This window comes from Cutibacterium avidum 44067 (assembly GCF_000367205.1).
Taxonomy (GTDB): Bacteria; Actinomycetota; Actinomycetes; order Propionibacteriales; family Propionibacteriaceae; genus Cutibacterium; species Cutibacterium avidum.
Map to the genome: position 1 here is coordinate 230,686 of NC_021064.1, position 461,373 is coordinate 692,058.

Sequence of the window (461,373 nt, forward strand, 5' to 3'; positions counted from 1 at the left end):
CGTGCAGTCGGATCCGGTGACTTCGGGGTGGGCTGTCACGACGTCAGCCATGACGGTCGCAAATTGCGAGGCGAGGGGGAGGGCAGTACGCACACCGGACGAGGTGACCATCCAACCTGGGCCCCAAGGGCCCGGCTCGCAGCGGACACGGGTGCTGGATTGTCCGGCGTCGACGGCGAGGACGGGACCGGTGGGGGCGGAATCACTTCGCGCGGCATCACTCATGGGGTCAAGGGTATGGGGAGAGCCGGCACCATGCCCATCGGGGGACTGGGACGATCACATAGTTCGATCGAACAGAGTGAGGTGCCCTTTCGGACAGGTGTTGGTTCACTCACGGCGAACGGCTCATCCTCGGGCATGTCCTGATCCGTAGCCGTGTGAAGTTCTTTGTCTGAATTGTGCAATGTCTTTATGATCATGGCGACAGGGGAAATCTCATGGTGGCATTTCCCCAATTCCTCATGGGTCGTGATCATGGTTAGAAGTTCCTCTGGCAATGGAACTAGCCTTCAAGACGACAATGGTGTCATTCATTGATGGGGATCCGTTGACGATGAGACCGGCGACCGTAATGTGCTGATTGACGTCGACGAAAGGTGACGACATGTTCGGGAAAACAACGGCACGACTGGTCGGTTCGGCCGCGGCTCTCACCATGGCGCTGACGGGAGCCGGTGTGGCCGCCTCCACGGTGGCTCAGGCAGCTCCTGCAGCCTCCACATCCAGCGTCTCGGCTGCAAGCCTGACCGCTGAGCAACGTCAGAATGCCTACACCATCATTCGTGTTGCTGAAGAATCCAATGCCATCGATCCTGCTGGTAAGGACAATGCCATTCACGCCGCGATCATGGCTGCCATGCAGGAGTCCAGCCTGCGCAATCTCAACTACGGTGACCGCGATTCCGTCGGTCTGTTCCAGCAGCGCCCGTCCACCGGCTGGGGGTCCGTCGAGCAGATCATGGACCCGGTCTTCGCTGCCCAGTCCTTCTATGGAATCAACTCCTTCGGAAGTAACCCTGGTGTCATTCAGCAGCCTGGCTGGCAGACCATGAACCCCGGTCAGCTGGCCCAGGCCGTGCAGCGTTCCGCATACCCTGACCGTTACGACAACTGGTACAACCTGTCCGTCGAACTTCTCAACGATTACCGCGCCGGCCGCTGAGGCCCCGGCGTCACCGAGGGGGCGACCGGTTGGCGCCCCCTCGGTGACGACTGTTCGGCTGGAGAACCCCGCCGAAAACCGCTCCTGTGACACATCACAAGTGAAGGGAAGATCTTATGATCTCCACGATCAACAGGCTACGGCGCGGTGCCGTCATCGGTCTGGCGGTGCTCGCGGTCGGGGCTGGCCCCGCTGCGGTGACGGCCCAGGCTGGCTCGCAACCAGCCAACCAGCCTCAGGTGGCCAAGGTCGCTTCCGTCCAGGCCCAAGCATCTGCCGCTGATGTCGCCAACGGCCAGATTGCCGATGCCGCCGCGCACGGATTTCATACCGTCAATATCAACTTCGAGTACCAGGCCACCAGTTGGTGGTGTGGCCCGGCCTCGACCCGGATCGCGCTGTCAGCTCGTGGCGTCAATGTCAGTCAGCAGCAGATGGCCAACGAGCTCGGAACCACCGAGAACGGCACCAACGACATCTCGCTGGTGACGAGCGTGCTCAACAACCACCTCAATCCGCAGTGGTACGAGAACAAGTACATGCCCAATGATCCGCCGACCCAGGATCAGAAGGATCTGTTGTGGCACGACATCACGACGGACATCGACAAGGGCTACGCCATCGTCGCCAACATCGTCGCCCCAGCCAACAATCATCCGCCGGGCTATCCGAGTGACACGATCTACCACTACCTGACGATCGTCGGTTACAACCCTGACACCCGGGAGGTGTTGGTTGCTGATCCGGCTGGATTTGCCGGTACACCGACCTACAAGCTGAGCTTCGATCAGATGGCCACGCTCATTCCTCCGAAGGGATACAGCGCCTGATACGACATATCAGGATTTCTAACTTTTGTGCCGTCTATTCGTTGCAGCCGTTACGGCCATGTACCGCGTCAGGAGTTATCCGGTGAAAGCTCTTCGTACCTCTGTCCTGGGTCTTGCCTGCGCGACGGCCCTTGTCAGCAGTGTGGGGGTGAGTCCCGCCCAGGCGGCCCAACCCGATGAATCCGCAGATCCGCACGTCGCCCTTTTGAGCGAGTACAACCGCTACTGGACCCCCAAACCGTTCGACAAGCATAACTTCGACACTGCCTTTCGTGGTGACGTCACCCCGCAAGGCTCGAAGATCTTGGCTCGCAACGACGAGGGCGTTGAGCAGCTCAACAAGGCCGGGGTTGACGAGGCGAACCAAGCCGCTGACCGACAGGGCAGATCCCAACAGTGGCGTGCCCTACGCGATGCGACGATGTTCACGGATCCGTTGCAAGAAGATAACGATTCCCTCGGCCCGGTGCTCAGTAAGTACGTTGCCGAGGGGCTCGCCCAGTGCACCCCGGCGAATGTTCGCTCCTGCAGCCTCACCCACGTTGCCCGGTTTCTGTGGTCGACAGGGTTCCAGGAAGTGACGAAGAAGGGTACCGGGCCTGCCAAGAAGTACTTCAATTACCCGCGCCCCTACCTTGCTGATCGCAGCTTTGCCGATTCCGGGAATCCGAACAATTTGCGTGGCCTTAAGAAAAGCCTTGCCATTGCGCGGGTACCAAGCCGGATCGACGTGAATCACAGGAGGGGTGGACGGGCCCTCCTTACTGCTGGCTACGACCTGATGGACGGGGCCTCGGGCACCAATCTGACCGTCAGCCAGGCTTTCCCGTCGGGCCACACCACTGCTGCCTATGCCTATGGTTTGGCGATGGCCGAGATCTTGCCCGAGCTGGGTCCGGAGATCCTCACCCGCGCGTCCGAGGCCGGCAACAATCGCGCCGTGCTCGGCGTGCACTACCCGATGGACATCATGGGTGGGCGAATCGAGGGTCACAGCAACGTGTCCGCTGCGCTGACCGCGAATAGGTTGTACGTTGCCTCCCTCAAGGCCGCTCGCACCGAGCTTACGGCATACCTCACTGGCCGTTGTGAGGCCGACGGCCATGGCGACACTGTGCAGGCATGCATCGAAAACGTGGGTGCCAACGACAAGAAGGGCTACTACAACACCTTCACCGACTCGGTGTCCACGACGCCGGTGGTCGATCGCGCCTCGGCCCTTAAGGCCTATCGCGCCCGCATGACCTACGGTTTCTACAAGGCTTCTGCCTATGGTGGCCCGGCCCCCGCCACTACCGTTCCGGTCGTCCCGGCTGGTGCCGAGAACCTGTTGGACACTACTTTCCCGACCCTCTCCGATGCCCAGCGCCGTCAGGTGCTGGCCGCCACCGAAATCGATGCCGGGTATGCCCTCGACTCCTCCTCGGGTGGGTGGCAGCGCATCAATCTGGCCGCAGCCATGAGTGCCAAGGTGACCGTTGACAAGGCCGGTCGCGTCGTCAAGGTCGAGACCGGAAACCTCAAACCTGAGGTCGTCTCGGCTCCCCAGGCCTCCTGAGGTCGAACCGATCGAAGTCCAGTCATTTTGACTGAGTAGTCAAGGTCAAAATGACTGGACTTCGATCATTTCTTTGGTGAGAGGCTCGAGGACTCCGAGCACTTCATTGAAGGCCTCGGTCGACGACGGGTGGGTCCAGATGCCGTCACGCAGCGTCTCGTAGCGGGCTCCCAGCCGCATGGCCAGACCGACGAGGTTGACCAGTTCCTGCGAATCAATGCACCACAGGGTCGCTCCCAGGATGGTGTGGTCGTCGGCATTGACGAGAACTCGGATGAGGCCCTCAGTTTGTCCGACGATCTTGGGGCGTGGCATGGCAGCGATCGTGGCGACGTCCTTGGTGGCCACGAGGACGTTGAGGCCGGATTGTCGGGCTTGACGCATCGTCATGCCCACCTGGGACAGCGGCGGGTCGAGGAAGGTCGTCGTCGGGACGGCTACCCGATCATTGCGACGACGCGGCCCGTCGTGAAGGGTGTCCCACAGCACCCGGTTGTCGTCGAGGGAGACGTAGGTGAACTGTGGGCCGCCATTGACGTCACCGACTGCGTAGACCCCATCGACATTGGTGCGTAGTTGGTCGTCGACGGTGATGTAACCGCGCTCGTCGGTTGCCACTCCGGCGGCCTCAAGATGGAGGTCCTCGGTGGCGGGGGATCTGCTAGCTGCCACCAGACACCTTCACACCGTGAGGCTCGGTGAAGCTGGCCACCCCCCCTCAAGGAGGAGTACTTTGCCTTTCAGCATGGCATGGTTGGCGCGGTTCAATGCGGCGATGAGGGCGTCTCGGTCGGCGACGGCTGAGGTGAAGTAGGAGATGGGGTCGCGCTGTCCCGCTTGGATGCCGAGTCGATGAGGTCCTTGGTGGGTACGCACGCGTCGTTGATGCAGCTGCCCCCGTACATCTGTGCTGATCTCTCGACGAGGGCGTCTTTGCGTTCCTCCGCCGCCAGACGTCCGGCGATCGTTTTGCAGGCCTTGCCCCATCCGATGACAGAACATCGGCCGTGGACTCTTAATGGTTTGCCCTTTCGTATATACGCGATTGGTGACCGGTGGTTCATCAAAGCGCCGACGATGCTTTGTGAGCTGGTTCAGCAGGGCACTCGGCTTGCTCAAGTTCGACTCATGCTTGGGTGAGGCTTAGTGAGTCCCTTTTGGTCGATGATCACGGCTGGCTTGTTGCCGTTGTGATTACCGGCCTGACTACGGTATTGTGTGAAGGCACACGGCTAAGGACCAGTAGAATGATGCGAGGCTATGTCGGGTAGGCGTGATGTCCACGATGATGTGTTCTTCATGCAATATTCATTGACACCGATCACGCTTATGCCCTCGAACTGGGCGAGGTCGTCGATCAAGACACGCTCGCCCTGGATAGTACCCTGTTGATGGCGGTGCGTCGCGCGATCGCGGGTGCCCCCGGGGATCGAGGTGATCCTCGGTTCCGAGTAACCATGACGATTTTGATCCCGCAGTTGTCTGGAAGGGCTTCGACTATGGGGGATCTTAGCTTCGTATCTGGGCAAAGATGCTATACTCTGATTTACGAGGGCGTGTTTGTATTCTATCCGTGTTCGAGGGTTGGTTTAGAAACATGAAGATCGTAATAATTAAAATTAGGTAGCCTACGGCTAGCACAGATAGGGTATGTATGGACGAGCGGGTGCTGGATGCCCAGAGGTGGGTCAACACGACCTACTCGGGGGTTGCAGGGTATGAGCGGTGCCCCGAGAACGGCAAGACGAACTGGGCGACGATGTACTCGCTTACCGAAGGCTTGCAGCACGAGTTGGGAATCCAGAAACTGTCGCATGCGTTCGGTCCGACCACGATGTCCAAGGTGGATGCCCGTGGTGGTGTCGGGCCAGGCGAGCGGAACAAGAACATCGTCAATATCATCAAGTGCGCCTTCTACTGCAAGGGCTATCCCGGCGGGAATTTCGATGGGATTTGGAAGAGCTCACCTCCCCTTGGGCCGCAGCAGGATGCAGTGGCGGGTTCCTTGTACGCCATGACCGACAACATGGGTATTGGGAAGCAGGATAGACTGAATGCTAAACTGTTCAAGGCCTTGCTCACAATGGATGCTTACGTCCTAGTCGCCGGAGGTGATCCGGAAGTTCGTAAGATCCAGCAGTGGTTGAATGGCCGTTATTGGCGGCGTAGTTTTGCAACGCTTATCCCTACGGAGGGACATTATTCACGTGACGTTCAGAAATTACTAATGAAGGCCCTCCAGTCTGATTTTTGGGATAGCGGACGCCTCGGTGAATGGGAATTTCGGGCCGGCGACCCAACGGCAGTTGGCAGCCCATAGTTTGAAGCCCGGTGATAGTGGCGTTCTTGTTGAGTTGCTGTCTGCGGCCTGCGTCTTCAACGGTGCTGTCCCAAGCGGTAGAGGCAGCATGGTTCATACGGTGTTCAAGCATGAGTTCGATGACAAGTTGGCATCGTACATCCGGGCATTTCAGGCGTTCAGCCTGCTACCCGTTACTAATCACGTGGACTACGCTACTTGGTGTCAATTACTGGTATCTACGGGCGACCCAAATCGCACGGCTCATGCATGTGATACGCGATTCACAATCACTGAGTCGCTTGCGCATTCGCTAGTCAAATCGGGTTATACGGTGGTAGGTCGGTATCTTGATGAACCCCCAGGCGGCAAATTAGACAAGAGACTTAAAGATGGTGAACTCCAGGCCATCTTCGCTGGTAACATGAGGATGTTCCCCATTTGGCAATACAATTCACGCCGGCTGATCGATTTCTCTTTCGACTCTGGGTGGGAGCACGGGAACAAGGCACATGACCGTATGGTCCACTACGGTTTCAACCCAGGTGCCATTGTCTACTTCGCGGTGGACTACGACGCGACCGATCCTGAGATTGACAGCAACATTATCCCCTATTTTCGGGGAGTTCAGGCGGCCTTGGCTAGCCGAGGCCATGCCTATCGCGCCGGCGTCTACGGTTGCCGCAATGTCTGCTCGCGCGTGTCAGAGCAGACCTACACGGTCAGCTCCTTCGTCTCGGGGATGTCGTGGGGCTACTCCGGTAATCTCGGATTCCCCCTCCCATACAATTGGTCATTTAACCAGATCCAGGAGATCCGCTACTCTGCTGACTTGGACAAGGAAATTGATTTGGACCGCGATGTGCACCGTACGAAAATTGATCCGGGGATTGGCCCGGATGGAGTGGGTGGGCATACACCGTCAAAGTTGGAGGACACCTTGGCTAAAGTTGACCAGGTCCATGACATGGCGGCGAAATTCGGTGGGGGCACCAGTGACGTCGCCCTTATCAACAAACGGGTGCTGGAGTTCCTTCGACACCCGAAGTACACCCGTCTCTACAGAGGTTGGAGAGTCTTGCTCGGGGCTCCCGATGAGGACTGGCTTGCGGCAGCTACGAGCGAATTCCACTGGCCTCTGATCACGTTCACGGATCCTATTTACAATGAGACCGTATCAATGGATCATCTCGCCGCGACTGCCAACGCCGTCATGCTTATGGGCTGGGGCGACGAGAAAAATGCGAACCGAGGCGATTTCGGGGGCTGGGGTGGTGATCTCTCGACCTTCTACGCTGACTGGATGAACAATGAGAGGAGTTATGCATCGGGCTATGCGTTCTGTATGGATCGGCTTGCTCATCGCGGCGTCGAGTCGTCCTTCGGTTTCTCGGACATGATCGAAGATGTGGATGGATATCTTCTGGGTCGGGCAATCCGGGCCGGTAGGCCCTTCAAGACAGTGCTGAGAGAATACGTGACTGGCCAGGCAATCACGACCCGCTTCCGCGACTTCTACCAACTGCGGTTCAACTCGTCGTCCGATTCTGTTGAGAAATCGGCTCGGGCTATGTTTTTCGATTCATCCGATTCCGTCCTACACAAATTGCAAGTAGCAGCGGTGGAGATGCAGATTAGAGATAAAGCTCTGTTGCCGGAAGTACTGCCGTCGGAGAAATTGTCCCCATTTTTTGAAGGTTTCGCCAAAATTGTCAGCCAGCTGGCGGAAAGCGCGTGAAAGGAGCGCGGCGATGACACGCAATTCCCACAAGATTCCCCGTCGTGCCCTGCTGGGTGGTATGGCCGCAAGTGGACTAGCGGTCGCTCTGGCACCCGAAGCCTTTGCCCTGCCACAGGTCCCGGCATCGCCCATCCAGCCTTCCCGCGCGCAACGATGGTCTGGGATGCGCAGCGTCAACGACTGGCCGATCGGTGCCGCTGCTGCTGCGCAGACGGTCGAGGGTGCAGGGATCGACGTGACTCTGACGACCGGTGCACCGTCGGTCGTGCTACTGCACGCTTTGAGGCGCATCAACTACGAACTTGTCTCATTGCGTCCCGGTGACGTGGCAGGGCTCCAGCATGATCGGAATGTTGCCTCACCGCAACGCTCCAACCTTCTGTCCGGGACGGCCTTCCTGTTTCGTGAGAGCTTTCTTCCCTACGGGTCAACGGGTGATCTTTTCCCCGATGAGATCGTTGTGCTGGAGGATATCGTTGCTGAGTCTCGAGGGGTCCTGGCCTGGGGTGGACATCTCAAGGTGCCTGACCAGTCCTTGATCTACCTCGCGAAGGGGCCGACTTCACCCGAGGTGGGACGGTTGCAGAGCCATTTCGACATGGTCGATCACGTGGATGCTTCAGGAGGCGCTGGTACCATAAATGCTTACTTACCTGAGCGGCGTGCGGCTGCTGTGCGAGAACTGAAGGGGCGCCGATGAGGGGTCCTCGGTTCGTGGCCGTCATGACTTCGTGCGTGTTGCTCTGTTTCGGTGTGGCGGGTTGCAGCACGATCCAGTCTGAGACGGATGAGGATGCCGCGAAATGCGCCGACTATGCCGTGCCCGATGCGCTGCGCAAGGAGCTGGGTTCACGGGGGCTCATCTCTCCTACTGCGCGTGCGGACGCCGCGCAGACATGGTTCAGCGAGACCATGCCGACAGACATCTCTATTGGCGGCCATTGGGTGGTGCGTTGGCGTCGGGGGACTCGGTTTCGTGTCGACCTGTATAGGCATATGAGGTCTGGCTCCCTGCTGCCACCTGACGCGGGAAAATCGGCATCCTCGGTTGCGTGTCGGGTGTATGACGTGGCCCATGGGGTGACCGTCCAGCAGGTCGATTGTCCAAAGGAATCGCTGGATGACCTACCCTGACACGGCTGCCCTTGCCCGCCGGCTCGTACCCGTCAACAGCGGACATGAGACACCCTGATCGGTTCGAGGTGCAGCTTCATCCGGAGGAACTGCTCGGTTTGGATGCTCATGGCACGCGCCACTGCCATACTCTGGTGGTGTGAGTTCGACGAATTTGACCCGCGAGGAAGCCCGTCACCGGTCTGAGATCATCAAGGTCGAGAGGTACCACGTCCGCGTTGACGTGCGTGGCGCCGACGCTGATGGGGCCACCCACTTCACCTCCAGCACCAGGTTACGTTTCTCCTCCGAGGAGTCCGACACCTTCCTGGACCTGCTCGACGCCGAGATCGAGTCGGTGATCGTCAATGACGAGGAGGTCGATCCGGAATACGACGGCTCCCGTATTCAGCTGCACGGACTGCGCACCCACCGCAAGAATCTCGTCGTCGTCACCGCCAAGCTGCCCTATCAACACACCGGCCAGGGTCTGCACCGCTTTGTCGACCCGGCCGACGGCAAGGTGTACCTCTACACCCACTTCGAGGCCGCTGATTCCCGACGTATGTACACGGTCTTCGAGCAGCCCGACCTCAAGGCCCACGTCGACTTCGACGTCCTCGCACCGCAGGGATGGCGCGTCATCTCCAACCAGGTCCATGAGGACACCCGCGAGGAGGAAGGCGGCATCCTGCACGACTTCGCCCTCACCCCGAGGATGTCGACCTACCTCACCGCCATCGCCGCTGGCCCGTACGTCCGATTCGAGGACGAATGGCACTCCCGCGACGGCTCGGAGTCCATCCCACTGGGCATTCTCGCTCGCGCATCCTTGTCCGAGTACGTGGACCATGAGGAGATCTTCAAGATCACCAAGCAGGGCCTGGCCTTCTACCACGACGCCTTCGGCTACCCCTACCCGTGGGGCAAGTACGACCAGATCTTCGTGCCCGAGTACAACCTCGGCGCCATGGAGAATCCGGGCCTCGTGACCTTCACCGAGAACTACATCCACCGCGGCCCGGCCACTCGCTCCGAGCTTGCCGGTCGGACGAACACCATCCTCCACGAGATGGCTCACATGTGGTTCGGAGACCTCGTCACCCCCAAGTGGTGGGACGACCTGTGGCTCAAGGAGTCGTTCGCCGAGTACATGGGAGCCCATGCCTCGGTCAACGCCACCGAGTACCGCGAGGCCTGGACGAACTTCGCCGTCGGTCGCAAGGCCTGGGCCTACACCGCCGACCAGCAGTCGACGACGCACCCGATCGTCGCCGACATCGTCGATCTGGAGGCCGCCCGTCAGAACTTCGACGGCATCACCTACGCCAAGGGTGCGTCGGTGCTCAAGCAGCTCGTCGCCCACGTCGGCGTCGAGAAGTTCTTCAGCGCGGCACGCCACTACTTCCGTGAACTGGCCTTCTCCTCAGCCACTCTCGACGATCTCATCCGTCACCTCGAGAAGGCATGCGGTCGAGACCTGAGCTCCTGGGTGAATGCCTGGCTCAAGACCACCGGACCTGACGTCCTGCTGCCGGAACTCACCGTTCGTGACGGGGTCGTCCAGGAGCTCGCCGTGGTGCGTGACTCCATCGACGTGCGTACCGGCCGAGACGTCAATCGTCCGCACACCCTGCGCGTCGGCCTGTACTCCCTGCAGGGAAACGACTTGGTGCGCACTGACCTCGTTGATGTGACCGTGTCCTCGCCGCGTACTCCGGTGCGCGAGGCCGTCGGCAAGCCTGCCCCGGATCTCATCCTCATCAACGATGACGACCTCACCTACGCCAAGGTGCGTCTGGGGGCCACCGGGACGAAGACGGTGCTGGCCCACCTGTCCGGCCTGTCGAACCCGCTGGTCCGCGCGCTGGTCTGGTCGATGCTGTGGAATGCGGTTCGCGACGCCAAGCTCAAGGTTCAGGATTACCTTGACGCCGTCGCCCTGCACGGCCCCAAGGAGACTGAACCGGCCATCCTCACCACAGTGCTGCAGCAGCTGCGGATGGCGGTCGAGAACTACCTGCCTGATTCCGCTCGCGACAGCGCGCGTCGAGTCGAGGCCGCTCGAGCATGGCAGGGACTTGACGAGTCCGAGCCCGGCAGCGACTTGCAGCGCATCTGGGCCCGCCACGCCCTGGCTCTGTCGGCAGCCGACCCCGAGTCGGCTGATCAGGTCCGCGGACTTCTCGACGGCAACGTCACGGATCTGGTCGTCGATCCTGAGTTGAGGTGGCAGGCATGGATGGCCCTGGCTGCCCTTGGCCAGGCGAGCGTCGAGGACCTCGACGCCGAGCTGGAGCGTGATCGCACCAAGACCGGCGTCGCCCATCACATGGCCGCCATGACGGCCCGTCCCGACGATGCTGCCAAGCAGGATGCCTACCGACGCCTGCGCACCCCCGGCGAGCTGTCCAACGAGCACTGCCTGGCCCTCCTCGACGGTCTGCGCACCCCGCTGGGAGCCGAGACCTTTGCGGGCCTCAACAGCTCCTACTTCGACGACCTCGAACAGATCTGGCAGGAGTTCCCGATCGAGATGGCCCAGCGTCTGGTCATCGGACTCTTCCCGGATGGTGACGTCGCCGAGGACGCCGATCGTTGGTTGGCGAACCACCCATCCGCCTCGGGTGGCCTGACGCGGATGGTCAAGGAGCGTCGAGACGCGGCCACTCGTGCGGAGACGGCCCGCGATTACAACACGATTACAACATCTGAGTGAGGAGCTCCATCGCGCCTGATAGTGGCGGGTTGTTCAGCGGCGACGTTGCTTGACGACCCGCCACTGGCGTACCAGTGCCTCCCGCCACGTCGGCACCGTCACGCCGTTGTCGATCATGATCCGGTACAGACGCCGTTGGTTGACCTCCAGGCCGATGAGACCGATGGCGAAGAAGATGAGCTGGGTGGACATGGCCCATCGGAAGCCATTGAGGGTGTAGCGCCCCCCGGGACACAGCACGTCGAGAAGCAGACCGATGATCTCGATCTCCAGCAGACCGAAGAAGAAGCCGCCCGTAATCGCTACACCGGTCGCGGTGGCCAACCGGTTTCCGGGCTGGAAGGTGCGAGCCACGTCGAAGCCGACGTTTCCGCCAGGCAGAGAGATGCCCAGGCAGATGACGAGGAGGAAGAGCATCCACAGCGGGGCGGGCCCTGGCCACACGAGGACGATCAGCCACGCCACCGTGGAGGCGGCGATCATGGCCTCGATGAGGGTGCCACGACGAATGGGGTGTCGGCTGGTCAGGATGCCCGCCGTTGGTCCGGCGATGGCATTGGCGATGACGTACACCGTCATGAGGGTCGAGGCAGTGGCCGTCGATCGGCCCTCGGCGTGGGTGAGGTAGGGCATCCCCCACATCAGCGAGAAGACGATGCCGGCGAAGTTCGACGACATGTGGGCCCAGAAGGCCAGCCTCGTCGAGGGATGCTTGACGACCTCGACGACCTGGTGGGGGAGTTGCTTGAGGTTGGCGTCGGTGCGTTCCGGCTCGACTCCGGGAGGAGCGTCACGAATGAGAAGGGCAGCCAGCACCGCAGTGAGCACGGCTCCGGAAGCGGCGAGAAAATAGGTCGGGCGCCACCCGCTGGTCTCCACCATGGCCACCAGGCCGACGGCCGAGACAACCTGTCCGAACTGGCCCAACAGGCCAGTGAGCTGAGTCACCAGCGGGATCTGACGAGTCGGGAACCAGGCAGGCACCAGACGCACCGCAGCGCCGAAGATGAAGGCGTCGCCGCATCCCACCAGGATGCGGGCGAGCATGGCTCCTCCCACGTTCCCGGCCAGGGCCATGACAACCTGTCCCACGGCCATGAAAACTGATCCGGCAGTGATGACGACTCGCGACCCCAACCGATCGACCGCCACACCGGCCGGAATCTGCAGAACGGCGTAGACCGCGAGCTGGAGCACCATGAAGGTGGCGACGACGGACGCCGGGGCGTTGAAATGGTCGGCTGCCGTCAGCCCCATGACGCCCAGAGAGGTTCGCTGCATGACGGCAAACCCGTATGCGAGGACCGCGGTCATCCACACCACCCATGTCATGGCAACGCGACGACGAGGGTTCGATGGGGTGGTACTCACGTGGCTCATGGTAAGACGTTCCGCCCCCACATCGCGCTGAGTGAGTCGGCAATACGTGGTCGGGGCGGCAATGACGCCGTCCAACGGCTAGATTTGTCCTGTGGCAGACACAGTTGAGAACGCCGTCAGCACCCCCGACGTCGAACAGCCCTGGGCCGAGTTGGGGTTGTCCGCCGACGAGTACCAGCGCATCCGGGAGATCCTGGGACGCCGCCCGACCGGCGGCGAGCTCGCCATGTACTCGGTGATGTGGTCGGAGCACTGCTCGTACAAGTCGTCCAAGAAGTACCTACGACGCTTCGGCGACCTGCCCCAGCGCACGCCGCTCGGCCCGCTGCTGGCAGGCATCGGTGACAACGCCGGCGTCGTCGACATCGGCAACGGACTGGCCGTCACGTTCAAGGCGGAGTCCCACAACCACCCGTCCTATGTCGAGCCCCATCAGGGCGCAGCCACAGGAGTCGGCGGCATCGTTCGCGACATCATGGCCATGGGTGCTCGCCCGGTCGGCGTCATGAATGCCCTGGCCTTCGGTCCCTTGGACCGTCCCGACACGGCCCGAGTACTGCCCGGCGTCGTTTCCGGCATCGCCGACTACGGAAACTGCCTCGGCCTGCCGACGATCGGCGGTCAGACCCTCTTCGACCCCACCTACTACGGCAACCCGCTGGTCAACGCGCTGTGCGTCGGAGTGCTGCGTCACGAGGACCTACAGTTCGCCAAGGCCTCCGGTGTGGGAAACCTCGTCATCCTCTTCGGTGCCGCGACGGGTGGTGACGGCATCGGTGGTGCGTCGATCCTGGCTTCCGAGTCCTTCGCCGCCGAGGGGGAGTCCAAGCGGCCCAGCGTCCAGGTGGGCGACCCCTTCATGGAGAAGCTGCTCATCGAGTGCACCCTCGACCTGTTCAATGCCGGCGTCGTCGAGGCCCTGCAGGACTTCGGTGCGGCCGGTATCTCGTGCGCCACCTCGGAGCTGGCCAGCGCCGGCGATGGTGGCATGCACGTCGAGCTCGACCGCGTCCCGTTGCGCGACCCCAGCCTCGCTCCCGAGGAGATCCTCATGAGCGAGTCCCAGGAGCGGATGGCCGCCGTCGTGCGTCCGGACCAGCTCGACAAGTTCATGGAGATCTGCGAGCACTGGGGAGTGGCCGCCACCGTCATCGGCGAGGTCACCGACACCGGCCGTCTTCACATCGACTGGCACGGCGAGCGGATCGTCGACGTCGATCCGCGCACCGTCGCCCACGACGGTCCGGTCCTCGACATGCCCGCGGCTCGCCCGTGGTGGATCGACGAGCTCAACGGGAATGACGCCAACAACCTTCTGCGCGACAACTCAGGAGAGGGCCTGGCAGGTGCTCTGCTGGCTCTGGTCGGTTCTCCTCACCTGTGCGACCGCTCCTGGATAACCGACCAGTACGACCGCTTCGTGCGTGGCAACACGGTGCTGGCCCAGCCCCACGATGCCGGCATGATCCGCGTCGATGAGGAGACCAACCTCGGCATCGCGCTGTCCCTGGACGCCAATGGTCGTCAGACCACCCTCAACCCATACCTGGGTGCCCAGCTGGCTCTGTGCGAGGCCTACCGCAACGTCGCCGTCAGCGGCGCGACCCCGGTGGCCGTCACCGACTGCCTCAACTACGGATCCCCGTACGACCCAGACGTCATGTGGCAGTTCGACGAGACCATCCTCGGTCTGGTCGACGGCTGCCGCGAGCTTGGTGTGCCGGTCACCGGCGGCAACGTCTCCCTGCACAACCGCACCGGTGACGAGTCCATCCGGCCCACCCCGCTCGTCGGCGTCATCGGTGTCATTGACGACGTTCGTACCCGCATCCCCTCGGCCTTCGCCCACGATGGCGATGCCCTCCTGCTGCTCGGCACCACGAAGTGCGAGTTCGGCGGATCGGTGTACGACGACGTCATCCACGCCGGTCACCTCGGGGGCATGCCCCCGATGCCCGACCTCAACGCCGAGAAGTCCCTGGCCGCGGTGATGGTGGAGGCTGCGAAGCGCGGTCTGCTCTCCAGCTCCCACGACCTGTCCGACGGTGGCCTGGCCCAAGCTCTCGTGGAGAGCTGTCTGCTGAGCGGACTCGGGGTTTCCGTCACCCTGCCCGAGGGAGAGCCCTCGGTGATGCTCTTCTCGGAGTCCCCAGCTCGCGCTGTCGTCTCGTTGTCCGGTGCCGACTACCGCGAGTTCAAGGAGCTGTGCCAGGAGAACGGTGTACCGGTCGCTCGCATTGGTGAGGTCATCGATCACGGCGAGTTCGAGGTCAACGGGCTGTTCAGCCTGTCCCTCGACGAGATCGAGCGCACTTGGCGCAAGCCGATCCCGACTGCCATGGGAGAGTGACGGGAATTTCCTGGCCCGGCCGACAGCGTCAGCACAGTCTGTGATCGAGCAGGTTTGACGGTTCTCTCGTTGCCATGGCGCACCTCCCGTGCGAAAAGCGCACGTCGCTGGATCACCTTCAGATTCGTGGAACGTCGTGCACTGCCTCCATCAGCGCAGCCAACGGCGCCGCCGCTTTGAGGTTCTTCTCACGCCACTCCTCGTCGGGCTGGGATGCTGCGACGATTGCGCCGCCGGCACCGACCGTTACCCGCGACCCCGTTCGGACTACCGTCCGTATCACGATGCTAAGGTCGGCGGTGCGATCGAAACCGAGATATCCCAGGATTCCCGAATAGATCCCTCGGGCGCCGACCTCCAGAGCGTCCAGGATCTCCACGGACCGTTCCTTCGGTGCCCCGGTCATCGATCCACCAGGGAAGGTCGCTCGCAGTACGTCGACCAATCCGACGTCCTCACGTAATCGTCCGCGCACCGTGGTCACCATCTGGTGCACCGTTGCATATGACTCGATCGCCATCAGACGTGGTACCTCCACCGTGCCTGGTCGGCACACGCGCGACAGGTCGTTGCGCACCAGATCAGCGATCATGAGGTTCTCGGCGCGGTTTTTCGCGTCAGTTTGTAGATCGACAACTCTCTGGGCATCCTCCATCGGATCATCGCAGCGGGCCATCGTCCCCTTGATCGGCTTGGACTCGGCGATGCCGTTGCGTACTTGCAGGAACCGTTCCGGGGATGAGGAGCACACCTCCACACGCGGGCTGGTGAACCGAAGATACGCCCCGTAAGGGGCTGGGTTTCGACGCCGCAGTGCGCGGTACAACTGCCAGCCGTCCACGTCGCACCGGGAGGTCCACGTGTCGGTGAGACAGGCCTCGTACGAGTCACCGCGCGTCAGCGCCTGCTGGATTGCGGTGACACGGTCCTGGTAGCCCCCTCGGCTGAGTCGCCACGCCCCTTCCACGGGCACGGTTGCCGGTGTGGGTCCTTCGTTGTCATCTGGTCGCTCCACCAGTGTCACAGCTAGTGCGTCCAACAGATCAGCGGCCTCACTGCAGTCTGGCGTGTCGCGGTCGTCCAAGGCCAGGAGGTGAGCGTGGTGCCGGTAGCGGTCGTATGCAATCCAGCTGGCCGGACGCAGCCACATGGCATCGGGCAGTTCGCTGCAGTGCGCATTCGGACCCAAGGTCAGCGCCTTGCACTCATAGCCCAGGAAACCGACATAGCCACCTGCGAATGGGATGGCGCCCAGTTCCGGGTCCCCCGGTGATACTCCATCTGCAAGACGACGTTCCAAGAAGTCCAGCACATCTCCAGACTGGGATCGCCCGTTGGCCGTCAATGTGTTTGTGACGACGTCGTAACTGACCAGTTCGGACGCCGCACCTAACGCCGTGCCCATGACACTCCAACGGCCGGTGTCGCCACGCGTGGCGGCCGAGTCCAACCAGAGGGCGTCACCGTCGCCAGCGAGGCGGCTGAAGGTGGCTTCTTCGTCGAGGTCGATTTCGACCCCGCGGTGGTGGATTTTCCACCGTGCCGTAGTTCGGGGACGCTTTCGTGACTGGATGTTGCGCGGTTCGCGTTTTTCGTGCACCTCGCTGCGTCGCGGCTGGCTGTCAATCGCCAGGAAGTTTGTCACTAACTGACAACCGACCTGCGTCATGACCGACTCTGGGTGGAATTGCACACCCCAATGCGGTCGGTCGGCAACCTTGAACGCCATGATGGCGCCATCCTCAGCGCGAGCGTGTTCGACGATCTGATCACCCAACGTGGTCAAGCACAGCGAGTGGTACCGAGTCGCCTCGAAATCTTGCGGTAACCCGGCGAAGATTCCGCGCCTGGAGTGATGAATTCGGCTGACGATGCCGTGATGGGGCCGAATGGTCTGCAACTGGGCACCGTGACGTAACCCGAGGCCTTGGTGGCCCAGGCACACTCCGAGCAGGGGGAGTTTGTTGGAGGCGTCGATCACCTGGCCGGCGATCTTGAAATCCTTGTCGTTGTGCGGGGTGCCAGGTCCTGGCCCGATGACCACGTGGTCGAATTCGCCGTCAGCCAGTCGGCGGAGGATCCCTTCACGCTCGACCTCCTCAGTGCGGACCACCACTGGCTCGATCCCGCTGACTTCGGCCAACAGGTGTGCCAGGTTGAAGGTGAAGGAATCGTGGTTGTCGACCAGCAGGATCACGGGCCCTCCTCGGTGACATCCGCTGCAGTGCAAGAGCAATAGCACAAGGATAGGGGCCGCTTCCCGAGACGTGCTTGGCATCGTGGCGTGGTGGGGGAGGAGGACACGCTCATAATTTATGATGACTGTATCGTCAATATACGATCGGCTTACGCCCCGGGCGATAAAGGCAAGAAACCAGAAGAGCCTCGTCGCCGACGGATGGTCGTCAGCGAAGGGTGGGTACCTTGACCCCGACCTCACCGCTGACTATCTGCGTCGTTCCGCGACGTTGGCCCTGGACGCTCGAATCAAAGCTAGAGAGAATCAACCGCACCAGGCCAATATCAAGGACCCGGCACAAGCTAGGCACTTGACCGACTTTTTCGCGTGGACCGCCTGGGACGGCCGTGGATCGACCTGGCTACAGCTATTCGTACACAAACAACTGGCCGGCAGACCCGATCGTGGTGAACCGTCCAACGGCCGACATGGTCGTCTGGTCGGTGTCGTCCGCGAGGAGGTGGCGTTGGGTGTCACTTACATGGACCTCATCCTCTACTCAGCCGGTGGGGTGCTCGGTACCATGCACCACCTGTACTTCTCGTGCCCCCGAGCGCGCACATGGCCATCGGCACCTTCTTCTCGGCCGCGAAGGCCATCCCACTGACGTTCCTCACGGTCGAGGCGTGGGGATTCATGCAGCTTGGAGCCCGGCGTGAGTCGCGGTCGTCGACGCCGTTCCTGCCTCGCTGGACGGTGATGTTCCTTGACGATCCCGCCTCAGGAGATCATCACCCGCGACAATGTCCCGGCTTGTGTCAACCCCGTCGTCCCGTTCAGCGTGACGGGACCTCATGGATGCTGTCATGAATGTGGAGAATTACGCGATAGCGAGGAGCCAGATTGCTCAGACGACGTTGTGAAGCGTCCTAGGCCGGGCGGATCTCGACACCTTCCTCGCCCATCGGGAGGAACTCAACACGGACCTCCGTGAGATCATCGAGGTGCAGACGCACTCGTGGGGCGTCGATGTATCCATTGTGGAGATCAAGGACGTGGAGATCCCGGAGGCGATGCAGCGGGCCATGGCCCGTAAGGCGGAGGCAGAGAGGGAGCGGTGGGCGAAAGTCATCAACGCACGCGGCGAGATGCAGGCGTCCGGCGAGGTGCCGCAGGCAGCCGACGAACTCTCGAAGAGCCCGACCTCACTGCAGTTGCGGTATCTGCAGATGCCTCTTGAGCTGGGAGCCAATCAGAATTCGACGGTCGTGTTCCCATTGCCCATGGATATCCTCGCCCCCTCCTTCGCAAGGGTCACGGGAACTGACCGATGGGGGCTCCAGCCTTCGGGGCGGTCGGGTCCCACCTGCCTCCATGGGGGTCCTGACTGCCCGAGGTATGGAGCAGCCGGGTATGTAACCGCCTCATAATCCGACGGTGAGGCACGGAGGCGACCCTACACTTTGATCATGGATCTTTCTCATGCTCTCAAGAACCTGTCTGCCAAGGTTGATTCCGGTTTCGACGATGCTGTTGCGCAACTCACCCGTCACGTCGCGGTGCAGTCGATCAGTTCACAGAAACCCGACGATGTGAGGTCCGGAGCCGAATTCGTCGCAGCTGCCGCCAGGGAGGCTGGTGCCGCCGACGTCAACGTCATCACCGAGAATGACGGGCTGCCGGCTGTCATCGCTCACTGGCCTGCCCCCGAGGGCAAGCCCACCGTTCTGCTGTACTCCCACGGTGACGTCCAGCCAACCGGCAACCTCGACGAGTGGCACACCGACCCCTTCGTCGCCACCACCAGGGGAGAGCGTCTCTTCGGGCGTGGCACCGCTGACGACAAGGGTGGCGTCGCTGCCCACCTGGCTGCCATCCGTGCCTTCGACGGCAAGCCGCCGGTCGGCGTCATCCTCTTCGTCGAGGGTGAGGAGGAGATCGGCTCCCCCTCCATGGAGGCGATCATCGCCGGCCACAAGGAGGAGCTGGCCGCCGACGTCATTGTCATCGCCGACTCGGTCAACTGGACCCAGGGCGTGCCCTCCCTGACGACCACCCTGCGTGGCGTCGTCGACTGCGTCGTGGAGGTCTCCACCCTCGACCACGCGCTGCACTCCGGCCAGTTCGGTGGCATCGTCCCCGACGCCCTGACGACCCTGTGCCGTCTCATCGCGACCATGCATGACGAGACTGGTGAGGTTACCGTCGACGGTCTCAAGGGATTCGCCGGGCCGGAGCTGGACTACCCGGAGGATCGTCTGCGCGAGGAGACCGGTGTGCTGGACGGAGTCCAGTGGGTCGGTCGGGGACGCGCCGTAGAGAAGATGTGGACCAAGCCGTCGGTCACCGTCGTCGCCATCGACGCCACCCCGGTCAAGGACGCCATCAATATCCTGCCGGCAACCGCTCGCGCCAAGATCAGCCTGCGCGTCGCCCCTGGCCAGGACGCCGGCGAGGCCATGGAGGCTCTCGTCAAGCATCTGGAGACCCACGTCGAGTTCGGCGCCCACGTCAAGGTGACCCGTGGTCAGCTCGGTCAGCCGGGCATCGTTCCTTTCACCGGGAAGCGGGCCGAGATCGCCAACGAGGCCTTCAATCTGGCCTGGGGTCAGGAACCCGTCGAGATGGGTACCGGCGGCGCCATTCCCCTTGTGACCGATCTGCAGAATGCGTTCCCGCAGGCGACCGTCCTCGTGACGGCCGTCACCGATCCGGAGTCGCGCATGCATGGCATCGACGAGTCCCTGCACCTGGGTGACTTCCGCAAGGCCATCCTCACCGAGGCACTCATGCTCGCCGGCCTGGCGGAGTGAGCTGGCGCGAGTTCCACCGAAAGGCGTTCCCGCGTAGAATGGCCCTGCTGTCGGCTGTGCCGGTCAGCAGGGCCTGGGGCGTCCGACGGAACCATCTCTTGTCCGAGTGACGGTCACCGGGGCTCGCGTCAGAAGGGTGGGCAGACGCGGACAGCCAGTTGTTCCCGTCACAGAGAGGCCTGCCCATGTCGTCCGGCTCCGTGAGCTACCGAACTCTGTTCTCCCTGCCAGGCGGCACCTTCGTCACCGTCTCCGCCCTGGCTCGTCTGCCCCTGGCCATGAGCCAGTTGGGCACCCTGTTGCTCGTCTCCAGCCCGCAGGTGGCGGGACGACTGGGCCCTGGTGGTCTGGCCGCGGGCATCGTGGCCCTGGCCATCGCCGTCGGCTCTCCCATCTTCGGCGCCCTGACCGACCGTCACGGTCAGCGCACAGTGCTGCTGGTGCAGTCCGTGGTCGGTGGATTCGCTCTGATCGCCGAAGGAATGGCTGCCGAGATGGGAGCCACCTGGCCGATCGTGGCCACCATCGGAGGCGTCGCGGGATTCTTCATGCCTCAGATCGGCACCATGGCGAGAGTTCGCTGGCGGGCCATGGGAGCGGTGAATCCCAACATCGAGGCGGGGGTGCTGGAGACCTCCTTCGCGTGGGAGGGATCCGTTGACGAGGCCGCCTTCGCCCTCGGACCGGCCTTGGTCGGAATCCTCGCGGTGCTTGCGGGCCCCGTCCCTGGCCTCCTCGTCGCCGGTTCCATGTTGTTGGTGCTGGGCAGTTGGTTCGCCCTGGACCCGACGTCAAAGCTCGTCGAGGTGCACCGTGGCGGGACCGACCGTTCGGGAGTCTCGACCCCGTCGGGGCGTCGTGCTCCCGGCCCGTTGTTCACTGCTGGTGTGTTGGCCACCTGCGTCGGCATGATCTTCATGGGCATGGTCTTCGGGTCCGTCCAGACCGGAACCACCAGTCTTGCCACGGAGGCGGGGCGGCCTGGTCTGGCGGGCCTGCTGCACGCCCTGTTGTCGGTCGGCAGTGCGGCTGCCGGTCTGGCCCTGCCGAGGTTGGCCAGACGCCTCGACCTCGTCGCAAGGTGGAAGCTCTTCGCCCTGGGGCTGGCGGTGTTCGCAGCCCCGCTGCTCGTCGTCCATCACCTCGGCCCGCTGGTCCCGGCCCTGATCGTCCTCGGCATGGCTGCGGCACCGTACATGATCACCCTCTACAGCGTCGCGGAGCGATCGGCGTCCGCCGGACGGATCGGTACCGTCATGACCCTCATGGCGGCCGTGAACAGCCTCGGTTATGCCTTCGGGACAACGATGGCCGGACGCCTCGCCGACTGGGGAGGTGGCACCCAGGCTTACGCGGTGACCTTCGGTGTCGGTGTCGCGGCGACCCTGCTGGCCGTCCTGGTGGCCAGGAGGGTGACCCCGGTCAGGGGCTGAGTCCTGCTCTGACGGGTTGCCCCGACGCTCCTGAAACCTGTTCCACAGTCACCATCGGCCAGTGTGCGATACCGTGGCCTCGTGCCGCGCGCAGACGGAAGGCTTACCGCAGACCTCGATCCCCACGACCATGGACCCCAGGACGCCTGTGGCGTCATCGGGATCTATGCCCCTGGTGAGGAGGTGTCCAAACTCACCTATTTCGGCATGTACGCCCTGCAACACCGAGGCCAGGAATCCGCTGGCATGGCGGTGTCGGACGGTCGCCGAATGATGGTCTTCAAGGACATGGGACTGGTCTCCCAGGTCTTTGACGAGGCCACCCTCAACTCCCTCCGGGGCCACATGGCCGTCGGGCACACCCGATACTCGACGACAGGTGCGAGCGTCTGGGACAACGCCCAGCCGACCTTCCGCTCTCGTCAGGGTGGTGGCGGTCTCGCCCTGGCCCACAACGGTAACCTCACCAACACCGACGCCCTCGAGGCCCTCATCGTCGAGCGCGCGCCGAACACCGATGTTCCTCACAAGGACCGGATGGACTCCAGCAACGACACCTCGCTGGTCACCGCTCTCATGACGACCTACGACGGCACCCTCGAAGAGGTCGCCGCCCAGGTGCTGCCTCACCTCAAGGGGGCCTTCAGCCTCGTCTTCATGGATGACCACACCCTGTGTGCCGCCCGCGACCCGCAGGGAATCAGGCCGCTCGTGCTGGGCCGCCTCTCCAGCGGATGGGTGGTCGCCTCCGAAACTGCTGCCATTGACATCGTCGGCGGCACCTTCGTCCGCGAGATCGAGCCCGGCGAGATGATCGCCATCGATGCCGCCGGTCTTCGCACCAGTCACTTCGCCGAGGCCCGTCCCAAGGGCTGCATCTTCGAGTACGTCTACCTGGCCCGTCCTGACACCGTCATTGCCGGGCGACGCATTCACAACGTCCGCGTCAAGATCGGCAAGATCCTGGCCCAGGAACACCCCGTCGACGCCGACCTCGTCATCCCGGTACCCGAGTCCGGCACTCCGGCTGCCATCGGCTATGCCGACGAGTCCGGCATCCCCTACGGCATGGGTCTGGTCAAGAACTCCTATGTCGGCAGAACCTTCATCCAGCCCTCCCAGACCCTGCGCAACCTTGGCATCCGTCTCAAGCTCAACCCGCTGCGTGACGTCATCGAGGGACGCCGCATCGTCGTCGTCGACGACTCCATCGTGCGCGGTAACACCCAGCGACAGCTCGTCCGGATGTTGCGCGAGGCGGGAGCTGCCGAGGTGCACGTGCGCATCTCCTCCCCACCGGTGGAATGGCCCTGCTTCTACGGCATCGACTTCGCCACTCGTGCCCAGCTCATCGCCCCTGGTCTGGAAGTCGAGGACATCTGCCGATCCATCGGCGCTGATTCGCTGGGCTATGTCAGCCTGGAGGGTCTCGTCCGAGCCACCCACGTCGATGCCGACAACCTTTGCCGGGCCTGTTTCGACGGTGTCTACCCCGTGCAGGTGCCTGCATCCGCACGAGACGTCGTCGCCGATGCCACCCATACCGATCCCGATGAGGAGAAGCAGTGAGCAACGAGTCCGCCTACGCCCGTGCCGGCGTCGACATCGAGGCCGGTGAGCGTGCCGTCGACCTCATGAAGGCCCACGTGGCCGCCACTCGTCGTCCGGAGGTTCTCGGCGGCCTGGGCGGCTTCGCTGGTTTCTTCGACGCCTCCGCGCTGGGGAAGTACCGTCATCCGGTGCTGGCCACCTCCACCGACGGTGTCGGTACCAAGGTCGCCATCGCCCAGGCCATGGACGTCCACGACACCATCGGCTTCGACCTGGTCGGCATGCTCGTCGACGATCTCGTCGTGGTGGGCGCGGAGCCGTGGTTCGTCACCGACTACATCGCCTGTGGTCGCGTCGATCCGAACCGGATCGCGAATGTCGTCAAGGGCATCGCTGCTGCTTGCGCCAAGGCGGGCTGCTCACTGCTCGGCGGCGAGACGGCCGAGCATCCCGGCCTGCTGGCCCCCGAGGAGTACGACGTCGCAGGTGCCACCACCGGGGCCGTCGAGTACGACGAGATCCTCGGCCCGCAGCGGGTCCAGGAGGGTGACGCCCTGCTGGCGGTGGCCTCCTCGGGGCTGCACTCCAACGGCTACTCGCTGGTCCGCAAGGTGTTGCTGGCTGACGCCGGTTGGACCCTTGATCGTCACGTCGACGAACTGGGACGCACCCTCGGCGAGGAATTGCTGGAGCCCACCACCGTCTATGCATCCGACCTGCTGGCCCTCGTCCGTCAGGTCGAGGTGCACGCGATGAGCCACGTCACAGGTGGGGGACTGGCCAACAACCTCGCCCGCGTCCTTCCCGACGACCTCGTCGCGACTGTTGACCGGTCGACATGGACTCCTGCTCCGATCTTCACCCTCGTCCAGCAGGTGGGCGACGTCTCGCAACCTGATATCGAGGCAACTCTCAACATGGGCGTCGGAATGGTCGTCGTCATGCCAGAGGCGAACATCTCCGAAGCGATCGAGGTGCTTGCCGGTCGCGGTCTTTCCGCATGGCAATGCGGTCATGTTTCCCGTCGTGGCGGACCCGACGAACCGGGGGCGGTGCTGGTTTCGAGCCATTCTCGCAGTTAGGCCGTTCGCCCGGAAATGAATCTTGTGGTGGCCCACTTTGGTACCGGGGTCATCGCTCGGGTAGCCTGTGCCCCACGACAGTTGATGATTTTGGGCGGCAAAGCCGCTATTGATGAAGCGAGGGGGTCGACCCACATGGGGCGCGGCCGTGCAAAGGCGAAACAGACCAAGGTTGCCCGCGATCTGAAGTATCGCTCGGTGAACATGGATCTCGAGTCACTGGAGCGAGAGCTAAGAGGCGACAATCGTCAGCAGGAAGATCCTCATGACGAGGACGGCCTGTCTGACGAGTATGCCGATCTTGCTGAGAAGTACGCCCACTACGGCGAGGACGACTGAGCCGGTAACGCGGCCATGAGGTGGCTCAACGACCCCCTGATCGACGGGTTTGAATATGCCCGGATCGGGCTCCCACACGCAGCCAAGTCCGTCGGAGACCCCGACGGACTCCTGACTGCTTGTGTGGTGCGTCGTCGTGAGCCACGTCATGGCCGCGCAATGCTGTACGTCCACGGCTGGTCAGACTGCTTCTACCAAGCCCACCTTGCCAAGACGGTGGAGGGCTGGGGATATGACTTCCTCGGTCTCGACTTGCGTCGGTATGGACGGAACCTTGTCCCTGGCCAGATGGCTGGTTGGGTGCGTGATCTCGCCGAGTACGACGAGGAAATCAACGCAGCGGTGTCATTGCTGCGCGCTGACCACGACTCGGTGACGATGATGGGCCACTCCACCGGAGGGCTCACCGTACCTTTGTGGGTCTCACGCCACCCGGGACGTGTCGACGGGGTCATCCTCAACTCCCCGTGGATCGATCTGCAGGGGTCATTCCTCGCCAGGGCTCTGGCTGGACCGCTGGCCCGGTCAGTGCGCATCGCGGAGCCCACCACTGTGCTGCCCATTCCATCACGAGACAACTTCGGCCGCACCATCCGTCGTGAATTTGGCGGTGAATGGGATGTTCCCGAGGTGAAGGACCCGTCCTGGGCGCCATTCGTCATTCGTGCCGGCTGGTTGGCTGCCATTCTTGACGGCCATCAGGCGGTGGCCCAAGGGCTTCACATAGACGTCCCGATGTTGGTGCTGATCTCGGATCGCAGCGACCTGTCCGCGACCTGGAAGCCGTCCATGAGGTCAGCCGACACCGTTCTCGACGTCGAGAGGTTGGCCCGTGCCTCGGTCAATCTGGGACGCCATCTCACCTTGGTCCGTGTCCGGGGTGGGCTGCACGACGTGGTGCTTTCCGCGCCGTCAGTGCGAGCCAACGTTTTTGCGGAGATGGAGCGGTGGGTGGGCGCATATTTAGCGTGAAATCTCACATCCACCAGTTTCTTGAGCGTCGTTAACATTTTTGTGTCAAACTTCCCTTGCTGGGCACCGTCGTCCAGCAGGTGCAGATCAACTCCGCGGCACTGAGGCCGGGGGATGGGGTCTGACCGAACCACACGGAGGTTTGGAATGTACGCGAAGAAGATCGCAGCCCTTGCGACGGCATCGATGCTCGTCCTGGCCGGCTGCAGCTCGACCACGACTGACGAGAGCGGGAGCAAGGAGTCGACGACGACGTCCTCGTCAACCCCGAAGGCAGGCGGAGCCGGCGGCGAGGTCGGCGTGTTCACCTGGTGGGCCGACGGCTCCGAGGCGAAGGGTCTCGACGCCCTCGAGAAGATGTTCGCCGAGAAGTATCCGAACGACAAGTTCAAGAATCTGGCCGTCGCGGGCGGATCTGGCTCGAACGCCAAGGCCAAGCTGGCTTCCGACCTCAAGAACGGCAACCCTCCGGGCTCCTTCCAGGGCCACGCCGGTGCTGAGCTGACCGACTACATCGACAACGAGCAGATCGAGCCTGTTGACGGCATCATCAAGGAGCTCGGTGGGGAGTCGGTCTTTCCGAAGACCCTCACCGATCGTCTGACCGTTGACGGCCACATCTATTCGGTGCCGGTCGACATCCATCGCGCCAATGTCGTGTGGGCCAACTCAGTTCTGCTCAAGAAGGCTGGCATCACCAAGACCCCGACGGACGTCAAGGGCTGGATTGCCGACATGGAGAAGGTCAAGGCCTCCGGCGTCGCCACCCCGCTGTCCGTTGGTGGCACCTGGACCCAGACCGAGCTCTTCGAATCCATCCTGGCTGCCGATCTGGGTGCCGACGGCTACAACAAGCTGTTCACCCCGGACGGCAAGTGGGACAGCCCCGAGGTCAAAACCGCCATCGAGGATTACAAGAAGGTCCTCACCTCCACCAACACCGCCTCCGACGGTGACGACTGGCCGGCCGCGACCGACATGGTTGCTTCTGGGAAGGCGGCCTACAACGTCATGGGGGACTGGGCCGTCGCCGAGTTCGACATGAAGGGCAAGAAGTACGGCACCGACTACACCGCCTTCGCGGTGCCTGGCAAGGAGATCGTCTACGACTTCCTGGCCGACTCCTTCACCCTGCCGACCGGCACCAAGAACTCCGAGGCCACCAAGGACTGGTTGCGCTTCGTCGGTTCCGCCGAGGCCCAGGAGTCCTTCAACAAGATCAAGGGATCCATCCCGGCCCGTACCGACGTCAAGCCGGACGGATTCAGCAAGTACCAGCAGGACGCCATGAAGGACTTCAAGGACCTGCCGATCGTCTCCTCGATCGCCCACGGTGCTGCTGTCTCGTTGGCCTGGAGCTCCGAGATCAACACCGCGATGAGCAAGTTCTACCAGGACAAGAACACCGACAACCTGGCCTCCTCGCTGGCGGCCGCACACGACAAGTACGGCAAGTGACCGTCTGATTCCGGCGCGACTGGTGTGGGGCTCGTGCTGGCCGGCCCCACACCACGCCGGAGGCGCTGCTCCTGACATCTCGTCGTGCTGGTGGTGAGACGGCGTCAGGAGTTCGTGCACGCCTTCAGGGCACTTTGTCGTAGTTGTCACCCCCAGAATCCGGGAGATTTCATCATGAAAAGAGTGAGACGCTGGCTTCCAAGCTTTCTCCTCGTACTGCCGTCAATCATCCTCGTCGGTATCTTCGTCTACGGCTTCATCGGAAAGACCGTCTTCACTTCGCTGGTTCGGGTCAAGACCAAGTCGGGACGCATCAAGGCGCCCGGTGGCTGGGAGAACTACTCCCAGTTGTTGGCCGACGGTCGCTACCAGCACGCCATGTGGAACCTCTTGGTCCTGACGGTGGTCTTCGTTGCCGGAACCATGGTCTTCGGCCTCTTGTGGGCTCTCCTGTTGGAAAAGGGCGTCACCGGTGAGGGCTTCTTCCGGTCGGTGTTCCTGTTCCCGATGGCCGTCTCATTCGTGGCTGCCGGCGTCATCTGGCGGTGGTTGCTCTCCCCGGCCAAAGATGGTCAAGCCACCGGTCTCAACCAGCTCTTCGTCCATCTGGGGATGCCCGGCTTGCAGTCGTCGTGGTACTCATCCGGGAAGTTCAACATGGCTGCCATGGCCGTCCCAGCGATCTGGCAGCTATCGGGCTACATCATGGCTCTCTTCCTGGCTGGGTTCCGTGGCATCTCCGAGGACCAGCGTGAGGCGGCACGGGTCGACGGAGCCTCCGAGTTCAAGCTCTACTGGAATGTGCTGTTCCCGCAGCTCTCGCCGATCGCCCTGAGCGCCCTCATCATCGTTGGGCACATGTCGATGAAGATGTTCGACCTCATCTACGCCATTGCCGGCCAGAGCTCCTACACGGCTGAGGTGCCTGCCACCTTGATGTGGACCCAGATGTTCCAGCTCAACAACCCGACGGCAGCCGCCGCCAACGCGACGATCCTGTTGGTCATCGTGGCCGTGGTCGTCGTGCCTTACCTGATCTACACCAACCGCACTGAGAGGGGAGGACGCTGATGACCACCACAGTGCTTCCGGGCGAGGCCAGCGTGCCTCCCAATGCCACCCTGCCCGGTGACGCCCTGACCGACATGCCGAAGCGTCGTCGCCGTCGCACCCCTGCCCAGAAGACCATGGGTGCGGTCCGCTACGTCCTTCTGGTGTTCTTCGCAGTACTTGTTCTCACTCCCGCCTACGCCCTGCTCGTGACGAGCTTCAAGACGCCATCCGGCTACGATCAGTCAACGGCGTGGAGGTTGCCTCGAGTGTGGTCCGTGGGCGGCTGGCAGGCCGCTTGGGACGCCCTGGCTCCTGCCATGGGACGGTCCCTCGTCATGGCTGTGCTGGCAGCCATCCTCTCGGCCATTCTGGGATCCCTGAATGGTTACGTCTTCGCGAAGTGGAAGTTCCCTGGATCCCACGTCATCTTCGTGCTCTTCCTGTTCGGAATGTTCATTCCCTACCAGGCCATCATGATCCCGTTGTCGGGCATGATGCTGGACATTCAGCAGGGAGCTCCGTGGTTCGCCGGTATTCCCACCCTGATCTTGTGTCACGTTGTCTACGGCATCCCGATCTGCACGCTGATCTTCCGCAACTACTACGCCACCGCAGTGCCCTCGGAGATCATTGAGGCGGCTCGTGTGGACGGTGCTGCCACGATCTCGACCTACGCCAAGATCGTCCTTCCGGTGTCGATTCCCGGCTTCGTCGTGACCCTCATCTGGCAGTTCACCAGCGCATGGAATGACTTCCTCTTCGCGCTGTTCCTGACGAACCAGAACAATGGTCCGGTCACCTTCGGTCTGAACGCCCTGGCGTCCGGGCAGAACCCGAACTACCCGCAGATCATGGCTGGCGTGCTCGTCGCCTGCCTGCCGACCCTGCTGGTGTACATCGCTCTGGGCAAGTACTTCGTGTCCGGTCTCATGAGTGGATCGGTGAAGTGATTCGCTGACGCATCCTCCTGGGGATGTGACGAAGGGCAGGCGAGATTGTCGCCTGCCCCTTTCGAGTTGTTGAACGTGCACGTTCCATGACTCGCGGTCTCTCCGGGCTGTCGAACCTTGAATGGGGCCATCAGCGCTGGTTCTGAAGCGGTAGCGGTAGACGCTCTTGGCCACGAGTTCGGGATCGGACCCTGCCGAGGACTTCGAATGCTGGAGGTCAGAGACGACGCTGGGGGAAGAGCGACGTAGTAGTTACACAGAACCGATGAGATTCACCGTCGTCGAGGTTCCTGAGCCGCTTTCGTGGACGATATTGAACCCGCTGGGCGCAATGCGCGACGGGATTGGCGCCGAGGATCCTGGCAGGGAAGCCGTGAGGCCACAGAGTCAGTCAAGATATGACTTGTATGAAGGACCAGGCGGAAGCTGAGCGGTCTGCAGCATTACAGAACGTTCTTTGGGGTGGCCGGGACCGGGGTCGAACCGGTGACCTTTCACTTTTCAGGCGAACGCTGCTACCAACTGAGCTACCCGGCCATCGCGTCCATGCAAAGGTCTCATGAACACGAAAGCGGTGATGAACTCATCACCGCTTCAGCGACCCCGATGGGACTTGAACCCACGACCTCCGCCGTGACAGGGCGGCGCGCTAACCAACTGCGCTACGGGGCCTTGGCTCTTTCGAGTCCTGACCGCTGCCTCAGGCAGCTCGAGAAATATAGCAAGGTTTTGGGGTGGAAGGGAAATCGAGTCCGGAATTGAGGCTCAAAGACGCTGTGACTAGGGGTGTTACTTCCTCTCTACGACGCTGTCCGCAGTGCTGTCTTGTTCACTCTGAGTGAACATAATGAGATGCTTTCGGGGTGGAGATGGTGCGGAATGGACTTCGAACAGTGAGTGTCCAGACGGTGTCGAGGACTTCGACACTCTAGGAGACGAGGGGGATGGGGTGCGATGGGGAGTGTGGTCACGTGAGAAGGCGTCCGTAGAGCATGAAAAGGCCCTGTACCGAATTCGGTACAGGGCTCTGGACGTATCCCGGACGGGATTCGAACCCGCGTTGCCGCCTTGAAAGGGCGGTGTCCTAGGCCTCTGGACGACCGGGACTCAGCGGATGCGGACCAATGGCGACCGCCGAACTAGACCATCATATCTAGGTCACATCACAGGCGAGAAATCGGCGGCTCGAAATTCTGACCGCCGGGGTCTCCGGCAAGCCAGAAATTACACACGCCGACAACTCCTTTGAGGGTTGCCGGCGTTGCGGTGGTTCAGTCGAGGATGTTCGAATTAATGCGAAGTGGGTACAACGAGGAGTAGATGGAGGTGAGGTGTACTCCAGCACGTGGGTTCGCTGCTTCCACTATCTGCCCGTTACCGACGTAGATGGCGACGTGACCGCCGCCTGGCTTGGCAAAGAGGTCTCCTGGCTGGATCTCGTCCAAGGAAATGCGATGGCCACGCGCGATCTGCGACCCTGAGTAGTGAGGCAGATAGATTCCAGCCTGCTGGTACGCCTTCAACACCAGGCCGGAACAATCGAAGCCGATTGGACCCTCGCCTCCCCAGATGTAGGCCTTACCCACCTGCGCCTTGGCGTAGTTGACAATGGCGGCCCGGGCGCTACTGGGTGAAACTGAAGGGCTGGGTGTGGGTCTGGGTGTGGGTGTTGGTGTGGGGGTGGGCTTGGCGGTGGTGGTGAGGTACTTGTTGGAGGCCCACAGGTTGTGGCCGTGGTAGTTGACCTGTGTCCAGATGCCAGTGGTGCGTCCGGTGGTGGTGAGGGCGGTGCCGCGAGTCACGGAGGTGGCGACCGAGGCGCTCATTGATGCGCCGTTGCGCAGGTTGAGGTTGGCGGTCGTGTAGACGGTCGTGGTCTGGGTTGGTTTTGGTGTGGGTGTTGGTTTGGGGGTGGGCTTGACGGTGGTGGTGCTCAGGTAGCGGGAAGCCACCCAGCGATGGACGCCGTTGTAAACGACCTCGCTGAATCCCTGGGAGGTCCGACCGGTGAGGCCGACCTTCTCGCCGGGGGAGAGTATCCCCACCTTGGTGGTCTGCATGGAGTGCCCTGCTCGGACATTGACGTACGTCGTCGCCTGGGCGAACCCAACCGGAGAGCTGGATGCGGAGGGGTTCGGGGTCGAAGGGCGCCAGGCGACCGATGACAGGTAGTGATGGTCAACGTAAGCCGTGTGGCCGCGGTAGGCGACCGGGACCCACCCATTTACGGGCGTGCCGGTTTGATTAAGCTGCTGGCCTCTCTCGAGCACGCCCAGGATCCTTCCGTGGACGCCTGCCTGGGACCTGATGTTGACGGCGGTGCGAGCCGACACACGGGCCATGACCGCGGTCTTGGAGGCTTGTGCCTGGGGGGCGAAGAACTGACTTCCGCTGATGGCGAGACCAGCGGTGGCCAGAGTCGCGACCCCGGCCCGAAGTGGGCGCACTACACCCATGGAACTGACTCCTTTCGGCGTGTGGACCCGCCTCCATTCGAGGAGCTCCTGACTCTTCCCCGGATCCGTCCACCGATCCAGTCAGGAACGCCTCTCGTGACAAGGACATTCAAGGTGGCGAAAACGGTTTCGTCCACTCAGTTGGGGGGCTTATATGTCCACGTCAACGCGACACGCCGAGGAAGGGCTGAGAATCTCAAAGATGTTATTCAGGATTCGAGAGAACTGCCGAAGGTTTTCTAATCTGCATTGACTAGGGGCGATACCGTTGGCATTAGTAAGGGTGTCGGGAGGCGGCGTCGTCAGAATGGCGAGTCTAAGGACCTTCTGCCAACTCTGAAGTAACGGTTGACACTTGTGGGTAGGCATCGTCAGGCCTCGTGGAAGGTATGTTGGACAGACCGTGGACAGCGGCAGGTTCCTCGGCCACCTCGCACCGACATGGGCGTGTCGCTACACTAGGGGAGCCCCCGTAGCTCAGTTGGTTAGAGCAGCGGACTTTTAATCCGCGGGTCCTGGGTTCGAGTCCCAGTGGGGGCACTGGACCACAGCGAATCTGATGGCTGCCATGTGGTGGGCATCGTGTCGCACCCATGGTGCCTTTCTGCACAGAGGTTCTCTTTACCACGCATCCTTCCTGTGCAAGCCCTCCCCCCGATAGTCTTGGCCTCATGAGAGATCCTGCAGACATCGAGTGCTGGCTGACCGACATGGACGGCGTGCTCGTCCACGAGAACCATGAGGTGCCTGGCGCCAGCGATCTCATCAATCGATGGGTCGACACCTCGAAGCGATTCTTGGTTCTGACCAACAATTCCATCTTCACTCCGCGGGACCTGGCTGCTCGGATGCAGGCTTCGGGCCTGACGGTGCCGGAGGACAACATCTGGACCTCTGCGCTCGCGACCGCGCATTTCCTGGCTGACCAGCATCCCGGTGCCCGCCTCTACGTCATTGGTGAGGCAGGGTTGACGACGGCTCTGCATGAGGCCGGGTTCATTCTCACCGACACCGACCCCGACTATGTCGTCCTCGGAGAGACCCGTACCTACTCCTTCGAGGCGATCACCAAGGCCGTCCGGTTCATCGTCGACGGTGCACGGTTCATCTGCACCAATCCGGATGCCACTGGCCCGACCAAGGAGGGCCCACTGCCCGCCACCGGCGCGGTCGCGTCGATGATCGAGGCTGCCTCGAAACACAAGCCGTACATTGTCGGAAAGCCGAACCCGATGATGTTCCGCTCTGCCCTGAACCGCATCGAGGCTCATTCCGAGACCACCGCCATGATCGGTGACCGGATGGATACCGACATGGTTGCCGGTATGGAGGCTGGTCTGCTGACGGTCTTGGTGCTCTCGGGCATCACCAAGCGTGAGGACGTTGACCACTACCCCTACCGCCCGAACATCATCCTCGACTCGGTGGCGGACCTTCACGAGCTCATCTGACCTGGTCATCTGACACTGCGACGGCGGCGAACCTCAGGTTCGCCGCCGCGTCGTCCCTGCCGAACACCCTCACACCTGCCAGGGGATGACGACGTCCTCCGGAGCTGCCGGGTGCCCGTGGCCCTCGAGGACGTATCCCCATGTCTCGATCCCCTCGGGGGCCAGGTCGATGGACATTCGAGCCGCGACGTCGCGCAGATGGTCCTTGACGTGCTGCATCTCGTTCATCTCGTCGCGGGTCGCCTTCTCCTTGAGCCAGGCCTGCTCCAACTCCCAACCACGTACGCGAGTGCGAACCGCATCCTTGATGAGCTCGTGGTCATCAGAACTGGCCTTGACGTGCTTCTCGGCCGAGCACATCCAGCCGTAATCCCGGTTGATGCGTAGCAAACCAGGATCAACCGTCATGGAGTCGTGAACGGAGATTTCCGGGCCGATGACGACGGCACCGGCGTTGAGGGCATAAGCGACCTCGTCGCGTTCGGTCTCGTCGGTGAGAATCGAGACCGACCTGGTCACCAGGTCAAGCATGTTGCGCGAGCCGTAATCAGACTCCCGGCTCGCTCCCTGTGGCGAACACGTGATGACATATGGGTTTGTGACGCCAAGGTGACCGATGGCCATCTCAGCGGGCACATTCTCCCGTAGACCGCCGTCGACGTAGTGTTCCCCGTCGAGGTCGACCGGACGGAACACCCCAGGAATCGAGCACGATGCGAGCACGCCACGGGAGACGTCGAAGGTCGAGGAACCGATGGGGTTGTTGTCCCGGTCGACGAGCTCTCCGGACTCGGTCATGTAGCGCAGTTCCCCGGACTCCAGGGCGACAGTGGCAATGCGGACCGACATCCCTGAGGTGGCCAGCAACTCTGACTTGAAGAAGCCCCGATCGAGAAGCTTGGCGAGGATGGGGCCGGCGCGGTAGGTCGACGCGGAGGTCTCGGCGCCACGGACGATGGTGGAAATGTCGCCGCCGTCCAGGCTCAGCCGCGACAGGGTGGACAACAACTGCAGGATGACCCCCGGCGTCCAGGAGTCGGCGGGGACGGGGTCGTCACGGGTGGCGATTTCCAGGGTCCACGCCTGGCCGGTGAGCCGGTCGTCGTCGCGGCCCGCGACCGGCTCTGCCGGGTCGGGGACCCTCGTCTGCTCCCCACCTCGGTGGAAGGGCAGGCTCATCCATGGGCGCGGGCCCTTGGCCTTGGCGGCCTCACGATTGAGCAGGGTCATCCATTCCGGACCCTTCTCCAGCAGTTTCGCGAACCACGCCCGCGGGGTGAACATGTCGGACTGGTCGGTCATCTCCAACCACATCGTCTCCAAATGACGCAGTGCAGCCGCCTGCTTGGCGGGATCGGTCCACTGAGCCAGGGTGCAGGCCACGATCGATCCGGCCGAGGTCGCCACCATTGCGGTGGGGGCAATGCCGACGACGTCATAGAGATGTCGCAGTGCCCCCATCTGGAAGGAGGCCTTGGACCCGCCCCCAGCAAGGACGAGCCCCTGCTGGGGGGACCGGCTTCCGAGCCCGAAAGCGAGAGTGGGAATGCCGAGCCATGAGGGGAGTTCCATGGTTCGATCCTATGGGCCGCAACCGATATTCACGGCACGAACGGTCACCCTCAGGAGGCAGCTGCGATGGTCTCCTGAATGGCTGTGATCGTAGCGTCCAGATGCTCCTGCTCCCAGTCATCCAGCGGCACCTCGAGGATTCTCTCGACCCCCTTGACACCGATGACGCAGGGCACGCCCATGGAGACGTCGCCGTCGTGGCCGTACTGGCCGTGCAGGGTGGTGCAGACCGGGTAGACGGCGTGCTCGTCGAGGAGGATGGACCGGGCGATTGTCAGTGCCGACTGACCGATGCCTGCGCTCGTCCAACCCTTGAGGTTGAACACGTCGGTTCCGGCGTCGTTGATGCGTTCGGTGAGCTCGTCACGGTCCATGGGGTCGGCGTCGAAGAGCTCCGCCAGGCCGTCGAAACCGACACCACCGACGTTGACCCCGGAGAACATCGGGAAGCCCGAAGGCCCGTGCTCGCCGATCATGTAACCGCGCACGTAGTCAGGATCGACCCCGAGGTGGTCGGCGACGACTCGACACATGCGGGCCGAGTCGAGGATTGTCCCGGTACCTAGCACGAGGCCCCGGGGATGGTCGAACTCGGTGCTGGCGATGTGGACCACGGCGTCCAGCGGGTTGGAGCAGATGATGATGGCCGCGTCGTGGTTGCGGCGGGTGATTTCCGCCATGGTGGCGCGGATGATCTTGCCGTTGGTGGCGGCCAGCTCGCGGCGCGCGGCGCTGGTGGCACCGCCCTTTCCAGCAGTGATGGAAGGGCCGGCGGTGATGATGATGACGTCCGCGTCGGCCAGGTCGTCGTAGCCGCCGGCGTAGACGTCAACATTGGTGACATTCGGAAGCGCGGTGGCGTGGTGTTGGTCGAGAGCCTGCCCGGCAGCCATGTCCTCGTTGACGTCGATGACGCAGATCTCACCGAAGAGGCCGCTCATCATGGCGTCGGTGAGCACGGCGTCACCGACCCGGCCGACCCCGATGATCCCGAGCTTGTGTGGCTTGATGGGCATGGATACCTCCTGAAATCGTCGCGAAGTGCAATACGCACCAACACTCCCATCATTCACCCGGGAGGTTTCAATCTCGTGACGGCTTGGCCCGTTGCGGTGATCGCAGTGGCCCCTGTGTGGTGCTTCAGCGGCGTCAGGACGCGATGGCCACGGTGTCCTGAATGGCCTTGACAGTCGTCGCCAGATGTCCCTGCTCCCATTCGCTGAGGGGCACCTCGATGATCTGCTCGACGCCGTGGGCCCCGATGATGCACGGGGTGCTCATGGAGACGTCGCCGTCGTGGCCGTACTGGCCGTGCAGGGTGGTGCAGACCGGGTAGAGGGAGCGCTCGTCACGCACGATGGCTCGCGCGATCGTCATCGCGGCCTGACCGACTCCAGCATTCGTCCAGCCTTTGAGGTTGAAGACGTCGGTGCCGGCATTGTTGGTGCGGGTGGCGATGTCGTCGGGATCCAGCTGAGTGACGCCGAAGACCTGCGGCAGGTCGTCGAAGCTCACGCCACCGACATTGACCCCGCTGACGAGCGGGAATCCCGATGGACCGTGCTCGCCGATCATGTAACCGCGCACGAACTCCGGGTTCACACCGACGTGGTCTGCGATGAGACGGCACATCCGCGCCGAGTCCAGGAGGGTGCCGGTGCCCATGACGAGGCCCTGCGGGTGGTCGAACTCGGTGGTGGCGATGTGAACGTTGGCGTCCAGCGGGTTGGAGCAGATGATGACGGCGACGTCGTGGTTGCGCTTGGTGATCTCGGTCATGATCTCGCGGATGATCCGGCCATTCGTGGCTGCCAGCTCGCGGCGATCGGCACCGGTGGCAGGACCCTTGGCCGGATCGATGGACGGTCCAGCCGCGATGACGATGACGTCGGCGTCCGTCAGGTCGTCGTGGTCGCCGGCAATCACCGTTGTGTTGGGCATGTTGGGGACTGCGGTGGCGTGGTGCTGGTCGAGAGCCTGGCCTTCAGGCAGTCCCTCCTTGATATCGATGAGGACGATGCGACCGAACAGCCCACTTGCCATGGCGTCGAAGAGCACCGCTTCCCCGACGCGGCCGACGCCGATGATCCCCAACTTGTGTGGCTTGATGGACATTGCGAACTCCTTCGATCGTCCTCGTTATGTCCATCCATGATGCACCTCAAACGATTCATCGATGCGGCGTCTCGCCAATGCCCGTTCCTTGCGAAGAACACAGGATGGGCTGGGAGAATGTCTGAGTGACGACAATTCCCGACATCTCCGCGGCACCGCCGCGGCATCGGCCGCCAGACGATCTCAGCCGTTTCGCATGGCTGTCGATCGCTGCGGCCGCTGTGACGATCCTGCTGAAGACCCTCGCCTGGCGTATCACTGGGTCGGTCGGGCTCCTCTCGGACGCTGCGGAATCCCTCGTCAACCTCGTTGCTGCGATCATCGCCCTGGTCGCCCTCAAGGTGTCGATCCGTCCGCCGGACAAGAACCATCACTTCGGGCACTCGAAGGCTGAGTACTTCTCCGCTGGTGCCGAGGGGATGATGATCTTCATCGCGGCTGCGGTCATCATGTACACCGCCGTGCAGCGGTTCATCCATCCCCGGCCCATCGAGGACGTCGGCATCGGTCTGCTGGTCTCGGTGCTGGCCTCCGTCGTCAACGGGTTGGTCGCATGGGTGCTGCTCAAGAATGGTCGGCAGCGTCGATCCATGACCCTCATCGCCGACGGAAAACACCTGCTGACCGACGTGTGGACCTCGGTCGGGGTCCTGGTAGGAGTTGGTCTGGTCTGGCTGACCGGCTGGCAGCGGCTTGATCCGATCGTCGCCTTCGCAGTCGGCGTGAACATCCTCGTCACCGGGGCCAAGCTCGTCGGCCAGTCCGGTACGGCCCTGCTTGACGTCTCCCTGCCCAAGGAGGACAACGAGGCAATTCGGGACTTCCTGGATGCCCACTCCAACGACCACGTCAAGTTCCACGCGGTGCGTACCCGGGAGGCCGGCTACCGGCGTTTCCTCGAGTTCCACATGCTCGTGCCGGGATCCTGGACGGTCAAGCAGGGTCATGACGCCATGGAGGACCTCATTGACGAAATCCTCGATGAGTGGCCTGAGATGCGGGTCAGCGGCCACCTGGAACCGATCGAGGACCCCCGCTCCTATGAGGACATGGACGTCTGATTCCATGGGGCCGGTCATGACTAGGGTCGGTCATGGTGGTTCACCGGAGAAGCGTCTGCTAGACGCGGAACGACGGACGAATGAGAGGAGTCCGAGATGGCCGAGGTCAACGGCGAGGTCGTGACGGTGCCCGATTGGGACGAGTACTTCCTGGGCATAGCTGAGGCCGTCGCGGCCCGGGCCAAGTGCACCCGTCGTCGCGTTGGTGCCCTCCTCGTCCACGAACACCGCATCATCGCCACGGGCTACAACGGTGCCGCTCCCGGTCGTCCGGACTGTCTGGAGGGTGCCTGCCCGCGCGGTCGGCTGGGGTACGGGGAGGTTCCTGCCTTCTCCGACTATGACGTTCCCGGTTCCCCGGGGTTCTGCATCGCCATCCATGCCGAGGTCAATGCACTGCTCTTCGCCACCCGCGACACCGCCGGGGCGACGGCCTATGTCACCGACAAGCCATGCCCAGGATGCCGAAAGGCGCTCGCGGCTGCGGGCGTGGTGAGGGCGGTGTGGCCGGACGGTGAGCTCGACCAGGACGGGCTCGTCAACTGGGAGCTGTGACGGCGTCGTGGCCGCGCTGGCCCCGCCAGGGCGTTGTGCTCTCAAGAATCGAAAAGCTCTCAAGAAATGCGAGACGGTGGTGTCCGGACGAACCGAACACCACCGTTGCTCTGAGAACGGACTCAGTCGTTGGAAATCTGGGAGATCTTCGGCTCCAATGCCTTCTCCGCCTCGGCGGCGACGACCTCCAACTCGGCCCCCGTTGACGCCATGACGGCCGCGACGACAGCCCCCTCGACCAGCGGGGCGGTGGAGATCTTCACCTTGCTGGCGATCTCGGGATCGAGGAATTCCAAGGCCATCTCGGCCGACAGAATCGCCGATCCCAGATCCACCAGTACAAGGATCCCGTCACAACTACCAATCTTCTCGATGGCAGCGCTCACGGCAGTCGCATCGGTGCCCAAGGTGGTGTCGTCGAGACCGGCGGCAACCTCGATGGGCGGAGTATCCGGACCGGGCAGCATCTGGGATGCCAGATCGGCCGCAGCACGTCCCAGCGGTCGGCTGTGGGAGACGATGACGATTCCAACGCCCTGGTTCGATTCACTCATGATTCAGCTCCTGACAGGCAGTGTGCGGCAGACCCCACGAGCATGGCCATTGAGGTGGCTCCTGGGTCCTGGTGTCCCCTACTTCGTTCTCCAAGATAGGACGCCCTGCCGCGACGAGCCACCATCTCGATGGTCGCATCGCGGCCCTCATTGGCGGCTTCCGCCGCCTTGGCAAGGGCGTCGGCGGCAGAACCACCGTCGGCGGCGACCTTCTTGGCAGCATCAACGGCGGGGGACAGCGCATCAACCAGGGTCTTGTCGCCAACCTCAGCCTTACCGCGAGCCACGATGCCGGCCAGGCCAGCATCGAGGGCATCGGCAAGCAGCTGAGCAGTGGGCTCGCCGTCAGTCTTGATGACCGTCGACAGGCGTAGGAAGAAGGTGCCGTACAGCGGGCCGGAAGCACCACCAACGGTGCTCACCAGCGTCATCCCCGCCTTCTTGAGCAATTCGGCGGCAGAGGCGAAGGACTTCGGGTCAAGGGCGGCAACTGCGGTCATTCCGCGGGCCATGTTCGAACCGTGGTCGGCGTCACCGATCTGGCGATCCAGGTCAGTGAGCTCATTCGCGTGCTCCGAGATGACCTCCGAGTAATCCTTGAGCCACTCGGAAACGGTCGCGGCAGAAATTTCAGACATCAGCATCCCCATCGAAGTCCAGGAGTCTCCACCGGGGCATCCCACAGCGTCAGGAGATCGTCGTCAGCGGAGAGCAAGGTCAAGGAACATCCTGCCATCTCCAGACTCGTGATGTGGTTGCCGACCAAGGTGCGGGCAACCTTGACACCCTTGCCCTCCAGGATTTTGGCGATCCCTCCCCACACCAAGTATTGCTCGATGAGCGGGGTTCCACCCATGCCGTTGAGCATGGCGATGACGGGAGCTCCGGTGAAGTCACGGTCGGCCAGAATGGGCTCGACGATCTGGGCAGCGACCTGGCTGGCCGTCCCCAGCTTGACGGTCTCGCGACCGGGCTCGCCGTGGATGCCGACCCCGGACTCCATCTCGTCGTCACCGAGGTCGAAGGTGGGCTTGCCGGCTGCCGGCACGGTGCAGGAGGTGAGGGCGACGCCGAAGGAGCGGCCACCGTCATTGATGTGCTTGGCGAGCTCGAGCAGGGCGTCGAGATCACGCTTCTCCTCGGCAGCGGCACCGAGAATCTTCTCGGCCAGGACCGTCAGGCCCACACCACGACGACCGGCGGTGTACAGGGAGTCCTGCACGGCGACGTCGTCGGCGATGACGACGGACTCGACACGGGTGCCGGCCTCCATCGAGGCCAGCTCGGCAGCCATGTCGAAGTTCATGACGTCACCGGTGTAGTTCTTGACGATGTGGAGCACCCCGGCGCCACCGTCAACGGCCTTGGTGGCCTCGGTGATCTGGTCGGGAACGGGGGAGGTGAACACCTCGCCGCAGCAGGCGGCGTCGAGCATTCCGCGACCGACGTAGCCGGAGTGCAGCGGTTCGTGGCCGGATCCGCCACCGGAGACCAGGCCAACCTTCCCGCTGACCGGGCCGTCGGCGCGTAGCACGATGCGATGTTCGAGATCGACCTTCAGGGAATCGGGGTGGGCGGCTGCCACGCCACGCAGGGAATCAACGACGACGTCCTCAACAGCGTTGATGAGTTTCTTCATGGGACCAGTGAACCATCTTGACCCTGAATTTCCAGAGGGGCTCGAGGGAAAGGTGGACTGCGTTCACCTGTGGTTGCATCACTGAACGGCTCACTTCGTCTGCTGGACGTAGTCGATCGTCACCGTGCCACGTACCTGACGCAGCCAGGGCGCCCGCTTGGAGGGATCGAAGACCACCCGGATCTTGTCGTTGTGCATGATGACGGCGGTGATGACGACGAACGTGATGCCCAGGCTGATGGCTCCCCATGCGACGGTGGAGCGCGGGCCGATGGCGTTGCCGATCCATCCGACGATGGGGGAGACGAACGGGGTGCCGCCCATCACCAGGGTGGCCCACAGGCTCATGACACGTCCGCGCATCTGCGGGGTGACCGAGGTCTGCACCATGGCGTTGGCGGTGATGAGGGTCGAGATGGCTCCCCAGCCGACGAAGATCTTGAGCACGGCGAAGATGCCGTAATTCGGGGCCAGGGCCGACAGACCCATGCTGACGCTGTAGACGAGCAGGGCCAGCTCGACCCAACGCAGCCGCGGCTTGCGTCGAGCCGCTCCCAGTGCGGCGGCCATTGAGCCGATACCCATGAGGGAACCGAGCAGACCGTACTCGCCAGATCCCTTGCCGAAGGCCTGAGTCGCCATGACCGCATCGGAGATGTTGAAGTTGAAACCGAAGGTTCCCATCATGAACCCGATCGCCAGCAGGATGACGAGGTCGGGGCGACGCTTGACGTACCGGACGCCGTCGCGCACTCGTGCCTTCTCGGACGATGGTGGGGACATGTGAAGACGGTCAGCCTTGATGAGCAACAGGGTTGTGATGAACCCGATGAAGCAGAGGACGTTGATGGCCATCACCCAGCCGACTCCTACGGTGGCGATGAGCAGACCGCCGAGGCCAGGTCCGAACAGCCGGGCTCCGTTGAAGGAGGCCGAGTTGAGGCTCACGGCGTTGGGCAGGTTCTTCAGCGGGACGAGCTCGGAGACGAAGGCCTGGGTGGCAGGGCTGTAGAACGCGCCGGCGATGCCGTCCATGGCCGAGATGACGAAGACCATCCACAGCTGCACCGCCCCGGTCAGCACGAGGGTGGACAGTATCGCGGCGTCGATGGCCATGACGATCTGGGCGGTCACCATGATGCGGCGCTTGGACATCCGGTCAGCCAGGGCACCGGCCCAGGGGGTGATGAGGAGGATGGGGGCGAAGTTCACCGCCATCACCCAGCCCAGCATGGCCGCATTGCCGTGGGTGAGGATGATGAGCACCAGCCATGACTGGGCGGTACGGGCCATCCACTGTCCCATGTTCGTCATGAGGGTGCCCGAGAAGTAGATCCGATAGTTCGGAACCGTCAGGCTGGCGAACATGGTTCTCACGGGGACTCCTGCCAAACTCGATGGGATTGTGGGGTAAGAGAGATTATGTACCGCTTCCGTAGCTTCTGCTGATGCGGGGCTGAATGTGCAGCGGCGATATGGTCGCCCGTGGTGCATGTCCCGGGAAGATCTGCGGTTCAGCACCGTCATGACGTGAATTTCACGTCTTCACCGTCTATTCCAGGAGTTTGTCCATGGCCACAGCAGCCGAATGGCTCGAGGGGGCTCGTCCGCGCACCCTTCCCACTGCGATCGCACCGGTGCTCGCCGGAACCGCGATTGCCATCGCCGACGGCGGTGCGCGCTGGGAGCTCGCGGTGCTGTGCCTGGTGGTCGCCCTGGGGCTGGTCATCGGGGTGAACTTCGCCAACGACTACTCCGACGGCATCCGCGGGTCCGACGGACAGGACCGCGTCGGCCCGTTGCGGCTGGTCGGGTCCGGAGTGGCTGAGCCCTCCCACGTCAAGGCAGCAGCCTTCGGGTGTTTCGGTGTCTCGGCGGTGGCTGGTCTCGTCATCACCATCCTTACCGGACACTGGTGGTTCATCATCGTGGGCCTGGTCTGCATCCTCGCGGCCTGGTTCTACACCGGTGGTTCACACCCCTACGGCTACGCCGGGCTGGGGGAGATCTTCGTCTTCGTCTTCTTCGGACTGGTGGCCGTCGGCGGCACGATCTACGTTCAGACCGATCACGTTGGTGCCGCGGGGTGGGTGACGGCCAGCCTCATTGGTTTCCTGGCGTGCGCGGTACTGGTGGCCAACAACCTGCGTGACATCGACGGTGACCGGACCAGTGGCAAGCACACCCTGGCCACCAAACTGGGGCACCAGGGGACCCGCGTCTGCTACCTCGCTTTGGTGTTCCTGGCCGGCGTCGGTGTCATCGTCGTCGCGGCCCTGACGACCTGGTGGGTCCTGCTGGGCCTGCTCATGATCGTTTTGCTCGTCTCCCCGGTGAAGGCCATGGTCACCAAGGCCACCGGAATGGCCCTGGTACCGGTCCTCAAGAACACCGGGCTGGCCGAGTTGGTGTGCGCTGTGGGATTTCTGGTCGGGGCGATGCTGGATCGGCCGTTGTGACCCACTCTTGACAGGCTGTCTTAGGTTAGGTTAACTTAAGTATCATGCGCCGCAGAGCAGCGGGCGATCAAGAATAGAAGTTTTAGCCATGTCCGTTAATAGGAAAATAGTTTGGGGGGTCGTGGCGGCGTGTATGGGTGCCACTGTTTTGGCGGCAGCGCCGGCGCCGTCGAAGGCTGCGTTGGAAATGTATGTTGACTCGAATTTCCATGGTCTCATTGCGAAACAGACTAAGGTAGGTTACTATAACTTTAACAAAAATCAGAATGATTCTCTCAGTTCTATAAAAAATCAGACTCCTTATGGTGCCGCATTTTGGTATGATGTAAGCCAGAAGGGGCATTGCTGGGATTATAAGCCGTGGACGAATGATTCGTCGTTTTGGTGGAAAGATCATGATGAAGCCTCATCTTATGGATTGGGTCATCGGTGCTGACATCGAAACGGCAAGACCTTGAGGGGGTGGCTCACCCCCTCAAGGCCAATGATCTTCACCTTTCCTATGTTAAGGGTGACGAGGTACTCAACGGTGCCGACCTTGTGCTCCACACCGGTGAGCTGATACTCGTTCGCGGAGTGAGTGGTTCTGGAAAGACAACCCTGCTCAATGTGCTCTCTGGGCTTTTGTCTCCATCGCGTGGGACGGTGTGCATCAACGGAGTGGATATCACGAAAGTGTCAGAATCACAGCGAGACGCCATTCGTCTTCATGAAATGGGGATGGTTTTTCAGCATCATGGGCTCGTCCCCGATTTTACGGCCCGGGAGAATATCGAGCTTGTTCTGCGGGCGCGTGAGATTAAGAATTCTGCGGCCATTGCCATGGGTGCCCTCGAAGAGGTGGGGGTCGCTGAATTGGCAGATCGTCGCCCCGCAGAGATGTCTGGTGGGCAGGCTCAGCGGGTGGGGATCGCCCGTGCGATTGCTGGCGGTCATCGAATCGTGCTCGCCGATGAACCGACTGGCCAGCTCGACCGGGCCAATACTGACATGATCTTCAAGGTCTTGCGTCACATCGTCACCGACGGTGCTGATCGTGCAGTCCTGCTGTCCTCCCATGATCCGCGAGCCTGCGACTATGTCGACCGGGTTCTCGACATGGAGGACGGGGTTCTCGAGGAGGTATGAGATGTGGGTCGTCCACGTCACCCGGCTCGTCGTGTCGAACTGGCGGACGTGGCTTCGCGTCATTCCGCTGGCTCTGGTCGTTGTAGCTCTGACTGTCTCCAGCGGCATCACCAATGCTCGGCAACTGTCCGATGAACAGAAGAACATCGCGAGCTACGGCTCCACCAGCGGTCTCTTCTCGCTGCAGGAAGACGTGCCTCCAGGTACCCCCGTACCGATACCCCGTAATAACACGTTGCAGGCATCGTCACCCTTTCCCCAGCTCTACAGCAATATCAACCTCGTACAGTACGATGACGTCGCCTACCAAGAGATGCCCATGGCCGGTTCGGCCACGCAAGGTCGCTATCGGCTGACCTCGGGTCGCTGGCCGGCGAAGGCCGGGGAGGTTCTGGCCACCAGTACTCTTGGCGCTGATGATGGATCGCGGTTGTCTGCCAAGGCAGGTGATCTCCACCTCACGGTCACCGGCCATGTCGAAGCCGTCTACGATCGGGCTGCGACCTTGGTTCTTGCGGCTCCAGGCACATGGCAGTCATGGCGGATTTCCCGCGATGACGCTGGACGTGCCGGTATCAGGGGCAATGGGCAAATTGGGTTCACCTCCCAGGAGCCCGGTGACGTATGCAGTCTCCTCGCCGAGACCCTGAAGCTTGCAGGCGACTGCGATACCACACAGACCCGTTCTGCCAGCGAAGCTCACGGGCTGACGCCGAAGGCATTCGTGGATCAGAACCTGGCATGGCTGGTGTTTGGCCTGCTGGGGGCAGTCGTGTCCGGCGCGGCACTGACGGCCCTACTCAGACGCATCGCATCCCCCCTTCTGGCTATCGGGGTACGCCGTCGATCGGTATCAGCCATGAGTAAGACGGTGGCCTTCCTCGTTGCAGAAACCGTCTCGCTGATGTCTGTTGCCCTGGGTCAGGCGGTGGTCGCTGTGGCGAGGTGGTACATGGTCCCCAGGGCTTCTGCTCCGTTGGGGCCTTGGCGATTCCCCACGGTCCCGTTGGTGATGGCATTGGTCATCGGGGTACTTCCTGCGGCCATGGTGAACATGGTTCCTTCCCGTCGTAAGACCGTGAAGCGGCGAGGGATCAACATGAACACGGCTCGTCGGCTGGGGTGGGCGACTCTGGTACTGGGCTGCGCAGTGTGCCTGTGGGGTCTCCTGGGGGCTGACGCAACCTTCACCGCGGTCGCTGTGGTCGCTGGGATGTGTGCAGTGGCCGGTGGTTTGGGGGCACCCTTCGTGCTCTCTCGTCTGGTTCGGACACATCGCCCCGTAGGCCGGGCTCTTGCTGCTCATCGAGCTCTTTCCAGCCGCGGCGGGTGGCATTGCGTCTTTGCAGGTGTGGCGGCGGGTCTGGTCACCGCAACCGCTACCGGGCTCCTCATCGTTTCAGCGTTGTTCTCCCAGGCCAACGCGCAGACGAGCACCGGTATGCCCCCGGGGATGGCCTTGCTCCATGTCTCGATGGAGGGTGTGCCCGCCCTGGAGCCGGCTCAGGTCAAGCAGTTTTCCGATGCCCTGGAAGGCGCCAAAAACATCACCGTCCACCAGGTCGATGACGCCAAGATCAGCGGATCATGGTGGTATTTCTCCAAGATTGACGATGTTGCGGTCGTCACAAAGCTTGACGACGCCCAACGTGACGTCCTTGTATCAGGCGGGTACTTGACCAATGATCCCTCCAGAGCCGACCCGGCACACACCGTCGGGCTGACGGAGGATCTGAGCTGGGTCAAGCGCATCTCCGTGCGTCCGAAAGCAGGAATACCACGAGGTGCTGGATCGGCGATTCTGTTCACAGGGCTGACCCCCGATCAGGATCGACTGACCAACGAGTGGGCGCAGGCGCACGGGTTGGGGGAATTTTATGTCATGGCCCCCCGAATCCTCGGTGATGTCCCGCTGCCAACGATCACCATCGTCGCAACCGTCACCTTCATCGTGTTGTCGGCCATCATGGCGGGCCTATTGGCGAAGGAGGAGAGAGCCGCCAATAGTGATCTGGTGACCAGCCTCAAACGCATCGGATTGGGCAGGCGTTGGGTGGACCAGGTCATCCTTGTGGAGGTGGCCACCACAATGCTGGCCGCCCTGATATGCGGGGTGATCTCCTCGGTTGTCGCGGTGTGGCTCACGGGCAGGGTCCTGTCGGGAGCCTTGGACCTGCTTGGGGCCGCGTGGTGGGTCTTTGGTGCGTTGGCCGCCGGGATGTTCGGTGGATCCTTGCTGGGGGCCGCCATCCATCGCCGTTACCACTTCGACATGAGAGCTACCTGATCTGCGATCCGGCCCTCAGGGGAGTTACAGCTTGATGCCGAATCGCTCCAGCCTCTTGCGGTCGGCCTTCGAACTGGATGCCTGCAGGGCCAACAACTCGGCGTAGATACCTCCGGAGGCGGCCAGCTCGGCCGGGGTGCCGATCTCGTCAACGCGACCGGCGTCCAGGGTGACGATCCGGTCGACGCTGGAGATCGTCGAGAGGCGGTGGGCGATGATGAGGCTGGTGCGGTTGGCCATGAGGGATTCCAGACCGGCCTGCACCCACCGCTCGGACTTGGTGTCCAGGGCTGAGGTGGCCTCGTCGAGAACGAGGATCGGGGCGTCCTTGAGCAGGGCCCTGGCAATCGAGATGCGCTGCTTCTGGCCACCGGAGAGCTTGATACCGCGCTCCCCGACGAGGGTGTCGTACTGCTGGGAGAACCGCTCGATGAAGCGGTCGGCGTAGGCGCGGTGAGCAGCGTCGCGGATCTGCGCGTCGGTGGCCTCGGTGCCGTAGGCGATGTTCTCCCGGATCGATCCGGAGAACAGTGCCGGATCCTGGAAGACCACTCCGATACGGCGTCGCAAGGCATCCGGGGTCACCTGGGAGATGTCGTTGCCGGCCACCATGATGGTGCCCTCGGTGACCGGGTAGAGGCCGAGCAACAGGTTCACCAGGGTGGATTTCCCGCCCCCGGATTCGCCCACAAGTGCCACCTTCTCGCCGGGACTGACGTCGAAGGTGACATGGTCGATGACCCGATTGGTGCCGTCGTAGCTGAAGACGGTGTCGTCGAAGGAGATCATCGGGATGCCCGGTTCGGGCTCGCGGATGGTCGTCGTGGCGGTCTGCGGTACGTGGGTCGGACGGGTCTCCATGACGGAGAAGTAGTCCTTGGACCCGGCCACGGCGCGCTGGGCGACGTCGATGATGTAGCTCATCATCTGCACCGGCTGGCGAGCCATCGTCATGAGCTGGATGAGCAGGATCATGTCCCCGACGCCGAAGTATCCCTTGGCGGTTCGGACGAAGATGATGGCGTAGATACCGAAGAAGATGACATTGAGGACCACCCTCCGCACGGTGTCCATGAGGTGCCAGTGGTTGGACTGCTGGCGGGTGGCGTCGACGGTGGCGTCGTAGTGGTCGTTGAACTGTTTCTGCTCGGTGGCCTCGGTGACGTAGGACTTGACGACGCGAATCTGGGAGACGACCTCCTGGAAACGTCCGCCGGCGGTGTCGATGTGGTGGTTGATGACGTCCTGATGGGTCTGCCAGTTGCGTGACGTCAAGGCCGTCAACCAGACGTAGATCGGGAAGACGATCGCCAACAGCAGGGCCAGCGGCCAGTAGTAGATGGCCGAAATGATGAGGACGGCGAACGTCGTCAGCAGCAGGGTGAAGAAGTTGTTCGAGAAGGCCTTGGCGAAGTCGGTGACATTGGTGATCGATCGGGTGAGCTTGGAGGTGATCGATCCGGTGAGCTCCTCGTCGAACCAGGACTGCGGCAGTTCCAGCAGCTTGCTGAAGTACCGGGTCGACAGGATCTGGCGCATCTTCGCGCTCATGATGTCGCCCAGCCATCCGTTGACGTTGGTGAGCAGGGAGTTGACGACGTCGAGGACGAGGATGACCACCGCGAGCAGCATGATGTCGCGGATGTGGTGGTCGTTGCCACGCACGCCTGCCACGGCAAGGTCGGTGGCCCGGGCGATGACGAAGGGTACGGCCAGCTGAGTGATTGCGACGATGACAGCCGAGATGACGACCCCGAGGTAGAACTTCCACAGCTGCGAGGTGAATCGAAGGATTCGTGTCAAGGAACGCATGGGTCTCCAGATGAGCGGATAGGGATCGTCAGGGACGTGTCAACAAAACCGTATACCTTTGCCATGCCAGGATCATCTTTGCCTGACCTCATGCCGATGGCGACACCCGTCACGGCGAAACGTCGTGACCAGGCGTCCCAGGATTACCCGGAGGGCCTCTCGGCAAGCCAACGGCGAACAGCGAGGGTGGCCTTCACGTCGTCCTCGTTGTATTCCATGACTCGGGTTCTGGAGGCCTCGCGGACCTGCGGATCGGGGTCATGGACGGCGAGGTCCCACCAGGTCTGGGAGTTGAGGCCACCCGGGTCCGGGTCACGCCAGGAGAACCCGGCGCCGGCGTTGGCAACGACCTTCAGACCAATCCCGTTGACCCCGAAGAAGTGCGCCTTGACGGTGGTGAAGAGGTCAACGAAACAGCCGGAGTCCAGCAGCCGACGCACCGCTTGACGAGTCTCCACGTCCTGGCAGACGTGGCCGAAATGACGCAGATGGACGATCTCGTAGTCGGAGTAGTGGACCACGATCGTCTCCGGGTAGGCCGAGACGATCTCGTCGAGCCAGGCGATGGCGCGGGCGGCCAGTGCGTTCTCGTCGTCGTCACCCATGTCAGTGAACTCGCTGAAGGCGACGTAATAGGGCACGTCGCCGGTCGTCGAGTCGAGCAGGCGTTCAGGATCACTGACCTCGAAACCCCACAGATAGACCCGGCCATCAGGAGAGGTCTCGATGTCGAAGTCGAGCTCCAGTCGGGACGAGGCCACCTCGATGGGTCCCTCGTCGTTGCGCTCCAGCTGGACTCCCTGACGGATGAGGCGCGCACGACGGGCGGCCGCCCGGAGTCGTTGTTCGGGGCGGGGACGGTGTTGAACCTCAGGCAGGTAGACCGGCAGCAGCTCGCCCAGGTCGGCGTCGGCCAGGTCGTCGACGGTGGAAACCCCGAGACGACGCAGGGTCGAGATCTCCCGGACGTCCAGGGGAGCCTTGGAGATGCGCAGGGAGAGATCGGCATCGTCGAGACGTGGCTCACAGATGGCCCACCACTGACAGGACTCGCACTCACGCACGACGATCGGGGCGACCATCGGCTCGCCGCCGGCGATGGCGTGCTCGGCCACCGACACTCGGAAGGTGTGCTCGTGGTCGTATCGGTCCAGCACGCTGCGGCGACGCCATCCCGAGGCGGCCGAACGTGAGAAGGTGCGAATGAACTTGTGGTCGAGATCGAGCCATGACACGGCCAGGGCGTCGTCGAGGATCCCGATCTCGTCGTGGCCAACCAGCCCCACGAGACGTCGATGGCTGGGGCATTCGTCAGGGGTGGCGACCAGGCCCAGGTCCTCGAGGAGCCTCCAGTGATGGGCGGCCTGGATGAGGGCGCGTTCCCGGCCGGCGCGGAAGGTCTGGTCCAGTGACATCCGCGCGTGGCGAGGATCCGGATCATTCAGGGGGGACACCCAGGTGAATTCCGCCAGGGTGTGGTGGCTCTCCAGCACCAGGTAGTCCTTGACGATGACCGGCAAGTATCCAGGACCGCCGTCGGCGCGCTTGCCGGCCAGCACCAAGGCGTCGGGGGAGCCGGTGCGGTGTTCCTGCGGGGACGACGGCAACTCAGGGCAGACGATGACGGGTGCGCCGGCGTCCATGGCCCTGCGGGTGGCGACCCGGCGACCGGCCACGCTCAAGGTGACCGAGCGCAGATCGACGGCGTCCGTGACGGCTGCCAAGGCGTCACAGATGACCGTCAGGTGGGCCTCGGCTCCCGCGAAGAGCTCGTCGTCACGCGGATCGCCGACCGGCTCTGACAGGGCGGGGTCATAGGCGTTCTGGGTCTTGACCGGGCAGCTGCGAGCTGCCCAGGCGTCGAGGAGGATCGGGGAGGATGGGCCTTTCACCTCAGGCTATCTCCTTCTCGTCACTGCCCTTCCAACCACGATGCAGGGCGACGACGCCGCCACAGACATTGCGCCACGCAATGGCCTGCCAACCGGCCTCGGCCATCATGTCTGCCAGATGAGGCTGATCGGGCCAGGCGAGGATCGACTCGGCCAGGTAGTCATAGGCGTCCCGGTTCGAGGAGGCCAGCTTGGCCATGGCCGGGATCGCCGCCAGCAGGTACTTGGTGTAGACGTGGCGGAACGGCGCCCAGGTGGGGTAGGAGAACTCGCAGATGACGACCCGGCCGCCAGGCTTGGTGACGCGCAGCATCTCGTGCAGTGCCTTTTGTGGGTCCTCGACGTTGCGCAGACCGTAGGAGATCGTCACGGCGTCGAAGGAGTTGTCGGCGTAGGGCAGGCAGGTGGCGTCCCCGGCGACGAAGTGCAGATGGGGCTGGCGCTGCTTGCCGACGACGAGCATCCCGGTGGAGATGTCGGTGGGGTAGACCTGTGCTCCGCGGGCGGCGAACGTGGCCGAGGAGGTGCCGGTTCCGGCGGCCAGGTCGAGGATGACCTGGCCCGGCTCAGGTTCCACCGCATCGACGACGAGGTCGCGCCAGGTGTCGACCGCCCCCATCGTCATGATCTGGTTCATGAGGTCATAGCGCTTTGCCACCCCGTCAAACATCGAAGCGACATCGGCGTGGTGCTTGTCAAGGGTGGCTCGGGTTGTCAACACGCGCCCAGTCTTCCACACGGTTTGGGGTCGGCCTCGACGGTGCGGGAGAATGGCCAGCATGGCATCTCGCTCCACCGTCCTCGTGGCCAAGGACATTTCGAAGTCTTATGGCGACCGAACCATCGTTGATCACCTGTCCCTCACCGTCCGTGCGGGAGAGGCCGTCGCACTCACCGGCCGCAACGGCGCTGGCAAGTCGACGGTGTTGAGGATGCTGGTGGGGGCGGATCGTCCCAGCTCGGGAACGATCGAGGTGCTCGGCAAGAAGGTGTCCGAGACGAACCCCGAGTTTCGTCGCAACGTCGCCACGGTCATTGACGACCTGGACTTCTTCCCTGACCTGTCGGTGGTTGAGCACCTTGATTTGCTCGCCCGCGCTCACGGGCTCGTTGACGCCGACGCCCTCGTCGACGAGGTGCTCGAGGAGGTGCAGCTCGTCCCGCAGTCCGGCCAGCTGCCCGGCACCCTGTCGTCCGGCCAGCGACGTCGTCTCGGCCTGGCTACGGCCTTGGTGCGTCCTCGCAAGCTCCTCGTTCTCGACGAGCCGGAGGCCCGGCTGGACGTCGAGGGGGTTGCCTGGCTCGGCAAGAGGCTGCGCGAGGAGATGAACCACGGTCTGGCGATCATCATGGCCAGCCACGAACCGGCTCTCGTCGAGACCCTCGGCGCCCGCATCGTCGAGCTGGGAGGCCCGCGCGGATGAGTCGGCGCAACAGCAAGCACTCCAAGCCCCGTCCCAGGAATCCGCAGCCGGAGCAGGCCGTGATGGCGGAGGCGGTGGCCGCCCCCGATCCGGAGTTGGTCATCACCCATCGTCCCGACGAGTTCTTCGCAGGCCAGGCCGATGAACGTCAGCTCTCCCTCCTCATGGGCGACTGGCGCAAGGGTCGGACGACACGCAACATCTGGCAGGCGATCGGCGATGCCTATGTGCTCGTCTTCTCCCTGGTCGTCGTGCTCGCGATGATCATCAGCCTCATCGTGCAGGCCCAGGGCCAGGCATCCGGCTGCACCTCGACGGGATGTCAGACCGCTCGTGGCCTGCTGCCGTGGGCTGCACTGTCCGGTGTCCTGGCCTTCGCCCTGGCCGCTGCCCGAGTGTTCGGCCCGGTACTCGCCTCGGCAGCCGAGGGTTTCTGGCTCATGGACGCGCCGATCAGCCGGGCGCGGTTCCTGGCCAAGCGCCTGCGTGCGGCGGTGCTCGTCTCGGTCATTGGTGGTGCCGTCCTGGGTGCCCTGGTGGCAGCCCTCACCGGTGGGTCCGGAAAAGCCGTCATCGCCTGGACCCTCGCGACGGCGCTCGGAGCGGCTGGTGTCGTCTCCTTCTCGGCCGCCGAGCAAGGAGCCGAGCGCACCTGGCCGGTCAAGGTCGTCGAGGCCCTCGCTGGTTTGGCTGGTCTGGCCGTCCTGTTGGGAGTCATCTCGACGGCGTCGGGCTGGTACGCAGTACCGATGTCCAGTGACGCCAACTTCGCATCTGCCTGGGCGGTGGCCGGTGGCGGAGCGGTGCTCCTGGTCGTCTCCTACGTCATCGCCCGGATGCGTCTCAATCGGATCCGACGGGCTCGTCTCATGGCCGGCGGCTCTCTGGCATCGGGCATGCAGGGTGCTGCTTTCGCCCTTGACTTCGCCCTCATTCGCGACATCCTTCAGGAGCGCGAGGCCATCGAGCGCGGTCAGGTCCGACCCACCCGTGGACGTGGTGAGGGACTCAGCTCCCTGGTGTGGCGTGATGTGCAGCGTCTCATGCGTTTCCCCAAGCCGTTGTTCACCCTCGTCGTGACGGCCGTGGTGCCCTACGCGGTGTCGGCCCTCGGTTTCGGGGCGTTGACGGTCCCGGTCTCGGCCCTGGTGCTCGTCGCGGCCCTGGTTCCCTTCTTCACCAGCCTGCGCGTGCTGACACGAAGCAAGGGTCTGGTGCGCTGCCTGCCCTTCACGACGAGTCAGGTCATCTCAGCTGCGTCAGTGGTGCCTGCGGTCGCGGCTGTCATTTGGGCGATCGCGGTCATCCCGGCCTTTCATGGTGTCGGTTCGACGACGTCGCGGCCATGGGATCAGGCCATCATGGACGGCTTGGTGACGGCTGCTGCCGGTCTGGCGGGTGCCATCCGCTGGGTGAGCGCGAAGCCGGCTGACTACTCCTCGCCGATGGTTGCCACCCAGGCCGGTGCCATGCCCCCGGGGCTGATGTTTAACCTTATCCGTGGTTTCGACATGGTTGCCCTCATCACCATTCCGGTGGTGCTCGGATGGTCGCCGTGGGTGTCGGTGTTCATTGCCGTCGTTGTGTTCGGATTCCTCCGCATGGGAGGTATGAACCAGCAGGATCTGGCGGAGATGCGTGAGGAATCGCAGCGTCAGCTGGCCGAGGCTCGCGAGGAGGCCCGTGGTGACAAGGTCGAGAAGAAGGTCATCGAGCGCAAGCGTCGTTGAGAACCATGGAGACGCCCTCCACCCTCAGGATTCCGTGGGGCTGTCCGCCCCGATCGGGAAGATGTCTCGCAGGATGTTGAGGCGATGTTCGGCCTCGGATGACAGGATCTCGGTGTCGTCGTCATGCCCGATGGGGTGCCCGGAGAAGATGTGGACCAGGGACGGGTCGGTGCCGTCGATCTGACCGCCCCGACAATCGGTCACCCATTGACCATTGCCCAAGGAGTCGACCCATCCGGTCGGTCCGGAGACACGACCACGATCGACGTGCTCGACCTCGGCGACGACGCACTTCGCGCGGTGCGGCGGCAGGCCGGTGACGAATGCCGGTGGGCACAGGGCATCGACGAGGGCCAGGCAGGATCCCTGACCGGGGGAGTGGACGCCGGTGACGTCGGTGACGAGGTAGTTGGACGCCTCGGTGAACACCGCTCCCGGACAGTCGGGGATGTGGAGGGTGTCACAGAACTGTTCCAGGCGCTCGCAGGTGCGCGCGACGATCTCGGCGTGGTGAGCGGCCAGTGGTCCCTCGTTCTGCAGGGCGGCGAGAAGGGCCTCGTGATTCTTGTCGGTGGCAGGGGAGTGGGTCAGCACCCGGGAACTCACCAGGGACTTGCTGAAGCCGACGGTGAGTTTCGAGGTGGAGCCGACCGATCCCTCGACGAGGTAGGTGTACGAGTTGGGGAACTGACGGCGGAGGGTCTCGACGATCCATCGAGGATCAATGGGTGAGGCCGCGTGGGCCTCGACGTCACGCATGAGAACGATTTGCTCGAGGTCGTCAGGGCCCATGATGTCCTGGACCTGCCGGGCGATGCGACGCCAGCTCTCCGCGGTGACGACGCCGTCTGGCATCGTCATGGTGCCGGGGGAGTGCGGCACGGTTTGCTGACGAGGTGGATCATCGTCAATCGATCCCCAGGACAGTTGGGTCAGCCAGGAGTAGCCAGGCCAACGGCCGATGATTGTTTTGGGCAGGATCATGACCGAGCGTGATGATGAGCGGTCGGGATCGAAGGCGAAGGATCCGAAGGCGACGGGGCCGGTCGCCTCGGCCCCTGGCATCTCGGTCTCGTGCTCGAGATCGTCACAGAGAGCCTCCCACCAGACGTCGGCGGCAGTGGGGGAGTCGGTCTCGAACCGGGTGATCTCTCCCAGGCCGACCATGCCGTAATTGCGGTGCAGGAAACACACCGAGTCGTTGGGTGTCATGTAGTTCTCGAGTGGGCCGGGGTCCGGAATCGAGACGGTGCGGGCGCGTAGACGCGTGGAACCTGGATTGAGGATCACCTTCGCAGGATAACTGAGCGTGTGCTGTGTGGTAGATGCTGTCCACGGCGGGTCGGGGTGTGTTCACTGTCCGCGGTATGGAGAAGGGGTGGGATTCGGGCCCCGGCCGGAGTTTCCCGCGAGTCACACCGTCTAGACTCACCGATGCACATCGCCGGGATCCCGGCACGATTCCATGGTTTTCATAGGAGGGGCCCACGTGACGAGCCAGATCGAGTCCGACGTCGTCGTCGTCGGTGCTGGGCCTGGTGGCTCGGCCACAGCTGCGCACCTTGCCCGTAGAGGACTGCACGTCACCCTGTTGGAGAAGGCGACCTTCCCACGCGACAAGGTCTGCGGTGACGGCCTCACCCCTCGTGCCGTCAAGCAGCTCATCCGGTTGGGGATCGATGTCTCCGAGGAGGCCGGCTGGAAGCACACCGAGGGGCTGCGGATTCATGGTGGACGCATCGCCTCCTTCGTCCTTCCCTGGCCCGAGCTCGCCGATTACCCGAACTTCGGCATGGTCTGCCGTCGCACCGTTCTCGACGAGCGGCTGGCCCGCCACGCCGAGTCCCAGGGCGTCACCCTCGTCGAAGGAGCCAATGTCACCGAGCCGATCCTTGCCCCCAATGACCGTATCCGCGGCGTCCGGACTGCCGACGGCAGGGTGTACTCGGCACCCGTCGTCGTCGCAGCTGACGGCAATTCTTCCCGCCTCGGCCTGGCCATGGGACTTCACAAGCGCGATGACCGCCCGATGGGTGTGGCGGTGCGCGCCTACTACCGCTCCCCGCTGTCCGAGGCGCGCAACCTGGAGAGCTGGCTGGAGTTGTGGGACGGCGCTCCGCACGAATCAGACTTGCTGCCTGGATATGGCTGGGCATTTCCCGAGGGTGACGGAACGGTCAACATCGGTCTGGGAATGCTCAATTCTTCTGATGCTTTCGGCCACACCGACTACCGCTCCCTCATGAAGCGCTGGCTGTCCCACATGCCAGCCGAGTGGACCCTCGACGAGGAGCACCGTGAGGGGCCGATCCGGGGCGCCGCGCTGCCGATGGCCTTCAATCGTCAGCCGCACTATCTCAATGGTCTGTTGCTGGTGGGTGACGCAGGCGGCATGGTCAATCCCTTCAACGGGGAGGGCATCGACTACGCCATGGAGGCTGGAGAAATGGCCGCTGACGCCATTGCCGAGGCTCATTACCGGGGTCACGGCACGCCGGCCGCCGAGAAGGCGCTGCAAGGGTATCCGCGCGCCCTGCAGGAGCACTTCGGCGGCTACTACCGACTCGGGACGATCTTCGTCCGGCTCATCGGTGACCCGCGGGTCATGAAGATCTGCACGACCTATGGCCTTCCGCGTCGTCGAATCATGAAGTTCGTCAACAAATTGTTGGCGAATCTCACAGATTCCAAGGGCGGAGACCTTGATGACCGTATCATTAACGTTCTGACGAGGATTGCCCCGTCAGTGTGAGCTCAGTGGCCGCTGGTGTCCGTCTGGCGACGCATTATCAGAATTTAGGTTACCCAAAGTACCCGACCGCCAGATGGGCGTCGTAAGGTCTGAGCCAACGGTGCTGACCAAAGGTGGTGAGATGAACGGATACGCCCCCCTGGTGGGGATGATCATCCTGGGTGCGGTCTTCGTACTCGCGACGATCGCAGTCAACGTCCTTCTTGCGGTGAAGCGACCCAACCGCGCCAAGCACGAAATCTACGAGTGCGGCATCGAGCCGACGCCACAACCAGCTGGTGGCGGAAAGTTCCCCGTCAAGTTCTTCGTCGTCGCAATGCTCTACATCGTCTTCGACATCGACATCATGTTCCTCTACCCGTGGGCCGTCGATTTCAACCATCTCGGCGTCTTCGCCCTGGTCGAGATGGTGCTGTTCGTCGCGATGGTGTTCATCCCTTACCTCTACATTCGCCGCCGTGGCGGCCTGGACTGGACCTGATCTCCCGTCGCGGCTCGCAGGCCGCGCCCAATCAACGTTCGAGCGGCCCGCTGCCGCGTCAGTCAACGTCTGAAAGGAAGGACGCACGAGATGGCTGAGTACGACGCCGATGTCCCAGCTGGAATCGTGATGACCTCGATGGAGGCCATCGTCGGATGGCTGCGCAAGACCTCCTTCTGGCCCCTGACGATGGGCCTGGCCTGCTGCGCCATCGAGATGATCTCCTATGGCGGTCCGCGTGCCGACGCCGCCCGCTGGGGCCACGAGGTGTTTCGTGCCTCTCCCCGTCAGGCTGATCTCATGATCGTCTCGGGTCGCGTGAGCCAGAAGATGGCTCCGGTGGTTCGTCAGCTCTACGACCAGATGCCCGAGCCCAAGTGGGTCATCTCGATGGGCGCTTGCGCCTCTTCTGGTGGCATCTTCAACAACTACGCCGTCGTTCAGGGCTGTGACCACATCGTCCCGGTTGACGTCTACCTGCCAGGCTGCCCGCCCAGCCCGGACATGCTCATTGATGCCGTGTTCAAGATCCGTGAGCAGATCCAGCACTGGCCGCTGATGGGTCACATGTCCGAGGTCGAAGCGACCAAGGAGAAGCGGGCCCTCGAGGCCCCGACCACCCTCGAGCAGAAGGGGCTCATGCGATGAGTGATAAGCCGACTCCGCGCGGTGCCGCCGGCGGCTCGGACTCCGGGGACCGTATTCCCGACGGCCGCAACTTCCTCGATGCCAGCAATCCCGACCAGGCCCACACCCCGGCCAAGGGCACTCAGTGGACCCAGGAGGATCGTCGCATCGACACCCGTAAGGGCATGTGGGGGGCAACCTCCGGGCCGGGTGACACCTCCGGTTATGGCGGTATCGTCCGCACCGTCGAGATGCCCGGTAGTTCCGAGCGTCCCTATGGTGGCTGGTTCGACGAGGTCGCTGATCGGATGGAGGAGCTGGTTCCGGACTTCTCGGACGGCCTGACCCTCGTCGATCGCGGCGAGATTACCTTCTTCGTCCGTCCTGAGAAGCTGCTGGAGCTCGTCAAGGTGCTGCGTGACGACGCGGCCCTGCGCTTCGAGAGCTGTTCCTGTCTGACCTGTGTGCACTACCCGCACATGGAGGGTCGTGAGATGCACGTCGTCTACGGCCTGCTGTCGATGACCCACAACCGTCGCATCCGTCTCGAGGTCGCACTGGCTGATCCCGGCCAGAAGGACGTGGCACGAACCGGTCACAGCGACGTCGACTCCCTGCCCCACGTTCCCAGCATCGTCTCGATCTACCCGCACGTGGACTTCCAGGAACGCGAGGCCTGGGACATGTTCGGAGTCATCTTCGACGGCCACCCGGCCCTCACCCGCATCCTCATGCCCGACGACTGGGTCGGCCACCCGCAGCGCAAGGACTACCCGCTCGGCGGCATCCCGATCGAGTACAAGGGTGCTGTCGTGCCACCGCCGGACCAGCGCAGGAGCTACAACTGATGAGCGAGAACCACGAGTACTTGTCCCAGGGCGGCGACTGGGTCCAGATCGTCGACGAGGCTGCCGAGAGGGGCGACGAGACCGTCGTCGTGAACTTCGGACCGTCCCACCCGTCCACCCACGGCGTTATGAGGCTCATCATCGAGCTCGATGGTGAGTCGGTGACCGACCTTCGCGTCGGTATCGGATTCCTCCACACCGGTATCGAGAAGAACATGGAGTTCCGCACCTGGACCCAGGGTGTGGCCTTCATGACGCGATGCAACTACGTCGCGAACTTCTTCAATGAGCTGGCGTACTGCCTGGCCGTCGAGAAGCTGCTGGGTGTCACCGACGACATCCCGGAGCGGGCCAAGGTCCTCCGCGTCATGATCACCGAGCTCAACCGTATCTCCTCCCACCTCATCGCGGTGGGCACCGGCGGCCTGGAGCTCGGCGCCTCCTCGGTGGCCGAGGTCGGCCTGAGGGAGCGCGAGATCATCCTGGAGTTCAACCAGGCCGTCGCCGGTCTGCGCATGAACAACGCCTGGATTCGTCCTGGTGGCGTCGCCAGTGACCTGCCGGAGACCGGGCTGGACCAGCTGCGTGACCTCATCAAGCGCATGGAAAAGTACCTTCCGGAGATCGGCCTGTTCTGCAACGAGAACCCAATCTTCAAGGCTCGTACCACGGGCATCGGTTATGCCGACCTGTCCACCTGCATGGCCCTCGGCGTGACGGGGCCGGCCCTGCGAGCCACCGGCCTGCCGTGGGATCTGCGCAAGACCCAGCCCTACTGTGACTACGACACTTACGACTTTGACGTCGCTACGTGGGACACCTGCGACTGCTACGGCCGCTTCCGTATTCGTCTCGAGGAGATGGACCAGTCGGTGCGCATCCTCAAGCAGTGCCTCAAGCGTCTTGAGGATACCCAGGGCGACCGTCACATGGTGGAGGACCCGCACATCGCGTGGCCGGCAGAGCTGGCCCTGGGCCCCGACGGTCAGGGCAACTCCAACGAGCACATTCGCCACATCATGGGCGAGTCGATGGAGGCCCTCATCCACCACTTCAAGATCGTCACCGAGGGATTTCGGGTGCCTGCCGGTCAGGTTTACCAGGCCATCGAGGGTGCCGGCGGTGAGCTCGGCTGCCACCTCGTCTCGGACGGCGGGGTGCGGCCGTACCGCTCCCACCTGCGCGACCCCGGATTCATCAACGTGCAGTCCCTGCCCGCCATGTGTGAGGGCGGAATGCTTTCCGACGTGGTGCCGTCCCTGGCATCCCTGGACCCCGTCATGGGAGGAGTCGACCGATGAGCGATCGCGAACCCGTCAACCTGGGATATCCCTACGTCGAGTCCTTCCACTCGGACTTCTCGGGGACCGGCGGAGTCGACCAGTCCGACCGTTCCACCAACATCGACGAGCACACCATCGAGGAAATGCGCCAGATTGCCTCGCGGTACCCCGATCCCCGCTCGGCCCTGCTGCCGATCCTGCACCTGGTGCAGTCGGTGGATGGACGCGTCTCCCCGGTCGGCATCGAGACCGCAGCTGAGGTGCTGGGCATCACCACCGCCCAGGTCTCCGGGGTGGCGACTTTCTACACCATGTACAAGAAGCATCCAGCCGGACAGCACCACATCGGTGTCTGCACCACCGCGCTGTGCGCCGTCATGGGCGGCGAGGAGGTGCTCGCCCGGGTCGAGAAGAAGCTCGGCATCAAGGAGGGAGAGACGACCCCTGACGGCAAGTTCTCCCTCGAGCGTGTGGAGTGCAACGCCGCCTGCGACTTCGCCCCGATCATGATGGTCAACTGGGAGTACATGGACAACATGACCCCGATCCGCGCCGAGGAGATCCTCGACGCGCTGGCCCGCGACGAGGAGGTTCACTCCACCCGTGGTGCGAGGATCACCAGTTGGCGTGAGGCCGAGCGAGTGCTCGCCGGCTTCCCCGACGGTCGGGCCGACGAGGGCCCCAGCGCTGGTGAGGCGTCCCTGCAGGGTGTGCGACTGGCCAAGCAGAACGGCTGGCAGGCTCCGGACCCGAACGATCTGCCCGTTCCTGCTGAGCCCGTGGAGGAGGAGAAGAAGTGACCGATCCACTGACCCCGGTCCTGTCGGCCAACTGGGATGACGAGCGCAGCTGGAAGCTGCTCAACTATGAGCGTCAGGGAGGCTACGCCGGACTTCGCAAGGCCTTGACGATGCAGCCTGACGAAGTCGTCTCGCTGGTCAAGGACGCCAATTTGCGTGGCCGTGGTGGCGCCGGATTCCCCACCGGCATGAAGTGGTCCTTCGTGCCCAAGGACAACCCGAACCCGACTTACCTGGTCGTCAACGGTGACGAGTCCGAGCCGGGCACCTGCAAGGACATGCCGCTCATGATGGCCTCCCCGCACACCCTCGTCGAGGGAGTCATCATCGCCGCCTACGCCATCAAGGCGAAGGTGGCCTTCATCTACATCCGTGGCGAGGTGCTGCACGTCATCCGACGCGTTCAGCAGGCGGTGCGTGAGGCCTACTCGGCCGGATACATCGGCAAGAACATCCTTGGTTCCGGTTATGACCTCGACGTCGTCGTCCATGCCGGTGCCGGAGCCTACATCTGTGGCGAGGAGACGGCCCTGCTGGACTCCTTGGAGGGACGCCGTGGTCAGCCCCGTCTGCGTCCGCCGTTCCCCGCTGTCGCCGGTCTGTACGCCAGCCCGACGGTCATCAACAACGTCGAGTCCATCTCGACGGTGCCGTCGGTCCTGCGCAACGGCAAGGAATGGTTCAAGTCAATGGGCACCGAGAAGTCCGACGGTTTCACCATTTACTCGCTGTCGGGACACCTGGCCCATCCCGGCCAGTACGAGGCCCCCATGGGGATCACCCTGCGTCAGCTGCTCGAGATCTCCGGCGGCATGCGCGAGGGTCACGAGCTGAAGTTCTTCACCCCCGGTGGCTCCTCGACCCCGCTCCTCACTCCCGACGACCTCGACACCCCGCTCGACTACGAGGGGATGATGGGGGCCAAGTCGATGCTGGGCACCAAGGCCCTGCAGTGTTTCGACGAGACGACCTCGGTGGTTCGTGTCACGCTGCGGTGGCTGGAGTTCTACAAGCACGAGTCCTGCGGCAAGTGCACCCCGTGCCGTGAGGGAACCTGGTGGGTCGTCCAGATGCTGCGTCGCATCGAGGCCGGTGAGGGCCAGGAGGGTGACGTCGACAAGCTGATGGACATCGCCGACAACATCGGCGGTCGTTCCTTCTGCGCCTTGGCCGACGGTGCCGTGGGCTGTCTGCGAGGAGCCATCGGCCACTTCCGCGAGGAGTTCGAGGCCGGCTGCCGTGGCATCCCCGCCTGGCAGTACCTGCCCTACGAGCGCAGCTCGATCTTCACCGACGCCGATCGCCGAGTCCTGGAGGGGGCCGGAGCATGAGCGAGAACAAGCCCGTCGAACTCGTCACCTGCACCATCGACGGTCAGCAGGTGAGGGTCCCCAAGGGAACCCTCATCATCCGCGCAGCCGAGTCCATCGGCACTGCCATCCCCAGGTTCTGCGATCATCCGCTGCTCGACCCTGCGGGTGCCTGCCGCGAGTGCCTCGTCGAGATTCCCGACGCCGGAAATGGTCGTGGTTTCCCCAAGCCGCAGCCGTCGTGCACCATGCCGGTGGCCGAGGGAATGATCGTCAAGACCCAGGTCAGCTCCGAGATGGCCCGCAAGGCCCAGGAGGGGATGCTGGAGTTCCTCCTCATCAATCACCCGCTGGACTGCCCCATCTGTGACAAGGGCGGCGAGTGTCCGCTGCAGAACCAGGCCATGGCCAACGGACGTGGTGAGTCCCGTTATGGCGGAATCAAGCGCACCTACCCCAAGCCGATCAACATCTCGGCCCAGGTGCTGCTGGACCGCGAGCGGTGCGTGTTGTGCCAGCGCTGCACCCGGTTCGCCGACCAGATCGCAGGAGATCCCTTCATCAACCTGCAGGAGCGCGGGGCCGTCTCCCAGATCGGGGCCTACGAGGGCGACGACTTCAACTCCTACTTCTCGGGCAACGTCATCCAGATCTGCCCGGTGGGAGCCCTCACCAGCGCCGAGTACCGCTTCCGTTCCCGCCCCTTCGACCTCGTCTCGACGGTGACGACCTGTGAGCACTGCGCCGCCGGTTGCCAGCTGCGCACCGACCACCGTCACTACGAGGTCAAGCGTCGCAATGCCGGAAACCTGCCCGAGGTCAACGAGGAGTGGAACTGTGACAAGGGCCGCTTCGCCTTCCGCTATGGCCGTGACGACGACCGAGTGACGACCCCGCTGGTTCGACACGACGGAGTCCTGGAGAAGGTGTCCTGGGCCGAGGCCTTGCAGACGGCAGCTGCCGGACTCGAGAAGGCCGGCACCAGCGTCGGCGTCCTCACCGGCGGGCGTCTCCCGGTGGAGACCTGCCTGTCCTGGTCGCGGTTCGCGCGTGTCGTGCTCGGTACTAACAACGTTGACTTCCGTTCTCGTCCGCACTCCGCCGAGGAGGCCTCCTTCCTGGCCGCCACGGTCGCCGGACGCAGCCTCGCGGAGTCGGTGACCTATGCCGACCTCGAGAAGGCGTCGCGGGTCGTCCTGGTGAATCTTGAGCCTGAGGACGAGTGCCCGATGATCTTCTTGCGACTGCGCAAGGCGTGGCGTCGCAAGAAGGTCGCCATCACCGTGGTAGGAACCCACTTGTCCAATGGCTCGGCGAAGATGGGGGCCGAGTTGGCCCGCTGCTTGCCCGGTCAGGAGCCCCAGGTCGTGGAGCAGCTGGTCTCAGACGGCACGATCAGCGAGGGAACCATCGTGCTGGTGGGGGAGAGGGCCGCCACCCGGCCCGGAACCCTCTCTGCCATCGCCTCCCTCGACTCGAAGGTCCGGGTCGCCTGGGTGCCTCGTCGTGCCGGTGAGATCGGCGCGATCGAGGCCGGCCTGCTGCCGCAGCTGCTTCCCGGTGGACGTCTCGTCGACGACGCCGATGCTCGCGTGGACATCGCGGTCGCGTGGGGAGTCGACAACCTGCCGACCAAGCCCGGCCTCGACACCGCCGGCATGCTGGCCGCTGCCCGCGGCGGCAATCTCTCGGCCCTCGTCGTCTCGGGGGTGGAACTGGCTGACATGCCCGATCCGGCAGGAGCCCGCGAGGCCGTTGAGAACTGTGGTTTCGTGGTCTCCCTGGAGCAGCGGTTCTCCGAGGTGGCCGAGAGGGCCGACGTGGTCCTTCCGGTCTGCTTGTTGGAGGAAACCTCGGGAACCTTCCTCGACTGGGAGCATCGCCCCGGCCGGGTGCGCGTGGTCAACAAGCAGGCTGCCACCCCGATGAACGAGATCCGCGTCCTCGACGCCCTGAGCTCGCAGCTGGGATCGGTCTCCGGACTCGCCACCGTCGCCCAGGCCCACAAGGCCTGGCGAGATCTCGGTCAGTGGCAGGGCGGGCATCCGAAGATGGAGTCGACCTCCCCGGTCGTGCCGCAGGCCCCCATGGTCGAGCCGGGATCCGTCGGTCGCGTACTGGAGACATGGCGTCAGCTGCTGGAGGGATCGGCTAGCCTCACGGGCGCCGATGCCCTGGTGGCGACCGCACCGGCTCCCGTCGTCGTCGTCAACCCGCTGACGGCGGATCAGCTCGGCGTGACAGACGGGCAGCTCATCGACGTCGCCGGGCCCATCAGCCTGCGACTCCCGGTCAAGATCGACGCGACGATGTCGGCCGAGGCGGTGTGGATCCCGTCGCTGCGTGGCGACTCGACCTTCCCGCAGAGCCGTACCACCGTCCCCGACGCTCCCGGAACCTTCGTCTCGCTGAGTGCCGTTGAAACCGAAACTTCCCGAGAGGCAGGTGTGGCATGAGTCCCCTCGAGGCCACCATCGACCCGGTGTGGCTCATCATCGTCAAGGTCGTCATCCTCTTCGTGATCCTGCTGGCCTGGACCATCTTCAACGTGTGGTTCGAGCGCCGGGTGCTGGCCAAGATGCAGAACCGCATCGGCCCGATCATGAACTCGGCGTGGGCTGGTGGTGTGTTCCAGGCCGTCGGTGACGGTTTGAAGCTCATCTTCAAGGAGATGCTCACCCCGAAGGGTGCCGACAAGATCGTCTTCAATCTGGCGCCGGTGATCGCGGGCATCGCCTGCTTTGCGTCCTGGTCCGTCATCCCGCTCGGTGGTGAGGTGTCGATGTTCGGTCACACCACCAGGCTGCAGATCACCGACGTGCCGGTCGCCGTGCTCTTCATCCTTGCGGTGGCGTCCATCGGCATCTACGGTGTGGTGCTGGCCGGTTGGTCGTCGGCAGGTACCTATTCCTTGCTCGGTTCGTTGCGCTCCAGTGCCCAGATGATCTCCTACGAGGTCGCCATGGGCCTGTCCCTGGTGACGGTGTTCATCTTCTCGGGGTCCATGTCGACCTCCGGGATCGTCGAGTCCCAGGCCAGTCACCTGGTCATCGGCGGATTCGACACCCACATCGCCGGGCACTACTGGCTCCTGCTCATCCCGAGCTTCATCATCTACGTCATCACGATGTTCGGTGAGTCCAACCGTCTGCCCTTCGACCTACCGGAGTGTGAGTCGGAGCTCGTCAGCGGTTACATCACCGAGTATTCAGGTTTCCCCTATGGCATGTACTTCCTGGCGGAGTACATCAACATGGCGACCCTGTCGGCGGTCTGTACCACGTTGTTCTTGGGCGGCTACCGCGCTCCGTGGCCGCTGAATTACTTCGGCGTCATCGATTCGGGCTGGTGGGGTCTGTTGTGGTTCTTCCTCAAGACCCAGCTCGTCATCTTCTTCTTCGTGTGGGTGCGTGCCGCGATCCCGAGGTTCCGTTATGACCACTTCATGGATCTGGGTTGGAAGGTCCTCATCCCGGTGTCGCTGGGGTGGGTCCTGCTGGTCGCTGCCTGGCGCACCGTCATCAATCAAGGATGGGGTCGAAACCCGGTCTTTTTGGTGGTCGTCGGCGTCATCCTCGTCGCTCTCATCGTGTGGGCGTTCATGGGTGGTAAGACCGATTCCACGGCCGATGAGGCTCCTGACGAACCCTTCGACGCTTTCGCCGGTGGTTATCCGGTACCGCCATTGCCACATCAGGTGCAGGCCCCATTGGCCGGGGCTGCAACGGCCACCACGGTGGCTCGACGAGACCACGACGAGAACGGAGGTCTGTGATGGGAGCCTGGTCCGGATTCGGGATCACCTTCGAGACGATGTTCCGCAAGTCCTTCACCCAGGGATACCCGGAGAAGGGCAAGGAAAAGCCGATGCCACCGCGCATGCATGGCCGTCACCAGCTCAACCGCTGGCCTGACGGGTTGGAAAAGTGTGTGGGTTGTGAGCTGTGTGCATGGGCGTGTCCGGCTGACGCCATCTACGTCGAGGGGGAAGATAACACTGACGAGGAGCGTTACTCGCCTGGTGAGCGTTACGGTCGCGTTTACGAGATCAACTATCTGCGCTGCATTTTGTGCGGAATGTGCATCGAGGCATGCCCAACTCGTGCCCTGACGATGACGAACGATTTCAAGATGGCCGACACCTCGCGTGCCAAGCACATTTGGACAAAGGACGAGTTGCTGGCTCCCCTCAAGGAGGGCATGGAGCAGCCACCACACCCGCGCCGTCTCGGTGATGGCGAAGATGACTACTTCAACGGTCTTCCTCCCTCTGGGCAGGACGACGTACGGACCGGTTCGGCCACCGGCTCCCATCAGGCCCAGCGCAACGACGAGGGGGCAGCCCGATGACTGCTTCCCTGCTCGCCGCTCCCCTGAGTGGGCTCGTCCCGATGGTGACGGCTTCCCAGTGGGCGTTCTGGTTGTTGGCCCCGATCATGGTGCTCGCAGCCCTGGTCATGGTCTTCGCCAAGAAGCCCGTCCACTCGGCCCTGTCCTTGGCCGTCGTCATGATCTGTCTGGCCGTTCAGTATGCCAGTCAGGAGGCGCCATTCCTCTTCGTGGTGCAGATCATCGTCTACACCGGTGCCATCCTGATGCTCTTCCTCTTCGTCGTCATGCTCGTCGGCGTCGACTCCACCGATTCCCTCAAGGAGACCCTCAAGGGACACAAGGTGGCGGCCATCATCGCCGCGCTGGCCTTCCTGGTGCTGCTCATCCTGGCCGTCGGCAACGCTGTGACGACCGGCGTGATCGGCACCGATCAGTCGATCGGCCTGCGAGAGGCCAATGCCGCCGGCGGTGACAACGTCAAGTCCATCGCAGAGCTGGTGTTCACCAAGTATGTGATCGTCTTCGAGGCCACCTCGGCCCTGCTCATCACCGCTGCCGTCGGCACCATGGTGCTGGCCCACGGCGAGGCCGACAAGAAGAAGTCCCAGCGTGAGCGGGTCACCGACCGCATGGCGGCCTACGCCGAGCACGGTGCTCACCCCGGCGTTCGTCCGAACTCCGGTGTGTACGCCCGCACCAACCAGATCGGTGCTCCGGCCCTGCTGCCTGACGGCACGGTCGCCCAGGATTCGATCTCGGGAACGTTGGCCACCCGCGGCGCCATCATCGACGCCGGCGAGTTGAAGGCTCCGACCCATCGGGCCTTCGCCTCGATCAGTGCCGCCCGCCACGAGGCGCAAGGAGAACTCGAATGAACCCGAATGACTACCTGGTGCTCTCGGCGATTCTCTTCGCCATCGGCATCCTGGGCTTCCTGACGAGGCGTAATGCCCTGGTGGCCTTCATGTCGGTGGAGCTGATGCTCAACGCCGCGAACCTCGCACTGGTGACCTTCTCCCACGTCCACGGTTCTCTCGACGGACAGGTCGGGGCGTTCTTCGTGATGATCGTGGCGGCTGCCGAGGTGGTCGTCGGTCTGGCGATCATCGTCACCATTTTCCGTTCCCGTCGCACCACTTCGGTGGACGACACCAACCTGCTGAAGTTCTGAGGGAGGTACCGTGACTGTCCTGGAAACCGGCCTGTTCAACGTGGCCTGGCTCATGATCGCGGTGCCGCTGGTCGTCTCCGCACTGCTGCTGGTGCTCGGACGCCGCAGCGACGCCTGGGGGCATCTGTTGGCCACCGTGGCCCCGATCGTCTCCTTCGTCATCGGGTTGGTCCTCTTCATCGACCTGGTGGGCCGCGATGCCGCGTCCCGTGCTGTCGAGGTGGGGGTCTACCAGTTCATCGACGTCGGATCATGGGATCTGAGGGTTGACCTGTTGGTCGATCAGCTCTCCATCCTGTTCGTCCTTCTCATCACCTTCGTGGGCTCCCTGATCCACATCTACGCGATCGGATACATGGCCCACGACACCGATCGACGTCGTTTCTTCGCCTACCTCAACCTCTTCATCGCCGCGATGCTGACGCTGGTGCTGGCCGACAACTACCTCATCCTGTTCGTCGGCTGGGAAGGCGTCGGTCTGGCCTCCTACCTGCTTATCGGCTTCTGGTTCGGTCGTCCGGCCGCCGCTCGCGCAGGTAACAAGGCCTTCATCATGAATCGCATCGGCGACCTCGGTCTGACGATGGCGATCTTCACCATGCTCGCCCAGTTCGGCAGCGTGCGTTTCGCCGACGTCTCGGCCAAGGCCTCCGGGATGACGTCAACCTGGGCCACCCTGCTCGGCTTCATGCTGCTGCTGGCGGCCTGTGGCAAGTCGGCCCAGGTTCCGCTGCAGGCCTGGCTGCTCGACGCCATGGAGGGGCCGACCCCGGTCTCGGCCCTTATCCACGCCGCGACGATGGTCACCGCCGGCGTCTACCTCGTCGTGCGGTCCCACGCCATTTACGCCGAGACGGGAGCAGCCTCGCTGGCCGTCGCGATCGTCGGTACCGTCACCCTGCTGTTCGGCGCCTGGATCGGTTCGTCCAAGAAGGACGTCAAGAAGGTCCTCGCCGGATCGACGATGAGTCAGATCGGCTACATGATGCTGGCCGCGGGCCTCGGCCCGGCCGGTGCCGCCCTGGCGATCTTCCACCTCATCACCCACGGCTTCTTCAAGGCCAACATGTTCCTGGGAGCCGGCTCGGTGATGCACGGTACGGGCGACGACACCGACATGTACCACTTCGGGGCACTGTCGAAGGTCATGCCCGTCACCTTCTGGACCTTCGCCTGCGGTTACCTCGCCATCATCGGCATCCCCGGTACCTCGGGCTACTTCTCCAAGGACCACATCATCGAGGCCGCCTTCGACAAGGGCGCGGTCTTCGGTGTGCTGGCCCTCATCGGTGCCGGCATCACCGCCTACTACATGACCCGCCTCATGGTGCTGACCTTCCTGGGATCCAAGCGGTGGCGTGAGGACGTCCACCCGCACGAGTCCCCGGCCGTCATGACGATCCCGCTCATCGTGTTGGCCATCCTGTCGATCTTCGCAGGTGCCTTGATGAACAACTGGATCGGCGACTGGCTGGCCCCGGCCACCGGTGCTGAGGTCGAGCACGTCGGCATGTGGCACATGGGCATGATCGGCATCATTACCCTCGTCGTGGTGATCCTCGGCATCCTGGCCGGTTGGCTGCTCAACCGTCACGACGTGCCGAGCGAGGAACCCGCCACCCACGATCCGCTGCTCATCGCTGGTCGTCACGATCTCTACGGCGACGATGTCAACGACGTCGTCGTCGTGAAGCCGGGGCGCTGGCTGGCCGGTGGGGTCGAGGGCTTCGACCGTGCGGTCGTTGACGGGCTGGTCAACGGCGCAGGCTCGGTGACCACGGCCTGTTCCCAGATCGTCCGCAAGGTCCAGAACGGTTATGTACGTAGCTACGGCCTCATGATGGTCGTCGGCGTGCTGGTCGTCGGACTCGTCGTCGTCCTGGGCCGGATGGCCTGAGCGCAGGAGGAGCTGACATGTCTTTCCCGATCCTCACCGTGATCGCCCTGCTGCCGATCGTCGGCGGCATCATCACCATGATGATGCGCGGAGCCGCGGCCCGAACCACCGGCATGGTGTTTTCCCTGGTCACTCTGGTGCTGGGTGTCTACGCCTTCATCCGCGGAGTCAACGGCACTGATCTGTCGGAGACCCACCGCTGGATTCGCGCCATCGGCGCCTGGTATGCCCTGGGTGGCGACGGGCTGTCCCTGACGATGATCCTGCTGGTCGTCATCCTCGTCCCGGTGGTGCTGCTCGCCGAGTGGCACGTGGACGACGAAGGTAAGGCGCGTTGGTCAACCGGAGCTTTCTTCGGCCTGGCCCTCATGCTCGAGGGACTGGCGATCTACTGTTTCGCCGCCACCGACGTCCTGCTGTTCTACCTCATGTTCGAGGCCACCCTCATCCCGATGTACTTCCTCATCGCCGGATGGGGAGGTCCGCGACGAGGCCGTGCCGCCATGAAGTTCCTGCTGTACTCCCTGGCCGGTGGCCTGGTGATGCTGTTCGCCGTCATCGGCGTCGGTGTCCACGGTGGTTCCTTCCTGCTGAGCGACCTGGCCAAGGTGGACTTCTCCGGGGCCATCGGAAAGGAGCTGTTCGTCGGCTTCTTCATCGCCTTCGCGATCAAGGCCCCGATGGTTCCGGTGCACACCTGGCTGCCTGACACCGCCGAACAGGCGACCGCCGGAACGTCCGCCCTGCTCGTCGGTCTGCTCGACAAGATCGGCACCTTCGGAATGCTGAGGCTGTGCCTGGGCCTGTTCCCGGCCGCCTCCGACTGGGCCACCCCGTTCGTGCTCACCCTGGCGATCATCTCGGTGCTATGGGGTGCCATGATGGCCGCCACCTCGAGTGACCTCATGAGGTTCGTCTCCTACACCTCGGTGAGCCACTTCGGCTTCATGGTCATCGGCATCTTCGCCCTGACGACGACCTCGATCACCGGCTCGATCTTCTACATGTTCAACCACGGCTTCTCCACCGCGGCACTGTTCCTGGTGCTCGGATTCCTGGTACGTCGCGGCAGGACGGCGAAGGTCGACGCCTACGGTGGCGTCCAGAAGGTCGCCCCGGTGCTCGCCGGGACCTTCCTTTTCGCCGGGCTGGCCACCCTGTCGCTGCCGGGCACCGGAAACTTCGTCAGCGAGTTCATGGCCCTGGCCGGTGCCTGGGCGCGTCACCCGATCTACGTCGCCGTCTCCACCATCGGCATGGTGCTGGCTGCCGTCTACGTCCTGGTGACCTACCGACGTACCATGACCGGTCCGGTGCAGGGAGTTTCCGAGAAGGTCAGCGACCTCAATGGTCGGGAGAAGCTGGTGCTCGCGCCGCTCATCATCCTGCTGCTGGTGTTCGGCTTCTTCCCACGGCCGATGTTGCACGCCATTGAACCGGCAGCCACCGCGACCATGACCCAGGTTCACGCCACCGATCCGGCACCCGTCGTCAAGGAGGGCCTCAAGTGAATCCCGTCCTGTTGATTCCCGCGCTCGGGTGTCTCGCGCCCCTTGACGTCGTGGCCCCGCACATCGAGTACGGACCGCTGATGCCGGTCTTCGCCCTGATGGCTGGCGCCTGCCTGGCAGTGTTGGTGGAGGCCTTCGTGCCCCGCTCAGGTCGCCGTCCGACCCAGATCATCCTGACGGTAGCCGCCCTCGCCGTGGCCATCGCCTCGACGCTGACCACGATCGCCAAGGGCACCCGGATCGTCGCCGGTCAGGGAACCCTGGCCCTCGACGGTCCGACCCTGGCCACCTGGATGGTCCTGCTCGTCACGAGCCTCGGTGCCGTGGTGCTCTTCGCCGAGCGAGTGGGTGGTACCCAGACGGCCTTCGTGGCGAGCGCCTCGTCGGCGCCTGGATCTCCGCTGGAGGCCAAGGCCGAGCAGGAGCATCGTGAGCACACCGAGGTCTACCCGCTGCTGATGTTCGCGGTGCTGGGCATGATGTGCTTCGCCGCCTCCGACGACCTCATCATGATGTTCGTCGCCCTGGAGATCTTTTCCCTGCCGCTGTACCTGCTGTCGGGGATGTCTCGTCGTCGTCGGCTCCTGTCCCAGGAAGCCGCACTGAAGTACTTCCTGCTGGGCGCACTGTCCTCGGCCCTGTTCCTCTACGGCATCGTCCTGCTGTACGGCTGCGCAGGCAGCTTCAAGCTGGGCGCCATCGCCGCGGTCGGCGTCACCCAGGTGGGCTCGTCAAGGCTCATCATCGCCGGCATGGTGCTGGTCGCCGTCGGACTGCTGTTCAAGGTCGGCGCTGTTCCGTTTGCCTCCTGGACTCCTGACGTCTACACCGGAGCCCCGACCCCGGTCAGCGGCTGGATGGCGGTGGCGACCAAGCTCGTCGCCCTCGTCGGTCTGATGCGTGTGCTCTACGTCGGTCTGGGCGCCATGAGATGGGACTGGCAGATCATCCTCGCAGTGGTCGCCGTGGCGTCCATGGCTGTCGGCGCGGTCGTCGGTCTGGCCCAGACTGACATGAAGCGTCTGCTGGCCTACTCCGCGATCGCTCACGCTGGCTTCGTGCTGGTGGGCGTCGTCGGTGCCTGGACGATCCAGACTGGGATGACTCCGGGGCATACCGGTTCGGTCTCCTCGGTGCTGGTCTACATGACGGCCTACGGTCTGTCCTCGATCGGTTTCTGGCTCCTCATCCTCATGGTGCGTCGTGCCGGTGGTGAGTCGACGGAGATCGACTCGTGGGCTGGTCTCGGTCGCAAACACCCGTGGTTCGGTGTTCTCGTCGTCATCTTCGTGCTGAGCTTCGCCGGCATCCCGCTGACGGCCGGCTTCACTGGCAAGCTGGTGGTCTTCCTGGCCGGTTGGCGTGGCGAATATGCCTGGCTGGTGCTCCTCGGAGTGCTCTTCTCCCTCGTAGCGGCGGCCTTCTACCTGCGCATCATCGTCGTGGTCTTCTTCCGCAACCCGAAGGATGAGGACGATCCCGTCGAGGTCGCAGAGCCGTCCATCGCCGGGTGGATCACGCTGATCATTTGCGCGGTCTTCACCATCGTCATGGGTGTTGCCCCGCAGCCGATCATTGACCTGTTCAACCAGGCGAGCACCTTCCTGCGCTGAGTTGTTCATGAGGCCGGGGTCGCTGTTCAGAAGGGTTGCGACCCCCGGCCTGGTCACACCTGTGGGCCATCCCAACCGCATCCCGGCAAGACGCGAGGCCCGTCTAACCAGTAATGTGGAACACGGTCGTGTCACGGAGAGACGACGGCCGGACGAGCACCGAGCACACGCCCGGTCGGAAGAGGAGAACTGTGTCGTACAGCGCCAGCAGCGAGTTCACCGATCTGGTGACCGCCAAACTTGCCCTCATCGAGGATGAGCTGGGTCGCCAGGCCGGCGCCGACACGCCTTTCGTCACCGAGGCGGCCAACCACATCATTTCTGCCGGAGGCAAGCGGTTTCGCCCCCTGCTAGTGGTGCTGTGCTCCCAATTCGCTGACGAGGTTGACGACACTGATTTAGTGCGTGCCGCCGTCGTCATGGAGTTAACTCATGTCGCCTCGCTGTACCACGACGATGTCATGGACGAGGCATCCAAGCGGCGCGGTGCACCTTCTGCGAACCTGCGTTGGGGAAACTCGGTGGCCATTATGGTCGGCGATTACCTCTTCTCGCGCGCATCTTTGGCGGTGGCTGAGCTTGGTGTCGATTTCGTCCGACTACAGGCCCTGACCTTCTCCCGTCTGGTGCAGGGTCAGATCGCTGAGACGCGTGGCCCCTCTGAGGGGGAGGATCCGTTGGCCCACTACCTTAAGGTGGTTGCTGACAAGACGGGTTCCCTTATCGCAGCCTCGGCAGTATTTGGTGGCATGGTGTCCCACGCTTCTCCCGAGATCATTTCCGCCCTGGAGCAGTTCGGGGAGGACATTGGCGAGGTCTTCCAGCTCGCTGACGACCTTATCGACATCACCTCAACGGCGACCGGCAAGACGCCGGGCACCGATTTGCGCGAGAAGGTTCCGACCCTGCCGACCCTCATGCTGCGTGCTTCCGAGGACCCGGCTGACGATGAGCTGAAGAAGATGCTCGACGCCGACCTGTCCGACGACGCGGTGCTGGCCGACGTGCTCGAGAAGCTGCGCGCCAACCACGTCGTCGAGGAGGCTCGTGCCGAGATCCAGCGTCGCGCCGATCGCGCTCGTACCCACCTGGCCCCGCTTCCTGACGGGGATGCCAAGATAGCCCTGATGGCCCTGTGCGATGAGGTCGTCTCCCGATCGTCCTGACAGAGCCAGGTCCGAATCCATCAACTTCAGGAGGCATCGTGTCTCGCCACCTCGACCTCATCGGCATCGGCCCCGGCAACCCGGACTGGTTGACTCTGGCCGCCGTTGACGCCATCCAGCACCTCGACGTCCTCTTCGTCGTCCTCAAGGAACATGATGTCGACGACCTCGTCGAGTTCCGACGTCAGGTATTGCGCCGTCACCGTCCGCAGGCCGACACCGACGGCCTGCGGATCGTCGAGCTGCAGGACCCGCCGCGCCCTTGGAAGACCGCCGAGAATTACAAGGAAGCTGTCGCCCTGTGGCGTCGCCAGCGACTCGACCAGTGGACCCACGCCGTCGCCGACAACCTTGCTGACGGTCAGCGGGGTGGATTCCTGGTGTGGGGAGACCCGGGCCTGTTCGAGTCGACCCTGGCCATCGTCAAGAAGCTCATCGCAGCGGTTGACGCCGACGGGGGAGTACCCGTCGAACTCCACGTCATTCCCGGGATCTCCAGCTCCCTGTCCCTGGCCTCGCGTCATCAGATCCCGCTTAACCGTCAGGGGCGCCCGCTGCAGATCTCCCCTGCCCGCCTGCTGGCCGACGGGATGCCCGAGGGGGTTGACGACGTCGTCGTCATGCTGGACGGTCGCCAGACCTTCAGCTTCATCGACCCGACCGGTATCGACATCTACTGGGCGGCATACATCGGTACCCCTGACGAGATCCTCATCAGTGGTGACCTGGCCGAGGTCCGAGACGAGATCCTCGCGACTCGCGCCGACGCCGAGAAGCGTCTGGGGTGGGTCTTCGACACCTACCTGTTGCGTCGTCGCTGAGGGGCGTTCCCCGGCCCGGTCGACATGGGACTTATTCCGATCTGAACCTGCCTCCCCGACGCGCCACATCCGTGGTGTGTGCGGCAGGATGGGGCACATGGATAGTGCACTGCGTCCCCGTCGATCCGTTCTGTTCATGCCCGGCGCCAACGCCAGGGCCTTGGAGAAGGCCCGCGGCATTGACTGCGACGGCATCATCATCGATCTGGAGGACGCCGTGGCCCCCGACCTCAAGGTCGAGGCCCGGGAGCGTGCCGCCGAGGTTGTCAGGGAACATCCCTACGGCCACCGGGAGGTCGCGATCCGCGTCAACGGGATGGACACTGAGTGGTACCGCGATGACATTGAGGCTGCTGTTGCAGCCGGTCCTGACGCCATTGCTGTCCCCAAGGTTGGCTCGGGTGAGCAAGTTCGCACCATCGTCGCTGATATGGAGGCTGCCGGTGCTGGTGAGGGCATGAAGCTGTGGGCCATGATTGAGACTCCGCGGGCTGTGCTCGACTGTTGCGAGATTGCCGGGGCCTCTGATCGTCTTGCCGTACTTATCATGGGCACCAATGATCTGACCAAGGAGTTGCGTGCCTCTCACGTCCCTGGCCGGGCTCCGGTGTCGACGGCTCTTCAGATGTGCATTCTGGCTGCTTGTGCGGCAGGTGTTGTCATCCTCGATGGGGTCTACAACGATGTTCGTGACCTCGAGGGGTTCACTGCCCAGTGTCGTGAGGCCCGGGTCATGGGTTTTGATGGCAAGACGCTTATCCATCCTGGCCAGGTGGCTCCGGCCAATGAGGTCTTCGCACCTGACGCTGAGCAGGTCGAGGAGGCGCGAGGCATCATCGACGCCTGGGAGAACGGTAACGGGTCCGGGGTCGTCACCTATCAGGGACGAATGATCGAGAACCTTCACGTCGAAACCGCTCGTCGCGCCCTCGCGATGGCCGAGGCGATTGCAGCACGCGGCCAGGAGTGAGCCCCAGACCTGGTGGCAGGTCAGCCCAACTCGCGATGCTTTCTCAACCCGAACAGAACGGTTCGACCGTCGGTGGACGGCGGTATGAGAAATAGGATGTGGGCAAGATACAACCACCCGATGAGCTGCACTGTGCCGGCGAGCGAGGAAGGGAACAGGCGCTGGGCTAACAGGATGGCGCATCCCGCAACAGCCGATCCCAAGGAGCCGGCAGCAGCGTTGAGCGATACAGCCAGGGGACTTGACGTGTTGCGAACGAGTAAGGAGATCCGCAGTAGCGTGATTTCCCAGCATGCCACAGCGTCGGGACTCGTCGCGCGCAGCGACAGTAAATGGCCGGACTCGTGAACGAAGAATGAGCCGAGGACACCGACGACGAGAATCGCCAGGAGCTTCGCGAAGAGTGATCCGTTGGCTCCATTGACTGCGCAGAATATCCAACCGAAGCCGAGGACAGCGCCAGGGGCGGATCCGGTGAGAACGAGGTGCCTAGCCAACGGCCACAGGCTCACGTCTCGGGGGTGCGCCACCTCATTGGATGAGCGACTCACGATAGGCCTTGAGCCGGACATAGATGAATGAAACCAGGAGGGTGAACGCGAAGATCACGGCTGCGATGATGCCCAGCCGCGGCAAGGACGCCACACCCATCGTCGCGTCCACATTGCCTTGAGCGTTGGGGGCGGATTTGAAATAGACCGACCCGAATAGCCCGGTCCGATAAGCCGATTCTTCATGTACCGAAAACATGAGGACGAGGATTGTCCCGACAGCCAGCGCCAGCGTCACGACGATGGTGATGAGGAGGCTTGTCAGGTAGACCTTGGGATTCTTCATCGGGCTGCCTTTCGGTGATCGGAGATGGTGAGGATGCTGTGGATGACGAGGAGAACGGCGCACACGAGTCCCAGGCCGATGGAAACCGCGGTGGGGAGATGAAGGATGCCGCTGAAGACAACGAGCACCATTCCAATGGTCAACACGATCGCGCAACCGAGCAAGATCGACAGGGGATTGTCGTCGCGAGCCGGGACGAGGATCCCGACCCCTGTAGCGACCAATGCTGAGCCGCACACGCCTGCGACGGCGATAGCTGTGGAGGGAGACGGTTGACCAGTGAACACGTCGATCAATACTGCGGCTACAAGTAGCGGACAGATGAAAGCAGCTTGAGCTGCCACCATTCGCAGGTAGAAGCGAGGTGCCGGTAGCCGGGGCTCGAGGGTGAGGAAAGTTGGAGCGAGGGTGGCGTACTGGAAGAATCCACCGATCGTCATGGGTTCCACCCCCCACACTGCTGAAGGACCGGCGACACGGGTCGCCAGGAGTACGACGAATCCCACCGAGAGCACGGTAGCTTGCAGGCTGTACCGGCTACGAAACAGAGCCCGAAACTGAGGCGCAGCGTTGCCCATGTGGTTGGTGAGGCCACTTAGGGGAAGCATCACGAAACGATGCCGCACCTCCAGCGGTGACGTCGGCAAGACCGTAACTGGCATGAGACTCAAGACGAGCAAAACGACGAGACAACTGATCACAGCTAGAGAGCCGTGGCGCAGGCCGATGTCGCGGAAGACGAGGGTCCAGACGGTGAATGGTTCTGGTGACGAGGTGATGTCAGCGAGCAGGGAGGGCATTGCCCGCCACACTGCGAAGACGACGAGGAAGAGGAACACTGCGAGGATCGGTTGGCGGGCGGGGCGCAGCGGGGTGTGGGTGAGAGCCAGGTCGCAGGCGCGGTGTGACATTTCCAGGACCGTGTACGTGGCGATTGCCGGCATCACGATGCAGGTGATGAACCCCGGCACAGCTCCAATTCCGAAGTTCACCAGGGTCGAGATGCTGGTGGCGAACATTCCGATGATGACAATGAGCAGGGTGGTGACTCCGTCGAGGACCCCCACAGCGCGCTGTCGTTCCCGGTTTGTGATCGGAAGGTGGTGGGTGATCGCCATCATGGTGCCGGCATCAGCCATAAGCACCTTGACGATAAGGAAGCCGATTGCGGTCCACAGTACCGAGGACAGAGAATTGACAGTCAGGACGAGGTCTCGGGTAGTGGCCTCACCTCTCACCCCATGGGTGAGGACTACCGAGAGGATGGTCGCGGTGAGAAGGAAGAGCACGATGCAGGCTAAGGCGCCGAGACGGGCAGCACGTGACTTCAGGATGCCTTTTCCCACGACGACACGGACCAGGTAGGCCCCCATGAGGTGCACGAGGGTCATGGTCCGCGACAGATCCGTGCGGAGCCCGGATCGAGGCGCCGGTGCGACGGTGGGTCGATCCGTTGAAGCCTCGTCCGCCTGGGCCACCCTGGCGGTGTCAGTCGCGACCATCGCCGTCGCCTTCCAGCCCCATGTACCCGACGATGAGATCGCGGATGGTGGCATGTCGGGCGCGCAATTGGTCGACGGTGGAGAACTCGACGAGGTTTCCGTAGTCAAGCATGGCGACATGGGTAGCGCAGCGGTCCAACATGGCGAAATCGTGGCTGCAGATGATCTGGGTGCCACCTTGCCGGATGTGGTCGAGGAGGGCATCCTCGATCGTCATCTGGGCCTCGATGTCAATACCGTTGAGCGACTCGTCACTGATGATCACAGGTGAGTGCGCCAAAAGAGCCGCCGCGATCTGGGCCTTCTTGAGCATGCCGTGGGAGTAACTCTCCATGAGGTCGTTGTGACGGCCAGCCATCCCCAGACGTTCGAAAATATCAGCGGTCGCCTCACGTAGGTCTCGGTTCTTGAGGGGGGCTGGAGATCGCAGGGACAGACAGTACGAGATGAACTCCGCCCCGGTGAGGAACTGCGGTAAGTGATCGTTGTCGGCGCAGTAAGAGATTGCCCGGCACGCTTCTTGGGAACCGCAGGGGTGGCCGAGGATTCGGGTTGTCGCTGTCTTCGGGGGAGTGAGGATCCCCTGCAGAATCTTGCACAGCGTGGACTTTCCAGATCCATTCGGGCCGATCACCGCGAGGCAGGCCCCTTGGGGTACTGAGATATTGACGTTGTTGAGAACCGGGCGATCGGAGTATTGAAAATCTAGGTTCTCAATCTCGATGGCGGGCCCGTGGGAAGAGGATTGTTCCTCGGCCAACGATGCCCCCGTGGGGGCCGGCCCCCCTCGCGAGGAGGAGAGCCGGCCAACATCATGGGATGGACGCATCAGCGTACACACTCCATGGACACGGAGACGCCGGACTTCACCCACTTCCAGTGGCCGGTGAACTTGCCGTGCTGGTTGACGACGCACCAGACAGCCATACCGGCGAGAATCGTTGCTCCCAGACCGATGATCACAGCGATGAACACCAGCCACCAGGCATCGTGACGGATGAGAGCGGAATCGAACTTGTTCTTCAGGATCTCTGAGGTTGACTGTAAGGCAAGGGATTGTGATTCGAGCATGACGTGACTCTCTTTTCTGATGTCGAAAACGTCTCTTGATTCTCGCCGCGGCCGCAGCTAATCACAGGTTAACTCGTACCTGGGTCACAGGTTGAGTGCCTTTTTGGCGTATTTCTGTTAACTTCGCCACATTTAAACAATCCTGTTAGATCATTTTCAGGGCTCTTCAGGATTGAGGGTGTAGTTGTGGCTGGACTGTGTGAGAGTCTGCTGTAGTTGCCCTGTGGGGCTGGGGTGCGTGGAGGGAGGACCCTGCGCGAGGATCGGAGTGTCTAGATCTGTCCTCGTGAATCGCAAGGTCCTCCATGAACCACGCTACCTTCGGCGCTCCTGACCTGACCACATTTGCCCGTCTCGATGAACTCGGTCTGGAGGTCACCGGTCAGCTGATCAGTGCCGAGGAGGCGGTCCTGGCCTGCCGGGTCGTCGAGACCGACGAGTGGTGCCACCGGTGCGGATGCCAGGGGATCCCTCGTGACACGGTGGTCAGGCGCCTGGCCCATACTCCTTTCGGGCACCGGCCCACGATCCTGGCTGTGCGGGTGCGCCGGTACCGGTGCACCGGCTGCGGGCGGGTATGGCGCCAGGACACCAGTGCTGCCGCCCAGGCGAGGGCGAAACTGTCGCGGGGTGGGCTGGCCTGGGCACTGGAGGGCCTGGTACTCGATCATCTGCCGGTCTCGAGGATCGCCGCATCCCTGGGCGTGGACTGGACCACCGCCAATGATGCGGTGCTGGCCGAGGGCACCCGTCGGCTCATCGACGACCCGCACCGCTTCGACGGCGTGGAGGTCATCGGGGTCGACGAGCACGTGTGGCGCCACACCAGAGGCGGCGACAAGTACGTCACCGTGATCATCGACCTGACACCGCTACGCGACGGCACCGGGGCCTCCCGGCTGCTCGACATGGTGGCGGGCCGCTCCAAGAAGGTCTTCAAAACCTGGCTGGCCGGCCGTGACCAGGCCTGGCGCGACCGCATCGAGGTGGTGGCCATGGACGGGTTCACCGGCTTCAAGACCGCAGCCGCCGAGGAACTGCCAGCCGCGGTCGAGGTGATGGACCCCTTCCACGTCGTCCAGCTCGCCGGCGACCAGCTCGATGTCACCCGCCAACGCGTCCAGCAGGACACCACGGGCCATCGGGGCCGCAGGGGCGACCCCCTGTTCGGGGTCAGGCTGACCCTGCACACGGGCCGGGACCTGCTCACCGACCGGCAGGCCGCCCGCCTCGACGCTGTGCTCGCCGATGACGCCCACGCCCCGGTCCAGGTGACCTGGGCCGTCTACCAGGAGGTCGTGGCCGCCTACCGCGCCGAAAACCGTGCCGAGGGTCGGGCGATCATGGCCCACCTGATCGACGCGATCGCCACCAAAGTCCCCGCCGCACTGCCCGAAGTGGCCACCCTGGGCCACACCTTGAAGAAACGGGCCGCCGACATCCTGACCTACTTCGACCACCCGGGGACCTCGAACGGCCCTAGTGAGGCCATCAACGGCAGACTCGAACACCTCCGCGGCATCGCCCTGGGCTTCCGGAACCTCACCCACTACATCACCAGATCCCTCCTGGAGACCGGAGGATTCAGACCCCGACTACACCCTGGATCCTGAAGAGCCGGTGTACCGGCTGCGGAAGAGAGCCCTGAACTGGGGCGCCGTATTGAAGAAGGACGCATTGAGGCCGACGACGGGAAGCATAACGAAGCGGTGCCGTATGTCTAACGGTGATGTCGGCAAGACCATGACCGGCAGGAGACTCACCACGATCAGAGCGAGGAAACAACCTGTGGTTGCTGGAGCGCCGTAATACAGATTGATGTCGTGGAAGACGAGGGGCCAGACGGTGAACGGTTCTGGGGAGGAGGTGATGGCAGCTAGCATGGTGGGCATCGACTGCCACAATGCGAGGACGATGAGGAAGAACACCACTGCAAGGATTGGTTGACGGGCGCGACGAAACGGGGTTCGGGCGAGCGCGAGGTCACAGCACCGGTGGGATAGTTCCAGGGTCGCATAGGTGGCGGTTGCTGGCATGACGTGATCTTCCCTGATACCGAATATCGTGTCGCGCGGTTTTGCCGTGGCCGCAGCTGACCGCAGGATAACTCCTCAACGGGTCACAGTCTGCGGGGTGTCGATTTTTCTGTTGACCTCGGCACATCGGGACACAGCTGTCAGCCCAGTGTCAACGTCGGCATGACAAGCTCGTTCACCGGTGACGCTGTCGTGATCGTCGAGGTAAGCCGATTGTGTCATATTGTACGCAGTATGTCTTTTCAACGATTCTTGGCGGGGGTGGCAGCCATCTTGCTTCTCCTGCCTACTGCGTGCGCTGATGATGCGCAGGCGCCCGTTGTCGATAACCTCGGGACGGTCCTCAGCCCCTCCAACTCCCTCATTCGCGAGCCGGCGAATTCGTCAGTCAACGGGACGCTCAAGAGCACATATGAGTACCTCCGGCTCATCGACGGTCACGATCTACCCGACGACGATGGCTACGCTCATGATCATCTGGTCGCGGCTTTGCGCCCGTATTTGGTGAATGGTGGAGACAGTCGGCAGGCCCACGTCACCCAACTCATGGCGGCGTCATCCCTGAAAACCCTCAACGCGTTGTCCGACAAGGAGAGATCAGAGGTCGACAAACGTACCCGCCTGCCGAAGGGCTGCATCACGAGAAAGACGGTGATGACGGATCTGCCCATCGCGACGATGAGGCGGGAGATCGGCCTGTCCAACGACGGGTTGTGCCTCACACCGTGGAAGGTCAAGACGACTTCTTCCGAGGAGGCTCGGTGGGCGATGCAGGCGCTGGCCAGTGCCGACCTATTCAGCAATGCTAAGGACGCCGAGAAATGGGGGTGGGAGTCGATCTCGGACGGGTATTTGCGCCATCTCGAGACCTACAGTGGCCCGAGTACGACTATCGCGATGGCCTTGTCGGCGGCGAATACCGTCTCTACATTGTCTCGTTCCCAGTTGCAACGCATCGGCGACAGTCTCGCGGATGCGCCATGTCCGAGGAAGGACCTTGGTCCGGCGCTCATTCGCAATGGAAAGCCGGTCAAGGACAAGTGCAGTATCGAATCGGCGTACCTGTTGAGGTACTCAGGGAACTGGGCGTGGTGATCAAGGCATTCCCGTTCGACTATTCGGCCCGGGCTGGCCGTTGGGTGCCTGCCGCGCACCATTGCCTCGGTGAGGTCACATAAGCCCTGTGAGTTGCTGCGTGAGCAGTGGCATCGACATGAAGAATGCCCCCGGGTTCGTGGAACTCGGGGGGATCGTCATCACCAGATGGCGACTCTCTTCTCGGGATCGAGCCACATCGGGTCATCCTCGCTCACGCCGAAGGCTTCGTGGAAGGCGTCGATATTGCGGACGATCTGGTTGCAGCGGAACTCGTTGGGCGAGTGGGGGTCCGTGGCGATCCGACGTCGAGCGGCCTCGTCTCGGATGACCCCGCGCCAGATCGAGGCGTAGGACAGGAAGAACCTCTGCTGCCAGGTCAGTCTGGCAACGGGTTCGGGCTCGTTCCCGTCGAAGGAGATCTGAAGGGCCTTGAAGGCGATGCCGGCGCCGCCGAGGTCGCCGATGTTCTCTCCGATGGTCAACTCGCCGTTGACATGCGGGCCGTCGGGGCCGAGCTGCTTGGGGACCAATTCGTTGTACTGGGCGATGAGACCTTTGGTGCGCTCCTCGAAGGCCGCGCGATCGTCAGCAGTCCACCAGTCACGCAGCAGACCCTTCCCATCGCAGGTTGAACCCTGGTCGTCGAAACCGTGACCGATCTCGTGACCAATGACGGTGCCGATACCGCCGTAGTTGACGGCGTCGTCGACATCCGGGTTGAAAAACGGCGGCTGCAGTATCGCCGCCGGGAAGACGATCTCGTTGCGCAACGGGTGATAGTAGGCGTTGACCGTCTGCGGGAACATCATCCATTCGTCGGGGTCAACCGGCTTGCCGAGCTTCTCGACGGTGTGGTCGACGACGAAGGAGATGACCTCTTGGACGGCGTCGACGAGGTTGCCCGGGCCAACTTGCAGACCGGAGAAGTCACGCCACGAATCGGGGTAGCCGATTTTCGTGCGGAAGTTCGCGAGTTTTTCTAAAGCCTCCTTGCGGGTGTCCTCACCCATCCAATCCAGCTGGGTGATGGACTGTCGATAGGCGGCCAGGATGTTGGTGACAAGCTCGTCCATCCGCTGCTTAGAGGCCGGCGGGAAGTAGCGGGCTACGTACATCTTGCCGATGGCTTCCCCCATCGCCGACTGCACGAAGTCGACCGCCCGCTTCCAACGCGGACGCAGGGTCGGAGTGCCGTTGAGGGTGCGGTCGTAGAAGTCGAAGTCGCGCTCGACGAAATCAGAGCTGAGGACCTCGGAGTAGGAGCGAATGACCTGCCACTTGGCCCAGGTGCGCCACTGGTCGATGCGCTCGTCGGTGAGTAGGGTCTCGACGCCGTCGAAGAAAGACGGCTCGGAGTTGATGAGGTTCGTGACGACCTTCATCGGGATGTCGGCGTTGCTGCGCCAGACCTCCAGGTGCAGACCTGGGTGGGCCTCGTCGAGGTCGGCGAAGGTGGTCGGGTTGTAGGATGCTTGCAGGTCGCGGCAGCGCACTCGATCCCAGTGGTGGGAAGCGATTTCGGTCTCCAAGTCCATGACGGTGCGGGCAGCCTGCTCGCCGTCAGGAATGCCGGCCAGCTCGAAGGAAGCCTGGACGTGACGCACATAGGCGTCGCGGATCTCGGCCTTGTCCTCGTCGCGGTAGTAGGCCTCGTCAGGCAGACCGATGCCACCCTGGCCGATCCACAGCACCTCGCGGGTGGGGTCGCCGGGGTCGGACTCGTCGGCGACGTCGAAGAGTCCCGTAATGCCCCGGCGTTCGGCCTTGCCGAGGAAGGTCACCAGGTCGACGACGCTGGATATGCCGTCGATTTCCTCGAAGAAGGGACGCAGTGGCTCGGCACCAGCCTTCTCGACGACGTCGACGTCCATGTAACGGCGGTAGAGCTCGACGGCGACCTCCACCTCGTGCGCGGTGGCCTTGTCGCGGATGTCCTCGCCCTTCCCGGACGACAGGTCCTCGAGGATCCGGTGGACGGCCTCGCGGGACTCGTCGTCGAGCTGGTAGAATGGGCCGTCACCGGAGCGGTCGTCGGGGATGACGGCCTGGGATATCCAGGTGCCGTTGACGTGGCGGAAGAGGTCGTCGGCTGGACGGACGGAAGGATCACGGTCCTCGAAGGTGGCGGTCATGGGGCCCAGCCTATAAGGCTTCACGACGGTGGTACGGCCATCGTCTCAATGTAGCCCGCCGATTGTAGATGTTGGTCGTACGTGACTAGGACATCAACTGGGTGTCATCCCTGGGCCTGCCAGGTGTCGGTTCCGGTAAGGAGAGCTGCCAGTGCAGCGTTGCCATCATTGGTAGGTGATGCGTTTGCGCTGTCAACGAGTCTTGCCAGTTGCGCTTGTGGGGTGGATGTCAATGGTCCAGAGATGGTGGTTGCCATGGCGATGCCGGCCGTCTTGACTCTGCGTTTCTTTTTCGCCGGAGTTGTGCTATTGCAGGCTGTTCTGCCCCACAAGCCAGTTATCCACCCAAGTACAGGTAACGGCAGGGCAATAAAAGCCATTTTGATGTTCCGCGAATACCCGCCCATCGAAAATAGGAAAGGTAGTCAAAACTCAACCGCCCAGAGCACTCCAACGATGGCGCCGATGGCGAGGCCGTTGAGGGGCGCGCGGCGGTGCTGTTCCCTAGTCGTGTTGTCGTGAATAGTCATGGTTGCCCCGTGTATTTACGAAGGATGACGGACGACCTAGTTGCGTAACATGGATGCATGGAGGGTGGCAGCAATTCCACACTCGCCAATGTCGCCACTCAAACAGTACAAACCATCAGAGTCCAAAGAAAAAGATCATCATAACTGAGTATAAATAGACCCAGGCTGCCACGGTTATGAAAAGCGTGACCACTGAAGCAATGCTCATGCTAAGAATAAAAGGGACTTCGCTGTTCTTGAGTCTGATTCCGATATCGCTGAGAGCCAGTCCAGCACAAGGAAACACTGCTAACGAAAGTGAGTGTATTGCTGCTTCTGCACTGCTAAGAGATATATGATCTGCAAACAGGAAGAATTCGGTCGAGAACATGAGTATGCCAGTGAAAGTCGCCATGGCAGCACCTATGATTTTGGTTTTGAGCCTCCGTTTCTCCGGGTTATCGCACGTGTACATCTTCCGTTCCCGCAATCCTGTGGGCCACCCAACCAGAGGGAAAATGAACGACATGGTAAATAAAGACGGATACTCTTTGGGGTCGATCGCCTCTTGGGAATTGACGTAGGACATCACGAATACCGTATCCCAGGCGGCTCCAACGGTGGTGCCGATGATGAGGCCGTTGAGAGGTGCGCGGTGGTACTGCTGTTCAGTTGTGTCTTTGTGGGTGGTCATCGTGGTGCCTTAACGTCAGACGAGTAGCGCGTCGTGGGAGTGTATTTAGAACTCAAAAAAGAATAATGTATTTAAAAATAAGCTGATTGCGAACCAAGCTGCTGTAGAAAGATATAGACCAAGAGCAACCCAGGCGCTCATTTTTGAGATTACCGAGTGGCGATCACTTGGAGTATTAATTCTAGCAATACTGAGCCCCCATCCGGTAATGGGAAACACGATCAAGGGAGCCAGGAACATAACAAAAGCTTTGCAACTGAAAGTGGCATGATCTGGTACCTCCAAAATTCCTATGCCCGCAACAAGACTGTAATAAGTGATGGACATAAGTACCCCGATGGTGGTTGTCATAATGATGCCGGTCGTCTTGACTCTACGTTTCTTTTTTACTGAGGTCGTGCAACTGTAGGCTGTCCTGCCCCACAAGCCAGTTATCCATCCAAGCACAGGTAATGCTAGGGCAATAAAAGCCATTTTGATGTTCCGCGAATACCTGCCCATCGGAAATAAGAAAGGTAGTAAAAACTCAATCGCCCAAGCGGCTCCGACGATGGTGCCGATGATGAGGCCGTTGAGGGGTGCGCGACGGTACTGATCCTTGTTCGTGGTCGTGTTGTCGTGGATGCCCATCGTTGCCTTTCTATAGGCGCTGGCGGCGTCTAAGTCCTAATTTAGTATTTGTGGTTTGGCGATAGGAGGACTATCTAGGGGTAGCTCCACTGTCATCGGTGATGGATAATGACCGCAGGTCACGTCTTCTAACGCTTCAGAGCAATGATATGAACCATTCAAGTCCCAAAGAAAAAACACACCTCTATGATATTGAATACATAAAAGGAGACTGCCAAGGATGCGTATAGTGCGATCAGTGTGGCTATGATTATCTTGGCAAGAAAGTGATTGTCATTCTCCCTGAGGGTAATTCTTGTCGCGCCAAGGGTCCATCCTCCCAAGGAGAACACCGATAGTAGAATGAGGTAATATATAATGGTTTCTTCGCCGCTAATGAACCTCAGAGTTGACAAGAAGCGCTCAATGGAAGCCATAAGTACACCATTGAGGGCGAATATGGTAGCGATGGTAGCCTTGACTCTATGCTTTTGCTTCGTTGAATCGTTGCAGTCGACAGCGGCTTGTTCCCACAGTCCGGCGAGCCACCCCGTCACAGGGAAAACAAAGGACATGATGAATTGGGGCGGAAAGGATTTAATGTCTTGTTTTGCTAGGGGCGGAGTTATGAGGAATCCCAAAATCACGAGTGCCCAGACGGCTCCGACGATGGTGCCGATGATGAGGCCGTTGAGGGGTGCGCGGTGGTACTGGTCCTTGGGTGTGTTGTTGTGGGTGGTCATCGTGGTGCCTTGGTGTGGGGGTCGCAGGCGTCTCCTACACCGTTGTGGTCGGTGTCGGTCTGGTCTTGGTTGGCGATGGTGGGGCAGTTGTCTTGGTTGTCGGGCACGCCGTCGCCGTCTCGGGTGACGTGGATGGGGAAGGTGAGGGTGTCACTGGTGCCCGTGCCATCGGTGATGTGTAGGTGTGCCCGATACTTTCCCAGCTGCTTTAGGGTGCGGGTGATCCTAGGTGTGGCACTGTCGATTTCGTAGTGGCCGTCCCCGTCAAGGTCCCATTGCCAGCGGTGGATGCGTCCGATCGAGGTGTAGGACGAGGAGGCGTCCAATTCGAGGGGTTCACCTGCACGTACCAGGTTTTGCCCGATGACGTCGGCGCGCATCCGCACCCCAGGCACCGGCGCCACCTGCGAGACACCGGCAGACAGGCCATACATCCTCGGCGGTTTGACCAAGGGACGCACCATCCCGGCAATCTGCTCATGGCCAATCACATTCGGATGATACCAATTATTCTGATCCCAACTTGGAAGTGACCAGGTCTTCCCGGTCCACCCCTCATCGCCGGCAGTCTCATGGAACTCGTTGATCCAGCGATAAGGATTGTGTAAATCAAGATCAATGAAGGACGGTTCTGGCTCATGGGTGTTGAACAGGCTGGTGGTGGGGGCGTAGGTCACTTTGAGGCCATGAGACGTGTTCCAGGCCTTGATGGTGGCGGCCTGCCGGGCGCGGAACTCGTCCTCGGCGGCCCGGACACGGGTCGCCGGTATGCCCGTGCCAGGAACGTCCTCGGCAGCCGGGATGAGGTAGGGGTAGCCGATCAGGATGACACGGGTGTGAGCCGGATCCGCCAGTCGGTGCTGGATATGTGACAGCAATGTCACCGTGTTCGTCATCGTGGCATCAGTCTTCTTGCGTGCTGCGTCAACCGTCCCGCTGCACTTTTTTGCTGACCATGCTATTTCTGCAAAGCAGTTTTCGACGACGTCAGCGAAGTTGAGGTCGTTGCCTCCGGCGGTCATGAGGATCACGCCGGTGTGGGGATTCATGGTATCGGCCTGGCTGATGATGTTGTGGTCTCCGGTGGCGATCTGGGCGCCGCTCCAGGCTTTCACGTCGAGTTGGTAGGTTGTGTCCGTGCTTTTCTGGTTGAGCATGCCGGTGAGTACCGAACCGTAGTTCTTGGGGCTGCGATATGACCCATCGGCTGGATACCCATCTTTCAGGGTTCCGTTGCCTGCCGAGTACGAGTCGCCCAGGACGGTCATTGTCACCAGCCTACGGGGCTGATGGGTCCCGATGTTGTCGAAGGACTGCAGACCACGCAACACCGGTATCGCCTGTATCGTCGCCATCATCTTCCCTGCGGGAGTCTTCACGGACCCCGTGAACGAGCCGTCGGTCTGCTGCTGCTTCACGAGCCACTTCTGGCCGGCCACAGCCTGCGCCTTGTGATCCGCATCTCCAGCCCGGTCCAGACCAGCAGCCACCCACGCGGTGGTGTTCACATTCGGGCCCTTGCCCTTGGAGCCCCAGGCACCATCCTGCTTGTCGGCGTCGAGACGCTTGACAAGACTCGTGACAGCCTTCTGCTTGTCCGGAGACTCCACATGAGACAGGGCCGTGAGCGTGAGACCATCGGTGTCCGGATCATCCCACTGGGGAGTCGTGGTCGCATACTTGGTCACCTTGTCCAACAGCGCCTTGGGGATCGGTTTGCCCAACCGCTCCAGGGCAATCATGTCCAACGCCTGATTCGTCGCATACTCCTCGAACTGGGACGCCTTGGTCACCGGTTTGGCATAGTCAACTCCGCCATAGGTGGTCGACTCACCAAGAGCCAGCAGAGTGATCGTCACCTTCGCACACCCACCCACATTCTTCGCGGTGCAGTAACTCGGCCCCTGAGCCTTGATGGTGTCCTTGACCTTGGCGATGGTAGGCGAATCCTTCCTGCCAGCCGCCACCAACGCCAGAGCCCCATCCAACTGCGGACCCAACTTGCCCTTGGTCAGATCGGCCTGGTGACTATCGATGTAGTCGGCCGCCTGCTGGGCTTGGGAGGCATAATCGGCGGGCCCAGACGTCTGAGCTGCCTGGGCGGGGGCCGCCGTCACCCCCACTGCGCCTACCATCAGTGCAGCGGCCACCACCGGGCCCACCACACGCTTGCACGTCGTCCTTGCTCCTACTGCCATGGCTACTCCTCAATCTTGGAGCGTTCCGAGAGGAGCCGCGGGCAGCACAGGCGTAGCAAGCGTCGGTGACGATCCGTAACCCTCGACGGAACCAGAAACCAATCTCCACGGTGATCTGGTACTCCGACTTCCACACACCGGATGTGGTCACGGTTGCGGGACAGAGCCGGATTCCCACCGACTTCCCCACATCACCTGGGCATCAACCCATCCATTGGGCTGACGGCGAACACAGTACACCCCAAGCTCTAGGAACACACACGACACAGCACGTGCCGACGCCAGGAGGCTTTGGGATCAAGACACATTTCTGGTCTCGGAAGTTTCAGCCTTGAACCTGCCAGGTGTCGCTGCCGAGTAGCAGCTGTTGCAGCGCGGCGTTACGGGAGCCAGGGTCGGTCGCATCCCCGGAAGCCAGCTTCACTTGGGCACGAGCCTGGTCGTCATAGGTGGGGCGCTCGACGTCGCGGAAGATTCCGACCGGGGTCTGGCTGACGATGACGCCGTCATCCAGGTGAGCAAGTTCGAAGGCCAGCGACGGGTCAGCACGGTGGGAGTCGTGGACGAGCACGTGGTCCATACCCACCTCGGCGACGTCAGCCACCGTCAACTCGCCACTGACGGGGTCGCGCACCACGCCGCGAGAACCATCGGCCCCGACGAGAACGGGCTCGCCGTCGGCCAGACGGATGAGGTGCTGGCTGGCCTCCGGACCCTTGTAGTCGTCGAAAGCACCGTCGTTGAAGATCGGGCAGTTCTGATACATCTCGACGAAGGAGGTACCGCGGTGTTTGGCGGCCGCGGTGAGTACCTGGGCGAGGTGCTTGCGGTCGGAGTCGACGGCTCGAGCCACGAAGGAGCACCCGGCACCCAGGGCCACGGCCAGCGGGTTGAACGGGGCGTCAATCGAACCCATCGGGGAGGACTTGGTGACCTTCCCAGCCTCCGAGGTGGGGGAGTACTGCCCCTTCGTCAGTCCATAGATTCGGTTGTTGAACATGAGGATCGTCAGGTTGACGTTGCGGCGCATGGCATGGATGAGGTGGTTGCCGCCGATGGACAGAGCGTCACCGTCCCCAGTGATGACGAAAACGGCCAGATCCGGGCGAGACACTGCCACCCCCGTCGCGATGGCCGGGGCACGGCCGTGGATGGAGTGCATGCCATAGGTGTTCATGTAGTACGGGAAGCGCGAGGAGCAACCGATACCCGAGATGACAACGGCGTTCTCCTTGGCGATGCCCAGATCCGGCAGCACACCCTGGAAGGTGGACAGAATCGCGTAGTCGCCACAGCCGGGGCACCAGCGCACCTCCTGGTCGGAGGCGAAGTCACGACGCTTCAGCGGCTCGATCGCCAGCGGCACACCGGCAAGTCCGGCGGGACGATCCTCGGTGGTGATGTCAGTCATCTCAGGCCTCCTCGGTCTCGCCGTTGCAGTACTGGCACAGTTCCTCACACAGGTCGACCGGGGAGATCGGTAGCCCGCGCACCCGCGAGATCGTCTTGACGTCGACGAGATACCTCGAACGCAACAACATCGCGAACTGGCCGGTGTTCATCTCGGGGACGACCACTCGGCGGTAACGATGCAGCAGGTCGCCCAGGTCCTCCGGCAGTGGGTTGAGGTGACGCACGTGGGCCTGAGCGATGGACAGGCCACGAGCACGGACTCGACGCACCGCAGCGGTGATCGGACCGTAGGTGGAACCCCAACCCAGCACCAGGACGTCAGCGTCACCGGACGGATCGTCGACGACGGTCGGCGGAATGGTCTTGGAGATGCCCTTCACCTTGGCGGCTCGGGTGGTGACCATGTCCTCGTGGTTGGACGGGTCGTAGGAGATGGCGCCGGTGCGAGCCGACTTCTCCAGACCGCCGATGCGATGCTCCAGACCCTTGGTCCCGGGCAAGGCCCACGGACGGGCCAGGGTCTCCGAGTCGCGGTGGTACGGCATGAATCGCGGTGAGCCGTCGGCAGCGGAGGAGTTGGGCTCGGTGGCAAAGTTCGGGTCGATGCGCGGGATCTCGTCGAGGTCCGGCACCTTCCACGGCTCCGCGCCGTTGCCGAGGTAGCCGTCGGACAGCATGATGACCGGGGTGCGGTAGGTCACGGCCACCCGGCAAGCCTCCAGAGCGGTGTCGAAGCAGTCCGACGGGGACTTGGCCGCGAGCACGGGGACGGGGGACTCACCGTTGCGGCCGAACATCGCCTGCAGCAGGTCAGCCTGCTCAGGCTTGGTCGGCATTCCGGTCGACGGGCCGGCACGCTGCACGTCGACGACGACGAGCGGCAGCTCGGTCATGACGGCCAGGCCGATGGCCTCGGACTTGAGGCTCATACCAGGTCCGGAGGTCGTCGTCACGCCCAGGGAACCCGAGAAGGAGGCGCCGATGGCGGAGCTGACACCAGCGATCTCGTCCTCAGCCTGGAAGGTGACGACGTTGTGGGACTTGCGCTTGGACAGCTCGTGCAGGATGTCGGAGGCCGGAGTGATGGGGTATGAGCCCAGGAAGAGCTGCAACCCGGCCCGGTTGGCACCGGTGATGAGGCCGTAGGCGGTGGCGAGGTTGCCGGTGATCTGGCGGTAGGTGCCCTCGGGCATCGGTGCCGGGGCCACCTCGTAGCGGACCCGGAACAGCTCGCAGGTCTCGCCGTAGGCATGCCCGGCCTTGAGGGCGGCGATGTTGGCATCGCGAATCTCCGGCTTGGAGGCGAACTTGCCGGCCAGGAACTTCTCGGAGGGGCCGAGCGGACGCCCGTACAGCCAGGTCAGCAGCCCCAGGGCGAACATGTTCTTGGCTCGTTCGGAGTTCTTGCGGCCCAGGCTGAAGGGCTCGACGGCGGCCACGGCCAGACCGGTGAGGTCCAGCTCGACGACCTGGTAGGACTCCAGGGTGCCGTCGTGACGCGGATCCTCGGCGTATCCGACCTTCTTCAAGTTCTTCGCGGTGAACTCGGCGGAATCAAGGACGATGAGGCCGCCGCGGCGAAGATCGCCGAGGTTGGCAGCCAGGGCAGCCGGGTTCATGGTCACCAGGACGTCGGGCTGGTCGCCTGGGGTGGCGATGTCGTAATTGGCGAAATGCACCTGGAAGCTCGAGACGCCGGGGATGGTGCCTTGGGGAGCACGAATCTCGGCAGGGAAGTTCGGCAGGGTGGAGACGTCATTGCCATGGATGGCGGACTCAGCGGTGAAGCGGTCACCGGTCAACTGCATGCCGTCGCCGGAATCGCCGGCGAATCGAATGACGACTCGGTCGAGGGACTGGACCTCTCGCTCGTCAGTGGTGTGATGTGCCGTGTCGGTGGAAGGCACTCTGACCTCTTTTCTCGTCGCGGGACTCCGGTGGGGACGTGTCACGTGGTGGCGAATGGTCGTACCCGCGAGGCGCGTCCGGATGCTTCGGAACCGGCTCCCAACGCTACCATTGCGCCGCTGCTCGTCGAACTTGGCCATCGTCTGGGTTGAGCGCCTACCCACGGCACAGATCTGGCTGGACGACATCGTCGGTACGATGGCCCGGTGAAGTTCATCGACTGGTTCGCCGACGAGTCCGTGTACGTCGTCGACCTCGCCCTGGCCTGTTGCGGGGTCGAGAGCGGGGCGGCAGTGCCGACTGCGGCCCCCACCTGTCAGGACGCCCCCTCGGGGGTGCCGGTCGTCGCGGTGGTGTCGGGAACCATTTCGACGGTGTTGGCGCCGGTGGTGTGCTCGACCATTGAAACCTTGCGTGAGGACCATCCGGTCGACGTCGTGGCCTTCGGGGCCTGTGCTTGCGCCGGTGGCCCCTATTGGGACTCGGCGGCAGTCGTCGACGGACTGCCCGCGATCGGTGTCGAGGCAGATCACTGGATCCCGGGTTGCCCGCCGGCCCCGGACGCTCTCACCGGCTTCCTGTCCTCCTCCCGGGAGGCAGCATGACGACCATCGATGTCCCTGCAGACAGGTGGCATGACGCCGTCGCCGAGGCGATCGCCACCCACCCGTGGCTGGTCCATCTGACGGCCATCGACGGGGCGGGCGAACGCGGACAGGACCCCGACATCATCGTCGTCTGTCGATGCGAGAACCATGACGGCGACGACGTCACCGTCTCCACTCGTGTGCCACGCGATGGCGGGAGCCTCGACTCCGTCGTCGACGTCGTGGCAGGAGCTGCCTGGTATCAGCGAGAGATCCACGAGTCCTTTGGGGTGACCTTCGTCGGCCCGGGAGCTGACAATCGTGCCCTCCTCATCTGCGACGCGCCCAAGCCGCCGCTGCGCAAGGAGGTCGTGCTGGCGCAACGAGCCGAGACGACGTGGCCCGGCGTGGCCGGCCCGGGCACCTCGACGTCAGCGAGCCGACGCCGTGCTCTACCTGCCGGTGTTCCCGACCTCGAGACCTGGCAACGCATCAAGGACGGTGAGGATATTTCTGACGTCGAGGTCGTCGCGGCCATGTCAGGGCGACGTCCACGATCGAGCGCCGGACGAGATGCCGGAGCCACACGGGCCACACGAGGACAGGCCGGACAAGGGAGGCGAGCATGAGGCATTCCGCCATCGACCTCGACGTTGACGCCTGCACCTCCTGCGTCATCTGCGCGCGGGCATGCCCGGCCTGGTGCATCACCATCGACGCCCACAATGAATCCGTTCCCGACTCGGATGCCCGTCGTCCTCGCACCGTCGCCGTCCTCGACGAGTTCACCATCGACTGGGGATTGTGCATGTACTGCGGGATGTGCATCGAGTCGTGTCCGTTTGACGCCCTGTCATGGAATGACGAGCGGGTACCGGATTCGGAGACGCGAACGGACCTCGTCAGCGCGTGGGGATCGGACGGTGGCCGGTGAAGCAGCCGGTTGGCTGGCGTCGACGCATCCAACTCAAGTGGTTTGCCTACCTGCGCGCCTGGCGGTCCCGGTCAGTCCTGGAAGGACTGGTCGGGACGATTCTCATCACGGCCGGATCCCTGACCCCGGCATATCTACCGTTGAACTCACCGTGGTGGTCCCGGCTCGACGAGGCCGGGCTGCGTGGCTCGACCTGGCGCATCGTCGGAACCCTCCTCGTCCTTGTCGGCGTCGGTCTGCTGGTGGATTCCTGGCTTTGCTTGCGTCCCGGCCGTGAGCCCCGTGACCTCGGCGCCGAGCCGCTTCCCAAACATGTGCGTCGGTACTTCAAGCGTCGTCCGGGAATCCGCGCCGGGCTGCGCCCGTGGGCCGTCCTCGGCGTATGGGGCCTGCCCTTCCTACTCGCCCCACCCATCTTCAGTCACGACGCCTACTCCTACGCTGCGCAGGGGTGGCTGCTGGAGAACGACATCAGCCCTTATGAGGGGTACCCAGGTCTGCTGCCGGGGGCCTTCGCCGACCAGGTGGCCCAGGAATGGCGGTACACCAAGACCCCCTATGGCCCGTTGGCCCTGGCCGTGCAGCACCTGATCGTTCATCTCACCGGTGACAACCCATATTGGTCCGCGGTGTTCATGCGGATCCCAGCCGTTCTCGGCGTCATCGCCATTGGCCTGCTGATGTCTCGGGTGGCCCGCAGGGTCGGCCGGGACCCGCACTTTGCCGCATGGTTCTCCACCCTCAACCCGATCCTCGTCGTCGACTTCATTGGCGGAGCCCACAACGACTCCCTCATGATGGGGCTGGTCGTCATCGGGTTGTGGCTGGCATGCATGACGAGCTGGTCGTGGCTCCTCGGAGCAGTCCTCGTTGGGGCGGCGGCGGCCGTCAAGCAGCCGGCCCTCATGGTGGCCGTGGCATTGCCATTCATCCGTCATCCCATGGAGTCGTGGCATCCCCGTCACCTCTTCCCAGCCCTGGGGCGAGCGGTGTGGTCGCTCGCTGTCTCGGTGGCGGTGTTCGCGGGTATTTCATGGGCATCCGGTCTGGGATTCGGCTGGTACCACGCCGTCGACGTCCCGGGCATGGTGCTGACGGTTTCGCCATTCACCCTCGTCGGCATGGGGGTGCGCATGATTCTCGGGCTCTTCGGGGCTCACCAGGCCGCGGCTGCCGTCATCCCCATCGCCCAGGCGATCGGCGTGCTCGTGGGAGCCGCGCTCCTCGTCGTCATGGCGATTCGTCTGCTGCCCCGCAAGCCGCTGTCCTTCCTTGCCCTGGGATTCCTCGCCGTCGCACTGTGCGCGCCCGCCCTGCACTCCTGGTACGTGCTGTGGGGAGCGCTGTTGCTGCCCTTGATCGACAAAGCCGCCCGGTACGTGCGCCCGGCAGTGTGGACCACCGTCATCCTGCTGTCCTTCGACGCCGTCAACCTGTCGTGGCGCAATAGTGCGGTGGCCCTTGGGGTCGCTCTGGTCCTGGTGCTGGCGGCCCGACTGGTCTGGCACGAGCGCAGCCTGGGACAAGGGTGGACGCACAAGGATGTCCACGTTCCGCATCGGCACACAGCTCACGAACAGTCGTGACCGGTATTCTGCTGCCATGTCTGTGACCAGTCTGACTGCGAGCTCCCAGACCTACCTCAAAGCGATCTGGAATCTCCAGGAGTGGTCTGACGACCCCGTCGGCACCTCGATGTTGGCTGCCAAGGTGGGGGTGCGGCTCTCGACCGTCTCCGAGGCCGTTCGAAAGCTGACCGAACAGGGGATGCTTCAGCACACCCGGTATGGGTCAGTTGCCCTGACCGAGGAAGGCGCCCAGCACGCCGTGGCGATGGTGCGCCGCCACCGTCTCATCGAGACCTTCCTGGCAGAAACCCTGGGATACCGCTGGGATCAGGTCCATGAGGAGGCCGAGGCCCTCGAGCACGTCGTCTCCGACTTCATGGTTGACCGTATCGACGAGTTGCTCGGGTACCCCACCAAGGATCCCCACGGCGACCCGATTCCCAGCCGAGCTGGGGACATTGAGCATCCGGACGGGGCGGTGCAGCTGTCGGCCGTCCACCCCGGGGTGGTCGTGCGCGTCGAGAGGGTGGCTGACGGTGACCCTGGTCTCCTGCAGTTCCTGGCTGAATGCGGCATCGGCGTTGGTACCCGGATGGAGCCGCGCCCGGGTGCCCCTTACTCCGATTCGATCGAGGTTACCGTGGCCGATCGGGCCATACCGCTGGGCCGTTCAGCGACCGACGCCGTCTGGGTGAGCGTCGAGGGCTGAGATCGCCTGTGGCGACGTGCCCGCGTGACGACGCCGTGGCGCGGGCTGAAGAGGTAGACGAGTAGGAATGCCACGCCCTGCACGACGACGACCAGGCCGCCGGGGGAGACGTCGAACCAGTAGCTGAGGTAGATGCCGACCACCGTGCACAGCGCCGACAGGCTCGGCGCGATGACGAGCATCCGTGAGAATCGGTCGGTGAGCAGGTAAGCCGTTGCTCCCGGAATGATCAGCATCGCCACGACGAGAACGACCCCGACGATCTGCAGGGCGACGACCGCCGTCAGCGCCAGCATCCCGAGCAGGAGAGCCCCGAGGAGGCGTGGGGACAGACCGATGGCGTGGGCATGGACGGGGTCGAAGGCGTAGAGGGTGAGATCCCGACGCTTGAGCAGCAGCACGAGCAGGCTGATCCCGGCCAGGATCGCTACCTGAACCATGTCGGCCTTCGTGATGCCCAGCACATTGCCGAAGATGATGTGATTGAGGTCGGTCTGGCTCGGGGTCGTCGAGATCAGGATGAGACCGAGGGCGAACATCGTCGTGAAGACGATGCCGATCGCGGCGTCCTCCTTGACCCTGCTGGTGCCGCGGACCACCCCGATCAGGATGACGGCGAGGAAGCCGAAGACCACGGCGCCGAGGGCGAAGGGCAGGTCGAGGATGTATGCCAGAGCCACTCCAGGTAGTACGGCGTGGGAGACGGCGTCCCCCATGAGAGACCATCCGACCAGCACGAGCCAGCACGACAGCAGGGCACAGACGACGGCCGCGACGACGCTGGTCGTCAGAGCGCGAACCATGAACTGGTAACTCAGTGGTTCGGTGAGCCACACGAGGGCATTCATGCCATCCTCCCGGATTCGGTGACGTCGACCCCGAAGGTCAACGCGAGGTTTTCTGGACGTAGTGCCTCGGCGACCGGTCCGTGGAACAGGATGGTGCGCAGCAGCAGGACCGCGTCGTCGGCGAGGTCGGGCAGGGCGTGGAGGTCATGGGTGGACACGATGAGGGTTCTTCCCTGGTCGGCAAGGTCACGCAGGAGTCTGACGATCGTCGCCTCGCTGCGTTTGTCGACCCCGGCGAAGGGCTCGTCGAGGAGCATGACGCGAGCTCCCTGGGCAATACCACGAGCGACGAAGGCGCGTTTGCGTTGGCCGCCCGACAGCTGGCCGATCTGACGATCCGTCAGGTCAGCCAGCTCGACCCGTTCCAAGGCCTCTGCCACGGCCTCGCGATCCTCGGCGCGTGGCCGTCGGGTGAATCCCTGCTGGCCGTAGCGACCCATCATGACGACATCGCGCACCGACACCGGGAAGGACCAGTCGACGTCCTCGGCCTGTGGGACATATCCGACGATGCCGTGACGACGAGCCTTGGCGGGGGAGTCGCCGTCGATGAGGACCCGGCCATGTTCGGGCCGAACCATCCCCATGATCGCCTTGAAAAGGGTGGACTTGCCTGACCCGTTCATCCCGATGAGACCGGTGACGCGACCCGGCTCGACGGAGACGGTGACGCCCGACAAGGCGACCACCTCCCCGTAGCGCACTGAGAGATGGTCGACGTCAACACATCCGGTCATGACTTCTTTCCGGTGAGGGCAGTGGTGATGGTGCGGGCGTCGTAGTTGATGAGATCGAGGTAGGTCGGGACCGGTCCGTCGGCCTTGGAGAGGGAATCGACGTAGAGGGTGCCGCCGAACTTCGCCCCGGTGGAGTTGACGACCTGCTTCATGGGTTTGAGGGAAACCGTGGATTCGCAGAACACGGCCGGAACCTTGTTCTTCCTGACGAAGTCGATCGCCGAGGCGATCTGCTTCGGTGTGCCCTCCTGATTGGCATTGACGGCCCAGAGGTACTTCTCGGTCAGGTCGGTGTCCCGAGCGAGGTAGGAGAAGGCGCCTTCGCAGCTGACCAGGGCACGCTCATTGCGCGGCAGGGCGGACAACTGGTGGGTCATGTCATCGGTGACCTTCTGGAGTTTCTCCTTGTAGGTGTCTCCGTTGGACTTGTAGTCCTTGGCATGGTCGGGGTCGAGTTTGCTGAAGGCCTTGACGATGTTGTCAGTGTAGATCTGGACATTCTTCGGGCTCATCCAGGCGTGCGGGTTCGGCTTGCCGGCGTACTCGTCCTCGGCGATGTTCATCGGTTCGACGCCCTCGGAGACGACGACGTGCGGGACGTCGGCGGATTCCACGAACTTCTGGAACCAGCGCTCCAGGCCCAGCCCGTTGTCGAGAATGAGATCGGCCTTCGACGCCTTCTTGATGTCGTCGGGGGTGGGCTCGTAGTCGTGGATCTCGGCGCCGGGCTTGGTGATCGACTCGACCGTCAGGTCGTCGCCGGCAATGTTCCTCGCGATGTCCTGCAACACGGTGAAAGTGGTGAGGACGACGGGTTTGTTGTGTGATTTCGGGGGATTGGCAGCGCCGCAGCCAGTTAGGGCGAGCGCGACTGCCGCGACGAGCCCGATGACCATGGCGTGAAGGGAGCGATGCATGGAGACCTCCTTGGGGTTGTGAAACTTAAAAGTTCGGTCAACCTAAGTTCAAGGCGAGGCTACATCGTGAGGATGGCGGGTGCCACCGTGAGTTTCTGGTGGGATGGGTGCAGGAGACATGTCCTCGCCATCGGCGAAGGCCTTCGTCAACCAGCTTTTCTGGGTGGTGATTCGGCAAGGTGGCAGGCTTGAGGTCATGGATGAGGTGAAGATCAGCGGTACCGACGATGTGACGATCACCCTGGACCGCCCCCGAGCCATCAATTCGTTGTCCGGCGAGATGCTGGCGGCCATCGGGAAGGCCGTCGAGGATTCGCCGCGCAGTATCGACCTGTCAGGCGCGGGAGAGCGCGGTTACTGCTCCGGGGCTGACATCCGTGAGCTCAGGTCGCTGGCTCTGGAGGATCCCGAGGCTGCCGGCGACTGGTTGGATTTCGAGTACGACGTCGATGCGGCGATCGCGGCGGTCCACTCCGGAACCGCGCATCTGCACGGGATCTCCATGGGCGGTGGTCTTGGTCTGGCCCTTCGCCTCAAGCAGGTCGAGGCACGAGAGGACCTTGTTCTGGCGATGCCGGAGACGGGTATTGGGCTGTGGCCCGACGTCGGTGTGTCTTTCGAGCTGTCCCGCGCCCCGCGGTATGTCGGGCGCCACCTGGCCATGACAGGAGCCTCCATCGACGCAGCCTCGGCGCTGTGGGCTGGTCTGGTGGACGAGGTCGTTGACGCCGACGGCAATCCTGCTGACGTCGATCCAGTTGCATGCCAGCTGGCCCGCGACGCGGTGTGGATCCAGGAGTGCTACGACACCGACGACCCGGTTGAGGTGTGTCGTCGACTGGCTGATCGCCCGGAGGAAGCCGCACGCAAGACCGTTGGGCATATCGCAACCCGCTGCCCGTTGTCGGTGGCCGTCGCGCTGGCAGCCGTCATCAAGGCTGAGAGTGCGTCAGGACTCGCTGAGGTTTTGGAGACTGATCGAGCCTTGGGGCGCTCCTTCATGCGCGACTCGGACTTCTGCGAGGGGGTGCGGGCTCAGCTGGTCGACAAGGACCGCAACCCCCACTGGTCACACGAGAGCCTGGCCGACGTCCCCGCGCGTCGTGTCGAGGAGATGTTCGACCCGTCCTGAGTCACAGGTCGTAGTCGACGACGACGGCCGCGTGGTCGGAGGTGCGCTCGGCATAGGAGGGGTCTCGGTCGATCTCGGCTGTGACGGCCTTCCTCGCCAGCTCCGGTGAGGCCAGGTGATAGTCGATACGCCATCCGGCGTCATTGACGAAGGCCTTGCCACGCCAGCTCCACCAGGAATAGGGGCCGTTGACGTCAGGGTGCTGGGCGCGCACGACGTCGACGAGGGTCTCGGGAGACAGGATGGTGTCGAACCACTGCCTCTCCTCGGGCAGGAATCCCTCGTTGCGTTGGTTGGACTTCCAGTTCTTGAGGTCGGCGTTCTCATGGGCGATGTTGAAGTCGCCCATGAGAAGGACATGACGCCCCTGGGCCGCGCACTCCTGGCGTCGGGTCGCCAGGTACTCACGGAACCCGGCGAGGAAGGTCATCTTGCGGTCCTGCTTGGCTATGGACTTCTCGTCCTTGGGGTCCGGAGTGGCTCCCTTGGGCAGGTACAGGCAGGCGACGGTGACGGGTGCGTCGGCGAGATCAACCTCGATGTAGCGCCCCTCGTCAGCGAAGGGAAGCAGCTCAGCTGGTAGTCGATCGGTGATTCCGGTGCGGACCTCGTCGAGATTGGGTGTCTCCCCGGGGGTCATGACGAGGTGGGTGCCCCAGGATCTGACCTCGGCCGGAGCGGTGCGGGTGAGCAGGGCGACGCCATTGCGTCCGGCCAACGAACCCGGCGCCCAGGAGACGTGACGATCGCCGAACGCCCCCTCCGGGAGATCGGCGGGACGGCAGCGCACCTCCTGCAGGCCGATGACGTCGCAGTCACGGGTCTCCATCCAGTCGGAGAATCCCCGTTTCAGGGCAGCTCGGATGCCGTTGACGTTGAAGCTGGCGATGCGCATGGGGAGAGTTTGTCACAGGGTGACGACGCAGTGACGTGACGGCTGTTCGGCATCACTCGTAGAGGTACCCGACGAAGGCATTTCCCTCCTCGCGGGCGATGTCATGGAGTCCACACGACTCGTAGAAGGCGACGATCTCGGGGATGTCGTCGGAGAGCAGGACGATCTGGCGCAGCCCCGAGTAGTGCTCCATCATCGACGTCAGCAGGTGGCGGCCAATCCCATGCCGCTGCCACTTCGGATGAACCAGTAGGTCCTGAATGAGGGCGACCTGGACGCCGTCAGAGATGGCTCGTGAGAAACCGATGAGTTCATCGTCGATCCTGGCGCATCGCACCTGGTCGACTCGGTCGAGCAGCCCTTCCATCTTGTACGGGTGGGTGGTGTAGGCGGTTCAGCCAACCGAGTTGTACAGGGTCATCAATTCTTCGATGTGAGGGTGCTGATGGTCATAGGAGACACCCTGACATGTTGGTCCTGACATGTCGACATTGTCCAACTCGGCGTGCGGACGGGGAGCCTCATCACAAGGCCACATGCGGTGGTCCTGGCTGGTCCGTCGGGCTTGGTGACGGGCCGGATTGGTCACGACGCCGGCACGCCTGCTAGTATTTTCGATCGCTGGCTCGCGCCAGCAAGGCAGGTTGCCCGAGTGGCCAAAGGGAGCGGTCTGTAAAACCGTCGGTTCGCCTACGTTGGTTCGAATCCAACACCTGCCACGCAACCCCCGGGTCGGATGGATTCGGGGGTTGGTTTCGCCAAAGCAAGATTCTTGGCCGACTCGTTCGGTCGGGGAAACGGTAGAGGTGAAAACGGCCTGGTTCGATTGATTACCGGTTCCCACAGGGGATTTCATTCCGGGGTCAGGAGATTCGGGTTTCAATTTGCCAACGACTGGAAGCTCGTGTAACTTTCTCATTCGTTGCCCCTATAGCTCAGTAGGCAGAGCGTCTCCATGGTAAGGAGAAGGTCAGCAGTTCGATTCTGCTTGGGGGCTCTGAGTGTGAATCGGCCCCACTCGCCCGGTGGGCCGGGCCCGAATGGGTGCCGAGGATCACATGGCGGGGTAGCTCAGGGGTAGAGCAAGCGGCTCATAATCGCTGTGTCGCGGGTTCGATTCCCGCCTCCGCTACCAAAACAAACCGGGGAAACTCGGGAGCGCACACTCCACACGGCTCGAAAGTAGGAAAGATGGCCAAGAAGTCCGGCGACGTTCGCCCGAAGATCACGCTCGCCTGCACCGAGTGCAAGGAGCGCAACTACATCACCAAGAAGAACCGCCGTAACAATCCTGATCGCATGGAGATGGCGAAGTTCTGCCCGCGCTGCCACAAGCACACCGCGCATCGCGAGACCCGCTGACGCCGGGTTTTCAATCCAAGAACCTTTGACGAGGGGTCACCTGAGGGTGGCTCCTCGTCTTTTCGCTCGTTCTCAAGGGTTCTGTGGCGTCGGGGGTCTGGGATAGCCTGAACGACATGCCGATCAGTCCTGATGACGTCGGGCGCACGTATCCGACGACAGATCCCTACCTCGTTACCGCGGAGAAGATCCGGGAGCTCGCCACCGCCTTGGGTGACACTGCTCCGGCCTACCGGGGGGACGACCCCATTGCTCCGCCCACATTTGCCATGGTGTTGGCGTCCCGGGCGTGGGAGGCACTGTTCGACGACGAGCAGCTTGGCCTCCAGCTGGAGCACATGATTCACACCGATCAGTCCTTCAACTGGATCCGTCCGCTCCACAAGGGTGACGAGGTCACCTCGACCTTGAGGATCACCTCGGTTCGCATCCGGGGCAACACCGACATCATCGGCATCGACGTCTCCTTGGACCACGTCAATGGCGAGCATCTCGGCAACGCCACCTCGACCTTGTGGCACACCCGTCCGGAGGCGAATGCATGAGCGCGCAGCTGACGGAAGGTCAGACATTCGGGCCGCGAGCCATCGGTGTCACCCGGACCACCTTGGTCCGCTATGCCGGTGCGTCAGGGGACTTCAATCCGATCCACCACAGCGACCGTGCTGCCCGGGAGGCCGGCATGGACGGCGTCATTGCCCACGGCATGTGGACGATGGGGGCGGCTCTGGGTGCCGTCATCGAGTGGGTCGGGGGGCCTGAGCAGGTACTCTCCCAGAGAGCTCGCTTCACCCGCCCGGTGCTCGTCCCCGACACCAAGGAGGGGGCCTCCATCGAGGTCGCCGCCAAGGTTCGCAGGGTTGTTGATGACACCGCGACCCTTGGTGTCGACGTCAAGTGCGGCGGGCAGTCCGTTCTCGGACGAGTCGAGGTCGTCGTCAAGCAGGAGGAGCAGTGAGTACCACTGTCATCGGCCCCTACGAGGACGACGACCTCACCGAGGCGTGCAGCACCATCCATCACGAGGCGATCGGCACGAAGGCCACCCTCACCGGAGGGGATGACGTCCTGCTCGCCCCGCTCACGACGTTCAAAGTGGGTGGCCCGGCCCGTCATCTCGTCATAGCCACGACCAATGACGAGCTCCTGCAAACCGTCCGCGACTGCGATCGACGCGGCGAGCCCTGCCTTGTGCTCGGAGGCGGCTCCAACGTCCTCGTCGGCGACGACGGATTCGACGGCACCGTCGTGCGCGTCGCGACCTCGGGACTGTCCGCCGAGGTGTCCTCATGCGGTGGTGCCCTGGTGACGGTTGCCGCCGGTCAGGTCTGGGACGATTTCGTCGTCCACGCCATCGAGCAGGAGTGGATCGGCCCGGAGTTCCTCTCCGGCATCCCCGGCCTCGTCGGCTCGACGCCCATCCAGAACGTCGGCGCCTATGGCGTGGAGGTCTGCGAGTTCATCGCCCGGGTGCGTACCTGGGATCGTGTCGATGACACCCAGTGCACCTTCACCGCGGACCAGTGTGGCTTCGGCTACCGCTCCAGCCGGTTCAAGGCCGAACCAGACCGCTATGTCGTCCTGGACGTCACCATGCAGTTCAACCTCGGTACTCGGTCGCTGCCGGTGCGCTATGCCGAGCTGGCGCGTCGTCTGGGGGTCGAGCCAGGGGAGAGGGCCAACACCTCCGAGGTCCGTGAGACCGTCCTGGAGGTGCGTGGTGGCAAGGGTATGGTCCTCAACCCTGATGACCACGACACCTGGAGTGCGGGGTCCTTCTTCACCAACCCGCTGGTGGCTCCCGACGAGGTTCCGGAGGCTGCACCCGCCTTTGTCCAGCCTGATGGTCGTGTGAAGACCAGCGCCGCATGGCTCATCGACCACGCCGGATACGGCAAGGGGTTCATGGTGGCCGAGGACTCCCCGGCCAGCCTGTCGACCAAGCACGTGCTGGCCCTGACCAACCGCGGCAGCGCCAGCTCCGATGACCTCACTGCTCTGGCGCGCACCATCATCGAGGGAGTTCGCGACGCGTACGGCATCACCTTGGTGCCCGAACCACGCCTCGTCGGTTGCGCCATCTGAGGTCGGTGGAACTCGTCCAGACCGACGACCCTGCCAACCTCGTATAGCCGAGTGTGGAGGGTCGCCTGTCATTGTGGTGGGCCCAGGGGCCAGAATTGGCCTATGACGACCCCGCTGACCGACTTGTCCCCCGATGACCTGTCCGCCCTGCACGAGCAGCTGAGCGATGAGCATGCCGAGCTCGTCGCCCGTGGTGTCTCTCTTAACATCACCCGCGGCAAGCCTTCCCCGGCGCAGCTTGATCTCAACGCGGACCTGTTGACGATTGATGTCCCTTCCCACGCCGAGGATGGCCAGGATGTCCGCAACTACGGAGGCAACCGCGGACTCACCGAGATCCGCCGCATCTTCGGTGAACTGCTGGGGGTCGACGTCGACCACATCATCGCTGCCGACAACTCCAGCCTGTCGATCATGCACGATCTCGCGATGTTCGCCTTCGTCCATGGCATCGCGGGTGAGAAGCCGTGGTTCGGCCAGAACGTCAAGTTCATCGCCCCAGTCCCCGGCTACGACCGCCACTTCGCCATCTGCGAGCACCTCGGCATCGAGATGATCCCGGTGGAACTGGGGGAGCACGGCCCTGACGTCGACGAGGTGGCCAAGCTGGCCGCCGACCCGTCCGTCAAGGGCATGTGGGTGGTGCCGATGTATGCCAACCCGAACGGCGTCGTCTACGACGAGGAGACTGTTCGTGCCCTGGTGTCCATGCCTGCCGCCCCCGATTTCCGTATGTGGTGGGACAATGCCTACGCCCTGCATCACCTGACCGACACCGAGCGTCCACCGCTGCCGGTGCTGCAGTGGGCTGAGGAGGCTGGTAACCCTGACCGCGTCTTCGAGCTCGCCTCGACCTCCAAGATCACCTTCGCCGGCGACGGCATCTCCTTCCTGGCCTCCTCGAAGGCCAACCTGGACTGGTACCTGGGACATGCGGGGATCCGCTCGATCGGCCCTGACAAGGTCAATCAGTTGCGTCACGCGAAGTACCTGGGTGACGCCGAGGGTGTTCGCAAGCTCATGCGTGCCCACCGCGAGATCCTCACCCCGAAGTTCGCCCTCGTCGACGAGATCCTCACCAACCGCCTCGGTGGTCGTGAGGTCGCCACGTGGACTCATCCGACCGGCGGTTACTTCATCACCCTCGACGTCATGGATGGCACGGCTTCTCGCGTGGTGGCCCTGGCCAAGGAAGCCGGCATTGCCCTCACCCCGGCCGGGGCGTCTCATCCGCTCCACGATGACCCGCACGATCGCACCATCCGTCTGGCGCCGTCCTTCCCTGGCATGGACGAGCTGCGAGAGGCCATGGAGGGTGTCTCGACCTGCGTCCTGCTGGCAGCCGCTGAGAAGCTTCTCGCCAACTGAAAGAGGCCTTTCTGCAATTCGGCGAAACCCTTATTATGGCCCCACACGCGCGAGATGTGTGTGGGGCCATTGGCGTTGCGTATTCTGAAGACCTACTGGTCCGCTGAGTTTCAGCAGGAAGGGGCATACCCGTGGCTCACGACGACGGACTCAATCTGTTCGATGACCCGGACGATTTCGAGGGCGAGAACGGCGTCGAGCCTGACGCCAGTGACACACCTCGTCGTGGATTCCCCGCTGGGGATGCTGAGCCGACTGCCGGACGGCGCGGTTATGACCCGGACGAGGAGGACGCCACCGTCGACGAGCTTTTCGAGGAGCGCTCCGACGACGATGATGAGGACCGTGCCGCATCGGCAACGGCGGCCAGGCGCAAGCGTCGTTGGCCGAAGGTCTTCCTCGTCATCGTCCTGGCGCTGCTGCTCATCGTCGTCGGCATCATCGCCTACTACCTGCGGTCGATCAATGTCGGCATGAACAACGTCAATCGCGCCCCGGTGGCGGTGCAGGGCACTCGTCCGCCGTCGGTCGAGACCGGTGCGCAGACCTTCGTCCTCGCCGGGTCGGACTCCCGCGGATGGGATCGTGGCCGTTCGGACACCCTCATCGTTGCCTACCTGCCCGCCAATCGCGAGAAGCTCTACCTCATCAGCTTCCTGCGTGACATGTGGGTGACGATCCCGGCTAATGACGTCGTCAAGAAGGATTCCAAGGCCAAGATCAACGCCGCCTACTCGTGGGGTGGCATGCCTTTGACGATCAAGGTGCTGGAGGGGCTGACCAACGTCAAGATGAACCATGGTGCCGTCATCGACTTCAACGGGTTCAAGCAGCTCAGCAGCGACCTTGGTGGCATCCAGGTCTACAACCCGCAGGAGTTCGACAGCATGGGTCATCACTTCGACAAGGGCAACGTGACCCTCGAGGGGGATGCTGCCTTGGCGTACGTCCACGAGCGCAAGAGCCTCAAGCACGGCGACCTGGATCGTGCTGCCAACGAACGAGCCGTCCTCACCACGATGATTGACAAGATCTTCTCGGCCGGCACACTGACGAATCCGAAGAAGTTCTCCGAGGTGGTCTCTGACGTCGGCTCGACCATGACGGTTGACGACGCGCTCACCAACAAGGAGGTGTGGAAGTTGGCGACCAGCCTCAAGTTCGATTCCGGGGCCGACATCGTCTCCGTGCAGGCTCCCATCAAGGGGTTTGGTAGGTCGAAAGACGGCCAGCAGTACGACATCGTCGACGAGGCCGGTATGCAGGAGTTGGCACAAGCGATGAGGACTGACACCATGGATCAGTACGCGGCCAGACACCCTGCGTGATGGATGACCGGCGGGGAGTTTTGGAGAGGACCTGCGAGTCTGATTCGACGTGAGACCGAATCCTCTCCTATACTCCCTGTGCTGGCGTTGCCAACCAGGCAGCGCCGAAGGGCACTAGCTCAATTGGCAGAGCAGCGGTCTCCAAAACCGCAGGTTGGGGGTTCAAGTCCCTCGTGCCCTGCGAGACGCATGTGCGGGGCGTATCCCTGGTGCGCAGCCGTGGCGAAGTCCTGGTCCACGGCACCAACCGTCAGGCAGGACCCGAAGGAACAGCGTGACCGACGAGAAGCGAAACCTCAGTGACGGAGACGATCCTTCCGTCGAGGGCGAGCTGTCTCCGAGAGGGGAGGATCTCGCATCCCGCAACCTTACGGAGGCTGAGGAGTACGACGTCGTCGATCCCGAGGCTGAGGAGTTGACGACTCCTGACGATGTCGTCGACAAGACTCCTGACAAGGCCGACCCCGAAGACATGGTGGTCGACGATCCCGAGCAGCTCGAGGAAGCCGAGAAGGCTGCAGTCTCCGCTCGTTCCAGCCGTCCGGTTCGCAAGAAAGAAGCCGCTGGCAAGCCGGCTCGGCGTGGCAAGCCGGTGCGCAAGGGTACCAAGGAAGCTGACGCCGTGGATGGGAAGCCCGCAGCTGCTTCTGCTGCCAAGCCTGCTGGCCCTGGGCCGAAGCGCGAGTTGACCAAGGCTCCCGTCCGCAAGCAGAGCAGCAAGCAGGAGGCTGCCGAACAGGGCAGCCATCGCACCGGCCCGGTGACCTTCACGAAACAGTCGGTTGCCGAGCTGCGCAAGGTCAAGTGGCCCACCGGCGACGAGCTGGGTCAGTACTTCCTCGTCGTCCTCGTTTTCGTTCTGCTCATCATCGCTTACGTCAGTGGCTTGGACGTCCTCTTCGGATGGATCATCATCAAGCTCTTTGGCAACTGACGATCACATTGGAGAATTGATCTGTGACTGACAGCCCCCATTTCAGCGAGAACGACGACGTCGAGATCAACCTCGACGTGTTAACCCCTGACGAGACCGAGAAGAAGGACGACCAGGTCGACATTGACCTCGGAGACCTCGGCGAGGAGGACTCCGCCAAGGAGCCTGAGATTAACCTCGACTTCGGTGACGACAAGTCCGAGGAAGCGTCGGATGACGACATCGCCCGTAACCTCGGCATCGGCCAGGCTGCCGACGGCGAGGAGAAGTCCGACGAGGACGAGCCAGCCGATGCCGGAAACCAGGACGCCGTCGACGCCGCCATTGAGGAGTTGCGCGACGAGCTGTCCTCGAAGTTCGGTGAGTGGTACGTGCTCCACACTTACTCCGGCATGGAGAACAAGGTGAAGCAGAACCTCGATGCCCGCGTGCAGAACTTCAACATGGAGGACTACATCTTCGAGACGGTCGTCCCCACCGAGGAGGTCGTCGAGATCCGTAACGGCACTCGCCGCACGATCACCAGGGTGTACCTGCCCGGTTATGTGCTGGTGCGCATGGACCTGACCGATGACTCGTGGGGCATTGCGCGTCACACCCCGTCGGTGACCGGGTTCGTCGGTCAGTCGACCACCCCGATCCCACTGACCTTTGACGAGGTCGTCACGATGCTGACGCCGTCGGTCGTCGCCAAGGTCGCCCACGAGAATGCTGACAAGGCCCCCTCGCCCAAGGCCAAGCCGAAGGTCGAGGTTGCTGATTATGAGGTCGGCGAGTCGGTGCAGATCACCGATGGCCCCTTCGCCGGCGTCCCGGCTCAGATCACCGAGATCAACACCAACAATCAGCGTGTCAAGGCCTTGGTCGAGATCCTCGGACGTTCCACCCCGGTGGATCTCGAGTTCAACCAGATCGAGAAGATCTGAGAATTTTTCGATTCTCTACGCGAGCCGGACCGTGATGGGTTCGGCTCGCGTCGTCCAGGCCGACCGAGCCCCGGTGTGATGCCTGCTGGTCATACCGTCGACCCCTTGATTTTGGACCCACCGGCCGAGTCGCTTAGACTTGATCGGTGCGTCTGTGTCCGGATGCTCGTCACGCCCGGACTCGCACTGGCGGCATCAACCGATGCCGTCACGACCGAAAGAAGGACCCATCAATGCCTGCTAAGAAGAAAGTAGCGGCTCTCGTCAAGGTCGCTCTCCAGGCTGGACAGGCCACCCCGGCCCCGCCAGTCGGTACCGCTCTTGGTCCCCATGGTGTCAACATCATGGAGTTCTGCAAGGCCTACAACGCTCAGACCGAGGGGCAGCGCGGAAACGTCGTCCCGGTTGAGATCACCATCTACGAGGACCGCACCTTCAGCTTCGTCCTCAAGACCCCGCCGGCTGCTGAGCTCATCAAGAAGGCTGCCGGAATTAAGAAGGGCACCGAGAACCCGCTCACCCACAAGGTCGGCAAGATCACCAAGGATCAGGTCCGCGAGATCGCCGAGACCAAGATGCCTGACCTCAATGCCAACGACGTCGAGGCCGCCATGAAGATCGTGGCCGGCACCGCCCGCTCTATGGGCGTCGAGGTCGAGGCCTGAAGCTCACAACCCACAGACAGTTCTTGTGGAGGGGCACGCGCTGCCCTCACCACACCTGGTGAAAGGAACCAGACATGAAGCGCAGTAAGGCATATCGCGCAGCCGCTGAGAAGGTGAACTTCGACCAGCTCTACTCCCCGGAGGAGGGTCTGGCCCTGGTCGCATCCGGTGCGTCGGCCAAGTTCGACGAGACCGTCGACGTGGCCATCCGTCTCAGCGTCGACCCCAAGAAGGCCGACCAGATGGTTCGCGGTACTGTCAACCTTCCCAACGGCACTGGCAAGACGGCACGGGTCCTCGTCTTCGCCACCGGTGAGAAGGCCGAGGCCGCCCGTGCTGCGGGCGCCGACGAGGTCGGTGACGACGACCTCATCGCCAAGGTCCAGGGCGGATACCTGGACTTCGACTCCGTGGTCGCCACCCCGGACATGATGGGCAAGGTCGGTCGTCTGGGCCGCGTCCTCGGTCCCCGCGGCCTGATGCCGAACCCCAAGACCGGCACCGTCACCATGGACGTCGCCAAGGCCGTCTCTGACATCAAGGGTGGCAAGATCGAGTTCCGTACCGATCGTTACGCCAACCTCCACTTCCTCATCGGGAAGGTGTCCTTCGGGCCGGAGAAGCTGGTTGAGAACTACTACGCCGCTCTCGACGAGATCCTGCGTCTCAAGCCGAACTCCGCCAAGGGTCGTTACCTGCGCAAGGTGACCGTCTCCTCGACGATGGGTCCGGGCGTGCAGATCGATCCTGCCTCCGCTCGCGTCGCTGAGTGACGTACTGACTGACGACGGCCCCTGCAGCCATGGTGCTGCGGGGGCCGTTCTGTGATGTCGGGGGGCGGGATCATGCAAAGGACCAGATACGGACAACATCCGCGTCAACTCCGTCTTCGGGGCTGACTGGTACGTCGGCGTCCGTGACGTGGACGAGGCCTTCTCCCACACGGCATGGGTGATGCCGAGAGTGGTCGGCCCGTGCCGCTGGGGCGGGCAACGGGGGCCTTCCGCTCAATTTGGTCCACCGCTCTCCGTCAGTTACGCTGTACAAGTTGCCGTAGACCGCTGGCCGGGTTTCCCGCCAAGCACCCGGAGTGACGGATGGCCCGCGCAGGTGAACGCCGAGATGCTTTGCTACCCCGTCGTGCGCCTGTGCACCGGGGTTTTCTTTTGTCCTCCCTGCGGCTCCGGTGCTGACAGCCCAGCTGCCAGCATGACGTACGAGAAGTGGGAAGGAGACCCAATGGCTAGGCCTGACAAGGTCGCCGCGGTCGCTGAGCTGAAGGAGAAGTTCTCCTCGGCCGACGCCACCGTGCTGACCGAGTACCGCGGTCTCTCCGTGTCGGCGCTCAAGGATCTGCGCCGTTCACTGGGGAGTGACGCCACCTATGCCGTTGCGAAGAACACCCTGACCCGCATTGCCGCCAAGGAGGCGGGTATTGAGGGACTTGACGAGCAGCTCGTCGGCCCCACCGCCCTCGCCTTCATCAACGGTGACGTGGCCTCCGTGGCCAAGGGTTTGAAGAACTTCGCAAAGGACAACCCGCTCCTGGTCATCAAGGGCGGCGTGATGGACGGCAACGTCCTCGACGCCGACCAGGTCAAGAAGCTTGCCGATCTCGAGTCCCGTGAGGTCCTCCTCGCCAAGCTCGCCGGTGGCCTCAAGGCCAACCTCACGAAGGCCGCTGTGGTCTTCAACGCCCTGCCGTCCAAGGCCGCCCGCGGCCTCGGCGCCCTGCAGGAGAAGGCTGCTGCTGATCCGTCCGTGATCGGTGGAGCTGGAGAGGCTTCCGACCAGGAGCCCAAGACAACCGAGACCCCTGAGGCGTCCGCCGCCCAGGACAACACCAACGAGTGAAAGGACGCCCATCATGGCGAAGCTCAGCAACGAAGAGCTCCTTGACGCTTTCAAGGAGATGACCCTCATCGAGCTCTCCGAGTTCGTGAAGCAGTTCGAGGAGACCTTCGACGTCTCCGCTGCCGCCCCCGTGGCTGTCGCCGCTGCTGCCGGTGCTCCGGCTGCCGGTGGCGAGGCCGCTGCCGCTGAGGACGGGAAGGACGAGTTCGACGTCATCCTCGAGTCGGCCGGCGACAAGAAGATCCAGGTCATCAAGGAGGTCCGTGGCCTCACCAGCCTGGGTCTGAAGGACGCCAAGGACCTCGTCGAGGGCGCTCCGAAGCCCGTCCTCGAGAAGGCCAAGAAGGAGGACGCCGAGAAGGCCAAGGAGGCTCTCGAGGCCGCCGGCGCCACCGTCACCCTCAAGTGACGATCCTCGCGTAGCGACTGTCTCGACAGTTCAGGAGATCCGCGTCAACCCCTGGGGTTGGCGCGGATCTTCGTTGTCACGCGGATCTTCGTTGTCATGGGGGAGTGGGGTCGTACCCGTGCGGCTCTGCATCGTGACGCCTGGCGCGTTGGGTTGCGTCCCTGGCCGCTATCGGGCACAGTTTGGGTGCAGCATTGGCGCCGATTTGCAAGATACGTTAACGGTGACGTAAAATCATTCCTTGCACCATAGCCAGCGATCGCCCATGCTTGACATGGGCGGTTCGTCATGCCCCCAGGCCGGCCGACGGGTCGGTTGTAGGAGTTCTCGGAAGGACCGCACATTGGCCGCCACGCGCACTGCGTCGAAGAACACCAACGCCATTTCGCCCCAGTCGGGACGAATCTCATTCGCCAAGATTCACGAGCCGTTGGAGGTTCCCAACCTTCTCGACCTGCAGGTTGAGTCGTTCAACTGGCTTGTTGGCAACGAGATATGGCAGTCCCATGTGGACGCCGCCCTTGCAGAGGGACGCACCGATATCAACACCAAGTCAGGCCTCGAGGAGATCTTCGAGGAGATCTCCCCGATCGAGGACTACTCCCAGACGATGTCCTTGTCTTTCCGGGATCACCGTTTCGAGGATCCCAAGCACAGCGTCGACGAGTGCAAGGATCGCGACACCACCTACGCGGCCCCGCTGTTCGTGACCGCAGAGTTCATGAACAACGAGACCGAGGAGATCAAGTCCCAGACGGTCTTCATCGGTGACTTCCCGCTCATGACCTCGAAGGGCACCTTCATCATCAACGGCACCGAGCGTGTCGTCGTCTCCCAGCTGGTGCGTTCCCCGGGTGTCTACTTCGAGAAGACGGCCGACAAGACCTCCGACAAGGACATCTTCACGTGCAAGGTGATTCCGTCGCGTGGCGCTTGGCTCGAGTTCGAGATCGACAAACGCGACACCGTCGGAGTTCGTCTGGACCGTAAGCGCAAGCAGAACGTCACCGTTTTCCTCAAGGCCCTCGGCTGGACCGCTGACCGCATCCTCGAGGAGTTCGGCGACTACGAGTCGATCCGTCAGACCCTCGAGAAGGATCACGGTGTCGAAACCCAGGATCAGGCGCTGCTGGACATCTACAAGAAGCTGCGTCCTGGCGAGCCGCCGTCCCGTGACGCCGCCCAGCAGCTGCTCGAGAACTACTACTTCAACCCGAAGCGCTACGACCTGGCCAAGGTTGGTCGTTACAAGATCAATAAGAAACTCGGTCTGTCCCTGCCGTTCGACCAACAGGTGCTGACGATCGACGACATCGTCGCGGCGATCCACTACGTGTGCGCCCTGCACGAGGGCACCGAGATGCTCCCGCGCGAGGGACGCGACGACATCGTCGTCGAGGCCGACGACATCGACCACTTCGGCAACCGTCGTCTGCGCACCGTCGGTGAGCTCATCCAGAATCAGCTGCGTACCGGTCTTGGTCGGATGGAGCGTGTCGTGCGTGACCGCATGACCACCCAGGACATCGAGGCCATCACCCCGCAGACCCTGATCAACATCCGTCCGGTGACGGCCGCGATCAAGGAATTCTTCGGAACCTCCCAGCTGTCGCAGTTCATGGACCAGAACAACCCGCTGGCCGAGATGACCCACAAGCGTCGTCTGTCGGCCCTGGGACCCGGTGGTCTGTCCCGTGACCGCGCCGGCATGGAGGTTCGAGACGTTCACCCGTCGCACTACGGTCGTATGTGCCCGATTGAGACCCCTGAGGGTCCGAACATCGGTCTGATTGGTTCGCTGGCCTCCTTCGCCCGCGTCAACGCCTTCGGCTTCATCGAGACCCCGTACCGTAAGGTCATCGACGGTCAGGTCACCGACCAGGTCGTCTACCTGACCGCGGACGAGGAGGATCGTCACGTCATCGCCCAGGCCAACGCCAAGGTCGATGACGACGGCCGTTTCGTCAACGATCGCGTCCTGGTGCGTCAGCGTCACGGCGAGGCCGACGAGGTCCCGAACTCCGAGGTCGACTACATGGACGTCTCCCCGCGCCAGATGGTGTCGGTGGCGTCCGCCCTCATCCCGTTCCTCGAGCACGACGATGCCTCCCGAGCCCTCATGGGCGCCAACATGCAGCGTCAGGCCGTGCCGCTGGTGCGTACCGAGGCTCCGTTCGTCGGAACCGGTATGGAGTACCGCTGTGCGGTTGACGTCGGTGACGTCACCCTTGCCGAGAAGGCAGGTTCGGTCCTGTCGGTGAGCGCTGACCTCATCGACATCGCCTGCGACGACGGCACCTACCAGACCTATAAGCTGGAGAAGTTCCGCCGTTCCAACGCCGGTACCTGTATCAACCAGCGTCCGCTGGTCACGGTGGGGCAGCGCGTCGAGGTCGGTACCCCGCTTGCTGACGGTCCGTCGACGGACAAGGGCGAGCTCGCCCTCGGCCGCAACATGCTGGCTGCCTTCATGCCGTGGCAGGGCCTCAACTACGAGGACGCCATCATCCTGTCTCAGCGCATCGTCTCCGACGACGTCCTCACCTCGATCCACATCGAGGAGCACGAGGTCGACGCCCGTGACACCAAGTTGGGCGCCGAGGAGATCACGCGGGACATCCCGAACGTCTCCGAGGACATGCTGGCCAACCTGGACGAGAACGGCATCGTGCGCATCGGAGCCGAGGTCGGTACCGGCGACATCCTCGTCGGCAAGGTCACCCCGAAGGGCGAGACCGAGCTGACTCCTGAGGAGCGTCTGCTGCGCGCCATCTTCGGTGAGAAGGCCCGCGAGGTCCGCGACACCTCCCTCAAGGTCCCCCACGGCGAGGAGGGCACCGTCATCGGCGTGCGCGTGTTCGACGCCGAGAACGGTGACGAGCTGGCCCCCGGAGTCAACCAGATGGTTCGCGTCTACGTCGCCCAGAAGCGCAAGATCTCGATCGGTGACAAGCTCGCCGGACGTCACGGTAACAAGGGTGTCATCTCGAAGATCCTGCCCGTCGAGGATATGCCGTTCCTGCCGGACGGCACCCCGGTTGACATCATCCTCAACCCACTGGGTGTGCCTTCCCGCATGAACGTCGGTCAGGTGCTCGAGATGCACCTCGGTTGGATCGCCCACTCCGGCTGGGACATCACCCAGGCCGAGGGCGACTGGGCCGAGCTTCTGCGCGAGGTCGGTCTCATCGACGTCCCCGAGGAGTCCCGTCTGGCCACCCCGGTCTTCGACGGCGCCACGGAGGAGGAGATCACCGGTCTGTTGCAGTACGGTCACCCGACCCGCGACGGCGACATGCTCGTCGACGCCGACGGCAAGGCCACCCTCTTCGACGGCCGTACCGGCGACCCCTTCCCGTCCAAGGTGGGTGTCGGCTACATGTACATGCTGAAGCTGCACCACTTGGTCGACGACAAGATCCACGCCCGTTCCACCGGTCCGTACTCGATGATCACCCAGCAGCCCCTTGGTGGTAAGGCTCAGTTCGGTGGTCAGCGATTCGGCGAGATGGAGGTGTGGGCCATGGAGGCCTACGGCGCCGCCTGGGCGCTGCAGGAGCTGCTCACCATCAAGTCCGATGACGTTCCGGGCCGTGTCAAGGTCTACGAGGCGATCGTCAAGGGCGAGAGCATCCCGGAGCCGGGCATCCCCGAGTCCTTCAAGGTACTCGTCAAGGAGATGAAGTCGCTCTGCCTGAACGTGGAGGTGCTCAACTCGGAGGGCCAGGAGATCGATCTGCGCACCTCCGACGAGGACACCCGGTCCGGTCTGGGTATCGACATCGGGCGTCGCCCCGGTGCCGACAACGCCATGGCCGACTGACCTGCCCATTCTGCCGGGGCGGCGACGTCGCCCCGGCCCCCTGAACACAGTCCGTTTGACGGGGGTGGGGACGGGCCCGGACAACCCGCCCCACACAGACACCCCGACTGGAACCTCTCCTGACGAGGAGGGGCTACCACCCACCCAGGTGGGGGAAAGAGAACAATCGTGCTGGACACCAACTACTACGACCGGTTGCAGATCGGCCTGGCCACGGCCGACCAGATCCGTGCGTGGAGCCACGGCGAGGTCAAGAAGCCCGAGACCATCAACTACCGCACCCTCAAGCCCGAGCGTGACGGCCTCTTCTGCGAGAAGATCTTCGGCCCGACCCGTGACTGGGAGTGCTACTGCGGCAAGTACAAGCGCGTCCGCTTCAAGGGCATCATCTGTGAGCGCTGTGGCGTCGAGGTGACCCGTTCCAACGTGCGTCGTGAGCGCATGGGACACATCGAGCTGGTCGCCCCAGTGACCCACATCTGGTACTTCAAGGGAGTTCCCTCCCGCCTGGGTTACCTGCTCGACATTGCCCCGAAGGACCTCGAGAAGGTCATCTACTTCGCGGCTTACATGATCACCGCCGTCGACGAGGAGGCTCGCCACCGCGACCTGCCGTCGCTGGAGGCCAAAGTGCAGACCGAGCGCTCCCGCATGGAGCAGCGTCGTGACTCCGAGATGGAGGCCCGCCGGGTCAAGCTCGAGGAGGACATGGCTCAGCTCGAGGCCGACGGTGCCAAGGCTGACACCCGCCGCAAGGTCAAGGACGGCGCGGAGAAGGAGCTCAAGCACATCGAGACTCGCGCCCAGCGCCAGATCGATCGTCTCGACGCCGTGTGGGATCGCTTCAAGAACCTCAAGGTCCAGGACCTCGAGGGTGACGAGATCCTCTACCGCGAGATGAAGTCGCGCTTCGGTAAGTACTTCGAGGGTTCGATGGGCGCCGAGGCGATCAAGCGTCGTCTCCACGACTTCGACCTCGCTGCCGAGTCCGAGAAGCTGCGCGAGATCATCAAGACCGGCCGCGGCCAGAAAAAGACCCGCGCCCTCAAGCGCCTCAAGGTCGTGCAGGCCTTCCTCGAGTCCGGCAACTCGCCGGAGGGCATGGTCCTGGACTGCGTCCCGGTCATCCCGCCGGATCTGCGCCCGATGGTGCAGCTCGACGGTGGCCGCTTCGCCACCTCGGACTTGAACGACCTCTACCGTCGCGTCATCAACCGAAACAACCGCCTCAAGAGGCTGGTTGACCTCGGCGCCCCGGAGATCATCGTCAACAACGAGAAGCGCATGCTCCAGGAGTCCGTCGACTCACTGTTCGACAACGGTCGCCGTGGGCGCCCGGTGAGTGGCCCGGGCAACCGTCCGCTCAAGTCGCTGTCCGACATGCTCAAGGGCAAGCAGGGTCGTTTCCGTCAGAACCTGCTCGGTAAGCGAGTCGATTACTCCGGCCGTTCGGTCATCGTCGTCGGCCCGCAGCTCAAGATGCACCAGTGTGGCCTGCCGAAGGCCATGGCCCTGGAGCTGTTCAAGCCCTTCGTCATGAAGCGTCTCGCCGACCTCGAGCACGCCCAGAACGTCAAGTCCGCCAAGCGCATGGTCGAACGCCAGCGTCCCGTGGTGTGGGACGTCCTCGAGGAGGTCATCAAGGAGCACCCGGTTCTGCTGAACCGTGCACCTACCCTGCACCGTCTGGGTATCCAGGCCTTCGAGCCCCAGCTCATCGAGGGCAAGGCCATCCAGCTTCACCCGCTCGTCTGCTCGGCCTTCAACGCTGACTTCGACGGTGACCAGATGGCCGTGCACCTGCCGCTGAGCCCTGAGGCCCAGGCCGAGGCCCGCGTCCTGATGCTGTCGACGAACAACATCCTCAAACCGGCTGACGGTCGCCCGGTCGCCCTGCCCTCGCACGAGATGATCATCGGCGCTTACTACCTGACGATGGCCCTCGACGGCCTCAAGGGTGAGGGACGTGCTTTCTCCTCGGTGGCCGAGGCAATCATGGCCCATGATCTTGGCGAGCTCGAGATCGGCGCCAAGATCAAGCTGCGTCTCAAGGGCGTCGTGCCGCCGCACGGCGAGACGGTTCGCGCTGACGGCTCCGTCATCCTCGACACCACCCTGGGACAGGCCCTGTTCAACGAGGTGCTGCCGGACGACTACCCGTACGTCGACTACCTCGTCGGCAAGAAGCAGATTGGCAAGATCGTCAACGATCTCAGCGAGCGGATGACCCAGCTCGAGGTGGCCCACGTCCTCGACAACCTCAAGAACATCGGTTACAAGTGGGGTTCGCTGTCCGGCGTGACCGTCTCCATCGGCGACGTCCAGACCCCGCCGACCAAGCCGGAGATTCTGGCCGGGTACGAAGCTCGCGCCGCCAAGGTCGACCGAGAATACGACCGTGGTGCCGTGACCGAGGAGGAGCGTCGTCAGGACCTCATCCAGATCTGGACCGAGGCCACTGCCGAGTTGACCGCCGCCATGGAGGCCAACTTCACCCAGACCAACCCGGTTCACATGATGGTCGACTCGGGCGCTCGAGGCAGTATGACCCAGATGCGCCAGATCGCCGCCATGCGCGGTCTGGTGGCTGACCCGAAGGGTGACATCATTCCTCGCCCGATCAAGTCCAACTTCCGCGAGGGCCTGACGGTTCTGGAGTACTTCATCTCCACTCACGGTGGTCGTAAGGGACAGGCTGACACCGCTCTGCGTACCGCTGACTCCGGTTACCTGACTCGTCGTCTGGTCGACGTGTCCCAGGACGTCATCGTCCGCGAGGAGGACTGCGGCACCACCCGTGGCATGCCCAAGACCATTGCTGTCGACGCAGGCAACGGCAACTTGGTGCGCGCCGAGGGGCTGGACACCGCGGTGTACGCCCGATGCCTGGCTGCCGACGCCCTCGACGCCAATGGCAATGTCGTGGTGGCGGCCAACTCCGATCTCGGTGACGAGGAGATCTCCAAGCTCATCGCTGCTGGTATCTCGCAGATCAAGGTGCGTTCGGTGCTCACCTGCACTGCAGCCCAGGGCTGCTGCGCTCGTTGCTACGGACGTTCACTGTCGACCGGTCACCTGGTTGACGTCGGTGAGGCCGTCGGCATCATCGCTGCTCAGTCGATTGGTGAGCCTGGTACCCAGCTGACGATGCGTACCTTCCACACCGGTGGTGTCGCTGGTGACGACATCACCCAGGGTCTTCCCCGTGTCGTCGAGCTCTTCGAGGCCCGTAGCCCGAAGGGCAAGTCGCCGCTGGCCGAGGCCGCTGGTGTCATCCGCATCGACGAGTCCGACAACCGTCGCAAGCTCATCCTGGTACGTGACGACGGCGAGGAGGACGTGGAGTACGTGCTGCCGCGCCGTGCCCGTCTCGAGTTCGACCTCGACGGCACTCACCGTGTCATTCGTGACGGAGTGCGGGTTGCCGCAGGTGAGCAGCTCATGGGTGGTACCGCCGACCCGCAGGACGTCCTGCGCATCTCCGGTGTTCGCCGGGTGCAGGAGTACCTCGTCAAGGAGGTTCAGAAGGTCTACAACACCCAGGGCGCTGGCATCCACGAGAAGCACATCGAGATCGTCATTCGCCAGATGCTTCGCCGCATCACCGTCATCGAGTCCGGTGACACCCAGATGATGCCCGGAGAGCTGGTGGACCGTAACTCCTACGAGAACGCCAACCGCAAGGCTGTCGCCGAGGGCGGTCGCCCGGCTGAGGGTCGTCCGGTGCTCATGGGCATCACGAAGGCCTCGCTGGCCACCGAGTCCTGGCTGTCGGCTGCCTCCTTCCAGGAGACGACGAAGGTACTCACCGATGCCGCCATCAACGGCAAGACGGACACCTTGGTCGGTCTCAAGGAGAACGTCATCCTCGGTAAGCTCATCCCGGCCGGTACGGGCCTGGAGGTCTACCGCAACATGCGGGTGGAGCCGACCGCCGAAGCCAAGGCTGCTGCGTTCACGATGAACTACGACCCGTTCGACTACGACTTCGGTTCGGGGTCGGGCGTGGCTGTTCCGCTCGACGATCTGGATCTGGGTGATTTGAGCTGAGGCTGGGACCCGGCTGCGAAAGCCTCTCCTCCCCATGTGGGGAGGAGAGGCTTTTGTATGAAGCCTGAACGTCGGTCATGGTGTGTCGTTGTCCTTGACGCTTCACGCGGAGGAAGCGTGATGCCCCCACTGCCATGCAGTGTCCTCGCGGTTTGTCCGTCGGAGGTGCGCAGTGATACCAGGAGTCGCCTGCGGGCTGAGCTGTCCATCTCGTTGGAAAGAAGTGGTATGCGGACTAAGAAGAAGCAGCTGGCGCCAGTGGTGCTGGCCGTCTTCATAGCCCTGCCAGCCACGGTGCTCGCACCGATGGCATGAGCGGCAGCCGCAAAGATTGCCTTAAGCAAAGATCACACGGACGAGTTCTATGTCACCACCGATACCGGAGCCCCGTCGTTAAGTGTGGACGACGGCTTCACTCGCGGATGTATGACCCTAACGATGTCGAATTTCAGATCCAGTCCGATATGTACGGAAAGTACAAAGCCTACCGGAGTGAGCGAATCGTATCCCGAGGGCTACTAAACCGGCAGTGAGGAAGCTGGTGAATGGTTCGAACCAGGTTGGAACGCCTCGGGCTTTAAAAGAGAACGGATTCAATGCCTTACCGGTTGATTTCACTGCGATTACTGGTCCAGGCGCGATGGTCCTCGTTGGTAACTCTCTCGAGGAGAATGAGAACGTCAAGCTCGGCACCGTCCATGCCGATGACAGGTGTGAGGTTGTCAAAGGGGCTCTTCCGGGAGAAAGCATGTCATATGTCCAGAACTTCGAGAGGGGGGATGGAGAGGGCTGATTCAACGCGTTCAGCCAAAACAGCGTGTGCCTGACGCAGGCGCTCGGTATCGGGGTATACGACCAGCGTCTTGTCTCCAGTGGTCCAGAAGTCGCGGTCCCAGGTCTCGGGGTGTGGCCAGATGTTCTCCTGGCTTGCGGTCCAGTCGGGTAGCTTCCTTTGAATCTTGGTGGCGACAGCCAGCTGGTTCTTGGCCGTCTGATAGACGGTGTCGATGCGGGTCCCTTCTGGAACTGGTTGCCTGACGCGAACCAGACGCCGTCCCATGAAGGTCGCCCGGTGGTCGACGCCGTCAGTGCGCAGCGCGAGCTCGATCTCCTCATAGCCCTCAGCCGCTCGCTGATGCTTCTTCACGTAGTCGCGGAGCGCCTCCGCGACGGCCGCTGATAGGCCGCCAGCGATCTCACTGGCTTCGGTGAATAGACTCACGTCGTCTTCCGACACGTACACGTTTCTACTAGGCATGTACATAACTATGCGCATATATGTAGCGTTCGTCAACCCCTGCTCAAGTAAGGATTGCTGGGTACTGCACACCAACAGGACATGCTGTCTTCGGGGTGGGACACCAATGGCGTTGCCCTTGACTTCGGTGCTATTGATCTCGACTTTGTCGAGGTGAAGGGGTCAGGAAGGGTCTACATGTTCATGCAGGGGATCGGCAAGCTGCGATCTCTGCTGGTGAGGCCGTCGTTTCTGAACCTGTGACTTACACCTGGGCTGTCGGTGACCAACATGGTGATCAGGCGGCAGGGGCGTCGAGGAGCCAGGCTGCCGCCGGGTTTACTGATCAGCCGTCTGGAACACCGGCCGGATCGGTGCGGTACTACGGCGGACAGGCGAGGTGTGATTGGAGGCGTAGACTGCGGTGGTACGCCTGCTAAGGTGCTTGCTGTGTTACGAGGGGATAGCGGGATGAAGCGAACAGTTCTGACGGGGATGGTTGCAGCATGCTTGGGACTGGCCGTTTTTGTAGGGATGGCTCCGGGGGCAAGTGCGCACCAGGTTGCTCCCGTTCCCGTTCCGACGTCCCGGGTCACTACGGACGCCCGCCCGACTCATCGTGCATCGGTGCATGTGAGTGTCGGCGTCAGCCTGCCGCCTCACCATCGCCGCATCGTGCCTCCGGAGATTCGTGGCGGCACCGTTTACCTGCCGAACGTCAGTGCTGGCCCCATCATCCTGCCGACCATCAAGGGCGGAACGATCACCCTTCCCGACGTCAGTGGACGTCCCATCGTCCTGCCGAAGATTGAAGGTGGGACGGTGAGCATCCCGCCGATCGTCTTCCCCTCCATGCATGCCATGGGCAGCCTCCGCGTCAACGGAACGATCAGGGGGCAGGTCAACGGCAAGGGTTATGGCAACTTCCTGGCTGCGGGCGGCGTGGGTGCTCCTGTGTCTCGCCCGGCGGCCCTTCCTCGAACGGGCGCCTGAGGAGCTGCGGACGTAGCGCTTTTCACCCGTGGAGTTTGACCTCCATGGGGTTTCGTGGCGCCCCTCCGCGCGCCTCCTCGCAGCGCCGCTGAGTTTGACCCCCTGAAACCCGGGAGATACCCTGTTAACGCGTGTCCGGTTCGACCGGATACTTGTGCGTGCCCTGGCATGGCGACAAACGACCACTCGAGTTGCTGCGAGAAGGTCTGCCCGTGCGGAGTTCGCACGGCACTCCCAATCTGCAGCGAGGGGCAGCGGTGATCCCGACGCAGCGATGGAGGGGTGCACAGCCAGGGAATTCCGAACCCACCAGACGGAAAGAGATACCAGCCGGTGCCTACAATCCAGCAGCTGGTCCGCAAGGGCCGCACTGACAAGATCAGCAAGAACAACACGCCTGCCCTCAAGGGCTCGCCGCAACGTCGTGGCGTGTGCACCCGTGTGTACACCACGACGCCGAAGAAGCCGAACTCGGCTCTGCGAAAGGTCGCCCGTGTGCGCCTGTCGTCGGGCATCGAGGTCACGGCCTACATTCCCGGTGTCGGACACAACCTCCAGGAGCACTCGATGGTGCTCGTGCGTGGCGGTCGTGTGAAGGACCTCCCGGGTGTGCGTTACAAGATCGTCCGCGGCTCCCTTGACACCCAGGGTGTCAAGGGCCGCAAGCAGGCCCGTAGCCGTTACGGCGCCAAGAAGGAGAAGTGATCCATGCCTCGTAAGGGACCCGCGCCGAAGCGCCCAGTGATGGTCGATCCCGTCTACGGATCTCCTCTCGTCTCCCAGCTCGTGAGCAAGATCCTTCTCGACGGCAAGAAGACTGTCGCCCAGAACATCGTTTACACCGCCCTCGAGGGTTGCCGCGCCAAGACCAACACCGATCCGGTGCAGACCCTCAAGCGCGCGCTCGACAACATCAAGCCCTCCCTGGAGGTCAAGTCCCGCCGTGTCGGCGGTGCCACCTACCAGGTGCCGGTCGAGGTCAAGCCCGCTCGCCAGACCACCCTGGCCATGCGTTGGCTGGTTGCCTTCTCCCGTGAGCGTCGTGAGAAGACCATGGCTGAGCGTCTCATGAACGAGATCCTCGATGCCTCCAACGGCCTCGGTGCTTCCGTGAAGCGCCGTGAGGACACCCACAAGATGGCTGAGGCCAACCGCGCCTTCGCCCACTACCGCTGGTGATTGTTGGCCCCCTTTCCGTCGGGAAGGGGGCACCATCACGTCCAGCCCAGAAAACCTCGCGGTTCACCGCAGGTTCATCTGCGTCGAGCATCATACGAAGACCACTAACTCCAAGATTCGAGGTCAAGAACAGTGGCCAAAATTGACCTGAGCAAGGTTCGCAACATCGGCATCATGGCCCACATCGATGCCGGCAAGACGACGACGACCGAGCGCATCCTCTACTACACCGGTAAGTCGTACAAGATCGGTGAGGTCCACGACGGTGCCGCCACCATGGACTGGATGGAGCAGGAGCAGGAGCGCGGCATCACCATTACCTCCGCCGCGACCACCACCTTCTGGCACGACACCCAGATCAACATCATTGACACCCCCGGACACGTGGACTTCACCGTTGAGGTGGAGCGCTCCCTGCGTGTTCTTGACGGTGCTGTCGCCGTGTTCGACGGTGTCGCCGGCGTCGAGCCGCAGTCAATGACTGTGTGGCGTCAGGCCGCCAAGTACGGCGTTCCGCGCATCTGCTACGTCAACAAGCTTGACCGCACCGGTGCTTCCTTCGATCACTGTGTGCAGACCATCAAGGATCGTCTGCACGCCATCCCGGTTCTGTTGCAGCTGCCGATCGGTGCCGAGGACAAGTTCATGGGCATCGTTGACCTCGTCGAGATGAACGCCAAGACCTGGCGTGGCGAGACTGAGCTCGGGGCTCATTATGAGACCGAGGAGATCCCGGCCGACATGAAGGACGAGGCGGAGGCCGCTCGTGCCGAGATGCTCGAGACCGTCGCCGAGAACGACGAGGAGTTCATGGAGCTCTACCTCGAGGATCCGGACTCGGTGACCATCGACCAGCTCAAGGCCGCCATTCGTCGCGGTGTGCTGGCTTCCGCCTTCACTGCAGTCACCTGTGGCACCTCGTTCAAGAACAAGGGTGTGCAGCCGCTGCTCGACGCCATCGTCGACTACCTGCCTTCCCCGCTCGACGTCCCGGCCATCTCCGGCTTCAAGCCTGGTGACGAGTCCGTCGAACTGCAGCGTCGTCCCTCCGACGACGAGCCGCTGTCGATCCTGGCCTTCAAGATTGCCTCTGACCCGCACCTGGGCAAGCTGACCTTCGTGCGCGTCTACTCCGGCGTCATGCACGCTGGCGACCAGGTGCTCAACGGCACCAAGGGCAAGAAGGAGCGCATCGGCAAGATCTACCAGATGCACGCCAATAAGCGTGAGGAGATCGAGAGCATCGGTGCTGGCATGATCTGCGCCGTCATGGGCCTCAAGGACACCACCACTGGTGAGACTCTCTGCGACCCGAGCAACCCGATCATCCTTGAGTCGATGACCTTCCCGGCTCCCGTGATCGAGCAGGCCATCGAGCCGAAGTCGAAGGCCGATCAGGAGAAGCTGTCGAACGCCATTCAGCGTCTCGTCGAGGAGGATCCGACCTTCCGCGTCCACACCGACGAGGAGACCGGACAGACCATCGTCGCCGGTATGGGCGAGCTCCACCTGGACGTCTTCATCGACCGCATGAAGCGTGAGTTCCACGTGGAGGCCAATATCGGCAAGCCGCAGGTGGCCTACCGCGAGACCCTGCGCAAGCCGGTCGAGAAGTACGAGTACACGCACAAGAAGCAGACCGGTGGTTCTGGTCAGTTCGCCCGCGTTATCATCGCGATCGAGCCCCAGGAGCCTGGCTTCGGCTACGAGTTCGTCAACGCCGTTACCGGCGGTCGCGTCCCCAAGGAGTACATCCCGTCGGTCGATGCCGGTGTCCAGGAGTCGATGCAGTTCGGTGTTCTCGCCGGCTACCCGGTCGAGGATGTCAAGGTCACCCTGCTCGACGGCGCCTACCACGAGGTCGATTCCTCCGAGATGGCCTTCAAGATCGCCGGTTCGATGGCCTTCAAGGAGGCCGCTCGCAAGGCGAACCCGGGTCTGCTCGAGCCGCTGATGGCCGTTGAGGTGACCACCCCCGAGGACTACCTCGGTACCGTCATCGGCGACCTCAACTCCCGTCGTGGCCAGATCCAGGAAATGGTCGAGGAGCACGGAAACAAGGTCGTGCGCGCCCTGGTCCCGCTGTCCGAGATGTTCGGATACGTCGGTGACCTTCGCTCGAAGACCTCCGGACAGGCGACCTACTCGATGGAGTTCGACTCCTACGGCGAGTGCCCGTCCACCGTTGCTGACGAGATCATCGCCACGGCCAACGGAGGCAAGTGAGCTTGCTGCTATAGCTGATTGACGAATCGGCCCGGTTCCACATATGTGGAACCGGGCCGATTGTCGTGAATGACCCTGCGGAGTCAATCCCCTCAGCTTCCGAGCTCGCCTCCTACCCGCCCCAGGCGCCTCTGGCGCCGGGCTCCAGGGTGGTCCACAGGATAGTTCGAAGCCCTTTCCACAGCCCGGAACTCCGTGGAACGGTGGCGCTGTACTTACGGTCCCGGGCCAGGCTCGGCGGCGTGGCCATGGCAGATGGACGCCCCAATCGGTTTGGTGCGGTGGAACGGATGCTCAAGACGACACGGCGTGGTCATCCCTCACGTGCCTTTGATCTTGCGACCCCCAATGCTCTGGGGATGAGCAGCGCTGGCCTAGGCCGAGTTCGTCGGCTTCGCCTATGCGAACCTGCTGCTGCAAGCGACGAAGAATGAAATATGAATCAATCGGTACGTGCTCCGAGTTGACGGATTGGGTAGCTCGTGGCGGTTCTGGTTGGCGGTGCGCCGAGTCAGTTGGCTCGACACACCGCTGTTGTTCATGGATACGGCGAGGGAGTTAGGGCCTCGTGCCGCCCTTGGTTTGACTATCACGGACTACTGCAGAACAATAAGACAAGTTCCCTGACCTCTGGTCGGGGGCCCGTCCAGAAACGTTCCTGGGAACCTCCCAGGAATATCCACATGACGCGTCCCGTGCACAAGCGGGCGACATTCCAGAAGGAGCCCCAGTGGCAAAGGCCAAGTTCGAGCGGACCAAGCCGCACTGCAACATCGGCACCATCGGACACATCGACCACGGCAAGACGACCCTCACCGCGGCGATCTCCAAGGTGCTGCACGACAAGTACCCGGAGCTGAACGAGGAGTCGCCGTTCGACCAGATCGACAAGGCTCCCGAGGAGCGTCAGCGCGGCATCACGATCTCGATCGCTCACATCGAGTACCAGACCGAGAAACGTCACTATGCTCACGTTGACTGCCCCGGTCACGCTGACTACGTCAAGAACATGATCACTGGTGCTGCCCAGATGGACGGCGCCATCCTCGTGGTCGCCGCCACCGACGGCCCGATGCCCCAGACTCGTGAGCACGTCCTGCTCGCCCGCCAGGTGGGCGTGCCGGCCATCGTCGTCGCCCTCAACAAGTGCGACATGGTCGACGACGAGGAGCTCATCGAGCTCGTCGAGATGGAGGTTCGCGAGCTGCTGACCTCGCAGGACTTCGACGGCGACAACTGCCCGATCGTTCGCATCTCCGCCTTCCAGGCCCTTCAGGGTGACGAGAAGTGGACTCAGTCGATCCTCGACCTCATGGACGCCGTGGATGAGTACGTCCCGCAGCCTGAGCGTGACCTCGACAAGCCCTTCCTCATGCCGATTGAGGACGTCTTCACCATCACCGGTCGTGGCACCGTTGTCACCGGTCGTGTTGAGCGCGGCGTCGTCAAGACCAGCGAGGAGGTCGAGATCGTCGGTATCCACGACAAGATTCAGAAGACCACCGTCACCGGCGTCGAGATGTTCCGCAAGATCCTCGACGAGGGTCGCGCTGGTGAGAACGTCGGCATTCTGCTCCGTGGCACCAAGAAGGAGGATGTCGTTCGCGGCATGGTCCTCTGCAAGCCCGGTTCCACCACCCCGCACACCGACTTCGAGGGCCAGGTCTACGTTCTGAAGAAGGATGAGGGTGGCCGTCACAAGCCGTTCTTCTCGCACTACAGCCCCCAGTTCTACTTCCGCACCACGGACGTGACTGGCACTGTTGAGCTCCCCGAGGGCACCGAGATGGTTATGCCTGGTGACAACACCGACATGACCGTCCACCTGATCCACCCGATCGCCATGGAGGAGCAGCTCAAGTTCGCCATCCGTGAGGGCGGTCGCACCGTTGGTGCCGGTCGTGTCACCAAGATCATCAAGTGATGTGATCTGAGATTTTGACGAGGTCCGTCCCCACAGGGGGCGGACCTCGTTGCATGTTTAGGGTAGTTGCATGTCTAGGGTATGGGTGGAGGAGATCGGGCACATTCATGGCAACCAACCAGCTGCGAGGGGATGGAGCGCGGCACCAGCCCCGACAGACGCGGCGATCACCGAGGAGCTGAGGTCTTGGGGATCGCCTTCGCGATGGCATCCATGGTGTGACGATCGCAGTGAATGCCGAGGACTGCCGACCAAATGGGGATGAATTCGCTGTGGTAGTTGTGCCCATGCCCACCAGGCGGAGTCGTCGACAAGGCCATGTCGGCCGTGACCTGCCAGAAACTCGACCATGGCGTCCACTGAATGTGGGGATTGACGTCGTCTCCAGCGCGCTCGCGCATCCAGTCGGGCTCTGACCAGATCATCTCGGGGGACCACCACGTCACCGGATCGGACGGGTGCTGTACATAGGCGATGCGTGTGTGGGCTGACCAAGGAGGATAGGCGGCTCCCCAATGATCGTGGTAGATCTCGCCGGGACTACCCATGAACCTCACGATTCGGCCACCGTCGATCACGGGGACGATGGCGGGGGAACCCTCTCGTCGGTTCGCCTCCAAATTCTTCCAGATCGGCGTGAACCCGGGGGTTCCGACCCACACGGCGCCGTCAACCTTGGCGATCATGTCGTCGATGGATGGGAAGGCGGACTGACCACCGTAAGAGCCCAGGGACACACCGCTCGTGTAGAGCTTCGGACGAGTTTCGGGGGCCAGGGTGGCCCAGTAGTCGTGGATGACGCTGAACAGGGCCTGGGCACCTTCCTTGGGAGATTCGGGGTCCAGGAGGAAGGCCCCGACGCTGCCCAGGTACGAGTACTGCATCGTGGCCGTCGCGCAGTCACCGCCGGTGAGATACTCCACGGCCGACACCGACCACTCCTCGATCCAGCCGGACCCGGTGCCGTTCTGGACGACGAGCACCTTGCGATGGAACGCCCCGGTACGGATGAGCTCGGCGAGAACGCCATTCGCCTCGGCGACGTAGTCGCGACGGGAATTGAGCCCGGCGTAGACGCGGATGGGCTCCTTGGCCGACTGACCGGTGACCTTTCCGATCATGGCGGCGTCGGGGCCGTCAGTGACGGCGTCCTTGCCCTCCCGGCCCAGGCTGTCCCAGGTCTGAAGTGAGGCGGGGGACCCGGACCGAAGGGGCGACGTCGGGGGTTTCCGTCCGGCGGCCGTCTGCGCATTGGTCTCAGCCATGACGTGGGCAACACCGTTGGCCGTCGTCCTGACGATGACGTTGTTCGTGGCCCAGAGCAGGAGTGAGATGCTCAGCACCACGACGACAATTGCCAGTACCGGCTGGGCGATGAGACGGTGTACGCCGGTGTACAGATTTCGGATGCCATGAGCGATGAGGCGGATGAGCAGTACCGTCGCGGTGAAGAGGATCAGCCCCGTGAACACGCCAACGGTCTGCGCGACCCAGACCTTCCGTGGCAGACCGACTTCCTCTGAGACGTGCTTCTGCTGTCTCGTGCACCACATGAACATCCACAGCGATATCAGGGCGAGAATGGCGTACCAGCTACGTCGGATGCCCCGGACCGCGTGAGTTGAGATCATCACCTGCAAGCGCGTGATCTCAGCTAGCCACCGGGAAATCCGCCCGATGAGCCCTCCGACCCCATAGGCGAGAAGGGTCGACAACCACACGTTGACGGCCACCATCCACCAGGTCCGGGGGACCAAGGACGGTGTCAGGGCGGTCCACAGACCGAAAAGGGCGAAGACGAGGCCAGCAATGCTGGCACGGCGCAGCACCCTTGCCGGCCAACGTCGGTTGCCCAGCCGAGCCGGGAGTCCATGCCTGGGATCCCGTGGAACGATTTGGGTTGTCAGCGCTGCGTCCTTTCATTGTCAGTGGTGAAGGTTGCCCTCGCCAGATGCCACGGGACACTCTTCCACGTCGTGAGGACAAGAAGGGCCTCGGCCCACCAAGTCGGGTGGGCCGAGGCTCAACTGTTGTCGGAACCGGTCAGACGCCGGTGCGCGGCAACGTGGTCGGACGATCGCCGGAACCGGGCTTGAAGCCGTTGCCGGGCTTGGTGTCGTCGCCGGGCTTGCCCGTGGCCGGCCAGGTCTCCCCAGTCGTGGTGAGGAACCAGTTGCGATCGAAGAAGTCCTTCGGATCGATGGTCTTCATCTTCGAGGCGGTGTCGATGAGCAGCTGACGGATCTCGAGGATCTCGTCCCAGACGACCGGGGCCTCCGCGACGTGCGGGTAGGCGCCGCCACCGCTCATGCGGTAGTTGTTGATGGCCAGGACGAACTTCTGGTCGTCGGCGACCGGCTGGCCCTGCCAGGACAGGCCCAGGATGCGCTTGCCCACCGGCTTGGAGACGTCGATGGAGTACTTGACACCGGTGACGGCGTCGTAGTTGTAGTCCCACACCGGCTTGCCCTGGTAGTCAGCCTGGGTGTCGCCGCCCTCGCTGGCCGGAGCCGGGTTGACGATGGCGCCCTTCTTGACCTGCTTGAAGTACTTCGCGGAGTACTCCAGGTAGTCCTTGAGTTGTTTGCCGGTGAGCAGGATGCTCGCCAGTGTGTTGTCGAAGACGTACAGGCCAGCGATGTCCTTGATCTTGACATCGCCCTTCGGGAAGGCAGCGGTGCGTGAGAACGGCGAGACCTGGGCGATGACCGGAATACCGTCGTACTTGCCACCCTTGATCGCCTTGGCGACGGTGTCGGCCTCGACCTTGCCGATGAAGTCGAGGATCGGGGTGTCCTCAACCATCGAGCGCTCGGTGGTCAGCTTCGTCGTCGAGGTGGCGACGACGGAGTTGACGTACTTGACGGTGGCCTTGTGGCCGGCCTGCAGCTCGGAGTCAGAGGCGAACTCCTTGTCCTCCTCGACGTCACGGGTGTAACGCGGCTTCACGGTGACCCTGTCGTGGAGCACGGAGGCCTTGCCGTCGGAGAAGTCGAGCGGGATCGTCACCTGGGAGACTGAACGGGCCCAATAGTCGGGCTGGGTGATGACGACCTTGTGGCCCGAGATGCCGTCGACGATCTCGACCGGGTCGTCCTGGTGGGTGTGACCGATGACGACGAGGTCGACCTCGGGAACGGACTTGGCCAGGACGGTGGCATTGTTCTCCGGCAGACCCTTGTAGACCGGGGTGGCCTGGTCCTCCGACAGTCCGGCGTGGACGAGGACGACAACGACGTCAGCCCCTTCTTTGCGCAGCGTGACCGAGCACTTCGCAGCGGTCTTGACCGGGTCAGCGATGTCGACCTTGCCAGTGAGGTTCGCCTTGTCCCAGACCATCGAGCCAGGGGTGGTGACGGCGACGACGCCGACCTTGACCTGGTGGCCGTCGACGGTCTTGGTGAGCATGAGAGTGCCCTGGGTCAGCGGCTTGCCGGTCTTGAGGTCGATGACGTTGGCGCACAGCAGTGGGGCGTCGAGGTCGTTCTTGTAGCGGTTGAGTTCCTTGAGTCCGTAGTTGAACTCGTGGTTGCCGATGTTGGCCGCGTCATAACCAACGAGGTTGAATGCGCGGGCCATGACCTCGGTGCGGCCAAGTTTCTCGGGCTGCTTGGCAGAGAGGTAGGTCAGCGGGGTGCCCTGGATGGTGTCACCGTTGTCGAGCGTGACGACGGAGTCGGCACCCTTCTCGGCGCGGAGCTGCTTGACGATGGTGGCCACCCGACTCACGCCCAACGGAGCCGAGGACCGACCCTTGTCCGACGGCGGGTAGGGAGCGTCGGCGAAGTAGTCCCAGTCGTAGACGTGACCGTGGATGTCGGTGGTAGCGAGCACCGTCAGCGTTGCGGCACCGGCAGCAGAGCCTGCGGTGGCGGGAGCGGAAGACGTCGACGGCGACGCGAAGGAATTCCCGACAGCAGTCATCGCGAGCCCTGTCCCCAGGGTGCCGACCAGCACGGCGCGACGCGACAGGTTCGTACCAAGTGGGTTGTCATGCATGGATGGTGTCCTTCCAACGGGATGGGAAAGCGGTACCATCCTTGCCGAATGAAGTGACGGACGGGTGACAATTTGATGATTGCCACCGTCAACAACACCTGGTCAGCCCTGACGCCTCTGCAGCTGGGCCCATTCGTCACGCAGACCAACGGTGCGGTGGAACACCGTGGTGTCCTGATCCGCCGCGAAATACCCCAGCCGCTCGAACTGCACCACCTCGCCGGGAGCCACCTCGGCCAAGGCCGGTTCGGCCATGACGTTGGTGAGGGTCTCGCGCGAGTTCGGGTTGAGGTCGTCGAGGGCCTCGCCGCTCTCCGATCCGGGAATCTCGGCGGTGAAGAGACGGTCATAGAGGTTCGCGGTCACCGGCACGGCATGGGCGGCGGACACCCAGTGCATCGTCGACTTCACCTTGCGACCGTCGGGGGCGGTGCCGCCGCGGGACTCCGGGTCATAGCTGGCGTGAACCTCTTTGATGGTGCCGTCTGGGTCCTTGACGACGTCAGTGGCCGTCACCAGGTAGGCACCACGCAGACGCACCTCACGACCGGGGGAGAGGCGGAAGAACTTGCGGGGCGGGTCCTCGCGGAAGTCGTCGGCCTCGATCCACAGCTCACCGGTGAAGGGGACGCACCGGGTGCCGTCATCAGGATTCTCCGGGTTGTTGACGAGCTCGAACCATTCGACGACCGGGTTGCCGTTCTCGTCAGTAGGCCAGCCGTCCAGGACCAGTTTGAGCGGGTGCAGGACGGCCATGCGGCGCTGCGTGGTGGCGTTGAGCTCGCGGCGCACGAAGGACTCGAACTCCTCGATGGCCTTCACGGAGTTGTTCTTGGTGGTACCGACGGCCTGGCAGAAGGCACGGATGGCAGCAGCCGGGTAGCCGCGACGACGCATACCGCGCAGGGTGGGCATGCGGGGGTCGTCCCAACCGTCGACGACGCCGTCGGTCACAAGGGACCTGAGGCGACGCTTCGAGGTGATGGTGTGGGTCAGTTCGAGACGGGCGAACTCGCGCTGCTTGGGGGCCGGGGCGTCGAGCGGCACATGGGCGAGGAACCAGTCGTAGAGGGGGCGGTGGCTGTTGAACTCCAGGGAGCACAGCGAATGGGTCACACCCTCTATGGCGTCGGACTGACCGTGGGCCCAGTCATAGGTGGGGTAGATGCACCACGTGGTGGCAGTCGAGTGATGGGCCTGGTGGCGGATGCGGTACATGACCGGGTCACGCAGCCACATGTTCTCCGCCTGCATGTCGATCTTGGCGCGCAGACAGCGGGAGCCGTCGGGGAACTCGCCGTTGCGCATCCGCTCGAGCAGGTCGAGTGATTCCGCTGCGGGACGGTCGCGGTAGGGGCTCTCGATACCCGGCTTGCCGTAGCCGCCCTTCTGCTCGCGGATCGTCTCGGGGGACTGGTCGTCGACGTAGGCCAGGTCCTCGCGGATGAGGTACTGGGCCCACTCGTACAGTTTGTCGAAGTAGTCGGAGGCGTGGACGACGTGGGCGGGGGAGTACCCGAGCCACTCGATGTCCTCGATGATCGACTGGACGTACTCAACCTCCTCGGTGCCCGGGTTGGTGTCGTCCAGACGCAGGTTGCAGATGCCGCCGAAGTCCTCCGCGACGCCGAAGTCAGTGACGATGGCCTTGGCGTGGCCAATGTGCAGGTAGCCATTGGGCTCGGGTGGGAACCGGGTCTGGACCCGTCCTCCATAGGTGCCCTGTTCGTTGTCCGCGCGAACGACCTGATGAATGAAGTCCGAGCCGGACTCGGCCGGGGCGGCGGGAGTCGGGGTTCCAGTGGGTTCTGCCATGGCGGGAACCTTACCGGAGTCTGTCGGTACTTCCCGATAGACTCCGAGGCATCATGACTGAGTTGCATCCCGCGCGCACACGCGTCGCCCCCTCGCCCACCGGAGACCCTCACGTCGGTACGGCCTACATGGCGTTGTTCGACAAGGCTTGGGCACAGCGCACCGGCGGCCAGTTCGTGCTGCGCATCGAGGACACCGACCGCAACCGTCTGGTGGAGGGTTCGGAGGAACAGATCTACGAGACCCTTGACTGGCTGGGCCTGTCCCCCGATGAGTCGCCGCGGGTCGGTGGACCGTACGAACCGTACCGGCAGTCTGAGCGTTTGGACACCTACAAGCCGCTCGTCGACAAGCTCATCGAGTCTGGTCACGCCTACCGCTGCTGGTGCTCCCGGGAGAGGCTCAAGGCACTGCGCGAGGAGCGTGCGGCCGCGAAGTCCCCGGACACCGGTTACGACCGCATGTGTCTGGGCATGTCCAAGGAGGAGCGGGCCAAGCTGCCGGGTTTCACCGAGACACCCGTCGTGCGCATGCTCATCCCTGAGGACGTCGAGCTGGAGTTCGACGATCTCATTCGCGGCAAGGTCCACGCCCCACGTCCCGATGACCAGGTCATCCTCAAGGCCGACGGATTTCCGACGTACCACATGGCCGTCGTTGTCGACGACCATCTCATGGGCATCGACACGGTCGTTCGTGGTGAGGAGTGGATCTCCTCGACGCCGAAGCACCTGTTGCTCTACAAGTGGCTGGGCTGGGAGGTGCCGAGGTTCGCGCACATGCCGCTGCTGCGCAACACCGACAAGTCCAAGATCTCCAAGCGCAAGAACCCGGCTGCTCGGTTGATGTGGTTCCGTGAGCAGGGTTATCTGCCCGAGGCGCTGCGCAACTTCCTGCAGCTGCTGGCATACCCGACGATCGCCGAGGGTCAGGAGATGGAGGACCTCGACTCCTTCGTGTCCCGCTTCGACTGGGCGAACGTCTCCGCTGGCGGGCCGGTCTTCGACGTCACCAAACTTGACTGGCTCAACGGCCAGTACATCCGCAGTCTTGACGCCGAGGATCTCACCGATCGCGTGCTCGAGTACGCCGATCGCACCGGTCAGCCCCAGGAGGTGCTCGGCCGTGATCTGGCGTGTGAGGACCGTGAGATCATCCATGCCGCGATGCCACTCATTCGTGAGCGTCTGGTGCTGCTGTCGGAGGCACTGCCGAAGCTGGCATTCCTGCTGATCGACGACGACGCCCTGGTCTTCGATGGGGATTCCGTGGCCAAGCTCAAGACAGGAGCCGACGAGATCCAGCAGGCGTCCACCGAGGTCCTCAAGGGGCTTGACGATTTCTCTGCCGATGCCATCCAGGTGGCGCTGCGCACCAAGCTCTGCGACGAGATGGGTATCAAGCCGCGTCTCGCCTTCGCCCCGATCCGCGTCGCCGTCACCGGTTCGCGGGTGTCCCCGCCACTGTTCGAGGCCATGGAGATTCTCGGCAAGGGGTCGACTCTTCGTCGTATGGAGCGGTTTGAGGCTGAGATGGAGCAGAGTAGTGATTGAACACGATGAGACGAGGCCCGGGCTCTGCGACGCCCAATAGTGTGGTTCTGGGTGCTCGTCACCTGTTATTGGGCGTTGGTGTGGCGGACACCTGTGTGGGATATCGATGATCTGTATTTCGCCACCCGATCTGGCACTCCCAGCGGTCGTATCGACTGGGCGGATTTTGCACGGCTCACCGTATACGATCTGGGTGAGCGTAATGGCCGTTTCTCGGACATGATGGTGCAACTCGTCATGGCGATGGGTGGATGGATTCGTGTTCCCCTTGTGCTCTCATCCCTGTCAACGTCGCTGGCACTGTGGCTCATGATGCGGGCCCTCATCCGGGATCTACGGGGAGTGGTGTCTCCCGGTGTTGACTTGTTGGCAGGTGTAGGTGCATTTCTCGTGCCGATGACCCTGATTGGTATCGAGCCAAACATGGGTGGGGACACGATCATGTTCATAGCTGCGAACATCGGCTACATGTGGGGCTTAGCGCTCGGGATCGTATCCATCCTCCTGCTGTGGTCCCAGCGGGGGCCGAACGTTGACCACGGCTGGGTTTTGTGGGTGGCGGTGGCGCTGGTCATGGTGGTCGCGGGAAATACTGCGAGAATGGGAATGCCCGGTTTATGGGCACGTAGCCGTCGACTTGGGGGCCGTACCCGTACCCGAAAATAACTGGCGAGATTCCCAAACGGGTGTCGTTCGTCGTCCACTCCGTCAGCCATTCGCTCACAAATTACCCGGTCGTGTTCTTTGCGATCATGCTGTCAGTCATCGTCATGTGCCTGGTGGTTATGAAACGCGGATTCCATCGCCGCGCCATCGGTATCCTCCTCGCACTGTTCTGTGTGGCATCTGTCGGGCTGGCCGCGACCAGCCTGCGAGTCGTTACGGTGCTCGCGCGACGAAAGCTCGTTGGAGATATTCGACTGTACCTTTCGGCCACCGGGCTGTTGGTTGGAGTGTGCTTTAGCGTCGTGATGGTGATCCTTGTGGTGCTCACTGTGATGGTTGCTCGCATACCGGGATGCGGCATGGTGGGGGTTTCGACGGGCGCGGCGTTTGGTTATTACGCGCTCCCGATGATTCAAGGGTCCCCAGGGGGACGAACGTCCTTTTTAAGTCTGGTGGTCTTCACCATGAGTGCGTTGGTGTGGACATGGGCTGCTGTCGGATTGGCGCAGAGAGGCACGAACCAGGTTGACGGCGGTGCCTCATCCATGGAATCTGGTGGACGACTCGCGGCTGCGACACCGGGGTCGCAGCTCGCTATGGTTCTGGTTACCATCGCTACGGCGGCATGCCTGGGCACCGGCCTGCAGGGAGCGTGGGGGATGCTCCAGGGAGCGACGATCAACGGCAGTGTCTGGCGACAGGTAAATGCCCAGGTAGACCTGGTGCGTCGCGGGGAGCGCGACACGGTCGTCGTCCCGAAGGCGTTACCTGCCCCGGACTGGTTGCCCGACTACGCGGGACAGCGTGGATCCGTCGTCGATGGCCTGCATCAGTATTATGACCTCCCGAAGAACGTCACCGCGGTGCGTCGTTGAGAGTGCTGTCGAGGACCTCGCTGAGGGACGCGACGAGAATCCTGATGTGCTCGTCTGTGTGACGTGCCGTCAGGCAGATACGTAGGATTGCGTCGCCTTTCGCGACGGCGGGGTAACGGACCGCAACGACCATGAGACCCCGTCGTGCCAACTCCTCTTGCGCCGCGACGGCACGATCCTCGGGACCCACCGGAACCCTGATGATCGGACCGAGATCATTGGCTGTAGGGGCGGGAATGAGCCCGGCCCCGAAGAGTGCACGGCGTGCGCGGGCCACAGTGGTCTGGAGCCTCTGGACGGGAGAGACATCGGTTCGTAGCTGATGCACGGATGCCGCCACGGCAGCTACGACGGCGGGGGAGGGGGCGCTGGAGAACACGTATCCTCGTGCGCAGTTTCGAATCAGCGTTGCCAAGGTCTCGTAGACGCAGACGAAACCGCCCTCGACGCCCAGGGCCTTGCTGGCCGTTCCCAGCAGGACGTCCGGTCGCAGTTCCTGGGGCAGACCTTCGGTGACGCCACGCCCGGTGGGCCCGACAGTGCCTATCCCGTGGGCGTCGTCAACGATGGTCAAGGCGCCGTGACGATGTGCGATCCGGACGAGGTCAGCAATGGGAGCGACGTCACCTCCCATGGAGTAGACCCCCTCCGTGAGCACGATGGCTCTTTCGGTGGTGACGTGATCAAGGGCATGGTCGATGGCATCGAGGTCCGCATGAGGGATGACGACCGTGCGCGCCCGAGCCAACCGACACCCGTCGATGAGACTGGCATGGTTGTCCGCATCGGAGACGACGGTGACGTCAGGACCTGCCACCAGCTGCATGGTCGCGACATTTGCCTGGTAGCCGCTGGCCATGAGGACTGCCTGGGGATACCCCAACCAGGTGGCGATCTCATGTTCAGCATGGTGGTGTGCCACCGAGGTTCCTGTCGTGAGGCGTGAGCCACCAGAACTGCATCCCAGCTCACTGACGACGTTGATCATGGCCTCCTGGACGGCCGGCTCCGTGGACATGCCGAGGTAATCAGAGGACGAGAACAGCAGGGCAGGACCGTCGGTGGTAACGGCGTCAGGAAGCTGAGACGACGAGAAGGTGCGTGGATGGCGCTCGAGTCCGGAAGCCCGCCACGAGTCGAGACGGGATCGAATGTGGTCATGCCAGGACGCGGTGGTGCGAGTACTGGGAGAGTGGGTGGCAGGTCCGATGAGAACGGGGTGATTCTCCAACCAGTCCGTGATCATGGCGGGATCTGCGTACGAGGTGTCGACAAGAATGACGCGCCCCCCGTTGGGGTCACCATCGGCCTTGACGTTCGTCACCGTTGTGTACACCCCGTCGGCGCAGACATAGCCACGGGTGTAATGGGGATCGTCGGAGATGCAGAGTTCCGCGAGGACTCCGGGTGCAGCAGCAACCTTGCTCGCGAGGAGGACCGCTTCATGGTGGTGCCTCTTGTGAGCCAAGGATGTTCCCGGGGTAGATTCCGTGAGATCCCCGAATCGAGTCACACGAACGCCACGTAAGGGATCGGTTTCCAACCGTCGTCCGCTGCCCACCTCGACCATGGCGGCCCCACGCATCGTTGGTCCGGCGGTGAGAATGCGCATGACCTGCTCCGGGTTGGGCACGAATCGGGACAAGACGTCAAGGAAGTGGTGATGTGCGGAGTCGATGTCGATACATTCGTTGATGTCTGCGGGCAGGATAGGGATGACAGCGGGATCGACGTCGAGCTGATCCAGGCTGAGTCGCACCTGCCGAGCCTCGACGGTGTGACCAGGGGAGAGCGCGCGATGGGTGAGCCCCGTCAACGTCTGCCCGATCATGTTCGGAGACACCAGCGACTCGGCTCCGCTGACGTGGTACGGCTCCCCGTCGAGGACTCCGGTCGCGCGCATCCGCACACTCCACCAAGGCGTGGCAGTAGGTGTTTGCGATGGATCTGACATGATGACTCCTCGGCGTTGGCGACCGCTCAATATTGAACACCATTCAATTCCCGGGGTCCGGAGAGGGCCGTCATTCCGATTTGCCTTGCTGGTTCATCGGTGACACACTGTACAAGTTGCTCCGAACGGGGCTGCAGTGCGTCACGCTCGTGACCCCTGAGGTCGAGCCCGGCCACTGAAGTCCGACGGCAGAGGTGTCACCACCAAGGTGAGTCCGCTGCCGGGCCCACGGGAGCGGGTCAGCATCGGAAGCCGGCAGACAAATCCACAGTGTTCACGGGGTCCTTGATGACTGGTGAGCGGTGGGCGTCCTGCGGCTTGTGATGCGCGACACGCCCGAGCGCGTGGGTCGGGGAGGGGTGATGTGACCTCCCGGTTTTCACACCAGTTGGAAACCGTCAGGTTGGGACCAATGAGGAGTTCGCTCCTCACGCCGGAACCCTCTGGGCGTACCGGACTCCCATGTCAGGGAATCTTGGACGCGGCAGAGACGAGTAGAAGGAACAACTGTGGCGGGACAAAAGATCCGCATCAGGCTGCGGGCCTACGACCACGAGGTCATCGACTCGTCGGCGCGCAAGATCGTCGACACGGTGACCCGCACGGGTGCCAAGGTCGCCGGCCCGGTGCCGCTGCCGACCGAGAAGAACGTTTTCTGTGTGATCCGTTCGCCCCACAAGTACAAGGACAGCCGCGAGCACTTTGAGATGCGCACCCACAAGCGGCTCATCGACATTCTCGAGCCGACCCCGAAGACGGTCGATTCGCTTATGCGTCTCGATCTGCCGGCCGGTGTCGACATCGAGATCAAGCTTCCGTGAGGTTGAGCACCATGACCAATGAACGCACTGTCAAGGGCGTGCTGGGCACCAAGCTCGGCATGACCCAGCTGTGGGACGAGCACAACAAGCTCGTTCCTGTGACCGTCATCCAGGCCGGGCCGTGTGTCGTCACCCAGGTGCGCACCCCCGAGACCGATGGCTACTCCGCCGTCCAGCTTGGCATCGGAGCCGTCAAGGCCAAGAAGGTCACCAAGCCGGAGGCCGGCCACTTCGAGAAGGCCGGCGTGACCCCTCGACGTCACCTCGTCGAGTTGCGTACCGCCGATGCCTCTGAGTACACCCTGGGCCAGGAGATCACCGCTGACGTGTTCTCCGAGTCCGATTTCGTCGACGTCACCGGCACCAGCAAGGGCAAGGGCACCGCTGGCGTCATGAAGCGTCACGGCTTCGGCGGCCTGCGTGCCACCCACGGTGTGCACCGCAAGCACCGCTCGCCGGGCTCCATCGGCGGCTGCTCGACGCCAGGCAAGGTCATCAAGGGCCTCCGCATGGCTGGCCGCATGGGTGCCGAGCGTGTGACTGTCCAGAACCTGCAGGTTCACTCCGTCGACGCCGAGCGTGGGATCATGCTGGTCCGTGGCGCCGTTCCCGGCCCGAAGGGGTCCCTGCTCGTCGTCCGCAGCGCCGCCAAGAAGGCCGCCAAGAATGGGGATGCCGCATGAATGAGACCAAGACCATCGACGTCCTTGACGTCAAGGGCAAGAAGGCCGGATCGGCTGAGCTTCCCGGTGACGTCTTCGACGCGAACACCAACATTCCGCTGATCCATCAGGTCGTCATCGCCCAGCTCGCGGCTGCTCGTCAGGGCACCCACGCCACGAAGACTCGTGGCCTGGTCTCCGGTGGTGGCAAGAAGCCGTGGCGCCAGAAGGGCACCGGTCGTGCCCGTCAGGGTTCGACCCGTGCACCACAGTGGGTCGGTGGCGGCACCGTTCACGGTCCGCAGCCGCGCTCCTACGCTCAGCGCACCCCCAAGAAGATGGTGGCTGCTGCTCTGCGTGGCGCTCTGTCCGACATGGCTCGCGACAATCGCATCTTCGTCGTGACCTCCCTGGTTGACGGTGACAAGCCCTCGACCAAGCAGGCCAAGGCCGTCCTCTCCGGTCTCGCCGAGCTCCGCAAGGTGCTCGTCGTCTTGGATCGCAGCGAGGAGGTCGCCTGGCTGTCCGTGCGCAACCTCAACGGGGTCCACGTCCTGGCCGCCGATCAGCTCAACACCTACGACGTCGTCAACGCGCGGACCATCGTGTTCAGCCAGGCCGGACTTGACGCCTTCGTCGGTGCTCGCAGCGCCAGCACCCAGGCCCTGGCCGCTGAGCCAGAGGTCCCGGAGACCAACGTTGCGGACCAGCATCCCTACGGTGAGGACTCCTTCCGCGGAGACAACCCGCCGGCCGGATTCGACATCAAGGGCAATGAGGACTCCAAGAAGTTCCACGCCCCGACGTCGCCCTGGTACGGACGCACCATCGCTGAGGTGTGGTTCCGTTCCGCCGAGGCTGCTGAGGCCGCTGGCTTCGTCAACGCCGTCAAGTCTGACTCCGACAAGGAGGACGCCAAGTGAGCGAGCTGAAGATCCGAGATCCCCGGGACATCATCCTCGCCCCGGTCGTCTCCGAGAAGAGTTACAGCCTGCTCGACCAGAACACCTACACGTTCCTGGTCAAGCCGACTGCCAACAAGACCGAGATCAAGATCGCGATCGAGCAGATCTTCGGTGTGAAGGTCACCTCGGTTAACACGATGAACCGCAAGGGCAAGGCACGCCGTACCCGCTTCGGCATGGGCAAGCGTCCCGACACCAAGCGCGCCATCGTGACCGTCGCCGAGGGTGATCGCATCGACATCTTCACCGGCCCGGTCGCCTGAGCCGCGAGAGAAGGAACGAAGTACCAATGGGTATCCGCAAGCACAAGCCCACCACTCCGGGCCGTCGCGGCTCGAGCGTGTCGGACTTCGTCGAGCTCACCCGCTCGACCCCTGAGAAGTCCCTGCTCGTTGCCAAGCCCAAGACCGGTGGACGCAACAACACTGGCCGCATCACCACCCGCCACATCGGCGGTGGACACAAGCAGGCCTACCGCATCATCGACTTCAAGCGTTACGACAAGGACGGCGTGCCGGCCAAGGTCGCTCACATCGAGTACGACCCGAACCGCACTGCTCGCATTGCCCTGCTCCATTACGCCGACGGTGAGAAGCGTTACATCATCGCCCCCGATGGCGTCAGCCAGGGAACCGTCGTGGTGTCCGGCCCCGAGGCCGACATCAAGCCGGGCAACAACCTGCCGCTGCGCAACATCCCGGTCGGTACCACGGTTCACGCCGTGGAGCTGCGTCCGGGTGGTGGCGCCAAGATGGGTCGCTCAGCCGGTGCGTCGGTGCAGCTGGTCGCCCGCGAAGGCAAGTACGCCACCCTGCGCCTCCCCTCTGGTGAGATGCGCATGGTGGACATCCGTTGCCGCGCCACCATCGGCGAGGTCGGCAACGCCGAGCAGACCAACATCAACTGGGGCAAGGCCGGCCGTAACCGCTGGAAGGGCATCCGCCCGACCGTCCGTGGTGTGGTCATGAACCCGATCGACCACCCGCATGGTGGTGGCGAGGGTCGTACCTCTGGTGGTCGTCACCCGGTGAGCCCCTGGGGCAAGCCCGAGGGTCGTACCCGTAACAAGAACAAGGCGAGCAGCCGTCTCATCGTGCGTCGCCGCAAGTCCGGCAAGAAGCGCTGATTGGGAGTCTGAGACATGCCACGCAGTCTGAAGAAGGGCCCCTTCGTCGACGAGCATCTGGCCAAGAAGGTCACTGCCCAGAACGAGGCGGGCACGCACAACGTCATCAAGACCTGGTCGCGTCGATCGATGGTTACCCCCGACATGATCGGGCACACCATCGGCGTGCACGACGGTCGCAAGCACGTCCCGGTTTTCGTGACCGAGTCGATGGTCGGGCACAAGTTCGGAGAGTTCGCCCCGACCAGAACCTTCAAGGGTCACGTGAAGGACGACAAGAAGGCGCGCAGGCGCTGACGAGAGGGATCTGATTCATGAGCAACACTGAGAGGCCCAGCCGTCGCGCCGCCCTGCTCGGCGATCGCCCCGGCTCGTACGCCATCGCGCGTCACGTCCGGATGAGCGCCAGCAAGTGTCGTCGCGTCGTCGACCTGGTTCGCGGGATGGACGCCGCTGATGCGGTGGCCATGCTGAAGTTCCAGCCGCAGGCCGCGGCTGAGCCGGTTCGCAAGGTCATCGCCTCGGCCATGGCCAACGCCGAGCAGACCGAGGGTCTGCGCGCCGAAGACCTGTACATCTCGCAGGCCTTCGTCGACGAGGGCGTCACCATGCGCCGCATCCGTCCCCGCGCCAAGGGATCCGCCAGCCGAATCCTGAAGCGCTCCGCCCACATCACCGTGGTTGTCGAGCCCAAGGACGCCCGTCCGGCCCCCAAGAAGGCCAAGAAGGGTCGCCCGGCGGCTGCAGCCAAGTCCGAGACCGAGAAGGGAGCCTGACATGGGCCAGAAAATCAACCCCCATGGTTTTCGTCTCGGTGTGACGACCGATCACAAGACCCGCTGGTACGCCGAGAAGCAGTACGCCGAGCTCGTGGGTGAGGACGTCAAGATCCGGGAGTGGCTCCACAAGAACCTGGAGCGCGCCGGTATTTCGTCCATCGAGATCGAGCGTCGCTCCGAGCGCGTGACCATCTTCCTCTACGCCGCCCGCCCGGGCATCGTCATCGGGCGCAATGGCGCCGAGGCCGAGCGCGTGCGCGGTGAGCTGGAGAAGCTCACCGGCAAGCAGATTCAGCTGAACATCCTCGAGGTCAAGAACCCCGAGACCGATGCCCAGCTGGTCGCCCAGGGAATCGCCGAGCAGCTCGCTGCTCGTGTCGCCTTCCGTCGCGCCATGCGCAAGGCTCAGCAGTCCGCCATGAACGCAGGCGCGCTTGGTATCCGTATCAAGTGCTCCGGTCGTCTGGGCGGTGCCGAGATGAGCCGTTCCGAGGGTTACCGCGAAGGCCGTGTGCCGCTGCACACCCTGCGCGCTGACATCGACTATGGCTTCTTCGAGGCCCGCACCACCTTCGGCCGCATCGGTGTCAAGGTGTGGATCTACAAGGGCGACGTCACCGGCACCCGTGCCGAGCGCGCTGCCCAGAAGGCTGCTCGCCAGGCCGCCCAGGGCGGTCGCGGTGGACGCGGTGGCAACCGCCGTGGTCGGGGCGATCGTCCCGACCGTCGCGGTGGACGTCGTCGCGCCGAGGCCGCCAAGCAGCAGTCCGCCGAGACCCCGGCCCCGCAGACCGAGAACGCAGGAGCCTGACATGTTGATTCCTCGTCGAGTGAAGTACCGCAAGCAGCACCATCCCAAGCGGACTGGCGCTGCCAAGGGCGGCACCCAGCTGGCCTTTGGTGACTACGGCATCCAGGCCACCGAGGGTGGGTACCTGACCAACCGTCAGATCGAGGCCGCTCGTATCGCCATGACCCGCTACATCAAGCGTGGTGGAAAGGTGTGGATCAATGTCTACCCGGACCGCCCGATGACCAAACACCCCGCCGAGTCCCGTATGGGTTCCGGTAAGGGCACGCCTGAGTGGTGGATCGCCAACATCAAGCCCGGACGAGTTCTCTTCGAGCTGTCGGGTGTGCCGGAGGACGTGGCCCGCGAGGCCATGCGTCTGGCCATCCACAAGCTGCCGATGAAGGCTCGTTTCATCTCCCGTGAAGGCGGTGACAACTGATGCCCAAGCTTTCTGCTGCTGAGCTGCGCCAGCTTTCGGGTGAAGAGTTGCGCAACAAGGTTCGCGAACTCAAGGAGGAGCTGTTCGGGCTGCGTTTCCAGTCGGCGACCGGCCAGCTCGAGAACACGGCTCGCCTGCGTGAGGTCCGCAAGGACATCGCCCGCGTCTACACCGTGCTCCAGGAGCGCAACCTCAACATCGTCGATGATCCCGACGCTGCCAATCCCGAGAACGATAAGGAGGCCTGAGCATGAGCGAGAACACCGCTGAGCGGACGACCCGCCGCAAGGTCCGTGAGGGACTGGTCGTGTCCGACAAGATGGACAAGACGATCACCGTCCTGGTCGAGGACCGTGTCAAGCACCCGCTGTACGGCAAGGTCATGACCAAGTCTGTGCGCCTCAAGGCCCACGACGAGAAGAACGAAGCCGGCATGGGAGACCGCGTGCGGATCATGGAGACCCGTCCGCTGTCCGCCACCAAGCGCTGGCGTCTGCTCGAGATCGTCGAGAAGGCCAAGTGACCCACTGGTGAGCTGATCACCAGGTTTTGCTGCAAGGCGACCCATCCGAGAGGGTGGGTCGCCTTGTTGTGTTTGTGGTCGCCGGGGAGTGGGCGCGTGTGGGAGTGCGGCCGCGGCACGGATGCGCGTCACGTGACTGACGTGAGCCAGTTCTCCATGAAGCCCCGAGCCAGTTGCGCCAGGTATGCGCAGTTGCGCCACCTCTGGCCTTTTGCGCCGTCGTTGTTTACCTGCGCCACCTGTGCCCAGTTGCGCCGCGGTTGACCACCTGCGCCATTCCTGTTCACTTGCGACAGGCGGGTGACGGCTTGGTCTTCTGTAGCGTCAGTGACCGGCGTCCCGTTGCGCCGCCTCCGATCATCTGCGCCACTGTCGCGCACCTGCGCCTCGGCTCCCTTTTCGACCTGCGCCGTTGGTGAGCAGTTGCGCCTCCGTTGTGCGTCCGGTCGGGGCAGTTGCCGACGTCAGGACATCAGTGGCGCCACTGTCGCGCACCTGCGCCGGGCAAAGACGGCGCAACTGCACGTCCAAGGCGCAGGTGGCGTGGACTGGTGCGATGACGTCGTCAGGACGACCGGCTCCGATGGCCCCCGGTAGCCGTTGTTTCACCCCGCCTGCGGCCCAGCAGCACGCCGCGCGCGGTCCAGGACACGAAGAATGCGCTGCGCCGAACCATCGGTAGTGGCGAGGTCCTCGACGGTAAAACGAAGTACCGTCCAACCGGCGTCGACGATCCCAGCCTCCCGCTTCTTCTCGGCGATGATGACGTCCTGGACGCTCTGGCCAGGTTTCAACAGAGAGCCGTACTTCGTCCGACCGTCATATTCAGCCAGGACGTGTTCGTCCGGCCATGCGAAGTCTCCTCGGCCCAAGAACTGGCCGGTTGAGTTCCGGATCACGAACTGCGGTACTGGTTGCGGCACGCCTGCGCAGTGCCATTTCGCGCGTATGAGTGATTCCCCGGGGCTCTCGATCCTGCCATCGGCAAGCGCCACAGCTTGACGCGCATGGCCCAACCCGCGAGGCCGACCGCATGTTTCCAACACCTCAGCGAGTACTTGCGGATCCGCGCCGAAACGTAGTGCCGCATCGGCCGTCATCAGTCCGGTGTCAAAGCCGAATTCCGTGGCCATGTCGATGACGGTCCGTTCAAGGGTCGTTGTCCGGTGCCCGTCGATGACGACGACGTGCTCCGGTGGGAGCATTCGGCCGATCGTCGTCATGAGGCGTCGTCGGTGGCCGCCGCCGGGGCGCGGGTTCGTCACCCAGAGGTGGTCAAGGCCCTTCGAGGGCAAGGGGAGGGCGTGAACCGCGGACGCCGTCACGTGGCTGAGGACCGAGGTTGGCGCGAGGAAGGAGGCTGCCGTGACGAGGTCCAACTGGTGTTGTCGTGCCGTCGTCTCGCCCGCGTTGGCCCATACTCCGGGGCGTAGTGGGATTAACCGTCCTTCGTTCACCTCTCGGGCGATTGCTCGTCGCGATGTCCCTGATGCGGTGAGTGAGGTCACGGTGTGAATTCTGCGATTGGTCGTCATGGAGGCAGTCAGCCCCGGCGGCGACGAAAAGGGGAGGGGCGAATTGCGAATCTGTGGACAACCTCGGGATTGTCGCGGTCATTGCAGGAATGCCATGGAAATCCTGCGCCAAATAGCCGAGTGGGGCTCCGGTCTGTGGATAACTGCCACGTCAGGCACGTCGGCGGCAGGTCTGTCCGTGCAGCGTCATGTCACCAGCTAGTTGCGCCTCTGGCGTGCAGTTGCGCCGTGTTTGTCTGGCGCAACTGCGTAACAATGGCGCAGGTCCAGGAGGGAGCCGAGGCGCAGGTGAGCAAAGGTGGCGCAACTGGAGGAAGCCAGGAACCAGGCGCTGCGGGCCCCCAAGGAGGCCGTCTGAGGACCGGACATCCGGCGCCTTGCCATCCCGCGCACGCTGCCATCCGGCGGGGGAGCCAGAACACCGCCGTTACACCAGGTCGCCGTCAATTCGCTATCCCGGCCGAAGAGAGTTAGACTGCTCAAGTTGTCTTGCGACTGTGCCCACCTTCAAGCACAGTACGGAGCCTCCGACTCCACGGAGACGGAGGCCATCGTGCGCCGCCCGAGGGTGGCGGGACCTCTCGCGGACGACAACCGCGTATCCCCTGAGGTACGGGTTGCCCCCTGGCAAAATCCAGGGGGTTCGTGTTCAACAGTCCTACCAGGCCCGGGAGGGAACCAGTGGGACAAAGGAGAAGACATGATCCAGCAGGAGACGCGACTCAAGGTCGCCGACAACACTGGTGCGAAGGAGCTCCTTTGCATCCGTGTTCTCGGTGGATCGAAGCGTCGCTACGCCTACCTCGGTGACACCATCGTGTGCACCGTCAAGGACGCCATCCCCGGCGGAAACGTGAAGAAGGGCGAGGTCGTCAAGGCCGTCGTCGTTCGCACCGTGAAGTCGCACCGCCGTCCCGACGGGTCCTACATCAAGTTCGACGAGAACGCCGCCGTGCTTCTCAAGAACGACGGGGAGCCTCGTGGCACCCGTATCTTCGGCCCCATCGCCCGCGAGCTGCGCGAGAAGAAGTTCATGCGCATCGTCTCGCTCGCCCCGGAGGTGATCTGAGTGAAGTCCCTCAACATCAAGAAGGGTGACCGTGTCAAGGTCATCGCCGGAAACGACAAGGGCACCATCGGTGAGGTTCTCTCGGTGGACCCGGCCCGTGAGCGCGTCGTCGTCGAGGGTGTGAACATTCGTAAGCACCATCGTCGTGACATGCCCACCCCGCAGGGCGGCACCACCAAGGGCGGAATCATCCAGTCCGAGGCCCCGATCCACGTCTCGAACGTCCAGCTCGTGACGAAGATCGACGGCAAGGACGTCGTGACCCGTGTCGGCTACCGTCGTGAGGACGTCACCAAGCGTCGTCCTGACGGCTCCGAGTACGCCGCTCAGCGCAGCGTCCGCTACCTCAAGAAGGAGGAGGCCAAGTGAGCACCGACACCTTCGCGCACGAGATGCCTCGTCTGAAGAAGCAGTACCGCGAGCAGATCCGTCCTGCCATGCAGGAGGAGTTCGACTACAAGAACCCCATGCTCATCCCCGGTCTCGAGAAGATCGTGGTGAACATGGGTGTTGGTGACGCCGCTCACGACTCCAAGGTCATGGACGGTGCCGTTCGCGACATCACCGCCATCACCGGCCAGAAGCCGCAGGTCACCAAGGCCCGCAAGTCCATCGCTCAGTTCAAGCTGCGTGAGGGACAGCCCATCGGTTGCCACGTCACCCTTCGTGGTGACCGCATGTGGGAGTTCGCTGACCGCCTGCTGACCCTGGCCCTGCCCCGTATCCGTGACTTCCGCGGACTCAACGCGAACCAGTTCGACGGCAAGGGCAACTACACGTTCGGCCTGTCCGAGCAGGTCATGTTCCTCGAGATCGACCAGGACAAGATCGACCGCGTCCGTGGCATGGACATCACCTTCGTGACCACCGCGCAGACGAACGAGGAGGGCAAGGCCCTGCTCAAGCACCTGGGATTCCCGTTCAAGGCGAAGGATGACCCGAAGAAGGCGAAGACCAAGCGCGGTCCCGCCTACTACGCCAAGAAGAAAAAGAAGTGAGGATCTGATGGCCAAGACAGCTCTGAAGGTCAAGGCGGCCCGCAAGCCCAAGTTCGGTGTCCGTGCTTACACCCGTTGCCAGCGCTGCGGTCGTCCGCACTCGGTGTACCGCAAGTTCGGCCTGTGCCGAATCTGCCTGCGCGAGATGGCCCACGCCGGTCAGCTCCCGGGTGTCACCAAGTCCTCCTGGTGACCAGCGCGCGTCCGTCAAGGATGCAGATCCACGGGCCCTACCAGGCCCCGGCGGGTTGGTAACCCGCCCCACAAACACCTGAACAACACAGAAGGTCCCCGAGCCGGACGCCCCAGGGGAGGACGGCAGCAGGGAAACCGTTGTGAGAAAGAGGCCAAACCAGCCATGACCATGACTGACCCGATCGCAGACATGCTGACCCGTCTGCGTAACGCCAACCAGGCGTACCACGACCAGACGTCGATGCCTCACTCGAAGATCAAGGCCGGAATCGCCGAGATCCTCAAGTCGGAGGGCTACATCGCCGACTACAAGGTCAACGAACCCAAGGAGGGCGAGGTCGCCAAGACCCTGACCCTCACCCTCAAGTATGGCGAGAGCCGTGAGCGTTCCATCGCTGGCGTTCGCCGTATCAGCAAGCCCGGACTTCGCGTCTACGCCAAGTCCACCGCCCTGCCGAAGGTGCTCGGCGGCCTGGGCATTGCCATCATCTCCACCTCTCAAGGGCTGCTCACTGACAAGCAGGCCCACGAGAAGTCCGTGGGCGGGGAAGTCCTCGCCTACGTGTGGTGACCGTCGACGAGACAGATAGGAGTAATCAATGTCGCGCATTGGCAGGCTTCCCATCGCCGTCCCGTCCGGTGTCGAGGTGAAGCTTGATGGGCAGGACGTGGAGGTGAAGGGTCCGAAGGGAACCCTGAACTTCACCGTTCGCGAGCCCATCACCGTGAGCAAGAATGATGAAGGAGAGATCCTCGTTGAGCGTCCGGACGACGAGCGTGAGAACCGCTCGCTGCACGGCCTCACCCGTACTCTCATCAACAACATGGTCATCGGTGTGACCGAGGGCTACGAGAAGAAGTTGGAGATCCAGGGCGTGGGTTACCGCGTGATGTCCAAGGGTCCCAAGCAGCTCGAGTTCAACCTCGGCTTCTCGCACCCGGTGATCGTCGACGCCCCGGAGGGAATCACCTTCGCCGTCGAGAACCCCACCAAGTTCTCGGTCCAGGGCATCGACAAGCAGGTCGTCGGCGAGACCGCGGCCAACATCCGCAAGATTCGCAAGCCGGAGCCCTACAAGGGCAAGGGTGTGCGTTACGAGGGCGAGAACGTCCGTCGCAAGGTTGGAAAGGCAGGTAAGTGACATGGCAAGCACCCTGACTGTTCGCAAGAGCCTGTCCGACCGCGCCAAGGCACGTGCTCGTCGCCAGGCCCGTGGTCGCAAGAAGATCTTCGGGACCGTCGAGCGTCCCCGCATGGTCGTGACCCGTTCGTCGAAGCACGTCTTCGTCCAGGTCATCGACGATGTTGCCGGAAACACCCTCGTGTCGGCTTCCACCATGGAGGCTGTGCTGCGCGAGATGTCCGGGGACAAGACCGCCAAGGCTGCCCGCGTTGGCACCATCATCGGTGAGCGCGCCAAGGCCGCTGGCATCGACAAGGTCGTCTTCGACAAGGCCGGGAACCAGTACCACGGGCGGATCGCCGCGCTGGCCGATGCGGCCCGCGAGGCCGGTCTCGACTTCTGACCCACGAAAGGCAAGTGAGCAACGATGAGTGGAACCCAGCGCCGCGGTGGCGGTGCAGGTGGTGAGCGTCGTGGCCGTGACAACCGTCGTGGCCAGAACGATCGCAACCGCAATCAGAATGAATATCTCGAGCGCGTCGTGGCGATCAACCGCGTCGCCAAGGTGGTCCAGGGTGGCCGTCGCTTCAGCTTCACGGCGCTGGTCGTCGTGGGCGATGGCGAGGGCACCGTGGGCGTCGGCTACGGCAAGGCCAAGGAGGTGCCCGCGGCCATCGCCAAGGGCGTCGAGGAGGCCAAGAAGCACTTTTTCAAGGTGCCGCTGGTCGGTCGTACCATCACCCACCCGGTGATTGGTGAGAAGGCTGCCGGCGTCGTCCTGCTGCGTCCGGCTTCCCCCGGTACCGGTGTCATCGCCGGCGGTTCGGCCCGCGCCGTTCTCGAGTGCGCCGGCGTGCAGGACGTGCTCGCCAAGTCTCTTGGCTCCTCCAACGCGATCAACGTGGTTCACGCCACCGTTGCCGCGCTGCAGCAGCTCGAGGAGCCCGAAGAGGTTGCCCGTCGCCGTGGCAAGTCCGTTGAGGACGTCGCCCCGGCAGCCATGCTTCGTGCCCGTAAGGAGGCCGACGAGGCCGCTGCTGCTGCCCGCATGGAGGAGAAGGCAGGGGTCAACTGATGAGCAAGCTGAAGATCACCCAGATCAAGTCCGGCATCTCCACGAAGCCGAATCATCGCGAGACCCTGCGCAGCCTCGGGCTGAAGCGCATCGGTGACACGGTCATCAAGGAGGACCGCCCGGAGTTCCGCGGCATGGTCCAGACCGTTCGTCACCTCGTCACCATGGAAGAGGTGGACTGACATGGCTATTGAGCTCCATGACCTCAAGCCCGCTCCTGGTGCCCACAAGGCCAAGACCCGTGTTGGCCGTGGTGAGGGTTCCAAGGGCAAGACCGCTGGTCGCGGTACGAAGGGCACCGGCGCACGCAAGAACGTGCCCGAGTTCTTCGCTGGCGGCCAGATGCCGATTCACATGCAGGCCCCGAAGCTGGGCGGGTTCCACAACCCGTTCCGCACCGAGTACCAGGTCGTGAACCTGGACAAGGTCGAGGCCCTGTTCCCCAAGGGCGGCAAGATCACCGTCGACGACCTCGTCGCCGTCGGTGCCGTCCGTGACAACGAGCTCGTCAAGGTTCTCGGAACCGGCGAGCTGACCGTCAAGGTCGACCTCGTCGTCGACGCCTGGTCCAAGTCGGCCCAGGAGAAGATCGAGAAGGCCGGCGGCAGCGTCACCAAGCGCTGAGGTCAACCTGCAAGTATCAAGTGACGTCGTGAACACGACCGAATGACGTGTGAGGGACGGGAAACATCACAGTTTCCCGTCCCTCCTGTCATATGCCCGTGCAGTGCATTTGCAATGACGAAATGCGTTGCCCTTTTGGTCTCAACAGACAAACCCAGGGGTTTGGTGTGTGTAAGATCACACGCACCAAAACGGCCCGCGTGCCGAGATGACCCCATGCCGAATCGTGTGCAGCGGTAGAAACTACCGACAGGGTCACTCCCCAGCCACACTCGCCGGCGGCCCACCTGCCCTCCCGGCAGGTCTGCACACTGTGAGAAAGGACGATCGTGCTCAGATACGTGGTGCGTCGCCTCATCAATTACGTCGTGCTGTTGTTCATTGCGGTTTCCTTCGCATACCTGCTCGCCTCGTACGCCCTGGACCCGCGCAACGCTTTCGACCAGACGAATCCGAAGCTCAACTGGACGGCGATCAACCAGTCACTGACCAACTACAACATCAACCCCGACACCAGCATCTGGGTGCGGTACGAACGGTGGTTGAAGATGGTGTTCCTGCATTGGAACTGGGGCTGGACCCCACATGGTGACGCGATCAACTCGCTGATTGGCACCCGCATCGGTGTGTCCGTCCGTCTCGTGATCTGTGGAACGATTATCGGCATGGTCGGCGGTGTCGCCGTCGGTGCCTGGTCGGCCGTCCGCCAGTACTCGGCCGCTGACCGAATCGTGTCCTTCCTGTGTCTGCTGCTCATCTCGACCCCGACGATGGTGTTGGCGGTCCTGCTGCAACTCGGTGCCATTCACATCAACCAGGCGACCGGAACGCAATTCTTCCAGTTCATCGGTGAGGTCGGATCTCACGGCAATTACTTCGGGGCCGAGCTGCTCAGCCGTATGCAGCACCTGCTGTTGCCGACGATCTCCCTGTCGGCGTTGAGCCTGGCGAGCTACTCGCGGTACCAGCGCAACCTGATGCTCGACACCCTCGGTGCTGACTACGTCCGTACCGCACGTGCCAAGGGTCTTCGCAAGGGACGCGCCATCCGTCACCATGCGCTGCGCAACGCCATCATCCCGATGGCCACCTATTTCGCCTTCGGCGTGGCCAACATCTTCGTCGGTGCTACCATTTCCGAGCAGGTCTACGCCTGGAACGGTGTCGGTTCCTACTCCGTGATGTCGATTCAGCAGAACGACATCAACGGTTCGGTCGCGGTCGTCGCCTTCTCCGGCCTCTGCACCCTGACGGGTGCCCTTCTGTCCGACATCCTCATTGCGGTCATCGATCCGCGTGTCCGGGCTCGATGAGGAGGAGCCGTCATGTCTGAACCCACCAATAACTCCAGCGTTGAGCTCAACACCCCGAAGACGGGTCCGTGCGCCCCCATCAAAGGTCCCGATGCCTTGAGTGCTGCCGAGCGCAACGAGAAGCACAAGCCGGGACGCAATGAGCGTGACGGCAAGCACATGTCGCGTCGCCGTCTGATCCTGCGCCGTTTCTGGCGTCCGGTTGGCTCCAAGATCGGTGTCATCGGACTCGCCCTCGTCGTCCTCCTGGCCCTCATCGGCCCGTACATCGCCAACTGGGACTACTGGGTGGTTGATGACAACGCCTTCCTCGCGCCGCCGGACCAGTACCACTGGTTCGGTACAAGCCAGGGTGGCTTCGACCTGTTCGCCATGACGGTCGAGGGTCTGCGCAAGTCGCTCATCATCGGTTTCTGCGTCGCACTCATCGTCGAGACCCTGGCCGCCCTCATCGGTTCGGCCGCGGCCTACTTCGGCAAGGTGGCGGAGAAGATCATCCTGTGGTTCATCGACCTGCTGTTGGTGATCCCGTCCTTCCTCGTCATCGCCATCCTGAGCCAGCACACCTCGGGCAAGAGCACCTCGACGGCCCTGCTGATCGTTCTGCTGTCGGCATTCAGCTGGATGCTGTCGGCCCGTGTGGTCCGCGCCATGACCCTGTCGGTGGTCAATCTCGACTACGTCACGGCCGCTCGTTTCATGTCGGTGCCGCCGTTCACGATCATCGTCAAGCACGTCATCCCGAACATCGCCAGCTACCTCATCATCGACCTGACCCTCGGTGTGGTCGCGGCCATCATGAGCGAGACGGTGCTCTCCTTCTTCGGTTTCGGCGTGCAGAAGCCGGAGACCTCCCTGGGCACTCTGCTGGGTGACGGCATGACGGCGGTCACGACCTCACCGTGGCTGTTCATGTTCCCGGCCGGTGTGCTGGTGATCCTGCTGCTGAGCGTCAACTTCATCGGTGACGGCCTGCGTGACGCCGTCGATCCCTCCTCCAAGTCTGGTGGTAAGGCATGAGCAAGAAAACTGCCACTGCGGCCAACCTGTCCGACGCCCTTCCCGAACGTCAGGAGGGTGTGCCGGTCCTGCAGATCAAGGACCTCAACGTCCGCTTCCCCTCCGAGGACGGCGTCGTCCACGCCGTGCGTGGAGTCAACCTGACCGTTCATGCCGGCGAGGTCGTCGGCCTGGTGGGTGAGTCCGGTTCCGGTAAGTCCGTCACCTCGATGTCGGTGATGGGCCTGCTGGACGAGGGTGCCAGCGTCGAGGGGTCCATCAAGCTTCACGGCACCGAGCTGCTGGGACGTGACGACAACTGGATGTCGGACGTGCGAGGCAAGAAGGTCGCCATGATCTTCCAGGACCCGCTGAGCGCCCTGACCCCCGTGTACACGATCGGTGACCAGATCGTCGAGGCTCTTCAGGTCCACTCGAACATGTCCGACAAGGACGCCTGGGCCCGAGCCCTCGAGCTGCTCGACATGGTCGGCATCCCCAATCCGGAAGTTCGTGCTAAGGCCTTCCCGCACGAGTTCTCCGGTGGTATGCGTCAGCGCGTCGTCATCGCCATGGCGATCGCCAACGACCCCGACCTCATCATCGCCGACGAGCCGACGACGGCTCTCGACGTGACCATCCAGGCGCAGATTCTCGATCTGCTGCGGGTGGCCCAGCGTGAGACCCACGCCGGTGTCGTCATGATCACCCATGACCTCGGTGTCGTTGCTGGTCTGGCCGACCGGGTGGCCGTCATGTACGCCGGTCGCATCGTCGAGCGGGCCAACGTCGACGAGCTGTTCTACCGCTCCCGTCACCCGTACACCATCGGTCTGCTGGGATCCCTGCCTCGTCCTGACCTCGACAAGGACGAGCCGCTGACCCCGGTCGAGGGCAACCCGCCCTCCCTGCTGAACCTGCCGCCGGGCTGTCCCTTCGCGCCACGCTGCCCGATGGCGATCGATGCCTGTCGTCAGGCCGAGCCCGAGCTGACGCCCACCGACCTGGACAAGCACGAGGCCGCTTGCATACGGCACGCCGAGCTCATCGACCGCACGTACGCGGAGATCTACCCGCAGGTCGGGGAGCACAAGAGCCGCTTCAAGGCAGCGCTAGGGACCTCCGACCGCGAGGCCCTCGAGGACGTCCTGGAGGTCAAGGACCTGGTCAAGACCTACCCGCTCATGAAGGGTGCGGTCTTCAAGAGGCGCGTTGGCACCGTTCATGCCGTTGACGGCATCTCCTTCCGGATCAAGAAGGGCGAGACCCTCGGCCTGGTGGGTGAGTCCGGCTGTGGCAAGACCACGACAATCATGTCGATTCTCGAGCTGGCCAAGCCGGAGGCGGGTACCGTCGTCGTCCTGGGCCGTGACGCGGCCAGGATGAATGCGAAGGATCGCAAGGAGACCCGTCAGGACCTCCAGGTGGTCTTCCAGGATCCGATGGCATCCCTGGATCCGCGTCTTCCGATTGCCGACATCATCGCCGAGCCGCTGAAGTACAACGGTTACCCGAAGAACAAGATCGCGGAGCGGGTCGACGAGCTGATGGCCCTGGTCGGCCTGGAGCCCGCCCACGCCAACCGCTACCCGCGGAACTTCTCCGGTGGCCAGAAACAGCGTGTCGGTATTGCCCGTGCACTGGCCCTCAACCCGAAGTTGCTGGTGCTCGACGAGCCGGTCTCGGCGCTCGACGTGTCGATTCAGGCTGGTGTGTTGAACCTGTTGGAGGACCTGCGCGAGAAGCTGGAGTTGTCCTATCTCTTCGTCGCCCACGACCTGTCGGTGGTTCGCCACATCGCTAACCGTGTTGCCGTCATGTACCTGGGGCGTATCGTCGAGCTGGGCGAGGTCTCGGAGGTCTTCGACCACCCGATGCACCCGTACACCCAGGGCTTGTTGTCGGCCATCCCGGTGCCCGACCCGTCCAAGGAGCACAACCGCCACCGCATCTTGCTGGAGGGCGACCTGCCGTCACCGGCCGCGCCGCCGCCTGGGTGTCCATTCCACACTCGCTGCCCAAAGTTTAAGGAGCTCGACGAGGCATCCCAGGCCACGTGCATGGGGGAGCGTCCCGAGCTGTTCTACCCGCAGCCGGACATCGACCGGCGCACGGCATGTCACTTCCCTGAGGAGATCCGGGTGTTCTGAGACTCTGCAGTGAGTCCCTGACATGGGGTGGTGCCGTTGCGACGACGCCACCCCATGCGTCATGTTCAGGGCCCACCTGGTGGTCTCATCGGCGCCTTGACCGATGGGCGGGTGTGACCTTGACGAAAATCACGGTTGGATCAAGGAAAGGTCAAGATTTCATAACGAAACCGCATTCTGGGGCCGTTTGCGCTGGTCGGTCCGGGTCATGAGTGCCAAGCTCATGCCATCCCGATCCACCCAGGATCCTCAACTTTCCGGAGGTTTACCGTGCGTAAGACCTTGACGACCGCAGTGGCTGCTCTGGCAGTGGGCTCGCTTGCCCTGACTGGCTGCGGACAGAAGAACCAGTCCGGCGGCGACCAGAACAAGAGCGACAAGGCCACGTCGGCGAGTGCGCCGCTGGCTGCCCTGAACATCAAGCCCCGTGACCAGATCAAGGACGGTGGCACCCTTCGCCTGACCATTACCACCTTGCCGACGGGCTGGAACCCGATGCAGGTCGACAACAACTCAGTTGACCTGCAGCCAACTATCTGGCAGTTCATCGGTGTCAACAACTTCGATATTGCCGAGGATGGCACTCCGAAGCCGAATCCGAACTACATCGAGTCGGTCAAGATGGACACCAAGGATGGCAAGCAGGTTGTCACGTTGCACCTCAACCCGAAGGCGAAGTGGAATTCGGGTCGCACTATCGATTATACGGACTACCAGGCCACCTGGAAATCCTCCAACGGCGAGAACGACAAGTTCCTTCCCGCCACCACCGACGGCTTCAACCAGGTGACGTCGGTTGAGAAGGGTGCCAAGGACACCGACGTCGTCATCAAGTACAAGGCGACTTATCCCGACTGGACAGCGACATGGAGCAGTGTGTTGCCGAAGGAAGGGATCTCTGACCCCAATACCTTCAATTCCGGCTGGAAGACCCTGAACCCTGACTGGTTCACTGGCCCATTCACCCCCACCAAGGTCGACCAGGCCTCCAAGACCCTGACCGTCAAGCGTAATGACAAGTGGTGGGGCGACAAGGCGAAGCTTGACACCGTCACCTTCAAGGCGATGGAGGACGCTGCCAAGACGAAGGCTTTCGCCAACAAGGAGATTGACGTCGCCGACACCATCATCACCAAGGATGGCTATGAGACGGCCAAGAAGCGTGATGACGCCGACATGCGTGCTGCCGGTTCGCTGCAGTGGCGCCACTTCACCTTCAACGCCAAGTCGGCGAGCCTCTCGGACAAAGAGGTTCGTCAGGCCATCGTCAAGGGCATCAACCGTCCGGCCATCGCCAAGTCCGATCTTGCGGGATTGCCAGTTCAGGCCGACTCGGTGATGCTCGGCAACCACTTCTTCATGCCGGGCCAGCCTGGTTACAAGGACAACTCCGGAGACTTCAAGTACGACCCGAAAGCTGCTGAGAAGCAACTTGATGAGGCCGGCTGGAAGAAGCAGGGTGACTACCGCGTCAAGGACGGCAAGACCCTCACCGTCAATTACGCTCAGCTGACCGGTGTGCCCACCTCCGAGAATGAGGGTGCGCTGTTCAAGCAGGACATGGCGAAGATCGGGGTTAAGGTCAACCTTGTCAACACTCCGTCCAGCGATATGCAGAAGGTGCTGACGAACCACTCCTTCGACGTCATCGCGTTCACTTGGCAGGGCACCCCGTACCCGATGGCCAACGTCCGTCAGATCTATGGCGCTGCTGCTGAGGGCTCCAAGAAGCCGTCGCAGTCGAACTACACCCAGATCATCGATCCCGAGGTTGAGAAGCTCATCCCGCAGATCGACACTGAGATGGATGTCAACAAGCGACGCGAACTCACCAATGAGGCCGACAAGCACATTTGGGACGATGTGATGGTGCTGCCGTTGTACCGGCGCATCATGTTCTCCGGCGCCCCGAAGAACCTGGCGAACTATGGTTCCGCGACCTTCCAGAGCACCCGTGGCGAGGACATCGGTTACGTCAAGTGAGCTTGATGGGTTATTGACCCGGAAAGGGCCCGGCAATGGTAGTTGTCGGGCCCTTCTCATGTCTTGCACAGGCGATTTCGGAGAATCGCATGGCCGGGGGTGGTTTCGCGGCTCCAATGGTGGTTTCGTAAGGTGTGATGTTCGGTTTCCGACGAAGAAGCCGGATCGTGGCAGGAGCGTCCTGCCATTCACTTCACTGGAGGACATCTTGCGCAAGACGATCGTGGCCCCTGTGGCGCTGCTGGCCGTGTCGGCCATGGCACTCACCGGGTGCGGACAGAAGAACCAGTCCGGCGGAAGCAAGCAGTCAGGGGTGACGTCGGAGTCGGCCCCGATGGCCCAGCTCAACGTGGCTGACCGGAGCCAGCTCAAGGACGGTGGCACGTTGCGCCTGGCCATTGAGCAGCTTCCGACGGGATGGAATCCCATGAACGTCAATGGCAACACTGTTGACCTCTCAACGACGATCTGGAACTTTGTCGGCGTCCAGAACTTTGACATTGCTGAGGACGGCACTCCAAAGCCGAACCCGAACTACATCTCCTCGACCGATGTGGAGACCAAGGGCGGCAAACAGGTCGTGACCCTGCACCTCAACCCGAAGGCCAAGTGGAATTCCGGTCGTACCATCGATTACTCGGATTACCAAGCCACTTGGAAGGCCAACAACGGTTCTGAGCCCGGCTTCCTGCCGGCCAGCACCGATGGTTTCAACCAGATCACCTCGGTGGAGAAGGGCGACAAGGACACCGACGTCGTCATCACCTTCAAGGGTACCTATCCCGACTGGACGGCGACCCTGAGCAGCGTTCTGCCCAAGGAAGGGGCGAAGGACGCCGCTACCTTCAACGAGGGATGGAAAAAGCTGAACCCGGATTGGTTCGCCGGACCGTTCATTCCGACGAAGGCTGACCAGGCCTCGAAGACCCTGACCGTCAAGCGTAATGACAAGTGGTGGGGCGACAAGTCGAAGCTTGACACCGTCACCTTCAAGGCGATGAACAACGCCACTCAGACCAAGGCTTTCGCCAACAGGGAGATCGACGCCGCGTCGGGCATCATCACGAAGGACGGCTACCAGACGGCGAAGAAGCGTCCCGACGCCGAGATGCGTCAGGCCGGGTCGTTGCAGTGGCGTCACTTCACCTTCAACACCAAGTCGACCATGCTGTCTGACAAGAAGGTGCGTCAGGCCATCGTCAAGGGTATCAACCGCCCAGCCATCGCCAAGTCCGACCTTGCAGGCATACCCGTCAACCCGGACACCCTCATGCTCGGCAACCACTTCTTCATGCCCGGTCAGGCTGGCTACAAGGACAACTCCGGGGACTACAAGTACGACCCGAAGGCTGCCGAGAAGCAGCTCGAGGATGCCGGTTGGAAGAAGCAGGGTGACTACCGCGTCAAGGACGGCAAGACCCTGATGATCAACTATGCCCAGCTGACCGGTGTGCCCACCTCCGAGAACGAGGGTGCGCTGTTCAAGCAGGACATGGCGAAGATCGGCGTCAAGGTCAACCTCGTCAATACCCCGAGTGACTCCTTCACCCAGACGCTGAGCAGCCACTCCTTCGACGTGATTGCCTTTGCCTGGAACGGCACCCCGTACCCGATGGCCAACGTCCGTCAGATCTACGGCGCCTCCGCCGAGGGCTCCAAGAAGCCGTCGCAGTCCAACTTCTCCCAGCTGATCGATCCTGAGATCGAGAAGCGCATTCCCAGCATTGACGCCGAGTCGGATGTCTCGAAGCGTCGTGAGCTGACCAACCAGGCCGACAGGATCATCTGGGACAACGTCATGACCCTTCCGCTGTACCGTCGCATCTCCTTCACCGCGGTTCCGAAGAACCTGGCGAACTACGGTGCTGCGACCTTCCAGACCGTGCACGCAGAGAACATCGGTTTCCAGAAGTGACGATGAGCTCTCACGTATGAGAGCGGGGCCGGGGACGGATTCCCCGGCCCCGCTGTCACCGTGGTTTGTCGCGGTATGTGTCAGGACTGACGACGGCGACGCACGACGAGTGCGACGATGAGGGCGATGACCACGACGGCAATGACGACGATCGTGGCAACAGGCCCGGACTTGGAGCCATTGTCTGACGACGTGTCGGCGTTCTGGGTCTTCTTGGTGTTGTCGCCGGTCAGCTGGAAAGAGGCGCCATCGGCGCTCCCGGCGGCCAACTTGGGGGGAGTGCAGGACTTGGTCTTTGGCTTGTTGTAGCACCAGCCTTCGATCGATCCGGGGGTCGGCTTGTACTGGTCGGCACCTTTCTCCGAGTAATCCCACGCAGCCCCGGCGCCGGAGGCGTGGTAATACGCCCAGTACTGACCGTTGAAGGTCTTGGGGCAGGTTTCGGGATGGTTGTTCATCGTGCAGATGAGACTGGATTTGTTCTTGCCGACGGTAATTCCGGCCTTCTTGAGGGCGTCGGCGCCGGTGGATGGCGAGTCGACGCACTGGTTGGACAGCACTTTCTGGTCATCTGTGATGACGAAAACCCAGACGTTGTTGGCGCTGAGGCAGTCGTCAATGGCTTTCGCCTGCCCAGTTTCGGCGCTCGGTGAGGGAGCGGCGTGTGCGGGGACCGGGAAGACGATGGCCAGGGTCGCAAACAATAGAGCGGCGAGCACTCCCACTATGGTCGGGAGTGCTCGCCGGTTGTCGGTTTCAGGAATACTCACATGACGATCATGCCGCAGTGGGGAGTATTCGTTCGATTGATTGTCTCAGACGCCGGTATGGGGCAGGGCTGTCGGACGATCCGAGGGACGGTCGGGGAAGGACCCCGTCAGATGATGATGACGGCAGCGACGAGCACAACCGTGATGCAGATCGTCATCCAGTTCGGGTGAACCTGAATTTCTCCGTCACGAGACATCCCGTCCTTGGGCTTCTTCTGGTCCTGCCCCTGTTTGGTCTGCGTCGCAGCCGTCGCCCTGACCATGGGACGACGCTCGATCCTCTCCATCTCGATGAGACGAGCCGTCGAGTGGGAATCCAGCGACCACCTCATCGGAAGCTCGGAACCGACGATGACCTGCGGGACGTGGTCGACATTGCCCTTCATTGCGGTGGCCGTGCCGCGTGCCGGCGCAGCCCACGCCGAGATCGTGCGCGGCTTGCGCATCCCTTCGGCGTCAGGGCGGCGCTCGGCCGTCAGCGCCAGCCCCCAACGCCCGGTGACTTCGGTAATTCGACGCCAGGGAACGTCCCAAATTCGGAATTGATTGACGACGGTCACCCCATCGTCATTGATCCGAATTTCGGCAACTCCCCAAATGATCCACGTCAGCCACACGAAAAGCAGCAGGGCGGGCAGGTTCGTCAATCCAGCCAGACCGGATCGAATGAGGTCGAGAATCGTCAGCACGATGATCACCGCGAGGACGATCCCGACGCCGATTCGTCCTCGATGCGAGGAGATGATGATCGGCGGTCTCATGGCGCTCCAGACGGGGGTCAGACAAGTGGTGGTGTGCGGCGACGTGGGTATTACCGTCGTGAGTTGATAGGCTACCCCCGCTGTGTCCATGCTCCCAGACATTTGCCTGCAGCGCGTCATGGGGGTTGAATCTGCGTAGTCAGTAGTCCACGAGATGGGAGAGGGCCCGGATGCTTTCCGCCTTCGCCAATGCCTTCAGAACGCCGGATCTTCGCCGCAAGATCCTGTTCACGCTCTTCATCCTGGCGGTTTTCAGGCTCGGGTCCGTCATCCCCGTCCCGAACGTCAACGTGTCTAACATCAACACGTGCGTCAGCCAGGCGAGTTCCGGATCCTCTGCCGGTCTGTACTCGATGATCAGCCTGTTCTCGGGTGGCGCCCTGCTGAAGTTGGCGATCTTCGCGCTCGGCATCTTGCCCTACATCACGGCGTCGATCATCCTGCAGCTGCTGACGGTCGTCATCCCGAAGCTGGAGACCCTCAAGAAGGAGGGTGCGTCCGGCCAGAACAAGATCACCCAGTACACCCGTTACCTCACCCTGGTGCTCGGCCTGTTGCAGGCGACGGCCTTCGTCACCCTGGCAACCTCGGGGCGTTTGTTCACCGGCTGCGCCCTGCCGGTCGTGTACTCCACCTCGATCTTCGAGATCATCGTCATGATCCTGACGATGACGGCAGGCACGACGATCGTCATGTGGATGGGTGAGCTCGTCACCGAGCACGGTATCGGCAACGGCATGTCGATCATGATCTTCACCCAGATCGCTGCTCGCTTTCCTGACTCCCTGTGGGCCATCAAAGTTGCCCGTAACGGTGCCGGCCAGGCCCACGCCTGGTTCGTGTTCATCCTGGTGATCGTCATCGGCCTGCTCGTCATGGCAGCCGTTGTCTTCATCGAGCAGGGCCAGCGACGCATCCCGGTGCAGTATGCGAAGAGGATGGTCGGGCGCCGGATGCTCGGCGGCTCGACGACCTACATTCCGCTGAAGGTGAACCAGTCCGGCGTCATCCCGGTCATCTTCGCCTCGTCGATTCTGTACCTTCCGGTGCTTTACGCCACCTTCCGACCGCAGACCGACGCGGCAAAGTGGATTGGTCACTACTTCACACGTGGTGACCACCCGATTTACAACATCGTCTATTTCCTGCTGATCATCTTCTTCTGCTACTTCTACGTGGCCATCACTTTCGATCCCGTCGAGATGAGTGACAACATGAAGAAGTATGGTGGATTCATTCCCGGCATCCGGGCCGGGAAGCCCACCGAGGACTACTTGGCCTATGTGTTGTCGAGGCTGACAGCACCTGGGTCCTTGTACTTGGGCCTCATTTCGATGATCCCGACGCTCGCGTTCGTGTACCTCAAGGCGAACCAGAACTTCCCGTTCGGAGGTACGAGCATCCTCATCATCGTGGGTGTGGCGCTGGACACCGTCAAACAGGTCGAAAGCAAGTTGCAGCAACGACACTACGAAGGATTCCTGTCATCATGAGACTGCTGATCATGGGCGCCCCGGGCGCAGGCAAGGGAACTCAGGCCACCGCTATCGCTGAGCACTGCTCCGTGCCCGCGATCTCCACCGGCGACATGTTCCGTGCCAACATCAAGAACGGCACTGAGTTGGGCAAGAAGGTCAAGGCCATCATGGATGCCGGCGACCTCGTCCCCGACGAGCTGACCGACGCCATCGTCGTCGATCGCCTCCACCAGGACGACGCCGCCAACGGCTTCCTGCTCGACGGCTACCCCCGCAACATGCATCAGGTCGCGGCCCTCGACGCTTATCTCAAGGAGCACGGTCAGGAGCTCGACGCAGTCATCAGCCTCGACGTCGACCCCGAGCTGCTCACCCAGCGTCTGCTGAAGCGTGCTGAGATCGAGGGACGTACCGACGACAACGAGGAGACCATTCGCAACCGTATGAAGGTCTACTCCTCCCAGACCGAGCCGCTCCTGGAGCATTACCGCTCGGCCGGCATTCTCGTTCCGGTTGACGGCGTCGGTGAGATCGACGAGGTGCGCCAGCGCATCTTCGCTGCTCTCGACTCGAAGAACTGACGTGCTGGGCCGCAATCGATTCCAGATCAAGACACCCGACCAGATCTGCAAGATGCGTCGGGCGGGGCTGGTCGTCGCCGAGGGCTTGGAGGCCATGAGAGCGGTTGCCGTGCCTGGGGCCACCACCGCCGACATCGACCGGGCCGGTCGCGAGGTGCTCGAGCGTCACAACGCGGGGTCTAACTTTCTCAATTACGGGGGAGATTGGGGCCTGCCGCCCTATCCGGGCGTGGCATGTGTGAGCCCGAACGAGACCATTGTCCACGGCATCCCCGGTGATCGCGAGCTCAAGGACGGCGACATCGTCTCCATCGACTACGGAGCCATCGTCGACGGGTGGCACGGTGATGCTGCCCGAACGGTTCTGGTGGGAGACGTCAGCGAGGAGGCCCGGACCTTGTCCGAGGTGACCCGTGAGTCCATGTGGGCTGGCATTGCCAAGGTCGCGGCCGGTGCTCGCATCGGTGACGTCTCCGCTGCTGTACAGGCCTCCCTGGAGTCCCACGACCGTGATTACGGGATCATCCGTGAGTACACCGGCCACGGGATTGGCACCGAGATGCACATGGATCCGGACGTCCCCAACTGGGGCCGAGCTGGACGTGGCCCGAAGATCGTCGAAGGCATGGTGCTGTGCATCGAGCCGATGGCGACTCTCGGCATGGAGGACACTGCCACCCTGGACGACGAGTGGACGGTTGTCACGGTGGACGGCTCATGGGCCAGCCACTGGGAGAACACCGTTGCCGTGACCAGCAAGGGTCTGTGGGTGTTGTCCGAACCCGACGGCGGCAAGGCCGAACTCGAGAAGCGCGGAGTGCCGTACGGGCCTCTTGACTGAGATTGAGTTCTTGTGGTGGTCGCCGGGACGTTGGTCCCGGCGACCACTGTTTTGTGGGGGTAGAGGGTCGACACGCCGTATCTGGCATTCTCTGCGGCTCAACCAGGTTCGGAACTCGTCGTTACTACACGGAGCTGCCAAAAACTGCGCTTGGCAACGTGAACATCGTGTGTTTGCCCTAATTTTTGGCAGCTCCGTGTAGTTGTCCCCACGTAACAGCCAACCGCCGCACCAAAAAATACCTGTGGACAAGTGAAGGATCCGGCTTGCGCTGACGATAACTGTCAATGTGAGAACTTCTGATGTTGTGAGCCATGGTGTGCCATCCGAGCTCTGCCCTGGCGGTGTGGTGTCCACAGGTGTGCTTTCGTGCTTCGGCCTCGATCGTGAAGCGATCCGGTCAGCGAAGAAGAGGGGTGAACTCAGCTGGCTGAGAATGGGTTGGTGGGCCCTACCGGATGCCGACCACGACGTCGTCACCGCGGTGAGGGCAGGAGGCGTCCTGGGGTGTGTCAGTGCTCTGAAGATGATCGGGGTCTGGTCGCCGCTCGATTCGCAGATCCATTGCCGGGGTCACCGCGAACCATTGTCCCCGGCTGTTCGTTCCTGTCCCGCGCCTCGCCGCGCTGCCCCCATCATGGCGGTCGATCCGCCCGACATTGCCGTGCAGTCAGTCGTGCGCTGCCTCGATCATGATGAAGCCGTGGCGGTCCTCGACTCTGTGCTGCGGAAAGGGATACTCACTTGCGAACGGCTTGAGGAGTGTCTTTCGCCGATTCCGGCGGGTCGGCGCATCCTTCCCGACCTCGGCTGGGCCGACTCAGGTGCCGAGTCCCTGGTCCGATGCCGGTTACGCCGCCTCAGTCTCCCAGTGAGAACTCAGGCCAGCATCGATGGCGTGGGGAGAGTCGACATGCTGGTGGGGAGCCGGCTCGTCATCGAAGTCGATTCGGTGGCACACCACACGGATGCCTCCGCATATTCCAACGATCGTCGTCGTGATCTTGAACTCGTCTCCCGCGGCTATCTCGTCGTCCGGATCACCTGGCACCAGGTCATGTACGACTGGGAGCGCGTCGAGCAGCACATTCTGGAGATCGTCGGTGCCGGTGACCACCTGGGTCGTGTCCGGGCAGCCTGACAACAGGGGTTGACGAGGGTGGTTGTATGCCTGCCATGAGCTTTGCCACAGGCCCTGTCCCACAGACTCGCCGTGACGACGTTGTCGAGATCCTCCACGGGCACACCATCGAGGACCCGTACCGCTGGCTCGAGGACGCCGATTCCCCTGACACCGTCGACTGGGTGGAACGACAGCGGGCCTTTACTGAGGAAGCCCTCGCCATGCTGAGAACTCGGGAGGCGTTTCGCAACCGACTCGCTGAGCTGTACTCCCTTCCTGGCGACACGATCGACAAGCACTGTGGCGGTCGCTATCTCATGTGGCACGACGACGGTGATGCCGCCCAGCCAGTGGTGCAGGCGGCCGGGGACTGGCGCGACCTGTTCGATCGTCCCATCACTCTCCTCGATCCCAACGATTGGTCCGAGGACGGCACGACCTCCCTCAAGGATGCGGCCATCAGCCCCGACGGCTCGACCCTGGCGTGGGCGAGCTCGGCGGCCGGCTCGGACTGGACCTCCTTCACCCTCCGCAACCTGGCCACCGGCGAGGAGCGCGACCCCGGAATCCATACCAAGTTCAGTACGGTCAGCTGGTTCCCGGATTCAGTGAGCCTGCTCGTCCTGGACTTCCCGGACAAGGAGACCGGCGAGACCGCGGTCACCAAGGCCGCGGGCGACCCACGTCTCGTCATGGTCCGCACCGACACTGGTGAGCGGACCGAGGTGCTTCCGGCTGGCCCGGAGGGGACCTTTTACTGGGGTGGGATCAGTCACGAAACCGACGAGAACGGCAACCGCACCGGGGAGGGCTGGGTGGTCATCAGCGACATCATCGGCACCTCCCACAACAGCGGACTGACGGTCTTCCGTCATCACCTCGTCGACGGACACTCCGTGGTCGAGAAAGGGCGTCGCATTGCCGAGGCTGACGCGAGTCATCATCCCGTCGGCATCGTCGGCTCAACGTTCTTCGTCCTCACCGACGACACCACCCCGACCTACCGACTCGTCGCCATCGACCTTGCGGCGGACGAACCAACTCCGAGCGAGGTCATTGAGTCCTCGGAGTACCCGTTGTCGACGGTGGTCCTGGCCGGGGAGATCCTCGTCGCCGTGTACATGGTTGACGTCTCGCCGCGCATCAGCCGATGGTCTACTTCGGGGGAACATCTCGGTGACATCGACATCGAGGCTGGTGACGTCCATCTCACCGCTCCCGACGAGCACCAACCCGACGTGTTCATTCACGCCACGGGCCCGAGCAGCCCGAACGTCGTTTACCACCTCGACGCAGCATCCGGTGAGTTGGAGAAGATTCAGTCCGCCGAGGTTGGCCAGTTCCATGCCGGTGTGGAGCGTCGTCATGCCACGAGTGTCGACGGCACCCAGGTGCCCTACTGGTACATGCGCGACGAGTCCAACGACGCGACCGGGCCCCTGCCGACCATCGTCTACGGATATGGCGGATTTGACATCACCATCACCAACACCCATTCCCCTCTGTGGCAGGCGTGGATGGAGGCCGGCGGTGCGGTCGCCCTGGTCAACGCTCGTGGCGGTGGCGAGTTCGGAGCCGAGTGGTACCGCGACGGTGTTCTCGACAACAAGCAGCACGTCTTCGACGACCACATCGCCGTTCTCCTTGACCTCGTCGATGCCGGACTGGCGAACCCAGACACCCTGGCAATCAGTGGTGGTTCCAATGGTGGTCTGATGGTCGGTGCCGTGCTCACCCAGTGTCCTGACCTGCTGGCTGCGGCAGTTCCCGAGGTCGGAGTGCTCGACTTGCTGAGGTTCCACAAGTTCTCCTCGGGGGCTGCATGGATGTCGGACTACGGCAACCCGGAGGACGCCCACGACTTCGAGGTCGAGCTGGCCTACTCGCCGCTGCACAACGTGAGGGAGGGACGCCACTACCCGGCGACCCTCGTCATGACCGGTGACCACGACGATCGCGTCGTGCCGGCCCACAGCCACAAGTTCACCGCCACCCTGCAGCGAGCCCAGGGAGGGGACGCCCCGATCCTCACCCGCATCGACCAGTCGGTGGGTCATGGTGCCGGGCGTCCCCGTGCTTCCCGCGTCAATGCGTCCGCTGACAAACTCGCCTTCATCGCTGAGTTCACCGGCCTGACACCGCGGTTCTGACCTCGTCTCGGTTCTCTGCCGGCACGGCCTGGTGGTGACGCCGTCGCCAATTTGGGGCGACGGCATCGAGAAGGTATCGTTAGCTGATGGCTCCGTCTGTGCGGAGCCAACAGCCGTGCCCGCAGGGGGTACGGCCAGCGGACAGATGGGACGTAATGGCCAAGAAAGAGGGAGCACTCGAACTGGAGGGAACTGTCGTTGAGGCTTTGCCCAATGCCATGTTCCGTGTCGAACTCAAGAACGGGCACCGCGTTCTTGCCACGATCAGCGGCAAGATGCGTCAGCACTACATCCGAATCCTGCCGTCGGATCGTGTCGTCGTCGAGCTGTCGCCCTATGACCTCACTCGCGGTCGGATCGTCTACCGCCACAAGTGAGCTGCGGCTCATTGCCAAGCGCTTAACGGCGCACCACCCAGGTTCCCGCCAGGGGGACCGTTACGCGAAAGAGAATCTCATGAAGGTTCAGCCGAGCGTCAAGAAGATCTGCGACAAGTGCAAGGTCATCCGTCGCCACGGCCGCGTGATGGTCATCTGCGACAACCCGCGCCACAAGCAGCGTCAGGGCTGAGCCCACGCCGCGACGGGATCGCAGATCGTCCACGCGACGGTCAGCAGGAATGCAGGGGTTCGGCCCCTGAGGTCCACCGTCAGGCCCACCCGCCAGGTGGGAGCGGTGAACAATTGAACTGCACAACAGAAAACGCACCGGTTGCACACGCTGGTGCAGACCTCCCGGGCATTGCCCGGGACACCGTGGAAGCACGTCCCGGAGCCCCGCTCGAAACCATCGAGCACGGATCTGGGCCACCACCCCCGGACGAAGGCCGGGGCCTCGTCGGACGGTCAGACACCGCCCATCGTTCCCAGGAATGACGAGGACGCTCCACGCCGGACACCTTCGCGGCTCGACTTCGTTCGGGTCGAACGAACAAGAAAGGGATGCCACATGGCACGCCTCATCGGAGTTGACCTGCCGCGCGACAAGCGCCTCGAGGTCGCCCTGACCTACATTTACGGAATCGGCCGCACCCGTGCCACCGAGACCCTGAAGGCCACCGAAATCAGCGGTGACCTGCGCGTCCACGAGCTGACCGACGATCAGCTCGTGGCTCTGCGTGACCACATTGAGGCCAACTACCACGTCGAAGGTGACCTTCGTCGTGAGGTGGCCGCTGACATCCGCCGCAAGATCGAGATCGGCACCTACCAGGGCCGTCGTCACCGCAGCGGACTCCCGGTCCGTGGTCAGCGCACCCGCACCAACGCCCGTACCCGCAAGGGCAAGAAGAAGGCCGTCGCCGGCAAGAAGAAGGCCAAGTGAGTCACTGCCCATCGGGCACTCACCAACCTTCATCGATGCGCAGATCACACTGATTTCAGGAGAGACATCACATGGCTACTGCAGGCCGCAAGGCTGCACCCAAGACCAAGGTGCGCCGCAAGGAGAAGAAGAACGTCGTCGCCGGACAGGCGCACATCAAGAGCACGTTCAACAACACCATCATCGCCATCACCGATCCTTCCGGTGCGGTGATCTCGTGGGCCTCTGCCGGCACCGTCGGCTTCAAGGGCTCTCGTAAGTCCACCCCATTCGCCGCTCAGATGGCCGCCGAGGCCGCTGGACGTCGCGCCATGGAGCATGGCATGAAGCGGGTTGACGTCTTCGTCAAGGGTCCCGGCTCCGGCCGTGAGACCGCCATCCGTTCCCTCGGGGCCGTCGGCCTGGAGATCGGCCCGATCTCCGACGTCACCCCCGTTCCGCACAACGGATGCCGCCCGCCGAAGCGCCGCCGCGTCTGACCCACTCCGAGAGCAAAGGACTGATACACAATGGCCCGTTACACCGGCCCCCTCACCAAGAAGTCCCGTCGCCTCGGGACTGACCTTGTCGGCAACGACAAGTCCTTCGAGCGTCGTCCGTACCCTCCGGGTGTCCACGGCCGCGGTCGTACCAAGGACTCCGAGTACTCGCTGCAGCTGCGCGAGAAGCAGAAGGCTCGTTACGCCTACGGCGTCCTGGAGAAGCAGTTCCGTCGTTACTACGAGGAGGCGGATCGCGCCCAGGGTAAGACTGGTGACGTCCTGCTGCAGATCCTCGAGTCGCGTCTCGACAACGTCGTGTACCGCGCCGGACTTGCTGCCACCCGTCGTCAGGCTCGCCAGATGGTCAGCCACGGCCACTTCCTGGTCAACGGCAAGAAGGTCAACATTCCTTCCTACCGCGTGAGCACCCACGACATCATTGACGTTCGCGAGAAGTCCAAGGACCTCCACCCGATCGTCGTCGCCCGCGAGACCTTCGAGACCCGCGACGTTCCGGCCTGGCTGGAGGTGCGTCCGAACAAGGGGCGCATCCTGATCCACCAGCTGCCCACCCGTGAGCAGATCGTCGTCGACGTCAACGAGCAGGCCATCGTCGAGCTCTACTCCAAGTGATCCGAGGGGCCACCCCCTGGATCCCCGAGTGAGCCAAGTCACTGCGTATTTTCACCGACTCGGTGGTTGCGCATTGCTCTGAGGCCACCTGGAAGCTGATGAGGGGCGACCCCTTGCAGCCCAGCTTTCCCCGGGTCGACTTCGGTCGACCCGGGGATGCAACAACTGAATAACCTCGCGGCGGGGAGTTCCCGTCATCCTGTTCCCCTCTGCGCCTTCATATAGCGGTCGGCGCGAAAGGTAGAAAACATGCTCATCGCACAGCGTCCCACCCTCACCGAGGAGTCCATCTCCGAGTTCCGCTCGAAGTTCATCATCGAGCCCCTGGAGCCCGGCTTCGGCTACACCATCGGCAACTCGCTGCGTCGCACCCTGTTGTCGTCCATCCCGGGCGCCTCCGTGACGAGCATCAAGATCGAGGGAGTCCAGCACGAGTTCTCCACCATCGAGGGCTGTGTCGAGGACGTCACCGAGATCATCCTGAACCTCAAGGGCCTGGTCCTCTCCTCCGAGGAGGACGAGCCCGTCGCCATGTACCTGCGCAAGTCCGGCGCCGGCGAGATCACCGCTGCCGACATCAACCCGCCGGCCGGTGTGACCATCCACAACCCGGACCTGCACATCGCCACCCTCAACGACGATGGCCGCTTCGAGATGGAGCTCATCGTCGAGCGTGGACGCGGCTACGTGTCCAGCGCCCTCAACGACGACCCGAACTCCGAGATCGGTCGGATCGCCGTCGACTCCATCTACTCCCCGGTCCTCAAGGTCACCTACAAGGTCGAGGCCACCCGAGTCGAGCAGCGCACCGACTTCGACAAGCTCGTCGTCGACGTCGAGACCAAGCCGAGCATTCAGCCGCGCGACGCCGTCGCCTCTGCCGGTAAGACCCTTGTCGAGCTGTTCGGTCTGACGCGTGAGCTCAATGCCGACGCCGAGGGCATCGAGATCGGTGCCGGCCCGGTTGACGAGGAGTACGCCGAGAGCCTCGGAACCCCGGTCGAGGAGCTCAACCTCACCGTCCGTTCCTACAACTGCCTCAAGCGCGAGGGCATCCACACCGTCGGAGAGCTCGTCTCCCGCTCCGAGCAGGATCTGCTCGCCATCCGCAACTTCGGATCCAAGTCCATCGACGAGGTCAAGGAGAAGCTGACCGAGCTCGGCCTGGCTCTCAAGGACTCCGCCCCGGGCTTTGATCCGCTCGCCGCCGCCGAGGCTTACGACGAGGCCAGTGACGACGATGATTACGCGGAGACCGAGCAGTACTGATTTATTGGTGCAAGGGGGGCGACCCCCTTGCATCCCCCGAGTGGCTCGACTCTGCCGGGTGATCGCGAGTTGGTTTGTGGTTGAGTAGTGGGTCGAGTCGCTGTGACAACCAAAGATTTCCTCTCTTCGGAGGGGAGGCCAGGGGGGTGGACCCTGGCCACACCCCCACCCGTCGCTTGACGGGGAAGGGGAGGGGAGGGCAACCGTCCTCCCTCAGCCGGATCGCGGCGGGTCCACCTGCCCGCCACACCGACACACGAGGAGAAAAAGAATGCCGAAGCCCACTAAGGGTCCCCGTCTTGGCGGGTCCCCGGCCCACGAGCGGATCATCTTGCGCAACCTGGCCAGCCAGCTCTTCGAGCACGGCCATGTCGTGACCACCGTCACCAAGGCCAAGCGCGTCCGCCCGCTCGCCGAGAAGCTCATCAACCGAGCCAAGACCGACACCGTCGCCAACCGTCGCATCGTCAACCGCACGATCACCGACCGCGGCGTCGTGCACATCCTCTTCACCGAGATCGGCCCCCTCATGGAAGGTCGCGACGGCGGTTACACCCGCATCACCCGCATCGGCAACCGCAAGGGCGACAACGCCCCCATGGCCGTCATCGAGGTCGTCACCGAGAAGGTGTCCTCCAAGGCTCCGGCCAGCGCTGCTGACGCCAAGGCGCAGATCAACACCGCTACCGAGGCGGCTGACGCCAAGGAGCCGGAGGTCAAGGAGGTCGCCCCCGAGAAGACCGAGGGTGACGCCGCCATCGAGCACAACACCCTGGCCGAGAACGCCGCTGCTGACGCCCCCGTGGCCGCCGAGCAGGACGCCGTTGAGGCCGAGGAGAAGACTCAGGCCTGATCCATCCTCCTTCAAACACCCGAGCGCCGGTCCCCCAGGGGCCGGCGCTCGTGGTTTCTGCGAACTCGACCCAACCCCGGACACCGTCATGCGTCATCACCACATAGGCTGAAGGAGTGACGACCCTCCGTATCGCTCAGCTCGCCAACTTCGTCGGCCCTGTTTCGGGTGGCATGAAGGTGGCCATCGACGCCCTCGGCAGGGGATACGTCGCTGCAGGGCACGAGCGTATCCTCGTCATTCCAGGACCGAGGGACCGCATCACGGAGTCGGAGTCCGGCATCACGGTCGAGATCGCGGCACCACGAGTTTCGGCCGGTTACCGCATGATCGCCACGCCTTGGCGTGCTCTCGACATCCTTGATCGCTTCCGGCCCACGTCCATCGAGTCCTCCGACAAGTGGACCCTCACCCCAGCTGCCGGCTGGGCGACTCGACGCGGCATCGGTTCGGTCCTGTTCAGCCACGAACGCCTCGACGACATGCTGACGATGTGGGTGCGTCGTCAGTTCGGCGTCGCCGCTGCTGTCGGCGCCCTGAATCGCCGTCTCTCCAAGTCCTTCGACGTGGTCGTCATCACCTCGGACTACTCCGCGGGTGAGTTCGCCGACACTGGAGCTCGCCTCGTCAAGGTTCCTCTCGGTGTCGACCTTGAGACTTTCCATCCGGACAAGCGCGAGCCCGGGCTTCCCACCCCGCGCCCCGACGGGCTCCTCAGGCTGTGCTACGTCGGCCGGATGAGTCACGAGAAGAGCCCGCAGTTGGCCGTCGCTGCCGCCGTCGAATTGCATCGCCGCGGTGTCCCGCTGCGACTGGATATGTACGGTGTCGGTCCCGATGCTGACACCCTGAAGGAGCAGGCCGGCGACGCCCCGGTCTTCTTCAACGGTTTCGTGGAAGGGCGCGACGAAGTTGCCCGTCGTTTTGCGGCGGCAGACCTCTCCATGTCAGTGTGCCCGGCGGAGACCTTCGGGTTGGCATCCTTGGAAGCTCTCGCCTGCGGAACCCCGGTTGTCACCGCCAACCGAGGAGGCGCACACGAGATCGTCGATGCCACCAGCGGAGAGGCTGGCAGTCCCGACGCCGACGGTTTGGCGGATGCAACCGTGCGTCTGGCCGACCGACTAGGACCCGACCTGCGAGAGGCCGCTCGACGGCGAGCCGAGCAGTTCACCTGGGAAGCCAGTGTCGAGAAGATGCTGGCTGTTCATTCCGAGATTGCCGCACGTCCTGGTAGGAAGCCCTACTGGAAGCAAAAACTCAAGGACCGGCACGACGTCCTAAGCGGCGTCGACGACCCACTCGCCCCGCAGACAGACGACCAGCAGATCGACGATCATCAGGAGCGCAGATGAAGAAGATCCCACTCGTGCTGGCCGGTGTGGCAGCCATCGTCGTCCCGGTCGTCGTGGCGGCGCCGAAACCAGAACCAGCCCTGCCTGAGGGGCCCGGCGACGAACCACTGCGTACCTTTGACGACGTCGTCGCGGCCTGCCGAGCGACGGGCAAGACCGGCTGGGCCCTCGTCGATGAGGCCACCCAGCTCGTCCACCGGATGTACACCCATTACTCCTGCTGGCATCTGTGGCTCAGCCCGGAGGCATCTCTCGCGGCTGGTCACGGCCACTCGGGGCAATACAACATCGTCCTCGGGCGAGTGCTCGAGGAACTCGGATTCCAGGTGAAGCCGGTCCATGCTGCACGCGTCCGGTTGGAGCACCACCCCTGGTACCACACCGGCCACAGCTGGCTGCGCGTCACGTACGAGGGCAAGGAGCTCGACGTCTGCGCATCACGTCCGGGCAACACAGCCGGAGACGTCGCCTTCGTCCCCATCACCGACGTATTGGACCGCACCAAGCTCAACAGCATCGACACCACCGTCGCCCTGGCGCCGATCACCGTCGTCAGTGTCTGGAAGTCCTGGCTGACGGGGTCGGGAATCCAGAGGTGGATATACCGGCCATTCGGGGTATCCGCCTGACCTGGCCGGCCCGGGATCGGGCGAGATCCCAGGCCCCAAGTGCTCAGGTGTCCATGAGCTCGCCGGTGGACGTCCTGGTGAGGGAGCGGTTCATGGTCTCCGGGGCCATGAACTGGCCCGTCACCGCGCCAATGACACACAATCCTGCCGCAATGACCATGCACCACTTGATGCCGATCGTCCCCATGCCGATGGGCAGCAGGTAGGTGCCGAGGAAGGCGCCGATACGGCTCATCGCCGACCCGAGTCCGACGCCGCTGGAGCGAATGTCGGTGTCGAAGATCTCTGACGGGTACACGGCGGTGAGGATGTCACTGTAGGAGTTGACCAGGGCAAAGACCGCCAGACCGAGCACCAGCACCCACGACGGCGCGTTCGTCCACAGGCCGACGACCAGCAGGACCACCATTTGTACCCAGAACGGGCCAATGAGCATGCGGCGGCGACCGATCCGGTCGATGGCCAGCAGGCCGATGAGGGCACCGACCGCGCCGACGGTGTTCGAGAGGATCGTGCCGGTCGCCTGGGACTTCACATTGAGGGACTCCAGCACCTTCGGGGCGTAGGTGAAGATGGCGAAGTACGGGGTGACGATGCACGTCCAGAAGATGCAGACGAAGACGGTGCGTCGCAGCTGACCCTTGCGGAAGAGCTTGCGGTACCCGTCCTCGCCGACCGACTCCGCGGCGAACTCCTCGGCCTCGAAGAACTCCGGACCCATGTGTTTCTCGACGATCTCACGAGCCTCGGCCTCACGGCCGTGACGAAGCAGCCAGCGTGGGGATTCTGGCAGACCGATCCGCAGGCCCAACACGACGAGAGCAGGAATCGCCGAGGTCGCCAGGATCCACTTCCACGAGACCCCGAGCCACAACAGCGCGTAGCCCAGCAGAACAGCGATGAGGAAACCGATACGCCAACACAACTCAAGGAAGGCCAGCTTCGATCCACGCTCCCGGGCCGGGGCGAATTCCGACAGCATCGGGGCACCGATCGAGTACTCGGCGCCGATGGCCATGCCCAGCAGGAATCGGAGGATGGCCAGGGACGCCCCGCCGGTGACGAAGGCCTGGGCGACACCAATGACGATGAAGGAAATGATGTCGACCATGAACATCTTCTGGCGGCCGAACTTGTCGGTGAGGTAGCCGAAGAGTGGAGCGCCGATGAAAATACCGAGCAGGCTTGCGGCGCCGACCAGACCTTCCATTGCGGGGGAGAGACCCAGGTCATGATTGATGTGCAGGATGACGACGCTGATCCGAGGTCGAATCCGTCGAGTCCGCCTCCGAACGCCGTGGCAGCGGTGACATGGCGCAGGAAGCGTCTGGATTCCGGGGAGATGCGTGTTGACGCTATCTCAGTATTGGGCACCGAACTGGTGGGCAGCGTGTTGGCGGCCATCGTGGCAGCCCCTTCCGGTGGCGGACAATGCACCACGAGACGATACCGAGCGGATCTGTAAGTCAATCGACTCACCGTTTTCGTGGCTGGTGGGCCGTTAGTTACGGTTTCGGCCCTGTTGAAATTTAGCCGTGGAGGGGGTCGCCTCGCCGAGATTCGTAAGTCCCGTGCATATATCGAAAGGATGGGGTGGGGCTGTCATCGCACGTGGCAGCTGGTGAATGGGTTTTCGGGATTACCACCAGTTGGTGGGTCGAGGTGGGGGCAAGCCGATCAGGGCAACGGCTCCTCGGGGGAGTGCGGCCCCAGACACACGACGAGGGGCTCGTCATGAAGACGAGCCCCTCGTGGGTTCAGACGGTCTCTCAGATGAGGCCAGGGGTCTGGGAACGGGCGCGATCGAAGCGAGCCTGGGCGTCGGCCCAGTTCACGACGTTCCACCAAGCGCTGATGTAGTCGGCCTTAACGTTCTGGTACTGCAGGTAGTAGGCGTGCTCCCACATGTCGAGCTGCACGACCGGGATCTGTCCGGACGGCAGGTTGCCCTGCTGGTCGAACAGCTGCATGGTGTTGAGGCGCTGGCCCAGGACATCCCAGACGAGCATGCCCCAGCCGGAGCCTTGAACGCCCTTGGCGGCCTCCTCGAACTGCTTCTTGAAGCCGTCGAAGGATCCGAAGAACTCGTCAATGGCGGCGGCGAGCTCGTTGTCCTCGGGACGGCCGCCGCCGTTGGGGGACATGTTCTTCCAGAAGACGGAGTGGTTGATGTGTCCACCGAGGTTGAAGGCCAGGTCCTTCTCGAGCTTGTTGATGGCTCCGAAGTCGCCCTTCTCGCGGGCCTCGGCCAGCTTCTCCAGGGCGGTGTTGGCACCCTGCACGTAGGTGTTGTGGTGCTTGTCGTGGTGGAGCTCCATGATCTTGCCCGAGATGTGGGGCTCCAGTGCGCCGTAGTCGTAGTTGAGATCGGGAAGGGTGTAAACAGCCATTCTTCCTCCTGTGGAACGAGATGCGCCATGGCTTCCGTCATGACGTGGCCCTTGGCGGGGCCGCTTGTTCGGTACAACACCGGAACTGTCTCCATCATTCCCACAACTGCGAGATTTTTCACGAAATGTGCCGGAATTGGTCCTGGCTAGAGCTCTTCAGCCTTCAGCGACGGCGACGAAGCCCCGTCCTGACGCACCTTCACGTACATATCTCTGACATGAGGCCTGACCGCTGACGCGGCCGGTCACACCAGACAGGAGCAGCTAGATGCGTGCCAAGCCCCCTTCCCCTATTGCTGATGCTGGCCTTCGTCGTTGCGATGGCTGCGGGATTCATCGCCAATACCGGCGGTGGCTGCCACACCTTCCCTGTCGCCCGGGTCGGCGCTGAGCTTTACCTGATCTGGCGCATCCACATGAATGTGACCAGCACCGGGAGGGACCTTCGGAACAGGCGGTCATACGCGGACGGAACAGACGATCTGGCCGTGGCTGCAACGCTGATCGGTTCCTTGGGTGTGGTCTGACAATGTGATTTGATGAATGATGTGACTGACCCCACAGGATCCTGGCCCATCCCTCAGACCGACGTGTCCACGCCTCTGGCGGCTCCGTCGACGAGTGACCCAGCCGTCAGAATCGACGGCCTCACCAAGAGGTTCGACGCCAAGATTGCCGTCGACAACCTGACGATGTGGGTTCCGCGCGGCTCCATGTTCGGCTTTGTCGGCCCCAACGGGGCCGGCAAGACGACGACGCTCTCGATGGCCACTGGGTTGCTGCGTCCTGACAGCGGCCGAATCGAGGTGCTTGGCCATGATGTCTGGGCAGATCCGGCTGCGGCCAAGGCCCAGATGGGCGTGCTCCCCGACGGGATGAAGACCTTCGACCGGCTTTCTGGCCGAGAGCTGCTCCATTTTTGTGGGACGCTGCATCGTCTCGACGAGGCCACCGTCAATGAGCGCACCGACGGTCTTCTCGACGCCCTTGGCCTGACGGAATCTGCCAACACCCTGGTGTGCGACTACTCCGCCGGCATGACGAAGAAGATCGGTCTGGCCTGCGCCCTCATCGCCGACCCGGCCCTGCTCGTCCTCGATGAACCCTTCGAGTCCGTCGACCCGGTTTCCGGTCAGACGATCCGCGCAATCCTGCGTCACTTCGTCGACGGCGGCGGGACGGTCGTGATCTCCAGCCACGTCATGGAGCTTGTCGAGTCTCTCTGCGACTCGGTGGCCGTCATCGCGAAGGGACAGCTTCACGCCATCGGGACCATCGACGAGGTCCGTCAGGGCAAGTCCCTGCAGGACAGGTTCGTCGAGCTCGTCGGCGGAAATGCCAACACTGGGGAGGGGCTCACGTGGTTGCGCAAGTCTTGAAATACCAGTGGCGAACTACTCTTGCCCCGTGCCGTAGGGGCGCCAAGGCCGGTGAGACGGTCGGGCTGATCTTCCTCATCCTGATGGCCCTGTTCCTCGGTGGGAATTACTTCTCCTACGTGTCCTCGACCGGTCAACTTGGCGTCGATCCTCGCGGGGCCACCACCGTGGCCGCAGGGGCCTCCCTCATGGTCTTCTGGATCGTGCTGCCGGTACTTTTCGGTGCTCAACCGATCTACACCGACCCCTCGCGATACGCCATGTTCCCCAGGCGTCCTCGGGAACTGATGCTTGCGTTCGTGACAGCCGGTCTGTTGGGTATGGGAGGAATTGTCACCCTGGTTGCGGCAGCCTCACATGTTGTCGCATGGTCTAGTGCGGGCGCGATCGCGGTCGTTGCGGCCGTACTCGGTGTCCTACTGGGGTGGTCCGGCGCCATGATCGCATCGAATCTCCTGCTGGCCGCGATGTCGGCGGTGCTGGCCAAGCGTCGATTCCGCGAGACCATGATGGTCTTCCTCGTACTCCTGTGCTGCGGACTGGGCGTCGGGATGCAGTTCGTGACAAGGGCTGATGCGACGACCGACGCGATTCCGGTCAACGTCGGACGGATCGTCGGTTGGACCCCGCTGGGATGGGCCTGGTCGATGCCCTGGGAAGCTGTCAGCAGCACGTGGCTGGCACTCATCGTCAAGCTCGTCCTCAGCATCGCTGGTCTTGCACTCATGGTGTGGGCCTGGCAGGCCATCGTTGACCGTCGCCTCGTCTCGCCAGCTGGAGACGGCGGCGGTGCCGAGAAGATCAAGGCTGAAAGCCGGATTGATCGCATGTTTCCGGTCACCCCGACCGGGGCTATTGCCGGACGCACCCTGCGCTACATGAAGCGCGATCCCCGAATGGTGTCTCTGCTGCTCAACACCTTCCTCATCCCGGTTTTTGCTCTGGTCCCGATGTTCATCAATGGCGGGGACGAGGTGAGCGGCACGACGTCAGCTCTCGTTTTTACCGCGCTCCCCTTCATGGTCATGCTGTGCGCGGTGCCGCTCTACGCGGGTTCACTCATCAGCTACGACGGGACGGCCTTGTGGCATCACATTGAGGCGTCGGTCGCTGGTGCGGAGGATCGACGCGGTCGCGCGATTGCTTACCTCATCGTCACGATGCCGGTTGGTTTGCTGCTGGCCCTCGTCATGGTGTGGCGTTATGGTCAGTGGGAACTGTTGCCGGTGGTGGTCGCCGAAGCCTGGAGTGCCCTCCTGCTCTCGACGGGGATCGGCTCGTGGATGGGTGTCGTCAATCCGATGCGGGTGGCTGACAACCGCAAGGGGAGCGGGTTCAACTCCGGTTCCGGGTCGTCGACGGGTGCTGGCTGCCTGGGGGCCCTCATCGGCATGGTGGCAGGTGTCATCACCGCCATCCCGATCGGCCTGCTCGTGATGCTGGTGGGGATGACCGACAACTCGTGGTGGAGCATCCTCCTGACCTTCGTCGTCGGGCTGGCGTGGTCCCTCCTGATACTGCATGTTGGGATCATCGTGGGCGGGCGGAAGCTTGATCGCAGCTGGGATAAGGTGCTGAAGAAGGTCACTCCGGTGTCGTGAGCTGTGGTGCAGATTCTGCCGTTGACGCGCCGAATTGAGCACGTCGGGAGGCTCGGCGCAGCACCTGTAGTATCGGACCGCCCAGCAGCGCCAGGCAGATGACGTTGGTGAGCGCGCGTCCGAGGTTCCAGCCCATGGACGTTGCGACGTTGAACAGCACGAAGTGCCACAGGTTGGTCAGCGGAGACGCGTGTGGGTCGAAGGAGAGCTGGGTGCTGGTACCCAGGTTGAACGGCCAGAAGGCGAAATCCATCAGCCAGCCGTAGATGAAGGCGGAGATAAATCCCCAGCCGCACAGCCACGCTATTTCGGCTTTTCCCCTGGCGCGAGGGAGGAGGCCTGCTCCCAGCCCGACGAAGCCCGAGGCGATCATCTGGTAGGGCAGCCACGGTCCGAAGCCTGCCGTGAGCAGGGCGGACGCGAACATCGTCGTCGTACCGAGGACGAATCCAAAACCTGCGCCGAACACCCTCGCGCCGAGAATCATGAGGATGAAGACGAAGGAGATGCCGGCCATCGACGGGCTGAGGGTTCGTAGCGCTGCCCCACAGGCGGTGAGGACGCCGATCATGGCGATGGCCTTGACGTCGATACCGTCAGAACTGAGCTGGGACACCACTACGGCAAGCACCACCGGCAGGATGGCTGCGAAGAGGAAGGGGGTACGCGTCTCGTAGTCGGTCGAGCTGCCGGGGTCGAGGAACAGCGGCCAGCAGAAGGCCAGCAGCCCCATGAGCGCGGTGACGACGAGCAGCACCCGCGATGTCGTTGACGTGCGGACGGCGACGTTCTGCTTCTGTCGGTTGCTCATCGGCCCGCACCTCCCGGGTTTCCCACGAGCCTCTTGACATCGGCGATCGTCATGACGTCGGCCGGGTGGAAGACCTTGGCGATCTGTGGGCTGAAGGCCGGTGAGGAGGTGCACACCGAGCGTGTGGATCCGTCGGCCACAACGTGGCCGGTTGCCATGACAATGGTGCGGTCGGTCGTTGCTGCTGCGAATTCCACGTCATGGGTGGCCAGCAGGACGGCCGCAGGAGCTCCGGTGGCACCGGCGGCGATGTCCTTGACGATTCTCGCCAGCTCGTTCTTCATGGCGTAGTCGAGGCCGCGGGTGGGCTCGTCCAGGAGGAGGACGTCAGGGCGGCTGGACAACTGGATCGCGAGCACGAGGGCCAGCCGCTGCCCCTCCGACATGTCACGAGGGTTGCGATCTTCCGGTAGTTCCACGCCCAACTGGGAGAGGATGGCTCGCGTGGTTCCCCTGGGGACGTCGGACTCCTTGTCAGCCTGGGCGCACTCCTCGGCCACCGTCGGCAGGTAGAGCAAGTCAGCGGCGGATTGGGGAACCAGGCTCACCATCTTCCGCGCGGTTTCGGCGTTCGCCTTGCGCGGGTCGGTCCAGGATCCGTCATGGTTGACAAGGACCTTTCCCGAGGACCTCGTCGCCCCCTGGACGGCCCACATCAGCGATGACTTGCCCGACCCATTTCGCCCCATGAGGCAGGTGACGGTTCCGAGCCCCAGGGTCGTCGTCATGGCGTCGACGGCGTGGACCGTGCCGTAATCGACACCGACTTTCTCCAGCCGCAGCACCTCGTCACCGTGGCCCTGCCAGGTCATGGTCTCGGAGGGTTGTGGTGCTTTCGGGAGGTCGGGGCGCGTACCGACACGACGGCGGGCCTCGCGCACTGACAGTGGGACGGTCGGCCATCCCATGGCCCGGCCCAGTGCGGCCAAGGGTGGGATGATGTCAGCGTGAGCCAGGACTTCCTCCGGGCGACCCTGCACGATGGACCCGTCACCGGGAAGCCACCAGGCGGTGTCGGCGGCGTGCATGACGCGTTCCAGTCGGTGTTCGGCCAGCACCACCGTCAGTCCGACGTCATGGACGAGCGTGGTGATGGAGGCAAGAACGTCCTGGGCTGCGGTGGGATCCAGCGCGCTGGTGGGTTCGTCGAGGACGAGGATGCGAGGCTGGGCTGCAAGTACAGCGGCGATGGCCACCCGCTGTTGTTGGCCGCCTGACAGGCTCAGCAGGGCCCGACGTCGCAGGTCGGCGATCCCCATGAGGTCCAGGGTTTCCTCGACCCTCTTGCGCATCACCGACGGGGAGATGCCTAGCTGTTCCATGCCGTAAGCGATCTCGTCCTCGACGGTGTCGGTGACGAATCCGTTGACCGGGTTCTGCCCAACGACTCCGACGACGTCAGCCAGATCGCGGGGACGATGCGTGCGGGTGTCACGTCCGGCCACCGTCACGGTGCCGTCGAGACGCCCACCGGTGAAATGGGGGACGATTCCGTTCAGCGCCCCCAACAAGGTCGACTTGCCGGTGCCGGTACGCCCGACGACCAGCGCCAGGTCACCCTCCTGTACGGTCAGGTTAATGTTCCTGAGGGTCGGGGCCGTGGCACCGGGGTGGGTGATCGACACGTTCGACAGGGTGATGACATCGGTCATGACTCGCTCACCTGATCTTTCCGGGGTTTCCACGAGGCTGCCTGCTCCGGGTCGGCTGACGCGGATCGTTGAGGCGCCGGGGTGAGCACCCCGGGTAGGGCGGCCGCCACGACGACGATGAGCATGGCCGGTTCCAACGATGGCCAGACCACCGGCGAGGTGGGGACGGTGATGGCCTTCGGATTGGCCTGGGACAGCCAGATCATGGCAATCATCGCGACGGCGCCGCACAGGCATGACGCGGTGGCCTGCCAGGTCCAGGGATCGGGACGGTATCGGCTCACCCCGAGACGACGTCCCGAGGTCCGCAGACCGATGATCGACCCGATGACGCCGACGACGATGAGCACGATGCCGACGTGTTGGCCCATCCGGTCGGCCAGGAACCACGAGCACAGGCTGCCAGGGGCGCAGGTCGACGGGTCAGCGCTGAACGATCCGGTCGGGTTGGCCAGGATCCCGTAGCAGCCCAGGGTCAGCCCCATCACCGAGAGGACGAGCAGAATTCGTGTCCCGGGGCGGATCCGTCGGTCGTCGCGGGTTCGACCGTACCCACGCGACTCCATTCCACGGGCCAGGGACATCGAGGTCTCCACCGAGTCCTCGAGCACGGGGACGAGCACTGCGACGAGGGCCCTCATTCCCTTCCTGGTGTCACCACGCAGCCGTCGGGCCCGTCTGACTCGTTGCACTGACGCGATGAGTTGGGGAAAGACCGCCAGGGCGATGACGATGGCCACCGAGACGTCGTGGAGGGCGGCCGGGACCGACTTGAGGACTCGTCGTGGGTTGGCCAGGGAGTTTGCGGCGCCGAAGCAGATCAGCATGCCGGCCAGCCGAAGGGCGTCGTAACCGGTGGCAGCCAGGCCCTCAGCGGTGACCGGTCCACCGAGCCGGATCCCGGCTGCCCAGTCGGGCAGGGCCACCTCGGGTAGCCGGAAGAGGACGGTTCCTGTCCCGTCTCCTCCTATCAAAACCTGGAAGAACACCCGGATGACGACGACCGTCAGGGCCATACTGGCGTAGACACCGGCAGAACGAGCCCAGGGCTCGTCGGTGCGACGCAGGGTGACGACGAGTGTTACGGCCGCCGTGATGAGCACGACGAGAAGGGGATTGTTGGTGAGGCTGATGGCGATTCCGCAGCCGGCCGCCCAGCCCCACCATGACCATGGGTGGACTGTCCGGGTGCTGTCGTGCGTCGGGGCAGAAGGATTCTCGACGACCGGGTCGGCCGTCCTCGTCACCAGTCTTGACACAGCTCAGCGCCAGTTCCAGTCGTCATGAGGCATGGCCTCCCTTCCTATCGGCACCACGTCAGCTTACGACGAGCTCAGGCGTTGACGTCGATGACCCGGAATCCTTTTGCGGAGGCAACCCGGGCGGCGTCGAATCCCTGGCCGCACAGCCAGCGTGTGAGGGAGTCTGCGCCGAGGTTCTTCCCGACGACGAGGTGCGCGACTCCCTCGTCGGTCAGCCGCGCCAGCCAGGTCGTCAGCATCTCGTGCAGGATCGGCTTGCCGACGCGGATCGGCGGGTTGGACCAGATCTCGTCGAAGCGCAGGTCCGAATCGACCTCCTCGGGACGGCAGGCGTGGACGCGGTCGCCGATCCCGAGGGCCTTGGCGTTGCGATTGGTGAGGTCGATGGCGAGGTCGTTGACGTCCACGGCGACGACCTTTGAACCGCGGCAGGCCCGCGCCAAGGCACAGGCGATGGGTCCGTACCCGCAACCCAGGTCGAGGAAGGTGCCGTCGGAGGGCGGGGGAGTGACCTCGCGCATGAGGACGGCGGTTCCCGGGTCGAGACGTGCGCCGGAGAACACTCCACCGGCGGTCGTCATTATCATGGAGTCGTTCCAGACGTTGACGGTGATGGTGCGGGTCTGCACCGGCCCCTCGGGGGTCGTGAAGTAATGGCTGGGCGCGTGGTCATCGCGGCGGGATCGGCTCATCAGTCCTCCCAACAGGTGTCGCAGAGTTCGTCGTGGCTTCGACGGGAACGCGCTCGGGCGGCACGCTCGGCAAGGTCCTCGTCGGCTGGGTAGCCAACCTCCTCCAGGGTGAGTCCGCAGGCTGGCATGACGAGCACCGACGAGGCCCGCGACGTGCTGGCGGCGACCTCGTCGAGCCAGTGCTGGTCGCGGCGGCCGGAGGCGACGGCCGTCAGAGCTCCGATGAGGGACCTCACCATGGAGTGGCAGAAGGCATCGGCCCGGACGGTCACCTCGATGGTCCCGCATGGGTCGTCGAGACGTTCGGCGTGGCAGTCCAAGAGGGTGCGGATAGTTGTCGCGCCCTCGCGGTACTTGCAGAAGGCGGCGAAGTCGTGCAGTCCGAGAAGGGAATCGCCGGCCATATTGAGGCGGTCAAGATCGAGGTGCCCTCGTACGGATGCCACGTGGAATCGCGTCAGCGGATCGGGTCGGGAGGATTCGTCCCACAGCCGGTAGACGTAACGACGCCACAAGGCCGAGAAGCGGGCGTCGAACTCGCCGGGGACAGGGCGGATGGACCTGACGACGACGTCGGGATTGAGGACCCGCGCCAACCGGCGCAGCATCGAGGAGGTGTCGATGTCGTCGGGAAGGTCGACGTGGGCCACCTGGCCGCGGGCATGGACCCCGGCGTCAGTTCGCCCAGCCACCGTCAGTGGGGTTGGCTCGCCGAGCCGGAGCACCCGGGGAATCCATGTCTCCAACTCTCCCTGAACGGTGCGACGATCCGGCTGTGCCGCCCACCCCGAGAAATTCGCCCCGTCGTAGGCGATGTCCATACGCCAGCGGTTCATGACTCGTCCACACGACGCCAGGTGAGGTCGTGGACGGTTCGCCCAGCTGCGAGCCCCTTCTTCTCGTAGCGAGTCACCGGGCGTTCGTCCCAGCGCGGGCTGAAACCGTTAGGACCCGCATTGACCGGCTCGAGCAGTGGCTCGGCCGACAGCACCTCGACCATCCAGGTCGCGTAGTCGTCCCAGTCGGTGGCCAGACGCCACAACCCTCCCGGGCGCAGTCGTGACGCCACCAGGCGGGCCATGTCGGGGTTGACGATGCGGCGCTTGTGGTGACGCTTCTTGTGCCAGGGGTCAGCGAAGAAGGTCCAGATCTCGTCGACCTGACCGGGATCGACGAGGTGGTCCAGACCGGCGGCGGCGTCAGCGAGAATGATGCGAGCGTTCGTTGCGCCAGCGGCATGGAGCTTGGTGAGAGCGCTGGCGACCGAGGGCAGATATACCTCGAACCCGATGAAATCGCGCTCGGGGTGGGCTGCGGCGAGGGTGGCCAGGACGTCGCCGGATCCGGCCCCGATCTCGAGGGTGAGTGGGGCGGTGCGTCCGAAGATCCGGGACAGGTCCAGATGGGCGTCAGGGGCCACGGACGTGCTGGTGGCGTCGCGCGGGACGTCAATCATGTACGTGCTGGCCAGGGTATCCATGGCTCGCTGCTGGGAGACGTTCATGCGGGGGGACCGACGGACGAAGGATACGACGCCGCGCCGAACGCGGTCACCCGAGCGATGTGCGCCGGCTGAGTGGTCGTCGGAGTACTCCGCGGTATTGGGTAGCGGGGTGGGGGAGTCACACCCGGAGGCAGCGTCGAGGTCGTCGGTCATGAGCACACATGCTAGGCGATGGTGCCGACAGTGTGCGTCGACGAGTTTCCGAAACCCAGTGGTTCTCAATTCCATGTGTTTAAGAAAACGCGATCACCTGGGTATTAGAAAGTCGATCTAAAATTAGTTTGTTTGCTAAGTCAAGGTTCATTCCACCTTGTCAGATGTAACTATGGGATGAGAATTGCCTCTCTGGTGGATGCTGTTTTCAGTGTCTGTCATTGACCATGCCAGACGTGCGGTGGTTACGTATGAAAGGTTTCGACATGCCTACCGCGGCTTTCGTTGTTTCCCGAAACTGCACTGATTGGGCCTTCAATGATTCTGGCTGCACCGCCTTCGCGGTGGCTGCCGGGGAACCGTCGGAAAGCCCACCCATGTAACCATTGCCCATCTTGGTGCTCGCGCCGGCCTCAGCTCGGCTGCCGGACGCGTTGGCGCATGTCGTCGCATCCGTGACGACAGGCTCCTGAGCGCCGCCAACGAGGTCGCCATCAGTGGCACTGTGGCTTGCACGGCTTACCGGGCCGGTAAACCAGTCGTAGGCATCCTGCCTGTTCGACATGGCGCCGTGAGGTGTCGCACCCCTGACGCAACTGATCGTTGTGGTTCAGGCGTGGGCCCCCTCGGGGGAGAGGAGGCCCACGCTGTCCCGGTTCCGGCTGTCAGACACGCGTAGGGCGTACCGGACCCGAGTTCAGGGGGAGCTGGGCTATGGCGGCCTCGAGCTCAGGGAGGGACGATGCCTCCCGGTCCAGAGGTATGAACACCGCGCCCGTTTGATCGGGGTTGACGTACATGAGCGTCAGCCCGGTGCGATCAATGTCCGCGCAGAACACCCGTCCCACGGTGTGGGGACATGCGTGGTGGGTGGCGCGCGACCAGCAATTGCAGCCCGGTAGTTTTTCCTGTCTCACCGCGTCGCACAGCTGCGACAGGTGAAAGTCGCCAAGGGAAGCGACGACGTCGAGGGCTGAGAACTCGTCATCGATCGATGGGAAGACTTCGTCATTCGGCATATCGGCGATGAGGGTGGGGATGTCGATCTCTGCGCTTCCCATGGCGTCGTGCAGGATGGCCTGACGCGGGTCAATGACGCCGATGAGGCCATCGTCGAATCCGGTGATCATCGAGACTTCACTCGGCAACACGTCAGTTGTCAGCAGGTAATCGATCTGGTTGGCGCTCAGCCAGGTCACGGTTCCTAGGATGTGGAGGGTCGCCGCCAGCAGTCGGATTCCCGGTTCTGGGGAATCCTTGGAAATCTCCAGGCGAACATCGGTCGGTAGGCCGGCAGGAATCTGGCAGAGTGCCTGGGTCGGGTGGGAACGTAGGGCGACGACGAATCGTCCTGATGCCGTGACTCCGTGAGCCTGCAGATCGCACGTCCATTCATCGAGGTCTCCGTCGGCCGAGATCATCGCGTGGGCGACCATTGTGGGCATGCCGGCACCGCCGAGTATGCGGCGGGCGAGCGAAGAACTGCGTTGTGACAAGGTCGATGCGATGCGGGTCGTCGGATCCGAGGCCATGCCGTCGTTGGTGTTTCCGGTGGCAGTCATTGTCACACCCCTTCCTCTTAGGCGAGCCTAATCTAACATGATGAGGCTGTGGGGGATAGGCCAGGGTCGGATTGCTGAAAGGTCCCGTGGTGATGCCGATAAGCAAAGGGCCTCGTGCCACCTGGAGTGGCAGCGACATTCGGTCTTATCGGTAATTCCACGAGCCGGGCAGCATGAGTGGCCGCGGTAAGGGTAGGTGCAGGGGCTCGGTGCAGTGGCTCTCGGTGAGAAAGGTGAGTGTCAGGCGGGAACGATCCCGGCCATGGTTTGGCGCAGGATGTGTTCAGGAAACGTTGTCCGGGGGCGGTGTCGTCGGTGAAGGTGGGAGGCAAGCCAATCCAGCACGAACTGTGGATGTTGCCGAATCATGGTCGGAGTAGTATGGAGGATCTTCCATCCGGAGCGATCAAGGTTCGCTGAACGCATCATCGTGTTCTCATAGCCGTCAATCGTTCCGTGGATCGCTCGGCCGTCAATCTCGACCGCGACCTTCTCGGCCTCGAAGGCCTTGTCGAGGATGTATCGACGGTTTCCGGCTCGCACGGCCTGATTTGGTTTCACGCCGGTGATGCCGACAGCTCGCATCAGTCGTCCAAATTCCAGTTCCGGAATTGACCAGGATCTGAGGTTGATGTCGGCGAGGGCGGAACTGATCTGGCGTCGGCTGAATCGCCAGGACAAACTGGATCGCGAGGCTCGACACGACTCCGGGCTCACCAACCCCTGCCGGAGTGCTTCGCAGACCCACGCCCAGTCCCCGTCGAGCGCCAGGAGGAGCACTGACACCTCGGGCTCCACGACCCACATGCCATATCTCTCCGTCACGTACCGACGGGGGACTCGCCATCGGTGAACACGGATCCCCTCCCGTTCAATTGAACGGGTACGTGAATAGGCCTCGACCTCCTTCACGGCATCGAGGTCGTGGAGGTGCTGGCCAGGTGGTTTCAACCCCTGCATGACAAGGGCGGCCTTGCCGATGAGTACGGCGTCCCGGTGCCACATGTGCACCGCTTTGATCCGCACCCTCGGGTCATTCGCAACTGATGTCGGGGACACAACACCGGGAAGTATCCGCACCGCTTTTCCGGCGGCCACCGCTCGGTCTGCTTGCCCTCGCAGGTGACTGAATCGATGGATACGGGCCACTCCGCCATTCGCACGCCATTCGAAATCGAGTTCGTTCATACCCTCAGTTGTCGTCTGCGGCTCCGAAATTCGTCACCCACTTTGAAATCTGTGGACAACTGGATGGGAGCACTCCAAGGCCGCTGTGGACAACTCCTGATGGGTGCTTCTCGCTGCTGTCACAGGTGGCAGTCGGGCGGCGACCTCACGACATGGCCTCGCGGTCAGGATCGGGGAGGGGCATGGGACCGGGGCTGAATACACCTGGAGTCGCGAGGTTGGGGCACGGTCGTCACCTCGGCGACCAGGGGGCTCACGCCGTACCGTCTCTGATTTGAACCTCGGCCTGCAGCTCGTGTACGCTTCTGCTGTTGCCTTCGAGCAAACGGGAGTTGGCCACCGCGGTCGCTCCGTCTGTCCGACACAGCGATGTCGTGATGCGGTTCCGGTCTCCGGCGTGTCACGCCGTCGAGTGGAGGAATTGCCCGCAGAGCACCACCACGTTGCAAGATCCCTGTGCGTCACTTCACGCATGGGACCGAGTTCGAGAAGGTACCTGTGACCACCTACAGCCCCAAGGCCGGCGAGGTGCAGCGCAATTGGTACGTCATCGACGCCGAGGACATCGTCCTGGGTCGTCTGGCCACCACCGCTGCCAACCTCCTGCGCGGCAAGCACAAGCCGCAGTACGCCCCCCACATCGACACCGGTGACTTCGTCGTCGTCATTAACGCCTCCAAGATTGCGTTGACCGGCAAGAAGGCCACTGACTCGCTGCGTTACGACCACTCCGGTCGCCCGGGTGGTCTGCGCGTCACCAGCGTCGGCGAGATGCTCGAGAAGGACCCGCGCCGCGCTGTCGAGCGCGCGGTGTGGGGCATGATGCCCAAGAACAAGCTGTCGCGTCAGCAGCTCAAGAAGCTGAAGGTCTACGGCGGCCCTGAGCACCCGCACGCTGCGCAGAACCCGCAGCCTTACGAGATCACCCAGATCGCCCAGTGATCGCCCACGAAGGATTGTGACAGTGACTGACACCGCAACCGAGAACCTCGAGAACACCGAGGTCACCCCGTTCACCGAGGGCGACCGTGAGATCGCCTATCGCACCGACTCCAACCCGACCGTGGCCGCTGGCGACTCCAATCGCCCCGCCATGATCGCCGCCGGTGCTGCCACCGGCCGCCGCAAGGAGGCCATCGCCCGCGTCCGCATCGTCCCCGGCTCTGGCCAGTGGAAGATCAACGGCCGCACCCTGGAGGACTACTTCCCGAACAAGGTCCACCAGCAGATCGTGACCGAGCCCTTCACCACCGCTGGTGTTGAGGGTGCCTACGATGTCATCGCCCGCATCGGCGGTGGCGGCATTACCGGCCAGGCTGGTGCGCTGCGTCTGGGTATCGCCCGCGCGCTCAACAACGTTGACGCCGAGGCCTCCCGTCCGGCCCTCAAGAAGGCCGGCATGCTGACCCGTGACGCCCGCGTCAAGGAGCGCAAGAAGGCTGGACTCAAGAAGGCCCGCAAGGCCCCGCAGTACTCGAAGCGCTGATCTGGTCCTTTCCCGGAACTCGGGGCGGCCCTCCCACTGCGGGAGGGCCGCCCCGAGGTGTTTCTTGGCCCACTTCCAGTTGCCGACGAGAGGGGGTTTCTGTAACGCGCGTGGTTTGCCCGGGAAGTCGCCAACCCGCTGTCATCTCTCGTAGCAGCACCCGAGGTGTTCATCGGTAACTCCACGGATGATCTGAAAACCCCTCGAAGACACACCCGACGCCGGTTATCGAATCAGCCCGATCCCGGTGGGCTCAGCGGGTATTTCGTTCACTTGGTGTGAGCGGTGGGTAGAGTGGCATTTCGTGGCACGACTTTTTGGAACTGACGGAGTGCGCGGTGTGGCCAACCAGGACCTCACCGCCGAACTGGCCCTCGACCTCTCGGTTGCGGCTGCCCACGTCCTGGGCGAGGCTGGTGCTTTCGGGCACCGCCAACCCACCGCGTTGGTGGCACGTGACCCTCGCGCCTCGGGCGAGTTCCTCGAGGCGGCAGTGTGCGCTGGTCTGGCAAGTGCAGGAGTCGACGTCCTGCGCGTGGGCGTCATCCCGACCCCGGCCGCGGCCTACCTCGTCAACGAGTACCGCACCGACCTCGGCGTCATGCTGTCGGCCTCTCACAACCCGATGCCTGACAACGGCATCAAGTTCTTCTCCCGCGGCGGTGTGAAGCTCCCCGATGATCTCGAGGACGCCATCGAGCAGCGCATGGGGGAGCCGTGGGCCCGACCCGTCGGCGACAAGGTCGGACGCATCCGTTACACCCCGCAAGCCGTCGACACCTACGTCGACCACTTGGTGCGTTCCCTGAGACAGCAGGACACCCTCAAGGGTCTGAAGATCGTCCTCGACACCGCCAACGGTGCCTCCTACTACACCGCCTCGGCCGCCTTCAAGGCCCAGAGTGCGGAGGTCGTCGCGATCCACGACCAGCCTGACGGCCTCAATATCAACGAGCGCTGCGGTTCCACTCACCCGGAGAAGTTGCAGGCCAAGGTTGTCGAGGTCGGGGCCGATATGGGCCTGGCCTTCGACGGCGATGCCGACCGCTGCCTGGCCGTCGACCACGATGGCAACATCATCGACGGCGACCACATCATCGCCATCCTCGCCCTGGCTCTGCAGGAGGACCATCGCTTGGCCTCCAACACCGTCGTCGCGACGATCATGAGCAACCTCGGCCTCATCCTGGCGATGCGTGAGCACGACATTCACGTCGACCAGACCAAGGTCGGTGACCGCTACGTCCTTGAGTCGATGAATGCGAACGGGTTCTCGCTTGGCGGCGAGCAGTCCGGTCACGTCATCATGAGCGAGTTCGCCACCACTGGTGACGGCGTCCTCACTGGTCTGCATCTGGCAGCCCGCGTCGCCCGCACCGGCAAGACCCTCAAGGAGCTCGCCTCGGTGATGACTCGTCTGCCGCAGGCCCTCGTCAACGTGCGCGGGGTCGACAAGTTGCGTGCCGGTATCGACCCTGACGTCAACAAGGCGGTTGCCGATGCCAACCAGAAGCTCGGTGACACCGGGCGCGTCGTGCTGCGCCCGTCGGGCACCGAGCCAGTCGTGCGCGTCATGGTCGAGGCCGCCACCCAGGAGGAGGCTGACCAGATCTGCTCCGAACTGGCCGAGACCGTCAAGAGCTGCCTGGCCCTGTGAGGCTCTGATCATGGCGTTGTTCCGTCGCCGCCCTGATGCCGACCTACCCGGTCTGGACGTCGGGGCGGCGAGCCGTCTGCGTGGCATGGTCGAGGAGTCCTTGTCGGCCATGGGAATCGACGCGAGGGTCGAGGGTGATCATGCCGTGACCTCTGTTGGTGACATCCTCCTGGTTCCCATGGTCGACGAGCTCGACGGTCATGATCGCGGGGACTGGCAGCTGGTCGTCGACGAGCTCGTCACCCGCATGGTGCGCTCCCTCCTCGACGGGGCGACCCGTCTGACCGACGCCACCCTCGCTGGCCACGTCGTCGTGAGGATCCTGGGTGACCGGGAGCGAGCCGGACGCAGTTTCGACTACGCGCGTCCCTTGGTGTCCACCGCGACGGGGTCTCCTATCCCCGGACTTGTCGTCGCCCTGGCGTGGTTGGACGACGAGGTCGAGCTTCTCAACGACGCGGCTCTGGCTGAGATTGACGATCTGGACGCCGCTTACCGTCGCGGCTCGGAGAGGTTGGCGACCGTATTGGCCGACGGTCTCGACGTCACCCGTGAGGGGAACCTCGTCACCGTCAAAGGGTCGTCCTGGCTGGTGTCCTCCTGGCCTCTCGTGCCGGGGTTGGGGCAGCCCATCGTCGATGAAGTGGGAAATGACGTCCTCGTCGGGATTGAGTCCCCGGACAAGGTCTTCGTGTCGGCGATCGGCCACGCACACGAGCTGGATTGTGCCTTGTCGCCGTCACGGGTCGCAGACCCCTTCGCCTGGCGCATCGGCTGAACAGTCGTTCCGGTGGACCGTGGCCACGCGGTGTTGCTCAGACCTTCCGAATCCACACGTTGCGGACCTCGTGGTCGGGGCCCTTGTGGAGGATCGCGGTGGCGCGCCCGCGGGTGGGCAGCACGTTCTGCACCAGGTTCGGGCCGTTGATGGTGTCCCAGATCTCCGTGGCCACGGAGATGGCCTCGTCGTCGGGCATGCGCGCGTAGTCGCCGAAGAAGGAATCCGGATCGGTGAATGCGGTCTGACGTAGGGTCAGGAACCTGTTGATGTACCACCGAATGATGTCGGTCTCCTCGGCGTCGACGTACACCGAGAAGTCGAAGAAGTCGCTCAGCGCCAGCCCCATCGTCCCGCTGCTGCGGCGACGTGGTGGCTGCAGGACGTTGAGGCCCTCGATGATGAGGACGTCAGGCTGGCGGACGACGAGCTGCTGGCCAGGGACGATGTCATAGGTGACATGGGAGTACACCGGGGCAGTGACCTCGGGCATCCCGGACTTCACGTCGACGACGAATTTCAGCAGCGCCTTGCGGTCGTAGGACTCCGGGAACCCCTTTCGCGACAGTAAACCACGCTCTTCGAGGATCTTGTTGGGGTAGAGGAACCCGTCGGTCGTCACCAGATCGACGACCGGGCGACGGGGGGAGCGCCCCATCAATTCCTGCAGCAGACGGGCCACGGTCGACTTGCCTACCGCAACCGACCCCGCGATCCCGATGATGAACGGGGTACGTCGCATGCCATGGCGGGTGAGCTGTAGGAAGTTGTAGGAGGCGTCGAAAAGGGCGCCGGTGTGCATGCAGTACAGATGGATGAGCTGAGTCAGCGGCCGGTACACCTCGACGACGTCACGGTGGCTCGTGGGGTCGCCGAGACCACGGATGCGATCCAGGGTGGCCTCATCAATGTCGATCTCGGTGGAATCGGCAAGGGCGGCCCAGGACTCCCGCGATAACTCGATGAACGGACCGGGTTCGGTGTTGTCGTCGTCTGCGGGGGCGGGCGGGGTGAGATTCACGGTGGACACCTCATCGTGGCTGTACATGACGTCGAATGACTGTACTCATCTGAGGGCACCCTGCACAGCTGAATGCGCTGACGGCGCAGCCCCGCAGGGCCGCGCCGTCAGCGTTGAGGACGGACACGATTAGCCGAGGAAGGGCTGGGGGACGCAGACCACTGGCTTCGCCTGGTCAGGATCCAGGGCGTTGACGGCCATCTGGTACACGTTGGTGTCGTAGGTGAAGTTGACATGGCTGGCGTGGTCAGAGTGGCAGATGTTCTGAACGAGGATGTTCTTGACACCGGGCTCGTACAGGAAGGCGTTGGTGAACGGCACCACGACGTCGTCGTAGCGGCCTTCGATGACTGTGTACTTGACGCCGGGGCGGGTCACCGGGCCGTTGCCGTACAACTCCTTGATGAAGCGGGAGGAACCGAGCTGTTGCTCGTAGCTGGCGATGTGGGCCTTGTTGAAGGCATCCTCGATCTGCTCGTGAGTGGCCTCGTCAACGGCCTTGTTGACGAACTTGGAGACGGCCTTCGGACCGACGCCGTGGTTCGAGGGGGCGAGGGCGATGAGTTTGTCGACCTTCTTGTCCCCGCCGAGCTTGGTGATGTAGTAGTTCGGCAGTGGGCCGCCACCCTGGGACCACCCGATGAGGTCGACCTTCTTGGATCCGGTGGCTGTGAGGACGCGGTCGACGAAGCCGGAGACGGCCTTGGCGGAGACTCGGATGTCACCGGTGTAGGCGAAGTTCGGCAGCAGCTTCAGCCCGTTGAAGTTCGGGGAGAAGACGCAGTACCCGGCCTTGGTGAGCTTCGGGGAGTACATCGACCAGGATGCGTAGGCGTCGGAGTTCGTGCCGGGCAGCAGGACGACGGGGTTATGCCCCTCACGCGGTTTGCAGCTGAAGTTGTTGGCTCCCTGGGGATTGGTACCAGGGTGGGCCAGGGCGTAGATGGAGGCCGGGTAGGTGAACAGCTTGCGGGGTCCGTCGCCAGCAGACGGAATGCCATCCGGGCTGCCGGGCATGGTGATCTCGGGTGGAACCGAGGTATCGGTTTCGACGGCATGTGCCGGGGCAGCCGAAATGGCCGCGAAGGCAGTGGCCACGACGGTGGTCAGGGAGGTCAGGACTGCTGCGAACTTTTTTGATCTCATGCTTTTCCTCAATCTTGACGTCGGTGCATGATGTGAGAGAATCTATGAATCGGCAGGGTCATGATGGGCTGTACATCCGTGAAATCAGGCCTTTCGTGCAGGTGGCATTGTCGTTGAGTGTTCAAATGGTCAGGCGTTTCGGTTCGCTAGAACGCTCATGATTCATGTACGTTTCTTGTCATGTGCGGAATTGTTGGGTATTGCGGCCATCGGCAGGCTGAACGTGTCATCATCGACGGGCTGCGACGTCTTGAGTACCGAGGATATGACTCAGCTGGACTGGCGGTCATGGCGGATGGAAGCCTGCATCGGGCCAAGAAATCAGGCAAGTTGACCAATCTTGAGGAGGAGCTCGCTGCTCATCCGCTCCCTGAGTCCAACCAGGGCATCGGCCACACCCGCTGGGCGACCCACGGTGCCCCGACCGACGAGAACGCCCACCCCCACCTGTCCTTCGACGGCCGGGTCGCGGTCGTCCACAATGGCATCATCGAGAACTTCGCCTCCCTGCGCGCCGAGCTCGAGGGACATGGCGTCACCTTCGCCTCGGAGACGGACAGCGAGACTGCCGCTCACATGCTTGCCTTGCAGATGCAGCAGGGTTCCTCGTTGGCCGAGGCCATGGGTGCCGTTGCCTCTCGTCTCGAGGGCGCCTTCACCCTCGTGGCCGTCAGCGCCGACGCCCCTGACACCGTCGTGGCAGCTCGTCGTAACTCCCCGCTGGTCGTCGGCCTGGGGCAGGGGGAGAACTTCCTCGCCTCCGACGTCGCCGCTTTCATCGAGCACACCCGTGAGGCCCTCGAGCTGGGTCAGGACCAGGTCGTCGTGCTGACGTCCGAGGACGTCACCGTCACCGACTTCGAGGGCAACCCCAGCCAGGCTCGCCCGTACCACGTCGACTGGGACCTGTCGGCGGCCGAGAAACAGGGCCACGACTGGTTCATGCGCAAGGAGATCTTCGAGCAGCCGCGTGCGGTCGCCGACACCCTGTTGGGTCGCTGGTCCGACCGTGGAGAATTGGTCCTCGACGAGATTCGCATCTCCCCGGAAGACCTGCGACGCATCACCAAGATCGTCGTAGTGGCCTGTGGATCGTCCTACTACGCCGGGATGGTCGCCAAGTACGCCATCGAGCACTGGACCCGAGTGGCCTGCGAGGTCGATCTGGCCAGCGAGTTCCGCTACCGCGACCCGATCATCGACCCGACGACCCTGATCGTGACGATCTCCCAGTCCGGCGAGACCGCCGACACCCTCATGGCCATTCGGCACGCCCGGGAGCAGCACGCCAAGGTCATCGCGATTTGCAACACCAATGGTGCGACGATTCCGCGCGAGTCCGACGCCGTCATCTACACCCATGCCGGCCCGGAGATCGGCGTCGCGTCGACCAAGGGATTCCTCACCCAGGTCGTCGCCTGCTACCTGCTGGGCCTCTACCTGGCCCAGGTGCGTGGCATGAAGTACGGCGACGAGATCCGTAGTGTCATGTCCGAGCTGGATCAGATGCCGAGCAAGATCCAGGAGGTCCTCGACGAGATCGAGCCGGTCTACGAGTTGGCGCGAGTCATGGCCAAGGAGGAGGAAGCCGTTTTCTTCCTCGGACGCCACGTCGGTTACCCGGTGGCCCTGGAGGGTGCCCTCAAGCTCAAGGAGATCGCCTACATGCACGCCGAGGGCTTCGCCGCCGGCGAGCTCAAGCACGGCCCGATTGCCGTCATCGAGGAGGACACCCCGGTCTTCGTCGTCGTGCCTCCGAAGGGTCGCGATCAGCTCCACGACAAGGTGGTTTCCAACATTCAGGAGATCCGCGCTCGTGGCGCCAAGACGATCGTGTTGGCCGAGAGGGGGGACGAGGACGTCAGGCCGTTCGCCGACACCTTCATCGGTCTGCCGCCGTGCTCGACCCTGCTGCAGCCCCTGGTGGCAGCGGTCCCGCTGCAGGCCTTCGCCTGTGAGCTGGCCACCGCCAAGGGTCACGACGTCGACCAGCCGCGCAATCTGGCCAAGTCCGTCACGGTGGAGTGATTTCTGCACGATTTCGCCCCCGGAATCCGAGGATTCCGGGGGCGATGCGCGTTCGGCGTCAGGGGTCAGTGGGATGACTGCTGTTGGTGATCGACCTCGTCGAAGTTGAAGATCTGCAGGAAGGTCTTGGCGCGCTCGCTCGTCGGGTTCGTGAAGAACTGGTCCGGTTCCGAGATCTCGACGATCTGTCCGGCGTCCATGAAGACGATCCGGTCGGCGATCGCCCGTGCGAAATCCATCTCGTGGGTGACGAGGACGAGGGTCATGCCGTCCCGGGCGAGCTCGAGGACGACGTCGAGGACTTCACGGACCATCTCGGGATCGAGGGATGCCGTCACCTCATCGAGAAGGACGACTTCTGGCTCCATCATGAGTGCTCGCACGATGGCCGCGCGCTGCTTCTGGCCGCCCGAGAGCTGACGGGGCAGGGTGGAAGCTCGGTTGAGCAGCCCGACGCGGTCAAGTAGTCGACGGGCGCGTTCCCGCGAGACCTCGTTGGGTTCGTGCTTGACGAGCCGCGGGGCCAGCAGCAGGTTGTCCTCGACGCTCAGATGCGGGAACAGTTCGTAATTCTGGAAGACCATGCCGATTCGTTCGCGGATCTGGCGCAGTCCTGACGGGGTGTACTCGAGGGCCTTGCCGTCGAAGGTGATGGTGCCCGAGTCGATCGTCTCGAGGCCGTTGATGGTACGCAGCAGGGTGGACTTGCCACAGCCAGAAGGGCCGACGATCACGACGACCTCGGACCGGGCGACGTTGAGGGAGACATCGCGCAGGGCCGTCACACCGTTGGGATAGGTCTTGGTGACCCCCTCGAGGGTCAGGTGATGATCTGTCATGACAGCGTCATCCTCCTTTCGAGGTGACGGGAGTACAGGGAAATGACGAAGCAGACGATGAAGTACAGGCAGAAGACCGTCCCGTAGATCCACAGCGCGGCGTCCGGGTGGTCGAAGCGATTGCGGTCGATGATCGCCTGGGCCACCTTGAGGATCTCGACGACACCGATGAGGGAGACGAGGGCGGTCGTCTTGATCATGCGGGTGACGAGATTGACCGTCAGTGGCACGAGCTGGCGAAGTGCCAGCGGCATGACGATGTGTCGTCGTACCGCACGGTCGGACATGCCCAGGGCCTGGGCACTGACGATCTGGTGGTGGGGTACGGCCGCGATGGCTCCACGCACGAGGTCTCCCATCTCCGCAGTGCCCCACAGGGTGAAGACGATGATCGCAGCTGCCTCGCCACTGACATCGAGGCCGGCCACTTGCGCCATGTCAAAGTAGACGACGAAGAGCAGCACGAGTTGTGGAAGAAGTCTCAACGTCTCGACGTAACCGCGAGTCAGAATTCGCACCCACAGACGCCGGGAGTCCATGACGAGGCCGAGTGGGATCGCGAGCACGATGGACAACACCATCGAGACGAGGGCGATACGTACCGAGACCCACAGTCCCTGCAGCAGCAGGATCCAGTTCTGGGGATCAAGCAGTGGCTGCATGACGACGCGTCCTCCTTTCGAGGTATCGGCCCAGCAAGGCGATAGGAATGAGGATGAGCAGGTAGAACACGACGAGGAGGAAGAGCGCCTCGGTCGTCGTGTAGGAGTTGCCGATCTGTTCCTTGGCTCGATAAACGAGGTCGGGTAGGGCGACGACGGACACCATCGAGGTCTCCTTGATGAGAAAGATGGTGTTGGCGGTGAGAGCCGGCATCGCGGTGGCCACGCCCTGGGGGACCAGGACGTGGATGAAGGTCTGGCGACGGTTCAGTCCGAGGGCTGCGGCGCTCATGCGATGGATCTGGGCAATCTCGTCGAGCCCGGAGCGCAGCGCCTCCGCCATGTAGGAACCGTCCAGGAAGGTCAGCCCGATGATGGCGCAGGTTTCGCCGGACATGATGACGCCGACCTTGGGCAGGCCGTAGAACAGGAAGAACAACTGGACCAGCAGTGGGGTGTTGCGCGACAACTCGACGTACCCGGTGACGATCTGGCGTACCACCGGGATACGGAAGTACTGCACAGCCGCGCAGAGTGCGCCGAGGACGAGTGACGCGAGGACACCGATGATGCCGATGCGAGCAGTGAGGGCGGCCGCCTCCGCGTAGAGCGGAAGCGACCGTCCGATGACGTCGAAATCCATGCGATCTGACGTAGGGGTGAGCCCTACTTCCTTCCACCTTCGATGACGAGCTGGTCGGGCTTGATGGTGTCGCCGTAGACCGGTTCCAGGGTTTTCCTGAAGTTCTGGTGGAAGAAGTCTTCCTTGCCAAGCTTGACGAGGTCGTCGTTGATCCAGGTGCGCAGCGGGTCATTGCCCTTGTGGACGGCAGGAGCGATGGTCGCCTTGTCACCGAAGGAGGTGATTCCGGTGATGAACTTCTTGTTCTGGCGCGTGAACGCCACGGCCTCGGTGTTGTCGGTGATCCAAACGTCGCCGCGACCGTCGGCCAGGGCGCTGGTGACCTCGGCGTATTCCTCGAACTTCGTCACCTTCCACTCGGGATGGTGCTCCTGGATCCAGGCGTCCTGGCTGGTGCCCTTGACGACGAGGATCTTGGCGTGGTCGAGGTCGGAGACCTTCTTGACTGGATGGTCCGTCGGGGAGACGGCGCCGAAAGCCACCTGCATGTACGGGTTTGCGAAGTCGACCTTCTTGGCGCGGTCCTTGGTGACGGTGAAGTTGGCAAGGATGATGTCGACCTTGCCCGACTCGACGAACTCGACCCGGGATGCGGCGTCGACGGGCACCCATTCGAGCTTGACGCCCATGTCCTTGGCGAGACGCTCACCGTAGGTGATGTCGTAGCCCTTGTAGCTGTTCTTGCCGGTGAGGGATCCGAAGGGAGCCTTGTCGGCGAAGGTGCCGATGTGAATGGTGCCGTCCTTCTTGATCTGCTCGGGGGTGCGAGTGCCGACGTTGCTTGCGGTCTCTGCGGAACCTCCGGAGTCGCCTCCCACGTCGGGGGATCCACACCCGGCAGTGGCGCTTACGGTCATCAGTCCGCAGAGCATGGCAGCGACGACTGCCTTGGTGCGGGACCTGAGAGCGATGCGCGGGCTCGTGGCCCGGCCGTGACGCGTGATGCGGGACATGGGAATCTCCTGTTGTTGATGTGTCCTCTGTGCTTGGAATATCACATCGGTCTCGGGTGACGCCGTCGTTGTTTACGGCGTGAAGTTTGCGTATGAGCGCGCCGCGAAGCCAAAATCTGGGTCCTGGTGGCCTTAGGGAATTTTTTGAAAGTGTCTTCTATGGCGATATGGCGTCTCAAACACTGAGAACACGCGGACCATGGTTCAGCGTCAGAAGCTGTTCGATGCAACGGTGTGCAGCGTGGAACGCATACCCTTGACGGGTGATCAAGGGAATCGGGGTCGACGTCTGTGATGTCTCCAGGTGGGAGGCCGCCGTTCGGCGTCATCCGGGGATGGCTCGCAAGGTTTTGAGCGAGGCCGAAGCTGCGACGCCGTCACGCTCCCAAGCTGCCCGATTTGCCGCCAAGGAAGCCTTGTACAAGGCATTGGGCGGGAGGGACGGGCTGTCCTGGCAAGACTGCGAAGTGGTCTCCGATAGCGGGGTCCCACGGTTTGAATTGCGCGGATCCTTGGCGCGACGGGCCTCGGAACACGGGGTGGCGCAGGTGCACCTTTCTCTCAGTCACGACGCTGGGGTTGCAGTGGCCATGGTGGTCTGCGAGGGGTGAGAGGGGCGGCCGTGCATCCGCGACCACCTGAGTTCGGTGGGGTCCCGGTCGCTGTCCCAGCGGTCTCTGCGTCGCAACGTGCGACCTCCCGGATGCGCCTTGTCGGCTCAGCCGTCCCACCGTGGTTGAATGAGAGTCAGTCCGCAGCGAGAACCCCATCGGGGTTGGAGGGATCGTCATGGCAATTGTCTGCACCGCCGAGGCCATCCGAGCCGCTGAGCAGAGGTGGTTCGACGCCCACCCCGGACAGGACCTCATGAACGTCGCCGCCCACGCCGTCGCACACAAGGCCCAAGAACTGCTCCTGGGTGGAGCCGTCGGTGACGTCGTACCGGACTGGGCGGCGACACAGTGTGTCCTCGTGCTCGTCGGCGGGGGAAACAACGGCGGTGACGGACTCTTTGCGGCCGCTGCGCTGGCCCAGCGAGGCTGGCGGGTCGAATTGGCCCAGGTCATGGGCCGCCCTCATGAAGCCGGCATGGAAGCCGCTCTCGCCGCTGGTTGTATTCGTACTCCGCTCGGGGAGGTCACCAGTCACTCCTACGATCTCGCCATTGACGCCGTCCTCGGAATCGGTGGACGCCCCGGCATCCCGCAGTCCCTGGAGAGGATCGACGGCTGGCTCCGCGAGCGTCAGGTCCCGGTGCTTGCGGTTGACCTCCCGTCAGGCCTGGATGCCAACTCCGGCGAGGTGGAGTCCTGTGTCCACGCCACTCACACCCTGACCTTCTCCAGCCTCAAGTGGTGTCACATCGCGTATCCGGCCGCGAAGTTCTGCGGTGAGTTGGAGGTTCATGGCATCGGTCTGGATCTCGTCGATGACGAGGGAAAGACACTCAACGGGGTCGACGAGTACTGCGATCTGGCCGAGATGGCCGTGCTCTGGCCGGTGCCAGGTGCCCTCGACGACAAGTACTCCCGCGGAGTCGTCGGTGTCGACACCGGTTCCGAACGGTTCCCCGGGGCGGCGGTGCTGGGCGTCCTCGGAGCGCTGCGCAGTGGCCCGGGGATGGTGCGATTCGCCGGACCGGCCGCGATCATGGCCTTCATCCTCAGTCGGGCCCCGTCGGTCGTCGTTGGGGAAGGGCGCGTCCAGGCCTGGGTGCTGGGCTCTGGCTGGGGCCCCGACGACGGCAACGCCGACCGGTTCATCCAACGAGCCTCCGACGGCGTTCCCATGGTCATCGACGCCGACGCCCTGGGCCTGTTGCCTGCTGAATTGCCGGAAGGATGTCTGCTCACCCCGCACGCCTGTGAACTGGCCCGGATGCTGCGGATTGAGCGCAGCCAGGTGGAGGCTGACCCGCAGGCGGCAGCCGTCCGCGCGGCTCAGCGTTTCGGTGCCACGGTCCTGTTGAAGGGTTCGATCCAGTGGGTCGCGCATCCCGACGGGGCCGTCCGGGCTGCGCTACCGGGCCCGGCATGGACGGCTCAGGCAGGTTCCGGTGACGTGCTGGCAGGGATGTGCGGCACTCTCTTGGCTGCGGGGCTGAGTGCTGCCGACGCGGCTGTGTGCGCTGCCGGGATGCAGGCTGCCACGGCGATTTCCATGCCTGGCCCGTACGCTCCCGACCAGATTGCCGAGTTGCTCCCTGGCGTCGTGACGACAGTCGTGGGCCGCTGACCAGACGCGCTGTGCGGGCAACTCCCCGAGGAGTTCCAGGGCGCTGGACTCCTCCGGGCAGGATCTCTTCTCAGAGGGCGGCGCGAGCTCTCGTGGAGTGTCCGGACAGCCGGATGGCGTCCTCATAGTGCTCGACGAGTTCGCTGCACAGGTTCTCCCAGGTGCGGTTCTCGATCGAGGCTCGGGCGGCCACACCCATGGCGCGCCTCTTGTAGTCGTCACCAACGAGGTCGACGACTCGAGAGCGGAAGTCGGCCATGTCGCCGGGTTCGTAGAGCCATCCGGTATGTGACGGGTCAATGAGGTCGATCGGCCCGCCCTTGCGGGGGCTGATGACCGGGACGCCGCAAGCCTTGGCCTCCTGGACGGCCTGGCAGAAGGTTTCCAGCTCTCCGGTGGAGCAGAAAACGTCCATGCTGGCGACCGCGCGTGGAAGATCCTCTCCCCCCAGACCACCGGTGAAGATGGCGTCGGGAAGTTGCTTCTCCAGCTCGGATCGGGCGGGACCATTTCCGACGATGACGAGTTTGGTGTTGGGGATGTCCGCGAGGTGAGCCATGTCGGCGACGCGCTTCTCGGCGGCGAGCCGCCCCATGTATCCGACGACGACCTCACCGTTGGGGGCCCACTCGTCATGGAGTTCCTGGGAGCGCTTGGATGGGTTGAAACGCACCTTGTCGACCCCACGACCCCAGATGCCGACTCGCGGCACCCCGTGCCTGACGAGTTGATCGCGGGAGAAAGTGGACGGGGCGTAGGTCGCCACGGCCAAGGAGTGGATCTGACGGACGCGGTACCAACCGTAGAACTCCAGCTTGCCGAGGCCATAACGTCCGGCGTAGGAGGGGATGTCGGTCTGGTAGATCGCCACGACAGGGACGCCGAGGGAGGCTGCAGCGAGTGCGCCCTTGTATCCGATCATGAAGGGGCCGGCCAGGTGGACGACGTCAGGCTCGAACTCGGCGAGGTAGCGCTCCATGGCCCACTGGGGGCTGGTGGAGACGCGGACGTCCTGGTAGCCCGGCCAGTGCAGGGAGGCCAGCGGAATGACGGGGAATCCGGCGTACTCGCGGGGGGTCTGAGCATCGCCAGGAGCAAGCACGAGGGCGTCGTGGCCGTTGTCGCGCAGGTGCTCCAGGACTCGCAAGACCGAGTTCGTCACTCCATTGACGAGGGGCAGGAATGACTCCGTGATGATCGCAACGCGCACAAATCAATAGTAACCGGGGTATGTGACGAGTCAGCAGGGCCGCGTTGTCGAGGTGGTGAACAAGAGGTGACGGCGTTCCCATCTCGATTTTCGTCACCGTGGCGATCTCGGGTAGAGTGCGCGTGTTGGCAACGGCCCGACTCGCTTGGGCCCATGATGCGTTTCAGTTGCTCGATGTGCCCCCCGGGCACGGCGGAGCCATCGGCTCCGGGATTGACTCACTGCATTCACCTGCACAGCAGCTATTCGCCCGGCCATCGAGACAGACAAGAAACCCAGGATTCCATCACCGAGACCCGCTGGGTCCGGTGCGTCGTGGCCAGATCCCGCGACCCCGTGCAGTGACGCCGCGCCTTCATGCGCGGTGACGTGGGCCGCCCGCGCCCGAGGAGTCCACCCATCGTGAGGGATGACCCCATTGAGCAACAAGAAACACAACCCCAAGTCGTTCAAGGCCGACGGCACCCCGAAGCGTCGCTGGACGGCCGCCGAGCGCGCCGCTCGCGGCCACAAGCCGCGCACCAGGGGAGGGGCCCGGGACGGTCGCACCGATTCGCAAGGCCGCAACTTCGAGGCGTGGACTCCCCGGGAGAACTCGCGTCGTGACGAGGGTGGGGCTGGCAAGGACCGTCGCTACTCCCAGGATCGACGCGGCCGTGGCGAGTGGTCCGATCGTCGTGACGACCGCCGCTACGACCGTCGGGACGGGGACCGACGTCGTGACGACCGCTGGGATCGTCGCGATGACCGTCGGTGGTCTGACGATGGCGAGTTCCGCCCCCACAAGTCCCGTCGCCCCAACAACCACGCCAGCCGTGACTGGAAGCGTGACGATCGTCGCGGCTCGAAGTGGGATCGTGACGACTGGCGCGATGACCGTCGTGGTCAGCGTCGCAACGACCGCTGGGATCGCCGTGATGGCAGCCGTGACTTCGATCGTCGCGAGTCCCGGGATTGGCGAGAAGATCGCAATGACTGGCGCGACGACCGTCGTCGCGATGACCGTGGGGATCACGGAAAGCGCGATGATCGCGGCTACCGCAGCGACCGTGACCGTCGGGACTTCCAGAAGAACCGCGACTTCCGCAAGGACCGTCGCCGCGACGACCGCTGGTCCGATCGCCGTGACGATCGTCGTCGCGAGGACCGCAGCGACTGGCACGCCGATCACGACGACGCCGACAACATGAACTGGAAGGCCACTGAGCTGACCGATCTGGACGTCTCCGGTATCGATCACGAGGGTGGATTCTCGGCCCTCGGTGTTCCTGACGAGATCGTCGCCGCCCTGGCCGCCACGGGCATCACCGAGCCCTTCCGGATCCAGATTGCCGCCATCCCGGACGCCATCGCCGGGCGTGACGTGCTGGGTCGTGCGTCGACGGGTTCGGGCAAGACCCTGGCCTTCGGTGTTCCGCTGCTGTCGCGTCTGTCCACCGAGCCGCGCGAGGACAAGCGTCCGCGCGCCCTCATCCTCTCGCCCACCCGCGAGCTGGCCATGCAGATCGCCGACGTGCTGTCGCCGCTGGCCTCGTCAATGGGTCTGTCAACCATCCTCATCGCCGGTGGCATGAGCTACGGCCCGCAGACCAAGGCCTTCAAGAAGGGTGTTGACCTCGTCGTCGCCACCCCGGGTCGCCTCGTAGACCTGCTCGAGACCGGCGACGCTGACCTGTCCGGCGTCACCGTGACGGTCCTCGACGAGGCCGATCACATGGCCGACCTGGGATTCATGGAGGCCGTCGGGGCGATCCTCGATGCCGTCCCCGCAGAGGGGCAGCGCCTTCTCTTCTCGGCAACCCTCGACGGCGCCGTCAACAAGCTGGTCAAGCGCTACATGCACGACCCGGTCACCCATGAGATCGACCCCGACAAGGGATCGGTCTCGACGATGACCCACCACGCCTTCCAGATCAAGCCGCACGAGAAGGTTGGGCTCATGTGCGAGATCACCAACCGCGACGGTCACACCATCGTCTTCGCCCGCACTCAGCGGGGCGCATCCCGGATGGCCGAGCAGATGCGTGAGGCCGGCGTCATGGCCGGTGCCCTGCACGGTGGTCTGACCCAGGGGGCCCGTGCCCGCGTGCTGGCGGCCTTCAAGGACGGCTCCCTGCCGGTCCTGGTCGCCACTGACGTCGCGGCTCGAGGGATTGACGTCGACGACGTCACCCTGGTGCTGCAGGTTGACCCGCCGATGAACTCCAAGGACTACCTGCACCGTTCCGGTCGTACTGCTCGCGCCGGGCACGACGGCGCCGTCGTCTCGCTCATCCTGCCGCATCAGCGCCGCAGCATGTCGCGTCTGTACCGTCAGGCCGGTGTCAAGCCGGTCGAGGCCCAGGTCATGATTGGTGACGACCACGTCGCCGAGGTCGCCGGTTGCAGCCCGACCCTGGGCGCGCCGATCGACGAGAAGGACTACGAGGCCCTCGTCGCCCCCAAGCAGCAGCGCGGCAAGAAGTCCCGTGACGGCAAGCCCGGCCGCGGCAAGGGCGGACGCAACCGCGGTGGTCGCGGTTACGACCGGGATCGTCGTGGTCACGGCCATGATCGTGGACACGATTCTCGCGGTCACAATTCCCGTGGACATGACGGACGTCGTCGCGACATCGAGACCAGGTACGGCCGCTCCGGCAACGACACCTGGTGATCCGACGCCTGGCGAGTCGAGGCGGAATCACCTCGCGGGCAACGGCTGGTTCGGGCACGTCGACAGTGCCCGAACCATCGCGTTGCGTTCCGCCGAGGTGACCCACAGGCGATACTTCTTCTTCACCGCGATCTGACGAGACACGTAGTCACAGCGGTAGGACTTGTTCGGCGGTAGCCACGTCGCCGCATCCCCGGCTCCTTTCTGCTGGTTGGCCCCTCCCTCGACGGCCAGCAGGTTGAGGGGGTCGTTCGCCAGCGCCTGACGTCGGTCCATCGGCAACTGTTGGGCCCCGGTGACCCAGGCGTTTCCCAGTGCGACGACATGGTCGATCTGTACGACGGCCGATGTTTCGCGCCCACGTTTCCACCTGATCGTCCGGCCGGTGTAGGGATCGTGCAATTCCCCGGAGACCACGCGGCACCGGCTGCCGGATTTCAGCTTCGCCCCGACGAGGTCGCGGGCCAGGGCGTCATCCCGGGTGCCGCAGCCGTTGTGCCCCCACGGGCTCGTCAGGACGGGGTCGGAGCTGTCGCTCCATGCCTGTCCGAACTGTTCGCGGGAGTACCCCGTCATGGGCGCGCGCCCTTTGACGGGAAGCTGTCCGAGAACTTCGGCTGCCTGTCCGTAGGCCGTCGATCCCTCGTGAGGAGCGGCCCGGCGATAGACGCCGATGAGGGCCAACGATGCGACGATGATCAGCACCAACCACTCCCACCGTCGACGAGTCCGCGTCGCCATGTCATCACCCTCGCAATCCCGACAGCCGCCCCACTCCCACCAAGGGACGGGGCCTGACAGTACTCCCGACCACAGACTCGGCAGAAGGGTTGAGGCGAACACGTTTGCCACGCCTGTGGAGCGGCGCTGGGACGACGAAGACCGAGCGCGTTTCGGGGACTATCCTGATCCCTTGTGGATGAACAGACGAGCCCGCAGGACGTGACCCCGGAACTCGCGGTCGCAGCTCCCGAGGAAGCCGCTGACCTGGCGCGCGCCCTCGACCTTGACGAGACGACCGTGTCCACCTGGTTGACCCGGGGCATCGGAATTACGGCACGCCGTGGCGCCGCGACCGCCGGCCTGGCCCATCTCGTCGACGACGGTGGTCATGCCGAGGTCGCTGATCTCGTCCTGGCCGTTCCCGACGACGACATCGCCGCGGCCCTCGTCCAGGGAGCCGAGCAGATCGCCACCGACCTGGAGTCGCGCATCCTCGTCGTCTCCTGCATGCAGTCCGCTCCCAGCCCCGCCTATCAGCGTGACGGTGACGACTGGGTGCGTGTGCTGCCCACCCGCCTCGTCGTCTCCACCGCCGAGGCCATGCACTCCCTCGGAGCCACGCTGGCCACCGAGCTCCACGCCGGTGACATCGTGTTGGCCTCCGGAGACCTTGGAGCCGGCAAGACCACCCTGGCCCAGGGAATCGGTCTGGGCCTAGGGGTGGAGGGTCCGGTCATTTCCCCGACCTTCGTGCTGGCCCGACGCCACGCCGGAGTCGACGGGCGCCCGGGACTTGTCCACGTTGACGCCTACCGACTCGGTTCGGCGGCAGAACTGGTTGACCTGGACCTCGACGAGACCATGGACCGGACCGTCACCTTGATCGAGTGGGGAGCCGGTATCGCCGAGGACCTCGGCGGCTCTCACCTCGACATCGACATTCGTCGCAGCGGGGATCCCGCCGACGAGACCCGCGTGGTCTACCTGGAAGGTTTCGGCCCCCGCTGGCAGGACGTCGACCTGTCGCCACTGTCCGAACTTCTCCTTGGCGCCACCCCCGACGAGACCGGAGACAACAACTGATGAACACAATCGTTCTGGGAATCGACACCTCGACGGCCGTCAGCGTCGGTCTGGCGCGCGGGTCCGAGGTGCTCGTCAGCCTGCACCACGACGACCCCCGCGCCCATGCCGAACAGCTCATGCCGCACATCCATCAGGCCTGCGATCAGGCCGGGATCGCCCTGACAGACATCGGCGAAGTGGTCATTGGGGTCGGCCCCGGCCCCTACACCGGACTGCGCGTCGGGGTGGCCACCGGGCGGGTACTCGCCCACCTGGCCGACCTCACCCCGCACCCGGTCTGCTCCCTCGACGTCCTGGCCCGCCAGTGGGCTGACGACGGCGTCGACGGCGAGTTCTTGGTGTGCACCGACGCCCGTCGCCACGAGCTGTACTGGGCTCGTTACGACGCCTCCGGCAACCGTCTCGACGGCCCCAACGTCACCCGGCCCGAGGAACTGCCCGAGGGTATTCCGGTCGGCGGTCCGGGATGCCCGGTTCGCGGTCTGACGCCCACCCCCGGATCCCCGGAGCGTCTGGACGCCGGGGTGCTCGCCGCGTCCTGGCAGACCATGCCCGACGTCGGTCTGGAGCCGCTCTACCTGCGCGACCCCGACGCCACCGTCCCGACGACGCGCAAGGCCACCCTGACCCCGACTCGCCTGACCCTGCCCGGCATCAAGCGATGACCAGAGTCGCCAGCCCGGCCGATCTCGATGCCGTCATGGCCGTTGAGCAGGCCAGCTTCGACACGTCCCGGCAGTGGTCCCGGACCTCCTGGGCCGAGGAGATATCGCCGGCCGACCACCGCCTCACGCTGGTCGCCGGGGAGGACGAGGTCGCGGCCGTCGCCACCTTTCACGGCTTCGACGTCGCCGACTTGGACCGGATCATGGTCACGCCCGCGGCACGAGGGCATGGACTGGCCGTCGAACTGCTCTCCCGTGGCATCGACTGGGCACGCTCCCGGGGATGCCACACCATGATGCTCGAGGTGCGCCGCGACAATGACCCGGCCATCTCCCTGTACCGACGCTTCGGATTCGAGACGATTTCCCAGCGACCCAACTACTACGGCGGCGGGGTTGACGCCCTCGTCATGTCCGTGACCACAACCGAGGAGAACCATGTCTGAACCGCTCATCCTGGGCATCGAGTCGTCCTGCGACGAGACCGGAGTCGGCATCGTCTGTGGCAATGACCTGCTCGCCAACGAGGTCGCTTCCTCGATGGAGCAGCACGTGCGCTTCGGCGGGGTCGTCCCTGAGGTGGCGTCACGGGCTCACCTGGAGGCGATCGTCCCGGTGCTGGAGAAGGCCACTGACACCGCGGGGGTGGACCTGTCCGAGCTCGACGGCATCGCAGTGACGGCTGGTCCAGGTCTGGCCGGGGCTCTGGTCGTCGGTCTGTCGGCTGCCAAGGCGCTGGCAAGCTGGCTCAACAAGCCGTTCTACGGCGTCAACCACCTGGCCGGACACGTCGCCGTCGACCTTCTCGAGCACGGGGACCTGCCGATGCCCTGTGGCGCTCTGCTGGTCTCGGGCGGCCACACCAGCCTGTTGCGGGTCAATGGCATCGCGACCGACGTCGTCGAGGTGGGTTCGACGATTGACGACGCCGCTGGCGAGGCCTACGACAAGGTTGCGCGAGTGCTCGGCCTGCCGTACCCGGGAGGTCCGGTCATCGACAAGGCCGCTGCCAAGGGAGATCCCAGGGCCATCCGGTTCCCGCGCGGACTGACGGCCCGTCACGACATGGTCGAGCACCGCTTCGACTACTCCTTCTCCGGCCTCAAGACGGCGGTGAGTCGTTGGGTCGAGACCCAGCAGCGTGACGGGGTCGCGTTCCGGGTGGAGGACGTCGCCGCCAGCTTCCAGGAGGCCGTTGCCGACGTGCTGACCGCCAAGGCCGTCGACATGTGCCAGGAGTACGACCTCAAGCACTTCCTCATCGGTGGGGGAGTGGCGGCCAACTCGCGGCTGCGCACCCTGCTCGCCGAGCGGATGGAGGCTGCTGGAGTCGAGCTGCGACGCCCGCGTCCGGGGCTGTGCACCGACAATGGCGCGATGATCGCTGCCCTCGGTGTGCAGGTCGTCAAGGCTGGCCTGTCACCGTCGTCGATGGACATCTCCGCTGATTCCGGGCTGCCCATTGAAAAGGTGATTGTCTGAGGTGGTGGATGTCGGCGGTCTTCTGGGGACGTGAACGCGAAGCCGCTTGAATACTGCTGGTCAGAACCTGCTCGTCGTTTGCCCCGCTGTGCCATTCTGTGGGGCATCAGTAATCGACAGGAATGGATGAGGAATGAGTGAACCCTTCGTTCTCGATGCCAGTTTCAGCGCCTTTCGCGCCGAGTCCTTCGCCAACGACGTCACCGGGCGGCTGGTTCAGAATGCGGTGACCGGCACCGGAGCCGACACCGTCAGCCTGGATCGCACCTTGGTCAACGGCATCGACGAGACGACTTCCGAGCGGTTGGATTCCTGGAAGGTGACCGACCAGAAGCACTCCGGACGGTGCTGGGAATTCGCGGGGCTCAACGTCCTGCGTGCCAAAGTCATCGACGAGCTCAAGGTCGACGACCTCGAGTTCTCGCAGAATTACATCGCCTTCTTCGACAAGCTCGAGAAGGCCAACCACACCCTTGCTCGCGCCATCGCCACGGCATCGCGTGACGCTGATGAGGAAGAGGTGCGCGCCATCATGGACTACCCGGCCGAGGACGGCGGATGGTGGATGGAGTTCACCGACCTTGTCGCCAAGTACGGCGTGGTGCCCTCATGGACCATGCCCGACACCGAGTCGGCCGGCAACACCTTGCAGATGAACCGTGCCCTGTCGACGGTGCTGCGTCGAGGCATCGGAAGGATCCGTGACGCCGCGACCAATTCTGACGTGGCTGGGGGAGCCGCTCAGATGGAGGCAGCCCGAAGCGAGGCCCTGAGCGCCGTGTGGCGGATCCTCGCGATTCACCTGGGTACCCCGCCCACCAGCTTCACCTGGCAGTACCGCGACAAGGACAAGAACTTCCACCGCAAGGGCACCTACACCCCGCTGGAGTTCGCCCATGAGATCGTGCCGCAGGCCTTCGAGCCGTGGATCAGTCTGGCCCATGACCCGCGCGAGGAGCACCCGGTCGGTCGCACCTACGTCTACGAGCACACCCCGTACATGGAGGGTGGCACCCCTTACTGGCACCTGTCGGTGGAGCTGGACGTCATGAAGAAGGCGGTCATCGACTCCATCGCAGCAGGCGAGCCGGTCTGGTTCGCCTGCGACGTCAAGAAGCAGTTCGACAAGGACCTGGGCGTCTGGGATGCGAAGCTGCATGACTACGAGGCCCTCTACGGCATCGACATGGAAATGTCCAAGGCCGAGAGGTTGCGCTTGCGCGAGTCTGGTGGCACCCACGCCATGACCGTTGTCGGTGTGGACCTCGTTGACGGTGTCCCGGTGCGCTGGCGAGTTGAGAACTCCTGGGGTGACGAGGTGGGCCGCAAGGGGTTCTTCACGATGAACGACTCGTGGTTCGACGAGTACGTCTACAACGTCATCGTGCCTCGCTCCCGGGTGTCCGAGGAGATTGCCGAGGCGTGCGACCAGGAGCCGATCGTCCTGCCACAGTACGACATGATGTGAGTCCCCTGCCGACACGGATCTGCCCGTCCGCTTTTCTGCGGACGGGCAGCTCTGCGTGTGAGCCTCTTACCGTCCTGGGCAGCTCAGCGTATGAGCACTCTTACCGCGCGTGCGGAATCCGTTAACTCAGGGAACGGCTACCATCTGTGGTGGTAGGGCGGTGCTGTTTTACCGGGAGTACCACGGGCGAGCGGTGGGAGTGCTCACAGATGCGCACGAACAACGTGAGGATTCCGCGAGATTCACCGGGGGTCGTCATCCTGCGTCGAAGGCGACGGGGAGGATCCGTACTGCCCGGGGCTGCAAAATGTCGATTCTCGCAGCGAGCACGTCGGATCGTGGCGGCCCTGCGTCCCACTTAGCGTCCTGTCCTGCGCCCTGAGAGGATGGCCCCATGATGACCCCGATCCTCACCACCCTTGGCTTCGTCATGCACCCTGACGGAGAGCGCGTTCTCATGGTGCATCGCATCGCACGTCCTGGCGACGAGCAGCTCGGCAAGTACAACGGGCTGGGAGGCAAGGTGGAACCGGGGGAGGATGTCGTCGCTGGCATGAAGCGCGAATTGCGCGAGGAGGCTGCGATTGAGGTTGATGCCATGCGCCTACGTGGCACTGTCTCGTGGCCAGGGTTCGGTCGTCACGGAGAGGACCATTTCGGTTTCATCTTCGTCGTCGACGCATGGCATCCCATTTCCGACGCCATCCCTGACGCGAACGAGGAAGGTCCGCTCACCTGGGAGAGCATCGACTCCCTCGACGAGCTACCGATGTGGGAGGGGGACCGCTACTTCCTGCCGTTGGTCTTCGACCCCGAGGTCACGCAGTTCCATGGCTGTTTGCCGTACGCCAGTGGTCGCCCCACGGGGTGGTCCTACTCGACCCTGTGATGACGCCGCTACGGTGAGAAATCAGCCAGCCAGCCCGACGATCCACAGGATGAGGCAGATGACCGGGGCGACCCAGCGGGAGCTCCACGCTCCGTAGTGGGTCTCGGCGAACATGCTGTCAGCACGCGGATTGCCGCCCGGCAGGCTGTAGGGGGCGATGATCGTCAGTACCAAGCTCACTGGCAGCAGAATCGAGAAGGCGATTGGCGTCGTCACGATCCGTGTCGCAGCCAGAATGCCCATGGCGATGATGCCGCAGGGGGCCAGCATGAGGGTCGCTGCAGTGACGGAGTCCTGGCCACTGCCGTCCGGCTTCACGAAGGACTCCGCAAAGGTCAGCAGACCGGGAATCACGATGACTGCCACGAAGAGCAGCGCCCAGCTGACATTGGTGTGGGCATCCATGCTGAGGGGTTCCGTGCGCGACGCATAGTAGGTCGTCGCCATGGCTCCGAGCTGGAAGGCTGAACCGATGAAGTGATGGACGTACCACCCTGCAGAACGGCGCGAAGGATCGTCCTCAGGGGTCACGTTCCTGGACCCCCAGGATTGTAGGCGCTGGGTGAATCTCGATCGATTCTCGTAAGTGGTGATGGCCACGACGGTACTGATTGCTCCTCGTACGGAAAACAGTGCAGAGCGATGTCTCGACCGAAGATTGTACCCAAACGGTTCGAAAGTACCTCTATGGTGGCAACGTGGATCTCACCGTGGCACGCCGTCTGGCCAGCGATGAAGGGATCGACGCCCTCGGCCTCGCCGGCGCCGAGTCTGATCCAGATTCGCTGTCCGCCGCGACCAGATTGCGTCGTCACATGGATGCCGATCTGGCAGCCGCAGCCCTTGACCAAATCAGTCTGAGACGTCGAGCCGTCAGCAAGGTCGGTCCGGTCGGGGCAGACATGTTGTGGACCCGTGACGGACTCGAGCAGGCCACCCGTGGCGACGTCTCTCGGTGGCGTGCAAAATGCCTGGTCTCGGCAGGTTTCACGGACGTCGTGGACCTGGGCTGCGCATGTGGTGCAGACTCCCGGGCTTACCTCGATGCCGGGTTGAGGGTGACGGCCGTCGAGATCGACCCGGCGACCGCTGAACTGGCCCGTCACAATCTGCCCGGAGTCAACGTGCTGTGCGCCGATGCCGCAGATGTCGTTGATGACCTGCTCAAGGACGCGTCAGACTCGACGGTCGTCATGCTCGACCCTGCTCGACGCACTGGTCGAGGGCGGACCTGGCGCCTGGCGGACGTGCAGCCGCCATGGTCCTTCGTCGAAAAGGTGATTGCCCTGACGCCTAGTGTCGTCAAGCTCGGGCCAGGCGTCGATCGTTCTCGACTGCCTGACCTGCCCGTCACCTACGTGGGTCATCGTGGGGATCTGGTTGAGGCGACGTTGTGGTCCGGGTTTGGCGACCTTTGGTCAGGGGATCGTGCCATTCTCGTCAGCCCCGAGACGACCCTTGAGCTGCCCGGTGCACTACCTGATCCGGACGTTGGTGATCTGGGCCCCTTCGTGGCTGAGCCTCACCCGGCAGCCATTCGGGCAGGCAGTCTCTCGGCGATTGACGACTCGCTGCACACGGTGTCTGACGGCATCGCCTACCTCACTGCGGACGCCCCGGTGAATTCTCCGTGGTTGACGTGGTTTGCCGTCAAGGAGGTACTCCCTCTCGACGTCAAGACGCTGCGTTCCTGGGTGCGTGATCACCGCGTCGGAACCCTCGAGATCAAGAAGCGCGGTGTTGACGTCGATCCCGTCGCGTGGCGACGAAAGCTCAAGCCCTCTGGACCACGTCCCGTCACTCTCATTTGCACTCCGACAAGGCAAAACGCCAAGATTTTGGTGTGCGATCGAATGCGCTGATCCTCCAGCCGTATCCAGAATCAGCCTATCTGTGATGTCATGTGCTCATGGTGGCCACTCGGCACTCGGCAAGATACCTCACTGCACTGCTGTTGACTCCACTCCTCCTACTGTCGGGGTGCGGAAAGTTCAACGCTGGTTTCGTCATCAAGGACGAAAACCATGTTGATGCAACCTTGACCGTCGGAGTTCTCAAGTCGGTCCTCGACGAGTTCGCGGGAAGTGAGGCCGAGGAAGTCGCGAAAGAGCTTCGCGATTGCTCAGAACTCAAGAAATCCTATGAGTTGGATGAGAACGCTGCCGACAAGATGACGGTCAAACCCTTTGACGACGACAAGTATTTGGGCTGCACGGTGACCGGCACGATGACGGTCGCTGAGCTGACGGGCCAGTCATCCTCGTCCTCGAGTAGTGCGAAACCGTCGACCACACCTTCGAAGGGTTTTGCGGGCGACGGTCCTATCTTCATCGCCTTTGATAACGACAAGGTCCGGTTCCGTCTTGATGGTTCTGGTCTCCAGGACGCCATCTCTGGGTTTGGCCCCTCGGAACTGGGTGGCTCAGCCAAGGGCTTTGATTTCAAGGTCTCTGTGACCTTCCCCGGCAAGGTCCTCAGTCACTCGGGGGCGAGCAAGGTCGACGGCAAGACCGTGACCTGGACTGACATCGAGGACCTCGAATCGTATTCGGGCCTGGAGGCCTCAGGCGAGCGCGGAGGTGGATTACCCGGCTGGACATGGGTGGTTCTCGCGGTGGTCGTCGTCGCCATTGGTGGTGCCATCGCAGCCGTGGTCGTGGACAAGAGGAAGGCTGCCCAGGGAGGCCGTCGGCCACCCCATGCTCCTGGCGTTGAGCTTGGTCCAAACTCACACTGACCGCGAGCTCGTACGAGGCCTGGAAACCATATGGTTTCCAGGGCTCCGTTTCATTGGTTGCACATGTGGGCCTACCGCCAGGCCCCATGCCTGTGATTCCATGTGGGCATGCTGAGTGTTTCGCACCATATGAGACGCCATCTGGTCTTGCTTCTGGCGCCCCTGTTGTTGCTCGCCGGGTGCGTCAAATTCGATACGGCAATGGAGATCAAGGACGAGGATCACATCCACGTCAAGGCCACGGTTGGTATCTCCAAGTCGATGGCCAACATGTCGGGGGAGGATCTCACCTCCCAATTCTCCAACTGCAGTGACGTCAAGGGCATGGGTGGCGGGGCCTCGAGCGCGAAGGGCGAAAAGTTCGAGGACGATCAGTACATCGGTTGCACCTATTCGGGCGACATCACGGCAGCCGAGTACAACAAGAAGGATGACGGCAGCAAGATCACCTTCGACAAGGACAAGGTGACCTTCAAGATGAATGCGGGTTATTTCAATGACGCAGGTGGTTCCACCGAGTCCCTCGATGCGAGCATGCTCAGCGACTTCAAGGTCTCCATCATCTTCCCCGGCAAGGTGTTGAGCAACTCGGGATCGAGCAAGGTCGACGGGAACACCGTCACCTGGACCGATCCCAAGGACGTGTTCTCGAGCGAGGGGCTCAGCGCCACCGGTGAGCGCAACGATGGTGTGCCGGCGTGGGTCTGGATCGTCGTCGCGGTGGCAGCCTTGGCGATCATCGGGATTGTCGTGGCTGTCGTGCTCAAGAAGAAGGGTCCGAAGGCGAGCGAGCCGGAGAACGGTGATGCCCCGTGGGCGATGCAATATCCGGGGCAACCGCAGGGGCAACAGCCTCAGCAGGGGAACAGCCAGACCCCACAGTGGGGCAGTCAACCCGACCGGGGCAATCCCCAGGCACAACAGTCGCCCTACCAGAACCCGAGCCAGAGTCAGCCAGGTCAGCCATGGGGGCACCTCCCGGGGAATGCGACCGGGGCTCCTCGGCCTGATCAGCAGCCGCCCTCAAACCCTGATGACTTCTGGAAGAACCACGGATCCAACTGATTGGTGTCGATATTTGGAGGGCCGTTTCTGGCACTCCCGTTGCCTGAGTGCCAACCACGGGTGTACTTTCGTGGTTGGCACTCTCGTGGTGAGTGTGCCAACGGACCTGAAGCACCCGCGACGCCGACGGTCCGTCGCGCTCGGGGCTCGCAACCCCTGGCGAGAGACAACGACACAATCCGTCTTCAGTAGAAAGGGGTCTTGACGTGGCAACCACGATCAAGCCGCTCGAGGACCGCGTCCTCGTCCAGCCTCTCGAGGCCGAGCAGACCACCGCTTCCGGACTCGTCATTCCAGACACCGCCAAGGAGAAGCCGCAGGAGGGCAGGATCGTCTCCGCCGGCCCCGGTCGTGTTGACGACAAGGGCACCCGCATTCCCATGGATGTCAAGGAGGGTGACGTCGTCATCTTCTCCAAGTATGGCGGCACCGACGTCAAGTACGATGGCCAGGAGTACCTGCTCCTCAACGCTCGCGACATCCTCGCCGTCGTCGAGAAGTGAGGCGCTGATACATGGCAGCCAAGCAGCTTCAGTTCGACGAGGAGGCCCGTCGCTCCCTCGAGCGCGGCGTCGACACCCTCGCCAACACCGTCAAGGTGACCCTCGGCCCGAAGGGGCGCTATGTCGTTCTCGACAAGAAGTGGGGAGCCCCGACCATCACCAACGACGGCGTGACCGTCGCCAAGGAGGTCGATCTCACCGATCCTTACGAGAACCTCGGCGCCCAGCTCGCCAAGGAGGTCGCCACCAAGACCAACGACGTGGCCGGTGATGGAACCACCACCGCCACCGTGCTCGCCCAGGCCCTCGTTCACGAGGGACTGCGCGCCGTGGCCTCCGGGGGCAACCCGGTCGGTCTCAAGCACGGTATCGAGAAGGCCGTCGACGCCGTCGTGGAGGAGCTTCGCTCTATCTCGCGCGCCATCGACACCACCTCGGACATGGCTAGCGTCGCCACCATCTCCAGCCGTGACGAGAAGATCGGTGAGCTCATCGCCGAGGCTTTCGACAAGGTTGGCAAGGACGGCGTCATCACCGTCGACGAGTCCCAGACCTTCGGCACCGAGCTCGACTTCACCGAGGGCATGCAGTTCGACAAGGGTTACCTGTCGCCCTACATGGTCACCGACCAGGACCGCATGGAGGCCGTGATCGAGGATCCTTACATCCTCGTCCACTCCGGCAAGATCTCGTCGATGAACGACCTGCTCCCGCTGTTGGAGAAGGTCATCGCCGCCCACGGAAGCCTGTTCATCGTGGCCGAGGACGTCGACGGGGAGGCTCTGAGCACCCTCGTCGTCAACAAGATCCGCGGCACCTTCAACTCGGTGGCCGTCAAAGCTCCGGCCTTCGGTGACCGCCGCAAGGCCATGCTGCAGGACATCGCCACCCTCACCGGTGGTCAGGTCGTCGCTCCCGAGGTCGGGCTCAAGCTCGACCAGGTGGGCCTCGAGGTCCTGGGTCGCGCCAAGAAGGTTGTCGTCACCAAGGACAACACCACCATCGTCGACGGCGCCGGCTCCAAGGCCGACGTTGAGGGACGCGTCGCCCAGCTGCGTGCTGAGTACGATAACTCCGACTCCGAGTGGGACCGCGAGAAGCTCCAGGAGCGTATTGCCAAGCTCGCCGGCGGTGTGTGTGTCATTCGCGTGGGTGCGGCCACCGAGGTCGAGCTCAACGAGAAGAAGCACCGCATCGAGGATGCTGTCTCCGCGACTCGTGCAGCGATCGAGGAGGGCATCGTCGCCGGTGGTGGCTCCGCCCTCATCCATGCCGCGCACGTGCTTGACGGGAACCTTCACCTCGAGGGTGACGAGAAGGCCGGTGTCCAGATCGTCGCCAAGGCCGTTCGCGAGCCGCTGCGCTGGATTGCCGAGAACGGTGGCGAGCCCGGCTATGTCATCGTCTCCAAGGTTGCCGAGATGGAGCCCGGACACGGCTACAACGGCAAGACTGGTCAGTACGTGGACCTCATCGCCGACGGTGTCATCGACCCTGTCAAGGTGACCCGCTCCGCGCTGGCCAACGCCGCCTCCATCGCCGCTCTGCTGCTCACCACCGAGACCCTCGTGGTGGACAAGCCGGAGGACGAGGACGACGACAAGTGAGTCACTGATCCTCGCTGATCACTGCGGGCCCCGGAACCGTTTGGTTCCGGGGCCCGTTGCTATGTGTCCGTGCCGGTGACCGGTCGGTCTTCGTGATGGCCCGGGGAGCATTCCCCGGGCCCCGTGCACTCACGACGCGATGGCGTCAGTCCTTGAGCGGCTTGCCGTCACGGTCCATGGTGTTGAACAACTCATGGTCCTCGGGCAGGTGATCCAGGTAGTCACGCTCGGTGTCTGGGGCTGTGTGTCCCAGATCGAGCTCTTCACTACGAGCGTCCATGGCTGCCGCACGCAGGGCGTACTCCTCGTCAGCAGTCTCGAGCTGCTCAGGAGTGGCCTCGTTGGCGACGATCATGCCGGCCTGGGCATCCTCAGGTACCTGAGGAATGACGCCGGCGTCCACACGCTCCCGATGACCCTTGATCTCGCGAGCCACGACCCGAGCGAGGAAGTACATGCCGATCACGTTCGGAACAGCCATGAGGAAGAGCATGGCGTCGGCCAGAGCGAGGATCGAGGCCATGTTCGTGGCCGCACCGACAACCAGCAGGAGCAGGAAGATACCGTTGTAGATGCGCTCGGCGGTGGCCGAGTTCCCGAACAGGAAGCCAACAGCCTTCTTGCCGTAGAAGGAGTACGACAGCATCGTCGAGAAAGCGAAGAGGACGACGGCCAGGGTCAGCAGGGAGCTGAACCACGGGGCAACCGTCTTGAGTGCGTGAGCGGTCATCTGAACACCATCGGCGTCGTGATCCTTGTAGACACCGGTGATGATGATGGTGATGGCCGTCATGGTGCAGATGACGACGGAGTCGATGAACGGCTCCCACATCGCTACGAAGCCCTCCTGGGCCGGGCGACGGGTCTTCACGGCAGAGTGGGCGATGCCCGCGGTACCGACACCGGCGGCGTTCGAGAAGGCAGCGCGCTGAACGCCGACGATGAGCACGCCGAGGACGCCTCCGGCAATGCCATGGCCGGTGAAGGCGCCCGACCAGATGGCCTTGAAGGCGTCACCAACTTCGGTGATGTTCGCGCCGATCACGGCCAGACACATGATGACGTAGAGGATGCCCATGAAGGGGACGATCTTGGAGGTGGCAGCGCCAATCTTGGAGGCACCGCCGACGATGACGACGCCGACGAGGATCGCGAACACCAGTCCGACAACCCACATGTGGGTGCCGATCCAGGAGTCCTTGCCACCGGCGAACATCGCCAGCTGGTAGGCGGCCTGGTTGGACTGGAACATGTTGCCCGCGCCGATGACGCCGAAGGCGGTGCAGACGGCGAATAGGGTGGCGAGGACGCGACCGAGCTTGGGCTTGTCGATCGAGGCCAGGCCGTCCCGGAGGTAGTACATCGGACCGCCGGAGGTGGTTCCGTCCTCATTGACGACGCGGAATTTCACGCCGAGGGTCGCCTCGGACATCTTGACGCTCATGCCGACCAGACCGGCAACAGCGATCCAGAAGGATGCGCCTGGTCCGCCAGTTGCGATGGCGATGGCGACACCGGCGATGTTTCCCAGGCCGACGGTGCCCGACAACTCGGTGGCAAGGGCCTGGAAGCTGGTGACGTCACCAGGATCGGTGTGACGGGAGAAGTGTCCTCGCACCACATGGCTGGAATGGCGAATTGAGGCTGGGCGCAATTGTTGGAAGCCCAGGTGGATCGTGAAGAAGACTCCAGCTGCCAACAGCCACGCGAGGATGAGCGGGAATTCATTGCCTCCGGGCAACGGGATGGCCCAGAACACCGCGTCAGAAATGGCGGTGGCGATGGGGGAGAAGAATTTGTCGATGGCCTGGTCCAAGCTCAGCGGAGCTGGAATCGGGGCCTCGAGAATTGCGGAAACGGGCGATGACATGATGCCAGGTGGCACGAACGGTCCTATCCGTTGACGACGTTGGACACCGAGCCCGGCGACACCGCAGTGCGGTACCGGTCTTTTCTCGACCGATCTCAACACGCACAGGGACCAGAGACCCGGTGGGCACGACCACACCACACTCCCGTGTCAGGGGGCAGGGCCGCACCTGTGGCGGAGCACAACCGCCTCATGCACCTTAGCGGGTGGGGGGTGACAATTGGCCCGAAACGCTCGACACCGGTGCCTTCTCGCATCGTCTGGCTGTGTGGTTCCCCTACGCTGAATGCTGATGACCACGACGACCCACTTCCATGATCGTCAGCCTGCGCTGGCCCATTCCCATCCCGATCGACGCCGCCTCGTCGAGGTGCTCGTGATGGGATTTGTCGGCTCCGTCATGATGGTGGTGTGGGGATGGGGTTCCCCCCATGCCGGAATGCCGGAGCAGGTGCGTCCCATCGGGGTGGCCGTGGTTGCTAGCAGTGTCGTCGGCCTGAGCGCCATGATCATCGCGTGGTTGCGTTCCCGGAAACTTGTCGGCACTCGCCTCCTCGCCCTCGTCACGTGGTCGCTACCGCTGTTGTTCGGTCCGCCGCTGCTCAGCCGGGATGGTTGGGCCTATGCCGCTCAGGGGTGGATCCTGGCTCAGGGCCTGGACCCCTACGTGGTTCCCCAGGGTTTGGCAGGCGTGCTTGGTCAGGCCGTCGGCACTCCATGGGGGGGTACGACGGCGGTGTATCCGCCGGGATCGCTGTGGATCCAGGCAGCGATGGTGACGATCGCTCACGCCGATCCGTTGTGGTCGGTGCTGCTGATGCGCGTGCCGGCCATCATCGGCATCGCTCTGATGTTCTGGGCGATGCCGCAGCTGGCGCGGTATGCCGGCGCCGACCCCGATCATGCCCTCTGGCTGGGGGTTTGCTGCCCCCTGACGACCCTGAGCATCATCGGCGGCATGCACAATGACGGGCTCCAGATCGGCCTGTCCCTTGCGGCGCTGATCGTGGCGATCCACCTGGTCTTGTCCGGACGTGGATGGTTGGGACTCGTCGCTGGTGGGGCGATCGTCGGTCTGGCCGGCACCATCAAGCAGCCGGGCGTGCTGGCCGGGGTAGGCGTCGTCACCCTGGCTCATGCCCATGCGGTGCGTCATGGCAGCCACCGCTGGACGAACCGGAATTGCTGGTCGGCCCTCCTCGCCCGCACCGCTGCTGGAGCCATTCCGGCTCTGGCGGTCTTCGGCGGGATCTCCGCCATCCGTGGTCTGGGACTGGGATGGCTCAACCCGACGGCAGGCAGTCCCGTCTCCGTGACGAGCGACTCACCGATCGCCCTGGTGGTTCAGATCCTGCGGGGAAGTGGTGGAATCCCGCTGGACAAGCTGGTCGGCCCGGCCATCATCGTCAGCCTGGTCCTCACCTTGGTCGCGATGGTGTGGTGCTGGGCCCGATGGGGCCCTGTACCATCCTTGCGACGCCTGGACGACTCCATCGGCCAGCTGGGCAGTCCGCTGCGACTGCAGACCGGGGTCATGATCGCCTTCGCCGTCTTCGGAGCTTCCCTGCAACCCTGGTACCTCATTGGGCCGCTTGCCCTGGTCGCCTCGATTCCATTGCGTCGCACCCACCGCGACATCGTCATCGTCGGAGTGGTGGCCATCAGTATCCTGGCCCATCTGCAGTGGTACTGGTCGCCTTACGTGTGCCTGCCGCTGGTCATCGTCGGATGTCTCATCGTCCGGCGGATCCCGAGGGCGTGGGCCTTCGTGACGGCCACGACCTGACGACGACCAGCGTTCCCGGCCAGCTCGGGGCGATCGGCTGGGCGACCTCGACGCCCGCGGCGATAGGATGACGTTTATCCCGGCGAAAGGTGGCTCATGACCTCGGATTCCCGCCCGACCACGATTGAGGAGCTGGCACCACTGGCCCTCACTTTTGACGACGTCCTGCTCCAGCCTGTTGAGAGCAACGTCATCCCCTCCCAGGTCGACACGACGACCAAGGTTTCCCGCAACATCGACATCGCAATCCCGCTTGTCAGCGCAGCGATGGACACCGTCACGGAGACTCGGATGGCAGTGGCGATGGCCCGTGAGGGTGGCCTCGGCATCCTGCACCGCAACCTGTCCATCGAGGACCAGGCCGCGATGGTCGATCAGGTGAAGCGCTCGGAGGCCGGCATGGTCGACGAACCCATCACCATCTCCCCGGACGCCACCCTGGCCGATGCCGAGGAGCTCTGCCACACTTACCGCATCTCCGGTGTTCCGGTCGTGGACGAGGAGGAGAACCTCGTCGGCATCATCACCAACCGCGACATGCGCTTCGAGGAGAACCCGCGGCGCCTCATCCGCGAGGTCATGACCCCGGCCCCGCTGGTCACGGCTCCGGTGGGCACCAGTCCGTCCGACGCCCTTTCCCTGCTGGCCGCGCACAAGATCGAGAAGCTGCCGTTGATCGATGCCGACGGCAAGCTGCGCGGCCTGTTTACCCTCAAGGACTTCGTCAAGGCCGACAAGTACCCCAACGCCACCAAGGATCCTCAGGGACGTCTGCGCGTGGGTGCTGCCATCGGTTTCTTCGGCAACTCGTGGGAACGCGCCATGGCACTGGTGGAGGAGGGGGTCGATCTCATCATCGTCGACACCGCTCACGGCCACACCCAGGGCGTTCTCGACATGATCGCCAAGCTCAAGGCCGAGCCTGCTGCCAAGGGGGTAGACGTCGTCGGCGGCAACATCGCCACCTACGAGGCCGCCAAGGCGCTCTGCGAGGCCGGAGCCGACGGCATCAAGGTCGGCATCGGGCCGGGCTCGATCTGCACCACTCGCGTGGTTGCCGGTGTCGGCGTCCCCCAGGTGACTGCCATCTTCGAGGCATCCCGCGCTGCTCGCCAGTACGGCGTGCCGGTCATCGGGGACGGTGGCCTGCAATACTCCGGCGACATCGCCAAGGCCATGGTCGCCGGTGCCGATTCCGTCATGCTCGGATCCCTGCTGGCCGGTTGCGAGGAGTCCCCGGGTGAGCTCGCCTTCATCAACGGCAAGCAGTTCAAGACCTACCGTGGCATGGGATCGATGGGTGCCATGTCAGCGCGTGGCGAGAAGCTGTCCTACTCCAAGGACCGCTACTTCCAAGGTGACGTCACCACGAATGACAAGATCATCCCGGAAGGCATTGAGGGTCAGGTTGCCTACCGTGGCCCGCTGGGCGCGGTGGCCTACCAGCTTGTTGGCGGTCTGCGTCAGTCGATGTTCTACACCGGCGCCCGCACCATCGGCCAGCTGCACGAGCGTGGTCGTTTCGTGCGCATCACCTCGGCTGGTCTGCGGGAGTCTCATCCGCACGACATTCAGATGACGGTCGAGGCCCCCAACTACTCAGCCCACTGACGGGCGGGCCGGAGAATCCGGCAGGAAAGGAATTATGTACGACATCGGACGCAGCAAGCGTGCCACCCGGGCGTACAGCCTGGATGACATCGCTCTCATCCCTTCCCGGCGCACCCGCGGCACCGAGATGGTGAACCTGGAGTGGCGCATCGACGCTCTCACCTTCGACTTCCCGATCATGGCCGCCCCGATGGACTCGGTGATGAGCCCGGCGACGGCCATCGAGTTCGGGCGCTTGGGTGGCCTCGGTGTGCTCAACCTCGAGGGATTGTGGACCCGTTACGAGGATCCCACGCCGTACCTCGAGGAGCTGGCCGGGCTGGGTGACGACGTCGCCACCACCCGCCGCATGCAGGAGATCTACTCCGAGCCGATCAAGGCCGAGCTCATCACCGCCAGGATGGCCGAGATTCGGGCCGCCGGAGTGCCGGTGGCCGGGTCCTTGTCGCCGAAGAATGCGTCTCGGTTCTCCGAGACCGTCGTCAACACCGGGGCTGATTTCTTCGTCATTCGTGGCACGACGGTGTCGGCTGAGCATGTCGGTAGTGGGGACGACGTCCTCGACTTGCGCAAGTTCATCTACGAGCTCGACGTCCCGGTCATCGTCGGTGGATGCGCGACCTACCAGACGGCCCTGCACCTCATGCGGACCGGCGCGGCTGGCGTGCTCGTCGGCTTCGGTGGGGGAGCGGCCCACACCACCCGTCAGGTCCTTGGCATCGAGGTGTCGATGGCGTCAGCGATCGCTGACGTCGCCGAGGCCCGTCGCGACTACATGGACGAGTCGGGGGGACGCTACGTCCACGTCATCGCCGATGGCTCGGTGGGACATTCCGGCGACATCGCCAAGGCCATCGCTTGCGGCGCTGACGCAGTCATGGTCGGATCCCCACTGGCCCGGGCCACCGAGGCCCCTGGCCGGGGATGGCACTGGGGTGCCGAGGCATGGCACGCTGATCTGCCGCGTGGTTCTCGGGTGCACTTCGAGCCGGTGGGTACCCTCGCGGAGGTGCTCAGCGGGCCTTCGCGCGTCCCGGATGGCACCATGAACCTCGTCGGTGGGCTGCGTCAGGCCATGGCCACCACCGGCTATTCGGAGGTCAAGGAGTTCCAGCGCATCGAGCTGACGATTCGCTGATCGTCCCATCAATCAGGACACCGTCCCGGCGAGCGGGATGGCTGGCTAACCTTCGGGCATGAGCGAAGTGCCCGAAGAATTGGTCGTGTTGCGCGGCGCGATTGACAACATGGACGCCGCCCTCATCCATCTGCTCGCCGAGAGGTTCCGGATCACCCGCCAGGTGGGCCGCCTCAAGGCTGAGCGCGGCCTGCCGCCGGCAGATCCGGCCCGTGAGGCTGAGCAGATCGCACGGTTGCGTCAGCTCGCCGTCGAGTCGAACCTTGATCCCGAGTTCGCCCAGAAGGTCATCACCTTCATCGTTGCCGAGGTGGTGCGTCACCACGAGGCCATTGCCGACGAGTCCCAGGACGACCCTGCGAGCACCCCCGAAACGGATGCGTCCACCTCGGAGGCATTCGACAACTGATGGGTCAGGCGATGACGTCGCCCTGGTGAACCTTCGACGGGATACCGACGACGACCGTTCCGGGGGCGACGTCCTTGATGACCAGCGCGTTGGCGCCGATCTTGCAGTCGTCACCGACGGTGATGTCACCAATGATCTTGGCACCGGCGCCGATGAGGACACGATTGCCAATCGTGGGGTGACGCTTGAAGTGCCCGCGCGCGCGTCCGCCGAGGGTGACCTGGTGGTACATCAGCACGTCGTCACCCACGACCGCTGTCTCCCCGATGACCACCCCCATGCCGTGGTCAATGAAGAACCGACGCCCGATCGTCGCTCCCGGATGGATCTCGATTCCGGTGAGATTGCGGGAGATCTGGGACAGCAGACGAGCCAGTGGGCGCAGCGCCGGATACTTCACCCAGATGGCATGGGCGAGACGGTGTGCCCAGATGGCATGGACGCCCTGGTATGCGATGGCGACCATGAGTTTCGACGTGGCGGCGGGGTCCTCACGCATGGCGGCGTCGAGGTCCTCCATGGCGCGTTCCTTCCATCGCTTGAGGGTCTGGAGGAGTTCCGTCGTCTCATTCGTCATGGCCAACCTCAGTTCTGCTGCAGTGAGTGGTACCGGTGCATGAACCATATCGAGCCCAGACCTGTCGACCAATGGAAAGGGCGGGCGGAGTTCCACTTCGTCGTCATCTGACGACATTTCGACGCTCATCGGCGGATGTTCGCGCAGTCGGGGACCGGTCGAGTGGCGCGACAGGGGGCTCTGGGCCATAGACTCGGCCTCATGGAACAACTCCACGACGTCGTTCTGGTGGTCGACTTCGGGGCGCAGTATGCCCAGCTCATTGCCCGCCGGGTGCGTGAGGTGAACGTTTACTCCGAAATCGTCCCGCACAACATGCCAGTCCGCGAGATGCTCGCCAAGGAACCAGCCGCGATCATCCTTTCCGGAGGTCCGGCCTCGGTCTACGTGGATGGGGCACCGAGCGTCGACCCGGCCCTGTTCAACGCCGGTGTGCCGGTGATGGGTATCTGTTACGGCTTCCAGGCCATGGCTCAGGCCCTCGGTGGTCAGGTCGCCCACACCGGAGCCTCTGAGTACGGACGCACCAGCCTGTGCATCACCTCCCCAGGTCAGCTGCTCTCCCGCATCCCGCACACCATCAGCGTGTGGATGAGTCACGGTGACTCCGTCTCCCGTGCTCCGGAGGGGTTCTCGACCCTCGCTCGTACCGCAGGTGCCCCGGTGGCCGCCTTTGAGAACGTAGAGCGCAAGCTCGTCGGTGTGCAGTGGCATCCGGAGGTACAGCACTCCGAATCCGGTCAGACGGTTCTGGAGCACTTCCTCTTTGACATCGCCGGATGTCGTCCGGACTGGAACGCCAGCTCGATCGTCGGCGACCAGATCGCTCAGATCCGCGGCCAGGTCGGTGACCGTCGTGTCATCTGTGGACTGTCTGGCGGCGTCGACTCCGCGGTCGCGGCCGCTCTGGTGCAGCGCGCCGTCGGCGACCAGCTCACTTGCGTCTTCGTCGATCACGGTCTGCTGCGCCAGGGAGAGGCCGAGCAGGTCAAGCACGACTTCGTCGAGGCCACTGGCGCCGACCTCGTGGTGGCAGACGAGTCCCAGCGCTTCCTGGACGCCCTGGCCGGAGTCACCGATCCCGAGGCCAAGCGCAAGATCATTGGTCGTGAGTTCATTCGCACCTTCGAGGACGTCGCCAAACGGCTCAACGCCGATCAGACGATCGACTTCCTGGTGCAGGGGACCCTTTACCCCGACGTCGTCGAGTCCGGCGGTGGCGAGGGAGCCGCCAACATCAAGAGCCACCACAATGTCGGAGGCCTTCCCGACGATCTGCAGTTCAGCCTCGTCGAGCCGCTGCGCACCCTCTTCAAGGACGAGGTGCGAGCCGTCGGCCTGGAGCTGGGCCTGCCCGAGGACATCGTGTGGCGTCAGCCCTTCCCAGGCCCGGGCCTGGGTATTCGCGTCATCGGCGAGGTGACCAAGGAGCGTCTCGAGGTGCTGCGTACCGCCGATGCCATCACTCGCGAGGAGATGAGCGCGGCTGGTCTGGACCGCAAGGTCTGGCAGTGCCCGGTGGTCCTGCTCGGTGACGTCCACTCGGTGGGTGTGCAGGGTGATGGACGTACCTACGGCTCGCCGATTGTGCTGCGCCCGGTGACCAGTGAGGACGCCATGACCGCTGACTGGGCCCGCATTCCTTATGACGTGCTGGAGAGGATCTCCACCCGGATCACCAACGCCTGCCCGCAGATCAACCGGGTGGTTCTCGACATCACCTCGAAGCCGCCGGCCACCATTGAGTGGGAGTGATACGGCTCCATGACATGACAGGGCCCGTACCGATCGATCGGTACGGGCCCTGTCATGTGGTTGAAGGTCAGTCCTCCTTGTACGGGTTGAAGGTCTCGTCGGGACGATGGGGAGCTGTCGTCTGATTGAAGTTCCAGGTATTTCCTGAGCGACGCGATTCCTGCTTGTCCCGTGCCTTTCGGGCGGCATCACCAGCCATGCTCGCGCCGCTGCGCTCATCCGGGATGATTACCCACAACACGAGGTAGATGAGTGGTCCCGAGCCGGCAGCGAGAATCAAGACCGCTGCGACGATGCGGACAATGGTCGGGTCCAGATCGAAGGCGTTGGCAATGCCTTGGCAGACGCCGCCGACGATGCGGCCCTCCTCGGGCCGGGTGATCTTGGTGGCCATAGGTCGGTCCTCCTGACTAGTGGCTTACATCCATCGTGCCATGTGTCTGTGAGGCGCACGAGAGACATCAATGAGCACGGGGTGTCCCGGAGGTGCCCATACATGCAGCGAGGCCCCGTCCAAGGACGGGGCCTCGCTGGAGAGAGGATGAGAGATCAGTAGGTCACTGGCTCTTCTTCTTGGTGATGGCACCCCAGATCCACAGGACGATGAGGGCACCGACGATTGAGATGAGCCAGGTCCAGAGGTTCCAGAAGTCGCCAAGGGGCTTGTTGAAGATGAGGGAGCCGAGCCAGCCACCAAGAACCGCGCCCACGACGCCGAGAAGGAGGGTGACGAGGATGCCGCCGCCCTGCTTGCCCGGCATGATGGCCTTGGCGATGGCGCCGGCGATGAGCCCGAGAACAATCCATGCAAAGAATCCCATGCGTCTAGTGTCGTTGACGATGGGTCAAAACGTCCAGTAACGATCATGAATCGTAGCCGAGTACTTAACCAAAAGTACGTATTGTTACCAGCGACAACATTTGCCTGGCTAGGCAATACGTCATTTTTTACGCTGGCGACGGAATCTTAGAAAAATGGTCGCCATGGGGACAACAGCGCCTCGGTGAATTTTGCGACGTTGGATCGCGACTGCCATTCGTCGAGGGTGAGCTCCACGCAGTTCGCCATGTCGATCTCGAATATTTCAGCCATCCGCTCGGCGACAGTGGGATCAGTGATGGCGACGTTGACCTCATAGTTGCCCTGGAGGGACAACCTGTCGAGGTTGGCCGTGCCGATCGTCGACCAGATGCCGTCAATGGTGCAGGTCTTGGCATGCACCATGGCCCCCTGGTAGAGAAAGAGTCGTACTCCCTGATGAAGGAGCCGGTCGTAGTAGCCACGGCTCAGCCAGTCGGCGATGACGTGATTCGACTCGGCGGGAATGACGATACGCACGTCAACCCCGCGGGAGGTCGCCTGGTGAAGGGCAGCGACGACGTCGTCGTCCGGAATGAGATAACCCTGGGTCATCCAGATCCGCTCACTGGCGCGGTCAATGGCCTCGAGGTACATGTTTCGAATGGGATAGACGGCCATCCGCGGGGAGTTGCGGTGTACCGCGAAGGGGGTGTCCCAGTAGCGCACCCCGGGGGAGGGCAGCACCGGCTGATTGCGTCGCGAGACCAGCGCCCCCTTGGGGCGCTGGTTCCACATGTCGACGAAGGTGTTCTCCAATTCCCCGACGGCCGGGCCGGTGATACGGGCGTGGGTGTCACGCCACCGATCCGCGTAGAGGGACCCGATGTTGTACCCACCGATGTAGGCGACGCCGGAGTCGACGACGAGGAGCTTGCGGTGGTCGCGGCCCATGTTGCGGATGGTTGGCATCCATGACGGGGTGACGAGCGGTTGGGCGCGCACATGGACGCCGTGCAGCTCGCGGAAGAAGCGCGGATCGACGACGAGGTTGGCGAAGGTGTCCCACATCGCATAGACCTCGACGCCTCGGGCAGCGGCGGTGACGAGGGCCTGGCGGAACTGTCGCCCGACCTCGTCGTTCTTCCAGATGAAGGTTTCGAGATAAATGGTGTGCTGAGCCGCCTCGATGTCGGCGATCATCGCAGCGTAGAGGTCACGTCCGAAGGTGAAGATCTCGACCTGGTGATCGCCCACCTCGAGGGATTCCACCGGGGCGGTGGGGAAGCGGTAGGGGCGGCGACCCCGTCTCCTGACGCCGTTGAAGACGACGAGTCCTGCCATCGTGGCCATCTGGGCGGCAACCGTTCCGCCCGCTACCCAGTGCAGGACGCGGCGAAGGGTGGTTTTCTGGCGAGGGGCCCGGGTCATGTGCTCAGGGTACCGGCCCCCGAACACCGGCTGCGAGGCAGTCGGCGTCGAGGGCCCGGAAGCGCTGTGTCATGACGACTGGTTGATTACCGGCGCAGTGCCCGTCGCGCCAACCAATTGCCCAGGAACTGGGCCAGCTGGACGACGATGATGATCGTCACGACGGCAACGGCCGTTACCGTCCAGTCGTACCGCTGATAACCGTAAGTGATGGCGAACTGGCCCAGGCCGCCACCGCCCAGAGCACCGGCGATGGCCGTCATGTCGACGATCGCGATGAGGATGTAGGTGTATCCGAGAATCAGCGGGCCCAGGGCCTCACGGGCCACGACGTCGAAGAGGATCCGCCACGGACCGGCGCCCATGGCGCGCGCAGCCTCGATGACACCGGGCTCGACGGTGACGAGGTTCTGCTCGACGATTCGGGAGATCGCGAAGGTGGCCGCGATGCACAGTGGGAAGGTGGCGGCACGAACGCCGATCGTCGTTCCGACGACCTTGAGTGTCAGTGGAGCGATCGCCGTCATGAAGATGATGAACGGTATCGGCCGGATGATGTTGACGATGACGTTGAGAATGGTGTGGACGACCTTGTTGGCGAGCAGCCCACCGCGACGGGTGGCGTAGAGCAGGATGCCCATCACCAGTCCACAGATACCACCGATCACCAGGGTGATCAGGGCCATGAAGAGGGTCTCCCAGATGGACTGCAGATATATCGGACGCAGGTAATCACTCATCAGTGGTCCTCCTGACTGGTGGTCGTGGTGGCAGCCGTGTCGGAGGCGTCGGTCAGGATCCGGGCAGCCTTCTCGACGGCCTCGTCGGAGCCCGACAAGGCCACGGTGTAATTGCCCAGCGAGCCGCCGTGGACCTCGATGACCCCACCGTGGACGATCCGGAAGGAAGCCCCGGTCTGGCCGATACGAGCCAGCGCGTCCCCGAAGGCGTCACTGGACACCGAGCTGACGTCGACCAGGCGAGTGCCAGGGTTCTCCGAGCGCAGCCGGGCCTCTTCCTCCCCACTGGGATGCTGACCGATGATCGTCGAGAGGAAGCGCTGGGTGGTCTCGGACTGTGGATGGGCGAAGACCTGTCGGGCGCTCCCGGTCTCGACGAGGTGTCCGGCTTCCAGCACCGAGACCTGCTGAGCGATGGAACGGACGACCTCCATCTCGTGGGTGATGACGACAACCGTCACCCCGAGAACCTCGTTGACCCGCTTGAGCAGGGAGAGGACGTCAGCCGTCGTCTCCGGGTCGAGGGCGGAGGTGGATTCGTCAGCCAACAGGATCGACGGCTTGGTGGCCAGCGCCCTGGCGATTCCGACTCGCTGCATCTGTCCGCCGGAGAGCTGGTTGGGATGATCCCATGCCTTGCTCGTCAGCCCGACGAAGCTCAGCAGCTCGGTGACGCGCTCCTTCTCCTGGGCCTTCTTCCAGCGAGCCAGCTTGAGTGGGTAGGCGACGTTGTCGTAGATGGTCCGGGACCCGAACAGGTTGAACTGCTGGAAGATCATCCCGATGTCGGTCCGCAGCGGGCGCATCGCCTTGTCGGAGAGCTGGGAGACGTCGGTGCCGTCAACCAGCACCCGCCCGCTCGTCGGGGATTCCAACCCGTTGATGAGGCGCACCAGGGTGGATTTTCCAGCGCCGGAATGTCCGATGACCGCTGAGATGGAACCTTTCTTGATCGCCAGGCTCACGTCGTCCAAGGCTCGCACCGACCCGGTACGGGTCTGGAAGTCCTTGGTGACGTGTTCGAAGACGATGTGGTCAGGACACTGCGGCGCCGAAGCAGGCGCGACATCTGTTGCCATGGGGAGCCTCGCTGGAAAATCGGATAGAGATCAGGAATTCGACTTCTTGATTTCGGTGGTCAGATCGCCCAAGATCTTGTCGAGATCGGCCTGGGAACGATCAGAAACGACCTTGGCAGTGCCGCCCGACTGCTTGATGATCGACTTCTGAACCTCGGGGTCCGACCACAGCTTGGCGACCTTCTTGTAGGTCTCGTTGTTCTTGTCAGCGGCCTTGGCAGCAATGATGTTGACGTAGGGGTCGGCCGACTTGCCGGTGGCGTTGTCCTTGTAGAGAACCTTGTTGAGATCCAGGCCGGCGTCGGCGGCGAAGTTGTTGTTGATGACCGCAGCATCGACACCGTCGAGGGAGGCAGCCGTCTGGGCGGCGTCAATGGCCTTGACCTTCACCTTGGACTGGTTGGCGATGACGTCGGCAGGGGTCGACAGGGCCGACCCGCCGTTGCGTAGCTTGAGCAATCCGGCCTTCTGCAGCACGAGAAGGGCACGTCCCTGATTGGTGGCGTCGTTCGGAATGGCAACGGTGACCCCGGCCGGAAGTTGGGAGACCTGCTGGTACTTCTTGGAGTAGATGTTCAACGGGACGACGTAGGTCGCGGAGATCGCGGTGAGGTTGTCGTGGTTCTTGACGTTGTAGTCAGCCAGGAAGAGCAGGTGCTGGAAGACGTTGAGGTCGACCTGCCCCTGGGACAGGGCGACGTTGGGCTGGGTGTAATCGTTGAAGTTGACGACCTCAATGTTGATGCCCTCGGCGGAGGCCTTCTTCTTGAGGACCTTCCAGTAGTCGTTGGCGGCCTCGGTGGTGCCGATCTTGACGGTCGTCGTGCCGCCAGCTGCTGAGTCGTCACCCTTGTTCTTGTTCACCGCGAAGATGATGCCGGCGATGATCGCCAGCACGACGATGATGATGCCGACGATGAGGCCGGTGTGGTGGCCACCGGGCTTTTCGGGAAGAGCCTCGGGGGTCGACGCCGAGGGGGTGGATGCGCTCATGAGTTGGTCTCCTGGATATGTCTTGAGTGGATTCGGGTGAAGATGCGATCGGGTACGGCACGTCGGTCTGCGTGAGTGTGCAGATGTGGGCATAGATCGACCACTGGCATGAATCAGTGGGAGAGAGGGGCCGGAAGTCCTGCCGGCGGAATTAGTCCGCCGTCAGCAGGTGCCGAGCATTCGCAGGTAGCACGAGCGGCACATCATCATCGAGGCCGCGCGAAGGTCGGCGTCGATGGTGTGGCTGAAGGCCGCAGTCATAGCAGTGCTCCTGAATTCTGGTGGCGGCCCTGACCGGGCCGAGCTTTCCCAGAATTTACGGCCATTCATCCGATGCTGTCAATACGTGAGCGCCTGTTTCACTGGGTTAACGCCAGTGAGTCATGGGATCAGCGCCCTGTGGAGGGCCCTGACGGGCCGGTAAGCTGTGAGCCGCCATGACGACACCGGATCTGTTTTCGTTCTTCGAGTCGACCAATGAGAGGCGCCACCCGGTCGAGCCGGGGGTCTTGCCGACGCATGCCGCGATGACTACGGCAGGAGTCTCTTCCGCCGATCTGCTGGCCGACCTCAACGAGCCCCAGCGTGAGGCCGTCCTGCATGCGGGGGCCCCGGTCCTCGTGGTGGCCGGTGCTGGTTCGGGCAAGACCCGTGTCCTGACCCGTCGTATCGCGCACCTGGTGGGGGAGCGCGGTGTCCATCCCGGTTCCATTCTGGCCATCACCTTCACCAACAAGGCTGCGGCTGAGATGAAGGCGCGCGTCGTCGATCTGGTAGGTAACCGGGCCAAGCCGATGTGGGTGTCGACCTTCCATTCCGCTGCGGTGAGAATGCTGCGGACCGACATTGATCGCCTGGACATCTCGCGCAATTTCTCCATTTATGACGACACCGACGCGAAACGACTCATCACCCTGGTGGCCCGCGATCAGAATCTGGACCCGAAGAAGTTCCAGCCACGGGCGATCATGAACTGGATCTCGAACCAGAAGAACGAGCTCATCACTCCCGATCAGGCTCTCGAGAATGCCAGTAGCGGAAACGATCGAACGAATGCTGAGGTCTATGCCGAGTACCAGCGTCGCCTTCGTGCTGCGAACGCCCTGGACTTCGACGACCTCATCATGTGCACCGTCACCCTGCTGAGGCAGTTCCCGGACGTGCGTGAGCAGTATCGCCGCCGTTTCCGCCACGTCCTCGTCGATGAGTACCAGGACACCAACACTGCTCAGTATCAGTTCATCCGGGAGCTGTGCGGGGATGATCCGGTGTCATTGGCTGACGGAGCGCGCAGCGTCGATTCGCCCGAGCTCATGGTCGTGGGTGACTCGGATCAGTCGATTTACGCCTTCCGTGGCGCGACAATTCGTAACATCCTTGATTTCGAGAAGGATTTCCCCGGCGCTCGGACGATCCTGTTGGAACAGAATTACCGCTCCACGCAGACGATTCTCACCGCCGCGAACAATCTCATCAAGGTCAACCCGAACCGTCCGGCCAAGAATCTGTGGACCGATCAGGGTGACGGCGACAAGATCGTCGGATATGTCGCTGACACCGAACATGACGAAGCGGCTTGGGTGGCGCGACGCACCGACGAGCTCGTGGACGAGGGACGCACCAGTTACGGACAGGTCGCGGTGTTCTACCGCACCAACGCCCAGTCGCGAGCTTTTGAGGATGTCTTCATTCGCACCGGTCTGCCGTACCGGGTCGTCGGAGGCGTGAAGTTCTACGAGCGTAAGGAGGTTCGCGACGCGGTGAGTTACCTGCGCACCATCGCCAACCCCTCCGACGACGTCTCGCTGCGACGCATCCTCAACACCCCACGTCGCGGAATCGGCGCGCGGGCCGAGGCCGCCGTCGAGATGTTCGCCACTGCTCGACGGATCAGCTTCTGGGAGGCCCTCAGGCGGATCGACGAGATCAATGGACTGGCAACGAGATCGGTCAACCAGATCCGAGCCTTCGTCAGCTTGATGGAGGACCACGTCGCGATGGTCGAGCAGGGCAGGCGAGCTGATGAGATCACCAGCTCCATCCTCAAGGAATCCGGCTACATCGCCGAGCTCGAGAACTCCAAGGACCCCCAGGACGAGACGAGGCTGGAGAACCTCGTCGAGCTGGTCTCGGTGGCCCAGGAATTCGTGGCCAGGGTCCACGCCATCGACATCGATGCCGCAGCGGAAGGCGATGTCGAGGACCTCGAGTTGTCGGCCGACGACTCCCTGCCGGCCTTCCTGGAACAGATCGCCCTGGTCGCCGATTCGGACCAGTTGCCGACTGGTTCCGACGGGGTCGTCACCCTGATGACCCTGCACACCGCCAAGGGCTTGGAGTTCGACACCGTCTTCATCACTGGATTCGAGGACGGCGTCTTCCCCCACATGAGGTCCCTGGCAGACGCCACCGAACTGGCGGAGGAGAGACGGCTGGCCTATGTGGGCATCACCCGTGCTCGCAAACAGTTGTTCCTGTCCCGGGCGGCGGTACGGACGATGTGGGGGCAGGCCCAGTACAACCCGCCGAGCCGATTCGTCGACGAGATCCCCGAGCGCCTCATCGAGTGGGAGAGGCTCGGCCAGGTCTCGGTGGGATGGTCGACCTCCGCGAGTGGTCGCTCACATTCGGCACGCGGATCCTTGCATGACGGCTCCCCTGCCTTCGGGTCCGGACGGGGACCTGCGAATGCTCCCAGGAGCAAGTCCCTCTCGCTGTCCGTGGGGGACAAGGTGCTGCACTCTACCTTCGGACTCGGCACCGTCAAAGCCACTTCTGGTCAGGGTGAGAACGCCAAGGCTGACGTCGATTTCGGGTCGGCTGGTCTCAAGAGATTGGCGCTGAAATTCGCTCCGCTCGAGAAGCTGTGAGCACGGCCTCAGGGGTTTTCCCACGTCAGATCGCTCGACGTCGTGACACCGGGTGGGCACTGGACCGTCGGGGTTGTTAATCTGTTCTCGGTGGGCAAACGACCAACCGCGTCGACCTCATTGTGAACATTCTTGTGTTCGAGATGGCAGGTTGCCGTCAGCCCCGTTCCCGGCCCGGCAACGGCCGGTCGACTCGCAGAGTGGAGAGATTGTGGACCTGTACGAATACCAAGCCCGCGACCTGTTTGAGAAGCACGGTGTGCCTGTGCTTCGAGGCGTCGTCGCGGAGATTCCCGAGCAGGCGTCCGAGGCCGCAGTGAAGCTCGGCACCCCCGTCGTCGCCGTCAAGGCGCAGGTCAAGGTGGGTGGCCGTGGCAAGGCTGGCGGCGTGAAGATCGCCAAGTCCCCTCAGGAGGCGGCCGAGCACGCCAAGGCCATCCTGGGCATGGACATCAAGGGTCACGCCGTTCACAAGGTGATGATCGCCGAGGGAGCTGACATTGCCGAGGAGTACTACTTCTCGATCCTGCTCGACCGTGGTGAGCGTCGCTACCTGGCGATGTGCTCTCGTGAGGGCGGCATGGACATCGAGACCCTCGCCAAGGAGCGGCCCGAGGCCCTGGCCAAGGTGCCGGTCGACCCGATCGACGGCATCGACGAGGCCAAGGCTCGTGAGATCCTCACCGAGGCTGGCTTCCCCGAGGGCGAGCAGGACGCCATCGTCCCGGCTGTCGTCAAGCTGTGGGAGACCTACCGGGACGAGGACGCCACCCTCGTCGAGGTCAACCCGATGATCAAGACCGGTGACGGACGCATCCTCGCCATCGACGGCAAGATGACCGTCGACAACAACGCTTCCTTCCGTCAGCCCGAGCATGCAGCCCTGGTGGACCGCGCCACCACCGACCCGTTGGAGCTGCGCGCCGGTGAGCTCGGCCTCAACTACGTCAAGCTCGACGGCAATGTCGGCGTCATCGGAAACGGCGCCGGCCTCGTTATGAGCACCCTGGACTGCGTCGCCTACGCCGGCGAGGAGTTCCCGGGATCCCCGAAGCCTGCCAACTTCCTCGACATCGGCGGTGGCGCCTCGGCCGAGATCATGGCCAACGGCCTTGACCTCATCATGGGCGACGAGCAGGTCCGTTCCGTCTTCGTCAACGTCTTCGGCGGCATCACCGCCTGCGACCAGGTGGCGCTGGGAATCAAGGGCGCTCTCGAGAAGCTGGGCGAGAAGGCCTCCAAGCCGCTCGTCGTCCGTCTTGACGGCAACAACGTGGCCGAGGGCCGCAAGATTCTCGAGGAATTCAACCACCCGCTCGTGACCATGGTCCCGACCATGGACGAGGCCGCCAGCAAGGCCGCCGAGCTCGCATCCAAGGAGGCCTGAGACATGGCGATCATTCTCGACCAGAACTCCAAGATCATCGTCCAGGGCATGACCGGCTCGGAGGGCATGAAGCACACCCAGCGCATGCTCGACTCCGGCACCGCCGTCGTCGGTGGCGTCAACCCGCGCAAGGCGGGCACCACCGTGTCCTTCAACGGTGGCATCACCGTCCCGGTCTACGGCAGCGTCAAGGAGGCCGTCGAGGCCACCGGCGCCAACGTGTCCGTGATCTTCGTCCCGGCCAAGTTCACCAAGTCGGCCGTCATGGAGGCCATCGAGGCCGAGGTCCCGCTGGTTGTCTGCATCACCGAGGGTGTCGCCGTCAAGGACACCGCGGAGTTCTTCACCGCCGCCCAGCGTTCCGGCAAGACCCGCATCATCGGCCCGAACTGCCCGGGCATCATCAGCCCCGGGAAGTCCAACGCCGGCATCATTCCCGCCGACATCTCCGGTCCGGGACGCGTGGGCCTGGTCTCCAAGTCCGGCACCCTGACCTACCAGCTCATGTACGAGGTGCGTGACCTGGGCATCTCGACGGCCATCGGCATCGGCGGCGACCCGATCATCGGGACCACCCACATCGATGCCCTGCAGGCCTTCGAGGACGACCCGGAGACCGACATCATCGTCATGATCGGTGAGATCGGTGGCGACGCAGAGGAGCGCGCAGCTAAGTACATCTCTGAGCATGTCACGAAGCCGGTTGTGGCTTACGTGGCTGGCTTCACCGCTCCTGAAGGAAAGACGATGGGTCACGCCGGCGCCATCGTGTCCGGTTCCTCGGGCACCGCGGCTGCCAAGAAGGAGGCTCTCGAGGCTGTTGGCGTTCGCGTCGGCAAGACCCCGACCGAGACCGCCAAGCTGGCTCACGAGGCGATGGACTCACTCAAGAAGTGACGCCCTGATCCTGTGTTCGCACGGAACCCGGCCCCCTTGTGGAGCCGGGTTCCGTGCGTTGCGTCGTGCTCCCAGGTGTGGTGACTCAGAATCGTCGCCGGTGGAAGGTAGGGTTCCAGATGATCTTCTTCCCCGAACCGAACAGGACTCCCACATGGGCACATCTGGCTCGACATCGACCTCGGCGAGGTTCGTCGTTGAGTCCTCCGAGGCCGACGAGCCTCGTGAGCCTCGCGTCCCGTGGCCATGGCCGGTCGTCGTCCTGGCGGCCGCAGCAGCGGCCATCCTGGCCCAATGGCTCGCCCTGGCCGGGATCATCGTCCCGGAGTGGTTGTCCAGTAACGGTCGGTCCTTCCCGAGCATGCTCGTTGCGGCGTCGAGCCTCTGGCTGAGTGGCCACGGTGTGCCCATCGACATCATCGGGATCCACGTCGGCCTCATCCCGCTGGGGCTCACCTGCGTCAGCCTGCTGCTCGGTGAGGAAGCCTGCCGCTATGGCACCCGCGTCCTGTGGCATCGCCACGACGGACACCCGCCACGTCGACATGTCGGTGAGGCGATTGCCCTCCACACCACCATCGAGCTTCTCGCGGCAATCATCATGACGGCTGCCGCCGGAACGTCCCACTGGGTGACGGCCATGGTTGGTGCCCTTCTCATTGGACTGTGCTCAGGTCTCGTCGGGGCTAGTCGCGGTGCACGCGTCAACCCGTTTGGCGGCTTGCCCCGCTGGGCTCGTGGACTGCCGAAAGCTGTTGGGTCGACCGTTGCCATCTGCCTGGCAGGCGGATCAGCCGCACTAGCCGTCGCCCTGCTCGTGCACGCGAGCAACGTGGTCCACCTGCACCAACAGATCGGGGCCACCGGATGGGGGGGAGTCTGCCTCATCCTGCTGCAACTGGCCTGGCTGCCCACCATGGCACTGTGGGGAACCGCATGGACGGTCGGCCCGGGGTTTGCCCTTGGAACTGAGACCTTCGTCTCCCCGCTCGGAACACACCTCGGGATCGTCCCGGCGTTGCCAGTGCTTGGGGCCTTGCCCTCCAACGGTCCGTTGAGCCCGGCTGCCTGTGCCTGGTTTGCCGTCCCGGTGACTGCCGGAATCGTCGGTGGCATTCTTGTCATGAAGTCCCTGCCGGAGGCCGGGTTCGAGATCGGAGCGGGTATCGGTGCTCTTTCTGGTCTGCTGTCCGGGCTCGTGTTGGCCATCCTGGGCCTGCTGAGTCGTGGCAGCCTGGGCGACGGACGCCTCAGTGAGGTCGGCACGATCATGCCGGCCATGGCTGGATGCGCGGTCGGCATCCTCACCCTGGTGACGATGCTGTGCGGGTTCGCCGTCGGTATGACTCGCCAGCTGCAATCCGAGGAGTCGCGTCAGGGGCGTGCAGAGCGTCGCGAGGCACACAAGGAAGCCCACGCAGCCAAGTCCGAGGAGCGGGCCCGGAGCCGGGCTGCCAGGAAACAGGCTAAGGCCGAGAAGAAAGCTGCTGCGGAAGCGGCTGACGCGGAGGAGACCCGCGCCGTTCAGGCCGAGGACCTAGATGCTGGTGAGGGTGCGACCTCGGTCGAGAATGAGTCGTCGTGGAAGGACACCGGGTCGAGGAGGATCACCCGTCCCACGGCTGCGTCCAAGGACATCAAGGCGGTCGAGGAAGAGATCATCGGCCACGGCATCTACGACTCCATTCAGAACGATCACGGGAACCCCGACAACGGGGACACCACCCACCATTCCTGAGCCGGGCGAGATCGCCTTCAGGGGTGACGTCGTGCCCCCTGCCGGCGTGAACTCCTGGGGTGACGTCACACGCCGTGGCAAATGGGTGCATACTTGTCCGCAAGCACACGTGCTCCGGGGTCGGTGAAAGTCCGAACCGGCGGTGACAGTCCGCGACCCGAGCCGTCCTCGTGACGGTGAGGTTGAACCGGTGGAATTCCGGTACCGACGGTTAAAGTCCGGATGGGAGGCAGCACGGCAGGTGGCTGGCGTCGTCAGCCCCGTGTGTCGTCCTTGCGCACCCCGGAGTCGCAACGGCCCGGGAGGACAGATGGACCAGCGGTGGGGCGACGCCATGACGCTCGCCCTGAACTTGGCAGCGAACTCGCCATGCCCTGACCCGAATCCGCGTGTCGGCTGCGTCATCGTCGCCGATGGTCAGGTTGTCGGGCAGGGATGGCATCACGGGGCGGGAACCTCACACGCCGAGGTGGAGGCACTGCATCAGGCTGGCGACGCTGCCCGGGGAGCAACTGCCGTCGTCACCCTGGAACCGTGCAATCACACCGGACGCACCGGTCCATGCAGCCATGCCCTGCGCGAGGCCGGGGTTTCCCGCGTCGTCATCGCTCAGTCCGACCCCAACCCGGTGGCAGTTGGGGGAGAACAGTTCCTGCGCACCAACGGGGTCGAAGTCATCACGGGTGTTCTTTCCGAGGCTGCCATGGCTCTCAACGCCGACTGGACGTTCAGCCAGACCCACCGACGCCCCCGGGTGTGCTGGAAGTACGCCGCCACCCTCGACGGACGCAGCGCCGCTCCCGACGGCACAAGTCAGTGGATCACCGGGGAAGAGGCGCGTCACCAAGTGCAGATCGGCCGCTCCCGGTGCGGGGCGATCGTCGTCGGTACCGGAACAGCTCTGGCTGACGATCCTCGACTGACGGTCCGGCTGTCCGAAGCCACCTGTCAGCCGCTGCGCGTCGTGGTGGGGATGAGGGACCTGCCTGCCGGTTGCCATCTCCACGACGATTCCGCCGAGACCTTGCAGATTCTCAGCCACGACCCCGTCGAGGTGCTTGACGTGTTGTGGCATCGCGGCATCCACCGGGTCTGGCTCGAGGGCGGTCCACGCCTGGCCGGAGCATTCCTGGCCGCCGACCTCGTTGACGAGGTCATCGCCCACATCGCACCGACGGTGTTGGGAGACGGTCGGGCAGCCGTCATCGATCCCACCGTCACCACCTTGGCCTTGGCCCACCACTTCGTCGTCGACGACGTGTGCCGGCTGGGTCCTGACATCCAAATCCGCGCACACCACGAGTGAGGAGACCCATGTTCACCGGAATCATCGAGGAGATTGGCGAGGTCGTCGCCATCGACAAGGGACAGGAGTCGGCTCGGCTGTCCATCCGCGGACCCGTGGTCTGTTCCGACGCCCGGCTCGGTGCGTCCATCGCCGTCAACGGCACCTGCCTGACGGTCACCGACCTTGACGAGGTGACCTTCGGCTGTGACGTCATGGCCGAGACCCTCAACCGCACTGCCCTGGGGTGGTTGGCCCCGGGGAGCAGGGTCAATCTGGAGCGCCCGGTGGCCGTGGCGGGACGCCTCGGTGGACACATCGTCCAGGGGCATGTCGATGGGGTCACCGAACTCGTCTCCCGTACTCCCGGCGACCACTGGGAGGTCTTCCGATTCAGCCTTCCCACCACGCTGGCCAGGTACGTCGTCGAGAAGGGGTCGATCGCGATCAACGGCACATCCCTGACGGTCTGCGAGGTCAGTTCCGAGTGGTTCGAGGTGAGCCTCATCCCGACCACCCTCACCGGCACGGTCCTCGGTGGTCTCGAACCTGGCGAACCCGTGAACATCGAGGTCGACGTCATCGCGAAATACCTGGAATCCCTCGTGAACAAGGAGAAGTCATGCTGAACACCATCGAGGAGGCGCTGGCCGAGCTGCGCGTCGGACGTCCGGTGCTGGTTGCCGACGACGCCGACCGGGAGAACGAGGGAGACGCCATCCTCGCCGCTGAGCTGGCTGATCCACGCTGGGTCGGATGGATGGTCCGCCACACTTCCGGGTACCTGTGCGCACCCATGACCGACGAGCACGCTGACCAACTCGGTCTGCCCCTCATGTGGCCCGCCAACCAGGACCCGCTGCGAACCCGCTACACCGTCGCCGTCGACGCGGCATCCGGGATAACGACCGGTATCGATGCCGCCCAGCGTGCCCGCACCGCTCGAGTTCTCGCAAGCGCCACCTCGACCTCCGCTGACCTCGTCCGTCCCGGCCACGTCCTGCCGCTACGGGCCCGCGCCGGGGGAGTGCTGGAGAGGCGCGGTCACACCGAGGCCGCCGTCGACCTCGCCCGGCTGGCCGGCTTGGAACCCGTCGGTCTCATTGGTGAACTCGTGGGGGATGACGGTATGTGTCTGCGTACCGACTCCATAGCCGAGCTGGCCCGCACCGAGGATCTGGCCTTCGTCACCATCGATCAACTGGCGCAGTGGCGGCTCTCCCATGATCCGGCTGACACCACTGCGGCACCTCGCGTGACGGCCCTTGCCAGCGCGGAATTGCCGACCCGGCACGGCCAATTCACGATGACCGGTTACCGGGACAACCTCACCGGGGCCGAACACGTCCTGCTCATGTCTGACAAGGGGATCTACGCCGACGACGGTGGCCCAGCCTGGGTGAGGGTGCACTCGGAATGCCTCACCGGCGACGCCCTGGGATCCCTGCGCTGCGATTGCGGGGACCAGCTGGCGGCTGCCCAGGCTCACGTCAACGAGCACGGCGGGGCCATCATCCTGCTTCGTGGCCACGAGGGACGGGCGACTGGTCTGCTCAACAAGATTGCGGCCTACCGGGCTCAGGATGGTGGGCTCGACACCGTCGACGCCCAGACTCATCTCGGTCTACCCATCGACGCACGTGAGTACGGCGCGGCGGTGGCGATCCTGGCTGATGCCGGTGTTTCTGCCGTCCGCCTGCTCACGAACAACCCTGCCAAGGTGGATGCTCTGCGTGAAGGAGGACTTGAGGTGACGATGTCGCCTCTCGAGATTCCGGCCCGTCCCGAGGACGAGCGGTACCTGCGTACGAAACGCGATCGGATGGGACATCTGCTGGCACTCGACCACGACATGCCCGAGATCACCACGCCCGACCTGAACCATCCTGAACCCGCCCGGAGCACCCAAGGAGAATGATCATGAGCTCTCGTACCAATGTGGGACCTGCTGCCCCTGACCTCAGCAACCTCGACGGCAGTGGCCTTCAGGTCGCCGTCGTCGCATCGCAATGGCATGACAAGGTCATGAATGGCCTGCTTGCCGGTGCCCTGCGTGGCCTGGCCGACGCAGGGGTGGACGATCCCGTCGTCGTCAGAGTGCCGGGATCCTTCGAACTCCCGGTGGCCTGTGCCGCCCTCGCCGACCACTTCGACGCCCTCGTTGCCCTCGGCGTGGTCATTCGGGGAGGAACCCCGCACTTCGACTACGTCTGCGACGCCGCCACGCGGGGCATCACGGATGTCGCCGTACGCACCAGGACCCCCATCGGATTTGGCGTCCTGACCTGCGATGACGATGCCCAGGCTCTCGACCGCGCGGGGCTGGAAGGATCCCACGAGGACAAGGGACATGAGGCCGCTCAAGCCGCAGTCGCCACCTTCACGGCCCTGTCCGCCGTCACAGCCTCGCGCCCCACACAGGCCTTGAGGGCTTAGGGTGGGGGCGTGACCGTTCGTGTTGTCGTGCTCGTCTCGGGCACCGGAACCCTGTTGCAATCCCTCATCGACAACCTGCCCGAAGAGGTGACCATCGTCGCCGTCGGCTCCGACCAGCCTGGCGCCGTCGCCCTGCAACGAGCCGAGAAGGCCGGCATCCCCACCTTTGCCGAACCCCTCCCCAGGGCCGACGCCGACCAGCGGGTCACCATGAGGGAGGCCTGGGACGCGCGACTGACCGACGACGTCTCCCGGTTCGATCCTGACCTGGTCGTCTGTGCTGGCTTCATGAAGCTGCTCGGGACGACCTTCCTGGATCGTTTCGGGGGACGCACCATCAATTCCCATCCGGCCTTGCTGCCGTCCTTCCCCGGGATCCACGGTCCCCGCGATGCTCTGGACTACGGAGTCAAGATCACCGGTGCCACCGTCTTCGTAGTCGACGCCGGGGTCGACACCGGTCGGATCCTTGCCCAGCGGGCCGTGCCCGTCCGGGCCGACGACACCGTCGAGTCCCTCCATGAACGTATCAAGGTGGAGGAACGAGAGATGCTCGTCGAAGTCGTCACAGAACTTGCCGGGGCTCGCCCCGGTACGCAAGAACTCGGCACCGAACCGTCCCGGAAGGATCCACAGTGAGTGAACGTCAACCCATCCGTCGAGCCCTCGTCTCCGTCTATGACAAGTCTGGCCTTGGCCAGTTGGCCAAGGCCCTCATCGACGCCAAGGTCGAGGTCGTCTCGACCGGCTCGACCGCCAAGGAGCTGGCCTCCCACGGGGTGACGGTGACCGAGGTCAGTGAGGTCACCGGATTCCCGGAGTGCCTCGACGGTCGCGTCAAGACCCTCCACCCGAAGATTCACGCCGGCATCCTTGCTGATCGCCGACTGGAGTCCCATCGTGATCAGCTGGCCGAGCTCGACGTCAAACCTTTCGACCTCGTGGTGTGCAACCTCTACCCCTTCTCCGAGACCGTGGCGCGCGGGGGAGATTTCGACGAGTGCATCGAGAAGATCGACATCGGTGGCCCGTCGATGGTCCGCGCGGCCGCCAAGAATCACGCGAGCGTTGCCGTCGTCACCAACCCTGACCAGTACGAGGACCTCGCCCGAGCCCTGTCCGAGGGCGGCTACACCGGCGAGGAGCGTCGCGTCCTGGCAGCCCGAGCATTCGCCCACACCGCTGCCTACGACGTCGCGGTGGCCACCTGGTTCGCCACTCGCAACGGGGTCTCCGGCGAGGGAGTGCCGGCCTTCGTCGGCATGACTGGTGAGCTTATCCATCCGCTGCGCTACGGCGAGAACTCCCACCAAGCTGCTGCGGTCTACCAGAGCCCCGGCGAGCCCGGTCTGGCCGGAGCTCGGCAGCTGCATGGCAAGGCCATGAGCTACAACAACTACGTTGACACCAACTCGGCCCGTCGCGCTGCCTTCGACTTCGAGGAGCCGTGCGTCGCCGTCATCAAGCACTCCAATCCGTGCGGCATCGCCACCGGTTCGGACATTGCCGAGGCCCATCGCAAGGCCCACGCCTGTGACTCGCTGAGCGCCTTCGGCGGCGTCATCGCCACCAACCGCCCAGTCAGTGTCGCGATGGCCGAGCAGGTCGCCGAGATCTTCACCGAGGTTGTCGTCGCTCCCGGATACGAGGACGGGGCCGTGGAGATCCTGTCCCGCAAGAAGAACATCCGCCTGCTGGAGGCACCCGCGCCCGAGGTGGCCGGCTGGGAGCTGCGCCAGATCGACGGTGGGCTGCTGGCCATGGAGGCGGATGTCTTCCAGGCCGAGGGTGACGACCCGAGCCAGTGGACCCTCGCGGCTGGTGAGGCCGTCGACGATGCCACCCTGGCCGATCTGCTCTTCGCGTGGAAGGCCTGCCGCTCGGTGAAGTCCAACGCCATCCTCCTGGCCCATGGCGGAGCCTCGGTCGGCGTCGGCATGGGTCAGGTCAACCGCGTCGACTCATGCCGTCTGGCCGTGGAGCGGGCCGGTGATCGCGCCGCCGGATCGGTGGCCGCATCCGACGCCTTCTTCCCCTTTGCCGACGGTCCTCAGGTCCTCATCGATGCCAATGCCAAGGCCATCGTCGAGCCGGGCGGATCGATTCGTGACGACGAGACCATCGAGGCCTGCCGTAAGGCTGGCGTCGCTCTCTACCTCACTGGAACGAGGCACTTCTTCCACTGATCCCGGCTCCTCGAGCTGACCCTTACACCGAGACAGACATCTCGGTGTAAGGGTCAGCTCGAGGACCAACGACACGTGAAGGGGCCCGGACCATGATGGTCCGGGCCCCGCGTGGTTCTTCGGGAAGGTCAGTCGAGCTCAGCGATGTAATCCCACAGGGCGACGACGCGCTTGCCGTCAGGTGCCCAGCGAACCATGCCCTCGCCCGAGGAGGCAATGGTGTGGATCTTGAAGGTCACCTTCTGTCCCTTGTCGATCTTGGTGGGAATCGTCGATCCCTTGACCGGCTGTGCCCAGTGGTACTCACCGGCTTCGTCCTGGACGTTGAACTGCTTGACCGACAGCGGAACCGTCCCGATCGCCTCGGAGACCGTCACCGTCCACGTGAGGTCTGCTTCCTCCGCGCCAACCTTCGTTCCAGGCGGGGCAGTGGGACCGTTGACGTTCATGACCACCGAGTTGCCACGGTCAAGGTTCACCTTGACCTCGACTCCCTGATAGGAGAGGGCCGGCTTCTGGACGGTTCCGACGACGGTTCCCGGGACGCTCTGCGAGGGCAACCAGGAAGGCATGGACTGGGTAGCCAGCTGCTCGGCGGGGCTGCCAGCCTCGGCCGAGGTCGACGGCGCGGGCGAAGGAGCGTCGTGACCAGACGCCGAGCATCCCGAGATCAAGACGACACCTGAGCACAGACCGACGACGACAGCCCTGCGAAGGTCCGTGGCGATTGCGTGACGATTACTCATTCCCGACCTCTCAGCGTCGTTTGCGGCGGATGGCCCAGGCGGAGACGGCGGCACCGACAACGACCAGACCGGCAATTGCGGACTCCGTGGCAGCCGGGTCGGAAACCTCGCCATTACCGGTGCGCGGCAGGCTGGGGCGCGAACCGTTGCCGTCGTCACCAGGAGCAGCGCCGGGGGCAGTGCTCCTGGTGGCGGTGGCAGTCGGGACAGTGGACGGGGTCGTGGATGCACTGGCCGAGGCGGACGGGTTCGGCTCAGTCGGCAGGTTGTTGAAGACGTCCTTGCCGAAGGTCCCCAGACCAGCCTGAGCAGCGAAACCGAGGTGGCCGTCTCCATCGAGACCGGTGGAGACAGTGCCAGCCTCGAGCTCGCGGGTGTCATTGCCCTTGGAGACCTCGAAGAGATCCTCCATGGTGCGCAGCCATGAGAAGTGGTTGTAGTAGGTGTTCGAGACGGTTCCCGGCTTGATGTACGGGGAGATGAGCACTGAACCGGTGGCGCCGCCGCCAGGGGTGGCGTCCTGGGCGTTGAAGGTGGCCAGCGGGGACTCGTCGTCAGCCAGATGGCCGGGGACACCAGTTGCCGACAAGGTCACCGAGGTGACGTCGGTGGTGGTCTTCAGAGGCTTGTCGTTGGCATCGACGATGACGAAGGAGGAGTTCGTCACACCATCCTTGGGATCGGCGACCATGTTCGGGCCCTGGTTGGCGACCTTGCCGACGTGGGCACCGTCGGGGATGCCCTCGCCGGTGACCTTGCGACCCAGATCGGTGACGGTGACCTTGCCGGTCAGCTTGGAGGTGCCAGCAGTGTTGCTGACGTCAATCGTCTTGGCCTTGGAGTAGCCCCAGCCGGCACCGGTGTTCTTGGCACCGTGCACGCAGTTGGACTTGTCGGCGTTCACCAGATCGGTGTCCTGCTCACAGGACGGCGGGCGGGTGATGTAACCGTTGTCACCCGGTCCCGGGAACAACTGGTTGCCGTGCTCGTCGGTCTCGAGGGTCGAGTTCGGGCCGGTCGGCTCCCAGTCGACGTTCTCACCGTTGATGTTCTGTCCGGCGAGGTCGGCCTTGACGTAGTTCTTCGACATCTTGGACGGCTTCGGGAAGGTGTTGGCATCGTACTTCTTGTACCCCTCCGCGAGATCCTTGATGGTCTGCGGGGAGTAGTTGTACAGCTCCTCCTTGCGAGCGGCCTTCGCGACGTCGGTGTCATCGGTGGCGTTGTTGAACGACATGTTCGTGAAGGGTGGGTTGGCCTCGTCGAAGGTGACGTCGATGAGTCCACCGTCCTTGAAGGCATCCGACTTCTCGATGAGCGGAATGTAGTAGCGCAGCCACAGATCAGCGGCGTAGAGGCCACCGGTGTGGTTCTTCGGCGGGGTGCTCAGCGGCTTGGAGTAGTCCGGCTTGCCGTCGGCGTCGAAGAGACCGGAAAGGTTGTTGCCCTTACAGGTGGCGTCGTGGGCGTCCGAGCAGTTGTTCGGGGTGATCCAGCTGAAGGCCGGCACCTCGTCCGCGGGCTTGGCCAGATCGGCGAGAAGTCCGTTGGACGGGTCGTCGGCGTTGGCAATGTGCTTGGAGTCCGACGGAATGCCACCGTCGGCCGGCCTGGTCAAGGAGTCCTTGCCAGTGCCGTCATTGCCAATGATGGAGTGGAACCACGGGAAGGGGAAGTGTTTGGCGACGTATTGGTCGTCAGGCTGAGCGCCGGTGAAGGAGGTGATGCCCTTGGCCTTGTCCTCCTCGGTCGGCTTCATGGCCTTGGGGTTCTTGTCCGGGGTGTTCTCCAGGGTGCCGGGGGAGCCAGCCAGGCCGTCCTCGCGTCCGGAGTGGTTGCGCAGGTCCTGGGCGTATCCCTTCCACGTGACGCCGGCGGCATCGAACTGGTTGAAGAGGGTGGGGACGTCCTTGGGGTAGGTGCAACCGTTCTTGCCGTCGGCTGCGTTCGGACCGGCCAACGAGAGAACCTGACCGTAGTTGTCGTCGCGCCCGAACTCCTTGCCGGTGTGACGGTCGATGATCGACGCGTTCGAGCCGAAACTGGTGTTGGCGACGTCGCAGTCGGACTGGAGGTCCATCTCGGCGGACTGTCCGGAGACCATCGAGGTGTAGTTGTCCTGCGAGTAGTGGCCGGTGCCGAAGTAGTGGGGGAGCAGAGCGCCCTGCTTCGGCAGCTCCTTCCACAGGTAGGAGTTCTGGTTGAGCCCGGAGAAGGTGGCGTCGTAGGACTTGTTCTCCAGGATGATGAGCCAGACGTGCTTGATCTTGCCGCTGGCAACGTTCGTCGAGGTGATGGTGGTGTGTTTCTTGGCGCTGCTGGATGCGCCAGGTGTGGGCTTGTTGTCGGGCTGGGCATGGCTTGCGATCGGCGCGACGAACCCGAAGGCAGCCATGCCGGCAGCAACTGAGGCGCTCACCAATCGGGTGAGGCGAGAATGCGATGTGTGCATGGCACCGGTCTACCTGCAGGAGTCGGAGGATGAGAGAGTAGCCGGTGAACAGCGAGGGAAGTGCTGGTGAATGTGTGGTGATGACATGCCGGTGACGACGTGGGTGGCACTGGGGCGTCAAGCCTCTGCCGTGGCCGCCAGATGGCTTCGTGACGGTTACTGTCTCGGTGGCGCACCGTTCCGCTGGATTCCTGCGGACACCCTCGTCGTGCCATGGTTCTGCTGTCAGACGATGGTCACTCCGTGGCAATTGGAGGGGTACCGGGTGCGACGGGTGGAGATCGGGGACGATTTCCTGGCCGACGCTGACTCCGTCGCCGCAACCATCGCGTCATGTCGACAACGACGTGAACACCCGGTGGTGCTGAGCTGCGAGACCTTTGGCATCCAGCCCGGTTCGGCCTTGACTGATGTCCTCGAAGAAACCCGACGGAACCGCATTCCCGTGGTCGTCGATCGCACCCACTCCTTCCTGGGGCCATCGTCGTCACCGGCTGACGTCGACGTCGTCAGCATCCGGAAGCTCCTGCCCCTGCCCGAGACGGCGTGGGTCAAAGCCGATCATGACCTGTCGGGTCTGGTGGGAGCACGCGATGAGGGGGATGAGCTTCTCACGGCCGCACGACGACAGTTCCTGGCCCGACGGGGACTGGTCACCTTTGAGGCGGCGGAGGACCTGGCTGACGAGCGCTGGGCCCCAGTACCACCCAATGACGACGCACGTCGAGAGTTCGAGGCGTGTGATCTGACTGGGTACGCCCGGCTCGTCGAAAGAACCAGGGACGACGTGGTGGCCGGGCTGTCCAGGACGGGGGCGATCCGCGTGGTCAATCCGGGAGCTTCATGTTCAGTCGTCCTTCAGCATCCGGATGCCGGGGAAATCGCTGACAGATTGCGAGGTGTCGGTGTCGTCGGCCCGTTGCACTGGGATCGCCCGCGTCACCTGGACGTCGAGTGGCCGGACGATCTCGTCAGCCTGCCGCCGGTCATGGACGTGAACACCATTGATCGGGTCATTGACGTTGTCACCGCGGTCGTCGATCGGTGAGGGACCGTGTCTCGTGGAAAGATGGTGGCCTGTTGAGGCCGTGACACAAGGAGGATCCATGACCGCTCAGAAACTCGACGGCAAGGCCACCGCCGCCGCCATCAAGTCCGAGCTTGCCGAAACTGTGGCAGTCCTACGCGACAAGGGAGTTGTCCCGGGGCTGGGAACGGTGCTCGTCGGGGACGATCCGGCGTCGCACCAATACGTTGCCGGCAAGCATCGTGACTGTGCCCAGGTGGGCATTGAGTCGATTCGGGTCGACCTACCGGGAGATGTCACGGCGGAGGATCTTGCTCAGGAGATTCGTGGGCTCAACGCCAATCCGCGCTGCACCGGGTACATCGTCCAGCTGCCGCTGCCTCGCCACATTGACACCAACTGGGCCCTAAACCTCATTGATCCCGACAAGGACGCCGACGGTCTGACCCCCGCCTCCCTGGGGCGTCTGGTGCTCAACGAACCGGCTCCGCTGCCGTGCACCCCACGTGGCATCGTCGAGCTGTTGACCCGGCACGGGATTGAGCTGCCGGGAGCCAACGTCTGCGTGGTCGGCCGTGGCACGACGGTCGGTCGCCCGCTGGGATTGCTGCTGACCCGTCGCAGCGAGAACTGCACCGTCACCTTGTGCCACACCGGTACCCGAAACCTTGTCGATCACACTCGTCAGGCCGACATCATCATCGGTGCGGCCGGATCCCCAGGGCTCATTGACGCGAGCATGATCCGCGAGGGAGCCGTGCTCGTTGACGTCGGTGTGTCGCGGTCGGCGGAGGGAAAGATCCAGGGTGACTTTGCTCCCGACGTGTGGGAGAAGGCTGCATGGGTGTCGCCGAACCCGGGTGGAGTTGGTCCGATGACCCGCGCCATGCTGCTGTCGAATGTCGTCGACAGGGCCGAACGGCTCGCTGCGGATCCTTCATGAGCCAACAGACGGCTGAGGCGCCCACCGGGGGAGCCACCCGACGCCTGCGACGCAGTGACCGCTGTGCCGCGTCGAAGGGGCACCTTGAATCGTGGTGGGCGCTGACTGTGTGCCTGCTCGGGGTCGCCGCGTCGGCGCTTGTCATGGGGACGGGACATTGGCGACGCGGGGCAATGGTCTTTGCGGCCTCGGTGCTGCTCGCGGGTGTGCTGCGTGCGGTGCTGCCCGAGGAACAGGCAGGTCTGCTGGCGGTGCGGGGCCGCTGGGCTGACGCGGTGTCGTTGCTCGTGCTGGGGTCGCTGATGGTGGTCGTCATCCTGACGAGGTGACGGCTGCGCGGGCGTTACGGTTGCCGGCGCCTGCGGTTGGCCTGTGCGCTGTGTCGGACGCCATTCTCCCGGCCCGCCTGATGGCAGCTGCGCCACTTCTGTCTCACCTGCGCCGGGAAATGGTGGCGCAGGTGAGACAGAAGTGGCGCAGGTAGCCGGAGCTCCGCTTAATGTGCGTCAAGGACGCTGAACTCAATGTGCGTCGAGCACGCAACGCCGCCGCCGGGCGAAACTGCGGGCCGACGTCAATCCCTCACCGGTCGGTCCGGCGATGGTGAAGGTCGCAAATCCCTCGCCGTTGATGCCGATGCCGGCGTAGGACGGCCCGTTCTTGACGAAGATCGTCGTCTGGATGCGTCGGGCCATGAGGTCGAGCCGCGACACGTCCTTGGAGTGCATGATCGCGGTGTGGCGGTTGCCGTGCTCCAGTTCCACGGCCAGGTCGATGGCGGCGAGATAATCGGTGGCGGGCACCACCGGGACGACCGGCATGAGCATCTCGACCTGGACGAAGGGGTCCAGCGGGTCGGTGATCATGGTGATGAGTCGGGTGTCCTGCTCGGGCTCGATGCCTGCTGCGCGCAGGATCTTCTGAGCATCCTGGCCCACCCACGTGGTGTTGGGCTTGGTGCCTGAGGGATCGAGCAGCAAGGACCGCAGCTTGACGAGATCCTCGCGATCGCTGATGATCTGGGCGCCATTGGCCTGCAGCGCGGCCATGAACTCTGGCAGCACCGAGGCGACGACGATCATCTCCTTCTCGGCAGTGCACGGCAGGTTGTTGTCGAAGCTGGCCCCCTGGACGATGTCAGCGGCGGCCTTGGCAATATTGGCGGTCTCGTCGACGACGACGGGCGGGTTGCCCGACCCGGCACCGATGGCCTTCTTGCCGCTCGAGAGCACCATATTGACGATCTGCGGCCCACCGGTCGCCACCAACATCGTGATGTCCGGGTGGCTGATGAGCTTCTTGGTGGTCTCCGGGGTCGGGTTCGCGATGAGGGTGATGAGGTTGGCGGGGGCGCCGGCTGCCATCATCGCGCGGTTGAGGACGTCGACCAGCCAGGCACTGAGATGACGGGCCCTCGGGTGGGGGCTGAAGACGACGGTGTTACCTGCCGAGAGCATGCCGATGGTGTTGCAGATGATGGTTTCGGTGGGGTTGGTCGTCGGAGTGATGGCGCCGATGACCCCGTAGGGGCTGTACTCGAGGGTGGTGAGTCCGTCATCACCCTGATGGGCCTCCATGACGAGGTCCTCCACACCAGGAGTGCGAGTCGCAGCGTAGCGGTTCTTGAGCACCTTGTGATGGGCGTTGCCCATCCTGGTCTCCTGGACGGCTGCGCTGGCCATGTACTCCAGGCGGTCCTGCTGGGTCGCGGCCTCACGGACGGCATCGACGAAGGCGCGGCGCTGGGCCAGGGAGCACTCCGAGAAGGCGACGAAGGCCCTGCGGGCGGCGCCCACTGCAGAATTGACATCGTTGAAGACTCCGGCGAGGTCCTCGACGCTGGGTTCAGTGACGGGACGTTCGGCTGTGATGGTCATGGCTGCTGGCTCCTTCGGGTGTGGAGTCCTGGGGAGATCCGCCTCCTTGCGGTGGACACCAGGACATCTGATGCCTCGACCATAAGAATGGCCAATCTCGTTCGTCCAGAGCTAAACCAAGAACGGGTCCGAGGTGCAGCGGAGGCAAACCTGTGTGTGCACTGATGTGCATTTCAAAGGAAGAATCAGTTGTGGCCTTTGCCACTGTTCTCCGAAGGCGGTAGAACCTCGTCAAATCCTGTTGTAACAGGATGACAAGCATCATTGCGAGCAGTCTCGGTGGTTTGAATCACTGCACGTTCGTGCAGGGGTGTGGTGCATCTCCCCAGACGGACGACAACCTGCTCATAATGCCGAAAAATGGCGTCACAACGCGCAGAACGGGCCCGGAACCGAAGTTCCCGGGCCCGTTCGTCAGTGATCAGTCGATCAGATGAGGCCGAGCTCCTTGACGGCGTCGCGCTCGTCGGAGAGCTCCTTGACGGAGGCGTCGATCTTGGCGCGCGAGAAGTCGTCGATCTCGAGGCCCTGGACGATCTCGACCTTGCCGTCCTTGACGGTCACGGGGAAGGAGGAGATGAGGCCCTCGGGCACTCCGTAGGAGCCGTCGGACGGAATGGCCATGGAGACCCAGTCACCCTCGGGGGTGGAGCCCATCCAGTCGCGCATGCACTCGACGGTGGCGTTGGCAGCTGAAGCAGCCGAGGAGGCGCCACGTGCGTCGATGATGGCAGCGCCGCGCTTGGCGACGGTCGGGATGAACTCGTTCTCGATCCAGGCCTCGTCCACCAGCTCGGTGGCCTTCTGGCCGGCGACCTCGGCGTGGAAGACGTCAGGGTACTGGGTGGAGGAGTGGTTGCCCCAAATGGTCATGTGACGCACGTCGTTGACGGTCTTGCCGGTCTTACGGGCCAGCTGCGTCTTGGCGCGGTTGTGATCCAGACGGGTCAGGGCGGCGAAGTGATCGTTCGGGATATCGGCCGCGTTGGTGGCGGCGATGAGGGCGTTGGTGTTGGCCGGGTTGCCGGTGACCAGGACGCGGACGTCGTCGGCGGCGACCTCGTTCAGAGCCTTGCCCTGAGCGGTGAAGATGGCACCGTTCTTGGTGAGCAGATCGGAACGCTCCATACCGGCCTTACGGGGCATGGCGCCGACGAGGAAGGCGGCGTTGACTCCGTCGAACACCTTCTTCGGGTCGTCGCCGATCTCGATGTTCACGAGGTTGCCGAAGGCGCAGTCGTCAAGCTCCATGACGACGCCCTCGAGGGCCTTGAGGGCCGGGGTGATCTCGAGAAGACGAAGCTCGATGGGGGTGTCCCCGAGCAGCGAACCGGAGGCGATGCGGAACAGCAGGCTGTAGCAAATCTGGCCGGCAGCACCGGTGACGGCAATCTTGACTGGGGTTTGGGTCATGGCTCTCTCCTTGAAAGTCCTCGATGACGCGTGGATACCTCCGAGCGTACTCGCGGCTCGGGCGCGAGGTGGGGCGGGGCAGTCATTCTCGCCATGAACGATGGGCGCCGGTGAGAATTCTCCCGTCGCGCACCCGGTAGCTGGACGGACCCCTCAGCTGAGGATGACGGTGCGCATACCGTCCAGGAAGGTGCGATGTTCGGCGAAGAGGCGCACGGCCTCGTTGAGGGTCGCCGACTCGGTGTCCTGTCCGACGGCCGTCAGTTGGACGACGGTCTGGGAATGATCGACTCGCTGGACCCGCTGCTCGATGATGGGCCCCTCGTCGAGGTCGACGGTGACGAAATGGGCTGTGGCACCGATGAGTTTGACCCCGCGGGAATGGGCCTGGCGGTAGGGGCTGGCCCCCTTGAAGCCGGGCAGGAACGAGTGGTGGATGTTGATGCATCGGCCCGACAGTTGCTCGCAGAGCTCGGGCGAGAGGATTTGCATGTAGCGGGCCAGGACCACCAACTCGACGTCGAGATCGTCGACGGTGCGCAGTACCTCCTCCTCGAAGGCTGTTTTGGACTCCTTGTCGATCTTCTGCCACCGGAACGGCACCTTGTGGAACTCCGCCAGGTTCGTGAGATCAGGATGGTTGGCCATCACCTGCACGACGTCGATGGGCAGCCGGCCGGTATCTCGGTTGAACAACAGGTGCGACAGACAGTGGGGTGCCTTGGACGCGAGGATGAGGGTGCGGACCGGACGTCCCAGTTCGTCGATGTGGAATGTCGCGTGGTAGCGCTGAGCCAGTTCTGCCACAGCGGATTCCAGGTCAGCTCGGCTGCTCACCGACTCGACCTGCAACCGGATGAAGAAGTTTCCGGTGTCGGCGCTGGTGAATTGCTGACATTCGGTGAGGTTTCCGCCAACCTGAGCGCATGCCCCGGTGACGGCATGGACGAGTCCTGGCTGATCGGGGCTGGTCCAGGTGACGACGAGCTCGTGGGGTTCCGACATGACCGGTACGGTAGTCGGTCCAACCTCAAGGCGAGGGTAGTTTCGAGGAGCGGATTGAGGGGACGACTGCGGCTTTCGGGGTGTTCCGCAATGTTCCATCGCTGCTCGGGCTGTTTTGTCCATTTCCTCCACTATTGTGAAGAACAGTGCCGCACCAGGCCTTCGACGGCCGCATCGCGGCGTTTCCTCGACCACAGGAGTTCGTGCATGCCCACCATCGTCTGGACCAAGATCGACGAGGCCCCCGCCCTCGCGTCGTATTCCCTGCTGCCCATCGTGGAGGGATTCCTCGACGAATCGGGTATCGACATCACGACCTCGGACATCTCCCTGGCCGGGCGAATCCTGGCTCAGTTCCCGGATCGTCTGGCCGAGGGCCAGAAGGTGGCCGACCATCTGGCCGAGCTCGGCGAGCTCACTGGCTCCCCGGACGCCAACATCATCAAGCTGCCGAACATCTCCGCCTCCGTCCCACAGCTCAAGGCCGCGATCGCTGAGCTGCAGTCCCAGGGATACGACCTGCCGAATTTCCCGGACAAGCCCTCCACCGACGAGGAGAGGGAGACAGCAGCCCGCTACGCCGCCGTGCTCGGCTCGGCCGTCAACCCGGTGCTGCGTCAGGGCAACTCTGACCGTCGCGCCCCCGCCGCCGTCAAGGCATATGCCAAGGCCCATCCGCACCGCATGGGCAAGTGGTCCGATCAGGTCAAGGCTCGCGTCGCCCACATGGACCATGGGGACTTCTTCGACCATGAGGAGTCCTTCGTCTCCAAGGGCCAGGACCTCGACATCGTTCTCGTCGGGGCCGACGGCTCCGAGACCACCCTCGCCAGTGGCATCAAGACCCTCGAGGGAGAGGTCGTCGACGCCACCTACATGTCGGTCGATGCCCTCGATGAGTTCTATGCCTCCTCCTTGGCCCTGGCCAAGGAGGAGGACCTGCTGTGGTCGGTCCACCTCAAGGCGACGATGATGAAGGTCTCCGACCCGGTCCTCTTCGGACACGCGGTGCGTACCTTCCTGGTCAACGTCTTCGACAGGTACGGCGATGACCTCGACTCCGTCGGGGTCGACCCGGATCTCGGCCTGGGCGATCTCTACGCCCGTCTGGAGAAGCTCCCGGCCGACCGCGCTACCGAGGTCAGGGCTGCCATTGATTCCGCCTTCCAGGCCCGTCCGGCCCTGGCCATGGTCGATTCCGACCACGGCATCACCAACCTGCACGCCGGCAACCTCGTCATCATCGACGCCTCGATGCCGGTCGTCGTCCGCGACTCCGGCTGCATGTGGAATGCCGAGGGTGAGCGTCAGGAGACCCTCGCCTGCATCCCCGACCGCAGCTACGCGACGATGTACGCCGCGATCATGGACGACTGCCGTCAGAACGGCGCCCTCGACCCCGCCACCATGGGCGATGTCCCGAACGTCGGCCTGATGGCCCAGAAGGCCGAGGAGTACGGCTCCCACCCGACCACCTTCACGGTCGTCCACGACGGCCGCGTCGAGGTGCGGTCCGGAGACGAGGTGCTGACGAGCCAGCAGGTCGAGACGGGCGACATCTGGCGCATGAGCCGGGTGCGCGACATCCCGGTGCGCGACTGGGTGCGTCTGGCCGTCGAGCGAGCCCGCATCACCAACACCCCAGCCGTCTTCTGGCTCGACGAGAATCGTGCCCACGATGCCCGGGTCATCGAGAAGGTCAAGGCATACCTGCCCGAGCACGATACCGAGGGTCTGGACATTCGAATCCTTGCCCCGGCCGAGGCGATGAAGTTCACCCTGGAACGCATCCGTCGCGGAGAGGACACCATCTCGGTCACCGGCAACGTGCTGCGTGACTACCTCACGGACCTCTTCCCGATCCTTGAGATCGGCACCAGCGCCAAGATGCTCTCGGTCGTCCCGCTGCTGGCCGGTGGCGGCCTGTTCGAGACCGGTGCTGGCGGTTCGGCTCCCAAGCACGTCGCCCAGTTCGTCGCTGAGGACTACCTGCGCTGGGATTCCCTGGGCGAGTTCTGTGCCCTGGGCGCCTGCCTCGAACACATCGACCAGACCACCGATGGCACCAAGGCCGGAGTTCTCGCCGCCACCCTGGACAAGGCCATCGGTGCCTTTCTGGAGAACGACCGTTCTCCCGCACGCAAACTCGGTCAGATCGACAACCGTGGCTCGCACTACTGGCTGGCCCGATACTGGGCTGGAGAGTTGGCTACCCAGAAGGATGACCCCGAGCTCGCCGACCGGTTCTCCGACGTGGCCACCGAGCTGGCCGCCCGCGAGGCCCAGATCCTTGAAGAGCTCAACGGTGTCCAGGGCAATCCGGTGGACATGGGCGGTTACTATCACCCCGACGAGGAACTCGTGGAGGATGCCATGCGCCCCAGCACCACCCTCAACGCCATCATTGACTCCCTGTGAGCACTGGCCGGACTCCGGCCGTGCCTGACGACGTCGACCGATGTCGGTGGTTCACCACCATCGGCGTCGGTCTTCTCGTGTGGGTGGCCCAACGCCTCGTCCTCGTTGCGGCCCTGGCGCCGGACGGTGAGGTCATTTCGCACCTGACCCGATGGGACGGGAAATGGTACTCGATCATTGCTGCGGGCGGATACCACTGGCCACACACCGTCTTCGGTCACACTGACCCGTGGTCGTCCGATCTCGCCTTCCTGCCAGGCCTGCCAGCACTGGGCCGAGTCGTCATGCTGACGACGGGTCTGTCCGCTCGACCGGCCGTCTTCGTCGCCGGACAGATGGGGTTCTTGCTGGCCGCCGGGGTCATCACCGCCATCGGTCTACGCGTCGCGGGACCGACCGTGGCCGTCATGCTGGTGGTGTGTTGGGGAGCCGCCCCTCGCGCTGTTGTTGAGTCGATGGGGTACACCGAGGGGTGGTTCATCGCTCTCGTCGGGCTGGGATTGCTGGTCATCCTGTCGGAACGGTGGATCCTTGCCGGGGCCTGCGTCGGAGCCGCAGGGCTTTTTCGGGCATCCGTGGCCCCGGTGTGCATCGTCTTCGGACTGGCATGGTTGACGAGCGTGTTCTCCACGGTGCAGCGCGACCAGCGGTGGCGTCGCTTCGTGGGAATGACGCTCAGCCCACTCGGATTGCTGACGTGGTTCCTCATCGTCGCCTGTCGAACTGGCAAGTGGAATGGCTACCTACTGGTCCAGAAGGCATGGGGGAGCGAGATGGGTACCCCAGCCGATACCTGGACATTCATTCAGGGGAAGCTGTCACAACCGCCATGTGACTGGCGGTATTTTGGTCTCATCGCACTGTCATGGTGCCTGTACCTCCTCCTTGGCCTCGTCACGGCGGTTCGCCAGGAGAATGTCTGGCTGACGGTCTACGTCCTCGTCACCGTGGTCTTCGTGGGGCTCATGCAAGGATTCTTCAATGCGAAGGCTCGGTTTCTCCTGCCCGCGTTTCCGGCATTTCTGCCGGTGGCGAGACTGTTGGCCAGCTGTCCGCGATGGGTCCAGGTGGTTTTCGTCTTTGCTGTGACGGGGATCTCGACGTGGTGGAGCTTGGACGTTCTGAGCGGCAATATTTCGCCCTGACCGCTTCTTCCTTGGAGTTTTGCCACACAGAACCTTTATTCTTGGTCCTATGCACAACGATGACCGGGAGGGCGATAGTCCCGACACCTTCATTCTTGCCTCCATGACGAGAGGAATGGTGAAGGTCCGTGGCTGACGTCCTTGAGAACGCCGCCATCATTCTTCTGTTCATCCTCCTGGGAGGAGTGTTCTCGGCTGCTGAGATGGCGCTGGTGAGCCTCCGCGATTCCCAGGTCAAGCAGTTGGCGGCCACCCGTGGATCACGCGGTCGCTCGATCCAGCAGCTGCAATCAGATCCCAACCGCTTCCTGTCTGCTGTCCAGATTGGCGTCACCCTGTCGGGCTTCCTGGCCTCGGCATTCGGTGGTGCCACACTGGCGAATCAGCTCGCGCCGGTTTTTGAGTCCTGGGGAATGTCGGCCTCCGTTGCCGGCACCGTCGCCCTCGTCATCATCACGATCATCATTTCCTATTTCTCGATCGTGCTGGGGGAGCTGGTAGCCAAGCGGCTGGCCATGCAACGAGCCGAGGGTTTCTCCCTGGTGCTGGGCCCGATGGTCAACGGCATTGCGACCCTGTTCCGCCCGATCATCTGGTTCCTGGGTGTCTCGACCGATTTCGTCGTCAAGGTTCTTGGTGGTGACCCCGCAGCTGCCCGCGAGGAGGTCACCGACGAGGAGATCCGCTCGATGGTCGTCTCGTCGGCCACCTTGGGTGACGAGGAGCGCACCATCCTCGACGAGGTCTTTGCCGTGGGGGAGAAGTCTCTGCGTGAGGTCATGGTCCCCCGAACCGAGGTGGACTTCCTGCAGGGGTCGATGAAGGCTGTCCAGGCAGCTCAGCTGGTCCGGGACGGTTCCCACTCGCGCTACCCCGTCATCGATGGCTCGGCCGACCGAGTGCTCGGGTTCGTGCACGTCCGTGACCTGCTCGAGCTGGATCCCCAGATCCGCAACAGCCGGGTCTCCCAGCTCGTGCGCACCGTCGTCTCCCTGCCCGACACCGTCAAGGTGCTCAAGGCCCTGACGGAGATGCGTCGCGCCCATGCGCACCTGGCGATCGTCCTGGACGAGTACGGGGGCACTGCCGGCATCGTCACCCTGGAGGACCTCGTCGAGGAGATCGTCGGCGACATCACCGACGAATACGACACCGTTGAACCCTCCGATCTGGCCCACGTCCGCCAGCGTGACATCGACGGCCTGACGACGATCGAGGAGTTCTCCGAGAAGGTTGGTCTGGTGCTGCCCGAGGGTCCCTACGACACCGTCGCCGGGTACTTCATGGCTCAGACCGGCCAGGTCCCTGTCAAAGGAGCCCAGGTGGACGTCCACCTCTACCCGGTCGGTTTCGTTGCCGAGGAGGACGATGAGGACGAGGAGCCCGCTCCCAACATCGAGTTGACGGTGACCGAGGTCGATGGGTTGCGTGCCGCATGGCTGAGGATCCGTAGGCTCGACGCGCCGGCGGTGCCGATCGTGACGGCCGGGGCGTCTGCTGCCCCGCGTCCCGAGCGGGAGGCGGCAAGCGCGTGAGACGACCCGCGTGGCTCGGCGGCGCCGGGAAGGACGCCGACGGGGCGGTCCTGCTCACTGGCCCGGAAGCCGGAGAACTGCTGACGGCCGCCGTCGAGCACGCCGGTGGGGTCCTGCTGGAGTGGCGTCTGGACCACGTCGACGCCAATCCCGGGCAATCCACCACCGCGACGTATCAGGCGCGGGTGCAATGGCAGACGGGGGAGCGGCAGGAGCTGTTCGGCATGAGCGCTCGTGCCAACGGCCCAGCGATGACCGATTCGCGCGCCGACATCTACGTCGACGGCTCTCGCGAGGTCGCCGTGTGGCGATACCCCGACGACCCTGACCTGCCCGGGCTGTCGCGAGCCGCCTACCCCGAACAGATGGCGACCATCATGTCGGATCTGGGTTTGGTTGACGGTGGCGTCAGTGCCGATCAGATCAACCTGCGGATGATCGGGTATCGGCCCAGACGTCGCGCGGTGTTGTGTGTCGAAGTCGCCAATCGGCGCTTCTACGTCAAGGTGCTGCGCGACGGCATCTTCCAGGCGACCCTTGCTCGTCACGATCTGCTCACCCGCGCGTCCGTACCGAGCCCGCGCGTGGCAGGGGTCACTGACGACAACTTGTTGTTCCTGACCGAACTGCCAGGGCGTCCTCTCAGCAAGGCCCTTTTCGAGCCTGGGAACCCCTGCACCGCAGAGAGCCTCGTCGGGCTGCTCGATCAACTGCCTCCGCAGGTTTGTGAGTTGCCCCGACGCTCGCCGTGGAGTGAGTCGGTGGATCATTACTGTCGCATGGTTGCTGCCGCCATGCCTGATCAGCAGGACCGCCTCGACCGGATGGCGCGCATCATTTCCCAGGGGCTCTCGGGTCTGCCCCAGGGCAACGAGCCCACCCATGGTGACTTCCACGAAGGCCAGATCCACGTCTGGAATGGTCAGGTGTGCGGCATCCTCGACGTCGACACCATTGGCCCGGGCCGTCGTGCCGACGATCTCGCCTGCTTGGTTGCCCATCTGTCAACGGTGCAGCACATGAATTCCTCGCAGGCTGATCGGATGCGACAGATCCTGGCGGGATGGGTGCCGGTCTTTGACACCCGAGTCGATCCGGTGGAGCTGAGATTGCGCTCTGCGGCGGTCGCGATATCCCTTGCGACTGGGCCGTATCGCAGCCAGGAAGCCAACTGGGGTGCTGAGACGCTGTCGATCATCGACGCGGCGGAAGCCTTGATCAATCAGGTGGCATGAACCCTCATTCGTCCCATGAATTGGGCGTAGTCACAAGGGCCGCCACGGCATCCTGCCACTTCCTGGGCTCAGTTTGACCATAGTGGTGTCGATTCCGCCACGAAAGGGTTACAGTTTGATGGCCCGGCCGGTGAAACTTGCCACACGGGCTTCCCATTCATTGGATCATCGTCTGCTCCAGGAGGCAGTCCGTGAAGAAGTCACACCTCGCCATTCCCGCTGTTTTTGCAGCCGCAGCCCTGTCGCTGTCGGCATGTGCACAGGCTCCGGATGCGTTCTCGGGCTCCTCGTCGAGCTCCACCGGCACCTCGTCCGCCGCCAAGGACAACTCGAACTCCGGTGAGTTCAAGGCCTGCATGGTCTCGGACTCCGCTGGCTTCAACGACAAGTCTTTCAACGAGACCTCTCTGCAGGGCCTCAACAAGGCCGCCAGCGACCTCGGCGTCAAGACTGCCAAGGTCGAGTCGAAGGACGACAAGGACTACGCGACCAACTTGCAGTCCATGGTCGACGCCAAGTGCTCGATCGTCGTCTCCGTCGGCTTCCTGCTCGAGAAGCCCACCATGGCCGCTGCCAAGGCGAACCCGAACGTCAAGTTCGCCATCGTCGACGACAACCCGGAGGGTGCCCCGTCGAACCTCAAGCCGCTGATCTTCAACACCGCGCAGTCCTCCTTCGAGGCCCGCTACCTGGCTGCCTCGCTGACCAAGACCGGTAAGGTCGCCACCTTCGGCGGCATGAAGATCCCGACCGTGACCATCTTCATGGACGGCTTCGCCCAGGGCGTCGATTACTACAACAAGCAGAAGAACAAGTCGGTGCAGGTCATCGGCTGGAACGCCGAGAAGCAGGACGGCCAGTTCGTCCCGCAGCCCAACCCGTTCCAGAACGTCTCCGGTGGTAAGACGACTGCCCAGGCCCTCCTCAATCAGGGCGCGGACATCATCCTCCCGGTCGCCGGTAATGCCGGCAACGGCGCTCTCCAGGCCGTGAAGTCCTCCGGCGGCAAGGCCAATGCCATCTGGGTTGACGGCGACGGTTGCAAGACCCAGCCTTCGTACTGCCCGAACATCATCACCTCGGTCTACAAGGGCATGGATGTCGCCGTCTTCGACGCCATCAAGGCTGCCAAGGACGGAAACTTCGACAACAAGCCGTACATCGGCTCCCTCGAGGATGACGGCACCGGCCTGTCTCCGTTCCACATGTTCGACTCCAAGGTCCCCGCTGACGTCAAGGACGAGCTGAAGACGATCAAGGCTGACATCACCTCCGGCAAGATCAAGATCACCTCGAAGGCTCAGCCCAAGTGAGCTTGAAGCGTGAACTCGGTTTGCGCAGCTGCTGAGCTGCCAGCCACGTGAGCCGACGACGCGCCGATCTCCCCGGGAGGTCGGCGCGTCGTCGTCGGTTCACACGACATCAGGGAACAGACGTGGAAGGATCTGCCCCGTGACAACGAACACCACCGCTGCCCCACCCGGCGACCGCGCTCCAGTCAAGGAAGGACTGAGTCTGCGCGGAGTCACGAAGAGATTCGGGACGCTTACGGCCAACGACCACATCGACCTCGACATCGTCCCCGGGCGCATCCATTGCCTGCTCGGTGAGAACGGTGCCGGCAAGTCGACCCTCATGAACATCCTGTACGGGCTGCTGCCCTCGGACGAGGGATCGGTCTACATCGATGGTGTGGAGCAGCACTTCGACAATCCCAAGCAGGCCATGGCGGCCGGTATCGGGATGGTCCACCAGCATTTCATGCTCGTCAACGTGTTCACGGTGGCCGAGAACATCGTGCTCGGACGAGAGGAATCGACTGCCGGTGTGCTGTCGATGGGACGAGCTCGCGCGAAGGTGCGCGAGCTGTCTGATCGCTATCACTTCGACGTCAACCCGGACTCGGTGATCGAGAACTTGCCGGTCGGCGTCCAGCAGCGCGTCGAGATCCTCAAGTCCCTGGCCAATGACGCCAAGTACCTCATCTTGGACGAGCCCACCGCCGTGCTCACTCCGCAGGAGATCGACGAGCTCATGGCCGTCATGAAGACCCTGCGCGACGAGGGTCGAGCCATCGTCTTCATCACCCACAAGCTGCGCGAGGTCCGTGCCATTGCTGACGACATCACGGTGGTTCGTCGCGGCAAGATCGTCGGCGAGGCCTCTGCCGATCAGTCCGAGGCCGAGCTCGCTGAGATGATGGTGGGTCGAGCCGTCAAGCTGGTCGTCGACAAGGACGAGGCCAAGCCGACCGGGCCGCGTCTCGAGGTCGAGAACCTCACGGTGGCCGATGACCTCGGATCTGTCGTCGTCGACAATGTCTCTCTCACCGTCGAGGGCGGGGAGATCCTTGGCGTCGCCGGTGTGCAGGGCAACGGCCAGCCCGAACTTGCGTCGTCTCTGCTCGGTCTCATCAAGCCGACCTCAGGGTCCATCCGCATCGACGGCAAGGACACCACCGGCGCGGCCCCGATCAAGACCATCGGAGCTGGCCTGGGATTCGTGCCCGAGGACCGTCAGCGTGACGGTTTCGTCGGGGAGTTCTCCATCGCGGAGAACCTCATCCTGAACCAGGTGGGTGCCTACTCCAAGCACGGCAACCTTCAGCTCAGGCGTATCGCTGACAACGCCCGCGACCGCGTCGAGGAGTTCGACATCCGTACTCCCTCGGCATCGCTTCCGGTGTCTTCCCTGTCGGGTGGTAACCAGCAGAAGGTCGTCCTGGCTCGCGAGCTGTCGCGTCCGCTGAGTGTGCTCGTGGCATCACAGCCGACCCGTGGTGTGGACGTCGGCGCCATCGAGTTCCTGCACCAGCGGATCGTCGAGGAACGGGACAACGGCACCGCCGTGCTCATCGTTTCCACCGAGCTCGACGAGATCGAGGCGTTGTCGGACCGCATCGCGGTGATGTACCGCGGTCGTATCGTCGGCATCGCCCCGACGGGAACTCCCCGCGACGTCCTCGGTCTCATGATGGCCGGATTCAGTTATGACGAGGCGTGTGACAGCGTCGCCAAGGGACACAAGGAGGTCTCGGAATGAGTACCGAATCCCCGAAGCCCACCCCGTCGAAGGAGACGACGGCGCCTGCCGCGACCAAGGTGGAGCCTAAGCCGCCTCGCTCCTTCCGGTGGAATGACCTGTGGGTGACGATTGCCGCGTTCGTGCTGGCCTTCATCGTCTCGGCCATCGTCATGGTCGCTGCGGATCCGAAGATCAACAAGGAGTGGAGCTATCTCTTCTCCCGTCCTGACGCCCTGACCGATTCCTGGGCTCAGGTCTCCTCGGCCTATGCCGCCCTGTTCCAGGGAGCCTTCGGGTCCTGGCAGGCCCTCACCGCGACGACGGCCCAGTCCGCGCCGCTCATCTGTGGTGGTCTTGCCATCGGTCTGGGCTTTAAGGCTGGCCTATTTAACATCGGTGGTCAGGGCCAGGCCATTGCCGGAGCGACGCTGGCTGCCTGGGTGGGATTCAACTTCCACTCCCTGCCGCTGCCCATCCACCTGCTGTTCGCCGTGATCGCCGGTTTCGTGGGCGGAGTCATCTGGGGTGCCATCGCCGGCGTCCTCAAGGCCCACGCTGGCGCCAACGAGGTCATCGTGACGATCATGCTCAACTACATCGCCAGTGGTCTGTTGGCGTGGTTGTTGACGACGAAGGCCTTCCAGATGCCTGGTCGTACCGACCCGATCGCCCCGATCGTCGACTGGAACGCCACCTTCCCACGGCTGGCCGGGTCCCAGTTGCACCTGGGATTCTTCCTGGCCCTGCTGCTGGCCGTGGGCACCTGGTGGCTGTTGGATCGCACCCATCTGGGCTTCCAGATCCGCGCGGTCGGGGCCAACCCGAATGCCTCGGCCACTGCCGGTATGAACACCAACTCGATCATCGCCTGGACCATGGTCGTCTCCGGTGGTCTGGCGGGTATGGCCGGTGTCGAGGTCGCCCTGGGGCCGATCTCGGGAGCCACCCCGACCCAGCTGTCCATCGGCCTGGTCGGAACCATCGGCTTCGACGCCATCACGGTGGCCCTGCTGGGCCGCTCCAAGCCGTTCGGTATCGTGCTGGCCGGTCTGTTCTGGGGGGCCATGAATCAGGGTGGTCTGCGCATGCAGGCCATGACCCAGACCTCTCTAGACCTCGTCCGAGTGATCCAGGCCGTCATCGTCATGTTCGTGGCAGCGCCGATGCTGGTCAAGACGATCCTGCCCTTCCTCAAGACGCGCAAGGAAAAGCGAGGCAGGAAGCGTGACCGCGGTCCGGTCTCGGCCGACACCACCACGAAGGGGGCCCTGGCATGAGCCCGGCATCGCGTTTTCCTCGTCCCACCACGTCCGACATCACCAAGACAGGCGTGGAGCTGCCCCCCGAGGCTAGCGAGAGCCTCGACAAGGAGCTGGAGTTCGAGCGGGTGGAGTCCCGCGAGGGTCGTACCCGCCGTCTGTCGACGGGCGTGCTCATCGCCATCATGGCGGTGATCCTGTTCTTCCTGCTGAGCAAGACCTCCGGCAAGGCCCACTTCGCCTTCACGGATGCCCTGGCCGGCAAGGAACTGGGAACCCTGACCGTCTCCGGTTTCCCGATCGTCCTCGTGAGTGCCATCGCGTGTCTGTTGGCATCCGCTGCCTTCTTCATGGGCCGTAGCCGTCACACCCTCACCGTCACCGCCGGTGTGGTGGCCGGTGTCGCGATCATCATCGGATTCCTGAGTTGGGCGGCCGCCGGCCGTGAACTGCCCTTCCAGGTGGCAGGTCAGTTGCAGGGCACCTTGTCGGTGGCCACCCCGCTGGTCCTCGGCGCCCTCTGCGGTGTCATGTGCGAGCGTGCCGGTGTCGTCAATGTTGCCATCGAGGGTCAGATGCTCACTGCAGCCTTCGCTGCAGCCCTGGTCGGATCGATGACCCACTCGGTCTTCGCAGCCATCGTCGCGGCGATCATCGCTTCGGTGCTGACTGCCGCCCTGCTCGCCGTCTTCACCATCAAGTACGTCGTCGACCAGGTCGTCATGGGCGTGGTGGTGAACCTCTTCGCATCCGGCCTAACAGGTTTCCTCTACACTCAGCTGCTCTCGCCCGAGGCCGAGAAGTACAACACCGCGCCGATCATGGAGGCGGTGCCGATTCCGGTGCTGTCCAAGATCCCGTTCTTCGGCCCCATCTTCTTCGACCAGACGATCTTGGTGTACATCGGCTTCCTCTGCATCCCGCTGGTGTGGTTCCTGCTGTGGCGCACCAAATGGGGTCTGCGGGTGCGTTCCGTGGGTGAGCATCCCGAGGCTGCCGACACCGTCGGTATCTCCGTCGCCGGTGTTCGTTGGTCGGCCGTGCTCGTCGGTGGCATCTTCGCCGGTTTGGGCGGTGCCTACTTCACCATCGGTACCGTCGGATCCTTCTCGAAGGACATCACGGTGGGTAATGGTTTCATCGCCCTGGCGGCCCTCATCATGGGCCGCTGGCGTCCGGGCCTGGCTGCCGTCATGGCACTGTTCTTCAGCTTCGTGACACAGCTGTCCACTGAGCTGTCGACGATCAGCGCCCCGATGCCCTCGCAGTTCCTGCTCATCCTGCCGTACATCGCGACGATCGTCGCCGTCGCCGGGCTGGTGGGCAAGGTGAGGTCGCCAGCAGCCGACGGCACCCCGTACATCAAGGAGTGACGTGGACGTCAACTGGGAGGCGCTGCGCCGTCGCGCCCGTGAACTGACCAAGCGTGCCTATGCGCCGTACTCCCACTTCCCGGTGGGCGCGGCCGGACTTGCCGAGGATGGTCGCGTCGTCGTCGGGTGCAATGTCGAGAACGCTGGCTACGGTGTCACCCTGTGTGCCGAGTGCGGGTTGATCAGCGACCTGGTGGCCGGGGGAGGGGGACATCTCCTCGCCTTCTGTTGCGTCGATGCGATGGGGACGACGATCATGCCGTGCGGACGGTGTCGTCAGCTGATGTGGGAACATGGCGGTCCGACGATGCTCATCGACACCCCGGCAGGGGTGCAGACGATGGCCGAGGTGCTCCCGCAGGCATTCGGCATCGACGACCTGGACCGAGTAACCAACCAACAGGAGAAGTCATGATCGTGGCCGCCGCCGACGGGTCTTCCCTCGACAACCCGGGACCAGCCGGCTGGGCCTGGTACATCGACGACGACACCTGGGCTGCGGGCGGTTGGCCGCGCGGCACGAACAACATGGGCGAGCTCATGGCCGTCCTCGACCTGCTGCGTTCCACCGGCGGCCTCGGTGAGCCGTTGACAATCCTGTGTGACTCCCAGTACGCCATCAATTGCTGCACCAAGTGGATGCCAGGATGGAAGCGCAAGGGGTGGCGCAAGGCCGACGGAAAACCCGTCCTCAACCGTGACCTGCTCGAGCAGATCGACGTCCAGCTGCGTGGGCGTGACGTCACCTTCGAGTGGGTCAAGGGGCATGCGGGCCATGCCCTCAACGAGGCGGCGGACGTGCGAGCTCGGGCCGCTGCCACCGCTTTCCGGGACGGCACCCCGGTCGACCACGGACCGGGGATGACAGTTGCCGACGATTCCCTCTCGGCCGGATCGGACCGGTCTCAGGAGGCCGTCGAGGCCCAGTCGGAGCTGTTCGACCTTCCGCCTGCCCCCGCCAATCCCGACCAGGTGCTCACTGTCGAACTCGTCGCCTTGGAGCGCCGACTCGTCGACCCCGACCCCTACCGGCGTCAGAGGGCGTTGACCGAGCTGCTCGACGAGGACTTCGTCGAACACGGGGTGAGCGGGAGGATCTGGACGAGGGGCCGTGTGCTGGCCGAGGCCCGAAGCCAGACACTCGGAAGCCGTGTCGGCATCGAGGCGCTGGGCGTGGTGAGGCTGTCCGAGCAGACCGTCCTGCTGCGCTGGCGCCACAGGTCCGGGGCGCGGGAGTCGTTACGCGCGTCGCTGTGGCGGCGCGGTCCCCATGGGTGGAAGCTGATTTTCCATCAGGGTACGGTCGTACGCGATGGTGGGGGATATCGGTAATACACACATCTGACACCATGAGGTGACCGTCCTATCTTTGATCGGGGAGCGTGGGCATGGTGCACAAGCGGTTCTCGAGGCGTGACTGGTTCATGGGGGCCACCCTCATGGCTCTCACCGGATGCGCGGAGAAATCCGGCGAGAGGGTCTCGAGCGGCTCGTCCGGCGAGGAGTCCGGGGCGTCGACCGCCCCGAGTGGGACGCCGACCCGCCGAGGGGCGGCTCCCGGGTCACCGACTCCCACGACCTCGCCGACCTCCGTGACCTCTCCCACCCGTGTCGACGACTGGCAACCGGTGCGCGAGCACTGGGCCGAGCCCGATCTGGAACCCTTCCACGGCACCGTCCAGCATCTGTTCATCCACCAGATCATCCCCTTCCCCCGCATGGCGTTCGCCAGCGAGGAGGGGCAGGACTTCGACGACTGGTACATCACCCGGTCGGAGGCCATCGCCCTGATCGACGAGCTGCGCGCCCGTCACTACGTCCTCGTCTCGCTGGCCGACTGCTTCGTGCGTCGCGGTCACGCCGTGGTGCCCAACCCCGAGCTGCGCGTGCCTCGCGGTCACAAGCCCCTCGTCCTGTCGATCGACGACCTCAGCTTCAACCGTTTCCTCCTGGGCAAGGGGTTCATGGACCGGATCATCATCGACTCGACCGGGCACCTGTCGAGTATCGGCAAGGACCCGTCGACCGGCAGGCAGTTCGAGGAGCCCACGAACTGCATCGTCGGACTGCTCGACGGGTACCTGCGTGCCCATCCTGAATTCAGTCTCAACGGGGCGGCCGCGACCCTGGGGCTCACTGGGTACGAAGGCATCCTGGGTTACCGGACTGACCGTCACGAGCGCAACCGGGCCGCCCAACAGGAGGCCGTCAAGCCCATCATCGCCCTCATGAGGAAACGGGGGTGGACCTTCGCCAGTCACTCCTACGGACACATTGACCTGGGTTCGAAACGGATGACCCGGGAGTGGGTTGCCGATGGCACCGCCAAATGGAAGCGGGAGGTCGGCGAACTCCTGGGCCCCACGTCCCTGTACATCACCCCGTTCGGTTCTCTGGCCGCCTTGGACGGCCCCCTCATGAAGGTCATCCGCGAGACTGGTTTCGACGTCATCTGCGACGTGTCCGACGGCACGACGGTGAACCAGCGGCCCGACCTCGGCCTCGTCGTGCAGAGCAGACTGCACGTCGACGGATACGGGATGCGTCACACCCCCCACATCTACCGGGACTTCTTCGACGTCGACAAGGTCTTCGACCACCATCACCGGCTGGCCAAGTGGGGCCACCACCACTTGTGACGGCCCACCGACGCCTGTGACGTCGCGGTGACGCCGGCCGCGGGACGATGCGGCCGCGAGGGTGCGTTCCGATAGACTTCGCACCATGTGTGCCAACATTCTTGCCGCCGTCGCGTGGCCCTACGCCAATGGGCCTCGACATATCGGCCATGTGTCCGGATTCGGTGTCCCCTCTGACGTCTTTGCCCGGTACATGCGAATGTCGGGCCACCGAGTTCTCATGGTCTCCGGCTCGGACTGCCACGGCACCGCCATCTCGGTCAAGGCTGATCAGGAGGGTCTCACGGCCCAGGAGTGCGCCGAGAAGTATCACCGCATCATCGCCTCTGACCTGCAGGGCCTTGGCCTGTCCTACGACCTGTACACCTCGACGATGACGGACAACCACGCTCACGTCACCCAGGAGATCTTCACCCGCCTCCACGAGAACGGCTACGTCGTCAAGAAGGCCGAGATGGGTGCTTTCGAGCCGTCCACCGGTCGCACCCTGCCGGACCGTTACATCGAGGGCGCCTGCCCGATCTGCGGGTACGACGACGCCCGCGGTGACCAGTGTGACGACTGTGGTCGTCAGCTCGACCCGGCCGATCTGCTGAATCCGCGTTCCAAGACCACCGGGGCCACTCCCGAGTTCCGCGAGACCGAGCACTTCTTCCTCGATCTCCCCGCCCTCGCCGAGTCCTTGACGGCTTGGATCGACACCCGCACCGATTGGCGTCCCAACGTTCTCAAGTTCTCCCACAACCTCCTCGAGGAGCTGCGTCCGCGCGCCATCACCCGTGATCTCGACTGGGGCGTCAAGGTGCCGGTCGAGGGCTGGGAGAACGAGCCCATGAAGCGCATTTACGTGTGGTTTGACGCCGTCATCGGCTACCTGTCGTCCTCCATCGAGTGGGCCCGGCGCATCGGCAAGCCAGATGCCTGGCGCGAGTTCTGGAACGACGATGACGCCCGCTCTTACTACTTCATGGGCAAGGACAACATCGTCTTTCACTCCGTCATCTGGCCCGGCATCCTGCTGGGCACCAACGGACGTGGTGACAAGGGAGGCGAGCCCTCCGCGGAGCTCGGCATCCTCGACCTGCCGACCGAGATCGTCTCCAGTGAGTTCCTCACCATGAGTGGTTCGAAGGTCTCGAACTCGCGTGGTGCCACCATCTTCGTCGGGGACTTCCTGCGTGAGTTCGGACCAGACGCCCTGCGTTACTTCATCGCGGTGGCCGGCCCGGAGAATCAGGACACCGACTTCACCTGGGAGGAGTTCGTCCGACGGGTGAACTTCGAGCTGGCCAATGAGTGGGGCAACCTCGTCAACCGGTCCATCTCGATGGCCTTCAAGAACTGTGGCGAGATCCCGGCTGCCGGCGAGCTGACCGACGCCGATCGCGAACTGCTGGACGCCTCGGCTGGCGGATTCGAGACCGTCGGGGACCTGCTGGCCCACGCCAAGTTCAAGGCCGCCATCACCGAGGCTATGAGGATTGTCGGACTGGCCAACGCCTACATCTCCGCCCAAGAGCCCTGGAAGCTCAAGGACAACCCGGAGCGCCGCGACACCGTGCTGCACGTGGCTCTTCAGGTCGTCAGTGACGTCAACACCATGCTCACCCCGTTCATGCCGCACTCGGCCCAGAAGATATACGAGGCGCTGGGGGGCGAAGGCGTGTGGGCGGCCCAGCCCGAGCTCGTCGAGACCGACGGTGCTGCCCCCATCCTCATGGGTGACTACGCTTCGGAGAAGGCTTCGTGGGGGCGTCGCGAGATCGCGGTCGGAACCCTGCTGGCCAAGCCCAGCCCGATCTTCCGCAAGCTGGACGCCAAGCTTGCCGAGACTGGTCCGGAATGGGCCCCGGTCAACCCGCAGTCCTGATACACGGATCTGCCAAAAACCGACGATGGCAACGTCACCATCGTCGGTTCCGGGCAGTTTCTGGCAGCTCCGTGTAGTACCCGGCGGGTACCGGCTGGGGGCGAGAGGTCAGAGTTGGCTGGCCAGTCGCTGCAATTGGCAGACGATGAGGGCGCACGCCTCGGCGTCGGAGTCCGCCCGGTGGTGATTCAGGTGGTAATTCGGTTCACAGGCCTGAAGCACCGTCGGAAGCTTGTAATTGGGCAGACCACGGATGAGGCGTTGGGCCGTCCGGTAGGAGCAGAAGAACGGGGACGGCAGGGTGACAGTGCCGAAGTACTCGTCGAGCTGGCGCCACACCCGGGAGTCGAACATGGCATTGTGGGCGTAGACGGGGGAGTCGGCGACAAATTCCGAGATCTCGTCGGCTATCTCAGGCCACATCGGGGAGTGCTGGACATCTGCCGCGGAGATGCCGTGCAGGTAGGTGAACTGGAAAGCGTCCCATCCGGGAGGAGGACGCAGCAGGGAGTTGAATCGGTCGACGATTCGGCCTTCACTCACCCTGACCATGGCGAGCTGACATGCGGACACCCCGCCCTGCCGGTTGGCCGTCTCGAAGTCCACGGCGACGAAGGTGCCGCAGGCCATCTGTTCCGGTGAGGGAATCAGTTTGGAATGTCGGGGCGTCCGTGTCGCGCGGCCCTTCCGGATGGGGGCCACGGCGTGCGGCGCCGGGGGTTGACTGACGACGGTCCAGTCCAAGGACATGGTGTCCTTCGTCCGTCTGCCGGCTTCCACCAGACGTCTCCATTCCTCGTGATATTCCGTGGCGTCGCGGCCCTCCACCTTGGCCCACAGTTCCTGGGCCCTGGCCCGACGTTTCCACAGGTCTAGGTGTTCGTCGATCCGGGAGGACTCGATACCCAGGTTGAGCCAGAACTCGATCGTCCGCGCCTCCTCGGGGTAGTACCTCATTCGGCGGAGGATCTTCGCCACCTCGATGACCCAGGACTCGTCGGCGGTGTCAGGGGCCTCCTGCGCCATCGAGAACATCGAGAACATGCATCCGGATGCCAGGACCAACGCCTGTTCGTAGTCACCCTCACGCTTGAGGGCCGCGATCTCCTGACGCCACCGGCCATTGTCTCGGCCTCGGTACATCGGGACAATTCGGTCGGAGTCGTCCACCATCGCGGAGAGATCGCGAAGGTCTTTCGGTGTCGCACGCTCGGGATGACGCAACAGCCTGCGCAGCCACTGCGGCACTGTCATGCTCGATGCCATGCTGAACGCCCTTCCAGAAACCATCACCGGTCAGGTACGACCAAGGATTCCGCTCAGGGTATTCCTCGGGGCCGACAGCGTCCCCGTGAGTTGTCACGCCTCCTGCTTGTGAGCCTGACGCATGACCATGAAGGATCCGAGCAGACCGAGCATCAGGAAGAGTGCGGAGAACCCGATCGACCATGCCGCCGCGTGTGCAAAACCAGTCTCGAGGCCGTGGATGACGGCGTCCCGGGCGTCACCCCGTAAACGAATGAACGGGCTGTCAGGAGAGGCGTTGCGCAGCCCGGTGATGGCGGATCCAGCCGAGTCCTGGGTGGCCCGGACCAGCTTGTCGAGCACCTTGGTCGGCACACCGCTGATCGAGGACACCTCGTCAGGGATGGTGTGGCTCATCGCAGAGCCAAGGGCGGACCCGGCGATCGCGGCACCGAAGGCCGAGCCGAGCTGACGCACCGTCGATTGGGTGGCCGAGCCCGCTCCCGAGTGCTCCTGGGGAATGTCATGCAACACCGTCGAGGTGAGCTGAGCCGATGCCAGGCCGAGGCCAATGCCGTAGACCACCAGGGTCAGCATGACGAACCACGTCGATGCCTGGGCGCCGACCGTCCAGGCCAGCAGTCCGACGCCGACGACCTCCAGGGTCAGTCCGAGGACGACGACGCCAGGAGCTCCCACACGGGCTGCCAGGTGACGGGCCGAGGCCCCGGAGAAGAAGGCACCCAGGGCCATCGCGGCCAGCACGACACCAGTGCGCACCGTCGACAGACCGACTGAGTTCACCAGGAACAGGGGCAGTACGAACATCAGCGAGAACTCACCAATGGCCACCGTCGCGGCGGTCAGGTTGCCCCAGGAGAAGGTGCCGACACGGAACAGGGTGAGGTCGATCAGGGCGTCGCGGCCGACCTTGGCGCGGTGGTTCTCCCACCCGATAAACAGTGCGATGAAGACCAGACCGATGGCGATCGCCCACGGCACCGGGGACATCGACCAGCTCTCCGGCCACGACCAGCCGAAGACCTTGAGGGTCTCCTTCTTGGTCCACCAGCCGAGCGAGGTGGCCTCGATGAGGCCGAAGACGAGCAGGCCGAAGCCGAGGGCCGAGGTGAGCAGACCGTCGACGTCAACGCCCTTCTCGGCCTGCTTGCCACGAGTCTGTGGCACCCATGCGGCGATTCCCGCCAGCACGAGCAGACCCAAGGGCAGGTTGACCCAGAAGATCCAGCGCCAGGAGGCGTACTCGGTCAGGACTCCACCGAGCAGCGGGCCGAGAGCGGCCATACCGCTCATGACGGCGCCCCAGATGCCGAAAGCCGCGGCGCGGTCCTTGCCCTGGAACAGCGAGTTCACCGAGGACAGGGTGGACGGCAGCACCAGCGCACCACCAACACCCTGGACGGCGCGCGAGGCGATGAGTGAACCAGAACCGGACGCCATCGCGGCGAGCAAGGAGCCTCCGATGAAGAGCACGACACCGGCGGCGAAGGTGGTACGACGGCCAACCCGGTCACCGAGACGCCCGGCGCCAAGCAGCAGAGCGGCGAAGATGACGTTGTAGATGGCGTTGACCCACTGTGCATCAGTGAGGTTCAGGTTGAGGGCCGAGATCATCGTCGGCAGGGCGACACCGACAATCGTCCCGTCCAGGATGATGAGTGAGAGCCCGGCGGCGAGGACGGCGAGGGCCTTCCAGCGTCCGGGGACGGGTTGGGCCGCGGTGGCGGCGGAGGTGCTGTCTGTCACGGCATTCCTTTCGACCCCACCGACACTACGGAGCACAAGGCTCCTCGGCATCGATCAAAAGGTTGAAAAACCCTCCGGCACTCAGTCCATGGTGACTGTGACTAGTCCATGAGGGCCGCGACGGTGGCACTCGCCCGTCTCATACTCATCGGCTGGAACCCCATGACAATGGCCCGTGATCGCAGCGCAGGCTCTGCCTGGCACAGGGCCAGACCGCGACGAATTAGCACGGGTGGGGACTTGCGGTGCTGTCGCAGATCGCGGATGAGACGACGGGCGAAGTTGAACCAGCGGGGACGATCCAACCAGATGGGCAGGACCTCCATGCCGGCTCGCAGGCACGGATCGAGCAGGTCGAGGGCGAAGATCCCCTCGGCGACGACGGCTGTCGCATCTCCCACATCGACGACGTGGGTGCCATCGGCCCGAGACCTCGAGATGTCGTAGCGGGGAACGACGGTCTGCCCGTCGGCCGCGAGCTCACCGAGGGCTTCCACAGCCGCTGGAAGGTTCCAGGAGGCGACGTCGTCCCAGTCGACCATGCCGCGTACCCGGGGGAGGCCGGGCTCGTCATGATCGTGGTAGAAGTCGTCAAGGCGCAGTTCAGGCAGCTCAGCCATATGGGTCAGACGGGATTTCCCGGCCCCTGAGGGTCCTGCCAACAGGATGATCGTGCGCGCCACGGCTGATCAGTCTATCGGCAGGCCCATCATGACCATGGAGCGCCCACGAATCTGCCGACGATGGAAGGGGCAGCACCGCCTCAGGGATTGGTCTCGCAGGGCTCTTGCCGCCAACCGCATGGCGTGGCTCAGTTTCCTGGCGAATTCGCTGATCCCGGTGGCACGGTGTCGTCGCCCTCGACCACCATGGGAGTCCAGGGTGTCACCAGCTTCCACCGCCCCCACCGCCGAAGCCGCCGGAGGATACCGAGGAGAATCCGGAGCTGGAGCTCGAGGTGCTGGACGACGCTGCTGCCGTCATGGACGACGACATCGCTTCGGTCATGTCGTTGAAGGCCGAGGCGAAGGATTGGTTGTGGTGATATCCGTAGCCGTAGCCGTACAGCGGGTACCACATCGGGTCGGGGGACCAGCGTCCCTCAGCCTCGAGCTGTTCGAACAGGGTGACCCAGCGGTCGACGATGCCGAAGGCCGCGGCCCAAGAAAGGTAGGCCGAGAAGATGTCGAGGTCCTCCTCGATCTGGATCTGCTCCGCCTCGATGGTGGCCAAGTAGTCGCGGAATCCCCGCACCTGATCGGTCATCGCGGTGCCCAGAGCGCTGCGAGGTGGTCGGACTTTCCGGGACAGGCCGAGGAAGAGGATGCCGGCCACGAACGTGACGAAGGTCAGGACGAAGTAGACAATGGCGCTTCCGCCTCCGAGCAGGAAGGGGAATCCGGAGACGAACCCGAGTATGCCGAGGATGATCAGGGCGACCCCGATGGCGACGATCCCGAGCCGTGCCTGGCGATGGGACTTCGTGAAGTAGCCGGCCTGGTCGTTGAGCTCGTCGAGGTCCTTCTTGGCATTCGGCAGCGCAATGTTGCCATTCTGGCGACGCAGTTCTCTGGTGGTGATGCTGTTGCCGCTGCCGATGAGGGAACCGAGGAGACGAGCTTCCCAAGGCGCCAACGAGTCCTCCCCGCGCAGCCAGTTGAACCGCCACTCGGGCTTCTTGAACACCAGGCCGGAAGGCTCTTCCTGGTTAATTGACAGATGGTGCCGAGCGACAAGGTCGAGCATGCCGGCGGTGACGGTATTGGTGTCGGCATTGCCGTCGAGGAGGGCTCCTGCTTGTGCCGGGGTGATGCCAGCCGGCGGATGGACGAGGATGGGCCCCTCGACCTTTCCGCGTCGACGCCGGACCTGCTGCAAATCAGGTGCCGGAATGAACCCAGGGGCTTCGTCGGCAAACTCCATGTCGCGCTTGCGGAACAGGGACGCCCCGAGGCCGATGAGGCCTAGTGCAACGACGGCGACAATGTAGGGGATGACGGTGAGGTACTGCGGGAGGTCGGCCCGAGAGCCCGATGTGACCTCGCTCTCCTCGGTCACCGTGGCGTCAGCAGCGGAGGTGAAGGTACCGGCAGGGACACCGGCCACCACCCGCCAGGTCGTGTTGGCATCAATCTTGCGGGCCGAGAAGGTAACGGTTTTCGTGCCCGTTGAGGAGGTGTCGCACTCGCCGTGCTCGACCTCACAATAGACCCTCGTCACATTGGCGGGTGCCGTGATGGTCACCTTGGAGTTGTCGACGGGAACGTCCACATTGGTGAAGATGCGCCAGTTGATCTCGTCGAGGTGAGATTCCTTGTTGTCCCGACCGATGAGACCGTGAACCATGTAGGTGATCCGGTATTTCTGCGTACCGGTGACGGTCCGGTCCTTAGACCCAATGCGCAGCTGTAGTGCGCCGCCATTCTCCTCGTGGAGGTTGGCCGGAGCTCCCGACGGGCTCGAGGCATGAATGTCACTGTAGGTGACATGGCGGACGTGGCCGGGATTATCGGTGAGTGACTGTCTCGTGACGAAGGTCAGGTAAGGCCCGTGTCTGTCCGCGTCGGCGAAGTCGTAGGTGAGGTCAAGGGTGACTCGAGCGTCGCCGTCTCGATCAAGGGTGGCGTTGACGTTGTAAGCCGTGATGCGTTCGTCGCCCTGGGCCTGGGCCGGAACGGCCGGTACCACGGCGACAAAAAGCGTCAGCAGGAATGCTGTTAATACGGCGAATGGGGTACGTCGCATGGAATCAGTGTAAGGCACCCCAATTCGACCGACACCCTTTCTGAAGAGGAGTGGTGGTCAGTGAGTGGACTTGGGGATCGCTATCCGAGATGTTTTTCGTCTCCCAGGTGACGGTGGTGCCGCTGACCTGATGACCATTTCCCGTGGTCCCCCGGAAGCATCCTCGTCGAGATTGACCTGGGCATCCCCACCAGCGTCGAGAACGGTACCGGCGTCATATTCGGTGATGCGTGACAGCTCGACGGAATGGGTCATCGGGGGCAGACGGTCGGTAGGAAGGAGAGCTATCACGGCACACCGGGGATGTCGCATGATCGACGATGTAGGAGCAAAGGGTTCATTCGCCGCGTACAAGTGACCTCACACGGTGAGAAAGGGGAATCTACCGGTGGCTATTACGGCTTACGTGGAAGGACCCTTTTCATGGGTTCTGATCCGGAGCCACTGCGCTCATACGTCGAGCATCCCCAATGGTTACGGTACCGCTGAATACCTTCTGGGACACCGGCCTGTGCCCCTTCGACCGCCCGGCGATGGCTGATCCGGACGGGGAGGCCGCCCCAGGACGGCACCCGGATCGGCGAGGCCGCCATGGCTAGCCGGACACAAGGACGAGATGATCATCAGCGTCGGCGAGAACCTCGTTCCCCGCCCAGGTGGAATCCCCCTCTCATGTTGCCGAGTCCATCGTCGTCGACCAGCTGCCCATGACCCCGACCGGTGAGAAGGAACACGCCGACCCGGATCGAGTCCGGGGCGGCGACATTGTGTCGGAATTCCTTGTCAGAATCGCGTCAGATCCCGAGCGCCTTGGCCATCTCCTCGCGCAGAGTGATCATCTCGGCGTCCAGCGTGGACTTGGCAGCCGGCAGGTCGGCCGACGACTCCTCAGGAGTTGCCCGCACCTCGAGGTAACACTTGAGCTTGGGCTCGGTGCCGGAGGGACGAGCAACGACGTGGACGCGAGGTCCAGCCAGCTCGATGGCGTTCTGCTGGGGCAGCCCGGACCCATTGCTGGGGTCGTCGAGGTCGCAGACGTCGACGGGGTCGCCCAGCAGGGTGGCCGGAGGCTGGCTGCGCAGACGGTCCATGGCGTCGGAGATGATCGACATGTCGGTGACGCGCACGGCCAGCTGGCTGGTGCGGTGCAGACCATGGGTGGCCCAGATCTCGTCGAGTCGCTCCGAGATCGTGGTGCCGGATGCCTTGAGCTCACCCACCAGACGCATGATCGTCGCCAGGGCCGTGATGCCGTCCTTGTCCGGCACATGGGAGGGGTCGCAACAGTAGCCGATGGCCTCCTCATAACCGAAGACGAGGCCGGGAACGCGGCCAATCCACTTGAAACCGGTCAGGGTCATCCGGTGCTCGCGTCCTGCTGCCTTGGCCATGCGTCCCAGACAGGTCGACGAGACCACCGAATTGGCGTAGACCCCGTCCAGACCACGACGCAGGGCGTCGTCACCCAGCAGGGTTCCGAGCTCGTCACCGGTGAGCATCCGCCAGTCACCGTCGATGACGGCGGCAACGGCACAACGGTCGGCGTCTGGGTCAGAGGCGATGACGACGTCAGCGTCATGCCTGCGAGCCTGGGCGATGGCCAGGTCGATGGCGCCCGGCTCCTCGGGGTTCGGGAAGGCCACGGTGGGGAAGTCCGGGTCCGGGTCGAGCTGCTCAGCGACACCGACGAACTCCGGCAGACCGGCCGTCTCGACGAGGTGACGCACGACGCGGGTTCCGACACCGTGCATGGCGGTGTAGACCCAGGTGACGTCCGGGTTGGCCGTGGTCAGTTCGGCAGCACGGGCGACGTAGGCGTCGATGAGTTCGTCGCCGATGAGCTCGATGTCGTCACCACGCGGGATCGCCCCGACAGGATCGGCCGACACGACCTCGATCTCGTGGGCGATCTCGGTGTCGGTCGGAGGCACGATCTGGGAGCCGTCACCCAGGTACACCTTGTAGCCGTTGTCGGCCGGCGGGTTGTGGGAGGCGGTCACCATGACGCCGGCAACTGCGCCGTAATGCTTGATGGCGAAAGCGGTCACCGGGGTCGGGATGGGGGAGTCGGCCAGCAAGGCGTGGAACCCGGCCCCCGCCATGATCTCGGCGGTGTCCCGGGCGAAGACGTCAGAGTTGTGCCGGGCATCGAAACCGATGACCACCGACCCCTCCTTCTCGCCGTGGGCACGCAGCCAGGCCGCGAATCCGGCAGCCGCACGCTGGACGACGACTCTGTTCATCCGGGACGGTCCGGGTCCGAGAGCGGCACGCAGGCCAGCGGTACCGAAGGTCAACGGGCCGGAGAAGGCCGACTCAACGGCCGCGACGGCCTCGGAGTCACCGCGCTGGGCACGGGTGAGCAGGTCGGACAGTTCGGTGCGGGTGGCCTCATCAGGGTCCTGGTCGAGCCAGGACTGAACCTGGGTGACGAGTTCGGGGGACAGCCTCTCGGGTTGTGTGGTGGTCATGGTTCCTCGATGGGTGTGGGAGTGGATCAGATGGCAGCCGTGATGTCAGCGAGCAGACCCGCCAGCCGGGGAGCGGCCTCCTTGCCAGCGGCAATGACCTCGGCGTGGTCCAGCGGGGCGTCGGTGGCACCAGCGGCGTGATTGGTGACCAGGGACAGGCCGAGCAGGTCGAGTCCGGCTTCCCGGGCGGCGATGGCCTCAAGCGCGGTCGACATGCCGACGAGGTCGGCGCCGATGGTGCGAGCCATGCGGACCTCGGCAGGGGTCTCATACTGGGGGCCGCGGAACTGGGCGTAGACGCCGGTCGGGGTGCCCGGGGAGACCTTCTCGACGACCTCGAGCAGTGCCGGGGTCCATGCCCTCGACATGTCGATGAAGGTGGCGCCACGCAGCGGGGTGGCACCTGTGAGGTTGATGTGGTCGCGAATGGCGACGACGGTTCCCGGACCCCAGGACGGGTCGAGGCCCCCGCAGCCATTGGTGAGGATCATCGTGCTGGCGCCAAGAGCCGCGGCGGTGCGCACTCCATGGACAACCGGTTCGACTCCACGTCCCTCGTAGAAGTGGGTGCGTCCGGTCAGAACGACGGCGGTCCTGCCGGTGGGCAGCTTGACAGCAACCAGGTCGCCGCCGTGCCCGGCAACGACCGGTGTCGAGAATCCAGGCAGTTCGCCGAGCGGGATCCGTCCAATCGTCTCGCCAAGGTGATCAACCCCGGCGGACCAGCCCGAGCCGAGCACGAGGCCCACATCGACGCTGGTGAGCGAGAGGCGGGAACGGATGGCATCGGCAGCATCGCGGGCGATGGCCTGGGGATCGGTGAAATCCGGTGTCGTCATGGGGTCAACCCTAGAGGTTTTCGCCGATCCGGGCGCGCGAACCCCCGGCCCATTCGCAGCCGTCTTCCGAGTCCGGAGGAGCAGCGTCGATACGTGTGTTGGAGCAACCTCATTGTCGGGGTAAGCAATTTCTCTCGATGTCAACAGAAATCTCGCCATGGCTGAAAGAATGCGGTCATGACGTCCATGGTGATCATTGGAGCTGGGCCCGGGGGCTATGAGGCCGCCAACGTCGCGGCGGCAGGTGGCGTTGACGTCACCGTCGTGGAAGAAACCGGCATCGGAGGAGCTGCCGTCCTCACCGACTGTGTTCCCTCGAAAACCCTCATTGCCACTGCCGAGGCCACCGCGACCCTGCGGCGCGCACCCGAGCTCGGCCTTCGCCAGACCCACAAGTTCGAGGTCGATCTCGACGCCGTCAATTCCCGTGTACGCCGTCTGGCCCAGGCCCAGTCCGACGACATTGGCCGCGGCCTGGAGCGCAAGGGGGTGCGCATCGTCAGTGGTCGTGCCCGTCTGGCCGCGGGCGCTCCGGGCCACCTGCACCGGGTCATCATCAATGATGACGAGATCATCGACGCCGGCATCGTTCTGCTCGCCACCGGCACGACCCCGCGTGAGCTCCCGGAGGCTCGCTGCGACGGGGACCGCATCCTCACCTGGAAGCAGGTGTACTCGATGACGGAGATCCCCGAACACCTCGTCGTGGTGGGATCGGGTGTGACAGGTGCTGAGTTCGCGTCGGCCTACGACTCACTGGGATGTCGGGTGACCCTGGTGTCCTCGCGTGAGCAAGTGCTCCCCGGCGAGGACCCCGATGCAGCTCGTGTGCTGCAGCAGGTCTTCGAATCTCGCGGCATGCAGATCCTGTCCCGCTCTCGCGCGGTCTCTGCGGTGCGTGACGGTGATGGCGTCGTCGTCGGTCTCGAGGACGGCCGGACCGTGCGCGGATCCCACGTCTTGATGGCCGTCGGATCAACGCCGAACAGCTCGGACCTCGGCTTGGAGGAGGTCGGTGTTGCCGTCGGTCCGCGTGGCCACATCACCGTTGACAAGGTCTCGCGCACCAGCGTGCCGGGCATCTATGCTGCCGGAGACTGCACCGGCGTCTTCGCCCTGGCATCCGTGGCAGCCATGCAGGGGCGCATCGCCGTGTGGCACGCCCTGGGCCAGGCCCTCCAACCCCTCGACCTGTCCTTGGTGTGCTCGAATGTCTTCACCTCTCCCGAGATCGCCACGGTGGGTGTGACGCAGACCGACGTCGACTCCGGAAAGGTCCAGGCCCGATCCACCCGACTCGACCTATCGACCAACCCGAGGGCCAAGATGCAGGGAATCCAAGACGGTTTCGTCAAACTCTTCTGCCGTCCTGCCACCGGCAACATCATTGGTGGCGTCGTCGTCTCCCCGCGGGCCAGCGAACTCATCCATCCGATCTCGGTCGCGGTGGCCGAGCGGATCCCCGTCGACGCCTTCCAGCACGACTTCACCGTCTACCCATCCCTGTCGGGATCGGTGTCAGAGGCTGCCCGACGGTTGCAGAACTTTGTGGAGTGACGTCGTGGTGTGAACCTGCCACGAGACACACCGTGAGAAGGACCCCTCGACGAATCGCCGAGGGGTCCTTCTGAGGATCGACAAAGGATCAGAAGTCGTCAAAGAGGGCTGAGAAGAGCCCCAGACCAACAAGGCCGAGACCACCGACGGCCAGTCCGCTGATGACTGGGTCGGACTCATACCGGCGGTAGTAGCCCTGCACCCACGGCGCGTAGTCCGGGCCAGCCTGCCAGTAGGGCAGCTGGGCGCCATTGACGTCGACGGTGCGGATCCACGGGGAGCGCCCCTGTTGGATGCGCTGGGCGTCGGCGGCGCAGGCCGGAACCTTGCGCGCGACTCCGCCGTCGGGGGAGTACATGACGTCAGTGGTCGACGGGCCATGAGCCGGGTCGAAGAAGCACGGCGGACGCACCTCAGGAATCGGCTCGCCATTGGCGCGGGCCTGCACGCAGGCGATGGAGTGACGGCCCTCCTCGAGGGTCTCAGTGACGAGCGGGATAGAGCGGGTGCCCTTGTCCTGGGCCATGAGTGTCTTGGCGCGGTCGTAGCAGTCCAAGGCCGTGTTCCAGTCCTTGCGGCCCTCGGCCGACACCTCCTTGCCGATCATCTCCATGTCGAGATCGCGCAGGGCCTCGCCAAAGGTGGTGACGTCCTCCTCGGTCTCCTGGCGCATCTGCGAGACCTTGGCCTCGATGGCTTTGGCGCGTCGGGCCTCCACCTCGCGGGACTGACGCTGGGCACGCATCAGTGATGCCGTCGTTGCCACAAGTCCCACGAAGAACAGCAGGAAGAGCAGGAGGTCACCGGACATGATCACCAGAATGCTCTCTGAAATGGACACTCACAAGAAAAATCACGCTGCAAACCTCACTCATCGACGATCTCACAGATGACCTCGCCCGAGGCGACCGTCGAGCCGACCGTGGCATTGAGGTCACGGATGACGCCCGAGCGGTGGGCGGCCAGAGGCTGCTCCATCTTCATGGCCTCCATGACGACGATCTGGTCGCCCTCGTTGACCTGCTCGCCCTCGACGACATTGACCTTGACGATGGTTCCCTGCATCGGGGATGCCACCGATGTGCCGGTCGCCGCGGTGTGACGTCCCGCGCGGTTGCGACGGGTGGGGCGACGAGACTTCGTGCTGGGGGCCTGACGGGCGCCGTGCAGGGATGCCGGGATGCGCACCTCGACCCGCTTGCCGTTGACCTCCACGACAACCTCGCGAGGGGGCTCGGTGTCGGCGGACTCGCCCAAGGAACCGGTGTAGGGCTCGATCTTGTTGTCGAACTCGGTCTCGATCCAGTCGGTGAAGACGCCGAAGTGACCGTCGGTTGCGGTGAAGGCAGGGTCCTTGACGACCGCACGGTGGAAGGGGACGACAGTCGGCATACCGTCGATGACGATCTCGTCGAGGGCCCGGGCGGCGCGGGCCAGAGCCTGCTCTCGGGAGTCCCCCGTGACGATGAGCTTTCCGACGAGGGAGTCGAAGGCTCCCGGAACAGTCATGCCGGAGTGGTAGCCCTCGTCAACGCGGATACCGGGGCCACACGGCGGCTGCCACGAGGTCAGGGTGCCAGGCGCAGGCATGAACCCCATGCCGGGATCCTCGGCGTTGATGCGGAACTCGAAGGAGTGGCCGCGCAGTTTCGGATCCTCGGGCTCGAGGTGGCCGCCCTGGGCCACGTGGAACATCATCTGCACCAGGTCGACCCCGGCAACCTCCTCGGAGACCGGGTGCTCCACCTGCAGACGGGTGTTGACCTCGAGGAAGCTGATGGTCCCGTCCAGGCCGACGAGGAACTCGCAGGTTCCGGCACCGACATATCCGGCCTCCTTGAGGATGGCTCGGGAGGACTCGTAGAGACGGGTCAGCTGCTCGTCACTGAGGAACGGCGCCGGGGCCTCCTCGACGAGCTTCTGGTGACGACGCTGCAGGGAGCAGTCACGGGTCGAGATGATCTGCACGGTGCCGTACTGGTCGGCGACGCACTGGGTCTCGACGTGACGCGGCTTGTCGAGGTAGCGCTCCACGAAACACTCGCCGCGTCCGAAAGCAGTGACGGCCTCGCGCACCGCAGACTCGTAGAGATGGATGACCTCGTCCATCGAGCGAGCGACCTTGAGGCCGCGACCGCCGCCTCCGAAGGCGGCCTTGATAGCGATCGGCAGGCCGTGTTCCTTGGCGAACTCGACGACCTCCTCCGGGCCGTTGACCGGGTCGGCGGTGCCGGGAACGAGCGGGGCGCCGACCTTCTGGGCGATGTGACGGGCCTGAACCTTGTCGCCGAGAGCCCGAATGGCCTCCGGCGGCGGGCCGATCCAGATGAACCCGGCGTCGATGACAGCCTGGGCGAAGTCGGCGTTCTCGGAGAGGAACCCGTACCCGGGGTGGATCGCGTCGACCTCGGCCCGACGGGCAATGTCGAGGATCTTGTCCACGTCAAGGTAGGTCTGAGCAGGGGTCACGCCGTTGAGGGCGAAGGCCTCGTCGGCAAGCTTGACGAACAAGCCCTCGGAGTCCGAATCCGCATAGACAGCCACGCTCGTAATACCGGCGTCCTCGGCGGCACGGATGACGCGCACCGCGATCTCGCCACGGTTTGCGACGAGTACCCGTTTGATGGTCCTGTCCACGGTTCCTCCGATCGGCTCTCGGGGCGGGTGCCCCTCACGGCGAGTCTAAAGGGTCAGCGTTCGTCCATGGTCACTGTCCACGCCTTCTGGTTCCGAAAGTGCCGTATCGACGTCGCGTGGTACACCCGGAAGATCCGATGGCAACTGCCCGGTGTGGTGGCAGCTCCTGCTCGGATTACCGGGATTGCCATCGCGAATGCGCCGCGAGGCCGTCGTGACGGCTCACTCGGCCGCTAGCCTGACGGTCATGGCGACACCGCAGTTCATCGTGGACCTCAGACGTCACATCGGTCATGACCCGTTGTGGCTGTCCGGTAGTAGCGCGGTCGTGCTGCGCCAGGGGCCACGCGGACCCCAGGTTCTGCTCGTCAAACGTGCCGACACCGGAGCATGGACACCGGTCTGCGGAATCATCGAGCCGGGGGAGAGACCTGACGAGGCCATCCTTCGAGAGATTCGGGAAGAGACCGGGGTGACGGCGGAGATCGTCCGCCTGGTCCGTGTCAATGTCGCGGCCCCCATCACCTACCCCAATGGCGACCGCTGCCAGTTCCTCGATCACGACTTCCTGTGCCGATGGATCAGCGGGCAGCCGCGAGTGGGTGACGACGAGTCCAGCCAGACCGGTTTCTTCGACGTCGACGACCTGCCCGAGATGGCCCCGCGTCATCGCCGTCGCATCGAGACCGCGCTGCACTCGTCTGACCACGTCATCTTCAGCTCGGATGGGGATGACGACGGCGCTCTACGTGAGGAGACCCCATGAGTCTTTCCCACCTCTCCTCCCGGGTGTGGCAGCACGGGAAGGTCGTTGCCGAATCAGTCCCCCTGGAAACTCTGAGCGACGAACTCGCCGATGATCAGACACTGAGCTGGTATGACCTCACCGCTCCCGATCGCGAGGCCATCGACACCCTTGCCGACGAACTCGATCTGGAGTTCCACACCGTCGAGGATGCCGAGGCCCCCGGCGAGCGTCCGAAGGTCACCCGCTATCCCGACCATCTCTTCCTGACGACCTATGCCGCGACGATCGGCGAGACGAATGACCCCAACAGTCGCCTCATCGTGTCACGGGTCTCGGTGTGGGTGTTCGAACATGGCGTCGTCAGTGTCCATCGCGACGACCTGCCCGAGGTCAAGGAGATGCTCAACCGCCTCGACGCCAACCCCGATCTGGTCTCGAACGGCCCGATGGGCATCGTCCATGCCATTCTCGACGTCCTCGTCGACGGTCATTTCGACGTCGTCCAGCACCTGGACGACGTCGTGGAGCTCGTCGAGGATCAACTCTTCGACGACTCGATTGACACCCAGAAAGTGCAGTTGCGGGTGTATCGGCTGCGCAAGGAGTTGGTGCAGTTTCGTCGAGTCGTGCTCCCGATGCGCGAGATCGTCTCGACAATCAGCCGTCCGAGCAGGGAAGCCATGGCTGTTCCCCGGGTCCTCGAGCCGTACTTCAACGATCTGTACGACCACTCCATGCGCGTCTCGGAATGGTCCGATTCCCTGCGGGACCTCGTCGCGACGATCTTCGAGACGAATCTGTCCATCCAGGACGCCAAACTCAACACCGTCATGAAGAAGTTGGCCGGGTGGGCTGCCATCATCGCCGTCCCAACCCTCATCACGGGGTGGTTCGGACAGAACGTTCCCTTCCTGGGTGATGGCCGACCGTTGGGGTTGTGGATCTCCGTCGGGCTCATCATCGTGTCGAGCCTCGTGCTGTACCTGGTTTTCCGTAAGGAAGACTGGATCTGAGGAGACCAATAGGCGTCTGACAGTGCAGAACTCTCGTCCTCAGATTGCATCAATTAGGTAAGACTGCATGCCGTACCGGCACATGTGAGACACCCCGCGGCTGGACAGATCGTGCTGCGCCAGATTGACCTCGGGTCGTCTCTGTCCATCGTCATCGAATTGTGCAGCGGAGTGCTTTCCTGGCCCTGCCGCTTACCGGAAAGGACCGCGGACGACCCAAGAAGGGACCTCCTGACGCCGCCATGGGCGGTTCCGTCAATTTCAGACGGTGTCGTGGTCGCTCCCCGGCAACTCCCGACATCACCGGGCAAGACTCCTAAACTGGCCGACGTGACGAAGATTGCACTAGCCATTGCCGGGTCCGAGGCCTCCGGTGGCGCCGGAGCCCAGACCGACCTCAAGACCTTCCACCAGCTCGGGGTGTTCGGATGCACGTCCCTGACCTGCATCGTCTCCTTCGACCCCGACAACGACTGGGGACATCGATTCGTGCCGGTCGATCCTCAGGTCATTCATGATCAGATCGAGGCCGCCGTCGCCGTCCACGGCCAGATCGACGCCGTCAAGATCGGCATGCTCGGTACCCCGACGACCATCGGCGTCGTCGCCGAGGCCTTGGAGACCTACAAGTTCCCCAAGGTCATCCTCGACCCCGTCCTCATCTGCAAGGGCCAGGAGACGGGTGCCGCCCTCGACACCGACAACGCCCTGCGTGAGCAGATCCTGCCGCATGCCGACGTCATCACGCCGAACCTCTTCGAGACGCAGACCCTCGCCGGCGTGGACGAGATCACCTCGGTCGAGGCCCTCAAGGATGCTGCCAAGAAGATCGGTGACCAGGGAGTTCCGGTCGTCATCGCCAAGGCCGGCACCCTGTTGAACACCGGCACCGCCCTGGACGTCTACTACGACGGCCACGACTGCGAGGTCCTCGAGGTTCCCGCCGTCGGTCAGGAGCGCGTCTCCGGTGCTGGCTGCACGCTGGCCGCCGCGATCACCGCGGAGATCGCCAAGGGAGCCAGTCCGCTGGACGCCGCCCGCGCCGCCAAGCAGGTCGTCGTCTCGGCCATCGAGAACCGGATGCACGGCAACGCCCCGTTCGACTGCGTCTACCAAGGCAATTACCGGGCCTGATCATTCATGACTTGACCCCGGCGGACATCCGCCGGGGTCAAGTCATGTCTCGGTCCGTCATGATCACAGAAGTTGGGGTCAGCGTCGGAAGACCGGACGCACCGACAGCTCCTCGATCATGGCCTCGGGGCTGGCCTCCAGGGCCGCGCGAACGGTGACGGCGACGGACTGTGGCCGCAGGTGCTCGGAGGCGTCGTAGGGACGTCCGGCTTGGGCCTGCAGTTCCACCTGCATGTCGGTGTCGACACGACCGGGGTGGATTGACGTCACCCGTACGACACCACGCTCCTCCTCGCGCAGGGCATTTGTGAGGGCTCGCAGGGCGTACTTCGAGGCCGCGTAAACCCCACCGCCAGCCGGGGTCCGCAAGAAACCAGATCCGGAATTAATCATGACGATGTCGCCATGGCTGGTCCTCAGCAGGGGCAGCACGAGGCGAGTGAGGTCGGCGACGGCGACAACATTGATCTCCAGCACTCGACGCCACTCCTCGCGGGTCTGGGCTGCGATCTCGCCGGGAGACGCGGCGCTCACCCCGGCGCTGTTGACGAGAACATCGAGACTGTCCAGCTGAGACACGGCTGCCGCGGTGGCCTCCTCGTCAGCCAGATCGACGACGAAGGGGGAGGCGTCAGGCAGTTCAGAGACCACCTTCTCGACGGCCTCGCGGCGGCGTCCTCCCACGATGATGTGGTGGTCTCGCCCCAGTTCCTCGGCGATCGCCCGTCCGATGCCGCGCGTCGCCCCGGTCACGAGGACTTTCTTGGTGTGCTGGTCGTTGTGTGAAGTTTCCGACGTCGTGGGGGTTTCCATGACGCAACCGTACTCGTCTTGCCAGCGAGCAATTCCGGGTTGTGGTTGGCTACCGTCATGGCAGAAAGCACGTGCGATGTCAGATCCGAAGTCGGGCGGTTGCGGACAGCCATCCTGCATCGCCCCGGCGACGAATTGCGCAGACTGACCCCTCGCAACAACGACAAGCTCCTCTTCGATGCAATGCCGTGGGTCGACCAGGCCCAGCGTGACCACGACATTTTCGCCTCGATCCTTGAGGACCGCGGCGTCGAGGTCCTCCTGCTCGGAGAGCTCCTGTGCGAAACCCTTGACGACGAGGTTGCTCGGCAGCAGGCCCTTGACGATCTGCTCACCGATTTGAGATATGGCGACGGGCTGCGCAGATACCTGCGTCAGCGTCTGTCAGAGCTGTCCAGCGAGATGTTGACGAAGGTGCTCATGGCTGGTCTGTCCAATGGTGAACTGGCCACCGTTGAACCCGCTGCACCCCGCAGCCTGGTGACGAGCCTGCTGGCTCCCGAGGACTTCATCATCGACCCGCTTCCGAACCTGCTCTTCACCCGCGACTCCAGCGTCTGGGTGGGTAACCACCCGGCCGTGACATCCCTGACGATGCCAGCACGGCGCCGCGAAACCCAACTGACTGACCTCATCTATCGTCACCATCCGAGGTTCCGGGGGCACGGTGACTGTTACGGCTGGCGGCTGGAGAACCTGGAAGGTGGGGACGTCATGCATCTGGGTGAGCAGGTCATGGCGATCGGTGTAGGGGAGCGCACCACTCCGTCGGGGGCCGAGCGTCTGGCGCGTACCGCCTTCGAGCTGGGAGTGGCGCACACCGTGCTGGCCGTGCCGATCCATCAGCAGCGCGCCACCATGCACCTGGACACCGTGTGCACCATGGTCGACGTCGACGCCGTCGTCATGTACCCGCAGATTGCCGACAGTCTGACGGCTGTTCCGCTCACTCCTGTCGGTGACGACATTCGTATCGGTGAGCCGACACCGTTCCTGACGGCCGCCGCCGACGCTCTGGGGATCGAGCGAATGCGCGTCATCGACACTGGCCTCGACCCCGTGACCGCCGAGCGTGAGCAGTGGGATGACGGCAACAACACCCTCGCCCTGGCGCCACGCGTGGTGGTGGCCTATGAGCGCAACACGAACACCAATGCTCGTCTGGAGGCCGCCGGCATCGAGGTACTGACGATTCCGAGCTCGGAGCTGGGGTCAGGACGTGGTGGCCCACGGTGCATGTCGTGCCCGGTGCTGCGCGACGAGCTGTGAGGTGACATCGCGATAGCATCACCGGCATGAGGTCCAGAGCAGCGGTCGTAGCGACGGCACTGCTCGTCGTGGCAGGGTGCGCTCCCTCGCACGAGGGAGCCGTGCCCACCCCGGCCATCGGTTCACCGACCCCGGCACCGGCTGGGGAGGAGACCCTGGCGAGCCTGGGGTTCGAATATGGTCCGCGGAACTTCCGTCTACCCCAGGGGCTTGACGTCACGATGCGGGTCGATCACGTCAACAACATCACCCTGCTCACCCAGCCCGACACTTCCGGAAAGATGCATGACTTCCTGGCACAGAACCTGCCTGCGTCGGGGTTCACGGTGACCGGGGATGGCAATGGGTCATTGACATTCACCTCGAACAGCCCCGACACCACGGGCTGGACCGGGGCGTTCACGAGCTCCGATGAGGCTGCTGGGCTGACCCTCCGGCACCGCTGAGCGTCGGTCCCGCGCGGGTCAGTGCCGCGCATACCCTGGCTCAGGACAGGTGCCCGCCCCTGGGCCCGTTCCACAGCGAGGACCATTCGACGTCAAGGTCCATGAGCATCTGACGCACCAATGGCAGGGAGATGCCGGTGACGTTGTGGGGGTCGCCATTGATACGGGTGATGAAGGCGCCGCCCAGGCCGTCGATGGTGAAGGCACCAGCCACCTTGGCCGGCTCGCCGCTGCTGACGTAGGCATCGATCTCGGCGTCAGTGAGATCTGCGAAGGTGACGACGGTTTGGCCGACGCGGGTCTGCTCGCGGATCTGACCGTTCTCGATGACGGCGATGTGGTGTCCGCTGACGAGGACGCCCTGGTGACCTCTCATCCGGCGCCACCACTGCCGGGCACGGTCAGCGGTGTGGGGCTTGCCGAGGACACGTCCGTCGAGATTGAGTACGGAGTCGCAGGCCACCACGATCGTCCGGTCGGCGGGGTGTTCGTCAAGGGCCCCGGAGCCGATGACCGAGTGGGCCTTGAGGCGGCACAGCCGGGCCGTCATGGTGGCAGCGTCCTCCCCAGGAAGGCGGCTCTCGTCAGCTCCCGAGGCGATGACGACGGGTTCGATGCCGGCTGAGCGCAACATACGCAGTCGGGCGGGCGATTTCGATGCGAGAACGAAACGGGTCGTCATGTCAGTAGCGCCGCAGAGATCCCCGCCAGGCCGCCTGGCCGGGCATGAAGGGTTCACGGATGGTGCGCCAGTAGGACTTCCAGCCGAAGGCGATCGGTCGGTCGTCCGGCACGTAGGCGTCCGGGCCCGGACGGGTGAGCTCGGTCAGCACCGCGACGAGGGCGCCAAGCTCCTCGTCGGTGAGATTTCCCCTGGTGACCTTGATCGGATCGTCGTCCATGGTGTGCTCACTCACAGCGGGATGTTCCCGTGCTTCTTGGGAGGCAGCGCCTCGCGCTTGGTGCGCAACAGACGCAGGGTACGGATGACCGAGGCGCGGGTCTCGTGCGGGTGGATGACCTGGTCGATCCATCCTCGCTCAGCTGCCTGGTACGGGTTCGACAGGGTCGTCTCGTACTCGTCGATGAGCTCCCTGCGCTTGACCTCCGGATCGGGATCGGTGGCCAAGGTGCGGCGGTGCAGGATGCTGACGGCTCCTTCAGCACCCATGACGGCGATCTGGGCTGTGGGCCAGGCGAGGTTGACGTCGGCTCCGAGGGTCTTGGACCCCATGACGATGTAGGCGCCGCCGTAGGCCTTGCGGGTGACGACGGTCAGCAGCGGCACGGTGGCCTCGGCGTAGGCGTAGATGAGCTTGGCGCCACGACGGATGATGCCCTCGTGCTCCTGCTCGACGCCGGGCAGGAATCCAGGGGTGTCGACGAAGGTGAGTACCGGGATGTTGAAGGAGTCGCAGGTCCGGACGAACCGGGCAGCCTTCTCGGAGGCATTGATGTCGAGGGTGCCGGCGTTGACCATTGGCTGGTTGGCGACGATGCCGATGACGCGGCCCTCGATGCGTCCGAATCCGCAGATGACGTTCGGGGCGAAGAGCTCGTGGATCTCCAGGAAGGTGTCCTCGTCGAGCACGGTCGTGATGATCTCGTGCATGTCGTACGGATGGTTCGCGGAGTCCGGAATGAGGACGTCGAGCTTGCGGTCGTGATCGGTGATCGTCAGGTCGGCCTCACCGTCGTCGTAGAACGGCGGATCCTCCAAGTTGTTTTGTGGCAGGTAGCTGACCAGGTCGCGGACGAACTCCAGGGCGTCGTCCTCGTCATTGGCCAGGTAGTGGGAGTTGCCCGACTTCGTGGAATGGGTACGAGCGCCGCCCAACTCCTCGAGGGAGACGTCCTCGCCGGTGACCTGCTTGACGACGGCCGGGCCGGTGATGAACATCTGGGAGGTCTGGTCGACCATGACGATGAAGTCGGTGAGGGCGGGGGAATAGACGTGACCGCCAGCTGCGGCGCCCATGATGATGGAGATCTGGGGGATGACGCCGGAAGCCCTGGTGTTGCGGCGGAAGATGTCACCGAACCGGGCCAGGGAGGCCACGCCTTCCTGAATACGAGCGCCGCCGCCCTCGTTGATGCCGATGAGGGGGCAGCCTGTCTTGACGGCGAAGTCAATGATCTTGCAGATCTTCTCGCCGTAGACCTCACCCAAGGACCCACCGAAGATCGTGACGTCCTGGCTGAACACACAGACCGGACGACCATGGATCGCACCGACACCGGTGATGACGCCGTCGGTGTAGGGACGCTTGCGTTCCATGCCGAAGTTCGTCGAGCGGTGGCGAGAGAACTCATCGAGCTCGGTGAAGGAATCCTCGTCCAGCAGCCGCAGGATGCGCTCCCTGGCGGTCATCTTTCCGGCGGCGTGCTGCTTTTCGATGGCCGAGGGGGATGCGGCATTGACGGCCTCGTCGATCCTCCGACCGAGGTCGGCGATCTTTCCTGCCGTGGTGTGGATGTCGATCTCCATGAGTTGAGACTATCCGTCACAGGCGACAAGCGTGGCGTCGGGCCGCTTTCCGGGATGGATGGCGGCCATGCGGACCGTGGCTGTCACGAGCTTCCGGAAGTTCCACGGCATCATCGGGCCGGTGACTGGCTGGTCGTCTGGGCCAGGGATGAGCTGCTGCGCTGCTCGATGGCTTACGGATAGTCTGGACGGGTGCCTTCCACGCCTGCTGCCATTGCTGATCGCGTCATCGAGCTTGCCGGGAACACGATGTTCACCGGGCCGTGCGGAGGGGGGATTGCCTGTGTCGACTCCACCGGCTCGACCAACGCTGACATGGTGTCCTTCGTCCGCGCCGGGGGAACCTCGTTCCGCCTCCTCGTTGCTGATCACCAGGAAGGCGGACGAGGACGTTTCTCACGCAGTTGGCACGACGTCCCGGGAACGAATCTGGCGATCTCTGCCCTGGTGCCCAATGATCGTCCCGCCCAGGACTGGGGCTGGCTCTCGATGGTGGCCGGACTCGCCGTCGTCGAGGCCATCGAGGAGGTTGGCGGGGCTGATCGCTCGCGGGTGACGTTGAAGTGGCCCAATGACGTCCTGGTGGATCTTGGCACCGACCATGGTGGCAAGGTGAGCGGGATCCTGTCGGAGCGCGTCGACGGACCTGCTGGTCCTCACGCCGTCATCGGGATCGGGATCAACGTGTCGATGGGGACCGACGAACTGCCCGTCCCGACGGCGACCTCCCTGGCGTTGTGCGGGTTGAATCACGACAAGAACGAGCTGTTGGCCAGCCTGCTGGTCCACCTCGACGAATTGCTGACGGTGTGGCTGGCGACCGGAACCGTGCGAGATCAGTACGTGGCGCGGTGTGACACCGTCGGTGCCCCGGTACGACTGACCTTCGACCCGGAGACCATCGGTGGCGGTGACGAGGCCGTCGACGGTGTCGGCGTCGACGTGGATGTCGACGGTGCCATCGTGGTGGAAACCTCGGAAGGACGTCGCACCTTCAACGCCGGAGACGTCAACCATCTGCGCACCAGGTGAGTTTCACCACGGCACCCTGAACGTCCCGACCACCTAGACTGCTGACCATGACGACCCACATCCTGGCCCTTGGTGGCGGCGGTTTCTCGATGTCGAACCGTGGTGAGCCCACCGCTCTCGACCGTCACATCCTTGACCTGTCCGGAAAGTCCTCACCCCTGGTGTGTTTTGCCCCCACCGCGGCAGCCGATGACCCGGTTTACGTCAATCGTTTTCTGGCCGCCTACTCGGCGCTGGGTGTGCGGACCATGGTGCTGACCCTGTGGCAGGGGGCTGCGGAGTCGGTGGAGCGTCTTTCCCAGGCTGACGTCATCGTGTCGGGTGCCGGCTCGGCGGCCAACCTCATGGCGCTCTGGCGGATGCACGGGGTTGACCACGTCATCCGGCGGATGACGTCCTCGGCGGACGACGTCGTGCTCGCCGGGGTCGCAGCCGGTGCGGCGTGCTGGTTCTCCGGCTGTCTCACGGACGCATTCGGTGACCTGCGTGCGTGGCGAGGTGGAATGGGTCTGCTCGACGGGTCGTTCTGCCCCCACTTCGACGGCGAGTCGGAGCGCGCCCCGATCTACGCACAGTCGGTTGCCAATGGGGTTCTCCCCGCTGGTTACGCAGTCGATGACGGAGCCGCAATCCACTTCGTCGACGGTGAGTTCTCCGTCGCCGTTGCTGAGCGTGAGGAGGCCACGGTCTCGAGGTTCTCCGCATCCGAGGAGCCGACCTCGTCGGGAATCCTGCGCGAGGAGCTCGACGTCACCGTGCTGTGACATTCCACGGTTGCTGATAGTCGTCGAGGTCCTCGTCGCCGTCATAACGCCCGTCGGTCAGGTCCGCGAAGAGGTCTGCCACTCGGCGGGCGCCCGGGACGTCATCGAGGACCAACTGGTCTGACGGTGTGGTGAGGATGAGCTTTCCACAGCCCATCATTCGATCGACGACGTCGGCCTGCCAGGACACGTCGACGAGGCTGTCAATCATGACGTCGTGACCCCGTCTGACGATGACGCCATGACGCAGCATCACACGTCGGTCGGTGATCGTCATGGTGGTGGTGAACCACTTCATCCACGGGATGATGGTACCGACGATGATGAGCGCGACTGCGACGATCGCGACGATTGGCCAGTACTGGGCTCGTATCTCGAGCGTCATGAGTCCGAGCAGCGCGGCAGCCCCGATGACTGCGACGAACCCCATGACGACAGGCCAGAACAGTGCTTTCGCGTGACGGCGGGAGTGCACCAGCACCGTCTCGTCACGATTGCGCCGCAGTGGCTGTCCGACTCGCACCATGTTTCCAGTATGGACGACCCCGCAATGTGAACGCGTGACGTGCGGTCAGTGGCTAGGCATGAGGTACGAGTGAGTGCCATGCCCTTACGCGTGCGGTCTGTGTCCCAGACAGTCCTCCTGCGTGTCCACGTCATGTTCGAGAGTGTCCGCACCGGCCTTGACCCAGCCGTCCTGGGGCCCTCACCTGGTTGGTGAGGGCGGCTGCGGCCAGCTGTCCCTGCAACACTCGTGGAGAACCCGGAAAGACGGCTGCGCTCTGCTTGATGAGATGGCAGCAGCCCTTCATCTTTTCGGCCGTTCCACGGGCGATCGCTGATAACCCTCGGCCGGTGTCCGGATGGGAAGCCGACGTGAAGACGATTCGACAGGGAAATCCACGGGTGGAAGATCCGGGAGAACAGCTCTTCCGCGGTTCTGTGTCCGGTGGCCGTTACGATGAAGGTCGTGACCTCCTACACCATTGGAATCATTGGCGGCGGGCAGCTTGCCCGCATGATGCACCAGGCTGCGATCGGATTGGGGGTGCGCACCCGTCTGCTGGCCTCCGACCCTGACGAGTCCGCGGCCCAGGTGATGTCTGATGTCGTCGTCGGCTCCCATCTCGACCACGACGCCGTCATGGACTTCGCAGCTGGGTGTGACGTCGTGACCTTCGATCACGAGCACGTGCCGACCGTCCTCGTCGAGGAGATGGAGCAGGCAGGGTGTGCCGTCCGCCCCGGATCGGCCGCGATGGTCCATGCTCAGGACAAGGTCGTCATGCGTGAATTCATGGCGAAGGAGGGATTCCCGAACCCGGCCTGGAAGGTCTGTGACACCCCCGACGATCTCGTCGCCTTCGGTGCGGACCACGGCTGGCCCGTCATCGCCAAGACGTCTCGCGGCGGATATGACGGCAAGGGAGTCTTCAAGATCGACGGACCTGACGGTGCCGGGGAACCCTTCGAGGCTGCCGGCGGACTGGCCGACGGCAAACAACCGATTCGTATCCTCGTCGAGGAGTTCGTCGATTTCCGACGCGAGCTCTCTGCCGTTGTCGTCCGCTCCCCGTCGGGTCAGGGAGCCGCCTATCCGGTCACGGAGACCATCCAGCGTCACGGGGTCTGCGCCGAGACCATCAGCCCGGCGCCGAAGATGTCCTCGGACCGCCAGGTGGAGTTGCAGACCATGGCCCTGGACATTGCTGGGCGTCTCGACGTCGTCGGTGTCCTCGCCGTTGAGCTCATGGAGCGCGAGGACGGTTCCGTCATCGTCAATGAGCTGGCGACCCGCCCCCACAACACCGCCCATTGGACCATCGACGGTGCCGAGACGAGCCAGTTCGAGAACCACATGCGAGCCGTGCTCAACCTTCCGCTCGGCTCACCGGCCCTGACAGCCCCCGTTGTCGTCATGGCCAATGTCCTCGGCGGGTCTGAGGAAGACCTGACCGGGGCTCTGCAACACTGTTTCGCTCGTGACCCGGAACTGCGCGTCGAGTTGTACGGGAAGTCCGTGCGACCCGGCCGCAAGGTCGGTCACGTCACCTGCCTCGGTGACGACGTCGAGACGACTCGCCGCCGGGCGCGCCACGCCGCCGCCTACCTCATGGGAGAACACGATGCCTGAGACCACCGCCAACAGCCGCAAGCCGCGTCGCGGCAAGAAGGTCGAGACAGCGGCCGGAGCCGCATGCCGGTTGGCTGGTGACGCCACGGGCCCGCAGGTGTCGATCATCATGGGTTCGGACTCCGACTGGCCGACGATGGAGCCCGCCGCCCAGGTGCTCACCGACTTCAACGTGGGATTCGAGGCGGAGGTCGTCTCGGCTCACCGGATGCCCGAGGACATGGTCGAGTTCGGCCGTGGCGCCCACGAGCGCGGTATCAAGATCATCATCGCCGGTGCCGGTGGTGCTGCCCATCTGCCCGGCATGGTCGCCGCGTTGACCCCGCTGCCGGTCATCGGAGTGCCGGTTCCGCTGGCCCATCTCGACGGCATGGACTCCCTGCTGTCCATCGTCCAGATGCCTGGTGGTGTACCGGTGGCGACGGTCGGCGTCGGTAATGCCAAGAACGCCGGTCTGCTGGCCGTGAGGATTCTTGCCGCATCGAATCCCGAGCTGTGCGACGCCATGGTTAAGTACCAGACCGAGCTGCACGACATGGCGGCCGCCAAGGGGGAGAAGGTGCGCACCCACTCGCGCCCCTGAGCGAGTCATCGATACGCGGATGGCCCCGAACCGTTGCGGCCCGGGGCCAGTTCGCTGCCTCCAGACCCTTGGTCAGATCAGGGACAGGGTCAGCGACAGATCAACCGGGTGGGCGTACAACCGGTGGGACATGATCGGCATCGGACCGCAGGAGGTCGATCCCAGTGGGGCCGAGAGGGCGTCCAAGGTCAGCCAGGTGTGCCCGTCGGGCTCCAGATCCCAGGTATGGTCGGCGCTGAACAGGGCCTTGGACGTCCACGGGCGAACCGCGAATGCCGGCCAGCCGCCATCAGCGGCGACGTGCAGACCACCGTCGGGGCCGGTGATCGTAAGCTCGTGGACGCCCTGACGAAGACCGTTCTCCTGAGGCATGACGTAAGGCGTCTGGAGGCTGGCGACGTCGGAGTTCCAGCGTCCCCAGGTGGCGGCGTGCTGGGAATCCGGGTAGTTCTCCGTCGGGCCGAGTCCGAACCAGGACACGGTGCTCCACTCATCCGGCAGCCCCATGGTCACGCCGATGCGCCCCAGCATTGCTGGCCAGTGCCCGTGCGGTTCGACGTGGAGGTCGAGATGGATCCCTTCGGATCCCTCGTCGACCTGGACGGCTTGCCAACTCCACGTCGTCGTCATGGAATCTCGAGCAGCTGCTGCGGCACTACGAGTGACGACGACCAGGTCATCTCCCTCCTCGCGCACCGAGACCGTGGTGTGGACGAGCCGGTCGAGACCGGCAGCCAATGCGGAGCCACCAATGTTGTTACGAGCCAGGCTGCTGGCCCGGTCGTTGTCGATCAGGGCGCGGAAGAGATCGAGAACCGGTGTAACGATGCCGTTCCCGCCCAACTCCACGAGACGACCACGACGGTCGAAGCGAGCAGGTCCGAGAACCCAGCCGCTACCGTCGCGACGCGGATGGGACGATGCCGGAGGACACGGACGGGGGAGAGGCTCGGGGATCAGCAGGCCCGACGCCCGTGTCACCACGTGGCCCGCCTGAGCCCAGATGGTGTCCTCGACTAACCTGGCCTCGACGACGACGACCATCCGGTCGGAGATCTCGTCGGGAACCGGCACGGATCCGGTCCAGGACTGATGAGCGGGCAGTGCTCCGATGTCCAGAACACCTTCGTCGGTGACCTTGCCGTCGTCGACGAGTTGCCAGACGAATTCGAGATCGGACAGATCGGCGAAGTCGAGGCGGTTGATGACGGTGATGCCGTCGCCGGCGCGCAAACGTGACCCGTCGACCTCGATGCGCACCGCACCCATCGTCGCCGTGAACTCCAGCAGGCCAGGCGAGGGGGTGCGATCGGGCATGACGAGCCCGTCGCAGACGAAGTTTCGATCGTGCAGCACCTCGCCGAAGTCGCCGCCATAGGCATATCCGCGTCCGGTGTCGATGCCGTGGTCGATCCACTCCCAGATGAATCCGCCGTGCATACGATCGCGGTGGAAATGCGGGTCGAAACAACGTTCCTCGTAGTCAGCGAGCTCACCAGGGCCATTGCCCATGGCGTGGGCGAACTCGCACATGAAGAAGGGCAGCCCGAGCTCGCGGCCGGTCTGCGGAACAGGCTCGGCGCCCGGCATGACAGTACGGTCGCGGACGGCCTCGACCCACTCCATCCTCGGGTACATGACGGTCCACACGTCGGAGATGGTGTGGGCATGGTCGCCCTCGTAATGGGTGAACCGGGACGGGTCGCGATGCTTGACCCAGTCGTTCATGAGGCGGATGCCCTCACCGCAGTGGGACTCGTTGCCCATCGACCATCCGATGATCGAGGGGTGATTCTTGTCCCGTTCCACGGTGCGCTGGACGCGGTTGAGCAGGCAGTCGTACCAGCGGTCGTCGCCAGTGGGGTTTCCGTCCCAGCCGCCCCACTCGAAGCCGTGGGTCTCCAGGTCGCACTCCAGAAGCACCCAGACGCCGTACTCGTCGCACAGGTCGAGGAAGCGGGCGTCCGGTGGGTAGTGTGAGGTGCGGATGGCATTGACGCCGTGACGCTTCATGAGTTCGAGGTCGGCGCGCATGGTCTCCTCGTCGAGGGTGCGTCCGGTGTGCGGATCCCACTCGTGGCGGTTTACGCCGCGGAAGACGACCTTGTGTCCGTTGACGATGATGACGTCCCCGTCGATGGCGACGGTGCGGAATCCGATCCGCAGGGAGACGGTCTCGGAGCCCGTTGAGACGGTGGTGTCGTAGAGCCTGGGGGTCTCAGCTGTCCAGGGCTGCGCGTCGGGGACGGTCACCTCGGTGTTGCAGGTGGTGGTGACGCCGAGTTCCGGGATGGCGACGGTGGCGCCGTCGGGTCCGTCAATGGTGATCTTGGCGGCGCCGTCCTCCCAGGATGCATGGACGAAGAGGTCGTCGATGCCGCCCTGCGGGCGTGCCAGCAGCGTGACCTTGCGGAAGATCCCCGACATCCGCCACATGTCCTGGTCCTCCAGGAAGGTGCCGTCGGACCATTGACTGACGGCTACTGCCAGCACATTGCGGCCGGGGCGCAGTTGCGCAGTGACGTCGAACTCACTGGTGAGACGCGAACCCTTGGTCCAACCCAGTTCGACTCCGTTGAGCCAGACGCGGGCGAAGGAGTCGACTCCCTCGAAACGCAGCAGCACCCGGTCAGCATTGGTGAACGTCTCACTGACCTGGAAGGTGTGGCGGTAGCACCCGGTCGGGTTCTCATTGGGAACGACGATGTCTTCGTCGGAAGCCGGAACCGGAATCGGGTAGTTGACGTTGAGATAGGCGGGGCGCCCGAACGGTGCTTCGCCCGCCGGGTCGGTCATCTGCCACATCGAGGGAACGGCGAGGTTGACGAAGTCGGTGTCGTCGAATCCAGGGTCGAAGAAACCTTCCGGTGCGTCAAAGGGGGAGTCGACGAGCTGGAAACGCCACGTTCCAGACAGGTCGAGGGTCGGGGCATCGGTGTGCAGGTGAGCCCGTGGGGCCACAGGCCCCTGCCACGGGACGAGGTTCGTCAGGGCGGCGTCGATCCCCGGAGCGGTGTCGGCATTGGCAACCATGGACACCACCATAGAACCTGATGATGAAAACGTGTACACCGCGATGTCAGAGGGTGAGCGCTGAGGTGATTCGAGGTGTGGTCTCGCTCGGCAGGCTGATGATGCCGTGGTGGTCCCGGAAGATGCGTGTCGCACAAGCAGGTGGGATGGCAGTACCGCCACGGTTTTCCGGAGCTACCACGGCCTGTCCGCGTGATCAGGGCTGTGACGGGCGAGCCAGGCCGTGGTAGTGCGACCGAGAGGAGAGTTGATGGAGACACCGACCTCGGCGTTTCAACGTCAGATCAGGACAGCTCGGTCACCCTTGAGGTGTCACCGCTCCTCAGCTCGTCCCACAGCTGGGCAGCCTTCCTGTCATTCCACAGCACCGAGGAACCGGCCGAGGTGTTGGCCGAGACCGTCGACACCGGGACCGTCATCTTGATGCCGTCGTTGCCGGAAACCTTCATGAGACCGCGAGCGGTCTTGAGTGCGATCAAGGTCGAGGTGTCGGTGCCGAGCTTCACCGCATCCGAGGCCGCCATGTTGAGGTTCCAATATCGCACCGGATTGATGAAGGTCCACGGGCTGAGAGCCTTCGTCGCGACCTGGGAAGCCACCTTCTGCTGCCTCTTGACGCGCCCCAGGTCACCCTCGGGATCGGCCTTTCGCATGCGGACATATCCCAGGGCCTGAACCCCGTCGAGGGTCTGGGTGCCGGCAGGAAGGTTGGTGTGGGAATCCTTGTCGACCATCGGATTGTCGAGGGTCACCTTGACTCCGCCGACCGCATCGACCATTTCCACGAAGCCACCGAACCCGATCTCGACGTAGCCGTTGACACGCAGGTCAGTGGCCTTTTCGATCGTTTGGACCAGTAGCTTGGCGCCACCAATCGAGTATGCGGCGTTGAGCTTGTTGTGATGGTGCCCCGGGATGGGCAGGTACGAGTCGCGCGGCAGGGAGATCAGGACGTTCTTTCCCTCCGGCGGCATGTAGAGCAGCAGCATGGTGTCGGTGCGAAGACCGCTCTCGGTGCCGGTACCCAACTCCTTCTGCTGTTTCGTCGTGAGGTTTTGCCTCTCGTCGGTGCCGACGAGGAGCACGAGGGTACCGGGATGGCTTGCACCCCGCGGACCGTCGGGAGTGGCATCGACGGTTCCGGTCCGACTCAACGCATAGGACGGTACGGCGACAAGCCACACCAACCACGCCAACAACAGCACCATGATGACCTTGAAAGGGTGCCGACGCTTGCGAGGGCGCGGTGCGGGACGACTCGCAGGCTGCCGCGGCCGAGGAGGAGGGGCTTGACGCGGGGGGCGACGGGCCGGTTGGGCACCCAGCCGGTACGGATCACCAGTGGGCCGTGGGGATGACGTCGACCGTGGGCGCGGTCGGGCGGATCGGTCGGCACCCTGTCGGGATTGCGGACGGCGACCACCTTGCGATCGACCCGCCCCACTGTGGGGTCGGCCCGATTCGCTGTGCGGTGCATTTATCGGATCGATACGGGTGGCGTCATTGGCGTCAACTCCGTATAGCCAGTCCAGGTCGGACTGACGAGATCGCTTGTCGCGGGGACCGCGCCCAGTGTCCCGATTAGGCATGGATTCCACGGTAGTCGCAGGGCAATGCAGATTGGTGAAGCTTATTGGGCGAGTCCCGTGTGCCTCAGGATTCACAGTTTCTCCCGAACTGGCACAATGTCGTTCATGTCGTCATACCTCGCGCCCCCGGTCAGTGTTGTCATACCGGTGAGGAACGAGGAACGGTATCTCGAGGAATCGGTGGCCGGTGTCCTCAATCAGGGCTACCCGGGACAGATGGAGGTCATCCTCGCCATCGCTCCCAGCGCTGACCGCACCGCTGAGATCGCTCAGGAGCTGGCTGCCCGGGACGATCGCATTCGGGTCATCGACAATCCCGGCGGCACCACCCCCAAGGCCCTTAACCTCGGTGTGGCCGCTTCTCAGTACGAGATCATCGTGCGCGTCGACGCTCACGGTGAGCTCGGCCCGGAGTACATCGCGACGGCTGTCGAGTTGTTGGAGCGAACCGGGGCGGCCAATGTCGGTGGAGTCATGGACGCCAAGGGTCGTACCCCCTTCGAGCAGGCCGTCGCCGTCGCCTACACGTCGAAGCTCGGCCTGGGTAGCAGCGCCTTCCACCAGGGAAATGCCCCTGAAGGGCCAGCGGAAACGGTCTTCCTCGGGGTGTTCCGCAAGGCGGATCTTGAGGCCGTCGGCGGCTTCTGCCCCGAATTCGATCGGGCTCAGGACTGGGAGCTCAACTACCGTCTGCGGCAGTCCGGACGAGAAGTGTGGTTCAGCCCCGATCTCCGGGTGACCTACCGACCCCGTTCCACCGTCAAGGCGTTGGCCCGGCAGTTCTTCCGCACCGGCCAGTGGCGTCGTGAGGTCATGCGTCGCCATCGCGACTCGGTGAGCCTGCGCTATCTGGCCGCTCCCATTGCGGTCACCGGAGTGGTGACGGGAACGGCCCTCGGAATCGTCGGAATCGTCGAGGCAGCCAGAGGCAAGCCGTGGCTGAAGCGTTGGCCGCTCATCGGATGGGCGGCTCCGCTGGGCTATGGAAGCATCATCGGGATTGGATCGGCCGCGATGAAACGCGACATGGATCCGGGCGTCCGGGCTCGACTGCCCGTGGTGTTGGCGATCATGCACATGAGTTGGGGAGTCGGATTCCTCGTCGGTCTCGGCGAGCGTTCCGAGGACTGATCTCACACCTCGACGGCGCCCTCTTGAGTGGTGATGGCAGCGACATCGTCGCTCGACTCGACCAGGACGAGTGACCCGCCGCCGAGCAGGCAGCTGACGAGGGTCGTGGCGACGAGTTCCCCGCCACCGACCCGAATCCGTTCCGGGGAGAGCAGCACCGGTCGGTCCAACGGCACGACGCCGCACAGCTGCTCGCCGGTCCATTCCTGGCATCCCTTGAGCCACACTGACCCGGACGTGGCGGGTCGTGCAGTGACGAGGTCGTCGGGGCCAGCCAGCACGTCAGCGTTGTCGATGGCCCCCGGAACGAGGTTCTGGCACGGGGTTGCCAGTGGCGTGAGGCTGCACTGGACGAGGACCTCGGGGGAGTCAACAGGGTCGGTGTCCGGGCCGATCACTTCCACTGTGGCTTCGTCCAGCCCGGTGAGGTCAGCCCGCAGACCGGCCCACCAGGAGGACAGCAGCCACACACAACTGGTCCAGTGGCCAGGGCGCTGCCCGAAGACCGACAACCTCGCGACGTCTCCTGCCGCGATTCCCTCGGAGTCGAGCAGGTGAACCGATTTGGTCACCCAGGTCAGCAGGGTGCGGGCAGATAATTCGCCGCGATCCGCGCCGTCGTACCAGGTCAGGATTGGCAGCGCACCGGCCTCCTTGCTGCGACGCCACAGGGCGGTCAGCGGGTCAGAACTGCGGGAGATGGTTGGTCGGGCCAGGGAAACCATGACAACCATTGTGAAGGGTGAAACGCTGTGGTGCGTCCAACACGGTTGCGTCGGTGTGGCCAGATACTCTGTCGACATGCAACACGTACTTATCCTGGCCGGCGGGTCTGGCACGCGCCTGTGGCCGCTGTCTCATCAAGGAGAGCCCAAACAGCTGTTGGAACTCATCGACGGGATGAGCCTGCTGCGGATGGCATACGAGCGGGTGGCCGGTCTGGTCCCGGACACCAACATCGTGGTGTGCACCGGAGCCTCGTATGCCGACACGGTGGCCAAGTTGTTGCCGGAGATTCCGGCCGAGAACATCCTCGGTGAACCGGTGGGGCGTGACTCCCTCAATGCCGTGGCATGGCCGGCCGGCATCATCGCTGACCGCGATCCTGATGGCGTCATGGCTGTCGTCACGGCTGACCACATCATCCGTCCCGCTGACGACTTCCGTGCCGCTCTGCAGCACGGATTCGATCTCGCCACGGGAGACCCTGCCGCACTGGTGACCTTCGGAGTTGTTCCCACCGAGCCGAACACCGGTTTCGGTTACCTCCACCGGGGCGGCCCGCTGGAGTCGTATCCGCGTGCTCACAAGGTTCTCGAGTTCGTCGAGAAGCCCAGCCCGGAGCTTGCCCGCGAATACCTCGATTCAGGCGAGTACTGGTGGAACTCCGGCATGTTTGTCTGGCGGGCCTCGACCCTGTTGGACTGCTTGTCCCATCTCAAGCCGCAGACCCGGCGCCAGGTCGACGAGCTCGTCGCCGATCCCTCCCGGATCGCAGAGGTCTACCCACTCATGGAGAAGATCTCCGTCGACGTCGCGGTGATGGAACCGGCTTCCCGCGGTGGATGCGGAGTACGTGTCGCTGCGATTCCGCTGGAGATCCAGTGGTACGACGTCGGCTCCTACGAGGCGTTGGCCCCTCACCTGCCTGATGACGGCGAGGGCAACCACGTGACGGGTCTGACCGTCACCGTCGACTCGGACGGGAACCTGCTCATCAACGACCGCCCTGACGCCGTCCTCGCAGTGGCAGGTCTGCACAACATGGCCGTGGTGAGCACCGATCGCGCCACTCTGGTGGTGCCGTTGTCCCAGTCCCAGCAGGTCAAGGCTCTGGTGGCCGAGGTGGCCGCCCAGGCGGGAGGGCGATTCGCGTGAAGAACGCCCGGGAAATTCGCGAGCCCATCGCATGGACTGTCATCGTCATCAGTATCGGATTCCTCGTAGCCGTTCTGGTGCGGGCTGTCACGATGATGACCCACGAGCACAGTGGGCTTTTCGGAATGGCTCGTAGCTTGTCGGGAAGCTCGCTGGGCATCGGCATGATCCTGCTGCTGGTGGCCGCAGTCTTGGTGTGCCGGTTCATTCGTCCGGCGACTCCTCATGCCGAATTGCTCGGCAAGGTGTCTGCTCTCATCGTGGCCATCGCGGCCGGATTTGACCTCATCCTTGCCCTGCTCGCTCCCATTCATGGTCCTGGGGGATTCCTGGGAGCGTCCCTGGGGCTCTTCGGTGACCTTCTGGCCATTGCCATCAAGGTTCTGGCCGCGTGGGTACTGCTGGTCTTGACGCGGCCGGAGGCATCCACCTCCGACGGTGTCGAGAACTCCGACGAGGAGCCCGAGCCGGAGGATTCGGAGCCGGAACCCGCAAGTCAGCTTGTGGCCACCCAGGAAGCTGACACTCCCGCTCAGGAGGAGTTCAGCTGGCCCGAGGGGGTCGGTGCGGTCTGGACGAGGGCCGGTGATGCCGCGAGTGGAGCAGGCGCATCCGCATGGGATCCGGCGCAGACCAGAAACGCTCAGAATTGGGCGAGCGATTCGACATCTCAGCAGACCGGAGGAAACTCGGAAGACCACCAATGGTCGAACGACTGCGAACGGCGCTGAGAATCAACCACAGGTCTGCCTTGATCCCCGGCGCGACACGCCAGTAGTTGTGGGGTTTTCCCGAGACAGAGTCGCGCGCTGAATCTCACACGTGTAATTTGTGCATCGGCGCGGAATCCGCCGCGTCTGATCTCGAGGAGCTTCCCCCATGGACGAGATTCTGACTTTGTTTGCCGGAGGCGGTGACGACGAGCCGGAATGGCACGACAAGGCCTTGTGCGCTCAGACTGATCCGGAGGCATTCTTCCCTGAAAAGGGCGGATCCACCCGTGAAGCCAAGCGCATCTGCGAGTCCTGCGAGGTGCGTCAGGAGTGCTTGGAGTACGCCCTCGAGAACGACGAGAGATTTGGAATCTGGGGCGGGTTGTCCGAGATGGAGAGGCGTCGACTGCGCAAGCGGGCGTGACCATCCTGGCGGCACACCACGGTGGGGATGACGGCCCGTTAGAATTTCCGGTCTGCGCGGAGGTGTCGTCGGCGCGATTGGTATGTGTGATGATCAGTCGTGTACATATGACGTGCACGCCGAGCTCCATGACGTCGACGAACAGGTGGCCTGCCAGGTGAGTGACGAGAAGTACTCTGCGGAGACCGAGCCCGACGAGGGGCGTCGGCCTGACCTCGGCGATGCTCCACGCACTGCGGAGGGGCTCACGGACTGGACGATTCCCGTCATCCCATCGGTGCGTGTCGATCCGGGGGACTGGGCATGGGCGCATGAACGTCGTGAGCCTGCCGTCCCTGACATCACCGCTGACGAAGTCGCCGTCATCCTGCTCGTTCACCAAGCGGCAGATTGGTTGTCGCGAACTCTCAACGCCTTGCGTCGCAGCGACGAGAGGGCTGCGGTCCAGATCGCGGTTGACCTTGGTTCCACCGATGAATCCACGAACTTGTTGGAGGAGGCTGTCGGTGAGGGGCTGCTGGAAGAATGTGTCACGGCCAGCGCCGACACCACGCCTGGTCAGGGCGTCAACCTCGCCCTTGATCGTCTTCCCGACGATGTCACTCACGTTTGGATCTTGCATGACGACGTGGAGGTGGGTCGGGACTCCTTGAGTTCACTGCTCCATGAGGCTTCTCGCAAGCCTCACCCTGACGTCCTGTACCCGACCTTGCTCAAGCCGGCTCGGCACAATTACCCCGAGTTCATTGACGAGCAGGGCCAGAGCGTCAGTACTGGCGGTACTCGGGTTCTTCCCGTCGTTGACCGCGGTGACATTGACCAGAAGCAGGCTGACCCCGGCCCCGTCCTGGGGGGATCGACGGCTGGGATGTTCGTCCGGCTGGAGGCGTGGAGTCGGCTCCACGGATTTGATCCTGCCCTTCCGCTCTTCCGTGACGGCGTCGACTTCGGATGGCGTGCCAACGAGGCAGGCATGGTGGTGCGCACTGCGCCGACCTGCACCATCCATCACCGTCAGGCCGGTCGAGGGTGGCAACGTGAGTCGAATCTGGCCCCTCGCCCGGACGTCACCGACCGTCTCGCCGGCATGCGCATGGTCGCGGCCCGTACCGGTCACCCGACCCGCACCAGTTTCGCCTTGTTGCTGGCCAGCGTGTGGCGATTCATCGTTCTGCTGGTCGGCAAGGCCCCTTCCCGTGCTGCCGACGAGTGGCGAGCCGGCTGGCAGCTGTGGAAGACCCGTTCAGTCACCCGCGAGATGTCGCAGCGGTTGCAGGAATTCCATGCTCAGTGTGACCCCGACGATCTGGAGAACACCAATCGTCTACTGCCCAGCCGACGCAGTGTGTGGGCTCGAGCCGTCGACCGTTACGCCGGGGATCTCTCCGACCGGATGCATCCGTGGCGAAACGAGGACGGAACGACGATCGACGATCTCACCGGCGACGATTTCACCGCCCGTGACCATCGCTTCGTCGTCAACCCGTACACCGTGATGGTCGGGCTCATGGTGCTCTGCGGGCTCATCGCCTGCCGGGGCCTCTATGGGCCGGGCAGTGTGACCTCGACGTGGTTGGCTCCGGCTCCGCATGGGCTGTCCGGTGCCTGGCACCGGTGGCTCACCGCTGTTCCGGGCGTGAGGGGAGCGAATGCCCCGTGGCTTGCCTGGCCGGCCTTCGGCTCGGTCCTGACGATTGGCGAGCCAGAAGTCCTCGTCCGCATCCTGCTCGTCCTGGCGCCGCTGCTCACAGCGGTGTCGGCACATCGTCTCTTCCGTCGCGTCATGGGCGTCGGCGTGACGACCGTGCTGCTCTCCAGCTTCTGGGGACTGTTGCCGATTCTCACCGGAGGTCTGGCACGCGGTTCGGTGACGGCCGTGGCACTGGGCGTCATCCTTCCCCACATGGCATTGCATACTTGGCGTCTGGTGAACTCCGAGACGATTGACGTCGCCGAGCTGCGTGGTGCTGGTATCGGTACCCGTCAGGTTGGGGGCGTCTCTTCCGCAGGTGGCCTGGCCCTGTGGTCAGCTCTGGCGATCAGTTTGGTCCCGGCGCTGTGGATCTACCCGCTGGCGGTTGCTGTAGGCATCCTCATGACCCGGCCGCGCCGTCCGCTGCTGGCAGCTATCGTCGCGGTGGGGCCGCTCCTGGTCATCTCGCCGTGGATTCCACGGCTGTTCAGCGAGCCCGGACGGATGGTGACTGGGGCCGAGCCGCTGTTGAGCCCCGTCGTCGAGACGCGGGCCGGGTTGTGGCTGTTGGTCGGACGCTCGATCGTCCCGGGCACGGCTCCTACCGCGTTCACCCTGATCGCTATGATCCCGTTGTGGATCGCCGCGTTGTGGGCGGTGTGGCGCCTCGTCATCGACCGGTCGGCCTCCATCGGATCCCTTACCGGACATCCGAGTGGCCGGGTGCTTGCCCTCATCCTCGTCTATTTGGTGTGCCTCACCCTTGCCGGTGTCGGATCGCGCGTCCTGGTTGACGTCTGGGGTGTGCAGGTTCATCCGGCCATTGAGCCGTGGCAGCTCGTAGGCGTCGGCGTCCTGCTCATGCTCATCGCAGCAGCACGCCAGTCCGCCCTGCTCAAGCGGGCTGAGGTTGATCATCATCCCGCTGACGAGTCGCCGACCTTGGGAGAGCTCCTCGTCGGTATTGGTAACCGGTGGTTGCCCTGGGTGATGGCAGTCTCCGTCGCCGCAGGTGGCGTCTGGTGGTTGGTCGGTGGCGCTCGTGGCCCGATGTCCACCACTGACGAGATGCGTCCCGCCTATGTCACTGCGGTGGAGGGCTCGCCGCGCCAGACTCGCACCCTCATGGTGAATGTGCATGGCAGCGATGCCCGCTGGGACCTCGTCGATGCCGAGAACCCGAGCTGGGGAAGTGGCGAGCGCCCCGCCATTTCCTCGGACAGCCGGATCGCCAATCCAGCTTCTGACCTTGCTCTGGCAGTGGCGACAGGTGCTGTCCCTGACGACCTCGCAAGCCGGCTGTCCGCACTGGGAATTGGCCATCTGTGGCTGCGTGGGGCAGGAGCCGACGTTGTGGCCCAGGTAGGCAATACGGCTGGTCTGACAGCCGCTATCACTGATCCGACGACGACCGTCTGGACGGTGGATGGGCAGCCGTCCAGGGCCGTCGTCGGCGCGCCCGGGGGAGACCAGGAGCCAGTGGTCGGGAAGGTCACCACGTCAGGCACCCTGACGATCCTCGAACCCCGTGACGACCGCTGGAAGGTCGAGGTGGGTGGCACGAAGCTTCAGCCGGCTGCTCAGCACGAGATCGGGGTGTCCTACCAGGTCGGCTCGGCTCGTGGCGACCTGACCTGGTCGATGCCGACCCAGGGATGGGCCTGCGCGATTGAGGTGGTGGCTCTGGTCGTGTTGATGCTCGTCGCCGGCCCCCAGTACGCCCAGCGCAACCGTGTCGCCGCCCCGCGCCGTTCCGTCCCTGCCCGTCGCCGGAAGGCGCGCCGTAACCATCGTCAGGAGGAATCATGAGCGATCGTCCACGCCGCGCCCTCACCGATGACGAGGAGCCCGAGGAGATCTTCGAGGCCGAGCCCGGCGAGGCTGGTCCTGCCCGACGAGCTGTGGATGCTGAGGATGCCGGCGACCAGCCGGTGGTTCGTGCTGCCCGGGCCATGGATCCTGACGACGTCGCCACTCCGGATGAGGACGACCTTGACGGAACCGACGGCGATCCGTCGACAGCATCAGCGGTTGAGAGGCCGACCATTGACGACAAGGCAGGACACCACTGGAAGGGTCCGGTCTGGGTGGTGACCTTGGCCGTGGCAGCCGTGGCAATCTCATTGTTGACGACGGCGATTCCGGAGTCCCGACGCACGGCTCCGGCGGCTCAGTTCGTCTCGTCCGGGCGAACCCTCGTGTGCCCGCCCTCCCAGGGGAAGGCCAGTCTCGCCGCTGGCTCCGTGGGCGGCAGTCTGCACGTCGGCACGTCCGCGGACAAGCTGTCCGAGACCTCGGTTCCTGCCGTGACGAAGATCGACAACTCGGCTGGATTCGTTCGTTCCATGGCAGGGCAGCATCCTCCGACGGGATCGGTCCTGTCTGCCGACCATGGCATGACGACGTGGGTTCCTTGCGTAGGGACTGCCACCGATGGTGCGGTGAGCCTCACCAATCCGTCTGCCTCCGATCTCGTGGTCGTCAACGCGGATACTCGGGTGGCGACTGTCGACGTCACCTTGTTGGGTTCCAAGGGAGAAATTGACACCGCCGGCATGCGTGGCATTCGGGTGTCTCCCGGCCAGACCAAGGTGCTGCCACTGTCAGTGTGGAACAACGACACCACCCCTGTCACCGCGTTGATCGGCTCCAGGGAGGGGAGAGTCGTCGTCGGCGCCCGTACCTGGGCTCCCAAGGGCCGCGAGACGATCGCGATGGCCCCAGCCTCCAAGACTGTCTACTTGCCAGCGGTCCCGGCGAAGGTGTCCACCGCAACCCTCGTCATCTCCAACCCCGGCACGACCCGGTTGGGTGTGTCCGTGACGGCACTGGCGGGGCACGGTCCGTTCACCCCTGACGGTGCTGACGAGATCGACATCGATCCGCGTTCGACGATTCAGGTCGATCTGTCAAAGGCGTTGGCGGGAGAAGCCGTCGGCCTCAAGCTGTCGGCCCATGATCCGCTGGTGGCCAGGTTGCTCGTGCAGGGAAAGCACGGTACCACCGATTACGCCCTCGTCGGACCCGGCTCGTCCAGCAAGGTGCTCGAACAGACCCTTGGCGCCGGTGGCACCCTCGAGCTGTCGAACCCTGGTGGGGAAGCCGTGACGTTCACAGGCACTCTGACAGCTGACGGCGGGAAGAAGACCGCGGTCAATGGGACGGTTCCGGCAGGATCCACCTGGTCAGGGAAGGTTCCAGCAGCAGGTCACCTGCACGTCGTCGGGTCGGCTCCACTCGTCGGCGGTGTGGTGTCTGGCAGCGGCCTGGCCGTCTTGCCGTTGGACGCCATCGCCACGTCGACGAACGGACGCCGCGCCACCGTCGACCCGCTGCTGCGCTGACAACAGTTGGCCTCAGCCGTCGATATCCGGGTCGATCTTCTCCACCGGAAGGCCGGTCAAGGCCGACAACTGCTCGACCAAGGTGCGATGGACGAGGATGGCCAGTCCACGCCGACTGGCAGTCCTCAGTTCGAGGGGACGTCGGTAGATGACGACCCGGGCAGGGGAGTCGTCACTGCCGTCGACCGCCGACGACAGCGGAACCCGTTCCTCGGTCCAGTCCGGCATCGTGGGGACGTCCTCCGCCCCTACGACGACGTTGTCGAGAATCCCCGGACACGACCGCTGCACCTGGCGGACGGCTTCGGCCAGGCAGGCCGTGAAGAACTCAGCATCGTTGGGGTCGATGCGGTCGATACGCCCGCCATAGGCACGCGGCAGGACGACTGGCCCACGCTGCCCACGACCATGACGGTTTCGACGCTTGGACATGACACCACTGTATTGCGGATGTACCAATGGTGCGATCAGACGAGTCCGGGCCACCCCCTCCGCAGGTGCAGGTCACATGTCCCTGGTGCACACACGCTCGCGCAGCCCCGACCGTATGTGTCGGTACCCGCGTGGCACCACAGGGAAAACAGGACTGTGGCGTACCGTGCCCTGGGTGAGAGAGTGCATTCGACCCGGATGTTCCCGACCGGCAGTCGCGACGCTGACCTACGTGTATGCCGAGCGCACTGCGGTCCTCGGCCCTTTGGGACCCAGCCGTGAGCCCGGCGCCTACGACATGTGCGCGGAGCACGCCGAAGCCCTCTCAGCCCCGGTGGGATGGGAAGTCATCCGACTCCCGGGCATCGATGATCCTGCGCCGGCACCGCCGGTGGACGACCTCATGGCCCTTGCTGCGGCTGTTCGCGAGGTGGGAATGCTGGAAGACGAGGTTGTCCCCGAGCCAGACCCCGCCTCGGTCCATGTCCTGGGTCGTCGTGGTCACCTGTCGGTGATCACGGACGCCAGCCACGACGTGCGAAGCCATTAGGATGACGGTCATGCCTGATCTACCGCTGGCCCCTGAGGCACTCGACCTCTCACCGGCATTCCTGGAGGTGGCAGCCTGCCCGGCGTGCCACTCCCGGTTCGCACTCGACTTCGACAGTGGGGAGCTGGTCTGTTCCTCGCCGTCCTGCGGGCTGGCCTTCCTGGTGCGCGACGGTGTGCCTGATCTTCGCCTTGACGCCGCCCGTCAGCGCGGGGCGACGAGGACCGCTGACGCGCAGGACGCCGAGGCCTTCGAGCCCACCCGTCGTCATGAGCTGAGACCTCGGTGACTTTCGACGACTCACGTCTCGACGCGCCGCTCGACCCTCTGACCGAGGGGGTCTTGCGACATCTGGCGAGTACCGGTGCACGTGTCCGTCGCGACTCGGCCAGCCTCGACGAGGTGCGTCGAACCGTCGGTGAATGGGGACAGCCCAGGGGGGTTCTCGTCGTCGGTCCGGAAGCCCGTCTGGTGCGCTCAGTTCTGGAGCCGGTGTGCCCGGTCCCCCTCGTCGCGTGGCCGTTCCGTCGTTTACCGGCATGGGTGGGTCCCCTGGATCTCGTGGCCGTCCTCGACGCCGATGGACGATGCGCGATCCAGGTGGCAGAGGCGCGCCGTCGCGGTAGCGCCATCATCCTGGCCTCCACCGGGGACAGCGAATCCTGGCGCGCTGCCGGTAACCATGGCACTGCCCGTATTCAGATGGTCTCTGAGGATCCCATCTCAGCCGCAGTTTCCGCACTGGCAGTGCTGGGCGATCTGGGGCTCGGTCCTGCCGTCGATCCCGGCCAGGTCGCTCGGGTGGCAGACATGGTGGCCGAATCGGCCTCACCGCATCGCGATCTGGCGGTCAACCAGGCCAAGGACCTGGCCTGTGCCCTGGCTGACGCCGAACCTCTGACCTGGGGCGGATCGGTGCTGGCCGCACGCGCTTCTCGTCGCCTGGCCGAGTTGATGCGTCGGGCCACGGGTCGAATCGCGCTGTCGGCTGACGCCGCCGCGCTGCGTCCCATCATTGAATCCGCTCCCAGACGAGATCCCTTTTCCGATCCTGACCTCGATGGTGAATCGCGTCGACCGGTACTTGTCGTCATGGATGACGCCGAGACCGAGCACGAGGTCACTCGTCGGAAGTTGGAGCAACTGTGTGCCATCCACGACGTGAGGGTGCGCAGCGTCACCCTGCCGTTGGGTATTGATGAGAGGTCCTCCTCGATGGACCGTTACGTTGCCCTCCTGCTGCAGGGAAGTTTCGCCACCGTTTACCTGGCCCTTGGGCTGGACCGTCTGGAGGAGATGTCATGAGTCAGTCCCACGTGGCTGGGGGGCCGGACGAGGCCGAGAAGCCGGAGAAGGAGGGCGGAGGTCGCAAGGCAATCATTGCCGCTGCCTCTGCCAACCTCGCGATCGCGGTGACGAAGGCCCTCGCATGGGCCCTGACTGGCGCATCCTCGATGCTTGCCGAGGCCATTCATTCGGTGGCCGACACCACTAACCAGGTCGTCCTCATGGTCGGAGGCAAGGCTGCCCACAAGAAGGCCGACGAGGACCACCCATTCGGTTACGAGAGGGCCCGTTACCTGTCCGGCTTCATCGTCGCCGTGGTCATCTTCAGCGTCGGTGGACTGTTCGCCCTGTACTCGTCGTACCAGAAGATCAGCGACACCCTCGCCGGCAAGCCTGAAGAGCTGCTCGACTCCCAGTGGTGGTGGGTGCCGCTGGTCGTGACCATCATCTCGGCATGTGCTGAGGGAGCCAGCCTGCACACCGCTCTCAAGGAGAGCAAGCCAGATCGCGATGGCATGACGATCCTGCAGTACATCCGCAAGGCCAAGGCCCCGGAGCTGCCAGTGGTCATGATGGAGGACGCGGCTGCCGTTCTCGGTCTGCTCTTCGCATTCCTCGGTGTCGGCCTCACGATCCTGACGCACAACCCGATCTTCGACGGCATCGGCTCAGCGTGTATTGGCGTCCTGTTGATCGTCGTCGCAGCCATTCTCTCGCGAGAGATGAAGTCCCTGCTGGAAGGGGAGTCGGCAACTCCGGAGTCACGCAAGGCCATTCACGACGCGCTCGTGGGCACTGACGGCGTCGACTCGGTCATCTACATGAAGACGGTCCACTTGGGTCCAGACACCATCCTGCTGGCTGCCAAGATCGCCGTCGACCCGGGCGACTCCGCACTCGAGGTGGCACGCATCATCGACAATGCGGAGGTGGCCGTCCGTGCTGCGGAACCGCTTGTCGGCCCGCTCTTCCTCGAACCTGACATTCGGTACGGCGATCGTCGCATCGGGGAGGACGAGAAGCGTCCGGAGGATCAGGTATGAGCAAGCCTGTCCTGGTGCTCAACGGCCCGAACCTGGGACGATTGGGTCGCCGTGAACCCCAGATCTATGGGACGACGACTCACGGTGACCTGGCGGCCCGGCTGATCGAGTACGGCCGCGAGCTCGGGCTCGACGTCGAGGTGCGTCAGACCGACTCCGAGGAGCGGATGATCGGGTGGATACATCAAGCTGCTGACGATCGCATCCCGGTCGTCATCAATCCGGCTGCCTGGAGCCACTACAACATCGCAATTGCTGATGCCCTGGCCCAGGTGGAGGCACCCTGCATCGAGGTGCACATTTCGAACATCGCCACCCGGGAGGAGTTCCGTCACCACAGCGTGGTCTCGGCGCATGTCACCGGGACGATTGCCGGCCTCGGGCTGAAGGGCTACGAGTTGGCCCTCGCCTGGTTGGCGACGGTCTGACGCCGACTCGCTCTCTCCGACGTGACCGAACCTGTGTGACGATGGTGCGGGGGACTCAGCGTTTCATCGACTCGAAGATCTCCTTGCACTCCGGGCAGACGGGGAATTTGTCCGGATTGCGGGAGGGTACCCACACCTTGCCGCACAGGGCGACGACAGGGGTCCCGTTGACCATGGCGTCGGTGAGCTTGGCCTTCGGGACGTAGTGGGAGAAGCGCTCGGCGTCACCGTCATCAAAGGATAGACGAGTCTTCTCCTCGACCGCCGTACTGGAACCTGGTGCCACCTGTGTGCTCATGGTGGACCAGTGTACGTGGCAGACATCATGCCTGACCACGGAGGACGACGAGTCCAGCTGGCAGCGGACGTAATTAGCATCATGGGCCCATCGTGGGAGAATGGACCGGTGACGAATGCGACTCCTCCCCCCATGGGCTGGTACCCCGACCCTGCCGGAAGTGATCAGGAGCGGTATTGGGACGGCGAACGATGGACCCGCAATCTGCGGAATCCGCCCGAACCCGAACCGCGTCATGTCACCGGTCATGTGCCTGAGACGCTGGCCCCGGTCTCACGGGTGCCCTCGTCCCCGCGTCAGACGACCACTGCGCCGCGGCACGGAGACGTGGCGGCGCCGCGCAGCGAGTGGGGCACCACCGCTGACGGTGTGCCCCTGGCCGGGTGGTGGTGGCGAGCCTTGTCGACCGTCATCGATTTCGTCCTGGTGTGGGCCGTTGTCGGCGTCACCATGCACGAGAAGATCGCCAGCATCATGGCCAGCTACCAGGCGTTCCTCGACGAATCGATGCGCAGGATCAGCGCGGGGGCGAGTCCGTCTGACGTCATCACCACGCAGTCGCTGAGTGATGCAGGGTTCGTCTACGACATGACGAGTCTTGTTGGTGCCGTCATCATCGCCCAGGCGATCTACCAGTTCATCATGCTGGCGACCTGCGCCGGTTCGGTTGGCCAGCTTGTCTGCGGGCTGCGCGTCGTGACCACCAATCAGGGCCAGGACCATCGCCGACTGGTGTGGTGGCGTGCTCTTGTCCGTGCCACGGCCTGGGCTTGTGTGGAGATTGGTAACCAGGTCATTGTGTTGTTGACTCCGTTCAGTTATCTCATGCCGCTGTGGCAGCGGTCTCGCCAGACCATCCACGACGCCATTGCCGGCACTCAGGTGGTTCGTCCGGTTCGCCAGCTCGACGCCGAGTGAGTTTTGTCCAGACGGGGCGACGATGTCGTCCCCACATTCCGTCCGCATTGATCCCGCCCCCACGCTGGGGCACCGAAAGGCCGTCATGTCCTTGACAGATCCCCACTTGACGACCCTGGCCGATTACTTCGGCATCGCTCGTGACTACCACGACTGGAAGGGCCAGTACATCGAGGTTGAGGAGGCGACCGTCATCGCCGTCCTTGCCGGGCTCGGGATCGATGCGTCGACCCCGGAGCTGGCCGAACAGGCATGCCGAGAGGTCGCCAACCGCACCTGGCGTCGTGTCCTGCCCGGAATCGTCGTGCTGCGCGAGGGCCAGGAAGGACGCGTCGACGTCCACGTCAATGCCGGGGAGTGGGTCGATGTTCACATCATCTGTGAGGACGGTCATCATCGCGAGTGTTGGCAGGTCGACAACTGGACCCCGGATCGCCAGGTCGAGGGGCGCTGGATCGGTGAGGCCACCTTCGGCATCCCGGCTGACCTTCCGCTGGGTTACCACACCATCGTCGCGACGACGGCTGATCACCGCGCCACGTCGACCCTGGTGGTTTCCCCGAACTGGCTCGGTCTGCCGAGGTCAATGGGTTCGTCCCGGGTCTGGGGCCATGCGGTGCAGCTGTACTCCACGCGGTCTCGGGGGTCGTGGGGAATGGGCGATCTAGCGGATCTGGCGGATCTGTCCACCTGGGCGGCAACCCAGGGTGCGGACTACATGCTCGTCAACCCATTGCATGCCAGCCAGGTTGTCTCCCCGATCGAGCCCTCACCGTATCTGCCCTGCAGCCGTCTCTTCCTCAACCCGCTGTACGTGCGCCCTGAGATCATTCCTGAGTTCGCAGACCTCGACTCCTACGAGTGTTCCAAGGCCCGCTCCGCCCAGGCTCATGCGGCCGCGACCACTGAGACGATCGACCGTGACCGTTCCTGGGATTCCAAGCTGCCGGTCCTCGAGGCCGTCCACGCCCTCGGTCTGGAAGGGTCGCGAGAGCTGTCCTACCAGGCCTTCCGCAGGCTGCGCGGCACCCGTCTGGTCGATCTGGCCACCTGGTGTGCGCTGACCGAGGTCTACGGCAACGACTGGCATGAATGGCCCGAAGGGTTCCAACGTCCCAGCAACCGAGCCGTCTCGGAGTTCGTGCGCGCTCACGAGGATCGCGTCGACTTCTTCATGTGGCTGCAGTGGATTGCTGACCAGCAGCTCTCGGCCGCCCAGTCGGCCGGACGTGACGCCGGGATGTCCCTGGGCCTCATCTGTGACCTGGCCGTCGGCGTCTCGGGTGCCGGAGCAGATGCGTGGATGCTCGGGAAACTCTTTGCCGACGGTGTCTCCGTCGGCTCCCCGCCTGATGCCTTCAACCAGGCCGGTCAGGAGTGGGGTCAGCCGCCGATGCGTCCGGACATGTTGGCCGACATGGCCTACCAGCCCTTCCGTGAGATGGTGCGGGCGGCCCTGCGACATGCGGGCGGTATCCGTATCGACCACATCCTTGGCCTGTTCCGGCTGTGGTGGGTCCCAGCCGGTCTTGGCCCGTGCATGGGAACGTACATCCGGTACGACCACGAGGCCATGGTCGGTATCCTGGCCCTGGAGGCCTACCGTGCCGGCGCCCTCGTCGTGGGCGAGGACCTGGGCACCGTCGAGCCGTGGGTGCGCACGTATCTGCGTGAGCGGGGGATCATGGGTACCTCGGTGCTGTGGTTCGAGAATGGCGAGGACGGCCATCCGCTGGCTCCCGAGCAGTGGCGTGAGTACGCCATGAGTTCGGTGACCACTCATGACCTCCCGCCCACCACCGGCTACCTCGCTGGTGACCATGTCGAGGTGCGTAACGAGCTCGGACTGCTCACAGAGTCCTTGGAGCACGAGCGGGCCGAGGCAGCCCGTCAGACGGAGACCTGGATCGGCATCCTGCGGGCGCGTGGAGTGTTGGAGGGGGACGATCCCTCGGAGGAAGAGATCGTGGTGGCGATGCACCGCATGCTCACCCAGACGCCGGCTAAGGTCCTCAACGCCACCCTCACCGATGCCGTGGGGGATCGACGTACCCAGAACCTTCCCGGCACTACCAATGAGTACCCGAACTGGCGGGTGCCTCTCAGCCATCCGGACGGCTCGCCGATGTGGCTCGAGGAGGTCTTCACCGATGAGAGGGCCGCGCGACTGTCTAGGGTCATGAACGAGAAGTGATCGGCTGACTTTGGTCGTAGGAGATGTGAAACCGGGGTCCGATGCCTGTTGGCATCGGACCCCGAATGCTTGATCACGGGTCGACAACCCGTGCCAGTCGCTCAGTCGGCAACGGCCTTCTTGAGGGTGCTGGAGGCCGAGATCTTGACGGCCTTGTGAGCGGGGATGGTCATGGACTCGCCGGTGCGGGGGTTGCGGCCATTGCGAGCGGGACGCTCGACGGCCTCGGCGGTGAACAGACCGGGAAGCTGCACCTTCTCGCCCTTGGCCAGGGCGCCGGTGATGACGTCGGTGAGAGCCTTGACGGCCTCGTTGGTCTGGGCCTCGGTGAGCGAGGCCTGCTTGGCGACAGCCTTGATGAGCTCGGACTTGGTCATGGGGTCTCCTAAGGTGGACTGTGTTCGGTTTTCGGCTTCTTGCCGTTTCCCTAATCAAGGACCCTAGCGGGTGTCGCTCCTCAGTCAAGCCCAGATGCGCTTCAACAGCGGGTTTTCCACCCATTTCGGACCAGTGTTTACCCGGTTGTCACATTTCGAGTAGTTGGAGCGGCCGGTTGAGCCAGTGCCGGAATACTCAGGACAACGAGGCGCCGAGAACGGTATCGGCGCCGTCATCTCCCTGCTTCACCATGATGGTCGGGATGGCCTGGTCGCCGCGGGAAATGCGTCGTCCGGAGATGGGCAGCTCGGCGATGGCAGCCTGGTGACGCTTGCGTGCGGCCTCCAGCGGCTCACGTCCCACGACTTCGCCGTCGACGATGAGGGGGACGATGAGGTTCCGGTCGTCAGCGTCGGCGGTCGGCTGCTGGCCCACTCCGACGACCTCGGCGGTGGCAATGCCGCCCGAACCGATGCGTCGCACCGCGAACTTGCGTCCTCCCACGGTGTTCTTGTGAGACGACTTCTTGGCCACCGGCAACAGCTCGGCGTCAGGGCCGTTCGAGATGGCACGGGCGACCAGCTTGTAGACGAAGGAGCAGGTCGGCGCTCCCGAGCCTGTCACGAGGGAGGTTCCGACGCCGAAGCCATCGACGGGGGCGCCACGCAGGGCGGCAATCTGCCACTCGTCAAGGTCGCTGGTGACGATGACGCGGGTGTTGGTGGCACCGAGGTCATCGAGCAGATCGCGGACCTGGCGGGCGGCGATGGACAGGTCGCCGGAGTCGATGCGGACCGCGCCGAGGCGTCCTTCGGTGAGGCGGACGGCCGTGCGCACGGCGTTCTCGATGTCGTAGGTGTCGACCAGCAGGGTGGTCTTCTCTCCGTAGGCGGCCAGCTGGGCACGGAAGGCGTCCTCCTCGGTGTCGTGGAGAAGGGTGAAGGCGTGGGCGGCGGTGCCGGAGGTGGGGACGCCGTAGCGGATGCCGGCAGCGAGGTTCGAGGTCGGGCCGAATCCAGCGATCCAGGCAGCGCGAGCAGCGGTGACGGCGGATTCCTCATGGGTACGACGAGAGCCCATCTCGATGATGGAGCGGCCCTCGGCCATCATGACCATGCGGGAGGCCGCCGATGCGATCGCGGAGTCATGGTTGTAGATGCTCAGCAGCAGTGTCTCGAGAACACAGGCCTCGGCAAAGGTGCCCTCGACGGTGAGGAGCGGCGATCCCGGGAAGTAAAGATCGCCCTCAGCGTAACCATGGATGGATCCGGTGAAACGGTAGTTCGACAGCCACTCGGCCATGTGCGGGCCGACGACCCCGGTCTTCTCCAGGAAGGAGACTTCTTCGTCGGTGAAGTGGAAGTCTTCCACCGCATCGAGGACACGCCCAGTGCCGGCGACGACGCCGTAGCGGCGGCCCTCGGGGAGACGCCGTGGGAACAGTTCGAAGACGCAGCGGCGGTCAGCGGTTCCCGATGCCATGGCAGCCTCGACCATGGTCAGCTCGTAATGGTCGGTGAACATTGCGGTCGACATGGGCCACAGTTTAGGGGGATGGGGCGCCCTCGTCGGTGGGGTTGTGTGTCCTCGCCTGGTGACAGAATGGGCACATGTCTGCAGCCACCGTGGAACCCATTGCACGGACCGACCGTCTCACCGATGAGGAATCGACGTGGACGACGGTCGTCTGGGACGATCCGGTGAACCTCATGGACTACGTGACGATGGTGTTCATGAGGTATTTCGGCTACCCCCGCGAGAAGGCCGAGCAGCTCATGATCCAGGTCCACAACCATGGCCGGGCCACAGTGTCCGAGGGGTCAAAGGAGGAGATGGAGATCGCGGTGCACGCCATGCACGGCTACGGACTGCAGGCCTCGGTCGAAAAGGGCGGACAGGAATGAGGATCGAGGGCACCCGGGATCGGTGGGTCTGGTACTTGGAGCGTCGCGAGACCATCGGCATCGAGATCGCCCTGGGCCACTACGTCGAGGCCTTGTCGCGGTTACGCACCGCTCCCGCCCATCGCACCTCGGGCGGAGATCCGTTCGTCTTCTGGGAGAGCCAGTTCTCCGGTCCCCAGGAGGACGACGAGGTGCGTCGGGCCATCCTGCCGAGCGCCTATCGCGACGATGACGCTGCTGACGCCCAGTTCCACGCCAGCCATGACGCCGAGGAGGTCGCCGCGCGTTGGGGAGATGCCCAGGCATTGCGGACTGATCTGGAGACCTTGCACCGAACTGGCCGTATCTCCATGAATCCGGAGACGACGCAGCGGTGGCTTCGTACTGTCAATGTGCTGCGGGGGATGATGGCGGCCAGGTTGGGTATCACTGACCAGATCACCGCTGAGGAGGTCGCCCGGGCCGCTCGGGAGGAGCTGGAGGCCGAGGAGGAGTGCGTTTACGAATGGCTCGGCTTCATTGTCGAGGTGCTCGTCGAGGTGGAGCTGTCGGAATAGGGGTCACACCTCTCGGACACTCACCGGCTCGCGCAACCTCAGGCTGAGCTGACGTTCCAACCTCTGGTGCAAGGTGATGACAGCTGCCGGACAACCCCGGCAGGCACCTTTCATGGCCACGTCGACAGTGCGCTGTCCGCGGTGGACCGTGACGTCGACCAACTCGATCGACCCACCGTGCATGGTGGCCACGGCACCGACGGGACCTGCGATGAGTTCGTCGGCGCACCGTCTCAGGGTCAGTACCTCGTCAAGGGCCTGGGCGTCAGGCCCACCGACCCAGTCGTCAGTTCGTTCGAGGGCGACGGTCAGCCCCGTCCGGAAGCCGGCGCCGATGCGCCCCCAATCGCCGTCGAGGGCGGTCGCGATGACGGCGCCAACCGTCACCTCGACGCGCACTCGATCCAGGAACTCGTCCAGACCTGGCGCACTCACCAGTTCGCCGGCGAAGGGCAGGCTCACACCAGAGATCATCCAACGCAGGGTCGCGGGGTCAGCCGTTGCCTCCGGGTGGACGGCCATGGAAGGTCGGGACGCAAGATTCATCAGATCACCAGATTCGTCACGAGACGCCCGATGAAGGCCATGATCCACGCCAGTGCGAACATGTATCCGAAGGCGATCGACGGCCACTTCCAGCCTCCGGTCTCCCGTTTCATGATCGCCACCGTCGACATGCACTGCAGGGCGTAGGCGAAGAAGAGGAGGAGAGCGACGACGGTCGCCGAGGTGAAGACCTTCTCACCTTGGTGCTCACCGTGCGTCCACGTCCAGCGGTCGAGTTGCTCGGCCACCTCGACGTCGTCCTCGGGATCAGTGGCCGAGGCCATCTGGCCCAGGGTGGAGACGGCCACCTCGCGGGCAGCCAGCGAGCCGATGAGGGAGACGTCAATGCGCCAGTCGAATCCCAGCGGTTCGAAGACAGGTTCGACGGCCTTGCCGACACCAGCAGCGATGGAGTGGTCCATGGTGTAGGCCGCCACCGCGACGTCGTCGCGCGGATCGACGCCGGCCTTGGACAGCTCGGCGTCAGAGCGCATCGGGAAGGTCGTCAGTGCCCAGATGACGATGGTCGTCAGCATGATGATGGTGCCGGCCTTGCGCAGGAAGGCCTTGGTCGGCTCCCACATCGCGATGCCCACCGAGCGCAGGGTGGGAATCCGGTAGGGCGGCATCTCCATGTAGAAGGGCAGCAGGACGCCCGACCGGTCGGTGATCTTCTTGACGACCCACGCCGCCGCCATCGCCGAGACCGCGCCGAGGAGGTAGAGCAGGAACATGGCCACGCCTCGACCGGAGAACGGGCCCATTCGGGTGGCCTCGGGGACGAGCATGCCCACGAGGAGCACGTAGACAGGCAGGCGCGCTGAGCACGTGGCCAGCGGGACGCCGAGCATCGTCGCGATACGGTCCTTGGCCGAGGGAATGGTCCTCGTGGCCATGATGCCTGGAATGGCGCAGGCGAAGGAGGACAACATCGCCACGAAGGCTCGTCCTTCCAACCCGGCACGGCTCATGACCTTGTCCATGAGGAACGCCGCCCGCGACATGTAGCCCACCGCGTCGAGCAGGGCCAACAGCAGGAACATCAGCAGGATCTGTGGCACGAAGACCAGCACCGAACCGACGCCGCCGATGATTCCGTCTCCCAGCAGACCGGCGAGGATGGGGTTGGAGACGTGGGTGTCGACTTCACCACCGAGCCACCCGAAGAACTCGTCGATGGCGTCCTGGAAGGGGGCTGCCCACGTGAACAGCGCCTGGAAGAACATGAACATCACCAGGAAGAAGATGATCGTTCCCCACACCGGGTGCAGCAGCACCTTGTCAATGCGCTCGGTTCGGGAGTCAGGGTGGGGGTCCTGGTAGCCGATGCTGGCCAGGATGGAATCGACCCAGCCGGCCAGTTCCTCGGCGTCGGTGGGCGGCAGGACGGGGGGACGGCTCCAGGTCTGCCACTCGCTGATGAGGTGGCGCAGTTCCCCGATGCCGATGCCACGATTGGCGACCACGGACACCACCGGCACGCCCAATGCCTGGGACAGGGCGGTGGTGTCGAGGCTGCCGCCACGGCGTCGCAGCTCGTCAGTCATGGTGACGACGACGGCGGTGGGCAGATTGCGTTGCAGAGTTTCGGCGAGGAGCAGCAGCGAGCGCCGCAATGCCGTCGCGTCGGTCACGACGAGGACGCCGTCGGGCGATTGCACGCCTTCGAGGGAGGAGTCCAAGGCTTCGGCGACAACGGCCTCGTCAGGGGAGATGGGGTTGAGGGAATAGGCGCCGGGGAGGTCCTCGATGCCGTATTCAACGTTGCCGATCCGGCAGACGCCGGTAGTGCGAGCGACGGTGACCCCGGGGTAGTTGCCAGTTTTGGCGTGCAGGCCGGTGAGTTGGTTGAAGATCGACGTCTTGCCGCCGTTGGGTGAGCCGACCAGGTACAGGCTCGGGGAGCCCTTCGTTGGCTCCGCTGTCGGGGCGGCGTGGCAGGACGTTGCGGTGGGTGTGGGCATCAGGAAACCTCGAATGGACGCACGCTGAGGTGCGCAAGATGAATGGGGAAGGTCACGCGGCGACAGCGGCGACGCACGGCTGAGCAGTCGGCTGCGGCTGGGGTATCGGGCGGACCATGATCATGTCGGCCTGGGCGCGTCGCAGGCACATCTGGACGTCGCAGACGTGGAAGACCATGGGGCCGCCGAAGGGTGCTTGACGGACCTTGGTGATCTCACGGCCTCGTCCGAAACCGAGCATGCGGAGTCGGTGTGAGATGTGATCGGCGCAGTCGGTGGCGATGTCCTCGATAGTCGCGCTCTGCCCAGTCGGCAGTGAACTGAGCGGTACGACGACGGCGTTGTTCGCGATGCTGCGGTTCATGTGCCTCGTCATGGTGCTCCTCCTCGATGGTCATGGCGACGCCGGAATCCCGACGCACGATTAGAGAATAGCCAAGCCTTACCTCATTGTCATCACTGGGGGTCGTTTTCGTCATGCCAGCGTCAGCAAAACCGTGCGCATGGCCGGTTTCCGGCGAGGGCGCGGTAGTCTTGCCAGCCGTGACCGAACCTGACCTCGACGTTGTCGACGCCCCGATCGGCATCTTCGACTCTGGATTCGGAGGGCTGACGGTGGCGCGATCCGTCGTCGACCTCATGCCCAACGAGGACATCGTCTATCTGGGTGACACGGACCGCGCTCCCTACGGCGAGAAGACGATTGCCGAGGTGCGTCGCTACGCCCTGCAATGCCTCGACCGTCTCGTCGCCCAGGGCGTGAAAGCCCTCCTCATCGCCTGTAATACGGCGTCGTCGGCAGTGCTGAGGGATGCCCGGGAGCGCTACGACGTCCCGGTCATTGACGTCATCATGCCGGCCGCTCGCCGAGCCAGTTCAGCCACCCGGAACGGTCGTATCGGCGTCATCTGCACCGACGCCACGGCTCGATCCTTGTCGTACGAGGACGCCCTGGCTGCGGTGCCCGGCATCACCCTGACGACCCAGGCCTGTCCGAAATTCGTCCCCTACGTCGAGGAGGGGGTCACCAGCGGGCCGGAGTTGGAGGCCATCGCGCGGGACTACCTGGAGCCGATCCGCGAGGCCGGTTGCGACACCCTCATCCTGGGCTGTACCCACTACCCGCTGCTGGCTGGGCTCATTTCCTATGTCCTGGGCGACGACGTCACCCTCATCTCCTCCTCCCACCAGTGTGCGCGGGCCTCCTATTCCTTGATGGCGGACTCGGGGTTGCTGCACTCCGAGCCTCGGGAGTCCATCCGCTACTTCCTGACGACGGGCAATGCAGAGCGATTCGAGAGATTGGGACGACGGCTCATGGAGGGTTTCGTCCACGACGTGCAGTCGGTGCACGCTGACCGGAATCCTCTCGGGGACCGTGCGTCGTGCGCGACTGAGTGACGCCGCTGAGCGACCTGGGGAGCGTACCGTGTCATAGCCCTGATTCGTGTCAGTCCCTCCCACTACCCTTGGCAGCGTGAGTGAGACTTCTCGAAGTGATGGACGCCGCCTGGACCAGTTGCGAGACGTCAGGATCGAACGCGGCTGGTTGACCCAGGCCGAGGGATCGGTGCTGGTGAGTTTCGGTCGCACCACCGTGCTGTGCAATGCGTCGGTCACCGAGGGGGTGCCGCGCTGGCGCAAGGGATCGGGCCTGGGCTGGGTGACGGCGGAGTACGAGATGCTGCCGCGCGCCACCAACGAGCGCTCCGCTCGGGAGTCCCGCAAGGGCAAGGTCGGCGGGCGCACCCACGAGATCTCCCGGCTGGTCGGACGGTCCCTGCGCGCCGTCGTCGACGACAAGGCGCTGGGTGAGAACACCATCATCCTCGACTGCGACGTGCTGCAGGCCGACGGAGGTACGCGCACTGCCTCCATCACCGGTGCCTACGTCGCCTTGGTCGACGCCGTCAACTGGCTGCGAGAGCGCGGCAGTCTGGCCGGGGAACCCATCACCGGATCGGTGCAGGCCATCTCGGTGGGAGTCGTCGGTGGCACCCCGATGCTCGACCTTGCCTACGAGGAGGACTCCCGAGCTGACACCGACATGAATGTCGTCATGAGCGGCGACGGGGACTTCGTCGAGATCCAAGGGACCGCGGAGGGGGCTCCCTTCAACCGTGGCCTCCTCAATGACCTGCTCGATCTGGCTGCCGGCGGCTGCGCCTCGCTCAAGGCTGCACAGTCTGAGGCCCTCGGGGTGACGCTGTGAGCAGGGTTGTGCTGGCGTCCAACAATGCCAAGAAACTGGTCGAACTGCGGCGTACCTTCGAGGCGGCCGGGACTGACGTCGAGATCGTCGGTCTGTCGGAGGTCAGTGATGCTGCGGCTCCCGAGGAGACCGGCACCACCTTCGTCGAGAACGCCCTCATCAAGGCCCGAGCTGCTGCCCATGACACCGATCTGCCGGCGCTGGCCGACGATTCCGGTCTCGAGGTTGACGCCCTCAATCGGATGCCGGGCATCCGTTCGGCACGCTGGTCGGGACGCGAGGCGACCGACGCGCGCAACCTCCAGTTGCTGCTCGACCAGACCTTCGACCTTCCCCACGAGCGTCGTCGTGGTCGGTTCGTGTGCGCGATGGCGTTCGTCGACCCTGATGGCACCGAGATCACCAAGGTCGCCACGATGGAGGGGCGGATCATCTCCGAGGCGCGCGGGGAGAACGGGTTCGGTTACGATCCGATGTTCGTGCCTGATGCTCAGCCCGGTGACCTCACCAGCGCTGAGATGTCCGCTGAGGTCAAGGACGCCATCAGCCATCGTGGGCAGGCCGTTCGTGCCATCGTCCCGGCAGTTGTCGCTCACCTGGAAGGGCGCTGACGTGCAGGTTTACCTCGACCTGTTGCGACGGATCCTCGACGAGGGTGTGCGTCGTGAGGACCGTACCGGCACCGGGACCCTGAGTGTCTTCGGCCATCAGATGGCCTTCGACCTGTGTGAGGGTTTCCCGCTGGTGACGACGAAGAAGATCTACACCCGTAGCGTGTTCGGGGAGCTGTTGTGGTTCCTGCGCGGGGACACCAATATCGGCTGGCTGCACGAGAACAACATCCATATCTGGGATGAATGGGCCGACGAGAATGGCGACCTGGGACCGGTTTACGGTCACCAGTGGCGTTCCTGGCCCGACGCCGACGGCGGCACGATCGACCAGATCGCCAAGGTCATCGAGCAGATCCGCACTAACCCGTGGTCGCGTCGGCACATCGTCTCGGCGTGGAATGTGGCCGAGGTCGACGAGATGGCCCTGCCGCCCTGTCACACCTTGTTCCAGTTCTATGTCACTCCTGACGAGAACGGGGATCCGGAATGGCTGAGCTGCCAGCTGTATCAGCGTTCCGGTGACACCTTCCTCGGTGTGCCGTTCAACATTGCGTCCTACGCACTGCTCACCCGTCTGGTGGCATCGGTGACGGGATTGAAGCCGCTGAAGTTCGTCCACACCTTGGGTGACGCCCACCTCTATCTCAATCACCTCGATCAGGTGCACGAGCAGCTCGAGCGTGAGCCGCGACAGCTTCCTCAGCTGACCGTCAATCCGGAGATTCGTGACATCGACGGGTTCGAGCTGTCGGACATCACCTTGACCGGGTACGACCCCTGTCCGGCCCTTCCCGCCCCGATTGCCGTCTGAGCACGGCCGGATTGCAGGATTCGAAGTACCAGGAGGGATGATGAAGGTCGTCGCCATCGCAGCGGTCGCCGACAACGGCGTCATCGGGTCCGGCCAGGACATGCTCTGGCACATCAGCGAGGACTTCCGCCGCTTCAAGAGGGTGACGATGGGCCACACCCTGGTGTTCGGGCGGTGCACCTTTGAACAGATCGGCAAGCTCCCGGGACGGCATCACATCATCTGCACCCGCGACCGGCAGTGGTCTGCCGATGGCGTCGACGCCGCCGCCAGCCCGCGTGAAGCCGTCGAGATGGCTCGTGACGCCGGTGAGACGATCTGCTACATCGCCGGTGGCGGCCAGATCTACGCCGATGCCCTCGACCTGTGCGACGAGCTCGACATCACCGAGGTCCACCAGAGACCGGAGGGTTCGGCACGATTCCCCCACATCGATCGGCGGGTGTGGGTCGAGACCCGACGTGAGCCCCGTGACGGGTTCGACTTCGTCGGGTATCGGCACCGGGCATGAGATCGATGGCGTCGATCCTCCACCTGGACATGGATGCCTTCTTCGCCTCGGTGGAGCAACGGGACAAGCCCTCCCTGGTCGGCAAGGCCGTGATCGTCGGTGGGGTCGGTGGTAGGGGAGTCGTGGCGACGGCCTCCTACGAGGCCCGTAAATTCGGCGTCCACTCCGCCATGGCAGGGACACAGGCTCGACGTCTGGCTCCCCATGCTGCCTTTCTCTCGGGACGATTCCAGGCATACCGGGAGTCCTCCAAGGTCGTTATGGCAACCCTGCGAGAACTGTCGCCCCTCGTCGAGCCGCTGAGCCTCGATGAGGCCTTCGTCGATCTGGAGTCGGGAGGGATCGACGTCGAGGATCTTGACGCGCTGCACCAGGTTGCTGTCGATCTCCGCGCCCGAGTCTTCGAGCGCACCGAGGGACTGAGTTGCTCGGTGGGGATCGGCTCGAGCAAGTTCATGGCCAAGGTTGCCTCCGAGATGGCCAAGCCGAAGCGCGGTCACAGTGACCAGATCGCCCTCGTCGCCCCCGGGACCGAGGTCGACATCATTGCTCCCCTACCAGTGCGGGCGATTCCCGGAGTCGGACCAGTCACTGCGGAAAGGCTGGACAAGCTCGGCCTGCGCACCATCGCTGATGTCCGTGCTGCTCGGGAGTCGGAGCTCGTCCATGAGTTGGGCCATGCGTCGGGGACGAGCCTTGTTGCCTTGTCACGGGCCTGGGATGACCGGCCGGTGGTCGCGAGCCGGATCGCCAAGTCGATCTCGGTGGAGGACACCTTCGAGCACGATCTCACCAATCGCGAGGAGTGTCGCCATATCGTCGAGCGCCATGCCGTCCTGGTGTGCGGGCGACTCAAAAAGTCCGGGCATTTCGCCCGCACCGTCACTCTCAAGGCGAAGATGGCGGACTTCCAGGTGTGGTCGCGGTCGGTGACCCTGACTGGCGCCACTGACTCGCCCGAGAGGATTACCCATCTGGCAGTGCGGATGCTCGATTCCCTCGACCTGCGTGAGGGGGTTCGGTTGCTGGGAGTCGGTGTCTCCAACTTCACGACCTCAGCCCAGGAAGAACTCTTCATCATCGACGACGACGGACATCTGCTCGATGAACCCGAGGTGACCGAGGATGTCACGCCTGTCCAACCCGGGCCCTTCGGCCGGCGGCGATCCTTCGACGGCAGGCGTTGGCCGCCGGGCGCCGACGTGGTTCACGATGAGTACGGCCGCGGCTGGGTGTGGGGATCGGGGCACGGGGTCGTGACGTGCCGGTTCGAGTTCCGGGGCAGCCCGATCGGCAGGGTGCGGTCGGTTCCCGAGGACGACGCGGCTCTGCACCCGGCACACCCTCTGGGTCTGGCATGGCAGCCGGAGGACCGGGAGAGGCCCTCATCGGAGGATGAGCCTTCCCAGTGATCTCGCGGGGTGGATGCCCACAAGCCCGACTCCCGTGGTGGATGCCTGTGTCGATGAGCGTTTGGTGAGCGTTTTTTGGGGGGTGGGTATGGCATCTGTCGGGACGAGTGTATCTTTTTCTCTGTCAGCCCAATGGATGGGTTGATACCCAGGTGATGTGGGGAAGTCGGTGGGAATCCGGCGCTGTCCCGCAACCGTGACCATGCCGCAAGGTGTGGAAGTCGGAGTACCAGATCACCGCGGGGATTGGTTTCTGGTTCCGTCGAGGGTTACGGATCGACACCGACGCATGCTACGCCTGTGCTGCCCCGTGGCTCCCCTCGGAACGCTCCACGATCAAGGAGTGGCCATGGCAGTAGAAGCAACGACGACGTGCAAGCGTGTGGTGGGCCCGGTGGTGGCTGCCGCACTGATGGTAGGCGCAGTGGGGGTGACGGCGGCCCCCGCCCAGGCAGCTCAGACGTCTGGGCCCGCCGATTATGCCTCCCAAGCCCAGCAGGCGGCCGACTACATCGATAGTCACCAGGCCGATCTGACCAAGGGCAAGTTGGGTCCGCAGTTGGATGGGGCTCTGGCGTTGGTGGCGGCTGGCAGGAAGGATTCGCCCACCCTCAATGCGGTCAAGGACAACATCAAGACCCAGGGGCCGAGTTACTGCACTACGACGAATGTGGGTGGGTGTGCGAAGGTGACGATCACTCTGCTGGCTCTTGGTGAGTCGACCACCTATGGCGGATTCGACTATGCCAATCCGGTGACCTCGGCGTCGAAGTTCAATGAGTATGCGACGAATCAGGCGCTCGACATGATTGCCCTGGAGCGGTTGGGCAAACCGATCCCCAAGGCGCTGTTGGACAAGGTGACCAAGTATGCGACCACGACTCCCCAGTGGGATGACCCGGACACCGATGGTCTCACGCTCACGGCCCTGTCTCATGTGGAGTCTCCGGACAAGCAGAAGGCTGTCACGAGTCTTGTCAAGCGTCTCGACGCCGACAAGCAGGATGGTGCCTGGGGCTCCAAGGGCAAGGGCCCGAATGTGAACACCACCGCGTGGGTGGCTGCTGGTCTGGACCGGGCTGGAGATGCGGATCACAAGGCGCAGGCTGTGGCCGGCCAGAAGTGGCTCGTGAAGCAGCAGCAGACCGACGGCTCGTTCACGGGGTCCGTGAAGACTCCCGCAGGGAAGATGATGGCGACGACGCAGGCGGTTCCGGCACTACGTCAGCTGGCCTCTTACGACACGGTGGGTGCCAATCAGGCCAAGATGGTGCAGGTCCACTGATCGGTGATGGTCCAGGTCATCTGTGACCGGATGCGTGTGGGGGAGGGTAGTCCCACTACCCTCCCCCACACGGTTCATTCTTCTTCGGTCACGGGGCTGGTGGATTTGAGTTGTTGGCATGGGAGGCTTGATGAATCGGCGGCGCTGGTGGGCGTTGGTGTCGGCTGTTGCTGTCGCGATGATAGGTGCGTTGTGTGGGGTTGGAGTGCCGGGTGCAGTGGCGTCCGGTGATGAGGATTCTCGGCCGTCGAATGGGGAGTTGGGGGTGTATCCGGATCATGGCCCCTCGCGGCAGACGTTCCTCGACAAGGGTGGGCGATGGCGTGATGGCTGGTGCCGCAGGGGTGAGGGGTATTCGGTCGTCGTTGACGTTTCTGGTGCCCCGGAGGATTATCGTGGTGACTTGACGCCCACCCTTGAGCATGTCAAGAAGTTTGGCCCCACGGTGGCCGATGGCTGGATCGTACGCTGTCACGAGGGCCCGTACGGAGCGAAATCGTCATCACCATACACGGGGATGGACTGGCTTGATGTAGCCGAGTCGGTGGGGCTTGAAGGCCATCGAGTCTTCTCCCAGGATGACCTTACGACTGGATGTAGGGGGGGTGTTCCTGTGTTCGAGATTATGCATGTGCGAACGCGGTGTTTGACCCGCGATATATATGATATATATAGATGGAATTTTGCTTTCGGGATTCGGCCGGACGCCTCTGGTGATTTGTCGGGTGGGTGGCCGCCGGATGGTTCCGCAGTGGACGATCCGTGGCCCTCGGCTGGTGCCGGTAACAGAGTCCTTCCCTTGGACGCCAGTGGTGATTTACAGAAGAGTGATGTCGTGGATGGCGCCGTTGTATACATAGAATATGGTCATGAAGATAAGGACTGTTTTCGAGGGCAACCCGACATTGACGTTTCAGAGCGAATTGATTATGTGTGTTTGGGTGAGGCGGCGCGGCATCCGAGGATGTATCCGGGGCATCCGGAACGAACACTGATTCCTCAGTATGGTGTGGATGAGCCCAAGCCTGCTCCGACGCCGAGTGAGGATCCGCGGCCGCAACCTTCTGCTCCCACGGCTGGTCCCACGCGGGATCCGGGGTCGGGGAACGGGCCGCATCCGCACAGGCCGCGGCATACTCGTAGGCCGACTCCTCCCGCCAGGCCGCATCCTGGCCAGCACCATGATGGTTCGAACGGTCGTGGTGGTTCGGCTAGGGCTGGTCATGGTGGTGTTGTCCGGCGTGGGGAGATGCATGCGGGTGACCGGGTGAGCTCGCAGGTGCGCAAGGCTGCGCGTACACCGTCCCCATCGGCTCCTCCGCCCACGTCTGCCACACCGTCGGTGTCCGCGTCCCCGTCGCCCTCGGTGTCTCCATCCGCCACACCGTCTCCGTCGGTTTCGGCTGGGGTGGTGGTGTCGCCGTCTCCTGGTGATGGTCGGGTGTGGGGTTCTGAGCAGCAGGGTCCCTCGGCCTCGGATGGTGCTCGTCGTCGGGTACCTGGCTGGGCGTGGGGCGCCGGTGCGGGTGTGTTGCTGGCTGCCGGTGTCGTGGCGTGGTGGGTGACGCGGGGTAGGCGCCGTGACCGTGAGGACGACGAGGTGGGTACCGACCTGTTCGAGTGAGACATCCGCACGGCGGGGCGCATGTGTGTTTTGTTGTTCGATGAAGGTTGCCACACGTGAAGGACATGTGTGGGTGAGAAAGGTGAATCAATGGGCAAGACGATGATGAGGTGGGTGACGGGGGGTCTGGCTGCTGTGATGGCGGCTGGCGGTCTCGTCGTGCCGGCATGGGCCGATGATGATGTGGAGCAGATTCCGACGGCGTCGGCGGATCAGTGGCATCCGGGGTGGTGTGCCAAGGGTGAGGAGGGGTACTCGGTTCTCATCGATTTCGCGGCGTTGGATCCGAAGGACCGGGGGGATTTGAATCCGGCCACGACCACGTACACCGATGCGCATGTCAAGGATGGCTGGTTTGTGCGCTGTCACAAGGGTTTGGAGCCGGTCAAGTACGCCAAGGGTCGTGATTTCAACTTTGAGATGGAGCCGGCGAACTGGGCGGCGAGTGTGGGTATTCCCGGGACGGTGGATCCGAATGGGTGGGCCAGTTTCTTGGGGATCAATTTCTACAGTGATAAGACCTCGTCTGGTGATGGGATTACGGCCTCGGGTGTGACGGTGGTGCCTGGTAAAGATGGCAAGCTGCCGTTATGGCCGGAGAAGGTTCACAATGATGAGGATTATCCGGGCAAGCCGGCGGATGTGGGTTGGCGCCCGTTGCCGGAAAAGCCTGTTAAAGGAATGGCTGTGGCCATTGCTCTTTACCCTGATGGGTATGCGGATGATCCGAATGATCCTGACAAGGAGTTATATTTCGCTGGCGACAACCCGAACCGGCCCGAGCACCGGCCCCAGTACGCTGACGCTCCCGCACCGATCCCCGAGCCAACTCCGACTGTGGTACCGACTCCGACGGTGAGCCCTACGCCCACGGTGTCCCCGACCGGCACCCCGACGTCCGAGCCGACCCAGACTCCCACGACAACACCGACCCTGACACCGCTGCCCACCCCGAATGCCTCCGTGGACCCCACCAACTCGACGGTGCAGCCAACGGAAGACCGAGATGGTCACGGTGCCGCCCCGGGGACAGATGGCGGGTCAACGACTACCCCAGCACTGCCCGCCACCGGAGCCTGACCAGACGACGGTGGGTGGGACACCCGTAAACGTGTCATCTGTTGTGAAAGGAAGAGATGCAATGATGACAGAGAAGAAGATGGGAATGTCGACGATGAGCCGACGGATCGCCGGCCTGCTGGTCGCGGTGCTGCTTGCCGCTGGTGCCGTGACCGGAACGGGGGCGGCCCAGGCAGCTGGGCCAGCCTCCGGGCCGGGATGGCATGACGGAGCCTGCGCTGCCAATGAGGGGCAGACGGTCGTCGTGGACCACCGAGACGACCCCAAGAGCCAGAAGCCGATCATCCCGGACAATTGGAAGGCCAAGCCGGGGATTCTGGTGCGGTGCAATGTGGGTGGCCAGTGGGCCAATTCCGATGGTGATGGCCGGACCGAGCCGCTCAAGGCGGTGGGGATCACGTATGCCCCGAAGGACGGTGTGAGTCTCATCGACACGGTCAACGGTGTCAAGGACAATGAGGATTTGGGAAAGTACTGGATGTATTCCATGGCCTCCAAGCCTGGCGGGAAGTGGAACATGATGGTGCCGACACCGGGTAAGAACACGTGGGTGGGCGTGACCTTGGGCGGAAAGGAAATTCCGTCGATCGACCCTCCTGTCAAGAAGTAAGTGAGTAGCGGAAGGGGATCGGCGAGGTCTGGGGGTCTCGCCGATCCCCTGCGTCATGCCCAAGCTTGTGCGACTGGAGGACTACGGGGGGGATGGATCATGAAGGTTCGCAGGACGATGTGCCTGGCAGCTGCCGTGGTGATTGTCGGCGTGGTTTCATGGCCGGTGGTGGCCCAGGCCGGCGATGGTGTCTCGGCCCAATTGTGTTCGGATCCGAACTATGAGTGCACCGTGAGCATGGATGGACGTGATGCACGGGAGGTGTCCTATTCGGGGGTCGACGTGACCGGGAAGCCGGGCACCCGGGTGCGGTTGGCGGCCTACTACGTGCGCACCGACGACCACGGCAAGCTGACCAAGCTGGAACGCTTCGCCGTGGCTGACAAGCCGGTGGCCGTCGGGGACACCGGAATCGTGGGCACCAGGTTGGGATTCCCCACCATTCAGGATGATCCGGCGAAGATACCCAGCGCATGGATCTTCGTGGGGCCCGATGACGTGACCTTGGACAACCTCGACACGGCGGCAGGCAGCTTCGTGCCATACGGAACGTTGAAACCCACCGTGCTGGGGGACGGCTGGGGCCTGGAGAAACCCGTGGGTCAGACGATTGGGATACGCACCGTCGGGTCGATGATGACGGGGCAGTACCAGATCGAGTACCAGGACGATGCGGGACACTGGGTGAACGTGACCAAGGCCCCGAAACCGGAGACGGACAAGTTGGTCAGCGGTGAACTCCCGGTGACTATGGTAGGGGATTCCTCCGACACGGCCCAGGTGTGGACAGACGACCCCTCCAAGCCGGTCGACATCGGCTACCAGCTGCCACGCGGGATGAAGCATCACCGCTACAAGATGCGGATGACCTCCTATGGCGGTGACGGGTTGATCGTGGTCCACAGCTGGGACGTCGTTCCCTCGGACCACCCCGTGCAGGCCCCCTACAAGGGCACGTTCCGCGAACCGCGCCACAGGGGCGCGTCGAGTCTGGCAGGAGCCGAGGAGAGGCATCCGAGCAACCGAATCGTGCAGGGGGCCGTTGGTGCAGGAGCCGTGGTGGCCGCAGCGGCGATGGCCGGTGCCGGATGGCGAGGACGCCGAATCATGAGAGGACGAGCATGAAACGCGTGCATCCCCTGACGGCCCTGCTGTGGGTCGTCTCGCTGGTGGCCGTGGCGTGGATGGCAGATCAACTCGTGGTGTCACTGACGGCTCTGGTGGCGCTGTGCGTGGTCGCGGCGGTGGCAGGTGGTCCCCGACGAGCCGTGTGGCGGCCTGTCCGCGAGATCTGCGTGGTGCTGGTCGTCATCTGGGCACTGCTCCTGGCCGGTGTGCTGGGTCATGTGACGACCACCGGCGGCATCGTGGTGACGTTGCCGTCCATCCTGATCGGCAGCCAGCAGATCGGAGGTGTCGTACACGTCGGCCCGACGCTGAACGCCGCCAATCATGCCGTGCAGGCGTGTGTGGCAGTGGTTGCCGGGGCGGTGCTGGTGCAGTTGCGCCCCGCCCACGACTGGCTCGACCTGGCCATGTGCTGGCTGGGCCGGGGAGCGCGGGTGATGGCACCAGGGATGTGCATGGCAGAGGGCGTCTCGGTGGCGGTGGCCGATCGGGTCCGGCTGCGCCGCGGCGGCCTGCGCACCTCGCGTCTGCAGGCTCTGGTCGACGGCATCGATCGTGGTCGCGAGATCGAGGATCGATGGGAGGAGGCCCGGCTTGTGAGATCGCCACGGTCCTGGTGTCGGGTGCTGGGGGTGGCCGGCACACTCGTCGTGCTGCTGGCGTGTGTCCGTCAGACCATGACGGGTTGGACGCTGTGGCAGGTTGCCGCCGTGGACCCATACTGGGACCGTGCCCTGATGACTGTTGCCGGTTTGTGGGCGCTGGCTGGTTTGGTGGTGCTCATGGTGTACGGGCTGCCCGGGGTGGGACGACTGCGACTGGTGGACGTCGCCCTCGTCCTCGCGGCCATCGCAACGGTCGTGGCATGGCTGGTTCGGGGGTGGACGGGGGATGCTGCTGCGTTGACGACGCCCAGCGGGATGCCCGTCGTGCTGTGTGCCGCCGTGGTGCTCGGTGCGGTCGCCGTGACGGTCACCTTCAACGCTGGAGGCCGACGTGCTCGAGGTTGACTCGATGTGTGTGGACGTCTCCCGGGTCGGCCGGATCCTGGACGACGTCAGTGTGTGGGCAGGGCAGGGAGTCACCCTCGTCACGGGCCGCAGTGGCTGCGGATCGACGACCCTGTTGCGTCTCGTCGCAGGGTACCGGGATCGGCAGGTGGTGCGCCGACGGGGCGTGGTCCGACTGTCTGGGCGGCGGATCGACCAGATGAGTCGTGCCGAGCTGCGTCCCCTCCTGACGATGGTGGGGCACCGTCCGCTGGGAGGGAGGATAGATCCCGCGAACCTCGGAACCCATGACGCCGAGCTGCGCAGCACCATTGAGGAGCTGGGACTCACCCAGTGGTGCGACACACCAGCGGCACGGATGCCGGCCTGCGTGGCGGCCCGCATGGCACTGGTCGAGGGCATCGCCTCCGAGGCACCGGTGCTGCTGCTGGACCAGGTGTTGGCACCCATGACGTCGGTGTGGCGGTCTCGTGCCGCCTCCTGCATCGCCCGTGCAGCCCGGGCGGGTCGGATCGTCGTGTGGGCCGAGCATGCCCTGGAACACGCCCTGGGAGTCGCCGACAGCGTCGTGGAGATCGTCGACGGGCACGTCCAGCAGACGGCTGCCCCGTCGTGGTCGTCCAGCCAGCTGCCCCCGACGCCCCTGCAGCAGATTGCTGCCCGATCGGGTGAGCAGTTCTTCACCGATCCGGCCCAGGCCCGCGATCTTCTCGCCGCGGAGGCGGTCACCGCGATGTCTTGTGCCCACCCGCAACAGTCCGAGGGGCCGATACTCACCCGCGTGGACCCGGCGGGCCTGCGGCTGTCCGGCAGATTGGTTGACGTGCGTGCCGGTCAGGTGCTGGGGGTCGTGTCCCACGACCCGGTCCAGGCGCATCGGGTGGCACGTCGTCTGGCTGCCACGGTGAACCCGTCTGGTCCCGGCGATCGTCTGTTGCACACCCTGCTGCGTCAGACGAGTGTGCGGCGGGCCTGCGAGCTGGTCGACCGTCGATCCGATCGCTCGGTCGGGGCGAGCATGGAGCTGGCCGACGAGGTGCTGGGGCCGGTGGGTGCGCGTCGCGGTGTCGAGCACGGCGAGGGCCAGCAACGTCTGCTGGCCGACGTGTTGGCGTGCGCAGGTGGTGAGGTCGTGCTGTGGATCGACCCGGGATGGGCGGTCGACGCCGCCAGCGGTGATCGTCTGGTGAAGGCGGTGCGGCAGCGGGGGGCGACCGTGATCATGGCGTGTCGGGACGTCGACCTGGTGGCCCGATGGTGCGATCGGGTGCTGGTCGTCGATGAGCACGAGGTCGTCGCCGACGGACGCCCCGGCTCCGTGGTGGACGATCTTCCGTGCCCACCCCAGGTGGCCCAGGTGTTCCCCGGCTGTCACGTCGTCAGGGCGACCGATCTGACCCTGGTCCCGGGGGCCGATGCCGTTGCGGAGGGAGGTCGGGCCCATGCGCAACTGGTGTAGTGGAGTCGTCACGGCGATACTGGCCGTGACGACCGGGATGTGGCTCGCCATCCCGCTCATCGACTCGATGCGAGCGGGGACTCGACAGCAGGCCACCGTCGAGGCCCAGGCGATGACCGTGTTCCTCACGGCCGGTCTCGTGCTGCTGGCGGTGTGTCGATGGATCGATGACGGCCGTCGGGTCTGGCGGGTCGGGCTGCTGGTGTGCCTCGTCGTGGTGAATTCGCTGGTGCGGGTGACGATGTCGCCGCGGGTGTTCGGTGTGGAGCCGGTGTTCATCCTGCCCTTCCTGGTCGGGGTGTCCGCAGGGCCGTCGGCAGGATTCCTCGTGGGAGCCGGATCATGTCTGGTCTCCAGCATGCTGGTGGGCACGGTTGACGCGCCGCTGCCCGGACAGATGCTGGCGTGGGGGCTCACCGGGCTCATCGGCTCGGTGCTGGTGCGGGTGCCGACCAGACCGGCATGGCTGGTCTCGTGGCCACTCGCCGTGCTGTGCGGCCCCGTGCTGGGCGTGATGCTCAACCTCATCGGCTGGCCCACCGACGAGGCCGGTACCGTCGGGCAGGACAGGTCCGACGCCTTCGTGACCGGCCTGTCGAGCACGCAGACGATCCAACGGCTCGTGCGCTACTCGGTGCGCACCTCAATGGGGATCGACCTCACCCGTGGCGTGTGCACCCTGCTCGGCGTCATCATCATCGGCCTGCCGACGATCCGGGCGCTGCGCACCGCCTGGGGCAGTCCCGACCGGCGCACCGACGAGGCCCCGACAAGCCGCAGCACACCGATCAGTTCCGAGGCAGTCGAGCGACGAGAACAGGCAAGGACAAGGACGAAGGCATGGTTCACGAACCAGGAGGACACAGCGTGAGCGCAGAGACGACCAGAAACATGGCGAAGGCGGGCTGGACGGCAGGAAACCGTCCCCGCCGCAGCGAACCTGACAGACGTGGCGAGTTCGGCGGACACGGTGGGCTCGGAGGAAACGGCACGCCCGTCGCGAGGGGCGAGTCCAGCACGACGGGGTCGAGGATCGACCCTGCAGAGGTGGACCGGGCACGTCGTCTCGTCAAGACGATCTCGCGAGCCTTCGACTCCAAGGTCGTGGGTCAGGAGGCATTGCGCACGGCACTGCTCGTTGGACTCATCGGCGGGGGTCACGTGCTGCTGGAATCGGTGCCGGGCCTGGCCAAGACGCTGGCAGCCTCCACCCTGGCCTCCACCGTCGATGCCAGCTTCTCGCGCGTGCAGTGCACCCCCGACCTGCTGCCCAGCGACATCATCGGCACCCAGGTGTTCAACCCCGGCAGCAGCACGTTCACCACCGAGCTGGGCCCGGTGCATGCCAACGTCGTGCTGCTGGACGAGATCAACAGATCCAGCGCCAAGACGCAGGCCGCCATGCTCGAGGCCATGCAGGAGAGGCAGGCGACGATCGGGGGCAAGACGTACCCCATGCCCGACCCGTTCCTGGTGCTGGCGACCCAGAACCCCATCGACGAGGAGGGCACCTACGTCCTGCCCCAGGCGCAGATGGACCGTTTCCTGCTCAAGGTGATCGTCGACTACCCCTTGCCCGCCGACGAGGTGGAGATGCTGCGCCGCCTCAAGTCCGGCGCACTCGAGTCACGCACCGTGTCGGCAGTGGTGAGTCGCGACGACGTGCTGTGGCTGCAGGGTCTGTCGCGACGTGTCCACGTGGACGAGTCCCTGCTGCACTACATCGTCCAGATCGTCCATGCGACCCGGCACGCCGGCGACTACCTTCCCCAGGAGCAGGCCCGCTACCTGGAGTATGGTGCCAGCCCACGTGCCACGATCGCATTCGTCGAGGCAGCCTGTGCCCACGCACTCATGCACGGACGTGACCACGTGATCCCCGACGACGTGCGGGCGATGCGCCACATGATCCTTCGTCACCGACTTATCCTCACCTTCGAGGCCGTCGCCACCCAGGTGCCCGTCGAGGAGATCATCGACGGCATCTTCGGTGCCGTGCCCACTCCCTGACCGTGGCGTACCTCACAGCTGTCCAAGGGCGCCTGGGACTGTACCCGAGGCGTCTGGTCATGGGTCTGCTCGACGGCCAGTACGCGTCGATGACCACCGGGCGCAGCATGGACTTCGACGACCTGCGCTCCTACGTGCCCGGTGACGACGTCAAGGACATCGACTGGAAGTCCTCGGCACGTGCCGGGGAGCTGCTCATCAAGAGTTACCGGGCCGAGCGCAGGCACACCCTCGCGTTCGTCGTGCCGAGCGGTGGATCACTGGCCAGTGCCGCTACACTCACGCACTCCAAGATCGACGTGGTGCTTGCCACCATCGGGGTGCTGGCATGGGTGGCGTGCCACCAGGGCGACTACGTCACGGTCATCGCCCCGGGCAAGGACGGTCCGAGCGTGGCGCGACCGTCGTACCGGGACACACAGATCGAGCACATGCTCGCCGGACTCGACGCCGGATGCCGCCTGGAGACACCCGATCCCGATCTGGTGGAGCTGCTCGACCTGACCGCCTCGGGGCTGCGCCGTCGTTGCATCGTCGTTGTCGTGCTGGACGACTGGGATCCCCGTCCTGCAGACGTGGATGCCCTGGCGAGTCTGTGCGCCCGCCACGAGGTGCTCGCCATCGAGGTGTCCGACCTCGACCTCACCGATCCGGCCCTGGCCACCGTGCCAACCCGTGACCAGGCAACCGGCCGACCCATACCGGGATTCGTGGCCCGGGACCGGCAGGTGCGTGAGCAGGCCGTGGCCGCCCAGCAGGAGCGAGCCAGGCGCCGCGGCCACACCCTGGATCGGCTCGGCATCATCCACGAGTCCGTTGCCGACGTGGACGACTCGGTTGCCGCGATCGTCCGACTCCTCGAGAGGATGCGTCATGCCTCCCGTCACTAGTGCCTCGCCAGGATCGTTGCCCGTCCTGGACCTGTACCCGCCCGTCTCCCACGACTCGAGATGGTGGTGGGTGGTCCTCGGTTGCCTGGTCGCGGTCGCAGCCGTGCTGTGGGGGTGTCGCCGCGTCCTGACGAGAATCGACGTCGCAGCCATGGCAGAGGGACCGGCAACGCTGGAGACGATCCGTGCCACCGCATTGCGAGACCTTGATGCCGCCGAGGGCGCCTACCGACGTGGCGAGCCAGACCGTACCGTGTGTCGAGGCATCAGCATGGCCCTGCGCAGGTTCGCCGCGCTCGCCTGTGGCAGCGACCTGGACTACGAGGGGTTGGACGAACTCTCCCGTCATGCCGAGGAGGATCCGCGGCTCGATCCGGTCGTCGAGGTCGTTGAACGGTGCTATGCGGTGGAGTTCGACCCGAGGGGCCACGGCGTCGATACTGACGAATTGCTGGCCGATGCCGTGAGGACGGTGCGCTCATGGACCTGATGTGGTGGTGGATGTGGCCGATCGTCGTCGTCGCGGCCGCTGCGACGGTCCTCATCGGGTTGGTGCTGCGCCGTCACGAGGGCGTCGAGCGGCTTGCAGTGGCGCATGCCGACCGACTTCGTGCCCTTCCTGCTTACCGGGACCACGCCCGGCGGCGAGTGCGATGTCTGGTGATAGCGGTGGTGTGTTGGGGAGTGGCCGTCTGCGGAGCCGGCCTGGTGGCCGCCAGATTGCAGGGGATCGACGATGATGATCGTCAGATACGCACCCGTGACGTCATGCTGTGCCTTGACGTGTCCGGCTCGATGGAGGGGGTGGACCGTCAGGTCATCAACACCTACATCCAGCTGGCCGACCACATCAGCGATGACCGGATCGGATTCGTCATGTTCGATTCCTCGTCGGTGACGGTGTTCCCCCTCACCCATGACCGTGACAGTGTCAAGGCCGGGCTGGAACAGGCCGGAGAACGGCTCGGTCGGGCAGATCTTGATCCGGGGGTGCGATACGGCCCAGGCGGCTCGCTGGTCGGCGACGGCCTGGCTTCCTGCATCAGCAGATTCGACCAGCTTGACCAGCCCCGTTCTCGAAGCATCGTGCTCGCCACCGACAACATGGTTGCCGGGTCTTCGGTCTACACCGTGCCCCAGGCTGTCGACTTGGCTGTGAAACGCCACATCATGGTTTTCGGCATCGTGCCCGCCAGTGACGATCCCGGCTACCGGGCGGCTCGTGACGAGCTGCACCAGCAGGCGTTGCGTACCCACGGCCAGACCTTGACGATCCCCTCCGATGGGCAGGCCGACACGGCAGACGTTGCCCACCGCATCCAGGCCCAGGCCAAGAAAGCAGTCATGGCCATGGCCAGCCATCGCTCCTACGACATGCCCTGGCCCGGGGCCCTCATGATCGGCGTTGGGGGACTGGGGGCCATGATCGCTCGACGACGGGAGGAACGATGAGCTGGCATCCTCACCCCATCGCGGTGGCACTCGCTGCCATCATGCTCATCGTCGCCGTGTGGTTCGGTGTGCAGGGCCGCCACACTCGCGGCAGGACCGCCACCACGATCCTGGACATCCTGCTGGCCGTGCTCGTCGGGCTCATCGGCCTGCACCCGGTGGTGGGCGAGTCCGGTCGTCAAAGTTCAAGCGTGGACGCCGACATCGTCATTATGGTCGACACAACTACCTCGATGGCGGCCCGCGACAACGGGAACAAGACGCGTCTCTCCGGGGCCATTCGCGACATCGCGCAGCTCGCCTCGGTCTTCAGGGGTGCCCGGTTCACCCTCGTCACCTTCGACAACGAGGCCCGGGTGGCGGTGGCCTCGACCACCGACACCGGCACGATCGTCTCCGCAGCGAACTCCCTCACCTGGCGTGAGGACACCAAGGGCACCGGCACCGACATCGGTGTGGGGGTGCCCACCGCCGTCGACGCCCTGCGGAAGGCCCGAGAATCGGCGCCTCAGGCCACCAGGATGGTCTTCTACCTGGGCGACGGGGAACAGACGGCTACCAAGGCCCCCGGCTCCTTCGCAGCACTCAAACCTCTGGTGACCAACGGTGCCGTCTACGGCTACGGCACCGCCAAGGGGGCACCGATGGCCCGCTCGGCCTTCGACTCCAACGACGTCACCTACCACGGTCGCAAGGCCATCTCCCACGCCGACCACACCACGCTGACCAGCGCCGCTCGTCAGGCGGGTCTGTCGTTCGCCGCTCGGTCACCCGGCAGGACGCTCACCCCGCCCCAGATATCGCTGAACCGCACCACCCATGAGGAGCAGGTGAACGCGGGTACGGACCTGGCGTGGATCCTCGGCCTCGTCGCTGCGGCCGACGTCGCCGTCCAGCTGACCATGAGCGCTCGCCAACTGCGCCGGGCACGAAAGGACATCCCATGAGAGGCCCTCGCCACACACGTCAGACCGATCCGCGACGCTCCTGGCGAGAGGTGATGAGCCAGAGCCGGGCTCGCCGGGCACGCCGGCTCACCGTCGGGGTGACGGCGCTGCTCGTCGCCGTTCTCGTGCTCACCGCGTGCCGACTCGCCGCCACCTTGGTGTGTGACCGGCTCGGCAGCGGGGCCTTCACCTCCCAGCAGTACGACCAGGCCGAGCGCTATTTCGGGGCGAACATGAGGTTCAACGTCACCGAACCGTGGATCGCCAGCTACGACCGCGGAACGAGCCGGGCTGCTGAGAGCAAATACGCCGACGCCGAGAAGGATCTCCGTACCGCCCTCGAGCTGGCACCGGAAGGGCAGAGGTGCCGGGTGGGTATGAACTTGGTGTGGACCATGGAGGAGTCGACCACGATGCAAGGCCTTAATCGGGGGTCTCCCATGGCGACCGTCAGCACATTGAAGGAAGCCAGAGCCATCACACAGCGTCTCAGGTGCCATGGCAGAACCACTGCGCCCCAGTCGCACGTGCGGCAGACCTCAGCTGATCAGAAGACCGAGCAGTCCACCACCATGAAACGCCTTGACCAGGAAATGGATCAGGCACAGCAGGGCTCACGGTCCCAGGAAAAAGAGCCACCCAAGACGAAGGATTCCGAGCAGCAACGGCAGAAACGTCTGTTCGCAAGGAACCAGCAGGCTCTCAACGAGCAACGCCGTAGCAGCCAGGACCAGAACGGATCGCCCCAGCATGCTCCGAGCGCGTCCACGCCCCGGACGGCCGGTGGAGTCCCCGATAGAAAGGGTTGGTGAGATCTGCGGCGTCGCCAGAGCGTAGCCCCTTCTCTTGAACGGTGCTCATCAGACTCATTCTGTGTCTTGGCGGGGTTGCCTCCGGCGTGCCCACCACACCCCTGCACCCAAGGCGATGACCGCCACGATCACGCCGATGGTGGTGAGAGGACCCGATCCGTGCCCCCGTTCGGGAGGCATGGCGGGTGGTTTGCGAGCGGTGGTGATCTGTCGAGGAGGGACCCCTTTCCCGGTGCCCCATCTCCACCCCTCGACGGAGCCTGCGACAGGGTGATACTGCGCTGCCCCCTTCGAGGAGAACGTCCACCGATCCGAGGGGGAGGTGGCGTGCCAGTACGACCAGAATTGACGAGTGGACTTGTCATAGCCGCCATGCGAGCAGGCGTCCTCGGGACGGCCCTGGAGCTCGCAGACGAGGCCGGGCTGGGATGGCGGCTGGCGAACATCGACGCCGATCTGGTGCAGGGCATCCATGCCGTCGGAGGGTCGCTGCGCGCACCCCGCAGTGAGGGGTTCGTCGGGCATGTCCACGACCACCCACACTCCATTGTGAGCGGTGCAGTCGGCCGCCGTCGTTGGCGCTGAAGCTGACGGAGTTGGTTGTCCGAAGGCAGCCGGAGCCGGTATCCAGCAGGCCATCACAGTGGCCAACGCGATGACGGTACGAGATATCGCGGAAGCGCAAGAGTTTGTGTGAACTCGACGAAAACACATCATGGATCCAATATCTCCCAACACATCGTGACCAGGTGAATCCGGGGTGCGCTGGAACCCTGGTGTCACGATGATGAGAGGGGCCTTGCGCTCTGCTGTTGCGGTGTCGGGTCGGAAAAGATCGGCACTGGCCACTGCTCCGTCCTTACCGGGGATCATGAGGCCTTGGACACTGATGTGGCCGCCGCCAGTCTGGACGAGGCTTGATCCGACAGCTCCAACCACGATGAGTAGGAGACAGATAAGGACATGTACCGCTGATCGTGATCGTCGCATCGCGGTTGCTGAGTGCATCATTGCTCCTTGTTGTTGGTTCCTGTGGGCACGGACTGCACAGGAGGCGGCAGTGCCATCGAAAGCGGCGTCACCAGCTGAGGCAATGTTAGTATTGTTTCTGTCAACGTCGATGACGTAGTTAAAGTTTCATAACGGTGATGGGTTGACGAAGGAGTCATCATGACAGCTGTGCTGGCGGTGTGTGCACTGCTCGTGACGGTTGCGGCCGGTTGGTTGCTGGTCAAGAGATACAAGCCAGTGCTGGTTTTGCTTGGAGCCGGACTGTTGCTGCTGCTCATCAGGGTGATTCTCAGGCCTTCGGTTCCGCTGCTGGAAGGCAAGGAGAGTTCTGGCAGCGTCTGGTTCGACATCGTCGGGATGATCGAATCCATCGCGAAGGATCAGCTCACTGGCGTTGGACTCATCATCATGGCTGCCGGTGGTTTCTCGGCATACATGAATCGGGTGGGGGCCACGGAAGCGCTTGTCCGACTCGTCATCACCCCGATCACCAAGCTGAAGCAGCCCTACCTCATCCTCGTGCTGGCCTACGTCATCGGACAGCTCTTGTTCATGGTCATTCCGAGCGCCGCCGGTCTGGCCATGCTGCTGGTTGTCGTCATGATGCCGATCATTGTTGCGGCTGGCGTGAGCCCGGCGGCCGGTGCCGCCGTCATTGCGACGACGAGTGCCATGCCCATCGGACCGGCCACTGGAACCGAGATCCTGGCCGCCCACACAGTCGGTCTCTCTCCTGCGGTGTACTTCGTCAAGCATCAGCTGCCCGTGGCAATTCCGACAATCATCGCGGTTGCCATCACCCATTTCTTCGTCCAGCGCCGTCTGGATCGCAAGGGTGAGGACGAGGCCGGAGAACGCAGTGATGAGCACAAGTCCTCGGGCCGCGTGGCGCCGACGTGGTACGCCCTCTTCCTGCTCCTGCCGATCATCCTGTTGGTCGTCTTCAGTCCGCTTGCTGTCAAATCCATCCAGCTCTCGACGGTGTCAGCGTTCCTGCTGGTGTGGGTGCTTGCCGTCATCGTCGAGCTCATTCGTAACCATGACCGTTCTGCAGTGCTGACCGACGCGAACACCATGTTCGTCGGCATGGGCAACATGTTCGCCAAGGTGGTGTCCCTCATCATCACGGCGCAGCTCTTCGCCGAGGGCCTCAAGCAGGCCGGCGTCATCAAGTTGCTCGTCAGTGGGGCCGAGGGGATCGGTCTGCCGTTGTGGGGAATGGCGATCTTGTTCACCCTGGTCGTCGGTCTGGTGACCTTCCTGACGGGTTCTGGCGTCGGGTCCTTCACGTCCTTCGCATCGCTGGCTTCCGGTATCGCCAGCGGCTTGTCAGGCAACGCGACGAACCTCGTGACACCGATGCAGTTCGCCGGTGGCTTGTTCCGCTCGGTGTCGCCCATCTCGGGTGTGGTCATCACGGTGGCTGGAGCTGCCGGGATCTCCCCGATGGCCGTCGTGAGGCGGACTGCGCTCCCGACGCTCGTCGGTTTCATCGTCATGATGGCCTCAAGTCTCATCCTCATCTGATCCACGGGTAATATTCATGGCTGCTAGGGCTGCGTCGGCGGTCCTAGCATGCTCTCAACCGCGGAGGAGATGACGATGGCTGAGTCGACGGGCTCGGCGTGCGACGGCCTGTACGCCCGGTTGGGGGAGTTGCAGGCGATGACGCCGACTGATGCTGTCATTGCTCAGTATTTTGAAGATTCATTTCCCCATCTGGCTCTGGAGAACCTCGACGAGATCAGTGCTGCGACAGGTGCGTCAACTGCGTCCGTGACCCGTTTTGTTCGCAAACTCGGGTACGCCAGTTTCCGTGACTTCTCACGCAGCCTCCGCGACGAAGTGGCCGTCAATTTCGATCTTCCCAGCGATCGCACCACGAATGGCCCCACCATCAATGAGCCCGGGGCGATGTGGCGCTCCAAGATGGATGCTGCTCGTCGCAGCATCGACGTCGGCCTCAATTCCATGGACGGGGAAGCTTTCGATCGCGTCGTCGAGGTACTTCGCGACGATTCACGCCCGCTCTACCTCGTTGCGGCTGCCAGCGGCCATCCGCTGCTCGATTACTTCCAGATGTTGGTGCGTTACTACCGTCGCGAGGTCGTCCTGTTGGAATCGACGGATCGGATGGCCCATCAGCTCATCGATCTTCCCGACGACGCCATCCTGCTGGCCTCGGTATTTGACCGGCATTCGCGGATGGTTGAGTCGGTCCTGCGGATGTTCCATCAGCGTGACATGACGACGATCCTGCTGACGAACCGTTCGTCGACCCCGATGCGTCGTTACGCAGATCATGTCCTGCTGGTCGCATCGGAATCCTCGACGGCCTTCCGCTCCCGGGCCTGCTATCTCATCCTGTTGGAGTCGCTGGTGGCCGCCTTGGCCCCTGCAGACCCAGAGATGGAACGCTCGCGGGTCGAGAGGATGCAGGAGCTCTTCGACGAGCTGGGAGTCTTCATCACTCCGTGACACCGGTTCCAGTGTGCGGCTGACCAGCAGCAACACGCCGTGACAGTTCCGCAGACAGACCGGTGTACGACGACGGGTCGGACAACTCGTCAAGGTCGATGCCATCAAGTTTTTCGGCGATCTCCGGTCGGGCCTCGACGAACTCGCGCAGGCTGGTTCCGGCAGCTCGATAAGCGGCTGAGAATTCCTGGAGGAGGTCGTGTGCTCCTTCGTGACCCAACCGCGATGCAAGCTCCATCATGATTCCCTCGCTGACGAGCAGAACTCCTTCGCGACGGGCATTGACGTCGAGCTGGCCGGCGTTGAACTCGAGCACGTCGAGGAGTTCGAGGAGCTTCTGTCCTGCTCCGTCGACCGCCGCGAGGATGCGGGGGATGGCGTCGCGTTCGACCTCGAGCTGACGATGGTCTCGCTCAAAGTCGCCAGGGGGGTTGGTGAGGACGGTCGCGGCGGCACCAGCAGCCATACGAGCGGCTGCCGTGATTTTCATCGTGGAGAAAGGGTTGCGCTTCTGCGGCATGGTGCTCGACCCGGACAGATGGGGGTCGAGGGCCTCAGCGGCTTCCTGGAAGTCGGTGCGCTGCATGTCGTAGAGGTCCTCGGCGATCTTCGCGAGGGTCTGGGCGTGGATGGCAAGGTTACATGCCAGCTCGGTGAGTCCGTCGCGGGAAGAGTGCCAGGCGATGAGCTCGCACACCAGACCCAGCTCCTTTGCGACTCCCATGGCGACGGTGGTGCCGTGTTCCCCCATCGAGGCATAGGTTCCAGCAGCTCCCGAGAACTGCACCAGGAGACAACGTTGCCGGGTTTCGGTGAGACGATCACGGGAACGTTCGAGATCGGCGGCCCAGCGGGCGAACCGCATTCCGAGGGTGGTGGGGACGGCATGCTGACCATTGGTGCGTGCCACCATGAGGGTCTTGGCATGGACGCTGGCAAGGTCACGGATACGCGCCAGGAGCTTGTCGGCGCAGTCGTCGATGAGGTCCAGGGAGTCCCGGATCTGGAGGCCGCGGGCAGTGTCAAGGATGTCCTGGGTGGTGGCACCGTAGTGGACCCAGGGACGGCGGTCGTCGTCAAGGGCGGAGCGCAGCGCGTCGAGGCCAAGAGCGAAGGGATTGCCCGTCCCCCCGCCGAAGATCTGCTCCATGGCGGCATCGGTGGCCTGAGCTTGCTCGGTGATACGAGCCCCGGTTCCCTCCGGGATCATGCCGATCGCGGTCTGGACTCGAGCCAGTGCAGCCTCGACGTCATACCAGCTCTGCACTGTCGATCGTTCTGACCAGATCTCGTCCATCTGGGCTGTGACGTAGCCACGGCGGGTGATCTGGTTGTCGAAGGCTCCGAACGCCATTGTTTGCCACCTTTAATAACTAGCTGGGGTTGAAAGTTATTTTACAACGATGACGGGATGGGGGCATGCGGTTCGTCGTCATTGGTGCGTTGCGCTGGCCGACGTGGGAGGTCCATGGGCTGTCTCAGCCCTGGTGGAATGAATCGACGGTTACTTTCGCCCCTGCCAACGAGACGCCGGTACGTCTCTGCCGTGGTGACGACGACGATGTTCGTCACACGGTGCCGGAGAAGGGACTCGAACCCTCACACCACAAGGTACAGGAACCTAAATCCTGCGTGTCTACCAATTCCACCACTCCGGCATAGGGGGCGTCGCGGCCCCCGGGCCACCGCAGGCCCTCGGTCTTCCCGAATCAGCAGTCGATCTTGAGCTCCCTGCAGAGCTTGTCGACATGGCCCTTGGCCCGAACATTGTACTGGGCTTCAATGATCCTGCACGAACCGTCCGCACCGACATCGACGACGAAGGTGGAACGGATGACCCCAACAATCTCCTTACCATAGACGTTCTTGGGTCCGTAAGCGCCGTAAGCCTTCATGACGTCCTTGTCCTCGTCGGAGAGCAGGGTCAGCGTCAAGGACTCCTTGGCGACGAATTTCTGGAGCTTGGCAACCGGGTCGGGCGAGATGCCCAGTATCTCGTAGCCGGCGCCCTCGAAGTCGTCCAGATGAGTCGTGAAATCGACGGCCTGAGTGGTACACCCAGGCGTCATGGCTGCGGGGTAGAAGTACACGATGACTTGCTTGCCAGCGAAGTCGGAAAGGGTGATCTGATTGCCGTCAGCGGCGGGCAGAGTGAAATCAGGGGCCGCATTACCGGGCTCAAGACGGGTGCTCATGGCCTCAACGATATAGGCTGTTGCCAGACCAGCGCCGCGCCTACGTCGGCGCAAAGCGCAGACACGGCACCAGGAGGGGTCACATGGCTGATAGCAAGTCGAAGGCGAAGGACGAGCGCTCCGCTGATGAGATCAGGCGGGACATTGCAGCGACTCGTGCTCGTCTGGCGGCCGGGGTGGAGGGCCTCGTGGAGGAGGTGCATCCGGCCACCCTCAAGCGCGAGGCCACCGATCGCGCCCGTGACTACGTGCAGGGCGAATTCGAGCAGGTCAAGGGCCAGGTCAAGGGCGAGCACGGCTGGCGGATGGATCGTATCGGCATTGCCGGGGGTGCGCTCGCTGCCGGCATCGTCGGCATCATCGTGCTGCGCGCGATCGTCGGTCGCGCCACCGGAACCACTGCTCGCCGCAAGCTCGAGAAGTTGCAGCTCTCCGAGGCCAAGCGGGTTCGCAAGGAGGCCAAGCAGCGTCGCAAGGACGATGCCAAGGCTGCCAAGAAGAACGCCAAGCTCGGTAAGAAGAATGCCAAGAAGTACGGCAAGCTCGACACCGATGACTCGTCGGTGAGTAACCTTGCGGAGAAGATGCTGAAGCAGGCTGCCGTGCTGCGTGCACAGGCCGCTGCCGAGCGTGAGGAGGGTGCTGCCTGATCGATCGGTTCGGCATGAGCTGATCGACCGCACCGATCCAGTATCAATTCGGCCCCGGTCCGTCGTGGACCGGGGCCGAACTATGTTGTGTCCGGCAGGTATCACTTGAGACCACCGGCAGCCAGACCAGCGACGATCCGGCGCTGGAAGACCAGCACCATGATGACTAGCGGCACCGTCATGATGACGCCGGCGGCCATCTGGGAACCGAACGGGGTGTTGAACTGGGAAGCACCGGTGAACTTCGACAGCAGCACCGTGGCAGGTTCCATCTTCGGGTCGTTGATCATCGTGACGGCGACGAGGAACTCGTTCCACGCACCGATGAAGACGATGATCGCCGTGGTGAAGATGCCGGGGGCAGCCAGCGGCAGGATGATTTTGCGGAATGCCTGGGCGGGGGAGCAGCCATCGATCATCGCGGCTTGCTCCAGCTCGTCGGGCATCTGCTTGAAGAACGTCGTCAGGTTCCACACGGCCAGAGGCAGTGAGAAGGACAGATCGGGGATGATCATGGCTTGGTAGGTGTTGATCCAGTGCCATGCCGAGAAGTTCTTCAGCAACGGGACGATGATGGCCACCAGTGGGAACATCGACGTCGCAATGATGAGGATGAGGAATCCGCCCTTGCCACGAAAGTCCAGCCGTGCGAGGGCGTAGGAGGCGAAGGTGGCGATGAGCAGGGCAATGATCGTCACCGAGATCGAGACGATGAGCGAGTTCCCCAGCCCGCGCAGGAAGTTGTTGTTTGGCTGGAAGACGGCCTGGTAGTTTTCCAGCGACGGGTGAGCTGGCCACCACGTGTTGTCGAAGATCTCGTTGTCAGGACGCAGCGAGGACACGACCATCCAGTAGAAGGGTGCCAGGCAGTAGACGACGATGAGGACGATGCCGATGACCGGCAGTACCTTGACCCAGGCGTTCTTGTGGTGGGTCTCCTGATCGATGGCTCCCGGTGCAGTTGCAGTAGCGGTGCTCATGACGACACCTCCTTGCCACTCGAAGCTGCGGCTTGTGCAGCGTTGGCCTTCTCCCGGGCACGACGTCCACCAGGGCGTCCGCCATTGACGAAGGTGGTGGCCTTCATCTTCTTGCGCTTGTGCTCGTCACCGACGAGATCGGCGCCGAGGATCTTGATGAAGGCAAATGCGATGATGAACACGTAGAGGAACAGGATGATCGCGTACGCTGCGGCCGCGCCGTACCTCAGGTTCGAGGCCTCGTCCTGGACCAGCATCGACAGCGTCTCGACCGACTTCCTGCGCGGGCCGACGAGGATGAACGGCAGGTCGAACATGCGCAGGGCATCGAGGGTCCGGAACAGCACGGCGACGACCAAGGCCGGTTTGACCAATGGCAAGGTGATCGAGACAAATCTCTTCCAGGCATTGGCGCCATCGACCTTGGCGGCCTCGTAGACCTCGGTGGGAATTACCTGGAGACCTGCCAGTGTCAACAGACCGATGTACGGGGCGGTCTTCCAGACGTCGGCGATGATGATCGACCACTTGGCCGTCCAGTTGCCCGAGGCCCACATGATGTGCTGACCGAGGATGGCGTTGGCGACACCGTTCTGGTTGAAGATCCATCCCCACAAAATGGCGGAGACCGCTGTAGGGATGGCCCAGGGGACGAGGATGGCGGCTCGGACGACGCCTCGTCCAGCGATCGCCCGATGCATGATGAGCGCCATGATGACGCCCAGGACGGTCTCGAGAACGACCGTGACGACACCGAAGAGGGTGGTGTTCCAGAACGCGTTCCAGAATCGATCTCCGGAGCCGGTGAAGATGTCGGTGAAGTTCTTCATCCCGACGAACGGCTCGGTGTCGTTGACGAATCCAGTTTCGGGATCCAGACCGGGCTGGCCATAGAGGGCCTGCTTCACCGATTGGATGACTGGGATGACGATGACGATCGTCAGAGCGATGAGGGTTGGCGTGATGAGAGCCAAGGCCAGGTGTTCCTGGGCCCTGGCCCGAGAAGACCGGTTGTTGGTCTTCTCCACTGCTGCAGTGGTCATGTGAAGCTCCTTGTCCCCGGCGTTGTCCGCCGGGTGGTGCGAGCGATGTCATGGATACGGCGGGGTGAGTGACCCGCCCCGCCGTACTCATGCGGTTAGTTCTGCGTGACGATCAATTCTTGATGATCGTCTTCAGCTTGTCGGCCAGCTGCTTGGCAGCACTTTCGGCGTCCGTCTTGCCCTGGAGAGCTGGGTAGATGGCGTCCTGGATGGCCGCGGTGACATCACCGTAGGCGACGGCATGCGGACGGCCCTTGGCGCTGTCCAGAGAGGCCTTCAGGGTTGGCAGGTACGGGAGCTTCTTGACGTTCTCGTCCTTGGTGTACAACTCGCCGTAGATCGGTGCGTTGGACTGCTTCTCGAGGTTGTACTGCTCGGACTCCTGGTTGGTCCACCACTTGACGAACTTGAGGGCCGTGGCCTTGTTCTTGCAGTTGGTGGTGATGGCGCAGTTGTGGCCGCCCAGGGTCGGCATGTAGTCCTTGCCGTCGATGGAGGGCAGCGGGGCGACGCCGAACTTGTCGGGTCCGAGCTCCTTCATGTCGTTGCCGTACTGGTAAGGCCAGTTGCGCAGGAAGAGGACCTTGCCGGACTCGAAGCCGTTACGGCTGTCCTCCTCCTTCCACTCCAGGGCTGCGGTCGGGATGAGCTTGGACTTGAAGGCGTCGACGGCGGTCTGGATGCCCTTGATGGACTCGGGGGAGTCGACGGTCACCTTTCCGGAGTCGTCGACGATCGCACCACCACAGGTGTTGATGAATTCAGAGATGTTGCAGGTGAGGCCCTCGTACTTGGCCCACTGGCCGCCGAACCCACCGATGTCCTGCATGCCGGGGAGCTTGCGGACGGTCTCGGTGGCCTTCTTGACGTCTTCCCAGGTCTTGGGAACCTCGACCTTGGCCTTCTCGAGGAAGTCCTTGCGGTAGTACATGATCGAGGCGTCAGTGACATACGGAACGGCGAACTGCTTGCCGCGGTACGAACCGGTCTCCCACACCGAGTCAATGACGCCTTCGGGCTTCATGTCCTGCGGGATCTCCACGATCCATCGGTTGGCCGCGAACTCGGCAACCCACACCAGGTCGAGGCCAATGACGTCGTAGGCGGCAGAGTTCGTCTGAGCGGCGTTGATGAAGGACTGACGCTGCTGGTCGGCCTCCGAGGACAGCTCGATGAGAGTGACCTTCTCCTTGGGGTACTTCTTGTTCCACTCATCAATGCGCTTCTGGACCATTCCACCGGAGAAGTCCTTGCCCTGCACCCAGCTGATGGGGCCCTCACCAGTGAAGTCTGCCCCCTTGGCTGCGGGCTTGTTGGATCCGGAGTCCTTCGAGTCTCCGTTGGAACAAGCTGCCAAGGCACCGAGCGCCAGTGCTCCGACGGAGCCCTGGATGAAGGCCCGGCGGGAGTGTGTGTAGTGCGTCATGTGACTTCTTCCTCCTTGAACTGGGCGATGTCGACAGCGACATCACGTACGCATCAGCGATTTCCTGCAGGTGCGATAGGTCACAACCTCAGACAGGATATTACACCGACTGTCCGGTATGTGTGCACGTCGTTTTGTGATGAACCTGAATGATTGTGCACGACAAGTGGGATTGAGGGGCGTTCCCTCCACCGGGGTGGCCAGAGCGGTGTTGGTAGATGACTGGATCAGTCTGAATCGTTGTGGAAGGAGGGTATTGCTCCGATCCGAGCGGTGTCCTGGGATTGCCGTTTGCTGGTGGCTGGACAATCTCTGACATCGGGAGAAGGTAGACTAGGGGCACAGAATGTGAACATGAAGGAAGCCGTTCCACCCTGTCTCCAGGATGAAACGGCTTCCGTTCCGGTGCGCCGCCAGGGACTCGAACCCTGAACCCGCTGATTAAGAGTCAGCTGCTCTGCCAATTGAGCTAGCAGCGCCGGCGAGAAAAAACACTAGCGGACTTCGGCCAAGATGCAAAACCGAGGTGACGAGTTCATGGCCGGCCGGTGCGTGCGGCATCGATTCGACGCTGTCTCAACGCCGTGATCTCGGGCAGGTCGAGGGGCTCCAAATGGTGTCCTAGAGCTATTTCGAGCACATGGTCGGCGAGTTGAGGGTTGCGTGCGAGAACCGGTCCGTGCGGGTAGGTGCCGATGACACGATCCTGCACGGCTCCTTCGTCGCGACGGTTGCCGTTGCCCCAACCAACCTCGACAGCAGCCAGCGGCTTGGCGTCAGAACCAAGTTCTGTCCAGCCGCCGTGGTTCTCGAAACCGGTGATCGGGCAGGTGTTCCCGTCGGGCTGGGTCCAGATGTGTAGAACCTCCCCGACGGCACGCTCCGGGCCGCGTCGGGTCTCGGCGTCGAGAAGCCCGAGCCCCGCAATGACCTCGTCACGGGCTCCGATGGTGAAGGACTTGCCACAGATCTGGTAGCCGGCGCACACCGCGAAGAGCATTGCGCCGTCGTCGAGGGCGGTGAACAGTCCGCCATCGGCCTTGAGTTCTCGGACAGCGGTGATCTGGGCGGTGTCCTCGCCGCCTCCTAGCAGATAGATGGCCCCGTCAGTGGGCACCTTCTGGCCGGGCTCGACGGTGACGAGCTCGGCGTCGATACCGCGCCATTGCAGCCTCTTGGTGAGGACGACGGCATTGCCGTGGTCGCCGTAAATACCCAGCAGGGACTGGTACAGCAGGATGATCTTGGGACGGTCGGTGTTCATGCCAGTCCTCCGAGTCGGCGCAGTTTCTGGAAGGGGGTGTAGGTCGACAGCACGTCGATGGGATGGTCAGAGTCCCATTTGCCGGCCAGCAGTGGGGAGCTGAGGGCCTGGGCGAGACCCTCGATGACGACGTGCTTCACACCGGCGTATTGCAGCCTTACGGCCAGGTCGAGGGCACGCGGGCCGGTGCAGATGACGGTTCGTCCGACCAGCTGCTCGTAATCAACGTCCCACAGCCAGGAGACGTCCTTGCCGTCGGCAGCCACCGCATCGATGGCAAGGATCAGCGGATCGGAGGTCGTCAGCGGCAGGGATTCGGTCCAGCCGGCGGGATTCTTCGACAGCAGTAGGCGGCAATGGGTGCCGCTGATGGTGCAGGTGGCATAGCGGCCGGCGGGGGACTCCACCGTGGCGATCCCGCGCAGCGCGTCCTCGGGCTGGATGCTCATGTGGATGGCCGCGGCAAGGGCACAGGTGGCGTTGGTGAGGTTGAAGGAACCGGGCACCTGGACATCGAGGTGGAATCGTCTCCCGGAGGCCTCGACGGCGTCGTGGTCCTCTACCCACCAGTCGGCAGCAGGCTGACTCAGCTCACATCCGGGGCAATCCCATCCGTCCTCGCCATGGGTGAGAACGGCGTCGCAGTTGGGACACAGCGTCGAGTCAGCGGTCCAGCGAGGCTTGGTGTCCACCCAGATGACCTGACGAGCCTTCTGGCACACCCACACGATGAGTGGGTCGCAGGCATTGGCGACCACTGTCGGGCCATGCTCGGCGGCCCCCTCCAGGGCAGCGCGCCAGTCGCGTCCCAGGAAGGTCAGTTCGTGGTTACGGTCGAGCTGGTCACGGCTGAAGTTGAGCAGGACCAGTACTTCCGGGTTGCCCATCGCGACGACGTCGGCGACGACTCTCTCGTCGGTCTCCAACACGGCGATGGTGGCGTCAGGGGCTTCTCCCAGGGCCGAGACGATGCCGTGATGCAGGTTGGCCCCATCGGCATTGGTGACGACGTTTCGTTGGCCGTCAGGAGTCCCAGCTTTCACCGCGGCGGTGAGGAAATGGGTCGTCGTGGTCTTGCCGTTGGTGCCGGTGACACTGGCGACGCGACGGTCTGCCAGCAGCTCGGGCAAGGCGCGGGGAGCCAACGTCATCGTCACCCGACCACGGATTGATGCTCCTGAGCCCCTCCCGGCCAGGCGAGAGGCTGTTGCAGCTGTCCTCCCGGCCAGCAGGGCCAGTTGCAGCCGCGGGGAGGTGCGGTGTCTTCCAGGTGACGAGGTCATGGTCCCAATCATGGCAGGAAGGGGGGACGGTCCTGGTGTGATCTGCCGACGACGAGGAGGTTTCTACGGTCTCCAAAAACTGGTTGACAAGGTTGTTCGTTGTTGTTCCAGATGGGTGTCGGGAAACCTGTCGGGCACGCGTGTCACGGTAATTTCCGTCAGCTACGAGGGGCTGACGAGTGCCGGACGAGGGGGTGCGTGATGGTTGACATCGAGGAGTTGGTGAGCCGTGGTGTCGATGGTCTGGAGGTTCCCAACGGACATGCCATCCACCCGTTGCTTCAGCCTCTTTTCCCCGGTGGACTCATGCCCGCGGTGTACCGGCTGGATGGTGCGTCCTCAGTCGGGCTGGGGCTTCTCACCCATGGCTGGTGTGGGGTGGTCGGACTTCCCGAGCTCAGTGTCGAGGCGGCTCGGCAGTGGGGGGTTGAATTGTCGCGGTTGGTGCTCGTGCCCCATCCGGGGAACTGGCTTGAGACGGTGGCCACCCTCGTCGAGGGCCTTGACGTCGTTCTCGCCGCGGCCCCACCACCATTGCCGATGACGGCCAGCAGACGATTGACGGCCAGGCTGCGTTCTCGGGGCTCGACCTTGGTGGTGCTGGGACCGTGGCCCAACCCTGCTGCTCGAATTGACGTCCGCACCATGGGGTGGCAAGGGCTCGGCCAGGGGTATGGCTGTTTGTCGGCTCAGGAACTTGAGGTGACGGTGGTGAGGCATCACCACAACCATTCCGTGCGGCTCGTTCGTACCGGTACCGGGGTGCATCCTGCCGAGGAGGTGACTGATGTTTGCTGAACGGCTCAGTGCAGCCCCGGTTCGTGTCCTCATGGCAGTGATTCCCGGGTGGCGAATCGTGGCGGCGTCTCGACGTCAGTCTGGGGATGCCCCTCTTCTGGTCGTCGATCGCGGGGTCGTCGTCGACTGCTGTTCCCGGGCAGCCGAGGAAGGAGTGGTCCCTGGTTTGCGAGTGAGAGCTGCCCAGCTGCGCTGTCCAGACGCCGTTGTCGTGTCTCACGATCCTGCCTCTGAGGAGATCCTCTTCGACGAGGTGGTTCGCGAGATTGAGAGGTCAGTGGCGCCTTCGGTCCACGTGGTGCGACCAGGGGTGGCCGCGGTGGCTGCTCGCGGAGTTGCTCGTTTCTATGGTGGGGAACGCGCCGCTGCGCAGCGCATGTCCGAGGTGCTGACTCGGATCGGGTACGCGGATGCGGGAATTTCGGTGGCGGACGGACTGTTCGCAGCAGAGGTGGCTGCCACCGATGTGGCCGGCCCCGAGAGTCATGACCCGAGGATCCTCAGTCCCAGGACGTCCAGGGACTTCCTGGCTCCCCGCGACGTCTCGGTTCTGGCGCGTACCGGACAAGCCGATGAGGCATTGGTTCGGACCTTGCGCCAGCTCGGTCTGACGACTGTTGGCTCCTTCGCCGGTCTGGACCGTCAACATGTCGTCCAGCGGTTCGCAGAGGCCGGTCAGCGCGCCCACGACTGGGCACGTGGCATGGATGTCACGGTGCTGTCGGCACACCGGCCCGAGGACGACGATGCCATGGAAGTCGTCCTTGACGATCCGGAACCTTTCGGCGCACAGGTGGTGACCGTGGTGCGTCCTGTGGTGGAGGAGTTCATGGCAAATTTGGCAGCCGACGGCCGGGTTTGTTCCCAAGCTCGCATTCTCATCCGGGCCACTGCTGGGTTGTCTGAGCGCACCTGGCGTCAACCGTGGCAATTCAGCGGTGATGATCTGTTGGCTCGACTGTCCCGTCAGCTCGACGACCTTTCCCGGGGCATTGGCGAGTTCGGTGCTGATGAGTTCTGCCAGTCCGGTGTTGAGGCGGTGCGGATCGTTCCCACCATCCATCGTGCGGGTGAGGCTGCCGAGGGATTGTTTGGTGCCAGGCCCGCCGAGCATCTCGTCCACATCATCTCCCAGTTGCAGGAGAAGCTGGGCCCCGAGGGGGTTCTGATGGGGAAAGTCGATGGTGGCCGGATGCTCAGGGACCGACGCCGACTGATTCCTTTCGGGACGGTTGCCGAGGACGCGCGTCCGGTGGATCGCCCCTGGCCGGGCCACCTCGACGGCCCTGCTCCCGGGATCGTGTATTCCCGTCCGCTGCCAGCTCGGTTGGAGACGACTGACGGTATGCCACTGACGACGTCGTCCGACCTACCGTCGATCAGCCCTGGATGGTTTCATGACGGCACGTCGCGACGGCGTGTCATCGCGTGGGCCGGGCCATGGCCGGTGCACCAGAGGTGGTGGAGCACCCCGGCCGTCTCCGTTGAGCGAGTGCAGCTGGTCACCGAGGACCAACAGGCGTGGGTGTTAGCGGGATCGGCTGACCGTTGGTGGGTCGAGGCTCGTTACGACGAGGCGTGATCGGGGTGAGTTACCACAATCCTCCGATTCCGTGGCGAGAGTTGGAAAGACGCATCTCGGGACGGCGTCCTCCCAATGGTCATCAGGACAGCCATGCTGATCAGACCGGTTATCGCCGCGTCCGTAAACCCTTTGACCGTCATCCCCTCCGACCCGAGGGGCCGGTGGTGCCCTATGCCGAGCTGCACTGTCACTCCTCCTACAGCTTTCTTGACGGTGCCTCCAGCCCGGAGGACCTCGTCACCCGGGCGGTGGAGTTGGGGTTGTCAGGGCTGGCCCTGACCGATCATGACGGCCTCTACGGAGTCGTCAGGATGGCTGAAGCGGCTGAAACCTGTGGCCTTCCCACCATCATCGGGTCGGAGTTGTCCATCGGGGTGCCGGGACCTCAGAACGGGGTCGCCGATCCGGTGGGCAGTCATCTGCTCGTGTTGGCCAACGGTCCGGAGGGGTATCGCCGCTTGGCAGGCGCCCTCACCGACGCCTATCTGGCCGAGGGAGGGCAGAAAGGTCATCCGGTCCATGATCTTAATCATCTGGCCGAGGTGGCCGACGGGCACTGGACTGTCCTCACCGGGTGTCGCAAAGGAGCAGTGAGACAAGGGCTGGCCAGGGGAGTGCCGCAGGCCGAGGCCGAGCTTCATCACCTGATTGATCTCTTCGGCACTGACAACGTCCTGGTCGAGCTGACCGATCATCGCGCTCCCACCAATTCCCGTGACAACGACGTCCTCGCTGAGCTGGCGGGTCGTCACGGCCTGACAACAGTGGCGACGACAGCTGCCCACTACGCCAGTGCTGAACAGTTCGAGCTGGCCTGCGCTCTGTCAGCGGTGCGAGCTCGACGCAGTCTTGACGAGATGGACGGCTGGCTTCCTCCTGGCCCGGTGGCGAGGCTGCGTAGCGGGGTGGAGATGGCAGATCTGTTCAGCCGTCATCGAGATGCGGTGGACAACACTGTGGCGGTGGCTGAGAGGACGGCTTTTCAACTGAGGTCGGTGCGTCCGGGTCTGCCCGATCAGAAGGTGCCCGAAGGTCACACTCCCATCAGTTGGCTGCGTCATCTGGTGGAGGAGGGGCGTCAGGGCTGCTATGGGGACGATCCGGCGGCCAAGGACCGACTGGCCACGGAACTCGATCTCATCGAAGCCCGAGACTTTGCCGGCTACTTCCTCATCGTCTCCGACATCGTGAAGTTCGCCCGCTCCCAGGGGATCTTGTGTCAAGGACGTGGATCAGCGGCGGCCTCGGCAGTTTGTTACGTGTTGGGCATCACCGTTGTCGACCCGGTGTTTTACGGGCTGCCTTTCGAGCGGTTCCTGTCGGTGCTGCGCGAGGAGGAGCCCGACATCGACGTCGACTTCGACGCCCGACGTCGCGAGGAGGTCATCCAGTACGTCTATGCCAAGTATGGACGGCGCAATGCCGCTCAGGTGGCCGGCGTCTTCACCTATCGGCCGCGCAGCGCCATCCGTGACATGGCCAAAGCTCTCGGCTATTCCCAAGGACAGCAGGACGCGTGGTCCCGTCAGGTGGAGAGAGGATCGGTATCATCCCTCTCCCAGGACTCTGACGGTCCCGAGATTCCTGACGACGTCGTCGCCCTCGCCCAGCAGGTGATGGGGCTACCGCGGCACCTGGGCATCCACTCGGCCGGAATGGTGCTGACCCAGGAACCAGTGGAACGCATCTGTCCGATCGAGCCAGCCCGGATGCCTGGTCGCACGGTGCTGCAGTGGGATAAGGAGGACTGTGCCTGGATGGGGTTGGTGAAGTTCGACCTGCTGGGGTTGGGAATGCTCTCGGCACTGAGTATTTCCTTCGATCTCATCTCCCGGCACTGCGGACGCTCTTGGACCCTGGCGTCGATCCCGCGTAATGAGCCCGGGATCTACGACATGTTGTGCCGCGGTGACAGCATCGGTATCTTCCAGGTGGAGAGCCGGGCCCAGATCGGCACCTTGCCTCGGCTCAAGCCACGGTGTTTCTATGACTTGGCCGTGGAGATCGGACTCATCCGCCCTGGCCCGGTGCAGGGAGGGGCAGTGCATCCCTACATCAGACGACGCACGGGTGCTGAACCGATCACTTATCCCCACCCTCTGCTTGAACCAGTGCTCAAGCGCACCCTGGGGATCCCGCTCTTCCAGGAGCAGCTCATGCAAATGGCCACGACAGTCGGCAATTGCACGGCTGCTGACGCTGACCTGCTGCGTCGAGCGATGGGGTCCAAACGTGGGGTGGAGCGCATTGACTCCCTGCGTGCCAAGCTCTTCGAGGGGATGGCAGCCAATGGGATTGACGACGTCACTGCCCAGGACATTTATGCCCGCATCGAGTCTTTCGCAAATTTTGGATTTGCCGAGTCTCATGCCTTGAGCTTCGCCGGACTGGTCTATACCTCAGCCTGGGTCAAGCTGCATTACCCAGCGGCTTATCTTGCGGCCCTGCTGCGCAGCCAACCGATGGGGTTCTATTCCCCGGCGACTCTGGTGGCTGATGCTCGACGACATGGTGTGGTGACTCGACGTCCAGATCTGACGAAGTCGTCAGTAGGAGCTGACATGGAACTGCTGGGTTCCCGTGACGGTGGTGTCGAGACGGGGACGGACGACTGCCTTCATGACCACGAGGAGTCCGAGATCGGTCCTTTTGATCCCAGACGTGATGACGGTGGCCATCGTCGAGACACCTACTTCGCGGTGCGGCTCGGCCTCTCTGACGTCTCCGGCATCAGTGCCGAGACAGCCACCCGGATTATTGAAGAGCGGGACCGCGAACCTTTCACCAGCCTCGACGATCTCGCTCGTCGGGTTGAACTGAGTGAGGAAGAGGTGGAGGCCCTCGCCCTGGCCGGTGCTTTCGACGACCTGGTGGGTTCCAGACGCGGTGCTCTGTGGCAAATCGGTCAGATCGACGGTGTGGCACCGGGCCAGCTGGATGTTCAGGTGGCGACCCAACCGCCTTTGCTTCCCGAACCCACTCAGCTGGATCTCCTAGGTGACGATATCCGTGCCACCGGAATCAGCACAGCAGACCATCCTGTTCGCCACGTCCGGAGCGTCCTTGATCGACGAGGTGTGGTCCGAGTTGATCGGCTGGGCGACGTCGAGGCTGGACGGCGTATAGAAGTTGCTGGAGTCGTCACCCACAGACAGAGACCTGGGACAGCGGGGGGAGTGACCTTCCTCAACGTGGAGGACGAAACAGGCCTGCTCAACGTCATCGTCACTCCGGGTGCATGGAAGCATCACCGACGTGTGGCCCGGACGTCGCGAGCTTTGGTGGTGCGGGGGATCTTGGAAAGAAGCGACGGGGGAGTGACGAGTTTGCAAGCAGATCGGTTGGAAGCTCTCGATTTATCAGTACCTACGAGATCCCGTGACTTCCACTGAACAGCCTCTGGCAAGGGGATATGCCGACAGCGGCAACCTAATTTGCGTCATCGTTCATCCATGTGTAATGTTTTCCGAGCTGTCAGGGGCTGCTTGAAGCGGCTCCTAGATGGCAGCCGAACTGGATCTCAGTCCGATAGATTTGATAGTCGGGGTTGATCTGGTAAGGTTGATCGGGTCGCTGCTTTCGGGTGGTGGTTTGGTTTTCGGCTGGTTTTGCTGGCTGGTTCTGATTCTGCGGGTTTTTGCGGGGTTGGGGTTGGTGTGGTAGGGTTGGTCGGGTCGCCTTGGGGTGGTCCTGCTTGTGATGGGTGGGGTTGTTCTGGTGGGTGTGATGCTTGAGAACTCAACAGTGTGTCTTTGATAGTCAATGATTTTTGATGCATTTATGGATGTGTCGGATTTGTTTATGAATTCCTTTGTGATTCTGGACATGGACTGATTTTTTTGGTCAGTGTTTGGGGTTAGTGTTTTGGATTCTCTTGTGACATCGTTTGCCTGCATTGTTGTGTGTGGGTGGGTGATATTTTTTCATTGGAGAGTTTGATCCTGGCTCAGGACGAACGCTGGCGGCGTGCTTAACACATGCAAGTCGAACGGAAAGGCCCCTTTGGGGGTACTCGAGTGGCGAACGGGTGAGTAACACGTGAGTAACCTGCCCTTGACTTCGGGATAACTTCAGGAAACTGGGGCTAATACCGGATAGGAATCCTTGCTGCATGGTGGGGGTTGGAAAGCTTCGGCGGTTTTGGATGGACTCGCGGCTTATCAGCTTGTTGGTGGGGTAGTGGCTTACCAAGGCTTTGACGGGTAGCCGGCCTGAGAGGGCGACCGGCCACATTGGGACTGAGATACGGCCCAGACTCCTACGGGAGGCAGCAGTGGGGAATATTGCACAATGGGCGGAAGCCTGATGCAGCAACGCCGCGTGCGGGATGACGGCCTTCGGGTTGTAAACCGCTTTCAGCAGGGGCGAAGCTTGTGGTGACGGTACCTGCAGAAGAAGCACCGGCTAACTACGTGCCAGCAGCCGCGGTGATACGTAGGGTGCGAGCGTTGTCCGGATTTATTGGGCGTAAAGAGCTCGTAGGTGGTTGATTGCGTCGGAAGTGAAAACTTGGGGCTTAACCCTGAGCGTGCTTTCGATACGGGTTGACTTGAGGAAGGTAGGGGAGAATGGAATTCCTGGTGGAGCGGTGGAATGCGCAGATATCAGGAGGAACACCAGTGGCGAAGGCGGTTCTCTGGACCTTTCCTGACGCTGAGGAGCGAAAGCGTGGGGAGCGAACAGGCTTAGATACCCTGGTAGTCCACGCTGTAAACGGTGGGTACTAGGTGTGGGGTCCATTCCACGGATTCCGTGCCGTAGCTAACGCATTAAGTACCCCGCCTGGGGAGTACGGCCGCAAGGCTAAAACTCAAAGGAATTGACGGGGCCCCGCACAAGCGGCGGAGCATGCGGATTAATTCGATGCAACGCGAAGAACCTTACCTGGGTTTGACATGGACTGGGAGTGCTCAGAGATGGGTATGCCTCCTTGTGGGGCTGGTTCACAGGTGGTGCATGGCTGTCGTCAGCTCGTGTCGTGAGATGTTGGGTTAAGTCCCGCAACGAGCGCAACCCTCGTTCACTGTTGCCAGCACGTTATGGTGGGGACTCAGTGGAGACCGCCGGGGTCAACTCGGAGGAAGGTGGGGATGACGTCAAGTCATCATGCCCCTTATGTCCAGGGCTTCACGCATGCTACAATGGCCGGTACAAAGAGTTGCGAGCCTGTGAGGGTGAGCGAATCTCGGAAAGCCGGTCTCAGTTCGGATTGGGGTCTGCAACTCGACCCCATGAAGTCGGAGTCGCTAGTAATCGCAGATCAGCAACGCTGCGGTGAATACGTTCCCGGGGCTTGTACACACCGCCCGTCAAGTCATGAAAGTCGGTAACACCCGAAGCCGGTGGCCTAACCTGTGTGGGGGAGCCGTCGAAGGTGGGACTGGTAATTAGGACTAAGTCGTAACAAGGTAGCCGTACCGGAAGGTGCGGCTGGATCACCTCCTTTCTAAGGAGCAAGTTTTGGTTGTGGCATTGTTCGAGTCGTCCCGTGTGGGGTGATGGTAATGGTGTCGTGCTTCTTGTGGAACATTGGCGTCCTGTTGTTGTGATGGGGTTGGGGGCATGCTGTTGGGGTTCTGGGGTATCACACTGTGTGTGGTGGCCTGGTGCGGTGATGCGTCATCTGTCTGTTGTGGACGGTGGTGTGTTGATTCGTGTGGTGGTTGAGAACTGTATAGTGGATGCGAGCATCTTAATTTTTTGTGTCTTGTGCGTTGTGCAAGTTGTTAAGTGCGATCGGTGGATGCCTTGGCACCAAGAGCCGATGAAGGACGTTGTAACCTGCGATAAGCCCTGGGGAGTTGGTAAACGAGCTGTGATCCGGGGGTGTCCGAATGGGGAAACCTGGAATGTCCGGAGTAGTGTCCGGTGACCCTGCCCTGAATGTATAGGGGTGTGGGAGGTAACGCGGGGAAGTGAAACATCTTAGTACCCGTAGGAAGAGAAAACAACCGTGATTCCGTGAGTAGTGGCGAGCGAAAGTGGATGAGGCTAAACCGTGTGTGTGTTCAAGCCGGCAGGTGTTGCATGTGCGGGGTTGTGGGGGCCTTTTGGTTCTGCTGCCGCAGGATTGGCCAGTGATAAATGTTGCGTGAAGGTGAAGCGTCTGGGAAGGCGTACCGGAGTGGGTGAGAGTCCCGTAACTGTAAGCGTGGCACTGGTGAGGGTTGCCCCAAGTAGCGTGGAACTCGTGGAATTTCGCGTGAATCTGGCGGGACCACCCGTCAAGCCTAAATACTCCTTGGTGACCGATAGTGGATTAGTACCGTGAGGGAATGGTGAAAAGTACCCCGGGAGGGGAGTGAAATAGTACCTGAAACCGGTCGCATACAAGCCGTCAGAGCCTTGTGGGGTGATGGCGTGCCTTTTGAAGAATGAGCCTGCGAGTTAGTGATGCGTGGCGAGGTTAACCTGTGTGGGGGAGTCGTAGCGAAAGCGAGTCTGATAAGGGCGTGAGTCGCGTGTTCTAGACCCGAAGCGGTGTGATCTATCCATGGCCAGGATGAAGCGTCGGTAAGACGTCGTGGAGGTCCGAACCCACTTCAGTTGAAAATGGAGGGGATGAGCTGTGGATAGGGGTGAAAGGCCAATCAAACACCGTGATAGCTGGTTCTCCCCGAAATGCATTTAGGTGCAGCGTTGCGTGGTTCTTGTCGGAGGTAGAGCACTGGATGGTCTAGGGGGCCTATCAGCTTACCGAAATCAGCCAAACTCCGAATGCCGGCAAGTGGAGCGTGGCAGTGAGACGGCGGGGGATAAGCTTCGTCGTCGAGAGGGAAACAGCCCAGATCATCAGCTAAGGCCCCTAAGTGGTAGCTCAGTGGAAAAGGATGTGGAGTTGCGCAGACAGCCAGGAGGTTGGCTTGGAAGCAGCCATCCTTGAAAGAGTGCGTAATAGCTCACTGGTCAAGTGATTCCGCGCCGACAATGTAGCGGGGCTTAAGTTATCCGCCGAAGCTGTGGCAAACCCGTTTTGCGGGTTTGGGTAGGGGAGCGTCCTGTGTGAGGTGAAGCTGCCGGGTGACCGTGTGGTGGATTGTGCGGGAGTGAGAATGCAGGCATGAGTAGCGAATGACGGGTGAAAAACCCGTCCGCCGATTATCCAAGGGTTCCAGGGTCAAGTTAATCTGCCCTGGGTGAGTCGGGGCCTAAGGCGAGGCCGACAGGCGTAGTCGATGGATAACCAGTTGATATTCTGGTACCGGCTTGTCACCGTCCGTGTCGAGGTGTGTGATGCTAAGCGTGCGAGCCTGCCATTGTGATGTCTTTGATGTTGTGGTGGTGTGGTGAGTGTGTGAACCGATCATGTAGTAGGCAAGCTGCGGAGGGACGCAGGGAGGTAGCTCATCCCCGGCGATGGTTGTCCGGGGCTAAATGTGTGGACCGTCTGGTAGGTAAATCCGCTGGGCATATGGTTGAGGCATGATGGCGAGCCCACGTGTGTGGGTGAGTGAGTGATCCTGTACTGTCGAGAAAATCTTCGTGAGCGAGGTGGCTGGTCCGCCCGTACCCTAAACCGACACTGGTGGATAGGTAGAGTATACCGAGGCGATCGAGATCATCATGGTGAAGGAACTCGGCAAAATGCCCCCGTAACTTCGGGATAAGGGGGACCTGAACTGTCAAGGCCTGTACGGCTGGTAGCAGTGAGGGGCGCAGAGACCAGGGGGAAACGACTGTTTACCAAAAACACAGGTCCGTGCGAAGTCGTAAGACGATGTATACGGACTGACTCCTGCCCGGTGCTGGAAGGTTAAGGGGAACTGTTAGCGTTGGCGAAGCGGTGAACTTAAGCCCCAGTAAACGGCGGTGGTAACTATAACCATCCTAAGGTAGCGAAATTCCTTGTCGGGTAAGTTCCGACCTGCACGAATGGAGTAACGATTTCCCTACTGTCTCCACCATGAACTCGGTGAAATTGCAGTACGAGTAAAGATGCTCGTTACGCGCAGCAGGACGGAAAGACCCCGGGACCTTTACTATAGTTTGGTATTGGTGATTGGGACGACTTGTGTAGGATAGGTGGGAGACTGTGAAGTGGCCACGCTAGTGGTTGTGGAGTCATTGTTGAAATACCACTCTGGTCGTTCTGGTTATCTAACTTTGGGCCGTGATCCGGTTCAGGGACAGTGCCTGATGGGTAGTTTGACTGGGGCGGTCGCCTCCTAAAAGGTAACGGAGGCGCCCAAAGGTTCCCTCATCCTGGTTGGTAATCAGGTGTTGAGTGTAAGTGCACAAGGGGGCTTGACTGTGAGACTGACAGGTCGAGCAGGGACGAAAGTCGGGACTAGTGATCTGACGGTGGCTTGTGGACGCGCCGTCACTCAACGGATAAAAGGTACCCCGGGGATAACAGGCTGATCTTGCCCGAGCGCTCATAGCGACGGCATGGTTTGGCACCTCGATGTCGGCTCGTCGCATCCTGGGGCTGGAGTCGGTCCCAAGGGTTGGGCTGTTCGCCCATTAAAGCGGCACGCGAGCTGGGTTCAGAACGTCGTGAGACAGTTCGGTCCCTATCCGCTGCGCGCGGAGGAATCTTGAGAAGGGCTGTCCTTAGTACGAGAGGACCGGGACGGACTGACCTCTGGTGTGCCAGTTGTTCTGCCAAGGGCATGGCTGGTTGGCTACGTCGGGTTGTGATAACCGCTGAAAGCATCTAAGCGGGAAGCACGCTTCAAGATGAGGGTTCCTGCAGATGAATCTGGTAAGGTCTCCGGTAGACGACCGGGTTGATAGGCCAGGCGTGGACGCATCGTAAGGTGTGGAGCTGACTGGTACTAATAGACCGAGGACTTACACAACATTCGCACGCGTACACAAAAGCGTTTTCGTATTGACTCGCATCCACTATATGGCTCCCAACCCCCACCCGAGGAGCACAACATACAGGCCTTCACAGGCCCCCCATATTTTCCGGTGGCCATAGCGGAAGGGAAACACCCGGTCCCATACCGAACCCGGTAGTTAAGCCTTCCAGCGCCGATGGTACTGCACGAGGGATCGTGTGGGAGAGTAGGACGCTGCCGGAATTATATTTTTGTGTGTGCGTGTGGAGACGAGGTTGATCCTTGTCTCCACACGCTTTTTTACACCCGCACACCCGACAGCCGGCGGGGTGACACCAATCAACCCCCCGGCCCCGTGCCGTCTACCCACAACCACCCACACCAACGACAGCCCCCAAACGTCAGATAGGTGGCTTAGGCCTCAGCACGGTTGGGAGATCGCTGGGTTACCGTCGACTCGAAGCATCGTCAGGCGATTGTTCATCCTCAAGATGGCCTCCCGTAATTGATGCCGTTTCCTCCAGAAGCGGGCTTTCTGCCTTCAAAACACGGGGTCAGGGTCTCTCGGCTGAGGCGGTAGCAACGCTGAGTCGAACTCAAGAACATGGGCCTTGAAGGCGACATGCATCCTCGGGGGAAAATGGCCGCAGTGCCTCCTTCCCCTGGCAACCGGGACCTGGACTCGCGTCCTCACCACGCTCGCGTACCGGCACATCGCCCCACTCGTGAGGTGCGGAGAAGCCGAGAGTGGCAAATGCATGGGTGGCGGCTGAGGTCCAGAGCCTGGGGCAGGAATGTCCCGACGAGAAAGTGAGGATACAAAACGTGGCCCTTCTCTGTGAGAAGGGCCACGTCAGTTTTGGAGGAGGTCGTCAGCAGGTAGTCGGGATGAAGCTGGAGTTCCTGATGATGTAGGCAACGACCCTGCCGCCGTTGAATAGGTAGTCGACTTCCTTGCCATCGCTGGAGAACGCAAGGGCCTTCTCGTATCCCATTCCATGGAAGTCCGAGGTGACGTCGGTCAGCTTGAGCTTGGAGTAGTCGGACCGCAGCTGTGCCTCGGTGATGCCGATCCGCGCACCGTTAGAGCTGGCGTTAGTACCACCAACGAACAGGTAGGCCTCGACATCGTCTCCGCTCGTCCATACTCCGCCGAGGAAGCCGTTGTAACGCGCATACACCGGGGTGTTGCGGGTACATACTCCGCTGACGCCGTCCGGGATGACATGGATCGTACCGGCGAGTTCCGCGGTGGACTTGTCTAGGTTAAGAGGTCCGACACCTGCCATATCGCCGAGTCGGATTGAGCCCTTCTTCGCCATGTCGTAGACGATTGCCGCATCGCACTGCTTGCTGCTCATGACCTGGCTGGCAGCGACAGCAGCCTTGTCTCCCAACACTTTGAGCATGGCATCGCAGTCATTGTCGTCAGCGATGACCCCGCCTTGGGGGAGAGGCTCCCAATGCCCTCCGTTCTTCCTCATGACGAGGTGGCCGCCATTGGGGCCGGCCGACTTGCCGTTGATGTTGAAGTTGGGTGCATACGCCACAGCGGCGTTCTGGCCGTCGGCGGCCAAGGAGACCCACTGGACCTGGGCGTCGGGCGCGTTGAAGAGCTGTCGCACGAGGTCCGGCGTCGGCGTGACCGAGGCATTGTTCGGAACGCTCGGCTTCGGTGCGGCTGGTGTTGATGCTGTCGATGAAGCGGTCGCCGTCGACGTCGAGGTAACCGTCACCTCTGGGGTCGGGGTGTGGGAGGCTGACGCGGCAGGCTTGGAGGCCGGCGCGGGGACTGCCTTCGTCGCATCATCATTCTTGGGCTTGAGGAAGTAGAAGAGGCCAACTCCCAGAGCCACGACGAGGACTGCGGCGACGGCAATGATCCAGTACTGGCTCTTACGTTTCGGCTGGGGCTCATCGCTGAAGGGGATGCCGCCTATCGACTCATTAACGTCTGGGCGATCAGCGGCAGTCGTACCCGCCAGTCCTGCGGACCCGTCAGGCAGGTACTCGGTGGCCTGTTGGGCGGGTTGGCCTTCCCAGCTTTCCTGACTGGGCTGCTGTTCCCAACCTTGCTGCGGGTACTGGGCGTTCCAGCCGTCATACTGACCTGTCTGAGGATTCCACTCTGGCGCGTTACCGCCCTGCGGATACTGGTTCCAGTCCTGCGGGTACTGGCCGTTCGGGAAGTCACCCTGCTGCGGATACTGCTGATCGGCGTAGGGGGTTTGCGAACCGTCCGGCTCGGCAGAGATCTGTTGTGTCGCGTCGTTGTTCTCTGGCAGCTCCTGGGTGGGTTCATGACTCTGCCCCTCAGCAGAGCCTGAATCGGACTGCTCAGAGATCAGCTCTGTCTCATTGTCGTCAGAGTGCGAATCGTCGGGGTGGTTCCCCTTGTCGAATCCATCGTCAGCCACGATTCATTCTCCCTCTCAGCGTGTCAGTGAATGCGCCAGTTTGACGTTGATGACATGGCGAGCAGCGTCACTGAGACGCTTCTTGCCTGACGAGGACGCCGCCATCGACGTCAACGCCTGAATCATGGGGCCTGCCAGGCCAGGATCGGCAGTAATCGCCAGGTCACCGCCAGCAGACACGAATCTGCTTGCACGGCGTCCACCGTCGACCGAGAACACCGACACTGAGCTACCCAGGTCATCTGAAACGATGAGGCCCTGGTATCCGAAGTCGCCGCGAAGCATGTCGGTCATAACCTTCGACGAGAATAACGCGAGAGTTCCTGGATCGATCTTCGAGTAGGTCGCGGAGGCGATCATGACCGCTTCAGACCCAGCATTGAATGCCATTCGGAACGATTCGAGATACGGGTCATGGCGAATTGTCTTGTGGTCGGTAATTCCGTCAGCTTTGAAATCCGTGTCCTCGATGATGCGCCCAATTCCGGGGAAATGCTTGGCCGTCGGGATGATCCCGGCCTTGCGATGCCCCGCAATAACGGAGGCCGCGTACCGGCCACACGTCTGAGGATCGGTGCCGAACCCACGATGGTGCTTGGCGATCGGCTTGTTCTTGACGCCAAGTTCAGGATCGATGACGTCAGCGACGGGGGAGAAGATCATGTGGACGCCGAGGTCGGCGAGTTGGCGGGCACCTCTCGTCACCACCGACTGAGCTTTGGCCGGGGGCATCCGGGCCAGAGCTTCCTGGCTCGGCAGCCGGTCGACTCCCGGAATCCGGATGTTCTGAACCTCGCCGCCCTCATGGTCGCTCGCGACGATGGGCTTGATGCCGTGCGGGCTGACACTGTTGACGGCGTCAAGCATGGCCTCGAGCTTCGACTTCTTGGTCCAATGACCCAAGATGAAGATGCCGGCAAGGCACTTGGAGTCAATGAGGTTGGCGATGTACTCCGGAGAATCTGAGGGAACCACCCCGACGAGAATGCACTGACCAGCACGCTCTTCGAGCGACATATCCGCCACGATATGGGCGGCCCGTGGATCCATCGGGATTGGGGTCACCTTCTCCGTCGCCGTCGGCGTCGAGGTAGAGCTCGGGGTAGGGGTGGGGGTGGCTGAGGACGGGCTGGGAGTTGGCGTGTCAGACGGAGACGACGACGTCACGGGTGCAGGCGAGGGTGATTCGGCTGGGGGCTCGGCTTTTGAAACGCAGCCAGCCAATGGTGCGCTCAAAGCGGCTGTGATGATTGTTCGGCGTCTCATGGTCGCAGTATTCCACAGCTTTTCCATTGTTGACAGTGACCAAGAAGGTTACCTCGGAATGACGAGGTACACCTCCAAATCGATGTTACTACAGTCGAGGTATTCGCCGACAACATTGCAGAAGAACTTGTGAGAGCGCCCAGTTTGCGGGTTTCGCGTACTGACAAAGAAGTTCGACGGATGATTCGGCGGCACTAACTGAGCGAGGTTCAGAGCCAAGGAGCAATCCGTACGCGTGTTGGCGACCCATGTGCCCGGACCACACTCGGAGGCCCCGGCGGGGAGGTCGACGTGGGCGGGGACGCTGACCTGGGCGGGAGCCGGGGGCGGTGCAGCGGTGGTCGTTACTGTGGCATGGGCCGTTACTGTTCGCATCGGTCTGACCTCAGGCGTCTGGCTGGGTGCCGGGGTCGCGGTATGAATTGGCTGAGCGGTGGCCTCGGAATGAGATCCGGGCATCCCTTTGAGATAGACGAACGCTTCGGCTCCGACCAACAGAAGCAAAGCCAACAGAGCGATGAACCATCCAGCGTCGCTGCCGCGCTGGTTTGTCGCCGCATGTGCTGCTGGCGCGGACGGAGCCGGGGTTGCCATGCTCACCGCTGACGGAGGCCGCGTCGCCGAGGGCGCCGAGTACGGTGGAACCGGTCGTGGCGGCGCAATCGGGGCTGGCGGCGTTGGAGGAGGCGGTAGCGGACGAGGTACAACGAGCTGGACCGGCGGTCCGCCGTCGAGCCATGAGCGCAGCTCAGATGCCAGTAACTCCGCACTGGCAGGGCGTCCGGCCGGATCAGGCGCCAGACACGTCATGATGGTGTTCCACAGTCGTGGATCAACCCCGGGAATGTGGTCCGGGGGTTGGTCACGCAGAATATTTCCAGCTGAATCTGCCTGGAACGGAACGCGGCCGGCCAGCAATTGGTACAAGGTGACGCCGAAGGAATAGAGGTCGCTTGCCGCCAACGGCGTTCGTCCTGCAGCTACTTCTGGAGCCTGATAGTAGGGAGTCCCGACGATTTCGTGCGGATTGCCTGAAGCGACCATTTCCGAGACGCCGAAATCTGTGATTCGTGCCCCACGGACCTCCTCTCGGTCCTCGATGAGGATATTTGCCGGTTTGATGTCGAGGTGACGAATGCCGACCCGGTGAATCGCGGTAAGGGCCTGGCACACTTCGATTCCCAGGCAGACCGCCGTGGCTGGCTCGAGGCGGTGGTCGGGCATGGACTCCAGCACGTGCGCAAGGTCGGGGCCGTCAACCAATTCCATGATGATGGCGAAGGTGGAGGACTCGACGACCATGTCAGTCACCCGGACGACCGCGTCGTCGGCGACGGTCATCAGGATGTCGCGCTCCTGGATGAAGCGCCTCGTCGCGCCTTTGTCATTCGTCAGTTCGGGTTTGAGGACCTTGATGGCTCGAGGTGACCCGTCGTTGAGATCATGCCCACGCCAAACCGTTCCCATCGAGCCTTGGCCGAGCACCTCGTCGAGGATGTAATGGCTGCCAATTTGACGTACTGTCGACCCGCCGGTGGCGTCCTCCTCGGACATGATTCACCCCTTTAATGATCGCTCGGCAACCACTCTCACTGTAGCGACCACGGCACGGCCGAGGACATAGTGGCCCTCAGTCGGTGACGTCTTCCAAGTCGTCACTGTGGGACCGACGACGCACGATCACCCAGGCGATGCCGAGCACGATGAACCACACGGGGGTGGCAAGGAGAGCCTGGCGGGTGTCGTCAGCCCCAGCCAGAAGGACGACGACAAAGACGAAGAAGGCCAGGACAACCCACGGCATGAAATGGGCCCCAGGCATCGGGTAGATCGACTCGGCATGGGCCTGCGGGTTACGGCGCACGTGCACGATGTAGCTGACGAGGATCATGCTCCACACGAAGATGAACAGCACGGCGGAGACCGTCGTCACCAGGGTGAAGGCCCCCATCACGGTGTCTTTCGCGGCAAGAATGAGGGCCGAACCAATGAGGATGACGGTGCACACCAGGCCCCAACCGGGGACGCCATTGCGGGTGAGTTTGCCGAAGGCCCTCGTCGCCATGCCCTTGTGGGCCAGTCCGTAGAGCATCCGAGAGGTCGAATAGACCCCGGAGTTGGCGCTGGATGCGGCAGACGTGAGAACGACGAAGTTCATGATGCCGGCAGCCGCGGTGAAACCGACGAGTCCGAACATCTGGACGAACGGCGAGGAGTCCTTCTCGATGAGATTCCACGGGATGACACACATCATGGCGAGCAGGGCAACCACATAGAACACCAGGACGCGCACGGGGACGGCATTGATGGCCTTGGGCATGGTCTTGCGGGGATCACGGGTTTCCGCGGAGGTAGTACCGACCAACTCGATGCCCACGTAGGCGAAAACAGCAATCTGGAAGCCGCCGAAGAATCCGCTCCAGCCCTTCGGCGCGAATCCGCCATGGGTCCACAGGTTCGACACCGAGGCCTTGTATCCGCCCGGCGAGGTGAACCCCATGATGATGAGCACCACAGCCACGACGATGAGGATGCCGATCGCGACAATCTTGATGAGCGCAAACCAGAATTCAAGCTCACCAAAGAGCTTCACCGTGAGCAGGTTGAGGACCAGCAGGAGAAGCAAGGTGGCCGCGGTGAGGATGAAGGCCCACATTCGGTCGTGGGTCCAGTAACCCCAATATGAGGTGATGGCGATGACGTCAGCCATACCCGTGACGACCCAACACAACCAGTACGACCAGCCGAGGAAGAATCCCGCCCAAGGGCCCAGGAGATCAGCCGCGAAATCCTGGAAGGACTTCCACTGCAGGTTGTGCAGCAACAGCTCGCCCATGGCCCTCATGACGAAGAAGAGCATCGTGCCGATCACGAGATAGGCAACCACGATGCTCGGGCCCGAGGTGTTGATGGACTTTCCGGACCCCATGAACAGGCCGGTTCCGATGGCGCCACCGATGGCGATCAGCTGAATGTGGCGGTTGCTCAGGCTGCGGCGCAGGTGCTGCATGTCTCCAGCCACATCGTTGTTCTCGCGGTTCATGGGGAGGATTGTTACGCGAGAAGGGGCCAAGTACAGCGTGTCATCTCGCATTGTGCGACTACTGTCCGATCTTCGGCATTCCGGGGAATGCTGGAGTGAGCGTCGTTCTGCGAGGAGATGATGACGATGACCACGACCGTAGCTCTGACCGGGGCCAGTGTCCTGACATGCGACCGAGATGGAACCGTGCTGGCCGATCACACCGTGCTCGTTGGCGAAGACGGTTCGATCGAGGCCGTCGGGCGCGCCCAGCAGCTCGCTGATCGAGCAAGGACGGCTCAGCGTCGTATTGACTGCGCGGGCAAATGGGTCATGCCGGGGCTCATCAATGCCCATGCTCACCTCATGGCTGACGGACGTCCTCTGCCCAAAGCGTTGACGAACCCGGCGCTCGCGCGGGGGATCGTGGGGTTCTGGAAAACTCCGTTGGGGAGTCCCATGCTGCGCGAACGTGCGAGGGGATTTGCGGACGTTGAGCTCAACTCGGGTGTGACCACCCTCCGTGGCCTCGGTGAGTATGACAACGAGGCCGTTGTTTTGGGCCGTGAGAGCGAGTCCGGACAGTGGCTCGGCCCTCGCATCATGGCGTCAGGCCCACTGTTGGCCATCACGGGAGGCCATGGCGCGGAGCTGGGCGTCGCCCGGATTGTCGATGCTCCCTGGGAGGGACGCAAGGCGGTGCGTCAGAACCTGCGTCTGGGGGCTACGTCCATCAAGATTGCCGCGACCGGCGGGGTCACCGATGCGAAGGTCGTCGGGGAGGCCGGGCGTCCGCAGATGACGACCGAGGAAATGACGGCGATCTGCGAGGAGGCTCACTCAGCTGGCGTGCTTGTCGCTGCGCATGCCCAGAGCCCTGAAGGGGTGCTGAGGTCCCTCAAGGCGGGCGTCGACACCATCGAGCATGGATCGGCCATGACCGACGAGATCGTCGAACTATTCCACGACAATCCCAAGTCTCTGCGAGGTTGGTCGGCTTTCGACGCGACCCTGTTGGCCGCTGCTCCGCTGGTCGAGATCGACACGGAGATCACCGGCGCCAGCGAGGTCGTCAAGGAGAATGCCCGGATCGTGCTGGACTCGATGGTTCAGGGGATTCGCGATGCGATCACGAGCGATGTGGTGCTCGGATCCGGTTTGGATTCCTCGATGACCTTTACTCCCCACTACGCCATGTGGCGTGAGCTCGACCTCGTGGTGTCGCGCGCTGGGTTGTCCACGGCGCGGGCCCTAGAAGCCGTGACCCGGGTCAACGCCAAGATGCTCGGTCTGGAATCCGTGACGGGTGCGGTGGAGCCGGGTCTGTCGGCCGATCTGTTGGTGCTGGGAGCCAATCCTCTTGACGATCTCAAGGCACTTGAGGGAGTTGAGACGGTTGTCGTCAGGGGAAGCGTCATTGACAGCCCGGCGGTGGAGAGGTTCGGCGAGATCGACGAACTGCTCGACACCTTGCGCCGGTGACGACGTCGGCGGTGAGGCGAATAGATGGGTGACGCGGCCAGGCAGGTCGTCATGCGGGGGGCAGTTGAGCACGCGGTGCGGCTGCTGGCTCCTGCGGGGCCTGGCAGCGCGCCTTCGCTGGCGGCGTTCAAGGGGAGTCGGCTTCCCCTTTGGAAGGAACTGGGGTGCCTGCGTAGCACGTTCGGCAACTTTTCCCCGAAGGCGAATACGCTGGTCAGGCGACTGAACCGTGGGGTCTACCGGGTCTGTAACCGGCCCCAGAACACTGCTCCGATGGACCACCGTGGCCCCGTTGTCAGGACTGTCGGGATGGCTCAAACTTTTCTCACACCCTCCGAGGTCGACCAGCTGGTCGCCGACTACGAGGCCGGATCTGGCGTCCAGGAGCTTGCGGAGAAATACGGCATCCACCGCGCCACGGTCTTCGCGCACCTCCAGCGTCGAGAGGTCCCGAGGCGACGTCCGGGGCTCAAAGAGCAGGAACAAGCCGAGGCGGTGCGTCTGTCACGCGGGGGCATGTCGATGCGAGCCATCGGACGCCGGATGGGAGTGGACCGCAAGGCCGTACGCGTGGCGCTCGTGGAGGCCGGGGTGATCACTGACGTCCAGCTTGCGGCTGTCTAACGATGTGCGGACGCAACACTGCTCATGCTGGGAACAATGGAGTCCTGGCGCTGACATGCCTTCCGTTCAATGAGACGCGTACGCGCCAAGAGAATCAGGCTGACCGGCCCGATCCAGAGCATCTTGAACGCGCTCCACAGGCAGATGAAGACGAAGAGGTAGAGCCATCTTGGGCTACCCGCCTCGATGAGCACGGTGAGCCAATACGACACGACGATGTAGGGGACAGCTACCAGCATGGCGAGCGGTCCCCACTTCAGGCCTCGGCGCGTGCGGACACGGTCGGGGATGATGTTGCTGGGCAGGTACCGGCGCAACAAGGTCCGGGTGTGGATGCTGGCGATCCAAAATAGACGGAACACGGTGTTCTCCTCTCACGCACGTGCTTCGGCGGTGACGGTGCGTGGAGAGGGGCTCGGAAGCCTGCCGCAAGCGGCCCAGAGTGAAGGAGAAATCCGTCTTCCTCAAGTCTACGCGGGCGGATTCAAGTGGTCGTCGCAACACCCTGTTCGAAGGAGAGTTGATGGGACGCCCACCTGGATGGTTGAAGCAGCTGACGGGACGCTCGGCCATGATCTCGCCCGGGGCTCCGAGGACCAGACGCGGTATCGAACGGGAGTTCTGGAGGCGGATCGCTGAGGGCGCCTCGTCGGAAGACGCGGCCGAGCTGGTCGGGGTGTCACCAGTGGTGGGAAATCGCTGGTTCCGGCAGGGTGGCGGCATGGCCACGATCGCCCTCGCCGCCCCGGTCGGCCGGTACCTGTCGTTTGCCGAGCGTGAGGAGATCGCGATCCTGCATGAGCGTGGCGTCGGCGTGCGGGGGATCGCACGGCTGCTGGGCCGTGACCCGTCGACGATCTCACGGGAGCTCAGACGCAACGTGGCCACGCGCGGCGGCAAGCTCGAGTACCGGGCCTCGGTGGCACAGTGGAAGGCCGAGTTGATGGCCCGGCGGCCCAAGACGGCGAAGCTCGTGGCCAGCCCGGTCCTGCGCACCTACGTCCAGGACCGCTTGGCCGGGAAGGTGACAGCGCCGGATGGCACGGTCATCGACGGGCCGGCAGCCGGGCCGTGGTCGGGGCGCAACAAGCCACGCCGCGGGGACCGCCGGTGGGTCACAGGTTGGAGCCCCCAGCAGATCTCGCATCGTTTGAGGATCGACTTCCCCGACGACGAGTCGATGCGGATCAGCCACGAGGCGATCTACCAGTCCCTGTACATCGCCGGACGCGGGGCCCTGGAGCGCGATCTGGTCGCCACACTGCGTACCGGCCGGTCACTGCGCAAGCCTCGGGCGCGCTCCCGCAACAAGCCCCAGGGCCACGTGACCGCCGATGTCGTCATCGACCAGCGCCCCGCCGAGGCCGCGGACCGGGCCGTGGCCGGGCATTGGGAAGGGGATTTGATCATCGGGACCAACCGGTCGGCGATCGGCACCCTCGTCGAGCGTCGTAGCCGCACCACCCTTCTGGTGCACCTGCCACGCCAGGAGGGCTACGGGCAGCAGCCACGTGCCAGGAACCGGCCCGCACTGGCCGGATACGGTGCCCAGGCCATGGCTGCCGCGCTGGCAGCCACGGTCACCACGATCCCCGCCGGGTTGCGCAAGACGATCACCTGGGATCGGGGCAAGGAACTCTCAGCCCACGTCGGATTCACTGCCGCCACCGGCACCAGGGTGTTCTTCGCCGATCCTCACTCACCATGGCAGCGGCCCACCAATGAGAACACCAACGGGCTGAGCCGCCAGTACTTCCCCAAGGGCACCGATCTCTCACGATGGTCGGCGGATGACCTGGAAGCGGTCGCCCACACCCTCAACAATCGGCCCCGCAAAGTCCTGGACTGGAGAACCCCCGCGGAAGTCTTCGCCGAACAGATATCCTCAACCCAGGATCCCGGTGTTGCGACCACCGATTGAATCCGCCGCCGCTTTTTTAGGAACTCGTTCTCCAGTTTGACCTCGCGGAGTTCCTTCTTCAGCCGTTCGAGTTCCTTCGCCTCATCCCCTGTGAGGTCCTCGGTTCCCGGCTCCAGATGCTCGTTCCTGTACTTCTTGACCCATTCTCCGACGGTCTGGGCCACCCGGTCATACGATTCGGCGACCTCCTTGATGGTCCGGTGCTTCTCCACGACCTCGAGCACCACCTGAGTCTTGAACTCGGGGCTCCATTTAGATCCTGACATGATGTGATTCTACCTGATTCCCTAAACTCTGGTCTTTTCCAAGAGTCCGAGAAACATCACTCACTCCAGACCCCAGCCGAGCGGCTGGCTGCTTTACTGGAGCCCTCACAAGCACCGTTGCGACGATGACTAGAACCCAAGTGGTGTGATGCTCGGTGATGTCGGTCAACCACAACTGGTTGGGGCCCTCGGCACGAAACTGGCGCCGCACCAGATCATCGTGGACCGGCGGGCCCGGCTGTTTCCACGAGCCGTTCTTGACCGAGTGGAACGACCGGATCCGCTGCAGCTTGCACAGGCGATGGACCCGGTTCCCACCAGCGGTGATGCCCAGCTCGGGCAGGTCATCGGTGATCAATCGATAGCCCAGCCCGGGGTCTTCGGCATGCAGGTCGAGGGCAGCGTTGATCAGGTGCGCGTCGCGTCGCCAAGGCACAAGTCGAGGGCAGGGACCAGGCGCTGGAAACGGCTCGGGCTTGCCTCTACCCCACTGAACGACCAGGGGTGGAGGCACCCGCTCCTGCCGGGGCCGTCGGGACCCTCCTCTACACGTTTGACCGCGGATCAGCCCTCCAAGACGAGGTGGCGCGGCAGCACGGTGTCCGCCAGATGCTGGCATTCGAGAATCCGGGTCGTGCCGACGCGCTCGATGTGGACTATGAACCGGGCGCAATTCTGCGGTTGTCCCTGAACCTGCACCTGGACTCGCCCATGTTCGACACCCACCGGCGTTGGTTCGACGAGGTATCCGCCGCGACCGAGCGCCACAACACAACCGTGAGCACGCTCGTGGATGTGACCGAGGTGGAGCGGGTAGTGCGCGATTCGTTGACGGCCATGGGCTGCGCGGTAACGAGTTCGTCGGAAGCCTTGGCCCACATGGGGTTGGACTCCCTTCGCGTGTTCGCCCTGCGGAGGGCGCTCATGGATGCGTTGGGGTGCGACGTGCCGCTGGAAGAGTTGGGCCCGACGCGCACGATCACCACCATCTGCGCGGCAATCGTCCAGAGGTCGGAGGTCACCTCAGCCGAGCCCGCCGCGTCGCACATGCCAAGAGTCTTCCCAGCCGATCTGAGCGAGAGAGACCTGGCCCACCTGAAGAGGTTCGAACACTGGGGGCCAGACCTCAGCATCGTGCCCCTGTGGATACCAGCGGGTTCAACGCAGCAGCGAGCGGACCATCTGCTTGGTGAATTCTGGTCAAACCACGCTTGGCTCGCGCGCACGATCAAGAATCACCACTGGACAGTGGGAGACGGCACACCGCGAATCTGTCAACTGCAAGCCCTCGGGGTGGACGACTGGGAGGCTGTGCGGTCGGAGTTCAGCCCCCATCGAGCCTTGGCGATCATCGTGAGAGTGCCCCGTCTCGGTATCACCTTCTTGGTGCTGGACCACATCCTGTACGACCAAGATGTCCTTTACGAGCTCGAGACCGACTTCCTAGAGCTCAGTGCTGCGGGGTTTGGAGAGGCGTCGTCACAGGATGCTGGCGTGGGCGCCCTCGTGGCCTCGTCCTCATTTCAAGCGGCGGACCGAGCAACCGTGGCCCCCGGCGGGTGGCGGCTGGAGTTCTCGTGTCCGCCAGAGATGTTGTACGAGCGGCTCGCCGAGCATTTGCAGCGCTGGGGCAAGGCACATAACGTGAGGACGTTGCCTGTTGTCAAGCATGTGCATGGCGACCTACGGGCTCGTTGCGAGGGCGGTGATCGCCACCGTGTCGAGAACTGGACCTTCGACGTCGGATCGGCTCAGCTGCGCCGGTCGAGCCCGACCGAGTGGGCCGACGAGAGTCCAGTCGTCCACCTCTCGGTGGTGGAGGCTGATCCCCGGATTCCTTGGATCCGGCTCCTCGCCACCGAGATGGCATCCATATCCCCTCCATCGCCCGACGGGTCGTGTTCCGCCGATATCGAAGTCCTGCTGCAGCGAGACTACGCAGCGATCAGCGTTGTTTCCTGCAGCCATTTAGCCTCATGATGGATTTGTTCCCTTCGTCCTCACAGGAGAGAAAATGAGCCAAGGTTCACCCCTAGCGGCACGTGATCAGGCCAATCAAGACTTGGTATACATGCCCATGGACCCGGCGACCGCACGAGAGATTGCGGATGATTGGAAATACCCGGCGCCCTACGATTTCTACGACATGACGGCGGATCCTGAGGACTATCGGGAATTCGTTACCCCCGAACTGTGGCCGGAATTCTTCCTCCAAGTGCGGCAAGGCGGTCGACTTATCGGTTTCCTTTCCGGTGATTTTCCGGAAGGGGGCGATGGTTTGGAGATCGGGCTAGGGATGCGACCCGACCTTACCGGCGCCGGTTTGGGGCGCACCTTCATGAGGCGCAATTTGGAGTGGATCCGTCAGGAATACCCGGGCGTGGAGATTCGCCTGTCGGTCGCGTCATTTAATCTGCGGGGCATTAAGGTGTATGAGGCTAGTGGGTTCAAAGTTATTCGCCACTTCAAGCAGTCGACCAACGGCGGCGAATACGACTTCGTCGAGATGGAGCTCGGCGCGTGAAAAATCATTCGATCCCATCCATGACGGACCGTAAGTTAGTTAAGAAAACTGTATGACTACCACACCACGAATCCCGAAAAATGTGTTTTGGCGAGTAGCCGCAACGTCCGGCCTCGGAGAGCTCGCGCAGGGGGTGGCCGACGTTGCCCTGCCACTCATCGCGGTGGGCGCTCTTGGCGCAACTGGATGGCAGGCGAGCGCCGTGACCGCCGCCGAGTCAGTGGGATTGGTATTTTTCGGGCTCTTCGCGGGCGTAGTTGCCGATCGGTACAATCGGGTATCCATCATCACGACCGCCAACGTGCTGCGCGCCGTGGCGTTCCTCGTGCTGCCGATAGGGGGACTCTTTCACGTAGTGAGCATTCCTATGCTCATCATTCTGGGAGTCATCGCGGGTGCGTTCGGCATCTTCGCCGACACCGCGGCACAAGCGTTGACCCCCACCATCGCTTCAGAGGAAGAATTGTTGGCGCGCAACGCCCAGCTGCACGCCGTGGACTCGGCGACCCAAATCGGGGCCCCTGCGCTCGCAGGAGCGATGATCCAATGGCTAGGTAGCCAAGTCACAGCTGGCGTGACGTCCATCGGTTACTTCCTGGCGGCCGCCCCGCTGATTAGTTGCAGGAAGATCGACGCCGCCAGACTCCCCGGCACGGAAGCCCCCGTCGAGCAGCGGAACCTTTTGCGGGAGCTTAAGGGGGGATTCAGGGAGGTCTGGCACCAGCGTGAGCTGCGAAGCACCATCGCCTGTACGGCGACATTCAACTTTGCCTACGGGATGCTGCAGCCTCTGTTCTATCTTTTTCTGCTCCGGGAACTTAATGTCAGTGAGGGCATTGTCGGATTAATTCTCGCGATGGGCGGCCTTGGCTCTGTGCTGTCTGCCGTCTTCGCCGAAAGGGTGGTTGCAAGGATCGGGATTGGTGCCGCCATCTGGGTGCCGGCGCTCATCGCGGGATGCAGTATCGCGGCCCTGGCGTCACTCAGCCCGCGCACCGCTCTCGTTGTGGGAGGGCTTCTACAAGCGGTCCTGTCGGTTTCGGTCACCGTATACAACATCACTGTCTTCACGCTGCGTCAGGCCAGCACATCGCCGGACATCCTAGGTCGGGTCAGCGCCTCGAGCCGCGTGATCGTGTGGGGAACGGCCCCCTTGGGAAGTTTGCTCGCCGGCTCATCCATGGCGCTCTTCGGGATCCGCGGTTCCTTGGTCGCGTCAGGCCTGATTGCCTGCCTGTCCGCCCTCTGGATCCTCGTCTCCCCGATCCGAAAGGTGCAACACATGACGGAATTCCGACGTGATCACTGAAATCCCGAATTTGGCCGGAGCAACGTCAGCGCCTCCAGCTCCACGGCGTGTGCAGTACCGAAGCGACTGTCTGCTGCGCAGCGCTGGATTCCCGGTGGCAACGTTGCATGCTCTGCGCAGGCAACCGGCCGCCAACGTGCCTAAGTCCTCCACTAAGGCTCAAGACCTCGACGAACTGTTCATCGAGCAGGTTGCGCGAATTTGCCGAGAGACTCCTGTCGGGGAGGCGTTGGCGTGGCAAAACCCGGGCATCCTGCGGAACAATCTGACAACCCTCGAACCGGTCAACAACAGCAAGAACCGGCGCCGGGCAGACGCCCTGTTTGCCTATATCTCGCGCTACGTGGCCAAGAACGACACCATCGGATTCTTTGGCCCCCTTTGCTGGGGCACCATCGATCAGTCGACGCGCACGTCCTTCGTGGCCCAAGAGCCTGCCGTGGGGCAGCGTGAGATCTACTTCGAGTCTTGGGCGGTCGACGAGCTAGCCCGCGCCTTGGCCTCCGTTCCCGGCATCTTCCCTTACCTGCCCCTCGTGTCGCACGGAACAACCTCGAACGATTCGCCGCCCGATGGCTGTGATCCGAACGGTCTCGAGGCAAGAATCTTGACCCTTCAAGGAGCCTTCGGCTCCATCGGCGAGCTTGCCCGTCACCTACGAGAGGACGGTGGTCACGATTTCGAAGACGTCGCCCTCACCATTGCCGGGCTGGTGTCACGGGGACTCATGACCTGCGTCCCCACCCCGGACATCAACGAGGACGGCCTCCGCCGCCTAGAGGAATGGCTGGAGCAGGTTCCTGATACCGACGTCCGCCGGCGTGGTCAGTGGTTGCTGGAACCGTTCACGGCCTTGCGCGCAGAACTCGAACACGCGCGAGGCGACGCCGACGCTGTGGCCCGGCTGCAGGGAATGCTCGCGGACAAGTTCAGTGAACTGACAAGGTCTGACGCGTGGCGCCGACCAGGCGAGCAATACGCTGGCAGGGGCTTGGTGTACGAAGACTCGACACGCAACGTGGAGTTCTCCATTGGCGAGGACTACCTCAACGTCTGGGACGGGCCATTGGCCATCATGCTCCGTGCAGCCGATTGGTACGTCGACCTGTCGGGTCGCGCGTTCGAGAGAGTCGCCGATGAGGCGTTTACCAAGGCGACGGCAGATGCTGGCGTTCAGCAGCTTTCCTTGGAACGGCTCTTCTTCCTCCTTGCCGACCAGCTGGCCTATGGAGTTCGCGAGGTCCCGAGCTTCGTAGCCACCTGCCAACGGGAGCTGCAGGAGCGATGGGCGCTGATTTCGCGACGCGCGTCCGAGTTAAACGCCACCGACAACCTCCTCGCATTCGCCGAACAGCTGTTCCCAGCGGGGGCCGAGCCGTGGCCGGGTGCCCACACCCACTCACCAGACATCCAGCTGTTGGCTGAGCGACCTACCGGGCGGGGGGGTGCAAGCGGTTCTCGGGGAAATCCACGTGGCGATCAACAGCTTGGAGCAGCCAGCTTTCCTCAGGTTTGCACCCCATCTCGACAGAATGATCCACGAAGAGTTCGACGCTTACCCCTGCGGAAGGGTGCGGATGATCCCCCCGCGCTCCTCGAGACTCGTATCGTCACGCCTGTCCCCACCTGGAGCCTTCACACATCCCAGCTGGGTGTCTTGGACATGGGGTAGAACCCTTCCCTCTCTCAGCCGACCGCGGGTGGACGCCTCGGATCTGATCGTTAAGCGATCCGCATCGGATCGCTCGCTCGAGGTTGTCGGCCCAAATGTTCGCGTGCCTCTGATGATGGTCTTCGCCGACATGCTGTCCATGATTCTCGCCGGCACGTTCACCCTCCTTCCGGAGGAGGCCACTCTGGATCGCGTGGAGCTGGATGGGTTCGTGCTATCAAGGCGACAGTGGTCCATCCCGATCGGAACCTGCAATTGGCTCTCACAGCGCGTCCGAGTCCCCCGATGGGAGGCCTTTTGCGAGTGGCGGGTGGCGACCGGTCTACCGTCCCAGTTCTACTGGCGCGTCTCGGACACGGAGAAACCGCAGCTGATTGATGCGGCCATCCCAGCGTCCGTGGAACGGCTGGTGACCCGCATTCGGGACGCGGACGTCCATATGCTGCGGCTGACGGAAGCCCTTCCTTCGACCGACCAAGCGTGGCTCGCTTCGGTCGCCGGAGACAGGTTTTCATCCGAGGTCCGTCTCGTCGCACGGCTCCGTGACACCAGGCCTTACTCATCGCCCATGGGGGACGAATGCCCGTAACGAGCACCGGGGATTGGGGGATTGGCCTGTCAGGCTTTCCTCTCCATACGCTGCCCGTCAACCGGCTACAAGCCCCGCACCTCGTCGCCGCGAAGATGTTGGACGACGAGACGGAGGGCTATGTTGTTATAACAGTGGCGGGCGGCGTGACGACGAGTGCGCAGGCTGCCGCAAACTGGGGCGAGCTTCTGCTGCGGTTTCCCAACCTGCGAACCGAGTTTCTGCGCATCGGTCATCAGATGTATCAGCGGCTCGCGAAGGTCGATGACTGCGCGACTAGGATGTTCATCGCGCCGCACGAGCACGCCGCCCCCCATGCGGATTCGTTCACCCACCCCAGCATCTACGTGTGGGATCCCTGCAGCCAAGAAGCTCGGCTCTGGCTCCATCACGCGATCGTCGACAGTTTCACCATCGACTTGCTCAAGCGGGGGAAGGGGTGGACGGACTCACAGTCCTACCAGAGGTTCCTTGCCCGGGTGGCTGCCGAAACGGGCGAAGGGCACGGACCTGAGGAAGACCTTTGCCGTGTCCGTGTCCGTCATGCCGCTGGAAAGCAAGTGTGTGACTCGGCGGAAATGTCCGTGGAGGCGCCCGGACAGCAGGTGATCCAATCACAAGGCGCATTCAACTTCTGGTTCGCGTGCCTCTGCGATTCTTTGGCGGATCTTGGAGTGGCTGCCGGTGACAAGATCTTGGTTCCGATGTCTTTCAGAGACGTCTTGGGTGAACTGTATGGTGTACCTGGTCTGGCCATGGGCTCCATTGCGATCGATATCGCCCCCGAGGGCGCAAGCCCAGACAGTGTTCAGCGCGGATTGCTACGCGGCCTGCGGGAACGGTCAGACCGGCTGGTTCTGGCGGGCTGGAACTCCTCAGCTACTGCTGTTCCCTTGGAATTCGCCTATGACGACGCCGGTGCGCGCTTGGCGCGCAGCCGGAATCAGCCGAGCCTCGCAGGAATCGAGGTCATTCAACATTCACCCGCGAACTACTTGGTAGTGTGTTCCGCCGGGATGGGATTGGTGTTCACCGACTTCCGAACAGGGGATCTTTTCAGGGCGCTTGAGAGGTCGGCTCGTCGGCGAGGAGTCCTCCTCCGCCGTTCCGCCCCGCCCGCGCCCGCAGCGCTGCCCGGTTCGGTTGCCGGACAACGGCCACGGAAGTGAAGAGATGCTCGCCATCGACGGACCACCGGCCCATGGCCCGCCTTAGGCTCGGGCAATCTGCGCCTCGATCCGAGGATAGGCGCGCCAGAAATGTACCCCTTCCAGCATCGAATCGAATCGATGCCTCGTCGAAGTCAAGCCACGAATGCATGAGGGGAGACCACGCCTTGTAGAGGGCCTCCTTCCCGCTGAACAGCAGCCGATCCCAAGCGACGGTCGGAAATGCGGACAGAAGGAGGGCGATGTGCCGGCGCTCTTCGGCATTTGCCACCGCGCCCAGCACCCCGGGGGGCAGGGGCTCGTTTGGCTCCGCATCAATGCCGAGAGTCAACCACTGCTCGCTCAAGCCCACAGCTGCTGCGCGGAATCCCTCACAGTGGGTCATCGAGCCCACCGTTCCACGTGGCCAGACGGGGCCATGTCCATCCAGCGACAAGAGGGGCGGTCTGTGGTACCCGAGTTGCGCCAAGGCAGCCCGCGCGCACGCGCGGACCGTGACGAACTCATTGACACGGCGGGGCACGCAGCGCATAACGTAAGCGCGCTCGTCCGGGAACAGATCTTCGGGTAGATCGTCGCGGGCAATCTCCAGGACGATGCCCGGTGGGGTGTCGATCGCCATGGACTTAGCTCCTATCTAACTTAGCGATGTGGTCCCTTGACCACCCATGATGACCGGTCGCGGAGTAGGCAGAACCGCCAGGGAACACCGACGGCCCCGGGTCGCTCGGCCGGACCGGTGCCGCTCCGACGAGGGTGGTGGATCGCATGCGCTCGGCGAGGGCCACGGCCCGACTCGGGTCCAGGTCGTGGACCACGACCTCCTCCACGTGCCAACGCAAATCGCGGAGGAAGTCGACGACCTGGCGAGCGATGAGGCCCGCACCGATGATCGCGACGCGGCGGGCCATGCGGTCACCGATGAGCAGCTCGGCCGCCAAGACGCCGGACGCGGCTGTGCGGGCCGAGGTTTCTTGCGTGACCCCGGTATGTTGATGCGAACCCAAAAGGCTTGCGCACGCTGACGACATTGCGGAAACTGCCTGCATCTGAAGCTCCAAGGATGTGCGTACCTTGCAGCTCAACTTCAGAAATCTTCTTGAGAACGGCCACGCCTTGATTGAAACGAACGAACACGTCAGACCCGCGCTCAAGTAGCGGGCGAATTGATCTCGACGTATCACCCTTGAAATGTGTGACAACTTCACAGCTGCCGCTGCTATCGCGGTCCCAGAGGAAGATTGATACGCCACCCTTCGGACCATTCTGGGGAAATACCTCAGCAGAAATCGGCCAGTCAGAAATACGGCGAATTCGACCGTCCCCGAGCATGGTTTCTCGGAACTCGTCGAGTCCCTTGCCGCCAGTGAACCATCGTGAAGGGGTGATCATGAGCAAGAATCTCGGATCCAGCGCTTTCGCCTGCTCGACGAAGTGCTGGTAGATGGGGGTTGCGCTCGACCCGTTGCCACCGCCGTCGGAGAGCTGGTAGGGCGGGTTGCCGATGATGACGTCGAACTGCATGGTGTCTCCGAACAGCTCGCGGGTGCGGGCTTTGATGTCGTCGGTGTGGATGAAGGCGTAGGCGTGGGTCTCCAGCTCGTCGCCGCGCCCGTAGTCGTCCTCGCCTGCGCCGCAGTAGCGGCACTTGCGGTGGGTGTAGACGACCTTCTCGTCTCCGGTGAGTGGGTCGGTGCGGTATTCGCGTTGCCCGCCAGCCCAGGTGTGTTCGGTGCGCTGGAACCAGATGTTCCCGTCCTCGCTGTCGAACGATGTGGCGATCGAGTGGGGGCCGTTGGCGTACTTGGAGCAGTACACGGACCGGCGGGCCAGCAGTGCGGTGAGCTGGGTGATGCCGATGCCGTAGACCTGCCGGGTCAGGATGTGGTCGACCCGCTCCGCCCGATCCGGAAAAACTGAGGCCAGGCCGTCGGTGAGGCGTCGGGTGATCTCCCGCAGGAACACACCGGACTTGGTGAACGGGTCCAGGAACGTGACGTTCGGGTCGGCCCAGATGGCGGCGCCATCGTGGGCGTCGGCCCACCGCTGAGCGAGCAGGTCAAGCATGGCGTTGGCCATCTCGGGCGGGGTGAACACTTCGTCGTTCGAGAGATTCGCGATGCAGGTGAGCACGTCGGGATTGTGGCCGCGCAGCGCGAACGGGGCCTGGGTGATACTCATGCGGCGTTCACCTGCCCGGCCAGGTCCGTCACCGTCATCGTCGGGTACGTCGTCTGGGGGGCGAAGAGGTCGGCGCCCATGTCAGCGAACAGGGAGCCCTCGGCCTCCCATGCGGAGCGCTGGGTCAACTCGTCGTAGCGGAAGTCGCGGCGCTGGAACTTCCCCTTGCCCAGGTACCCCCATTCGGCGAACGTGATCGGACCACCCTCGGGGGTGGTCATGGTCAGGGCGTCACCTTGAACGATGTTCACCGCGAGGACGGCTCGGGCGGCGCGGGCCCAGTCGTCGTCCTCGTCGATGCCGAGGAACGCGTTGAACAGTGTGGCGAGGTTACTGCGGCACTCGGCGGCGTTGTCGGGCAGGAGTTCAATACCGTACGTGCACATCAACGCGAACAGAGCGTAGTGGCGCTTCTCGAACTCGCTCTTGCCGTGCTTGGCGGCCACGGTCAGGAGTTTGCGGGTCAGGACGGGGACGAGGAAGTTCCCCGACCCGCAGGCCGGTTCGAGGACCCGGGAGTCGATGCGTTCGGATTCTTCCTGGACGAGGTTGAGCATGTCCTCGACCATCCAGGAGGGGGTGAAGACTTCGCCGTGGTCGGCGACGCGCTGCTTGGACTTGACCAAGCGTTCGGTCTCGCTGGCGCTCATCGCCCCTCCTTCCGTTTCGGCCGGGTGCCTGCCTGCTCAGGGTAGGGGCCACCACCGTCATGTGTGTGCGGGCTGTCGCTGGCTGCGGCGCCGGTGCGCACCCACTCGTCGACCTCGGTGGCTTGGCACTTCCACAGGCGCCCGATCTTGTGGGCGGGCATGCCCTTGTCGGCGATCCACGCGTACACGGTGTCTTTGGTGACGCCGAGGTGGGCCGCGATCTCGTCTGTGGACAGCCAGGGCTCGCTCACGAGGTGCCTCCTTGGATCGGTAGGGGCAGCACAGCTCCAACCGGGCCCAGTCTAGCCGATCGGACCGTTTCAGATCGGGTTTGAACGGGAATCAACCGTGTTCGATCCCCGTCGAATGGGGTGTGAGTGCGAGACAATGGGGGTACGGAGAGGATCTTCCCGGGCAGCGCAGGAGCTGTCCGGCAGCGAGCGCCCGGGCCGATCCATGTCGAGACGGAGTCGTCTACCCGGGTGGTGGAGCCGGTGGCGTACACGTGCCTGCGGTTCATGCTAGTGCGGGAGGGCCGCCTGTTCGTGCACTCGCGCCACGGGACCGCTCACGCCCGGCCTGCGATGTTGGTGATTGTGTGCGCCGGAACGCTGTGTGGGGCGATCCCCGAGCCCAGCGCCACGGTGACCACCGCGTTCGTGAACTTGGACTACCTGCTGGACCAGCTCACGTGGCGGCTGAACGGGCTGCTGCGGGATCGTCACGAGGCCGAGCTGATCGCCGCCAAGGCGTTCCGCCACAACATGTGGGCCACCACCCCGCCCGCGCAGGCGACGTCCGACATGCTGGACCTGCTGGACCGCACCGAGGCCATCCAGAACGCCGGGGGTGGCTTCTACGACATCGAGGCGGTCTTCGCCGGGTTCCTGGCCGACCTGGTGCCGCTGATGCCGTACCGGGAGCTGCCCGGCGAGCCGGTCGTGTCCCTGGCGGGGGACGGAGTGGGCGGGAGGTTCCCCCCGCTTCGGCCTGAGATCGTCGCCGTAGGGGACGCCATACAAGCCGATCTGTCCCGCAGGTGGTCGCTGACCGACATGGCGCAGGTCGCCCACATTTCCGGGCGGCACCTGGCCCGCGTGTTCAACGAGTCCTACGGGCTGCCGCCGGTGCAGTTCCTGGCGGCTCTTCGCGCCAAGGAGATGGCGCGTCTGCTGCGTGAAGAGCCAGGATGGTCGGTGGAAGCGGTGGGCCGCCAGGTCGGCTGGGAGGGCCGCTCGCATGCCCGCCACCAGTTCGTCCGCGAACTCGGGCTCTCGCCCGATGAGTACCGGCGGCGGGCTCATGGTCTGGATCTGGCCACACCTGGACCGGAAACGGACGAGAACACCCCCGCCCCCTCGTAGAACCCAGTATCGCGTTGCTATGAGTGAAGGATGCGTCAGGTGTCACGCCGGGTCCCTGACGGCCAACCCCGCCAGCGACCCCCAGCGCTGGGCACCCGTTTCACAACTGTACTGACCGTCACCATCTCGCAGGACTCCTCGGCGCACCTCATGGCCACAGCCCCACCCCGGGGCACAGGCCCTGAGGCGGGAGGAGCGCGAGATGACGTCACGAGGAGAGGACCAGCAGGCGGCCCGTGAGGCACGCCTCGACGAGTTGCACGACAAACTCACCGCGGCCGTCGACCAGCTGGTGTCCGGTGAGGACTGGAAGCGAGCGCTGGCGTTCGCCGCGAACTTCCGCTCGCGCAGTTTCAACAACACGCTGCTGATCTGGGCCCAGCACGCCGCCGCATTCGAGCGAGGCCTGGTCCCGGAGCCGACACCGTCGTATGTGGCCGGGTACAAGCAGTGGCAGGGCCTGGGCCGCCAAGTCCAAAAGGGCCAGCCCGGCTACCAAATCATCGCTCCGGTCACGGGACGTTTCGCCTCGGCGAACCCGCAGGATGCCGAGTCGTGGCGCAGGCTCGGCAAGTTCGAGAAGCCCCGGCCCGGTGAGACGGTGCGCTCAAAGATGGTCGGGGTGCGCCCGGCCTACGTATGGGACGCCTCCCAGACCGCAGGCGACGACATCCCCAGCCCGATCCGCCCGCACCTGCTGGAAGGTGAAGCCCCCAACGGCTTGTGGGAGGGGCTCGCCGCGCAGGTGAAGGCCGCCGGGTTCACTCTGGCCGAGGCCGCGTCGGCCTCGGAGATTCATGGGGCGAATGGGGTCACCGACTACCTCGCCCACACCGTGACCGTCCGGGCGGACATGGATGCCGCGGCCCGGGTCAAGACGCTGGCCCACGAGTTGGGGCACGTCCTCATGCACGACCCGGACAATCAGGAGGCTCGCCAGCACCGTGGCATCGGCGAGGTCGAAGCTGAATCCGTCGCCCTCATGGTGGGCGCGGCTCACGGCATGGACACGACGAGCTACACGATCCCATACGTCTCCACCTGGGCCGCTCAGGTGGACGGACGCGAGCCTGCCGAGGTCGTCAAAGCGACCGGAGAGCGGGTCCGGTCGGTCGCGTTGAAGATCCTCGACCAACTCGACACCGCGCAGGTCGGCACTGGCACCCCGCCCGGACTCGAACGCGACACCCCCACCCGTGATGCCGTACGGCAGACGGTGGCTGCCGACCACGCGGCACCGGTGCCGCGTGAGCCCGTGCTCGCTGAGGCCAGGAGCCTGTGATGGCTGGCCTGTCCGCGTTCACGCAGACGCTGATGCACATGCCGCCGGAAGCTTCGACGGGTGAGGCGGCGTTGGCGCTGGCATCTGCTGGTATCCCCGTGTTCCCGGTCGCGGTGGCTGGGAAGCAGCCGGTGACCCGGCACGGCTTCCACGACGCCACCACGAACCTCGCTCAGATCCGCCGGTGGTGGTCCGCGACTCCCGGGGCAAATATTGGGATGCCGACCGGTGCCGCCTCAGGTCTCGTTGTCGTCGACGTCGATGTCCACGGGCCTGCCAACGGCTACGTCGCCCTGGACCGCGCCGATCGTGCCGGACTGCTGGACGGGTGGGAAGCACTCGTGCGCACCCCTTCGGAGGGGCTCCACGCCTACTACCCGGCCACGCCGGGCACCGAGCAGCGGTCGTGGCAAGTCGCACGGGCAGGCATCGACTTCCGCGGGGACGGCGGCTACATCATCGTCCCGCCATCCAGCCGAATCATCGACGGCGAGCGCTGCGTCTACCGGCTGGAGCAGGTGACCCGCGACCAGCCTCAGCCCCTGGATGCGGGGCGGCTGCGCCGATTCCTCGATCCACCACCACCGCCGACGCACGGCTCGCAGTCGCAGGTGATGGATCGCGGGGTGGATGTTGAACGTCTCGCCGCCTGGGTGGGGCGTCTTCAAGAGGGGGAACGCAACCACGGATTGTTCTGGGCAGCCTGCACCATGGCCGAACACCACGTCCCGCCGGGGCAAACACTCGATGTCCTCACCACTGCTGGTGGCCAGGCGGGACTCTCCGTGCGTGAAGTGACAGTGACGGTGCGTTCGGCCTACCGCACTGTCACCGCCACACCCGCCAGCCCCAGTGCGTCGGCGGCGTTGGAGCACTCGCCACCCAGGACGGCAATCCCGGCGCGGAGCCTGCCATGAACACGCTGCCCGGGCACCGCTGGGCGGTGATGACGGCGGTCGCAGCGACTGTGTTCATCGCCGCGGGCGCCTTCTGGCTCTCCTTCACCTCGCTCGCCGACCTGGCGCGACGCTCGGGAATCGGGGCGGGGCAGGCGTGGGCGTGGCCGCTGATCGTGGACGGCATCATCGTTGTCGCCACGGTCGCGGTTGTCGCCCTGGCCGGAACCCGCACCTCCTGGTATCCCTGGGCCCTGCTGATCGGCGGGGCCAGCGTCTCGGTGACGGCCAACGCGATTCACGCCGTCATCGCCGCCGACGCCGACGTCCCCAGCATCCTCGCGGGCGCCGTTGCCGCGGTCCCTCCCGTCGTGCTCCTGGCCATCACCCACCTGACCGTCATCCTCACCCGACCACCCGAACCTCACGCCACAGCGGAGCCTCCCGATGCTGTCCGCACGTGGCGCGACGTCGACGACGCGACATCGGCCGATCCGGTGCTTCCCTAAGCCCTGCTGTCACCAGAGCCAGCGTCCGACGAGCCCGGCAGCGCACCCCCGCCCGGCGGTGACGGCCTTGGCTTGGAGCCCTCGGCGGATCGACGAGAGCACGCGGCGGCCCTGCGCGATTTGGGGTGGTCGAACAAGCAGATCGCCCGCCAGCTTGACGTCCACCCCTCCACGATCGGCCGCTGGCTCACCGCCCACACCGACACAGCCGCCCCAGACGACGTGTCTGCCGACGAGATGGACACGACCAGCACATCCGAAGGCCTGATTGATCAGGCCACCAACCACGAGGAGAAGTCATGAGTACTGACGAGCAGACCCCCGACCCCATGGTCGGGGACATCGCAGGCGCCGCTGGAACACCAGACGCCATCGAAGCCAGCCACACCACCCGCAAGGCCGATCCCGCCGTCGACCCGGCGCTCAACCGAGAGCACCGTGTGGGGCGCGGGGTGGAGTGGGTGCGCCCCACCGACCTGATGGCCCGCACCGGCTCGCGCATGGCGGGCGCGGGGATCGACTTCCAGGCCGACATGGCCCGACGATCCCGCCACGCCGCCACCACGAGCACACGCGCCCTGGCCCTGCGGGCGCGCAGGCTCCCGCCGGTCTCCGCGTTCGGCCGCGGGCACGCGGACCGCGCGACCACCCGTGACGCGGTCGGCATCCCCTGACCCCGACCGGCCCGACCCGCAAGGGCGCCCGTTGCCCCACCCTCCTGGAGGTGTGGGAGCTGGTGCGCACTTACGGGTCAAGGAGGTGCCAGCAACCATGACCACCACGATCAAGAACCCGGTACAGGGCGAGGACTTCACGACCAGTGAGGGCCTGCGCCACGTCCTCGTCCGGCTCCACGCGGCGGGACCTGCCAGCTGGGAGCACGACCCCACGGCCGCCAGCCTCGTCACCTTCGCGGCCGACAAGTATGCGGGGCTGGCCCGCAAGCATGGGCTCGACCCGTGGGAGGCCGCCAGTGCCGCCTTCGAAGCGATGCGCAACGCTTCCACCCGCACGGCGCGCGACCCCTGGGCTGTGGTCACCCGCGCCGTGCAGATCACTTGCGTTGCCGAGGAGCGCGGCCAGGGCCTGCTGTGCTCGACGCATCAGGCCCGGCGCCGCAAGTACGAGGATGTCCACGACCCTGAGCGGATGTCGGACCGGGAGACTCCACTGTCGGACTATCACCCGTCCTTCCACGTCTACGACCACATCGACGACCCCGACACCGACGATAACCGTGACGGCACGGAGCCCCAGGCCCGGGAGTTGTCGACCCTGAGCGCGGTCGATGAGTGCGTCGCGTTGTTCACCGGGCTCGGCTGGCCACCCGACACGGCCCGCACCGCGATCCACTACGTGACCACAGCCCTGTCCAGGACTCGCTCGCGGATGTCGGCCTACGAGGCGCTTCGCCACGACAAGCACGCCCTGGCGTTCCTGGACCTTTCGCGCGACACCTGGGCGGTCCTGCTCCACGCCCTGCTCGGGAATCCGCACCCCGCCTTGCAGGCCACGCCCGCCGGGCGCGGGATTCTCATGCGCCTGGTCATCGGGGAACCTGTCTGCTCGATCCTTCACGATGATGACCTCGTCCTGTCCATCGCGCTGGCAGCCCCGGGCAGGGCCAGGTGAGATGTCATGGGCGCCACCGACGGGCACATCGAACTGGAACGGACCGTGAGTTCGATCCAGATCGGGGCACGCCACCGCCACGATCTCGGAGACCTCGACGCCCTCGCGGCCTCGATCCAGAAGTACGGGCTGCTCCAGCCGATCACCATCACCCCCGACGGCATCCTCGTCTGCGGAGCCAGACGACTGGCCGCGATCAGGAAGCTCGGGTGGGACACCGTCCGAGTGTGGGTGCGCTCAGGTATCTCGGACCCGCTCGCACACCTGTTGGCCGAGCAGGACGACAACGTGCTCCACAAGTCGCTGACCCAGCTGGAGCAGGCCGCCCTCTACCGGGAGATCACCGACCTGCTGCGCGAGGACGCCGAACGACGCCAAGAAGCGACCCGGTTCTCCCGTGAGCATCAGCCCGGGAACGACGGTCCCGCAAAATTTGCGGGACCGTCAGACTCTTCTGGGGAGCGCAGGAAGCAGGCCGCCGACATGATCCCCGGCGGCGCCTCCTACGCCACCCTGGACAAGGTCACCTGGCTCCAAGACGCCGCCAACGATCCCGACCAGCCTGAGCACGTCCGCCGCCAAGCCGCCGACGAGCTGGAGCACATCGAGCAGGGCGCGCCCGTACATCCGGCCTGGCAGCGCGTCCGCGACCTCGCCACCACTGCCGCCACCTCCCGCTCACAGGACGCGGCACGCCTGGCCGCCGAGGCGCTCACCAAGCTCCAGGCCGAACAGCGCGCAGGCAAGAAGCGTTCGGCCAAGACCAAGCCGAAGGCGCCCGTCGTTGAGGATCGGGAGGCGTGGCCGCCGCGCACGTTCGTCCACACCTGGCAGTCCTTCACACCTGGCTGGTGGGACCACTTCGACGTCGCCGCCCTGGTCGACAAGCTCACTCGCACCGAGATCGACGAGTTCTTCACCTTCGTCGACGAGGCCACGGCCTTCGCGGACCAGATCCGCACCGCCCTCACCAGCCCCGCAGACGTCGAACAGCGGCCCCGGCTCACGGCCATCTGACGCGTCGGGGTGCACGGCGCACCTGCCGGTCATGAAGACTCCTGCTGACACGCGAGCCCGCCGCCGACTCATCGCCGTCATCGCCACCGGCACCGCCCTGGTGGTGCTGGTGGTGTTCGGCGTCTACGGACTTCTCACCGGCCCCAACCAGGCCCCGACGGAGAACGCGGCCCCGACACCGGCAGCACCGGCCTCCCCGGCGCCATCGCCTGGCGTCTCACCGACCCCGTCGCGCCCGGTGGTGCCGCCGGTGCGGGCCAGCCGGGACCCGGAGACGTTCGCGGGCAATGCCACCCACGCCCTGTTCACCTGGGACACCACCACCGGGCTCATGCCCCTGGACTACACGGCCGCCCTCCTCGACGTCGGCGACCCCACCGGCACCGAGCAGGCAGGACTCGCCGCCGACATCGCCACCTACCTGCCCACCCGTGAGGCCTGGGCCAAGCTGCGCCCCTACGCGACAACTCAGACTCTCACCATCGACTCGATCCGGGTTCCGGACTCGTGGGCGCAGGCCGTCCAGCAGGCGCATCCCGGCCAGCTCCCCGAAGGCGCTACGGCCTACACGATCCACGGCACCCGGCACCGCGACGGCACGTGGAACGGGAAACGGACCTCGGCCGAACGGGACGTCGCGTTCACGGTGTTCATCGCCTGCCCTGTCGGTAAGGACTGCTATCTGCTGCGCCTGTCCGGGCTCGACAACCCCCTGAACTGAAAAGGGGCAACGTCATGTTGAAGAAGCTCGCCATCCTCGCCGCAGCCCTTATGTTCCTCGTGCCCACCCTCGGCCTTGTCGGCGTCGCCCTGGTCATGAACCCGGCCGCCAACGCCGCCTGCACCACCACCGGCAGCCCGGGAGTCGCGGTCGGAAACGTCCCGGATTCGCTGGAGGTGACCACCGCGGCCGGGGAGACATTCACGCTCAACCACCAGCAGCTCACCCACGCCGCGACCATCATCACTGAAGGCTCCACAATCGACGGCGTCACCCGGGACGGGCTGAAGATCGCCCTCATGGCCACGCTCACCGAGTCCACGCTGCGGATGCTCGCCAATACCGGCACCTACCCCGAATCCGGGGACTATCCGAACGACGGGAACGGCTCCGACCACGACAGTCTCGGCCTGTTCCAGATGCGTCCCCAATCTGGCTGGGGCACCGTCAAGCAGCTCATGGACCCCACCTACCAGGTGCAGGCGTTCTTCGGCGGCCCCAAAGGCCCCAACTACCCCTCGCCGCGCGGCCTGTTGGACATTCCCGGCTGGGAGCAGATGGGCAAAGGAGAGGCCGCCCAGGCCGTGGAAGTCTCCGCCTACCCCGACCGGTACGACAACTATGCGCCCGTCGCCGAGAAGATCCTCACCACTCTCACCAGTGGCGGGCACGGCTCTGGCTCCGGCGCGAAGCCGGTGGTGACGGGTGAGTCGTCGCGGGTCGTGTTCCCGCTTCCGGAGGGCACCTGGGTGCAGACCTCGCAGTTCGGGCCCCGGGTCGATCCGATCAACGGGGAATCCCGCATCCACTCCGGCGTTGATCTCGCCGCACCACAGGGCACGCCCATCATGGCTGCCGCCGACGGGACCGTCACCGTCGCCCGCTACACCGAGGCGGGCGGCGGGACCATCGTCATCGAACACCACATCGACGGCACCACCCTGGCCACCGCCTACATCCACATGTGGCAGACCGGCATCCACGTCACCGCAGGACAGAAGGTGACCGCAGGCCAGCACATCGGCGACGTCGGATCGTCCGGGCACTCCACCAGGCCACACCTGCACTTCGAGGTCCGCCCCGGCGGCACCAATAGTGAGGCCATCGACCCCGCCCCCTGGCTCAACCAGCACCACGCCGCCGACCTGCCCGAAGCCACCGGCGGCACCGACAGCCACGGCTGCTCGACCTCCAGCACCGCGGGCGACCCCGCCGCCTTCCCCGGAGGCAACCCCGACACGCTCGTGGACGATCCGACCACGGATGGGCAGATCACCGCGCGCATGGCCTACGTCATGGCCCAGACGAAGCAGGCCTTCCCCGACACCTCGTGGTCCTGCTACTCACCGCGCACCGGCACCAAGTCCGAGCACCCACTCGGGCGGGCCTGCGACATCACCTTCGGCAACCCCATCGGGAAGCGCCCCACCCCAGCTCAGCTGGCGGCCGGGTGGGAGGTGACCAACTGGGTCAAAGACCACGCCAAGACGCTCGGCGTCCAGTACCTCATCTGGCAGGGCACCATCTGGAACATCGACCGGGACTCTGAGGGCTGGCGCCCCTACAACGGCGGCGGCATGCACGACCCAACCGACATCACCGGCGGGCATTACGACCATCTCCACATCACCGTCAAAGAAGGAGCCCTGTCATGAACGTGTTCCCCAACTTCGACGGCCTCTCGGGCATCGGCGACCTCAAAACCGTCATCGGCGCCGTCCTCACCATCGTCCTGGTCATCGCAGTCCTCATGATCATCGTCTCCGCCATCATCTGGGCCATCGCCACAGGAACCGGCAACACCAGCGTCGCTACAAAAGCCCGCGCAGGCGTCCTCGTTGCCCTGGGCGCAGCAGTCCTCGCCGGGGCCGGAGTCGCCTGGATCAACTGGCTCATCCACCTCGGCCAGCAGCTCTGAGTCCTATGGCGATAGCCGATCAGAGTGAGATGATTGGCCAGTGACCACGGTGAGCGGTGATTTCGACCTGAGCATGGATGAGCTACGCGCGGTCGCCCGCTTCGTCACAGAAGCCGCGGAGAGCGTTCTGCCGCGCTTCAAGGATGCCGTCCCGGACGATCCCCGCCCTCAGTCCGCAATTGCCGCGGCACGGGAGTTCATCGACGGTGCCGCACGCTCGAAGCGTCAGCGTGTCACCTCCTTGGATGCTCACCGGGCCGCGATGGAAGCACCAGACGACGTCTCCCGTCTCGCCGCACAAGCCGCCGGTGATGCCGCATCGGCGGCGTACCTGCATCCCATCGCGAAGGCCACCCAGGTTGGCCACATTCTGCGGGCTCAAGCAAACCTCGCACTCATCGCTCAGATCGACGCCGATGGGAATCCTGAGGCCGCCGCTGTTCAACTGGACATGGTCTGCGGCGACGCGCCTTCGATAGTTGTCGATGTCCTGCGTCGCTACCCTCCCGCCCCGAAGGGGAAGAGTCCTGCTTCCCAGCTCATGGCACGACTGGACACCAAACTGCGGACCAGACACGGAGACTGAACGGCCCATCCCAATGCGTTGAGTAGGGGTCTGCTGAAGGTTTGGTTGAGTCGCCTGGATCGACTGGCTTGTCCACGTCGACCGGCAACCCTGAACAGACCACCTCAACCCGTCTCGGATCGTTTCCGAGGCGGGCTTCTTGCTGTCCTGGTGAGACGGGTGCACCTGCTGGTCGACCGCAATTCTTGTGCCACCCCGCGTGGTGGCCGACCATCCGGGAGTTCCTCATGATCGACCTCGCATCCGCCCTGCTCCACCTGCCCACATTGGTGCCGTTGGACATCAACATCAGCCCCAACGATTCCGGCCTGCCCGGCATCTCCCAGCTGCGCACCATCGTCGGCGCCGTCATGACCATCGGGCTCATCCTGTCCGTCCTCGCACTCATCATCTCGGCGATCGTGTGGGGCTTCGGCGCCAACTCCTCCAACCCACACCTGGCCGGGCGCGGCAAGATCGGCGTCCTCGTCTCCTGCGGCGCGGCCGTGATCTGCGGTGCCGCCGTCACGCTCATCAACTTCTTCTGGAACGTCGGCCAACAGGTCTAACCCCATCCACTCACATCTTGGAGGTTTGTGATGGGTGTCTGCGATGTTCCCGTCATCTCATCGGTGTGCGACGCCGCCGGAGAAGCCGCCGCCACCCTCGTCTCCGCCCCGTTCGACTGGCTGGCCTCCACCATGGGGCAAGCCGCCGGGTGGCTCATCGAGGCCATGTGGAAAGTCTTCGACTCCACCACCCTCGTCGACGTCACCGCCAAGGGCTACCTGGACGTGTACAACCTGCTCTTCGGCATCGGCGTGCTCATCGTCCTGCTCTTCTTCTGCTTCCAACTCATCCTCGGCCTCATCCGCCGAGAACCCTCCGCGTTGTCGAGGGCAGCCCTGGGGGCGGGCAAAGCCGTCCTCGGCTCGTTCCTCGTCATCACCCTGACCGCCACAGCCCTGGAGATCGTCGACCAACTGTGCATTGGCATCGTCCAAGCCGCGGGAGAGACCACCGGGACCATGGGGGACAAGATCGCGCTGCTCACCGCGGGCCTCACTGGGATCAACATCGCCGCCCCCGGGGTGGGGGCGATCGTGACGGTCTTCCTCGCCGGGCTCATGATCTGCGCAGTCGCCATCGTGTGGTTCTCCCTGCTGATCCGCAAGGCCCTGCTGCTGGTGGCGATCGTCCTGGCACCGGTCGCGTTCGCCGGGGCTGCTTGGGATGTCACCCGCTCCTGGATCGGCAAGTGGGCGGCGTTCGTGGTGGCGTTGATCGTCTCCAAACTCGTCCTTGTTGTTGTGTTTCTCATCGCCATCATCCAGGTCGCCACCCCCATCGAGGCGGACCTGTCGGCGGTGACCGAACCGATCTCGGGGATCGTGCTGCTGTTCATCGCCGCGTTCGCCCCCTACATGGTCTACCGGTTCATCTCCTTCCTCGGCTTCGACCTCTACCACGCGATGGGCACCGAGCAGGAAGCCAAGAACGCCCTCAACCAGCCCATCCCCGTCCCCTCCAAACCGAAATCTGACGGGGTGAAGAAGATCCTCGACGGCGGCGACAGCGAAGGCCCGGGTGGTGGTTCTGCGCCGCCCACCGGAGGCCCGCCACCCACGACCACGGCGCCCACAACAGGGTCGACCGCAGCCACCACCGAGACCGCCGGGGCCGGAGGAGGCGGCGCGGCTGCGGCAGGACCCGCCGCCGCAGTCATCGTCGCCGCCGAGGTCGTCAAAGACGCAGCCGAAGCCGGACCCAAACTCGGCCACGAGGTCGGCGACCAAGCCGAGTCCGCCGCTGACGCCGCCAACGAGGCAGGAAGCCCCACGCCACCCGAACACGGCAGTCCCAGCGCGCCGCCGCCGTCGACGCCGCAGCCGAATCCGCCATCCAGTGACCCCGCACCGCCACCGGCCGACCCGAAGCCGCCCGCTGATCCGCCCGCACGCCAGCCACCCAAGGAGTGACCCGTCATGACGTCAACCAGTACTCCCGGCACGGAGCTGGTGCCGGTGAAGTTCTCCCGGCTGACCCGCCGCGGCATCCTCCTTGGCCTCTCCGCCTCACAGCTCGTGACGCTGGCTGTCGGGGTGGTGTCCCTCGTGTGGGCGTTCTACGCAGGCGGCGGCATCCTCATCGCGCTGACCGCACCCATCTGGCTCCTTGCCGCAGCCCTCACATGGATACCCTTCGCCGGGCGGCCCATCGTCGAATGGGTCCCCGTCGGCTTCTGGTGGCTCTGGAAAACCACCGGCGGGCAGCTGCTCTACCGCCGCCGCATTATCCGGCCCCGCCCCGAGGGCACCCTCGCCCTGCCCGGGGACACCGCGCGGCTGCGCGAATACCGCGACCCCGTCACTGGGGCAGGAATGATCCACGACCCCACAGCTGCCACGCTCACTGCCGTCATCTCGGTCACCCACCCGGCTTTCGTCCTCCTGGACCCCGGCGAACAGGAACGCCGCGTCACCTCCTGGAGCCGGGTCCTGGCCACCGTATGCCGCTCCGGGCGAGTAGCCATGTTGCAAGTCCTCGAACGCACCCTGCCGGATTCAGGCACGGGCCTTGCCGAATGGTGGGCCACCCACGGAACCCACGACTCGTCGTGGGCATCCACCACCTACAGTGAGCTGATCGACCGGGCCGGGCCCGCAGGAGAACGCCACGCCACCACACTGTCGCTGTCCTTGGACATGAAGGCAGCGGCCCGGCAGATCCGCACCGCAGGCGGCGGCATCCGCGGCGGCGCCGCTGTCCTGCGTCAAGAGATGAACACGCTCGTCGCCGCCCTGCGCTCCGCCGATCTGGCGCCGTCGGCGTGGCTGACCTGCGGGCAGATCGCCGTCATCCTGCGCTCCGCCTACGACCCCGCCGTCGCCGCCACCCTGGAACGTCACGGGGAACTCGGCCAGAACCTCGCCACCGCAGGGCCCGTCGCCGTCAACGAGTCCTGGAACCGGCTCCGCACCGACTCCGCCCACCACGCCGTGCTCTGGATCAGTGAGTGGCCGCGCTCCATGGTCTACCCGGGCTTCCTCGCGCCCATCCTGCTCTCCACCGGAATCCAACGCTCCTTCTCGCTTCTGTGCACGCCGATGCGCTCCGACCAGGCCGCCCGCGACATTCGGAAGAAGAAGACCGAATACATCTCCGACGCCGCGCAGCGCCAGAAGATCGGGCAGATCGAGGACGCCGCCCAGACAGCCGAATACCACGACGTCCTCCAGCAGGAAGCCGACCTCACCGCAGGCCACGGCGTCCTGCGCTACACCGGCCTCATCAGCGTCTCCGCCACCACCAGCGACGACCTCGACGCTGCGGTCGCCGCCATCGAACAAGCCGCCATCCAAGCCTCCTGCGAAACCCGGCTCCTCGTCGGCCAGCAAGCCCGAGCCTTCACCGCAGCAGGGCTTCCACTGTGCCGGATCGTGTGAGATCTACTGGACGTCGAAGGTCCTTTCACGGTGTTCGCCGTCTTCCAGCCATGCCACCTTCAACTTCGGACCGTCAGTACCCATGGAGTACACGACCGGCAAGCGCCACGAGGTTCCCGCTTGGAGAGTGACCGGGGCCGACGGGGGGATGATCCGCATGAGTCCGGAGTCGGCCTCGGCATCGAAGGTGACGTCTACGGCGTCCTCACTGCCGTCGTTGAAAACCTCGAACCATCGCTTCGTCTTGTAGCCCATCTTGCCGCGCTTATCCAGCCCGGTGGCTTCCTGTTCCTGCTGCGACTGGACGCGAATGCGAACACCTGCTGGCTCTTGCTGGAGCGTGGGTACTCCGAGGTTGAGCTTGGCGATGTCGAACTCGATCGCCTTCCAGACCTCGTGCTCCAGTTGGCCTGGGTTGGCAAACTCGCCTAGGAGGCCTCTCTGGCTGATCTGCTCTCTGAACTGTCGCAAGCCTTCGAGTTGCGAAGTGTCTACATCGTGTGGAAGCGGTGCCGTGGAGAAGTAGAGGTGGACAGGCTTTCCAGTGGCAACAGATCGCTCGATTTCCTCAACTGTTCCCGAAACCGCATCAGGTGTTGGAGAACCCAGGCGGCTGCCGAAGAGGGCGATCACGATGTCGGCACCGTCGACGCCTTGCTCGTTAATCTGGGCCTGCGGGTGTCCTCCGAGCAACGGTACTGAGGATGTCTCCCACCGCCAGGGCAGGAGAATGATCTGCTTCGAGACGGTGTTGGCGTCGTTCCAGTTGTGAAGCGCCTTCTCGACGGCGTCACGAGCATCGATGGTGTCGGAGGGCGATGCGATGGCGACGCGAAGCACGTTGGCTGGGAAAGTCATAGCTCAAGCGTACGGATGGGTACCGACATTGTGACGGGGTCCGTGGCGCACCTGTTTCCCACACGACTATGAGGGAGGCTGTCATGCCCACGTTTTACGATCCCGGCGCGGACGCCGGGGAAGCTTCCGAGGCGCTGCGCGGGCTCGCGCACGCTACCGGGACCATTGAGCATCCGCGGGACATGTACTCGGTGCTCGGTGACCTGCTGTCGGGAGTGAGGTCGCTGCGGCAGGTTCTCGACCAGCTCGCGTCGGCTCATGCCAGCAGCCGGGAACTGGCGTTCGACGACTACGGGGATCACGCGTCGGGGTCTTCCGATGCTCTGGCCGCAGCTGACGAACTCCACCAGACCGCGACCTTGATCGACCAGGCGGAAGACCGGCTCAACGTGGCGATGTCGGCGGCTGGGCGGATCGCCTGGCACACCGAACCCTCAACCGAACAGGTACCGGTCCGGCGCTGGGTATCCGTGGTGTTCCTCCAGGATTCCGAAGCGGACGAGGTCCTCGACATGATCGACCGCGACGGCCCTGATGCCGCGATGACCTACTTGAAGAATTGGGACTCTGGGGACGAGACGACCGACGCAGCAATGGAAGACGGCCACGTCTACGACCTGCCACCCGCAGGCGTGCTCGATCGGGAAGTCCGCGACGGGGACTACCAGATGACCTACAACCACTCTTTCGGCCACGTCGGCCTCTACCGCCTCCACACCATCGAACCGGGCGACGTGCTCGACGACGAACGCGCACGTCCGGCCTTGGCTCATGCTGAAGTAATGAGGGTGGTGTCCGACGGATCGTGGTTTGAGCATCCGGGTGTCGTCGCGGTCAAGCAGTCGCGGGGGCTGGGACTGTGACCGGCGAAGAACCAGAGACCCTCCACACGGCAGTGCTCGTCGCCCCAGCCAAGGAACGACGACGTCTGCGCAAGCAGCGCCGTCAGGCTGCGGCCCGACTCCAGGGCGAACAACGCGCCGCCGAACGCGAGGCGGCCCGTGCGAAGAACGAAGCGGAGCGCGCCGAGCGGAAAGCGATCACGTATCTGCCTGCCGCCGGTGAGCCCGGACCCGCGCAGCTGCGTTCACCTGGCCGGTTTCGGCTCCCGCGCCATCAGGACACCTCCGCAACCCTGGCCGGGGCCTACCCGTTTCTTGCCGAGGGAGGGCTGGGTTCCGATGGGGTCTTCGTGGGGCAGGACCTCTACTCGGGTGGCAGCTTCGTGTACGACCCGTGGGTGCTCTACGCCGGCGGCGTCATCACCGCACCCAACCTGGTCCTCGCGGGGATTGTCGGCTCCGGGAAGTCGTCACTGGCCAAGAGCCTCTATACCCGCTCACTGCCATTCGGGCGGCGCGTGTACGTGCCCGGGGACCCGAAAGGTGAACACACCGCTGTCGCCGAAGCAGTTGGTGGCCGGGCGATCGTCCTCGGCCACGGCATGTCGACCCGCCTCAACCCGTTGGATGAGGGATACCGGCCCGCAGGGATGGACGATCAAGAGTGGGCCTCCACCATCGCGTCCCGACGCCGCGACCTCATCGGCGCACTGGCCGAAACCGTCCTCACTAGGCCACTGTCGCCGTTGGAGCACACCGCCATCGATACCGCCTTGACCGAAACGGTGCGCGGCAATGATGTGCTGATCCTGCCCATGGTCGTCGACCACGTCCTCAAACCCAGCACATCGGCGGACCCGGACGGGAGGCTTGCCGAGGACGGGCGCCTCGTCGGCCACGCCCTACGCCGACTGGTGGCAGGTGACCTGGCCGGGCTCTTCGACGGCCCCTCGACCGTCACTTTCGACCCGACGCTGCCGATGATCTCCCTCGACCTGTCCCGGGTCGCTGAGAACTCCACGTTGATCTCCGTGCTGATGACCTGCTCCAGCGCGTGGATGGAGTCGGCCCTGCTGGACCCGGCAGGTGGGCAGCGGTGGTGCATTTACGACGAGGCCTGGCGCCTCATGTCGCACCCCGCCCTCTTGAAACGGATGGATGCGCACTGGCGACTGGCCCGCCACTACGGCATCGCCAACATGCTGATCTTCCACAAACTCACCGACCTGGAAAACGTCGGCGACCAAGGCTCCGCCATGCGCTCTCTCGCCAACAGCCTCCTGGCCAATGCGGAGACCAGGATCATCTACCGGCAAGAATCCGACCAGCTCGGCACCACCGCCCAAACCCTCGTGCTGACCGGCACGGAGCAGAAACTTTTGCCCGGCCTCGGCGTCGGGCAAGGCCTCTGGCGCATCAAGGACCGCTCCTTCGTCTGCCAGCACCAGCTCCACCCCGACGAACTCGCCCTCTTCGACACCACGACTCGTATGACCAGCTGACGTCAGGGACGCCCGGTGCACCTGATCGGCATGAGTATTCATCACAGTCGCTCTGCCAACCCCGACGAGACACCGGTCAGCCTGCCGCTGGCCATCATCACGGTCGACACCTACGGGGTCCTTACCGTCAGCTTGGACGGCGCCGACTACCCGCCACCTTCGCCAACGGCACCGTGGACGAAAGGCCGGTTCGGGGAACTTCTCGACGTCCTCACCGCGGACCGCACGCGGACCATCCGCGTCGAGATCCATGAGGTCGACGGCAGCACGTTCACCGACATCATCCGCGCAGCCCGGACCCCACATCCCGACTCGACCGATGAGTCGCCCGCGCCTCGTCGGGCCCGGCACCGCCACGCACCAGAAACCATCGAGGTGACCGGGGCCGGGTTCCAACCGGGCGAAGACGTCACCATCGCCCTCGTCCGGAGCACTGCTGAAGCGACCGCAGCTGGGACCGTCCGCGTGACACTGAATCTCGGAGAACTACCCACGGATGGCGCAGTCGTGCTATTGGTTGGCGCCAGCTCGGCGCGGGTCATGACTCGGCGGGTGCCATGAACACGCAGCGCCAGTCCGGCTCGATGGGTGACGAGCTGACGAACATCCTCATGGTCGGGCTCGTCGCACTCTTCGGCCTCATCCTCGCCATCCGCGGCGCAGGGTCCGTCGCTGCATTCGTGACCGGCGCCGAGCAACCACAGACAGGCATCGCCGGTGGCCTGGCGGTCCTGTTCAATCCTGGTGATCCGGCAGGCGCGCTCCACGCCGACGGACTCAACCCCATCGCCTACTGGATCACCCTGACGCTCGTGCTCGGCCTCCTCGGGGCTGGCGGGACCTGGGGGTGGATCAAGTGGCGACGCCACTCCCGAGCGGTCGATGTGGACCCACACCGATTGGCGGGTACGGCCACCGGCCACGAAGTCGCCACCGCAGCCTCAGCGAAAGCACTCGTCCGCCGAGCCGGGACACTCCGCCCGTCCCTCGATACGCCAGAACCGCACGATGTGGGGTTTCTGCTGGGCCAGTCGAAGGGCAAACAGGTGTGGGCCAGCGTCGAGGACTCCATCCTCCTCATCGGGCCGCCCCGCTCCGGTAAGGGCCTACATATCGTCATCCCCGCGATCCTCGACGCGCCCGGCGCCGTGGTCACCACGAGCACCCGGCCCGACAATCTCACCGCCACGCTCAAGGCCCGGCAGAAGATTGGGCCCGTCGCCGTATTCGACCCCCAGCACTTGGCTGAGGGCGTTCCCGCAGGGCTGCGCTGGTCGCCCATCCGCGGCTGCGACGACCCACTCACCGCCATGATCCGGGCCACTGGGCTCGCCGCCGCGACCGGGCTGGCCGACGGCGGGGTCGACGGAGGCGGATTCTGGGAAGGCAAGACCCGAGTCGCCCTTCAAACCCTCCTGCATGCGGCTGCATTGGATCACCGCACACCCGCCGAACTGTTCCGCTGGACCCTCGACCCCTCCGCCGCGGCTGACGCCGTCGCCATCCTCACCGGTTCGCTCCACGCAGCGACAGGCTGGGCCGAATCCCTGGAAGCCATGATCGACGCCGACCCCCGCACCCGAGACTCCATCTGGCAAGGCGTCTCCCTGGCACTGGCAGCTCTCGCAGATCCCCGCGTCCTCGATGCCGTCAGTCCCGGGCCCGGTGAGCAATTCGATCCCGAAGCCTTCATCCGCGACAAGGGCACCCTCTACCTGCTTGCCACCGGTGCCGGGGCAGGCAACAGTGCCGCCCTCGTCGCCGCGTTCGTGGAAGACCTCGTAGAAACCGCCCGTCGGATGGCCGCCCGCGGCCCGGGCGCACGGCTCGACCCACCACTCCTGCTCGGCCTGGACGAGATCGGCAACCTGGCACCGCTCCCATCCCTGCCGACTCTGATGGCTGAAGGTGGAGGCACCGGGATCACGACCATGCCCGTCCTCCAGTCCCTCGCCCAGGCCAGGGACAAGTGGAGCGAGAACCAGGCCGGAGCCATCTGGGACGCCAGCATCGTCAAGATCATCCTCGGCGGCGCCTCCAACAGTCGCGACCTCCAAGACCTCGCCACCCTCATCGGCGAACGTGACGAGTACACCGATTCCATCACCCTCGGCGACCACGGCACCCGCTCAAACCAGCGTTCCGTGCGTCGGGTGCCGATCCTGCCACCCGACCGCATCCGCACCCTCCCATTCGGCACCGGCGTCATCCTCCTGCGATCCACTCCACCGATCATCACCGACCTGCATCCCTGGCCGAAGCGCAGCGACGCCACCCAACTCACGCGTGACCGCGCGAGCATCGAAGCCCTCCTTCAACGACCACCCAGCATCGAGTAGCCGAACGCTGGGAAGCCACGTGCACCTGCCTGGCACAGCGGTCACCACCGAGTGACCGCCCCGACTCCAGGAGGTGGCCGTCATGGCTATCCGCACCCATCAGTCCGTGTCCGGCTTCGTTGCGTCCGACCCGCAGCTCACTCACACCGAGCGGGGCGATGCTCGCCTGTACCTCAAGCTCGGCATCGAGCACTACCGCAGGGAAGACGACAACAGCTACACCCAGCTGGAGACCACCTTCCACGACCTCATCGCCTTCCGCGGGGCCGCCGAACAGGGAGCCGAGCGGCTGGCCAAAGGCGACAACATCATCGCCGACGGCCACGTCCGGGAATACTCCTACGAACGAAACGGCCAGCTGCGCGAGGGCGAGGAGTTCATCGCCACCCGGATCGGCCATGACCTGGCGCGCACTCGCTACGAGGTGGACCGCAGTCAGCGGTCCCGGCCCACGCGCGACGCCGCCGCCTTTGAGCCCCAGCAGCGGCGCGTCTCATCGGCCGCCCCCGCCATGGGAATGTGAGGCAGCGAGCGATGAACGACGATCTGCGCCACCAAGTACCCGACGACGGACCACTCGATGACGGCGCCATCCCGAACGTCGACATCCCTGAACCTCCGCATCCGATCAACTGGAATCTGTTGACCGCCAACGATCTGGAGCAGGAACTGCTGGAACTGAACCGGTGGGTCGACTGGCTGCGACACACCTACGGGCTCCCGGCCTCCGTCATCCCGCCCTACTGGCACCGCCACCCCGAACTGCTCTGGGAACTCTCCGCCCTCCACCTGCACTGGCTGTGCGCCTACGACCATGACCAGAACGGTTCCGCGCCGCTCGGATGGCACCGCGACTTCGCCGACGCCCGCCAGAGACTGCGCGATTGGGTGACCGCCTCTGGCACCCGCCTCGACCGCGACCGCCCCACACGGCAGACCACCTGGCCCGGCGAAGGGTCTGAGGAACACGCCGAGGAGACCGTGATCACTGATCGGGACACTGACTTCGTCCAGTACGTTCTCGACCAGGTTGAGGCACGCGAGAAAGCTGAAGACGCGTTCTACGCCTCACTCGACACCGACACCGACGCCAGCGAGGCGTGAGCGCCATGGGACGCCGGTACGCGAAGAAGACGGGGCAGCGACCCCAGGAAGAGCGCGATCTCAGCATCCGTGCGGAGTTCAACGATCCGCCCGATCTGGACAAGCTCTGCGAGCTGCTGATCCGAATGTCCCTCCGGCGGTCCACCCCAACCTCGCCGAACCACGCGGCGCCTCGCACCGAACGGGCCAGTGCGCAGACCCAGCCAACGCCGTAGAATAGGGGCATCCGCCGCGGTGGCGGGTGTTGTGGTCCTAGCGCCTCGCGCAAGCGAGGCAACGCAAACGTGGTCTTCTTGACCTAGTCCTACAGCCTTCGGGCTCTTCTCACGATCAACACCCACCGCGAAACAGGCCGCGTCGGATCACGGGACCAGTAGTAGCGGAGAAGAGCCATGACATCCGAGCACGCGGACGAAGCAGCCATCGACAGTCTTGTCACCCCCACCCCATTCGCGGGCGCCATCGCCGTGTCCTACCTGCGCGTCTCCACCAAGGAGCAGGCGGAGAAGGGCGGCAACGCGGAGGGATTCTCGATCCCCGCCCAGCGTGAGGCCAACCAGCGCAAAGCCGACCAGCTGGGCGCCACCATCGTGGAGGAGTTCGTCGACGCGGGCGAGTCTGCCCGCAAGGCCGACCGGCCCGAACTCATGCGGATGATCAAGTACGTCGCCACCCACAAGACGAACTACTGCATCGTCCACAAAGTCGACCGCCTGGCCCGCAACCGCGCCGACGACGTCACCATCCATCTGGCTTTGAAGGATGCGGGTGTCACCCTGGTCTCCGCCACCGAGAACATCGACGAGACCCCTTCGGGCATGCTGCTACACGGCATCATGTCCTCGATCGCCGAGTTCTACTCGCGCAACCTCGCTACCGAGGTCGTCAAGGGCCTCTCGCAGAAGGCCGCCCAGGGTGGCACGGTCACGAAGGCGCCGATCGGCTACCGCAACGTCGGCATCCGTGACGACATGGGGCGCGAGGTTCGCACCGTGGAGGTCGACGAGGAACGCGCGGGGCTGGTGCGCTGGGCCTTTCAGGTCTTCGCCTCGGGGGACTGGACCACCAGCCAGCTCCACCAGGAACTCGTCGCCCGCGGGCTCACCACGTTGCCGACCCCGAGGCGCCCGTCCAAGCCGATCGCCAAGTCCACCGTGCATCGCATGCTGACGAACCCGTACTACAAGGGAGCCATCGTGTACCAGGGCGTCACCTACCGCGGAGCCCACGACCCGATCGTCCCCGTGGAAGTCTGGGAGCAGGTCCAGATCGTGCTGGGCACCCACAAGTCCGCAGCCGATGCCACCCAGATCCACGACCACTACCTCAAGGGCAGTGTCTTCTGCGGGCAATGCGGGTCCCGGCTCATCGTGTGCAACGCGAAGTCCAGTCAGGGCACTATCTACCCGTATTTCGTGTGCTCCTCCCGCCACGCCGGACGCAACAACTGCACCCGCCAAGCCATGCTCATCGAAGACGTGGAGCGCCTCATCGAACGCTTCTACACCCGAGTCCAGATCCCCGCCGCAACCCGGCAAGCGCTCTCGGAGATGATCCACGCCAAGTTCGACCAGATGATGAGTGAGGGTGCTGCCGAACTGGCTGAACTCGCCACCCGTCGCACCGAATTGGAGGGCGAGCAGACCAAGCTGCTCCAGGCCCACTACGCGGGCGCGATCCCGTTGGACCTGCTCAAGAGGGAACAGGACCGCATCAACGCCTCCCTGGAGACCATCGAGTTCCGCATCCAGGCCCACAACGGCGAGTACGCCGATGCTCGGGCGAACCTCGACGACTCGCTCGTGTTGATGTCCAACATGGCTGACATCTACGCCAACGCCGACGACGCGAACCGGCGCCTGTGCAACCAGGCCCTGTTCAAGGCCATCTACATCGACGAGGACAACGACATCCGCGTGGGCTACCGCACCCCGTTCGACGGACTGTCCAACACCGACCTCCAGGCCGACGCCCTCACCTGGGCCGACCAGGCGCACGCCCAAGCAGAAGCCCACGCCGAAGCCACCGGGGCACGCAAAAAGGGCCAGGCTGAAACCACGACCAAGGGTGGTCCCTTGGTCGAAAGTTCAAACCTGACCCATCTGGGGTGGCTAACGGGACTTGAACCCGCGACCCCCTGGACCACAACCAGGTGCTCTACCGACTGAGCTATAGCCACCATGTGCCTGCGTCAGGCAACCCGAGAAGAGTACCGGGTTCCGGAGCGGGAATGCAACTTGGTATTCCCGCCCCCCGTCGTCCGGTTTAGTCCTTTCCCGCTCCGGTGAGGAAACCTTGGTACTTCGCCGCGATCTCGTCGCAACGGTCCGCGTCCGGGCCGGGGGAGGGAACCATGAGTGCCTCGCGCCAGTACATCAATTCCTCGATGGACTCCTGGATGTCGGCGAGAGCGCGGTGGTTGCCCTGCTTCTCCGGGGTGTGGCCGAAGGCGCGCGGGTACCAGCGTCGTGCCAGCTCCTTGATGGAGGAGACGTCAACGTTGCGGTAGTGCACGTAGGACTCCAGCTCCGGCATGTCCTTGGCCAAGAAAGAACGGTCGGTGCCGATGGTGTTTCCGGCCAACGGGGCTTTTCCTGCCTGCGGGACGTAGGTGCGGATGTAATCGAGCACCTGTTCCTGGGCCTCGGACATCGTCAGTCCCTTGTCGAGCTCCTCGAGGAGTCCAGATTTGGTGTGCATGTCGCGCACGAAGTCATTCATGTGCTCGAGCCATTCGGGCTCGGGCTTGATGATGACGTCCACACCCTCGCCCTGGACGTTGAGCTGCCCATCGGTGACTAGGGCGGCCACCTCGATGAGTCCGTCGTGGGCCAGGTCGAGCCCGGTCATCTCGCAATCGATCCACACCAACATGTCTTTCACGTCACAACAGACTAGTTGGTGGTGACGACATGCCACTTTTGAGCGGTTGACGCGGAAGGGGCCCTTACCGTTTACCGCGCGGCACCCAGCGGCCCATCCAGTAGCTGCCGGCCAGACCGATGATCGCCATCACGATGCTGGCTGCCGACAGTGGCCAGACCAGGGTGACGAGGGTGACGACGATCGGTCCCATCGCCGAGCCGGTGTCCGAGAGCAGTCGCCATGCGGCCAGGAACTGAGGTCGTCCGATGGCGGGGGACGCGTCGGACCCCAGGGTCATGACGATGCCGGAGCTGGCGCCATTTCCGATGCCGATGATGAGGGCGACGATGCCAATCGGCGTCGCAGTGTGGGCCAGCGGCAGGGTCAACAGTGCGACGGCCTGGATGAAGATCGACGGCACTGCCACCCACCAGCGCCCGAACCTGTCCATGAGAGCACCGCCGGGCAGGAAGAGCAGGACGTCGGCAGCCATCGACCAGGCGTAGATGAGATCCGTGGTGGCCGGGGTGAGTCCGTTCGCATGGCACCACAGCGGTAGCAAAGAGCGTCGGGCCGAGCGAACAAGCATGAATGCCGTCACTCCCAGACCTGTCGTCCAAAGCACCTTCGAGTTCTGTTTGGCGATCGTCCAAGTCGAAATTTTGGCGGGTGCCTCGTCGTTGGCGGTTTCTGAGATGTCAACCGGTGGCAGGTCGGGCATGACCGTGGTCACGGCGGCTGCGAGCACACTTGCGACGGATGCAAATCCATATGCCCATGCCATGGAGGATTCCCGGAGGATCCATGACCCCGCCATGGGGCCGACGAACCAACCCACCCGGAATACCCCTCCCAGGGTGGACAGGGCGCGCGCCCGGTATCGGTAAGGGATGGCGACCGTCAGGTAGTTCTGTCGAGCGATGCCGTAGACGGCACCGGCCATGCCATTGACGAGTACCGCGATGGCGAGCAGTCCAAGGTGATGGGCCAGCCCCATGGGCCCCAAGGCCATCGCGTCGATGAGCATGGCGATGACCAAGGACCACTTCTCGCCGATCTTCGTGACCAGCCACCCTGCAGGGACGTCACCGATGATCTGGCCGATACCGACGAGAGCGGCGATCGCGGCAGCGAGGGCAGCGGATGCGCCGTTGTGGACCGCGGTGAGCGGAATGAGCGGGATCACCGCACCGTATCCCAGGGACGACATCAATGTCGGCAGGTAGGCGGAGACGATGATTGACGACCACTTCACCGGTGGGGCCGGGGACTCGGTGCGCGTCGAATCAATCACGGAGAAAGGTTAGGACGGCGAACAAATGGGTGCAGCCTTGCTCGTCACCTGATTGGGGCGGGCTGGGTGCTGGTGGCCGGATCCCGTTAGGATGTCAACCATGGCCCGGTAGCTCAGCGGATAGAGCAGCAGCCTTCTAATCTGTCGCGCGTGGGTTCGATTCCCACCCGGGCCGCCATCATCCTTCCGCCTTCCGCGGGACGAGGAATTGGCACAGCGGAAACTGTCCCAGGTGCCCGGTAGTCTTTCAACCATGTCCTACGTTGCCCCCGCGCCCATTGTGCGCCGTCCCTGGTGGCAACGTCTGTTGCGTAATCCGTGGTTCTGGGTGCTGCTCGTCCTGGTGCTGGTGTCAGCTGCTTGTGTGATTCACACCTACGTGAACATGCATGCGGACACCGAGGTGGAGCGCGACGGCCAGAAGGGCGTCGTTCCCGGCATCACCAATCAGTCGTTCAAGCTTGCCTTCCACTACGCATGGCCGACGGCAGCGGTCTGGTCGGCGATCTTCATCCTCATCGACCGTTTCAGGACCCGGCATCTTCACGTGTGGTTCCTCTGCTTCTGCTGGGGAGCGTGCATAGCGACCTGGATCAGCCTGCACGTCAATACCTGGATGGCGGGGATGCTCTCGGTGACAGGCGGGGTCGATCCGGCTTCGGGTGCAGGTCCTGCGGTGTATTCGGCTCCATTCGTCGAGGAATCGTGCAAGGCCATGGTGCTTTTTGGGCTGGCCGTGGTCATGGGGAGACGCATGACCTCCGTGGTCCAGACGGTGAGCATGGCCGGACTCTCGGCGATCGGTTTCGCCTTCGTCGAGAACATCATGTATTACGCCCGAGCTGACAATTACGCCCGCGTGACTGCCGCTGCTGGCGACCCGAAAAAGGCTGTCATGGAGATGGTCAGGCTGCGAGGCGTCTACACATCGTTCGGGCATCCCCTGTTCACCAGCATGACGGGTATCGGCCTGGCTCTGGGACTGCGATCACGCAGCAGGCTTGTGAGGATCTTGGCTCCGACGACCGGTTTCGTCATGGCTGTGACTGGTCACATGCTGTTCAACGGATTCTCCTCGGTGTTGCCGATGGCCGCCTTGAAGAACCTTTGGTACGTGGCCCTTGCGATCGTCGCCTCCGTCGTGATCTTCGTGGCCATTCGCATGATGCGTGAAGGCAAGATGGTCCGCAATCGTCTTGAGGACTATGTCAAGGCCGGGTGGTTGCCGGAATCCGACGCCGACACCCTCTCGGCGCTGCGGCGTCGTCAGTGGGCGGGTTTGGTCGCTCTCAGCCAGGGCCCGCGTCGGTGGTGGCACACGCTGGAGTTCCTGCGCACCGGCACTGATCTAGCCTATCTGCGTGACGCCGTTGTGCGAGGACTCGACGATGACCCGGGAACGCGTCAGATCCAACTCATCAATCACATGAACTCGCTGCGTCCCATGGCTGTCACCGTGGCCCGAGGTGCGAAACTGTCCAAACCGAGACTGCCCGCATTCCTCAGACGACGTCGGAACCAGCCGGTTAACAACGAGTTGCAGTGGGCACCGCCACAGGCCTGACGAGTGAGCAGGAAGGATCACCATGAACACCGAGCAGATGCTGCTGTCGCTCACGGATCTGCGGCACGACCTGCGTCAGGCTGAGTTTCCCCTTGACCTGCCCGAGGCCATCACCCAGGCAGGTTTGGCTCGTCGAATTTCCAACCAGCTCAACGACTACGTCCTTCCTCGGCTGGAGACCGTCGACGCACCGCTGCTCGCCGTGGTCGGTGGGTCGACAGGTGCCGGAAAGTCCACCCTGGTCAATTCGCTGGTTGGACGAGTGGTGACACGGCCCGGCGTCATTCGTCCCACCACGACCTCTCCGGTTCTCGTCCACCACCCTGACGACGCAGTGTGGTTCGACGGTGACCGGGTGCTGCCCACGCTGGTGCGCTCCCGGGTTGCCAGCAATGACGCCTCGAGCCTCCAACTGGTCGCTGAGCCTGGGATCCCGAAGGGCTTGGCCATTTTGGATGCCCCCGACATCGATTCCGTGGTGGCGCGGAATCGCGACCTGGCCGCCCAGCTGTTGCAGGCTGCGGATCTGTGGGTCTTCGTCACGTCAGCCGCCCGCTACGCCGACGCCGTGCCCTGGGATTTCCTCAACGAGGCTCAGGAGCGACATGCCTCGGTTGCGGTGGTGTGTGACCGCGTCCCGCCGGAGGCCATGAGGGAGGTTCCCCCGGACCTTGGCCGGCTCATGACAGAGCGTGGCCTGGCGGATTCCCCTCTCTTCGCTGTGCCGGAGACCAGGACCAATGCCGATGGCATGCTTCCGGATCAGGCCGTTGCGCCGTTGCGTTTTTTCCTGTCGAGTCTGGCTCAGGACCAGCAGAAGCGACGTGAGGTCATCGCGTCCACCCTGTCCGGGGCCATCGGCTCGGTGTGCGAACGGTCGTCCTACATCGCCGCTGGCCTGGAAGCCCAGGCGGTTGCCACGTCCAGGCTGGCTGAGGATGCTCAGTCGATCATGGCCGAGGAGTCGCAATCGATTGCTGCGCAGTCTGCCGACGGTACCCTGCTGCGTGGCGAGGTGCTGGCCCGGTGGCACGAATTCGTGGGAACTGGCGAATTCATGCGGGCCATGGAGGCGAAGGTGTCGTGGTTCCGAGACCGCGTCGTCCAGACCTTCAAGGGAGCGCCTCCGGAAGTCGAGAAGGTCAGCGTCGCGGTGGAGTCTGGCCTGGAAAACCTCATCATCGCTGAAACACAGGCTGGGTGTGAGCGGATTGAGGCCGTCTGGCAGGCCGACCCAGCCGGTCGCAGTGTCCTGGAACGTTCGGACGAGGATCTGGCTCGTCCGTCACGAGGTTTTGAGGAGTCCGTCTCTCGCATGGTGAGGGGCTGGCAGGGCGACGTCATGGAGTTGGTTGCCGGGGAAGGCATGGACAAGCGGTCGAAGGCCCGATTCATGGCTTTCGGAGTCAACGGGGTTTCCGTCGCACTGATGCTCGTCGTGTTCGCCCACACTGGCGGACTGTCCGGGGCGGAGGCCGGAATCGCCGGCGGCTCGGCCATCGTCGCGCAGCGGCTTCTCGAGGCCCTCTTTGGCGACGACGCGGTGCGACGTCTGGCGAAGGTTGCCAAGGAACAGCTCGACGCCAGGGTCGAGGGGCTGCTCGCCACTGAGGTGGCGCGCTACCAGAACGTGCTCGGAGCGCTGGGAGTCGATGAAGAGTTGCCAGCTCGGATCCGCACCTCGATCGAGCAGGTGCGGCAGGCTCAGGAAGCGGCGGAGCCCCGCGATGGCCAGGTGACGATCCGAACCCGTCCGCAGACGCGGGAAGCGGAGGCGTCCGGAACACCCGAGCTCGGGCAGATGAGGGCCGACATGCCCGTCCTCGATGCCGAGATCGTCGAACCATCGGTGGTTTTGGAGCCTGAGCCTCGTCAGGAGGAACGATGAGGAGACGACGCATCAACCTTGCCGAACGCATTGAGATGCTGAGCAAGGCAGTGGATCTGTCGGCGGGGCGTATCCCCGATGAAGTGGTCGACCGCGCGCGCGCAGTGCTGGATCGTGCTGACCAACGGTGCCGAATCGGTGGGGATCACACCGTCATTGCCCTTGCTGGCGCCACAGGCTCGGGGAAGTCATCGACCTTCAACGCACTCGCAGGTGCGGACCTCGCGGATCCGGGCGTGCGTCGTCCGACGACCTCGAAAGCCACGTCAGCGGTGTGGGGGAGCGAGTCAGCCGAGTCCTTGCTGGACTGGCTCGACGTTCCTCGTCGTCACCACATGGGCGGAGACGGGGCTCTCGACGGCTTGGTGCTGCTCGACCTGCCCGACCACGACTCGGTGCGCATCGAGCATCGGCTGGAGGTGGATCGACTCGTCGAGATGGTCGACATGATCGTGTGGGTCGTCGATCCACAGAAATATGCCGACGCTGCTCTCCACACTCGTTATCTGGCGCCACTGGCGACTCATTCCGAGGTCATGACGGTCGTTCTCAACCAGATTGATCGTCTCGACAAGGAGCAGCGTAAGAACTGTTTGCGCGATCTGCGTCGTCTCCTGGACTCAGAGCGCCTGGACAAGGCCAAGATTATGGCAATCTCGGCGACCACCGGTGAAGGCGTGGAAGACATGCGCGTCGCATTGGCTCGTGCCGTGCGCGCCAAGAAGGCGCAGGCAGCCCGTCTCCATGCTGACCTCGACAGCGTTGCTCAGCAATTGTTGGAGGCGACTGGTGCCGAGGCAGGTCAGGTGAGTCAGGACTCCGTCGACCGATTGATCGAGGCGTTGTGCACTGCTGGTGGCGTCGATCCAGTTGTCGAGGCGACCCGGGAGGCTTACCGCAAGAGAGGCCACTACGCCACAGGTTGGCCGGTGACGTCGTGGTTGTCGAAACTTCGGCAGGATCCGTTGCACCGGTTGCACTTGGACCTGGGCTCGAGGCGCAAGAAGGAGTTGTCGCGCGGGACAGAACCCACCGATGTGCAGCGAAGCGCGATGACGGCACGCGTCGGTGTCGCAGGGGCCAAGGTGGACACGGCAGTGCGTGCTCTGGCGTCGGAGGCCTCCGAGGGGCTGCCCCGGCCGTGGGCCGACTCGGTGCGGGCAGCATCACTGTCGAATCGCAAAGTTCTACCCGACGATATCGATCGGGCTGTCGCCTCCACGGATTTGGGAGTGCATCGGGGTACCGGCTGGTGGAAGGTGGTGACGGTGGTGCAGTGGATTCTCATTGTCATCGTCCTGGCCGGGGCGGCGTGGTGGTTGGCGGATGGCTTGACGGCCTATTTCCAGTTCCGAGTTTCACCGGTGAGATGGCACGACTTCCCGGTGCCGCCCCTCATCGTGGCGGGGGGAGCCGTCGTGGGCATCGTGGTTTCTCTGCTGTGCCAGGTCGGTGTGCAGGTGGGGGCGCGGTCAGCTGCGCATCATGCCAGGTCTGAATTGCGGGCCAACCTCACCGAGGTGGCATGGCAATCGGTCGTCGATCCGGTCAATGTGGAGCTCGATCACCACGACGAGGTCGTCAAGATCCTGGCGAAGGCGTCCTGACGTGGGTAAATGGCTTTGCCACAGGTGCAGGGTTGTCCACAGGGTCGTCGGCGCTGAATTTGGAGTTGTCCACAGATCTGAAATTGCCTGACGGGTTTCGCTGGTCCACGACGATAACTGTCTGTGAGTGGAAAGGAGCTCACAGATGGACGCAAACGTGTCATTCACCGGAAATCTCGGGACTGATGTCGAGATGAAGATTGGTGAGGGTTGGCGTGGAGCCCGATTCCGGGTTGCTCACACTCCTCGCGTCATGAGGCAGGGGGAGTGGGTCGACGGGACGACGACGTGGCTGTCGGTGCACGTCTACGGGCGTCTCGCGGACAACTGCGCCGCATCCTTGCACAAGGGGGATCCGGTCATGGTTACCGGTCGGCTGCGTACCCGGAATTGGATTGACGACGAGGGCTCCCACGAGCAACTCATCATCGTCGCAAGCAATGTCGGACCGGATCTGTCTCGAGTGTCGGCGGTGTGCCGCCGTCCCGAGAAACGGGTCGAGGCGCCGCTGGGAGACGATCACGTGCTGCGATACCAGGAACCGCACGATGCGATTGGCGACGACGGGGACGCCGAGATGGTTGATGACGACGTCGAATTGGTCGGTTCCTGAGGCCTGAGGTCATCCATCGGGAATGACTTTGTGACGGGAACGGTTATGCCAACTGGCATACTGTGCAACGGTCGGTGAAGTGCCGGCCGCCCCGTTCCCGCAGATTCTGGAGGAGTGCCGATGGCCGAGTTCATCTACACCATGCACAACGTCCGAAAGGCGGTGGGTGACAAGGTCATTCTCGACAATGTCACGCTGTCGTTCTTCCCGGGCGCCAAGATTGGTGTTGTCGGACCGAACGGCGCTGGTAAGTCGACGATGCTCAAGCTGATGGCTGGGCTCGACAAGCCGAACAACGGTGACGCCAACCTCGCCAAGGGAGCCACGGTCGGAATCCTGCTCCAGGAGCCCCCGCTCACCGAGGACAAGACGGTTCGCGAGAACGTCGAGGAGGCCGTCGGCGACATCAAGGCGAAGCTCGCACGGTTCGAGGAGGTTTCGGCCGAGATGGCCAACCCGGACGCCGACTTCGACGCCCTCATGGCCGAGATGGGCGAGCTGCAGACCGAGCTCGACAACGCCAACGCCTGGGACATCGACACCCGCCTCGAGCAGGCGATGGACGCCTTGCAGTGCCCTCCCGGTGACACCCCGGTCGACGTGCTCTCCGGTGGTGAACGTCGTCGCGTCGCCCTGTGCAAGCTCCTCATCGAGCAGCCTGACCTGCTGCTCCTCGACGAGCCCACCAACCACCTGGACGCCGAGTCCGTCAACTGGCTGGAGGGCCACCTCAAGTCCTACCCAGGCGCTGTCCTGGCCGTCACCCACGACCGCTACTTCCTTGACCACGTGGCCGAGTGGATCTGTGAGGTCGACCGCGGTCAGCTGCACCCCTACGAGGGGAACTACTCGACCTACCTGGACACCAAGCGCAAGCGTCTCCAGATCGAGGGCAAGAAGGACGCCAAGCGCGCCAAGATCCTCGAGAAGGAGCTGGACTGGGTGCGCTCCTCGCCGAAGGCTCGGCAGGCCAAGAACAAGGCCCGTCTGGCCCGTTACGAGGAGCTGGCTGCCGAGGCCGAGCGCAACCGCAAGATCGACACCGCCGAGATCAACATCCCGCCGGGCCCGCGCCTTGGCAACGTCGTGCTGGAGGCAAACCACCTCACCAAGGGGTTCGGCGACCGTGTCCTCATCAAGGACCTGTCCTTCACGCTGCCGCGAGCCGGCATCGTCGGCGTCATCGGCCCGAACGGTGTCGGCAAGACGACCCTGTTCAAGACCATCGTCGGATTGGAGAAGGCCGATTCCGGCGACCTCAAGGTCGGCGAGACGGTCAACTTCTCCTACGTCGACCAGAACCGTACTGGCATCGACCCGGAGAAGAACGTCTGGGAGGTCGTCTCCGACGGACTGGACTACATCAAGGTCGCCAACTTCGAGGAACCCTCGCGGGCTTATGTGGCGAGCTTCGGCTTCAAGGGACCGGACCAGCAGAAGAAGTCCGGTGTGCTCTCCGGCGGTGAGCGCAACCGCCTGAACCTGGCCCTGACACTCAAGCAGGGCGGCAACGTCCTCCTGCTCGACGAGCCGACCAACGACCTGGACGTCGAGACCCTGTCGAGTCTTGAGGACGCCCTCCTGGAGTTCCCGGGATGTGCCGTGGTCGTCTCCCACGATCGCTGGTTCCTCGACCGCATCGCCACCCACATCCTGGCCTGGGAGGGCGAGGACGAGGACGGTGTGCCGCGCTGGTTCTGGTTCGAGGGCAACTTCGCCGACTACGAGGTCAACAAGATCGAGCGTCTCGGGCCGGAGGCGGCTCGTCCGCATGCCTCGAAGCATCGTCGACTCACTCGTGACTGAGCGGTGACGTCCCAAGGAAGAGTCAACGACCTCTTCTTGGTGACGTTCTTCACGGCGCGGCCCATAGCTATGGGCCGCGCCGCGTCTATGCCCGCCGTCGGCACCGCCTTTCCTTCCGGGTGTGTATGGGCCTCACAGGATGCTCGATGGATTGACGTAACGTGACCTGAGCACGCCCGCCGCTGCAGCGGCAACAGTTGAGAAGACCCTTCGCGTCTTCGCCTGGTCGATCAGCAACTCGACGTCATTGCAGGGCAGCTTGCCGCCCAGTAGCACGAGCTGCGTCGAAATGTCGTGGCGCGCATGCAAAAGGCCGCCGCCGAGGGAACCACCGAAGCGGTGTCGACCTCTGCCGTGGCGTAGACGGTCAGCGACCCGGGTACGACGGCAGATGCGACGCAAACAGTTCTGAGAAGGTGAGGGCCCGACGTCCCGTTAGGTCAGAGGTCTGGCGCCGGCAGGAGAATCCGTCGGCCACGATGATGGCCTGCTGGCCGGCGTCCTCGATGGCCGGGAGGAGGTCGTGCTGGGCAACCTTCACCGAGAAGTCGTAATGACCGTTCTCGACGCCGAAGTTTCCGGCGTAACCGCAGCAACCGCCGACCACCGTGACCTTCGCCCCCGCAGCTTCGAGCAGGCGCTTGTCCGGGCCAAATCCGAGGATCGACGCATGGTGGCAGTGGGGCTGGGCGACAACGGTGTGGCCGGCTAGGGAGGGCGGGACCCAGTTCGCTGCCTCCAGCATTTCAGCGACGGTGTGCATGTTCCGGGCGACGCGACCAACCCGTGGATCGTCCGGAAGGAGGCGTAGGGCGTCGTCGCGCCAAACGGTCGTGCAGGACGGTTCCAACCCAACGACCGGGACGTTGGCGTCGGCCAGGGGGGCCAGCACCGCCAGTCCTGCGCGCAGCCGACGACGAGCGCCGTTGAGCTGGCCAGTGGTGATCCAGGTCAACCCACAGCAGACGTCATCGGAAAGGACCCTGGGGCGGTAGCCGGCGTCGGCCAGTACCGTGACGACGGAGGAGAGGTCCGAACCTTCCAACATGTCGGAGAAGGAATCCACCCAGATGACGACGTCTCCCTTGTCCCCGCTGCGGCGAGTCGGTGAGATCGATCCGGTTGAGGGGGTTTCGGTAGCAGGCGAGGTCGGAATTTCCTGATCCGCCACGATGGTTCGGGCTGAGGTCGCCTGCTTGCTGGCCAGTCTGGACGAGGGCTGGAACCGGGGAAGCGGACGGCGCTGATCGACGCCGGCCGTCCATCGGGCCAGGTGGGCGAAGGGCGAGAACGCCAGTACCTTGTTGGCCAGGGCAGGCGCTCCCGGGATGCGGTTGAGGAGGCGTTCCCAGAGAGGGAGCAGGCCCATGGTCACGTGGGAGCGGGGGCGAAGCCGGTGGCGGTACTTCTCGTTGAGGACCGTGCTGCGGTAGCTGGCCATGTCGATTCCGGTAGGGCAGTCGCGGGCACATCCCTTGCATGCCATACAGAGGTCGAGGGCGCGTTCCACCTCGGGGGAGTCCCAACCCTCGATGAGGGTGCCATTGACCATCTCCTTGAGGACGCTGGCGCGGCCTCGGGTGGAGTCCACCTCGAGCCCGGAAGCCTGGTACGAGGGGCACATCACCGCGCCTGGGGCAGTGTGGGCGACGCACTTTCCGACTCCGGTGCAGCGATGGACGTCGACGGCGAATTCAGGATGGGAAATGGTGATCGCGGAAAGAGCTGACTCGTGGGTTCGGATATTGGTCTCGAGCGGTGCGGGATCGACGAGAATCCCCGGGTTGAACACGTTGTCCGGGTCGAGGATCGCCTTGACCTTGCCGAAGAGGCTCAGGGCATCGGGGGAGTACATCGTGTTCAACAGGGCCGAGCGTGCTCGGCCGTCGCCGTGCTCCCCGGAGACTGACCCGCCATGCCGTGCGACCAGTTTCGCCGCCTCGGTGACGAAGGAGCGGTAGCGCTGGGGTCCGTCGGACTGATCGAGAGGGAAGTCGATGCGGCAGTGCAGGCATCCCTCACCGAAGTGGCCGTAGGGCAGGCCATGGAGGCCGTGGTCATCCAACAAGGACTCGAAGTCGCGGAGGTAGGCGCCGAGGTCGGCAGCGGGAACGGCCGAATCCTCCCACCCGGCCCAGGCTGGCTTGTCGAGGCTGACGCCTGCCAGCCCTGCTCCGTCAGCACGGATCTTCCAGAGGGCCGCGGCCTGCACTGGATCGGAGACCACCCGGCCATCGAGGCATCCGCTGGCAGCGACCATGTCCTTGGCTCGCGATGCCACCTCGGCCTCGTCATCGCCGCGAAGCTCCACGAACATCCAGCCGTCGCCACGCGGGAGATCGGGAACCGGGCGTCCTGCCCGGGAGACCACGTCGACGATCCGTCGCCCGAATCCTTCGCAAGCGACGGGGGAGAAGGGCAACAAGGCCGTGACGGCATCGGCGGCCTCGGGCATTGATGGGTAGCCCAGCGCCGCCGTCAATCCGTAGGGAGCTTCGCGGACGAGCCGGACCGTCGCCTTCGTGACGATGCCCAGGGTGGCTTCCGTGCCCGCGATGAAGGCTGGCAAATTGCGACCACGCTCGGGCAGCAGCCACTCCATGGAGTACCCGGAAACTTGGCGGGAGAAGGTCGCGAATTCGGTCCGGATGGTCGCGAGGTTCGCGTCTGCCAGATCACCCAGGCGTTCCGCGAAAGGAGTCGTGAGGTCCCCGGGGCGGAGGGTCGTGACGTGGCCGTCAGCAGTGAGGAGGTCAAGGTCGACGACGTTGTCCCCGGTACGTCCGTACCCCAAGGCCCGCGGCCCGCAGGCGTTGTTTCCGATCATCCCGCCGATGGTGCAGCGAGTTGATGTGGAGGGGTCTGGGCCAAACCGCAATTGATGGGGAGCTCCGGCATGCTGAAGCCAGTCCTGGACCACACCCGGCTCGATGACTGCGGTAGCCGATTCGGGATCGAGGGAAAGGATGTGGTTGAGGTGCGCCGAGGTATTGATGATGAGTCCGGTTCCAACGGCATTGCCAGCACATGTCGTACCGGCGCCTCGGGTTGTCACGGGTAGTCCGACGTGACTGGCTGCCGTGACCAGGGCACAGAGCTCATCAGTACTTCGTGGATGGGCAACTGCGGCAGGGACAACGCGGTAGATCGAGGCATCGGAGGAGTACAGGGCGCGCGCCAGCCGGGAATCGTCCAGGATTCCCACGGCAGAGGCGTCCAGACCCCTCAGAGCTGATTGAAAGTCCTGGAGAATGTCCGTGGTGGCCGTCATGGGCTCAGTCTGACACGGAAAGCACAGCCGCCATGGCCCGTCCCAAGGCCGCGAAATCCTCCGGATCGACCGGGTCAACGAAAACGTGGCGGACCGCACGGACATGGTCGGGGGCAGCCTGCCGCAGCAGGTCCATGCCGTCAGAGCTCAGCCTTGCGACCACTCCGCGACGATCCCGCACGTCAGGCTCGCGCACGACAAGCCCGCGTGCCTCGAGCCGTTCGATGGCGTGAGTGAGTCGTGACCGTGACTGATGCACCTCGATGGCAAGAACAGACATCCGAACTGCGTGATCGGGGGCTTCCGAAAGACTGACGAGGATCTCGTACTCGCACAGCTCGAGGCCATGGCGTCGCAGATCCTCCGAAAGATGCGCCGTGATACGAGCTGATCCGAGGAGCCAAGCTCGCCAGATTCGTTGCTGCTCGATGCTCAGCCAAGGGGCAGCCGCCGACCGCTCTACCTCAGGCCCGACATTGTCAAAAGACGCCATCGATGGCGTATTCGAGGCATCGCCATCATGGATGCTGCGCCTGGAACCGCCCTGTGACATGATCAATATCGTACCCGTGGTGCGGGGAACGTTCTCCTGCCCGCCCCTGTAGACACCTACCTATGAGTGTCGTCGGGAACTGTGGGGACCGGCCAGTACGCCATGCAATAGCGTGGCAGAAGTCATTTTTGACCGAGGAGAGGGTGAGTTGATGAGGCGTACCAGTGACGAGGAGTCCCTTGCTCTGCAGCACAAACTCATTGCGTCCTCGGCCAAGAACTTCGCGGCGATGCTTGATCGACAGGCCGATGCCCATCCGAATCGCATCGCTTTTCTCACTCCTTCCGGCGCTGACGATGAGCCCAACGCCTGGCTCCCCATGACCTTTGCTGAATTCCGTCGTCAGGCCCACGAGGTGGCCGCTGGGCTGATGGAGTTGGGGCTTCCTCGGGAGGGCCGCGTCGCCCTGCTGTCCGGAACGCGCACCGAGTGGATTATTGCCGACATGGCCATCTCCTCCGCCGGTGGCGCGACGACGACGATCTACCCGAATTCCGGGCCGGACGAGGCAAGTTTCATCCTGGTGGACTCCGAGTCGTCCATACTTTTCGTCGATTCCACTGCCCAGGTTGCCAAGATCCAGGGCAGGCCCGAGGTCGATGCGGTGGTTCGGCATATCATCAGCTTTGCCGACGATTCCGAGGAGACCGGCGTCCGAGATGACCGGCTCACCACCATGGCCAAGATCATTGCGAATGGACGTCGGCGCCTGGCCGTCGAGCCGGATCTCGTGCGTCGCATGATCGATTCCGTCGAACCCGACGACCTGTGCACCCTCATCTACACTTCTGGCACGACGGGCACGCCCAAGGGAGTGGAGCTGACCCACCGGGCGTGGACGTACATGGGCCAGGCGTGGAAGAACCTCGACATGTTCCGTGGTGGGGACGTCCACATGTTGTGGTTGCCGTTGTCCCATGCCTTCGGGAAGTGTCTCATCGCCATTTGCGTCGAGATCGGGATCACCCAGGCTGTTGAGCCCCGTATCTCGCGGTTGGCCCGCAGCCTGGGCGAGGTGAAGCCACGCGTCATGTGTGGTGTGCCGCGCATCTTCGAGAAGATCCGTGCCGGTGTCATGACGGCATACCCACAAGGACGTCTGGCAAGTCGTGTCTCGCGGTGGGCCTTCGCAACCGGACGCGACGCCCAGCGCTACCGCAACGCTGGTGATCGGGTACCGACCGTGCTCGAGGCCAAGCGGAAGATCGCTGATGCGCTGGTCTTCTCGACCCTGCGTCGCAAGCTTGGCGGCATCGAGTTCATGATCTGCGGCGGTGCCAAGTTGTCGGAGCAGGTTCAGCAGTGGTTCTCCTCTGCGGGGATCCCCATCGTCGAGGGGTATGGGGCGACCGAGGTCGGGGCAGTCGCGTTCTTCAGTGGGCCTGATGCCATTCGGCCTGGCACAGTGGGGCCGGTCGCTCCTGGTTGCCTCGCGCGGATTGCTGAGGATGGTGAGATTCTGGTCTCCGGACCGATCGTTGCTCGTGGCTACCACGGCATGCCCGAGAAGACGGCCAAGGCGTTCACCGACGGCTGGTTCCACACCGGCGACATCGGCGAATTCGATGAGATGAACTACCTGCGCATCACCGACCGCAAGCGCGACCTGTTTAAGACCTCGGGCGGAAAATATGTCGCCCCACAGAAGGTCGAGGCCACCCTGATGGCCAACTGCCCGTACCTGTCCAACGCGGTGGTTCTGGGGGAGGGACACAAGTATGCAGTGGCCCTCCTCACCCTCGAGAAGGGCGCTCTCATGACGTGGGGACGCCGGCATGGACGTCCCGACGCCAGTTACGCCGAGCTCACGGCAGACCCGGACGTGCGGCGCAGCATCCAGCGGTATGTCGATCGCGCAAACTCCCGCCTCGAGCGCTGGGAGACCGTCAAGAAGTTCGCGATTCTCGACCACGAGCTGACCGAGGACTCCCATTCGGTGACGACCAGCCTTAAGGTGCGTCGCGGCGTCGTGGCCGAGAAGTATTCCGACATCGTTGACGAGATGTTTGCCGACGAGAATGAACAATCGAGTGTGGCCAGGGGAGACGACGCGTCGTGACGGGCGCTGTCGTCGTCGACATTCCACTGCGGTGGTCCGACATGGATGCGCAGGGACACGTCAACAACGTTCGCATCAGCGAGCTGGTTCAGGAATCTCGAAATCAGGCGTTCTACACGAACGGCGCCCAGGAGATGCTCGAGACCGGGATCGTCGTCGTCACTCAGGATGTCGAGTTCTTGGCCCCGTTCGTCGTGGATGGGAGTCCGCTGCGGGTCGAGGTCGGCTGCTCCAAGGTCGGAGCGGCACGAACCATTCTGGATTACCGCGCTTGGCACCATGATGTTGAGGTCGCTCGGGCACGCGGGATCATCTGCCCCTTCGATTTCGACGCAGGACGGCCGCGCCGGCTCACCGACGGCGAGCGAGGCGCCTTCGAGGCCATGAAGGTCGAGGAGACTCCGTGGAAGCCGATCAAAGTCGTCGACGTCTCCGGGATCGGCGACATCGTCGATGTACCTGTCCGGTGGTCTGACGTCGATCGGCAGGGCCACGTCAACAACGTCAGCATGGCTGGTTACCTCCAGGAGGCCAGGATCCTCGCGACGACGTCGTGGTCGCCAGGGATGAGGCGGGCCGGGGACCACCTGTGGGTCGTCGTGCGTCAGGACATCCGTTATCGACGCCAGGTTCTACCGTCTCAGCGGTCATGCAAGGTGCATACAGCGCTCACGCGGCTGGGGACCTCGTCAATGATCCTCGCCGGGTCGATTGCCACAGACGAGGGATCTGCCCTCGATGCCGCAACCGTGCTCGTCTGCGTCGATCCGGACACCGGAGCTTCGGTCCCGATCGACGACCGGACGAGGGAGGCGTTGGCAGCCCACCTCGTCGCGGTCTGATCGACGTTCAGGCTCGCAGCCACACGGCTTGGTCACGGCCGACGGAGGCGAGTCCGTCGTGGGTCTTCAGCGAGGTCGAGGTGACGATGATCTTGTCTGTGTCCACGGTCACTGGGTCGTCACCGAAGTTCACAACGCAACGGAAGCCGGGCTCGCGGGAGAAGTCGAGGACATCGTCGGACGACTCGTTCCACGTCATCGTCCCGGCTCCCAGGGCGGGGTTGTCCCGCCGCTCAGCCAGCAGAGTGCGGTAGAGGGTCAGGAAGGACGACGGATCGTCCTGCTCGGCCTCGACCGTCCAATCAGCCCAGTCGTGCGGCATCGGAAGCCAGGTGTCGCTCGTTGGCGACCATCCGTAAGGGGCCTCGGAACCGCTCCACGGAATCGGGACGCGGCAGCCGTCACGTCCGCGGTCCGTGTGTTCAGAACGCTCCCAGGTGGGATCCTGCAGGACGTCATCGGGAAGATCTTCCACCTCTGGCAGACCGAGCTCCTCGCCCTGGTAGACGTAGGCGCCACCAGGAAGGGCGAGTTCGAGCATGACTGCCGCGCGGGCGCGACGCCGTCCCAGAGGAACATCGGTCGGTGTGCCGTGGAACGTGGCATGGGGAGCAGCGGGATCCGAGAAGTCCAGACCCGAGATCTCCTTGCCGTAGCGGGAGACGGGGCGGAAGTTGTCGTGGTTGCCCAGCACCCAGGTGGCACTTGCGCCCACTGACTCGTGGGCCGCCAGGGATTCGGTGATGGTGGTGCGAAGCGAACGGGCCGACCACGCCGAGATGAGGAACTCAAAGTTGAACGAGGTGTGCAGCCTGTCCGATTCGAGGTAGCGCACCAGACGGTCATGGGGGAGATACGCCTCGGCGACGAACATGCGCGGACCCTCAGGAGTGTTGGCGTATTCGTTCGCGATGGCCCGCCAACGGCGCTGGATGGGCGCCAATCCAGGCTGATCCCACATCGGGCTGTCTCCCACGAGTTCGCCTATCTCCTCGTTCTCAGGGAGGTCGGGGAGACCGGATTCCTTGACCATCGAGTTGGCGACGTCAATGCGGAAACCATCGACACCGCGGTCGAACCAGAACCTCAGAACGCGGTCAAACTCCTCGACGACTTCGGGGTTTTCCCAGTTCCAGTCGGGCTGTGAGACGTCGAAGAAGTGCAGGTACCACTGCCCAGGGGTGCCGTCGGGCTCAGTGATGCGTTGCCATGCACCACCTCCGAACACCGATGGCCAGTTGTTCGGAGGGAGTTCGCCGTTTTCTCCGCGGCCATTTCGGAAGATGTAGCGGTCGCGCTCAGGCGAACCGGGGGCAGCTGCGAGGGCATCCTTGAACCACGGATGCTCCTCGGAAGAGTGGTTGGGGACGAGGTCGATGATGACTCGCAGGCCCAATTCGTGGGCCCGTGCCACGAGTGCGTCAGCGTCGCCGAGAGTGCCGAAGTCAGGATTGATGGCACAGTAGTCGCTGACGTCGTAGCCGCCATCGGCCAGCGGGGAGGGGTACCACGGTGAGATCCAGAGGGCATCGACGCCCAGAGCGACGAGATGGTCAAGGTGTTCGATGATGCCGCGGACGTCGCCGATGCCGTCGCCGTTCGAGTCGGCGAAACTACGCGGGTACACCTGGTAGACAACGGCGGACTTCCACCAGTCGTGGGTCGTGGGAATAGTGGTCATGGGGGTCCTTGAAGGGTTGTGAGGGTCGTCAGGGGCGGGGCGGGCCCGCGGCGGTGACCGACGATGGCCGCCGCCGCGGAGCTGTTAGAGGGTCAGTCTGCACGGACCTCTCGTCCATCGCCGGACCAGTTGACATGCCAGGAACCCTCGTCGTCGACACGGCGGTAGGTGTGGGCGCCGAAGAGGTCGCGCAGGCCCTGGGTGAGGGCGGCGTTGAGACGTGGCGCGCGAACCTGGTCGTAATAGCCCAGGGCTGAGGAGAATCCCGGAACTGGCACTCCGGCCTCGACCGCTCGGGCGACGACGCGACGCCATGCCTGCTGGCAGCGAGCGAGCTCGGCCTTGACGGAAGGTGCCTCCAGAAGGGTGGTGAGGTCTCCGGCCGCGTACTCGTCCTTGATGCGCTGAAGGAGGCGGGCTCGGATGATGCAGCCATCGCGCCAGATGGAGGCGACCTGGCCCATGTCGACCTCCCAGTCGTACTCGACCGCCGCGGTGCGGATCTCGTCGAGCCCTTGGGCGTAGGCGACGACCTTTGCAGACCACAGAGCGTCACGAACGTCGTCGATGAAGGCCTGACGGTCATCGACCGAGATGGTGCGGTCCGGCCCCTCGAGGGTCTGCTGGCCCACCGTACGCAGCGGCAGGGCGCTGGAGACTGAGCGAGCAAAGACGGCCTCACTGATGGTGGAGACGTCAACTCCGAGCTCGAGAGCCGTCTGCACGGTCCAGGTGCCCGTTCCCTTCATCCCTGCCTCGTCGCGGATGGCGTCAAGGAGGTCGGTGGCAGGGTCGCGAGGATCCTTGGCACGCAGCACCCGGGAGGTGATTTCGACGAGGTAGGAGTCGAGATCACCATGGTTCCAGGACTCGAAGACGTCTCCGGCCTCGGCGTTCGTCAGACCGGCAGCGCGCAACAGGGCGTGGGCCTCACCGATGAACTGCATGTCGGCGTACTCGATGCCGTTGTGGACCATCTTGACGAAGTGTCCGGCGCCATCGGTGCCCATCCATGCGCAGCAGGGCTCGCCGTCGACCTGTGCCGAGATCTTCTCCAGAACCGGACCGATGGCTTCGTACGACTCCGGGGAGCCCCCCGGCATGATTGACGGTCCCTCCAACGCTCCGACCTCGCCACCGGAAATGCCGGTGCCGACGTAATGGATGCCGGTCGGGCGGATTTCTTCCTCCCGACGTCGAGTGTCGCCGAAGTAGGCGTTGCCGCCGTCGACGAGAACGTCACCCGGCTGGAGCAGGGGAGTGATCTCTTTGATGACGGCATCCGTGCCACGACCGGCCTTGACCATCATGACGATGCGGCGCGGGCGCTCGAGGCTTGCGACAAAGCCAGCCAGATCATGGAACGGCAGGAAGGTTCCCTCGTCCCCGTGCTCGGCCATGACCTCGTCGGTGCGCGAAGCTGTGCGGTTGTAAACGGCGACCCGGAAACCCTTGTGGGCCATGTTGCGGGCCAAGTTGGACCCCATCACGGCCATCCCGATGACGCCGACCTCGGCGGTCTGCGGCGCAGTGTCACTCATGCGATTCCTCCTAGATGTCTCGCTTCCATCCTTCCAGGCATTTCCGCGTGGTGCAGGCGCGGATGGGTGGGGATGACGTGAGACGGCGAGGATGATAGAAGCTTTGGTGACGGAACCCTGCGGTGTTTCCGAGATCACCACGACGGGCGTGGCCGTACCCGGGCTGATGACACATCGTGACCAGAGACGCAGTGGTGCCAGGTGCAGTGACGGTTGACGACGGCGAATTCTCCTCAGAGAGGTTCAATGAAGGCGCCCAGGCAACGATCAGGTCGGGGTCAGACCAAGCATGATCCGCGAAAGCTCGTGGTCTGACATCATGACCTTTGGACGATGCCGCTTGTGGATCCGCTGTGCCAGCCACTCCAGCACGAATCGTGGCCGTTGCCTGAGCATCGTCGGAGTGATGTGCAGCATCCGCCAGCCATGTCGATCCAAACTCGCTGATCTCATCATGGTCGCTTCGTAACCTTCGGGTGTGCCGTGCACGCAGCGGCCGTCGACCTCAACCCCAACGCGTTCCGCATCGAAGGCTTGGTCGAGGGTGAAGGCTCCTTCGGCGGTGTCCACCCGCGTGTTGGAGTGCCACCCGGTGAACCCGACCGCGCGGAGCGCCCGGGACAACCACAATTCCGGCACCGACCATGGATTGAAGGAAATGTCGGCCAGGGCTGCTGTGATGCGGTGACGGCCGAACTTCCAGGACAGGCAGGAACGAGCCGACCTGCAGGAACGCGGGGTGACGAGTTTTTGTCTCAGCGCCTCGCAGACCCATTCCCATTCTCCCCGAACGGCCAGAAGGAGGACGGATGCCTCAGGAATTGCCATGGGGACATCGCGGTATTGGGTGGCGTACCGGCGCGGAACTCGCCATCGGTGTACGAGGATTCCCTCTCGCTTGATGCCCCTCGTCCGTGAAAACGCCTCCACCTCGTGGACGGCGCTGAAATCTCGCGTCCGGCTTCCCGGGGGAATCATTCCTTGCGCGACGAGGGCGGCTTTGCCAATGATGACCGCGTCTCGATGCCACATGTGTATCGCCTGCATCTTCACTCGAGAATCGTCAGCCCGCCCGGCATCCGCAACGACTCCCGGGAGCATGCGTATTGCGCGGCCGGCTTTCACGGCGCGGTCAGCCTGCCCGCGAGTTCTGCTGAAGCGATGTATCCGCACGACACCGCCGCAGTCCCTCATGTCCAGTTCAAGTTCGTTCACACCACCATTTATCGGCGGGACATCAGAGAATCCGTCAGCCAAATCAAGATCTGTGGACATCGTCGGGAGAACCACCGAGAAGGTTGTGGATAACTTCGAGGAATGGGGTCCTGGGATCCGACTGGAAAGGAATTCACGGCACAGCCACCAAGGAAGCCCACCGTCCTCCATGACGATGAGAGAGATCCCAAGGTTTCGGGTTGCCCTTATCCGGCGTGGTAACTCAGGAAAGACGGACCGTCCATGATCGGGAAGAGTTCGCGACGCGCCATATGTCCGTGTTTGCCAACGTACTTCCCGTGAAATCTCTCCCCCAAGGTCGGTCCAAAACTGGTGCGAAGACGCTACGCTGAGCCCATGATCGATGCGCTGGCCCTTGTGCCCATGAAAACCCTGCCCGGCTGGCCCGAAGCCGAATTCAGCTCCGTGCACCTACTCATGTTGTGTGTCGTGTGGCCGATCGCCACGGCTGTCCTGTTCACCCTCATTGGTTGGGGAGTCCATTTCACCAAGGGACGCGGCGGTAAGAACTCTGACTGATCCTTGTCACGCAGCGTGAGTGCTGAACATGAAGATGAATGCGGCCCCGAACCAGCTGGTTCGGGGCCGCATTCATGCGTCACAGCTCAGTGACGGCTGGCCTCCTGGCAACGCAGGGTGCGGCGAGCGTTGTCGGCGCGCTCGGCAAGAACGCGTCGCACAGTGCTGCCCGGGTTGTTGTCGGAAACCCAGCCATCGAGCTTGTCGAGCCAAGCCTCGTCGATGACCTCGGTGCTCGGGAAGAGCCACATCAGGGCGTTCTGGACCTGGGCGTGACCGGCCTTGGCCCACTGGCCGTCGCGGGAGTCGATGGACTTGCACAGCTCGAGGTAGGGATCGACGTACTGTGAGAGCGCCTCGGCTTGATCAGGTTGAATGAACTGGCTGACGAGCTGCCGGTAGGTCGCGTTGGGCACTGAGTCGTCGGTGGTGGCGCGCTGCCAAGCAGCCTGCTTTGCCTCAGCCGTGGGCATCGCGGCGCGAGCGCCAGTTGCCTGCTCCGATCCCGAGATGGTGTTGTCACGCTGCAATTCGGCAGTGATCTCCGGCTCGCCGACTCGGCCCATACCGGCCAGGGCGATGAGAAGACGCCAACGCATTCCCTGGTCGATGTCGAGACCCTCAGGCACCTCTTCGCCGTTCAACCACCCCTCGAGCAGGTCGGCTGTGTCCTTCGTGGCAGCAGCGGCCAGACCGTTGGCGTAGGCCACCTGATGGTCAGAACCGGGCGCGGCGTCACGCAGTCCCGTCGCCGAGATCGCAATGAGACGATCGCGCACATCCTGACGATCCTCACGAGTGGTGTATGAGATCGCGGCGGTGGTGGCCTGGCGAATGAGAGAGGTGACGGCCGTCAGGTCTGTCTCGCTGGGAAGCCCCTTGCCAACCAGGGTGACGTAGTCCTGGGCCTTCATTTCGGCGTCGCGGCACATGTCCCAGGCAGAACTCCAGCACAATGCGCGGGCCAGCGGATCGGACAGGGCGTCGATGTGCTCAATGAGGGTGGCCATCGAGTGATCATCCAGACGGACCTTCGCGTAGGTCAGGTCACCGTCGTTCAGCAGGACCAGATCACCGCGGGAATGTTCGACGAGGGCGGCAATCGGGGTGCGCTCGTCATGGATGTCAACGTCGAGGCGTTCAGTCCGGACGAGTTTGCCTTCGGTCAGTGTGTAGATGCCGATGCCCAGACGATGGGTCCGCAGGGTGGGGTACTTCTCGATCGCCGTCTGGACGATGTCGAAGCGGGTGAAGTTGCCGTCCTCGTCGACATCGTAGTCCGGACGGACGGTGTTGACCCCTGGGATGCGCAGCCACTGCTCGGTGAAGGACGACAGATCGCGTCCCGACGCCACCTGGAGCTGATGGAGGAGATCCTTGAGCTCAGTGTTCGAGAAGGCGTTCTGGGCGAAATACGTGCGCACACCGGCCAGGAACTCGGCCTCTCCAACGAAGGCAACCAGCTGCTTCAGGGTGGAGGCACCCTTGGCGTAGGTGATGCCGTCGAAGTTCTGCTCGACGGTGTCGAGATCGATCATGTCAGCGGCGATCGGATGGGTAGTCGGCAGCTGGTCCTGGGTGTAACCCCACGTCTTGCGCTGGTTCGCGAAGGAGACCCATGGGTCAATGCCGCCGTGCTTCTCGGCGATCTTCTCCTGGCAGTGATGCGACGCCCACTCGGCGAAGGACTCGTTGAGCCAGAGGTCGTCCCACCACTTCATGGTGACGAGATCGCCGAACCACATGTGAGCGAGCTCGTGAAGGATGGTGTTGTCGCGGTTCTCGTAGGCGGCCGAGGTGACGCGGGAACGGAACAGCAGGTCGTCACGGTGGGTGACGCAGGCAGCGTTCTCCATGGCTCCGGCGTTGAATTCCGGCACGAAGGACTGGGTGTACTTGCCGAATGGGTACGGGTAGCCGAATTCGGACTCGTAAACCTCAAATCCACGTTGTGTGGTGGTGCGGATTCGGTCGGCGTCGAGGTGTTCCTTCATCGACTGACGGCACAGAATGTCGGCGTCCATTTCGCCAGACAATGTGTGAATGGTTCCGCGATCGATGTAGTACTCGCCGGCGACAAGGGCTGTCAGATATGTCGAAATTGGAAGGGTGGGCTCAAAAGACCACCGTGACATCCCTTCCCAGGGGCCTTCCGTCGGCTCTGGGGTCGGGGAGTTCGAGACGACGGTCCAACCAGTCGGAGCGATGACCTGCAGTTCGAATGTCATCTTTTGATCGGGCTGCTCGAAATCGGCGTACATACGCCTGGCATCAGCAATCTCGAACTGGGTATAGAGGTAAACCTTGCCGTCAGCAGGGTCGACGAAACGGTGCAGGCCTTCACCCGAATGGGAGTAGCGGCACAGCGCCGTAACCGTGATTTCGTGAGTTCCCGCTTCCGTGGTAAACGGGAAACGATTATTCGAGAATGCGGCCGGATCCAGCGGGGTGCCGTCGAGATCTGCGGCGTAGACACCGTCAGCAATGAGGTCAAGATGGCTCTCGCCGCCGGTCGACGAAAACTCGATGGTTGACGAGGAGACGAAGGTTTCGGTCGGCTCGGCGAGCGAATCGCCGTTGGGGTCACGTCCAGAAAGATCAACGAGCACCTTGGAGTTGTGCGCCGTGATGACCTGGGAGCGCTGCTGCGCCTCCGCACGAGTGATGTTGACCGAACTCATCATGCCTCCGTGGAACATGTGTTAGTTAAGGGCGCACAAAAGCACCCAACAATTCCCATGAAACTCTATCGGTTCTTGCCTTTCGCTGTCTCGTTAAGCGGGAACTGTATCGCGCGTCATTACTGCGCCTTACGCGAACAATGACAGGGTCGGTCTTTGCGTGCGCGGGCGCGTGCGGTTGGCTGGTGTCATGACCACAACAGTTGATTTTTGGTTTGACCCGTCCTGCCCCTGGGCGTGGATGACGTCGCGCTGGATGCTCGAGGTGGAGAAGGTTCGTGACGTCCATACCGTCTTCCACGTCATGAGCCTGGCCGTCCTCAATGAAGGACGTGATCTGCCGGACGACTATCGTGCCGAGATGGACAAGGCGTGGATCGGCGCTCAGGCTGCCACTGGTGTTGTCGAGGTGCATGGACAGGAGGCTGTTCGTGATTTCTACACCGCCCTTGGAACCCGCTACCACCTTGGCAAGGAGGAGCGCAGCATCGAGACCGTCAAGGCAGCGCTGGTGGAGAGCGGCTACGACGAGTCCATCGCGGATCGTGCTGACAAGGGCGAGTTCGACGAGGCCATGCGCGCTTCGCATCACAAAGGCATGGATCCGGTCGGACAGGATGTCGGTACCCCTGTTCTCCATATCAACGGCATGGCGCTCTTCGGTCCGGTGATGTCGCCGGCTCCCAAGGGGGAGGAGGCCGGTGAGCTCTTCGACGGGTTCGAGAAGGTGACGGCCTACCCCGGGTTCTTCGAGCTGAAGCGGACCCGTACCGTCGGACCGATCTTGGACTGATCCCCCTCTGGAGCTGTCCCCGGGAGATCATTGAAGTGTTGATCGGGCGTCATCTGCCGTACATGGAGGTGACGCCCGAATCAGCGAGGGTATGGCCAAACCAATCGATCCTCTCGGGAGCACACCATGCCTTCCAGACCTTTCCGTGTTCTTGGCGCCATGGCCGTCGCGTGTCTGGCCAGCACCTGTGCGCCAATTGCCCATGCTGACACCGACGACTCGCTGTCGACGAAGACTCCGTATCGCTATTCCGGTGGCACCTTGCAGGCCCCGCCCGTCGGATTCCGCCCCGTCAACACCCAGGTCGTTGCCCGTCACGGCTCTCGTGGCCTGTCGAGCTTCAAGTACGACGCCCTGACGATGGCGATCTGGGAAAAGGCCAATGAGTTGGGAGCTGTGACTCCCCTCGGCCAGGATGTTCACGCCCAGGCCATGAAACTTCATGAAGCCAATGAGAATCTCGGCAACGAGGACACCTGGGCCCACATGGAGGCCGACGGAGTTGAGCTCAGCAAGGGCAACAAGCTCGAGAGGGGGTACGGCAACCTCACTGAGGTGGGAGCTGATCAGCATCGTCAACTGGGTGAGCGTCTGGCCCACCGGATGCCCGAGATCTTCAACGGGGAGGACAACACGGTCGTCGTGGAGTCCTCGGGAGAACCGCGTGCTGCGGAGTCCGGATACGACTTTGTCACTGGATTGCTCCATGGTGCCCCGCAGATGAGCGGACATATGTCACGCGCCATCAAGGCCGACACCAAGACGCTGTACTTCCACAAGGACAAGTCGAACCCGGACTACAAGGCTTACAAGGAGTACCAGGACAGCAAGGAACTCTCTGATTACGTCGATGCGGTGAATTCGCGTCCGGAGGTTCGCAAGGCCGCCCGTGAGGTTCTGGAAAAGATCTATACGAAGGACTTCGTCGACCGACTGGCAGCAGGGGAGTGGACCTTCAAGACCCCCGAGGGCAAGAAGGCCAAGAACGACGTCGACGCGGCTCTCAACCTGTACAACCTGTACATCATCGCTCCCTCGATGGCTGCTGAGACCAAGGTCGACTTCGCCAAGTACTTCACGAGGGACCAGGCCAATGTCTTCGCGATGTCCCTCGACGCTGAGGACTACGCCGAGAAGGGCCCCGGCTTCAAGGGATCGGACATCGCCCATCGCAATGCCCGCCCTCTTCTTGACGATTTCCTGGCCCAGATCGACCAGCAGACCGAAGACCATCCCAAGGGATCGGCGACCTTGCGGTTCGCCCACGCTGAGACCCTCGTTCCCTTCGAGGCGCTCATCGGCGCACCCGGATCTCGTACCCAGATCAGCCCGCAGGACACCAATTTCTGGCAGGTCACGGATTGGCGGGGTGCCAAGGTGGCTCCGCTGGCCTCCAACGTGCAGTGGGACGTCTTCGAGTCGGGGTCAGGGCAGAAGGTCGTCCGGATGCTCCTCAACGAGCAGCAGGCCACTTTCGGACGTGGCTGCCGTCCGATCTCGGTGAACTCATTCTTCTACACTGTCGACGAGCTCAAACATTGCCTGACCGGCGCATCCATTGCTGATGGTGGTTGGTTGGTGAAGCCGTCCGGTGACGGGCCGTCGACCCCGACCACGCCGGCTCCGTCCTCCACCGCTCCGACCGTGACACCGAGCAGGCCAGGAGGCTTCACCGGGGCACTTCCGGCCACCGGCGTCTGAAAAACCACTGTGGGGACGGGTAGCCGCGGGGCTTCCGCGGCCACCACACCTCGTTGTGGGAGGCCGGTCGGCTGATACCCGAATGCACAGGTATGGGAACTGCGCAAGGATGGGACCATGGTTGACGATCCCACCCGAGGCGACGAGTTGGAGGCGAGCGAGTCCGAGTCCGAGGCGCGCCATCGCTGGACTGAGCTGACCGAACGCATCCTGGACGCCCAGGACGCTTACTATGCCAACGACGCCCCGACGATCTCCGACGCCGAGTACGACCAGCTCATGATTGAGCTGAAAAAGCTCGAGGACGATCACCCTGAGTTGAAGAGTCTGGATTCGCCCACCCAGCGAGTTGGAGCTCCGCAGCGGGTGACCGACTTCGCCCCGGTGGAGCATCTGGAGCGTCTGTTGAGCCTGGACAACGTCTTCACCCGTGACGAGCTCTCGGAGTGGATGAACAGGGTCGCCACGTCCGTCGGAAAAGTTCCGGATTTCCTGTGCGAGCTCAAGATCGATGGTCTTGCCGTCGATCTCGTGTATCGCGATGGTGAACTCGTCTCGGGGGCCACCCGTGGCGACGGTCGCATTGGTGAGGACGTCACTGCGAACGTCCGCACCATCAAGGCGATCCCGCAGAAGCTGGCTGGTGACGACGTCCCAAGCCTGCTCGAGGTACGAGGTGAGGTCTTCTTCCCGGTCGCCGACTTTGCCGACCTCAACGCCGCTCTCGTCGAGGCTGGCAAGAATCCCTTCGCCAATCCTCGTAACGCGGCCGCGGGATCGTTGCGACAGAAAGATTCGCGGGTGACGGCCTCACGTCCCCTGTCGATGATCGTTCACGGGATTGGTGCCGTTGAAGGGCATGAGTTTCCCAGCCAGGGACACGCGTACGACAAGCTCGCCGAATGGGGCTTGCCGGTGTCGCCGTACCTCAAGATCGTTGAGAACGCCGAGCAGGTGCATGAGTTCGTCACCTCCTGGGGAGAATCGCGTGACGAGGCCTCCCATCAGATCGACGGTGTGGTGGTCAAGGTCGATGACGTCTCTCTGCAACGCAAGCTTGGCGCAACTTCTCGAGCTCCCCGGTGGGCCATCGCGTACAAGTATCCGCCGGAAGAGGTCAACACCGAGCTTCTCGACATTCGTGTCAATGTCGGAAGAACGGGCCGCGTAACGCCGTACGGGGTCATGAGGCCGGTGACCGTTGCGGGATCGACTGTCGAGATGGCCACCCTCCACAACGCCTTCGAGGTCAAACGCAAGGGAATCCTCATCGGAGACACCGTGGTATTGCGGAAAGCCGGCGACGTCATTCCCGAGATCTTGGGTCCGGTTGTCGAGTTGCGTAATGGTTCGGAGCGGGAGTTCGTTATGCCCGATCACTGCCCCAGCTGCGGCGCTGAGTTGGCGTACGAAAAGGACGGTGACAAGGATCTTCGCTGCCCGAACGCCAAGGAATGCCCTTCTCAGCTGCGAGAGCGTGTTTTCGGGCTGGCGTCGCGCGGCGCCCTCGATGTCGAGGCGCTCGGATGGGAAGCCGCCATCGCTCTGGTCGACCCGGAGAATCAGCGACCGGATGAGGGTGAGGTTGCCGAGGGACTTCCGGGCAGGCAGGTCCCGGTGCTCAATTCAGAAGCAGGGCTCTTCGACCTGCAGCCCGACGACCTGGCCGAGGTCAAGGTGTGGCGTCGTCGGAAGGTGCGCGGGAAGTTGGGGCCCTGGCAGCTCGAGCCTTACTTCTTCACGAAGCCGACAACGAAGAAGCCCTCCGTTCCGACTGCCACGACCAAGAAGATGTTCGACGAGTTGGCCAAGGCCAAGTCCCAGCCCTTGTGGCGGGTGCTGGTGGCGCTGTCGATCCGTCACGTCGGTCCGACGGCGGCTCGGGCTCTGGCCACCCATTTCGGTTCGATCCCGGCCATTCGAGAATCATCCTTGGACGAGCTCGCCGGGGTCGACGGGGTCGGCGAGATCATTGCGGAATCGGTCCAGCAGTGGTTCGAGGTCGACTGGCATCAGGAAATCGTCAGCCGGTGGGCTGCGGCTGGGGTGCGAATGGCCGACGATCGCGACGAGGCACCTGAGCAGACCCTGGAAGGGCTGACTGTGGTTGTCACGGGAGGTCTGGAGGGATTCACCCGTGACGAGGCCAAGGAAGCCATCGTTTCCCGAGGGGGCAAGGCCGCCGGATCAGTGTCGAAGAAGACTGACTACGTCGTGGTGGGAGAGAACGCCGGGTCCAAGGAGACGAAGGCACGTGAGCTGGGTCGTCCGATTCTTGACGAGGCGGGGTTCCAATACCTGCTCGAAAACGGCCCACAGGGAATAACAACCGTCGCATGATGGTCGATCTTCCCGGGTCGCCACGCGGGAAGGCCACAGCTGGTAGGACATATATGTGGGCCGGGCATGAGCGCCCGGCCCACGTCGTCGAGATGAGGGCTCAGAACTCCGAGATGTTGTGAGCCACGTCGACGGTTGAGAACATCCGGTCGATCGCCGCGATCTGCTCGTCAGTACCGGTGATGCGGTGGGCGGCGGCCAGCGAGAACCCACGTCCCATGCCGAAGTACAGCGATCCGAGGGCAGCCACATCGAGGGTTGCAGCATCGGTGGAATCGTCGATCCGAGTCACCGTGGCCGGTGTCCCCGGGGCGTCGACGTCGACACGCCACGTACCCTCGGCGTAGCCCATCGAGTCGGTGACGTGGAAGGTCACCGAGCCCTGGTGATCCCAACCTCGCACTGCCATCGCCCGGTCGACGTCAAGGATTCGCAGCCACCCGAGATCAGTGTGACGGGTGAACGTGACCACCCTCGGGTCCTCGACCGCCCACGGCAGCGGCGTGGCGGGATCAACCTGCGGTGCCTTGATCGTCTCGATGAGGTCGACGGAGGCCAGGAACTCCCACAGAGCCACCTCGGCGTTCGGGGTGGTTGCCACCATGTCAACGACGGTGATCTGTGAGCCGAAGTCCTTGTCGATCTCGTAAGACACGACGCCATCAGGCTCTCCCTCGTCATTGCGGTGGACGATCGAACGGATTCGACGGTTGGGACCGCCCTTCTGGGAACTCCAGCGCCCGGAGGAGAAATCGACATGCCAGGGTTGGCGGTTGTGGGAACCACGATGGGCCTGATGGAACTCAGAGAACACCTTGAGACGCAGATCATCGATGGCCAACGGATCGGCCATCGACACAGTCCCGCTCGGTTCGTGGTTGAGCTTGAACCGACCATCCGCGATGATCTCGACGTTCTGAGCTCGAGTGGAGATGCCGTAGCCAAAGCGTCCGTAGATGCTTCCCTCGGTGGCCGTCAGTGCGGCGAAAGGCAGGCCCTCCTCCTTGGACCGGGTGAGGGCATTCGTCATAAGGGTGCGAAGCAGCCCGCGGCGGCGGTGGCTGGCACGCACGGTCACGTCGGTGATGAAGGTGGCCGGTTCGAGATGACCATGTCCGGTGTTGATGGTGCTGGGGTACGCGGCCATCGTGGCGACCGGGAGACCCGGGAACTCCGGATCGGGGTCAGGCTGCCGAATCGTCCACAACCGTTCACCCTCGACACAGGTGGCATAGTGCTCGAGCTCGGCGTCGGATGGTTGTGCCAGGTGGAAACCCAGCGCCACGGCGCGTACCACATTGTCGACCTCGTCACTGCGGGAACCGTCGCTGGTGACGAGCTCCAAGCGGTAGGGGGCGGGGACCTGAACGGATGAGGTGCTTTCAGCCATACCCTTCACGCTAGCGGAGTTGATCCCTCCTGAGGAGCCAACGGGCTGGAGGTTGGTGCCATGATTGAACCATGACCTTCAAGCCTTCACACGTTCATATTGGTACTGATCACGCGGCCTTCGAGCTCAAGGAGTTCCTCGTTGGCAAGCTGACCGAGGCCGGATATCAGGTCGTCGACCACGGCGCGTCGACCTACGATTCCCTCGACGACTACCCGGACTACTGCATTCCGTGCGCTCAGGCCGTGGTGGCTGAGCCTGGTTCCCTGGGCGTCGTTCTGGGCGGCTCGGGAAACGGCGAGCAGATCGCGGCTAACAAGGTCAAGGGAATTCGTGCTGCGCTGGCCTACACCGTCGAGATTGCCGAGCTGGCCCGTCTTCACAATGACGCCAACGTCGTCTCCTTGGGAGGCCGGATGCAGACCCACGAGGAGGCCTGGAAGATCGTCGAGACCTTCCTGACGACGGACTTTTCCCATGAGGCTCGTCACCAGCGTCGTATTGACAAGCTCACGCGTTGGGAGGACGAGGGCTCACTGGGTTGAGCCGACCTCATCAGACTTCTTGACTGTACTGGCGGTGGCTCGACGACGAAGATCCGCCAGCACGGTTGGCCATTCCTGACCCGGATCGGGCATCTGGGAGCCGGCGGCTGGTTCTGATTGCTCAGCGAGTTCGCGCGCCCTCATGGCGCGGTCTCCATCGAGAATGGGTCCGCGGCTGCGTTCGTGGTCGTGGGTACGTCGGTGTTTGCCGTGGCCAGGGGCATTCATGTAACCATCCTGCCTCAAATACTCGTCGCCGTACTCATCAATCCACGACTTCCGCGATTACCGCGTCATCTCATCGACCTCGAGAGGACAACCGTCTGTGCCCGAAGGCCACGTCATCCATCGTCTTGCCAACGCCATCGGTACCGCCTTCGCCGGAGAACCGGTCGAGGTCACCTCGCCACAAGGCCGTTTTGCCGAGTCCGCAGCCATGATCGACGGAACGGTACTGGCGTCGGCCCAGGCATGGGGCAAGCATCTCGTCATCGATTTCGACAATCATCGTGACGACCACCTGCTCCACATCCACCTGGGGCTCATCGGGAAGCTTGCGGTGGGACCATCAGTTCCGGTGGTCGGACAAGTCAGATTGCGCATTACCGACGGCGTCACGGCTGCGAACCTGCGCGGGCCCCAGACCTGCGAACTCATCAATGACGATGACTGGGCGGCGGTCGCGGCCACGATCGGCCCAGACCCCATTCGTGACGACGCAGACCCCGAGATTGCCTGGCACAAGGTGCGACGGTCCTCCCGCCGGATCAGCGACCTGTTATTGGACCAGAAGATTGCAGCGGGGGTTGGCAACATCTACCGAGCCGAGGTCCTCTTCCGGCATCGGATCGATCCGGCGACCCCTGGCAAGCAGATTTCCCACTCGACATGGCGGGCAATGTGGGATGATCTGGTCATGCTCATGCGCGCCGGGGTCGAGGCAGGACGCATTGATACCGTCCAGCCAGAGCACACCCCGGAGGCGATGGGGCGACCGCCCCGTGTTGATCGCCACGGTGGCGAGGTCTACGTCTACCGACGAGAGAACCAGCCATGTCTGGTGTGCAACACGCCGGTGAAGATGGTCGCACAGGGAGGGCGTCACCTGTTCTGGTGCCCACGGTGCCAACGTCGGCATCACTGACGGTTGAGTCAGGTCTGGAGGTCAGTATGAGCCACATCAGCGTCGGTCAGCCGTGGACCCTGGTGTCATGCCAGGAGTCCGCCGACGATTCTTCGTGGATGTGGACCCACCCGTGCGGGGCGGTGCTGTCCGCCCGGCTACGCCAATCCGACGAGGTCGAGCTCGTTGCCGGAATCACCATGCCTCCTGGCGTCGACACTGCGGAAATGACGGTTCCCGGTCCGATCTGGATCCCTGATGATCCGCTCCCTGCTGCTGTGTGGGCGGCTGGGGCTCACGGCCTCGTCGTCACCAGAACATGCCGCGACGAACATCCGGCACTCATGGTTTGGCGGCAAGACATGGGTGATTCATGCGCGGTGGACGAGGGTGTCAGCCTGCTTGGCAGCGAGATTGCCCTGACCCCGGGCAATTCCCGGATGGCGTTGTGGCGTGGTCGGCTCACGGACGACATCGGGGAGGCGCTGAGCTCCCTTCCTGCGTGGTTGCCAGCCGAGACCATCGTCGATCAGCCCGAAGAGATGGAGTGTCACACCCCCGATGCGGGCATTCTCGTCGATGGTGCCGAACACACCAGCGAGACGATTGGCCCGCTGCCGGTGGGGGCGCACGACCTGGCAATTCATGAGTCCAGGGGAGCCACCCGAGTGTTGATCGGTTGGTCACCCGATCTGGCTACGGCTGTGGGCGCACGGGTCGACGAGATTCTTTCCGGTTTTGACCCACGTACCGTCACTGGACCACAGATGTGGCTCCTCATGAGCGCAGTTGGTATGAGGGCCGCGCCATTTTCCGCTCTGGAGATGGCTGCCGAGGGCCTCGAGAATGTCTTGTCACGGCCGTTCGGTTCTGCCGATGACCACGTTGCTCGGCTTCTCACCTGCTGTGCAGCATTCAGGCTGGGACATCGCATGAGTGATCCCGAACTGCGCGACGAGGGATTGCGCCGGTTGTGGGAATTGTCATTGGACGAACCGGGTACGTTCATGTCCCGCTGTATCGCCTCGGCCGAGCTGGCGACGTTGGTGCCCGAACACGTGTGGGTCAATGTCGTCTCTGGCGAGGGAGAAGACCCGCTGGTACGTGCCGAGAGGGCCATTTGGACCGGCAGGTGCGCGAGCCGGGATGCCGACGAGGCCGTGTGGGAGCTGGGAGCTTTCCTCCCGACCGTTCCTGGCGGGCCTCTTTACGCGCAGGGCCACCGCGTCTCCAGACGCCGGGCCGCGCTCGCCCATGCCATGACGACGGTGTGGCCAGAGGAGCTGACGAGTTCGTTCGGTTCGCCCCGGGTGGGGGAATTGCGCCAGCGGACGTTGCGACGCCTCCTCGTCAGCGAGCATCTGGACGACGAGGATCTGGCTCTCCTGACATGGTGATGTCGCCGAAACGAGATTTGTCAGGATCATGAATCCGTTGGAAAAGTCTCATTTTGCCTCGGTTGTGCCATTTTCAGTAGGCAAGAACGGCTGTGCAGCGAGTGAGGTTCTGGTTGTGTCCGCGGCACGTGGCACAGTTGGGACGTGACTTCGTCCCATTTCGTACCTGAGACGCGAGCAGCAACGACAGCCCGGACGCGATCCGGTTCGCAGTCGACCCCAAATCCGAGGTCGATGCCGGTTGTCGTCATACCGCGATTGATGAATGTTGCCGTCCTCCTCATCGTGCTGCGCCTGGTATTCAGCCGCACGACGTGGGTTGGAGTCGCGAACAACCTGTTCTCGGTGTTCATCTTCCCGATCGACGGCTTCGGATGGGCGGGGGCCGTCGTCCTGGTGGTGCTGGCGGATGCGCTGTCGAGGCGCAAGAGATTCGCCTGGTGGGTGAGCATCATCCTCTTCGGGCTGATGTGGCTCGTTGCGGCCGCGTTTTTCGTCGTTGTTGTTACCGAGGTCATCATGGGTGGCCCGACGGACACCTTCAATGATCTCGATCTCGCGGGGTATCTGTTCAACGTCTTCTCAGTCGGCTGGATCCTCGTCGCCCTGCTGACTCATCGAAAGGACTTTGCGGCACACACAGTTCGGACCAATCTCGGCAAGGCCATCGCCGTCCTCATTGGCGGGCTGTTGGCGACCGGCTTCATTGGCTGGTTGCTGGTCTCCCTGACCGGCGGTGTCGGACGGCCTCGTAACCGGTTGGTGCGCATTGTCGGTCGGATCATTCGCGGAAATGGTGTCGAAGTTGCACCTGCTCCCACATCCCCGCACTGGGTGCAGGAAGTGATCTCCTTCCTTCTCGCCCTCGTGCTGGTGGCCGCCCTTGTCGTCATGCTGCGATCTCAGCGCAATATCGCCATGATGAGCCTGTCCGATGAGCTGCGCCTGCGTCGGCTCCTCGAGGAAAATCCGGCGGACTCCCTCGGCTATTTCGCACTGCGCCGTGACAAGGCCGTCGTGTTCTCGCGAAACAGCCATGCGGCAGTGTGCTATCGAACCGAAGCAGGGGTCGCACTGGCCTCGGGAGATCCCGTCGGCCCAGTGGATCAGTGGCCCGGTGCCATTGAGGCATTCCTTGACGTCGCTCACACCTATGGTTGGGTTCCGGCCGTCATCGGCACTTCTGAGGAAGGTGCGACGGCATGGACTCAGGCCGGACTCAAGGCCATGCGCATCGGCGACGAGGCCATTATCTCTCCCGCCGCGTTCAGCCTCGATGATCCCGACCTCAAGCCGGTCCGCCATACCGTCACCAAGTTGCGCGCAATGGGGTACACCACCCGAGTGCGTCGTCATGAGGACATCGACCCGCAGGAGCTTCAGGGGCTCATCGACCTCACTGACAAATGGCGTCAGAATGGTGACGAGCGAGGGTTTTCAATGGCTCTTTCCCGTCTGGGAGATCCGCTCGACGGGCGATGCGTCATGGTGGAGGCGCTGTACCCCGACGGTGGTCCACGTGCTGGCCAGACGGCAGGAATTCTCTCCTTCACTCCTTGGGGCAATGACGGATTGTCCCTGGACGTCATGCGTCGTGACCTGGACGGAGCCGACAACGGAGTCACCGAGCTCATGGTCGCCGGTCTCATGGCTGCCGGACCGGAGATTGGTATCAGGCGTGTGTCGATGAACTTCGCGGTCTTTCGCGAGGCGATCGAGGAGGGGGCCCGCGTCGGTGCCTCCCCGGTGCGTCGTCTCAACCGCTGGCTCGTGCTCGTTGCGTCGAAGTGGTTCCAGATCGAGCAGCTCTACCGCTCCAACGTCAAGTACAAGCCGAGCTGGCAGACCCGCTACCTCAACTTCACCGATACCTCTGACCTGGCGCAGGTCGGTCTGGCGATGGGTATTGCCGAGGGCCAGCTCGACATTCCGAGTTGGATCTACCCGGTGGAGCCGCCGCCGCAGCCAATTTACTCGATTAGTGGTCACCCCGAGATCGCGGAATTTCTGGCTGAGGAACGCACCCCCGCCCTTCTTCAGCGGCGGCTCCCGGAGCAGGTTCGTGTCCGAATGGCCACGCGTGAGCGGCTCCTCGAGTCCGGGGTGGAGGCATACCCTCCCGACTGCAAGCCCGATCACCGTCCTGGCGACGTCATCGTCGAGCTGACCGGTCAGGAGATGACGGTCTCCGGGCGGATCGATGCCTGCCGCGATCACGGCGGTGTCATCTTCGTCGATCTGTTCGACTGGACCGGGTCCTGCCAGTTGGTGATGGAGCGTGACTCGCTGGGAGCCGACAGGCTTCGGGAATTCCGGCATGCGGTGTCTCTGGGAGACCACCTCGTGGCATCCGGGACCGTGGGGGCTTCCCGCAATGGAACGCTGAGTTTGGAGACGGCGTCGTGGCAGTTGGCGGCGAAGTCCCTGCGACCATTGCCGTCGCGGCGGTCAGGATTCAACGACCCTGAGGCGAAGGTTCGACAGCGTTACCTCGATCTCCTCGTCAACCCGGGCGCTCGTGATCAGTTGAGAGCTCGCTCGAACGCCATTCGTGCGGTGCGAGAAACCCTGCTGAGTCACGATTACATCGAGGTCGAGACCCCGATTCTGCAGACGATCCATGGTGGCGCGAATGCCCGGCCGTTCCGCACCCACATCAACGCTTACGATCTGGACCTTTACCTGCGCATTGCCCCGGAGCTGTACCTCAAGAGGCTCATGGTTGGCGGAGCTGGACGAGTCTTTGAGATCGGCCGGAACTTCCGTAACGAGGGAGCTGACGCCACGCACAACCCCGAGTTCACGATGTTGGAGGCCTATCAGGCCTATGGCGACTACGTGCAAATGCGTCATCTCACGCGCGCGATGATCCTGGCAGCGGCGCGCAACGCCATCGGTGGCACCGTGATTCGGGGGTGCGACCGCAAAGGCGTTGAGCACGAAATCGACCTGGCAGACGACTGGCACGTCATCACCGTCAACGAGGGAATCTCGCGAGGACTGGGGGAGGAGGTCACCGCCGACACCCCCAAGGAGAAACTCCTCGAATACGCCAACAAGCTTGGTATTGCGACGATGCCGAAGTGGAGCCGCGGTGACGTCGTCCTCGAGCTGCACGAACACCTGAGCGAGCACGTCACCGTCGAGCCGACCTTCTTCTGTGACTTCCCGACCGATGTCTCCCCGCTGACCCGTCAGCATCGTGACGATCCGCGCCTGGCCGAGAAGTGGGACCTCATCATCTTCGGGTCTGAGGTGGGTACCGCCTACACCGAGCTCGTCGATCCCGTGATCCAGCGCGAGCGGTTCACCGCCCAGTCATTGCTGGCAGCCGGTGGTGATCCGGAGGCCATGGAACTCGACGAGGACTTCCTGGAGGCTCTCGAATACGCCATGCCGCCATCGGGCGGGATGGGCATGGGCCTGGACCGTTTGGTGATGATGCTGACGAATGCATCAATTCGCGAGACGATTGCCTTTCCACTGGTGCGTCCGCGCATCTCGTGAGGGTCCAGACAAGTGTGGTGTGAGACAGGGGATTGTCATGAGTGAGAATGCTGAGGCCAGCTGTTCCAACGGGTGCGGTCACAAGGTTCTTGACTCTGCCCACGACGCCTTGACGTCGGTTCGGGAGCTGGGCGGACGGCCAATTCGAGTTGTCTACGACGATGGTGAAGGGCCCGATCACAACGTCGACGACCCGGTCATCCTCCTCATGGCTGGCGCCGCGGCGTCGAGCGACTTCTGGAAACCGGTGGTAGATCGTCTGCAGGACCTCGACGTCATCACCTATGACAGACCAGGGCTCGGTGGAACGCTATGGCCCGGACGCTATCCGGACCTCGACGAAGAGGTCGCCAGCCTGAGGGACTTGGTCGGGGTCATTCAAGGGCATTGGGACACCAAGGAACCACGGAAGGTCATTCTCGTCGCCCACTCCATGGCGGCTTTCCATGCCGAGGCCTTCACCCGTATCCATCCTGACGTCGTCGCCGGAATCATACTCGTGGACCCGTCGGTGGAATGGCCGACTCATCCTCCGCGCGAACACAGCATTGCGCTACCCAAGGCCGTCCACAAAGTGATGGATTCGGTAGTGGGTTCGTTGGGCCGCGCCGCTTTTGCCGTTGGCGTGGTGGCACAGACGATGAGGTCCGGGAAGTTGGTGTGGCACCAATTCCACGAGCATCGGCTGTACCGGGTTTACGGAAGTCCTGACGCCATGGCGATGGCGGTAGCTGAGTGGATTGGCTACGACCGGCAGGCGTGGGACCTCATGGCCGTTCGTTCAGACCATCCATGGCCGGGGCTGCCCACGGTGCTGCTGTCAGCGGTGTATTCGGGTCAGGAACAGGAGCTGGAGCTTCACGAACGTCTGGCCCCGATGCTCGGCGCGAAGTTGGTCGTCGTTGAGAACTCCCATCACCTCATGATGTTGGATCGCCCTGAAGTCATCGCCGACGCCATCCGATCGGTGTCGAAGTGACGGAATTGGCGTTGGAGAGGTGTCTCATTGGCCGAGTGACGGGGTGTTCCACTAAGCTGTCGACGTTCTCGTTGCGATGGACGTGATGAGACGGGGCGTAGCGTAGTGGCTAGCGCGCCTGCTTTGGGAGCAGGAGACCGCAGGTTCGAGTCCTGTCGCCCCGACCCTGTTCACCCTTGTCACAACGTTTTGTGCAGTGGGTATGGCCTTATCCAGAGCACGATGAACGGCTCTGGTGATTTCTCCACGGCCGCTGTGACAAGGGGAGATCTGCTCGACTGAGCGAATGTCTTGACGGACTCGGTACGGAACAGTTCGGGCTGGCGCGTTGAAGACCCGACAGAACGGTTCACGATCGGCCCCACGACAAACGGCGCACCCCGAGGAATGCGCCGTCGCCGTGGAGACGTGGAGAGATCAGGCCTGCTGATCAACATGACGGTTGGTAGCTGAAATCGATTTGAACAGGGCCACCATGAGCCCGACGAGGCCGACAGAAAGGCCAATGTGCCCGAGGCCGGCCATGCCGGAGATGGCAGGGGAGACGTCAGTGCTGCCATTGACCTGCATGATGCCGTGCACCACGAGCATCGCGATGGTCAGCAGGAGACCGAGGTTGAATCCCCAGAAATAGGTGGCGAAGGCGCCCCGGTGTGCCGACAGGGTGAAAGCTCGCTCCAGGAGCAGCACGATGAGGGTCAGTATGAAGCCCAGCGCCAGGCTGTGGGTGTGCACCACCTTGAGCTGGGTCCAGCCGGTGAAATCGTGGGCCTTGGTGAACTCGCGGTAGAACACTCCGCCGACCAGGCCAATGACCAACCAGGTCGCCGCGCAGGTTGCAAGCTTCTTCAACGGTGTCATGAGGCCATCACATCATGGGAATCAGCTGTGGACATGGTCCGAAAGGTTGATATCTGGGTGACGAGCGGACGAGTTCAGGACGTTCCGACCTACCGTGCCACGACGGATGTGACGTCAACGGTCAATCCATGTATGCTGTCGGGGTCCCGTTGGGGACATGCGGATGTAGCTCAATGGTAGAGCCCCAGTCTTCCAAACTGGCTACGCGGGTTCGATTCCCGTCATCCGCTCGCTGATCGCCCCGAGCTGTCTGGCTCGGGGCAAATTTCTTTTGTCAGCACGAGGCTCCCCGCATCAGCTCCATGACGACCTGATGGCTGCATTCCAGACTCGGCAGCGGCAGGAATTCGCATCGGGAATGGAAATTGTGGGCGCCGGTGAAGAAATTCGGGGTGAAGATGCCTTGGGTGGACAGCCAGGAGCCGTCGGTCCCACCACGCATTGACCGGTGGATGGGCTCGACTCCCACGGTCGACATGGCTTCGAGCAATCGTTGGGCAGCGATCGCGTTGTCGGGGGTCTTGGAGTCCTCGAGATTGGCATAGACGTCCTCGAAGGTGACGTCGATCCGCGCCCGAGGATGAGCTGCGCGCACCTGCTCGACGACATGTCGAATCCCGTCCTTGCGCTCCTCGAAACGGGCGCGGTCGTGGTCACGGATGTTCAGATCAACTGTCGTCGCCGACTGGTCGCCGTGGATGGCGTCGACCCAGATGTAGCCCTCGCGGTCCTTGGTGCACTCCGGAGTCTGGGCCGGGTCGAACCTCCCGATGAGGTCGTGGGCAACGAGGATGGGATTGACCAGAACGCCAAATGCGCTCATCGGATGGGCTGCAACTCCCTCGATCACCACCGTCGCGTAGGCGGCGTTGAAGGTGGCCTCGACCACCTCACCGAGCTCGCAGCAGTCCAGGGTGTACGCCCAGTCGACCGGGAATCGCTCGAGGTCCATCGTCCGTACTCCGCGCAGTCCGATCTCCTCATCGGGTACGAAGGAGAGGTACACCTCCGGATGGGGCCGCGGATCGGCCATCAATGTGACGACAGCCTCCATCACCGACGCCACACCAGCCTTGTCGTCGGCCCCCAGCACGCTGGTTCCGTCGGTCACCAGGATGCGTTGGCCCACGTAGGCGTCGATCTCTGGGTGTTCCTCACGGCGGATCCACTGGTCACCACCCAGGTGGATGTCCCCACCGGTGTGTTCGATGATCCGGGCGTGGACGTCTGGGCTGAGGCCGGAGTCGGCGGTGTCGAGGTGGGTGCAAAAGCCGATTGTCGGCGCCTTCGTGCCATCAGGCAGGGTTGATGGGATCCGTGCCGTCAGCACGCAGGTGTCGCTGAGATGAATGTTCTCGACCCCGGCATCCTCGAGTTCCACGGCCAGCAACCGCGCAAACTCCCACTGCCCCGGCGATGAGGGAACGACGGTGGCGGAGGCGTCACTCTGACTGGATATTGCGCTGTAGCGCAGGAAACGAGTGGCGAGAGCGTCCTGGAGTTCGATGGATGCAGTGGTCACGGCGGGCTTCCTCTCATGGACGAATGCACGGACGAATCATCATCGGGATCATTCCAGAATCTGCGTGCGGCCGAGGGGAATAGTCGGCATGGGCGTGGTGACACTGGAAAAACGCGGGTAGCGGACCATCAGATCAACTCGAAGGCGTCTCATTGGCTCGCATGCCACCACATCGCTAGAATCGGATGGAATGTGTGTTCCCTGAAACGGGGACGACAGAATCGGAACCACAGGAGAAACTTCGTGCCCAGCACCCTTGAGAAGCTCAGCACCAACCGTGTGAAGCTCACGATCGAGATGCCCTTCGATGAACTGAAGCCCAGCCTTGACAAGGCCTACAAGGACATTGCCGCCCAGGTGAATGTCCCCGGCTTCCGCAAGGGAAAGGTGCCAGCTCCGGTCATCGACCAGCGTTTCGGCCGCGGAGTCGTCCTTCAGGAGGCCATCAACGACGCGCTGCCTGCCGCTTACGGCAAGGCCGTCGAGGAGAACAAGGTCGTTCCCCTTGGTCAGCCCGAGATCGAGGTGACCAAGCTGGAGGACGGCGAGGTCGTCGAGTTCACCGCAGAGGTGGACGTCCGTCCTGAGTTCGACCTGCCTGATCTCTCCGCCATCTCCGTCGAGGTGCCCGCCGTCGAGGTGCCTGACGAGGACGTCGACGAGCGCGTCGAGACCCTGCGCCAGCGTTTCGCCACCAACACTGAGGTCGAGCGCGCTGCCGCCAAGGATGACCTCGTCACCATCGACCTGGCCGGCACCCGCGACGGTGAGGCCCTGGAGGACGCCACCGCTTCCGGCGTCACTTACAAGGTCGGCTCCGAGGGCATGCTCGAGGGACTCGACGAGGCGGTCACCGGTCTGAAGGCCGGCGAGTCCGCTGACTTCCACTCCACTCTCGTCGGTGGCCCGCTGCGCGGTCAGGAGGCCGACATCAAGGTCACCGTCACCAAGATCTGCGAGCAGGAGCTCCCGGTCGTTGACGATGACTTCGCCCAGCTCGTCAGCCAGTTCGACACCGTCGATGAGATGCGTGCCGATCTGCGCACCGCCCTCGAGAATATGGCCCGTCTGGATCAGGCTGCCGACGCTCGCGACAAGGTCCTCGAGGAGGTCATCTCCAAGATTGACATCGAGCTGCCGACCGCCCTCGTCGACGCCGAGCTTGAGGCCCGTCGTCAGCAGGTCAGCCAGCAGCTGACCCAGGCTGGTATGACGGTCGAGGAGTATCTCGAGGAGTCCGAGGAGGAGGCCGACAACGCCGACGACTTCTGGGCTGAGATCGAGAAGCGCTCCCTCGACGCCCTCAAGGCTCAGGTCGTCCTCGACAAGATGGCTGACGACGACGAGATCGGCGTCGAGCAGAATGAGCTGACCGAACTGCTCTTCCGCAAGGCTCAGCAGAACGGAACCTCCCCTGAGGAGGAGGCCCAGCACATGATGCAGCACAACCACCTGCCCGATTGGATGCAGGAGATCCGTCGTGGCAAGGCTCTGGCCTCGATGGTCGGTACTGCCACCGTCAAGGACTCGAAGGGTGAGGCCCTCGAGCTCGACCGCATCCAGCCCGACGGCACCATTGCCGACAAGCCGGCGGAGACCGAGAACTCCGACGAGGAGGCCGAAGGTAAGGCTGAGGCTTCCGCTGAGGAGGCCAAGGCCGAGAAGAAGTCCGCTGCCAAGAAGCCCACTGCGAAGAAGGCTCCGGCCAAGAAGCCCGCTGCCAAGAAGACGACCTCCAAGAAGCCCGCCGATAAGGACAAGGCTGACGAGAAGCCTGCTGCCAAGAAGTCGGCCGCCAAGAAGTCGACTGCGGCCAAGTCGACCAAGTCGGCGGCCAAGGAGGACAAGTCTGAGTGACGATCCGGGACGGCAGTCCCCTAGGATCGACATGATCCGTTGATGACCGGCGTCGTGCGGGTTTTCCGCGCGGCGCCGGCTTCACGTCAACCTGAGGAAGTCCGATGAGCAAACGCCCCTCACGCACCCCACGGCCTCGACGCCGGATCTCCGTTGCTCCCGCCACCCGTCAGTTGCGCAATGTGCGCCAGATGGTGGCCGACGACATCGCGGTGGCCCGTGCTGTCGAGCGCGGCGAGGTCGAGACCGACGAAGCAACGCTCGAGGAGCAGCCGACCCATGGCGCGACGAGCGCCAAGATGGCGGCTGAGTCCGGTCTTCAGCCTCAGCCCAAGGACGAGGAGAAGGCCAAGGCTGCGTCCAGCAAGCACGGTTTGCCCAAGGTCACGATCGTCCTTCTCACCCTGGCTGCAGCGTGGCTAGGACTGAGCTTCCTCCACGAACTCTCCAGCGTCATTGCGCCGCTGTTCTTCGCTCTGAACCTGCTCATCACGGCCTACCCGATCCACACCTGGCTCGTGAAGCACAAGTGCCCGAGGTGGATTTCCGCCACATCAGCCGGCACCGTCGTCGTCATCGTGTTGGCAGCGGGATTGGCTGGAATGGTGTGGTCGGTCGCGGCCATGATCAACCAGTTGCAGAGCTACATCCCGCAGATGGAGAAGACCTACACCCAGCTGTTGAACTGGTCGACGCAGCTCGGCTACTCCCAAGAGGTCATCACCGAGAAACTCAAGAAGATTGATCCTCAGCAGGTGATGTCGGTCGTGACATCCTTGGCCTCGGACACCACGAGTGTGGTGACGATGATCGTCGTCATCCTGACGGGCGTGATCTTCATGGTCATGGACACCCCGCAGATGCACGATCGTCTTCGTCTGGCTGGTAAGCGGAAACCCGACGTCGTCATCGCCCTCGAGTCCTTTGCCAGCGGTATTCGCAAGTACTGGCTCGTCACGACGGTGTTCGGTCTCATCGTTGCGCTCTTCGACTGGGCGGCCCTGCTCATCATCGGTGTCCCTCTTGCCGGGGTGTGGGCGTTGTTCAGCTTCCTGACGAACTACATCCCGAACATCGGCTTCATCATCGGTGTCATCCCGCCGGCCCTGCTGGCTCTCTTCGGCGACGGTTGGGTTGCGGCACTTGCTGTGATCATCGCTTACTCCGTGCTCAACTTCGTCATCCAGTCCATCATTCAGCCGAAGTTCGCGGGTGACGCCGTCGGCCTGACTCCGACGATGTCCTTCGTCTCCCTGTTGTTGTGGGGCTGGGTCTTCGGTGCGCTGGGAACCCTCATCGCTCTACCGTGTTCGCTGCTCGTCAAGGCGACCCTCATCGACCACGACCCGGGCGCCCGGTGGGCCAATGCCCTCATCTCCTCCCGACCTACTGAGGGTCTTGAGGACAACCCGGACGAGGAGCATGCCGACCTCGTCGAGGACCGCTGAACGCGAAAGCCCCTGGAACTGTCGTTCCCACAAGGTAGGTTCAGAATCGTGAATCACAACACTTCGATCACTTCCCAGGGCATGCCCGCCATGGCCGGCCCCGAGACCGGCGGTGCCGGGATGACCGACAACGTCTACCAGTCGCTGCTGCGCAACCGCATCGTCTTCCTTGGGTCCGAGGTCAAGGACGAGAATGCCAACGCGCTGTGCGCCCAGATGTTGCTGCTCAACGCCGAGGATCCCGAGGCTGACATCTACCTGTACATCAACTCCCCGGGTGGCTCGGTCACCGGCGGAATGGCGATCTACGACACCATGCAGTGGATCTCCAACGATGTCGCCACGGTGACGATGGGTATGGCTGCCTCGATGGGCCAGTTCCTGCTGACTGCCGGTACCCCCGGCAAGAGGTACGCCCTGCCGCATGCCAAGATCCTCATGCATCAGCCGTTGGGTGGCGTCGGCGGTACCGCCACGGAGATCGCCATCAACGCCAAGATGCTCAAGGACACCAAGCGGGAGCTCTCCCAGCTCAATGCCGATCACTCCGGCCACACCCTGGAGCAAATCCTCGAGGACTCCGACCGTGACCACTGGTTCACCGCTCAGGAGGCTCTTGAGTACGGGCTCATCGACCACGTCTACAGCAACGCGTCGCAGCTCCGCGGCGACGCCCCCAATCAGTGAGGTGACCATGGGATTCAACGCCTTTGACAGGAGTCGGCTGGCCGCCTTGAACGCCGAGCAGGCCGAGCAGGCTGCTCCCGGTGGGCTGGCCCCGGCAGGTCCGCGCAACGACTACTACATCCCGCAGTGGGAGGAGCGCACCTCTTACGGCGTGCGTCGTGTCGACCCATACACCAAGCTGTTCGAGGACCGCATCATCTTCCTCGGCACCCCGGTGACCGACGACATCGCCAATGCCGTGATGGCTCAGCTGCTGTGCCTGCAGTCGATGGATGCCGATCGCCAGATCAGCATGTACATCAACTCGCCCGGTGGCTCCTTCACCGCGATGACGGCGATCTACGACACCATGAACTACGTGCGTCCCGATGTTCAGACGATCTGTCTGGGTATGGCGGCCTCGGCTGCGGCCGTGTTGCTGGCGGCCGGGGCGAAGGGACAGCGTCTGTCCCTGCCGAACTCGACCATTCTCATCCATCAGCCGGCGATGGGTCAGGCCACCTATGGCCAGGCCACCGACATCGAGATCCTGGACGACGAGATTCAGCGCATCCGCAAGCTCATGGAGGGCATGTTGGCTGATGCGACCGGTCAGAGCGTTGAGCAGGTGTCCAAGGACATCGACCGCGACAAGTACCTGACCGCCCAGGGCGCCAAGGAGTACGGCCTGATCGACGACGTTCTCACCTCTCTGTGAGGTTGCCGGACGAGTTCTCGTCCGGCGCGTGGTGGCCCTCGAGTCTCGAGGGCCACTGCAGGGTTCGTTGTCGTCACCCAACACGGGGAGGCGACAACGACGGGGTAGATACCGTCCACGGCTATGGTGGACGGCGCACAGCTCGGGGAACGAACGCCCGGAGGGGCGTGACGATGTTGGCCTGCCGACAAGGAGGAGAGCCGGATGGCGCGGATTGGTGAGAGCGGGGACCTCTTCAAGTGTTCCTTCTGCGGAAAGAGCCAGAAGCAGGTCAAGAAGCTCATCGCTGGCCCCGGGGTTTACATCTGTGACGAGTGCATCGATCTGTGCAACGAGATCATCGAGGAGGAGTTCTCCTCCTCTGAGGAGGTCGGTGGCCTCGACGAGCTGCCCCGTCCTCGTGAACTGTGTGAGTTCCTTGACGCGTGGGTGATCGGGCAGGAGGAGGCCAAGCGCACCCTCTCGGTGGCTGTCTACAACCACTACAAGCGAATTCAGTCCGAGGTCGACGTGCCGCACGCCCGCCGCGCCGAGGACGATGGGGTGGAGCTCGGCAAGTCGAATATCCTCATGCTCGGGCCGACGGGTTGCGGCAAGACCTATCTCGCCCAGACGATGGCTCGTCAGCTCAACGTTCCCTTCGCGATGGCTGATGCCACGGCTCTGACCGAGGCCGGCTACGTCGGTGAGGACGTCGAGAACATCCTGCTCAAACTGCTCCAGGCCGCTGACTTCGACGTCAAGCGTGCCGAGCGGGGAATCATCTACATCGACGAGATCGACAAGGTGGCTCGCAAGTCGGAGAATCCGTCGATCACTCGTGACGTCTCTGGTGAGGGGGTCCAGCAGGCTCTGCTGAAGATCCTCGAGGGGACGGTCGCCTCGGTGCCTCCTCAAGGCGGACGCAAGCATCCCCAGCAGGACTTCATCCAGATCGACACCACCAACATCCTCTTCATCGTGGGCGGCGCCTTCGCTGGTCTGGAAGACATCATCACGAAGCGGATCGGCACCCGTCCGCTCGGGTTCAACAACGATCCAGGAGTTCGCGACGTCATCGAAGGGCCGGAGGCCTTGAGCCTGGTCCGCCCGGAGGACCTTCACGAGTTCGGGCTCATCCCGGAGTTCATCGGTCGGCTGCCCATGGTCACGGCCGTTCATCCGCTGGATCGCCACGCCTTGGTGCGTATCCTCACCGAACCGCGCAACGCCCTGACCCGTCAGTTCGAGAAGCTCTTCGAACTCGACGGCGTCGAGTTGACCTTCACCGACAGCGCCCTGGAAGCGATAGCCGACAAGGCCGTGGCCCGGGGGACCGGTGCTCGCGGTCTGCGGGCCATCATCGAGGAGACCCTCATGGACGTCATGTTCGACGTACCCTCCCGTGATGACGTCGCTCGCGTTGTCGTGACCCGCGAGGCCGTCACGGGGGAGGGGAAGTGCCAGTACCTGTCCGCACCGAGCTTGGCGCACGGGCGAGGACGGTTGTCGGCCTGACCTCAGTGCTCGTCGAGAACCTCGGCAAGCAGCTTGTCAGCCCGTTTTTGCAGGTTCGAGACGGACTTGCGGCGTTCCTTGCCGCGTTGCACCTTGACCAGCGGAATGCGGGACGCGATGTCGTTGGCCTCGTCGCGCCATTCCTGGGCCTTGGAGCTGGGCGAGCGGTCGGCATACTCCAGCACGCGATCCACGGTGAGCTGTACCCGTCCCAGCGCCGTCTTCGAGGTCGCCGACTTACGGGCCTTGTCGTAGCCTGATTTCGCCCATGCCTCGGCACGGCCGTCCGTGTTGATGGAATCCCACAGATCCTTGGCCAGCGGTGTTCCGGCGGCTATGGCCGTCTTGACGAGCTTCGACTTCGCGGACTTTCGCGTACCTGCCACGGGGGTTACTCCTCCTGTTGCTTTCCTGACAAAACGGTACCCTGACACCTATGGCAACCGGATATCTGCGATACCCCGATGTCCACGGTGACCTCGTGGTTTTCACTGCTGACAACGACTTGTGGTTGGTCCCCGTCCTTGGAGGACGGGCAAGTCGGCTCACCAGCGATCACGTCATGGTCCGTAATCCTCGTTTCAGTCCGAATGGCACGAAGATTGCGTGGACCTCTTACCTGGGTCAGCGACCCGAAGTCTTCGTCATCGACCTGGCCACGGGCGATCAGCGCCGGCTGACCTGGCTGGGAGCTGCTCGCAACCTCGTGGTGGGATGGCAGGACGACGAGCACGTGGTGTTCTCGTCTCCGCATCAGACCAATGACATCGGTCTGTCCTGGCTGTACACGGTCTCCCTGAACGGCCACGTCGAGCGTCTTGGATACGGGCCAGGAATGGACCTGGCCGTGAACTCGGACGGTGCCGTCGCCGTCGTCACCCCGAACTCCGGAGACTGCTCGCGCTGGAAGCGCTATCGCGGTGGCACTGCCGCCCAGATCTGGCTGCGTCCTGCCGGGGCGGGCAGCTTCCTGCGCGTGCTGCGGGACGGCAACGACGACCACGACGGTCGCTACGCCGCCGCTGGACGTTACGGAGTTGGCTGGGTCGACGGTCGACTCCTCTTCAGTTCCGACATGAGTGAAGACGACTGCCCGCGCTCCCAGGCCCAGATCTGGTCGGTCGACGGTCGGGGCCATGACCTGCGTCAGCACACCCATCACAGCGAGGATCAGGGTTACGTTCGCGACCCTCGTACTGATGGAAGGACGATCGTCTACCACGCTCACGGTGCGCTCTGGGCAATGACCGGCCTCGACGCCGAGCCTCAGCGTCTCGAGATCGATCTTGGTGTCGGAGCGCCCCAGCGTGTTCCACTGGACCCCACCGACCGTCTGGAGGCCGTCGTCTCCGACCACGGCGGCGACGGATCCCTGCTGGAGTGGCGGGGAGCTGCCTACTTCCTCACCCACCGTTCCGGCCCGGCTCGAGCCCTTTCGGCAGCAGACGGGGTCAGGATCCGTGAGCCGCGCGTTCTTGGCCAGACTGGTCAGGGGGTGTGGGCCAGCGACGTCGAGGGAGAGGACTGCCTCGAGATCGCCAATCTCGACGGCACCGGCGATGTCCATCGTGTGGCGCAGGGACAGATCGGTCGTGTACTGCACATGGCACCAGCCCCCGATGGTACGAAGGTCGCCCTCGTCAGCCATGACGGTCGCATCCTCATCGTCACCATGGCCGACGATGCCGTCCGCCAGATTGCGAATTCCCCGGAGGGCGAGGCCAGCGGTCTGGTGTGGTCCCCGGACTCGCGCTATCTGGTGTGGCGTTCACCGGTTGCCTCCGGAGACGCCATGATCGGTCAGATTCGTTGCTGGGACGAACAGGGGATGGGGGAGTCCTTCGCCCTCACTCGCGGTGCATTCGACGACTCATGCCCGGTCTTCACCGCCGACGGCAAGTACCTCGTCATGCTCTCGGCGCGCACCTTTGACCCGAACTACGACGGCCAGACCTTTGACCTGTCCTTCGGACACACCCAGCGTCCGTGGTTGGTTCCGCTGAGCGCCACCGAGGTGTCCCCCTTCGGTCCGTCCTCCCAGGGATGGCAGATCAGCGAGGTCCAGGACGCCAAGGCCAAGGCCACCGCTGAGGCTGGCAATGACGACGACAAGACTCCCGAGGTCGTCTGCAACCTCACCGCTGATGGCTTCGAGGAGAGGATGGTGCCCTTCCCGGTGCCCTCGGGCTCCTACCGCGGACTGGCGGCGGTCAAGGATGGCCTGGTCTGGATCGAGATCGCCGATAGCGGTGGCGAACTCGGAGCTACTCGTGCTGGTGTCAGCGGGGAAGTCCCCAGCGACGTGTTGTGGCACTACAACCTCGTCAACCGTCACCTCGACAAACTCTGCGAGCACGTCGACTCCTACTCGGTCTCCGGCGACGGGGAGCGTCTGGTGGTGCATTACAAGGATGACGTCATCGTCGTTCCCTCCTCCCACAAGGTGGACGACGACGACCCGGCGTACATTCGCGTCGACCTGTCCCGGCTGCGTCGAACCATTGATCCGCGTGCCGAGTGGCGTCAGATGTTCGACGAGAATGGCCGCCTGATGGCCAGCCACTACTGGCGTGAGGACATGAACGGCGTCGACTGGGCCGGCGTGCTGAATCGGTACCGTCCGCTCGTTGATCTGTGCCATGCCGTCGACGACCTCCACGACATCCTGTGGGAGACCGTCGCGGAGCTCAACACCTCGCACTCCTACGTCTCTGCAGCGGGGGCTTCCGGTGATCCCGACATGCGTGCGGGTCTGCTGGGCGCGGACGTCAGCAGCGAGGGCGATGGGGCCAGGGTCGTCCGCGTCGTTCCCGGCGAGTCCTCGGACCCGCGCGCCTGGTCCCCGTTGCGGGCAGCTGGGGTCGCAGTGGCCGACGGTGACGTCGTCGTCGCGGTGGATGGCCGCAAGGTTGGCGTTGACGGCACCCTTGGCGAGCTCCTGGAGGGATCCGCCGGACGGGTCGTCGAGCTGATGGTACGCCGGGGTGAGGATCAGCGGCAGGTCGCCGTCGTGCCGATGGCCGACGAGGCCCCGCTGCGCTACCACGACTGGGTGGCGTCTCGTCGGCGCTATGTCGAGGAGCGCTCGGGCGGACGACTCGGCTACCTGCACGTGCCGGACATGGTGTCCGACGGCTGGGCCGAGCTGCACCGTCAGATCAACGAGGCGACCAGCCATGAGGGCGTCATCACCGACGTGAGGTTCAACCACGGTGGTCACACCTCCCAGCTGGTCGTCGAGAGGTTGGCTCGCAAGGTCGTCGGATGGGACTTCAGCCGTTGGTGCGAGAGCCCTACCACTTATCCGCAGAACGCGGTGCGCGGACCGATCGTCATGGTCACCAACCAGTGGGCCGGGTCCGACGGTGACATCGTCTCTGCCGCGACCCAGACCATGGGATACGCCAAGGTCATTGGTGAGAGGTCGTGGGGAGGCGTCATTGGAATCGACGGCCGGTTCGATCTGGTCGACGGTACCGGTGTCACTCAGCCCAGGTACGCCGGCTGGTACGGCAACTACGGCTGGGGAGTGGAGAACCACGGCGTCGACCCCGACATCGTCGTGACCGTCTCCCCGGAGGATTGGGAGTCCGAGAAGGACGTCCAACTCGACGCGGCCATTGCCGAGTGTCTGCGGCAACTCGACGAGAAGCCGGCTTCGACGCCGCCCGAGTTCCCCGGACCGGTCTTCGGCTGATCATCTCAACGCACTTCGGCCCCCGCACTTGAGCAGGTGCGGGGGCCGAGTCGTGCTCCAGGCGTGCGAACAGGCGGTGCGTGCGGCCAGTAAGGGAACTCGCGGCAAACCTCCCGTAGTTACCGCGTTCGGATTCCGACACCCGCGATGACCGGAGGAACAGGTCAGGGGAGGCGGTGGCGGACCGCATGCCAGGATCAGGACAGGTTCGGGTCTGCCGGTCGACGCGGCTCTTGCGCACATTCGCGCCCGAGGAGGCCGTCCGGGTGACGATCGGGGCCAGACCATGCGAGAGCACCACGGCCGTGATGAGGTTCGGCATCGGAAGCCGGGGTGCTGTTCCATGGCGTCGCGGCGCAGGCCATGACGGCGCACCGGCAGATTCTGGGGCCGAGGCGCCAGTGTGGCCCTGAGACGCAAAAACGACGATCGCCGGCGCCAAGATGGCACCGGCGATCGTCCATGGGATCACTTCTTGCGCTTGGCCGGGGGCTCACCCAGCTCAGCGTCGAGACTCAACTCTTCGCCGCCCTCGACGAAGGTGAAGGACTCAGTCTTGGACACCTTGGCCAGATCCGATTTGACGGCTTCGAGGTTGGCGATGACCGACGCCGGGGCGCTGATTCGGGCCGAGAGGATCGGGGTGCGCATCGGCACCTTGTGGGTGGACTTCACACCGCGCAGCTCGATCAAGGCGGCCGAGACGTCAGTCATGAGGTCGACGTCACCGTCAGCCGGCACCTCGTCGGCGGTCGGCCAGGACGAAGTGTGCACCGATCCGTCCTTCCACCAGCTCCAGACCTCCTCGGTGACGAAGGGCAGGAACGGGGCGAACAGACGCAGCATGACGTCGAGTGCCAGACGCAGGGCCGTCCGGGCGCTCAGGGCACCGGCCTCGTCGGTCCCTTCGGAGTCGTAGGCGCGCTCCTTGACCAGCTCGAGGTAGTCGTCGCAGAAGGTCCAGAAGAACTGCTCGGACACCTCAAGGGCGGCGGTGTAGTTGAACTTGTCGAAGGCATCAGTGGCCTCCACGACGAGTTGGCGCAGCCCGGCGAGCATCGACAGGTCGGCCGGGTTGGTGATGTCGGAGACCTGACCGCCCTCACCGAATCCGAGGACGAACTTTGAAGCGTTGAGGATCTTCATGGCTAGACGGCGACCGACCTTCATCTGGGCCTTGTCGAAGGGGGAGTCCATACCGGGCCGGGCCATGGCAGCACGCCAGCGCACGGCGTCGGCACCGAACTCCTCGATGATCTCGGTCGGGACGACGGTGTTGCCCTTCGACTTCGACATCTTCTTGCGGTCAGGGTCGGTGACGAAGCCAGAGATAGCGGCACGCTTCCACGGCAGGACGCCGTTCTCCAGATGCGCGCGCACCACCCGCGAGAACACCCAGGTACGAATGATGTCGTGAGCCTCGGGCGCGAAGTCCATCGGGAAGGTCTTGGCGAACAGGTCGGCGTCGCGCTCCCAGCCAGTGACGATCTGGGGGGTCAGGGAGGAGGTGGCCCAGGTGTCCATGACGTCCGGGTCTCCGATGAAGCCGCCAGCAACGCCACGCTGGGACTCCTCGTAGCCGGCCGGTGCCTGGGAGGCCGGGTCGACTGGCAGGGCCGACTCCTCGGGCAACAGCGGGTGGTCGTAATCGGGCTCGCCGTCGGCGTTCAGCGGGTACCAGACCGGGAAAGGAACACCGAAGAAACGCTGACGGCTGATGAGCCAGTCGCCGTTGAGGCCCTCGACCCAGTTCTCGTACCGGTGACGCATGTGCTCGGGCACCCATTCGAGTTCCCGGCCACGCTCCAGCAGCGCCTCGCGCAGGCCGACGTCACGTCCGCCGTTGCGGATGTACCACTGACGGGTGCCGATGATCTCCAGCGGCTTGTCGCCCTTCTCGTAGAAGTTCGCCTTGCGCTGGGTGGGCTTGGGCTCACCGTCCATCTCGCCAGACTCCACCAGGGCCTCGACGACGAGCTTGCGGGCGGTGAAGGTGGTCTTGCCGGCAATGGCCTCGTACCTGTCGGCGGAGCCGGCGTCGATGATCCACTGCGGGGTCTCACCGAGGACACGTCCGTCGCGACCAATGATGGTACGAGTCGGCAGCTGCAGCTCACGCCACCACTGGACGTCAGTGAGGTCACCGAAGGTACAGCACATGGCGATACCGGCGCCCTTGTCCATCTCGGCGGCGGTGTGAGCCAGGACCGGGACCTCGACCCCGTACAGCGGAGTGGTGACGGTGGTGCCGAAGAGGTGCTGGTAGCGCTCGTCATCGGGGTGGGCGATGAGGGCACAACAGGCGGCGAGCAGCTCGGGTCGGGTGGTCTCGATGAAGACGTCACCGTGACCGTCGGTGCGGTGGAAGGCCAGCCGGTGGTAGGCGCCGGGGTAGTCGCGGGCCTCGAGCTCGGCCTGGGCGACGGCCGTGGAGAAGGTGACGTCCCACAGGGTCGGGGCGTCGTTCATGTACGCCTCGCCGCGCGACAGATTGCGCAGGAAGGCCAGCTGGGCGATCCGCTGGGACTCCGGGGAAATCGTCGTGTAGAGCTGGTTCCAGTCCACCGACAGACCGACCGAACGCCACAGGTCCTGGAAGGTCTTCTCGTCGACGGCAGTCAGCTCGACGCACAGCTCGACGAAGTTCCGACGGCTGATTGCGACCTGATGCTTGGGGTCGGGCTTGGCCGGCGGAGTGAAGTCCGGGTCATAGGGGAGCGAGGGATCGCAGCGCACACCGTAGTAGTTCTGTACGCGTCGCTCGGTCGGAAGACCGTTGTCGTCCCAACCCATCGGGTAGAAGACCTTCTTGCCGCGCATCCGCTGGTAGCGGGCGACGGTGTCGGTGTGGGTGTAGGAGAAGACGTGACCCGGGTGCAGGTGTCCGGAGACGGTGGGAGGTGGGGTGTCGATCGAGAACACCTGGTCACGGGAGTCCACCGCGGTGGCGTCGAAGGCGTAAAGCTGCTGGTCCTCCCAGACCTGACCCCACTTGTTCTCGAGGCCCTCGAGGACCGGCTTGTCAGGTACGACGCCACGCGTCGGGGACGTAGCGGATGAGGGCGCAGAGGTCTGTGAGGTCATGTTCCAAACTCTAATGTTCGACTCGGACAGGTTGCCAGGCGAGCGGCGTTCGCCACCCGCCTGGATTTGGGCTGGTCAACCGGCCGCCGGGAGCCAGCGGCCGGTCACAATCAGTGGGCCTTCTTGATGGCCTTGAGGAGTTCGTCGGCAGAGGGGACGGCCTGGAAAACTCCCCAGCTCTCCCACGGCTTGCCGTCAACGAGGAAGGTCGGGGTACCAGCGCTGCCGAACTTCTGCAGCTCCTGAAGGCCCTGGTCACTGCCATTCTTGACGAATTGCTCGGTCTGCTTGTTGTCGTAGACCCGCTGGAAGGTCGTCAGATCCTTGCCGGTGATTCCGGCCTCGGAGGCGAACTCCTTGCGCAGCTGCTCGTCGGTGTAGCCGACGCCCTCCTCCTTGGGCTGATGGGAGTAGACGACGTCGTGGTAGGCCTCGTACTTACCGACGACATCGGCCGCAGCCGCCGCCATCGCGGCGCGGGACGAGGAGTCGTTGCGCAGGTTGCGATCCAGGAAGGTCAGGGTGTGGTACTGCAGCTTGATCTCGCCCTTGGAGGACAGATCATTGAGCGGCTTGCCGAGCAGATCCTCGGCTCCCTTGCAGGCCGGGCACTGGTAGTCCTGGAAGACCGTCACCGTCGGAACGCCGTCCTTCGCCTTGTCCTTGTTCAAGGTGTAGACGCCGTCCTTGGTGGCTGAGGGAGGAGTGATCTGGCCGGTGGTCGGCACGTCGTCGGACTTGTGGTTGAGCCCAAGGACGACAGCGACG

The 461,373-nt window shown here is 63.7% G+C and carries 397 protein-coding genes, 14 tRNA genes, 3 rRNA genes, 17 pseudogenes and 1 riboswitch (2 of these 432 cut by a window edge); of the genes and pseudogenes, 291 read left to right on the forward strand and 140 right to left on the reverse strand.

The features are described 5' to 3' along the window. Positions 1 to 225, reverse strand: partial view of an N-acetylglucosamine kinase gene (locus PALO_RS01045; RefSeq protein ID WP_041709914.1) — the 5' portion only. It extends 738 nt beyond the left edge of the window; 225 of the gene's 963 nt are visible here — the first part of the coding sequence; the start codon lies at positions 223 to 225; the stop codon falls past the left edge of the window. Between the two features lie 382 nt (positions 226 to 607). Between PALO_RS01045 and PALO_RS12720 the strand changes: the two genes are divergently transcribed. The 3 genes from PALO_RS12720 to PALO_RS01060 all read left to right on the forward strand — a co-directional run bounded on the left by PALO_RS12720 (position 608) and on the right by PALO_RS01060 (position 3,553). Continuing rightward, positions 608 to 1,165 (forward strand): hypothetical protein, encoded by a 558-nt coding sequence (locus PALO_RS12720; RefSeq protein WP_015582091.1) that lies wholly within the window; start codon positions 608 to 610, stop codon positions 1,163 to 1,165. A gap of 116 nt (positions 1,166 to 1,281) precedes the next feature. Next, complete coding sequence (locus tag PALO_RS01055) at positions 1,282 to 1,995, forward strand: C39 family peptidase (RefSeq protein WP_015582092.1); 714 nt, start codon at positions 1,282 to 1,284, stop codon at positions 1,993 to 1,995. An 82-nt stretch (positions 1,996 to 2,077) separates the two neighbouring features. Then, positions 2,078 to 3,553 (forward strand): acid phosphatase, encoded by a 1,476-nt coding sequence (locus PALO_RS01060; RefSeq protein ID WP_015582093.1) that lies wholly within the window; start codon positions 2,078 to 2,080, stop codon positions 3,551 to 3,553. A gap of 45 nt (positions 3,554 to 3,598) precedes the next feature. Here PALO_RS01060 and PALO_RS01065 read toward each other — a convergent pair. After that, a pseudogene (locus tag PALO_RS01065) lies at positions 3,599 to 4,458 on the reverse strand (FAD-dependent oxidoreductase). Between the two features lie 749 nt (positions 4,459 to 5,207). On the opposite strand from PALO_RS01065, the gene PALO_RS12725 reads away from it, so the two are divergent. The 5 genes from PALO_RS12725 (at position 5,208) to pepN (PALO_RS01085) (ending at position 11,425) form a co-directional block, all read left to right on the forward strand. After that, the gene (locus PALO_RS12725; RefSeq protein WP_244834298.1) at positions 5,208 to 5,873 is read left to right on the forward strand and encodes a hypothetical protein; all 666 of its coding nucleotides are present in this window, start codon (positions 5,208 to 5,210) and stop codon (positions 5,871 to 5,873) included. After that, entirely contained in the window at positions 5,824 to 7,590 is a 1,767-nt protein-coding gene (locus PALO_RS01070) for a glycoside hydrolase domain-containing protein (protein ID WP_238137873.1), read from the forward strand. The genes PALO_RS12725 and PALO_RS01070 overlap by 50 nt, the downstream gene beginning before the upstream one ends. Before the next feature lie 13 nt (positions 7,591 to 7,603). Next, positions 7,604 to 8,293 carry a hypothetical protein gene (locus PALO_RS01075; protein ID WP_015582095.1) on the forward strand — a complete coding sequence of 230 codons (690 nt, stop codon included), beginning with the start codon at positions 7,604 to 7,606 and terminating at the stop codon, positions 8,291 to 8,293. Next, the gene (locus PALO_RS01080; protein WP_015582096.1) at positions 8,290 to 8,727 is read left to right on the forward strand and encodes a hypothetical protein; all 438 of its coding nucleotides are present in this window, start codon (positions 8,290 to 8,292) and stop codon (positions 8,725 to 8,727) included. Before PALO_RS01075 ends, PALO_RS01080 begins: the two co-directional genes overlap by 4 nt. Positions 8,728 to 8,866: 139 nt before the next feature. Continuing rightward, the gene (gene pepN, locus PALO_RS01085; RefSeq protein ID WP_187290329.1) at positions 8,867 to 11,425 is read left to right on the forward strand and encodes an aminopeptidase N; all 2,559 of its coding nucleotides are present in this window, start codon (positions 8,867 to 8,869) and stop codon (positions 11,423 to 11,425) included. A 33-nt stretch (positions 11,426 to 11,458) separates the two neighbouring features. Here the strand turns inward: pepN (PALO_RS01085) and PALO_RS01090 are convergent, their stop codons facing one another. Next, the gene (locus PALO_RS01090) at positions 11,459 to 12,757 is read right to left on the reverse strand and encodes an MFS transporter (protein WP_041710190.1); all 1,299 of its coding nucleotides are present in this window, start codon (positions 12,755 to 12,757) and stop codon (positions 11,459 to 11,461) included. A gap of 139 nt (positions 12,758 to 12,896) precedes the next feature. Here PALO_RS01090 and purL point away from each other — a divergent pair, with 139 nt between their 5' ends. Continuing rightward, positions 12,897 to 15,155 carry a phosphoribosylformylglycinamidine synthase subunit PurL gene (purL, locus tag PALO_RS01095; protein WP_015582099.1) on the forward strand — a complete coding sequence of 753 codons (2,259 nt, stop codon included), beginning with the start codon at positions 12,897 to 12,899 and terminating at the stop codon, positions 15,153 to 15,155. Between the two features lie 118 nt (positions 15,156 to 15,273). On the opposite strand, the gene pabB is transcribed toward purL, so the two are convergent. Further along, the gene (pabB, locus tag PALO_RS01100) at positions 15,274 to 17,352 is read right to left on the reverse strand and encodes an aminodeoxychorismate synthase component I (RefSeq protein ID WP_015582100.1); all 2,079 of its coding nucleotides are present in this window, start codon (positions 17,350 to 17,352) and stop codon (positions 15,274 to 15,276) included. A gap of 166 nt (positions 17,353 to 17,518) precedes the next feature. On the opposite strand from pabB, the pseudogene PALO_RS11770 reads away from it, so the two are divergent. From PALO_RS11770 to PALO_RS01155, 11 genes and pseudogenes are all read left to right on the forward strand, one after another. Then, positions 17,519 to 18,102, forward strand: a pseudogene (locus PALO_RS11770) (hypothetical protein); the annotation flags it as partial. Further along, positions 18,098 to 18,661, forward strand: a pseudogene (locus PALO_RS12435) (SPFH domain-containing protein); the annotation flags it as partial. The pseudogenes PALO_RS11770 and PALO_RS12435, both read left to right, overlap by 5 nt. Before the next feature lie 142 nt (positions 18,662 to 18,803). Continuing rightward, positions 18,804 to 20,147, forward strand: coding sequence for a dipeptidase (locus PALO_RS01115; RefSeq protein WP_015582102.1), 1,344 nt, complete (start codon positions 18,804 to 18,806; stop codon positions 20,145 to 20,147). Positions 20,148 to 20,332: 185 nt separating this feature from the next. Continuing rightward, entirely contained in the window at positions 20,333 to 21,580 is a 1,248-nt protein-coding gene (locus PALO_RS01120; protein ID WP_015582103.1) for an MFS transporter, read from the forward strand. A gap of 81 nt (positions 21,581 to 21,661) precedes the next feature. Continuing rightward, positions 21,662 to 23,149, forward strand: a complete 1,488-nt coding sequence (gene purF, locus PALO_RS01125) for an amidophosphoribosyltransferase (protein WP_004809169.1) — start codon at positions 21,662 to 21,664, stop codon at positions 23,147 to 23,149. Further along, positions 23,146 to 24,213 carry a phosphoribosylformylglycinamidine cyclo-ligase gene (gene purM, locus PALO_RS01130; RefSeq protein ID WP_004809168.1) on the forward strand — a complete coding sequence of 356 codons (1,068 nt, stop codon included), beginning with the start codon at positions 23,146 to 23,148 and terminating at the stop codon, positions 24,211 to 24,213. Before purF ends, purM begins: the two co-directional genes overlap by 4 nt. Positions 24,214 to 24,348: 135 nt before the next feature. Then, positions 24,349 to 24,552: a DUF3073 domain-containing protein gene (locus PALO_RS01135; protein ID WP_023033181.1), complete on the forward strand. Its 204-nt coding sequence runs from the start codon at positions 24,349 to 24,351 to the stop codon at positions 24,550 to 24,552. A 15-nt stretch (positions 24,553 to 24,567) separates the two neighbouring features. Further along, positions 24,568 to 25,524 (forward strand): alpha/beta hydrolase, encoded by a 957-nt coding sequence (locus tag PALO_RS01140; RefSeq protein ID WP_004809165.1) that lies wholly within the window; start codon positions 24,568 to 24,570, stop codon positions 25,522 to 25,524. Positions 25,525 to 25,671: 147 nt separating this feature from the next. Next, positions 25,672 to 26,982 (forward strand): ABC transporter substrate-binding protein, encoded by a 1,311-nt coding sequence (locus PALO_RS01145; protein ID WP_015582105.1) that lies wholly within the window; start codon positions 25,672 to 25,674, stop codon positions 26,980 to 26,982. Positions 26,983 to 27,156: 174 nt separating this feature from the next. Further along, positions 27,157 to 28,053 (forward strand): carbohydrate ABC transporter permease, encoded by an 897-nt coding sequence (locus PALO_RS01150; protein WP_004809160.1) that lies wholly within the window; start codon positions 27,157 to 27,159, stop codon positions 28,051 to 28,053. Then, complete coding sequence (locus PALO_RS01155) at positions 28,053 to 28,985, forward strand: carbohydrate ABC transporter permease (protein WP_015582106.1); 933 nt, start codon at positions 28,053 to 28,055, stop codon at positions 28,983 to 28,985. The genes PALO_RS01150 and PALO_RS01155 overlap by 1 nt, the downstream gene beginning before the upstream one ends. A gap of 463 nt (positions 28,986 to 29,448) precedes the next feature. On the opposite strand, the gene PALO_RS01160 is transcribed toward PALO_RS01155, so the two are convergent. The 4 genes from PALO_RS01160 to PALO_RS01175 all read right to left on the reverse strand — a co-directional run bounded on the left by PALO_RS01160 (position 29,449) and on the right by PALO_RS01175 (position 31,441). Beyond that, positions 29,449 to 29,522: transfer RNA gene (locus tag PALO_RS01160), tRNA-Phe, on the reverse strand. 61 nt (positions 29,523 to 29,583) lie between these two features. Then, positions 29,584 to 29,657, reverse strand: a tRNA-Asp gene (locus PALO_RS01165). A gap of 362 nt (positions 29,658 to 30,019) precedes the next feature. Then, positions 30,020 to 30,092, reverse strand: a tRNA-Glu gene (locus PALO_RS01170). Positions 30,093 to 30,256: 164 nt separating this feature from the next. Beyond that, positions 30,257 to 31,441, reverse strand: a complete 1,185-nt coding sequence (locus tag PALO_RS01175; RefSeq protein ID WP_015582107.1) for a C40 family peptidase — start codon at positions 31,439 to 31,441, stop codon at positions 30,257 to 30,259. Positions 31,442 to 31,907: 466 nt separating this feature from the next. Here PALO_RS01175 and PALO_RS01180 point away from each other — a divergent pair. Then, a tRNA-Lys gene (locus tag PALO_RS01180) sits at positions 31,908 to 31,981 on the forward strand. 131 nt (positions 31,982 to 32,112) lie between these two features. After that, complete coding sequence (locus PALO_RS01185) at positions 32,113 to 32,892, forward strand: HAD-IIA family hydrolase (RefSeq protein WP_015582108.1); 780 nt, start codon at positions 32,113 to 32,115, stop codon at positions 32,890 to 32,892. Positions 32,893 to 32,961: 69 nt separating this feature from the next. On the opposite strand, the gene PALO_RS01190 is transcribed toward PALO_RS01185, so the two are convergent. The 3 genes from PALO_RS01190 to PALO_RS01200 form a co-directional block, all read right to left on the reverse strand. Beyond that, positions 32,962 to 34,464: a patatin-like phospholipase family protein gene (locus PALO_RS01190; protein ID WP_015582109.1), complete on the reverse strand. Its 1,503-nt coding sequence runs from the start codon at positions 34,462 to 34,464 to the stop codon at positions 32,962 to 32,964. 50 nt (positions 34,465 to 34,514) lie between these two features. After that, positions 34,515 to 35,480 (reverse strand): L-lactate dehydrogenase, encoded by a 966-nt coding sequence (locus PALO_RS01195; RefSeq protein WP_015582110.1) that lies wholly within the window; start codon positions 35,478 to 35,480, stop codon positions 34,515 to 34,517. 133 nt (positions 35,481 to 35,613) lie between these two features. Beyond that, positions 35,614 to 36,579: a lactate/malate family dehydrogenase gene (locus PALO_RS01200; RefSeq protein WP_015582111.1), complete on the reverse strand. Its 966-nt coding sequence runs from the start codon at positions 36,577 to 36,579 to the stop codon at positions 35,614 to 35,616. A 125-nt stretch (positions 36,580 to 36,704) separates the two neighbouring features. On the opposite strand from PALO_RS01200, the gene PALO_RS01205 reads away from it, so the two are divergent. Beyond that, positions 36,705 to 37,640 (forward strand): cation diffusion facilitator family transporter, encoded by a 936-nt coding sequence (locus tag PALO_RS01205; RefSeq protein ID WP_015582112.1) that lies wholly within the window; start codon positions 36,705 to 36,707, stop codon positions 37,638 to 37,640. A gap of 96 nt (positions 37,641 to 37,736) precedes the next feature. Beyond that, a complete protein-coding gene (locus tag PALO_RS01210; RefSeq protein ID WP_004809146.1) occupies positions 37,737 to 38,195 on the forward strand; it encodes a deoxycytidylate deaminase in 459 nt (152 codons plus the stop codon). 122 nt (positions 38,196 to 38,317) lie between these two features. On the opposite strand, the gene dhaM is transcribed toward PALO_RS01210, so the two are convergent. The 4 genes from dhaM to PALO_RS01230 form a co-directional block, all read right to left on the reverse strand. After that, a complete protein-coding gene (gene dhaM, locus PALO_RS01215; protein WP_015582113.1) occupies positions 38,318 to 38,749 on the reverse strand; it encodes a dihydroxyacetone kinase phosphoryl donor subunit DhaM in 432 nt (143 codons plus the stop codon). Beyond that, a complete protein-coding gene (gene dhaL, locus PALO_RS01220) occupies positions 38,746 to 39,399 on the reverse strand; it encodes a dihydroxyacetone kinase subunit DhaL (RefSeq protein ID WP_015582114.1) in 654 nt (217 codons plus the stop codon). The genes dhaM and dhaL overlap by 4 nt, the downstream gene beginning before the upstream one ends. After that, positions 39,387 to 40,388, reverse strand: a complete 1,002-nt coding sequence (gene dhaK / locus PALO_RS01225) for a dihydroxyacetone kinase subunit DhaK (protein WP_015582115.1) — start codon at positions 40,386 to 40,388, stop codon at positions 39,387 to 39,389. The genes dhaL and dhaK overlap by 13 nt, the downstream gene beginning before the upstream one ends. A gap of 90 nt (positions 40,389 to 40,478) precedes the next feature. Beyond that, positions 40,479 to 41,756: an MFS transporter gene (locus tag PALO_RS01230; protein WP_015582116.1), complete on the reverse strand. Its 1,278-nt coding sequence runs from the start codon at positions 41,754 to 41,756 to the stop codon at positions 40,479 to 40,481. A 203-nt stretch (positions 41,757 to 41,959) separates the two neighbouring features. Here PALO_RS01230 and PALO_RS01235 point away from each other — a divergent pair, with 203 nt between their 5' ends. The 4 genes from PALO_RS01235 (at position 41,960) to PALO_RS01245 (ending at position 46,262) form a co-directional block, all read left to right on the forward strand. Then, the gene (locus PALO_RS01235) at positions 41,960 to 42,847 is read left to right on the forward strand and encodes a 1,4-dihydroxy-2-naphthoate polyprenyltransferase (RefSeq protein ID WP_015582117.1); all 888 of its coding nucleotides are present in this window, start codon (positions 41,960 to 41,962) and stop codon (positions 42,845 to 42,847) included. Between the two features lie 73 nt (positions 42,848 to 42,920). Continuing rightward, on the forward strand, positions 42,921 to 43,283 hold the full coding sequence (locus PALO_RS11775) for a hypothetical protein (protein WP_080634283.1): 363 nt from the start codon (positions 42,921 to 42,923) through the stop codon (positions 43,281 to 43,283). After that, on the forward strand, positions 43,277 to 43,975 hold the full coding sequence (locus PALO_RS01240; protein ID WP_041709919.1) for an ABC transporter ATP-binding protein: 699 nt from the start codon (positions 43,277 to 43,279) through the stop codon (positions 43,973 to 43,975). The genes PALO_RS11775 and PALO_RS01240 overlap by 7 nt, the downstream gene beginning before the upstream one ends. Position 43,976: 1 nt before the next feature. Beyond that, the gene (locus PALO_RS01245; protein ID WP_015582120.1) at positions 43,977 to 46,262 is read left to right on the forward strand and encodes an ABC transporter permease family protein; all 2,286 of its coding nucleotides are present in this window, start codon (positions 43,977 to 43,979) and stop codon (positions 46,260 to 46,262) included. Positions 46,263 to 46,286: 24 nt separating this feature from the next. Here PALO_RS01245 and PALO_RS01250 read toward each other — a convergent pair whose 3' ends face one another. From PALO_RS01250 to PALO_RS01260, 3 genes are all read right to left on the reverse strand, one after another. Further along, positions 46,287 to 48,074, reverse strand: coding sequence for an ABC transporter ATP-binding protein (locus PALO_RS01250; protein ID WP_015582121.1), 1,788 nt, complete (start codon positions 48,072 to 48,074; stop codon positions 46,287 to 46,289). A 143-nt stretch (positions 48,075 to 48,217) separates the two neighbouring features. Beyond that, positions 48,218 to 49,966, reverse strand: coding sequence for a TM0106 family RecB-like putative nuclease (locus PALO_RS01255; RefSeq protein WP_015582122.1), 1,749 nt, complete (start codon positions 49,964 to 49,966; stop codon positions 48,218 to 48,220). A 1-nt stretch (position 49,967) separates the two neighbouring features. Beyond that, positions 49,968 to 50,747, reverse strand: a complete 780-nt coding sequence (locus tag PALO_RS01260) for a demethylmenaquinone methyltransferase (protein ID WP_015582123.1) — start codon at positions 50,745 to 50,747, stop codon at positions 49,968 to 49,970. Here PALO_RS01260 and ccmA point away from each other — a divergent pair. Both ccmA and PALO_RS01270 read left to right on the forward strand, forming a co-directional pair. Beyond that, entirely contained in the window at positions 50,737 to 51,390 is a 654-nt protein-coding gene (gene ccmA, locus PALO_RS01265) for a heme ABC exporter ATP-binding protein CcmA (RefSeq protein ID WP_177166368.1), read from the forward strand. The genes PALO_RS01260 and ccmA overlap by 11 nt on opposite strands. Continuing rightward, complete coding sequence (locus tag PALO_RS01270) at positions 51,387 to 53,120, forward strand: DUF6297 family protein (protein ID WP_041709921.1); 1,734 nt, start codon at positions 51,387 to 51,389, stop codon at positions 53,118 to 53,120. The genes ccmA and PALO_RS01270 overlap by 4 nt, the downstream gene beginning before the upstream one ends. A 24-nt stretch (positions 53,121 to 53,144) precedes the next feature. Here PALO_RS01270 and PALO_RS01275 read toward each other — a convergent pair whose 3' ends face one another. Beyond that, entirely contained in the window at positions 53,145 to 54,332 is a 1,188-nt protein-coding gene (locus PALO_RS01275; protein WP_036901432.1) for an isochorismate synthase, read from the reverse strand. Between the two features lie 262 nt (positions 54,333 to 54,594). On the opposite strand from PALO_RS01275, the gene PALO_RS01280 reads away from it, so the two are divergent. The 18 genes from PALO_RS01280 to PALO_RS01365 all read left to right on the forward strand — a co-directional run bounded on the left by PALO_RS01280 (position 54,595) and on the right by PALO_RS01365 (position 74,702). Beyond that, positions 54,595 to 55,872 carry a geranylgeranyl reductase family protein gene (locus PALO_RS01280; protein ID WP_095666472.1) on the forward strand — a complete coding sequence of 426 codons (1,278 nt, stop codon included), beginning with the start codon at positions 54,595 to 54,597 and terminating at the stop codon, positions 55,870 to 55,872. Positions 55,873 to 55,993: 121 nt separating this feature from the next. Beyond that, positions 55,994 to 56,353, forward strand: a complete 360-nt coding sequence (locus PALO_RS01285; protein WP_015582128.1) for an NADH-quinone oxidoreductase subunit A — start codon at positions 55,994 to 55,996, stop codon at positions 56,351 to 56,353. A 90-nt stretch (positions 56,354 to 56,443) separates the two neighbouring features. Beyond that, a complete protein-coding gene (locus tag PALO_RS01290; protein WP_004809129.1) occupies positions 56,444 to 57,001 on the forward strand; it encodes a NuoB/complex I 20 kDa subunit family protein in 558 nt (185 codons plus the stop codon). Beyond that, positions 56,998 to 57,828, forward strand: coding sequence for an NADH-quinone oxidoreductase subunit C (locus PALO_RS01295; RefSeq protein ID WP_004809128.1), 831 nt, complete (start codon positions 56,998 to 57,000; stop codon positions 57,826 to 57,828). Before PALO_RS01290 ends, PALO_RS01295 begins: the two co-directional genes overlap by 4 nt. Next, positions 57,828 to 59,129, forward strand: a complete 1,302-nt coding sequence (locus PALO_RS01300; protein ID WP_015582129.1) for an NADH-quinone oxidoreductase subunit D — start codon at positions 57,828 to 57,830, stop codon at positions 59,127 to 59,129. The genes PALO_RS01295 and PALO_RS01300 overlap by 1 nt, the downstream gene beginning before the upstream one ends. Further along, the gene (nuoE, locus tag PALO_RS01305) at positions 59,126 to 59,911 is read left to right on the forward strand and encodes an NADH-quinone oxidoreductase subunit NuoE (protein ID WP_004809126.1); all 786 of its coding nucleotides are present in this window, start codon (positions 59,126 to 59,128) and stop codon (positions 59,909 to 59,911) included. The genes PALO_RS01300 and nuoE overlap by 4 nt, the downstream gene beginning before the upstream one ends. Next, a complete protein-coding gene (nuoF, locus tag PALO_RS01310) occupies positions 59,908 to 61,242 on the forward strand; it encodes an NADH-quinone oxidoreductase subunit NuoF (protein ID WP_004809125.1) in 1,335 nt (444 codons plus the stop codon). Before nuoE ends, nuoF begins: the two co-directional genes overlap by 4 nt. After that, positions 61,239 to 63,677 carry an NADH-quinone oxidoreductase subunit G gene (locus tag PALO_RS01315; RefSeq protein ID WP_004809124.1) on the forward strand — a complete coding sequence of 813 codons (2,439 nt, stop codon included), beginning with the start codon at positions 61,239 to 61,241 and terminating at the stop codon, positions 63,675 to 63,677. Before nuoF ends, PALO_RS01315 begins: the two co-directional genes overlap by 4 nt. Continuing rightward, positions 63,674 to 64,996 (forward strand): NADH-quinone oxidoreductase subunit NuoH, encoded by a 1,323-nt coding sequence (gene nuoH, locus PALO_RS01320; protein ID WP_004809123.1) that lies wholly within the window; start codon positions 63,674 to 63,676, stop codon positions 64,994 to 64,996. Before PALO_RS01315 ends, nuoH begins: the two co-directional genes overlap by 4 nt. Further along, positions 64,996 to 65,571 carry an NADH-quinone oxidoreductase subunit NuoI gene (nuoI, locus tag PALO_RS01325; protein ID WP_004809122.1) on the forward strand — a complete coding sequence of 192 codons (576 nt, stop codon included), beginning with the start codon at positions 64,996 to 64,998 and terminating at the stop codon, positions 65,569 to 65,571. The genes nuoH and nuoI overlap by 1 nt, the downstream gene beginning before the upstream one ends. Continuing rightward, complete coding sequence (locus tag PALO_RS01330) at positions 65,568 to 66,428, forward strand: NADH-quinone oxidoreductase subunit J (RefSeq protein ID WP_004809121.1); 861 nt, start codon at positions 65,568 to 65,570, stop codon at positions 66,426 to 66,428. Before nuoI ends, PALO_RS01330 begins: the two co-directional genes overlap by 4 nt. After that, positions 66,425 to 66,724 carry an NADH-quinone oxidoreductase subunit NuoK gene (gene nuoK / locus PALO_RS01335; RefSeq protein ID WP_003866464.1) on the forward strand — a complete coding sequence of 100 codons (300 nt, stop codon included), beginning with the start codon at positions 66,425 to 66,427 and terminating at the stop codon, positions 66,722 to 66,724. The genes PALO_RS01330 and nuoK overlap by 4 nt, the downstream gene beginning before the upstream one ends. A 10-nt stretch (positions 66,725 to 66,734) precedes the next feature. After that, complete coding sequence (gene nuoL, locus PALO_RS01340; protein WP_004809120.1) at positions 66,735 to 68,621, forward strand: NADH-quinone oxidoreductase subunit L; 1,887 nt, start codon at positions 66,735 to 66,737, stop codon at positions 68,619 to 68,621. A gap of 17 nt (positions 68,622 to 68,638) precedes the next feature. Beyond that, positions 68,639 to 70,132, forward strand: coding sequence for an NADH-quinone oxidoreductase subunit M (locus PALO_RS01345; RefSeq protein ID WP_004809119.1), 1,494 nt, complete (start codon positions 68,639 to 68,641; stop codon positions 70,130 to 70,132). Beyond that, the gene (nuoN, locus tag PALO_RS01350) at positions 70,129 to 71,745 is read left to right on the forward strand and encodes an NADH-quinone oxidoreductase subunit NuoN (protein WP_004809118.1); all 1,617 of its coding nucleotides are present in this window, start codon (positions 70,129 to 70,131) and stop codon (positions 71,743 to 71,745) included. Before PALO_RS01345 ends, nuoN begins: the two co-directional genes overlap by 4 nt. 191 nt (positions 71,746 to 71,936) lie before the next feature. Beyond that, positions 71,937 to 72,911: a polyprenyl synthetase family protein gene (locus PALO_RS01355; protein ID WP_015582130.1), complete on the forward strand. Its 975-nt coding sequence runs from the start codon at positions 71,937 to 71,939 to the stop codon at positions 72,909 to 72,911. Between the two features lie 38 nt (positions 72,912 to 72,949). Continuing rightward, complete coding sequence (cobF, locus tag PALO_RS01360) at positions 72,950 to 73,732, forward strand: precorrin-6A synthase (deacetylating) (protein WP_004809116.1); 783 nt, start codon at positions 72,950 to 72,952, stop codon at positions 73,730 to 73,732. 97 nt (positions 73,733 to 73,829) lie between these two features. Next, on the forward strand, positions 73,830 to 74,702 hold the full coding sequence (locus tag PALO_RS01365) for an HpcH/HpaI aldolase/citrate lyase family protein (protein WP_004809115.1): 873 nt from the start codon (positions 73,830 to 73,832) through the stop codon (positions 74,700 to 74,702). Between the two features lie 20 nt (positions 74,703 to 74,722). Here the strand turns inward: PALO_RS01365 and PALO_RS01370 are convergent, their stop codons facing one another. The 5 genes from PALO_RS01370 to PALO_RS01390 all read right to left on the reverse strand — a co-directional run bounded on the left by PALO_RS01370 (position 74,723) and on the right by PALO_RS01390 (position 78,112). Next, positions 74,723 to 75,214, reverse strand: a complete 492-nt coding sequence (locus PALO_RS01370) for a hypothetical protein (protein ID WP_004809114.1) — start codon at positions 75,212 to 75,214, stop codon at positions 74,723 to 74,725. A 19-nt stretch (positions 75,215 to 75,233) separates the two neighbouring features. Continuing rightward, positions 75,234 to 75,539, reverse strand: coding sequence for a hypothetical protein (locus PALO_RS01375; protein WP_004809113.1), 306 nt, complete (start codon positions 75,537 to 75,539; stop codon positions 75,234 to 75,236). Further along, positions 75,536 to 76,930 carry an ABC transporter permease gene (locus PALO_RS01380; protein ID WP_171023515.1) on the reverse strand — a complete coding sequence of 465 codons (1,395 nt, stop codon included), beginning with the start codon at positions 76,928 to 76,930 and terminating at the stop codon, positions 75,536 to 75,538. The genes PALO_RS01375 and PALO_RS01380 overlap by 4 nt, the downstream gene beginning before the upstream one ends. A gap of 97 nt (positions 76,931 to 77,027) precedes the next feature. Next, a complete protein-coding gene (locus PALO_RS01385) occupies positions 77,028 to 77,870 on the reverse strand; it encodes an ABC transporter ATP-binding protein (RefSeq protein ID WP_016666142.1) in 843 nt (280 codons plus the stop codon). After that, positions 77,870 to 78,112 (reverse strand): hypothetical protein, encoded by a 243-nt coding sequence (locus PALO_RS01390; RefSeq protein ID WP_004809110.1) that lies wholly within the window; start codon positions 78,110 to 78,112, stop codon positions 77,870 to 77,872. The genes PALO_RS01385 and PALO_RS01390 overlap by 1 nt, the downstream gene beginning before the upstream one ends. Before the next feature lie 305 nt (positions 78,113 to 78,417). On the opposite strand from PALO_RS01390, the gene PALO_RS01395 reads away from it, so the two are divergent. Further along, on the forward strand, positions 78,418 to 79,725 hold the full coding sequence (locus tag PALO_RS01395) for an ISL3 family transposase (RefSeq protein WP_015582132.1): 1,308 nt from the start codon (positions 78,418 to 78,420) through the stop codon (positions 79,723 to 79,725). Between the two features lie 6 nt (positions 79,726 to 79,731). On the opposite strand, the pseudogene PALO_RS01400 reads toward PALO_RS01395, so the two are convergent. Further along, a pseudogene (locus tag PALO_RS01400) lies at positions 79,732 to 80,151 on the reverse strand (hypothetical protein); the annotation flags it as partial. A gap of 159 nt (positions 80,152 to 80,310) precedes the next feature. On the opposite strand from PALO_RS01400, the gene PALO_RS01405 reads away from it, so the two are divergent. Then, positions 80,311 to 81,243: a hypothetical protein gene (locus tag PALO_RS01405; RefSeq protein WP_002522014.1), complete on the forward strand. Its 933-nt coding sequence runs from the start codon at positions 80,311 to 80,313 to the stop codon at positions 81,241 to 81,243. A gap of 161 nt (positions 81,244 to 81,404) precedes the next feature. Here the strand turns inward: PALO_RS01405 and PALO_RS01410 are convergent, their stop codons facing one another. From PALO_RS01410 to PALO_RS01440, 7 genes are all read right to left on the reverse strand, one after another. Then, complete coding sequence (locus PALO_RS01410) at positions 81,405 to 83,378, reverse strand: M13 family metallopeptidase (RefSeq protein ID WP_004809108.1); 1,974 nt, start codon at positions 83,376 to 83,378, stop codon at positions 81,405 to 81,407. A gap of 645 nt (positions 83,379 to 84,023) precedes the next feature. Beyond that, on the reverse strand, positions 84,024 to 84,581 hold the full coding sequence (locus PALO_RS01415) for a hypothetical protein (protein WP_004809106.1): 558 nt from the start codon (positions 84,579 to 84,581) through the stop codon (positions 84,024 to 84,026). Positions 84,582 to 84,626: 45 nt separating this feature from the next. Continuing rightward, the gene (locus PALO_RS01420) at positions 84,627 to 85,211 is read right to left on the reverse strand and encodes a hypothetical protein (RefSeq protein ID WP_004809105.1); all 585 of its coding nucleotides are present in this window, start codon (positions 85,209 to 85,211) and stop codon (positions 84,627 to 84,629) included. A 158-nt stretch (positions 85,212 to 85,369) separates the two neighbouring features. Next, positions 85,370 to 85,933: a hypothetical protein gene (locus PALO_RS01425; protein WP_004809104.1), complete on the reverse strand. Its 564-nt coding sequence runs from the start codon at positions 85,931 to 85,933 to the stop codon at positions 85,370 to 85,372. Continuing rightward, positions 85,930 to 88,068, reverse strand: coding sequence for a PKD domain-containing protein (locus tag PALO_RS01430; RefSeq protein ID WP_041710194.1), 2,139 nt, complete (start codon positions 88,066 to 88,068; stop codon positions 85,930 to 85,932). Before PALO_RS01430 ends, PALO_RS01425 begins: the two co-directional genes overlap by 4 nt. A gap of 388 nt (positions 88,069 to 88,456) precedes the next feature. Further along, positions 88,457 to 89,542: a 2-oxoacid:ferredoxin oxidoreductase subunit beta gene (locus PALO_RS01435; RefSeq protein ID WP_004809101.1), complete on the reverse strand. Its 1,086-nt coding sequence runs from the start codon at positions 89,540 to 89,542 to the stop codon at positions 88,457 to 88,459. A gap of 1 nt (position 89,543) precedes the next feature. Continuing rightward, complete coding sequence (locus tag PALO_RS01440) at positions 89,544 to 91,496, reverse strand: 2-oxoacid:acceptor oxidoreductase subunit alpha (protein ID WP_036976243.1); 1,953 nt, start codon at positions 91,494 to 91,496, stop codon at positions 89,544 to 89,546. 162 nt (positions 91,497 to 91,658) lie between these two features. On the opposite strand from PALO_RS01440, the gene PALO_RS01445 reads away from it, so the two are divergent. From PALO_RS01445 to PALO_RS01465, 5 genes are read left to right on the forward strand one after another with little or no spacing between them, the layout of a single operon-like run. Beyond that, positions 91,659 to 92,057, forward strand: coding sequence for an NADH-quinone oxidoreductase subunit B family protein (locus PALO_RS01445; RefSeq protein ID WP_015582137.1), 399 nt, complete (start codon positions 91,659 to 91,661; stop codon positions 92,055 to 92,057). Beyond that, positions 92,054 to 92,668, forward strand: coding sequence for an NADH-quinone oxidoreductase subunit C (locus PALO_RS01450; protein ID WP_015582138.1), 615 nt, complete (start codon positions 92,054 to 92,056; stop codon positions 92,666 to 92,668). The genes PALO_RS01445 and PALO_RS01450 overlap by 4 nt, the downstream gene beginning before the upstream one ends. Continuing rightward, on the forward strand, positions 92,665 to 92,973 hold the full coding sequence (locus PALO_RS01455) for a 4Fe-4S binding protein (RefSeq protein WP_004809097.1): 309 nt from the start codon (positions 92,665 to 92,667) through the stop codon (positions 92,971 to 92,973). The genes PALO_RS01450 and PALO_RS01455 overlap by 4 nt, the downstream gene beginning before the upstream one ends. Beyond that, the gene (mptB, locus tag PALO_RS01460) at positions 92,970 to 94,559 is read left to right on the forward strand and encodes a polyprenol phosphomannose-dependent alpha 1,6 mannosyltransferase MptB (protein ID WP_016666140.1); all 1,590 of its coding nucleotides are present in this window, start codon (positions 92,970 to 92,972) and stop codon (positions 94,557 to 94,559) included. Before PALO_RS01455 ends, mptB (PALO_RS01460) begins: the two co-directional genes overlap by 4 nt. 16 nt (positions 94,560 to 94,575) lie before the next feature. Beyond that, positions 94,576 to 95,250: a metal-dependent transcriptional regulator gene (locus PALO_RS01465; RefSeq protein WP_177166369.1), complete on the forward strand. Its 675-nt coding sequence runs from the start codon at positions 94,576 to 94,578 to the stop codon at positions 95,248 to 95,250. On the opposite strand, the gene PALO_RS01470 is transcribed toward PALO_RS01465, so the two are convergent. From PALO_RS01470 to PALO_RS01480, 3 genes are read right to left on the reverse strand one after another with little or no spacing between them, the layout of a single operon-like run. After that, positions 95,157 to 96,098, reverse strand: coding sequence for a metal ABC transporter permease (locus PALO_RS01470; RefSeq protein ID WP_015582141.1), 942 nt, complete (start codon positions 96,096 to 96,098; stop codon positions 95,157 to 95,159). The genes PALO_RS01465 and PALO_RS01470 overlap by 94 nt on opposite strands. Continuing rightward, positions 96,095 to 96,835 carry a metal ABC transporter ATP-binding protein gene (locus PALO_RS01475; RefSeq protein ID WP_004809093.1) on the reverse strand — a complete coding sequence of 247 codons (741 nt, stop codon included), beginning with the start codon at positions 96,833 to 96,835 and terminating at the stop codon, positions 96,095 to 96,097. The genes PALO_RS01470 and PALO_RS01475 overlap by 4 nt, the downstream gene beginning before the upstream one ends. Then, positions 96,832 to 97,752: a metal ABC transporter substrate-binding protein gene (locus PALO_RS01480; protein ID WP_004809092.1), complete on the reverse strand. Its 921-nt coding sequence runs from the start codon at positions 97,750 to 97,752 to the stop codon at positions 96,832 to 96,834. The genes PALO_RS01475 and PALO_RS01480 overlap by 4 nt, the downstream gene beginning before the upstream one ends. A gap of 196 nt (positions 97,753 to 97,948) precedes the next feature. Between PALO_RS01480 and PALO_RS01485 the strand changes: the two genes are divergently transcribed. Next, positions 97,949 to 98,884 carry an enoyl-CoA hydratase/isomerase family protein gene (locus tag PALO_RS01485; RefSeq protein WP_023033173.1) on the forward strand — a complete coding sequence of 312 codons (936 nt, stop codon included), beginning with the start codon at positions 97,949 to 97,951 and terminating at the stop codon, positions 98,882 to 98,884. 1 nt (position 98,885) lies between these two features. Here PALO_RS01485 and PALO_RS01490 read toward each other — a convergent pair whose 3' ends face one another. After that, positions 98,886 to 99,779 carry an exodeoxyribonuclease III gene (locus PALO_RS01490; protein ID WP_004809090.1) on the reverse strand — a complete coding sequence of 298 codons (894 nt, stop codon included), beginning with the start codon at positions 99,777 to 99,779 and terminating at the stop codon, positions 98,886 to 98,888. 52 nt (positions 99,780 to 99,831) lie between these two features. Then, positions 99,832 to 100,146, reverse strand: a complete 315-nt coding sequence (locus PALO_RS01495) for a GNAT family N-acetyltransferase (RefSeq protein ID WP_015582143.1) — start codon at positions 100,144 to 100,146, stop codon at positions 99,832 to 99,834. 271 nt (positions 100,147 to 100,417) lie between these two features. On the opposite strand from PALO_RS01495, the gene PALO_RS01500 reads away from it, so the two are divergent. From PALO_RS01500 to PALO_RS12730, 19 genes and pseudogenes are all read left to right on the forward strand, one after another. Then, a tRNA-Tyr gene (locus PALO_RS01500) sits at positions 100,418 to 100,498 on the forward strand. Positions 100,499 to 100,703: 205 nt separating this feature from the next. Next, positions 100,704 to 100,776: transfer RNA gene (locus PALO_RS01505), tRNA-Thr, on the forward strand. A gap of 63 nt (positions 100,777 to 100,839) precedes the next feature. Then, positions 100,840 to 100,914: transfer RNA gene (locus tag PALO_RS01510), tRNA-Met, on the forward strand. A 56-nt stretch (positions 100,915 to 100,970) separates the two neighbouring features. Then, positions 100,971 to 101,141, forward strand: coding sequence for a 50S ribosomal protein L33 (rpmG, locus tag PALO_RS01515; RefSeq protein WP_004809087.1), 171 nt, complete (start codon positions 100,971 to 100,973; stop codon positions 101,139 to 101,141). Positions 101,142 to 101,257: 116 nt separating this feature from the next. Then, a complete protein-coding gene (locus tag PALO_RS01520) occupies positions 101,258 to 101,686 on the forward strand; it encodes an FAS1-like dehydratase domain-containing protein (RefSeq protein ID WP_015582144.1) in 429 nt (142 codons plus the stop codon). After that, positions 101,683 to 102,099, forward strand: a complete 417-nt coding sequence (locus PALO_RS01525) for a MaoC/PaaZ C-terminal domain-containing protein (protein ID WP_015582145.1) — start codon at positions 101,683 to 101,685, stop codon at positions 102,097 to 102,099. The genes PALO_RS01520 and PALO_RS01525 overlap by 4 nt, the downstream gene beginning before the upstream one ends. Beyond that, complete coding sequence (locus tag PALO_RS01530) at positions 102,096 to 103,226, forward strand: UDP-N-acetylmuramate dehydrogenase (RefSeq protein ID WP_015582146.1); 1,131 nt, start codon at positions 102,096 to 102,098, stop codon at positions 103,224 to 103,226. The genes PALO_RS01525 and PALO_RS01530 overlap by 4 nt, the downstream gene beginning before the upstream one ends. A gap of 102 nt (positions 103,227 to 103,328) precedes the next feature. Next, positions 103,329 to 104,594, forward strand: coding sequence for an aspartate aminotransferase type Ic (locus PALO_RS01535; protein WP_004809082.1), 1,266 nt, complete (start codon positions 103,329 to 103,331; stop codon positions 104,592 to 104,594). 131 nt (positions 104,595 to 104,725) lie between these two features. After that, entirely contained in the window at positions 104,726 to 105,922 is a 1,197-nt protein-coding gene (locus PALO_RS01540; protein ID WP_015582147.1) for an LCP family protein, read from the forward strand. Between the two features lie 108 nt (positions 105,923 to 106,030). Next, positions 106,031 to 106,103 (forward strand) — tRNA-Trp (locus tag PALO_RS01545). A 93-nt stretch (positions 106,104 to 106,196) separates the two neighbouring features. Next, positions 106,197 to 106,856: a preprotein translocase subunit SecE gene (gene secE, locus PALO_RS01550; RefSeq protein ID WP_015582148.1), complete on the forward strand. Its 660-nt coding sequence runs from the start codon at positions 106,197 to 106,199 to the stop codon at positions 106,854 to 106,856. A gap of 23 nt (positions 106,857 to 106,879) precedes the next feature. Then, positions 106,880 to 107,782, forward strand: coding sequence for a transcription termination/antitermination protein NusG (gene nusG, locus PALO_RS01555; protein ID WP_004809079.1), 903 nt, complete (start codon positions 106,880 to 106,882; stop codon positions 107,780 to 107,782). Between the two features lie 233 nt (positions 107,783 to 108,015). Beyond that, positions 108,016 to 108,447, forward strand: a complete 432-nt coding sequence (gene rplK, locus PALO_RS01560; RefSeq protein ID WP_004809078.1) for a 50S ribosomal protein L11 — start codon at positions 108,016 to 108,018, stop codon at positions 108,445 to 108,447. Positions 108,448 to 108,521: 74 nt separating this feature from the next. Further along, the gene (gene rplA / locus PALO_RS01565; protein WP_004809077.1) at positions 108,522 to 109,220 is read left to right on the forward strand and encodes a 50S ribosomal protein L1; all 699 of its coding nucleotides are present in this window, start codon (positions 108,522 to 108,524) and stop codon (positions 109,218 to 109,220) included. 466 nt (positions 109,221 to 109,686) lie between these two features. Further along, on the forward strand, positions 109,687 to 110,301 hold the full coding sequence (rplJ, locus tag PALO_RS01570) for a 50S ribosomal protein L10 (protein ID WP_015582149.1): 615 nt from the start codon (positions 109,687 to 109,689) through the stop codon (positions 110,299 to 110,301). 13 nt (positions 110,302 to 110,314) lie between these two features. After that, on the forward strand, positions 110,315 to 110,710 hold the full coding sequence (gene rplL, locus PALO_RS01575; protein WP_015582150.1) for a 50S ribosomal protein L7/L12: 396 nt from the start codon (positions 110,315 to 110,317) through the stop codon (positions 110,708 to 110,710). A 343-nt stretch (positions 110,711 to 111,053) separates the two neighbouring features. Then, positions 111,054 to 114,533, forward strand: a complete 3,480-nt coding sequence (gene rpoB / locus PALO_RS01580) for a DNA-directed RNA polymerase subunit beta (RefSeq protein WP_015582151.1) — start codon at positions 111,054 to 111,056, stop codon at positions 114,531 to 114,533. A gap of 168 nt (positions 114,534 to 114,701) precedes the next feature. Next, positions 114,702 to 118,583 carry a DNA-directed RNA polymerase subunit beta' gene (locus PALO_RS01585; RefSeq protein ID WP_015582152.1) on the forward strand — a complete coding sequence of 1,294 codons (3,882 nt, stop codon included), beginning with the start codon at positions 114,702 to 114,704 and terminating at the stop codon, positions 118,581 to 118,583. A gap of 228 nt (positions 118,584 to 118,811) precedes the next feature. After that, positions 118,812 to 119,316 (forward strand): annotated as a pseudogene (locus PALO_RS12730) (choice-of-anchor M domain-containing protein); the annotation flags it as partial. Between the two features lie 18 nt (positions 119,317 to 119,334). Here the strand turns inward: PALO_RS12730 and PALO_RS01595 are convergent. Next, positions 119,335 to 119,859 carry an EXLDI protein gene (locus PALO_RS01595; RefSeq protein ID WP_036909949.1) on the reverse strand — a complete coding sequence of 175 codons (525 nt, stop codon included), beginning with the start codon at positions 119,857 to 119,859 and terminating at the stop codon, positions 119,335 to 119,337. A gap of 63 nt (positions 119,860 to 119,922) precedes the next feature. On the opposite strand from PALO_RS01595, the gene PALO_RS12440 reads away from it, so the two are divergent. From PALO_RS12440 to tuf, 6 genes are all read left to right on the forward strand, one after another. Beyond that, complete coding sequence (locus PALO_RS12440; protein WP_004809069.1) at positions 119,923 to 120,084, forward strand: hypothetical protein; 162 nt, start codon at positions 119,923 to 119,925, stop codon at positions 120,082 to 120,084. Between the two features lie 207 nt (positions 120,085 to 120,291). Next, on the forward strand, positions 120,292 to 120,813 hold the full coding sequence (locus PALO_RS13190) for a hypothetical protein (RefSeq protein WP_483294767.1): 522 nt from the start codon (positions 120,292 to 120,294) through the stop codon (positions 120,811 to 120,813). Between the two features lie 333 nt (positions 120,814 to 121,146). Beyond that, positions 121,147 to 121,518, forward strand: a complete 372-nt coding sequence (gene rpsL, locus PALO_RS01605; protein ID WP_004809066.1) for a 30S ribosomal protein S12 — start codon at positions 121,147 to 121,149, stop codon at positions 121,516 to 121,518. Between the two features lie 3 nt (positions 121,519 to 121,521). Then, positions 121,522 to 121,992, forward strand: a complete 471-nt coding sequence (rpsG, locus tag PALO_RS01610; protein ID WP_004809065.1) for a 30S ribosomal protein S7 — start codon at positions 121,522 to 121,524, stop codon at positions 121,990 to 121,992. A gap of 132 nt (positions 121,993 to 122,124) precedes the next feature. Then, positions 122,125 to 124,218: an elongation factor G gene (gene fusA, locus PALO_RS01615; protein WP_015582156.1), complete on the forward strand. Its 2,094-nt coding sequence runs from the start codon at positions 122,125 to 122,127 to the stop codon at positions 124,216 to 124,218. A gap of 730 nt (positions 124,219 to 124,948) precedes the next feature. Next, the gene (gene tuf, locus PALO_RS01620; protein ID WP_004809063.1) at positions 124,949 to 126,142 is read left to right on the forward strand and encodes an elongation factor Tu; all 1,194 of its coding nucleotides are present in this window, start codon (positions 124,949 to 124,951) and stop codon (positions 126,140 to 126,142) included. 167 nt (positions 126,143 to 126,309) lie between these two features. Here the strand turns inward: tuf and PALO_RS01625 are convergent, their stop codons facing one another. From PALO_RS01625 to PALO_RS01635, 3 genes are all read right to left on the reverse strand, one after another. Continuing rightward, positions 126,310 to 127,971, reverse strand: a complete 1,662-nt coding sequence (locus PALO_RS01625; protein ID WP_015582157.1) for an alpha/beta hydrolase — start codon at positions 127,969 to 127,971, stop codon at positions 126,310 to 126,312. A 214-nt stretch (positions 127,972 to 128,185) separates the two neighbouring features. Then, positions 128,186 to 130,141: a bifunctional metallophosphatase/5'-nucleotidase gene (locus tag PALO_RS01630; RefSeq protein ID WP_015582158.1), complete on the reverse strand. Its 1,956-nt coding sequence runs from the start codon at positions 130,139 to 130,141 to the stop codon at positions 128,186 to 128,188. Positions 130,142 to 130,243: 102 nt separating this feature from the next. Then, positions 130,244 to 131,956: a glutamine--tRNA ligase/YqeY domain fusion protein gene (locus PALO_RS01635; protein WP_015582159.1), complete on the reverse strand. Its 1,713-nt coding sequence runs from the start codon at positions 131,954 to 131,956 to the stop codon at positions 130,244 to 130,246. A gap of 128 nt (positions 131,957 to 132,084) precedes the next feature. Here PALO_RS01635 and gltX point away from each other — a divergent pair, with 128 nt between their 5' ends. The 3 genes and pseudogenes from gltX (at position 132,085) to PALO_RS01645 (ending at position 135,050) form a co-directional block, all read left to right on the forward strand. After that, positions 132,085 to 133,509: a glutamate--tRNA ligase gene (gene gltX / locus PALO_RS01640; RefSeq protein WP_041710198.1), complete on the forward strand. Its 1,425-nt coding sequence runs from the start codon at positions 132,085 to 132,087 to the stop codon at positions 133,507 to 133,509. A 24-nt stretch (positions 133,510 to 133,533) separates the two neighbouring features. Further along, a pseudogene (locus tag PALO_RS12445) lies at positions 133,534 to 133,812 on the forward strand (hypothetical protein); the annotation flags it as partial. Between the two features lie 93 nt (positions 133,813 to 133,905). Continuing rightward, positions 133,906 to 135,050: pseudogene (locus PALO_RS01645) on the forward strand (hypothetical protein). On the opposite strand, the gene PALO_RS01650 reads toward PALO_RS01645, so the two are convergent. After that, positions 135,031 to 136,953: a 6-carboxyhexanoate--CoA ligase gene (locus tag PALO_RS01650; RefSeq protein WP_015582161.1), complete on the reverse strand. Its 1,923-nt coding sequence runs from the start codon at positions 136,951 to 136,953 to the stop codon at positions 135,031 to 135,033. The pseudogene PALO_RS01645 and the gene PALO_RS01650 overlap by 20 nt on opposite strands. 560 nt (positions 136,954 to 137,513) lie before the next feature. On the opposite strand from PALO_RS01650, the gene rpsJ reads away from it, so the two are divergent. Genes rpsJ through rpsQ form a run of 11 tightly spaced genes read left to right on the forward strand, consistent with a single transcriptional unit; the run spans position 137,514 to position 143,112 of the window. Continuing rightward, a complete protein-coding gene (gene rpsJ, locus PALO_RS01655; RefSeq protein WP_002514870.1) occupies positions 137,514 to 137,825 on the forward strand; it encodes a 30S ribosomal protein S10 in 312 nt (103 codons plus the stop codon). 11 nt (positions 137,826 to 137,836) lie between these two features. Beyond that, entirely contained in the window at positions 137,837 to 138,508 is a 672-nt protein-coding gene (gene rplC, locus PALO_RS01660) for a 50S ribosomal protein L3 (protein WP_015582162.1), read from the forward strand. Beyond that, entirely contained in the window at positions 138,505 to 139,410 is a 906-nt protein-coding gene (gene rplD, locus PALO_RS01665) for a 50S ribosomal protein L4, sunset domain variant (RefSeq protein WP_004809054.1), read from the forward strand. Before rplC ends, rplD begins: the two co-directional genes overlap by 4 nt. Then, complete coding sequence (rplW, locus tag PALO_RS01670; RefSeq protein WP_004809053.1) at positions 139,407 to 139,715, forward strand: 50S ribosomal protein L23; 309 nt, start codon at positions 139,407 to 139,409, stop codon at positions 139,713 to 139,715. The genes rplD and rplW overlap by 4 nt, the downstream gene beginning before the upstream one ends. 26 nt (positions 139,716 to 139,741) lie before the next feature. Beyond that, entirely contained in the window at positions 139,742 to 140,578 is an 837-nt protein-coding gene (gene rplB / locus PALO_RS01675) for a 50S ribosomal protein L2 (protein WP_015582163.1), read from the forward strand. A gap of 15 nt (positions 140,579 to 140,593) precedes the next feature. Continuing rightward, positions 140,594 to 140,875 (forward strand): 30S ribosomal protein S19, encoded by a 282-nt coding sequence (gene rpsS / locus PALO_RS01680; RefSeq protein WP_002544164.1) that lies wholly within the window; start codon positions 140,594 to 140,596, stop codon positions 140,873 to 140,875. 17 nt (positions 140,876 to 140,892) lie between these two features. After that, positions 140,893 to 141,354 carry a 50S ribosomal protein L22 gene (gene rplV, locus PALO_RS01685; protein ID WP_015582164.1) on the forward strand — a complete coding sequence of 154 codons (462 nt, stop codon included), beginning with the start codon at positions 140,893 to 140,895 and terminating at the stop codon, positions 141,352 to 141,354. Position 141,355: 1 nt separating this feature from the next. Beyond that, a complete protein-coding gene (gene rpsC, locus PALO_RS01690) occupies positions 141,356 to 142,168 on the forward strand; it encodes a 30S ribosomal protein S3 (protein WP_004809050.1) in 813 nt (270 codons plus the stop codon). 1 nt (position 142,169) lies between these two features. Further along, the gene (gene rplP / locus PALO_RS01695) at positions 142,170 to 142,589 is read left to right on the forward strand and encodes a 50S ribosomal protein L16 (RefSeq protein ID WP_002516060.1); all 420 of its coding nucleotides are present in this window, start codon (positions 142,170 to 142,172) and stop codon (positions 142,587 to 142,589) included. Beyond that, on the forward strand, positions 142,589 to 142,837 hold the full coding sequence (gene rpmC, locus PALO_RS01700) for a 50S ribosomal protein L29 (protein WP_004809049.1): 249 nt from the start codon (positions 142,589 to 142,591) through the stop codon (positions 142,835 to 142,837). The genes rplP and rpmC overlap by 1 nt, the downstream gene beginning before the upstream one ends. Before the next feature lie 2 nt (positions 142,838 to 142,839). Next, complete coding sequence (gene rpsQ / locus PALO_RS01705) at positions 142,840 to 143,112, forward strand: 30S ribosomal protein S17 (RefSeq protein ID WP_004809048.1); 273 nt, start codon at positions 142,840 to 142,842, stop codon at positions 143,110 to 143,112. Positions 143,113 to 143,717: 605 nt separating this feature from the next. On the opposite strand, the gene PALO_RS01710 is transcribed toward rpsQ, so the two are convergent. Beyond that, positions 143,718 to 144,620, reverse strand: coding sequence for a hypothetical protein (locus tag PALO_RS01710; RefSeq protein ID WP_231097264.1), 903 nt, complete (start codon positions 144,618 to 144,620; stop codon positions 143,718 to 143,720). A 727-nt stretch (positions 144,621 to 145,347) separates the two neighbouring features. Between PALO_RS01710 and rplN the strand changes: the two genes are divergently transcribed. The 15 genes from rplN to PALO_RS01790 all read left to right on the forward strand — a co-directional run bounded on the left by rplN (position 145,348) and on the right by PALO_RS01790 (position 158,092). Then, positions 145,348 to 145,716, forward strand: a complete 369-nt coding sequence (rplN, locus tag PALO_RS01720) for a 50S ribosomal protein L14 (RefSeq protein WP_004809047.1) — start codon at positions 145,348 to 145,350, stop codon at positions 145,714 to 145,716. Continuing rightward, positions 145,717 to 146,085, forward strand: a complete 369-nt coding sequence (gene rplX / locus PALO_RS01725) for a 50S ribosomal protein L24 (protein ID WP_004809046.1) — start codon at positions 145,717 to 145,719, stop codon at positions 146,083 to 146,085. After that, positions 146,082 to 146,714, forward strand: a complete 633-nt coding sequence (gene rplE, locus PALO_RS01730) for a 50S ribosomal protein L5 (protein WP_004809045.1) — start codon at positions 146,082 to 146,084, stop codon at positions 146,712 to 146,714. The genes rplX and rplE overlap by 4 nt, the downstream gene beginning before the upstream one ends. A 7-nt stretch (positions 146,715 to 146,721) precedes the next feature. Beyond that, positions 146,722 to 146,907: a type Z 30S ribosomal protein S14 gene (locus tag PALO_RS01735; RefSeq protein ID WP_002515981.1), complete on the forward strand. Its 186-nt coding sequence runs from the start codon at positions 146,722 to 146,724 to the stop codon at positions 146,905 to 146,907. 165 nt (positions 146,908 to 147,072) lie between these two features. Further along, positions 147,073 to 147,480, forward strand: a complete 408-nt coding sequence (rpsH, locus tag PALO_RS01740; protein WP_004809044.1) for a 30S ribosomal protein S8 — start codon at positions 147,073 to 147,075, stop codon at positions 147,478 to 147,480. Between the two features lie 28 nt (positions 147,481 to 147,508). Next, positions 147,509 to 148,051 carry a 50S ribosomal protein L6 gene (gene rplF, locus PALO_RS01745; protein ID WP_004809043.1) on the forward strand — a complete coding sequence of 181 codons (543 nt, stop codon included), beginning with the start codon at positions 147,509 to 147,511 and terminating at the stop codon, positions 148,049 to 148,051. Position 148,052: 1 nt separating this feature from the next. After that, on the forward strand, positions 148,053 to 148,436 hold the full coding sequence (gene rplR / locus PALO_RS01750) for a 50S ribosomal protein L18 (protein ID WP_004809042.1): 384 nt from the start codon (positions 148,053 to 148,055) through the stop codon (positions 148,434 to 148,436). A 24-nt stretch (positions 148,437 to 148,460) separates the two neighbouring features. Further along, positions 148,461 to 149,108, forward strand: a complete 648-nt coding sequence (gene rpsE / locus PALO_RS01755) for a 30S ribosomal protein S5 (protein ID WP_004809041.1) — start codon at positions 148,461 to 148,463, stop codon at positions 149,106 to 149,108. Beyond that, positions 149,108 to 149,290, forward strand: a complete 183-nt coding sequence (gene rpmD / locus PALO_RS01760; RefSeq protein WP_004809040.1) for a 50S ribosomal protein L30 — start codon at positions 149,108 to 149,110, stop codon at positions 149,288 to 149,290. Before rpsE ends, rpmD begins: the two co-directional genes overlap by 1 nt. Before the next feature lies 1 nt (position 149,291). After that, the gene (rplO, locus tag PALO_RS01765; protein ID WP_015582166.1) at positions 149,292 to 149,732 is read left to right on the forward strand and encodes a 50S ribosomal protein L15; all 441 of its coding nucleotides are present in this window, start codon (positions 149,292 to 149,294) and stop codon (positions 149,730 to 149,732) included. A gap of 329 nt (positions 149,733 to 150,061) precedes the next feature. Next, the gene (locus tag PALO_RS01770; protein WP_004809038.1) at positions 150,062 to 151,045 is read left to right on the forward strand and encodes an ABC transporter permease; all 984 of its coding nucleotides are present in this window, start codon (positions 150,062 to 150,064) and stop codon (positions 151,043 to 151,045) included. A 12-nt stretch (positions 151,046 to 151,057) separates the two neighbouring features. Then, complete coding sequence (locus PALO_RS01775; RefSeq protein WP_015582167.1) at positions 151,058 to 152,065, forward strand: ABC transporter permease; 1,008 nt, start codon at positions 151,058 to 151,060, stop codon at positions 152,063 to 152,065. Beyond that, positions 152,062 to 154,194, forward strand: coding sequence for an ABC transporter ATP-binding protein (locus PALO_RS01780; protein ID WP_004809036.1), 2,133 nt, complete (start codon positions 152,062 to 152,064; stop codon positions 154,192 to 154,194). The genes PALO_RS01775 and PALO_RS01780 overlap by 4 nt, the downstream gene beginning before the upstream one ends. A gap of 270 nt (positions 154,195 to 154,464) precedes the next feature. Next, positions 154,465 to 156,177, forward strand: a complete 1,713-nt coding sequence (locus tag PALO_RS01785; RefSeq protein WP_015582168.1) for an ABC transporter family substrate-binding protein — start codon at positions 154,465 to 154,467, stop codon at positions 156,175 to 156,177. Between the two features lie 208 nt (positions 156,178 to 156,385). Then, entirely contained in the window at positions 156,386 to 158,092 is a 1,707-nt protein-coding gene (locus PALO_RS01790) for an ABC transporter family substrate-binding protein (RefSeq protein ID WP_015582169.1), read from the forward strand. Positions 158,093 to 158,172: 80 nt separating this feature from the next. Here PALO_RS01790 and PALO_RS01795 read toward each other — a convergent pair whose 3' ends face one another. Continuing rightward, positions 158,173 to 158,811 (reverse strand): hypothetical protein, encoded by a 639-nt coding sequence (locus PALO_RS01795; protein WP_041710200.1) that lies wholly within the window; start codon positions 158,809 to 158,811, stop codon positions 158,173 to 158,175. A gap of 158 nt (positions 158,812 to 158,969) precedes the next feature. Continuing rightward, positions 158,970 to 159,623 (reverse strand): hypothetical protein, encoded by a 654-nt coding sequence (locus PALO_RS01800; protein WP_015582171.1) that lies wholly within the window; start codon positions 159,621 to 159,623, stop codon positions 158,970 to 158,972. 170 nt (positions 159,624 to 159,793) lie between these two features. Between PALO_RS01800 and secY the strand changes: the two genes are divergently transcribed. The 14 genes from secY to PALO_RS01870 all read left to right on the forward strand — a co-directional run bounded on the left by secY (position 159,794) and on the right by PALO_RS01870 (position 172,340). After that, positions 159,794 to 161,116: a preprotein translocase subunit SecY gene (gene secY / locus PALO_RS01805; RefSeq protein ID WP_004809031.1), complete on the forward strand. Its 1,323-nt coding sequence runs from the start codon at positions 159,794 to 159,796 to the stop codon at positions 161,114 to 161,116. Further along, the gene (locus PALO_RS01810) at positions 161,113 to 161,682 is read left to right on the forward strand and encodes an adenylate kinase (RefSeq protein WP_004809030.1); all 570 of its coding nucleotides are present in this window, start codon (positions 161,113 to 161,115) and stop codon (positions 161,680 to 161,682) included. Before secY ends, PALO_RS01810 begins: the two co-directional genes overlap by 4 nt. A 1-nt stretch (position 161,683) precedes the next feature. Next, complete coding sequence (map, locus tag PALO_RS01815; protein WP_015582172.1) at positions 161,684 to 162,523, forward strand: type I methionyl aminopeptidase; 840 nt, start codon at positions 161,684 to 161,686, stop codon at positions 162,521 to 162,523. Between the two features lie 913 nt (positions 162,524 to 163,436). Continuing rightward, entirely contained in the window at positions 163,437 to 163,664 is a 228-nt protein-coding gene (locus tag PALO_RS12740; protein ID WP_023031875.1) for an endonuclease domain-containing protein, read from the forward strand. Between the two features lie 35 nt (positions 163,665 to 163,699). Next, positions 163,700 to 165,796: a prolyl oligopeptidase family serine peptidase gene (locus PALO_RS01825; RefSeq protein ID WP_235044045.1), complete on the forward strand. Its 2,097-nt coding sequence runs from the start codon at positions 163,700 to 163,702 to the stop codon at positions 165,794 to 165,796. 155 nt (positions 165,797 to 165,951) lie between these two features. Further along, positions 165,952 to 166,173 carry a translation initiation factor IF-1 gene (gene infA / locus PALO_RS01830; RefSeq protein ID WP_002514837.1) on the forward strand — a complete coding sequence of 74 codons (222 nt, stop codon included), beginning with the start codon at positions 165,952 to 165,954 and terminating at the stop codon, positions 166,171 to 166,173. 79 nt (positions 166,174 to 166,252) lie between these two features. After that, positions 166,253 to 166,366 (forward strand): 50S ribosomal protein L36, encoded by a 114-nt coding sequence (gene rpmJ / locus PALO_RS01835; RefSeq protein WP_002514836.1) that lies wholly within the window; start codon positions 166,253 to 166,255, stop codon positions 166,364 to 166,366. A 378-nt stretch (positions 166,367 to 166,744) separates the two neighbouring features. After that, positions 166,745 to 167,119 carry a 30S ribosomal protein S13 gene (rpsM, locus tag PALO_RS01840; RefSeq protein ID WP_004809012.1) on the forward strand — a complete coding sequence of 125 codons (375 nt, stop codon included), beginning with the start codon at positions 166,745 to 166,747 and terminating at the stop codon, positions 167,117 to 167,119. Between the two features lie 71 nt (positions 167,120 to 167,190). After that, positions 167,191 to 167,598 carry a 30S ribosomal protein S11 gene (gene rpsK, locus PALO_RS01845; protein WP_004809011.1) on the forward strand — a complete coding sequence of 136 codons (408 nt, stop codon included), beginning with the start codon at positions 167,191 to 167,193 and terminating at the stop codon, positions 167,596 to 167,598. Between the two features lie 30 nt (positions 167,599 to 167,628). Beyond that, positions 167,629 to 168,234 (forward strand): 30S ribosomal protein S4, encoded by a 606-nt coding sequence (gene rpsD / locus PALO_RS01850; RefSeq protein ID WP_004809010.1) that lies wholly within the window; start codon positions 167,629 to 167,631, stop codon positions 168,232 to 168,234. A 249-nt stretch (positions 168,235 to 168,483) separates the two neighbouring features. Next, the gene (locus PALO_RS01855; protein WP_015582175.1) at positions 168,484 to 169,503 is read left to right on the forward strand and encodes a DNA-directed RNA polymerase subunit alpha; all 1,020 of its coding nucleotides are present in this window, start codon (positions 168,484 to 168,486) and stop codon (positions 169,501 to 169,503) included. Between the two features lie 271 nt (positions 169,504 to 169,774). Further along, positions 169,775 to 170,356 (forward strand): 50S ribosomal protein L17, encoded by a 582-nt coding sequence (rplQ, locus tag PALO_RS01860; RefSeq protein ID WP_004809007.1) that lies wholly within the window; start codon positions 169,775 to 169,777, stop codon positions 170,354 to 170,356. Between the two features lie 116 nt (positions 170,357 to 170,472). Continuing rightward, the gene (locus tag PALO_RS01865; RefSeq protein WP_015582176.1) at positions 170,473 to 171,711 is read left to right on the forward strand and encodes a glycosyltransferase; all 1,239 of its coding nucleotides are present in this window, start codon (positions 170,473 to 170,475) and stop codon (positions 171,709 to 171,711) included. After that, positions 171,708 to 172,340 carry a hypothetical protein gene (locus PALO_RS01870; RefSeq protein ID WP_004809005.1) on the forward strand — a complete coding sequence of 211 codons (633 nt, stop codon included), beginning with the start codon at positions 171,708 to 171,710 and terminating at the stop codon, positions 172,338 to 172,340. Before PALO_RS01865 ends, PALO_RS01870 begins: the two co-directional genes overlap by 4 nt. A gap of 43 nt (positions 172,341 to 172,383) precedes the next feature. Here PALO_RS01870 and PALO_RS01875 read toward each other — a convergent pair. Both PALO_RS01875 and PALO_RS01885 read right to left on the reverse strand, forming a co-directional pair. Further along, positions 172,384 to 173,744, reverse strand: a pseudogene (locus tag PALO_RS01875) (MFS transporter). 365 nt (positions 173,745 to 174,109) lie between these two features. Beyond that, positions 174,110 to 174,730, reverse strand: a complete 621-nt coding sequence (locus tag PALO_RS01885) for a superoxide dismutase (protein ID WP_015582179.1) — start codon at positions 174,728 to 174,730, stop codon at positions 174,110 to 174,112. Between the two features lie 299 nt (positions 174,731 to 175,029). Here PALO_RS01885 and PALO_RS01890 point away from each other — a divergent pair, with 299 nt between their 5' ends. The 3 genes from PALO_RS01890 to PALO_RS01900 all read left to right on the forward strand — a co-directional run bounded on the left by PALO_RS01890 (position 175,030) and on the right by PALO_RS01900 (position 177,710). Beyond that, the gene (locus PALO_RS01890; RefSeq protein WP_004808984.1) at positions 175,030 to 175,257 is read left to right on the forward strand and encodes a hypothetical protein; all 228 of its coding nucleotides are present in this window, start codon (positions 175,030 to 175,032) and stop codon (positions 175,255 to 175,257) included. A gap of 165 nt (positions 175,258 to 175,422) precedes the next feature. Then, positions 175,423 to 176,109, forward strand: coding sequence for an ABC transporter ATP-binding protein (locus PALO_RS01895; protein ID WP_177166500.1), 687 nt, complete (start codon positions 175,423 to 175,425; stop codon positions 176,107 to 176,109). Continuing rightward, positions 176,091 to 177,710 (forward strand): hypothetical protein, encoded by a 1,620-nt coding sequence (locus PALO_RS01900; RefSeq protein WP_015582182.1) that lies wholly within the window; start codon positions 176,091 to 176,093, stop codon positions 177,708 to 177,710. The genes PALO_RS01895 and PALO_RS01900 overlap by 19 nt, the downstream gene beginning before the upstream one ends. Here PALO_RS01900 and PALO_RS01905 read toward each other — a convergent pair. The 6 genes from PALO_RS01905 to trmB form a co-directional block, all read right to left on the reverse strand. After that, positions 177,694 to 178,521 carry an ECF transporter S component family protein gene (locus PALO_RS01905; RefSeq protein ID WP_004808981.1) on the reverse strand — a complete coding sequence of 276 codons (828 nt, stop codon included), beginning with the start codon at positions 178,519 to 178,521 and terminating at the stop codon, positions 177,694 to 177,696. The two genes, PALO_RS01900 and PALO_RS01905, sit on opposite strands and share 17 nt — an antisense overlap. Next, positions 178,518 to 180,173 carry an ABC transporter ATP-binding protein gene (locus PALO_RS01910; protein WP_015582183.1) on the reverse strand — a complete coding sequence of 552 codons (1,656 nt, stop codon included), beginning with the start codon at positions 180,171 to 180,173 and terminating at the stop codon, positions 178,518 to 178,520. The genes PALO_RS01905 and PALO_RS01910 overlap by 4 nt, the downstream gene beginning before the upstream one ends. Further along, positions 180,170 to 181,432, reverse strand: coding sequence for a CbiQ family ECF transporter T component (locus PALO_RS01915; protein ID WP_177166370.1), 1,263 nt, complete (start codon positions 181,430 to 181,432; stop codon positions 180,170 to 180,172). The genes PALO_RS01910 and PALO_RS01915 overlap by 4 nt, the downstream gene beginning before the upstream one ends. Positions 181,433 to 181,506: 74 nt before the next feature. Continuing rightward, entirely contained in the window at positions 181,507 to 182,127 is a 621-nt protein-coding gene (locus PALO_RS01920; RefSeq protein WP_004808978.1) for a class I SAM-dependent methyltransferase, read from the reverse strand. Continuing rightward, on the reverse strand, positions 182,127 to 182,963 hold the full coding sequence (gene truA, locus PALO_RS01925) for a tRNA pseudouridine(38-40) synthase TruA (protein ID WP_015582185.1): 837 nt from the start codon (positions 182,961 to 182,963) through the stop codon (positions 182,127 to 182,129). The genes PALO_RS01920 and truA overlap by 1 nt, the downstream gene beginning before the upstream one ends. Beyond that, positions 182,960 to 183,784, reverse strand: a complete 825-nt coding sequence (gene trmB / locus PALO_RS01930; protein WP_015582186.1) for a tRNA (guanosine(46)-N7)-methyltransferase TrmB — start codon at positions 183,782 to 183,784, stop codon at positions 182,960 to 182,962. The genes truA and trmB overlap by 4 nt, the downstream gene beginning before the upstream one ends. A 251-nt stretch (positions 183,785 to 184,035) precedes the next feature. Here trmB and PALO_RS11810 point away from each other — a divergent pair. Further along, a pseudogene (locus tag PALO_RS11810) lies at positions 184,036 to 184,313 on the forward strand (DUF1540 domain-containing protein); the annotation flags it as partial. Positions 184,314 to 184,449: 136 nt separating this feature from the next. Here PALO_RS11810 and PALO_RS01940 read toward each other — a convergent pair. Together PALO_RS01940 and PALO_RS01945 are read right to left on the reverse strand one after the other, a co-directional pair. Continuing rightward, positions 184,450 to 185,346 (reverse strand): hypothetical protein, encoded by an 897-nt coding sequence (locus PALO_RS01940; protein WP_015582188.1) that lies wholly within the window; start codon positions 185,344 to 185,346, stop codon positions 184,450 to 184,452. Between the two features lie 240 nt (positions 185,347 to 185,586). Beyond that, positions 185,587 to 186,534, reverse strand: a complete 948-nt coding sequence (locus PALO_RS01945; RefSeq protein WP_080634285.1) for an endonuclease domain-containing protein — start codon at positions 186,532 to 186,534, stop codon at positions 185,587 to 185,589. A gap of 498 nt (positions 186,535 to 187,032) precedes the next feature. On the opposite strand from PALO_RS01945, the gene rplM reads away from it, so the two are divergent. The 4 genes from rplM to PALO_RS01965 all read left to right on the forward strand — a co-directional run bounded on the left by rplM (position 187,033) and on the right by PALO_RS01965 (position 190,455). Then, entirely contained in the window at positions 187,033 to 187,476 is a 444-nt protein-coding gene (gene rplM, locus PALO_RS01950; protein ID WP_015582190.1) for a 50S ribosomal protein L13, read from the forward strand. A 22-nt stretch (positions 187,477 to 187,498) separates the two neighbouring features. Further along, a complete protein-coding gene (gene rpsI, locus PALO_RS01955; RefSeq protein WP_004808971.1) occupies positions 187,499 to 188,020 on the forward strand; it encodes a 30S ribosomal protein S9 in 522 nt (173 codons plus the stop codon). A gap of 304 nt (positions 188,021 to 188,324) precedes the next feature. Beyond that, a complete protein-coding gene (gene glmM, locus PALO_RS01960; RefSeq protein WP_015582191.1) occupies positions 188,325 to 189,677 on the forward strand; it encodes a phosphoglucosamine mutase in 1,353 nt (450 codons plus the stop codon). A gap of 109 nt (positions 189,678 to 189,786) precedes the next feature. Continuing rightward, the gene (locus tag PALO_RS01965) at positions 189,787 to 190,455 is read left to right on the forward strand and encodes a hypothetical protein (RefSeq protein WP_238137840.1); all 669 of its coding nucleotides are present in this window, start codon (positions 189,787 to 189,789) and stop codon (positions 190,453 to 190,455) included. Between the two features lie 37 nt (positions 190,456 to 190,492). Here the strand turns inward: PALO_RS01965 and coaA are convergent, their stop codons facing one another. Both coaA and PALO_RS01975 read right to left on the reverse strand, forming a co-directional pair. Further along, the gene (coaA, locus tag PALO_RS01970) at positions 190,493 to 191,476 is read right to left on the reverse strand and encodes a type I pantothenate kinase (RefSeq protein ID WP_015582193.1); all 984 of its coding nucleotides are present in this window, start codon (positions 191,474 to 191,476) and stop codon (positions 190,493 to 190,495) included. 129 nt (positions 191,477 to 191,605) lie between these two features. Then, positions 191,606 to 192,622, reverse strand: coding sequence for an esterase/lipase family protein (locus PALO_RS01975; protein WP_015582194.1), 1,017 nt, complete (start codon positions 192,620 to 192,622; stop codon positions 191,606 to 191,608). 180 nt (positions 192,623 to 192,802) lie between these two features. On the opposite strand from PALO_RS01975, the gene glmS reads away from it, so the two are divergent. Further along, positions 192,803 to 194,650, forward strand: a complete 1,848-nt coding sequence (gene glmS / locus PALO_RS01980; protein WP_004808965.1) for a glutamine--fructose-6-phosphate transaminase (isomerizing) — start codon at positions 192,803 to 192,805, stop codon at positions 194,648 to 194,650. A gap of 65 nt (positions 194,651 to 194,715) precedes the next feature. Here glmS and PALO_RS01985 read toward each other — a convergent pair whose 3' ends face one another. From PALO_RS01985 to PALO_RS02000, 4 genes are read right to left on the reverse strand one after another with little or no spacing between them, the layout of a single operon-like run. Then, positions 194,716 to 195,489 carry an amino acid ABC transporter ATP-binding protein gene (locus PALO_RS01985; RefSeq protein ID WP_015582195.1) on the reverse strand — a complete coding sequence of 258 codons (774 nt, stop codon included), beginning with the start codon at positions 195,487 to 195,489 and terminating at the stop codon, positions 194,716 to 194,718. Then, positions 195,486 to 196,151: an amino acid ABC transporter permease gene (locus tag PALO_RS01990; RefSeq protein ID WP_015582196.1), complete on the reverse strand. Its 666-nt coding sequence runs from the start codon at positions 196,149 to 196,151 to the stop codon at positions 195,486 to 195,488. Before PALO_RS01990 ends, PALO_RS01985 begins: the two co-directional genes overlap by 4 nt. Next, positions 196,135 to 196,794 carry an amino acid ABC transporter permease gene (locus tag PALO_RS01995; RefSeq protein WP_015582197.1) on the reverse strand — a complete coding sequence of 220 codons (660 nt, stop codon included), beginning with the start codon at positions 196,792 to 196,794 and terminating at the stop codon, positions 196,135 to 196,137. Before PALO_RS01995 ends, PALO_RS01990 begins: the two co-directional genes overlap by 17 nt. Positions 196,795 to 196,817: 23 nt before the next feature. Further along, positions 196,818 to 197,747, reverse strand: a complete 930-nt coding sequence (locus PALO_RS02000) for a transporter substrate-binding domain-containing protein (protein ID WP_015582198.1) — start codon at positions 197,745 to 197,747, stop codon at positions 196,818 to 196,820. 263 nt (positions 197,748 to 198,010) lie between these two features. Between PALO_RS02000 and PALO_RS02005 the strand changes: the two genes are divergently transcribed. Then, a complete protein-coding gene (locus PALO_RS02005; RefSeq protein WP_015582199.1) occupies positions 198,011 to 198,358 on the forward strand; it encodes a holo-ACP synthase in 348 nt (115 codons plus the stop codon). 178 nt (positions 198,359 to 198,536) lie between these two features. Then, the gene (locus PALO_RS02010; RefSeq protein WP_015582200.1) at positions 198,537 to 199,982 is read left to right on the forward strand and encodes an NAD(P)H-hydrate epimerase; all 1,446 of its coding nucleotides are present in this window, start codon (positions 198,537 to 198,539) and stop codon (positions 199,980 to 199,982) included. 70 nt (positions 199,983 to 200,052) lie between these two features. Here the strand turns inward: PALO_RS02010 and PALO_RS02015 are convergent, their stop codons facing one another. Further along, positions 200,053 to 201,192, reverse strand: coding sequence for a glycosyltransferase family 4 protein (locus PALO_RS02015; RefSeq protein ID WP_004808958.1), 1,140 nt, complete (start codon positions 201,190 to 201,192; stop codon positions 200,053 to 200,055). A gap of 418 nt (positions 201,193 to 201,610) precedes the next feature. On the opposite strand from PALO_RS02015, the gene PALO_RS02020 reads away from it, so the two are divergent. Beyond that, a complete protein-coding gene (locus PALO_RS02020) occupies positions 201,611 to 203,845 on the forward strand; it encodes a DEAD/DEAH box helicase (RefSeq protein ID WP_417033823.1) in 2,235 nt (744 codons plus the stop codon). 27 nt (positions 203,846 to 203,872) lie between these two features. Here the strand turns inward: PALO_RS02020 and PALO_RS02025 are convergent, their stop codons facing one another. Then, positions 203,873 to 204,553 carry an HNH endonuclease family protein gene (locus PALO_RS02025; RefSeq protein WP_187290335.1) on the reverse strand — a complete coding sequence of 227 codons (681 nt, stop codon included), beginning with the start codon at positions 204,551 to 204,553 and terminating at the stop codon, positions 203,873 to 203,875. Between the two features lie 207 nt (positions 204,554 to 204,760). On the opposite strand from PALO_RS02025, the gene tsaE reads away from it, so the two are divergent. From tsaE to PALO_RS02055, 6 genes are all read left to right on the forward strand, one after another. Then, positions 204,761 to 205,651, forward strand: a complete 891-nt coding sequence (tsaE, locus tag PALO_RS02030; RefSeq protein WP_015582203.1) for a tRNA (adenosine(37)-N6)-threonylcarbamoyltransferase complex ATPase subunit type 1 TsaE — start codon at positions 204,761 to 204,763, stop codon at positions 205,649 to 205,651. Further along, positions 205,651 to 206,319 (forward strand): tRNA (adenosine(37)-N6)-threonylcarbamoyltransferase complex dimerization subunit type 1 TsaB, encoded by a 669-nt coding sequence (tsaB, locus tag PALO_RS02035; protein ID WP_015582204.1) that lies wholly within the window; start codon positions 205,651 to 205,653, stop codon positions 206,317 to 206,319. The genes tsaE and tsaB overlap by 1 nt, the downstream gene beginning before the upstream one ends. Beyond that, positions 206,316 to 206,765 carry a ribosomal protein S18-alanine N-acetyltransferase gene (gene rimI / locus PALO_RS02040; protein WP_004808953.1) on the forward strand — a complete coding sequence of 150 codons (450 nt, stop codon included), beginning with the start codon at positions 206,316 to 206,318 and terminating at the stop codon, positions 206,763 to 206,765. The genes tsaB and rimI overlap by 4 nt, the downstream gene beginning before the upstream one ends. Beyond that, a complete protein-coding gene (gene tsaD, locus PALO_RS02045) occupies positions 206,758 to 207,801 on the forward strand; it encodes a tRNA (adenosine(37)-N6)-threonylcarbamoyltransferase complex transferase subunit TsaD (RefSeq protein ID WP_015582205.1) in 1,044 nt (347 codons plus the stop codon). Before rimI ends, tsaD begins: the two co-directional genes overlap by 8 nt. Positions 207,802 to 207,934: 133 nt before the next feature. Beyond that, the gene (locus tag PALO_RS02050; protein ID WP_015582206.1) at positions 207,935 to 209,269 is read left to right on the forward strand and encodes a C1 family peptidase; all 1,335 of its coding nucleotides are present in this window, start codon (positions 207,935 to 207,937) and stop codon (positions 209,267 to 209,269) included. A gap of 394 nt (positions 209,270 to 209,663) precedes the next feature. Continuing rightward, the gene (locus tag PALO_RS02055) at positions 209,664 to 210,158 is read left to right on the forward strand and encodes an NUDIX hydrolase (protein ID WP_015582207.1); all 495 of its coding nucleotides are present in this window, start codon (positions 209,664 to 209,666) and stop codon (positions 210,156 to 210,158) included. Between the two features lie 21 nt (positions 210,159 to 210,179). Here the strand turns inward: PALO_RS02055 and PALO_RS02060 are convergent, their stop codons facing one another. Continuing rightward, positions 210,180 to 210,605, reverse strand: coding sequence for a hypothetical protein (locus PALO_RS02060; protein ID WP_041710203.1), 426 nt, complete (start codon positions 210,603 to 210,605; stop codon positions 210,180 to 210,182). A 251-nt stretch (positions 210,606 to 210,856) separates the two neighbouring features. On the opposite strand from PALO_RS02060, the gene PALO_RS02065 reads away from it, so the two are divergent. From PALO_RS02065 to groL, 5 genes are all read left to right on the forward strand, one after another. Then, positions 210,857 to 212,020, forward strand: coding sequence for a THUMP-like domain-containing protein (locus PALO_RS02065; RefSeq protein WP_015582209.1), 1,164 nt, complete (start codon positions 210,857 to 210,859; stop codon positions 212,018 to 212,020). A 47-nt stretch (positions 212,021 to 212,067) separates the two neighbouring features. After that, positions 212,068 to 212,895 carry an LppM family (lipo)protein gene (locus PALO_RS02070; protein WP_015582210.1) on the forward strand — a complete coding sequence of 276 codons (828 nt, stop codon included), beginning with the start codon at positions 212,068 to 212,070 and terminating at the stop codon, positions 212,893 to 212,895. 129 nt (positions 212,896 to 213,024) lie between these two features. Next, positions 213,025 to 213,960 (forward strand): LppM family (lipo)protein, encoded by a 936-nt coding sequence (locus PALO_RS02075; RefSeq protein ID WP_015582211.1) that lies wholly within the window; start codon positions 213,025 to 213,027, stop codon positions 213,958 to 213,960. A 206-nt stretch (positions 213,961 to 214,166) separates the two neighbouring features. Continuing rightward, positions 214,167 to 214,463 carry a co-chaperone GroES gene (groES, locus tag PALO_RS02080; RefSeq protein ID WP_004808944.1) on the forward strand — a complete coding sequence of 99 codons (297 nt, stop codon included), beginning with the start codon at positions 214,167 to 214,169 and terminating at the stop codon, positions 214,461 to 214,463. An 11-nt stretch (positions 214,464 to 214,474) separates the two neighbouring features. After that, positions 214,475 to 216,070 carry a chaperonin GroEL gene (groL, locus tag PALO_RS02085; RefSeq protein WP_015582212.1) on the forward strand — a complete coding sequence of 532 codons (1,596 nt, stop codon included), beginning with the start codon at positions 214,475 to 214,477 and terminating at the stop codon, positions 216,068 to 216,070. Between the two features lie 145 nt (positions 216,071 to 216,215). Here the strand turns inward: groL and PALO_RS02090 are convergent, their stop codons facing one another. Next, complete coding sequence (locus PALO_RS02090) at positions 216,216 to 217,940, reverse strand: alanine/glycine:cation symporter family protein (RefSeq protein ID WP_051048732.1); 1,725 nt, start codon at positions 217,938 to 217,940, stop codon at positions 216,216 to 216,218. Between the two features lie 286 nt (positions 217,941 to 218,226). Between PALO_RS02090 and mptB (PALO_RS02095) the strand changes: the two genes are divergently transcribed. From mptB (PALO_RS02095) to PALO_RS02110, 4 genes are all read left to right on the forward strand, one after another. Next, positions 218,227 to 219,726: a polyprenol phosphomannose-dependent alpha 1,6 mannosyltransferase MptB gene (mptB, locus tag PALO_RS02095; RefSeq protein WP_015582214.1), complete on the forward strand. Its 1,500-nt coding sequence runs from the start codon at positions 218,227 to 218,229 to the stop codon at positions 219,724 to 219,726. 96 nt (positions 219,727 to 219,822) lie between these two features. Then, complete coding sequence (gene guaB / locus PALO_RS02100) at positions 219,823 to 221,337, forward strand: IMP dehydrogenase (protein WP_015582215.1); 1,515 nt, start codon at positions 219,823 to 219,825, stop codon at positions 221,335 to 221,337. Between the two features lie 34 nt (positions 221,338 to 221,371). Beyond that, a complete protein-coding gene (locus PALO_RS02105; protein WP_004808939.1) occupies positions 221,372 to 222,475 on the forward strand; it encodes a GuaB3 family IMP dehydrogenase-related protein in 1,104 nt (367 codons plus the stop codon). Between the two features lie 58 nt (positions 222,476 to 222,533). After that, positions 222,534 to 222,884 carry a chorismate mutase gene (locus PALO_RS02110; RefSeq protein ID WP_041709945.1) on the forward strand — a complete coding sequence of 117 codons (351 nt, stop codon included), beginning with the start codon at positions 222,534 to 222,536 and terminating at the stop codon, positions 222,882 to 222,884. 4 nt (positions 222,885 to 222,888) lie between these two features. Here the strand turns inward: PALO_RS02110 and cysE are convergent, their stop codons facing one another. Further along, positions 222,889 to 223,461 (reverse strand): serine O-acetyltransferase, encoded by a 573-nt coding sequence (gene cysE, locus PALO_RS02115; protein WP_015582217.1) that lies wholly within the window; start codon positions 223,459 to 223,461, stop codon positions 222,889 to 222,891. 201 nt (positions 223,462 to 223,662) lie between these two features. Between cysE and guaA the strand changes: the two genes are divergently transcribed. Beyond that, positions 223,663 to 225,216 (forward strand): glutamine-hydrolyzing GMP synthase, encoded by a 1,554-nt coding sequence (gene guaA, locus PALO_RS02120; RefSeq protein WP_015582218.1) that lies wholly within the window; start codon positions 223,663 to 223,665, stop codon positions 225,214 to 225,216. A 67-nt stretch (positions 225,217 to 225,283) separates the two neighbouring features. Here the strand turns inward: guaA and PALO_RS02125 are convergent, their stop codons facing one another. The 6 genes from PALO_RS02125 to PALO_RS02150 all read right to left on the reverse strand — a co-directional run bounded on the left by PALO_RS02125 (position 225,284) and on the right by PALO_RS02150 (position 230,258). Further along, entirely contained in the window at positions 225,284 to 225,610 is a 327-nt protein-coding gene (locus PALO_RS02125) for a PspC domain-containing protein (RefSeq protein ID WP_015582219.1), read from the reverse strand. A gap of 163 nt (positions 225,611 to 225,773) precedes the next feature. Next, positions 225,774 to 226,037 carry a GlsB/YeaQ/YmgE family stress response membrane protein gene (locus tag PALO_RS02130; protein WP_015582220.1) on the reverse strand — a complete coding sequence of 88 codons (264 nt, stop codon included), beginning with the start codon at positions 226,035 to 226,037 and terminating at the stop codon, positions 225,774 to 225,776. Positions 226,038 to 226,183: 146 nt separating this feature from the next. Beyond that, positions 226,184 to 227,446, reverse strand: a complete 1,263-nt coding sequence (locus tag PALO_RS02135; RefSeq protein WP_015582221.1) for a phospholipase D-like domain-containing protein — start codon at positions 227,444 to 227,446, stop codon at positions 226,184 to 226,186. A gap of 86 nt (positions 227,447 to 227,532) precedes the next feature. Next, positions 227,533 to 228,186, reverse strand: a complete 654-nt coding sequence (locus PALO_RS02140) for a methionine ABC transporter permease (RefSeq protein ID WP_004808932.1) — start codon at positions 228,184 to 228,186, stop codon at positions 227,533 to 227,535. Next, complete coding sequence (locus PALO_RS02145; protein WP_015582222.1) at positions 228,186 to 229,265, reverse strand: methionine ABC transporter ATP-binding protein; 1,080 nt, start codon at positions 229,263 to 229,265, stop codon at positions 228,186 to 228,188. Before PALO_RS02145 ends, PALO_RS02140 begins: the two co-directional genes overlap by 1 nt. A 30-nt stretch (positions 229,266 to 229,295) precedes the next feature. Continuing rightward, the gene (locus PALO_RS02150; RefSeq protein WP_004808930.1) at positions 229,296 to 230,258 is read right to left on the reverse strand and encodes a MetQ/NlpA family ABC transporter substrate-binding protein; all 963 of its coding nucleotides are present in this window, start codon (positions 230,256 to 230,258) and stop codon (positions 229,296 to 229,298) included. Between the two features lie 112 nt (positions 230,259 to 230,370). On the opposite strand from PALO_RS02150, the pseudogene PALO_RS13075 reads away from it, so the two are divergent. From PALO_RS13075 to purH, 11 genes and pseudogenes are all read left to right on the forward strand, one after another. Then, a pseudogene (locus PALO_RS13075) lies at positions 230,371 to 230,682 on the forward strand (hypothetical protein). 13 nt (positions 230,683 to 230,695) lie between these two features. After that, positions 230,696 to 233,128, forward strand: a complete 2,433-nt coding sequence (pcrA, locus tag PALO_RS02155) for a DNA helicase PcrA (protein WP_015582224.1) — start codon at positions 230,696 to 230,698, stop codon at positions 233,126 to 233,128. 211 nt (positions 233,129 to 233,339) lie between these two features. Continuing rightward, the gene (sucC, locus tag PALO_RS02160) at positions 233,340 to 234,515 is read left to right on the forward strand and encodes an ADP-forming succinate--CoA ligase subunit beta (RefSeq protein WP_015582225.1); all 1,176 of its coding nucleotides are present in this window, start codon (positions 233,340 to 233,342) and stop codon (positions 234,513 to 234,515) included. Positions 234,516 to 234,518: 3 nt separating this feature from the next. Then, a complete protein-coding gene (gene sucD, locus PALO_RS02165; protein WP_004808927.1) occupies positions 234,519 to 235,412 on the forward strand; it encodes a succinate--CoA ligase subunit alpha in 894 nt (297 codons plus the stop codon). A gap of 154 nt (positions 235,413 to 235,566) precedes the next feature. After that, the gene (locus PALO_RS02170) at positions 235,567 to 237,150 is read left to right on the forward strand and encodes a cell division protein PerM (protein ID WP_015582226.1); all 1,584 of its coding nucleotides are present in this window, start codon (positions 235,567 to 235,569) and stop codon (positions 237,148 to 237,150) included. Between the two features lie 105 nt (positions 237,151 to 237,255). Next, a riboswitch (FMN riboswitch) is annotated at positions 237,256 to 237,390 on the forward strand. 70 nt (positions 237,391 to 237,460) lie between these two features. Next, positions 237,461 to 238,456, forward strand: a complete 996-nt coding sequence (ribD, locus tag PALO_RS02175; RefSeq protein ID WP_015582227.1) for a bifunctional diaminohydroxyphosphoribosylaminopyrimidine deaminase/5-amino-6-(5-phosphoribosylamino)uracil reductase RibD — start codon at positions 237,461 to 237,463, stop codon at positions 238,454 to 238,456. A gap of 8 nt (positions 238,457 to 238,464) precedes the next feature. Continuing rightward, positions 238,465 to 239,064 (forward strand): riboflavin synthase, encoded by a 600-nt coding sequence (locus PALO_RS02180; protein ID WP_015582228.1) that lies wholly within the window; start codon positions 238,465 to 238,467, stop codon positions 239,062 to 239,064. After that, positions 239,058 to 240,353: a 3,4-dihydroxy-2-butanone-4-phosphate synthase gene (gene ribB, locus PALO_RS02185; RefSeq protein WP_015582229.1), complete on the forward strand. Its 1,296-nt coding sequence runs from the start codon at positions 239,058 to 239,060 to the stop codon at positions 240,351 to 240,353. Before PALO_RS02180 ends, ribB begins: the two co-directional genes overlap by 7 nt. A 2-nt stretch (positions 240,354 to 240,355) precedes the next feature. Beyond that, positions 240,356 to 240,871, forward strand: coding sequence for a 6,7-dimethyl-8-ribityllumazine synthase (gene ribH / locus PALO_RS02190; RefSeq protein WP_041710205.1), 516 nt, complete (start codon positions 240,356 to 240,358; stop codon positions 240,869 to 240,871). Positions 240,872 to 240,880: 9 nt separating this feature from the next. Continuing rightward, complete coding sequence (purN, locus tag PALO_RS02195) at positions 240,881 to 241,510, forward strand: phosphoribosylglycinamide formyltransferase (protein WP_015582231.1); 630 nt, start codon at positions 240,881 to 240,883, stop codon at positions 241,508 to 241,510. Beyond that, positions 241,507 to 243,057, forward strand: a complete 1,551-nt coding sequence (purH, locus tag PALO_RS02200) for a bifunctional phosphoribosylaminoimidazolecarboxamide formyltransferase/IMP cyclohydrolase (protein WP_015582232.1) — start codon at positions 241,507 to 241,509, stop codon at positions 243,055 to 243,057. The genes purN and purH overlap by 4 nt, the downstream gene beginning before the upstream one ends. A gap of 128 nt (positions 243,058 to 243,185) precedes the next feature. Here the strand turns inward: purH and PALO_RS12450 are convergent, their stop codons facing one another. Together PALO_RS12450 and PALO_RS02210 are read right to left on the reverse strand one after the other, a co-directional pair. After that, positions 243,186 to 243,506, reverse strand: a complete 321-nt coding sequence (locus PALO_RS12450; RefSeq protein ID WP_177166502.1) for a hypothetical protein — start codon at positions 243,504 to 243,506, stop codon at positions 243,186 to 243,188. Positions 243,507 to 243,813: 307 nt separating this feature from the next. Then, complete coding sequence (locus PALO_RS02210) at positions 243,814 to 246,255, reverse strand: alkaline phosphatase family protein (protein WP_015582234.1); 2,442 nt, start codon at positions 246,253 to 246,255, stop codon at positions 243,814 to 243,816. A gap of 85 nt (positions 246,256 to 246,340) precedes the next feature. On the opposite strand from PALO_RS02210, the pseudogene PALO_RS02215 reads away from it, so the two are divergent. From PALO_RS02215 to PALO_RS12970, 3 genes and pseudogenes are all read left to right on the forward strand, one after another. Continuing rightward, positions 246,341 to 247,347, forward strand: a pseudogene (locus PALO_RS02215) (hypothetical protein). Between the two features lie 14 nt (positions 247,348 to 247,361). Next, complete coding sequence (locus PALO_RS02220; protein WP_015582236.1) at positions 247,362 to 248,225, forward strand: bifunctional methylenetetrahydrofolate dehydrogenase/methenyltetrahydrofolate cyclohydrolase; 864 nt, start codon at positions 247,362 to 247,364, stop codon at positions 248,223 to 248,225. Continuing rightward, positions 248,222 to 248,554 carry a DUF3017 domain-containing protein gene (locus PALO_RS12970; protein ID WP_015582237.1) on the forward strand — a complete coding sequence of 111 codons (333 nt, stop codon included), beginning with the start codon at positions 248,222 to 248,224 and terminating at the stop codon, positions 248,552 to 248,554. Before PALO_RS02220 ends, PALO_RS12970 begins: the two co-directional genes overlap by 4 nt. Positions 248,555 to 248,746: 192 nt before the next feature. Here PALO_RS12970 and PALO_RS02230 read toward each other — a convergent pair whose 3' ends face one another. From PALO_RS02230 to PALO_RS02240, 3 genes are all read right to left on the reverse strand, one after another. Beyond that, the gene (locus tag PALO_RS02230) at positions 248,747 to 250,102 is read right to left on the reverse strand and encodes an aldehyde dehydrogenase family protein (RefSeq protein WP_004808914.1); all 1,356 of its coding nucleotides are present in this window, start codon (positions 250,100 to 250,102) and stop codon (positions 248,747 to 248,749) included. Between the two features lie 429 nt (positions 250,103 to 250,531). Further along, positions 250,532 to 251,515, reverse strand: a complete 984-nt coding sequence (locus PALO_RS02235; protein ID WP_015582238.1) for a malate dehydrogenase — start codon at positions 251,513 to 251,515, stop codon at positions 250,532 to 250,534. Positions 251,516 to 251,668: 153 nt separating this feature from the next. Then, positions 251,669 to 252,520, reverse strand: coding sequence for a formyltetrahydrofolate deformylase (locus PALO_RS02240; RefSeq protein ID WP_004808912.1), 852 nt, complete (start codon positions 252,518 to 252,520; stop codon positions 251,669 to 251,671). 207 nt (positions 252,521 to 252,727) lie between these two features. On the opposite strand from PALO_RS02240, the gene PALO_RS02245 reads away from it, so the two are divergent. The 12 genes from PALO_RS02245 to metG all read left to right on the forward strand — a co-directional run bounded on the left by PALO_RS02245 (position 252,728) and on the right by metG (position 269,018). Then, on the forward strand, positions 252,728 to 254,938 hold the full coding sequence (locus PALO_RS02245) for an NADP-dependent isocitrate dehydrogenase (protein ID WP_015582239.1): 2,211 nt from the start codon (positions 252,728 to 252,730) through the stop codon (positions 254,936 to 254,938). After that, on the forward strand, positions 254,935 to 256,083 hold the full coding sequence (locus tag PALO_RS02250; RefSeq protein ID WP_015582240.1) for a hypothetical protein: 1,149 nt from the start codon (positions 254,935 to 254,937) through the stop codon (positions 256,081 to 256,083). The genes PALO_RS02245 and PALO_RS02250 overlap by 4 nt, the downstream gene beginning before the upstream one ends. Positions 256,084 to 256,211: 128 nt before the next feature. Next, positions 256,212 to 257,618, forward strand: coding sequence for a hemolysin family protein (locus PALO_RS02255; protein WP_015582241.1), 1,407 nt, complete (start codon positions 256,212 to 256,214; stop codon positions 257,616 to 257,618). Continuing rightward, positions 257,615 to 258,853 (forward strand): aminoglycoside phosphotransferase family protein, encoded by a 1,239-nt coding sequence (locus PALO_RS02260; protein WP_015582242.1) that lies wholly within the window; start codon positions 257,615 to 257,617, stop codon positions 258,851 to 258,853. The genes PALO_RS02255 and PALO_RS02260 overlap by 4 nt, the downstream gene beginning before the upstream one ends. 191 nt (positions 258,854 to 259,044) lie before the next feature. Further along, the gene (locus tag PALO_RS02265; RefSeq protein ID WP_015582243.1) at positions 259,045 to 260,166 is read left to right on the forward strand and encodes a BMP family lipoprotein; all 1,122 of its coding nucleotides are present in this window, start codon (positions 259,045 to 259,047) and stop codon (positions 260,164 to 260,166) included. Positions 260,167 to 260,305: 139 nt separating this feature from the next. Continuing rightward, a complete protein-coding gene (locus tag PALO_RS02270; protein WP_015582244.1) occupies positions 260,306 to 261,895 on the forward strand; it encodes an ABC transporter ATP-binding protein in 1,590 nt (529 codons plus the stop codon). Next, positions 261,892 to 263,154 carry an ABC transporter permease gene (locus tag PALO_RS02275; RefSeq protein WP_015582245.1) on the forward strand — a complete coding sequence of 421 codons (1,263 nt, stop codon included), beginning with the start codon at positions 261,892 to 261,894 and terminating at the stop codon, positions 263,152 to 263,154. The genes PALO_RS02270 and PALO_RS02275 overlap by 4 nt, the downstream gene beginning before the upstream one ends. Further along, positions 263,151 to 264,509, forward strand: a complete 1,359-nt coding sequence (locus PALO_RS02280) for an ABC transporter permease (protein WP_015582246.1) — start codon at positions 263,151 to 263,153, stop codon at positions 264,507 to 264,509. Before PALO_RS02275 ends, PALO_RS02280 begins: the two co-directional genes overlap by 4 nt. Before the next feature lies 1 nt (position 264,510). After that, positions 264,511 to 264,924 carry a cytidine deaminase gene (locus PALO_RS02285; RefSeq protein ID WP_015582247.1) on the forward strand — a complete coding sequence of 138 codons (414 nt, stop codon included), beginning with the start codon at positions 264,511 to 264,513 and terminating at the stop codon, positions 264,922 to 264,924. Beyond that, entirely contained in the window at positions 264,921 to 265,841 is a 921-nt protein-coding gene (locus PALO_RS02290; RefSeq protein WP_015582248.1) for an RNase H family protein, read from the forward strand. Before PALO_RS02285 ends, PALO_RS02290 begins: the two co-directional genes overlap by 4 nt. 56 nt (positions 265,842 to 265,897) lie before the next feature. Continuing rightward, positions 265,898 to 267,148 (forward strand): polysaccharide deacetylase family protein, encoded by a 1,251-nt coding sequence (locus PALO_RS02295; RefSeq protein ID WP_015582249.1) that lies wholly within the window; start codon positions 265,898 to 265,900, stop codon positions 267,146 to 267,148. Positions 267,149 to 267,233: 85 nt separating this feature from the next. Further along, complete coding sequence (gene metG / locus PALO_RS02300; protein ID WP_015582250.1) at positions 267,234 to 269,018, forward strand: methionine--tRNA ligase; 1,785 nt, start codon at positions 267,234 to 267,236, stop codon at positions 269,016 to 269,018. 108 nt (positions 269,019 to 269,126) lie between these two features. Here metG and PALO_RS12755 read toward each other — a convergent pair whose 3' ends face one another. The 6 genes from PALO_RS12755 to PALO_RS02330 form a co-directional block, all read right to left on the reverse strand. Next, positions 269,127 to 269,648 (reverse strand): 3'-5' exonuclease, encoded by a 522-nt coding sequence (locus tag PALO_RS12755; protein ID WP_231097278.1) that lies wholly within the window; start codon positions 269,646 to 269,648, stop codon positions 269,127 to 269,129. A 729-nt stretch (positions 269,649 to 270,377) separates the two neighbouring features. Further along, a complete protein-coding gene (locus PALO_RS02310; protein ID WP_015582252.1) occupies positions 270,378 to 272,030 on the reverse strand; it encodes an MFS transporter in 1,653 nt (550 codons plus the stop codon). Positions 272,031 to 272,131: 101 nt separating this feature from the next. Continuing rightward, positions 272,132 to 272,650, reverse strand: a complete 519-nt coding sequence (locus PALO_RS02315; protein ID WP_015582253.1) for a uridine kinase — start codon at positions 272,648 to 272,650, stop codon at positions 272,132 to 272,134. Positions 272,651 to 272,915: 265 nt separating this feature from the next. Further along, a complete protein-coding gene (locus PALO_RS02320; protein ID WP_016665961.1) occupies positions 272,916 to 274,775 on the reverse strand; it encodes a DUF2207 domain-containing protein in 1,860 nt (619 codons plus the stop codon). Positions 274,776 to 275,569: 794 nt separating this feature from the next. Beyond that, on the reverse strand, positions 275,570 to 277,246 hold the full coding sequence (locus tag PALO_RS02325; RefSeq protein ID WP_004808893.1) for a phospho-sugar mutase: 1,677 nt from the start codon (positions 277,244 to 277,246) through the stop codon (positions 275,570 to 275,572). Positions 277,247 to 277,272: 26 nt separating this feature from the next. Continuing rightward, positions 277,273 to 278,085 carry a purine-nucleoside phosphorylase gene (locus PALO_RS02330; RefSeq protein WP_015582255.1) on the reverse strand — a complete coding sequence of 271 codons (813 nt, stop codon included), beginning with the start codon at positions 278,083 to 278,085 and terminating at the stop codon, positions 277,273 to 277,275. 177 nt (positions 278,086 to 278,262) lie between these two features. Between PALO_RS02330 and PALO_RS02335 the strand changes: the two genes are divergently transcribed. Beyond that, positions 278,263 to 279,642 carry an NAD(P)H-quinone dehydrogenase gene (locus PALO_RS02335; protein WP_015582256.1) on the forward strand — a complete coding sequence of 460 codons (1,380 nt, stop codon included), beginning with the start codon at positions 278,263 to 278,265 and terminating at the stop codon, positions 279,640 to 279,642. A gap of 88 nt (positions 279,643 to 279,730) precedes the next feature. On the opposite strand, the gene PALO_RS02340 is transcribed toward PALO_RS02335, so the two are convergent. Both PALO_RS02340 and PALO_RS02345 read right to left on the reverse strand, forming a co-directional pair. After that, positions 279,731 to 280,453, reverse strand: coding sequence for a hypothetical protein (locus tag PALO_RS02340; protein ID WP_177166372.1), 723 nt, complete (start codon positions 280,451 to 280,453; stop codon positions 279,731 to 279,733). Positions 280,454 to 280,509: 56 nt separating this feature from the next. Then, on the reverse strand, positions 280,510 to 282,279 hold the full coding sequence (locus PALO_RS02345; protein ID WP_015582258.1) for an acetyl/propionyl/methylcrotonyl-CoA carboxylase subunit alpha: 1,770 nt from the start codon (positions 282,277 to 282,279) through the stop codon (positions 280,510 to 280,512). A 66-nt stretch (positions 282,280 to 282,345) separates the two neighbouring features. Between PALO_RS02345 and PALO_RS12455 the strand changes: the two genes are divergently transcribed. From PALO_RS12455 to PALO_RS02360, 4 genes are all read left to right on the forward strand, one after another. Next, complete coding sequence (locus tag PALO_RS12455) at positions 282,346 to 282,516, forward strand: hypothetical protein (RefSeq protein WP_155242756.1); 171 nt, start codon at positions 282,346 to 282,348, stop codon at positions 282,514 to 282,516. 10 nt (positions 282,517 to 282,526) lie between these two features. Further along, positions 282,527 to 283,045 carry an NUDIX hydrolase gene (locus tag PALO_RS02350; RefSeq protein ID WP_036902000.1) on the forward strand — a complete coding sequence of 173 codons (519 nt, stop codon included), beginning with the start codon at positions 282,527 to 282,529 and terminating at the stop codon, positions 283,043 to 283,045. After that, positions 283,042 to 284,040 carry a magnesium transporter CorA family protein gene (locus PALO_RS02355; protein ID WP_004808887.1) on the forward strand — a complete coding sequence of 333 codons (999 nt, stop codon included), beginning with the start codon at positions 283,042 to 283,044 and terminating at the stop codon, positions 284,038 to 284,040. The genes PALO_RS02350 and PALO_RS02355 overlap by 4 nt, the downstream gene beginning before the upstream one ends. A gap of 330 nt (positions 284,041 to 284,370) precedes the next feature. Then, positions 284,371 to 285,174 carry a hydroxymethylpyrimidine/phosphomethylpyrimidine kinase gene (locus tag PALO_RS02360; RefSeq protein WP_015582260.1) on the forward strand — a complete coding sequence of 268 codons (804 nt, stop codon included), beginning with the start codon at positions 284,371 to 284,373 and terminating at the stop codon, positions 285,172 to 285,174. Between the two features lie 78 nt (positions 285,175 to 285,252). On the opposite strand, the gene PALO_RS02365 is transcribed toward PALO_RS02360, so the two are convergent. Then, entirely contained in the window at positions 285,253 to 285,987 is a 735-nt protein-coding gene (locus tag PALO_RS02365) for an SDR family oxidoreductase (RefSeq protein ID WP_015582261.1), read from the reverse strand. Positions 285,988 to 286,044: 57 nt separating this feature from the next. Between PALO_RS02365 and PALO_RS02370 the strand changes: the two genes are divergently transcribed. Together PALO_RS02370 and PALO_RS02375 are read left to right on the forward strand one after the other, a co-directional pair. Further along, positions 286,045 to 287,256, forward strand: coding sequence for an arginine deiminase (locus PALO_RS02370; protein WP_023033134.1), 1,212 nt, complete (start codon positions 286,045 to 286,047; stop codon positions 287,254 to 287,256). Positions 287,257 to 287,282: 26 nt separating this feature from the next. Further along, positions 287,283 to 287,702 (forward strand): hypothetical protein, encoded by a 420-nt coding sequence (locus PALO_RS02375; RefSeq protein WP_004808883.1) that lies wholly within the window; start codon positions 287,283 to 287,285, stop codon positions 287,700 to 287,702. Between the two features lie 40 nt (positions 287,703 to 287,742). On the opposite strand, the gene PALO_RS02380 is transcribed toward PALO_RS02375, so the two are convergent. From PALO_RS02380 to PALO_RS02390, 3 genes are read right to left on the reverse strand one after another with little or no spacing between them, the layout of a single operon-like run. After that, positions 287,743 to 288,384, reverse strand: a complete 642-nt coding sequence (locus tag PALO_RS02380; RefSeq protein ID WP_015582264.1) for a Maf family protein — start codon at positions 288,382 to 288,384, stop codon at positions 287,743 to 287,745. A 1-nt stretch (position 288,385) separates the two neighbouring features. After that, on the reverse strand, positions 288,386 to 288,604 hold the full coding sequence (locus PALO_RS02385) for an acyl-CoA carboxylase subunit epsilon (protein WP_015582265.1): 219 nt from the start codon (positions 288,602 to 288,604) through the stop codon (positions 288,386 to 288,388). Between the two features lie 11 nt (positions 288,605 to 288,615). Then, entirely contained in the window at positions 288,616 to 290,190 is a 1,575-nt protein-coding gene (locus tag PALO_RS02390; RefSeq protein WP_004808880.1) for an acyl-CoA carboxylase subunit beta, read from the reverse strand. Positions 290,191 to 290,382: 192 nt separating this feature from the next. On the opposite strand from PALO_RS02390, the gene PALO_RS02395 reads away from it, so the two are divergent. Together PALO_RS02395 and PALO_RS02400 are read left to right on the forward strand one after the other, a co-directional pair. Then, complete coding sequence (locus PALO_RS02395; RefSeq protein WP_015582266.1) at positions 290,383 to 291,222, forward strand: biotin--[acetyl-CoA-carboxylase] ligase; 840 nt, start codon at positions 290,383 to 290,385, stop codon at positions 291,220 to 291,222. A 47-nt stretch (positions 291,223 to 291,269) separates the two neighbouring features. After that, on the forward strand, positions 291,270 to 291,986 hold the full coding sequence (locus PALO_RS02400; protein WP_004808877.1) for a Type 1 glutamine amidotransferase-like domain-containing protein: 717 nt from the start codon (positions 291,270 to 291,272) through the stop codon (positions 291,984 to 291,986). Here the strand turns inward: PALO_RS02400 and PALO_RS02405 are convergent. Beyond that, positions 291,973 to 292,512: a PH domain-containing protein gene (locus PALO_RS02405; RefSeq protein WP_004808876.1), complete on the reverse strand. Its 540-nt coding sequence runs from the start codon at positions 292,510 to 292,512 to the stop codon at positions 291,973 to 291,975. The two genes, PALO_RS02400 and PALO_RS02405, sit on opposite strands and share 14 nt — an antisense overlap. A gap of 435 nt (positions 292,513 to 292,947) precedes the next feature. On the opposite strand from PALO_RS02405, the gene PALO_RS02410 reads away from it, so the two are divergent. Both PALO_RS02410 and purE read left to right on the forward strand, forming a co-directional pair. Further along, the gene (locus PALO_RS02410; protein WP_015582267.1) at positions 292,948 to 294,120 is read left to right on the forward strand and encodes a 5-(carboxyamino)imidazole ribonucleotide synthase; all 1,173 of its coding nucleotides are present in this window, start codon (positions 292,948 to 292,950) and stop codon (positions 294,118 to 294,120) included. Then, positions 294,113 to 294,703: a 5-(carboxyamino)imidazole ribonucleotide mutase gene (gene purE, locus PALO_RS02415; RefSeq protein WP_004808874.1), complete on the forward strand. Its 591-nt coding sequence runs from the start codon at positions 294,113 to 294,115 to the stop codon at positions 294,701 to 294,703. The genes PALO_RS02410 and purE overlap by 8 nt, the downstream gene beginning before the upstream one ends. A gap of 72 nt (positions 294,704 to 294,775) precedes the next feature. On the opposite strand, the gene PALO_RS02420 is transcribed toward purE, so the two are convergent. Continuing rightward, complete coding sequence (locus PALO_RS02420) at positions 294,776 to 297,736, reverse strand: glycoside hydrolase family 2 TIM barrel-domain containing protein (protein ID WP_041710210.1); 2,961 nt, start codon at positions 297,734 to 297,736, stop codon at positions 294,776 to 294,778. 284 nt (positions 297,737 to 298,020) lie between these two features. Beyond that, positions 298,021 to 299,325, reverse strand: coding sequence for an LCP family protein (locus PALO_RS02425; protein ID WP_435380249.1), 1,305 nt, complete (start codon positions 299,323 to 299,325; stop codon positions 298,021 to 298,023). A 105-nt stretch (positions 299,326 to 299,430) separates the two neighbouring features. Between PALO_RS02425 and PALO_RS02435 the strand changes: the two genes are divergently transcribed. After that, complete coding sequence (locus tag PALO_RS02435) at positions 299,431 to 300,456, forward strand: glycosyltransferase family 2 protein (protein ID WP_023031823.1); 1,026 nt, start codon at positions 299,431 to 299,433, stop codon at positions 300,454 to 300,456. 2 nt (positions 300,457 to 300,458) lie between these two features. Here PALO_RS02435 and PALO_RS02440 read toward each other — a convergent pair whose 3' ends face one another. Next, positions 300,459 to 301,190, reverse strand: coding sequence for a TIGR03089 family protein (locus PALO_RS02440; RefSeq protein WP_023031822.1), 732 nt, complete (start codon positions 301,188 to 301,190; stop codon positions 300,459 to 300,461). A 67-nt stretch (positions 301,191 to 301,257) separates the two neighbouring features. Here PALO_RS02440 and PALO_RS02445 point away from each other — a divergent pair, with 67 nt between their 5' ends. From PALO_RS02445 to PALO_RS02465, 5 genes are all read left to right on the forward strand, one after another. Further along, complete coding sequence (locus PALO_RS02445) at positions 301,258 to 302,334, forward strand: mannose-1-phosphate guanylyltransferase (protein ID WP_015582271.1); 1,077 nt, start codon at positions 301,258 to 301,260, stop codon at positions 302,332 to 302,334. After that, entirely contained in the window at positions 302,331 to 303,065 is a 735-nt protein-coding gene (locus PALO_RS02450) for a hypothetical protein (RefSeq protein ID WP_015582272.1), read from the forward strand. Before PALO_RS02445 ends, PALO_RS02450 begins: the two co-directional genes overlap by 4 nt. 148 nt (positions 303,066 to 303,213) lie before the next feature. Next, a complete protein-coding gene (locus PALO_RS02455) occupies positions 303,214 to 303,471 on the forward strand; it encodes a WhiB family transcriptional regulator (protein ID WP_015582273.1) in 258 nt (85 codons plus the stop codon). Positions 303,472 to 303,628: 157 nt separating this feature from the next. Further along, on the forward strand, positions 303,629 to 306,973 hold the full coding sequence (locus tag PALO_RS02460; protein WP_015582274.1) for a glycosyltransferase family 2 protein: 3,345 nt from the start codon (positions 303,629 to 303,631) through the stop codon (positions 306,971 to 306,973). Continuing rightward, a complete protein-coding gene (locus PALO_RS02465) occupies positions 306,970 to 308,508 on the forward strand; it encodes a DUF5719 family protein (protein WP_015582275.1) in 1,539 nt (512 codons plus the stop codon). The genes PALO_RS02460 and PALO_RS02465 overlap by 4 nt, the downstream gene beginning before the upstream one ends. A 12-nt stretch (positions 308,509 to 308,520) precedes the next feature. On the opposite strand, the gene PALO_RS02470 is transcribed toward PALO_RS02465, so the two are convergent. Then, on the reverse strand, positions 308,521 to 308,940 hold the full coding sequence (locus tag PALO_RS02470) for a metallopeptidase family protein (protein WP_004808863.1): 420 nt from the start codon (positions 308,938 to 308,940) through the stop codon (positions 308,521 to 308,523). A 115-nt stretch (positions 308,941 to 309,055) separates the two neighbouring features. Here PALO_RS02470 and PALO_RS11830 point away from each other — a divergent pair, with 115 nt between their 5' ends. The 5 genes from PALO_RS11830 to aroQ are packed head-to-tail and all read left to right on the forward strand — an operon-like array spanning position 309,056 to position 312,248. Continuing rightward, positions 309,056 to 309,490, forward strand: a complete 435-nt coding sequence (locus PALO_RS11830; protein ID WP_080564885.1) for a DUF3499 domain-containing protein — start codon at positions 309,056 to 309,058, stop codon at positions 309,488 to 309,490. A gap of 10 nt (positions 309,491 to 309,500) precedes the next feature. Then, entirely contained in the window at positions 309,501 to 309,779 is a 279-nt protein-coding gene (locus PALO_RS02480; RefSeq protein WP_015582277.1) for a Trm112 family protein, read from the forward strand. After that, positions 309,776 to 310,795, forward strand: coding sequence for a phosphoheptose isomerase family protein (locus PALO_RS02485; protein WP_015582278.1), 1,020 nt, complete (start codon positions 309,776 to 309,778; stop codon positions 310,793 to 310,795). Before PALO_RS02480 ends, PALO_RS02485 begins: the two co-directional genes overlap by 4 nt. Next, entirely contained in the window at positions 310,792 to 311,820 is a 1,029-nt protein-coding gene (locus PALO_RS02490; RefSeq protein WP_004808859.1) for a cation diffusion facilitator family transporter, read from the forward strand. The genes PALO_RS02485 and PALO_RS02490 overlap by 4 nt, the downstream gene beginning before the upstream one ends. Further along, complete coding sequence (gene aroQ / locus PALO_RS02495; protein ID WP_004808858.1) at positions 311,817 to 312,248, forward strand: type II 3-dehydroquinate dehydratase; 432 nt, start codon at positions 311,817 to 311,819, stop codon at positions 312,246 to 312,248. Before PALO_RS02490 ends, aroQ begins: the two co-directional genes overlap by 4 nt. Before the next feature lie 55 nt (positions 312,249 to 312,303). On the opposite strand, the gene PALO_RS02500 is transcribed toward aroQ, so the two are convergent. Further along, the gene (locus tag PALO_RS02500) at positions 312,304 to 312,546 is read right to left on the reverse strand and encodes a DUF3039 domain-containing protein (RefSeq protein ID WP_036909990.1); all 243 of its coding nucleotides are present in this window, start codon (positions 312,544 to 312,546) and stop codon (positions 312,304 to 312,306) included. Between the two features lie 108 nt (positions 312,547 to 312,654). Between PALO_RS02500 and PALO_RS02505 the strand changes: the two genes are divergently transcribed. Together PALO_RS02505 and malQ are read left to right on the forward strand one after the other, a co-directional pair. Then, complete coding sequence (locus PALO_RS02505) at positions 312,655 to 313,464, forward strand: RDD family protein (protein ID WP_041710213.1); 810 nt, start codon at positions 312,655 to 312,657, stop codon at positions 313,462 to 313,464. Positions 313,465 to 313,549: 85 nt separating this feature from the next. Further along, the gene (gene malQ / locus PALO_RS02510) at positions 313,550 to 315,658 is read left to right on the forward strand and encodes a 4-alpha-glucanotransferase (protein WP_015582281.1); all 2,109 of its coding nucleotides are present in this window, start codon (positions 313,550 to 313,552) and stop codon (positions 315,656 to 315,658) included. A 101-nt stretch (positions 315,659 to 315,759) separates the two neighbouring features. On the opposite strand, the pseudogene PALO_RS02515 reads toward malQ, so the two are convergent. Then, a pseudogene (locus PALO_RS02515) lies at positions 315,760 to 316,044 on the reverse strand (HU family DNA-binding protein); the annotation flags it as partial. A 187-nt stretch (positions 316,045 to 316,231) separates the two neighbouring features. After that, a complete protein-coding gene (locus PALO_RS02520) occupies positions 316,232 to 317,572 on the reverse strand; it encodes a nicotinate phosphoribosyltransferase (protein ID WP_015582282.1) in 1,341 nt (446 codons plus the stop codon). Between the two features lie 74 nt (positions 317,573 to 317,646). On the opposite strand from PALO_RS02520, the gene clpS reads away from it, so the two are divergent. Together clpS and PALO_RS02530 are read left to right on the forward strand one after the other, a co-directional pair. Continuing rightward, positions 317,647 to 317,940, forward strand: coding sequence for an ATP-dependent Clp protease adapter ClpS (gene clpS / locus PALO_RS02525; RefSeq protein ID WP_015582283.1), 294 nt, complete (start codon positions 317,647 to 317,649; stop codon positions 317,938 to 317,940). Next, positions 317,937 to 318,497, forward strand: coding sequence for a DUF2017 family protein (locus PALO_RS02530; protein WP_015582284.1), 561 nt, complete (start codon positions 317,937 to 317,939; stop codon positions 318,495 to 318,497). Before clpS ends, PALO_RS02530 begins: the two co-directional genes overlap by 4 nt. A 3-nt stretch (positions 318,498 to 318,500) precedes the next feature. Here PALO_RS02530 and PALO_RS02535 read toward each other — a convergent pair whose 3' ends face one another. Genes PALO_RS02535 through PALO_RS02545 form a run of 3 tightly spaced genes read right to left on the reverse strand, consistent with a single transcriptional unit; the run spans position 318,501 to position 321,371 of the window. Further along, positions 318,501 to 319,043, reverse strand: coding sequence for a NifU family protein (locus tag PALO_RS02535; RefSeq protein ID WP_023033130.1), 543 nt, complete (start codon positions 319,041 to 319,043; stop codon positions 318,501 to 318,503). Continuing rightward, positions 319,043 to 321,007 carry a ferrous iron transporter B gene (gene feoB / locus PALO_RS02540; protein WP_015582286.1) on the reverse strand — a complete coding sequence of 655 codons (1,965 nt, stop codon included), beginning with the start codon at positions 321,005 to 321,007 and terminating at the stop codon, positions 319,043 to 319,045. Before feoB ends, PALO_RS02535 begins: the two co-directional genes overlap by 1 nt. Positions 321,008 to 321,059: 52 nt before the next feature. Further along, positions 321,060 to 321,371 carry a FeoA family protein gene (locus PALO_RS02545; RefSeq protein WP_015582287.1) on the reverse strand — a complete coding sequence of 104 codons (312 nt, stop codon included), beginning with the start codon at positions 321,369 to 321,371 and terminating at the stop codon, positions 321,060 to 321,062. A gap of 179 nt (positions 321,372 to 321,550) precedes the next feature. Here PALO_RS02545 and murI point away from each other — a divergent pair, with 179 nt between their 5' ends. From murI to PALO_RS12460, 21 genes are all read left to right on the forward strand, one after another. Further along, on the forward strand, positions 321,551 to 322,408 hold the full coding sequence (gene murI / locus PALO_RS02550; RefSeq protein WP_015582288.1) for a glutamate racemase: 858 nt from the start codon (positions 321,551 to 321,553) through the stop codon (positions 322,406 to 322,408). Positions 322,409 to 322,454: 46 nt separating this feature from the next. After that, positions 322,455 to 323,219, forward strand: coding sequence for a ribonuclease PH (rph, locus tag PALO_RS02555; protein WP_015582289.1), 765 nt, complete (start codon positions 322,455 to 322,457; stop codon positions 323,217 to 323,219). Next, on the forward strand, positions 323,216 to 323,830 hold the full coding sequence (rdgB, locus tag PALO_RS02560) for an RdgB/HAM1 family non-canonical purine NTP pyrophosphatase (RefSeq protein WP_036909994.1): 615 nt from the start codon (positions 323,216 to 323,218) through the stop codon (positions 323,828 to 323,830). The genes rph and rdgB overlap by 4 nt, the downstream gene beginning before the upstream one ends. Position 323,831: 1 nt before the next feature. Further along, positions 323,832 to 324,644: a thymidylate synthase gene (locus PALO_RS02565; protein ID WP_015582291.1), complete on the forward strand. Its 813-nt coding sequence runs from the start codon at positions 323,832 to 323,834 to the stop codon at positions 324,642 to 324,644. A gap of 40 nt (positions 324,645 to 324,684) precedes the next feature. Next, complete coding sequence (locus tag PALO_RS02570) at positions 324,685 to 325,155, forward strand: dihydrofolate reductase (RefSeq protein ID WP_015582292.1); 471 nt, start codon at positions 324,685 to 324,687, stop codon at positions 325,153 to 325,155. Next, the gene (locus PALO_RS02575; protein ID WP_041709970.1) at positions 325,152 to 326,567 is read left to right on the forward strand and encodes a DNA polymerase IV; all 1,416 of its coding nucleotides are present in this window, start codon (positions 325,152 to 325,154) and stop codon (positions 326,565 to 326,567) included. The genes PALO_RS02570 and PALO_RS02575 overlap by 4 nt, the downstream gene beginning before the upstream one ends. A gap of 349 nt (positions 326,568 to 326,916) precedes the next feature. Further along, positions 326,917 to 327,852 carry a prenyltransferase/squalene oxidase repeat-containing protein gene (locus tag PALO_RS02580; RefSeq protein WP_015582294.1) on the forward strand — a complete coding sequence of 312 codons (936 nt, stop codon included), beginning with the start codon at positions 326,917 to 326,919 and terminating at the stop codon, positions 327,850 to 327,852. A gap of 1,441 nt (positions 327,853 to 329,293) precedes the next feature. Further along, a complete protein-coding gene (locus PALO_RS12760; RefSeq protein WP_015582295.1) occupies positions 329,294 to 329,476 on the forward strand; it encodes a hypothetical protein in 183 nt (60 codons plus the stop codon). A gap of 90 nt (positions 329,477 to 329,566) precedes the next feature. Next, positions 329,567 to 330,556 (forward strand): hypothetical protein, encoded by a 990-nt coding sequence (locus PALO_RS02595; RefSeq protein ID WP_015582296.1) that lies wholly within the window; start codon positions 329,567 to 329,569, stop codon positions 330,554 to 330,556. Between the two features lie 61 nt (positions 330,557 to 330,617). Beyond that, a complete protein-coding gene (locus PALO_RS02600) occupies positions 330,618 to 331,166 on the forward strand; it encodes a hypothetical protein (protein WP_015582297.1) in 549 nt (182 codons plus the stop codon). A 99-nt stretch (positions 331,167 to 331,265) separates the two neighbouring features. Beyond that, positions 331,266 to 332,291, forward strand: coding sequence for a hypothetical protein (locus tag PALO_RS11530; RefSeq protein WP_015582298.1), 1,026 nt, complete (start codon positions 331,266 to 331,268; stop codon positions 332,289 to 332,291). Beyond that, positions 332,288 to 333,304 (forward strand): hypothetical protein, encoded by a 1,017-nt coding sequence (locus tag PALO_RS02610; protein WP_015582299.1) that lies wholly within the window; start codon positions 332,288 to 332,290, stop codon positions 333,302 to 333,304. The genes PALO_RS11530 and PALO_RS02610 overlap by 4 nt, the downstream gene beginning before the upstream one ends. Beyond that, complete coding sequence (locus PALO_RS11845; protein WP_015582300.1) at positions 333,291 to 334,763, forward strand: ATP-binding cassette domain-containing protein; 1,473 nt, start codon at positions 333,291 to 333,293, stop codon at positions 334,761 to 334,763. The genes PALO_RS02610 and PALO_RS11845 overlap by 14 nt, the downstream gene beginning before the upstream one ends. After that, positions 334,747 to 335,634: an ECF transporter S component family protein gene (locus PALO_RS02620; protein WP_015582301.1), complete on the forward strand. Its 888-nt coding sequence runs from the start codon at positions 334,747 to 334,749 to the stop codon at positions 335,632 to 335,634. The genes PALO_RS11845 and PALO_RS02620 overlap by 17 nt, the downstream gene beginning before the upstream one ends. Beyond that, a complete protein-coding gene (locus PALO_RS02625; RefSeq protein WP_015582302.1) occupies positions 335,631 to 336,773 on the forward strand; it encodes an AAA family ATPase in 1,143 nt (380 codons plus the stop codon). The genes PALO_RS02620 and PALO_RS02625 overlap by 4 nt, the downstream gene beginning before the upstream one ends. Positions 336,774 to 336,775: 2 nt before the next feature. Beyond that, positions 336,776 to 337,663: a DUF58 domain-containing protein gene (locus PALO_RS02630; protein ID WP_036909997.1), complete on the forward strand. Its 888-nt coding sequence runs from the start codon at positions 336,776 to 336,778 to the stop codon at positions 337,661 to 337,663. Then, entirely contained in the window at positions 337,647 to 338,153 is a 507-nt protein-coding gene (locus tag PALO_RS02635) for a hypothetical protein (protein WP_015582304.1), read from the forward strand. Before PALO_RS02630 ends, PALO_RS02635 begins: the two co-directional genes overlap by 17 nt. After that, on the forward strand, positions 338,144 to 339,115 hold the full coding sequence (locus PALO_RS02640) for a VWA domain-containing protein (RefSeq protein WP_015582305.1): 972 nt from the start codon (positions 338,144 to 338,146) through the stop codon (positions 339,113 to 339,115). The genes PALO_RS02635 and PALO_RS02640 overlap by 10 nt, the downstream gene beginning before the upstream one ends. Beyond that, positions 339,112 to 340,062, forward strand: coding sequence for a vWA domain-containing protein (locus PALO_RS02645; protein WP_015582306.1), 951 nt, complete (start codon positions 339,112 to 339,114; stop codon positions 340,060 to 340,062). The genes PALO_RS02640 and PALO_RS02645 overlap by 4 nt, the downstream gene beginning before the upstream one ends. Beyond that, positions 340,059 to 340,874, forward strand: a complete 816-nt coding sequence (locus PALO_RS02650; RefSeq protein ID WP_015582307.1) for a hypothetical protein — start codon at positions 340,059 to 340,061, stop codon at positions 340,872 to 340,874. Before PALO_RS02645 ends, PALO_RS02650 begins: the two co-directional genes overlap by 4 nt. 327 nt (positions 340,875 to 341,201) lie before the next feature. Further along, positions 341,202 to 341,459, forward strand: a complete 258-nt coding sequence (locus tag PALO_RS12460; protein WP_174266623.1) for a hypothetical protein — start codon at positions 341,202 to 341,204, stop codon at positions 341,457 to 341,459. A 165-nt stretch (positions 341,460 to 341,624) separates the two neighbouring features. Here PALO_RS12460 and PALO_RS12285 read toward each other — a convergent pair. Then, positions 341,625 to 341,882 (reverse strand): annotated as a pseudogene (locus PALO_RS12285) (hypothetical protein); the annotation flags it as partial. Positions 341,883 to 342,044: 162 nt separating this feature from the next. Here PALO_RS12285 and dcuC point away from each other — a divergent pair. Both dcuC and PALO_RS02665 read left to right on the forward strand, forming a co-directional pair. After that, positions 342,045 to 343,412, forward strand: a complete 1,368-nt coding sequence (gene dcuC / locus PALO_RS02660) for a C4-dicarboxylate transporter DcuC (RefSeq protein WP_004808826.1) — start codon at positions 342,045 to 342,047, stop codon at positions 343,410 to 343,412. A gap of 75 nt (positions 343,413 to 343,487) precedes the next feature. Next, positions 343,488 to 344,363 (forward strand): MurR/RpiR family transcriptional regulator, encoded by an 876-nt coding sequence (locus PALO_RS02665; protein ID WP_015582309.1) that lies wholly within the window; start codon positions 343,488 to 343,490, stop codon positions 344,361 to 344,363. Here the strand turns inward: PALO_RS02665 and PALO_RS02670 are convergent. From PALO_RS02670 to bcp, 4 genes and pseudogenes are all read right to left on the reverse strand, one after another. Beyond that, positions 344,353 to 345,513 carry a lyase family protein gene (locus PALO_RS02670; RefSeq protein ID WP_238137837.1) on the reverse strand — a complete coding sequence of 387 codons (1,161 nt, stop codon included), beginning with the start codon at positions 345,511 to 345,513 and terminating at the stop codon, positions 344,353 to 344,355. The two genes, PALO_RS02665 and PALO_RS02670, sit on opposite strands and share 11 nt — an antisense overlap. Before the next feature lie 6 nt (positions 345,514 to 345,519). Then, a pseudogene (locus PALO_RS12765) lies at positions 345,520 to 345,717 on the reverse strand (lyase family protein); the annotation flags it as partial. Between the two features lie 222 nt (positions 345,718 to 345,939). Continuing rightward, a tRNA-Leu gene (locus PALO_RS02675) sits at positions 345,940 to 346,021 on the reverse strand. A 51-nt stretch (positions 346,022 to 346,072) separates the two neighbouring features. After that, the gene (gene bcp / locus PALO_RS02680; RefSeq protein ID WP_015582311.1) at positions 346,073 to 346,558 is read right to left on the reverse strand and encodes a thioredoxin-dependent thiol peroxidase; all 486 of its coding nucleotides are present in this window, start codon (positions 346,556 to 346,558) and stop codon (positions 346,073 to 346,075) included. A gap of 83 nt (positions 346,559 to 346,641) precedes the next feature. Between bcp and PALO_RS02685 the strand changes: the two genes are divergently transcribed. Further along, positions 346,642 to 347,208, forward strand: coding sequence for a DUF3618 domain-containing protein (locus PALO_RS02685; RefSeq protein WP_004808822.1), 567 nt, complete (start codon positions 346,642 to 346,644; stop codon positions 347,206 to 347,208). Positions 347,209 to 347,309: 101 nt separating this feature from the next. Here PALO_RS02685 and PALO_RS02690 read toward each other — a convergent pair whose 3' ends face one another. The 6 genes from PALO_RS02690 to PALO_RS02715 form a co-directional block, all read right to left on the reverse strand. Further along, positions 347,310 to 348,188 (reverse strand): carbohydrate ABC transporter permease, encoded by an 879-nt coding sequence (locus tag PALO_RS02690; RefSeq protein WP_004808821.1) that lies wholly within the window; start codon positions 348,186 to 348,188, stop codon positions 347,310 to 347,312. Next, a complete protein-coding gene (locus PALO_RS02695) occupies positions 348,185 to 349,231 on the reverse strand; it encodes a carbohydrate ABC transporter permease (RefSeq protein WP_004808820.1) in 1,047 nt (348 codons plus the stop codon). The genes PALO_RS02690 and PALO_RS02695 overlap by 4 nt, the downstream gene beginning before the upstream one ends. Positions 349,232 to 349,343: 112 nt before the next feature. Beyond that, positions 349,344 to 350,657: an ABC transporter substrate-binding protein gene (locus tag PALO_RS02700; RefSeq protein ID WP_015582312.1), complete on the reverse strand. Its 1,314-nt coding sequence runs from the start codon at positions 350,655 to 350,657 to the stop codon at positions 349,344 to 349,346. Positions 350,658 to 351,063: 406 nt separating this feature from the next. Then, positions 351,064 to 351,136 (reverse strand) — tRNA-Lys (locus PALO_RS02705). Positions 351,137 to 351,192: 56 nt separating this feature from the next. Beyond that, positions 351,193 to 351,921, reverse strand: a complete 729-nt coding sequence (locus tag PALO_RS02710; protein WP_015582313.1) for a type 1 glutamine amidotransferase — start codon at positions 351,919 to 351,921, stop codon at positions 351,193 to 351,195. Further along, the gene (locus PALO_RS02715) at positions 351,918 to 353,072 is read right to left on the reverse strand and encodes a Mur ligase family protein (RefSeq protein WP_036910003.1); all 1,155 of its coding nucleotides are present in this window, start codon (positions 353,070 to 353,072) and stop codon (positions 351,918 to 351,920) included. Before PALO_RS02715 ends, PALO_RS02710 begins: the two co-directional genes overlap by 4 nt. A gap of 333 nt (positions 353,073 to 353,405) precedes the next feature. On the opposite strand from PALO_RS02715, the gene PALO_RS02720 reads away from it, so the two are divergent. The 6 genes from PALO_RS02720 (at position 353,406) to rrf (ending at position 364,616) form a co-directional block, all read left to right on the forward strand. After that, a complete protein-coding gene (locus tag PALO_RS02720) occupies positions 353,406 to 354,002 on the forward strand; it encodes a hypothetical protein (protein WP_015582315.1) in 597 nt (198 codons plus the stop codon). Further along, positions 353,992 to 355,584 (forward strand): Y-family DNA polymerase, encoded by a 1,593-nt coding sequence (locus PALO_RS02725; protein ID WP_015582316.1) that lies wholly within the window; start codon positions 353,992 to 353,994, stop codon positions 355,582 to 355,584. The genes PALO_RS02720 and PALO_RS02725 overlap by 11 nt, the downstream gene beginning before the upstream one ends. A 5-nt stretch (positions 355,585 to 355,589) precedes the next feature. Next, entirely contained in the window at positions 355,590 to 358,979 is a 3,390-nt protein-coding gene (locus PALO_RS02730) for an error-prone DNA polymerase (protein ID WP_244834301.1), read from the forward strand. Between the two features lie 531 nt (positions 358,980 to 359,510). Then, positions 359,511 to 361,033: ribosomal RNA gene (locus tag PALO_RS02735) — 16S ribosomal RNA — on the forward strand. A gap of 270 nt (positions 361,034 to 361,303) precedes the next feature. Next, a 23S ribosomal RNA gene (locus PALO_RS02740) occupies positions 361,304 to 364,388 on the forward strand. Positions 364,389 to 364,499: 111 nt separating this feature from the next. Then, a 5S ribosomal RNA gene (gene rrf / locus PALO_RS02745) occupies positions 364,500 to 364,616 on the forward strand. The 16S, 23S and 5S rRNA genes sit together here, the layout of an rRNA operon. Before the next feature lie 629 nt (positions 364,617 to 365,245). On the opposite strand, the gene PALO_RS02750 is transcribed toward rrf, so the two are convergent. The 4 genes from PALO_RS02750 to PALO_RS02765 all read right to left on the reverse strand — a co-directional run bounded on the left by PALO_RS02750 (position 365,246) and on the right by PALO_RS02765 (position 371,108). Further along, complete coding sequence (locus tag PALO_RS02750) at positions 365,246 to 366,628, reverse strand: hypothetical protein (RefSeq protein WP_414146285.1); 1,383 nt, start codon at positions 366,626 to 366,628, stop codon at positions 365,246 to 365,248. A gap of 177 nt (positions 366,629 to 366,805) precedes the next feature. Further along, on the reverse strand, positions 366,806 to 367,840 hold the full coding sequence (locus PALO_RS02755) for a glycoside hydrolase family 3 N-terminal domain-containing protein (RefSeq protein ID WP_015582319.1): 1,035 nt from the start codon (positions 367,838 to 367,840) through the stop codon (positions 366,806 to 366,808). Positions 367,841 to 368,104: 264 nt separating this feature from the next. Beyond that, complete coding sequence (locus PALO_RS02760; protein WP_015582320.1) at positions 368,105 to 369,610, reverse strand: serine/threonine-protein kinase; 1,506 nt, start codon at positions 369,608 to 369,610, stop codon at positions 368,105 to 368,107. Between the two features lie 76 nt (positions 369,611 to 369,686). Then, positions 369,687 to 371,108, reverse strand: a complete 1,422-nt coding sequence (locus tag PALO_RS02765; RefSeq protein ID WP_036979915.1) for an amino acid permease — start codon at positions 371,106 to 371,108, stop codon at positions 369,687 to 369,689. Between the two features lie 117 nt (positions 371,109 to 371,225). Here PALO_RS02765 and PALO_RS02770 point away from each other — a divergent pair, with 117 nt between their 5' ends. Together PALO_RS02770 and PALO_RS12295 are read left to right on the forward strand one after the other, a co-directional pair. Then, on the forward strand, positions 371,226 to 372,560 hold the full coding sequence (locus PALO_RS02770) for a metal-dependent hydrolase family protein (RefSeq protein WP_041710218.1): 1,335 nt from the start codon (positions 371,226 to 371,228) through the stop codon (positions 372,558 to 372,560). A 309-nt stretch (positions 372,561 to 372,869) separates the two neighbouring features. Further along, positions 372,870 to 373,184 carry a helix-turn-helix domain-containing protein gene (locus PALO_RS12295; RefSeq protein ID WP_144010470.1) on the forward strand — a complete coding sequence of 105 codons (315 nt, stop codon included), beginning with the start codon at positions 372,870 to 372,872 and terminating at the stop codon, positions 373,182 to 373,184. Here the strand turns inward: PALO_RS12295 and PALO_RS02780 are convergent. After that, positions 373,181 to 373,546, reverse strand: coding sequence for a hypothetical protein (locus PALO_RS02780; RefSeq protein ID WP_015582324.1), 366 nt, complete (start codon positions 373,544 to 373,546; stop codon positions 373,181 to 373,183). The genes PALO_RS12295 and PALO_RS02780 overlap by 4 nt on opposite strands. A 161-nt stretch (positions 373,547 to 373,707) precedes the next feature. Between PALO_RS02780 and PALO_RS02785 the strand changes: the two genes are divergently transcribed. After that, a complete protein-coding gene (locus PALO_RS02785) occupies positions 373,708 to 375,105 on the forward strand; it encodes an IS30 family transposase (RefSeq protein ID WP_015582325.1) in 1,398 nt (465 codons plus the stop codon). Positions 375,106 to 375,212: 107 nt separating this feature from the next. Here PALO_RS02785 and PALO_RS13125 read toward each other — a convergent pair. Together PALO_RS13125 and PALO_RS12770 are read right to left on the reverse strand one after the other, a co-directional pair. Beyond that, positions 375,213 to 375,371, reverse strand: a pseudogene (locus PALO_RS13125) (transposase); the annotation flags it as partial. A 142-nt stretch (positions 375,372 to 375,513) separates the two neighbouring features. After that, positions 375,514 to 375,792: pseudogene (locus PALO_RS12770) on the reverse strand (IS3 family transposase); the annotation flags it as partial. 188 nt (positions 375,793 to 375,980) lie between these two features. Here PALO_RS12770 and PALO_RS02795 point away from each other — a divergent pair. The 6 genes from PALO_RS02795 (at position 375,981) to PALO_RS02820 (ending at position 382,634) form a co-directional block, all read left to right on the forward strand. Next, positions 375,981 to 377,351 carry an acyl carrier protein gene (locus PALO_RS02795; protein WP_144010469.1) on the forward strand — a complete coding sequence of 457 codons (1,371 nt, stop codon included), beginning with the start codon at positions 375,981 to 375,983 and terminating at the stop codon, positions 377,349 to 377,351. Positions 377,352 to 377,442: 91 nt separating this feature from the next. Further along, complete coding sequence (locus tag PALO_RS02800) at positions 377,443 to 377,895, forward strand: GNAT family N-acetyltransferase (protein WP_238137865.1); 453 nt, start codon at positions 377,443 to 377,445, stop codon at positions 377,893 to 377,895. A gap of 52 nt (positions 377,896 to 377,947) precedes the next feature. Beyond that, complete coding sequence (locus PALO_RS02805; RefSeq protein ID WP_080634291.1) at positions 377,948 to 379,204, forward strand: MFS transporter; 1,257 nt, start codon at positions 377,948 to 377,950, stop codon at positions 379,202 to 379,204. Positions 379,205 to 379,298: 94 nt separating this feature from the next. Next, the gene (locus PALO_RS02810) at positions 379,299 to 380,876 is read left to right on the forward strand and encodes a lantibiotic dehydratase (protein WP_041709974.1); all 1,578 of its coding nucleotides are present in this window, start codon (positions 379,299 to 379,301) and stop codon (positions 380,874 to 380,876) included. Between the two features lie 112 nt (positions 380,877 to 380,988). After that, the gene (locus PALO_RS02815; RefSeq protein ID WP_041709976.1) at positions 380,989 to 381,465 is read left to right on the forward strand and encodes a hypothetical protein; all 477 of its coding nucleotides are present in this window, start codon (positions 380,989 to 380,991) and stop codon (positions 381,463 to 381,465) included. After that, on the forward strand, positions 381,456 to 382,634 hold the full coding sequence (locus PALO_RS02820; RefSeq protein ID WP_015582330.1) for a hypothetical protein: 1,179 nt from the start codon (positions 381,456 to 381,458) through the stop codon (positions 382,632 to 382,634). The genes PALO_RS02815 and PALO_RS02820 overlap by 10 nt, the downstream gene beginning before the upstream one ends. Here PALO_RS02820 and PALO_RS13130 read toward each other — a convergent pair. Genes PALO_RS13130 through PALO_RS02845 form a run of 5 tightly spaced genes read right to left on the reverse strand, consistent with a single transcriptional unit; the run spans position 382,522 to position 385,716 of the window. Continuing rightward, the gene (locus PALO_RS13130; protein ID WP_015582331.1) at positions 382,522 to 383,256 is read right to left on the reverse strand and encodes a 4'-phosphopantetheinyl transferase family protein; all 735 of its coding nucleotides are present in this window, start codon (positions 383,254 to 383,256) and stop codon (positions 382,522 to 382,524) included. The genes PALO_RS02820 and PALO_RS13130 overlap by 113 nt on opposite strands. Positions 383,257 to 383,260: 4 nt before the next feature. Then, the gene (locus PALO_RS02830; RefSeq protein WP_015582332.1) at positions 383,261 to 383,575 is read right to left on the reverse strand and encodes an ornithine cyclodeaminase; all 315 of its coding nucleotides are present in this window, start codon (positions 383,573 to 383,575) and stop codon (positions 383,261 to 383,263) included. Continuing rightward, complete coding sequence (locus PALO_RS02835; protein WP_015582333.1) at positions 383,550 to 384,815, reverse strand: Eco57I restriction-modification methylase domain-containing protein; 1,266 nt, start codon at positions 384,813 to 384,815, stop codon at positions 383,550 to 383,552. Before PALO_RS02835 ends, PALO_RS02830 begins: the two co-directional genes overlap by 26 nt. Further along, the gene (locus PALO_RS02840) at positions 384,812 to 385,465 is read right to left on the reverse strand and encodes an N-6 DNA methylase (protein WP_015582334.1); all 654 of its coding nucleotides are present in this window, start codon (positions 385,463 to 385,465) and stop codon (positions 384,812 to 384,814) included. The genes PALO_RS02835 and PALO_RS02840 overlap by 4 nt, the downstream gene beginning before the upstream one ends. Then, a complete protein-coding gene (locus PALO_RS02845) occupies positions 385,462 to 385,716 on the reverse strand; it encodes a helix-turn-helix domain-containing protein (protein WP_015582335.1) in 255 nt (84 codons plus the stop codon). The genes PALO_RS02840 and PALO_RS02845 overlap by 4 nt, the downstream gene beginning before the upstream one ends. Before the next feature lie 243 nt (positions 385,717 to 385,959). Between PALO_RS02845 and PALO_RS02850 the strand changes: the two genes are divergently transcribed. The 15 genes from PALO_RS02850 to PALO_RS02915 all read left to right on the forward strand — a co-directional run bounded on the left by PALO_RS02850 (position 385,960) and on the right by PALO_RS02915 (position 398,815). Continuing rightward, positions 385,960 to 386,829, forward strand: a complete 870-nt coding sequence (locus PALO_RS02850; protein ID WP_238137864.1) for a helix-turn-helix domain-containing protein — start codon at positions 385,960 to 385,962, stop codon at positions 386,827 to 386,829. A 202-nt stretch (positions 386,830 to 387,031) separates the two neighbouring features. After that, positions 387,032 to 388,111 carry an ArdC-like ssDNA-binding domain-containing protein gene (locus PALO_RS02855; protein WP_015582337.1) on the forward strand — a complete coding sequence of 360 codons (1,080 nt, stop codon included), beginning with the start codon at positions 387,032 to 387,034 and terminating at the stop codon, positions 388,109 to 388,111. Further along, a complete protein-coding gene (locus tag PALO_RS02860; RefSeq protein ID WP_015582338.1) occupies positions 388,111 to 389,028 on the forward strand; it encodes a bifunctional DNA primase/polymerase in 918 nt (305 codons plus the stop codon). Before PALO_RS02855 ends, PALO_RS02860 begins: the two co-directional genes overlap by 1 nt. Further along, a complete protein-coding gene (locus PALO_RS12775) occupies positions 389,025 to 389,516 on the forward strand; it encodes a DUF2637 domain-containing protein (protein ID WP_238137863.1) in 492 nt (163 codons plus the stop codon). The genes PALO_RS02860 and PALO_RS12775 overlap by 4 nt, the downstream gene beginning before the upstream one ends. Positions 389,517 to 389,588: 72 nt before the next feature. Continuing rightward, positions 389,589 to 389,819, forward strand: a complete 231-nt coding sequence (locus tag PALO_RS12780) for a helix-turn-helix domain-containing protein (RefSeq protein ID WP_238137862.1) — start codon at positions 389,589 to 389,591, stop codon at positions 389,817 to 389,819. Then, a complete protein-coding gene (locus PALO_RS11545; protein ID WP_015582339.1) occupies positions 389,816 to 390,190 on the forward strand; it encodes a hypothetical protein in 375 nt (124 codons plus the stop codon). Before PALO_RS12780 ends, PALO_RS11545 begins: the two co-directional genes overlap by 4 nt. Positions 390,191 to 390,287: 97 nt before the next feature. Further along, positions 390,288 to 391,148 carry a hypothetical protein gene (locus tag PALO_RS02875; RefSeq protein ID WP_015582340.1) on the forward strand — a complete coding sequence of 287 codons (861 nt, stop codon included), beginning with the start codon at positions 390,288 to 390,290 and terminating at the stop codon, positions 391,146 to 391,148. Between the two features lie 6 nt (positions 391,149 to 391,154). Further along, on the forward strand, positions 391,155 to 392,165 hold the full coding sequence (locus PALO_RS02880) for a ParB N-terminal domain-containing protein (RefSeq protein ID WP_015582341.1): 1,011 nt from the start codon (positions 391,155 to 391,157) through the stop codon (positions 392,163 to 392,165). 31 nt (positions 392,166 to 392,196) lie between these two features. Beyond that, the gene (locus tag PALO_RS02885; RefSeq protein WP_015582342.1) at positions 392,197 to 392,886 is read left to right on the forward strand and encodes a hypothetical protein; all 690 of its coding nucleotides are present in this window, start codon (positions 392,197 to 392,199) and stop codon (positions 392,884 to 392,886) included. Positions 392,887 to 392,900: 14 nt separating this feature from the next. After that, a complete protein-coding gene (locus PALO_RS02890; RefSeq protein WP_015582343.1) occupies positions 392,901 to 394,541 on the forward strand; it encodes a M23 family metallopeptidase in 1,641 nt (546 codons plus the stop codon). Beyond that, entirely contained in the window at positions 394,538 to 394,804 is a 267-nt protein-coding gene (locus PALO_RS02895) for a DUF6112 family protein (protein WP_015582344.1), read from the forward strand. Before PALO_RS02890 ends, PALO_RS02895 begins: the two co-directional genes overlap by 4 nt. Before the next feature lie 40 nt (positions 394,805 to 394,844). Next, positions 394,845 to 395,390, forward strand: coding sequence for a putative immunity protein (locus tag PALO_RS02900; RefSeq protein WP_015582345.1), 546 nt, complete (start codon positions 394,845 to 394,847; stop codon positions 395,388 to 395,390). Positions 395,391 to 395,617: 227 nt separating this feature from the next. Continuing rightward, entirely contained in the window at positions 395,618 to 395,938 is a 321-nt protein-coding gene (locus PALO_RS02905) for a DUF6112 family protein (protein WP_015582346.1), read from the forward strand. Between the two features lie 30 nt (positions 395,939 to 395,968). Continuing rightward, positions 395,969 to 397,348, forward strand: a complete 1,380-nt coding sequence (locus PALO_RS02910; RefSeq protein WP_015582347.1) for a TrbL/VirB6 family protein — start codon at positions 395,969 to 395,971, stop codon at positions 397,346 to 397,348. 6 nt (positions 397,349 to 397,354) lie between these two features. Further along, positions 397,355 to 398,815, forward strand: a complete 1,461-nt coding sequence (locus PALO_RS02915) for an SCO6880 family protein (RefSeq protein ID WP_015582348.1) — start codon at positions 397,355 to 397,357, stop codon at positions 398,813 to 398,815. Positions 398,816 to 398,818: 3 nt separating this feature from the next. Here PALO_RS02915 and PALO_RS02920 read toward each other — a convergent pair whose 3' ends face one another. Beyond that, positions 398,819 to 399,655 carry a DUF4062 domain-containing protein gene (locus PALO_RS02920; RefSeq protein WP_201764012.1) on the reverse strand — a complete coding sequence of 279 codons (837 nt, stop codon included), beginning with the start codon at positions 399,653 to 399,655 and terminating at the stop codon, positions 398,819 to 398,821. A 101-nt stretch (positions 399,656 to 399,756) separates the two neighbouring features. Between PALO_RS02920 and PALO_RS02925 the strand changes: the two genes are divergently transcribed. The 7 genes and pseudogenes from PALO_RS02925 to PALO_RS12785 form a co-directional block, all read left to right on the forward strand. Further along, on the forward strand, positions 399,757 to 400,536 hold the full coding sequence (locus tag PALO_RS02925; RefSeq protein WP_015582350.1) for a hypothetical protein: 780 nt from the start codon (positions 399,757 to 399,759) through the stop codon (positions 400,534 to 400,536). After that, positions 400,533 to 402,017, forward strand: a complete 1,485-nt coding sequence (locus PALO_RS02930) for a TraC family protein (protein WP_015582351.1) — start codon at positions 400,533 to 400,535, stop codon at positions 402,015 to 402,017. The genes PALO_RS02925 and PALO_RS02930 overlap by 4 nt, the downstream gene beginning before the upstream one ends. A gap of 30 nt (positions 402,018 to 402,047) precedes the next feature. Beyond that, positions 402,048 to 402,578 carry a hypothetical protein gene (locus PALO_RS02935; RefSeq protein WP_051048734.1) on the forward strand — a complete coding sequence of 177 codons (531 nt, stop codon included), beginning with the start codon at positions 402,048 to 402,050 and terminating at the stop codon, positions 402,576 to 402,578. After that, entirely contained in the window at positions 402,575 to 404,356 is a 1,782-nt protein-coding gene (locus PALO_RS02940; protein WP_015582353.1) for a type IV secretory system conjugative DNA transfer family protein, read from the forward strand. The genes PALO_RS02935 and PALO_RS02940 overlap by 4 nt, the downstream gene beginning before the upstream one ends. A gap of 82 nt (positions 404,357 to 404,438) precedes the next feature. Next, positions 404,439 to 404,879, forward strand: a complete 441-nt coding sequence (locus tag PALO_RS02945) for a single-stranded DNA-binding protein (RefSeq protein ID WP_015582354.1) — start codon at positions 404,439 to 404,441, stop codon at positions 404,877 to 404,879. A gap of 11 nt (positions 404,880 to 404,890) precedes the next feature. Then, the gene (locus PALO_RS02950; RefSeq protein ID WP_015582355.1) at positions 404,891 to 405,460 is read left to right on the forward strand and encodes a hypothetical protein; all 570 of its coding nucleotides are present in this window, start codon (positions 404,891 to 404,893) and stop codon (positions 405,458 to 405,460) included. A 392-nt stretch (positions 405,461 to 405,852) separates the two neighbouring features. After that, positions 405,853 to 406,899 (forward strand): annotated as a pseudogene (locus tag PALO_RS12785) (recombinase family protein); the annotation flags it as partial. Positions 406,900 to 407,563: 664 nt separating this feature from the next. Here the strand turns inward: PALO_RS12785 and PALO_RS02970 are convergent. The 3 genes from PALO_RS02970 to PALO_RS02980 all read right to left on the reverse strand — a co-directional run bounded on the left by PALO_RS02970 (position 407,564) and on the right by PALO_RS02980 (position 409,580). Further along, a tRNA-His gene (locus PALO_RS02970) sits at positions 407,564 to 407,639 on the reverse strand. An 86-nt stretch (positions 407,640 to 407,725) separates the two neighbouring features. After that, positions 407,726 to 408,334, reverse strand: coding sequence for an oligoribonuclease (orn, locus tag PALO_RS02975; RefSeq protein ID WP_015582358.1), 609 nt, complete (start codon positions 408,332 to 408,334; stop codon positions 407,726 to 407,728). 73 nt (positions 408,335 to 408,407) lie between these two features. Then, complete coding sequence (locus PALO_RS02980) at positions 408,408 to 409,580, reverse strand: MFS transporter (protein ID WP_080634292.1); 1,173 nt, start codon at positions 409,578 to 409,580, stop codon at positions 408,408 to 408,410. 141 nt (positions 409,581 to 409,721) lie between these two features. Between PALO_RS02980 and PALO_RS02985 the strand changes: the two genes are divergently transcribed. The 6 genes from PALO_RS02985 to ettA all read left to right on the forward strand — a co-directional run bounded on the left by PALO_RS02985 (position 409,722) and on the right by ettA (position 417,097). Further along, positions 409,722 to 409,797 (forward strand) — tRNA-Arg (locus PALO_RS02985). Between the two features lie 75 nt (positions 409,798 to 409,872). Continuing rightward, the gene (locus PALO_RS02990; RefSeq protein WP_015582360.1) at positions 409,873 to 411,183 is read left to right on the forward strand and encodes a PrsW family intramembrane metalloprotease; all 1,311 of its coding nucleotides are present in this window, start codon (positions 409,873 to 409,875) and stop codon (positions 411,181 to 411,183) included. 22 nt (positions 411,184 to 411,205) lie between these two features. Then, entirely contained in the window at positions 411,206 to 413,071 is a 1,866-nt protein-coding gene (locus tag PALO_RS02995) for a GTPase family protein (protein ID WP_015582361.1), read from the forward strand. Next, the gene (locus PALO_RS03000; RefSeq protein WP_015582362.1) at positions 413,068 to 414,678 is read left to right on the forward strand and encodes a YfjP family GTPase; all 1,611 of its coding nucleotides are present in this window, start codon (positions 413,068 to 413,070) and stop codon (positions 414,676 to 414,678) included. Before PALO_RS02995 ends, PALO_RS03000 begins: the two co-directional genes overlap by 4 nt. A 145-nt stretch (positions 414,679 to 414,823) precedes the next feature. Next, the gene (locus tag PALO_RS03005) at positions 414,824 to 415,291 is read left to right on the forward strand and encodes a single-stranded DNA-binding protein (protein WP_015582363.1); all 468 of its coding nucleotides are present in this window, start codon (positions 414,824 to 414,826) and stop codon (positions 415,289 to 415,291) included. Between the two features lie 120 nt (positions 415,292 to 415,411). Next, positions 415,412 to 417,097 carry an energy-dependent translational throttle protein EttA gene (gene ettA, locus PALO_RS03010; RefSeq protein ID WP_004808797.1) on the forward strand — a complete coding sequence of 562 codons (1,686 nt, stop codon included), beginning with the start codon at positions 415,412 to 415,414 and terminating at the stop codon, positions 417,095 to 417,097. 367 nt (positions 417,098 to 417,464) lie between these two features. Here the strand turns inward: ettA and PALO_RS03015 are convergent, their stop codons facing one another. Further along, the gene (locus tag PALO_RS03015; RefSeq protein WP_015582364.1) at positions 417,465 to 420,368 is read right to left on the reverse strand and encodes an FAD-binding and (Fe-S)-binding domain-containing protein; all 2,904 of its coding nucleotides are present in this window, start codon (positions 420,366 to 420,368) and stop codon (positions 417,465 to 417,467) included. A gap of 4 nt (positions 420,369 to 420,372) precedes the next feature. Next, the gene (locus tag PALO_RS03020) at positions 420,373 to 420,930 is read right to left on the reverse strand and encodes a MarR family winged helix-turn-helix transcriptional regulator (RefSeq protein ID WP_036901373.1); all 558 of its coding nucleotides are present in this window, start codon (positions 420,928 to 420,930) and stop codon (positions 420,373 to 420,375) included. Positions 420,931 to 421,072: 142 nt separating this feature from the next. Here PALO_RS03020 and PALO_RS03025 point away from each other — a divergent pair, with 142 nt between their 5' ends. Both PALO_RS03025 and PALO_RS03030 read left to right on the forward strand, forming a co-directional pair. Further along, the gene (locus PALO_RS03025; protein ID WP_015582366.1) at positions 421,073 to 422,980 is read left to right on the forward strand and encodes an AMP-dependent synthetase/ligase; all 1,908 of its coding nucleotides are present in this window, start codon (positions 421,073 to 421,075) and stop codon (positions 422,978 to 422,980) included. Next, on the forward strand, positions 422,977 to 423,822 hold the full coding sequence (locus PALO_RS03030; protein ID WP_004808788.1) for an acyl-CoA thioesterase: 846 nt from the start codon (positions 422,977 to 422,979) through the stop codon (positions 423,820 to 423,822). Before PALO_RS03025 ends, PALO_RS03030 begins: the two co-directional genes overlap by 4 nt. Before the next feature lie 7 nt (positions 423,823 to 423,829). Here PALO_RS03030 and PALO_RS03035 read toward each other — a convergent pair whose 3' ends face one another. The 3 genes from PALO_RS03035 to PALO_RS03045 form a co-directional block, all read right to left on the reverse strand. After that, entirely contained in the window at positions 423,830 to 425,503 is a 1,674-nt protein-coding gene (locus PALO_RS03035; protein WP_015582367.1) for a glycoside hydrolase family 13 protein, read from the reverse strand. Between the two features lie 92 nt (positions 425,504 to 425,595). Beyond that, positions 425,596 to 427,044, reverse strand: a complete 1,449-nt coding sequence (gene gndA, locus PALO_RS03040; protein ID WP_004808786.1) for an NADP-dependent phosphogluconate dehydrogenase — start codon at positions 427,042 to 427,044, stop codon at positions 425,596 to 425,598. Positions 427,045 to 427,311: 267 nt separating this feature from the next. Continuing rightward, the gene (locus PALO_RS03045; protein ID WP_231097176.1) at positions 427,312 to 428,091 is read right to left on the reverse strand and encodes an endonuclease domain-containing protein; all 780 of its coding nucleotides are present in this window, start codon (positions 428,089 to 428,091) and stop codon (positions 427,312 to 427,314) included. On the opposite strand from PALO_RS03045, the gene PALO_RS12790 reads away from it, so the two are divergent. Continuing rightward, positions 428,026 to 428,352 carry a hypothetical protein gene (locus PALO_RS12790; RefSeq protein WP_237726283.1) on the forward strand — a complete coding sequence of 109 codons (327 nt, stop codon included), beginning with the start codon at positions 428,026 to 428,028 and terminating at the stop codon, positions 428,350 to 428,352. The genes PALO_RS03045 and PALO_RS12790 overlap by 66 nt on opposite strands. A 264-nt stretch (positions 428,353 to 428,616) precedes the next feature. Further along, positions 428,617 to 428,799 carry a hypothetical protein gene (locus tag PALO_RS03050; RefSeq protein ID WP_004808784.1) on the forward strand — a complete coding sequence of 61 codons (183 nt, stop codon included), beginning with the start codon at positions 428,617 to 428,619 and terminating at the stop codon, positions 428,797 to 428,799. A gap of 86 nt (positions 428,800 to 428,885) precedes the next feature. Here PALO_RS03050 and pepN (PALO_RS03055) read toward each other — a convergent pair whose 3' ends face one another. Further along, a complete protein-coding gene (gene pepN, locus PALO_RS03055; protein WP_041709985.1) occupies positions 428,886 to 431,498 on the reverse strand; it encodes an aminopeptidase N in 2,613 nt (870 codons plus the stop codon). A gap of 172 nt (positions 431,499 to 431,670) precedes the next feature. On the opposite strand from pepN (PALO_RS03055), the gene PALO_RS03060 reads away from it, so the two are divergent. From PALO_RS03060 to ligA, 3 genes are all read left to right on the forward strand, one after another. Then, complete coding sequence (locus PALO_RS03060) at positions 431,671 to 432,273, forward strand: mycothiol-dependent nitroreductase Rv2466c family protein (RefSeq protein ID WP_171023480.1); 603 nt, start codon at positions 431,671 to 431,673, stop codon at positions 432,271 to 432,273. Between the two features lie 126 nt (positions 432,274 to 432,399). Then, entirely contained in the window at positions 432,400 to 433,974 is a 1,575-nt protein-coding gene (locus tag PALO_RS03065) for a histidine-type phosphatase (RefSeq protein WP_041709987.1), read from the forward strand. 117 nt (positions 433,975 to 434,091) lie between these two features. Further along, positions 434,092 to 436,314 (forward strand): NAD-dependent DNA ligase LigA, encoded by a 2,223-nt coding sequence (ligA, locus tag PALO_RS03070; protein ID WP_015582372.1) that lies wholly within the window; start codon positions 434,092 to 434,094, stop codon positions 436,312 to 436,314. 100 nt (positions 436,315 to 436,414) lie between these two features. On the opposite strand, the gene PALO_RS03075 is transcribed toward ligA, so the two are convergent. Further along, positions 436,415 to 437,704 carry a GNAT family N-acetyltransferase gene (locus tag PALO_RS03075; protein WP_041709989.1) on the reverse strand — a complete coding sequence of 430 codons (1,290 nt, stop codon included), beginning with the start codon at positions 437,702 to 437,704 and terminating at the stop codon, positions 436,415 to 436,417. A 71-nt stretch (positions 437,705 to 437,775) separates the two neighbouring features. Between PALO_RS03075 and PALO_RS03080 the strand changes: the two genes are divergently transcribed. Beyond that, positions 437,776 to 438,249, forward strand: a complete 474-nt coding sequence (locus PALO_RS03080) for a ribose-5-phosphate isomerase (RefSeq protein WP_015582374.1) — start codon at positions 437,776 to 437,778, stop codon at positions 438,247 to 438,249. Here the strand turns inward: PALO_RS03080 and PALO_RS03085 are convergent. After that, positions 438,238 to 438,477, reverse strand: coding sequence for a hypothetical protein (locus PALO_RS03085; RefSeq protein ID WP_004808776.1), 240 nt, complete (start codon positions 438,475 to 438,477; stop codon positions 438,238 to 438,240). The genes PALO_RS03080 and PALO_RS03085 overlap by 12 nt on opposite strands. 97 nt (positions 438,478 to 438,574) lie before the next feature. On the opposite strand from PALO_RS03085, the gene PALO_RS03090 reads away from it, so the two are divergent. The 5 genes from PALO_RS03090 (at position 438,575) to PALO_RS03110 (ending at position 445,419) form a co-directional block, all read left to right on the forward strand. Then, complete coding sequence (locus PALO_RS03090; protein ID WP_015582375.1) at positions 438,575 to 439,393, forward strand: Fpg/Nei family DNA glycosylase; 819 nt, start codon at positions 438,575 to 438,577, stop codon at positions 439,391 to 439,393. A gap of 98 nt (positions 439,394 to 439,491) precedes the next feature. Continuing rightward, positions 439,492 to 440,769: a hypothetical protein gene (locus PALO_RS03095; protein WP_041710233.1), complete on the forward strand. Its 1,278-nt coding sequence runs from the start codon at positions 439,492 to 439,494 to the stop codon at positions 440,767 to 440,769. A gap of 261 nt (positions 440,770 to 441,030) precedes the next feature. Further along, on the forward strand, positions 441,031 to 444,276 hold the full coding sequence (lysX, locus tag PALO_RS03100; protein WP_041709990.1) for a bifunctional lysylphosphatidylglycerol synthetase/lysine--tRNA ligase LysX: 3,246 nt from the start codon (positions 441,031 to 441,033) through the stop codon (positions 444,274 to 444,276). A gap of 37 nt (positions 444,277 to 444,313) precedes the next feature. Further along, a complete protein-coding gene (locus PALO_RS03105; RefSeq protein ID WP_004808772.1) occupies positions 444,314 to 445,255 on the forward strand; it encodes an alpha/beta fold hydrolase in 942 nt (313 codons plus the stop codon). A gap of 91 nt (positions 445,256 to 445,346) precedes the next feature. Then, positions 445,347 to 445,419 (forward strand) — tRNA-Pro (locus PALO_RS03110). 253 nt (positions 445,420 to 445,672) lie between these two features. On the opposite strand, the gene PALO_RS03115 is transcribed toward PALO_RS03110, so the two are convergent. Next, the gene (locus PALO_RS03115) at positions 445,673 to 446,116 is read right to left on the reverse strand and encodes a DUF2871 domain-containing protein (protein ID WP_015582378.1); all 444 of its coding nucleotides are present in this window, start codon (positions 446,114 to 446,116) and stop codon (positions 445,673 to 445,675) included. A 159-nt stretch (positions 446,117 to 446,275) separates the two neighbouring features. On the opposite strand from PALO_RS03115, the gene PALO_RS03120 reads away from it, so the two are divergent. Then, positions 446,276 to 446,346: transfer RNA gene (locus tag PALO_RS03120), tRNA-Gly, on the forward strand. Positions 446,347 to 446,390: 44 nt separating this feature from the next. On the opposite strand, the gene PALO_RS03125 is transcribed toward PALO_RS03120, so the two are convergent. Continuing rightward, the gene (locus tag PALO_RS03125) at positions 446,391 to 447,638 is read right to left on the reverse strand and encodes a peptidase T (RefSeq protein WP_015582379.1); all 1,248 of its coding nucleotides are present in this window, start codon (positions 447,636 to 447,638) and stop codon (positions 446,391 to 446,393) included. A 243-nt stretch (positions 447,639 to 447,881) separates the two neighbouring features. Here PALO_RS03125 and tig point away from each other — a divergent pair, with 243 nt between their 5' ends. The 5 genes from tig to clpX all read left to right on the forward strand — a co-directional run bounded on the left by tig (position 447,882) and on the right by clpX (position 453,824). Then, positions 447,882 to 449,495 carry a trigger factor gene (gene tig, locus PALO_RS03130; protein WP_015582380.1) on the forward strand — a complete coding sequence of 538 codons (1,614 nt, stop codon included), beginning with the start codon at positions 447,882 to 447,884 and terminating at the stop codon, positions 449,493 to 449,495. Positions 449,496 to 449,686: 191 nt separating this feature from the next. Further along, positions 449,687 to 450,943, forward strand: coding sequence for an AI-2E family transporter (locus tag PALO_RS03135; protein ID WP_015582381.1), 1,257 nt, complete (start codon positions 449,687 to 449,689; stop codon positions 450,941 to 450,943). Positions 450,944 to 451,024: 81 nt separating this feature from the next. Then, positions 451,025 to 451,630, forward strand: a complete 606-nt coding sequence (locus PALO_RS03140; protein WP_002516946.1) for a ClpP family protease — start codon at positions 451,025 to 451,027, stop codon at positions 451,628 to 451,630. A gap of 7 nt (positions 451,631 to 451,637) precedes the next feature. After that, entirely contained in the window at positions 451,638 to 452,327 is a 690-nt protein-coding gene (locus tag PALO_RS03145; RefSeq protein WP_004808765.1) for an ATP-dependent Clp protease proteolytic subunit, read from the forward strand. Between the two features lie 204 nt (positions 452,328 to 452,531). Continuing rightward, the gene (clpX, locus tag PALO_RS03150; RefSeq protein WP_015582382.1) at positions 452,532 to 453,824 is read left to right on the forward strand and encodes an ATP-dependent Clp protease ATP-binding subunit ClpX; all 1,293 of its coding nucleotides are present in this window, start codon (positions 452,532 to 452,534) and stop codon (positions 453,822 to 453,824) included. A gap of 2 nt (positions 453,825 to 453,826) precedes the next feature. Here the strand turns inward: clpX and PALO_RS03155 are convergent, their stop codons facing one another. Continuing rightward, the gene (locus PALO_RS03155; RefSeq protein ID WP_004808763.1) at positions 453,827 to 454,210 is read right to left on the reverse strand and encodes a hypothetical protein; all 384 of its coding nucleotides are present in this window, start codon (positions 454,208 to 454,210) and stop codon (positions 453,827 to 453,829) included. 50 nt (positions 454,211 to 454,260) lie between these two features. Here PALO_RS03155 and PALO_RS03160 point away from each other — a divergent pair, with 50 nt between their 5' ends. After that, positions 454,261 to 457,521, forward strand: coding sequence for a S41 family peptidase (locus tag PALO_RS03160; protein WP_015582383.1), 3,261 nt, complete (start codon positions 454,261 to 454,263; stop codon positions 457,519 to 457,521). Between the two features lie 468 nt (positions 457,522 to 457,989). Here the strand turns inward: PALO_RS03160 and valS are convergent, their stop codons facing one another. Beyond that, positions 457,990 to 460,605, reverse strand: a complete 2,616-nt coding sequence (valS, locus tag PALO_RS03165) for a valine--tRNA ligase (RefSeq protein WP_015582384.1) — start codon at positions 460,603 to 460,605, stop codon at positions 457,990 to 457,992. 110 nt (positions 460,606 to 460,715) lie between these two features. Then, positions 460,716 to 461,373, reverse strand: the 3' portion of a protein-coding gene (locus PALO_RS03170; protein ID WP_015582385.1) for a DsbA family protein. It continues 137 nt past the right edge of the window; 658 of the gene's 795 nt are visible here — the last part of the coding sequence; its start codon lies off the right edge, out of view; its stop codon occupies positions 460,716 to 460,718.

Bases quoted from the DNA above. Each gene is read 5' to 3' on its own strand.
- PALO_RS12720 (WP_015582091.1), top strand. From the start codon at position 608: ATGTTCGGGAAAACAACGGCACGACTGGTCGGTTCGGCCGCGGCTCTC.
- PALO_RS01055 (WP_015582092.1), top strand. From the start codon at position 1,282: ATGATCTCCACGATCAACAGGCTACGGCGCGGTGCCGTCATCGGTCTG.
- PALO_RS12725 (WP_244834298.1), top strand. From the start codon at position 5,208: ATGGACGAGCGGGTGCTGGATGCCCAGAGGTGGGTCAACACGACCTAC.
- PALO_RS01075 (WP_015582095.1), top strand. From the start codon at position 7,604: ATGACACGCAATTCCCACAAGATTCCCCGTCGTGCCCTGCTGGGTGGT.
- PALO_RS01080 (WP_015582096.1), top strand. From the start codon at position 8,290: ATGAGGGGTCCTCGGTTCGTGGCCGTCATGACTTCGTGCGTGTTGCTC.
- PALO_RS01090 (WP_041710190.1), bottom strand. From the start codon at position 12,757: ATGACATGGGTGGTGTGGATGACCGCGGTCCTCGCATACGGGTTTGCC.
- PALO_RS01115 (WP_015582102.1), top strand. From the start codon at position 18,804: ATGGATCTTTCTCATGCTCTCAAGAACCTGTCTGCCAAGGTTGATTCC.
- PALO_RS01120 (WP_015582103.1), top strand. From the start codon at position 20,333: ATGTCGTCCGGCTCCGTGAGCTACCGAACTCTGTTCTCCCTGCCAGGC.
- PALO_RS01135 (WP_023033181.1), top strand. From the start codon at position 24,349: ATGGGGCGCGGCCGTGCAAAGGCGAAACAGACCAAGGTTGCCCGCGAT.
- PALO_RS01140 (WP_004809165.1), top strand. From the start codon at position 24,568: ATGAGGTGGCTCAACGACCCCCTGATCGACGGGTTTGAATATGCCCGG.
- PALO_RS01145 (WP_015582105.1), top strand. From the start codon at position 25,672: ATGTACGCGAAGAAGATCGCAGCCCTTGCGACGGCATCGATGCTCGTC.
- PALO_RS01150 (WP_004809160.1), top strand. From the start codon at position 27,157: ATGAAAAGAGTGAGACGCTGGCTTCCAAGCTTTCTCCTCGTACTGCCG.
- PALO_RS01155 (WP_015582106.1), top strand. From the start codon at position 28,053: ATGACCACCACAGTGCTTCCGGGCGAGGCCAGCGTGCCTCCCAATGCC.
- PALO_RS01175 (WP_015582107.1), bottom strand. From the start codon at position 31,441: ATGGGTGTAGTGCGCCCACTTCGGGCCGGGGTCGCGACTCTGGCCACC.
- PALO_RS01185 (WP_015582108.1), top strand. From the start codon at position 32,113: ATGAGAGATCCTGCAGACATCGAGTGCTGGCTGACCGACATGGACGGC.
- PALO_RS01190 (WP_015582109.1), bottom strand. From the start codon at position 34,464: ATGGAACTCCCCTCATGGCTCGGCATTCCCACTCTCGCTTTCGGGCTC.
- PALO_RS01195 (WP_015582110.1), bottom strand. From the start codon at position 35,480: ATGCCCATCAAGCCACACAAGCTCGGGATCATCGGGGTCGGCCGGGTC.
- PALO_RS01200 (WP_015582111.1), bottom strand. From the start codon at position 36,579: ATGTCCATCAAGCCACACAAGTTGGGGATCATCGGCGTCGGCCGCGTC.
- PALO_RS01210 (WP_004809146.1), top strand. From the start codon at position 37,737: ATGGCCGAGGTCAACGGCGAGGTCGTGACGGTGCCCGATTGGGACGAG.
- dhaM (WP_015582113.1), bottom strand. From the start codon at position 38,749: ATGAGTGAATCGAACCAGGGCGTTGGAATCGTCATCGTCTCCCACAGC.
- dhaL (WP_015582114.1), bottom strand. From the start codon at position 39,399: ATGGGGATGCTGATGTCTGAAATTTCTGCCGCGACCGTTTCCGAGTGG.
- dhaK (WP_015582115.1), bottom strand. From the start codon at position 40,388: ATGAAGAAACTCATCAACGCTGTTGAGGACGTCGTCGTTGATTCCCTG.
- PALO_RS01230 (WP_015582116.1), bottom strand. From the start codon at position 41,756: ATGTTCGCCAGCCTGACGGTTCCGAACTATCGGATCTACTTCTCGGGC.
- PALO_RS01235 (WP_015582117.1), top strand. From the start codon at position 41,960: ATGGCCACAGCAGCCGAATGGCTCGAGGGGGCTCGTCCGCGCACCCTT.
- PALO_RS01245 (WP_015582120.1), top strand. From the start codon at position 43,977: ATGTGGGTCGTCCACGTCACCCGGCTCGTCGTGTCGAACTGGCGGACG.
- PALO_RS01250 (WP_015582121.1), bottom strand. From the start codon at position 48,074: ATGCGTTCCTTGACACGAATCCTTCGATTCACCTCGCAGCTGTGGAAG.
- ccmA (WP_177166368.1), top strand. From the start codon at position 50,737: ATGGCCAGCATGGCATCTCGCTCCACCGTCCTCGTGGCCAAGGACATT.
- PALO_RS01260 (WP_015582123.1), bottom strand. From the start codon at position 50,747: ATGCTGGCCATTCTCCCGCACCGTCGAGGCCGACCCCAAACCGTGTGG.
- PALO_RS01270 (WP_041709921.1), top strand. From the start codon at position 51,387: ATGAGTCGGCGCAACAGCAAGCACTCCAAGCCCCGTCCCAGGAATCCG.
- PALO_RS01275 (WP_036901432.1), bottom strand. From the start codon at position 54,332: ATGACACCCAACGACTCGGTGTGTTTCCTGCACCGCAATTACGGCATG.
- PALO_RS01285 (WP_015582128.1), top strand. From the start codon at position 55,994: ATGAACGGATACGCCCCCCTGGTGGGGATGATCATCCTGGGTGCGGTC.
- PALO_RS01290 (WP_004809129.1), top strand. From the start codon at position 56,444: ATGGCTGAGTACGACGCCGATGTCCCAGCTGGAATCGTGATGACCTCG.
- PALO_RS01295 (WP_004809128.1), top strand. From the start codon at position 56,998: ATGAGTGATAAGCCGACTCCGCGCGGTGCCGCCGGCGGCTCGGACTCC.
- PALO_RS01300 (WP_015582129.1), top strand. From the start codon at position 57,828: ATGAGCGAGAACCACGAGTACTTGTCCCAGGGCGGCGACTGGGTCCAG.
- nuoE (WP_004809126.1), top strand. From the start codon at position 59,126: ATGAGCGATCGCGAACCCGTCAACCTGGGATATCCCTACGTCGAGTCC.
- PALO_RS01315 (WP_004809124.1), top strand. From the start codon at position 61,239: ATGAGCGAGAACAAGCCCGTCGAACTCGTCACCTGCACCATCGACGGT.
- nuoH (WP_004809123.1), top strand. From the start codon at position 63,674: ATGAGTCCCCTCGAGGCCACCATCGACCCGGTGTGGCTCATCATCGTC.
- nuoI (WP_004809122.1), top strand. From the start codon at position 64,996: ATGGGAGCCTGGTCCGGATTCGGGATCACCTTCGAGACGATGTTCCGC.
- PALO_RS01330 (WP_004809121.1), top strand. From the start codon at position 65,568: ATGACTGCTTCCCTGCTCGCCGCTCCCCTGAGTGGGCTCGTCCCGATG.
- nuoK (WP_003866464.1), top strand. From the start codon at position 66,425: ATGAACCCGAATGACTACCTGGTGCTCTCGGCGATTCTCTTCGCCATC.
- PALO_RS01345 (WP_004809119.1), top strand. From the start codon at position 68,639: ATGTCTTTCCCGATCCTCACCGTGATCGCCCTGCTGCCGATCGTCGGC.
- PALO_RS01365 (WP_004809115.1), top strand. From the start codon at position 73,830: ATGGATAGTGCACTGCGTCCCCGTCGATCCGTTCTGTTCATGCCCGGC.
- PALO_RS01375 (WP_004809113.1), bottom strand. From the start codon at position 75,539: ATGAAGAATCCCAAGGTCTACCTGACAAGCCTCCTCATCACCATCGTC.
- PALO_RS01380 (WP_171023515.1), bottom strand. From the start codon at position 76,930: ATGACCCTCGTGCACCTCATGGGGGCCTACCTGGTCCGTGTCGTCGTG.
- PALO_RS01385 (WP_016666142.1), bottom strand. From the start codon at position 77,870: ATGCGTCCATCCCATGATGTTGGCCGGCTCTCCTCCTCGCGAGGGGGG.
- PALO_RS01390 (WP_004809110.1), bottom strand. From the start codon at position 78,112: ATGCTCGAATCACAATCCCTTGCCTTACAGTCAACCTCAGAGATCCTG.
- PALO_RS01395 (WP_015582132.1), top strand. From the start codon at position 78,418: ATGAACCACGCTACCTTCGGCGCTCCTGACCTGACCACATTTGCCCGT.
- PALO_RS01405 (WP_002522014.1), top strand. From the start codon at position 80,311: ATGACAAGCTCGTTCACCGGTGACGCTGTCGTGATCGTCGAGGTAAGC.
- PALO_RS01410 (WP_004809108.1), bottom strand. From the start codon at position 83,378: ATGACCGCCACCTTCGAGGACCGTGATCCTTCCGTCCGTCCAGCCGAC.
- PALO_RS01415 (WP_004809106.1), bottom strand. From the start codon at position 84,581: ATGACCACCCACAAAGACACAACTGAACAGCAGTACCACCGCGCACCT.
- PALO_RS01420 (WP_004809105.1), bottom strand. From the start codon at position 85,211: ATGGGCATCCACGACAACACGACCACGAACAAGGATCAGTACCGTCGC.
- PALO_RS01425 (WP_004809104.1), bottom strand. From the start codon at position 85,933: ATGACCACCCACAACAACACACCCAAGGACCAGTACCACCGCGCACCC.
- PALO_RS01430 (WP_041710194.1), bottom strand. From the start codon at position 88,068: ATGGTAGGCGCAGTGGGGGTGACGGCGGCCCCCGCCCAGGCAGCTCAG.
- PALO_RS01435 (WP_004809101.1), bottom strand. From the start codon at position 89,542: ATGACTGACATCACCACCGAGGATCGTCCCGCCGGACTTGCCGGTGTG.
- PALO_RS01450 (WP_015582138.1), top strand. From the start codon at position 92,054: ATGACGACCATCGATGTCCCTGCAGACAGGTGGCATGACGCCGTCGCC.
- PALO_RS01455 (WP_004809097.1), top strand. From the start codon at position 92,665: ATGAGGCATTCCGCCATCGACCTCGACGTTGACGCCTGCACCTCCTGC.
- PALO_RS01465 (WP_177166369.1), top strand. From the start codon at position 94,576: ATGTCTGTGACCAGTCTGACTGCGAGCTCCCAGACCTACCTCAAAGCG.
- PALO_RS01470 (WP_015582141.1), bottom strand. From the start codon at position 96,098: ATGAATGCCCTCGTGTGGCTCACCGAACCACTGAGTTACCAGTTCATG.
- PALO_RS01475 (WP_004809093.1), bottom strand. From the start codon at position 96,835: ATGACCGGATGTGTTGACGTCGACCATCTCTCAGTGCGCTACGGGGAG.
- PALO_RS01480 (WP_004809092.1), bottom strand. From the start codon at position 97,752: ATGCATCGCTCCCTTCACGCCATGGTCATCGGGCTCGTCGCGGCAGTC.
- PALO_RS01485 (WP_023033173.1), top strand. From the start codon at position 97,949: ATGGATGAGGTGAAGATCAGCGGTACCGACGATGTGACGATCACCCTG.
- PALO_RS01490 (WP_004809090.1), bottom strand. From the start codon at position 99,779: ATGCGCATCGCCAGCTTCAACGTCAACGGCATCCGAGCTGCCCTGAAA.
- PALO_RS01495 (WP_015582143.1), bottom strand. From the start codon at position 100,146: ATGGAAGGGCTGCTCGACCGAGTCGACCAGGTGCGATGCGCCAGGATC.
- rpmG (WP_004809087.1), top strand. From the start codon at position 100,971: ATGGCCAAGAAGTCCGGCGACGTTCGCCCGAAGATCACGCTCGCCTGC.
- PALO_RS01520 (WP_015582144.1), top strand. From the start codon at position 101,258: ATGCCGATCAGTCCTGATGACGTCGGGCGCACGTATCCGACGACAGAT.
- PALO_RS01525 (WP_015582145.1), top strand. From the start codon at position 101,683: ATGAGCGCGCAGCTGACGGAAGGTCAGACATTCGGGCCGCGAGCCATC.
- PALO_RS01535 (WP_004809082.1), top strand. From the start codon at position 103,329: ATGACGACCCCGCTGACCGACTTGTCCCCCGATGACCTGTCCGCCCTG.
- rplK (WP_004809078.1), top strand. From the start codon at position 108,016: ATGCCTGCTAAGAAGAAAGTAGCGGCTCTCGTCAAGGTCGCTCTCCAG.
- rplA (WP_004809077.1), top strand. From the start codon at position 108,522: ATGAAGCGCAGTAAGGCATATCGCGCAGCCGCTGAGAAGGTGAACTTC.
- rplJ (WP_015582149.1), top strand. From the start codon at position 109,687: ATGGCTAGGCCTGACAAGGTCGCCGCGGTCGCTGAGCTGAAGGAGAAG.
- rplL (WP_015582150.1), top strand. From the start codon at position 110,315: ATGGCGAAGCTCAGCAACGAAGAGCTCCTTGACGCTTTCAAGGAGATG.
- PALO_RS01595 (WP_036909949.1), bottom strand. From the start codon at position 119,859: ATGCGCATAGTTATGTACATGCCTAGTAGAAACGTGTACGTGTCGGAA.
- PALO_RS12440 (WP_004809069.1), top strand. From the start codon at position 119,923: ATGCTGTCTTCGGGGTGGGACACCAATGGCGTTGCCCTTGACTTCGGT.
- PALO_RS13190 (WP_483294767.1), top strand. From the start codon at position 120,292: ATGAAGCGAACAGTTCTGACGGGGATGGTTGCAGCATGCTTGGGACTG.
- rpsG (WP_004809065.1), top strand. From the start codon at position 121,522: ATGCCTCGTAAGGGACCCGCGCCGAAGCGCCCAGTGATGGTCGATCCC.
- PALO_RS01630 (WP_015582158.1), bottom strand. From the start codon at position 130,141: ATGCATGACAACCCACTTGGTACGAACCTGTCGCGTCGCGCCGTGCTG.
- PALO_RS01635 (WP_015582159.1), bottom strand. From the start codon at position 131,956: ATGGCAGAACCCACTGGAACCCCGACTCCCGCCGCCCCGGCCGAGTCC.
- gltX (WP_041710198.1), top strand. From the start codon at position 132,085: ATGGCGTTGTTCGACAAGGCTTGGGCACAGCGCACCGGCGGCCAGTTC.
- PALO_RS01650 (WP_015582161.1), bottom strand. From the start codon at position 136,953: ATGCGCGCGACCGGAGTCCTCGACGGGGAGCCGTACCACGTCAGCGGA.
- rplC (WP_015582162.1), top strand. From the start codon at position 137,837: ATGACCAATGAACGCACTGTCAAGGGCGTGCTGGGCACCAAGCTCGGC.
- rplD (WP_004809054.1), top strand. From the start codon at position 138,505: ATGAATGAGACCAAGACCATCGACGTCCTTGACGTCAAGGGCAAGAAG.
- rplB (WP_015582163.1), top strand. From the start codon at position 139,742: ATGGGTATCCGCAAGCACAAGCCCACCACTCCGGGCCGTCGCGGCTCG.
- rpsS (WP_002544164.1), top strand. From the start codon at position 140,594: ATGCCACGCAGTCTGAAGAAGGGCCCCTTCGTCGACGAGCATCTGGCC.
- rplV (WP_015582164.1), top strand. From the start codon at position 140,893: ATGAGCAACACTGAGAGGCCCAGCCGTCGCGCCGCCCTGCTCGGCGAT.
- rpsC (WP_004809050.1), top strand. From the start codon at position 141,356: ATGGGCCAGAAAATCAACCCCCATGGTTTTCGTCTCGGTGTGACGACC.
- rplP (WP_002516060.1), top strand. From the start codon at position 142,170: ATGTTGATTCCTCGTCGAGTGAAGTACCGCAAGCAGCACCATCCCAAG.
- rpmC (WP_004809049.1), top strand. From the start codon at position 142,589: ATGCCCAAGCTTTCTGCTGCTGAGCTGCGCCAGCTTTCGGGTGAAGAG.
- rpsQ (WP_004809048.1), top strand. From the start codon at position 142,840: ATGAGCGAGAACACCGCTGAGCGGACGACCCGCCGCAAGGTCCGTGAG.
- rplN (WP_004809047.1), top strand. From the start codon at position 145,348: ATGATCCAGCAGGAGACGCGACTCAAGGTCGCCGACAACACTGGTGCG.
- PALO_RS01735 (WP_002515981.1), top strand. From the start codon at position 146,722: ATGGCCAAGACAGCTCTGAAGGTCAAGGCGGCCCGCAAGCCCAAGTTC.
- rpsH (WP_004809044.1), top strand. From the start codon at position 147,073: ATGACCATGACTGACCCGATCGCAGACATGCTGACCCGTCTGCGTAAC.
- rplF (WP_004809043.1), top strand. From the start codon at position 147,509: ATGTCGCGCATTGGCAGGCTTCCCATCGCCGTCCCGTCCGGTGTCGAG.
- rplR (WP_004809042.1), top strand. From the start codon at position 148,053: ATGGCAAGCACCCTGACTGTTCGCAAGAGCCTGTCCGACCGCGCCAAG.
- rpsE (WP_004809041.1), top strand. From the start codon at position 148,461: ATGAGTGGAACCCAGCGCCGCGGTGGCGGTGCAGGTGGTGAGCGTCGT.
- rpmD (WP_004809040.1), top strand. From the start codon at position 149,108: ATGAGCAAGCTGAAGATCACCCAGATCAAGTCCGGCATCTCCACGAAG.
- rplO (WP_015582166.1), top strand. From the start codon at position 149,292: ATGGCTATTGAGCTCCATGACCTCAAGCCCGCTCCTGGTGCCCACAAG.
- PALO_RS01775 (WP_015582167.1), top strand. From the start codon at position 151,058: ATGTCTGAACCCACCAATAACTCCAGCGTTGAGCTCAACACCCCGAAG.
- PALO_RS01780 (WP_004809036.1), top strand. From the start codon at position 152,062: ATGAGCAAGAAAACTGCCACTGCGGCCAACCTGTCCGACGCCCTTCCC.
- PALO_RS01800 (WP_015582171.1), bottom strand. From the start codon at position 159,623: ATGAGACCGCCGATCATCATCTCCTCGCATCGAGGACGAATCGGCGTC.
- secY (WP_004809031.1), top strand. From the start codon at position 159,794: ATGCTTTCCGCCTTCGCCAATGCCTTCAGAACGCCGGATCTTCGCCGC.
- PALO_RS01810 (WP_004809030.1), top strand. From the start codon at position 161,113: ATGAGACTGCTGATCATGGGCGCCCCGGGCGCAGGCAAGGGAACTCAG.
- PALO_RS12740 (WP_023031875.1), top strand. From the start codon at position 163,437: ATGCTGGTGGGGAGCCGGCTCGTCATCGAAGTCGATTCGGTGGCACAC.
- PALO_RS01825 (WP_235044045.1), top strand. From the start codon at position 163,700: ATGAGCTTTGCCACAGGCCCTGTCCCACAGACTCGCCGTGACGACGTT.
- infA (WP_002514837.1), top strand. From the start codon at position 165,952: ATGGCCAAGAAAGAGGGAGCACTCGAACTGGAGGGAACTGTCGTTGAG.
- rpmJ (WP_002514836.1), top strand. From the start codon at position 166,253: ATGAAGGTTCAGCCGAGCGTCAAGAAGATCTGCGACAAGTGCAAGGTC.
- rpsM (WP_004809012.1), top strand. From the start codon at position 166,745: ATGGCACGCCTCATCGGAGTTGACCTGCCGCGCGACAAGCGCCTCGAG.
- rpsK (WP_004809011.1), top strand. From the start codon at position 167,191: ATGGCTACTGCAGGCCGCAAGGCTGCACCCAAGACCAAGGTGCGCCGC.
- rpsD (WP_004809010.1), top strand. From the start codon at position 167,629: ATGGCCCGTTACACCGGCCCCCTCACCAAGAAGTCCCGTCGCCTCGGG.
- PALO_RS01855 (WP_015582175.1), top strand. From the start codon at position 168,484: ATGCTCATCGCACAGCGTCCCACCCTCACCGAGGAGTCCATCTCCGAG.
- rplQ (WP_004809007.1), top strand. From the start codon at position 169,775: ATGCCGAAGCCCACTAAGGGTCCCCGTCTTGGCGGGTCCCCGGCCCAC.
- PALO_RS01870 (WP_004809005.1), top strand. From the start codon at position 171,708: ATGAAGAAGATCCCACTCGTGCTGGCCGGTGTGGCAGCCATCGTCGTC.
- PALO_RS01885 (WP_015582179.1), bottom strand. From the start codon at position 174,730: ATGGCTGTTTACACCCTTCCCGATCTCAACTACGACTACGGCGCACTG.
- PALO_RS01890 (WP_004808984.1), top strand. From the start codon at position 175,030: ATGCTGGCCTTCGTCGTTGCGATGGCTGCGGGATTCATCGCCAATACC.
- PALO_RS01895 (WP_177166500.1), top strand. From the start codon at position 175,423: ATGTGGGTTCCGCGCGGCTCCATGTTCGGCTTTGTCGGCCCCAACGGG.
- PALO_RS01905 (WP_004808981.1), bottom strand. From the start codon at position 178,521: ATGAGCAACCGACAGAAGCAGAACGTCGCCGTCCGCACGTCAACGACA.
- PALO_RS01910 (WP_015582183.1), bottom strand. From the start codon at position 180,173: ATGACCGATGTCATCACCCTGTCGAACGTGTCGATCACCCACCCCGGT.
- PALO_RS01920 (WP_004808978.1), bottom strand. From the start codon at position 182,127: ATGAGCCGATCCCGCCGCGATGACCACGCGCCCAGCCATTACTTCACG.
- truA (WP_015582185.1), bottom strand. From the start codon at position 182,963: ATGAACCGCTGGCGTATGGACATCGCCTACGACGGGGCGAATTTCTCG.
- trmB (WP_015582186.1), bottom strand. From the start codon at position 183,784: ATGACCGACGACCTCGACGCTGCCTCCGGGTGTGACTCCCCCACCCCG.
- PALO_RS01940 (WP_015582188.1), bottom strand. From the start codon at position 185,346: ATGACTGCCACCGGAAACACCAACGACGGCATGGCCTCGGATCCGACG.
- PALO_RS01945 (WP_080634285.1), bottom strand. From the start codon at position 186,534: ATGAACGAACTCGATTTCGAATGGCGTGCGAATGGCGGAGTGGCCCGT.
- PALO_RS01965 (WP_238137840.1), top strand. From the start codon at position 189,787: ATGGGAATCGACGCGAGGGTCGAGGGTGATCATGCCGTGACCTCTGTT.
- PALO_RS01975 (WP_015582194.1), bottom strand. From the start codon at position 192,622: ATGAGATCAAAAAAGTTCGCAGCAGTCCTGACCTCCCTGACCACCGTC.
- glmS (WP_004808965.1), top strand. From the start codon at position 192,803: ATGTGCGGAATTGTTGGGTATTGCGGCCATCGGCAGGCTGAACGTGTC.
- PALO_RS01985 (WP_015582195.1), bottom strand. From the start codon at position 195,489: ATGACAGATCATCACCTGACCCTCGAGGGGGTCACCAAGACCTATCCC.
- PALO_RS01990 (WP_015582196.1), bottom strand. From the start codon at position 196,151: ATGCAGCCACTGCTTGATCCCCAGAACTGGATCCTGCTGCTGCAGGGA.
- PALO_RS01995 (WP_015582197.1), bottom strand. From the start codon at position 196,794: ATGGATTTCGACGTCATCGGACGGTCGCTTCCGCTCTACGCGGAGGCG.
- PALO_RS02000 (WP_015582198.1), bottom strand. From the start codon at position 197,747: ATGTCCCGCATCACGCGTCACGGCCGGGCCACGAGCCCGCGCATCGCT.
- PALO_RS02010 (WP_015582200.1), top strand. From the start codon at position 198,537: ATGGCAATTGTCTGCACCGCCGAGGCCATCCGAGCCGCTGAGCAGAGG.
- tsaB (WP_015582204.1), top strand. From the start codon at position 205,651: ATGAACACAATCGTTCTGGGAATCGACACCTCGACGGCCGTCAGCGTC.
- rimI (WP_004808953.1), top strand. From the start codon at position 206,316: ATGACCAGAGTCGCCAGCCCGGCCGATCTCGATGCCGTCATGGCCGTT.
- tsaD (WP_015582205.1), top strand. From the start codon at position 206,758: ATGTCTGAACCGCTCATCCTGGGCATCGAGTCGTCCTGCGACGAGACC.
- PALO_RS02050 (WP_015582206.1), top strand. From the start codon at position 207,935: ATGAGTGAACCCTTCGTTCTCGATGCCAGTTTCAGCGCCTTTCGCGCC.
- PALO_RS02055 (WP_015582207.1), top strand. From the start codon at position 209,664: ATGATGACCCCGATCCTCACCACCCTTGGCTTCGTCATGCACCCTGAC.
- PALO_RS02060 (WP_041710203.1), bottom strand. From the start codon at position 210,605: ATGGCGACGACCTACTATGCGTCGCGCACGGAACCCCTCAGCATGGAT.
- PALO_RS02070 (WP_015582210.1), top strand. From the start codon at position 212,068: ATGGTGGCCACTCGGCACTCGGCAAGATACCTCACTGCACTGCTGTTG.
- PALO_RS02075 (WP_015582211.1), top strand. From the start codon at position 213,025: ATGAGACGCCATCTGGTCTTGCTTCTGGCGCCCCTGTTGTTGCTCGCC.
- groL (WP_015582212.1), top strand. From the start codon at position 214,475: ATGGCAGCCAAGCAGCTTCAGTTCGACGAGGAGGCCCGTCGCTCCCTC.
- PALO_RS02090 (WP_051048732.1), bottom strand. From the start codon at position 217,940: ATGTCATCGCCCGTTTCCGCAATTCTCGAGGCCCCGATTCCAGCTCCG.
- mptB (WP_015582214.1), top strand. From the start codon at position 218,227: ATGCTGATGACCACGACGACCCACTTCCATGATCGTCAGCCTGCGCTG.
- guaB (WP_015582215.1), top strand. From the start codon at position 219,823: ATGACCTCGGATTCCCGCCCGACCACGATTGAGGAGCTGGCACCACTG.
- PALO_RS02105 (WP_004808939.1), top strand. From the start codon at position 221,372: ATGTACGACATCGGACGCAGCAAGCGTGCCACCCGGGCGTACAGCCTG.
- PALO_RS02110 (WP_041709945.1), top strand. From the start codon at position 222,534: ATGAGCGAAGTGCCCGAAGAATTGGTCGTGTTGCGCGGCGCGATTGAC.
- cysE (WP_015582217.1), bottom strand. From the start codon at position 223,461: ATGACGAATGAGACGACGGAACTCCTCCAGACCCTCAAGCGATGGAAG.
- guaA (WP_015582218.1), top strand. From the start codon at position 223,663: ATGGAACAACTCCACGACGTCGTTCTGGTGGTCGACTTCGGGGCGCAG.
- PALO_RS02125 (WP_015582219.1), bottom strand. From the start codon at position 225,610: ATGGCCACCAAGATCACCCGGCCCGAGGAGGGCCGCATCGTCGGCGGC.
- PALO_RS02130 (WP_015582220.1), bottom strand. From the start codon at position 226,037: ATGGGATTCTTTGCATGGATTGTTCTCGGGCTCATCGCCGGCGCCATC.
- PALO_RS02135 (WP_015582221.1), bottom strand. From the start codon at position 227,446: ATGACCCGGGCCCCTCGCCAGAAAACCACCCTTCGCCGCGTCCTGCAC.
- PALO_RS02140 (WP_004808932.1), bottom strand. From the start codon at position 228,186: ATGAGTGATTACCTGCGTCCGATATATCTGCAGTCCATCTGGGAGACC.
- PALO_RS02145 (WP_015582222.1), bottom strand. From the start codon at position 229,265: ATGGCAACAGATGTCGCGCCTGCTTCGGCGCCGCAGTGTCCTGACCAC.
- PALO_RS02150 (WP_004808930.1), bottom strand. From the start codon at position 230,258: ATGAGCGCATCCACCCCCTCGGCGTCGACCCCCGAGGCTCTTCCCGAA.
- pcrA (WP_015582224.1), top strand. From the start codon at position 230,696: ATGACGACACCGGATCTGTTTTCGTTCTTCGAGTCGACCAATGAGAGG.
- sucD (WP_004808927.1), top strand. From the start codon at position 234,519: ATGGCGATCATTCTCGACCAGAACTCCAAGATCATCGTCCAGGGCATG.
- PALO_RS02170 (WP_015582226.1), top strand. From the start codon at position 235,567: ATGGGCACATCTGGCTCGACATCGACCTCGGCGAGGTTCGTCGTTGAG.
- ribD (WP_015582227.1), top strand. From the start codon at position 237,461: ATGGACCAGCGGTGGGGCGACGCCATGACGCTCGCCCTGAACTTGGCA.
- PALO_RS02180 (WP_015582228.1), top strand. From the start codon at position 238,465: ATGTTCACCGGAATCATCGAGGAGATTGGCGAGGTCGTCGCCATCGAC.
- ribB (WP_015582229.1), top strand. From the start codon at position 239,058: ATGCTGAACACCATCGAGGAGGCGCTGGCCGAGCTGCGCGTCGGACGT.
- ribH (WP_041710205.1), top strand. From the start codon at position 240,356: ATGAGCTCTCGTACCAATGTGGGACCTGCTGCCCCTGACCTCAGCAAC.
- PALO_RS12450 (WP_177166502.1), bottom strand. From the start codon at position 243,506: ATGAACGTCAACGGTCCCACTGCCCCGCCTGGAACGAAGGTTGGCGCG.
- PALO_RS02210 (WP_015582234.1), bottom strand. From the start codon at position 246,255: ATGCACACATCGCATTCTCGCCTCACCCGATTGGTGAGCGCCTCAGTT.
- PALO_RS02220 (WP_015582236.1), top strand. From the start codon at position 247,362: ATGACCGCTCAGAAACTCGACGGCAAGGCCACCGCCGCCGCCATCAAG.
- PALO_RS12970 (WP_015582237.1), top strand. From the start codon at position 248,222: ATGAGCCAACAGACGGCTGAGGCGCCCACCGGGGGAGCCACCCGACGC.
- PALO_RS02230 (WP_004808914.1), bottom strand. From the start codon at position 250,102: ATGACCATCACAGCCGAACGTCCCGTCACTGAACCCAGCGTCGAGGAC.
- PALO_RS02235 (WP_015582238.1), bottom strand. From the start codon at position 251,515: ATGACCCAAACCCCAGTCAAGATTGCCGTCACCGGTGCTGCCGGCCAG.
- PALO_RS02240 (WP_004808912.1), bottom strand. From the start codon at position 252,520: ATGTCGGAACCCCACGAGCTCGTCGTCACCTGGACCAGCCCCGATCAG.
- PALO_RS02245 (WP_015582239.1), top strand. From the start codon at position 252,728: ATGCCCACCATCGTCTGGACCAAGATCGACGAGGCCCCCGCCCTCGCG.
- PALO_RS02275 (WP_015582245.1), top strand. From the start codon at position 261,892: ATGAGTACCGAATCCCCGAAGCCCACCCCGTCGAAGGAGACGACGGCG.
- PALO_RS02280 (WP_015582246.1), top strand. From the start codon at position 263,151: ATGAGCCCGGCATCGCGTTTTCCTCGTCCCACCACGTCCGACATCACC.
- PALO_RS02290 (WP_015582248.1), top strand. From the start codon at position 264,921: ATGATCGTGGCCGCCGCCGACGGGTCTTCCCTCGACAACCCGGGACCA.
- PALO_RS02295 (WP_015582249.1), top strand. From the start codon at position 265,898: ATGGTGCACAAGCGGTTCTCGAGGCGTGACTGGTTCATGGGGGCCACC.
- metG (WP_015582250.1), top strand. From the start codon at position 267,234: ATGTGTGCCAACATTCTTGCCGCCGTCGCGTGGCCCTACGCCAATGGG.
- PALO_RS12755 (WP_231097278.1), bottom strand. From the start codon at position 269,648: ATGGCCTGCGGCACCTTCGTCGCCGTGGACTTCGAGACGGCCAACCGG.
- PALO_RS02315 (WP_015582253.1), bottom strand. From the start codon at position 272,650: ATGGCTGAGCTGCCTGAACTGCGCCTTGACGACTTCTACCACGATCAT.
- PALO_RS02320 (WP_016665961.1), bottom strand. From the start codon at position 274,775: ATGCGACGTACCCCATTCGCCGTATTAACAGCATTCCTGCTGACGCTT.
- PALO_RS02325 (WP_004808893.1), bottom strand. From the start codon at position 277,246: ATGACCACCACACAACCCGAGAGGCTGTCCCCCGAACTCGTCACCCAG.
- PALO_RS02330 (WP_015582255.1), bottom strand. From the start codon at position 278,085: ATGACGACACCGGATTTCACCGATCCCCAGGCCATCGCCCGCGATGCT.
- PALO_RS02335 (WP_015582256.1), top strand. From the start codon at position 278,263: ATGACGTCCATGGTGATCATTGGAGCTGGGCCCGGGGGCTATGAGGCC.
- PALO_RS02340 (WP_177166372.1), bottom strand. From the start codon at position 280,453: ATGTCCGGTGACCTCCTGCTCTTCCTGCTGTTCTTCGTGGGACTTGTG.
- PALO_RS12455 (WP_155242756.1), top strand. From the start codon at position 282,346: ATGGTCACTGTCCACGCCTTCTGGTTCCGAAAGTGCCGTATCGACGTC.
- PALO_RS02350 (WP_036902000.1), top strand. From the start codon at position 282,527: ATGGCGACACCGCAGTTCATCGTGGACCTCAGACGTCACATCGGTCAT.
- PALO_RS02355 (WP_004808887.1), top strand. From the start codon at position 283,042: ATGAGTCTTTCCCACCTCTCCTCCCGGGTGTGGCAGCACGGGAAGGTC.
- PALO_RS02365 (WP_015582261.1), bottom strand. From the start codon at position 285,987: ATGGAAACCCCCACGACGTCGGAAACTTCACACAACGACCAGCACACC.
- PALO_RS02370 (WP_023033134.1), top strand. From the start codon at position 286,045: ATGGCAGAAAGCACGTGCGATGTCAGATCCGAAGTCGGGCGGTTGCGG.
- PALO_RS02375 (WP_004808883.1), top strand. From the start codon at position 287,283: ATGAGGTCCAGAGCAGCGGTCGTAGCGACGGCACTGCTCGTCGTGGCA.
- PALO_RS02380 (WP_015582264.1), bottom strand. From the start codon at position 288,384: ATGACGACCCGTTTCGTTCTCGCATCGAAATCGCCCGCCCGACTGCGT.
- PALO_RS02385 (WP_015582265.1), bottom strand. From the start codon at position 288,604: ATGGACGACGATCCGATCAAGGTCACCAGGGGAAATCTCACCGACGAG.
- PALO_RS02390 (WP_004808880.1), bottom strand. From the start codon at position 290,190: ATGGAGATCGACATCCACACCACGGCAGGAAAGATCGCCGACCTCGGT.
- PALO_RS02400 (WP_004808877.1), top strand. From the start codon at position 291,270: ATGACGACCCACATCCTGGCCCTTGGTGGCGGCGGTTTCTCGATGTCG.
- PALO_RS02405 (WP_004808876.1), bottom strand. From the start codon at position 292,512: ATGGTGCGAGTCGGACAGCCACTGCGGCGCAATCGTGACGAGACGGTG.
- PALO_RS02410 (WP_015582267.1), top strand. From the start codon at position 292,948: ATGAAGGTCGTGACCTCCTACACCATTGGAATCATTGGCGGCGGGCAG.
- purE (WP_004808874.1), top strand. From the start codon at position 294,113: ATGCCTGAGACCACCGCCAACAGCCGCAAGCCGCGTCGCGGCAAGAAG.
- PALO_RS02420 (WP_041710210.1), bottom strand. From the start codon at position 297,736: ATGGTTGCCAATGCCGACACCGCTCCGGGGATCGACGCCGCCCTGACG.
- PALO_RS02425 (WP_435380249.1), bottom strand. From the start codon at position 299,325: ATGCCTAATCGGGACACTGGGCGCGGTCCCCGCGACAAGCGATCTCGT.
- PALO_RS02435 (WP_023031823.1), top strand. From the start codon at position 299,431: ATGTCGTCATACCTCGCGCCCCCGGTCAGTGTTGTCATACCGGTGAGG.
- PALO_RS02440 (WP_023031822.1), bottom strand. From the start codon at position 301,190: ATGGTTGTCATGGTTTCCCTGGCCCGACCAACCATCTCCCGCAGTTCT.
- PALO_RS02445 (WP_015582271.1), top strand. From the start codon at position 301,258: ATGCAACACGTACTTATCCTGGCCGGCGGGTCTGGCACGCGCCTGTGG.
- PALO_RS02455 (WP_015582273.1), top strand. From the start codon at position 303,214: ATGGACGAGATTCTGACTTTGTTTGCCGGAGGCGGTGACGACGAGCCG.
- PALO_RS02465 (WP_015582275.1), top strand. From the start codon at position 306,970: ATGAGCGATCGTCCACGCCGCGCCCTCACCGATGACGAGGAGCCCGAG.
- PALO_RS02470 (WP_004808863.1), bottom strand. From the start codon at position 308,940: ATGTCCAAGCGTCGAAACCGTCATGGTCGTGGGCAGCGTGGGCCAGTC.
- PALO_RS11830 (WP_080564885.1), top strand. From the start codon at position 309,056: ATGTGTCGGTACCCGCGTGGCACCACAGGGAAAACAGGACTGTGGCGT.
- PALO_RS02480 (WP_015582277.1), top strand. From the start codon at position 309,501: ATGCCTGATCTACCGCTGGCCCCTGAGGCACTCGACCTCTCACCGGCA.
- PALO_RS02490 (WP_004808859.1), top strand. From the start codon at position 310,792: ATGAGTCAGTCCCACGTGGCTGGGGGGCCGGACGAGGCCGAGAAGCCG.
- aroQ (WP_004808858.1), top strand. From the start codon at position 311,817: ATGAGCAAGCCTGTCCTGGTGCTCAACGGCCCGAACCTGGGACGATTG.
- PALO_RS02500 (WP_036909990.1), bottom strand. From the start codon at position 312,546: ATGAGCACACAGGTGGCACCAGGTTCCAGTACGGCGGTCGAGGAGAAG.
- malQ (WP_015582281.1), top strand. From the start codon at position 313,550: ATGTCCTTGACAGATCCCCACTTGACGACCCTGGCCGATTACTTCGGC.
- PALO_RS02520 (WP_015582282.1), bottom strand. From the start codon at position 317,572: ATGTCGACCGCAATGTTCACCGACCATTACGAGCTGACCATGGTCGAG.
- clpS (WP_015582283.1), top strand. From the start codon at position 317,647: ATGTCTGCAGCCACCGTGGAACCCATTGCACGGACCGACCGTCTCACC.
- PALO_RS02530 (WP_015582284.1), top strand. From the start codon at position 317,937: ATGAGGATCGAGGGCACCCGGGATCGGTGGGTCTGGTACTTGGAGCGT.
- PALO_RS02535 (WP_023033130.1), bottom strand. From the start codon at position 319,043: ATGAATCTTGCGTCCCGACCTTCCATGGCCGTCCACCCGGAGGCAACG.
- feoB (WP_015582286.1), bottom strand. From the start codon at position 321,007: ATGCCCACACCCACCGCAACGTCCTGCCACGCCGCCCCGACAGCGGAG.
- PALO_RS02545 (WP_015582287.1), bottom strand. From the start codon at position 321,371: ATGAACCGCAGCATCGCGAACAACGCCGTCGTCGTACCGCTCAGTTCA.
- PALO_RS02570 (WP_015582292.1), top strand. From the start codon at position 324,685: ATGAAGGTCGTCGCCATCGCAGCGGTCGCCGACAACGGCGTCATCGGG.
- PALO_RS02575 (WP_041709970.1), top strand. From the start codon at position 325,152: ATGAGATCGATGGCGTCGATCCTCCACCTGGACATGGATGCCTTCTTC.
- PALO_RS02580 (WP_015582294.1), top strand. From the start codon at position 326,917: ATGGCAGTAGAAGCAACGACGACGTGCAAGCGTGTGGTGGGCCCGGTG.
- PALO_RS02595 (WP_015582296.1), top strand. From the start codon at position 329,567: ATGGGCAAGACGATGATGAGGTGGGTGACGGGGGGTCTGGCTGCTGTG.
- PALO_RS02600 (WP_015582297.1), top strand. From the start codon at position 330,618: ATGATGACAGAGAAGAAGATGGGAATGTCGACGATGAGCCGACGGATC.
- PALO_RS11530 (WP_015582298.1), top strand. From the start codon at position 331,266: ATGAAGGTTCGCAGGACGATGTGCCTGGCAGCTGCCGTGGTGATTGTC.
- PALO_RS02610 (WP_015582299.1), top strand. From the start codon at position 332,288: ATGAAACGCGTGCATCCCCTGACGGCCCTGCTGTGGGTCGTCTCGCTG.
- PALO_RS02620 (WP_015582301.1), top strand. From the start codon at position 334,747: ATGCGCAACTGGTGTAGTGGAGTCGTCACGGCGATACTGGCCGTGACG.
- PALO_RS02635 (WP_015582304.1), top strand. From the start codon at position 337,647: ATGCCTCCCGTCACTAGTGCCTCGCCAGGATCGTTGCCCGTCCTGGAC.
- PALO_RS02640 (WP_015582305.1), top strand. From the start codon at position 338,144: ATGGACCTGATGTGGTGGTGGATGTGGCCGATCGTCGTCGTCGCGGCC.
- PALO_RS02645 (WP_015582306.1), top strand. From the start codon at position 339,112: ATGAGCTGGCATCCTCACCCCATCGCGGTGGCACTCGCTGCCATCATG.
- PALO_RS02650 (WP_015582307.1), top strand. From the start codon at position 340,059: ATGAGAGGCCCTCGCCACACACGTCAGACCGATCCGCGACGCTCCTGG.
- dcuC (WP_004808826.1), top strand. From the start codon at position 342,045: ATGACAGCTGTGCTGGCGGTGTGTGCACTGCTCGTGACGGTTGCGGCC.
- PALO_RS02665 (WP_015582309.1), top strand. From the start codon at position 343,488: ATGGCTGAGTCGACGGGCTCGGCGTGCGACGGCCTGTACGCCCGGTTG.
- PALO_RS02670 (WP_238137837.1), bottom strand. From the start codon at position 345,513: ATGGAGCAGATCTTCGGCGGGGGGACGGGCAATCCCTTCGCTCTTGGC.
- bcp (WP_015582311.1), bottom strand. From the start codon at position 346,558: ATGAGCACCCGTCTTGAGCCCGGTAATGCGGCCCCTGATTTCACTCTG.
- PALO_RS02685 (WP_004808822.1), top strand. From the start codon at position 346,642: ATGGCTGATAGCAAGTCGAAGGCGAAGGACGAGCGCTCCGCTGATGAG.
- PALO_RS02690 (WP_004808821.1), bottom strand. From the start codon at position 348,188: ATGAGCACCGCTACTGCAACTGCACCGGGAGCCATCGATCAGGAGACC.
- PALO_RS02695 (WP_004808820.1), bottom strand. From the start codon at position 349,231: ATGACCACTGCAGCAGTGGAGAAGACCAACAACCGGTCTTCTCGGGCC.
- PALO_RS02700 (WP_015582312.1), bottom strand. From the start codon at position 350,657: ATGACGCACTACACACACTCCCGCCGGGCCTTCATCCAGGGCTCCGTC.
- PALO_RS02710 (WP_015582313.1), bottom strand. From the start codon at position 351,921: ATGAACACCGACCGTCCCAAGATCATCCTGCTGTACCAGTCCCTGCTG.
- PALO_RS02715 (WP_036910003.1), bottom strand. From the start codon at position 353,072: ATGACGTTGGCTCCCCGCGCCTTGCCCGAGCTGCTGGCAGACCGTCGC.
- PALO_RS02720 (WP_015582315.1), top strand. From the start codon at position 353,406: ATGGTTGACATCGAGGAGTTGGTGAGCCGTGGTGTCGATGGTCTGGAG.
- PALO_RS02725 (WP_015582316.1), top strand. From the start codon at position 353,992: ATGTTTGCTGAACGGCTCAGTGCAGCCCCGGTTCGTGTCCTCATGGCA.
- PALO_RS02755 (WP_015582319.1), bottom strand. From the start codon at position 367,840: ATGGATCCACGGGCCGCCCATATCGTGGCGGATATGTCGCTCGAAGAG.
- PALO_RS02760 (WP_015582320.1), bottom strand. From the start codon at position 369,610: ATGTCCGAGGAGGACGCCACCGGCGGGTCGACAGTACGTCAAATTGGC.
- PALO_RS02770 (WP_041710218.1), top strand. From the start codon at position 371,226: ATGACCACGACCGTAGCTCTGACCGGGGCCAGTGTCCTGACATGCGAC.
- PALO_RS12295 (WP_144010470.1), top strand. From the start codon at position 372,870: ATGGCTCAAACTTTTCTCACACCCTCCGAGGTCGACCAGCTGGTCGCC.
- PALO_RS02785 (WP_015582325.1), top strand. From the start codon at position 373,708: ATGGGACGCCCACCTGGATGGTTGAAGCAGCTGACGGGACGCTCGGCC.
- PALO_RS02795 (WP_144010469.1), top strand. From the start codon at position 375,981: ATGCTGGCATTCGAGAATCCGGGTCGTGCCGACGCGCTCGATGTGGAC.
- PALO_RS02800 (WP_238137865.1), top strand. From the start codon at position 377,443: ATGCCCATGGACCCGGCGACCGCACGAGAGATTGCGGATGATTGGAAA.
- PALO_RS02805 (WP_080634291.1), top strand. From the start codon at position 377,948: ATGACTACCACACCACGAATCCCGAAAAATGTGTTTTGGCGAGTAGCC.
- PALO_RS02815 (WP_041709976.1), top strand. From the start codon at position 380,989: ATGATGGTCTTCGCCGACATGCTGTCCATGATTCTCGCCGGCACGTTC.
- PALO_RS02820 (WP_015582330.1), top strand. From the start codon at position 381,456: ATGCCCGTAACGAGCACCGGGGATTGGGGGATTGGCCTGTCAGGCTTT.
- PALO_RS13130 (WP_015582331.1), bottom strand. From the start codon at position 383,256: ATGGCGATCGACACCCCACCGGGCATCGTCCTGGAGATTGCCCGCGAC.
- PALO_RS02835 (WP_015582333.1), bottom strand. From the start codon at position 384,815: ATGAGTATCACCCAGGCCCCGTTCGCGCTGCGCGGCCACAATCCCGAC.
- PALO_RS02840 (WP_015582334.1), bottom strand. From the start codon at position 385,465: ATGAGCGCCAGCGAGACCGAACGCTTGGTCAAGTCCAAGCAGCGCGTC.
- PALO_RS02855 (WP_015582337.1), top strand. From the start codon at position 387,032: ATGACGTCACGAGGAGAGGACCAGCAGGCGGCCCGTGAGGCACGCCTC.
- PALO_RS02860 (WP_015582338.1), top strand. From the start codon at position 388,111: ATGGCTGGCCTGTCCGCGTTCACGCAGACGCTGATGCACATGCCGCCG.
- PALO_RS12775 (WP_238137863.1), top strand. From the start codon at position 389,025: ATGAACACGCTGCCCGGGCACCGCTGGGCGGTGATGACGGCGGTCGCA.
- PALO_RS11545 (WP_015582339.1), top strand. From the start codon at position 389,816: ATGAGTACTGACGAGCAGACCCCCGACCCCATGGTCGGGGACATCGCA.
- PALO_RS02875 (WP_015582340.1), top strand. From the start codon at position 390,288: ATGACCACCACGATCAAGAACCCGGTACAGGGCGAGGACTTCACGACC.
- PALO_RS02880 (WP_015582341.1), top strand. From the start codon at position 391,155: ATGGGCGCCACCGACGGGCACATCGAACTGGAACGGACCGTGAGTTCG.
- PALO_RS02885 (WP_015582342.1), top strand. From the start codon at position 392,197: ATGAAGACTCCTGCTGACACGCGAGCCCGCCGCCGACTCATCGCCGTC.
- PALO_RS02890 (WP_015582343.1), top strand. From the start codon at position 392,901: ATGTTGAAGAAGCTCGCCATCCTCGCCGCAGCCCTTATGTTCCTCGTG.
- PALO_RS02895 (WP_015582344.1), top strand. From the start codon at position 394,538: ATGAACGTGTTCCCCAACTTCGACGGCCTCTCGGGCATCGGCGACCTC.
- PALO_RS02905 (WP_015582346.1), top strand. From the start codon at position 395,618: ATGATCGACCTCGCATCCGCCCTGCTCCACCTGCCCACATTGGTGCCG.
- PALO_RS02910 (WP_015582347.1), top strand. From the start codon at position 395,969: ATGGGTGTCTGCGATGTTCCCGTCATCTCATCGGTGTGCGACGCCGCC.
- PALO_RS02915 (WP_015582348.1), top strand. From the start codon at position 397,355: ATGACGTCAACCAGTACTCCCGGCACGGAGCTGGTGCCGGTGAAGTTC.
- PALO_RS02925 (WP_015582350.1), top strand. From the start codon at position 399,757: ATGCCCACGTTTTACGATCCCGGCGCGGACGCCGGGGAAGCTTCCGAG.
- PALO_RS02935 (WP_051048734.1), top strand. From the start codon at position 402,048: ATGAGTATTCATCACAGTCGCTCTGCCAACCCCGACGAGACACCGGTC.
- PALO_RS02940 (WP_015582353.1), top strand. From the start codon at position 402,575: ATGAACACGCAGCGCCAGTCCGGCTCGATGGGTGACGAGCTGACGAAC.
- PALO_RS02945 (WP_015582354.1), top strand. From the start codon at position 404,439: ATGGCTATCCGCACCCATCAGTCCGTGTCCGGCTTCGTTGCGTCCGAC.
- PALO_RS02950 (WP_015582355.1), top strand. From the start codon at position 404,891: ATGAACGACGATCTGCGCCACCAAGTACCCGACGACGGACCACTCGAT.
- orn (WP_015582358.1), bottom strand. From the start codon at position 408,334: ATGTTGGTGTGGATCGATTGCGAGATGACCGGGCTCGACCTGGCCCAC.
- PALO_RS02990 (WP_015582360.1), top strand. From the start codon at position 409,873: ATGTCCTACGTTGCCCCCGCGCCCATTGTGCGCCGTCCCTGGTGGCAA.
- PALO_RS02995 (WP_015582361.1), top strand. From the start codon at position 411,206: ATGAACACCGAGCAGATGCTGCTGTCGCTCACGGATCTGCGGCACGAC.
- PALO_RS03000 (WP_015582362.1), top strand. From the start codon at position 413,068: ATGAGGAGACGACGCATCAACCTTGCCGAACGCATTGAGATGCTGAGC.
- PALO_RS03005 (WP_015582363.1), top strand. From the start codon at position 414,824: ATGGACGCAAACGTGTCATTCACCGGAAATCTCGGGACTGATGTCGAG.
- ettA (WP_004808797.1), top strand. From the start codon at position 415,412: ATGGCCGAGTTCATCTACACCATGCACAACGTCCGAAAGGCGGTGGGT.
- PALO_RS03015 (WP_015582364.1), bottom strand. From the start codon at position 420,368: ATGACGGCCACCACGGACATTCTCCAGGACTTTCAATCAGCTCTGAGG.
- PALO_RS03025 (WP_015582366.1), top strand. From the start codon at position 421,073: ATGAGGCGTACCAGTGACGAGGAGTCCCTTGCTCTGCAGCACAAACTC.
- PALO_RS03035 (WP_015582367.1), bottom strand. From the start codon at position 425,503: ATGACCACTATTCCCACGACCCACGACTGGTGGAAGTCCGCCGTTGTC.
- gndA (WP_004808786.1), bottom strand. From the start codon at position 427,044: ATGAGTGACACTGCGCCGCAGACCGCCGAGGTCGGCGTCATCGGGATG.
- PALO_RS03045 (WP_231097176.1), bottom strand. From the start codon at position 428,091: ATGCAGGCGATACACATGTGGCATCGAGACGCGGTCATCATTGGCAAA.
- PALO_RS03050 (WP_004808784.1), top strand. From the start codon at position 428,617: ATGATCGATGCGCTGGCCCTTGTGCCCATGAAAACCCTGCCCGGCTGG.
- pepN (WP_041709985.1), bottom strand. From the start codon at position 431,498: ATGTTCCACGGAGGCATGATGAGTTCGGTCAACATCACTCGTGCGGAG.
- PALO_RS03060 (WP_171023480.1), top strand. From the start codon at position 431,671: ATGACCACAACAGTTGATTTTTGGTTTGACCCGTCCTGCCCCTGGGCG.
- PALO_RS03065 (WP_041709987.1), top strand. From the start codon at position 432,400: ATGCCTTCCAGACCTTTCCGTGTTCTTGGCGCCATGGCCGTCGCGTGT.
- ligA (WP_015582372.1), top strand. From the start codon at position 434,092: ATGGTTGACGATCCCACCCGAGGCGACGAGTTGGAGGCGAGCGAGTCC.
- PALO_RS03075 (WP_041709989.1), bottom strand. From the start codon at position 437,704: ATGGCTGAAAGCACCTCATCCGTTCAGGTCCCCGCCCCCTACCGCTTG.
- PALO_RS03080 (WP_015582374.1), top strand. From the start codon at position 437,776: ATGACCTTCAAGCCTTCACACGTTCATATTGGTACTGATCACGCGGCC.
- PALO_RS03085 (WP_004808776.1), bottom strand. From the start codon at position 438,477: ATGAATGCCCCTGGCCACGGCAAACACCGACGTACCCACGACCACGAA.
- PALO_RS03095 (WP_041710233.1), top strand. From the start codon at position 439,492: ATGTGGACCCACCCGTGCGGGGCGGTGCTGTCCGCCCGGCTACGCCAA.
- lysX (WP_041709990.1), top strand. From the start codon at position 441,031: ATGAATGTTGCCGTCCTCCTCATCGTGCTGCGCCTGGTATTCAGCCGC.
- PALO_RS03105 (WP_004808772.1), top strand. From the start codon at position 444,314: ATGAGTGAGAATGCTGAGGCCAGCTGTTCCAACGGGTGCGGTCACAAG.
- PALO_RS03115 (WP_015582378.1), bottom strand. From the start codon at position 446,116: ATGACACCGTTGAAGAAGCTTGCAACCTGCGCGGCGACCTGGTTGGTC.
- PALO_RS03135 (WP_015582381.1), top strand. From the start codon at position 449,687: ATGGTGGCCGACGACATCGCGGTGGCCCGTGCTGTCGAGCGCGGCGAG.
- PALO_RS03140 (WP_002516946.1), top strand. From the start codon at position 451,025: ATGCCCGCCATGGCCGGCCCCGAGACCGGCGGTGCCGGGATGACCGAC.
- PALO_RS03145 (WP_004808765.1), top strand. From the start codon at position 451,638: ATGGGATTCAACGCCTTTGACAGGAGTCGGCTGGCCGCCTTGAACGCC.
- clpX (WP_015582382.1), top strand. From the start codon at position 452,532: ATGGCGCGGATTGGTGAGAGCGGGGACCTCTTCAAGTGTTCCTTCTGC.
- PALO_RS03160 (WP_015582383.1), top strand. From the start codon at position 454,261: ATGGCAACCGGATATCTGCGATACCCCGATGTCCACGGTGACCTCGTG.
- valS (WP_015582384.1), bottom strand. From the start codon at position 460,605: ATGACCTCACAGACCTCTGCGCCCTCATCCGCTACGTCCCCGACGCGT.